The following is a 461,373-nucleotide window of genomic DNA, read 5'->3' as shown; positions in this document are numbered from 1 at the left end:
GCCGGAAAACTCTCCTTCACCCACCGACTCGCCGTTCCCCCGCTCGCCCGCGGCCGCCGCGACGGGGCGGGCCGTCGCGTCTTCGACCTGCGGATCGCCCCGGGGCGGCACCGGTTCCGGCCGGGGCGCCCGACCGAGACCTGGGGCGTCAACGGCGCCCACCTCGGACCGACCCTGCGCGCCGCCAGGGGCGAGACCGTCGTGCTGCGGGTGCGCAACCACCTGCCCGAGGCGACGACTCTGCACTGGCACGGCATGCATCTGCCCGCGGCCATGGACGGCGGCCCGCACCAGCCGGTCGAGCCCGGACACACCTGGTCGCCCACCTGGCGCATCGACCAGCCGGCCGCCACGCTCTGGTACCACCCGCACCCGCACGGACGGACCACCCGGCACCTGTACCGCGGCGTGGCCGGCCTGTTCCTCGTCGACGACCCGACGACCGGTCCGGACGGCCTCCCGCACCGGTACGGCGTCGACGACATCCCGGTCATCGTCCAGGACAAGCGGTTCCACGCCGACAACCGACTCGACGAGTCGGGGCCCACGATGAGCGGCGCGGGCCCGCTCGGCGACACCGTCAGCGTCAACGGCACGCTCACGCCGTACGTCGACGTCACCACCGAACGCGTGCGTCTGCGGCTGCTCAACGCGTCCAGCACCCGGGTCTACCGCTTCGGACTGACCGACGACCGGCCGTTCGCGCTCGTCGCCACCGACGGAGGGCTGCTCGCCGAGCCCCACCGGACGGACCGGGTGCAGCTGTCGCCCGGCGAACGCGCCGAGATCGTCGTGGCACCGGCGGCGGGCGAACGGCTCGTCCTGCGCAGCCACCCGCCCCGGCTCGGCCTCGACCCCTGGAACCGGCGCTTCGCCGGCGGGGACGACACCCTCGACATCCTCCAACTCCGCGCGGCACGGCGCCTCCTGCCGTCGCCGCCACTGCCCGGGCGGCTCGCCGACCTGCCCCGGACCGACACGTCGGCCGTCGCGGCGACCCGCACCTTCACCCTCTTCGGCAACCGGATCAACGGCCGCGAGATGGACATGAACCGCATCGACTTCGCCGTCACCAGGGACACCACCGAGATCTGGGAGATCACCGCCGTCGACGGTGTGCCGCACAACTTCCACGTCCACGACGTGCAGTTCCGGATCCTGACCATCGGCGGCGAGCCCCCGCCCCGGTCGCTGCGCGGCTGGAAGGACACCGTCCACACCCCACCGAACACCCCCGTCCGCCTGGCCCTCAGCTTCCGCGCCCCCACCGACCGACGAACGCCGTACATGTACCACTGCCACCTGCTCCAGCACGAGGACCAGGGCCTGATGGGCCAGTTCGTGGTCGTGGAACCGGGGGACGGGCCGGGCGCGGCACACCCCGGGCACGCGGACCGCGACCGGGCACTCGCGGAGGCGCACCGCGTCCTCAAGCCTGAGTGATCGGCCGGTAGACAGGAGCATCCCGCAGCCAGGGACAGAACGACGCCGACCGGGGCTGACGGACTTCCGCAAGTGCGTTGAAGAGATGCGGAGTTCGCGAACAACGGCACGTGATCGGCTCGACTATGCTCGCGCCTTGTCATGTCCGTCGCCAATCGCGGGCAGACCTGTGCGATGTACCAGATTCTTGGAGGCTCGATGACGTCTGTCATGCGGAAGATCGCATGCTTCGCGGGGGTGGGCGCGGCCGTCGCGGCCATGTCCTTGTCCGGTGCGTCCGCAGCCCAGGCGGAAGCGCCCACCCAGGGCTGCCCGTACCCCTGGGTGTGTTTCTACGTGGACAACGATGCCCTGATCGCGGGCAGGCCGCTCTCGAAGTATCAGGACGTCACCAGTGGCTATCAGGCGGTCACGCCCCGGCCGCACTACGGAGTTCTGAACACCCGCAATGACGACGTGGTGTACCTGCGACTTCAGAGTGGGGGCTCGATCTGCCTGGGGCCGAACAGTCAGACCGTGTTCGCCAACGCCTATGTCGTCAACGGAATAAGGATCTCCAGCAGCTCCAGGTGCTAGCAGGCCGTCCCGTCAGCAGTCGGAGCTCGGCTTCCGTTCTCAACCCGCCTCCGCACGCGTCCGCAACGCCTCCCGCACGATCGCCTCCAGTTGCTCGTGGTGCGCGCCCTTCCAGTACGCGCGGCCGCAGGTGTCGCACTGGGCGAAGACGTCGTAGGACTTCTGGGTGCCGCCCTCCAGGCGGTCGGCCACCTGGTCCTTCGTCGCCGGTTTCAGGAGGCCGTTGCAGGCCGTGCAGCGGGTCCAGGGGTGCAGGTCGGGGGCGAAACGGGCCAGTACCTCGGCCAGTTGCTCCTCCGGGTGCGTGCTGTAGACGTACGCGCCGGCCCACAGTTCGCGGCGGCGCAGCAGGCCGCGGTCGCGGCTGAGCAGGACCCGTTGCTCGGTGGCGGAGCGGGTGGCCAGGGCGGGGTCGCCGATGTCCGTCGACTCGTAGGCCGTGTCCACGCCCAGCAGACGCAGGCGCCGGGCGAGGGTGCCGAGGTGGACGTCGAGGAGGAAGCGGAGCGGGGCGCCGGGGACGCGCTGGGGGTGCTCCACCGGGCGTACCGTCACCGACTCGCCGTGCGCCGGGATGTGGGAGGCCGGGACGTCGCGGCCGTCGACGACCAGCGCGCCCACCTCCGTCAGCGGGACGCCGAGGGACTCGACCACGTGGCCCAGGGTCGAGATTCCGTCCGTGGCGAGCACGGTCGAGCCCGCACGGCGGCCATGGGGCACGAACAGGGCCAGTCCGGGGGCGACTTCGATATGGATCTCGGCGGCTTTCACCTGGTCAGGATGGCACGGGGGAGGGGCGCGGGTTCAGGGAATTTCGCTCTGCAGGCCGTGCTGCAGCGTGGTCAGGGTGCGGTCGACGAGTTCGGCGAAGTCGTCGCGGTGGCCGTTCTCGGCCCAGTAGAGGGAGGTCTCCAGCAGGCCGCCTATCAGGGACATGGCGTAGACCCGTACCTCCAGGCTGTCCGGGTCCCGGCCGGTGCGTTCGCCGATGGCGGTGCAGAGCATGCGGCCCGTCACCGACATGCTCTCCATCATGCGCGAGCGCACCGCGGGGACCTGGACCATCAGGCGCGTGCGCAGCCGCGCCACCGCCGCGTCCTCCTCGACGCCCGTGCGGATCGCCTCGCGCATCAGGTGCCGGATGCTGTCCGTCCAGGGTTCGTCCGCCGGCCGGGCCCGCAGTTCCTCCATGAGGACCGGGTCGAACTCGTCGGTGAGGACGATGTCCTCCTTGGTGGGGAAGTAGCGGAAGACGGTCGACGGCGACACCTCCGCCCGGTCGGCGATCTGCTCGATCGTCGTGGCCTCGTAGCCCTGTTCCTCGACCAGCGCGTAGGTCGCGGTGCGGATCGCCTCGCGGGTCTTGATCTTCTTCCGCTCGCGGAGGCCGAGCGGGGGCCGGTCGGTGGGGGCGCCGGCGGGCGTGGCGGTGGGGGTGCCGGAGGGCGTGCCGGTGGGGGTGCTGGGGCGTGCGGCCGTCATGCGGTCATTGTCGGGTATCGGCCCGCGTGTCGGCCAGGTCGGGCCCGCTGACCTCGCCGCCGGTGCTCCCGCCCTCCTTCGCCGCCGGGGTGCTCGGCAGGAGAGCGGCGGCCAGCAGCGCGGCGCAGCGCCGCCTCAGCGCCCCTGTCAGGCCGTCCGGGCGCACGAAAAAGGCCACGGCTCGAAAGCCGTGGCCAGGGAGAACGCGGGTCCGCGCGCTACTGGACATCATTCGCAGTGCTCCGGCCTTCAGGCTGGGGGTGAAGCGAATCTTGCGTCTGCGACGCGGAGCGTCGCGGTGTCGTTCCGGCCGAGCCGGACCCTGCCTTTCGTGAGGGTGACGATCCGTTCACATGTTTCCGGTGACGACACGGGTTCGACTTTCCTAGTGTGATCGTCATGCAGCTCCGGTACTCCTTCAGGGTGTACCCGAACACCGTCCAGCAGGCCGCTCTGGCCCGGGCGTTCGGGTGCGCGCGCGTCGTGTTCAACGACGCCGTGCGTGCCCGTGAGGACGCCCGTAGGGCCGGGCAGCCGTTCCCGACAGCCGGTCAGCTGTCCCGGAAGCTGATCACGGAGGCGAAACAGACGCCGGAGCGTGCCTGGCTGGGCGAGGTGTCCGCGGTCGTCCTTCAGCAGTCCCTGCGGGACGCCGAGACCGCCTACAGGAACTTCTTCGCCTCCCTCAAGGGCACCCGTGAGGGACCGAAACTGGGCGCACCTCGGTTCAAGTCCCGCAAGGACGCCCGGCAGTCGATCCGGTTCACTGCCAACGCCCGCTGGCACCTCACCGACAGCGGCCGCTTGAACCTGCCGAAGATTGGCGCGGTGAAGGTGAAGTGGTCCCGCACGCTGCCGAACACCCCCACCTCGGTCACCGTCATCAAGGACGCGGCCGGCAGGTTCTTCGCCTCCTTCGTCATCGACACCGACCCGGACGCCGACCAGGCTCGGATGCCCGAAACCGACCGCACCATCGGCATCGACCTGGGCCTGACCCACTTCGCGGTCCTGTCCGACGGCACAAAGATCGACTCCCCGCGCTTTCTGCGCCGCGCGGAGAAGAAGCTCAAGAAGGCACAGCGGGAGCTGTCACGCAAGCAGAAGGGATCCAGGAACCGCGCCAAGGCCCGCCTGAAGGTCGCCCGCGCCCACACCAAGGTCACCGATGCACGCCGCGAGTTCCACCACCAGCTCTCCACCAGGCTGATCTCCGAGAACCAAGGGATCGCCGTGGAGAACCTGTCGGTGGCAGGACTGGCCCGCACGCGCCTGGCCAAGTCCGTGCACGACGCCGGATGGTCATCGTTCATCGGCATGCTGGAGTACAAAGCGGCCAGGTACGGCCGCACCCTGGTCAAGACCGGCCGGTTCGAACCGACCTCCCAGACCTGCTCAACCTGTGGCGCCGTGGACGGACCCAAACCCCTGAACGTCCGGGAATGGACCTGTACCGCCTGCGGCACCGTCCACGACCGGGACCTCAACGCCGCGATCAACATCAAGACGGCCGCCGGACTGGCGGTATCGGCCTGCGGAGCGCCGGTAAGACCAGAACCTGTTCTGGCGCAGCGCGAAGAAACAGGAAGCCACGGATTCCCGACCGGCAACCGTGCCGCATAGCGGCACAGCCACCAGTCAAGGGAGGCCGGAATCCTCGCCCTTCAGGGCGAGGAGCAAGTCAAGCGTGCTGGTACGCCACCAGGGAGATGCCCACGTAGTGCGTGATGAACGCCGCCAGTGTCAGGGAGTGGAAGACCTCGTGGAAGCCGAACCAGCGCGGTGACGGGTCCGGGCGCTTGAGGCCGTAGATGACCCCGCCGACGCTGTAGAGGACGCCGCCGACGATCACCAGGACGAGGACGGTGATGCCGCCGGTGCGCATGAAGTCGGGCAGGAAGAAGACGGCCGCCCAGCCCATCGCGATGTAGCACGGGGTGTAGAGCCAGCGCGGTGCGCCCACCCAGAAGACCCGGAAGACGATGCCGGCCAGTGCCGCCGCCCAGATGCCCCAGAGCAGCCACTGCCCCTTGGCGCCCGGCAGGAGCAGCATCGTCAGCGGGGTGTAGGTGCCCGCGATGATCAGGAAGATATTGGCGTGATCCAGTCTGCGCAGGATGCCGTCCATGCGCGGACTCCAGTTGCCCCGGTGGTACAGCGCGCTCACGCCGAACAGCAGGCAGGCCGTGAGGGTGAAGATCCCGCAGGCGATGCGTCCGCGCGTGGAACCCGCGAGGGCGGTCAGCACCAGGCCCGCGACGAGCGCGGCCGGGAACATGCCGAGGTGGAGCCAGCCCCGGAGTCTGGGCTTGATCTCACCGGTGATCTGTTGGATCTCGTCGGTGATCGTGTGGGCGATCTGTTGCGGCAGGGATCGCGCGTCGGGATCGCGGCTGTCGGCCGACGTCTCCGCTTGCGCATCGGGGACGGACGCTGTCATGCCCTGCATCGTACCTACGGAACCGTAACTTACGGGAGCGTGCGGGCCGTTCGTGCCGCGTTAAGTGGCCATCGTCTCATGCGGGGGGCGCGCGGGCGAGAGGCGAGCGCACTACCCGACACCCCTGGTGAAGCCGTGGTGACACAGGGAAACCTCCCGGGTGAAATCGGGTGAGTGGTGATGGTCACGATGCTCACGTGGGCGGCCCTCTGGACATATGGGCACTCCCGTCGGATGATCAAATGAGTGCGGTCGGCACCGGATGAGCGCCAAGGGCACCACTGATGAAGCATCCGGGTCGCAGCCCCCACGGGGCCTCCAACACAAAATCCCTCATTTAGGAGCAATCGTGGCGCGCGACATCGCGGCTCCCCCTTCAACCGTCCCGACCACCCACCGAGAACTCGTGGCGTGGGTGAACGAGATCGCCGAACTGACCGAGCCGGACAATGTCGTCTGGTGCGATGGATCCGAGGCCGAGTACGAGCGCCTGTGCGGGGAGCTCGTCGAGAAGGGCACCTTCCGCCGGCTGGACCCGATCAAGCGCCCGAACTCCTACTACGCCGCGTCCGACCCGACCGATGTCGCCCGGGTCGAGGACCGCACCTTCATCTGCTCGGAGAAGGAGGCGGACGCGGGCCCGACCAACCACTGGAAGGCCCCCGCCGAGATGCGGAAGATCTTCCAGGGCGAGAACGGCGAGAAGGGCCTGTTCCGCGGCTCGATGCGCGGACGCACGATGTACGTCGTCCCGTTCTGCATGGGCCCGCTGGGCTCCCCGCTCTCCGCGCTCGGCGTCGAGATCACCGACTCCGCGTACGTCGCCGTCTCCATGCGCACCATGACCCGTATGGGACAGCCGGTGCTGGACGAACTGGGCTCCGAGGGTTTCTTCGTGAAGGCCGTGCACACCCTCGGCGCCCCGCTGGAGCCCGGCCAGGCCGACGTGCCGTGGCCCTGCAACAGCACCAAGTACATCTCCCACTTCCCCGAGACCCGCGAGATCTGGTCCTACGGCTCCGGGTACGGCGGCAACGCGCTGCTCGGCAAGAAGTGCTACGCCCTGCGCATCGCCTCGGTCATGGCGCGTGACGAGGGCTGGCTGGCCGAGCACATGCTGATCCTCAAACTGACCCCGCCGCAGGGCGAGTCGAAGTACGTCGCCGCCGCGTTCCCGTCGGCGTGCGGCAAGACGAACCTGGCGATGCTGGAGCCCACCGTCAAGGGCTGGACCGTCGAGACCATCGGCGACGACATCGCGTGGATGCGGTTCGGTGAGGACGGGCAGCTCTACGCCATCAACCCCGAGGCCGGCTTCTTCGGCGTCGCGCCCGGCACCGGTGAGCACACCAACGCCAACGCGATGAAGACGCTGTGGGGCAACTCGGTCTTCACCAACGTGGCGCTCACCGACGACGGCGACGTGTGGTGGGAGGGGATGACGGAGGAGACTCCCGCCCACCTCACCGACTGGAAGGGCAACGACTGGACGCCGGACGCCGAGGCGCCCGCCGCCCACCCGAACGCCCGGTTCACGGTGCCGGCCTCGCAGTGCCCGATCATCGCGCCCGAGTGGGAGAGCCCCAAGGGCGTGCCGATCTCGGCGATCCTCTTCGGCGGCCGCCGCGCCACGGCGGTGCCGCTGGTGACGGAGTCCTTCGACTGGAACCACGGAGTGTTCCTGGGCGCGAACGTGGCGTCCGAGAAGACCGCGGCGGCCGAGGGCAAGGTCGGCGAACTGCGCCGCGACCCGTTCGCGATGCTGCCCTTCTGCGGCTACAACATGGGCGACTACATGGGCCACTGGGTCGATGTCGCCAAGGGCAAGGACCAGGCGAAGCTCCCGAAGATCTACTACGTCAACTGGTTCCGCAAGAACGACGCGGGCAAGTTCGTCTGGCCCGGGTTCGGCGAGAACAGCCGCGTCCTGAAGTGGATCGTGGACCGGCTGGACGGCAAGGCGGAGGGTGTGGAGACGCCGATCGGCATCCTCCCGACGCCGGAGGCGCTCGACACGGACGGGCTGGACCTGTCCGCGTCCGACCTCGACTTCCTGCTGACCGTCGACAAGGAGGTGTGGCGGGAGGAGGCGGCGCTCGTGCCCGAGCACCTCAACACCTTCGGTGAGCACACGCCGAAGGAGCTGTGGGAGGAGTACCGGGCGTTGGTGAGCCGACTGGGCTGACACTCCGCGGTGATGCTCCGCGACCGGCCGGATATGGGTTGCCCTGACCAGCGACGTCTCCTCGGCCGGTCGCGGTTTTTTGTGCGCCGGGTTGTTCGGGTGCCCAGTGGCTCGGGGGTACGGGTGCGTTGGCGGGTGCGGCTCCGGTGGGGCTTCTCGCGCAGTTCCCCGCGCCCCTGGAAGCAACAGGCCCTGCGGGCCTGAAAAGCAGTGGGCGCAGCCCCTGGTCTTCAGGGGCGCGGGGAACTGCGCGACCAGCCCCCACCGGGCGGACGTCTGGGGGTCGAAGGGGCGCAGCCCCTTGAGGGAGGGGACGGGTAGGGGCGGAGGGGGCGAAAAGCACTGCCGCGCACCGGATTTCGCGGGACACTCGGGACATCCGCACCGAACCCCGAAATGAGGTGAGCGGGGTGCGTACACCCGTAAGTGACCCCCTGAAGATCGGCCCGTACAAGATAGTCGGCCGCCTGGGATCGGGCGGCATGGGCTGGGTCTACCTGGGCCGCTCACCCGCCGGCCGCGAGGTCGCCGTCAAGGTCGCCCGCCCCGAACTCGCCGCCGAACCCGAGTTCCGCGAACGCTTCGCCCGCGAGGTCGCCGCCGCCCGCGTGGTCAGCGGCGCCTACACCGCCGCCGTCGTCGACGCCGACCCCACGGCCGAACTCCCCTGGCTGGCCACCCTGTACGTCCCCGGCCCCTCCCTCGCGGAAGCCGTCCGCGCCGACGGGCCCCTCCCCGAGGCCCAGGTCCGCCCGCTCGGCGCCGGGCTCGTCGAGGCGTTGCAGGCCATCCACGCGGCGCATGTGGTCCACCGCGACCTCAAGCCGGCCAACGTCCTGCTCGCCCAGGACGGCCCCCGCGTCATCGACTTCGGCATCTCCCGCGTCGACGGCGCCCCCGGCCTCACCCGTGTCGGTGTCGTCGTCGGCACCCCGCCGTTCATGTCGCCCGAGCAGATCCGCGGCGCCCGCGTCGGCCCGGCGAGCGACGTGTTCTCGCTCGGCGGGGTCCTGGTGTACGCGCTCACCGGCCGCTCGCCGCACGGCAGCGGCGAAGGCGTGCGCGTGGAGGTCGTACGAGGAGAGCCCCGGCTCGACGGGGTACCGGCGGGGCTGCGGCCCCTCGTCGCCCGCTGCCTGGCCAAGCGGCCCGAGGACCGGCCGCCGCTCGCCGAGATCCTGGCCGAGCTGGTGGAGGAGGACGCGAGCGCCGAGGTGTGGCCGCCACCGCAGGTGGCCCGGACCATCGAGGTGCGGTACGAGGAGCTGAAGGAGCGCCATCTGCGCCGTACGACGAGCGAGTCGGTGCCGTCCTGTCTGCTGCTCCACGCGCAGGCACTGCTCGACGCCGGTCTGACCGACGTCATGGTCGCCGGGGCGGTGGTCCGTGACGGTGCCTGACTTCTTCCCGGACAGGGACTCCCACCCGGGCCGTGACTCCTACCCGGGCAGCGGCTCCTCCACGGGCCGCGACGTTCGGCCCTCGGTGAACGGCGAGATATACGACCTCGGCACGCACTGGCGGCAACTGGTGCAGAACTGGGTCGCCCGGCGGAATTACCACACGGTCCACGACACCGTTTCCGTTTCCCTGCGATTCGATCTCCAGGAGACGGGGCGGATCGTCACGGTGCGCTTCATGACCACGAAAAGACTTCTCGTGGCCTTCGCGACGGACGGGCATTACCTCCGGCAGGACCAGCTCGCCATCGCGGCGGCCGCGTCGAACGCGTGGAATACCGAACAATTGATTCCCATGCTTTCCGTGTGGGACGTGCGCGGGCCGCGCCCCTGTCTCGCCGGAGTGTGCGACCTGCCGCTGACGTGCCGCATCACCCAGGCGGACTTCGACGCGCTGGCCCATGACTGGGTGGACCGGGCGAGACAGATGTTCAGCCGTTGCCACCAGGTGTTCAAGTTGTAGAAGTGAAAAGCGTACTGATCGTAAGTTGACGAAAGTCGTCGAAACTCCACCGGCGGAATTCACCAAACCCTTCCGGCCGCCCGGTCACCTGCTCCACTATGGGATGGGCTTTTTCAGGGCCGCGGGGGCGTGCCTTTCAGGCCACGGGGGGTTGCTGCGATGGGTGCGATCAGGCGTTCGCCGTTCGTCGGTGTGCTGGTGGGGTCACTGGTCGCGCTCGTGCCGGGCGGTCCGGCCGTGGCGGTCCCCGACGCGTGTGCCGACCGGCTCACCGAGCAGTTGCAGTGCTGGGCCGGCGTGATCAAGGACGGTCCCGTCGTGATCACGCTGGACGAGCCCCTGGCGTACGAAAAGGTCGAGGAGGGCCAGCACCAGAACATCGACACGTTGCGCCGGGACCGGTACCCCCTCGTGGTCCGCGTGCCGAAGGGCGGGTCCACCGGAGAGGGCGGTACGGCCCTGCTGGTCCTGGCCGAGGGGCGGCTCGTCCACCCCGACGCCCGCATCGACCGGCTGCGACCCGGCCCGATGAGGGCTCTCAAGGACGCGGGCCTCTGCGTCGACCGCACCCTGATGTGCGAGCTGATCGAGAGCAAGGACGACAAGTCCGGCCCCCTGGACGGCAGAACGCTCATCGACGAGGGTCTGGCCGCCGACCTCCGCACCCATGTCGACGCCATCGGCCCGGCGGAGGACGAGGAGAAGCCCTCCGCCACGGCCTCACCGGGCACCAACGCCCAGCAGGGAGGCGAGAAGCAGGGCGGCAACCAGGCCGTCACCACCGATGACGAACCCGCCGGGTACAGCAGCGCCACCTGGACCGCGTTCTGGATGTGTCTCCTCCTCGCCCTGCTGCTGCTCGCCTTCGTGATCGTCATCCGGCGGTCCAGGGGCCCGGTGGCCGTGGGCCACCGCGCGGTGCTTCCCGGCCGGGCCGCCGGCGGACCCGCGCGGACTCCACCGGCGCACGCGGCGCGCGGCGCGCTCGGCGGCGGCAACGGCACCCGTGGCGGCGGTGGGACCGGCAGCGGCGGTGCGACGGGCGGGGGCGGTGGGGCCGGCGGCGCTGCCCTCGGGGGCGGCACCGCGCTCGGCGGCGGTGCTGCCCCCGGCGGTGCCGGGGCCGACGGCGGGGACGAGGCCACCACCCGGCTGCGCGTCTCGCCCACGCCCCGGTACGGGCGTCAGGTGGGGCCCCGCCCGGCGCACTCCCGCACCGCCGTCGTACGGACCGAACTCCACCCGCAGGGCTATGTCGAGCTGGACCGGGTGCTGCGCCGGGCCGTGTGGGCCGAGCCGGGGCGGCCACCGCCCGCGCCCGGCGGGCTCGTCGACGTCACCGACGCCCGGGAACGGGACTCCGACGTCCTGTACGCCTTCCCGCCCACCGCCGCCCGGCACGCGAAGGGCACGCCCAGGTGACCCCGGCGGCACCACCGAGGATTCCCGCACCACCAGAGGTATCTGCCAGAGGCATCCGCCAGAGGTATCCGCACCACCAGCGGCATCAGCACCACCACAGGCACAGGGGGAAGAACCATGCACCGCGAATACCCGCCCACGCTGCCGGCGGAGTACGCCGACATCGAGTTCGAGAACAACGCCCAGCGCATGCCGCTCGTGCTCTGCCTCGACACGTCCAGCTCCATGGCCGGCCCGCCGATCCAGACCCTGAACAACGCGCTCGCCGAGTGGACCCGCGAACTCCACGACGACGTCAGCCTCAGCTACAGCGTGGAGGTCGCCGTCGTCACCTTCGGCGGACAGGGCGTCGGCGCCTGGCGCGGACCCCAGCTCCTCGACCCGCGCACCCGCACCAGCCCCTTCATACCCGCGCACGCCTTCCAGGCACCGCAGCTCACGGCCGCCGGCGTCACCCTGATGACCGAGGCGCTGGAGCTGGCGATGCACATCGTCGCCGCCCGCAAGAGCGAACTGCGAGCCTCGGGACTGCAGTACTACCGGCCGCAGATCTGCCTCGTCACCGACGGCCTGCCCACCGACCCGACCGGTCATCTCACCGACTCCTGGCACCGGTTGGTCCCCGTCCTCGCCGAGGAGCAGAGCGCCCGCCGGTTCCGGCTGTACGCGATCGGCGTCGGCGGGATCACCGACCGGGGCGAGCAGGTGCTGAAGGCGTTCGCACCGAAGTTCAACGCCCGGATCCAGGGATTCCCCTTCCGGGAGCTGCTCCAGATGATGTCCGCCAGCGCCAACGCCGAACAGAAGGGGGCGGGGGACGAGGTGTTCGAGAAGATCTTCAGCCAGTTCAAGACACAGCGCCCGGCCTGGGAGGCGTGAGGTGAACGCCGCGCCCTGGCGGATCCACGGTCTGAGCGTCGAGGGCTACCGGCACCGGCGCCAGGGCCTGCCCTGCCAGGACGCGTGCGCCGCCACCGCCACCTCCGCCGTCGCCGTGCTCGCCGTCGCCGACGGGGCCGGCAGCCGGCCCCGGTCGGAGGAGGGTTCGCGGCTCGCGGTGCGGCTCGCCACCGAGCACTTCGCACGGCGGGCGGAGGCGGCCGTGGAGGTGCCGCCGGGCGAGGCCGTGCACGAGCTGCTGCGCGACGCCCTGCAGGACGTGAGCAACGAGTTCCTCGACCTGACCGGGGCCGACGCGCAGGACTTCGCCACCACGCTCACCGTGGTGGTGCTCGCCCCGGGCTGGATCGGCCATGTCACCGTCGGGGACGGATTCGTCGTCGTACGGTCCGGGACGGAGGACGGGGAGCGGCAGTTCCATCTGCTGCCGCAGGCCGCGGCGGTGAGCGAGTACAGCAACGAGACGGTGTTCCTGACCTCGCCGGACGTGGGGCGCTGGACCCACACCGAGTGCGTCGCGGACGACGGCGTCGACGGGGTGCTCCTGTCCACGGACGGGCTGGCCCAGGCCATGCTCAACCGGTCCGCCGACGGCGCCTCGTCGCCGAACACCTCGTTCGCCGAGGCCGTGTTCCGCTCCCTGGACGCCGCCGCCGAGGACGACCGCGACCCCAACCTGGCCGCCCTGCTGCGCTCGGACCGTCTGACCGCGCTCAACGCGGACGACAAGACCCTGCTGCGGGCCGTCCGTACGCACCGGCGGTGACCGCTCCGCACGGCGGACGCCCCTGCCGGTCGCGGCTCCGGGACGACGCGTCCGCACGGCGGCGACCAGCCCCATGACACTCGGAGGTACGGCCATGAGCGGCCGCACGGTCTTTCTCGACGGCAAGCGGGTCACGCTGGCCGAGTTGCCGCTGAAGGGCGGCGGGCAGGCGGCGGTGTACCCCGTGGAGGGGGACACCGGGATCGTCGTCAAGATCTACCGGGACACCCCCGGGCCGGACCAGGAACGGCGACTGGCGCGCATGCTCACGATGTCCCCGCTGGCCGCCCGCCCGACCGACGCCAGCCAGCCGCCCGAACTGGCCTGGCCCACCGCGATCGCCCGGGGGACGAACGGGGAGTTCCTCGGCTACGCGATGCGGCGGTTCGGCGAACCCCAGCACGTCCAGCTCGTCGGACTGTTCACCCGGGTCCAGCGCCTCAAGCTCTTCCCGGACCGGGCCGACTGGCGGTTCCTGCTGGGCGTCGCCTGGAACCTCGCCTTCATGACGGCCCGGATGCACTACGACGACCTCGTCATCGGCGACTTCTCCAGCAGCAACGTCGTCGTCGACGCCAACGGCTTCGTCACCTTCCTCGACTGCGACTCGATCGCCTTCACCGACCCGGTCACCGGCGAACTCTTCCCGTGCCTGATGCACACCACCGACTACTCGTCCCCCGAGCGCCAGGCGGGCGGTCCCGCGACCCGGCAGAGCGACGACTTCGCCCTCGCCGTCCTCGTCTACCAGCTGCTCACCGCCGGCAACCACCCCTTCGGCGGGGTTCCGCACGAGAGTGCCTCCGAGTCGACCGTCAAGGACAACATCGCCGCGAGCTGCAGTTACGTCGTCCGTCCCGAACGCGTCACCATCCCGCGCGGCACGATCGACCCCTCCGTCCTGCCGACGGAGCTCCTCACCCTCGCCAGGGCCGCCTTCGGCGCGGGCGTGGAGAACCCGGACGCCCGGCCCAAGGCCGAGGCGTGGCTCCGCGCCCTGGACAAGGAGCGCGGTGAGGTGCGCGCCTGCACGGTACGGCCCCTGCACACGTACGGCTCCCATCTGCCGACCTGCCCCTGGTGCACCCGGGCGGCGGTCACCGGTCACGACGTGTTCAACGGGCCCGGGGCGGCGTCGGTGCCGGTCCCTCCGGGGGTTCCGCCGGATCAGCCGGGGTCCTCGTACGCGGTGTTGAAGGTGTTGGCGGTGGTGGTGGGGGTGGTGCTGCTGATCGTGATCCTGGCGAACCTGGGCTGACGGCCGGTGTCGGCTGCGGGTCCGGTGGGGGCTGGTCGCGCAGTTCCCCGCGCTCCTAAAAGCATCAGGCCCCTGCGGACCTGAAAGCCAACGGCCCTGCGGGCCGAAAAGCATGGGGCGCAGCCCCGGCTTTTCAGGGGCGCGGGGAACCGCGCGACCAGCCCCCACTCGCCCGCATCCGGGAACGCACCGAAGCCACCCCCTCATCCCGACCGGTCCTCCAGATACCGCGTGTGCGACTCCTGGCGGCGAGCCTCCGCATCGCGCAGCCCCGCCGCGAGACGACCCAATTCAGCCTGCAAAAGCCCCAGTTGGCGCTCCAGGTGGCGTTCCGGAGGGTCCGTTCCCGGGGTCAGCCGGGTCCACCAGCGGGTGCGGACGAACGTGTCGACCGCCTCGGGGACGTCCTGCCGTACGGCCCGGGAGAGGGCGTGCACGCCCTCGGGGTCGCGGGCGAGGATCTCGGCGACCCAGCCGGGGTCGAGGAGGGCCGTCAGGAGCTCGGTCAGCTCGGTGAGGCGGCCGGACGCGGCCGGTGGCAGCTCGATGCCGGCCAGGTACTCCCGCAACGTACCGAAGTCGGCGCGTAACGCGTCGAGTTGGGCGGACGCGTCCGGGAAGTCCGGCAGCGGAGGCCGCTCCGGCGGGGCGAGCAGCGCGCCCGCCCCGTACAGTCCGACGACCACGGCCGGCCAGTACGGTCCCGCGACGCCCGCGAAGGTCAGTCCGAGCCCGGCGACCCCGAGCGTGCTGCCGGTGAGGTTCTTGCGGGACTCGACGTACGTCATGAATCTACTGGTAGCCACGGATCTCCTCGAAGGCGCCGTCCAGCGAGCCCCGTGTGGCGTCGAAGAGGCGGCCGCCGGTCACCTCGGCGATGTGCTCCAGTTCGTCCCGGTCGGAGTCGCCGAAGAGGATGGGGAAGACGGGGATGTGCCGGGCGGCGTCGGGCAGCCGCCCGTAGAAGTCGTCGAAGTCGGCCGGGCTCGCGCCCTCGGTGTTCTCGCCGTCCGTCATCAGCACGATCGAGGTGAACGTGTCCCGGTCCACGGCGCCGAGATGCTCGTACGCCCTGCGCAGCGAGGTGTAGATGGCGGTCTCACCGGCGGCGGACAGCTTCCGGGTGTCGGCGCGGATGCCGTCGAGCCCCGCCTTCGGGTCCGCGGGCCGCACGACATGCGTCCGTACGCTCTTCACGTCCGACCCGAACGGCATCAGGGTGACCTCCTCCCGGTCCCGGAAGTCGCCGGTCAGCTCGGTGAGCGCGGTCTTCAGCCGGTCGAGCCGGTCGCCCTCCATCGAACCCGAGGTGTCCAGGACGTACACGGTCCGCGACGGGCGGCGCAGATCGTTCTCGTACGCGTCGAGAAGGCCGACGGCCACGGACCGGCTGCCGGGGAAAGGGAGTTCGCGGCGGCGGGTGGTGTCGAGACCGGCCGCGGGCGGGACGGAGGCGACGACCGGGCGGCGCAGCGTCCGCTCGGTGATCAGCCGCTGGACGTCCGGCGTGCGCAGGGCGTCCGTGAGCCGGCGGACGTCGTCGCGGACGTCCGTGCCGGTGGAGGCCAGCGACGAGAGCGGGTAGTCGGCGGTGACGACCCCGTCGCGCGGCCGGATCACCGTCAGGTCCGGCCGCGACTTCAGCACCGACTCGTAGTTGAGGAGCGCGTCGACGTCACCGCGCCGGTCGTACGCCGTCGCCAGCCAGCCCGACGACCCCGACGTCAGCTTCTGCCCCGCGAAGAACCGCTTCAGCCGGGGTGTCGCCCGCGCCACGTCCGCGTCCGTGAGGGCGGACTGGGCACCGGAGAGTCCCGAGGCCACCGAGATCAGCGTCGAGAAACCGGAGTTGGAGCGGGACGGGTCGGTCATGCCGTACGTCAGCTTCCCGTCCGCCACCGCGTTCTCGATGTCCGACCAGGTTACGGTGTCCGGCTTCCACCCCAGCTTCCCGACGGTCTCGTTCTTCACGCCGATCGCGACGGGGCTGGACATCACCGGCGTCTGCGACACGATCTGCCGCGCCGCGTCCGGGCGGAGCCGCAGGTAGTCGTTGGAGGAGAGCCAGACGGCGTCGTACGCGTCCTTCGCCCCCCGCCGCGCGAGCAGGTCCACCGCGTCGAGCGTGCCCATGTAGGTGGGCCGGACCTTGATACCGGTGTCCTTCTCGACCCGCTCCAGCACCGGCTTCATGTCGGCGAGTTCACTGGAGGCGAGGACGCGCAGGGTGCCGGGGACGTACGGGGTGGCCTTCGCCGGGGCGGGGCCGGGCGCCGCCCGGTCCGCGCCGGTGCAGGCGGCGGTGGCCAGGAGCACGAGCGAGGCCACTGCGGCGACGGCCGCCGTCGTACGTGTTCTCGTGCGGGCCGCCGCCCCTGCTCTCGTCGGTGTCCTCATCCGAGGCCCCCTTCCAGCGCACCCTGGTTCCGGCTGCGCTCCAGGTACCGGCTCGCGTTCTGGAGTTCGGAGGTCAGGGACTCGACGGTCGCGGCCATGGTCTCCGTGGCCTGCACCTTGTAGGTGTCGATGGCGTCGAGGGTGCGGTAGATCTGCTGGAAGGCCGAGCGGAGCGTCTCCGCGCCGACGGCAGGGTCGGCGGCGATGCGCTGGATCTCGCCGCTCTGGGTGGCCAGCATCTCGGCGTTGCCCCGGATCAGGTCCTCGGTGGTGCCGCGCAGGGCGTTGACCTGGTCGACGACCTTCTTCTGGTGGTCGAGGGCGGAGGCGAGCATCACGGAGATGCGCAGCGCCGACACCGTGGTCGTGGCGGCCCGGTCGACGCCCTTGATCAGTTCCTCGTTGTTGCGCCGTACGACGTCCATGGCGAGATAGCCCTGGGCGCAGACGGCCAGCTGGGTGAGCAGGTCCTGGTGCTTCTGCCGGACGGGGAAGAGGACGTCGGCGCGCAGGGTGTCGCCCTGCTGCGGGTCGGCCCCGTCGACGTGCGTCCGGATGTGGGCCTCGACGGCCGTGTCCAGGGCCTCCGTCAGCACGACGTACTCCTGGAGCTTGCCCATGGTCTCCCACAGGCGGACCCGTTCGGTCTGCAACGCGGCACTGTCGCGCCGCAGTTCGTCCTGCCCGCCGCGCAGTGAGCCCACGATCCTGTTCAACGTCCCCTGCGCGGAGGCGTACTTGGCGACGTGGTCGCGCAGCTTGTTGCCGCCCGGCAGCCGGGACAGGAACCTGCGCCCCTTGTTCGCGGGCAGATCGCGCGGGTCCAGGTCCTCCACCACGCGCCGGAGTTCGACGAGCGAGCCCGCGACCTGCGACTGCGCGTCCCCGCCCTTGCCCGGCAGACTGCGTACGGTCCGCTCCAGCATCCGGTTGGACTGCGCGGCGGCGGCGCGCATCTCGCCCGCGCCGAGCGCGGTGATCTCCCCGACCCGGCCGGCGAACTCCGGGGAGCGCGCGTCGAGGGCGGTGAGCCCCCGCACGTACTCCTCGGCCTTGCGGGCCATGTCCGTCCGTACGGACTCCTCGACCGGCACGAGTCCGCCGGCCTTCTCCCGGGGCACGGCGGCGACCGGCGTGGGAGGGGTGAGGGTGAAAGTGGTGTCGTCGTTGCCGTCTTCGATGGTCATGTGTCGTCTTCCCCCGTCCTACCGGCCCCTGGCCCGGCGCGCCATCTCGTGCAGCACCTCGGAGGTGGGCACGGGCGCCTGCCGGACGGTCAGCCTCTGCATCAGATGTGTGGTGCGGCCGGCGATCGCCGCCGTGAACTCGGTGGCCGCGCCCTGCGGCCGGAAGCCGTGCCGGGCGGCCAGTTTGCGCAACACCGTGTCGGTGCCGAGGAGTTCGCCGAGCGCGCGGCCCTCCTCGGTGACCGGGACGACGGTGTGGTCGCTGAAGACGGTGGTGTCCGGGTAGAGGACGACCAGGTCGTCGATGTCCTGGCCCGCGGCGAGCAGGGCGGCCACCTGGGACTCGTAGACGAGCACGAGCGGGCTGCCGACGCCGCTGACGAAGTCACGGAACGCCGCGTCGGTGCTGGGCTGCTGGGCGCCCTGGACCCTGATCAGTTCCCGCATCAGCGGTGCGGTCCGGTCCAGGTCCGCCCTGCTCGCGACCACGCGGCCGCCGTTGGCGACGTTGGAGGCGGCGGCGAGGTAGAGCGCGCCCGAGCTGGAGGTGGTCGGGTCGGTGGTGGCGATGTAGAGCAGCCCCATCAACTCGCCGTACTTCTCGGACCCCTTGAGGTCCTGCCACGTCCGGCCCTTCTCGGCGGACTTCAGATAGGCGGCCATGTCGAGGACGCCCCGGTCCTTGTCGAGCGTGGCGAGCCCGTTCCCGCGCAGCACCTCGGCGGCGTCCCGGTGGGCGACCACCACGAGGGGGGAGTAGAAGGGGCGGGGGAGGGGCTCGCGGACCTTGTACTTCGCGGCCAGTTCGTCGGCGGGTGCCTTGCTGGACGGGAACGCGAAGTCGTACCCCTTCAGATCAAGGCCGTCCATGGCCCAGGATCCCGACGTCTCCGTCTTCACGGTGTAGCCCTTGGCGGCCAGGGCCTTCACCACCTGCGGGTCGGCGAAGAACTCCGCCTTCTCCGACCCGATCACTCCTCGCACGGTCTTCGTTGCCGTGCCCGTGTCCCCGGTGTCCCGGCCCGCCACGACGGCTGCCACCACGCCGCCGATCAGCAGGACCGCGAGGACGATTCCTGCGATTCGTCTCACAGGGGGAGAGTGCTCCCGGAACCCAACGTTCCTCGGCGTACCGGGTGAACGGGGAGTGAACCGGTGGTCCCGGAACGCAACGGACGGCTGCCGCCGGGGTGTCGCCGGGGGTTCGTGCTCGGCTGCCGGCCCGGTGGGGCTTCTCGCGCAGTTCCCCGCGCCCCTGAAAGGCCAGGCCCTGCGGGCCTGGAATCCAAGGGCGGCGGTCGTTGTGGGCGCGTTGTCGGGTGCGGGTGAGTGGGGCTTCTCGCGCAGTTCCCCGCGCCCCTGGAAGCAACAGGCCCTGCGGGCCTGAAAAGCCAACGGCCCTGCGGGTCTGAAAGCGGCAGGCTCCGTGGGCCTGAAAGTCACCGGCCCTGCGGGTCTGAAAAGCGTGGGGCGCAGCCCCTGCTTTTCAGGGGCGCGGGGAACTGCGCGAGACGCCCCACCGGAGCCGCACTCGCCGACGCACCCGTACCCCCGAGCTGTCAGGCGCCCAGCGGTACGGTCGCGTGCGCGTCCATCCGTTCCGCCGCCAGGATCGCCGAACCCGTGTCCGCCCGCGACGCCGCGACCACCAGCGCCCGCCCCGCGAGCGCGTGGGCGCGGCGGTGCAGCGCGGCCGCGTCCGTCTCGCCCCCGCCGGGGGCGGACCGGGCCGCGGGCAGCCCGCCCCGCAGCCATGCGACCCGCGCGGCCAGCGCCTCCGCGGCCACGTCGAGGTCGGCGGAGGGCGTCAGCGCGCGGAGCTCGTCGGTGGCCGCCAGCAGTGCCGCCAGGTGACCCGCGAGCTGGATGTCCAGCTCCTCCTCACGCGAACGGTGAGGGAAGTCGGAGGAGGTCGTGCCGGCCATCGTGTGGACCGACTTCGTGCGGATCGGCTCGTACATGGGATGGCCTCCAAGCTCTCGGACGGCCACTCTACCTTAGATCTCGTCTAAAGTTGAGCGAGGTCCGAAAGCTCTGCCTGCCTCCCCGGCCCGACGTCACGCCCGACGTCACGCCCGCCGTCACCCCTGCGCGTAGCCGTCCAGGAAGTTCCCGATCCGGGTGATCGCGGCCCGCAGGTCGCCCACCGTCGGCAGGGTGACCACCCGGAAGTGGTCGGGCTCGGCCCAGTTGAACCCCGTGCCCTGGACCACCATGATCTTTTCCTGCCGCAGCAGGTCGAGGACCATCCGCCGGTCGTCCTTGATCTTGAAGACGTCCGGGTCGAGGCGCGGGAAGAGGTACAGGGCCCCCTTCGGCTTCACGCACGTGACGCCCGGGATCTGCGTGAGCATCTCGTACGCGACGTCCCGCTGCTCCTTGAGCCGCCCGCCCGGCAGTACCAGGTCGTTGATCGTCTGGCGTCCGCTGAGCGCGGCGACCACCCCGTGCTGCCCCGGCATGTTCGCGCACAACCGCATGTTCGCGAGGATCGTCAGGCCCTCGATGTAGGAGTCGGCGTGCGCGCGGGGACCGGAGATCGACATCCAGCCCACCCGGTAGCCGGCCACCCGGTACGCCTTCGACATGCCGTTGAAGGTGAGGGTCAGCAGGTCGGGGGCGACGGAGGCCGTCGGGGTGTGCGTGGCGTCGTCGTAGAGGATCTTGTCGTAGATCTCGTCCGAGCAGACCAGGAGGTTGTGGCGGCGCGCGATGTCCGTGAGGCCGCGCAGCATCGCCTCGTCGTACACCGCGCCCGTCGGGTTGTTCGGGTTGATGATGACGATCGCCTTGGTGCGGTCGGTGACCTTCCGCTCGACGTCCGCGAGGTCCGGCATCCAGTCGGACTGCTCGTCGCAGCGGTAGTGCACGGCCGTGCCGCCCGACAGGGAGACCGCCGCCGTCCACAGCGGGTAGTCCGGGGACGGGACGAGGACCTCGTCGCCGTCGTCGAGCAGGCCCTGCATGGCCATCACGATCAGCTCGGAGACGCCGTTGCCGATGAAGACGTGCTCGACGTCCGTCTCGATGCCGAGGGTCTGGTTGTGCATGACCACCGCGCGGCGCGCCGCGAGCAGGCCCTTCGCGTCGCCGTAGCCGTGGGCCGACGAGACGTTGCGGAGGATGTCCTCCAGGATCTCGGGCGGGCACTCGAAACCGAACGCGGCCGGGTTGCCGGTGTTCAGCTTGAGGATCCGATGCCCCGCCGCCTCTAGTCGCATCGCCTCCTCGAGCACCGGGCCCCGGATCTCGTAACAGACGTTGGCAAGTTTCGTCGACTGAATCACCTGCATGCCGGTGAGCTTACGGCCCGGTAATGCGTTCCGTGTGGTGTTTTCCGCCACCCGGGGCGACCGCCGTCCCCCGGACCGCCTCCGTGCTCCCCGCCCCGCCGCACCGTGGCCGAAGATCGTGCGGCCGGAACCAACTCCTTGCTCGGCCATCACCCGACCTTCACAATGCGCATGACAAACTGCGGTGGCCGAAAGATCTTCAGTCACCCACGTGGCCCACCACGTAGCAAGAGGGGACCCCCACATGAGAAAGCCTCTCGTCGCCTCGCTGTTCGCCCTGGTGATCGCCGGGTCGGGCGCGGCACCCGCGATCGCCGCACCGGCGCCCGCGGCGGCTCCCGTGACCTCGGCGGTCGGCACCGTCGTCGACACGGCGAACAAGGCCGTGGCCGGCCTCGCGGCCCCGGCCCCTGCGGCCAAGGCCGTCAACTTCGCCGGCACCGTCTCGCTCAGCAACTGTTCCGGCTCGGTCGTGCGGATGCCCGCCTCCGAGGACAACGACCCGGCGCTGGTCATGACCAACGGCCACTGCCTGGAGACCGGCTTCCCGGCCGCCGGCCAGGTCCTCGTCGACCGGGCCTCCAGCCGCAGCTTCGGCCTGCTCAACTCCGCCGGCACCCGCGTCGGCACCCTGCGCGCCAACAGGATCGTGTACGGCACGATGACCGACACGGACATGGCGCTGTACCAGCTCACCACCACGTACGCGCAGATCAAGAGCTCGTACGGCATCGACGCCCTCGTCTACGACACCGCCCGCCCGGCCGTCGCCACCCCCATCACCGTCGTCTCGGGGTACTGGAAGCGGACCTACAGCTGCGCCGTCGACGGATACGCGTACCGCCTGAAGGAGGGCAGCTGGACCTGGAAGGACTCCATCCGGTACACCTCCGCCTGCCAGACCATCGGCGGCACCTCGGGCTCCCCGGTCCTGAACAACGCCACCGGCAAGGTCGTCGGCGTCAACAACACCGGCAACGAGGACGGCGGGCGCTGCACCGACAACAACCCCTGCGAGGTCGACGCGAACGGCACCGTGACCGTCCGCCCGGGCATCAACTACGGGCAGCAGACCTGGCACGTCCCCGCCTGCTTCGGCGTGGGCAACAAGCTCGACCTCACCCGCAGCGGCTGCATCCTGCCCAGGCCGTAGCGGAACCCGTCAGGCGCCCCGCCGGACCGCCCGGCCCGCCAGCACGTCCGTGCGCCGGCCGTCCTCGATCACCGGGCGGCCGTCGACCAGGACGTACGGGATGCCGGTCGGCGGCGTGCGCGGCGCCTCGTACGTCGACCCGGCGGCCACGGTCGCCGGGTCGAACAGCACCAGGTCGGCGCGGTACCCCTCGCGGACGAGTCCCCGGTCCGCGAGGCCGAGCCGCGCGGCGGGCCGTGAGGTGAGGTGGGCGACGCAACTCTCCAGGGAGAGCACGCCCAGCTCCCTCACGTACCGGCCGAGATAGTGCGGGAACGTCCCGTACGCGCGCGGATGCGGCTTGTCGCCGCGCAGGATGCCGTCCGAACCGCCGGTGTGCGCGCGGTGGCGCATGACGGTCCGCACGTTCTCCTCGTGCCCGACGTGCTGGAGCACCGTGGAGCCGAGCCGGTCCTCCAGGAGCAGCCGGCGGGCGGTCGCCCAGGGCTCCTCGCCGCGCGCCCCGGCCGACCGCGCGACAGTCCGGCCCACGTACGACGACAGCGCCGGGTCGGTGACGCCAGAGATCTCGACGGTGTCCCAGTCGACGGGCACGCCGTGGCAGCCGTCGGCGCCGGTGACCTCCATGTCGTACCGGATCCGTTCGGCCGTCCCGTCGTCCCTCAGCCGCGCGAGCACCGCCTCCGGGCCGCCCTCGCCCGCCCAGCTCGGCAGCAGCGCCACGAGCGTCGTGCAGCCGGCGGTGTAGGGGTAGGTGTCGAGCGTGATGTCCGCGCCGGCGGCCAGCGCGTCGTCCAGGAGCGCCAGCAGTTCGGGTGCCCGCCCCTCGTTCACCCCGAAGTTCATGGTGGCGTGGGCCAGATGCAGGGCGCAGCCGGCCTCCCGGGTCAGGGCGACCATCTCCTCGTACGCCCGCAGCGCGCCCGCCCCGTAGGAGCGGTGGTGCGGGCAGTAGTAGCCGCCGTACGAGGCCACCACCCGGCACAGCTCGGTGAGTTCGGCGTCACCGGCGTACATGCCGGGGGTGTAGGTGAGCCCCGACGACATCCCGACCGCGCCCTCCCTGAGCCCGGCCGCCACCAACTCCCGCATGCGGTCCAGCTCTTCGGGCGTCGCCTGCCGGTCCTCCCAGCCCATGACGAGCATCCGGACCGTCCCCTGCGGCACGAGGTACGCGGCGTTCACGGCGATGCCCTCACCCCCGAAGCCGTGGTCGAGGCGGTCCAGGTACTCGCCGACCGAACGCCAGGTGAAGTCGACGTCCTCGCCGTAGCCGTTCCAGCCGGTGATCGCCCGGCGGACCTCTTCGAGGGTGCGGTCGTCGACCGGCGCGTACGACAGCCCGTCCTGGCCGAGGACCTCCAGGGTCACCCCCTGTGCCGCCTTCGCGGTGTGCTCGGGGTCCCGCAGGAGCGCGAGGTCGCTGTGGGCGTGCATGTCGATGAAGCCGGGGGACAGGACCAGGCCCTCGGCGTCGATCTCCCGCCGGGCCGTCGGCCGCTGGCACCCGGCGGCGGCCGCCTCCTTGACGATCGTGGTGATCCTGCCGCCCGCCACGACCACGTCGGCCCGGTAGGAGGGCTCGCCGGAACCGTCGACGACCTCGGCGTCGCGGAAGACCAGGTCCATGTACGTCACCTCTCGGGCTGTGCCGGGACGGGCAGCGGTCGCGACGGACTCAGAAGAACGTGCGGACGTAGTCCACGACGGTGCCGTCCGCCTCCACCACCGGGATCAGCTGCCACTTGTCGAACGACGTGCACGGATGCGAGAGCCCCAACCCCACCCAGTCGCCCACCTCCAGCGCGGCCCCCTCCTCGGTGCGCAGCCACGCGTGCTGGTCGGACAGCCCCGTGACGGTGATCCCGGCGGCGTCGCGGACCGCGCCCGTGCCCGCGTCCCGCACCACCTCGGCGGACGGCAGGTCCAGGTCGTGCGCGGCGTCCCGCTTGCCCGCGTTGGCGAACGCCTGGTCCGGCGTGGGACGGGAGACGACCTGGGCCCAGAGCCGGAACGCGGGCTCCAGGGCGCCCTCCTCCGGGACACGGTTGAAGGGAGTGAGCCGGCGGTAATGACCGGAGTCGTGCGAGACGTACGCCCCCGACCGCAGCAACTTCAGTACGGGCAACGACAGTTCGGGCAGCTCGGCGAAGACCTCGGCGACCGTGTCGAACCACGCGCTGCCACCCGCGCTGACGATCACTTCCTCCAGACCCGCGAACCGCCCCGCCTCGTCGAAGTCGACGGCCAGCGCGGTCAGCCGGCGCAGCCACGCGCCCACCCGCCCGGGGTCGGCCCGGGGCACCTCGCCCTCGTATCCGGCGACCCCCACGAGCCGCAGCGTCCCGGCGGCGGCCACCGCGTCCGCGACGGCCGCGCACTCCGCCTCCGTACGGACCCCGGTGCGCGCGCCCTCGCCCGCGCCCAGCTCCACGACCACGTCGACCGGGCGGACCGAGGGCCCGGCGGCCCGCAGCGCCGCGTCCATCAGCTCGACCCCGCGCACGGAGTCGACGTAACAGACGAACCGGAACGCGGGGTCGGCGGCCAGCTCACCGGCGATCCACCGCAGGGCGGCCGGGTCGACGACCTCGTTCGCCAGGAAGACCCGCTCGATCCCGAACTCCCGTGCCACCCGCACCTGATGGGGCACGGCCAGCGTGATGCCCCAGGCGCCGCGCTCGATCTGCCGCCAGAACAGCCGCGGTGCCATGGACGTCTTGCCGTGCGGGGCGAAGGCGAGGCCGTGGCGGACGGAGTAGGTCTCCATCAGCGCCAGGTTGTGCTCCAGGCGCTCGGCGGACAGCGCGAGCACGGGCGTGGTGAAACCGTCGGTGAACAGGTTGAGGCGCCGGTCCGCCAGCTCGGCCACGGTGCTGCCGTCGGCGTCCGGCGGGAGACCCTTGAAGCGGTGGTCGACGCGTTCCGCGGCCAGCCGGGCCAGCGCTTCGGCACTCTCGACGCCCATGAGGTCCTCCCTGACGGGGTGCGTTGCATTCACTGCAACATCCATTGCACATACCGTTGACAGCTGTCTAACATCCCAGCCGACACCGGGTCAACGGTGCCGAAACCGCCCCGCCGCCGCGACGAGGAGCCCCATCGTGACCGCCGACGGACTCCGCCGCCCCGACACCGCCCGCGTCGACGTCGTCGCGCTCGGCGAGTCCATGGTCACCTTTCTCCCCGCCCGCCCCGGACGCCTCGCCGACGTCCCCTCCTTCGACCGGGCCATCGGCGGCGCCGAGTCCAACCTCGCGTGCGCGCTGGCGGCGGCCGGGCACACCGTCCGCTGGGTGAGCCGGGTGGGGGCCGACGGGTTCGGGGACCACCTGGTCGAGACGATCGGCGGCCACGGCGTGGACGTGACCTCCGTGCGACGGGACCCCTCCCGGCCGACCGGCGTGTACTTCCGCACGGCGGAGGACCGGGCCGCCGACACGCACGAGGTCGCCTACTACCGGGCCGGTTCGGCCGCCTCGGCGATGTCGCCCGCCACCGTGGACCTCGCGGCCGTACGCGCCGGACGCGTCCTGCACCTCTCCGGCATCACCGCGGCCCTGTCCGACGACTGCCTGACCCTGCTGCGCGCCCTGACGGCCCCGCACCCCGGCCGCCCCCTGATCTCCTTCGACGTCAACCACCGCCCCACCCTGTGGCGCACCCCCGACGGCCCCCGCGTCCTCCTGGAACTGGCCCGCGCCGCCGACCTGGTCCTCGTGGGCGAGGACGAGGCCGAGGAAGCCTGGGGCGTCACGGGCGGCCCCACCGCAATCCGCGCCCTCCTCCCGGAGCCGACGACCCTGGTGGTGAAACAGGGAGCCCACGGAGCCACCCTCTTCGAACGCGCGCCCGCCCCCACGGACCGGCCGCGTACGGCGGCGAGGGGGCGTGCCGGGGGGTGTCCGCCCGCAGCGGCCGGCGTCCACCACCGAGCACCCCTCTCTCCGACGGCGCCCGCCGGACCGAGGACGGAGACCCCCCGGCGCGTCCCCGACCCCACCCCCTCCGACGGCGCCCCCGAGGCGACGCGCACCGGACCGACCACCACCTCCGTCGCCGTACCCGCCGACCCGGCCGCCTCAGTCGCCGCACCCGCCGACCCGCACGGCCCCCTCGCCCCGGCCGGCCCCGTCGACACGACCACCTTCGTCCCCGCCCCCACGGTCCGGATCACGGCGGCGACCGGCGCCGGCGACGCCTTCGCCGCCGGCTTCCTCTCCGCCACCCTGCGCGCCCTCCCCGCCCGCGCCCGCCTGCGCCACGGCCACCTCATGGCCGCCGCCGCCCTCACCGCCCCCGGCGACCTCGCCACCCCGCCGTCCCGCGACCACGCCGACCGGCTGGCGGCCCTGGACGACGCCACGTGGGGGAGACTGCGACTCGCCCCCGGCTGGACACAGGCCGATCAGGGCCCCGAGGAGGTACACACCCCATGAGCCAGACCGTCGACCGCGCGCTGAGCATCCTGCCGCTGCTCGCCGAGGGGCCCGCCGACCTCGGCCGGGTCGCCGACCGCCTCGGCGTCCACAAGTCCACGGCCCTGCGCCTCCTGCGGACCCTGCACGAACACGGCCTCGTCTACCGCCAGTCCGACCAGCGCTACCGCCTCGGCGCCCGCCTCTTCGCCCTCGCCCAGGAGGCCGTCGAGAACCTCGACATCCGCGAGATCGCCCACCCCCACCTCGTCCGCCTCAACGAGCGCTGCGGCCACACCGTCCACCTCGCGGTCCACGAGGAGAACGAGGTCATCTACATCGACAAGGTGGAGAGCCGCTACCCGGTCCGCATGTACTCCCGCATCGGCAAGCCGGTCGCCCTCACGGTCGCGGCCGTAGCCAAGCTGCTCCTCGCCGACCTCCCCGAGCCCGAGCGACGCGCCCTCGCGGCACGGCTCGACTACCCCCTGTACACGCCCCGTTCGACCCCCGACGCCGCCGCCTTCCTCAAGGAGCTGGCGCGGGTCCGCGAGCAGGGCTGGGCCACCGACCTCGGCGGCCACGAGGAGTCCATCAACTGCGTGGCCGCACCCGTCCGGGGCGTCGACGGCCGGGTCGTCGCGGCGATGTCGGTCTCCGCGCCCAACGTCGTCGTCACCGCCGACGAACTTCTCACCCTGCTCCCGCTGGTCCGCCGCGCCGCGGACGCGATCAGCGGCGAGTACTCCGGCAGAACCCCCACGTCAGACCCCGTATGACGGACAAGGACCCCCGATGACCGACAAGATCGCCCTCACCCCCGACACCCACACCGCACCCCCCGCGAAGTTCTCCCACGGCGTCCGTAAGGGCAACATCCTCCAGGTCGCCGGCCAGGTCGGCTTCCTCCCCGCCGTCGAGGGCGAGCCGCCCACCCCCGCCGGCCCCACCCTGCGCGAACAGACCCTCCAGACCCTCGCCAACGTCAAGGCGATCCTGGAGGAGGGCGGCGCCACCTGGGACGACGTGATGATGATCCGCGTCTACCTCACCGACGTGGACCACTTCGCCGAGATGAACGCGCTCTACAACGCGTACTTCGAGGAACACCTCACCGCGGTCCCGCCGGCCCGCACGACGGTATACGTGGGCCTCCCGGCCGGGCTCCTGATCGAGATCGACGCCCTGGCGGTCCTGGACCCGTCCTGAGCCTGTTCGTACGGACGTGTCCGGATGGCCCTGCGCGGCGGGACGAGGTCATGAAATCCAGATACGGACATATGCCGGGCCCGACTGTCCCCGGCACAGGATCGTCGACCATACTGCCCGCTGTGGAGCAGCGCATCGGTTCGAACAACCAGCCCCTGGCCGCCGCCGCGGTCGACCCGTCGCACATCCCCGGACTCACGGCCCCGGTGGCCGTGACGAAGGAGAAGCAGGAGGAGCCGGAGGACATCAAGCCGACGGAGCCCGTCGAGCCGGACGAGGCTGCCCCGGAGCGGAACGAGCCGGCCGCCGCCGAGGCGCCGAAGCCGTCCCTCGACAAGGCACCCGACAAGGCACCCGACGCGGAACCGGCAGCCGACGCCGCTGCCGCAGAGGACGCGGAAGACACGCAGGACGCAGCGGACGACGCGGACGACGCGGATGAGGCGGACGGCACGGTCGAGCCGGCCGACGGCCCCGTCTTCGAGGCTGCCGACCGCCGCGCGAGGATCACCGCCGACAGCCGTGGCGTGCGGCTGCGCCTGGACGACCAGGAGTGCGACTTCGGCTGGGACGAGATCGGCGCGATCGAGACGGAGTCCCCCCGCTTCGGCAAGCGTTTCACGATCACGGTCCACACCCCGGACCGCCGCTGGTACTTCCTGGAGATCGAGGCCAAGGCCAAGTCGGAGCACGCGGTCTGGGAGAAGCAGATCGACGAGGTCCTGGACGCGTACTTCGACGACGAGGCCGACCACGGCGACGAGGGCGACCGCGCTTCCGACGAGGCGGAGTCCACGGAGACCGAGGAGTCGGCGGACTCCGTCGACAGCACCCCGTAACGACGACGAGGAGCCGCGGGCCCGCCACCTGGGCGGTCCCGCGGCTCCCCTTCACGGGACGAGGTCCTGTCGGCGGACTCCGTCGACAGCACCCCGTAACGACGACGAGGAGCCGCGGGCCCGCCACCTGGGCGGTCCCGCGGCTCCCCTTCACGGGACGAGGTCCGCGCCTAGCAGTACTGCGCCTCCTTGCCGATCGACCGGTACATGCAGTCCGAGTTCTCCAGCAGCTGCAGCACCGCGTCACGGTTGCGTGAGGTCTCGCGGGCGATCACCTCGTCGGGCGGGTAGAACCCGCCGCCTCCGGCCGACCCCGGATACATCTCGAAGGTGTACGCGAAGATCTTCTGGTTGCCCCACAGCCAGTCGTCGATCGACCCGTCCGTGATGTAGAGGTCACTGGACTGCTCGGGCGTGTACCCGTTGCTCGTGGCCATCTTGCCGCCGACCGTCGCGAACGCGTTGCGGTCGTCCGTAGTCATCCCGGTCGTGGTGTTGGCGGTGGTGTACCCGAACGGCCACAGCACCAGTTCGCTGTACGTGTGGAAGTCGATCGCGGACTTGATCTGCTGGACGCCGCCCACGACCCGGCCGCGCACGAAGTTCGCCACGACCTTCACCTCGGGCGCCGACTCGGCGGCCGCACCCCGGTAGGTGTCCGAGGACGTCGACCCGGACGAGCCGCCGCAGCAGCCCCAGCGGTAGTTCCAGTTGCGGTTGAGGTCGGTGCCGACGGCCGACGAGCCGCTGTTGGGCTGCCGGTTCTTGCGCCACGAGCGGTACGAGCCCGTGGCGACGTCGTACTCGCCGCCGTCGGGGTTGACGTCCGGGATGATCCAGATCTCGCGGTTGTTCACCATGTTCGTGATCCGGGAGTCGGTCCCGTAGTCGGAGGTCAGCTCGTCGAGCAGGTAGAGCGCCATCTCCACGGTGAGGTGCTCACGGGCGTGCTGGTGATGGGTGAACAGCACCTCGGGCTCGGCCTCGTCCGTGCCGACGTTGTCGCTGATCTTGATGGCGACGATGTTCCGGCCCTGGTACGTCGTGCCGATCACCCGCTGGCTGGCGATCGAACTGTTCGCCGCGACCACGGAGTTGATCTCGTTCGTCATCTCCGCGTAGTTGTGGTAGCGGGAGTCGGCCGACGGGAAGTCGAACAGTCGTACGTCATCCTCGCCGTTCGAGCGATCCGGCGCCGCGCCGAGCTTGGTGATCTCGTAGCCCTGCTTCCGGAGCTTCTTGATCTGGTCCGCGCGTCCGGAGACGAAGACCGAGTGGTCGTCGGCGTCGTCCACCGTCACGCCGGCCTGTTGCAGCGCCGTGCGGGACTTGCTGTCCGAGTGCATGTGGACCTCGTACTGGCGGATGTCGTCCGCCGAGGCCCTGGGCCGCTCGGCGCTGGTCGCCGTCGCGTCCGTGGTCGTCGCGGCGACCGGGGCGGCGAGGGCGAGGGCCAGCAGGGTGGCGAGGCCGGCGGTGCGGCGGCCCGATCTCCTGCCCGTGCCCTCGGGCGTGGCCGACCTGCCGCGTATGCGGAGTCGCATGAAGTCTCCTCGGTTCTCCAGGAATTCCGGGGTCTCCGGAAGTGGGGAGTGGAGCGGGGGGTGGATCCTTGCGACGTGCCTTGGGCCGTGCGGACGACCTGGGGGCGTCCGGCAGGCCCTCGTGCGGGTGTGGCGCTCATGGTGGAGGTCTGGCATGACCAGGTCAAGAGCGGGAGGGCGGTCGGCGGGTGCGTAAGCCGCGCACAACCGCGTAGGGGTGAATAGGTGTCATAATCCCCCGATTGTGGACGTAACCAGGCGGGAAACAGGTATATGCACGGCCGGAAACGGGTAATCCTCCCCGTGTGCCGCGTACGTACGGCGGCAACCCTGGAAGCATGCTGCATCGCTCCGGGGGTCTCCTTCCGGATTCCGGCCCCCATTTCGCCTCGTACCCCCAACCACCCATGGGTGCGGGCCACTTGAGCGTCGAGTACGACCCCCGTCCCACCGCCGCCGCACAGGCCCGCGCACAGGTGCGCCGGCAGCTGGAGGGATGGGGACTGCTCGACCAGACCGACACGGCGGAGCTGCTGGTGAGCGAGCTGGTCACCAACGCGCTCGTGCACGCGGAGAGCCGGCTGAAGCTGACGCTGTCGGCCGCGCACGGCGTGCTGCGCTGCGAGGTGTCGGACACGGACGGCCGCCCGCCCCGGGTGCGCCGGGCGACGACGGAGATATCGGAGAGCGGCAGGGGAATGTTCCTGGTGGACGCGCTGGCCGGGCGCTGGGGCTGCCACCAGGACGGGCCGGGCAAGACCGTGTGGTTCGAGCTCGGCACCTGCGGGGCGGACGGGTGCGGTCGGCGACAGCCGTAGCGCTCCGCTGGGTTCGGCGGCTCTGGTGGCTTCGGTGGCTTCGGTGGCTTCGGGGTGCCGGGGCCGCCGTACGCTGCCGCGGGTCGTCGTTCGTCAGCCGGTTCGTCGTGGCTGGTCGCGCAGTTCCCCGCGCCCCTGACGGGGCGCGGTCGCGTGCGTGTCCGCGGCTCTGACGTGGCGGGATCGTGTGGGGTTTGCGGGGGGTGTTTTCCGGAGGCGGGAGGCCCTCTTGTCCGGGCGGGGGCTTTGGGGTTTCTTGACCTGCATGGCGGACACCACGGGAAACCCCACTGACACCCCCGCACCATCCGGCCCCAACCCCCCACCCCGCAAATCCAGTTGGAAGTACATCGGCCCCGGCATCGTCGTCGCAGCGACCGGTGTCGGCGCCGGTGACCTCGTCGCGACACTGATCGCGGGCAGCAACTTCGGTTACACCCTGCTGTGGGCGGCCGTCGTCGGCTGCCTCGTCAAGATCTCCCTCGCCGAGGCGGCCGGCCGCTGGCACCTGTCCACCGGCCGCACCCTCTTCGACGGCTGGGCGAGCCTCGGCCGCTGGACGACGTGGTTCTTCGTCGTCTACGTCGTGATCTGGGGCTTCGTCTACGGCGCGGCCGCGATGTCCTCCAGCGCCCTGCCCCTGCAGGCGTTGTTCCCGGACGTGATGGACCTCAAGTGGTGGGCCGTCCTGTGCGGCCTGAGCGGTCTGGTCTTCGTCTGGTTCAACAAGTACGAGGTCTTCGAGAAGGTCATGACCGTCCTCGTGGGCGTCATGTTCGTCGTCACCGTCTACCTGGCGATCAGGGTCACCCCCAACCTCGCGGACGCCTTCGCCGGGCTGCTGCCCGTGCTGCCCGACGAGAAGGACTCGATCCTCAACACCCTCGGTCTGATCGGCGGCGTCGGCGGCACGATCACGCTCGCCGCGTACGGCTACTGGGTCAACGCCAAGGGCTGGACGAACACCGGCTGGATGAAGATCATGCGGCTCGACAACCGGGTCGCCTACCTCACCACCGGCATCTTCGTGATCTCGATGCTCTTCGTCGGCGCCGAACTGCTGCACTCCGCGAACATCGCCCTCGCCTCCGGCGACAAGGGGCTCGTCCAGCTCGGCGACATCCTGGCCGACGAGTACGGCACGGCCACCGCCAAGTTCTTCCTGATCGGCTTCTTCGCCACCTCGTACACCTCACTCATCGGTGTCTGGCACGGCGTGAGCCTGATGTTCGCGGACTTCGTCGAGCGCTTCCGCGGCAAGAAGGCGGTGACGGGCGAGGAGGTCGCCTCCGGCCGGCGCGAGAAGTCCTGGCCGTTCCGCGCCTACCTGCTCTGGCTGACCTTCCCGCCCATCGTGCTGCTCTTCCAGGGCCAGCCGTTCCGCCTGATCATCCTCTACGGCGTCCTCGGCGCGGCCTTCCTGCCCTTCCTCGCCGCCACCCTCCTGTGGCTCCTCAACTCCTCCCGCACCCCGAGGGAATGGCGCAACGGCGTCCTCAGCAACACGATGCTCGCCCTCGCGGGCCTGCTGTTCCTGGTCCTGGCCGTGAAACAGATCGGTGACCAGCCGTGGGCGGACTTCTTCTGACGCCGTGCCGAGGGCTGCCCTGTTCCCCGCCGCTTCTCCCTACCTCGACGCGGTGACCCCCGGGGAATGTTTCACGTACGGATGAGGGATACGGTGCCGTACGAGCATCATCACGGGGCAGGGGGACGAACAGCCATGGAGCAGCCCGAGCAGGGGCACCGGCCGCCGGCGCCGGCACAGCCGTGGACGCCGCCGGGGGACCGGCCGGGTTTCGGCCCCCCGCCTCCGCCGTACACACCCCCGGCCGCGCCGCCCGGCCCCCCACAGCCGTACGCGCCCCCGCCCCAGCCCCACGCCCCGCCGCAGCAGCCGTACGGGCACCCGCCCCAGCAGTACGGGCAGCCCTACCCCCAGCAGCAGCCCGCGGGCCAAGTGCCGCTCCAGGGGCCGGAGTTCATGGCCGTCGACCGGCACAACTCCGTCGTCGTCGACGGCGGCGGTGTCGCCTTCGAGGACCACGGCGTCTCCGTCGACTTTCCCTGGCCCGAGATCCGCAGCGTCCACTACAAGGCGAGCGGCAACGGCAAGGCCCTCATGGTGGCCGTGATCCACGTCGACGGCACCTTCTTCGAGTGCTCGGTCGAGGCCAGGCCGCGCGAACGGCTCCACCAGTGGTTCGCCCACCTGGCCCAGGTCCTCGGCCACTACCGCCCCCTGGGATGACCTACGAACCCGGCCGCTCCCGGTAGTCGTCGACGACGGCCCGCTCCAGGACGGCGGTCTCGCTCAGGACCGTGCCCTCGGCGCCCATCGGGCCGTCCGCCGTGAGCCGGCTGCGTGCGCCGAGGAACGCGAGGGTGTCCCGGTCGAAGACCCACTCCGTGGCCCACTTGGCGCGTGCGTCGACCCGGCGGATGCCGAGGCCGTGGCGTCCGGCGGGGTCGACCGCGTCGTCGGTGCGGGTCACCCCGGGGATCCGCGCGGCGGCCTCGTAGAACGCGGCGGCGGTTCTGGCCGGCATGACCGTCGTGCCGAGCAGCGAGCCGATCCTGTCGAAGACGGCCTGCGCCTTCTCCTCGCCCTTCCACGTCCTGGTCAGGCGGTACAGCTCGGCCAGCAGGTCGTCGGGGTCGGTGGGCAGCGAGGCCAGCCAGTGGTAGGTGGGGCGGTCGATCCCGGCGGGGACACCGGGCGACCCGGCCGGCAGCAGCTCCCGGAGCGGGTAGTAGACACCGTCCTCGTAGTGCAGGGCCTGCTGCTTCACCGGGCCCGGTTCCTGCGACACCCACACCTCCCGCCGGTGCAGCTTCCCCGGCTTGAACGGGCCGTCCTCCACGGCCTCCGCCCCGCCCGTCAGGCTCTTGACGTAGACCAGCTGGTCGTCACGGACCGGCGCGACCTCCGTCCGCGCGGCGACGTCGGCGATCCGGTCGAGCAGGACGACGGCGCTCCCGCCGTCGGAGCGCCGCGGACCGTCGCCGGAGTCCGTGGCCGTGACCAGACCGGCGGTCAGCGCCCCGGCCAGGGCCAGCGCGGCGGCAGGCAGCCACAGCGCCGGGCGGGGCAGCCGCGGGCGGGAGCGGGGAGCCGGCGGGGCGGGAACGGCGGGCGCCGTGGCCCGGTCGTCGTCGATGAGTCGCATCAGACGGTCCTTGTGGTGAGCAAGGCGATCGGGCGGGACGTCCCGTTCGGGCGGGGTCGGCAGCAGCCGGGCCGGCACCTCGTTCATCGGGTTCCCTCCTGGATCTCCTTGAGCGGACGGGCCGTGAACACGGCCTCGCCCCGTACCTCTCCGCGACCGTGCCCCGGTTCCGTGCATGCGGCGTTCCCGGCCTTCCCGGCGTCTTCGGGGTCCTCCGCGCGCTCCGCCCGCAGCCGCTCGTCGGTGAGACGGGCCAGCCGCGCGCGGGCCCGCGAGAGCCGCGACCGCACGGTCCCCACGGGCACGCCCAGCGCCTCGGCCGCCTGTCCGTAGTCGAGGCCGGCCCACACGCACAGCGCCAGCACCTCCCGCTCCGCGCGCCGCAGCCGGCCGTACACCTGGCGCACGGCGGCGAGCCGGCGGGCGTCGTCCAGTCGCCCGGCGGTCTCGTCGGCGAAGTCGGGCACCGGGGCCGGGGCCGGCCGGCGGGCCAGGAACGCCAGCCGGCGGCCGAGACCGCGGTTGGCGTTGCGGGCCTTGTTGGTCGCCATGCCCAGCAGCCACGGCTTCACCGAGCCGCCGTCCGGCTCCAGTCGCCGCCGGGTGCGCCAGGCGTCGAGGAAGGTGTCCGCCATCACCTCCTCGGCCGTCGACCAGTCGCCGGTCAGCCGGTAGGCATGGTTGTAGACGGCCCGCGCGTACGCGTCGTAGACCTCCGCGAAGGTCTCCCGGTCGCCCGCCCGGATCCGTGCCCGGACCGAGGTCTCCGCCTCGGCCCCTGCCCGCTCGGGGTCACTCATCTCGTATGCACCTCTCCCACCTCACACCCCTGTCTCTCCGTGAGGCGGGAGAGGTTCCGGTGACCCGCGCCACAACCGGGCGCGGGTCACCCCGTGCGGCCTACGGCAGCCCGTGCACGTGCGGAGCCACCGCGTTCGACCAGGCGTTGCCCGCCGTGGCGTCCCAGTTGGTCGACCAGGTCATCGCGCCCCGCAGATCGGGGTACGTCCGCGGCGGCCTGAAGGAGCCGCAGTGCGTGGCGCGGGTCAGACAGTCGAGGGCGTCGTTCACCACGGCCGGAGCCACGTACCCGCTGCCCGCGCCCCGCGTCGAGGCCGGCAGCCCGAGCCCCACCTGCGAGGGCGCGAGACCGTTCTCCAGCTGGATGCAGGCGAGGGCGGTGAGGAAGTCCACCGACCCCTGGCTGTAGACCTTGCCGTCGCAGCCCAGCATGGAACCGCTGTTGTAGTACTGCATGTTGACGACGGTCAGGATGTCCTTGATGTTCAGCGCGGTCCTGAAGTACGCGTTCGACGTCGACTGCATGTCGATGGTCTGCGGCGCCATCGTGATGACCAGCGACGGGCCCGCCTTCGCGGACAGTGAGCGCAGCGCCTGGGTCATCCAGGTCGCGTTCAGCCCGTTCTCCAGGTCGATGTCGACGCCGTCGAAGCCGTACGTCCCCATCAGCTCGTACACCGAGTTCGCGAAGTTCGTCGCGGAGGCGGAGTCGTTCACCGCCACCGTGCCGCGCTCACCGCCGACCGACACGACGACCTTCTTGCCAGCCGCCTGCTTGGCCCGGACGTCCGCCTTGAACCGGTCGACGGTGTAGCCGCCGAGCCCGGCCGAGTCCAGGGCGAAGGTCACCGCCCCCGGCGTGGCGGTGGCGTCCGCGAAGGCCACGGCGATGATGTCGTATCCCGCCTGCACGTCCGACAGCTTCTGGACGGCGGCCCCGTTGTCGAAGTTCTGCCAGTACCCGGTCACGGCGTGCTTCGGAACACCCGTGCCACCGCCGGGGGTCGCCGTCGTCGTCCCGGTCACGGTCGCCGAACGCGCCGACTCACCGGCCGAGTTCGCCGCCGTCACCTGGAAGGTGTACGAGGTGGAGGCCGCGAGCCCCGTCACCGTCGCCGAAGTGCCCTCGGCCGACTGCACCTTCGTGCTGCCCCGGTAGACGTTGTAGCCCGTGGCGCCCGCGACCGCGTTCCAGGTCAGGGACACCGAGGAGGACGTCGAGCCCGACACCGTCACCCCGGCCGGGACCGACGGGACGGTGGGCGGCTGGTCGCCGCCCCCGCCGCCGTCGGGGCCGAAGAGGGACACGTCGTCGGCGAGGTACGCGGCCTGCCCGTACCAGCCGTGCGTGTAGACCGTCACCGAGGTCGTCGAGGCGCCCGTGGTGAAGGTCGTCGACAGCTGTCTCCAGGCCGCCGAGTCCGGTGTCCACGTCGAGACGTCGGTCGTACCGGTGCCGGTCGCGCCCAGGTAGGCGTACCCGCCGCGCACCCAGGCGCTGAGCGTGTACGTCGAGCCGGGCCGCACGGCCACGGACTGGGTGCACCGGGCGTTGTCCTGCCCGGCCGGGGCCGCCCGCAGCGCGGACGAGCCCCCGTGCACGGGGGAGGAGGCGGTGGCGCCGCTGTCCGCCGAACAGTTCCAGTCGCTGAGCCCCGACTCGAATCCGGCGTTCCTGACGTTGTTGATGTCGGCGGCGGACGCCTGTCCGGCGCCGACGAGCGAGAGACCGAGGGCGAGGGTGGTGACGAGGGCCGTGGTGACGGCTCCCGGCCGTAGGCGTGTCCGCCCCCGCGCTCGCGTCCGCATGGGTATGCGTCTTCCGTGTCTGAACATGCTCGGTACGCTGGTCCAGACCAATAGAGTTGTCAATACTCCCCGCGCGGACGCCGTTCACCCGTACGAGGGGTCTCAACCGCCGCCACCCCCTGCCGAGTTGAGGCATATGCGTCTCACTCTGTGTGGATACGGCCCGTACCTTCGGTGAGTTGATCAAGAAGATCCGGTGTTGATCTGGCCATGCCGTGGATATGGTGCTGATGCAAGAGGACGCAGGAGGGACGGCGGGCGGAACGCCGTTGCTCACAGGGGCCAGCTGAGGCGGTGGGCGACCACCCCGCCCCAGCGAACGGGGTGGTGTGCAGCGTGCCGACCGCGATAGCCGTCACCAGTTCCGGCCTGGTGCTCCCGCCGCTCGACCGGCAGACCCCGCCCGCGGCCGTCCAGCCGCAGGAGACCCTCGAAGCCTCCCTGGTCGGCATGCACGCGCTGATCGAGCAGCACGGCTATGTCATCGCCCTGCACTCGGCCTCCGGCCCGTCCGCCCTCACCCGGCGGCTGCACACGGTCCGTTCCGTGCTGGAGAGCGACCGCATCGCCCTGCTCGGCGTGGACCTGCCCCCGCTCGGCCTCGCCCTGCTCGCCCAGCAGCTGCGGCAGCTCTCCGCGTGCGACTTCAGCCCGGGAGTGCTCGCCTCCTCCGTACGCCTCCTCGCGCACTACATCTACTCCGGTGCCCTCCTCGGCTCGGTCGCCAAGCTGGACCGGGTGCCGGTCTCGCTGAAGTCGCACGCCAAGTCCTGGCTGCCGGGCGCCCGGTTCGCCGTCCTCGCCAACCCCAGGCCCCAGCTCGTCCGGCTCGACGCCGCCGGTCAGGAGCCCCTCGCCGGGCCCGAGTTCGGCACCCGGCTGCTCGTGGCGCAGGGGCCGCAGCCGCCGTCCGACTGGGTCACCGCGACGCTCGCCCCGCAGTGGCAGGTCCAGGGATCCCTGCCGGTGCCGCTGCCCGAGGAGTCCGTGCGCTGGTGGGGCACCGGCAAGCTCGTCGAGTTCGCCGCCGGGCTCTCGGACGTCTCCGTGCTCTACCAGCTCGTGTCGTCCGTACGCCGCGAGACGTGCCACTGGTGCGGCCTCGAACTCATCGGCGACCGCTGCGGGTTCTGCGCGGCCCCGTTACGGGAGCCGGAACCCCCCGCCGACGAGGCTCGCACGGCCCTTCCCCGAGGGGCCGCATGACAGCCGTACGACAACTCCACAGCCCGCGAGCAGGCGCAGACGGCAGGCCCGCTCGACTGCCCGGCACATCCCCACGAGGTGAGAAGTAGTGAACTCACGCCAGCGCCGCGGCGTCGTCCTGCTGGTCCTCTCGGCCCTGTGCGCCCTGGCCGCCTTCGCCGGGGTGCTCTCGGTGATCCGTGACGTGAACGCCAAGGTCGGGCCCGAGGTGACCGCGTACCGGCTCAAGGGCGACATCGCGCCCTACAAGGAGCTGACGGCGGACCAGTTCGAGAGGATCTCGATGCCCGAGCGGTGGCTGTCCGGCACCGCCGTCACCGATCTCTCCGAGATCCGCGGCAAGATCGCCGTCAACCAGCTGCGCAAGGGCTCCCTGCTCCAGTCCGACATGATCGTCGACCGGCCCGAACTCGAAGCCGGACAGCAGGAGATCGCGATCCTGATCGACGCCTCCACCGGTGTGGCCGGGAAGATCAACCCGGGGTCGCGGGTCAACATCTACGCCACCTTCGAGGAGAAGGACAGCGACTCCAAGAAGGACACGTCCAAGCTGATGGTCACCGACGCCCGGGTCATCGACGTCGGCAAGCTGACTCCCCTGGAGTCCGGCCAGTCCAGCAGCGACCGCCGGCGCACGGCCACCGAGGCCGTCCCGATCACCTTCGCGCTCGACACCGCCGACGCCCAGCGCGTCGCGTTCGCCGAGTCGTTCGCCGAGCACGTGCGGCTCGCCCTCGTCGGGGGCGGCGAGGCCACCGTCGTCGTACCGGACGACCGTTCGTACACCCTCGACGAGGACAAGTAGGAGGCCCCGCGATGAGGTCGGTCCGGAACGTCCGCACGGTGACGCCTCGAACGAGGGTGCGAGTGCCGAGGGTGGGCATGCTCCCGGGGGCACGGCGAACGAGCGCACCCTGCCGGTGCGGGGCGGCCGGGCCCCGCACGTCCGCGAACGGAACGGGGATCCGCCGATGACCATCCGCATCCTCCCCGCCGCCGGGGACCTCGACTCGGCCCGCGCCCTCACCACCCTGCTGGGCCAGCTGGCCGACGCCGAACCGGCACCCCACGTGTCCGACTCCACGGCCCTGCTGGACACCCTGGCGCGGCTGGCCGCCGACTCGCTGGACGAACTCCCCGAAGTGGTGATCGTCCACGAACGCATCGGCCCCGTACCGGCGTTGGACCTGGTCCGCGATCTCGTCCTGCGCTTCCCGGCCGTCGGCGTCGTCCTCGTCACCTCCGACACCAGCACCGGCGTCCTCACCGCCGCCATGGACTCCGGGGCCCGCGGCATCGTCAACCTGCCCCTCGCCTACGAGTCCCTGGCCGAGCGCGTCCAGGCCGCCGCAGCCTGGTCGGCCGGTATGCGCCGGCACCTCGGCAGCCCCGCGCCGGAGCTGTACACCGGCCCCGGCGGCACCGTCGTCACGGTCAGCGGCGCCAAGGGCGGAGTCGGCGCCACGGTCACCGCCGTCCAGCTCGCGCTCGCCGCCCGCGCGTCCGGCCGTACGGTCGCCCTCCTCGACCTCGACCTCCAGTCGGGGGACGTGGCCTCGTACCTGGACGTCCAGTTCCGCCGCTCGGTCGCCGACCTGGCCGGCATCACGGACCTCAACCCCCGCGTCCTGCAGGAGGCGGTCTACGCCCACGACACCGGCATCGCCCTCCTCCTCGCCCCCGCCGAGGGCGAGCGCGGCGAGGAGGTCACGGACCGGGTGGCCCGCCAGGTGGTGGCCACCCTCCGCTCCCGGCACGACGTGGTGATCGTCGACTGTGGTTCGCAGATGACCGCGGCCACGGCGGCGGCCGTGGAGATGGCCGACCACGCCCTCCTGCTGGTCACCCCGGACGTGATCGCGGTCCGCGCCGCCAAACGCATGGTCCGCCTCTGGGACCGCCTCCAGATCCGCAAGGCGGAGGAGACCCTGACGGTCGTCAACCGCCTGTCCCGCGCCACGGAGATCCAGCCCTCCCTGGTCGAGAAGGTCACCGGCACGAAGGTGGCCCGCGCCGCCGTGCCGGCCGCGTTCAAGGAACTCCAGTCCGTCGTCGACGCGGGCCGCCTCCAGGACCTCGACGCCCGCTCGACCGTCAAACAGGCCCTCTGGGCCCTCGCCGGAGAACTCGAACTGGTCGCCGCCCCGGAACACGGTCACGGCGGCCGCCGCCGCAGGTCCACCTCCGACCGCGCCCTGGTCCTGCGCCGCAAGGGCGGCGACCGCGGCTCGGTGACCCTCGAATTCGCCGGGATGTTCCCCCTGCTCCTGGTCACCATGACGATCCTCTGGCAGGCCGCCCTCTACGGCTACACCTACACCCTCGCCGGCAACGCCGCCGACGAGGCCGCCCGAGCCGCCACCGCCGCCTACGCGATCGACGGCGACGTGGCCGCCGCCTGCGAAAGCGCCGGCACCCAGCACCTCCCGAACGCCTGGTCCGACACCGCCATCGACTGCGCCCCCGCCGGCACCGTCATGCGAGCCGAGGTCCAGGCCACCGTCCCGCTCTTCTTCCCCGGCTTCGACGCAGGCTGGACCGTGGACGGCGAAGCGGGCGCGGCCCTGGAGGCAGCCCCCCAATGACCCAACCACGAAGCACCCACCCCACCCCCCGACCGACCCCGGCCCGCCCGACCCATGCACGCCGGGCGGTGAACCCGGGACGGACGGCGAACCCGGGACGGACGGCGAACCCGGGACGGACGGCGAACCCTGGACGGACGGCGAACCCTGGACCGGACGGTGAACGTGGGGCCGGTCGCGTACGGCGAGAAGGGGGTGTGCCGGGGGGTGTCCGCCCGCAGCGGTTGGCGCGTCAACACCCCGCGCCTCCCAGCAAGCCGATTCCGCGCCGTTCCGAGGACGGACACCCCCCGGCGCGCCCCCGACCCACCCACCGCCCCCAGGCGAACCCCCCACCCACACCAGGCCACCCCACCCACCCCACCCACCGCTGGAACGACCGAGGCTCCTCCATCCTGGAGTTCGCCGGATTCCTCCCGATCCTGCTCCTCGTAGGCATGGCCGCGATCCAACTCGGCCTGATCGGCTACGGCATCAGCCAGGCGGGCTCGGCGGCCCGCGCCGCGGCCAGAGCCGAGTCACTGCAACCCGGGGCCGGCCAGGCCGCAGGCATCGCCGCAGCCAGCGCATGGCTGAACCCGGCCCCCGCCGTGGCCCCCGGCACCGACACCACCACCGCCACGGTCACCGTCACCGTCCCCTCCGTGATCCCCCTCTTCGACCCGCTCCCCGTGGAACGCAGCGCCACCATGCCCAACGACACCGACGACTGACCCCCACCGCACCCACCTTCCACCCGCACCCATCCACCCCCACCCCGAGAGGAGTTGACCAGAAGATGAGCCTGCGATCCCGTATCGCCACCCCCGACGAAGGGGCAACCGGACGCGAGGACGGACACCTCGTGGCCGTCTACCGCGCCAAGCTCCTCGAAGAGATCGACCTGGCCGAGATGTCGGCCCTCACCGCCACCGACCGCCGCGCCCGCCTCGAACGCGTACTCGGCCACATCATCAGCCGAGAGGGCCCGGTCCTCTCCTCGGCCGAACGCTCCCAGCTGATCCGCCGGGTCGTCGACGAGGCCCTCGGCCTGGGCGTCCTCGAACCCCTCCTCGCCGATGCCTCCGTCACCGAGATCATGGTCAACGGCCCGGACTCGATCTTCGTGGAACGAGGAGGCCGCGTAGAACAGCTCCCCCTCCGCTTCGCCTCCACCGACCAGCTCATGCAGACCATCGAACGCATCGTCTCCACGGTCAACCGCCGCGTGGACGAGTCGAACCCCATGGTCGACGCCCGCCTCCCCACCGGCGAACGCGTCAACGTGATCATCCCCCCGCTCTCCCTCACCGGCCCGACCCTCACGATCCGCCGCTTCCCCCGCGCGTACACCCTCCCCGAACTCATCGACCTGGGCTCCCTCGACGAGCAGATGCTGATGCTGCTCGCCGCCTTCGTCCGCGCCCGCTTCAACGTGATCGTCAGCGGCGGCACCGGCACCGGAAAGACGACGCTCCTCAACGCCCTCTCCGGCCTGATCCCCGCACGCGAACGCATCATCACGATCGAGGACTCCGCGGAACTCCAGCTCCAGCAGGAGCACGTCATCCGCCTGGAGTCGAGACCCCCCAACATCGAGGGCAAGGGCCAGATCACCATCCGCGACCTGGTCCGCAACTCCCTGCGCATGCGCCCCGACCGCATCATCGTCGGAGAGGTCCGCGGCGGCGAGACCCTCGACATGCTCCAGGCCATGTCCACCGGCCACGACGGCTCCCTCGCCACGGTCCACGCCAACTCCGCCGAGGACGCCCTCATGAGGCTCCAGACCCTCGGCTCGATGTCCGAGGTCCTCATCCCCTTCGAGGCCCTGAAGGACCAGATCAACTCGGCGGTGGACGTGGTCGTCCAGCTCACCCGCTTCGCCGACGGCTCCCGCAAGGTCACCGAGATCGCCCTGCTCGTCTCCCACGGCCGCGAACAGTTCCGTATCGCCACGGTCTCCCGCTACGCCCCGGACCCCCTCGGCTCCGACCGGGTCGTCCACGGCCGCTTCGAGCACCTGCCGATACCGCGCCCCGTCGCCGAGAAGCTGTACGTGGCCAACGAGCCGCTGCCCCCCGCGTACGGCGTGACCGAGGCCATCGACCCGCTCCACACCCGCCAGGCCATCGGATAGCCCCGAGAGCCCCGAGGAGGCAGGACCGAACATGGCGACAGCCCAGGCACTCCAGGCACCCCTGGCGGCTCTGGCCCGGACACCCCTGGCCCAGGCCCCTCTGGACCTGGACAACACCACCCTGCTGGCCCTCGGCGCCACCGTCCTGTGCGGCACCCTCGCCGTCGCGGGCGCGCACGCGTACGTCTCCGGCCGCGCCCAGCGCCAGGCCCTGGCCGACCGTCTCGCGGGCGGCCGGGGCGGCGGCCCGACACGTACGGCGTCCGGCCGCGTCCGGCGCTTCACGGCGGTCGACCGCAGACTGCGCCGCACCCGCCTCGGCCGGGCGATCCACCTCCGCCTGACGACGACGGGCCTCGACCTGACGGCCGGCGAGTTCGCCACCTACGTCGTCCTCGCCGTCGTCGCCCTGTGGCTGATCGCGGCCGCCACCCTGGCCCCCTTCTTCGGCCCCATCGCGGGTGCCATCGGCGTGTGGGCGGCGGCGATCTTCCTCAACTGGCAACGCCAGAAGCGCATCGAGGCGTTCATCAACCAGCTCCCCGACGTCGCCCGGCTCCTCGCCAACGCCACCGCCGCCGGCCTCGCCCTGCGCACGGCCCTGGCGATGGCGGCGGAGGAACTGGAGGCTCCGGCCGGGGAGGAACTGGCCCGGGTCGCCGACCAGCTGGCCCTCGGCCGCTCCGTCGACGACGCCCTCGGCGAGCTGGCCGAACGGCTGCCCTCCCGCGAACTGATCGTCCTCGTCACCACCCTCGTCCTGTCCAACAAGGCGGGCGGCACGGTGGTCAGCTCCCTCCGCAACCTCACGCAGACCCTGGAGGACCGCAAGGAGACCCGCCGCGAGGTCCGCACGATGCTCTCCGAGGTCAACGCGACCGCCTTCACCGTCCCCCTGCTGGGCCTCGGCTCCCTCCTCCTGATCAACTCCTCGAACGACGGCGCCCTGGCCCGGGTGACCGGCTCCCCCCTCGGCCAGCTCCTGGTGCTGATCTCGATCGGCCTCTACACGGTCGGCTTCTTCGTCATCCGCCGCCTCGGCAAGATCGAAGTCTGAGCGGGAGGCGGTGACACGACCATGACGACATCGACGCTCTCCCTGCTCCTGGCGCTGCTGACGGCCCTCGCCGTCGCGGGAGCCCTCCTCGGCATCCGCATGATCCGCGCCGACGCGAAACTCCCGAGCGACCTGGCCCTCGCCCTGGAGGTCGGCGCCACCCGCGTCTCGAAGACCGGCTCGGCCGTCGACCGCCTCGGCATGCGCTTCGCCCCTCTCGTCCTGCGCCTCATGGGCCCCCGCCGGGTCGAGGCCAAGCGCCGCCGCATCGACATGGCGGGCAACCCCGGCGGCCTCACCCTCAACCGCTACGCCGCCCGCCGGGCCGTCTACGGCTTCTTCGGCGCCTTCATGGGCCTGGTCTTCCTGACCAGCGACCGCCCCCTCTTCGCCGCCTTCACCTTCGCCTTCGGGCTGCTGGCCGCCGACGCGGCCATCTGGCAGGCCGTCCGCGAGCGCAAGGACGTCATCGACCGCACCCTGCCCGACTTCCTCGACGTCCTCGCGGTCGTGGTCTCGGCGGGCCTGGGCTTCCGCCAGGCCCTGGACCGGGTCGCCGAGAAGTACGAGGGCCCCTGGGCGGACGAACTGCGCATCACCCTGCGCCAGATGGACATGGGCGTCAGCCGCCGCCAGGCTTTCGACGAACTCCGCCGGCGCAACACCTCCGAGCAGGTCGCCCAGTTCGTCTCGGCGCTCCAGCAGGGCGAGGAACTGGGCTCCCCGATCGCCGAGACCCTGATCCAGCTCGCCGCCGACATGCGCCGCACCGACGCCCAGAACGCCCGCCGCCGGGCCGCCCGCACCATCCCCAAGGCCACACTGGTCACCCTGGTCTTCATGCTCCCGGCCACGATGATCCTCATCGCCACGGGCATGTTCCTCGGCTCGGGCACCGACTTCGGCGACATCCTGGGCCGCTGATGAAAGGCCGACGCACCCCACCCCCGCCGGGCCCCACCCCCGGCACCGGCTACCTCGCCGACGACGCCACACCCCCCGCCACCCTCCGGCTCCAGCTCAACGCCCTGCAGTCCCTCTCCCGCCAGACCTTCGCGGTCCGCCTGGTCACCCTCACCATCGGCACGCCGTTCGCGATGGCCAACACCACGGACGGCCCGCAGAACCACGCCGTGCTCCTCGCCGCCGTCCTCGGCATCACCGTCTCGTACGCCATGCTCAGGGACTGGGGCCGCTTCGCCCCCCGCCTCCTCGCCCACCCCACCCTCATGGCCCTGGACCTCCTCTTCGGCGCGGTCCTCCTCCTCACCGCCTCCCCGGCCTCCCCCCTCGCCTACGCCACGGTCTGCACCCCCCTCCTCTCCGGCCTCCTCTACGGCTGGCGGGGCGCCGGTGTCCTCACCGGCCTGCAACTGGCCGTCCTCGTCACCGTCCACCGCACCTGGGAACACCACCCCGGCGCGGGCGTCAGCACCCTCCTCATCGCCGGGTTCTGCGTCGCGGCCGGCATCATCGGCGTCACCCTGCGCAACCTGATGTTCCGCTTCGGCACCGCCACCCAGGCGCTCTCCGAAGCGACGTCCCGGCTGGCCGTCGCGGAGGCCGTGGAGTCGGAACGCGCCCGCCTGGCCCGCGAACTCCACGACTCGGTGGCCAAGACCCTGCACGGCCTGGCCCTCGCCGCGGACGCCCTGGCGGCTTCGGCGGACCGCCCGGCCCCCGACCCCGCCCAGCTGCGACGCCAGGCCGGCCTCGTCGCCTCGGCCGCCCGCCGCGCTGCCACCGAGTCCCGCGACCTCCTCACCGACCTGCGCCGCCACACCGACCTGACGACGTCCCCGCCGGCGGACCTGCGCACCGAACTGGCCGCCCGGACGGCGGACTTCGCGTCCCGCACCGGCCTGCCCGCCCGCCTGGTCCACACGGGCGGGACGCCCCCGCCGCTCCCGCCGGAGACGACTCACCACCTCCTGGCGATCACGTCCGAGGCCCTGGAGAACATCCACCGCCACGCGACGGCCACAGCGGCGGAGGTGTCCCTGAGGGTCACCCCGGACACCCTCCACCTCACGATCGTGGACGACGGCGTCGGCCTCCCGCCCGCCCTCACCCTCGAAGAGGCACAGGAATCCGGCCACTTCGGCCTCCTGGGCATGGCGGAACGCGCGGACCGCGCGGGCGCCGCCCTGCACCTGGGCTCGGACGGCACCGGTACGGCCGTGACCCTGACCCTCCCGCTCCCCGCGCCCCCGGACGGCGAACCGTCCACCCCCGGCCCGCCCCGAGAGGAGGCCGCACATGCCTGACCAGCCGCAGGCCCGCCCCGGCCCACCCCTGCGCGTCCTCGTCGCGGACGACAACCCGGTGGTCCGCGCCGGCCTCACGGCCCTCCTGGACGCGCACCCCGACCTGGAGGTGGTCGCCCAGGCCGTGAACGGCGAGGAGGCGGTGGCCCGAGCCCGCCGCCACCGGCCGGACGTCGCCCTCCTCGACGTCCGCATGCCCGGCACGGACGGCCTCACCGCCCTCCCCGAACTCACCGCGCTCTGCCCCGTGATGATGCTGACGTACAGCACGGAACCCGAGGTGGTGGCCGAGGCGCTCCGCCGGGGAGCGGTCGGCTACCTGGTCCACGGGGAGTTCACCGCCGCCGAACTGATCGCGGCGGTACGGGACATGAGGGAGGGCCGCGCGACCATCTCCGCGACTGTCTCATCCTCGCTCGGCGTTTCCTACGAACCTTCACACGAAAGTCACGACCACTCTTCGCAGCTGCAACCATTTGTGAAACAGTTCGACCGACGCTCCTTCGGCCTGAGTTCAAGGGAGGTGGAGGTGATGGACCTCATCGCATCCGGCATGAACAACCGTCAGATCGCCGCCACCTGCTTCATCAGCGAGAAGACCGTCAAGAACCACATCAACCGCATCTTCGCGAAACTGCACAGCGCGACGCGCAGCGAAGCGATAGCCCACTGGCTGGGCACGACCCCCGGGGGGTGGCCCCGATGACCCCACCCGCCCACCAAAGTTGGGCCCCCGGACCCACTCCCGGTACACGCGGTCTCCCGTACGGTGATCCGGTTGGTGTCGGCATCGCGCGGGAAGGCAACCGCCATGAAGGTGAAGCACCGTTTCGAGTCCTGGAGGACCACCGTCGTCTCCCGCATGCGGGGGAAGGAGCGGGACGCGGGCGCGGGGTTCGTGGAGTACGCGGGCATCATGATCATCGTCGCGGGGATCTTCGTGATGATCGACGGGCTGGGGTTGGACGGGTTGATCTCGGGTGCGATCTTCGATGCCGTGAACAGTGTCATCGGTGGCGGCTGACAGTTCCACGACTGCACGGTGACCGAGGATCCACCCTTCCCCTCTACATCTGGCTGACGACGATCCTGCTCTTCGCGGCGTTGGCCTTCTTCGCGTTCGCTCAAGGGGCATCGGCTCGTAGCGGTGCCCAGTCCGCAGCGGACGCCGCCGCGTTGGCGGCTGCTCAACAAGCCCGTGACGAACTGTTGCTGGATCTTGAGGACGCTATCGGCGCGGGCAGTGCCGACTGGCTGGACTTCCTCGACCTGGCCGGTGCTGGGCTTCCGCTGGAAGGGGCAGACGCTGCCGCTGCGGATCTGGCAGCCCAGAACGACTCGACCCTCGAAGGCGGGGCCCAGCTCACCGAGGTGGAGGGTGCTCCGGGTTTCCAGGTCGACGTCGTGACGAACTACACCGTGGGCGATTCGATCATTCCCGGCACCGAGAGCATGACGGCAAAGGCTCAAGCGATCGCCGTCATCCAGCCGCGCTGCGACTTCGCTCTCGACGCGGATCCCAAGAAGCCTGTCTCCCTCGACTGCGACGGCGTGCCCGTGGACATCGACCCCGGAAACTTCGATCCGGACAACCTTCCCGACGCGTCCGTGATGTTCTCTGTGTATCTGGCCAAGTGAGAGGAAGCTGTACCGATGAACCCTCGGCACACCATGAAGGGCCGCAGGACAGTGACCGCGGTGGCGATCGCGGCTGGGCTGCTCCTCACGGTTGCCGGCTGCGGCGGAGGAGGGGACGACACTTCGGGGAAGAAGGAGTCGTCCTCGACTCCGTCCAACACGTCCGATGACTCAAAGGGGAAGGGCGACCAGGCAGAGACCGAGACGCCCGCCAGCAAGTCGGTCCTGGCCGAGGTCAAGGGCGACAATCTGACGCTCAAGGTCACCTCTGCCGTTCGCGACGGCGGAGGCTTCGTGACCGTCGAGGGCACGGTGACCAACAACGGCAGCAGGTCGTGGGTCGCGGCGGACTGGCGGGGCGACGAGCGCGAACTGGCCGGCAACGGCGGTTCGATCGCGGGCGCGAGTCTCGTTGATCAGGAAGGCAAGAAGAAGTACCTCATCCTGCGCGACACTCAAGGAAAGTGCCTGTGCACCAGGTTCACCGGTGCCCTGGTGCAAGGAGCGAGTGCCGACTGGTTCGCCCAGTTCCCCGCCCCCCCGGAAGCCACCACCTCCGTGGACTTCCAGGTCGGTTCCATGCCCCCCGCCACGATCGAACTCTCCGAGGGCGAGTGACGTGACGATGACCGCCCCCACCCCCCGCACCACCGTGCTGGCCGGAGCCGTGGCCGTGCTGGCCGCCCTCACCCTCGCCGCGCCCGCGCACGCCGCGGACGACCCGAGCGAACCCCCGGGCACCGTCACCACCTCCCCGCCCCCGGAGGTCGACGCCAACAGCCCGGCCCTGAAGCTAGCCCAGGGGGCCACGCTCGCGCCCGCGAAGGTCCTGGACATCAAGTCGGTCGTGGAGGACCTGGGCGGCGAGGAGCGCCGGGAGGACACCAACGAGAACGTGACGTTCGCGCTCCAGGCGGAGGTCCTCTTCCCGAAGAACAGCGCGAAGCTCAACCCCCAGGCCCGCTCCCGCATCCAGACGATCGCGGAGGAGATCAAGAAGCAGGACGCGGTCAAGGTCCGCGTCTTCGGCTTCACGGACAACCTCGGCTCGTACGCCCACGGCCTGACCCTCTCCAAGAAGCGCGCGGAGGCCGTGCACGACCTCCTCGCCACCGACCTGGACGGCAACGTCACCTTCGAGGTGCGGGGCTACAGCGAGGACTACCCCATCGCCGACAACGCCACGGAAGAGGGCCGCAAGAAGAACCGCCGGGTCGAGGTCTCCTTCCCCCGCACGTGACCTCTCGCCCCGTCACTCGTCCGGCAGCGAGTCCCGCACATCCCAGAGGTGCTCCCGCGGCCACCGCTCGACGACTCGGCACGCGGGCGCGTAGTGCCGGGTCTCACCCGCGTCGAGCCAGCGCCGTACGAGAATCTGCTCGGCGCGGAAGGGCAGCGGGCGTCCGGTCCCGAGACTCCCCAGCGCGCAGGCCGCGTCGTGGACGACGGACGGGTCCGGGTCGTACAGGGCGCGACGCAGCGCGGTGTGGACGGCCGTGTGGACGGAGGGCGGCCGGCCGACGAGTGCGGACAGGTGGGCGACGGCGTGGCCGCGTACCTCGGCGGACGGATCGCGGGCCAGGGTGAGCAGTGCCTGGAGGGCCGCACGGTCCTTCGGCTCCGTCGTGGCCTCGACCGTGAAGGCGACCGCCGCGCGGACGTCCGCGTGCGGATGACGGGCGTGCCGCAGGATCGCACGGGCGTCGTCGGCGAACCCGGACTGCGATGCCAGGCCCCGGATGAGGAGGCCCAGAACGGCCGGGTGCTCCTCCACGGCCAGCCGTGCCCGCAGCAGCTCCGTCGCCTGACGCCTGCGGTGCGCGCCGTTGCGCAGGGAGGCGTTGTAGAGACAGAAGAAGCCCATCAGCTGCGCCGCGAAGTAGCGCTCGGGGGCCCGGGGGCTGTTCAGCGCCGCTTCGGCACCCACCACGGTCTCGTCGTCCGCCCAGGTGTCCAGGGCCCAGCCCATCCGCATCCAGATGTCGTGCTCGGGGTCCCCGAAGCGGACCGCGCGCTCCATCGTCGTCGCGAAGCCGGCCCGCTTGCCGAAGTACTTCTCCAGATCCGTGACGATCACCGGATACCCGGGTACGTCCGGATGCCGGGCGGCGCCCTCCTCCGCGAAGTCCAGCGCGCTGCGGCCCTGTTCGTCGCGGAGGGCCACGTAGGCCCCGTTCTCCCGCAGCGCGTCCGCCGCCCGGTACGCGCCCGCCCCCGCCGCCAGCATCAACGCGGTCAGCCCGCCGGGCGACCGCCCGTTGACATCGGCTCCCTCGTCGAGCAGGGCTCTGACCGTCTCCTCGTCGTCGTCCCGCGCGGCCCGTCCCAGTGGCTCCAGGTCCGGCCCCCTCGTCGCCGCCGGCCTGCCGGTCGCCGACCGACAGGAACCCTCAGCCCTCACCCCCGGTCCTCTCCGCGTACGCCCGCAACGACCCCACCACCGTGTTGGTGACCGCGACCAGCGGCACGGCCACCACCGCGCCGCCGATGCCCGCGATCATGCCCCCGGCGGCGACCGCCAGCACGACGGCCAGCGGGTGCACCCGTACGGCCCGGCCGAGGATGAACGGCTGCAGGATGTGCCCCTCGATCTGCTGGACGGCGAGCACGACGACCAGGGTCATCACGGCCGTGAAGACGCCCTGCGTCACCAGTGCCACCACCACCGCCAGCGCACCCGAGACGACGGCACCCACCAGCGGGATGAAGGCGAACAGGAAGATGAAGACGGCCAGCGGGACCGCCATCGGCACGTCGAGGAAGTAGATCCCCAGGCCGATGAAGATCGCGTCGATCAGTGCCACGATCACCGTGCCGCGCACGTACGCCGTCAGCGTCCGCCAGGCGCGCGGACCCGCGTCGGCGACACCCGGCCGGGCCGCCGACGGCACCAGCTTCAGCATCCACTGCCAGATCCTCTTGCCGTCGTAGAGGAGGAAGAGCGTGGAGAACATCGTCAGCAGGATGCCGGTGAGGGCCTCGACGAGGACGGTCACGCCCTCCAGGCCCGCCGAGGTGATGGTGTCCGTGTTGTCGCTGATGGCCTCGCGGAGGTTCTTGGCGATGTCGTTGATCTGGTTCTCGGTGACGTGGAACGGGCTGTCGAGCAGCCAGCGTTGCAGCTCGTCGATGCCGTCCTGGACCTGGTTGGAGAGGTCGTCGACGTTCTCCATGACCTGCCAGGTGACGAACCAGCCGATCAGCCCCATGACGACGAAGCCGAGGACGGCGGTCAGGGCCGTGGCGAGTCCGCGCGGTACTCCGTGCCGGGTCAGCCGTGCCACGGTCGGCTGGAGCAGGGCGGTGACGAGCAGCGCGGTGGTGAAGGACAGCACCAGCAGCTGTACGGAGCTGATGATCCGCATCAGCACCCAGACGGTGCCCGCGAGGACGAGCAGCCGCCAGCCGGCCTCGGCCGCCACCCGCATGCCCCAGGGCACCGCGGAGGCGGGATCGGGCCGACGGTGGAGGACCGGGGTGGCCGTCCCGGAGTCCTCCGCGGTCCGGGCATCGGCAGGGGGCGTGGGGACACCGGACGCGGACCCGGCGTCGGACGCGGGCTCGGCATCGGAGGCGGACCTGGCATCGGAGGCGGGTCCCGCACCGGAGCCGAGGCCGCCGTCACCGCCGCCGTCCGCCCCGCTGTCGCGTCGCCGCCCGGCCCGGGCGCCGGGGCCGCCGTCCGGGCCCTCCGTCTCCGACTCGATCTCCGCCCGGCGCCGTTCCAGCCGGTCGGCCCATCCGCTCAACCCGGTTCCGACTCTGCCGAGCCACCCGGGCACCCGCGACATCATCCGCCCTCTTCCCCCGTCATCCTTGCTGGTCATCACTCCTCCCGGAGGCCGCGATCCCGCCCGGCGATTCGACCGTACATGGCCGAAGCCCTCCACCAAAGGACGGTGGAGGGCTTCGGAACGTTGAGCGGCGGGCCATCGGCCCTCGGCGGCCTACGGGCCTAGTACCAGTTGTTGGCCTGCCAAAACGTCCAGGCTTCACACGGGCTGCCGTAGCGCGATTCCATGTAGTTCAGGCCCCACTTGATCTGCGTGGCCGGGTTCGTCTGCCAGTCGGAGCCGGCGGACGACATCTTGGAGCCGGGCAGCGCCTGGAAGAGACCGTAGGCGCCCGAGGACGGGTTGACGGCCTTGTAGTTCCAGGTGGACTCGTGGTTCACGATGTTGCTGAAGCACGTCCACTGGTCGCTGGCCACGACGGCCTTCGCCATCGCCTGGATCTCGGCGACGCTGTACGAGCTCTGCGTGGGGATGTCACCGAGCGAACCGGCAGCAGCGGACTTGGCCTTGACGTCGGCCGCCGCCGCTTCCTTCGCCTTGCGCTCCTGCTCGGCCTTCTCCGCCGCCTTCTGCTTGTCGATCGCGTCCTGGGCCGCCTGCTTACGGGCGGACTCCTCGGCGTCCTTGCGGGCGCTCGCGTCGGCGGCGATGGCCTGGGCGTCGGCCTGAGCAGTCAGGGACGCGGTCTGCACCTGGGCCTGCTGACCCACGGGGATGTCGGCGAGCAACGTGGTGTCGTTCGCGACCGCCTCGGCGTCGTCAGTGGTCGTCTGGGCGGTGCTGCCCGAGGCGACTCCGACGACACTGCCGACTGCGGTGACCGCGGTGGCCGAGGCCACTGCGAATCCCCGGACCGAAATCCGGCTCACACGGTTTCCTTCCAGCATCGCCCGCCTCGGTGACCCTGGCGGACGCAATCGTGCCCCTGACGCTGGCCTCCAACTGCGGGGTCACGGAGGCGCGGGCCCGGTGGGCAACTCCTTTGCGGGAGCGCCGCGTGGTGCTCGGGCGGCATACAACGAAGGCTATGGAGTTGACCTGGTGCTGCTGTGGTGCCGTACCGCTGGGGGTACAGATGCGTCGTATGCGGGGCCTGACAGAAATGAGACTCTGCCGTAACCAGACGCCGGGAGGCAATTCAGTGGTGAGTGTGAAAGCTCACACCTCGTTTGACGCCGGAGATTCACGGAAAGCCGCACGCGCCAAGGCGCCGCCCGGCTAGGCTCATCGCCTTTGCCGGACGGCGCCCATGGGATCCAAGGGATCGGTGGCGGTACCGAGTTGGCCGTACCGGACGATATCTGTCGATACCGGCCGGGTCCGTCAGATCTGCCCGTCCTCCAGCATTTCGGTCACAAGGGCCGCGATCTGGGACCGTTCGGACCTCGTCAACGTGACGTGCGCGAAGAGCGGGTGACCCTTCAGCTTCTCGACCACGGCGACGACACCGTCGTAACGGCCGACGCGCAGGTTGTCGCGCTGGGCCACGTCATGGGTCAGGACGACACGGGAGTTCGCCCCGATCCGGGACAGAACGGTCAGCAGGACGTTCCGCTCCAGCGACTGCGCCTCGTCCACGATCACGAACGCGTCGTGCAGCGAACGGCCGCGGATGTGCGTGAGCGGCAGGACCTCCAGCATCCCGCGTGCGGTGACCTCCTCGATGACCTCGCGGCTGGTGACCGCGGACAGCGTGTCGAAGACCGCCTGCGCCCAGGGGCTCATCTTCTCGGACTCGGAGCCGGGCAGATAGCCGAGCTCCTGCCCGCCCACCGCGTACAGCGGCCGGAAGACCATCACCTTCTGGTGCTGGCGCCGTTCGAGCACGGCCTCCAGGCCCGCGCACAGCGCGAGCGCGGACTTGCCGGTGCCGGCCCGGCCGCCCATCGACAGGATGCCCACGTCCGGGTCGAGCAGCAGATCCAGCGCGATGCGCTGCTCCGCGCTGCGGCCCTTGATGCCGAACGCCTCCCGGTCGCCCCGCACGAGCCGGATGTTGCCGTCGGGCGTCACCCGGCCCAGGGCCTTGCCGCGTTCCGACTGGATCGTCAGACCGGTGTGCACGGGCAGGGTGCTCGCTTCGGGAACGTGGATCGAGCCTTCCTCGAAGAGGATGTCGACCTGTTCGCCGGCCAGGGTCAGCTCGGACATCCCGGTCCACCCGGAGGCGTCCGTGATGGCGAGCTCCGCGCGGTACTCCTCGGCGAGGAGCCCCACGGACGACGCCTTGATCCTGAGCGGCAGGTCTTTCGACACCACGGTGACGTCGAAGCCCTCGGCCTGCAGATTGCGGGCCACCGCGAGGATGCGGGAGTCGTTGTCCCCCAGGCGGTAGCCGCTCGGCAGCACGCTGGGATCCGAGTGGTTGAGCTCGACCCTCACGGTCCCGCCGAGCTCCCCGATCGGGATGGGGGCGTCGAGGCGGCCGTGCCGGACCCGGAACTCGTCGAGCAGGCGCAGGGCCTGCCGGGCGAAGTAGCCGAGTTCGGGGTGGTGCCTCTTGGCCTCCAGCTCCGTCACCACGACGATCGGCAGCACGACTTCGTGCTCGTCGAAGCGGCTCAGGGCGTTCGGGTCGGCCAGCAGGACGCTGGTGTCGAGGACGTAGGTGCGCCGGTCTGGCATACGGCGCTTTGTGCTGGTCACCACGGAAGGACGTACCCCCTCGGATGAGGTCGGGGAGCGACGGGTTCGAACTGGGCCGGTCGACGGCGCCGTTGCACGGGCCGGAAACCGGCCCTCCGCTGCTTCGTCCGTGCTGTGACCGCACGATCGGGCTGGTGCAAAGGGCCTCCCGGGCGGACGGCCCCGAGCCGCCCGCTGAGATCCGACACCCGTGGTTCGGGTGTCGACCTGACTGGCTTATGCCCTCGAAAACGCGCCGCCATGCCATGCGGTACGACGGCGTCCCGGTGAACTCCTCGTTACTTCTGCCCCGAGGGCGCTCGCGCGCACCTCACCCGTGATGCGGAGTTTCAGCCTCCGAAGCGGCGGCCGCGCACCGCGTAGTCGCGCAGGGCCCGCAGGAAGTCCACCTTCCGGAAGGCCGGCCAGAAGACGTCGCAGAAGTAGTACTCCGAGTGCGCTGTCTGCCAGAGCATGAATCCGGACAGCCGCTGCTCGCCGCTCGTACGGATCACCAGATCCGGGTCGGGCTGGTCGACGGTGTAGAGGTGCCTGCCGATCATGTCGATGTCGACGGACTCGGCCAGCTCCTCCATCGAGGTGCCCTTGTCGTGCGCCTCCAGGAGCATCGAGCGCACCGCGTCGGCGATCTCCTGGCGGCCGCCGTAGCCGATGGCGACGTTGACCAGTATCCCGTCGATGTCCGAGGTGGACTCCTCGGCCTCCTTGAGCGCCCGCTGCATGCCGGGGGACAGCAGGTCCAGCGCCCCCACGTGGTGCACGCGCCAGCGGCCGTCGGCGGCGAGGGAGCGGACGGTGTCCTCGATGATGCCGAGGAGCGGGACGAGCTCTTCCTTGGGCCGGTTGAAGTTGTCGGTGGACAGCAGCCACAGGGTGACGACCTTGACGTCCGTCTCGGTGCACCAGCCGAGGAACTCCTCGATCTTGTGGGCGCCGGCCTGGTGGCCCTGCATCGTGGTGGAGCCCGCGGCCTTCGCCCAGCGCCGGCTGCCGTCCACGATCACGCCGATGTGCTCGGGCACCTGGGCGTGGTCGAGGTGGCCCTCGACCCTGCGTGCGTAGACCTTGACCAACAGGCCGCGCAGTGTGTCGCGCAGGTTCACGTGTTCCAGCCCCTCCGGTGCGGTGACGGTCCCCTTGGAGAGCCGAAGCCTACCGGTGCCGGAGCCCTTGGGAGGCCCGGGGTTGGGGGACTTGGGGGCCCTGTCGGGGGGAGTACCGCGGCCCGGCCTGCGGCTGCGTCCCTCGGGCGGGAGGTCGTGCGTGCAGAAAAAACGGGCCGGTCCGTGGGGGGGAGACGGACCGGCCCGAGGGGGGGTTTCCACCATAACCCTTCGTGAGTGATGCTGCGTGCATCGGCGTGCCACAACTACTCTCCGGAGCCGGACGACAGCGCGACGGTGAATGCGGAATCGTTCATTCAGGGTCAGATCCAGGGGCGATCATGGCTGAATTCCGGCGGATTCGAAGGGTGAAAGGCGGTTTCCCGCAGGGAATGTGGGGTTTGCGCGACGTTGTGCGACTTCCGGGGAGATCCGGCGCGGCGTCCCCGTACGGGTGAAGCGCGGGCGGAACGCGCGCTTGACGGCGAGGGCGGGGCGCACGGCTTCGCGCAGCCCCCTCCACTGCGCGACGCCGTACCGCGCAGCTTTGCTCACGCGAATTCCCTTGGTCTGAACCTACGTGAGAGGGGTCGGAGAAGCCAAGCCGCAGGCGATAACGATGTGGACACCCCCCTATAGGTCAGGATCCGACCTCGATCGAACCTAACGTCGCTCCCATGACGGCGATGACGGCGACGAGCGCGAGGGGTGTGCACGCCATGACGGCCACGGGGAAGGGACGGACCACGAGGAGCGGGCGGACCCCGCAGGCCGGGCCGGCCGTGCCGGTCACCTGGGAGCAGGCGAGCGCACGGCGGACGGAGCGGCTGTTCCCCGGGGCGGCGTACGAACGGGCCCTCGCGCGCGGGCAGGCGGGCAATCACCCGCTGCTGCTGGTGGACGGCGTGGTCGCGGGCGTCTGGCACCAGCGGCGGCAGGGGCGGCGCACGACGGTCACGGTGGAACCGCTCGGCCGGCTGGACGCGGAGCAGGAGCGGGAGCTGGGGGAGTGGGTCGAGCGGGTGGGTGAAGTGCTGCAGGCGCGGCCCGAGTTGGCGATCGGGAAGGTCACGGTCGGACCGCACGCCTGAGACCGCCCGTCATCCGGCCGGCTTGCGGGCCTCGAAGAGGTGGCGGGCGCTGTGCGCGACGAACGGGCCCTCCCGCCGGATCCGCTCGTGCAGGGAACGCAGCTGAGGGAGGTACGCCTCGACGGTGAAACCGGGCACCATCCAGACGACCTTCTTCAGGAAGTGCACGACCGCGCCGATGTCGTGGAACTCCATCCGGAGCCGTTCGGCCCGCAGGTCCACGATCTCCAGCCCGGCCGCCTCGGCGTCGGCGCGCTCGTCGTCCGGGTGGCGGCCGCGGCGGGTCTCCTCCGGCAGCGGCCCGGTGAAGTGCTCGACCAGCTCGAAGACGCTGGCCGGCCCCACGTGCTGGGCGAAGTACGTACCGCCGGGGGCGAGCACCCGGGTGATCTCCGACCAGTGCACGCGTACCGGATGCCTGCTGGTGACCAGGTCGAACGCCCCGTCCGCGAACGGCAGCGGCGCGTCCTGCGGCACGGCCACCACCACCGCGCCCCGCGGGTGCAGCAGCGCGGTGGCCCTGGCGACGTTCGGCAGCCACCCCTCGGTGGCCACGGTCACCGCCGGGAGCCGGGGAGCGGAGGCGAGCACCTCGCCACCCCCGGTGTCGATGTCCAGGGCCGCCGAAGCCCGATCCAGCCGCTCGCCCATCGCCCGCGCATACCCCCACGACGGCCGGGCCTCCGTGGCCCGCCCCTCGAACCAGGAGAAGTCCCACCCGTCGGTGGGCACGGCATCGGCTTCGGCGACGAGATCGTCGAAGGAGAGGGAGGAGTGGGGGGAGAGGGAGGCCATGGGGACGGATCCTGCCAAGCAGGGGAACCGGGTCGCGAGTGGTTTTCCCGGAGGGCCGAAGGCCCCTCAGGGGCGCGGGGAACTGCGCGACCGGCCACATCCGGCCGGCAGCCGCCCCACCACCTCACCCCCCGAGCTCTCAGGCGCTCCCCGACCCGACTCGACCCGACCCGACCCGGCCCCACCTCACCCGCGCTCACTCGGAGAGCACGGCCTCCGTCTCCAGCGTGACCCCGACCGCCTGGATCACCGACGCGATCCGGAACGCCTCCTGCACGGTCTCCCGCCCGACCCCCGCCCTGCGCAGCGCCTGCTCGTGCGAGTCCAGACACGCCCCGCACGCGTTGATCGCGGACACGGCGAGCGCCCACAACTCGTAGTCGACCCTGTCCACCCCCGGATCGCCGAGCACCTTCATCCGCAGCCCGGTCCGCAGCTCGCCGTACGCGTGGTCGGACAGCAGGTGCCGGGTACGGAAGAAGACGTTGCTCAACGCCATCGCCGCGGCCGCCGACTTCGCCGCCGTGTACGCCTCGGGCGACAGCCGGGCCCTGGCCTCCGGCGCCAGCTCGCGCAGCACCGGGGCCGAGCGCGAGGCGATCGCCGAGGCCAGCACCGTCCCCCACACCTGCTGCTCCGACAGCCCGGAGTCACCGAGGACGGCGTCCAGGTTCCGTCGCAGATCCCCGGCGTAGTCGGGGATCGCGGACCTCAGCGTGTCGAGCGGCATGGCGTCCTCACTCCGGGCGGGCGGCAGACGGGGGCGGGGGTCCAGTGTGGCGGGGCCGCCGGTCGGGCGCGGCACCGGCCTACTCCGTACGCAGGCCCTCCGGCCGCATGAGCCGCAGCAGCGGCGGCATGCTCAGCGCCGTGACCAGCAGGACGACGCCCGCGCCGATGCCCGCCATCGACAGCACGCCCGGCCAGTCGACGGCGACCCCGAAGCCCGTCATCTTCAGCAGTACCGCTCCCAGGGCCAGCCCGACCGACGAGGCCAGGACGAGGCCCAGCGTGATCGGGATCGCCGTCTGCCACAGTACGGACAGACCGAGCGTGCGGCGCCGGGTGCCGAAGGCGACCAGGGCCGACAGCAGCTTCCGGCGTTCGCGCAGCTGCTCCAGCTGGGAGACCAGGAGGCTCGCGCCGATCAGGACGAGCACGGCGGACGCGCCGACCAGCAGTCCGGTGCGGATGTCCGTGAACTGGTCCAGCCGGCGGGTCGACTCCCACTCCCAGGTCCGGATCAGCGGATCGACGGCGACGGCGGCGTTGCGCACCTCGTCGAGCGCGTTCGGGACCGCGGGATCGGTGCGGACGTAGACGGTGCTGGAGAGTTCGTCCCCGGTCTTCGCGGGCAGGGCGCCCGGGGTGGCCAACAGCCCTTCCCCGCCCATCCGCAACGGGTCGGTCCGCTGCGACACCTGCTTCACCTCGCCCGGCAGCTTCCAGGCGGTCTCGGCCCCCTGCTCGTCCCCGCTGAAGGACGGGTCGAAGTACAGCGTGTTCCCGGGGGCGCCCAGCTCGGCCGGATCAGCCTGCCGGATGCGCTCGGGGGTCTTCAGCAGGAAGACGTCACCGTCCCGGCACGAGGGGAGGGTGGCCAGTTCGCGCAGCGCGGCGCAGTCGCCGACGGTCACCCCCACCCATGCCTGGGGGTCCTTGGCGGTGGGGGAGACCTCCGCGGTGGAGAGCACGGCGATGGCCCGGGCCCCCTTGGCCCGCTTCAGCTCCTTGGCGGCGACGCCCACCGGCAGGTCGTCCGGCAGCGTCAGCTCCATCTGGGTACGGGTGACGTCCAGGCCGGTCGACTCGGTGTACCTGCCCTCGGCGCCGGCGAACAGCATCTGCAGGGCGATCGCGCCGGCCACCGCCACGGCGATGCCGTTGACCATGCGGGCCGCCGCGCCGCTGCTCAGCTGGAGCCTGCGGACCGCCAGCTGCCAGGACAGGCCGCCGGAGCCGAGCCGGGCGACGAACGCCTCGACCACCCACGGCAGCAGCGCGGTGACGCCGAACAGCAGCAGCACGATCCCGCCCGTCACCATGTACTCGTTGAACTCCCCGCCCTGCGCGCCCTGGCCGATCATCGGGTAGAGCAGGGCGAGACCGCCGAGCGGCGGCAGCAGCCGCCACCAGAGCCTGCGGCGCGCGGGCCTGGCCGTGCGGACCACGCCGAGCGGTTCGATGACGACGCCGCGCAGCGCGAACAGGGTGACGAGGACGGCGGCGGCGGGCACCGCGAGCGCCACCAGCAGGGCGAGCCCGGGCGAGGGGTTCAGGTAGCTCGGGAAGACACTGACGTCGAACACCTCGACGGAGCCGACGGCCTCCCGGCCGAGCAGGAAGAAGCAGGTGCCGAGGACCAGCCCCAGCATGGCGCCCGCGAGCGCCTCGCCGGCCGCGATCCTGCGGGTCATCCGCCCGTCCGAGCCGACCAGCCGCAGTGCCGCGAGCCTGCGGTCGCGCCGCTCGCCGCCGAACCGTACGGCCGTGGCGATGAAGACGGCGACCGGCATCAGCAGCACCACGAAGGCGACCAGGGTGAGCAGCAGCAGGATCGGGTCCATCTCCTCCTGCGGCTGGTCGGTCGTGCCGAAGCGGTCGATGCGTGCCACCACGGAGCCGTCGAGCCGTTTCGCGAGTCCTTCGGCTCCGGCGTAGTAGGCGAGTTCACTCGGGCCGATCAGCCCGGTCTCGCCGATGGTGCCCGCCGTCTGGTAGGGCAGCCGGTCGCGCAGGAGTTCCCCGGCGTCCGAGTTCAGCAGGTCCGCGAGGGCGGGGGAGACGACCATCTCGCCCGGCGCGGGGAACGACGTGAGCCCCGGCGGCGGCGGCGCGTCCGCGCCCTCCTGTTCGAGGAGCCGTCCCCTGATCTCCTGGTGCTGGAACTCGGTGTCGGTGTCGGCGACGATCAGGCTCCGGTCGGTCGGCTCGGAGCGGGTGTTGTTCTCCAGGTAGCCGATGCCCCGGTCCTGCCGGGCGTCCTCGTGGGCTCCCCGGCTGTCCAGGACGTTCGGTATCGCCGTGGTGAGCAGCAGCAGCGCCACCCCGAGGCCGACACCCACCGCGGTGAGCAGGGCCCGGATCCAGCCCTCACGGCCCCCGGTGAAGGTGAACCGGACCCCCATCGCCAGGTCCCGGTACCACTGGCGCACGGCGATGCTCATACGACGCGCTCCATGTCCCGGGACTTCCCGTCCCGTACGACGATCTCCCGGTCCGAGTACGCGGCGACCCGCGCCTCGTGGGTGACGAGGACGACGGCGGCGTTGGTGGACCGGGCGGCCTCGGTGAGCAGTTCCATCACGCGCTCGCCGTTGAGCGAGTCGAGCGCGCCGGTGGGCTCGTCCGCGAACAGCACCCGGGGGCCCGTGACCAGGGCCCGCGCCACGGCGACCCGCTGGCCCTGGCCCCCGGAGACCTCGCCGGGACGCTTGCGGGCGAGGTCGTCGACCTCCAGGCGCTCCATCCAGCCGAGGGCGGTCCGCTCGGACTGCTTGCGGGAGCCGCCGTTCAGCCGCAGCGGCAGCGCCACGTTCTCCACGCACGTCAGCTCCGGCACGAGCTGGCCGAACTGGAAGACGAACCCGAACTCGCTGCGCCGCAGCGCGCTGCGCTCGCTGTCGTTCATGGTGGCCATCTCGCGGCCGTTGTACGTGATCGAGCCCGAGTCGGGCGGCACGATCCCGGCGAGGCAGTGCAGCAGCGTCGACTTGCCGGAACCGGAGGGGCCCATCACCGCGACGACCTCGCCGGGGTGGATGGAGAACGCGGCGCCGTCCAGGGCGTTGGTCGGCCCGTACGCCTTGCGCACGCCGGTCGCGACGAGCAGGGAGCCGGCGGGGGTCATCGGCGGACCACCGCCTCGGCCAGTCTGCCCAGTCGGGCGGCGGTCAGCTCCAGCCATCGCAGGTCGGCCTCCAGATGGAACAGGGCGTGGTCGCAGATCAGCTGATCGGCCAGGTCGCCCTTGCGCTTGCGGTCGGTGAGGATGCGCATCATGCGCAGGTGCTCGGAACGCTGGGTGTCGAGGATGTCGGCCGCGTCGCGGTCGGTGAGCAGAGCGAGGACGACCTTCGTGTAGAGGGTCGACTGCAGATACGGCTCGGGCTTCTCGGGGGTCGCGAGCCACCGCTGGACATCCGTGATGCCGGCCTGGGTGATGGCGTACCGCTTGCGTTCGGGGCCGTCGCCGGGCTCGATGCCGTCGACCTCGACGAGGCCGTTCTTCAGCAGGCGCGACATCGTCGAGTAGACCTGGCCGTAGTGCAGCGGCCGGTCGTGACCGAACTTCTCGTCGAAGGCCCGCTTCAGGTCGTAACCGTGTCGGGGCCCGGACTCCAGGAGTCCCAGGAGAGTGTGACCGATGGACATGAGCACGACTGTACACAGTGGGTATACACCACACGTATACCTGCCGTGTATAGATGACGCAGAGCGCCGAGGGGGCGCAGGTCAGAGCCGATTGTCACGGTTCTGTCACCGAGGGCGTCCTCAAACCCGTGAGCCTGGTGGGGCAACCATCCGGCCCGTTGACACGTCCGTTCCGGTGGGATGACGTCTGCGACACGCGTGCCCGCGTGCGCATTGTCACGCCGTCACAGAGCGGACCGACTCCCTCTTGCCACAGTCCTCGGTGTTAGCTTGCTGAGCTGACAACACCCGAGTGACGTATGAGACCGAGCAGAAGTCGGAGCGGACCGGAGCCATGGGACGAGCGGAAGAAAGACGAGCGCGGCAGCGCGGCGGTCGCCGCGCGGCGCCCCAGCGCTCGTCCGGGGGCGAAGCGGCCGGCACGACGACCGTCATAGGCGCGCCCGAGGGCGGCGGCAGGGCCGCCGCCAGGGCGGCGGCCAAGGGCGGTGGCAAGAAGAAGCAGAAGTCCTTCCTGCGCCGCATGTTCACCTGGAAGAAGGTCCTCGGCACGTTCTTCGGCGTCTGCCTGCTCGGCATGGCCGCCTTCGTGGCGCTCTATCTGTCGATCGGCGTTCCCGAGGACGGAAACCCGCAGGCCACCCAGGAGAGCAACGTCTACGAGTTCTCCAACGGCAAGGTCTTCGCCCGCACCGGCAACACCAACCGCGAGATCGTCGAGCTCAAGGACGTCCCCAAGGACGTCCAGATGACCTTCGTCGCCGCCGAGAACATGTCCTTCTACTCGGACCCCGGCGTCGACTTCAAGGGCATGGCCCGCGGTCTGATCAACACCCTGTCCGGCAAGGGCAAGCAGGGCGGCTCGACCATCACCCAGCAGTACGTCAAGAACTACTACCTGACGTCCGACCAGACGGTGACCCGCAAGCTCAACGAACTGGTCATCTCCCTGAAGCTGGAGCGCAACGAGACCAAGGACTACATCCTCGCCGGCTACATCAACACCAGCTTCTACGGTCGCAGCGCCTGGGGCATCCAGGCCGCCGCGCAGGCGTACTTCCGCGAGGACGCCAAGGACCTCAGCGTCGAGCAAGGCGCCTACCTCGCCGCGCTGCTCCAGGCCCCCAGCCAGTACGACCTGGCCACCGCCACCCCCACGGGCCGGAAGCTGGTCACGAACCGCTGGAACTACGTCCTGGACAACATGGTCAAGATGAAGAAGCTGACCGCCTCGGAGCGCGCGGGCATGAAGATGCCCAAGCTGAAGCCGCCCCCGACCGCCCCCGGCATGTCCGGCCAGAACGGCTACCTGGTCGAGGCCGCCAACAACCAGCTGGCCAGGCAGCTCGTGGCCGAGAACAGGGCGTCCGACATCGAGGAAGCCAAGACGAAGATCGACCTGGGCGGCTGGACCCTCAAGCTGAACATCAACCCGAAGAAGCAGGCCGCGCTGGAGAAGGCCGTCAAGCAGCGCCTCACCAGCAAGCTCGACACCAAGAAGCGCAAGGTCGACAAGTACATCCAGGCCGGTGCCGTCTCCGTCGACCCGAAGAGCGGAAAGATCGTCGCCATGTACGGCGGCGTCGACTACGTCAAGCACTTCACGAACAACGCCACCCGCCGGGACTACCAGCCCGCCTCCACCTTCAAGCCGGTCATCCTCGCCGCCGCCGTCGACGGGGACGCCGAGACGCAGGACGGCGACCCGATCACCGCCAGCACGGTCTACGACGGTGACAGCCGGCACAAGGTCATGGACAGCGGCACCGCGGTCGGCTTCAACCCGCCGAACGAGGACAACGTCGACTACGGCGACGTGACCGTGCAGACCGCCATGAACAAGTCCATCAACTCCGTCTTCGCGCAGATGGGCGTGGACGTGGGCATGGAGAAGGTCATGGAGGTCGCCGGGAAGCTCGGCATGGACACCGAGGGCATGCAGGCCGTGCCCGCCCAGACCCTGGGCTCCATGGGCGCCAGCCCGCTGGAGATGGCCGGTATCTACGCCACGCTCGACAACCACGGCAAGAAGGTCACCCCGACCCTCCTCGCCTCGGCCACGCACCGGGACGGCGAGGTCACCTTCCCCGACCCGATCGGCGAGCAGGTCATCACCGAGGAGGCCGCCGACACGGTCACCTCGGTCCTCACCGGCGTGGTCGACGACGGTACGGCCAAGACCTCCGTCCGCGACAACCCGTCCCGCAACGGCCAGCAGGTCGCCGGCAAGACGGGTACCTCCGACGAGAACCGCTCCGCCTGGTTCACCGGCTACACCCCGAACCTCGTGACCTCCGTCGGCCTCTTCGGCGAGGACATGAGCAAGAACGGCAAGCACGTCTCGATGTACAACGCCGTCGGCGTCCCCCGGGTCAACGGCGGTGGCTTCCCCGCCCAGATCTGGGCCAGCTACACCTTCGGTGTGATGGGCAAGCCCACCAAGTTCGACCTCAACACGAAGCAGGGTGCCGCGGTCGCGCCCACCGAGTCGGCGACCCCCTCGCAGACCCCGAGCGAGACGCCGAGCGAGACCCCGTCCGAGTCGCCCTCCAGCGAGCCCCCGAAGTCCGAGTCGCCCTCGGCCTCGGAGACGACCCCGGAGACCACCCCGGAGACGACCCCGGAGACGACCCCGGAGGAGACCCCGTCGGACAACGGCGGCATCGAGTTCCCGCCGGATCCCAAGGACCCCAAGGATCCGAAGGTGGACGACTAGCGCGGGACCCGCACACGACGAAGGGGGCGCCCGGTGATCACACCGGGCGCCCCCTTCGTCGTACGCGTCAGGCCGGGTTGAGCTCGAACCAGACGACCTTCCCCGCGCTCAGCCGGGTGGCCCCCCAGCGCTTCGCCAGCCGGTTGACCAGGTAGAGCCCGCGGCCCCCCTCGTCGGTCGCCCTGGCCTGCCGGAGCCGGGGCAGCTGCGGCACGTCGTCGGTCACCTCGCACCGCAGCACGTCGGTCCGCAGCAGCCGCAGGGTGACGGGCCGCGTCGCGTAGCGCACCGCGTTTGTCACGACCTCGCTGATCAGCAGCTCGACCGAGTCGGTCAGCTCCTCAAGCCCCCAGCGGGACAACGCGTGCCGGGCCAGCCGGCGCGCCCGTCCCGGAGCCATCTCCTCCGGCTCCAGGAACCAGTACGCGACATCGCTGGGAGCGATCCCATCGAACCGCGCGGCGAGCAGCGCGATGTCGTCGTCCCGGTCGCCCGGGCCGAGCATGTCGAGCACCTCGTCGCAGAGCGCCTCCAGCGGTGGCGGATGGTCCGGCCCGGTCAGCTGCGCGGTCGCGGCCAGCTTCTCCCGCAACTGCTCTATGCCGGTCCAGACGTCCCGCAGCCGGGACTCCACGAGCCCGTCGGTGTACAGCAGCAGCGTGCCCCCGGCCGGCGCGTCCAGCTCCACCGCCTCGAAGTCCACCCCGCCCACACCGATCGGCGCGCCCGGCGGCACCCGCAACACCTCGGCACGCCCGCCCAGATGCAGCAGCACCGGCGGCGGATGCCCCGCGTTGGCGATGGTGATCCGGTGCGAGACCGGGTCGTACACCGCGTACAGACAGGTCGCCATGCGGTCCGTGCCGAGCCGCTGCGCCTGCTCGTCGAGGTGGTGCAGCACCTCCTGCGGCGGCAGATCGAGACCCGCCAGCGTCTGCGCGGTGGTCCGCAGCTGTCCCATGATCGCGGCCGAGGTCATCGAATGACCCATCACATCGCCCACGACCAGCGCGACCCGGCTCCCCGGCAGGGGAATCGCGTCGTACCAGTCGCCGCCGACCCGTGCGGTCTCGGCGGCCGGCAGATACCGGTGCGCGAGCCGAACGCCGGTGCACTTCGGCAGCGCCTCCGGCAGCATCGTGCGCTGCAGCTCGTCGGCGATGTACGCCTCGCGGCCGTACAGCACGGCCTTGTCGATGCCGAGCGCGCTGTGCGTGGCGAGCTGGGCGGCGACCAGCAGGTCGTCCTGCTCGAACGCCATCCGCTCGGGGCGGCGCAGGAAGACGGCCGCGCCGATCACCCGGCGCCGGCCGCGCAGCGGGGCGAGGATCGCCCGCTGGCCGGTCGGCACCGTCAGCTCGGCGTCCGGGCCCAGCAGTTCGGGCAGCGCGTCGTGCGCGGCCGGGGCGTCCGCGAAGACCGGGCGCACCCCCCGCAGCACCTCGGCCAGCGCCCCGCCGGGGCGTACCTCGCACTGCTCGGCGGTGACCACGGCCAGATCGACGGGCTGCTCCGGCTGGAGCGACGAGGGCATGAAGCCGCCCTCGGTGTCCCGCTCCTCGGGGATCCGGTCGGTGCGGCGCAGCCGCAGCACCATGGGCCCGGTGGGCCGCTCGTCACCGACCGGCAGCGGCTCGCGCAGATACACGAGGATCGCGTCCGAGAACGTCGGCACGGTGGCCCGGCACAGACCCATCACGATCTCGTCCAGGTCTATGCCCCGGGCGATCCTGCGGGTCGCGGCGCCGACGAACCGCAGCCGGTCGCCGTCCCGCCGCATGGGCATGGGGGCGCCCGGCGCCACACCCTGCCCGCTGCGCCGCTCCAGGCCGCCGACGGCTCCGCCGGACCGTTCCGGCTCGCCGCCGGGCTGCGCCGGGATGGTCTCCGGCGCGGGCCTCGGGCGGTGCGGGTCGGGCTCGGTGGCCGCGGGCTGGGAGTGCTCGGAGAGCGCCGGCTGGGCGTGCTCCGAGGGGGCCTGCCCGCTCTTGGCGCAGGGGGCCGCGGTGCCCGGCTCGGCCGGCGCGTCACCCATGCGTGCCTGAGCGGGTAGAGCCGCGGCGGGCGCGGTACGCATCGGCTCCTGGGTACGCAGAAGCGCCCCGCGGGGGTCCGTGGGGCCGGCGCCGCCCTGAGGGCGCTCGTGGGAGGTGGGGTGCTCCGTCACGCGTGTCGAATCCATCCGTCCGGGACTGCGCGTCGTGTGCGCAGTGCGTCCCGCAAACCCGATACTTCGTCCCGCAGAAAGGCCGATACCCGGATTACGTGTCCTGGGAACGGAATTCCCGCGTGGTCAGAGGCAGTTCCTGTGCCACACACGGTACCGGCGGGCACGACGAACGACAGTACAGCCCGTCCGCCGAGCCGTCTCCGGCTCGTCCCGGTGTAACCCTCGTACCCCTTGATCACGTCTTGCCGCCCCTCGGTGACGTACGGTCAAGCCCTGCCCGAACTGCGGGAGTTGCCCCTGTGAACTCTTGCGGAGGACGATCCTACGGTTGCGGACCCGGGGCGTATCAAGGGTCTCATGAGGACAAGTGCGCGGGTGTACGGTCCCAGTCGTCCGGGAGAGACGGTACTCCCCATGCCGGATTCGGGCGCCAGTGCTGCCAGCCGTCCGCGAACGGAGGGCCCCACGCGCGGATCACGTCCACCGCCGAACGGCCCGCCTCCCGCACCCGCTCGGCCGCCGACGCGTCCATCAGCCCGTCCTGCTGGGCCTGCGCGAACTCGTCCTCGTCGAGCCAGGTCCAGGTCCGGTCCGGGAAGACGCAGATGTCCAGGAAGTGGTCCTCGGAGTCCACACCGCCGTCCCAACGGGCCTGCGGCGTCTCCAGGTTGACGTACCAGTTCTTGAAACGCCAACCCTGCTCCCAGAAAAGCCACACCGACCACGGCTCGCCCGGCCGTGCCAGCTTCAGCACCCCGGTGCCGGACCAGCGGCCGAGCCGCACGCTGCGCGGCTTGGTGTAACGGGACGCGAGGGGTTCGGAGTTCGGCGAGGTGCCGTCCGCCAGCACGGGCCGTACGCACTCGGTGCCCGGCGCCAGCCACACGGCCAGCAGCTCGGCGTCGTCGCGTACGACCGTCACGGGGCGCGCGATATGGAAGCGGTCCCCGCCGTTCTCCCGGTAGCGCCACAGGATCTGACTCCCCGGCTCCCAGAACGCCGCCGACCCGCCCGCTTCCGCTCGTCTCACCACTCCGTCGTCTCCCATGCGCAGATATTAGGTGTCATGCGCATATGACGCTGCGGTACCGCCCACGGTTCACGCCTTGGCGGGAATCGGTAACCCGGGGGACACCCGGGACGGCCGGAACTCGCCGTACGGTCACGGCCGTGTCATCCGCAGGACATCCAGCGCCGCGTCGAGCTGCTCCCGGGTCAGGTCGCCGCGTTCCACGTACCCGCCCTCCAGGACGGTCTCCCGGATGGTCTTGCGTTCCGCGAGCGCCCTCTTGGCGACCTTCGCGGCCTCCTCGTACCCGATGTACCTGTTGAGCGGGGTCACCACGGACGGGGACGACTCGGCGTACTCGCGCGCCCGCTCCCGGTGCGCGACGATCCCGTCCACGGTCCGGTCGGCCAGCAGCCGCGAGACGTTCGCCAGCAGCCGGACGGACTCCAGCACGTTCTTGGCGATCACCGGCAGCATGACGTTCAGCTCGAAGTTGCCGGACGCGCCCGCCGTGGTGACCGTGAGGTCGTTGCCCGTGACCTGCGCGGCGACCATGAGCACGGCCTCCGGGATCACCGGGTTGACCTTGCCGGGCATGATCGAGGAACCGGGCTGGAGGTCGGGCAGGGAGATCTCCGCGAGACCGGTCCTCGGCCCCGAGGCCATCCACCGCAGGTCGTTGGCGATCTTGGTGAGGGACACCGCGACCGTACGGAGCTGTCCGGACGTCTCCACGAGGCCGTCCCGCGCCCCCTGCGCCTCGAAGTGGTCCCGCGCCTCGGTGAGCGGCAGCCCGGTGACCCGGGCGACCTCCGCGATGACGGCGGCGGAGAACCCGGGCGGTGTGTTGATGCCGGTCCCCACGGCCGTACCGCCCAGCGGGAGTTCGGCGAGTCGGGGCAGCGAGGCCCGCAGCCGCTCCACGCCGTACCGCACCTGGGCCGCGTATCCGCCGAACTCCTGGCCGAGCGTCACCGGTGTCGCGTCCATGAGGTGCGTACGACCGGACTTCACCACGTCGGAGAATTCCGCGGACTTCCGCTCAAGGGCGGCCGCCAGATGCTCCAGGGCCGGGATCAGGTCACCGGTGACGGCGGCGGTGGCGGCGATGTGGATCGAGGAGGGGAAGACGTCGTTGGACGACTGCGAGGCGTTGACGTGGTCGTTCGGGTGCACGTCCCGGCCCAGCCGCTCGCTCGCCAGCGTGGCGATGACCTCGTTGGTGTTCATGTTCGACGAGGTCCCGGAACCTGTCTGGAACACGTCCACCGGGAAGTGGTCGTCCCAGCGCCCCTCGGCCACCTCCTCGGCCGCCTCCCGGACGGCCTCGGCGATGTCCTTGTCGAGCACTCCCAGCTGGGCGTTGACCGTCGCGGCGGCGCCCTTGATCCGGGCCAGGGCCTCGATGTGGGCACGCTCGATGCGCTGCCCCGAGATGGGGAAGTTCTCGACCGCCCGCTGTGTCTGGGCCCGCCACCTGGCCTCGGCCGGTACGCGGACCTCGCCCATGGAGTCGTGTTCGACGCGGTAGTCACTCATGCCGGGTACAGCGTCCGGACCGGTCGCGGTGTTCCCGGCCGTACCCCGTAAGGGTGAGGGTGACATTCCGCACGCCGACGCCGGTGGCGTGCAGTAGCGTCAGCCCGACGAGCCGATCGTCGAACGCGGTGTCGAATGCAGCATCGGACGCGGCATCGGACGCAACGTCAGATATGTCGGATGAAATGTCGCAGAAAGAACAGGCATTGAGAAGCGCTGTCATACGCCGGTCCTGCGCGGCCGGTGCCGCCGTCCTGTCCCTGACCCTGTTCACCGCGTGCTCGGACTCGGGTGAGAGCGGGGAGAAGGGCGGATCGGGCGGCAAGAAGCCGGCCCTGTCCGCCGCGGACCTGGAGAAGGTGGTCCTGAAGGACGGGGACGTCAAGGGGCACAAGGTCAGCGAGCCCAACGGCACGGTGGACCGGAAGACGATCGAGCCCGGCAGCGACGCGTGCGCGCCCGTCGCGTACGCCATGCTCGGCTCCGTGGTCGACGAACCGGCCGCGACCGTGCAGCGCGAGACCCAGAAGAAGATCGACTCCGTGGAGGCCGCCAAGAGCGGTGACGCCTCGGGCCTCGACGCCACCCGCACCCTGCTCCGTCTGTCCGCCTACGACGGCGAGGCCGCCCAGGCCGTGATGAAGTCCCTCACCGCCTCGGCCGAGGACTGCGCGGGCGGCTTCGAGGTCACCGCCGACGGCACCTCCCAGCAGGTCACCAAGGTCACCACGGACCCCGCGCCCGAGGGCGCGGACGAGGCGATCGCCCTCACGTTCCTCAGCGAGGCGGAGGGCACGAAGGTCCCGATGAAGGTCGTCGTCTTCCGCCAGGGCGCCACCGTCGGCTACGTCACCGCCCTCAACCTGGCCTCGGCCGCCACGGGCAAGGACTTCGACTTCCCGGCGGAGGTCGTGGAGGCGCAGGTGAAGAAGCTGGCGTAGGCCCGCCGGGCCGGAGGGGCGACAGCTCCGGGCGCGGTGACGGACAGGGGCGGCCGGGGGCGTGACATCCGCTTCCGGCCGTCCCGGCTCGTCGTCGGCCCTTCGCTACGCCAGGCCGGGCCCTCGTACCGGGATGGTCGTGAACGTCGGCGCCGGGGCCGGGTCCTTGAAGAAGTCGTTGCCCTTGGCGCCATCCCGGATGGCCGCCCTCGCACTGCTCGGCCCCGGGGGGCCTCGCAGGCTTCGGGCAGCCGCGCCGGACTCCGTCCGTCGGGTGGTTGCCGTCAGCCGCCCCTATGCTCCCGGGCTCGCCCGGGGCCGGAGGGGCGGCAGCCCCGGGCGTGGCGACGGGCAGGGGTGGCCGGGGGTGTGGATCCGCTTCCGGCCGTCCCGGCTCGTCGTCGGCCCTCCGCTACGCCAGGCCGGGCCCTCGTACCGGGATGGTCGTGAACGTCGGCGCCGGGGCCGGGTCCTTGAAGAAGTCGTTGCCCTTGGCGCCATCCCGGATGGCCGCCCTCGCACTGCTCGGCCCCGGGGGGCCTCGCAGGCTTCGGGCAGCCGCGCCGGACTCCGTCCGTCGGGTGGTTGCCGTCAGCCGCCCCTATGCTCCCGGGCTCGCCCGGGGCCGGAGGGGCGACAGCTCCGGGCGCGGTGACGGACAGGGGCGGCCGGGGGCGTGACATCCGCTTCCGGCCGTCCCGGCTCGTCGTCGGCCCTTCGCTACGCCAGGCCGGGCCCTCGTACCGGGATGGTCGTGAACGTCGGCGCCGGGGCCGGGTCCTTGAAGAAGTCGTTGCCCTTGTCGTCCACGACGATGAACGCCGGGAAGTCCTCGACCTCGATCTTCCAGACGGCCTCCATGCCGAGCTCCTCGTACTCGACGACCTCGACCTTCTTGATGCAGTCCTGGGCGAGACGGGCCGCCGGGCCGCCGATGGAGCCCAGGTAGAAGCCGCCGTGCGCGCCGCACGCGTCCGTGACCTGCTGCGAGCGGTTGCCCTTCGCCAGCATCACCCGGGAGCCGCCCGCCGCCTGGAACTGCTCCACGTACGAGTCCATGCGGCCGGCCGTCGTCGGACCGAAGGAACCGGAGGCGTACCCCTCGGGGGTCTTCGCCGGGCCGGCGTAGTACACCGGGTGGTCCTTCAGGTACTGCGGCATCTCCTCGCCCGCGTCCAGCCGCTCCTTGATCTTGGCGTGCGCGATGTCACGGGCCACGACCAGCGGACCGGAGAGCGACAGCCGGGTCTTGACCGGGTACTTGGTCAGCTCCGCGAGGATGTCGTCCATCGGCTGGTTGAGGTCGATCCGCACGACGTCGCCGGCCTCGTCGAGGTGCTCGTCCGTGGTGTCCGGCAGGAACCGTGCCGGGTCCGTCTCCAGCTGCTCCAGGAAGACACCCTCGGCGGTGATCTTCGCGACGGCCTGACGGTCGGCGGAGCAGGACACGGCGATCGCGACCGGGCAGGACGCGCCGTGGCGGGGGAGGCGGACCACGCGGACGTCGTGGCAGAAGTACTTGCCGCCGAACTGCGCGCCGATCCCGATCTTCTGCGTCAGCTCGAAGACCTTCTCCTCCAGCTCCTTGTCCCGGAAGCCGTGCCCGAGCGGCGACCCCTCGGCGGGGATCTCGTCCAGGTAGTGCGCGGAGGCGTACTTCGCCGTCTTCAGGGCGTACTCGGCGCTCGTACCGCCGACGACGATCGCCAGGTGGTACGGCGGGCACGCGGCCGTGCCCAGCGAACGGATCTTCTCCTCCAGGAACTTCATCATGGAGGACTCGTTCAGGACGGCCTTCGTCTCCTGGTACAGGAACGACTTGTTGGCGGACCCGCCGCCCTTGGCCATGAACAGGAACTTGTACGCGCCGCCGTCGGTGGCGTACAGCTCGATCTGCGCCGGCAGGTTCGACCCGGTGTTCTTCTCCTCCCACATGGTGAGCGGAGCCATCTGTGAGTAGCGCAGGTTCAGGTTCAGGTAGGCGTCGTAGATGCCCTGGGACAGCGCCCGCTCGTCCCCGCCCTCGGTGAGCACGTTCTGCCCGCGCTTGCCCATCACGATCGCCGTGCCCGTGTCCTGGCACATGGGCAGCACACCGGCGGCCGCGATGTTCGCGTTCTTCAGCAGGTCCAGGGCGACGAACTTGTCGTTGCCGGACGCCTCGGGGTCGTCGATGATCCGGCGGAGCTGCGCGAGGTGCGCCGGCCGCAGATAGTGCTGGATGTCGTGGATGGCCTCGGCGGCCAGCTTGCGCAGCGCCTCCGGCTCCACCTTGAGGAACGTGCGTCCGTCGGCCTCGAAGGTGGAGACACCCTCGGAGGTCACCAGCCGGTACGGGGTGGTGTCCTCTCCCATGGGGAGCAGATCGGTGTACTCGAACTCAGGCATGTCGCCCATTCCTCACTCGACAGAACAGCGCGCTGACCTCCGTTGGCAGCGTCCACCAGCGTAGGACGTGGCCGGGAGGGCGGGCTTGTGAGGTAGGGCTCAGTTCGGTGGCCCGGAGTTGTCCACACCCCTGGTCGCGATCTATCGCGAGTGGGTAATCTGCTGTCGTGGACCTTCAGAAGCGCCCCACCCAGCACCCGCCGTTGCCGTCCGCCGAGCTGCGCGCCTCCGACGCCGACCGCGACCGGATCGCCGACCTCCTGCGCGAGGCCCTCGCCGAGGGCCGCCTCACCGCCGATGAGCACTCCGAGCGGGTCGAGGGCGTGCTCGCCGCCAGGACGGTGGGCGAGCTGGACGTCTTCGTACGGGACCTGCCGGCCGGCCAGGCGGCCCGCGGGCCGGCCCGCGCGTACGTGCCGCCGGTCTCCTCCGTGCCCAACCGCCCGACGCCCGGCGCCATCCCGCTCGACCCCGACGACCGCCTGGTGGCCGTCTTCAGCTCTTCGATGCGCAAGGGCCGCTTCCGGGCCGGACGCCGTATCCACGCGTACGCGATATTCGGCAGCGTCGAGATAGACCTCAGCGAGGCGATGTTCGAGCACCGGCAGGTGATGATCAAGGCGGTCTCGGTCTTCGGCAGCGTCGAGGTCCGCGTCCCGGAGAACGTCTCGCTGCGCGGCAGCGGCGGCGGCATCCTCGGCAACTTCGAGGTGCACGCGCTGGACTCGGACGAGACCGACGCCCCGGTGGTCTATGTGGACGGCCTGGCCGTGCTCGGGAACATCGAGGCGAGGCCGAAGCGGGGCAAGGTGATCGCCGACCTCCTCGGCCGGGTCGGGGACCATCTCACCCGCCGCGTGGACGATCATTTGCGCAGGCGCCAGGACCGTTGACGGGTGTGAATTCGGCCCTCCCGGCCCGCACTTGAGGGGGCGGGTCCGGTTGTGTCGGTGCGGTGTGGACGGCGAATTCCAGCGGATCGGGACTCAGTGCATAGGCCCGCGCACAGCGGGTAGGCCTTGCTGCATCGTCTCTCGCTCGCGAAGCCGTCGTCAGGAGTAGACCGTGCTGCATCCGCCGCATTCGTCTCTGCAGGTCGCTGCCGTTCCGCCCCAGCGGGTGCCAGTGCGAGACAGGGACCAGGACGCCCCGTGGCACACGGAGGCCGTGTGCCGGCGTGACGAGGCCGGGCTGTTCTTCGCCCCCTCCAAGGAACCCACCGCGTCCCGGCTCTCCCGCGAGGAAGCCGCCAAGCGCGTCTGCGCCCGCTGTCCCGTCATGGTCGAGTGCCGGGAACACGCACTCCTGCAACCCGAGCCCTACGGAGTCTGGGGCGGCCTGACCGCGGCCGAACGCCGGGTCGTCCTGGCCCGCAGGCGCCGCCGGGACGTGGAACTGCAGAAGGCCGCGCGCGCGAACGGGACGATAGCCGCGGCGGGCTGACACCCGTACCTCCGTGCAGCAAGGGCGCCCTCTCCGCACAAGAGGGCGCCCTGCTGATTGTCGAGGGGCGGCGCGCCCCGTCAGGGGCGCGGGGAACTGCGCGACCGGCCACGACGTACCCGCAGCTCACAACCGACCGCGGCCTTGGCTACCCCCTGCCGAGCCGGCGGAGCTACTTGGCCTTCTCGAAGTCGATCGAGCTGTAGGCCCGCAGCTTGCTCAGCCGGTGAGTCGAGTCGATCCGCCGCACCGTGCCCGACTTCGACCGCATCACGATCGAGTCGGTCGTCGCCGTCTCCGACCGGTACCGCACGCCCCGCAGCAGCTCCCCGTCCGTGATGCCGGTCGCCACGAAGAACACGTTCTCGCCGGAGACCAGGTCGTCCGTGGTCAGCACCCGGTCGAGGTCGTGGCCCGCGTCGATCGCCCGCTGCCGCTCCGCGTCGTCCTTCGGCCACAACTTGCCCTGGATCGTGCCGCCGAGGCACTTCACCGCACAGGCGGAGATGATGCCCTCGGGCGTGCCGCCCACCCCGAGCAGCAGATCGACACCGGTGCCCTCCCGCAGCGCCAGGATCGACCCCGCGACGTCACCGTCGGAGATCAGCTTGATCCGTGCTCCGGCCTCGCGGATCTCCTTGATGATCCCTTCGTGCCGGGGCCGGTCCAGGATGACCACGGTCACGTCGTCCGGCGCCGACCGCTTGGCCTTGGCGACCCGGCGGATGTTCACGGAGATCGGCGCGTCGATGTCGACGAAGTCGGCCGCCTCGGGCCCGGTGACCAGCTTGTCCATGTAGAAGACGGCCGAGGGGTCGAACATCGTGCCCCGGTCGGCGGCCGCGAGCACGGCGATCGCGTTGGTCATGCCCTTGGCCGTGAGCGTCGTCCCGTCGATCGGGTCGACGGCGATGTCGCACTCCGGACCGGTGCCGTCGCCGACGCGCTCGCCGTTGAAGAGCATCGGGGCCTCGTCCTTCTCGCCCTCCCCGATCACGACGACGCCGTTCATCGACACGGTGGAGACGAGGGTGCGCATCGCGCGCACGGCGGCTCCGTCCGCCCCGTTCTTGTCTCCGCGGCCGACCCAGCGGCCCGCCGCCATCGCGGCCGCCTCGGTCACCCGGACCAGTTCCAGGGCGAGGTTGCGGTCGGGAGCCTCGGAGGGGACTTCCAGTTCGGACGGCAGCTGATGATTCTCGGTCATCGGAGCGCACCTTTCTGATACGACGACGGCCGGACGAGGGTTCTGCCCGACTCTATCGTCAGTCCGACAAAATGAGCAGGGGACCCCACGGATGAGCGGGCCGGTGCACCTGCGACGATGAGGACGTGGCAGGTACGAAAGGCAAGCAGACCGTTCGCGACATGGTCCTCTCCCTGGGGCTCATCGTGCTGGCGGCATGGGTCATCTATCTCTTCATCCCGCACGACGAGACCGAGCGGGAACAGAAGCGCGTCGACTACCGCGTCGAACTGCTGACGGCGCGTCGCGCGGCCTCCTACCCGGTGGCCGCGCCCGAAGGGCTGCCGCAGACCTGGAAGGCGACCTCCGTCCGCTTCCGGGGCGACGAGTCGGACCACTGGCACCTCGGCTTCCACGACCCCGACGGTGATTACGTGGCGGTCGAACAGTCGGCCGAGAAGCCCTCCCGGTTCATCGAGGACGCCACCCAGGACGCGCGGAAGACCGGCACCACGCAGGAGATCGGCGACCGGACCTGGACCCGGTACGAGGGCGACCGCTACGACGCCCTCGTCCTGCGCGGAGAGGGTTCCACGACCGTGGTCACGGGCTCCGCGTCGTTCGACCGGCTGACCAAGATGGCCGAGGCGCTCCGGACGGAGTGACGGCGCGAGGGGCGGCGCGGACGGTCCCCCGCCGGGAACGGTGCGGACGGTGACCCGCCGGGAACGGTGCGGACGGTGACCCGCCCCCGCGGCGGACGTGAACACGACGAAGGGCCCCGGCGGGATCGCCGGGGCCCTTCGTCATGTGGCGGTGCCGGGACTCAGACCGTGGTGACGACGTGGTCGAAGTCGAGGCGCGGGGAGCGCGGGTAGGACGCGCCCTCGCCGGGCCTGCCGATGTTGACCACCATCAGCGGGGTGTGGTCGTCGTCCAGGAACTCCTTCTGGACGCCGGCGAAGTCGAAGCCGGTCATCGGTCCGGCGGCCAGGCCGGCGGCGCGGACGCCGATGATGAAGTACGCGGCCTGGAGGGCGGCGTTCATGCCGGCGGCCGACTCGCGGGCCGCGCGCTCGGCGAAGAAGAGGTCCTTGGCCTGCGGGAACGCCGGGAACAGCGTCGGCAGTTCCTGGTGGAACTCGTTGTCCGCGGCGAGGATGGCGACCAGCGGGGCGGTGGCCGTCTTGGCCTGGTTGCCCTCGGCCATGTGCGGCACCAGACGCTCACGGGCCTCGGCGGAGCGGACCAGCACGATGCGCAGCGGCGTCTGGTTGAACGCGGTCGGACCGTACTTGACCAGGTCGTAGATCGCCTGCACCTGCTCCTCGGTCACCGGCTCGTCGGTGAACGTGTTCGCGGTGTGGGCCTCACGGAAGAGCAGGTCCTGGGCGGCGGGGTCGAGAACGAGGGACATCAGTCAACCTTCGTGCGATGTGAGGTGTACGGCCTCGACCTTACGCGAAGGAAGTTCAAAGTTCAACCAAAGCTGTGGCGTGGTGATCCGCTTCACACCACCTCGGTGCACGGGCCCGTGTTCCACGGGCTCCACGGGCTCCACGGGCCGGAGTCATCCGGCCCGGCCGTCGTCCTCCGCGCCACCCTCGCCGTCCTCCGCCAGCGCCGCGTCCAGCCGCTCCCGCGCCCCGTCCAGCCAGCGGCGGCAGACCTTCGCCAGCTCCTCGCCCCGCTCCCAGAGGGCGAGGGACTCCTCCAGCGTCGTGCCGCCCGCCTCCAGACGGCGGACGACGTCGATCAGCTCGTCCCGCGCCTGCTCGTACCCCAGGGCGCGCTCGGTCTCCGAGGCCCCGGCCGCCCGGGTGGTCCCGTCGGCCTCGCTCACGTTGCTGGTCATGCGGCCCACCCTATGCGTCCCCTCCGACAGTCCCTGTTCCGTCGACACCCGTGCCCGTTCCGTCGACGCCCGTGCCCGTTCCGTCGACGCCCGTGGCCGTTCAGTCGGCGACCGTCCCCGTTCCCTCGACCCGGACGACGAACTCGCCCCCGGCCACCCGCGCCCGCAGCGGCTCGTCCGGCCCGGCCTCGTCCGGCGCGCGGACCACATGGCCGTCGGCCCTCTGCAGCACCGCGTACCCCCGCTGGAGCGTCGCCGCCGGGGACAGGGCCACCACGCGCGCGTGCGTGTGCGTCAACTCCGAGACCGCACGGTCCAGATGGTGCCCGAGGCAGCGGCGGCCCCGGTCGAGCAGCGAGGCCACGTGGTCGGCGCGCTCGTCGATCATGCGGTGCGGATCCTCCATCGAGGGGCGCGCGAGGGCGTGTGCGAGCCCCCGCTCCTCCCGCTCCACGAACGCCTCCACACAGCGGCGCGCCCGGTCCCGCAGCCACCGCACCCGCTCGTACTCCTCGCCCACGTCCGGCACGACCTTCTTGGCCGCGTCGGTCGGCGTGGACGCGCGCAGGTCCGCCACATAGTCCAGCAGCGGGGTGTCCGGCTCGTGCCCGATCGCCGACACGACCGGCGTACGACAGGACGCGACCGCCCGTACGAGCTGCTCGTCGGAGAACGGCAGGAGGTCCTCCACACTGCCGCCGCCGCGCGCCACGACGATGACGTCCACGTCGTCCAGCGCGTCCAGCTCCTTGACGGCCCGCACGACCTGCGGCACCGCGTGCACCCCCTGCACCGCGACGTTGCGCACCTCGAAGCGGACGGCCGGCCAGCGCCGCCGGGCGTTCTCCAGCACGTCCCGCTCGGCCGCGGAGGCCCGGCCGCACACCAGTCCGATCAGCTGGGGCAGAAAGGGCAGCGTCTTCTTCCGCTCCGGCGCGAACAGGCCCTCCGCGGCCAGCGACTTCTTCAACTGTTCCAGCCGGGCCAGCAGTTCACCGACCCCGACCGGCTTTATCTCCGTGGCCCGCAGTGACAGCTGGCCGCGCGGCGCGTACCACTCGGGCTTCGCCAGGACGACGACCCGGGCGCCCTCGCCGACCACGTCGGCCACCGTGTCGAACACCTGGCGGTAGCAGGTCACCCCCACGGAGATGTCGTGCGACGGGTCCCGCAGCGTGAGGAACACGACGCCCGCGCCCGGACGCCGCGACAGCTGCGTGATCTGCCCCTCGACCCACACCGCGCCGAGCCGGTCGATCCAGCCGCCGATGAGGCGGGAGACCTCGCCGACGGGGAGGGGGGATTCGGCGGACGTGTTGAGTGCCATGCGGCCGAGCGTAGCGGGGAGCACCGACATGGATGCCGACGAGCGCGGGAGGGGGGTGGGGGTGCCTGTGTGTCGGCGGCCGCGGGTGGTTCGTGGTTGCTCGCGCAGTTCCCCGCGCCCCTGGAAGGCAGGGGTGCGGGGAACTGCGCGAGAAGCCCCACCGGGCCGGCGGCCGCCGACGCACAGGGGCCCCACCCCCCGTCGGCCGAGGCCCCGCCGGGGAACCCCCTACGATGGAGACATGACCGCTTCGCCTGGCCGCCGCCGTGTCCTCCTCGCCGCCCCGCGCGGCTACTGCGCGGGTGTCGACCGCGCGGTGATCGCCGTCGAGAAGGCCCTGGAGCAGTACGGGGCCCCGATCTACGTCCGCCACGAGATCGTCCACAACAAGTACGTCGTGCAGACGCTGGAGCGGAAGGGCGCCATCTTCGTCGAGCAGACGGAGGAGGTCCCCGAGGGGAACATCGTCATGTTCTCGGCGCACGGCGTCGCCCCGACCGTCCACGACGAGGCCGCGCGCGGCAAGCTCGCCACCATCGACGCGACCTGCCCGCTGGTCACCAAGGTCCACAAGGAAGCGATCCGGTACGCCAACGACGACTTCGACATCCTCCTGATCGGGCACGAGGGCCACGAGGAGGTCATCGGCACGTCGGGCGAGGCGCCGGACCACATCCAGCTGGTCGACGGCCCCGAGGACGTCGCCAAGGTCGAGGTCCGCGACCCGTCGAAGATCGTCTGGCTCTCGCAGACCACCCTCTCCGTCGACGAGACGATGGAGACGGTCGGCGCGCTCAAGGAGAAGTTCCCGCTGCTCGTCTCGCCGCCCAGCGACGACATCTGCTACGCCACCCAGAACCGCCAGCTCGCCGTGAAGCAGATGGGCGCCCAGGCGCAGCTGGTCATCGTGGTCGGCTCCCGCAACTCCTCCAACTCGGTCCGCCTCGTCGAGGTCGCCAAGCTCGCCGGCTCCCGCGAGGCGTACCTCGTGGACTTCGCGAGCGAGATCGACGAGGCATGGCTGGAGGGCGTGGAGACCGTCGGCGTCACCTCGGGTGCCTCCGTGCCGGAGATCCTCGTCGAAGAGGTCCTCGAATGGCTCTCCGAGCGCGGCTACGGGGACGTCGAGCTGGTCAAGGCGGCCGAGGAGTCGATCACCTTCTCCCTGCCCAAGGAACTCCGCCGTGACCTGCGCGAAGAGGCCGCGGCCCTGGTCGCCGAGCGCACCGGACAGGGCGCCTGACCGTCGGAACACCCGCCGTACGGCCCCGGAACGTGAAGGTTCCGGGGCCGTACGCGTACCGGGACGTGAGGATCCGGCCCCCGGCGGCGGCCGGGACACCTCGGCAACGTGACGGACAGTCGTACGACGTAACGTAGGGCCATGCACATCTTCGGCGTGGACATCGGTGGTTCCGGGATCAAGGGCGCTCCCGTGGACCTGGACCTGGGCGACCTGGCGGACGAGCGACACAAGGTGCTGACCCCGCACCCGGCGACGCCCGACGCGGTCGCCGACGGGGTCAAGGAGGTCGTCGGCCACTTCGGCTGGACCGGCCCGGTCGGCATCACCTTCCCCGGCGTGGTCACCGGCGGCGCCACGATCCGGACGGCGGCCAACGTCGACAAGAGCTGGATCGACGTCGACGCGGCCGCCCTGCTGAGCGAGCGGATCGGCGGCCTGCCGGTGACCGTGGTCAACGACGCGGACGCGGCGGGCGTGGCCGAGGTCCAGTTCGGCGCCGGGCGCGACCGGCAGGGCACGGTCATCCTGCTCACCTTCGGCACGGGCATCGGCAGCGCCGTCTTCTCCGACGGCGTCCTCGTCCCCAACACCGAGCTGGGCCACCTGGAGCTGCACGGCCACGACGCCGAGACCCGCGCCTCCACCAAGGCCAAGGAGGACCACGAGCTGACCTGGGAGCACTGGGCCAAGCGCGTCACCAAGTACCTCGCCCACGTCGAGATGCTCTTCTCACCCGAGCTCTTCATCATCGGCGGCGGCGTCAGCCGCAAGTCGGCGAAGTTCCTGCACCTCATCGAAGGCATCAGGGCGGAGATCGTCCCGGCCCAGCTGCAGAACAACGCGGGCATCGTGGGCGCGGCGATGCGGGCGGCGAAGGCCGGCTAGGACGACGACGGGCGCGCAGGCGTCCGATCGGGCATCGGGCGCCGACCGGCGGACGGGGCTCCCGCCCGCCTGCCGCCGCGTCGGTCAGCGCCCCCGGGAGACGGAGCCGTGCGGCTGGGCCGGGGGCCTCGGCGCCCGCGGCCCGGCCGGCCCGCGGTCGTACGAGGCCCGGGGACGGACACCGGCGGCCGCCCGGCCCCGGACGTCCCCGTCCCGGGCCGGCCCGCCCTGCCCCCCGACCCGCGCCCGGCCCCGGACCTCCCGGCCGCCCCGGTCCTCCCGGCCGTGCCGCTCGCGTCCCCGCTCCCTCTCCCGCTCGGCGGCCCGCCGGGCCATCAGCCGGAGCTTGCGCACGGTCACGATGACCCCGGCGACCAGCGTGCCGCCGTACAGCCAGCCCGCCTGCATGGCGAGGGCGGTGACCAGGGCCATCAGATGCCCGCCGAGGCCGCCCTCGCCCTCGGCCAGCAGCGGCAGACCGGCCGCGTAGGCGATCGGTACGACGACGGGAGCGCTCGCCAGGTCCCCGCGCCGCACCCACACTGCCGTCAATGCGCTGACCAGCAGGAACAGCACCCCGTACAGGGCCGTCGACGCACCGAACAACAGTCGGTCGAGGCCGGCGAGCACGAACATCGCCAGCCCGCAGAACAGCCCGCAGCCCAGATCGGTGAGGCGCGGATTCGGCATCCGGCGCACGGCCCGCGCCACGCTCCGCACGGCTTGGACCGGTGGTGGTACGGGCCCGCGCGCGACCGGGGCGCGAGCGGGCACGTCCGCGCCGGGGACCCGTCCCGCTCTCCCCGCCTGCGGGGGAAGGGGCGGGACGCCCGGCCGCGGCCCGGTGCGAGGGGTGTGCGGGGACTGCGTCCTCTGCTGCTGCTCCACTCGTCCAACTTAGGTCGGTTAATGTGCCGAATGGGTTCACAGACACGCCGTTGAGCGGACCTTGGCCAAGCGTTCGATACCTCGCCGGAGCGGGTGGCGGCACGCCGTAAACTGGGGGATCGGCCGGCCCTCCGGCCGCTGGGGCACGATCCGCCGGACTGGCCTCAGGCCCCAGGCCCCGCCGCTTCAGCCCCCGGCCGCCTGGCCCTCCTACGTACGGGAAGTCGTAAACGTGTCGCTCACGATCGGAATCGTCGGTCTGCCCAACGTCGGCAAGTCGACCCTGTTCAACGCCCTGACCAAGAACGACGTGCTGGCGGCCAACTACCCGTTCGCCACGATCGAGCCGAACGTGGGCGTGGTGGGCGTCCCCGACGAGCGTCTGACCAAGCTGGCCGAGATCTTCAGCTCGCAGCGCGTCCTCCCGGCGACCGTCGACTTCGTCGACATCGCGGGCATCGTGCGCGGCGCCAGCGAGGGCGAGGGCCTCGGCAACAAGTTCCTCGCGAACATCCGCGAGTCGGACGCGATCTGCCAGGTCATCCGTGCCTTCCAGGACGAGAACGTCGTGCACGTCGACGGCAAGGTCTCGCCCAAGGACGACATCGAGACGATCAACACCGAGCTGATCCTCGCCGACCTGCAGACCATCGAGAAGGTCCTGCCGCGCCTGGCGAAGGAGTCCCGCATCAAGAAGGACATCGCCCCGAAGGTCGCCGCGGTCGAGGCCGCCAAGGAGATCCTGGAGAAGGGCGACACCCTCTTCTCGCAGGGCATCGTGCAGGGCTCCGGCAACGAGGAACTCCTCCACGACCTGCACCTGCTCACCACCAAGCCGTTCCTGTACGTCTTCAACGTCGACGAGGACGAGCTGACCGACGAGGACTTCAAGAACGAGCAGCGCGCGCTGGTGGCCCCCGCCGAGGCGATCTTCCTCAACGCCAAGCTGGAGCAGGACCTCGCCGAGCTGGACGAGGCGGACGCGATGGAGCTGCTGGAGTCGGTCGGCGCCGAGGAGCCGGGCCTCGCCACCCTCGCCCGCGTCGGCTTCGACACCCTGGGCCTGCAGACCTACCTCACGGCCGGCCCCAAGGAATCCCGCGCCTGGACCATCAAGAAGGGCGCCACCGCCCCCGAGGCCGCCGGTGTCATCCACACCGACTTCCAGAAGGGCTTCATCAAGGCCGAGGTCATCTCCTTCGCCGACCTCGTCGAAACGGGCTCGGTCGCCGAGGCCCGCGCCAAGGGCAAGGCCCGCATGGAGGGCAAGGACTACGTGATGCAGGACGGGGACGTGGTCGAGTTCCGCTTCAATGTCTAGCGGGTGACTTACCACGACTTAGCTGATCTTGCAAATGTGCAGTTCAGGTGGGGTCTGTCTCTTCGGAGGCAGGCCCCTTTCTCGTCCCCGTGCTGACTTGGTGCTGACCTGTGAGCACCTCTCATCACCCCACATCAGCCCTCCCGTGCTGGTTCTGTGCTGACCTGTGGGCGTAGCTCCGCATGGGGAAAACAGATGCGGTCTAGTAGCCCCGCACATGACTTCTTCACTCGCCCGCAGGGGCTCACGGAAACAATCTTGCCCCTTCCTGACGTTCTCGATCTTCGAGTCGAGGAGGGGAAGGTGTCGGGCCTGAAGTTGTTCCACATGACGAACAGCGGCGTGACCGAGGTCACGCCGCGTCTTGCCGAGGTCGAGGCGGATGTGCAGGGCCTCGTCGAGGCGCACATGGAGGCGATGCTGGGGGTGCGGTTTCTGGCGAGCGAGTACGTCATTGACTGTGCTGATGGCGGACGGATCGACTCGTTGGGGCTCGATGAGAACGGGGCGCCGGTGGTCGTGGAGTACAAGCGCGGCACCGATGCCGGAGTGATCAACCAGGGCCTCTACTACATGTCGTGGCTGATGGCTCACAAGGACGCCTTCCGGAACCTGGTCCGCGACCGGCTCGGGGCATCGGCCGCGTCCCAGGTCCTGTGGAGCGCACCCCGGCTGATCTGCGTCGCCGGCGACTTCACCCGCTACGACGCGCACGCGGTACGCGAGCACCGGCGCAGCATCGACCTGGTTCGCTACCGGTTCTTCGACAAGGACCTCATCGGACTTGAGACCGTGGCTTCCGTCACCGGGCGGACATCGGCCGCGAGGCCGGTTCGCCGGGGCGCGGTCGGGCTGCCGCCTGTCCGCGGGCAGGGCGGAGCGCTGGCAGAGCTGGCGGAGGTGGTCGATGAGGTGCTGCTCGGTCTCGGGGATGGCGTCAGCCGGGTGCAGCGCAAGCAGTACCGGGCGTATCAGCGCCTGCGGAACTTCGCCTGCGTCTGCCCGCCCCAGAAGACGAAGCTCCTCGTCTACCTCAAGGTCGACCCGAAGGAGGTGGACCTCATTCCCGGCTTCACCCGGGATGTGACGGAACTCGGCCACCACGGTACGGGTGACTTGGAGGTGCAGTTGCGCTCTGAGCGGGACCTGGAGCGGGCTATGGGCGTCTTCCGCGCCAGCTACGCGGCGGCGTAACCTCCAGCGCGCTTTGACATGAGCGGATGCGGAACTCGGCCGCTGTGGATGTGGTGGGGGTTGTGCCTTCCGATGTAGATGACAGGTAGTGGCGGTGGACCATCAATGATGCGTGGTATCGCCGGTTTGGCCAACCGGCGATACCACGCTATGTTGCCTCGCTTCGAAAGCAGAGGGCGTTCATCTGCCTCGGGCCGTCATCAGCTCCCCGTGGTTCAAGGCAGTGTCTCCCGACCGACGGAACGGATCACCTAACTCAACGGGCCTAGGCCGCTGGGAACCTCCACCTGCCGCTATTGAACGGGCGACCTCCGCTGCAGTGGTTGTTGTTTGTGTACGAGCGATGTCCGGGGCATGGTTCAGGCCGCCGAGCCCCGAAAGGCCGCATGGAAGCGGGCCGAGGCGTGGTGCCGCTTCAGTAGCCCCAGCCCGCCGCTCGCAACGACGTATTCACGTTTCGTCGGTGGCGTCAGTTCCCCAGCCAATTGATGATGGTGACCGCTGTCTGGCAGCCCGTCAGTGCAGCCATGCCAGGGGGTGTGGCCAGCCAGTTGCCGACGTTACGGATCACGGCCGTTCCTGCCCGGCCTCGCTCAGCGACATAGATGCGGACAAGCCCCATCTGTTTTTTTCCCCGGCAGCCTCATGTCCTGTTCCCTCCTGCTGATCGAAGGGAGGTCGTCGCGTCGCCCCCCTATGACCAGCGTCGGTCGGGGCGCCACCGGGGGGACGGGAGGTGATACCGGTTGACGAAAGAAGTCCGCGCACGGAAATCTGGTCTTGGCGAGTTGACGCCAGTTGACAAGGGAGTGTTCATGCCGAGGCGAATGGTGACTCTTCCCGGCGAGGAAGAACTCCCGGCGGGGCCGCTTAGGGAACTCACCGTCGGCATGTACGAGTTGTATGTCGCAGCGGGCTGCCCGAGTCTGCGCGACATCAGCAAGGCCATCACCGGTCACGACGCTGCCCCCACCACGGTGAGCCACGAACGCATACGGCAAGTCCTCACCGGCAGGGGGGACAGCGCCAGTTGTTCGGTCGTCGTCGCGATTGTGCTGGTGCTTGCCAGCATGGCTCGGCCGGCCCGCGATGCGGATGCGGAAGCCGACCGGTTCTCAAGGCTTTGGCGCGTGGTGGCCGGCCTTGACCCCTGGAAGCCCTTCCGACCGGGCCTCGATGTGCGCAACAGCAGCTCTGCGTCGCTCCCCCACAGCGACGACGACCAGGCCGTACTAGATGTCAGGCAGTTCGCCAGCCGATCGCCTAGGGACATCGCGCGGCATCTGTGCCAGGTCGGGGCCGACGAAGGCGTCGAGGCATTCCTTACGGGCCTTGTCCGGCTGAGCGACGCCATGATGATCATCCGCCTGGTCGAACAACTGCGGATGGCGGGCCTGCATGAGACCGCTCAGCGCCTTATCGAAGTGTCGGCGCAGAACCTGCCGTTTCACGATCTGAGCGAGCTCGTGTGGCGCTTTTTCAAGGAGGAGTGGCGTGTCCATTCCTTGTTGATGGCCATTGCGCGCAGCCGTACCCCCAGAGAGGTGTACGAGTTGTGGTGGCAATTGGCGGAACGTCGGCAACCAGAGGCAGAAGCCCTGAAGGACCTGTTCAAGCAGCTGCGAAGCGATGACGGCAACGCAGAGTTGGAACGACTGCTGACAGAGACTGACGCCGACTAGATCCCGGCGGGGCAGCGGAGCCAAACGACCACAGCACTGTGATCTGGACTCGGCGCGGCGACGTGGGGTGGGCGCATCGCCCTCGGCGAACGGGCCGGTGTCGCACGTGAGGATCAGTACCGCGGGTACCCGTAGCCGCTGCTGTGGGCCGCAGTGAGGCCGGGCTACGACCGTCTCTGGCCGAGTAGCGATCAAAGAGGCCAACTATCGAGCAACGTCGCAACAAGTACTCGGAGTCGAATTCCGCGATCGCGGCAACGTCCGTGGGTAGCTGGGAGGCGTGGCTCCGGGTAAGCCCGGTAGCCGAAGCGGGCGTCACGTAAGGTTCGGTGCTGTCGCATACTGGCCTGTCCGTGGAATCAGGGGACACCGATGACACAGCAGCTTTGGAGCAGCCAGAGGCATCGGACCGCCATTGGCCGCGTCGGCCTCTCGCTACCGGCCCGTCGTGCAGTTGGCGACCTTCAGCTGGAACCAGACGTGGGTGTACTGGACTACGGGTGCGGACGTGGCGGCGATGTACGGGCTCTGCAGCACCTTGGCCTTGAGGCCGCAGGGTGGGACCCGGTGCATTTCCCGGATGGACGGCGTGAGCCTGCCGAGGTAGTCCTTCTCACCTATGTCCTGAACGTCATTGAGAACCCCGCTGAACGACGAGAGACGCTCCTCCGCGCCTGGAATCTCGCCAAATCCGTGCTCGTGGTGTCCGCCCGGTTGAGGTGGGAGCGCAACCAGATCAAAGGCACGGAGTATGGCGACGGCATCCTCACTCAGCGCCGTACCTTCCAACACCTCTACGCCGCCGGCGAGCTTCGCGACTACGTTGAGGAGGCCACAGGCGTCCGCTGCCTGTCGGCGGCGCCGGGCATCGTCTATGCCTTCAAGGACGATGCGGCCCGCCTGAGCTACCTCGCCCGCCAGGTTGCCCCGGACGGGGGGTGGCTGGCGTCCGAGGACACCGCCTCGGCGATCACTTCGGTGGTTGATCATCTCGAACAGCGGGGCCGGATGCCTCAGCTTGAGGAAATGCCGCAGCCCATCATCAGCCTCCTCGGCCACCTGCGCCCTGCTGAACTGAAGCGGCTTGCCGAGCAGGAAGCCGACCCCGTGAAGGTGGAACGGAGCGCCGAACGCGGAGCCCTTGACACGCTGCAGTTCCTCGCTTTGGAGCTGTTCCATGGCCGAGGCCCCGTGAGCAGTCTGCCCCTGCCCGTACAACTGGACATCCGCGCGTTCTTCCCCTCGTACACCGAGGCGTGCCAGCGAGCCGATCGCCTGCTGTTCAAGCTGCGTGACGACGCATACGTCCGCCGCGCGATGAACGGATCGATCGCCGGCAAATTCACCGCGACCGCCCTGTACGTGCACCGCCGCGCACTTCACCGGATCCCGGCCGTGCTGCGCCTGTACGAGCAGTGCGCGAGCATCGCTGCCGGCCGTCCCGGCGAGTGGTCCGTCGTCAAGCTCCGCCACCAGGGCCGTGGCGTCAGCTGGCTCGACTACCCCGAGTTCGACACGGACCCCCACCCGCGTCTCGCGGCGTCGTACGCCGTCGACCTGAAGACCCTCAAGTCCTCCTTCACCTCGTACGCGGACTCCACCAACCGTCCCCTGCTGCACCGCAAGCACGAGTTCCTTGCCGAGGACGATCCCGACGCACCCAAATACCGGAGGCTCACGGACGCCGAGGTTCGCGCCGGCCTCTACGAGAGCCCGCACCTGATCGGCACGGAAGAAGGCTGGGAACGCGAACTCGTACGCTGCGAGCGGGAGTTGCGAGGCCACCGGCTCGTACGCCGCACAGCCAGCACCTGAGCGTCACATAGGCTCTCGACACCGGAGCGATTGTCAGTGCCGTGTGCCACGCTCCACCCGTGACCACTACCCGGATGGAGGGCCCCTGCCTGCCCTCATACCGCACGCTGTCCACCCTCGCGCTGTCCGAGCCCGAGGACCACGTCCGTGAACTCACCGACTGGGTGGAGCACGCCTCCGCCGTCACCGCCCTCCCCGGGGCACAGAACAGCTGGGATACGGCCTACAAGTGGCTGCGCCTCGCGCAGGGCCTGCGCACGGTGACGTTCGACATGTCCTACGACGACGGCGGAATGTGCTCGGCCGGCCTCGACTTCGACGCCGTCTGGACCGAGATGATGGAGGAGTGGCAGCGACATCAGGTCCGTCTCGGCTACCTGCGCGTAGCACTTGAAGGATTCGTCCGGCTGCTGCACCCGGGTACTTCCGAGCCTGGACTGGCCGTCGAGGCCGCAGAACAGCGACTGCACCACCACGGCGACTCATGGCTGGTGCATGCACGCGCGGTCGCCGATCATCTGCGGATGCATGCGCCGGACGGGGTTCTGGGCGTCGGCACGCCGGTGGCGGCAGCGGTCACCCAGGCGATTGCCTTGCACGACATGGCAGTCCGGGGCCGTGCCGCCATCCTCGAGCCGGACAGCGACGCGGACGGGAAGGTCTTTCCCACCGGGCACGGCGAGGTCTGCGCGGTCAAGGAAGCCTCCACGGTGCTGCTGCTGGGAATCCAGCTGCTGATGGCGGCAGCGGTGCAGGAGGACCGCGTCGCCGTCTTCGACGACAAGTACCTTCTCGACGGCATGTGGATTCCCGACGCATCGGGCGGCAGCCGCTGGGTGGATGAAGAGATGCCCTACGGCGAGTACCTCTCCGTGCTCCACCTTCAGCCCGGCGAGCCGCCCGAGCTCTGATTCCGCCACGGGCAGTGGCCCGCAGCGATCACGACGGCAGCCCAGGGGAAAACGACGGGTGGGCCCGAAGCCATGGCTTCAGGCCCACCCGTCGTGGCCTGCTCGACACCTATCAGGTCATGCACCATCCGGAGTCGCATGCACCTTCATCCTCATCGGCGTCGCCTTCCCCCGGGCTCTCATCGGGGATGGCTTGAGTGAGCGGGATCCCGTACCTCGTGAGATAGACGGCATCCCGCCCGAGTGCAGCCCGCCGTTGGTTGATTGTCTCCTCCAGCCGGACCGACTGAGCGAACAACTCCGGCTCGTGCCGACGCTGGTGGCGCCAGGCGCCGACTGTGCGGAAGGGGCAGAAGAAGCAGGAGCTCTTAGGCGGTACCGGCAGGCCGGCCTCGGTGATGATGCGCTCGCAGTCGTCCCGGCGCAGCCCGAGATCGAGGAGGGGGTATTCGATGACCTCGTGAGCTTCCCGCCGCCGGCGGTTGGCGCGATGGATTTCGTCGACCGAGATGCCGATGCCGACCGCCGCTGGCTCCTCCGCGGTGGCGCCATGGTCCCGAAGCCACCGCCCGACCACCTTGATCTTGAAGTCGGCGGTGCAGTTGCGGCGGCCAGGAGCGCCGTTGGCCATGCGGACCGGGATGGGGATCGACCGAGTGTCCGGCCGGTTCAGCCGCTGCATGAGCGTTTCCGTGGCCCCGTCGCGGCGACGGCGCTTGAGTTCGTGGACGTCCAGTCCCGCACGGGCGGCGTACGGGATGGCGATCTCGCGGACGTAGTCGAGGGTCGCGGGGTGCTCGCTGTCGTCGCCGACGTTGGCGAACAGAAAGGTGCGGAAGTCGATCTCTCGCTGAACGGCCAGCACGAGCAGGGCGGTGCTCTGGACACCGCCTCCGTAGGAAACGACCTTCATCGGAGGACGGTTGGGCTCGCGGGGAGCGGCCTTGGGGATGGAGTCGGTGGGATCGGCGTGATGGTCTCCGGTGCGCTGCTGCAAGATCGACATATGAGAGACAGTATGGATCGACCATTCGAGAATCAAGTGTTTCTCTCCCAGCTGCTGGCGAACAGGGCATGAGCCGTCCGCGGGCGTCGGCAACCGCGTACCGGCCGGGAACGGCGGTCTAGCGCTGAGGCTTGATGACGACGGAGTAACCCTGGGCCAGCATCGATGCGAGGAACTCGACGGCGGCGGTCTGGTCGGCAGCGGAGAACGTCCGGGCGGCGGGGAGCGGCTCCTCGGGCGGTGGCGCGGCGGAGGCGCCGTGTCTGCGTCCTCGAGGTTTCTGGGGGACGCGCCGCCCCGTGCGGAGGTCTTCGACCTCGGTGGGGACGACGGTCCGCTGCCGCTGCTGTGCATCGGCCAGGACGGTTTCCAGCAGCCACAGCGGGGAACCGGAGAGCATCAGATCGGCCTCGGCGATCCGCCGACGGTTACGCCACCGGGAAACGGCTTGGGCGTCCCTACCGAGGACGCGGCCAACTTCCTGGATACCGAGGACGACAGGTAGGTCTTCCTTGGCCTGCACGTCGTAACCTTCAGGGATTCCGGCCCTATAGGCCGCCAGGCGTTGCTGATCAGCCTGGCGGTCGCCGCCGCTGATCTGAAGCACTGTCGCCAGCAACCAGTACGGATTGCCTGAAGCGACCAGGTCAGGCTCTGGGAGGGTGCCTTCTGTGCGCCACTTCTGTGACGTCTGGCGCTCAACCCCGAAGAGGGACGCGATCTCAGTGTGCCCGAGCAGGTAGGGGACCCGCGCTTGCGACATAAGCACCTTCCCCACACCAACGTTCCTGCCAGGTGACTGCCACGCGGGCATGGCCTCCTCGCCGGGCTGTCTGCAGAGATCCTAGGCGGGCCTGCGGGCAGCCCGGCGCATCCGGCCGGTGTCTGCCCCGGAGCCGGCCTCGATGCCGAGGCCGGTCGTGACTGCCGGGGGCTACTTCAGCTCCTGTCCGTGCCGGATTTCCCATGTCCCGACATCGGTATAGAAACGGCCGAAGTGGCGAAGCCATGCGGCGATGGTCTCGGTGGTCCTTCGTGCCTGCTCGTCGGTCAGGCCGGTCTCTTCCTGCAGCGCTTGCTGCAACTCCACATTGCTCAGACGGGCACCGGCCACGAGCGCCTGGAGGGCGGGGATCTCCCGCAGCCGGCTCTCGATCAAGTCCGAGAACTCCGCCTCGGACAAGCCGGCCGGAACGCCGAGGAGCGCGAGGTCGCGCACGATGGCTGCTTTGACGGAGCGTCCGAACTGGGCTCGCCCGCAGTAGTACGGGTAGAGGGCGTCAGGGCGTCGCGTGACGGGATACCAGCCCTGCTGGGCCTCCCGTGGCTGGTCAGAGGCGGTCGGACGATGCTCCTTCAGTAGCTCGGCTTGACTTCTGACCAGGGCGGCCATGTGGGGAGTCGCCTCGACCGCCCGGGCCTCGATCTCTGCCAGTACCCGGACGATTTCGGGATGGGCGGAGGGCGCCTCCACCAGGATCTCGATGTTGGCGTTGGCGGCGCGGCCCGTTGCCTTGCCCGTGAGGTTGGCGGACCCGATCAGGCAGCGCTCGCCGGTGAGGTACAGCTTGGCATGCAGGGTCGGGCACAGCGCGATACGCAGCCTTTTGTCTTCCTCGGCGAGCTCGATGATCTCGGGATCGGATACCCCGGCCGCCACTTCTTCGGGGACCCAGCGCGTGATGCACTCGATGTCGTCGACGGTGGCGGGGAGGGCGGACAGCGCGGACGCGAGAACCTCTCGTTTGATGAAGGGCGCCACGAGGGTTACCCGTCCATGGGCGTCCGCCATCAATTCTTCGATCTGACGCCAGATGTGGCCACGTTCGGACACGCTCAGTCGGCCTTCCCGTCCACGAAGTCGCGGGCGTACCGGCCCCACTCGCGCCGCGCGTCGGCGATGCGCTCGCGGTCGCGGTCGGGGTAAGTCTCGTCTTCCATCCGGGCCCAGGAGAAGAGCAGCAGCTTGAAGGTGTCGGCGGCACGGTCGAGCCGGTCGCGCAGCTCGTTGGCGTCGGCGTCCTCGGGGACGTCTTCGAGGACGGCCATGAGCTGGGCGTGCAGCGGATGCTTCTCGTTGAAGATCACCTGCAGCATGCCGGCCATGAGGTCGATGCTGAAGAAGGCGGGGGTGTCCTGGAAGCTGGAGATCCACCGCGCGCGCAGATCCTTCTCCAGGGACTCTTCGACCATGGACTGGGCGGTGTCCTCGTCCAGGTGGTGCCGCTGGGTGAGGGCCTCGACCTGTTCCTGCCGCTTGGCCTCGGGGGTCGTTCCTTCGTCGAGCTCGTCGGTCTTGCCGGTGTAGCCCTCCTCACTGCGGCGCTTGACGGCGTCCGTGACCTTGGAAGCGACGTCATCGTCATGCCGCTTTTTGCTCTTGCGGGTCCCGAGCGTCTGCTGCTTCAGCTGGCGCCGGATGGCTGGCAGCAGCTTCTCTTCCAGGTAGAGCACGAGGTCGATCAAGGGCAGACGCGGATCGCCGAGCTCGGCAAGGCGCTCCTTGAAGCCCTTGAAGGATTCGCCGGCCTCCGCGTGCGCCTTCCAGTCGAAGTGCGCAAGGGACGAGAAGACGGTGGCGCTCTGCTTATTGTTGGTCACGCCGAAGATGGGATCGAGGTCCGGCGGGAACTCCACCTCGATGCCCCACCACCGCTCCGTCGGGTCGTAGCCGATGGCCCATGAGGCGTCGAGGTCCAGTTCCCTGCCCTGACGCACGAGCGAGATTCCGACGTTGCGCCGGGCGTGCTTGCCCCACGGCAGGATGCCGGAGTCGGTTGTACGGCTGATGCTGTCTGGCCACGGGTGGCCTTCGACGTCGGCACGGCGGGCCTCCGGGCGGGCGATGGAGGCCCGGACCGTGATGTTGTGCCGCTTGCCCTCGTGGAGCACGGGGAAGTGCATCACACCAGGTTCAGACTCGCTTCCCATCGAGAACGGCATGAACATCGGCTTGTTGTGGAACGGCTCCGGCGTGGATGTCGGCGCCATCAGGTACAGAGGGTCGTTGGGCACGGCGTGGTACTCGCCGTCAACGACCTTGCCCTCGCGGACAGGGGCCATTCGGATGTCGACGCGTCCCTTGTCGAGGTAGTGCCGGTAGACCCGGCCGATCAGATCGGCGGTGTTCTTCAGGGTGGCCGCGGCTCCGTACCAGTTGACCTTGTCCAGGTTGGTCCAGACGACGAGCGTGCCGGTGTCCCCAAGGCCCTCGCTCAGGTCTCGCCAGTAGTCCGGCAGCGGGGAGTGTCCAGGCTCGGGGACGTCGTCGGTTTCTCCCTTCTCGATCTCTTCGAGGCTGAGGTAGGTCCACATGGCGTTGCCCGCACCGTTGGTCCAGGACCACACGTCGAGCCGGGTGCACTGGGACATGCTTGAGTTGGGCAGGCCCATGCCGAAACGGCCGATGCGGCCCGGGTCCGCCCCGTCCCCGTCCCCGTACTTCAGAGCGCGCCGAAGCTGCTGTGCTTCCATGCCATGGCCGTTATCGAGGACCGCGATGGTCTCCACACGGTGGCTGGTCCGGGAGCCAACCTGGACGGGGTTCTCGCAGGCGAAGACCTCCACGAGGGTGGCCTTGGCGTCGATGCTGTTGTCGATCAGTTCGGCGAGGGCGTATGCGGTGTTTTTATAGCCGCTGTCCCGCATGGCCTTGACGGTCAGCGCAGGACTGACGATCCGGTAGTTGCTGCCGTCGCTGGTCACGCTGTCTCCCATACGTCTTCCCAGTTGGTGAATGCTTCTGCCACGTCGCCGAACCCGGGAAGCTCCGGGTTTACGACGGTGACGATTTCGCAGGTGTCCGTGCCGCCGGCCTTCGGGCCGCGGATGACGCGGCCGACCATCTGGCTGTACAGCACCAGGGACTTGGTCGGGCGGGCGATCACTGCCGCGCTGGCGGCCGGTGCGTCGAAGCCAGTCGTCAGGACACCGAAGTTGCACAGCACCATGGGGCGACGGCCGGACCCCTTGAATCGCGAGATGACCTGGCTGCGGTGCCGGGGGGAGGACTCGCCCGTCACGAACTCGGCATCGAAGCCCGCAGCGGAAAGCACCGCTGCGATTAGCCGGCAGTGGTCCACGGAGGCGGCGAACACCAGGATGCGCCGGTGCTGTTGCTGGAGCAGCTCCGTGATCGTCTGGACGATCTTGAGGTTCCACTGCTCGTCGCGCGCGAGTTCGGCCATCATGGCGGCCGGGATATCGAAGGACCGTGCAAGGAGCTGCTGGTCCCGGGCGGACAGATGCATGCCGGCCTCGGAGGCAACCGTCCGCATCAGCGGCTTGGCCAGGTAGCCCTGGTCGATCAAGGCTGCGACCGGGTTCGTGTAGCCCTCGATCTCCAGCATGACCTTCTGCCGGGAGAAGTAGTCGGAGAGCTCCTCATCTTTGGAGATGTCGGCCCACGTGCGCCCCGGGGTGGCGGTCAGCCCCAGCAGACTCGCATCGTGACGGATCGTCAGTTCATCGACTACTCGCTGGAACGTGGGTGCGATGATCTGATGGGCCTCGTCGAAGACCGTCAGCGTGCTGCGTGCTGCAAGAGTGGCCAGGAACTGCGGATCCGACTTGGCCGCCGAGACGGCCTTCTCCAGGCCGAGCACGACCAGCCCGTCGGTCATGTCTGCAAGGTCTGCCGAGGCGTTGCCCCAGACCCGCAGGACGGGGACCGGTCGGTCGCCTACTTTCGTCCAGGCGCGCTCGAACTCGACGGCGGCCTGCTCCAGCAGTTCCTGACCGTGGGCCAGCCACACCACCACAGTGGGCTCATGCTGCCGCAGATGGTCGCAGATCAGGCTCATGCCCGTTCGGGTCTTGCCCACACCCGTGGGGAGGTGCAGCACCGTCCGCCGTGAGCCGTCGTACAACAGTTCCTTGACCCGTGCTGCAGCTTGACGCTGATGCGGGAACAAGCCGTACTCCGGCCCCGCCTCCTGCTTGAACGCCGGCGGGAGGGATGGCACCCGGTCGATCGTGAAGCCGAAGAACTCCAGGAGCTCGCGGCGCTCGTCGGCCGTCCATTTCAGGCTCTGCAGGTAGTCCAGCGGCTCCTGCTCGTCCCCCAGCGAGCCCAGGCGCTGAGTCAACTCCGCCTGCTTGGGCTTCGGAACCAGGGCAATCAGGGCCGTACGCTCAGCAGCGTCGGCGACCAGACGCTCGGCGTCGATGGCGATGGGGGCGACAGCCCGAAGGCGGTCGTCACCTGCCGTGCCTCCCTCGATCAGGTCGAGCAGAGCGCACAGCTGCTCGCCGAGATGCGCTCGGATGTACGCCATCGGCGCATCCGCGAGCAGTGCCTTGAAGGACATCCCTGGTGACCAGGTGGTCACTGCCCCACCTGCCCGGCGGCAGGCTCCAGCCCGCACGTGTCCGCAGCCGACGCGGCTGTTGTCATGAAGTTCCACCCCCAGTTGGAGCAAGCCAAGCACCGCCCCAACGTTGCTGTGACTTCAACGCTGCAGCGTGCGGACCACCCTAAAGGGGGCCACTGACAACAGGGGTGCCAATAGGCGAAAAGCCCAGCCAGGAGCGACATTTGACGGCTCCCTGCCCGGCGCGCTCGACCAAGATGTAGATCTCGCTGTGAGGCGTCCGCCTTCCACGCATCATGGAACACTCGTTCGATAAATGGCTTGCGACACCACACGTTCGAGTGATTCAAAGAGTGGATCTCGGCTCGCGGATAGGATCACGGCGAGCTACTGGTGGAACCCCGGATGCGAGGGACGGGTTCCCCCAGCAGTACATTGGTGTGCGACACGAGCGAGGCGGGGTGGCAGACAATGAACGGGCCGAATGGGTCAGGTACGTCCTATTTTGACTACAACGCCACCGCCCCGATCCGTCCCGAGGCCCTCGCGGCCGTCATCGAGGTCATGCAAGCGGTCGGCAATGCCTCAAGCCTGCACCCACCGGGACGACAGGCCGCTCACCGGGTCGACGTCGCCCGCCGTCAGCTAGCCGACCTCCTCGGCTGCTCACCCGGCGAGATCATCTTCACATCCGGAGCAACCGAAGCGAATAACCTGGCCCTCCGAGCCGCATTCAGTGCCGGAAATCCCTTGGTCACAAGCCCCGTTGAGCACCCGGCTGTCCTGGAAACAGCCCGCGCGGTCACCGCTGGGAGCCCGGAGGATCTTGTACTGCTCCCGGTCGGCGGCGACGGCCTGGTGGATCTCGGCGCCCTCGATCAGGTCTTTGCCACGCGTCGCGGGGGAGTGGTCTCCCTGATGGCGGCGAACAACGAGACCGGCGTCCTCACCGACCTCCGCGTCGCGGCCAAGGCGGCCCGTGAAGCCGGCGCACTCGTCCACACGGACGCCACACAGATCATCGGCCGTCTCCCCGTCGACGTTGCTGAACTCGACGTTGACCTTTTGTCGCTGTCGGCCCACAAGTTCGGCGGACCGCAAGGAGTCGGCGCCCTGTACGTACGCCGAGGATCCTCCCTGCCGCACCGCCCGCTCCTCGTGGGCGGCGGACAGGAGCGGGGCTGGCGCGCAGGCACGCTGAATGTGGCAGGGATCATGGGCATGGGCGCCGCGGCTGAGGCTGCGGCGCGCGGACTCGGCGAGGAGGCCGAGCGCGTTGAGGCACTGCGCGACCGCCTCGAACACCTCATGGCCGACGCCCTGCCCGAGTCCCGGATCAATGGTCGGCGTGATCAGCGCCTACCGGGCGTGACGAGCGTCACCTTCCCTGGGGTGCCGGCGGACGCAGTCCTGGCGGCGATGCCCGAGATCGCTGCCTCGGAGGGCAGCGCGTGCGCGTCCGGCGCCCCCACACCGAGCCACGTTCTCCTGGCCATGGGCCTGTCCCGGGCGGACGCAGACAGCACGATCCGCTTCTCGCTGGGCTACGCCACCACAGAGGCCGAGGTCGAGCACGCGGCGCGGGCCGTCAAACGCGCCGTGACGCAGGTTCGGGCCGCGCTGGCCGAACCCGACGGTCCCCGCTGACCGTTACCCCATTTAGCACCTCGTTAGAGCAATCGCATTGGACACAGAGAGGTCCCGGATGTCAGACAGCCGGCTTGGGGAAGCCGCCCTTTTTGCCTTCGCGCGACACGAGACGTTCGCGCCCCGCTTCGGCTGGCTGCACAAGGCGTACATGCAGGTCAAACAGGACCAGGGTGCGTTCCTCGCGGACGGTGCGCCGGTGGGGTTCGGAGTGGGCAAGAACATGGTCAACGCCATGCGCTACTGGTCGCGGGCGTTCAAATTGACCCGGGAGTGCAATCCGGCGAAGGGCACGCAGGCCAAGTTCTCCTACCCGACCTGGGAAGCACGCTGGCTTCTAGACGAGGACGGAGCGGACCCGTATCTGGAGGAGAACGGCAGCCTATGGCTGCTGCACTGGTGGCTGATCTCTTCCCGTCCCGGCGCCAAGAGCCACGCGCCGACCTGGTACACGGCCTTCCACCTCGCGCCGTTCTCCCGGTTCACGACCGCGGACATGACGCAGGTGGTCACCCGGCACGTGAACTTCTCCTACGACAAGAGCCCGGAAGAGGCGTCGATCGTCCGTGACGTTGACTGCCTTACCAAGATGTACGCGCGCAGCGTCCCGGAGAAGGCTGGCTCGCCGGGCAGCTACGAGGACCTGCTCGCCTGTCCCTTCCGCGACCTTGACCTGCTCACCTTCGTAGGTACCCGCGGCAAGCCCGAGTGGCAGTTCACCAGCGGGCACCGCACCTCGCTGCCGGCCCGGGTCCTGGCCTACGCCTGCCTCGACTACGCCGCCAAGTTCTCCCGCCAGGCCAACTCGATCTCCGTGGCCCGCCTGGCCAACGAGCCGGGCTCCCCAGGGCGCGCATTCCGCGTCCGGGAAAACGAGATCGTCACTGCACTGCAGAAGGTCGCCGCCGACCACCCGAACCTCAACCTGACCGAGGCCGTGGGGCAGCGCAGCCTCGCCTTCACGGCCGACCCCTTCGCTCTGGCGTGGGAAGTCCTCGACGAGCAATACGACTTCGTCACCCGACGCCCCAACTTCCCCACCCGTGAGAAGTGGGCCTCTATGTTCCCCCAGCTCGCCGAGGCCGAGCAGAAGGAACTCGACACGAAGGCCACGGACACGTCCGAGGCGACCGAGAAGCTCTTTGACGAGGAGACCGCCGCGTGACCACCGCAACCCCCACGCGGACCCCAGACAGTCCGGCGAGTGAGGCCCCGCAGTTCCCCGCTGGCATCCAACTCGTCGGCTCCCAGATGCGCTCGACCAACCTGGAGCGCGATGTCGAGGACGCCCTCCACGACCCGTATGTCGGCGCTCGTGCCGTCGATGTTCTGGAACGCATCGCGAGCGCGCTGGCCGACCAACGCCGGACACGGGCCTGGTCGTTCACCGGTCCCTACGGTTCCGGCAAGTCCACGCTGTCCAACTTCATCGATGCGCTGCTGGGGCGGGATGCCAAGCGGCGTGACGAGGCCGAGCGCATCCTCGATGAGGCCAGCCCTGCCCTTGCCCAGCGCGTTGCCGCAGCACGCGACGCCCTTGCGCCTGAGGGGTTTCTCGGCGGCGTGGCCACCGCACGCCGAGAGCCCGTCGTCGCGACCCTCTCCCGTGCTCTGCACACGGCGGCGGTGCGACGCTGGGGTAAGCGCGTCCCGAAGGCCATTGCCACCGCCCTGGAGGGGTGCGCCGACCCGGACCGCGCCGGCGCCAAGGAGATTCTCGGCGCCGTCACGGCTCTGACATCAGACGGGCAGCAGCCCCTGCTCCTCGTCATCGATGAGTTCGGCAAGACGCTCGAGCACCTCGCCGGGCACAATGAGTTTGCTGACGCCCAGCACGACCTGTTCCTGCTGCAGGAACTCGCCGAGCGAGCGGCCGGCCCCAACGGTCTGCCCGTCTACCTGATGACCTTGCAGCACTTGTCGTTCATGGACTACGCCTCACGGTCCAGCGAACTCAAGACCCGCGAATGGGCCAAGATCCAGGGCCGCTTCGAAGACATTACCTTCGTCCCTCACCAGGGCGACTCTCTGCACCTTCTGCGCCGCCGCCTCGACCGCTCGGCGGTCAACTCTGCCGGCCAGGCCCTGATCACCGCGTCCGCCGAGGCATCCGCGGACCTCTGGACGCAGCACGGTCTCGGCGTTCTCGCCGAGCTCGGCCCTGACCACTTCGCCGACCTCTACCCGCTGCACCCCATCACGGCCCTCGCCGCACCGATCCTCGCCGCCCAGATCGGCCAGCACGACCGCAGCCTGTCGGGCTTCCTCAACAGCGGGGAGCCCAATACCGTCCGCCACTCGCTGTCCCGGCACAGCAACCCGGACGCGGACAGTGCGAGCACGGTGCGGCTGCCGCAGCTGTGGGACTACTTCATCAACTCCGGGCGCACCGCCCTGCTCGCCTCCGCCAACGCCAGCAAGTGGATTGAAGTCGACTCGCGCATCCGGGACGCCAACGGACTCCCGGACACCGATCAGGACGTACTGAAGACCATCGGCGTCCTCAACCTGATTGACTCCGACGGGGCGCTTAGCGCCACCGCCCCGATGATCCACTTCGCCCTCCACGACCCTACCGACGTCGCAGACCCTGGCGCCTTCACTGCGCTCGAAGAGCGACTCGCCGACCTCGTGCGCCGGGGCTTCCTCGTCCACCGTGAGTTCAGTGGCGAATACCGAGTCTGGCAGGGCACCGACGTCGACATCGACGGCCGACTCAAGGACATCATCAGCCACTTCGACGACGCCGCGGTCATCGACCGGCTCGGCAGCCTCGTTCCCCAGGCATTCGTGGCAGGCCGCCACAGCCAGGTGACCGGCATGATGCGCGTGTTCTACACCGCAGTCAGCGGCCCCGAGACCAAGACTGTCGCCGCCCCCGACGAGCTCAAGGAGCCCGCCGACGGTCTCGTCGTCTTCCACCTCGGTACCGACGCCGACCGGCCCACCGTCCGCTCGCCCCTGCCCGTACTTGTCGGCACCACCCCTGACCCCGACGTCGTACTGACCACGGCCACCTACCTCGTCGCGCTGAAGGAACTCAGCACCCAGCAGGACATCGACCACGTCGCGCGCCGCGAGGTCATCGAGAGGCTCGTGCAGGCCGAGGCCGAGCTGCTCGAACTCATGCAGGACGCCTTCTACCCGCCGTCCTCCGAAGCGTCCTGGAGCCTGTGGCACACCGGCATCGCCCCCGGCGAGGAACCCGCCGCCTCCGGCCTAACCGCCCGCAGCCTGAGCGGCCTGGTCTCCCTCGCCTGCGAATCCGTGTATCCGCACACCCCGCATATCCGCAACGAGATGCTCGGCCGCCATGTCCTGACCAGCCAGGCTGCCCAGGCGCGCGGCATACTGCTGACGGCCATGCTCTCCGCCTCTGGCAAGGAGAACCTCGGCCTCGTCGGGTACAAAGCCGAACGCGCCATCTATAGCGGAGTTTTGGCCTATCTCGGCCTGCATCGCGAAAACGGGGTGGCCCAGGCCGAGAGTCAGCAAGAGAGCCTGCTCCCGTACGGCTTCTCCCCGCCCGGCGAGGGGCACGAGCACGCCCAGCCCGCCTGGAACGCCCTCAACGAGGCACTGTCCGGCGCCACCGAGCGGGTCAGCATGGAAGAGGTTATCCGTGTCCTCAAGAGTCCGCCGTACGGGCTCAAGGCCGGCGTGATCCCGGTCTTCCTGCTCCCGGCCCTGATCATCCGACGCCACGACGTCGCCTTGTTCGAGGAAGGCACCTACCTGCCCCGGCTGACCATCGATGCCGTCGAGCGCCTGGTCAAAAGCGCGGCCCGCTTCGAGGTGAAGTACACACCGGCAGGGGACGGCCTGCGCGGCAGCATCATCAAGAAGCTGATGGTCTCGCTCGGTGTGGAAGCACCGCGATCCAAGGCCCTGCGCAACCCTGACCTCCTCTCTGTCGCCAGCGCCCTGATCACGCGCGTTGCCGACCTGCACAAGTACGCCCGCAATACCAAGAACATTTCCGCCGACGCGAGCACCGTACGCACGACGATCGTCCGGGCACAGGACCCCGACGACCTCATCTTCCACGCGTTGCCGAAGGCCCTCGGCCTGCCCGAGATCCCGGCCCGCGCCCGCGCCAACGCGGAAGCTGCGAACACCTACGTCGAACGACTCACGGCGGCCGCCGATGAACTCGTCGCCATCGACAGCCAGTTGCGCGCAGAGGTCGTAGGCGTGCTCGCCAGGGAGTTCCGACTGCCGGCCGAACTGCCGAAGCTGCGCGCACAGCTCGCGTCCCGCCTGCGTGGCTTCGCCGGCGCAGTGCTGACCCCGGAACTGCGTGGCTTCGTCGACTTCGTCCTCAGCGATGGCCTGGAAGATGACGACTGGCTCGAGCCCATCGTCGTACGCCTGACCAACCTCGCGCTCGGCGACTGGGACGACCGCGAGGCCAAGGTCTTCCCGCAGAAGGCCCGCTCGATGGCAACCGCCCTCGACCGCGTCGGACATCTGCACCACGCCGGGAAGGAGGTCCGCGCGCGGGAAGAGAAACTCGACGCCCAGTTGTTGACCTTGACAGACAGCGACGGCGTGGAACAACGCACCCTCATCTACGTGCCGGAACAGGCTCGTAGCGAGGCCAACAGCCTCGCTGCCGACGTCTTGAAGCAGGCCGAGAAGGCCCTCGGACCGGACGGAGCGAGGATCCTGCTCGCGGCCCTCGCCCAGCGCGTCACCGATGCCGCGACAGCAGCGAGTGAAAGGAAGGCACAGGGATGACCGACGGAGCCGACGCTCAGAAGGTCCGGCACGTACTCGGTATCTCCGGAGGTAAAGACTCCTCAGCGCTCGCCGTCTACATGCGCAACCGCGTTCCGGAGATGGAGTACTTCTTCTGCGACACGGGCGCCGAACTACCCGAGACCTACGAGTACCTCAACCGCCTGGAGGCCGCCCTCGGCAAGTCCATCGTGCGGCTGAACGCCGACCGGGATTTCGACCACTGGATGGAGGTCTACCAGGGCACCCTGCCCAGCCCCCAGATGCGCTGGTGCACGAAGAACCTTAAGATCAAGCCCCTGGAGGACTGGGTCGGCGACGACAAGGTCATCTCTTACGTCGCCATCCGCGCCGACGAGAACCGCCTCGGCTACGTCAGCACCAAGCCGAACATCGACGCCGTCTTCCCCTTCCGCGAGGACGGCATCGACAAGGACGGCGTCATGCGCATCCTCGACGAGGCCGGCATCGGCCTGCCCGACTACTACGAGTGGCGTACCCGCTCCGGTTGCTACTTCTGCTTCTTCCAGCGCAAGCACGAATGGGTCGGCCTCAAGGAACGCCACCCCGACCTCTTCGACCGCGCGGTCGAGTACGAGGACAAGGTCCGCTACCGGCACACCGCCATGAAGGGCCGCAACTACACCTGGTCACAGGGCGAGTCGCTGCCGGAGCTGATAGAGCGCAAGGACGAGATCGAGGCCAAGCACGACGCGGCCCTTGAGCGCGCAGCCAAGCGCATCAAGCCCAACCGCCCCTTGCTGGAGGTTCTTTCCGACGCACTCGACTCGGACGACGACGAGGCCGGCTGCTCCGTCTGCCACCTCTGACGCGCAACCACACACAGCGGCCCCAGCAGCTCGAGCTGGGGCCGCTGTTGCTTTCCCGGGTGTCAAACATGCTTGTCCCACTTGCGGTTGTGACCTCGCCCAGACTGCGTCCCAGATCTCCCGCAGGAACGCAGCGCACGCGCTCACGACAAGTCGAGTCGCCCTGTGACGGAGTGACGCAACGTCACATGTGGGGCATGATGGGCGCATGGCGCTCCTGCTACCTCTGTCGGCCACTCATATGCCACCATGAGTGACGGCTCACTCACAGGCGCGGAACGGTGACGGAGAGAAACCGGGATATGCAAACTCGCAGGTATTTGATGCGGCACGGATGTCAGCTTCTCAGTTCTTCAGCAAGCCCCGTCAGGGACTCAAGGTTCCTTCCTGTCAGTGCGCATGCAGCCGGGGCTGCCCGAGATCGGGCGCTTTCTCGGTGGCGTCGCGCACGGCCTTGACCAGCTTGCAGAGTCCGAGGGCTCGATCTGTCTCCTCGGCATCGGCATCGCGCTTTGCGACAACTACACGATCGTTGAGCCGAAATGCAGGTTGCAGGTCCCTTCCGAGGCGATGCCGCATCTGATCTGAACGAACCTGCTGAACGAAAAGGGGCTACGCATGCCTACGCAGGCCAAGGAAATATTCGAGGCGCAGAGTAAGAGTGTCCGCGAGCTGCTTTCTGACAATGGCTTGGGTCTCTACCTGCCGCCCTACCAGCGTCCGTACGGCTGGGGCAAAGACAAGGTCGAGAAATTGCTCGACGACACACTGCATGGCCTCAAGAATCTAGGTAAGGCGCCGGACAGCTTCACGTTCTTGGGGACCGTCATCACCATTCATGATGTCAACCATGTCACGGTGAAGCCAATCGTCAAGTCCGAGGTCCCCTCCAAGGTCCTTACGGTGATCGATGGGCAGCAGCGTTTGTCGAGCCTTCTTATTCTGCTGGTCGGCCTGCATAACCTCATTCGTCAGCGTGCATGGAAGATTTTCAAGGGCAAGACGCCGGATCCGACCGACAGTGCTCGGACTCACCTCTACTCGGAAACGAGTGACATCCTGCAGATGCTCGGCGCGGCGTTCTATGAGCGAAAGAACTTCGGAACTACGCCGATCTACCCGCGCCTCATTCGAGCCTTCGATGATCAGTGGGCCAGGGACGAGAAGCTCAAGAAGTATGAGTCGCCGATCGCCAACCTCATCTACCAGTACTCATTGCTGGTCGATAGCGAGCCGGCAACCTCTAATCCGACGGACTTCAGGCCGACAGCGCGACAGAACGCGGGCGACGGCGAAGGTGACCTCATCAAGAGGTACAACGAGATCCGCACGGGGTTGAACAAGCTGTCGCAGCGAAAGTCCATCGAGGAGCTGGAGGATCTGCCGCCGCTAGCAACCCTTGCCACCAACATCGAGTTCCAGCGTGCGCTTTTCAATCATGAACTCGACTCCGAGCTCTGTGCTTGGCTGGGAGAGTTGGAAGACGAGCCCGAGGCTGAGCTGATGCGACTCGTTATGTTTGCTGCCTATGGCTTGAACCGCATCGCTCTGACGGTCGTCCAAGGCAAGGACGAGGACTACGCCTTCACGATCTTCGAGTCGTTGAATACCACGGGCGAGCCTCTGACCGCCTTCGAGACCTTCCTCCCTCGGGTGGTGATGGCAGAGAAGATTCAGGACTACCAGGACTCGGACGCCCACGAATACATGAAGGCAGTTCAGGGGTACCTGGACCGTTTCGCCGTCGGAGACAGGCTTCAGAACGCAACGCGAGACCTGCTGGTCACTTTCGCGCTGGCAGAGACTGGAGAGAAGCTCTCCAAGCGTCTTCCGGATCAGCGGGTCTACATGCGCGATACCTTTGAGCGCCACAAGGACTCGGCCGATGATCGGAGCGCGTACCTGCGCCACCTGCGCGACACTGCGGCCTTTATCGGGAATGCTTGGGAACCTGCGAATAACTCGCCTCGCGCGCTACCCGGGCTAGAAGCGTCCGCAATGACGGACACCGTGAAGTTGTGTCTGGCCTTCCTTAATTCGCTCAAACACACCATTGCCATCGCGCCGCTCGTGCGCTTCTACTCCGAGGCTGTCCACGCGGACGAAGGTGAGGCGAGGGAAAAGCGCGTCGCCGAGTTCGAGAAGGCGATCAAGGCGATCACTGCCTTCACGGTCTTCTGGCGAGCAACCCGCCGCGGCACGGGTAACATCGACAGCCAGTACCGGGCCGTCATGGCCGGGGCGGACTCACTCACGGGTATTGGACCCCTTGCCCGGCAGTGGGCGGAGCCCGATGCAACGAAGCCTGATCCGGACGTCGACGCTGAGGCGCTGAAGAAGGAACTTGCGGCGCGTTTGTCGGACCCTAAGGGTAAGGGCGGGGTCCCGAATTTGGCGTCGTTCCTGGCAGATGCTTCCGCACTGCCGCTCTATAAAATTAGCCCCCCGCTGGCGCGTTTCCTTCTTCTGGCTGCATATCACGACACAATTGAAGATCCGGACAATCCGGGACTGATCGTCCAAGGTAAGGCGGGGGTTGCCTCATGCTTCACCGCAGACGGTTGGGAGGACGATACACACCTCACGATCGAACACATCGCACCACAGTCGGCCACGAGTGGGTGGGATGCGGAGTTCTACAGCGATAAGGAGACCGTCCACAAGCTGGGCAATCTTGTTCTGGCGCCAGGAGCTGCCAACGCGTCCCTCAGCTCGCGGCCTTGGACCGAGAAGAAGGTCCTGTACGCGGCACTCGGTGCTTCGACGGCCGACGACGCCAAGTCAATCCTCAACAGTTCTGGCTTCACTTTCGCGCAGACGACTGAGGACCTGGCGGCCATGTCGCGCTATCTCCCGCACCTGCGAGCACTGGGCCAGCGTGAGGACGAGTTGGATCCGGCGTTCATGGATCAGCGTGCTGACGTCCTCCTACGTCTGGCCTACACACGACTCAAGGGGTGGCTCGGTCTGGAGCTGTCTGACTCCAGTAGTGATCCGGTGGTCAAGGTCGACGACGTGGAAGTCGAGAACGGTGAGCTCGACGAGAGTGGGGATGCCGGTGCAGTGGTTGGAACGGCGTAGCCCCACAGGCCAGTTGAGTGACTTTACGGCCCGGACGGGTGATCTTGAGGTCCAGCTTCGTATGTCGAGGGACGTGGAGCGGGCGCAGGATCTGTTTCGGGCAAGCTACGCGGCGGCGTGATCGGCTTCCGCTCCGGCCTTTTGGCGGAACGGCGCTTCCGTTGTGTCTGTGGTCGTAGGTGGAACCTCTCGAGGTGCGGGCAGGGCGTGGCGGTGGACTATCGATGATGCGCGGGATCGCCGGTTTGGCCAACCGGCGATCCCGCGCTATGTTGCCCCGTTCTGCGCCGGTGATCAGCGTGAACGGCTGGCGGCTAGGTTGGCCGCGACCGACGGAGGAGCCAGCGCTCCGGTAGCACGGCTGGTACTGGGCCCGCGGCCCGTAGCCTGAGCCTGGCGCGTGCCGGTCTCGTGGGCGAGGGCCTCGGAGAGATCGGACAGCAGCGAACTCGGGGTGTGCGGGGACGCGGTGATGGCCCAGGTGGGCCGGTCCGGACCGGGGCCAGCCCAGACGGTCCAGGTGTCCACGTTCTGGCTCGGATGCTGCGCGGTGAAGGCGTCGAACTGGACGCCCGCGTCCCCGGCGGGGGATGCCCAGCGGATCCATCGCCCGTCCAGGGTGTGCTTCCAGCCGGCGTCGGATAGGGGCTGCGTGGCCGCGGTGACCCTCTTCTCGTCTACCGGGGCGCCGATGGCCGTGTCCCAGCCGTCGTCGTCGGCGAGGTGGTCCAGCAGCTTCTGCAGTACCGGGGCGGGGGTGGCGCCGGTCGCGGTGAAAACCCACATGCGGTCGGAGACGGGCGTCTCGTAGGCGGCTACGGTCCATGCGGTGTCGTGGGCAGAGGCTTCGTGGATGTGCTCGATACGCAGGGTCTGGGACTCGTGGATGGCGTGGGTCGTCTCGTCCGACCAGGTCCGCCAGCGTTCCCAGTCGCTGTGTGCATCCAGGAAGGCGTCGAGGAGGTCGTCGTGGTCGCCGACGTCGGCCAGGTAGGCAGGGACGGTCTCCGGCTCCGGGCGGCCCGGTTCGGGCTTGGCTGCGGTGCAGGCGAGTGGGGTGCGGGCTTCGGCGGCGGCGCGTTCGGGGTCGGTCAAGGGCGCCGGGCCGGGGCGCATCTCGGCGCCGTGGATCTTCTCGAAGGCGACCATGGCCCCAGCGGGTGAGTCGAAGGCGTCGGCGATTTGCCGCAGGTGGTCCTCGCCGTGGAGGTAGACGGACTTGCCGTTGCGGCCGAGGTAGGTGCCGACCGCGACGGTGGTGTGGCCGTCGTAGGCGTCGGCGTGGATGAGAAGTTGGCCGTGGCGGATGTCGTCGTTGATCTTCTGGGCCTCGTTGGAGACCTCGCGGATTTCGCTGCGGGTGCACCAGGGCATCGGGTAGTTGGCCCAGGTCCATTCTTCGTCAATGGCCTCCCGGAGCCGAGGGGGGATCTCGACGGCGATGCCTTCGGCAGACAGGTGCTCGGCCGCGTCCTGCGCCCAGTAGGGCTCCGTAAGTTGTTAGGCGGTCCGGGAGGGCCGGATGTGGCTGAGTAGGGCCTGCCAGTAGTGGCTAGCGAGGAGTGGCCGTCCGGCTCTCTGGGGCGCCCTGGCTGCTGATTGAGATGTGCGCGCCTTGTGCGGTCGCTGTTTACGGAGCGGACAGCGGGGTGTTCCTCGGGCTCAGAGCATGCTGTGCCGAACGAGGAGCGGGCAATTGAATGAGCGACCTAGCCAAGCCTGGTGCGGGATCGACGCGGGAAAGGGCCACCACTGGGCGGCGGTAGTCGACGAAACCGGCGCGACCATGTGGTCGAAGAAGATCGACAACGATGAGACAGCCATCCTCGCGGCCCTCGGGGAAGTTCTTGACCTGGCGGACGAAGTCCGCTGGGCGGTGGACATCTCCGGAACGGCTTCCGCCCTGCTGCTGGCCCTGCTCGCCGCCCATGGCCAGCAGGCCGTCTACGTGCCCGGCCGCACGGTTAGCCGCATGGCTGGCGCCTACCGAGGCGAAGGCAAGACCGATGCACGCGACGCCTATGTAATCGCTGAAACCATCCGCCACCGCCAGGACTTCGCAATCATCAGGGTGCCTGCGCAGCTGGGCGCTGACCTTGCCCTGCTGACGGCGCACCGGTCGGACCTGGTTGCCGATCGAGTACGGATGATCAATCGGCTCCGTGACGTACTCAGTGGCGCCTTCCCCGCACTGGAGCGGGCCTTCGATTACTCGGCCCATAAAGGCGCCCTTATCCTGCTGACGGGGTACCAGATTCCCGCCGACATCCGCCGCCGAGGCCGGGCCAGGCTGACGGCGTGGCTCGCCAACCGCGGTGTTCGCAGCGCTGACACGGTCGCTGCCGCCGCCCTGGACGCTGCTCAGGCTCAGTACACCTCACTGCCCGGCGAGGCCGTTGCCGCCCAGATCGTCACAGAACTGGCCGTTCAGATCCTGGCCCTGGACGACCGGCTCAAGCGCGTCGATCGGCAGATCGGCGAGGCGTTCCGCACCCACCCTCAGGCGGAAATCATCGAGTCGTTGCCCGGTATGGGCCCGATACTCGGTGCAGAGTTCGTCGTAGCCGCTGGCGACCTGTCGGCCTACGCGGACGCCGGCCACCTGGCCTCTGCGGCCGGTCTGGTGCCCGTGCCGCGGGACTCGGGGCGTCGCACTGGCAACCTGCATCGTCCCAAGCGCTACAGCCGCCGCCTGCGCAGGACTTTTTATCTGTCTGCACAGACCAGCATCATCCGTGAGGGCCCTAGCAGGGACTTCTACCTCAAGAAGCGCGGCGAGGGCTGCAAGCACGTCCAGGCCGTCATCGCCCTGGCACGACGGCGAGTCAGCGTGCTCTGGGCCCTCCTACGAGACAACCGAATCTTCAGCCCGACCCCTCCGGTTCCGCAGAACAACGTAGGGAGCTCCCTCAGCGGTGCCGCTCCAGCATGAGAACGGCTGCGGCGATTGACGACATTCGATTAGGGCTGCGCCGGGACCTGCGGAAGGTGCGCCAGGACTTCAGTCGTGCGATGCCGCGCTGGGCCGGTGCCTATGCCGCAGACAGTGCACGGTTGAGGGTGGCAGCGTGAGTTCGCAGCCCGGGGGCGTCTGAGGGGGTGTCCCTCCACGAGCTGGCCCCCACATAAGCCTGGGTTGGCGAGGACCGGGGCACCCTGGCATTCGTAGACCCGGATGATCCGGCGAGCGCGCGCGGCCGTCAGGTCGTGGGCACAGGCCAGGAGAGCGGGCGGGATTCACAGCAGTTGCCCAGCCGGATGGTCACCACCTGTAAGTTCATTCCGTGCCGGCAGTGCCTGGAAGTAGTCGGCCAGGCTGTCGCCGACCCGGTCGCACTCCGCGAGGGTGCCGTCCAGCAGTACGTAGTCGGGACCGGCTTCGTGCCGAGCGCGCCTACGAGTGGGCTGGTCGAATGTGTTTAGACCGGCGCCGCCTCGTGGCTTGGATGTCGCGACGCTACACCGACAGCGGAGCACTGGTCATTGTGCAGGAAGAGGACGGGCAGTTGACCCAAGCTCCGGGCCATCAATACGCCTGCGTGGCACGACATGCAGGGTGGGTGCGGTGAGCCGCATCCGGTGAGCGAGGAGAACACAACCCAACTCAAGTATGCAATGTCGCCCGGGGGTTTGCGTACACGGCGTATGCCAACCAAGTTGCATCCCCCGCACGGCGTGCTTTATCGCGCCCAGCCGTCACTGCCTCTGCGACTGTTTTCCCTGCAAGCAACGTTCTGTAGAACGCTTCAATGAAGGTCCGTGCAGGTGCGTCGCCTACCGCCCATAGCGGGCTAACGAAGGCCGATGCTCCCCGCGCAAGAAAGGCTTCAGCAAACCCGCCCATGCTGGTCAAGCTGTGCCCTAGACGGCCTACCTGACATGCGTTAAGTATAATCAGCGGGCCACATTTCCTGTCAAAGTTCGCTTGGTTCCGAACAGTCCTTGCAGTGAGGTAAGAAGGTACATAATCCCTGCCTCGCCAATAGCCAGCGAGAAGGATACTGGAGTCTCCTATGTTGGCGCTGCTTGCCTGACCATGCCCTGCAAAATGCAGGACGTCAAATTTCCCGCCACCCAGCACACGGCGAACTTCGTTGGCCGACTTCCCAACCTCGGTCCCGCCAAGATGCTGCTCAATGAATGTCGCCTCAGCTCGGGTATCAGTGAGAGCATATTCCGGGTGTGGATAGTCCGGAACGAGGTACAGCACGCGGCCCGGGCGGGCATAGATACAGTTCGGCGGGTACCCCCCACCTCCACCGCCACCCCGAAGCCAACGGACGGCTCCCAACTGTCCGAGGAATATAGTCTCCTTCGGCAACGCCCCACCAGGTCGCTTGAGATGGATTAGCTCCCATGGGATGAATGGCTCTTCGGAAATTATCAGCACATTGCGAAGTCTTTTTCGATTATCCCAAAGAATCTTCTGGAAATCCCTAGGGAAAAGTTCATCGAAGAGCTCTCCGCCGTACTCCCTCAATTCCTGCTCGAAGGATTCTGCATCCTCTCGTGTATCGAGCCAGCGCTCTTCGATGGACTGATACATGCGCGCGACAAATGATGCGCGATCTCGAATGGGTTTCGAATCGTGATGAGGCGTGAGGATGCCAAGTGTCGTAGCAGACAGCTCATAGCGGAATATCGTATCGAGCCCTCTCTCCATTTCGATAATGCGCAACTGAATCTCGCCAACATCTGGGCCTACTGTCGGCACGCTTGCGTGGGCAGCAGTGTAGTTCTGGGTGCGCCGAGCTCTCGCGGTTGCCTTCGCCATGAGTCGAAGAGTCAACAGAGGGACTGTCGCTTCCTGGCGAACTTCCAACCAGACCTCGCATTTCCCCGCCTGAGTGGGGCGCACCTGAAACTCTAGTTGAAGAATTTGCCCCGCAGCAGGAAGTTGTACATGCTGAATTTCCTCCCCGACAACTTCGACGTTCGCCTTGGGTACGATTTGAAGAGCGAGCGGTTCCTCTTCAAAAATCTCTGCGTAACCCGTCTCAGTGACGATGTCCCTGACCCACCGCTTTAGGTCATGGCGGGAAACTGCACACGCCACTGTGGCCGTGTCATCAACTTTCACGCTGGCCGGCATTTCTGCGCGAACGTACGCTTTTACAAGATCCGACTCAGATTCGTCGCTCTGCGGAATGCGCCGGGGCCCGCCTTTTGGCCGTGGACCTGTGGAGCCAATAGGGCGGCGTTTTCCTCGTATTGGCGCGGCGCGCGCGCCCTCGCCACTACCGGCCGTTCGCCTCGGCATGAAACCAAGCCCTGCTATTTGCCCATGCCCCAAGGAATCACTCGATGCTATCTGGGTATTGGCCGCCACGACGCCAATTGGTGTCTCATAGTCCGTAACAACCTGAGGGCGGTCCCCGTAACGCAACTCGCCGGCCTCTGCCTCCACTAGGTCCACCTCAACTGCGGAATGCTCTGTGTCGAGTTTCAGTGCATCAGCGATACTCGTTCTTGATTCCACCCCCTCGAGGCGTGACCCGAGGTCCTCCGCCATATAGACATAGTATCCACCTGGCTCCAATTCGGCGGATTCGCTCGTTACGACCGCATAGTCGTACAGAGAGTTCCTCATCTGCCGGCGTACGCTTCCTGCTGAGTCCACTGCCGAGACCACCGAAATGTTGGTGTCGACGACTTGAGGCACATCAGGACCGACAAGCGTGGGCAGGGGGGGTGATTCTACTTTTGCAACAGGCTTTTCTGAAGCAGCGGAGAGGCCAAGCCATTCCCCGAGGGCCCCGCAGACCTCAGGTCGACCGAAATAGGCAAGATGATAGACCTGACTATTCGTGCCAAAGTCATACACGTCCTTGATGTGTGCTCCAGTACGCACGCCCGTGCCGAGCATTGACGAACTGTCCACCACGAGGTCATTCGGAGCCTTCATGAGTTGATCAACGAAGCCTTCGGCCAGATTGACGGCAAGCCGCAGCGGGAATTCTTTCGGCTCGTGACCGTCACCGAACACTTTTGCCTCGAAGTCTGATGAAATTATGTACCAATCTGTTCTCGACTCACGCTCACCAGTCTGCAGCTCATTTATCGTACGCACGAAATCGCTGCCAGGCTCCATTGCCGATAGCCCAGGAATGACATTGTCGGCAACAGCATAGGAGACCAAATATTTAACAAATGCTCCGACGCTCTGAAGCAGGCCAGAAATGATAGTCGGGATGCCGGCGGCGTGGGGCATCAACGAGACTACACTGGAAATACCTGCAACGATGTTCGTGTATAGATCGACGAGTCGATTCCAATTATCTGGCTCTGCGAGGCGAGTTCCGCTATGAGTTGCTGCGACAAAAACTATACGCCCCACGTTAGCTTTGGGTGGAACCGCTTCAGGAAGAAGCTGCTCGACGAAACTGCGTGCCACGAGACCGCCGCGACTGAAGCACACGATGTCTATCGTAGGTGCGAGTTTGCCGCTCCCTAGCGAGCACCGCCGCAGCAAATCTGCCGCATTCTCAAGCGGGTCGTCGCTAAGCGTGGCATGGTCGAACCCCACAACTGCGTCGTAATTCTGAACCGCCGCAGTCACGAATGAACGTCCCCACTCGGTAGCGCCCAGTATTCCGAAACTGCCTACGGTACTCGAAAAGCAGCCATGGATAAGCAGCAGCAAGCGCGGACTGCGATCGGCAGGAAGATGTACCTGTGAAATATCCTCAATGGTGTGCCACGTCTCGATTTCCGGCGAAGGGATTGCCACTAGACCGCGATGGGTGTTCCGCTCCAGGAAGGACATCGCCTGGCCTGCTACAACCCTAGCGGTGAACTTCAAAACAAATGCCCGAAGGTACCCGAGGGCGAAATCACCGATGGGACCTAGGCGGTATTCTTGAGGTCCGGCGGTCCGGCGCGCGGGCGTGTCCGGTTTCACCTCGAACTCAAAATGAATCCGCTGGCCGGACGGCGGTACTATTCGACCTTTTCTTTGTTTTTCTGTCAGGGAGAATCGTTCGCGACTCGAAGGCAGCTGCCATGAAAAGACGCCATCCTGTTCTAGAAGGACGACAGCGTCCTCGATATCTGCGACATACACATCCATGCCAAGGGTTCCACCACGCCGTGTCGGCCGTCGTCGGCCGGTAGTCGGCGCCTGCGGGCTTGGAGTGATGTTGACTTCCTCGACGAGCTCAAGCTGTTCCTTGAAAGCCTGCAACAGAGGTTCTGAAGTTTCCCCGTGATGCTGGACACTCGAGGCTTACGCTGCGAGGGCATGCTCTTGCTCGTGTCGCTGACGGGTCTCCAGCGGGGTGAGGTAGCCCCAGACTGGATGCCTTCGCAGCCGCTTGCGGTTGTAGAAGGTCTCGATGAAGGCGAAGATCTCAGCGCGGGCAGTGGTCCGGTCGGGCCAGCGGCGGGTGCCGATCTCCGCTTTCAGCAGCGCGAAGAAGCTCTCGGCGGCGGCATTGTCGTAGCACGAGCCGGTTCGGCCCATGCTCTGCCGCAGGCCCAACCTGCTTATTTCCCGGCGGAGTTCGTCAGAGGTGTACTCGGCTCCGCGGTCCGAGTGCACGATGCAGCCGGTCTGTAGCCGACCACGTCCGGCGGCCATCGTCAGTGCGTCGACCACCAGAGAGGCGCGGTGGTGGTCGGCCATCGAGTAGCCGACGATCTCGCGGGTGGCCAGGTCCAGCCAGGTCGCGAGATAGAGCCAGCCCTCGTCGGTGGGGATGTAGGTGATGTCACCGACCAGTTTCCGCCCCGGGTCGGCGGCCGTGAAGTCACGGCCGATCAGGTCGTGAGCGGGCACCGCCTTCCTCGCTGGACGGGTCAGCGACCGGCGCTTGCGCCGGGTGACCCCGGTGATGTCGCACTCACGCATGATCCGCTCCACTCGCTTGCGGTTGACCCGCCGGTCCATCCTGCGCAACTCGGCATGGATACGCGGCACTCCGTAGGTGCACCGGGAGGCTATGTGCAACACGGTGATCTCGTGGGCCAGGGCGTCGTCGGCGGCCCGGCGGGCGGCGCGGGCCGGCTCGCCGGCCAGCCAGGCGTAGAAGGAGGACCGGGCCACCTTCAGCAGCCGGCACAGCAGAGCAACGTTGTGGGTGGTCTTCTCCGCCTCGATGAACGCGTACACCTCGCTCATCGATCGCTCTCCTTCGCGAAGAAGACCGCCGCTTTTCGCAGCACCTCGATCGTCTCGGCCTGCTCACGGTTCTGCCTCCGCAGCCGACGCAGCTCTTCCCGCTCCGCGCTCGTCAGCTCACCCGGCGACCCCTGCCCGCGGTCGATCGTGTCCTGCTTGACCCAGTTCCGCAGCCCCTCGGAGCTGACCCCGATCTCCCGAGCCACCTCGGTGACGGTCTTGCCGGAGGACCGGACCAGCGCGACCGCGTCGCGCTTGAACTCCTCCGAGTACCGCCTGCTGCGGTTGCTCTTACTTCCCACCTGGCACTACTTCCTCTGGAACCTCATGTCCCAGTCTCCAGGTGTCCAACATCAAGGGGAAGCTTCAGTTCAGTAGCTCGGGCGGTCCGCCGGTTGGCTTCCCCACCCACGCGTTGTCGCCGCTTCCTGGCAGTTGGAGCGGCTACTTCGTAGGCGCTGGGGTGGATGACACGAATGCGGCCATCAGCCAGATCGGTGTGTGGCATCTCGAAGCCCCTCGCTGGGAGCGGAACTCTCTCAGTTGCCTCTCACTCCACCCTGAGTCCGGAGCGGGACTGCGTCAAACGGAGGCACAGGGCCGAACCCCGTCCCGCTAGCTTGACTTCTCCATTGAGACTCCTCATGGTCGATGCGGACCAGGACCAGCACGTTGTCAGCGACGACGGCCCAGTCGGCTGCCTCCAGGCCCAGGTGGGCGATGTGCGCCTGGGCGCCGGTCACGACGGCGGTCACGGCGCTGGGATGGGTGGGGTGGCTGTCGAGGCGGACGTGGGCGTCGATGGTGGGAGTCACGTTGGTGTGTCGTCTCTTCTGCCGGTGGCCGGGCCTTCGGGTCCGGCCACCGGCGTATTCGGGGGTTATCGGGTAGCTCGCGCGGCGCGGACGGTGCGCGCGGCCGTGGTGGTCGGCGGGCCGGCACGGATGGTCGGCGCCGGGCGCGGTCGCTGCGGCGGGACCGTTCCGGTGGCGTGCTGCCAGCGGGTGCGGACGGCGCCGATGTCGGCGAGGGAGCGGCGGGCGCCGACGACGAGCTGGAACGGGGTGTTCACTGGGTCGCCGGCGTACGCCTCGATGCGCCGGCCGGTGTACTCGGCGGTGGCCAGAAGGGAACGCTGCAGGGCCCGCTCGCCCCAGTGCTCCACGGACCCGGCCGGTTCGGCCAGCAGGCGGAGCACCTCGCCCGGTTCACTTCCGTCGTCCAGCAGACCGCGCTGCTGGGCTTCCCACAGAACGGTGACGGGGTCGACGGGCTCACGGCGGCGAGCGAGGGCGGTCAGGCACTGCCACAGCCCGGCGTGCAGCGGCCGGTTGAAGTCCTCTGGAAGCAGCCACCGGACGGACTCGATATCTGCGGGCCGCGCGGTGGCGGTCGCGAGCAACAGCAGCTCCTCCTCGACCGCCTCGGTGGAGTCGGGCGCGATGGTCGGCGGCGGTGCCACGGTACGGGGCAGGACGCCGGCGCGCGGCGGGAAGCGGCTCGCGATCTCGTCCACGACCGCGGCGAGCGCGTCGGCCTCGGCGAGCACCGTCTGGACGGGGTGCGAGAGGGAGACATCGTGGACGGTCTGGACGAGGCGTTCCGCGGCGGCCTCCAGACGGCGGCGGGCGTGTTCGGCCTCGACCATCCGCGCGTAGGCCGGCGCGTGGCGGGGCCAGGGGCAGATCTGGATGAGGGTGTGCAGATATGAGACGGACAGGCCGCGCGCCTGCTCGCGGCCGGCGGCGAGCACCTGGTCGAGCCACTTGGTGTTCTTCGCGTGCTCGGCCGGATCGGGCCGGGGCAGGGCGCTGATCGCGGCGAACAGAGCGGCGTGCGCGGCGGTGGAGAAGGAGTCGGCGGTAATCCCGGTCACGCTGCCGAGCCGATGCGGCTCGAGGAGGAGGGCACCTAGGAGGGCCTGCTCGGCGTAGCGCACGGGCTGCGGCGGATGCGTGTCGGGCAGGTCGTCTTCGTCGCATTCGGGGCTGTGGGGCATCAGGCAGCCAGGGTGAAGTCGTCGGGGTCGAGGGTGACGTCGAGGTGCGGGGCGAGGAGATGGCCGGCGAGCAATGGAGGGACCGCGTTGCCGATCTGGCTGAAGACCTGGCCTTTGTTGCCGGCCCAGGGGTAGTCGGCGGGGAAGGTCTGCAGGAGGCCCGCCTCGCGGGCGGTGATCCGGATCGGCTCCGGCCTAGCGGGGGTTTCCGTGTCCTGTGTCGGCGCAGCGGCCGGTTCTGCGACCCACGTGCACTCGTTCGCGCGGTGTCCGAAGAACAGGGTTCCCGCCGGTTCCTCGATGGACCGGATGGTGGCGTTGGCCTGGTTGTTGCTGCGCAGTGACCAAGACCAACGGTGGGCGTCGGTGCTGAACGTCGGCGCCGGAGCGCTGTCGGCACGGTTCTCACGGGTGCCGTGCCGCGCCGCCCACCCTGCGCCTTCGCGGCGGGCCTGCAGAACCACTCCAGCCGGTCGCGGCATCCAGGTGCCGCGCTCCCGGGCATCGGACAGCGTCTTTCGGGAGCCCGAAGGGAAAGGCTCGGGCCCGCCGCCGGGTCCGCCGCCAGCGCAAACGGTGGGGACGGGCCGGTCGGTCGCGCCCCACCCGAGCGCCTCAGCCATGCTCACCCAGCGGGCGCGGCCCGGACCGAACAACGATTCGGGCTCAGCGACTTGGGAGTGCGTCGGCGTGGGAGGCTGTGCCGTACGGACCCGGGAGGCGAGCAGAATCGCCCTCCTCCGCGTCTGCGGAACGCCGAAGTCCGCGGCGTTGAGGATCCCGTACCAGACCGAGAACCCCCAGCCGCGCAGGACGGCCGCGTACTGGCGCCACAGCGGCAGCACGTCGGGGACCTCCTCCATGGCCACCCACTCCGGTTCGCCGACTGTGTTGAGGGCCTGCAGGTAGCGCATCGGCTCGGCCGCCAGCAGGGAGCGCTCGTCACGGCAGGCGGCCAGGAGCTGTGCGCGGGTGTCGCGACCGGTGGCGAGGTCGGCGACCGCCTGGTGAACCAAGGGCTGGTCCACCAGGCCGAGGCGCTTGCCAGCCATGGACCATGCCTGGCAGGGCGGGCTCGCGATGAGCCCGACGGTTTTTCCAAGGAAGGGCCAGACGGGGTACAGCGCCACGTCGGTGCGAATGGTCAACTGCCCTGCTGCCGCACGGGTTTTGCAGGCCCACTCGTCCCATTCCAGGCCCACGTCCCGTACGCCGAGGACGTGAAGCGAGTGGCTCCATCCCCCCGGTCCTGCAAACAGGTCCAGGATGGTCAAGAGGCCAGTCCGAAGTCGTCCTGTACCGGCTCGACTTCACCGCGGCAGGCCCACGGGGAACAGCCGTCGACGACGCCCTGCTCCAGCTCCTGAAGGTCCGGTCCGCTGTCGGTGAGTTCTTGCTGCATCGCCGCCCATTCGGCGGCGGTGACGTGATCGATCGGGGCTTCGCTGAGCGGGACGCGGGAGCGGTGGAGAAACGCCTCACCGAGCAGACGGTTTCCGGTGGCGTTGGCGCGGGCGTTCCCCTTGCGTATAGCCGCGTCGAACTCCACCACGTCCTCCCATTCCGCCGGGGAGTTATCGCGGATGTTGCGCCATTGGGCGTTTCCGTGGAACGGGCATCCGAGGCAGCTCGATTTCGGGGTGTCGGTTAGGCCGAGCGACGTCAGGTAGCGGATGCAGTCGGATCGAGACCAGCCCATGTCGATGAGCGGGTGCCGGTTGCGCATATATTTGACGTCGGCGTCCTTGGCCCGGTGGAATTCGTCGGTGGAGATGCCGACCCACTGCTCGACGAAGACGCCCTTGGGGATGCGTGTCGGATAGGGGTAGCCGAGTAGTTCGCGGACCTTTTTCTTGATCGGTTTAATTTTGTATTCCCCTGTGCATTGCCGCCTGGTCATACCGGGTTTTCCGTCCTTGTTCAGGACGTAGAGCGGCATTGACGCAAATCTGTGGTCGGGGTCCAGGGCGTCCTTGCGTATGTTTCCGGAGGATACGCGGAGAACGGGTATGTCTGCGGGTCTGGCTATTTCTCGCTCCAGCCGGTCGAGATGGGAATAAACGGCTCTTGGTTCCCAGCCCGTGTCGGCGAAAATTGCGTAGTCGACCTTCGGGAGTATGCCTTGTGCGGAGAGGGCGAGCATGGCGCTGGACTGGATGCCGGCGCCTAGTGAAATTGCTCGAAAAGCAGGGAGTTCGGAAATCATCGGTCCTGGGGGTGAGGAGGGTGGGGGCCGGGTTCGGCGGCGAGGCGGGCGATGCGGTCGCTGATGAGCGCGGGGCGGCGGATGGGCAGCGCGTGCGTGGTGCGGGGGAGGATCTCCATGCGGGCGGCCGGGAGTTGGGCGGCCAGCTGCTTGGTGTGGGCGGCGGGGATGTGCCGGTCGTCCGCGCCGGCCATCAGCAGCAGCCGGTCGCCGAGCTGGTTGAGCATGGTGGCGTCGCGCGGCTGGTAGCGGCGCAGGCACTGCCACAGGTCGGCGAGATCGCGGGTGGGGGTGTGGCGGATGCCGTGGCGGCACGGCGGTGGCCCGTCGGCCGGCCGATCAGGGTGGGGCGCGAGGCTGTAGGGGTGTGTGGTGGGCAGCCGGTGCCGCAGCCGGTCCACGGCCTGGGGCGCGTGGGTGCAGGTCAGGGCGAACAGGCTGCGTCCGGTGGCCATAAGCAGGGCACGCGGGCTGCGGCCGGGCAGCACGCTCGCCCCGCGTGCGGTGGCCGACAGCAGCACCATGCCCCTTACGCGGGCCTGGTGTTGGGGGTGCAGGGCGGTGAGCTCCTGCAGGACGAGGGCGCCCAGGGAATGGCCGGCGAGCACGAGCGGCCCGTCGGGGACGAGGTGGGTCAGGATCTGGTGCAGGTCGTCGGCGAGCTGCCGGATCGTCAGCGGTGCCTGGCCGCGCGGGGTGTGACCGTGCGCGCGCTGGTCGTAGCGCACGACGCTCAGGCCCAGACCGGTCAGATGCCGGGCGTGGACACGCCACAGGTCCGCGGTGACGGACGCGCCGTGCACCAGCACGACCGTCGCGCCGCCGGGACGTGGGTGCACCGGAGTGTCGCGGTAAGCGGACAGACGCGTGCCGTCTGCGGCGGAGACCGACAACACCTGAGTGGCAAAGGGTGGGTTGCGCACAGGTAGGACTCCCAAACGGGGATCAGTAGGGGGCTGCCGTTCGGCGTTCGCGCCGGGGCGGTGGAACCGCCCGTCCGGCACCGCACTGCGCTTGCCGCCGTACTGGGTCGGGCGGATGGCGAGGAGGCGGCCACGAGAGGGCCGGCCAATCAGCCCGTACAGCTGTGGCCTTCGGTAGCTGTGTCGCGCTGGATCCCGGCGGCGGAGATGTTCAGTGGCGCGGGCCCGGCGTGACGGCGGGGGCAGCAACGGCGGGCGGCCGTGCCACAGTGGAGTCGCCGGGGCCGGCCAGGTAGACGGGGCTGACCAGGACGCGGTCCGTCAGGGCGAAGCCGGTTATCGCGTGCGTCCCACGGCGGCCTGCTTGGTCGCAGGAGGCGTCACGGCCGCTGTTCGGGCGGGCATGGTGGCGGGCTTGTGCTGGGCGAGGGCACGCTGGCCTGCGGCGGTGACGTGGAGGCGCTGGCCCTGGTGCAGGGATGTTGTGGTGTCCACCTCGACGAGTCCTCGCTTGATCAGGGCGTTGAGGGTGGCGACGTTCACGGTGGCCCGGTCCTTGTCCATGGCCTTGAGCACGCCGTATCGGCTGATCACGTAACGGGTGCCGCCACTTGCGGACAACCGGGCGAGGACGGCGTACTGGCTGTCCGTGATCTTCGGCACCGGTGTCGTCTGGAACGAGGACGGCGCCGGCCTGGCCCGTGGCCGCGGTCGCGGCGACCGCGTGCTCGGTGAAGCGGATGGTCACGTCGGGCTGGGCATCCGGGCTTGCGCCGTGCTGGCGCGTGGTCCAGGCCAGGCCGACGAGGTCCAGGGTGTGGGCCATGAGCCCGAAGGCCGCGACACCGGCGCGCTCGTGCGCGTCCTCGGCAGCCGCGGGCGGCAGGAGGTAGAGGGTGCGGCCCTGGTGCTCGCGGGCGGTGAATCCCGCGCCGGTCAGGATGCGGGCGGCGTTGCGGAGAGGGCGGTTGAGGACGAGGAAGGTCCATCCGTCGCCGGTCGAGCCGATGAAGATGTCGTGGTGATCGGTGAGGGCCATGGTGGTCCGGAGGGTCGTGGTGCGGTCAGCGTGATTTGGGGGTGTGGCGCAGCGCGGTTAGGCGGCCGTGTCGTAGTCGCCCTGCTGTAATGCGTGCTTGGCTATGGCGCGGGCGGTGATGGCCTTCGACGCACGGTCGGAGGCGGCGGACAGCTCGTCAGCGCCGGGCTCCAGGTACCAGGGACGCAGGTCGAGCATCGCGGCCCGCATGCCGGTGGCGAAGCACAGCGCGGTGCCCTTGGGCAGGGCCCGGATCGCGTCGGGGGGCAGGATCCGCTCCTGCCGCATCGACACGGAGGTCGACTTGCCGGACTCCGAGTGGGAGGTCGAGGTGGTCTCGACATCGTGGTCGCCGATCAGGCGGCTGAGCTTGTCGGCGAAGTCGGGGTCGTCGATACCGGAGCCGATGACCTTCACGGTCGAGGCGGACCACATGGCGTCCATGCCGGCGTCACCCCAGACCTTCTGGCCCTGGCGGTAGGACTGCAGGATCGTGATCGGGATAATCCCGCGCGACCCGAGGTGCGAATACAGATCCGGCAAGTCGCTGATCTTGCACACGTTGGCGGCCTCGTCGAGGATCGCCAGCATGGGCGGGTCGAGCCGTCCGCCGGCGCGTTCGGCCTGGGCGGTCGCGGCGCGCATCACCGAGTCCGCGCACGCCGCGATCAGCGCGGAGGCGCCGCCGCCTCCGTCTTTGCTGAGCAGGAAGAGCGTGTCGGTGGAGGTGACGAACTGCGCCGGCTGGAATTCGGGGACGCCCTTCTGCGGCGTCACCCAGGCCGCGATCTCGGAGTTGAGCAGCGTGGCGGCGTACTGGCGGGCGGTCTCGTAGATGCCGTCGCGGGTCTCGGGCGGCCCCTCCACGGTGCCCTTCAACTGCGCAGCGACGGCGGCGAAACCGTGATCACGGAGGATGTCGAGCGGGGTCCGGTCGGCAGGGAAGGCGAGCCACTGCATGATGTCGGTGATCGGCCGCTCGTCGAGAGCCGCGGCCAAGAGCAGCTGGGACAGGATGTTGCTGCCGGCCTTGGACCAGAAGTCGCCCTGCTGGGACGCATCCACGCTCGCGGCGAGGAAGTGGCCCGCCAGCCGGTTCGCCCCGTCCAGGGTGGTCGCGCCGGCCAGGGGGTTCCACCACATCTCGCGGGCAGCATGGGCGATCTGCTGCGGGTCCATGGTCCACACCTGTCCCGTCTTCGCCCGCGCTTCGTAGGCCGTGGTGAAGGCATCGCCGGCGGCCTTGTTGCTGGTGAGCAGCACCGGGCCCGGGGCGTGCAGGATGGAGGGGATCGCGAGCGAGGTCGTCTTGCCGGACCGGGGCGCCATGATCGCGACGGCGACGTCCTCGAACCCCATGCGCACCTCGTGCCTGGTGCCCTGCAGGTTGCCCAGGAGGATGCCGGTGTCCTTCGCGTCGATGTTCTTGGCGTCCTTCAGACTCGGCCGAAGGGAGCGGGCCTTGTCGGTGATCGCCCTGGCCATCAGGGGCTCGATGTCCCGGGCCTTGGCCATGTCTGCGATCTTCTTTTCCCGGCCGCCGCTGCGGCTCTTGTGCCGGGCCCATACGACGCCGCCCGCCACTGCGAGGGCCAGGAGTAGAAGGACGGGCACGATGCGGGCGCCGATCAGCAGGGACGTTTCTCCCGTACCGGGCCAGACCTGCTCGGGGTGGAGTAGGGCGGCGGTCGGCTGGTACGGCGCCCAGTCGGCTCCGGTGAGGTAGGCGGTGATGTTGCCCGACAGCCAGGCGAAGTGGGCGAAGGGGACGACGACTGCGAGCACGCCGAGGAGGAGGCGCAGAACGAGGTCGTAACCGTCGGTGGAACTGTTCGAGGAGGAGGAAGGGGGCAAGGGCTACGTGCTTCCGGGCGGGGACGTGGGGATCAGCGACTGCGGCCGTTCTTGACCGGCGCAGGCGCCGAGGGCATCGGTGTGGTCGGCGGGACGGTGCGCCGGGCAGCGAGGGTGTGGACGCGTTCTTCCAGCGCCCCGGCTACGAGTTCGGCGAGCACGTCTGTGGTCCGGCGGGTGACGACGTTTGGGTCGTGGGTCGGCCAACTGCGCACGGGGTTCGGCTCGGCTGGCGAGCTGGTGGACCTGCAAGACCGTCGACCACTGCACGCTAGGTAAAGGGCTAGTAATCGCGCTAGGTGGTGTCCTATGGGGAGAGCTAGCCGTCACGCCATGTAGCGCGCTAGCTACCCCGCTCCCCGCCCCCTGTTCGGACGTTTCCCCTCGGGTGTGCAACTCCGCCACGCCGGTGCGCGCGACGGGGGCCGGATCGGCGAGCGCGGCGGTGAACGCGGTGACCAGGCGTGTGGGAGCGTGCTCGCCGAAGCGGGCCTGTCACACGTTCTGATGCAGGCCGGCCGTGACGGTGACGAACCAGGCTCCCGGATCATCCAGCGTTCCCAGGCGCTCGACGTACGTCGCATTGTCGGGCGATATGAGGCCGCTCTCGCCGTACGGTGACCAACCGATCTGCCGCAGCGGTTCGTACGGGTCGCAGGGGGCGCTCGCTGTCGAGGCGGAGTCGGTGACGGCGGCGATGAGTTCGACGGGCGTGCGGGCGCCGAAGCTCGCGTACCAGGCGGGACGGTCCGGTTCCGCAGCGTGGCTCAACGTCCACCACTGTCCGTCGGGATCGGGTTCCAGGCGCAGGAGGGCCTTCTGGTCGGGGCTGGCGAGCAGGACGCGCGGCAGGAGGGGGTCGTTGCCATGACTTCAGCGGCAGGCACGGTAGAGAGGGATGGTGATCCAGGCCGGATCAGCGGCCGGCGAGGTGCCGCGGTGTGATGAAGTCGACCTCGACGGTCTCGGGAGCCGGGGGCATGCTCACTTCCGTGCCGCAGTCCGCCGGAGAGGTGCGGGGAGCGGTATGGGGGCCAGAGGCGAACGGGCCTTGCGGGCAGCGGAGTTGATCTCCCGGAGCGTCTTGCCGTGAGTGGCCCAGTCGTCGAGGTAGCTCCATGATTCGGCGTGATGCTCGGCGAGGGGGTCGTCGAAGTCGGCGGTGCCGGGCCTGGCGGTGGTGGGGAGGGCGTCTTGGGTGGCCAGCCACCGCTCGTGCAGTTCGTCGAGCCGGTCGAGGGCGTCGCGCAGGACGCCCAACTGGTAGACCCAGCGGCTCTGCACCGTGTTCTGCGGCAGTTGGGCCAGCTTTGTTTCGGCGGTGGCCAGCAGGTGACGGGCGCCGTAGCGGAGCGGCTCGAACGCTGTGAGGGTGTCGGCGTCGCGCTGGCTCGCGCGCATGCCGTAGGCGTGGTCGTCGTGGGGCCAGCCGTCGAGGTCGGTGTGCTCGTCGGTGTAGGCGTCCCAGGCGTCGAGGATCTTCTTGCTGTCGTTCAGATAGTCGTCGAGGTGCCGGAGGGAGTCGCGGTGTGCGTGGTGGTCGCTGGAGATGAGGTGGAGTCCTGTCGGTTCAGCGGCGAGCGGTCGGCTGGGCTGCGCCGACGTTCGCCGGGGCCGGGGCCGTCGCGGGTTTCGTCTACTGACGGCGGGTGGAGCGTGCCCGTGCGCGGAGGGAGTCGATACGGGTGGTGTGCGCGTCGACCACCTGCTGCGGGCGCAGCGCACTGGGCGTCTGCACGGCGCTGTAGTGGCCGGTGCGGTCATACATGCCGCGCTGGAGCGGGCTACGGTCGGTCAGTGCGGTGAGGAACGATCCGACCAGACGGGCGGGGGTGCGCTCGTCGAGGTAGGCGTGCCAGATGCTCGGGCCGCGGAACTTTCCGCGGTCGGGCTCACGGGTCTCGACGTGCCAGGACGGCCCGGCGCTGAATTCGCGCAACGAGCGCAGTTCGACGTGACACATGGAGTCCGGTGAATGCGCCGTGCCCTTCGAGGCGCGGTGCCAGCCCGCCACGGTCACCGGCTGCCACGGGTCCGCCTCCTGCGGCGGCGGAGCGATGAGGGCGTCCGTGAAGCCGGCGAGGACCTCGGCGGGCACGAGTTCGCCGAATTCGGCGTACCAGCCGGGCTCGGTGTCGGTGGGCTCCGCCCGCAGCCGCCACCATGCGGAGGTGGCGGACTGCGGGTCGAACTGGAGGCGGTGGCGCAGGTCGGGGCTGTGCAGGACGATCTCGGCACTCAGGGGGTCGGAGACGGCGCTCCATCCGGCGGCGGCCAGACCGTGGGTGACGTGGCGGGCGTCTCCGGGGCCGGCGAGGTGGCGGGGGCTGGTGTCGAACGGGATGCGCCCGGCGTGCTTGTCAGCGTACGCGGCGAGCTGCCGTTCGCTCAGCGGCACCGGCAGTACCCCGGCTCGCTCGTGCCGGCGCTGCCGTACAGGTCGCGGAGGTCGTCCAGGACGTAGTGGAGGGTGTGCTGGTCGGTCTGCTCCCACGCGGCCGTGCGCAACTCGGTGATCAGAAGGTCGATCTGCGCGGTGCGCGGGACGTCCGTGTGGTTGTGAAGGGCACGGGCGAGGGCGCGCAGCGTGTCGGCGAGTTGGACGGGCAGGCCCGTGTACTCGTCGAGGAGAGGCTCGACGAGGGCGAGGGCCTCCACGGGGTCGGGGTTCTCGCGCAGGTAGTCGGTGAGGTCCGACAGCGTTTCGGTCAGTGTGTGGATGGTGTCCGGGGTGAGTGCGGGCATCGGGCTCCTTGGGACGGGGCGTCGGGTCAGCGGCGGGTCCGGGCGCCGTCGGCCGGGGTGTAGGGACGGGCGGTAGTGCGTGGCCGGGTGCTTCGGGCGCTGCCCTGGGCCCAGGTGGCGGCGCGGGCGGCCGTGATCCGGGCCTGCTGCCACGCACCGAGCTGGGAGGGCTTGACGGAGACTGACCAGGTGCGGATCTGCGCGCTGTGCGGTACGCGTCCGCGCGGGCGCATCACGGGATCGGGGCTGGCGAGTTCGGTCGAGAAGGCTTGCATCAGGTGCATCGGGGTGTTGGGCGTGAAGTTGGCCGTCCACCCGTTGCCCTGCTTGTCCTTCGCTCCGGTCCACCACATCGCCGTGCCGTCGGGGCTGTGGTGGTATTGCATCCACGCGGTGCCGTCAGGGCTGGTCGCGGTGTAGTGCTCGCCCTCGAAACGCGTGTGCCAGTTCTGCTCCTCCAACGGTGCCCAGACGTTGGGCGCGTGGGCGGAGCGGGGGCGGGTGAGGGCGTCGGTCAGACCGGCGACGATCTCCACCGGGGTCTGCCGGCCCAGGTGCGCCGTCCACTCGCCCTTGGGGCCGTCCGCTCTGCCGTGAATGGTCCACCCGCCGGGAAGGACGTAGGGGTCGTAGGCGACACGGACGGTGCGGTCGGGGCTCCCCATGAGCAGGGGGCCGTTCGTCTTGGACTTGTCCCGCCATCCCGAGGCGCGCAGGAACGCCGCGACGTGGCGGACGTCGCCGCCGCCGGCGAGGGCCCGGGGCTGGACGAGGTAGTGCTGCTCGGCCTGTTCGCCCGGCCCCCAGCCCTGCCATTGCTTCTTCTTCACCGGTGCCGCCGGATGACGAGCGGTGCGGGTGCCGGGGGCTTCGCCGCACGGGTGGCGGGCTGGGTGCCGGCGTGCTTGAGGGTGTCCTTGTGCTCGTCCAGGTCGAGGGCGATGTCGTACAGCTCGTTCGAGGCGCGGCCCAGAGCGAGCCACACCTCTGCGGGGAGGAATCCCCGCTCGGCCTGGTCCTTGGCGAACACGCTGCCGGTGGCGACGAGTTGGGTGACACCGCCGAGGACTCCGGTCTCTGGGTCGAGAACGCGGGCGATGACCTGCGCGGCCTGGGCGGGGGGTAGTTGAGAGAGGTGATCGGAGAGCTGACCGAGCCGGCGGGTGATCTCGTCGGCCAGTTTCATCGGATGGGGGGCGGGGTGGGACATGCTCCTCCGGGTCAGGGGGACGGTCAGTGGTGGTGGCGGTGGCCGACGCGCAGTGTCTCGGCGAGGACGGTTTCCGGGCGGGTGCTGGCCAGCAGGGAGACGCGGTCCGGGCCGAGCGGTGTGCAGGCGCGCAGGTAGCGGCGGAACAGCGCGGTCGCGAGTCGGGGTTTGAGCCGGTGGCTGATCGGCGGGGGTGTGCGGGCTGCTACGGGTTTCTCCGGGATTGAGTGGTGCGGTGGGCGGCCCCGGAGTGCCGGGGCCGCCCGGGCGGTCTTACGGGGTGCGCCGGGCCGGTGCGGGGTGCGAGGGAGAGCTGCCCGGTGGCGGATGCTGCGTGGAGGGACGGGCGGCACGGGTGCGGGCCTTGTGCACGGCTTGCCGGTAGGCGGCTTCGTCGAAGACGCCGGGCGTGCAGTTGACCTCGTATCCGGCCAGGAGCAGGGCGGGGATGGCGCGGGTCGCCAGGCGCTTCTGCTCGGCGGCATCGAGGTGTTCGGGCACGGTGTGCCAGATGTAGAGCGGCACGCCTGTGGGGTATTCGTGGCGTTCGAGGCCGAGCTGTTCCAGCAGGTCGTGGAGCTGGGCGGGGGCGCCGGTGGGGGTGTCGGCGTGGATGGTGGTCGTCAGGGCCTTGATGTAGATCTCGACGTCCGTGCCGTATTCGTCGGCCAGGTTGGCCATGTCTGTCTCTCCGGGGTCACCGGTGGCGGGAGGCCGAGGGCTGGGCGGTGCTCGGCGGCGGTGTGGGGGCCGCCGGTTGCGAAACCCGGGCGGCGTGGTTGCGGGCGCGGAGGATCACGTGCGCGGCCTGGCTCAGGGAGCTGGCGGTGTCCCCGAGCCGTGCGAGGGGTTCGGGTTCCTCGCCGGGGGAAGTCCCCAGGAGGTCACTGGTGGCGATCCAGGCCCGGACGACCACTTCCCTGGTGAGGGGCAGCAGCCCGTTGACCGGGGCGGCGATCTCGGTCAGCACCTCGGCCGCCTCACTGCTGGTCTTGGCCGCAGAGGCCCGCTCCGCGAGATGGGCGAGGTAGCGCAGGGCCCCGTCACGTTCGCCGTCCGGTGTGGCCAGCATGTTCAGGGCGGGGTCGAGGTGGACGCTGTGACCGGCGGCGAGCAGGGCGTGCGAGGCGGTGGCCGCCTTCAGCCGCTGCTGCTCGACGGGTAGGCCGTGGGGAAGCCGGTGGTAATCACCGCGCGGTCCGGCAGCGGAGAGGAAGCCGCCGGTTCGCTGGAGGATGTCCGCCGCCTTCTCGGTGCCGCCGATGGCGACGACCAGGCTGCTGCGGGGATCCTTGGTGATGGTGATGTACTCCAGCACCCAGAACTCGGGCTCCGTCTGCTTCATCGAGCCCTGGTGGACGGCGCACGACTGCCGGCCGGAGAGGCTGGCATGGAGGCTGGGGCGGAGGTGGGCGCGGTCCGGCCTGCGGGGTGCTGGAGGGCGGTGCCGACGCCGAGCGCGTCCAGCTGCGGGCCGATCTCGCGCAGGGCGCGCGCCTGCGCCCTGGTGTCGTCACCGCTGAGGCGGTAGATGCCGCTCTGCGGGTCCTGGACGAAGCCGTGGGCGACGAGGATCACGCCGGCACGGTCGTCGACGGGTGCGGTGGCGACGCTGCCGTCGGGCTGCCAGGTCAGGACGACCCGGTCCGGCTGGGAGGGCTGGATGCCGCCCAGGGCGTTGTGCCGGACCTGGGCGAGCGCGCTGTCGTAGCGGGCGAGCAGGTCGCCGGCGACCTGCTCGGCGCCCAGGAACGGATCGTCGGCCAGGGCGATGCCGTTGGGCTCGGGGACGGCGCGGTACGCCTCGTCGGGCAGGGCGCGAGGGGCGATGGCGGCGATGAGGAAGCCGTCGCGTGCGTCGTGCCGGTCCAGCAGGACGAGCTGGGCGCCGTCGGGGCGGCTCAGGACGGCTGCCTGATGAAGCGGGCGCTCGGCGAGGGACGCGGCGACCAGGTCCAGGTCCCAGATGCGGTCGGCCAGTTCGGCGAGGTCGTCCTTGGCCTCCGGCGGGAGGTGAGTGCTGGTCCAGGTGTCGGGGAGTTCGCCGATGAGGACGTCGGCGTACGAGGCGAGGCGCTCGGAGGTGTCGTGGTTGTGCATGGTGTCCTTGGGCGAGGTGGGGGTCAGCGGCGCAGTCCGTCGGCTACCGGTGGCGGAGGGGCCGGGAGCGTGCGCGGCGGGGGGCGGGCAGGCGCACACGGCGGAGCGTTCGCGTTCGGTGGTGGGAACCTCCCCGGTGCAGGTGCTGCGGCCGGGGTGCGGGGTGCGCCGGTCGGCGAGGGCGGTGCGGGCGTGGGCGAGGTCGGTGCGGATGATGTGGAGGTGCTCGTGGGCGAGGTAGCGCAGTCGCCGGGCGGTGTAGGGGTCGGCAGCCTGGCCGACCGTCGTGGAAGTCGGCGGTGGCGGTGAGCACTTCCTCCGGTGCGGCGAGGATGCCGTCGTGGGCGGCGGTCAGCTCGGTCAGCGCGTCGGCCGCCTCGTCCGTGGTGGTGGCGTTACGAAGGCGCTCGGCGAGGTGGGCGACGGAGAAGCCCAGCGGCAGGTAACTGGTCGGCTGGGCGTCAGTGTCGAAGTCCGGGGCGCAGTCGACGTGGTATCCGGCTGTCCGGAGGCGGGCGACGGCGTCGGTGGCGAGACGGGACTCGTCGTCTTCGGTGAGGCCGGTGGGGGCGCGGTGGTAGGTCTCGTGGAGGCGGACGACGGCTATGAAACCCGCGCGCTGGAGGATGCTGTGTGCCTCGGAGTCCCGGCCGCGTGCGAGGAGTTCGTCGGAGTGCGGGTCGCGGCGGATGTCCAGGAATCGGTCGGTACGGGGCGAGGAGACGTTTCTTCTACGACGATCGGTGGGCGGTGTGCCGGGCGGCGGGCGGTACGGCGGCGGCCCGAGGCTGGACCAGACGCGCGGCGGCGCTGTCCAGGTCCTGCTGGATGGCATGGAGGCGGCGGGCGATCAGCTCCAGGCGGTGCGCCGTGTCGGTGCCGACCGCGCCGGGCTGGCGGGTGATCCGGTGCGCGGTGTGCTCGACGAGTCCGCGGACCGTGGCCAGCGGACCGACCTGCTCGTCGGCGAGCTGGGTGAGGACGCTCGCGAGCTGGGCCGACGCTGTGGGCGCCGTGCGGATTGCGGGCCGCGCCGTGGGGCCGGAGCGGAGGGGGATCAGGTGGAAGTCCTGCTCGATGCGGCGTGCCTCGTCCGCAAGGCGCCGCAGGATGTCGGCGGGCGGAGCGTGCCATGCCCCGTCGAGGTGGATCAGGTTGGCGATCACATCGATGCGTCCGGACCGGGCCTGAACGGCAATCCACCGGCAGCCGTCCTCCTTGCCGGGAATCTCGATGCCGGCAACGCGGGCGAGCCGGTGGGCGATTTCAGCCCACTCGGGTCCGGTCAGCTCCCGGTCGTCCGAATGAAGCCGGACGTCGATGCGGAGGATCGGCCTTCGGTCGTCGTCCGGGCTGACCGCGAACGGATGCTCCAGGTACGGATCTTCGAGGTGCTCGGCCCACTGGACGGAAGTCCAGGTCCTCTGCTCGTCGTCCGGGGCGAAGTAATCCAGTCCCGGCCAGTGAGCGACGACCGTGTACTCCGGCAGGCCCTCATTCGGCGAGATGGGCCGCCCCAGCGCCTCGGCGAGCGGGTCGTGCGGCGTGTGGGTGCGCTCGTTGAGGTGGGGGATCATCGGCCGCTCCGGATGTCGGCGATGTGCACGAGTTGGTTGAGGGCGGTGGTGGTGTACCAGCCGCAGTCGATCAGCTCGTCACGGCCCGCACACCGCGGCAGGAGCGCGTCTTCCATGGCCCGCAGGTAGATCAGGCAGTCCGGGCAGCGGCGCGAGAGGTGCACGAGGTAGCGGGGGTGGCCGGTGACGTAGGTCTGGGCTCCGCCGGTCGCATCACGCAGCCGCCAGCCGTCCTCGTCGGTCGGGGTGTGCCAGGACGGGGCGACGACGCGCATCGCGTCGCCCCACAGTTCCCCGCTGGCCACCCCTTTCAGGACGACGACGGTGTCGCCAGCTTGGAAGTGCTGGTGCGTGATGTCCCGGGCGGGGGTGAGCGGGTCGGGCGTCGGCGCGAACGCCGAAGTGGGCGGGGGCTGGGACATGAGTTCCTTCCACGCAATCGGTGGCGGCGGTGGGAGGAACAATGGTCCGGAGGAACGCCGGTTTGGCTAACCGGCGTTTCCCGGCTATGTTCCCCTGCCGTCAGCGGAACGGGTTCTCCGTACCGCGGTCGTTCTCGCTTGCAGCGTTGAGGAGTTCGAGCAGGTCAGTGCCTTCGGCGTCGCGCTGGTCGATCCACCATCCGGCGGCGGTGATGGAGCGTGCCTTCTCCTCCAACTCCGCCCAGTCCGCCTCGTCCCAGGTCCCTTCCACGACCAGCTCGGTGTGTGCGGCCGTCATCAGCTGGTGGCGGGAGCGCTCGCCCCACTCCAGGGCCTTGGCCCAGCCTTCCAGCGGCGGCATGTCGAACTGCTTCGCCCACGCGACGGCAGCCTCCTGCTCGGCGGCGCGCTTGGCCGCGAGCCACTCTTCCTTGGATTCGGTGTCGGCGTCGCGGGCGGCCTTCCAGCAGTCGGTGCAGTCACGCTCGGCGAGCCAGCGGGCGAATCCGGCGCGCCGGTCGGCAGGTCGGTCGGACAGGTTGTGTGCCACTTCGTGTCCACAGCTGTGGACAATTTTCCAGGTCGTGCGGACAGCCATATTCGGGGTGATCTCCTTGCGGTGGCGGGCAGTTCAGGGGCTAAGGGCGGGTCTGTGCGGTCGAGCAGACAGATGGTGGTGGCCTGCGTCGTCGCGGAGGGTCGTGCATCAGATGCACGGTTCATGCGGCGGACGGAGGTGGTCTGGAGTGCTTGGCGGTGGTCTCGGGGACGCTTCCGCCTTCTGCGTCGTCTCAGCGTGTCCTGCGGATGGCGTCTGTGGCCGCTGTGGCGATGGCGGCGGGAGCGCTGGAGGGCTGTGGCAGGTGCAGCAAGGTGGTCCCCGGCAAGTGGTGGGACTTCGCGGTGAGGGTGAGCTGGAGTACGGCGCAGCCGGCGGTCGTGAGCTGCTTGACGCGGGTGACGGCAGAAGCGGTTTCGTCGCTGCGGTAGCGGGCGTCGGTGACGATCACGAGGAGGCGGCCGGCGCCGGGGCGGCTGAGTTCGAGGCCGTGGTCGAGTGCGTCGATGGCGTCGCCGAGGTTGTGGTGGCCGCCGGTGGCGTCGAACGTCGTCACGCGCTCTGGTGCTCGGTGGGTGGGCCGGATCAGTGCGGTCAGGTGCCTGTCGTAGGCGATGGTGGCGGTGAGGGAGTCGGGGTCGGTCAGGGCTGCTGCGCGTGCCACGATCCAGGCAGCGGACGCGACGGGCGCGCAGGCGGCACGCATGGAGCCGGAGACGTCGACGGCGATACCCACACGCAGCGGTGGGGTGGGGGTGTTCCGGCGGCGGGTGTGGGTGAACGGTTGTGCGGTGGGGACCGACCCGGCCGCGCGCTGAGCGTCGCGGGCGAGGGCCGCGCGCATGTTGAGGCGGCCGGGCGGGGTGGGGCTGGTGGCCTGTTCCTCGGTCCGCTCGCGGTAGGCGGCGGCACGCAGGGCGCGGCTCAGGCGCGCGGCGGCACGCTGCTCGGCGGCGCTGGGCCTGCGGGTGCCGGTGACCGGGTTGCCGGAGGGCGCCGGTGTGCCGTCGGGGGTGACGGTGGTGCCACGGGCGTTGAAGACCGACTTGGCGGTGGCGGCGGCTTTGCGTCGCCGGCCGGCCCGCTGGGCGCGGTCCTGAGCCTGCGCCTTGGACTGCGCGGCCATGGCGTTGGCCGCTGCGGCCTGTGCCGCGAGGTCGGCGGCGTCGGTGGCTGCCGCGTGGTCCATGACGACCCCCACGGCGCCGGACAGCAGATCGGTGAGGTTCTCCGGCACGGGCAGCGCGGGGGCCGCGGTGTCCAGAGCGTCGCACCATTCTTGACCGTGCGCGAGCATGGTCGTGGCGTCGTGGTCGGCGCACCGGTGGGCTGCGGTCCAGATGCGGGTGAGGGTGGCCAGAAGATTTGCGCCCAGCACCTTTTCGCACAGATCGGCGACGGCCCGGGTCTCGCCGGCGTCCAGGATGCCGACGTCACGGCGGCCCAGGACCAGGGCCGCCACACCGGCGGCGTGCTCGATGCCCTGGAGGGTGGGGTGGGCGATGTCGGGCATGACCAGGGTTCGGGCACTGGTGCGCAGGTACGTGCGGTCCGTGGGCCGCGTGATCAGGTGTGCGCCTTCGACGCGGCTCTCCTCCAGCAGGAGCGCGGCCTCGACGACACGGGGGCTCGCTCCGGCAGGCGCCGTCCAGACGGAGTGGGCCGCGTGCGCGGCCTCGTGGACGAACACTCCCCAGGCGGCGGGATACCGCTCCTCGTCGCCCACGATCCGCGGATGGATCTCGTGGGGCTTGAGCGGGGCGAACAGGCCGGCGTCGAACTCGACCTCGCCCAGAGTGGGGAAGAACGCGGCCGGTGCGCCGCTGCGCGTGCCGGGGCGGCAGGTGACGAGGAGGTCCTGGCGGCCGGAGAGGTCGACCAGCCGGTCGCCGAGTTCGGCTCCCACCCGCAGCCACGCGGCCGGGGAGGAACGGGGCTTTGCGGGCGGGGCGCCGTCGTCGTCCCAGCGCGCGAGGGCGGCGTCGTCGTCCCGGGTGGTGGCGGGGGACTGGACGTGGTGGTGGGCGCTCATCGCGAGCGGCCCCGGTGTGCGGAGCCGGTGCTGACCGGGGGCTGCCGGGCGGCCGAGGCGGGGAGCTGCTTGCCGAGGGTGAGGGGCGCGATCTTCTTGACGCCGACAGCCTTCATGACGGCGTCGGCGACGGCGTCGCGATCCTCCACAGGAGCGATGCCGACCAGGTTCGCGAGCGCGGCCTTGGTGCCGAGGACGGCCTCGGTCTTCTGGTAGCTGAGCAGTTCCCGCAGTTGCGGGGCCCAGCCCAGCTCGCCGAGTTCGACCTGACGGGCGAGGTTCCGGGCGACCCGGACCACCCGGGCATCGATCCTCAAGGCCAGGGCGAGGTCATAGTCCGTGCCGATCTGGATCTGCACGCTGAACCGGGACGCGAGCGCCTCCGTCAGCACCGCGCCGTGTACGCCCGGATTGTGGCCCGCCACCACGTAGAAGCCCGGCTCGGCCTTGATGGTCTCGCCCTTGTGGGCCTTGACCTGGATCTGCCTGCGCCCGTCCATCGCGGGATACAGCGCCGCCAGGACTTTCGGCGAGATCAGGGTGGCATCGTCGATCAGCAGGGCACGGCCCTCGGTCATCGCGGTGACCAGCGGACCGTACTGGAAAACGTAACCCCCGCCGTCGGCCTGCGTGTACTCGCCGATCAAGTCGCCGACCGTGGTGTCGCCGTCGCCGGCGACGGTGAGCAGGTCCGGGAACGCCGCCTCCACCAGCGATGTCTTGCCGGTGCCCGGAGGGCCGTAGAGCAGCACCGGCACGTCGGCGTCGCGCAAGCGATTCAACGCCTCGACGTCGGGCAGATCGGCCAGCTCACGGGGGTGGTAGAGCTGACCCCCCGCGCGGCGGATCGGGCCGGTCTGCTTCGGAGCGGCTGCTGCGGTAATGGTCGTGCGGGCGGTGGTCGTCTGGGTGCGGGGAGCGTGGGTGCCCGGTGGGCTGATCACAGCGGTCTGCGCGGCTGCGGCGGTCTTCGCGTTCGCGCGGAACTCCGGTTGTCCGGTTCCGCCTTGGTCGGCCTCGCCGCGTCGCACCAGAGTGAGGGCGGCGTTGCGGACGGCGCCGTGGGAATGGCCCAGCTGCCTGGCCATGTCCCCGATGGTGAGTGCGTCCGCCGGACGGTCGGCCAGCAGCCGGGCCACCTTGGCCCGCAGTTCGCCACCCTTGGTGCGCGCTGGACTGGTAGGCGTTCCGGGTGTGGTCAAAAATGAGGCCCCTTCAACAGGTGCGGGTGCGGGCGGGGTTGGCGATGCGCTGGAGAGGCCGGCCGTTCTCGGAGCGGATCACGGACTGTGCTGACATCGGCGACCGGGCCGACCGGGGGCGTAGCGTCGGCGCTCACCGGCCGACCGAGGGCTCGGTCCAGGTGCAGGAGATGGCTGGCGACGAGCAGCTCGCCGGCTGCCGAGCAGGCCCGTGCGTCCGCTCCGTACCGGGTTCCGTCGCTCGGCAGGCGCAGCCTGGCGTCTCTTCGAAGCCGTCCTGGAGCAGGATCCGCCGGGCGGCGGCGTTGTAGCCGGTGGTGGTGATCTCGCCGGTGATGGTGTGCCGGATCGGCGTGAACGGCTCTGCTGGTGCTTCGGGCAAGGCGGATCTCCTATCGGTGGCGGGCTGGCGGGCTGGCGTGCTGGTGCGGGGCGGCGGAGTGGGGGGGTGTGGTGTCCACGGCGGGGCGCGGGCGGATGCGCAGCACGGGGGTGCGGTGCGGAGGCAGGACGGCGACGGTCGCGCCGAGGTCCTCGGCAGCCTCTTCGACTTCGCGGGTGAGGAACTCGATCTGCCGGCCCAGCGCCGCAAGGCGGGCGGCGATCTGGCGGCCTTGCACGCTCTCCAGCGCGCCGGCGAACTGGCCACTCGTTTCGAGGAGTTCCCGGAGACGGACCATCGGCCCCGAGATGTAGCCGCGCTGGACGGCGCCGAGGAGAGCTTCGGAGGCGTCCCCCGCGGCCTGGCCTTCGACCACGTCGCGGATGAGTTCCTGCAGCGACACCTCCGGGGCGGGCGCCGGGCGGTTGAACCGGGAGACGTCCGCGCGCAGCACACCGGGCGGGACCGGGGCAGGCAGTGCTTTCCCTGCCTCGCATTCGTGGGCGTAGTGCCCGATCACCTGCCAGCCCGGTGCGTCCGGGTCACCTCGTAGCGCGACCAGCGTCGAGTCGTCGTTCTCGACGAGGTGGGCGAGGGGGATCGGCTGCCCGTCGGCGGCGTACCACGACTCGGTCCGCTCTAGCTCGCCTCGCTGCTGAGCGGCCTGGGCCATCTCCGTCCACATCTGCTGTTCCTCGTCGGTCAGCGGGGCCTTGTGGCGGTGGTGCTTGTGCTGGTCGGCAAGGTTGCTGGCGATGGAGCTGTGTTCGGCCCAGGCGGTGAGGTGTGGCCACAGGGCCGAATGCCGCGCGAGTTCGGCCGGGGAGCCGGGGATATCCGGCTGGTCGAGGGCCCGGCGGATCTCGGCGGCGGAGGCGGCCAGGGCGTCCAGCACGGCCCGCCACCCGGCCAGGTGCCGGGCCGGTGGCAGTTCGTCGAGCGCACGCCGGGCGGCATCGAGCAGAGCATCGGCGTGCGGGGCGAGTTGGGTGGTGTACGCCTCCACCGCAGCCCTGTTGCGTCGGACTCGCGCGGCTGCCGCAGCGTCTGCGTGGACGGTGCGACCGTAGCGGTCGCATGTCATGTCGAGCGCGGCCTCGCTTTCGCGGTCGATGACCGCCATCCGCAGCCGGAAGTTGCGTGCACTGTCCGTGAGTTCCGGTGTCACCGGGACGGAGCCCTCTGGGGTCGGATTGCTCGCGGGCGTCATCGGGACCGTCCGCTGCCCGAGGCCGTCAGGTGGACGGTCGGTGCGTAGGTGGGCTTCGGTGGGATCGGTCGGGCCGAGGGCGGGGAAGTGGTGGGCGGTGTGGCGCGCTGCGTCGTTCGGCTGGCTGCTGCTTGGGCGAGACGGCTGCGGCGCTCCTGGAGCCCGTTCGGCCGGTCCGGGCGTGGTGGGTCGGCGGAGAGGGACGGGTCGGGGTGAATGTCGGCCTGCACGCTGTAGCCGAGGCTGCGCAGGTCGTGGACGGCTTGGCGGGTACGGCGCAGCCCATCGCGTTCCGGCTCGGTGAGCCGGTACAGGCCCGGCGAAAAGGGGACGGGCTCGAACTGCTCGCGGACGAGGAACCACTCGGCCAGGTGAGGGGTGAAGCTCGGTGCGGCGGTGGCGACGAAACCGTGTTCGGGATGGGCACGGAAGCGGAAGTGGTCGGACAGAGAAGGATTCCTTCTTTCTGCTGGTCAGCGGCGAGGGGACGGCGGACGGGTCGTGGTACGCCGGGCTGGTCTCAAGGGGGCGGTCCGCCGGGGGAGGGCTGGGCGAACGTCGGGGCTGGGCATGCTGTCGCTTCCGTCGTCCCGTTTGGTGAAGGCCGGCCTAGTCCAAGGCGGTGTTGGCCCACTGGTGCTGCTCGCCGTGGGCGATGGCGGCCAGGGCGGCGGCGCGGCTGTAGGCGAGCTGGATCTCGGCAAGAGGGTTCGGCAGCGTCCCGTGGTCTGCGGGTGTCGTTCAGCGGCGGTTCGGCTGCCGTGACTGGGCGGCGGGAGCTGGCTGGGTCCGTGGGCTGGTCGTGCGCGGTGTGGACGGCCCAGGCGGTGCCGGGGTGGAGGTCGGGCGCAGGGCAGCGGCGGTGTGGTGCAGGCGTGCGCGGGCCGCGACGTACTTCTCGGCCGTCATGATCCGCAGGACGTCGGGGTCGTTGCGCAGAGGCGAGTGGGTGAGATCCTCCACGGCCTCGCGCTGGAAGCCGGTCGTGGCGTAGGTCAGGGCTCCGGCGACGGCCCGGGCGAGCTGGACCAGGGTGACGCGTTCGGGCGGGTAGACCGTCTGCGGTGTGGTGAACCGTTCCTGCGCGTGTTCGATGGTGTGCTGCAGATGGTGGGCCAGCACGCCGATGTCGTCGGTGAGCGTGACCAGGTCGACGGCGTCGGGGCTGGTGGGGAATGAGGCGGCCAGTTCCTCCAGGCGCCTGGCTAGATGGTCGAATGTGGCCGGAGTGACGGAGGAAGACATCAGATCACCCCGGCCGCAGCGCTCGTCTTGTAGGTTCCGCTTTTCCGTGAGCATCCGCCGTCCAGCCACCTGGGGCGTTGACTGTGGTGAGCATTCTTGGCCGTGGGGCTGGTCGCCCGATCATGAGCACTCGCCTCTGCGATCGATGCTTGGGTGGCGGCGGTGGATAACGGGCATTGCCCTTTGCGGGCAGGCTCGTGGCCGTGGGTGGGGAGGGATTGGGCTGCTCCTTCGAGGGTCGGCTTCGCTGGCCGTGCGCGTGCTGGGGCCGCTGAGACTTGCGGCTGGAGGGGAGCTTCAAGTGTCGTGACGATCGCCGGTTGGGGTAACCGGCGATCGTCGGCTATGTTGCGCCGTGATCGAGGCCCAGGCTTCTCGTAGGCGGATGGTTCAATCCCGCCTGGCGGTCATGAATGGGAGAATCGTTCCATGCCGGATCTCTTGCCTTCAGACGACTCGGACGCCGGGACCTCCGCTCTCGACACCAGCGTCATCCCGCTCGGTGAGCGCGCCCTACGGGGCGTTCTTGAGCACGTAGTCGCTGTCGGCGACGAGGCCGAGGCGACCTACCTCGAGGTCAAGAGCTCACTCGACATGAACAGCAAGGCGACCGCGGCCAAGATCGCAAAGTTCCTCCTGGGCGCAGCGAACCGGCGTCCGGGGGAGGCGGCCCGACACTTCCACGGCTACGCGGTCCTGGTCATCGGCGTACAGAAGAACAGCGCTCCCGGAGTACCGCGCGGAACCGAGGCCCACGAGCTCGAGGACCGGCTCCGCCCCTACCTCGGGCCCCTGTTCCCGGCGTTCGAGTTCGGTCGGATTGGCATCGACTCCGACCACGAGGTCCTGTTCGTCATCGCCCAGCCGCCGGAGGATGGCCAGACGATCTTCCCGTGTCACAAGAGCTATCAGGGTGAGGACCGCCGCGACAACATCGAGGACGGCGCGATCTACGTGCGAGGCGCCAGCAACACGCGGCCCGCACGCTCCGGAGAGGTCCTCGCCCTCGTCGAGCGCGTCCGCCGGGGCGGGAAGCCACCGATTGACCTCGAGGTGCAACTGCTCGGCCCCATCTGCAGGGTCGACCGCGTGGACGAGATCCTGGAGAGCCTGCGCCGCTACGAAGAAGAGCAGTTCACCAAGCAGCTGACACCGGCTGAAGACATTATCGCCTCGACGCCGTTCATATTGCCGTCGAGCGTCTTCGGCAGCCCGAAGCCGCTGTCGACGGAGGACCGGGAACAGGCGCTCGCCGCATGGCAGTGCAAGAAGGCCGAGCACATCGCCAAGGGTCGGGAGCACCTCCTAGGCGTCGGGATGCCGGGTGCCGGTGTCCAGGTGGTCAGTCGCGATCGTTTCGTGGCCAAGCCGCGACTGATTCTGACGTTCCATAACTGCGAGGTGCTGGATTACCTAGACCCGGACGACGCCGACTTTGAGAAAGCCGTCGAACCAGTGCTGGGGCCGCACGAGCCGTTCCTGCCGAGCTTCGACCACTCGGCTATCCGACCCCTCCCTCGGGGCTATCCCGTGACCTGGAGCACCCATGGCGAGGACGCCGTAGTTGTGCTCACTCCGGAGTCGTTCCGTCCGAACGTGCCTTGGACGAGCGACCAAGACGACTACGTCATCATCGCGAAGGATCGTCATGCCAGTTCGGTGGAGGTCTCGTGGGAACTTACCGAGGACGGCAACGACGCGGTGACCAGCGGTGAGTTCCGGGTGCCCACCGAGCCCCTCGTCGACGCGGCCGACCTGTTCAAGTCGGTCTTCCTCAGTACGGACGAAGACCTCTGATAATGATCTTGAGGTGGGGCGTGGTGACCTGACTGATGTGGCGTGGGAACGCGTAACGCCCCTGCTGCCAGGTGTTGATGGTCATAGGCGGCCGTGGTGTGATCATCAGCATGTGATCAACGGGGTGTCGTGGCGTTAGGCCCTGAGGCGTCCCTGTGCGGCTGCCGGGTGGATAGGGTTCCGGGTCCGAGTGCTGCCGCGAGCCTGGAGGACCCTGTGCGGTTCATCGTTCAATCCGACCGACGTTTCCCCTCCGACGCCGGCCCCCGCGCCGCCATCCTCCTCCCTGACAACTGGGACGACTTTGGCTTCAGAACCAGCTACGACCTGTGGTTCCGCCGTACCGATGACACCAAGCCGATCGAGATTGGCCGTGTCAAGATCGCTCTGGTCGAGCAGGAACCCGGACCGAGCCCTCTGCCACTTGGCGACTTCGCCGACGGGCTGCCGGCCGGCCTTGGCGAATGGATTTCGCTCGGCCAGGACGTCCAGTACTACGAAAGGATCGCCGAGCTCAAACAGCAGGGGCGAGAGATCCTCCGAGGCTTGGGCGACATCACCGCGCTGGAGAGCCCCGAACTCGCAGAAGAGAAACTGAACGCGCTGGCAACGTCGAGTCCGGTCGTCGGCAACTCCTTTATGCGAAACCTCTCCACAAAAACAGTTCTCCGCCAGTACCGTCGCATCACCGCCGGAGGGCCCAGGCTCGCCCGCTATAAGTTCAACTACCACTCTCCCCAAGCGGACACCGAGATCTCGGCACGCCCCCCGCTGGAGTTCGAAGTCCGGCCCAACTCCGTTCCCTACAGCAACATCCACGTGCTCATCGGGCGCAACGGGGTCGGGAAGACCACACTCCTGCGCTCCTTGGCCACAGCCGCAGTGCGCCCCTTCGACCTTCCCGAAACCGCCGGCAAAATCACTTACATCGAGGAAACCGGCTTCGCGAACGTTCTGCTCGTCACCTTCAGCGCGTTCGACCCCTTTGCCAGCATCACCCCGTCCCATACCAGGACCAGCTACACGCACGTCGGCCTCACCACGCATGTACCTGACGGTGAAACCAGCGACAGCCACCCCACCCGTTTGAAGGGACGGGAGGAACTGGCCGAGGAATTCCTCGATAGCATCAGGTCAATCGCGACCTCCGGACACCAGGACCGGTGGATTAAATCCCTGCTCACCCTTGCCAGCGATCCCCAGTTTGACGCCGCCGTCCTCATCGGCGGCGACTTCATCGGTGATCGCATCAGCCCTAGGCTGATCGAAGGCATCACACATGGAGACGAGCCTGCGAACGGCGCAGGACGCTCGTGGCGCGACATCTTCATGAGTCTTAGTTCCGGACACGCCATCGTGCTGCTCACCCTCACTCGGCTTGTGGACCTCGTTGGGGAGCAGACGCTCGTGCTGTTCGATGAGCCCGAGGCGCATCTCCATCCCCCGCTGCTGTCTTCTTTCGTCCGCGCGCTGTCCGAGCTTCTGGCGGAGCGCAACGGTGTCGCCATCATTGCGACGCACTCGCCTGTCGTGCTCCAGGAAGTCCCGAGGTCCTGCGTCTACAAGATCAGTCGCTCTCGCGGGCGCGCGCGGCGTCCCAGGATCGAAACCTATGGGGAGAACGTCGGAGTACTCACCCACGAGATCTTCGGTCTCGAAGTGATGAAGTCCGGATTCTACGCCGAGATCGAGAAGGCGGTCGCCCGGTTCGACACCTATGAGGGCGTTCTCGGTCACTTTGGGAATCAGCTGGGCGACGAGGCCAAGGGCTTGGTGCACATCCTGTTCGCGGACAAGAGGGCGGAGGAGCGCTGATGTGGCCCTCGGATCCGGTGACACTCAGCGCCAGAGTCAGCTGGGAGATCTGCACTGGCGGGTCCCGCGACACGCAGAAGAATGACGGCCTGGGGACCAAGCTCCGCGCGGCCGCGAAAATCGCGGAGAAAGCCGCCGACATCTATAGGGCCGCCGCCCTGTCACGTACCCTGCACACCCTCAAGTCACAGGACTTCCAAGTCGCAGGCATACCCGGCACTACGGTGTCCGACATCGTCTACGACAGCGGCATGGTCAGTGGCGCCGGCCGCGAAATCTACGACGAGGTTATGGACGGCCGCGACGAAGACCTGTGCCCGATGTGCCGACACACCGAAGTATCCGAGCTCGATCACGTCCTGCCCAAGAAGGCATTCCCTGCCCTGTGTGTCGCCCCCGACAACCTCGTAGGGACCTGTGACTACTGCAACTCCAAGAAGAGCGACATCACCACGGAAGTCGCCAGAAAAGTACTGCTGCACCCAAACTTTGAGAACGTTTCCATGGAGCGCTGGCTGAAGGCCGAGGTTACCCCCGGGAGCCCGGGAGTCCTCAGGTACTTCGTGGCCGCACCGCCCCACTGGGATGCCATGCTCGCCGACCGCGTCCGCCATCAGTTCGGCTTCCTGGACCTGGCCACGCGCTACAGCAGCAAGGCCAACCACACCCTCGGCGGGATGCGCCAGCACTTCGCGAAGCAGCTAGAGAAGAACCGTGCATCTGGCCTGCGGATCTATCTGGAGGACCTGGCCTCAAGCCACCGCGCCGATGACCTCAACGGGTGGGCGGGCGTGGCGTACAGCGCGTGGGCCGCCGACGACGCCTTCTGCCAAGGATCCTTTAAAGCCGAACCGGCCCCCCGGGCCGAAGTCAGCGAGCACGGCATGGAGAATTTCAAGATCACATGGATGCAGGATGGTCTCCGCCGCGAGTCCGTAGTCCGCTACAGCGCGAAGGCCGCTGGAGACTACGCCAGCTACAAGCGGGCCGAAGAGGGCGTCAGCGACGTCCGGATCATCCGGTCCAGGTAGCTTCCCCGCCTTGGCCTGCAACTCGTGTCGAGGTGATGCCGAGCGTGGCGCGAGCTGGGACGCAGCTGGTGAGGACGCCACGAATGGGTGACACAGAGGGATGTTGTGTACGTTAGGCGAGGCTGGTCGAGGCCAACCAGAATGAGCTTCATGGCCCAGTGCGTGTATGCGACAACGTCCGTTTCCTCAAAAGGTAGTTAAGCGACATGACCTGCGAGGGACACGGAAAGTGCCGGGATAAGCGATGTAGTCCTCGCCCTGGACCGGGCCGCCCATCGGTGCCGCGCGCACGATGTCGGTGCGGGCAAGAAGGGTGGTCGGCCCGATGGAGATGGCGTCGGACGGGGATTTCCAGTACGTCCACACATCGTCGGCCTCGTGCCGCCCGGGCGGCGGCGGGCAGCACCACAGTGTTGTCGTTCCGTCCGGGTGCAGGTCCTCGCTCCATCCCGCACACCAGCCGACCCCCGTCGATTCCAGGATGTTCAGCCGTACGGACATGGCGTAGTCGGTGAACTCGTCATCGTCGTCTGCCCAGTTGGTGTACCGGGTGCGGACATGGGCGAGGGCCAGGTTCCGGGCGCAGGCGGCGCCGACCGGGCGGGGCAGAGCGAGCGTGCGGACGCGAGAGTCCTGCGCGAGCGGGTCGGGCAGGCGGTCCGGCGAGGCGCCGTCGAGCGCGATCACGGCCTCCCACGGCACGGACTGCCGGGTGAGGCTGGCGTGCATGGCGGTCAGGTAGTCGAGCCGGTCTTCGCGCAGGCGGCTGGCGATGACGACGGTGATCAGGGGCGGGGTGTGCGAGGGCAGGGGGAGGCTCCGGGAAGACGGCAGTGAACTAGCGGCGCGTGGCGGGACGCGGGGCGTGGGCCTTCACCGGGGACGCAGCGGGAGCGCCCGGGGACGGCGTGCTGCGCGATGCCCGGATAACCGGTGCGGGGTCGAGGGAGGACCAGGCCGCCGGGTGGTCGTTGAAGGCGGTACGCGGGTCGACGGCCCAGTCCACGACCGGGCCGATGTCCTCGTGGAGGAGGCTGATCACCTCGATGCCCTCCTTGTGCAGGATGTACCCCCACTGCATGTCCTGCTCGTCGGCGATCTCGTCGGTGACCGACATGCGCACCGGCGGGGAGCCGTCCGGGGTGATCAGGTGGTCGAGGTGACGGCTGGGCCACTGCTCGCCGCCGGTCAGCGCGGCCACGAGCGAGGGCGGGGCGCCGTCGAGGAGGTCGGTGCCGAGCTCGTCCCAGCCGACGGCGACGTCGTCGATGAGGTGACGCGACATGGCTTCCACGTCGCGTCCGAACTTGTACTGGTAGGCCGCCAGGAGCAGCGGGAGGTGGTGGCTGGGTACGCCGTCGAGCTGGACGTAAATGCCGCTGTACCCCGTTCCGGTGGTGGGGCGGGCGATGAAGGAGCGCGTGGCCAGAGGGTTCTCCAAGGACGTGCAGGCGGGTGGTGGTTGACCCCTGCGGGGTTAGGGGTGGCGGCGCACGGGGTGGGTGCCGCCGTTGCCGGTGGCCCGGCGGTGCTGCTCGCTGACCCCTGGCAACGGGGTGTACGCCGGGGTGGGCTGAGCGTCGGTGAGCGGGGTGGTGACGGCCGCGAGCGCGCGTTGGAGGCTCCGGTGCGCGGCGGTGTGGCCGAGGGCGATGTTCAGTCGGCTCTCGGCTGGTGTGGCGGTGCCGGGCCGGGGAGTATGGCGGTGGAGGTCGGCGAGGCCGGCCACGGTCGTGCTCAGATGGGTGGCCGCCCGGTTGGTGTGAGCGAGGGCCGCAGACAGTTGAGTCAGATACTCGCGTCCCACATTGGTTTGTGCGAGGGGACTGTCTGCGGACTGCCGCAGGTCCGCGACGAGGCCGGTGGACAGGTTGTACACGGTGACCAGCTGATCGAGTACCGGGGCGAGGGCCGTCGGTGCGCTGCCGCTCTGCAGCGGGGCCAGGCCGACGGTGGTCTCCGTGATACGGCGCTGCCAGATGGCCAGGCGGGCGCGGACGAAGGCATCGTGGTGGCTCTGGCTCACCGGCCCATCCCCTTGCGCGGGTTGACCCGGGGAAGGGGCGGGTGGGAGCGCGGTCCTTCGGCGTAGTCCATGACGATGTGGAAGTCGCGATGGCGCAGGTGCTGCACGGCCCTGACCAGCTGATGCCGGGTCTGCGTGGGTGTGAGGGTGTCAGGGAGGTGGCATTCGCCGGTGGCCGGGTCGAGCAGGAAACCACCGCGGAGCAGAGCGCTGTTGGCGCCGATGTAGCCGGAGCGGATGCGCGGACGCCGGTCGGCGTCGAAGGCGACGTGGACCTGGAAGTGGCCGGGGCTGCTGCGCCGGATCGCGGTGGGGGAGGTGAAGAGGTAGTCGTGCAGCAGCCGGCGCTTCAGCAGGGCCGTGGCCCGGACGGGGTCGGCGGGTACGGCGATGCCGCGCGGGGCCCTCAGGCCCTGGACGTGCTGGTGGCCGGTGTTGGCGGGCAGCATCGGCAGCACCAGATACTCGCCCGGCCGGTGAGGGCGGGGCATGACGTACAGCTGCAGCCCCCAGTGGTGGGTGAGCACGCCACGGTAGGCATCGGTGGTCTCGAAGGAGGTGTACGGCAGGGGGCCGCTGTCCCAGATCCGGTTGGCTGCCGGGTCGTCGGCGATGGCTACCGCAGGGCTAGAGGGGCGCCAGCCGGGGAGCCGTTCGGCGAGTGTGTTGGTGAACTCGGTTATGTGCAAGGGCGGTTCCTCGGGCGGTGCGTCGTTGAGGTGGAAGGTGCAGGCGGCGGAGTGGTGAGGATCGGCGCCGTCCAGGTGTCGGCTGCGGTGCGCAGCTGTTTCGACGCACGGGCCAGGTGCGTACGGGCACCGACCATGCGGTCCGCGAGTGCGTCATGCGCGGCGGCGGTCGCCCGGGCCCTAGCGGGGCTCGGCGCCTGGTGGGCGAGGTCGGCCAAGCGGCCGAGGTGGTGGACGGCGGAGCCGAGCGCCGCGAGCGCAGCTGCGGTGGGTTCGGCGGCGCTGGCGATCGTGAGGGCGGTGCGGCGGCTGATGGTCGTGACCCGGTTCGGGTAGCGGGTGGCGGCCCGGTGTCGGAAGGCGTGCTCGCCGGCCAGGTAGCCGAGCAGGCGGGCGAGGTGGCGGACCTCGTCGTCGAGGATCTCGCTCAGCCCCGGATCGGGGGGCGGCGTGAACTGGTCAGGGAGCGGGAGATGGTCGGCGACGGTGTTGAGCCGGTCGGCCACGGAGTGCAGCAGCAATCGCTGGTCGAGGTCGGACAGTGGCATCTCCGAGAGGGGGATCGGCCGGGCTACCGCCGGACTGTGGCCGGCGGGTTCGGCGGCGTCGGCGGCAGATCGGGCGTGGTCGTCGGTGGAAAGGTCGGCTGGGCGGAGCACGGCGTGGCGGCGTGACGGAAGCTGACGCTGATGCCCTAACTGGTGAGCAGCCGCACGGCGGTCTGGATGAGCACGGCGCGGTCGCTGGTGCTGTAGGAGGTGGGCAGGACGAACGCCGACTCGTGCGGGCTGTACTGGAAACGGCAGCCGAACACCATGCGGGCGTCTTCGGGCACCGACCGATACGGTGCGCCCACGACCCCGTCGGGGTACCAGCTCAGCGTGAGGGTGTGGGCGACCTCCGGTGCGGGCAACCGGTGCAGGGGCTCGGGCTGGGTTCGCTCAACCGGTGGTTCTTGGGAGGAGGGAAGCCTTCGTGCTTTCGGAACCACTGCCCAGGCAGGTGCTGGGCGAGGGCGGTGGTGAAGGCGGACAGGTCGGTGAGGGATGCGGGCATGGGTTCCTGAGGCGTTGGGCGGCCTGGTGGTAGCGGGCAGGAGCCGCCGGGAGACCGTGTGTGCGGCGCGGACGGCCTCGGAGGGGACTGCGATCGCGTGCGGGGCGTTGTCGTCGCCGAAGTAGTCGTGGGTGATGCCGTGCAGGGATAGCGCGCCGACGAGGACCTGCCCGCGGTGCAGCGGGCGGTCGATCACGACGAGCTCAAGGCGATCGGGGCGGGTCAGGATCGCGGCGCGGGGAACGCGGAATTGCATCCAGGCGCTGGCCAGAGACGCGTTGTCCCACAGGTCGTCGAAGAAGTCGAGCTGGCTGTCCGGATCGGCGAAGCCGGTTACGTGGGAAGCCCATTCGCCGGGCAGACGGTGACACAGGCCATGGGCGAGGGACTCCAGATCGCTGCCAAAGGTGGCGATGCGGACGGCCTCACGCTGGCAACGGCGGTACTCCCGTTGCTGGTTGTCGCGCCACAGTTCTTCGACGCGCTTGCCCGCAGCGGGAGAACCGGCGTCCGCGAGGATGCGGGGCAGGTGGTATTCCACGCCGATGCCTTGCCGGTCGGCGTCGGCGAGGAACCGCGTGAGGCGGGCCGGAACGTCGTGGTCGTACCTGTCGTGGATCAGGATGGAGCCGAAGACACCGCGTGGGCGCCAGAAGCCGTGCTCGGCCAGGAGCGTGTGGGCTGCCGGGGGAGCGTCGGTGCTGGTGACGGCGATGACACCGACCTGTTCGTGATCGCCGAGGCTGATGGGGGGCATGCGCTCGCCTGCAGGCCCGTCGGCGCCGGGCAACGCGACGCTCGTGCGGGTGGAGTTGGTACCGGACGTTGATGAGAAGGTCAGCTCCTGCGGCCGGTACGGTGTCGGCTGTTCAGCGGGTTCTGGCACGTGGACCTCGTGTTGTCGGGAGGGCGGGGGCTGGATCGGTTCTCGCCGTGAGCGGGTGCTTCTTCAACCTCGTGGCAGCCTCGTGATCAGGCATGCTGCGTCGACCGAGGTCTGCTCGCGCAGGCGGAGCCGATGACGGTGCGCGTGGGGCGGGGAGGGGGTGTGTACCGCCGATGAGGGAGGGGCAGCCATCGAGTTCGTCGAGCCAGCTCAGGAGCTTGGGCAGGTTCTTGTCGGGCCCGAAAGCGAGGTAGGTGCCGTCGGCGCTGTCGCAGCCGAACCACTCGGCTATCCCCAGCCGGATCCGGGAGTTGACGCGGCCCATGTGCACGCCTTTGCTGCGGGCCTTCGCCTCGCGGGCGAGCTGTTCCGCTACGGGGCCGAGTTTCCACTCGGTCGATCCGGCCAGGAACAGGACGTCGAAGTCGTCCCACGGCAGCAGCCCGGGGGCATCGCAGCCGTCCTGGGCCGCGTAGGCCGCGGGCACGCCCAGGTCGCGGATGCGGGCCAGCCACGGCAGGGACTCGGTGAGGGTGCCGGCGGCGTTGAACGGCTGGTCCGGGGCGAGCGCCCACAGGCAGCGATCAGGCCCGTACCGTTCAACGGTCCGGTGCAGCCAGGCGAACCACGCCTGGGCCCCGGGCCAGTAGCGGCCACGTCCGTCGCTGCCGAACTTGGAGTTGTCACAGGCATACAGCGCACCCTCGGGGATCCGGCTGCCTTGCGCGGGGGTGGTCATGCAGCCGATGCGTCCGGCGCTCATCGCAGCCCGTATCTCAGGCCCCGAGGGAGTGCCGAGGTAGCGCACCGTGTATCTCCCTGGAGGCGACGCCGACCGCCGTCCGGGCCACCTGCCGGCCGGGCGGAAGTCCGCGAAGTGGAGCCTGCGGCTGGTGGACCTCGCCATTTCGGGAAGGCGGCACGTTCCTGGTCTTTGAGCCGGGCGAGGGCGCGGTGAGCGTCGGGTGTGCCTGGTTCACCGTGTGCGACCGGGCATGGGGGTGGTCGCCGTCGGTGGCCCCGGGCTCGGGCCCGGCGGGAGACCGGTCCGGGTGGTCCGACGCGCGGGGGCCAGGGCACGCATGCGGTCGACAGCAGTGTGCAGGTCCTCGCCGAGACTGCGCAGGGTGGCCGCGGCGTCCTGAAGGTCGTAGTGGAGATCGAATCCGTCGTCCTGCTCGAATTCCTTGGCCTTTTCCGCGGCTGCTTCGAAGAACTCGCCGAGCCGTTCCAGCAGGCCGCTGGTGGGGTCCAGGATCTGGTGCAGCATGGCGGCGGCATCCGTAGGCGACTCGGTTGCGTTGAGCCGGTCGGTGAGCACGAGGAGCACGTCGCCGTAGACGAAGGTGCGGTCCGCGTTGCCGGAGACGTCCCGGGGTTTGGGGGTGCGGAGCGTCGGCTCAGTCGCGGACACGGTTGTGCGGGCGGTGGGCGAGGAGGGAGTTGGCAGCAGCCCGAGCTGGTCGAGGCGGTGTTCGATCGCCTCGACCAGGGGCTGGGCGCTGCCGCCATGCCGGGTTTCGGGCCGGTCAGGTGCACCGGGTTCGTCGGAGGGCACCGAGTCGTAGAGGACCTCGAACAACGAGGGGTCGTCGGGGTGCTCGCGGGTCGCGATCCAGCCCTCCGGGCTTCCGGGCGGGCGGTCGGAGGGGGGCTCCTGCGGCGGACCGATGATCAGGTAACTGTCGTCGGGGAGCGATACGCGCACGATGTAGGCGCTGAGCCCGAAATCGATGTCGCACTCCAGCCCGCGCTCTCGCAGCGGCGTGGTGATGTGCGCGTGGCGGTGCCACAGCTCCTGCCACCACGGGGTGTCCACGTTGTGATGGTCGGGAAGCGGTGCGAGCGGAGCCGCGCGGTGGGCGTCTGGAGTGCTCTCCTGGTCAGCGGCCACGGTTCCTCCTGGGGGAGGCCGGCGTGCGGTGGGGCGGAGGTATCTGGCGAGCGGGGTCGGCTTCCGGCTTCGGCACCGGACTGAAATCGAGTTCGTACTCGCCGTAGGCGGTGATCAGGCCGTGCTCCATCTGGGCTTCGCGTTCGGCGATCTGTGTCATGAGGTCCTCGTGCTCGGCCTGGCACTGCTGGTAGTCGGCCCAGTCGGCGTCGCTGAAGTGGGCGGGGCGGTTCAGAGGTCTCCTTGAAGGGGTGGGGTCGGCCCGGGGCAGCGGTGGCGGCCGCCCGGTTCGGGCGGCGGCGCCGGGCTCTGGCGGTGGGAAGGCGTGAGGAAGAAGCGGTGGAAGTCGAGGTGGTCGGTGAGTTCCTGGACTGCGTCACCGAGCGCCTGCGACGCGCGCCGCAGACAGGCACGCGCCGTCGCGTGTTCGACGACCATGCGGTTGTCCCGGACGTAGCTGTCGTTCTCTCCGCGCGGCCGGGGCAGTGAGAGCGCGGTCTGCGCGGTCTCGGCGAAGTGCGGTACGGCCTGGCTCGACAGGGTGACCCCGAGGGCGACTCCGCACCGTAGCCGACAGGAACTCAGGACCTCACCTAGACTCATCACTGCACCTCACGCAGCCGGAGAGGCAGCAAAGGCGCTTCAGTTTTCGTGAACTCGGCGTTTTTTCAGTGCATGCGGGCGTCGGTGTCGAAGAGCGCCAGTTCGTGGGGGTGCAGGAGGTGCTGCACGATGAAGCTGCGCCCGGCCACTTTCCACAAGCCTCGGCCCCGGTTGAGGTGGGCGATCGCGTCGGTTTCCACCGAGGTCAGGCCCAGCAGCGCTGCTGCGGCGTGGAGTTGGTCGGTCTCCTGTCGGTAGATGATGCGGGTGGAGCAGTCGGCGAGGAGTCCTTCGGCCAGGGCGCGTCCGCGGGATCCGGCGTCGCCAGCGGTGAGCAGGTCGGACAGTCGGTGGATCACCATCAGGTTGGCGATGCCCAGGCCGCGGCTCAGCTTCCACTGGGACTGCATGCGCTGTAGGAGGCCGGGGTGGCGCATGAGGCGCCATGCTTCGTCGTAGACGATCCAGCGCCGGCCGCCGTTCGGGTCGGACAGCGCGGACTCCATCCATGCCGAGGCGCAGGTCATGGCGAGGACGAGGGCAGTGTCGTCGCCGGATCCGCCTAGGCGGGACAGGTCGATGGTCAGCATCGGCGAGCTGGGGTCGAACGTGACGGTGCTCGGGGCGTCGAACATGCCGACGAGGTCGCCGTGGACGAGGCGGCGCATGGCGTGGGCCAGGTCGCGGGAGGCGTCGCCGAGGCGGCCGGACATGATGCCGCCGGCCGTGTCGAGTTCGGCGGGGTTGTTGAGGGTGGCGGCGATGTCGCCGAGCAGCGGGGTGCGTCCGCTCTCGGCGGCGCGGGTGACGACGGCGTCCAGGGCGACGTCGAGGCCGGTGTGCTCCATCGGCAGCAGGTCCCGCCCGAGCACGGTGCGGGCCAGCGAGCCGAGCAGCAGCAGACGGCGCTTGCGGATCTCACCCGCCCAGTCCGTCTCGGAGACCGACGGTGGTCGCGGCGCCGCGTCCAGGGGATTCAGCTTGCCTGGCAGTCCGGGACCGAGTGCGATCGAGGTGCCGCCCAGCGCCTGTGCCACAGGAGTCCATTCACCCTTGGGGTCGCAGGGGACGTAGACCCGGTATCCGAAGGCGATCGATCGCAGTGCGAAGCTCTTGGCCAACGCGCTCTTGCCCTGCCCGATCACGCCGGCCAACAGCACGTTGGGGTTGGTGAAGCCCTCGACCCTGCCGTACAGCGCGAACGGGTCGAAGACGAAGGACGCTTCAGCGTGGACGTCGCGGCCGATGTAGATGCCCTCGGCGCCGAGGCCGCCTTCGGCGAGAAATGGATAGGCCCCGCTTGCGGTGGCGGTGGTCATGCGGTGGGCGGGCAGCTTGAGCTTGTTGTTGCGGGAGGACGCGGGGCCGGGCCGCCCGGCGGGCGGGAAGAGAGGCGGCGGCATCTGCCGCTCCTCCACGCTGGCGCCGCTGGTATGGGCGGCGGCATTGACGCGGGCTTTCGCGGCGGCCTCGGCGAGCTGCCGTCGGGCGGCCCTGCGGGAGGCGCGGTCGGTGCCGTGCGGGGTGAACAAGGGAGAGGCCGAGGCGCGACGGGCTCGGCGCGCGGGCCGGTGGCTCATAGCAGGGCGGCTTTCACGTGACGGCGGTCTGGACGCGGTGCTGGGGTCAGACGACCGGTGAGGCAGTGAACAGAACCGGGCTGCGGTAGTCCTTGCCGTCACCGCTCCAGTCCAGCTGGATGTAGCCGTCGGCGAGGTAACGGCCGGATCCAGCCGGGTACTTGAGGGTTCCGGTCGAGTAGTAGCCGTTGCCGTAGCTGCTGCTGTGTTCGAGCGCGTACTCAAGCCCGCTGTAGGCGGCGGACTTCACGACCGGGTCCGTACCGCTGACGCTGCGCTTGGTCTGGAGCTGGAACTTGGCCTTGTTGAAGGTGTAGGTGTTGCGGTTCTTGGCCGTGTACGGGCCGTCCCAGTACACGGTGGCGGTGGTGTAGATGGTGCTGCCGGAGCGCATGGCGCAGAGCGTCACCTCGAAGTCCCAGTTGTCGGAGTCGGGGCCGGTGTACGACGGGTCGTCGACGGAGTGGCTGCTGGTCTTGCAGTGGTAGCTGGCGGCGGATGCCGGGGTGGCGGTGGCCAGGGTGGCGGTGCTGGCGAGTGCGGCGAGTATGACGGCAGCGGAGGTGGAGCGCTTCAGGGCGCGCATTGAGGGCCTTTCGGTGGTGGGGGTTACTGGCTGCAGGTGGTGGTGTGGCCGTGCAGCGGGGTGTTGAGGTCGCTCGGGGTGGTCTTGCGGCGGACGACGTGGCCTGCGGCCAGGTGTCGCTGGCAGATGGTCAGGACGGGCGGTCCCTCGGACAGCCGCTCGGGGTGGCAGCCCGTGTTTGTCGGGGTCTCGTCCGCGACGGGCAGGAGATGGAAGGCGTCGTGCACGCCGGCGGCGGCCTGGAACAGCCGGGTGCGCGCGGTGGCGAGGTGTCGTCCGGCGGCGGGGTGCGGGGGCCGGGCGAGGTCGGCGAGGTGGTCGAGCAGGTGATGCAGCGCGGTCAGATGGGCGTGCACGACGTCGAGGTGCACGCGATCCACCGGCGCTGGGGAGGGGGGCGCTGACCGGGCCAGGGCCCGGGTGTGATGGCGGACTCCGGTGCTGGCGGCGCGGAGGTAGGGGTGCGCGTCGAGTTCAGTGGTGCGGGGTTGGGGCAATGAGGGGTCCTAGCCGCCGGGGAGGCGGGGTCAGCGGCCGGTCGTGGACCGGTAGCAGCGGGGCGGGACGGGCGGCGGACGGCGCTGTGGCGGGCGGCCAGTTCCTGGCAGGAGGTGAGCAGGGCGCGCAGTTCGCGTCTCAGCTCGTCGTCGTTGAGGGATGTCAGCGCATGTCCCGGAGTCTGGAAAGGGCGTTACAGAGCGGTGCGGGCGAGGGGCAGGGCGGCGAGGGTGAAGGCCGTCGGCTGCTGGTAGTTGAGGCGGCGCAGGTCGACGCCGGCGGTGACGGCGGCGGTCTCGATCTGCGCGCAGGCCGCGTCGAGGAGGGCATCGGTGTCGGCGGTGACGGTGACCAGGCCGGTCAGGGCGACGTCGGCGTGCCCGGCGATGAGCTGGCGCTCGCGCTGTTTGACGTCGGCGTACTCGACGGAGTCTTCCTCACTGTCGACCTGGCCGCGGCGGGCGCGCTCGTTGGCATCGGCGATGATCGCCGCCTTCTTCCGCTGGACGTCCCGCAGCGCGGACTCGAGCTGCTGCGGCACATATATGAGGGAGAGGCTGCGGCGGACCCCGGCGGTGAACATGATCTGGTGCAGAAACCCGGCTCCCATCTCGGTCCGCGGCCAGTTCTCCACCCAGTACGTGGCGTGGCGGGCGGTGTCGGTGGCGAGCCGGTCGTACTCCTCGACCTGGACGACGGGCCCGGCGGCTGCCGGGTCCGCCTCGGCGCGCCCGGTGTCGGACCACTGCTGGAGCGCGGCAAGGGCCTGCGGGTCGTAGGCGGTGCGGATCACGGCGGCGATCTCCCGGGCGCTCAGCCACCCGGTGACCAGCAGTCCGGCGTTGCGGGCGGCCTGGGCGACGGAGGCGGTGGTCTGCTCCATGACGGTGAACGCGCCCGGCAGCCCTCCACCGGCCTGCGAGATCAGGCGTCTGGCGGCCTTGAGATCGAGGGAGATGGCGAGGTAGGTCTCGTGCGGGGCGGCGGCCGGGCCTGCGGAGGCGACCAGCTCGGAGTAGATCTGCCCGGCGACCGGGGTCTGGGGCTGGCCGTGCTGAGTCCAGTGGCGGACGAGGGTGTCGCCGGAGTCGGGGACCGTGCGCTCCAGGACCTGCACGGTGGCGACGTGCCCGGTGCGGGCGATACCCGCCAGCGCACGCCCCCAGCCGTTCACGTTGTGGTTCTGCGTCGCGGCGTCCAGCAGGGCGAATGCGCGGGATGTGACGCGGGCGACGGCGGTCAGGGTCTGGCGGTGCGGATCGTAAACGGCGGCAGCCCCGTTGGCGGAGTCGCCGGGGGTGACGACCTTGAGCGAGGCGGCGGTGCCGGGCAGGTGAAGGATGCCGTCCTGCCGGGGCCGAGTGAGGGGCCGGGCGAGCCAGAGCATCTGGCCGGTGCGGCGGCGCTGCGCGTAGCGGGCGACGATCGGCGCCCAGTCGATCAGGGAGCGGCCGTGCCGGCGGATCGCGACGAGCGCCCCCGACGCAGCCCACAGCGGGGCCAGGGCGACGGCGCCGAGCAGTCCGGTGGAGATTACCGTCATCAGCAGCAGCGCCAACGTGCACGACACGAGGACGAGTTGGGGCAAGGAGAGGCCGAGGAGGATGCCGCGGCGGGACCGGTGCGGGAACTTCACCGTGACCGGGGCGACGGAGAGATCAGTCAAGGGGCGGCTCCTGGAGGCGCGGGTGGAACCCGGGGGCGGGAGGGAGCGTGCACATCCCACCCCCGGGAGTCGGTCAGGGGATCAGAGGCCGGTCGGTGGCGGCGGTGATGCCGACCCGCTGGACGTGGCGTTCTGTGAGTCGGAGGAGGGGGGTGCGCCCTGCGGCGGCGTCGTGGTCGGCGGAGCGGACTGCCATCCGCCGCCCTGGCCGGACGCGGCGCTCGCGCCGGATCCGCCCGGCCAGGGGCTGCCGCCCACCTGGCCGGTGGTGTCGTCCGACACGCTCGTCGGCCCGGGCTGGACGGCCTTCTCCAGACCGGACTTGACGGCATCGCCGCCGGGCGAGACGCCCGTTCCCCCGCCGCCCTGCGGACCTTCCCTGCCGTCTCCGCCTCCACCGGTCGGGTTGGCGGCGACATCGCCGGGGAAACCGCCCCCGCCAGCGGCGTCGGGCCCCTGCGGTGCGGCGCCTGCTCCGGCTGCAGCGCCACCGGTTCCGGCGGTGGCCGCAGCTGCGGCGGCCTTGCGGGCGGCCTTCTCGGCGTGGGCCTTGGCGATCTGGGCTCCAGCGCCACCGGCCCGGTGGATGGATTCGCCGTCGGTGCCGTCGGCCGCCCAGTGCACGAACTTGAAGACGGCGTACGGGCACAGCAGGACCAGGGTCATGATCACGATGCCGGACATGACGTCGGCCAGAGCGGCGATGCCGTCCTTGGCCTCGGTTTTGCCCATGGCAGCGATACCGAGTACGAAGATCACGGTCATCAGGAGCTTGGAGACCACGAGGGTGGCGGTGGCTTCGATCCAGCCCTTGCGCCAGCGGCGTGCGACCTCCCACCCGCCACCGGCGGAAGCGAAGATGGCCAGGGTGACCATGACGAGGATGCCGACCTTGCGGACCATCATCACGCACCAGTAGAGGAAGGCGCCGAGGGCGGCGCCGAGACCGGTGACGACCGTAACGAGCCAGCCCAGTCCGGACAGGCTGGCGATCTGGTTCACCTTCACGATGCGGCGCACCGCCGATTCGATGTCCAGCTTCGCGGCTTTGAACAGGCCGTCGGAGACGGCGTCGACCACCTCGACGGCAACCGTGGTCAGGGCGATGGCGCAGAAGGCGAACAGAACGCCCGACATGGTGCCGGTGAATGCCTGTGTGAGGGCTTGTCCATCGCGTCTGACGGCGGCCCGGACCAGCTGCGCGCAGAACGTCGCCACCAGCAGAACCAGGCCCAGCGGCAAGAGCATCTCGTAGTTGTCGCGGAACCAGCCGGCGTTCAGATCGACCTTCGTGGTGGTGTTGACCGCCTCGGCCGCCAGATCGGCTGCGGCAGCTGCCAGTTCACCTGCCGACTTCGCCATCCAGTCACCGATGGCCTTGCCGGGGTCCGAGGCGAAATCCACCGCGTCGCCGACGGCGCACAGCTTGTCTGCCAGGGGAAAATCACAGAAACCCACGGGGAGTTACTCCTCCATTCTTGTGTCAGGCGCGGGTCACTGCGTGACGCTCGGAGCGATGGCGGCCAAGGTGCAGTCGTGATTCGGGCGGCACTGCACGGCGAGGGTCACGGCGCGTTCCTCGGCTCCACCACCGCCCTTCTTCCAGGCGATCTGCTGCTTGCCGTTGACGGTGACGACGTAGATGTACGCCTCGGTGATCGCGGACGGGTCGTCGGCCAGCGCCTGCTTGAACGCGGAGGGGTAGTGGCCCTCGGTGACGTGGGCGGTGGCGTGCTGGTCCTGGTCGGCCATCCGCGACCACAGCACCGGATCGGGAACCTGGCCGGAGACCGAGGCCCAGTCGGCGTACCTGGTCTCCGTGGTCATCCAGGCGCGCATACCGGCGAGTTGCTGGTCGCGGCTGGTGTCGCGGGTGTCGTAGGACCACAGCATCTGGGCCGCCGCCTTGGCGTAGGCGACCGGCTCGGCGATCTGCGGAGGCGTGGGCACCGACCCGGATCCGGAGGACGGCTTCGGGGCGGGCTCGGAGGAGGACGGGCTGTGAGCCGGGGCGGGCGCGGCGGCGTCCGGGGCCGGGTGGCCGTCCCTGCCGCCGGTCAGCAGGGCGATGATCCCGGCGATGGCGAGCAGAACGGCGAGGATGGAGGCAACGATCGCGATGCGCCGGTTGGCGGACCAGCCTGCGCCGTACGAGGACAGCGAAAAGGAGGGGAATCGTTTCCGCATCAGCGGACCTGCGACCCGAGGGCTGAGAAGAAGGCGACGATGCCGTTCGCAGCGCCAAGACCGAGGGCGGCGCCCGCGGCCACGACCGCACCCTTCTTGCCGTTGGCCTCGGCCTGGTGACCACCGGTGTGGTGACCCCAGGCCCAAACGCCGAGCGAGACGGCGAGGGCGCCGACGACGGCGATGATCCCGAACAGGTTGATCGAGTTGACGACGTTCTTCAGCACGCTCAGCCCGGGCAACCCGCCGCCCTTGGGCGAGATTCCTGGGTCGTAGGCGAGCTGGATGACGCGGTCTGAGAGAGAGACGGACATAGGGGTGGCGGGGCTCCTTGCATACGCGGGCCAGGCGAGGGCCCGCGGGAAAGAGGGGAAGCGGAGGGGGAGGTGCGCTCGGGGCGCGGAAGTGGCCGCGGCGGCGGCCCGTCCGGAGCGGTGCCGGGGCGGGGCGGCGTCAGATGACGCGGCGGGCGGCGAGAATCGTCCAGTCCTTGATCGGGGTGATCCGGACCGGCTTCGATGTGCGCGGCGCCTCGATCACGAGGCCCTCGCCCATGTACATGCCGACGTGCTCGGGCCGGGCGGCGGTGCCACGGCTGAAGATCAGGTCACCGGGCTCAAGTTGGGCGGTCGGGACCGCCTTACCCTCGTTGACCTGCGTGTAGGTGGTGCGAGTGAGCGTGACGCCGGCATGCGCGTACGCCTGCTGCATCAGGCTGGAGCAGTCGCAGCGGCCCATGGGGTCGGGGCCGTGCGCGTTGGTGCAGGAGCCGCCCCATTGGTAGAGCGTGCCGAGCTGGTGCATCGCCCACTCGATGGCCTTGCGTGCCTTCGGATCGGCGTTTGTGGGGATCGCGTATCCCTTCGGGACGCTCCCTTCGGGGATGCGGCCGAAGCCGGATCCGTCCTGGCCCGGCGCGCAGCCGGTCGTGCCGGTCGACGGTTGCTTGCCCTGGTCCGCGCCCTTGCCGTCCGCGTCATGGCCGCCGGGGAAGGTCTTGGCGATGGCTTCCTGCAGTGCGGTGGCCAGGTTCTCCCACTGCGCGTACGCGTTCGGCAGGCCGGACTTCTGCACGGCTTGGGCGGCCTGGGTGATGGTCATCTGCTGCCAGCCGTTCACCTTGAGCAAGTGCTTGTAGAACTGCTCGCTCGCATAGACCGGGTCGCGGATCTGCTGGGCGCTGCCCCAGCCCTGCGAGGGACGCTGCTGGAACAGGCCGAGGGAATCCCTGTCGCCGTAGCCGAGGTTGCGCAGTCGGCTCTCCTGCATCGCCGTGGCTAGCGCGACGATCCGTCCCTTTTTGGGGACGTCGAGCGAGAGGCCGGTGGCCACGATCGTCGCCGCGTTGGGGACCTGCTCGGCGGGCAGGTCCAGGCCCTTGATGTGGACGTTCTTGCCGGACGCGCCGTCGAGGATCTTGGTGACTTGTTCGGCGACCTTGTCGCTGTCGATGTCGCTCAGGCAGTTGCTGAAGGAGCCGCTGCTCTGCACGGCGTCGGCGGAGGAGGCCAGCATCATGCCGGTGCCGGCGATCAGGATCGGGGAGAGGAAGACGACGCCGATGCCGGCGGCGAGCGCCTTCAACCGGAGCGGACCGCTCGCCGCTCAGCGTTTTCGGGCAGGGGTGGGTAGCGAGACGTCATGAGCGTGTCCTTCGGGGTGCGGTGTCCGGCGTGCCGCGTGCGCGAGGCGTGGTGGAAGGGCGCGGCGGCCGGGGTGGGCGATCGGGACGGGCCGGCGCGGGCGAGTTGCCGCTCGCTCCGCGTGGCCGGGCCGTGAGCTAGGTGTGCCGAGGCAAGGGGGTGCCTCCGTGAGGTGTGGCGGGAAGTAGCCAGCGGCGGTGTGCGCCGGGCGGTTCAAAAACAGTAAGCGCGAATCGGCGGTTGACCAAAAAGTCGGCGTGAAGTATCGGGATCCGGCACCTCGGCAACGCACTTCTTGGTCGTCGGCGCTTTCGCCTCTACAGTTTTTGGACTCCCCCCTCGCCCTCCTCGGTCTGCGGCCCTGGGCTTCTGCATGCCCAATTCCGGCCCGCGAGGACTCCTGCGCGAGGCGGTTGGTTACCTCCGCGACTCCGCACCCGAATAGGGGTTCCTCTTTGCCTTTTTCTCTGCACCAGGGCGACGCCCTCAGCGTTCTCGCCGGCCTTCCGGACGGCTGCGTCGACTCCGTCATCACCGATCCGCCGTACAACTCGGGCGGTAGGACTGCGAAGGAGCGCACGACCCGCTCCGCGAAGCAGAAGTACACCTCTGCCGATTCCAAGAACGACCTCGCCGACTTCACCGGCGAGAACATGGACCAGAGGTCTTACTCGTTCTGGCTGACGCAGATCATGACCGAGGCCCACCGCCTCACCAAGAGCGGCGGGACCGCGCTGCTGTTCACCGACTGGCGCCAACTGCCGACCACGACGGACGCGATCCAGGCGGCCGGCTGGCTGTGGCGTGGGGTGCTGGCCTGGCACAAGCCGCAGGCCAGGCCCCAGCGCGGGAGGTTCACGCAAAACTGCGAGTTCATCGTCTGGGCCAGCAAGGGGCCGATCGACGGCTCCCGGAACCCGGTCTATCTACCGGGTATGTACTCCGCGTCGCAGCCCTCGGGGGCGAAGCGCCAGCACATCACGCAGAAGCCCGTCGAGGTGATGCGCGAGCTGGTCAAGATCAGCCCTGAGGGCGGCACGGTGCTCGACTTCTGTGCCGGCTCCGGCTCCACGGGCGTCGCCGCCCTGCTGGAAGGCCGGGACTTCATCGGCGTGGAGAAGACCGAGCACTACGCGTCGATCGCGGAAGCTCGGCTCACCGAAACGATCCGCGAGACCCTCACTCAGGACGACGTGATTCTCGCCGTCTGAGCCGCGAGCGCGCTTCCCGTCAGGGCGGCCGGCACCCAAGTCGGCAATCCGGCGAAGCGGACTTATAGCTCGCTGGCCGCTCCGCCTCGCCGATTTCGCCCTTCTCTCATTCCGCGTCTCGTAGGAGGCCAACCTTTTCATGCCCGAGCCCATAAAACCTTCTGACGATGGGGAGTTGGAGCCGGTTCGCATTCCCGATCCGCAGTTGGAGGGAATCGAGGCGAGCGTCCGACGGCTCATAGAGCAGTCGGCGCAACAGGCGCAGCAACTCGACCACCTCGCGTCCGCCCCGGAGCCGAGCGGATCGCCGTTCGCCGCGTTCGGCATGCCGGGGCTCGGCGGGCCGCTTGCCGCCGCTTTGCCGGAGCCCCGCCCGATCCTGGAACTCGACGGGGAGGAAAGGGAAGACGAACTCGACGCCTTGTCGGACTGGGTCGACGACTTCTTCCTCCCGGTCTACGGGGCGGAGGTCACCACCGCGGCGCCCTGGTGTCTGCAGTGGCAGGAGCACGACGATGTCGTGGCCTGGCTCCACGCCCTGTGGCTTGCGTACGAGCAGCACAAGGACCCCGAAGCGGGATTGAGCGGCCTGTTCGTGTGGCACCGGGACTTCCTCACCCACGCCGTTGCGGCGATCCGCGCACCGGGCGGGCCGCTGTCGGCGTGCATGACCTCTCCTCACCGGCCCGCGCACCGTCTTCTGCCCGGCCCGCCGCCGTCCGTGCGTATGGAGACGGCGGCGGACCGGGCGGAGGCCGCCGGGCCCGCCGAGCCGGACGAGCCGACGTCATGACCGCGGGAGCGGGACAGCCCGCCTTCGGACTGAGCTTCGACCCCCGCGCGCTGACCGATCTCCTCCAGGCCCCCAGCGATATCCGCGACCTGACCCTCGCCTACCTGCAGGAAGTCGTGAACGCGCAGCGTTTCGGGCTACGCCTCGACGGTGACCTGGTGGGTTATCGAAAGCTGTTCGTGGACTCGCGCAAGGACTGGCGCGTCGTCTACGGCGTCCGCGCGGCGCCCGCGGAGTCCGCGCACCCGAAGGAGATCCATGTCGTCGCGGTCCGGCCGCGTGCGGGCAACGACGTCTACGACGAGGTCGGCCGCCGCCTGGGGATGACCCGTCGGCCGCTGAGCGCCCGCACCCACGCGGCACGCTCCCGCTCCCCGCAGCTGACCAGCCGCACTCCCGTGCCCCGGCCCGGTCCGCCGCCCAGCGCACTGCCGGGTCTGCCCCGTCCCGCACACAACCCCGCGCACCATCACAGCCGCTGAACGCACGGAGCCTCGCCTATGCCCCCTGTGCCCGCGTCGACGCCAGCCCGGCGTGCGGTCTCCCCGCTCGACCATCGCATCGAAGCCGTCACCGGCCACGAGATCGACACCCTGTGGGCCTACCGCGACCGCGGCGTCCTCGACGAGCCGCACGCCCACCTGGTCGACCGGCACCGGGAGTTGGCCAAGGCCCAGACCGGTGTCACCTTCTACCTCCGCCTGCTCAACCGCCTTTCCAGCGGCGAGTTCGATGTCGATGACGCCCTGTTCGCGCGCATCGACCGCACCGTGGACCGGCTGGAGGAGGCCACCGACGCGCGGGACGCCGCTGCCCGGAAGGTGCTCGCCGCCCTGGAGCCCATCGAGGCCGCCGCAGCGGCCTTGGCGCCCGACGCGAAGCCACTCTCGACGGACGACCAGGCGGCGCTGCTCGCCATCGCCGGCGGCGCCAAGCTCTACGAACACCTGCTGACCGGCCGGATGTCCGTCACCGCCGCCTCCGGTACCCGCATCCCTCACGCCAAGGTGCAGCGGCTGGAGGACGCCGGCCTGGTCGTGAGGGATACCGGCCACCCCGTGCACGCCGGCCAGCCGGTCTCACTCACCGACGCCGGACGCGCCGCGCTGTTCGCCGCCCGCCGGACGCCCACGACCCAGGCGCCGAAGGTCCCGGCTCGACCCGGCACATCGCCGTCCACCCCGGCGCAGCGCCGCTGAACTCCATCGAAAGGCCCTTGTTGTCTCCCACCGAACCGGCGCCGGCTCGGAAGTCCATCCCCCAAGTCGACTTCGCATTGGACGACTTCGATGCCGACGAGGAGTTGTACCTCGACTTCTACCGCCAGGTCGCCGTCCGCGAGGACATGCTCGTCCCCCTCGCCGAACACCACACCCCCAACGGCGCGCACAGCTACTACGTCCTCTTCGACCGCACCGCCACTCTCGGGCATCCAGGCATGCCGCAATACGTCGCCGTGCACCTGAAGCGGGACCGGGAGAAGGAGACGTTCGACTTCGAGCAGGCCCTGCTGCCGCTGCCCGCGATGGCGCAGTCCTGGCTCATCCACCGCGGGTGCCCGCAGGACGCCATCGGCCTCGACCCGGAGCTGGGCCCACCGCCAGCGGACGAGGCGACTCGTGCGCTGGAGCGACGCCTCGCGGGCGACGGCGACCACTACGCCATGGGCTACTCCTACACCTGCGACGACCCGAACGACATGGTCACCGTCGTGGCACTGCGCGCCCTGGACGAGCGAGCCCCCAGCCCGTTCCGCGTCGTGGTCGAGGAGGTCGACACCGACGCGTGGACGCACACCTTGCGCGAAGGCGGCTTCGACACGGTGGGCGAGGCCCTGCAGTGGTGCGACGACCGGCTTATCGGCGCGGCCGGTCCTCTCCCACCGGTCCGCCCGGCAGCCGCAGCCAGCCGCCCGGCCGGTGTGGCGAAGGCCCCTGTTCCGCGCCCGCCCGGCCGCTCGCGCTGATCGGCATGGCCGACGCGGGCGGCGAAACATAGCCGACGATCGCCGGTTAGCCAAACCGGCGATTCTCCGGACTCTTATACAGCCGCCGGGACAACTCCCGCGGCGCCATTCCACGCAGCCCCTATGCCTTCACGGAGGTTTCTTCCGCATGCGCTCCACCCGAATTGCCATATCCGCGGCGATGCTCGGAGCAATCGCTCTGCCGATGCTGTCCACTACGCCCGCGAGTGCGGCCCCCGCCGCTGCCTCGACGGCCACGAGCATCACGCCCTGCCCGGACCTCCCGCCGCTGCCGTACAAGGTCCACGCGTCGGCTGTGACCATCCGTTCCAAGGCCACCACGCAGTCCACCGCGGTCGGAGTGCTCTACAAGAGCCACAAGTTCACCGTCCACAAGAAGAGCGGCAACTGGCTCTACACCACGGACAAGTCGACCGGCGTCAAGGGCTGGGTCTCCGGCACGTACGTCTACCGCGACACCCGCATGTGCCTGGACTGACAGGCATTCAGCACATGCCCGTAAGCGACTGAGCCGCCGGGTACGGCCGCCCCTCACATTCCCCCCAGGCACCGGTCTTTCCAGAACAGGAGTTTCCCTTTTGTCCGACGGCATATCCGATGACGCCGAGGACGTCGTGGGCGTGCTCACCGAACGGATCGAAGCGCGCTTCGCCATGGACATGAACCAGTTGAAGGCTGCGGTCGCCGCCGCGCCGACCGCGAACCCTGACGCCACCGACGTCGTCAAGTGGCACGGCCTTCTCGTCCAGGCTCAGTCCGCGCTCGACCGCGCGGAGGACGACCTCCTCGCCGCGCTGGAAGCCCAGCCTAGCGAGGTCGACGACCCGACGATGGGCCTCGCCCACCGCGTGAACGCGGCCGTCGCCGCACGCGACGGCCGGGCCATGGTCGTGCGGTGGCTCCTCGACCCGGACGCTCCGGGCAAGAAGGACCTCGCCGCCGAACGGCTCGCCCGCCTTCGCCCCCGAACCGGGCCTGTGGTGCAGACCAGCGCTCCCCACCGACCCACGGGTACACCCGCGCCGACGTCGGCGTGGCGGGCGGGAAGGCCCGTCCGTTGAGCCGGGTCAAGGCCAGCACCATGGACGGCGACCTGCAGAAGGTCTTCGGGAACCCGGTTCCCGAGCTGTACGAGACGGCTGTCGGCCACGATGCCTCGCCCGCCCTCGCCCGTGCCCTGGAACTGCGCTCCTTCCTGGCTCTGACCGAGGAGCAGGTCGCCCGCGTCCGCGATCGCGTGCACGCGGACATGGATCCGGACCGCGACATGGGCGAGCTGTCGGCGGACAAGCTCCACTTCGACGCGCAGTGGCTGGAGGCGGCGCTGGATGCCCGCGACGGCTACCGCGCCGCCCTCGGCGAGTTGCTGCGCACCATGCCTCCGCCCGACCAGCGGGCCCGGCCTGTCCGCACGACGCAGCTAAGGGCCACCGCAACCCTGCCCCCGTCCGCCACCCCGGCACCCCCGCGTGTCGGGGCGGCTCCAGCAAGCCGACCCTGAAAGCCGCCGCTTGGCCCACCTCACGTCCACCGAGATAGCCGGACGGATCGAGGACCTGTACGGCGCGCCGCTCGCCGACCTCGAAGCCCACGCCCAAGACCAGCCGCCCGGCATGCTCTCCGCCCTGCTCGGCATGCACGACGACCTCGCTCTCGCCGAGCGCAGCATCGACGTCCACCGCGACCACCTCGCCCGGCTCATCCATCCCGAGCGGCAGATCGGCCGGCACGAGGTCTCCCACCTTCTCGACGGCTCCCGCCGGCTCGCCGAAGCCGTCGCAGTCCGCGAGGTCCAGGCCAAGTCGGTCTTGGCCGTTTTGCAGAGCCTGGCCCGCGTCCCGGTGCCAGCGCCGTCTCCGCCGACTCCCTCGCTGCCCGTTCCGGCTCCGCCTCTTCCGGCTCAGAGCACGGCGCACAGCCGCTGACTGCAGGCGATCCCCCTTCATTCACCCAGGAGTTCCTCCCTTGGCCATCACCGCTTTGCCGCCTGACACCGACGCCGATATCACGCGGGTCACCGAGGCCCTCGCCATGATCACCCCGCGCTGGAACGTGAGGATCCTGCTGGCACTCTCCGGCCCGCCCGTCCGTTACAGCGAGCTGGCCGCCAAGGTGTCCTGGCTGCAGAACGGGCAGCTCCATCCCAAGCTCAAGGCGCTGTGCGACGCCGGTCTTGTCGAGCGCACCGAACACACCGCACGGCACGTGACTTACGGCCACACCGAGCGTGGCGTGGCCCTGCTGCCGGTCCTGCCGATGATCGTCACCTGGGCCGAGGAGCATCTGGAGAAGGCGGACCACCTGCTGCCCGCGATCGCGCAGATCGAGGACAGCCTCACCCTGCTTACCCGGCGGCACGCTGCCGCCATCCTGTGGGTACTCAAGACCCGCGAGGAGGTCAGCGGGCGGGCCCTGGCCAGGATCGTGATGCCCCGCAGCGACTGGACCAACGTCTACCCGCCGCTGCGGCAGCTCGTCGCCGACGGCCTGGTTGACACCGAGGGCATCGGCCAGCCCTACCGGCTGTCTGCGGCGGGCGACGGCCTGAGCCCCGTTCTCGGCGCCCTGTCCGCGTGGTCCGCCGGACAACCCCTCAACCAGGCGGCCCACCACCCGGTCTGGGGGCACCCGCAGGCGAAGCCCGCGCCGAGGCCGTGGGTCAGCAGCCAGTCCCGGCCGGCCCCCGCACCCCTCCCGCAGGCCCGGACAGGCGAGTCCTCTCCCGCGTGGCGCAACCGCGACCTCTTCTCCCATCCCACGACCGCCCGCCCGAAGGCGGCCGTCCCGGCCGGAGGTCCGCGCCGATGACCACCCTCTTCACCCCTGCCGAAGTACGCAACGCCGTCGAGCTGCTCGCCTCGCGCTCCTTGATCCGCCTGATCACCGAGATCGACGACAACGGGGCAATACCGCACAGGCGGCTGGCCGGTACCCTCCCCGACCTTTCCGCCCACCAACTGCGCCGCGCTGCCGAAGCGGCCCGCGCCCACGGCCTCGTCCGGACCGCACCCGGCACCGGCTTGGAACTCACCGAGTCGGGCTCGGAGTTGGCCGACCTGTACGACACGGCTGCGCGCTGGGCCCGACGCCACGCCTTCCCGACACCGGTTTGCGAGTTCAGCAGTCGCGTTCGCCACGTCCTCGACCTCCTGGCGCCTTCGCTCGCGACCGAGCGCGCCGACGGCCTCCCGCGGCCGTCCGCCGCGCGCCTGCTCAGCGACGAGGCCGAAGCGGCCCTCGTCCGTCCCCGCACCCTCCTAATTCAGTGGCTGGCCGGCAACCCTCAGATCACCCGGGTGTCCGAGCCCGAGCCGGCCGCGTGAGCGCAGCGGCTGCACCCCGGCATGCACGTCACAGCGCCGGGCTGATGCGCAGCATCTACCTGCCGCGCACGGCGGACGCTCTCGCGTTCGCGATGTGCACCTACGGCATCCCGCTGTTGGTCATGGCCACCACGCGCTCCGCCGTTCTGACGGGTGCCGCGTTCGCCCTGGAGTGGATCCCGCGGCTGGCGGCGTTCGGGTGGGCAGGGTCCGTCGTCGACCGGCGCGGGGCGGCAGTCGTCTTCCATCTTGCCTCCCTAGGGCGCGCGCTGGCCCTCGTCGCCGGCGCGGTCCTGCTCCACTTCCACCCGTCCGGCACCGTGGCGAGCGCAACGGTGATGGTGCTGGCGGCGACGACCGGCGTGCTCACCGAATTCAGTTACATCGCGGCCGAGACCGCAGGCGCTGCCGCCGGCCGACGTGCAGGAAAGCGGGCCCACCGCGTCCAGGCTGCCCTGCTCGACATCGATCAGACCGCGACCCTGGCCGGCCCCGCCCTCGCCGGAGTGCTCCTGCTCGCCGGGCCGCCGACGATGCTCGCGGTGATCACGGTGCTCTCCCTTCTCGCCGCGATGTTCGCCCTGCGTACACCTCCCTCACCCGTTGCCCCGGCCCGCGCGCCGAAGAGACAACCCGGCGCCGGACTCCTCACCGGGTGGCGCACCATCCGCTCTCTTCCGGCACTCGGCTGGCTGGTGACCGGGCTGACTCTGTCCAACCTGGCCACCGGACTCCTGCAAGCGGCCGGTCCGGTAATCGTTGTCAAGCACTTCGGGCAGTCCACCACGGCCGTCGGCCTGGTCTGGTCCGCAGCCGCCGCAGCGACGCTCCTTAGCGTCACGCTCTGCCGCTTCGCGCTCGACCGCCTGGGTTTGTGGCCGGTCGGCGCCGCCTGCGCCGCCCTCGCCTCGCTCGCCTGCTTCGCCGCCGCCCAGGCCCCCGACTACTGGTCCTACCTAGTCCTGGTCGCGGTCCTCATGGCGGCCGACGGCGGCATGACGGTGGTCCTGCGCACTCTGCGCTCCCGTCTGATCCCCGCGGAGAAGTTCGGCAGCACCCTGTCGGCGACGATCCTCGTCCTCCAGCTGCCCTTCCCCGTCGCCGGCGTATTCACCGCGCTCACCCCGCCCGACGCGCTGGGCCACGTCATCACCGTCTGCGCCGGCCTGCAGGCCCTCGGCCTGCTGTACGCGTTCGCCCGCCTGCGCACCGATCCCACCCTGCGCACCTAACCCTGCCGCGCTTTCCCCAGCCTGTGGAGAACCTCATGCCCACCACGATCCTCGGGACGAACCGCGCGAGCGGTCGCACCATCACCGAACAGTTCCACGCCTTCGACGCACACAATCCGCACGTCTACCGCGCTCTGGAACGCATGGCCGCCCGCCGCCTGGCCGCCGGCGCCACACGGGTCAGTTTGAAGGACCTCTTCGAAGACCTGCGCCGCCAACTCCCGTACGGCGTCGCCGGGCTGAACAACAACTTCACCGCCCTCTACGCCCGCCGCCTGATCGACGACCACCCCCACTGGGCCGGCGTGTTCGAGCTGCGCCGCCGCCGCGCAGCCTGAGACACCCCGTTCCCTTCCCTCGCCCTGCCGCCTACCGACTCGGAGAACCCCTTCTTGTCCGCTCGCCCCCTCGTACTCGTCGTCTCTCCGGGCGATGAGGCGGATCGCGGCTACTGCCTTGAGCAGGTGGCCGCCGCGTACGACATCGTCCTGCTGACGGGCGCCGAGCCATCGTGGGAGAAGCCGCACATCGTCGACCACGCCGTCGCCGATCTGCACGACACCACCGCACTGCTCTCCGCCGGCCGGGCTCTGGCGGAACGACACGACCTTGACGGCGTCGTCACCTGGGACGAATGGAACCTCGTCCCCACCGCCCGCCTCGCCCGCGCGCTCGGTCTGACCGCGAACTCCGTCGAGGTGATGCGGGCCTGCCGCAACAAGGCCACCGCCCGCACGTTGTTCGCCCGCCACGGAGTGCCGTCGGCAGCCTCGATGACCGCCCGGACCCTGCGGGAGGCTGAACGGGCGACGAGGACCCTCGGCTTCCCCGCGGTGATCAAGCCCGCCGCAGCGGCCGGCAGCATCGGCGTGATTCGCATCGACCGGCCCGAAGAGCTGCCCGCAGCCTTCGAGTTCGCCTCGGCTGGCGCACACCGCAGCCGCGAGGACAGCGGCGTCCTGGTCGAGGAGTACCTCGACGGACCGGAGGTCTCCGTCGAATGCGTCACCCACCGCGGCACCACCACCGCCGTCGCAGTGACCCGCAAGCGCCTGGGCCCCGCACCCTACTTCGACGAGACCGGCCACACTGTCGACGCCGCCGATCCGCTCCTCGCAACAGTGGCGCCGACCGCCGGCGCTGCCATCGCGGCCCTGGGAATTACGGACGGCGTGCAGCACGTCGAGATGCGCCTGGTCGGCGGCCGGCCCCGGCTCATCGAGGTCAACGCACGCCTGGGCGGCGACATGATCGGCCACCTCGTCCACCTGGCCACCGGCGTCGACCTCGCCCGGGCCGCCGCCGACATCACCTGCGGACAAAGCCCCGACCTGACGCCCACCCGCCACCAGGGGGCGGCGATCCGCTTCATCTACCCCGCCTACTCCGGCACCCTCACCGCCCGCCGCCTGACGGCACACGTCGGGGGAGTGGAGCGCGTGCGCTTTCAGCGACAGGCTGGCGACCCGCTCGTACTGCCACAGGACGGCGGCGATCTGTACACCGCCCGTATCGGCTTCCTGATCACCACCGGGCCGACCGCCGCCGTCGCCGAAGTCCGCGCCCAGGAGGCGTATCGCAGCCTCGACGTTCAGGTTGCCCCGGTCCCGCCGACGGCCCTGACTACCGGGCAGGGCGCCGCGTGAGGCAGATCGCAGCGCCCGAGCTGGTGCACAGCCGCCGCCTGCTGACCGGGTACTTCGCCGGACTGGGTGTGGTGATGGCCGTCTGGGGCGCGCGCATGCCGGCCGTTCAGAACGCCGCCGAGGTGACTACCGCCGGGCTTGCCCTAGTCCTGCTGGCCGCCGCCCTCGGCATGGTCGCCGGACTCCAGGCCGGCGGACGCCTCGCCCGCCCGGCCCGCCTGCCCGTGCTGCTGACCGGCGGTGCCATAGCCCTCGCGGCCTGTCTTGCCGTCCTCGGGCTCTGCTCCAGTCTAGACAGCCTCCTGGCAGCGGCGTTCACCTTCGGCATCGCGCACGGCGTCCTTGACGTCGCAGCCAATGCCGCAGCGGTCCGATGCCAGGACGCCCACGGCCGCCCCATCATGAGCCGGCTGCACGCCAGTTACAGCCTCGGCGCCCTCCTCGGCGCCGCACTCGCCGCCACCACCGCCCACACCTCACACACCGTTTTGTTCGCCGCAGTGGCAGCCGGAGCCGCTGCGGCGGCAAGCGCGACCACGCGACTCACCCGCACCGTCGCCAGCTCCGCACTCGAGGCCGTCCACCACGATGCTGCACCAGGCTCACCCGAGCAGAGGAGGCTGTCCCGGCGCCGATTGTGGCTGCTGGGCGCACTCGCCGCCGCCACGCTGCTGGGCGAAGGAGCCGCTGCCGACTGGGCCTCCGTCCACCTGCATGACCTCGGCGCGATAGCCGCGACCAGCGCCGCGGCGTACGGCTGCTACAGCGCAGCCATGGCCGCAGGCCGTCTCGCCGGAGACCGGCTCACCGCCCGCTTCGGCGCGGACACCGTCGTGCGCACCGGCGCCGCTTTGGCCGCCCTCGGCCTCGCCACCGGACTGACCGGCTCCACCACCGCCTCTGCCCTGCTCGGCTGGACGGCCTTCGGCCTGGGCCTGTCCGTCACCATCCCCAGCCTGATCACCGCCGCCGGCACCGGCGGACCCCGCGCGGTCGCCACCGTCGCGGTCACCGGCTATGTCGGCCTTCTTGCCGGTCCCGCCCTCATCGGCGCCCTCACCACCGTCACCACACTGCCGCACGCGCTGCTGCTGCCCGCCCTCCTCGCCGCAAGCATCGCAGTGCTCGCACCCAAAGCCCTGGAGAAAACGACCCCTTGACCCGCACCTCCGCCTCCCCGAGCGGCGTGGACGCCCTGATCCTCGACTACAACGGCGTCCTCGGCCTCCAGCCCAGCACCGCCATGTGGACCCGTCTCGCCGACCTCGCCGAGTGGCCCGACCAGCATCTCCCCTCGTTTCAGGACGCCTTCTGGGCTCCCCGCAACGCCTACGACGCAGGGGAACTGAGCGATCTCGCCTACTGGGCCAAGGTCCTCGGACACCACCCCGGCCCACGGTGGCTGCGCACCCTGCGAGCCGCCGACACCGCCATGTGGACCCGCACCGACCCGCGCGTCCTCGATGTCCTGCACCGCGCCCGGGCTGCGGAGCTGCCGATGGTCCTGCTCTCCAACGCCCCGGCCCACCTCAGCGACGTCCTGGACGCCACCGTCTGGCGGCGCGAGCTGATGGACCACGCCTTGTACTCCGCCCGCCTGGGCCGGTGCAAGCCCGACCCGGCCGTGTACGAACACGCCCTGGCCGCCACCGGCGTCGCCGAGCCAGCACGCGTGCTGTTCGTCGACGACCGCGAGGACAACTGCCGGGCCGCCGCCCAGCTGGGCCTGCGCACCCTCCACTACACCGGCCAACCCGCCCATCTGGAACGACAGTTGCTGCCCACCCTCGAAGGCAGCACCGCTTCCTGACCGCGCACCGCGCCGCTCAACCCCCCGGCCCAACCCTCAGGACTTTCGTGCCCGACACCGAAGAGATCGACGGCGACGTCTACGTCTCCCCCCGCTACCTCGCCGCCAGCACCTCCACCGGAGACCCGGCTCTGGAACCGCTGCTCGCGCTCGGCTTCGACCTGCGTCACGACGACCTCGGCAACGCATACGTCACCGCGCCCGACCACCGCGTCCGACTCGGCTATCTGCCCGAGGGAGACGACGACGGGCTGTGGCGCATCAACGCCTACAAGGACTCGTTCGGCCCGCCGGAGTGGGGCGTCTGTTTCAACGACCGCGTCCCCACCGAGTTCGTCCGCGCCTTCACCACCGCACTCGCCGAGGCGTACGAGCGTGGCCGGGACGCCTACCTCGCCCGGCCGGTCGCCGGGGGCGACGAGCACGATCCCTTTCTGGCTGTCGTGCCCGTGCTGAAACAGGGCTGGGAGATCGACCGCCCGCGCTGGGGCGTCTTCGCGGTCCAGTCCCCCGACGGGCTCGCCGGCCTGGAGTTCACCACCGGCGACCTCGATCCGGAAACCGAGCTGACCACACGCGACACCCGGTGGCAGCTGTGGGCGGGCAAGTCCATCGACCGGCCCGCCTGGTACGCCACGGCCAGCACCGACACGCCCGTCGCCCTGCTCACCGCCGTCACCGAGTGCGTCGCCGATCCGGCTCCCCTGCCCCGGTGGCGGGAGGAGACCTTCAGCTACATCGAGGGCATGGCCCAGCTCACCCCGATCCTTCCGCCCGGCCCGCTGGCCCCCACCCCGCTCGACGTGCGGCGGGCCGCCGCATCCCGCCGCCCGGCCGTGCTCCCCGCGGCCAGCGTCCCGCGCTGGAGCACCACCAGCCGACCGGCCCTGCCCGGTCCACGCCGATAGGACCAGCCCGACCCGACCGGAGACCCCTCTTGTCCCTGCAGGCCCCCGAGTTCTTCGCCGAACTGTGCCTCCCCTTCCACAACAGCACGGTCGTGGACAACACCTACTTCGCCGCTCCCATCCCCGGCGCACCGCTGCGGCTGCGGATCGACTTCACGCGCACCATCCACGCGGACACCTACGGCGGCCTACGCCTGGCGGTCGTCCACCCGGACCGCGGCGAGATCGACGCCGTCGCCCTCAGCTTCCTCGACCACGGCACCTTCCACCGCCGCGACGAAGCGACCAACACCCGCCCGAACACCAAGCAGCACGGCACCTTCGACACGTACCACCGCCCCGGCCGGCCCCCGTGGGAGGGAGCCGTCACCACCGGACTGCGCGACGCCATCGAGCAGTACACCGCCGTCTGGTTCCCCGGCGCCTGGACCGCGTCCGCGCCGAGCCGCGCCGCAGCCCGGACCGAGCCCACGTCTCCCGCCGTGCCGGTCACCCGCAGCGGCACCCGCGCCCGCTGAGCCGCGCCCCCACCGCCAGCCCGGTGTCCCACACCCTTCCAGCAGGAGCCCTGCCCGTGAAGAGCCACCCCTTTGAAAACCTCGACCCCGCCCAGACCGTGCAGGTCCTTCCCGCCACCTCGCCGGGCCGGGCGCCGTCGACCCGCGTACCGCATGGGCCTTCCCCTACGAGGGCTGGCCGTTCGCCCAGACCGACGACGGCACGGCCGCCGCGTTCAGCCCGTGCCTGCGACTGCAGACCACCTACGACCCCCAGCCCGACCAGCGCGGCCAGGGCACGTGGACCGTCAGCGCGCACCGGGCCCCGTTCACCCCGCCGGCCTGGCGGATCACCTTCGATGCCACCACCCCCGTCGAGCTGCTGCACGACGTCCACACCGAACTCCTCGACCTCTACCTCGAAGACCGGCACAGCGACCACGACCGGCTGTTCCAGGACGAGACGGCACCGCACGAGGCGTACGTGCCGCTGCTCACCCGCGGGTGGAGCCACGACGTCAAGACCGACGGCACACAAACGTTCCTCACCCCGGAAGGACTCGGCGGCCTACGCCACCGCTACGCCATCAGAAGCTCCAGCGAGCCGGCCTGGCGGGCCTGGGGCGGGCACCCCAGCGAGCCGCACTGGACGGCACGGTTCTCGTTCGGCACGCCCACCACGCTCGTCGCAGCCTTCACCGCATCGCTGATCTCCACCGAGCCACTGCACCGCACCGTCCAGGACGTCCCCGTCCACACCCGCAGCGCCCTCTACATCGCCACCACGACACCCAAGCAGCCTCACGGTGACACACCTGTCGCCCCGCCACCCCCCGCCCCAGTCGCTGGCCGAACCCGCTGACCTCCCCCCTTCTGATCCAAGGAGCCCTCCTCCCCGTGCACGCACGCTTCGTCCGATCCGCCGCCGTCGCGATCGCGGTGACCGGCACCCTCACCTGGGCGCCGACCGCGAGCGCCCAGCCCTCCGAACCGAGCCCCTCGGCCTCCGCCGAGACACCGGCCCCGGACGCGGGCAGCGTCGAGATCACCACCAAGGACACGGCCGGGGACGCGCTCCCCGACGCCACGTTCCTCCTGCTCGACTCCGCCGGCCAAGAAGCCGGACACGACAAGACCGATGCACAGGGGAAGCTGACCTGCTCCGACCTCGCGCCGGGCGTCTACCGCCTCAAAGAAATCTCCAGCGGCAGCCCCCTGCACGACACCGCGGCCGACCAGGACGTCATCGTCACCCCCGGCGCCATCGCCCGGGTGACGGTCGTCGACCCATTCAAGCCCGCCCACGTCACCCTCAAGGCCAGGGACAACAAGACCGGCAAGCTGCTGCCCGGTTCCACGGTGAACATCGGCAGCGGCGACACGACCCTGCTCACCCTGACCACCGGCCCCAAGGGCACCACCACCGGCGACCTCCCCGTGCCCAGCCGCAGGGCCGAATTCTGGGTCAGACAGGTCACGGCTCCTGCGGGCTACGACCTCCACACACAGGCGAAGACCTTCACCGCCGGGCCCGGGTCTCCGGTCACTGTCACGGTCACCAATGCCAAGACCGCCCCCAAGCCCCAGCCCACCGCGACCACGCCGCCCTCGGGGAAGCCGACCGACACGCCGTCGGAGAGCACCTCCGGCGGGTCGAAGCCGAAGCCGAAGGAGATAGCCACCGGCACTCGGGCCGCCGAATCCTCGCTCACCCCTGCCAGGGACGGGGCGGAGTCGGCGTCGCCGTCCGCCCCGGCAGGCTCCCTCGCCCGCACGGGAGCCGACGCCACCCCATGGCTGATCGGTGGCGCCGGCGTCCTGCTCGTCGGCGGCATCGCCGCAGTCGTCGCCACACGCCGCCGCACGACCCCCGAGCCCCAGCAGGACGAGAACACCGACACCAACTGACCGACCCTTCCCCCTGCACCCAGGCCCCCGAGACGCGCACTCTCGGGGGCCTCGCGCGTATCCGGTCCACGGCTCCTGCTCACGACAAGGACTGGCGCACGCCGCCTTCGCAGCGTGGGGCATGTGCAGGGCATTTGGAGGCCCGCAGGGCGGGGGTGGCGCTGTCGCGCTCAGCCCGCCCAGCCCAGGTCGTACACGTCGATCCCGTCCCCGTACGCGGTGAACGCCACCCACGACCGGGCTGCGAACCGCACGTCCCATCCGCCGACCACGGGCCAGGTCTCCCTCCGGACCAGGATCGCGGCGATCATCTCCAACACCTCACGCCGCCCTTCCTCTGGAAGCTCGGCCAGCGCATCCTCCACCCGGACCGCCAGATCCACCCTGTACATCATCGGCTGCCCCGTCCTCATGATCGGCTGGAGCAACACGGTAGAGACAGCCGCCGGTCCCCGCTCGCACCTGTGGATAACTCCTGACCGGGCCGGCTCAAGTCGCGCCTCCGGCAGCCGGACCGTAGACCGGACGTATGGTGCTGCGACCGCCGGTGGAACCGATGCTGGCCCGCGCCCACGCCCGCGACCAGCTGCCCACGCCAGGAACTCTGCCCGGTGACCCGGTCATTCAGCCGAAGTTCGACGGCTACCGGGCGCTGGTCTTCACCCCGTTCCCGGGGCCCGGACCCGTGCTGATCCAGTCCCGCCGAGGCAGCGTCATCCAGTTTCGCTTCCCTGACCTGGCCCGTGCCGCCGCCCAACTGCCGGACGGACTGGTTCTTGATGGCGAGCTGGTCGTCTGGGACGGCGACCAGCTGTCGTTCGAGGCGCTGCAGCGCCGGGCGGCCTCCAGCGGACGGACAGCCCAGCGGCTGGCCGAGGAGCTCCCTGCACACTTCATCGCCTTCGACGTGCTCCAGATCGACGGCACCGAGCTGCTCCGCGAACCGTACGCCGCCCGGCGCGCGGCTCTGGAGGAGCTCTTCACCAGACACCGGCTGACCGCGCCGTGGACGCTCTGCCCCCAGACCAGCGAGGTGAAGACCGCCCAGGAGTGGCTGACATCATGGACCGAGGTGTCCGGTCTGGAAGGGATCGTGATCAAGGGCGGCGCGCAACGCTACCTGCCGGGGGTGCGCGGCTGGTTCAAGATCCGCCGCAGGGACACGACCGAGGCTATCGTCGGCGGCATCACCGGATCCCCGGACCGTCCCCGGACCGCATTCCTCGGCCGCTACGACCAAGGCGGGACGCTACGGCTCGTCGCCCGCACCACCCCGTTGCATCCCGAAGTCGCCCGCGGCCTCAGCGAGCGGCTGACCGCGGCCGGGCCCGCTCACCCCTGGGCGGGCGCGCGCTTCACGACGTCGTGGGGATCGCGGACCCCGCTCGACGTGATACTCGTCGAGCCGGACACGGTCACCGAGATCGACGTGGACACCGCCCGGGACCGAGGAGCGTGGAGACATCCAGTAGGGGTTCTCCGGATCCGCTACGACATGAGGCCCGGCGACGTAGCAGCATTCGACGAGGACACGACCCAGACTGACGACTGACCGACACCGGCGGCTGGACACGTTTCCTTCGGACCCCTCTCCGTAGACGCCCACGTCCAGGGTGACGGCGCTCCGATCCGTCATGGAAGCGATGCGCTGACATATCTCATCCATGCGCCCAAGAGCACGCCCACCCCTCGTACAGGCCGGATAGTCGTCAGGCCGGTCACGCCACGTCAACGCCCAGTTCGGTGTCCGGCCGACAGAGCTGGCACGGTTCGATACTTGGATCAGTCAGTGCAGCGCGTGCCTCGTCCGCTCTGATCCGATGCGGAGTGCCCTCGGCCATGGTGCAGTCGTCCAAGTGGATCACGGCGGGCGCGGGCCCCGTCGGGGTGCGTTTCTGCTGTACGACGAAGTCCACTTCCCTCGCCGACGGCGGGGCTAGGGCGGGGAGGTGGCCCCCGCCCTTCGGCCGGCGTGCTGGCCGCTGCGCACGACGGCCCTCGGAGTCCGCGAGCGCGGCCAGCACAGCGTCCCGCTGGAGCCGCAGATAGACGGCCACAGTTTGGTGTTCCGCGATCTGGCGGTCGATGTGGGCAAGGATCGCCCGGAGCCGGAGCGGATCAGGTGGCAGCTGGGACATGAAGTGCACCATCCCTGTACGGGGGCGATTCGCACAGTCAGTTTCCTGTGCCCTTCCCCGCGTACATCGCCGACCGTGCGGCGGTCGTCTGGCGGCCCTGCCAGTACGGGTGGAACAGCCCCGTCGTCGAGAGCCGGATGAGCTTGCGTCGCAGCGACGTGCACGGCCGGGCGGCGAGCTGGCGGTAGGCGCTCTGCCGCGCTTCAAGGCAATGGGCGAGGTCGGCTGGCATGGATCGCATGCCCAAATTCAATCATGTGTTCGAATTCTGATGCCAGTGCGAACGCTGCTGACCCGACTGTCCGAAGGGGTTGTCCTCCTGTGCCATCGGACCTTGAGAGCCTGCGATCGAACTTTGGCGGACGCGAGGGCGCGTCATCGAAGATAGATCGCGCTGGTCAGCGCCAAGGGAAACGGATCCGGCGCCGGGCCAGGCGCCCTTGGAGGTATGGAAGCGATGGGGGGCCAGGTACGGGCGGGCGAACCTGGCCGTACCGCCCCTGGCGGCCTGCCTGGCGGGCATCATGTGGTCATGAGTTGGGGGAGCACGCCACAGGACGCCACGGCCGGCAGGAGAGTGATCGCAGACAGGTATGAACTGCGCGAGAAGCTGGGCGCAGGCGGCATGGGTGCAGTCTGGGCCGCGCGCGATGTCCGGTTCGGGCGAGTAGTTGCTGTGAAGGAAGCCCACGTCCGGTACCGCACGGGACCGGATCGTGTTGTCCGGGAAGCCACGGCAGCGATGCGGGTCAAACATCCGTCTGTCGTCACCGTGCATGATGTCGTGGAGGAAGGCGGGAACCTCTGGATCGTCATGGAGCACATCCAAGGCGAGTCGCTGAAGGCCCGGCTTGCGCGCGAAGGCTCTATCCGGGAGGTAGAGGCTGCCCGCATCGGGCTCGCCGTTGTTGAAGGGCTGAGGGCCGCTCACGCGAAGGGCGTGCTCCACCGTGACATCAAGCCTGCCAACGTCTTGATCGAGTTTGACGGCCGAGTCGTTCTGACCGACTTCGGAATTGCCGATATCGCAGATGACGTAACTCTGACTGAAACCGGAGACATTGTAGGTTCACGTGGATACATTGCGCCGGAGCGATGGCGTGGCGAACGGGCTGAAGCGGCTTCAGACCTGTGGGCCGTAGGTGTACTGCTCTTCGAAATGGTAGAAGGTTGGTCGCCCTATAAGCGAGAAACGATGGTGGAGTCCATCGCTGCCCTCATTGAAGGGGTGCCCGACCTGCAGAAAGCCGCACGACTCGGCCCGATAATCACCAGCCTCCTCGACGATCAGCCGACCCGCCGCCCAGCGGTAGAGGAAATCGTGGCGGCTCTCCGGAAGGTCATCGGCGACAAAGACGCTCGGCCTGGAAACGGGAGTGCCAACGAACAGCGGCAGGTTGGGGCGGACCGTGGGCTACGCATCCCAAAGCCGGGGCTAACTGCCTGGATTGGAATTTCACTTGCCGTAGGGCTGGTGGTTTCCACGCTCGTCTACGGCATGGTGACCGATCGAGATGCGTATCCGAGACACCCGAAAACGTCTGGGTCTCCGAAGACGTCTGTTCCCTCTCCGACGGCGACAAATAGATTAATTCACGTCCGCGAGAAGGCATTTACGCTGGACATCCCGTCGGGCTACGCGGCCAAGCCTAAAAACACGAACGGGCAGTATGTTTACGTGAAGGGGAAGTTGAAGATCATCGTCACAGGCGGTCGGGATGGGGCGTCCCAATTTAGCAACGATCCGGTCACCTACCAGAAGGACGAAGAATTCGAACTCCAACCTTGGCGTGATTCGACGTGGGGATCAGTTACGGATTTGCGACAGATTGAAAACAAAAACTACCCGATCGCGACAGGCGCCTTCACTTGGACGACCGCAGACGGCGAAGAGGTCTACGCCCGCAACAACGCGATACTTGCACACGACCGATACCACGTAATCCTCGTTATGGGACCAGAGCAGCAGCGTGAGCAGATCGATCACTTGCACGACCAGGTGGTGAAGACGTATAAGCCGAGAGGGTGAACCCCAGCCCTGCGGCGTGACGCTGCCCTGGCCCATCGCTCTACGTACCCGCCTTGGGCTCACCAGGGGCCGTGGACCGGCAACCGCCTCTGTTCCGGGGGCGGGCGCGTAGGCAAAGCCGGAAGTGGCGCCGAGCCTGGGGCCCTGGGAGGCGCGAAAGCGCGGGCACCCCGCCAGCGCGCTCGTGATCAGAGTTCTTCGGATCAGACTTCGACGGCACACGCTCAAGGTTCGCTGTCACAGGACAGGGGTTTTCCGTGCTCACCGTCCTACTGTGGGAGGGCAACGATCTCTCCTGGGAGCTTGAGCTTGCGGCTCAGTGGCGATGACTCGGTTGGCCTTGGCCTTGGCTTTCGTGTGCAGGGGGAGGTGGCGGGTGCTGATGGCCACGTGTCTCGTAGCGGTGGACGAAGTGGTTTTGGAGTCGGGCGTGGCGGAACTGGTAAACCGCTCCGGCCTGGCGCAGTATCCCTCGCCGATGGGCGTCGTCAATGAATGCGATCAGTGCCCAGGGTAGCCGTCCGGTCACTGGCAACCAGACTCGTGAAAGGATCAACCATCGCCCCCAGGCATCCATGCTGAGCCTGACTACGACCCCCCACACGAATCCGCCCGCGAACGCGTTGGCGAGCCCGCCCAGGTATCCGAACGCCAGTCCGAACGCCAGCCATCCCGCGAAGGACTGGAAGCCCGCGGTTTTGCGGTTGGCCGTCAACAGCTCGGAGGGGCTGACTGCGATTTTGATGTCGGTGGGGGTTTGGAGCGCGAACGCGATCCCGAACACGAGCCCGGCGATGAGGCCGGCCGGGAACCAGGTCCATAGGAGGGCCCACATCACGTCCACGGGCCCGAGCACGCGCCAGTCTATGAGCTGGCTCGCCAGCACGCCCGCGAGTCCGCTCGCGAGCCCGATGACGAGCCAGGCCCCCCATCCGAAGAACACCCCGTCCGCGAGCTGCTCCAGGGCTTGCCTTGCCCGGCCGCGGATGTGCAGCTGGATGCGTGAGGGCTCGCCTCCGTCGGACCTGAGCCCGAATCGGAGCCCCAAGGCGAGTCCGGCCACCAGCCCTCCTGCGAGTCCGCTCACGAGCCCATAGACGAGCCAGGCACGCCCGCCGCCCCTGAACGGAAACGCGAGTCCGACCGCCCCGTCCCAGCCCAGGTGCGTGCGTGCGAGGACGAATCCGATCAGGAGCCCGTTCGCCAGTGCGTTCGCCAGCGCGGCGGCGAGCCCGAACACGAGCCCGCCCACGAGCATCCGTGTCGTGCGGCTGATGGTGTTGCCCAGTTGCCACCAGGCGAGGTCTTTGGTGCCAAGCCGGTTCAGGTGCCAGGCGAGGTAGCCGAGCCAGTGTTGGACGAGGTCGGGGTCCCAGCTCCGGTAGCCGCGGTGGCTGGAGCGCTGGTCGAGGGGCGGGTGCTGGTAGACGGCGGAGGCGAACCCGCGCAGGAGATGATCTTCCAGGTCCTGAGCGGTGGCGAACTGATGGGTGTCGAGTAACTCGGCGGGGTCGCGGCCCGGGGTATCGCTGTAGATGGTGCGGGCAAGGACGACCATCAACGGGGTGGACAGCACTGCGGTGAGGTTGGCCTCGGCCAGGCCGCTCGGATGCTTGCACAAGCGGGCCAGGACCGGGTCCCACATGGTGGTGGTGCCGCTGCCGGTGGCGGTTTTGCGGGTGGTGCGAGGCAGATAGTCGGCCAGGTCGGTCCGTGTGAGGTCGTCCAGTTCGATGCCGGCCGCGGCAGTGAGGACGTCGGCGGCTGCGACGGCGGTGGCGTACTCGTCGGGGCGGCTGGTCAGCAGCAGCGGCATCCTAGTGGCGTTCAGCGCTTCCAATGCAGCACAGCGCAGTCTGTCGGCAATCTCATCAAACCCGTCCAGCACGGGCAGGATGCGGCCGGCCTCGACCAAGGCGGCGGCCAGACTCGATCCGGTCGGGCCGGGCGCGGCGAGACCGGGGTGGTCGCGCAGGAGCTGGTCGGTCAGCCAGTCCCGCAGTGAGGTGGTGGTTGGGTTCCACGACCCGAGGCTGAAGATCACCGGTACGAGATCGGTGTTGGTGCCGGTGTCGAGGAGGTCGAGGACGAACCGCAGGGTCAGCACCGTTTTGCCGGAGCCGACCCGGCCCAGGACCACCAGCCGTCCCGACGGTATCTGCTGGTAGACGTCGACGACCTGATCCAGGTGGCCGGTCAGGGCCAACGGACCGAAGGTCACCCCGGCTGGGCCACGGCGGATATTGGCCCAGTGATCTGTCAGGGCCTCGGGTGCCAGGTGCCACCGTATCGGCAGCGGGAACGGGTCATGTACCCGCTGCCGTTCCTCCTCGCGCCGCCACTGCGCTCCGACTGCCTGAGCAAGCTGGTCGGCCGCTTCCGCCAAGCGCTGGTTTCCCGCCAACGCACGGGCGGCCGGAGCTTCCTGCCGGGCCGGCTGGGACGCTGACGCCCCGTAGTTGATGGTGACGTCACCCATCACGCGGCCGACGAAGGTGCCTGAGCCGTGGTTGTGCTGGTCGCCGGCTTCCCGGCTTTGTCCGTCAGTCACCGGGAACTGTCGTGGTTGATGGTGAGCCCCCCGATCACATCGCCGGCGATGAACGTTCCCGATCCCTCATTGCGCTGTACCTGCAGGGCGGGGGCAGCGGACGGGGAAGCTGCCAGAGAACGAAGTTCTGCCAGGACCTCGGGGCGGCGTTCCGCGTGGGCGGCGAGGAGTGATGCCAAGGCGATGCGGCGGTCGTCGTCGGCAACGCCCCGCGACAGCGCGCCCAGTGCCGCGTCGCGCTCGCCCTGAGTGCCTTGCCGAAAAAGGCGGTCAACCGTCGCACGGGCGCGGTCCCATCCCAAGCGAACGGCGTCGGCGAGAATCGTTGCTGCGGCACCCGTGGCGATGGCGAGCAGTTCGGCATCAGACATGACCGCATGATGCCAGGCCACCAACTCCCCTGGCAGAGCTTCACGTTGGCTAGAGAAAGCTGTAAACCAATGGGGTAATGCCAGCCTGCCGCCTCGCGGAACCGGACCGGCGCTACTCACGCCTGGGCGCTTAACGGATCCTCATCTTGCTCTGGACCTCAGCCTTTACGACGTTCATGCCCTGGTTCGCGCACTCACTCCGTGTGCCCGTCTTCGATCCCGGGATTCGCCATCCTCCAACGAGACACCAGCAGACTGCTCCACGTCGGAGTGCCGCGAACCGTGGACGTGGCCAGCCACACCTTCACGACTTCACTCGAACGAGTGACGGTTGCAACCTGCGAGTCTCAAATCCGTGTCGCATCCGACTCCGATCCGATATCGGTCGTGAGATTCCGACCCAGAAAATGAGTTCCCACAGATGTGTAGGATCTCGCGGCTGGTTGCACAGGCCCTCGCGCTGACCAGTTGCTTCTCCGGCAGTCTCGCGCGGTGGCCGGGCGCTCTTGTCTCAAGACGGGTGGCATTTCCTCTTGGTCCGACGCCCCAGCCCGATCCGGCGACCGATCAGGCTCGGTTACACACAGCACCGCCGGTCCGAGTCATGCCCAGACTTTGTGTTCGTCAGTGAAGTATGGCCACGGCTGCCAGCCTGCAACGCCCATTTGAAGGAGGCGTTCTACTCCTCGTGCCCACGTGTCAAGGTGGGTGAGTTCCAGCAGTAGCCGCTCGATTTCCGCACGGGCCATCACGACGCGGTGGCCATGTCCGTAGATCGCCACGACGGGCTGGAGGGGCGCCATGTCGGCGCCTTCGGCCAGGACCCACTCGGCATTCAGGCCAGCTTTATGCAGCTCCTCGATGAAGTTGTCGGAAGACATCGTCACGGTGAACACCAGAACGTCGGCGATCAGCCCGGCGCACTCCGCCGGCTGTAGGGGATAGATGCCCCACGGCGGGGCCATCGTGTTGCGGGCGGCGTTGTCACCGCTGCCGAAGCAGATTTGCTGTCCGGTCAGTCGGGTGCGGCGCAGCAATGCCGCGTACGCGGAGTGGAACTGTCGCGTGGCTTCCTGTGGGCCCCAACGGTTGCCGGCCGCCGGGATGTCGAGTGCGAGCAGTGCGCGTTGCCCAGGCACGCGCATCGTCTTGAGTCCCTCTCGGTGGGCGTAGTCGAAGGCGTCGCGGAGAGCCGACAGGTGGCTGGCGTACGGTATGCCGGTTTCGATGAGACGGGCTTTGTCGGGTCCGGGCAGCGGCCCGTTCACGTCTAGTGCCTCGGCCGCCATGCGGGTCCGTGCGAGCTGGGCGCCCTCACGCCGTTTCGGGTTTGTTTTGAGCTCATGCAGGTAGATGGTCTGCAGGTTGTTCTCGTCGGGGGTGTCGAAGACAGTCGCGTCGCCGATACGTAGGCAGTTCGTCAAGTCATGCAACATCGCGAAGCGTCGGTACTCGGTCCACTGCTGCTGCATGAACTGGACCTCGTGGACGGTGCCTTCCTTAGCGAGGGTCATCGGGCCGGGCGCTTCGTTCCGCCGCAGGGTGAGGATGTAGCGGCGGTCGTAGCCGAATGCTCTCCATGCCATGGCATCCCCCACGGAACGCAGTTGCCGGCCTATGCGCTCAAGGACATCCGACTCCAGCCGCCAGTCGTCCACGTCGTGGTGGTTGCCCGCTACCAGCTCGGGCGCGTCTGCGGGGAGTTTCTCTCCCCTCTTGAGCCGCTTGATCACCCGATTTCGCGCGGCACGCGCATGACTCGCTTCGAGAGTGGCCGTCAGCAGGTCGTGCTGAAAGGCTACGAAGTCCTCGGGACCGTGACACTCCCGCAGATCGCGGATGAACCTGATCAGCCCCTCGGCGTTCTCCCGGTGGAAGGGATGCTTGATCAGCGCATCCAGCCGGTCAGGCGGCATATCGGTCAACTTCGCAGGCACCGGGCCATTGTCGGGGCTACGCCCCCAAACCCACCAGCGGTTTTGGCTGACTCGCCCACCCGAACCGAGGTGCTTGCCCGTGGGCCGTCTTCGAGTCGGTCACCGGGTGAGCCCGGACCGCTACGAAGCTGGCCAATCGGACAGGTCCAGGTGCGGGCCCGGGTGGAGGCCACTCTCTGCCAAGTGCAGCCGCCGGATGAGCACTTCTACTGCCCTCCTGAGCGATTCCTTGTCTTCCGCAGACAGCGTCAGTGAGGCCGTGGAGACCTTCCGCTCGTCGCTTCTTGCACCCAACTGACTGACCTTGTTGAAGTAGCCCGAGGACACGTTGAGCCGCTCGGCTGCAGTCTGATCCCCGTCGGCCGCCCACCTCTTCAGGTGGGTCGAGAGCCAGTACGCGGCGTCTGCAATCGGTCGGGTCCCGCTCCGCAGAGGACGCAGGCACATCGTCCGCGCCGCCTTGGTCACGTCTGTGTCCCGCCAGGACCAGTCCGGCTGCGGAGGGGCGTCGCGCTGAATGACGACGGTCGCGTCGAACGCTGTGGCCGAAGCAGTTGCGAAGTCCGCGCTGGCAACTGTTCCCTTCGCGCCAGTTGTAACCGGCTCCACGTCAGCGCCGAGGTAGTAGAGCATCACGACGAGGCGCTGATCAACTTCAAGCTCGGCCGACCAAGTATCCAGTAGCGGCATGACGGCCGAGCGTGCCTCGTCCTCGATCATCGGCGCAGCTGGCGCGGCGGCGAGCCTCGTTTCGGTGAGCGTCAGCTTCCAACCTTCGACCTCGTACGAGGCGGGGAAGGCACCTTCGAGCCAGGTCACCGGGTGTTGATCGACCCACTCGACCGCAAAGTGCAGCATGCGAACCTGTCCGGTCTCCACGGCCTCAGTATCTCGCTGCCGCGGTGGCTCTTCCACAGCCTGGCCATCCGCTCTCGCCTGGCACAGACGGCATGTCCCAGCAGCGAGACGGGACAGGGGCTTACCAGCCAATCTCAGATCCGTGGCCGATCGGCCACCGCTTGGCCATCGGTCGTGAGATTCGGTCACGGAAATTGAGATCCCACAATGTCAGCGGACAGCAGTTGTCCGTTGACAGCGAATCCAGTCTGACGCGAGGCGGCTGAGCTGCGCGGACTAACTTTGCTGTCAACGCGACCGTACAGCGCACGTTGCGCTCCGAGCGCTTCCCACGTGCGGCAACTGAAGTCAGCCAGCGGCTCCCCATCGCCGAATCACCCCGTGCCGCATAAGCAGCCATCTCTCAACCGATCATGGAACGTGCCATGGCACGGCCCGCGGATCCGTCCGCGGGCCCTCGGCCTCTACTGGCCCGTTTCCTGGGGCAGCGCCCCGGCGGGGCCGCCGGGCAGCGTCCGCCGTGCGTGAGACGACAGATCGATCGTGTGTAGTCGCGGCGGCAGCTCCGCCCGGCTGCGCAGGACCTTGAGCCTTCGCAGGGAAGCCGCCACGATGACCTCGGCCACAACGGGGACGCCGGCGGGTACGCACACCACCACCGCCAGCAGGACGTCCCCCTCGAGCGGATGCCCCGGCTGCTCGCGCAGCGACCACTCTGGGTTGCTGCTGCCCAGGCCGTACGCGGTGAGATAGCGCTCCTCCCTTGGGCTGTCCGCCGCGTACTCCACGGACGGCTCCGCCACACCGAGTGGTAGCGATAGGGCAATCCGAAAACTGCGGTTCCCGCTCGTAGCGCTCGCCGTGTCGGGGGACAGCGCGAGCGCCACGGGTGCCCTTCCGATACCGGGCGAGTCGAGCCGGATGCCGATGTTTGCCTCCTTGAAGGGGGCGGAGTCGCCGTCCGGACCAGGCCGGAACGCACAGCCGAACGCCAGCAAGAAGTAGTCGTCATCGGGCGAGGACGCCGACAGCAGCACCGGGTTCACCCCCAGCTCGTGCAGCTGTTCCAAGCTCCGCCGGGTGACATACGGCTCAGTGACGGTCAGACGACGGCGGATGCGCTCCTCGGCGGTGTTCCCCTGGAGCGTGGCGGGGACGACCAGATCGACGTCGTAGGTGGTGAGCGGCGGAAGTTCGAGAGCCATCAGCCGTTCCTAGGCTCGGGGCGGGTCCAGCCGCCGTGATAAGTGAAGGTGCCCCAGTCGCGGTACTGGGGGAAGCGGTCGCGGGTGACTGACTGGGCGTGCCGGAACGCGTGCAGAGTGTCGTGGTGCTCGGTGAGATGCCGGTACAGCTCACCGAAGAAACAGGTGGCCGCGTCAGTTCGTACCGGCCACAGACAGCCGACCACAGCCCGTGCCCCGGCCAGCAGAAAGGCGGCTGGCAGCCCGCGCGGGTTGTCAGCGAGATCGAACCGCCCGAGCGCTGATTCGCAGGCGGCCAGGGTGACCAGGTCGACGCCGCGCATGTCGTAGGCGAGCACGTCATGTGCAAACAACCGCCCATCCGCTCCATCCTCAGGCGGGTTGAGATACAGGCACTGGAACCAGGAAGTGTCCTGGCTGTGCGCGCCGTGCGCCGCCACATGCACATAGCGGGCTCCCTCGGTACCGGCCAGGAAGGACGCCGGGGTCGCGTCCGGGCCGACCAGGGTGACGCCGCCGGACAGCGCGGCCACCGCCGCCGCGTGGTCGTCCAGCACAGGCTCGGGCCGCAGCCCCCAGGGCGTGCCGCCCAGGGCGGCACCCAGCGACACGAGCCCCGTACCGGTGCGTGGCTCGGGGTCCCGGGGGCCGGTGACACAGACCGGGCTCGGCACGGTGGTCACTGTCCAGTCGTCTGCGAGGGGCCGACCCGCCAGCCTCAGGAGCGGGAAGGGCAGGTAGTGGAAGGGCCCGTGGGCCCAGAAACAGAGGTGGCGCTTGCCCTCGCCGTGGAGGCGGGTCAGTACGTCGCCTAGGGTGCCGAAGAAGTCGCCGAAGTCCAACCTCTCCTCGCCGAGCCGGGTGACCTCCCGATGCAGGGGGTCGGCCCGGGCCACCCCGCGCACCTCGGCCACGTCCTGGGCGAAGGGATGCATGGTCTGGCGGTAGCCGTCCTGGCTGATCTGGATCAGCACGTTGGGCGTGTCGAGGAATGGCCGCACACGGACGTCCTGAACACCTTCCGCGGTGATCGTCATCAGATGCAGTGCGGCGGCGCGCTCCCCGTCCGGTCCGACCGCTTCCATATCGCGTGGTTGCCAGCCGATCCAGAGCGAGATCAGCACGGTGTCGGCGGGAAGAGCGGCCATGACGTCGCTCAACGCCGGGTACGCAGAGCCGTCCTCCACCGGACCCGGCAGGTACAGGCTGCGGGAGAGCTGACGGTCGAAGGAACGCCGGAGGTTGCCCTGAAGCTCCTGGTCACTGTGGCCCTGGGCGTATTCCTGGGGACCCGCGTAGCAGAGCATCTCCAGGTCTTCGCCGAAGTCGTCCAGACGCGGGGGCACGGCCCCGCCGAGCCTGCTCTCAAGTTCTTCGGCGCGCTGCCGGAGTTCCGCGAGTACCGGGGTGGAGTACCGGGGCCCGGGGACTTCCAGTGCGCGGGAGAAGTCGAGCCCCTTGGCGGTCGCATGCAGCATCAGCAGTGCGGACCATGACTGCTCTCCCGCTGTGTGGCTGCCGAGCCTCTGGGCTGCTGTGACGAGGGCGAAGGCAGCGGTCTCGAACAGTCCCGCACACAGGCGCGGGGCGACCGACGTCCGCAGCAGGACGCCCGCTCGCATGACCTCGTCCTCGCTGCCCGCCTCGGCGCATTCCACCATCAGTTCCAGTTCAAGCAGGGCCTGGACACCCAAGCCCACGACAGCATGGTGATGTGCGGCGACCGCATGCCGGAAGACCGCATCGGCCAGTTCTCCGTCCGTCTCGTGCTGGGTGGCCGCCGCGGCCGACACGCAGGCGAGCAGGTATCCGACGGCGGTCCCGGCTTCGGGCCCCCAGTCCGGCAGCACATCGGGCAGTCGCTCGATCGCGGCACAGGCGGCCCGGCCGTCTCCGGCGTCGTAGAGGTGCGCCGCCAGATGCAGAGTGGCGGCGGGGGCGGGGTCCGGCGCCGACGTTGTCTCGGCGAACGCGCGCATGATCTCCGCCTCGGTGTCCTCACCCGGGCAGGGCGTCGGGTCGCCGGGCAGCACATGGACGTGGCTCAGCCACAGCTGCCAGAGCTGATCAGGTTCTCTGGGCGTGGGCAGCTCGGTGTGGGCGGCGGTCACCAGTTGCCGCAGGAGGTCGCGTCGGCCGGTCTCCCGCAGCAGAGGCAGGGCTTGCTCCATCACGGCCCAGGTCTCCCGTTCGCCCAGCGCCCGCAGCAACTCGGGCAGCGGCATCGGCAGCAGCTCCTCCAGCGTGTCCGGCACGGGCTCGCCGTCGGAGTCCACGAGAATTCGCCGCAGCCGCAGCGCGTTCACCGGATCACGCGCCGGGTCGATCAGCCGTGCCGCAGTCCTGGCGTTCTCCAGGTAGAGGTCTGTCATCCAGCCTTCGCCCGCGGGATCGCCCACAAGGATGAGCGCCTCGTTCACGCCGTTCAGACAGCGGGCGCGCTCGTGCCCGCGGCTCAGGCCCAGTGCACCGTAGAGGTAGGGCAGCGCCTCCAGGGCATCGTCCACGGGGTGGGGCATGGCGTCGATGGAGTCCGGGTCCACATCCTCGGCATCCGTGCTGAACAGGCTGCCGCGCAATTGGCTGCGGATCTGCCGCCGCTGGATGGCGGTGGCATCGCCCGGCCCGGGCCCCAGGAGATGCGGATGGACCCGCAGGATGCCTGCCGCATACATAGTCTGGGCCAGTTCGTCCAGTTCGCCCGCTTGCCGAAGAGTTTCGATCTGCTCGTCGGCGACGGCACAGGCCAGCCGCAGCCGCTTGCCGCTCGGCCGGACGACGAGGTCGAGCCGTACAGCCTCCACCAGCAGGTCGGCGGCCAACCACCACGGGGACGACATGCCCCGCCCCCAACGCTCCTCGGACAGGGCCATGAGGAGCCGGGCCATGAGATAGCCCGTCGACGGGCTTCCGTCCTTGACGTACTGCAGGCCGGACGCCACCAGAAGGCGCGCCAGGTCCTGGTCCAGCGGCCAGTCGGCGGACCGTATGTGCCGCTCCGCGGCCTCCTCGCTGAGATGATGCAAGTGGACGTCCTGTACGAGATCGAACAGGGCGTCCCGCACCTCGTCCTCTTGGTCACGCACTGACATGAGTCCCCCCACTCCGTCATCGGTGCAGCTCACAGGATCGTGACACAGTCGAGGGCACCAAGACGCGGGATTCGCGCAGAAGCGCAGAAGACCAGACGGGGCAAACCGCACTGCGATGTCATACGACACCCCCAGCCTGCTCGCCCCTCACGACTAGATTCACTGTCAGAGAAGTCGAAACGGCTGGGTTCGCTGTCAAACGATTGGATATGTAGGGATCGAGGGCCAGCGCATAGAGAAGTGCTGTGACCTGCGGGTTCGGAGTTATCTCACAACTGAGCCACCGGGTTCTGTCTCACGGGCATGCAGCAGTCCCTGCCGCTTTCTCGCAGCCAACGACAGTGGCTGCGATGTCGTCGCCAGCCGTCAAAGGGTGCTCACGTCGGCGGAGACGACGACGGGCCCGTCGTCGTGCAGCTCGGCCAGGGGGTCACGTCTTGGCTGGCTACCTGGCGGGGTGTAGGACCAGCGGTGTGTCGGAGTGATCGTGGCGTGATTCACGAAGAATCGTTACCCGGCAGGTGGGTTGCTTTGTCCTTCTGCTGCTCGGCCCTGCCAATAGGTGAGCTGGTGCCGGGTAGCAAGGGTGTGAGTGTGATCCGGGCCGAGCACCCGCAGGCTGACTTCCAGCAGCTCAGCGAAGGAGGCAGCGGCCCCGGCCGCGTCGCCTGTCTCTCCGTGCCAATGGGCGATTCTGCGACGCGTACGGAGGGTGCGGGGGTGGTCGGTGCCTTGCACACGCTCCTGGTCGTGTAGCAGTTGCTCGAGGGCAGCAACGGCACCAGCTACATCCCCAAGTCGTCCCCGCCATTCGGCGAGATTCCCACGAGCCTCAAGGGTTTCAGGGTGGTCCGGACCAAGAACGCGTACTTGGTCATCGAGTAGACGCTCAACTGATTCAGCGGCACCGGCCACGTTTCCTCCCTCTGCCTGCCACCAGGCTAGGCCAGCGCGGATGCCGAGTGTCTCGGGGTGGTCAGGGCCCAGCGTTTGGATTAGGTGGGCAAGGCGCTGCTCAGCTGCAGTCGCAGCGCTGGCTACGTCTCCATCCCACCCTCGCCACGCCGCCAAATGATGCGAAGTGGCGAGGGTGTCTGGGTGGTCCACACCGAGGATCCGTTCCCTGTCAGCGAGCAACTGCTCAAGGGCAGCAATCCCGCCCGACACATCCCCTGACTCCCACCTCCATTGGGCAAGACTGTTTCGGATAGCAAAGCTGTAGAGGTGGTCAGGGCCCTGTATCCGCTCCTGGTCGTGTAGCAGTTGCTCGAGGGCAGCAACGGCACCAGCTACATCCCCAAGTCGTCCCCGCCATTCGGCGAGATTCCCACGAGCCTCAAGGGTTTCAGGGTGGTCCGGGCCAAGAATCCGCATCATGTCGGCCAGTAGCTGCTCGGTAGTGGTAGCAGCACCAGCCTCGTCTCCAGTATGTGCCTGCCATACTGCGAGCTGGGACCGGGTGGCAAGGGTGTCAGGGTGGTCTGGGCCGTGACAGTTGCGGACAGCATCGGTCAATCGATCGAAGTGGTCGCGGGCGGCGGCTACCTGGCCGAATTGCCCCAGGCTGGCGCCAGCAACGAAGAGCACATCGTGCAGCTCAGGCTGGAGGAGAGCGGCCTGAGCACGACGCTGGAGCACGTCAGTATTGGCCCGCAGGGCTTGCGCGAGGGCCGTGTCGCGTTCGTCGTCCGGCCAGGCTGCGAGCAGGGCGGCGGCGGCGATGCGGGCGGTTTGGTCGCGCTGGTCAGGGGGGAGGGTGTCGCGGGTGGCGCGCTGGATGAGCTGGTGGACGCGGACGGCCTGATGTGGGTTGTCGGGGGTGTGGTGGATGAGGCTGAGCCTGTGCAGGGCGCGCAGGGCACGCACCCCGTCCCGCGGGGAGACCGGGTCCGGTTCCTCGGTGAAGCCGTTGCCGGTACGGGTGCGGTACTGGGCGAGGTGGGTAAGGGCCGGCTGGCTGGTTAGCACGCCCTGGGGGATGCCGTTGGGATCGAGTAGCGCTGCCAGTTGGAGCATGGGGCGTGCCATGCCAGCGGGGCGGAGTTGGTCGGCGCGGTCGATGGAGAGGTGCCAGGCGGCGGCGAGGGCGACGGTTTGATCGTCGGGGAGCCGGTCAGGGGCGGTGTCGGCGAGTGCGGTGGCCCGGTCGGCCAGTAGATCACGATAGGCAGCAGCGCCTAGGCCGGAGTCGATGAGATAGGCGGCGGCCTGGGAGAGGGCCAAGGGTAGGTGTCCGAGGTCGGAGGCCAGGGCGGTGAGCTGGTCGACGGACTCGACTCGGCCGTGGCCGGCTAGGGATGTGGTGAGGTAGGCGACGGCTTCGACCTCGGTGAACAGGGCGACGTCAACCAGCGTGCGACCTTCCCCAGTGAGGGCAGCGTCGCGGCGGCGGGTGGTGACCAGGGTGCGGCCGTACGGGCTGGTGGGCGGCCACAGGCCGTGCAAGTCGTCGGGGTCTGCGACGTCGTCCAGGACGACAAGCCACCGGCATGGTTTGGCTGCGCCCTTGGGCTCAAGCCATGCCAGGAACTGCTTTGCGGCCTTCTCCGGGTCGCCGGGGTCGGCCTGGCACAGTTCGACCGCTGCCTGCGCGTATCCGGTCACCACGGGCGAGCGGGCGCTCGCGGAAATCCAGACCAGGATGTCCAGGCCGCCGTCCTTCCAGGCGGCGCGGGCGTAGTCGGCGGCGAGTTGGGTCTTGCCCACCCCGCCCATGCCAGTCAGCACCTGACTCAACAATGCGGTGCCCCCACCGTCGACCGCGGCGCGCAGTCGGTCTACCTCGGCGCGGTGCTGGAAGAACTGTGCTCGGGAGGGGATGACACCGACCTGGTGCGGCCAGAGGGCTGGCTCCTGCGGCACACGCTGTTGCACCATGGTCAGCTTCTCGACGCTCACCTGGTGGATGTAGCCAGTGTTGACGAGCGCCCCCTCGGAGCCGTTGGCGTCCCCGGTCCCGGACACCCGTACCGCACCGGGGGCCCCGTCGTTTCCCGGCACTGGTCCGTGGTAGCCGGTCACCGTCGTGGCTCCGGAGGCGGCCGTAGCGTTGCCGGTGTCGGACACCTCAACTGCTGCGTTGACGCCGTCCTTCGGGCATTGTTGATTTTTGTCTGCTCTGCCCACGCGACCGTTCCCTTCTCGCCTCCGTTCTGCGTGGCGACCGGTCAGCTGTAATCGATACCGGTGATGGCCTTGCCGTCACCTTCGGCGGTGGCGTTGCCGGTCCTCTCCGCCCTCGCCGACCCGCTTCCTTGGCCCTGTGGGCGCTTGATACCCGCCACAGCGGTGCCCCCGCTGCTCGCGTGTGCCTGTCCGGTGCGGACGGCCGCATCGTCCGTACGGTTCTCCGGATGTTGGAACAGCGCCCAGAGAAAGGCTGCGATGCCGACAGCGGCCTGCACCGAAGCCCCGGTCAGTTGCCCCGCATCGGGGCTGTCCAGCAGCCAGATCAACGGCGTGGAGACAATGCCCGCCGCCGCCAGCACGAGGATCGTGATTTTCCACCCCTGTGGCATGCCTGTTCTCCCCTCGCGACACGCGCCTGCTGCCGAGCTGACGGTCCGCCACTCTGGCTTGTCCCGGACGTTTCCCTCTCAGACAGGAACGCATCCGCGCACGGCCATGGTTCCGTCTCGGTCCGGTCTTCCGGCTGTACGCGGGCCCGCCGTCGGCTGTGATGGGATTCCCTGTGCGAGCGGAGTCATGGCAGTGGAGGGGCCATTCCGTTGGCAACCTGGTGAGGCCCCTGGAACCGAACTCGTCAGGACACGATTAGCAACCAGCTTCACCCTCCATAAGGTGTGGATGCTCATTCCGGGTACGCACCCGACAGCGAAGTTAGTCGTGTGCAGCCCGCTGACGGGCCGGCTGGGTTGGATATCAACGAGTCTGCTCGTGCTGACGTTGTTCGGGATCGTGTGTATCGGATGTAGTGGCGGATGCTGTCGTATGTGACTAAGTAGTCGTGGTGGTCCATGAGTTCTGTCCAGATCTGCCTTCCGTTGAGCTTTCTGCTGATCATGCTCTCGATCAGGTCGGCGAGTTCGCCTGTGACGGGGTCGGTCAGCGGACCAGTCTCTGCGGTGGTCAGGCGTGGCGTCTCCAGGGCGAAGCGGACGTCCCAGCAGCGGAGGTTGTAGCGCTTTGCGAGCGTGCGGATTTGTATGCCTTTGAGGGCGTCTTGGGCGATGCGGTGGGCCAGGCCCTGGCGCCGGGTGAAGGGATTCTTCCTGGGGAGGCGCCGGCGTGGTTTGTTCGTGCCGCCCAGGGCGTTGGCGTCAGCTAGGGCACGTTCGAGTGCTTCGGGCGAGTGACCTGCGGCCGTAGCGAGGTTTTCGAGGAGCGGCTTGCCGAACCACTGCGGTGGGCCGCAGAGATAGCAGTGCAGGAAGCTGGGCTTGAGATGGTTGGCGCGAGCCAGGCGCCGGATGTAGGAGTTGGCGGATTCTCCGAGGCAAGGGCGGAGTCGGATCGGCAGTGGCGCAAACCGGGGCGGTAGCTCGCTGTTCATCGGGGAGTAATGGTCTTCGTGGCCGGTGACGCCGTGGTGTGGGCGGTGTGGTCGAGCGGAATGGTCTGGAGGCCCTTCTTGGTGATCTTCTCGGTGCCGGTGAGGATGGCGTCGACCGCGGCTCCGCGGATGGCGTGGGAGAGGGATCCGATCATGCCGCCGGTGTGGTCGTGCAGGAAGCGGTCGAGGCCCGTGAGTGTGCCAGGGCGGTGGTCGTGCAGCCGCAGGGTGTCCTCCATGGTGGCGACCAGGCCCTTCCATTCGCTGTTGTAGGGGAACGGGCGGGAGGGGATCAGGGTGAAGCGGCCAGAGATCTGGGCGCCCCGCGTCCCGGACAGCAGGCCGGATTCAGCGATGTCGATGCCGGCATAGACGAAGGTGGCGGGCAGGCGCTCGGAGAAGTACTTGAGGGTGTCGGCGACTTCGGCGCCGTGGCGGCTGGTGAGTGAGATGTTGTGGAGTTCGTCGACCAGCACCAGACCGACGCGGGTATCGGTGCAGACACCGACCACGGCCTCAATGATGTCGGTGATGTTCGAGCGGGCCCGCACCGGCAGGCCCAGGAAGCGGGCGAACTCGGTCGCGATCATGCGGGCGGTCGCGGCAGGTGGGATGGTGACGTAGACGACCGGGATGCGGTCCGTGAGGTGTGGGTGCCGGGCCCGGTCAAGGAGTTCGTGGGAGCGCCCCAGCTGGGTGATGGCGATGGTCTTGCCGGTTCCCGCGGGGCCGGAAACGATCAGCCCGCGGCGGGCGCTGATCGCGTGCCGGTTGAGCAGGACCAGCCGACGGCCGCAGATCGCCGTCTGCTCGACGAACGAGGTGGCGACCGTGAGCATGCGGGCGTGATGGTCAAGGCGGTCTTCGTCGTAGAGGCCCCGCTCTGTCACCGGCATCCGCTGCCAAGCGCTCCGGGACGACAGGGCCGGGGGTGCGGGTGGCCCGTCGATGAACCTCCGCCATCCGGCCAGGGTGTTCAGCTGTCGGCCGGCCTCGGCGTCGGCCTCCCGCAATACGGTGCGCCGGGCCGCCGACTTGGAGATGGTCACGGGCGCCTCCAGGGGTCGGCCAGCGGGTCGAACAGGCCCAGCGGGATGACCTCGGCCAACGAGGTGTCCGTGTCCTCATCCGTCGGTTCGCTGTCGGCCGGCGGATCGGGGATCTCCCGGGCCGGGGTGGGGGTGGTCGCCCGGGTGCGGGCGGCGATCCGGCGATCCCGCCGGGACCGTTTGACCGGAGGGTCCTTCTCGTCCAGGGGGCCGTCGTGGGCGCGTTTGAGCAGGGCGGCTGCTGCATCCGCGATCTGTGCCTCGCTCCCATTCTTCGGGACCTGTTGACGGGCGTGGTCCCAGGCCATTTCGCCGAACGGGACGCCGACGCGGTGCAGGTGTCGCCAGAACACGGTGATCCACCGGTCCCTCTCGCCGCGGCGGTCGCGTACCCAGATCCGGGAGACGTCGTAGGGGTCGTGGTGGATCTCCCACAAGCCCTTCTTCTCCGCGACCCCGGAGCGCTGACGGCGTAGCGGGTTCAACTCTGGGCTGTCGTAGGTGCGGCGGTTGATCCGGATGCCGTAGGCGTTGATTGCGTGCCACCGTTCCGGCAGTAACTCGACGTAGTCCTCACCGCTCAACGGGGCCGGAACGTAGCCGCACGACTCCAGCAGCATCGCGTATTTCTCGTTCGGCGAGAAGGCCCGCTTCGGTGCGTCCGGATCTCGCAGTGCGTCATGCGGCCGGGTCTGCCAGACGGCGACGATCCATTCGTCCAGCAGTTCCTGCAGCTCGGGCAGAGACCACAACGGTCCTTCCTCCAAGTGCCGGCCGCGACGGTCCACCGACCGGCCGGTGTAACCCGCGACAAACTGCGCGAACAGCGTCGCCACCGAACCTAGGGTCTTCTCGATCACGCCCTTCTCGAAGGGAGACGCCTTGTGCGTCGGCTGCAGCGTGACGCCCAAGAAGCGACAGGACGCACGGAAGTTGTGCGAGATGAAGACCTTGCCGTGGTCGCAGACGATCGTCTCCGGAACGATCACCGGCCTCGCCGCCGCGTGCTCCAGCCGCTCGTCCAGGGCCAGTAGCCGCCGGTGCGGCAGCACCGACCGGGACATCCGCAGTGCCTCCGGCCAGCCCGGCCGCATGCTCTCCGGCGTGATGCTGCGGGCCACGAGGGCGGAGGCGTCGGCCGCCTTCGTCGTCGGCCGCAGCACCGCCGCAGTGATCGACCTGGACGCGATATCGACCAGCGCGGTCAGCTCGACCTTCTCCGCAATGCCGTCGTCCAGCCGCACCAGGACATCCAACGGACTGGAGTCGATCTGCATCAACTCGCCCGGCGCAATGGCCGGGACTTCCCCGAAAGGGCCGGCCGGACGTGCATGCAGCGAGCGGCGCGTGGTCGCCGAGCCGGTCGCGTGTGTGCCGGCGGCGAGCTTGTCGAAGAGCCGGTAGAGCGTGCGCTCCGTAGGCATCTCGATGCTGTCAGCATCCTCGCGGGACGCCAGGATCTGCTTCGTCCGCCAGATGGTGAATCTGATCGTCCTTGAGGAGGCATCGGCCGTCTCGGCGATCGCCTGCCGCATTGCTTCAACCACCGCCGGGGCGATCCGGCCAAAGGGGGGCAGTTGCTTGGCCGACCGGCGGTCGGCCAGCCCGACAAGCCCGTCGCGGTGATAACGCTGGCGCCGCTGCTTGATGCCACTGGCCGTCACCCGATGGCCCGCTGCCGTCAGCTCGGCCGCCTTGGCCCGCTCGCGTTCGGCCAGCGAATGCCGCTTAGGGTCGAACTCCGGTCGTGGCAATGCCCCTTGAGGAGCATCCGGCGGCAAACCGTGCAATACCTCCAGAATATGGCCCTCCCACCAACGGGCCTGGTCAGCAGCCTTCTTGGGAAACTCTGCGATCCGGGCAGTCGGCGGAACCCGTCGCCCCTCCTTCCTCATCCGGCATCCCCACCGGCCAGGCGCACGACCGTGCGCGGCCCCAACAGTTCGGCAGCCATCCCCTCGGCGGACAACTCCTGCCTCCACAACAGGTGGAACAACACGGGCAGCGTCGCCAGGCGGTCGCCAGCCGCATCAGCCCCGGGCACCAGCGGTCCCGGTTGCGAGAAGACCTCCATCAGCCGGGCAGCGACCGGACCTTGCCGGCAGCGGGGGTGCCGGTAGCGCGACAGCCACCGCACGTTCGCCAGCAGCACCGCCTCCGGCACCCCCACCCGTTCGAAGCCCCACCCGGCTTCGGCGCAGGCTCGGCGCGTCACTTCGAACGCTTCGGCATCGCGCGGCGCGATCCAATCGTCGGCGCGGACGTCGACGACCACGGCCGAGCCATCCGCGCGGCGCACGAAGAAGTCCGGGGCATGCCGACGCTCACGCGAACCGTCGTGCCAGTGCAGCCAGAACGGCTGGGAGGCGATCTGCGCCACGGCGGGATCGAAGTCCATGAGCACGAGACGGTCCCGCTCCAGCCACGACTCGAAGCCGACGTGCTGCCCGGTCGTCGCCGACCAGTACCAGCCCGGAAAATGGCGCGAACCTCTCGACCACCGAAACGGCCGTACCGGAACCACGTCCTCGAACCTGACCGTCGCACAGTCCAGCAGGGGACGCCGCCGACGCCTGCCTGCGGCATCCACGCACGACACCTCGACGTACGGCACGGCCTCGTCCGCCCCAGCCCGTACGGCCATACAACACCCCCAGCGTGATCACCCCGCACGACTAGGTTCGCTGTCGAAGAAGCCGAAACGGCTGGATTCGCTGTCAAACGACTCGATTGGATGACAAGGGACAGCAGTTCGCCGGGGGCAGACAGGAAAGATCACGGAAAGACTGGCCAACGCGGGCGGGGGCATGTCAACGTAGACGACCTTGCAAGAAACCCCAGGTCAGAGATGGTGATCGCTAGTGCCCATAGCGCCCGTGGACTCCGGTTTCTCCACCACCGTCGAAGCCCTGCGGCTGCGCGAGTGGCAGCTCGGCCCCGGCCAACCCACGCTCGTGATGGACCAGTTCTCCGCAGGGGACTTCCACCTGATTGTGGACGACCGTGCGGACGTGCACGTCAGCTCGAAGGACGGCCGCCTCAACCTCGGTTGGTTCCCGCTCGGCCGTTCCGGCACGGACGGCGAGGGATGGAAGATCGCTGTGTCCGGCACGGCCAAGGTGCGTGGCTACTGCCCGTCGTTCGACATCGAGACGCTGGCCCACATCGTCGCCGCCGCCGTGGCGCGTGTGCTGGAGACCTCACGTCGTGTACGACAGCCAAGCGCCCACGAGTAGTTCTCGCTCGAGTGGCCGGCCAGCTGTCGGGCCCCACCTTTCCACCGCTCACCGTTTCCCCTCACCCCAGGAGGCTGTTCGTGACGACCCCGGAGATGACCGTCGGTGATCTCATCGACCTGCTGTCCGCCTGCGACCGGGATGCTCCGGTCCGCCAGGCCATGAACCCCTTCTTTCCGATGGCGCACCGCCTGGCGCAGGTCGTGCAGTCCGTGGACGAGACCGGCCGGACCGTCGTCTACCTCGCCGAGGGGCGGGACGAGGGCGCACAGCTCGGCCATCTGCCGCCCGGGGTCGCCGTCGCCCTGACCTGGCAGGGCCCCGTCCAGGCTCCCCCACGCCGCCCCCGCCGCAGTGCCAGCGGCAACTAGACCCGCACCGACCCCTTGGAGGCGCCCCTGTACCCCGACTTCCCGCTCGACCCGTGCACTCCGCCCGGAGGCCAGCCCGCGTTCTGGGTCGGACCCCGGCACCTGGCCGGCGACGATAGGCGCCTCTACGAGACCGTCGCCGACACGCTCGCCGGACTGGGCTGGACGAGCCTGACGATCGTCCGCGGACGGCACGAGCCCGACGAGGAGCCGGAGGACCGCCAGGTCCTGCGCAGTACCGTCCTGCACATCAGCCCCGACACCCTCCGATGGGCCCAGTGGAGTCTGGCGGACGAGCCGTTCCACCTGGGAGACTTGCCGATCGCCTGGCAGATCTCCGCCCGCGCCGAGACGAGCACCCCGCTCGCTCAATGGTCGGCCTACTTCACCCCCGATGTCCCCGGCGAGGCCGTGGCCGACTTCCTCGTTGCGCTCGACGCCCGAGACCAGCCCGCCATGCCGCTCGCCGGCCACGAGTTGGTACTCGACGCCGTCGCCGCACACGGCTGGCTCCGCGACATCGACCAGCCCCACGCGGCAGCGACGGACCCGACGTTCACCTCGCACATCAGCCTCGGCGAGGTACCGCCCCTCATCCAGGACGCCGACCCGCGCGCCCTGACGACCGAGGCGGCCGACGAGGCGGGACCGGCCGGGTGGCAGGCATGGGCCGAGCCCGCACTCGGGGCACCCTGCCTGTGGGCGGCATCCTTCGGTTCCAGCGTCCCACACGACCTCGTGGCAGCCTTCGCCGCCTCGCTCAGCTCGACCGCACCGGTCCTGCGCCGGGTGCTGCCCGAGGCCACCCGGGAGCGACTGCTGCAGGCACCGGCCTAGCGACGGCACCCCTCAGCCCGAAGGAAGAAGCCCGGTCCTCCCGAACGGGGGCGCCGGGCTTCTGGCATTTCCCTCCGGGCTCGGGCGAGCCATCGAGGCGAAGGAGGGCGACCTGGGCGACGAGTGCACGATGTCAGGGCCTGCCCGGCGTCGGTGATCGCCTCCGCCCCACGGCAGGGAAGTGGGGTGAAGTGGGGTCTACTCGGTGTAGCGGTAGGGATTCCTCACGTGGTACGGCCAGCGTCTCAAGTGGGGCAAAGTGGCCGCGCTTTGGCGTAGTGGTGCCGCCCAACGTGTGGTACTCGGTGGCCGGTCGAAGTGGCGAGAAAGTGGCGAAGGTTTGGCGTAGCGGTGCCACATCCTGTGCGGCGGAATAGCCATATGTCTCGAACCGAAGAGAAGCAGCAGCCGGCCCTTGAACTCCGTTGCGGCGGAGTGCACATCATCATTCAACGCATTTCGACCTGGCTGGTGGCGGCCTTTGTCACAGCGATGGGGAGTGGACTCGCAGCATGGTTCACGTCCCGTTAAGAACTTGCCGGACCGTGCAGCGGGGAGAGCCGCACAGCACTGCTGCCCCCGACCATCTCTTGGTCGGGGGCAGCAGTGTGTCGGGGCCCGGTCAGCTGGCTGCCGTGGCCTTGGCGAGGGCCTTGTCGAGGTGGCGGTCGACAAGGGCCGGAGAGCCGGAGACGATCAGCAGCAGGCTGCCGGCGCGGATCGCGGTCTGCTTGACCACGGTCCTCCGTCCTCCGGTGGAGAACGTCAGGAGCTGGCTCCACTGCTCGGCACCGAGGTCGCGAGGTGCGGGCAGCTTCTGTGAGGCGATGTCGATTGGGGCGCCGCCCGCGACGACCTGATAGGTCGGGCAGCCGGTCATGGCGTCGAAGATTCGTCCGATGACCTTGGACAGCTTGGTCGCGCTGTCGCTGTAGAGCTCCTCCGAGACCTCTGTGGAACTGCCGCCGTAGGTGAAGGTGGCCTTCGCCCTGTGCGGGAAGGTGAGCGTGCCGCCGGTCGTCGTGTCGCCGCCCAGTTCGCTCAGGGCCGGGCAGCCGATGACAGTGACGTCGTTGTGCTGGGTGAGGCGCTCCGGCTTGCGCAGGTAGCCGCTGCCGAGGTCGCTCTGGTCGAGCAGGCGCGTCTCCAGCGCGGCCGACGTGAGCGGAGCAGTCTGCTGGGCGGCGTCGGTCGGCGACCCGGTACGGGCGGAGGCGGCGGTGTTGGGCTTGGTGCCGGTGGTGTCGGTGAAGCAGGCGGGCACGGCGAGGAGAGTGGTGGTGATGCCGAGGATGGTGATGGCGACGCGAACGCGCATGACGGAACTGACCCCTTGGTGCTAGGCGACGGGTGGTCAGTGGGGGCCTGCGGGGCCCGGTGGGGTCGTAGGAGTGGGGGTCAGTGCCCGAGGTGGCGCAGGCAATCCTCGAACGTGGCGTGCGTCGCGTCCGCCGGTCCGCGGTTCCGGTTGAACCAGGCGGTGTCGAGGCGGGATTCTTGCTGCTGGTGGCCGACCCGGCAGCGCAGCCAGATCTGGTCGCGGGTGGAGAGGATGAGCCAGTCCCGGTACGTGCCGCACTCGGAGCAGGCGACCATCTCGCCGTCGAGGACGAGCGGCTGCTTCCACGGCATCATGGTGCCGTCGACCTGGTCGTGGCTGGGTACCCGCAGCTCCGGCGGAAGGAAGTCGTCCACCACCGCGGTCGGCTCGATGTGTTCCGGCTCGGTCGGCGGCACTCCGATCCCGGGTGGGACCTGGGGCTGCAGCTGCGCCGACAGCTCGAAGAATCGGCGCTGTTCCTCGCTGGGCTCCTTGGCCCGGCGGCGTATTCGGTGAAACACCCTGGCGTCCTCCTGTGCCTCGTCCTGCTCGCTTCATGATCGTGCCTTACGCCCCTGGCGGTTTCAATTCACAAAGTCCACAGTCGCCTTCGGGCAGGCCATCAGGCGTTTTCCGCCTCCTGGGGGCGCGGATGATGAGTGGGAACGGCGCGTGTCTCCGAGCGGATGAGTGATGTCCCCTCGGCGTGCCCGAACACGTCACGTCGGCTTCGACCGCCCACTTCGCGTCGCCTGCTGGCTCGAGTCGCCGCACCTGCGCCCTTGCGTTCCTCCTGAGTGTGCGTGCGTAGAGCCCGTGACCCACAACGCGGGCCTGAACGCCGCCGGGGTCCGCTGTGGCGTACGGCCACGCTGTCGGTCGCGAGCGGGGCGGTGGTGGTGCGCCTGCTCCTAGTCGTGTGCTGAGGCTGCACCCCGGCTGGCAGGGCTCACCGGGTCTTGCCCGATGTCTCCTCCCCGCTGCGGCGGCGGCCGGGCGCGGAAGTCTGGGGGGCCGTCCTGCGCGTTGCGGACGGGACCCCAGCGGTGCCGCTCTCGGACCGGAACGAGGAGTCGGCGGGCAGATCGGCCGTCCGCCGCAGCCGCCATACCAGCACGTCGCTCACCGAGTCCGCGGTGTCGAGTTCGCGGTGCCCTGCGGCGTCGGACAGGATGGCGGCCGGGTCGTGGCCGGCGGCTTCGGCGTCCGCGATGGTCGCGGCCAGGGCGTACCAGCCGGGCTCGGCCAGGATCTGTTCGGCGAGTTGGGGCAGCGTTTCGCGCAACAGCATGGTCTGCCGCTGGAGTATCGGCCGGCTCAGACGTCGGCCTTGCTGGTAGAGCACGCCGAGTGGCTGGGCGGCGGCGGCCTGGTAGGCGGTGCGCAGGTGCTCGGCGGCCTGGGCGGCGGCTTCGGCCTGCTGGGCGTGGCCCATTCTCGCGTGCCAGTGGGCGGCGGCGGTGATGAGGAAGAACAGCATGTCGATCGCCATCGCGGTGGTGGCCCCGTCTTCTCCGCGGCCGAGGGCGGGCCCTCCGTGGACGAGTTCGCGGGCGGCCTGGCGCAGCGCGCGGTCGTGCCCGCGTACGGCGCGTACGTGGGAGCGGGAGGCTCGCTCGAACGCTGTTGCGGCGTCTTGCAGTTCGCGGCGGGTGTGTGCGGCGGAGGTCTTCGCGAGCGCGTCCAGGACTTCGCCGGCGGCGGCGATGTGTGCGGCGGCGACCGCGTCGTCGCCGTGCTCGACGATGAGCACGGCCTGCCACGCGGCCGATGCTGTACTGCGCCTGGCGGAGGCAGGGGCACCCGCTCCCGCACGGACCGTGTCCTCCTGCCGTGGGGTCGGATCGGTCCCGGTGTCGCCGGACCAGCGCTCCCGGATGCGGGGCAGCGACAGGTCGGGGGCCAAGCGCGCGCCGGGGTAGAACACCGGCTCGCCGTCCCTGTTCAGGTCGTCGGGCAGAGCGACCTTGTATCCGAGGAGGTCTCCGGACGGCGCGGCGCGCTTACGGATCAGGAGGCCGGCGGCGGCGAGCCGGTCGAAGAACTCCTCGTCACTCCTCGCACCGGACACCGCGCGCCGTACCGTCTCGCGCAGCTCCTCGCGGGCCGTGCGTTCGCGACCCTGGCGTTCGGCCTTGTGCCGTTCGGCACTGGTGGGCCGCTGTGCGGCGGTGCCGTCGCCGGGGGCGACCTGCCGGAGCCCGAGTTCTTTCTCGATGAGACGGGCTTCGGCCTGCGCCCGTTTACCGGATCGGTGGTGGTCGGGGCGTCGGCCGTCTTCGCGCACGAGGGTGGCAACGATGTGGATGTGGTCGTCAGCGTGCCGCACGGCGGCCCAGCGGCAGCCCGCGCCGTCGCGCGGGTCGATCCCTGTGGCGGCGACGATGCGACGCGCGATGTCCGCCCACTGATCGTCGGTGAGGATCGGGTCCTCGGGCGCAGCACGCACCGAGCAGTGCCACACGTGCTTTGCCGGGCGTTGATCCGCGGCAAGAAGATGGAGGGGCTGGTCGAGCAGCTGACCGAGATCCTTCTTGGTGGCTGTCGGATCGCGTCCGGGGTCAGGCGACATGCCGTCGAAGGAGGCGACGAGATGTGGATCGACGTGTTCCTCATGGGTTCCCTTGCCGTAGAGGTAGTACAGCAGGCCCAGGGTGTGACTGCCCTGCTTGTGGATCTGTGGAATCAAGGCGCCTCGTCTGCCTGCCGGTTGGCCACCTTGTCGGCAGCCATCCTCACCGCGTCGGCCGCTCGGCGGACGTCGGCCATCACCTGGGTCAACTGGGGAACGTCACCACCGGAGTTGAGGATCTTGGCGGCTTGATTGAGATTGCTGCCGGCCCAGCCGAGCTGCCGCCTCATCGCGAACAGTTCGGTGAGCACGTCGCGTTCGGTGGCGATGGCGACCGCGGTACGGGACCGGTCGCGGGCCATGGCCAGCCCGGAGTAGGCGAGGAACCCCGCCACGCTCATCCCGGCGGCGTCTGCTCCGCCTTGGATGAGGGCGAGTTCGGACGGGTTGAGGCGGACGCTGTGCGCGCGACGCTGCTTCTTGTCGCGCGGACGCGCTCGCACCTTCGGCCGCCCCTTGTGGGCGGCTTCTGGCTGTGATCCGCCCTCGGTCGCAGCCTTCCCGACTGGCGCCCCCGGGTGCCAGTCGGGCCCCGCCACCCCAGGGGCGGGGACGGGTTCGGACACTGCCCCATCGGGGGAGTGTCCGAACCTCCATCTTGCTCGCCCCGAGACTGAGTGGGAGTCGGGATCAGGTTCCTGGGTGGTGCCGTTCTTGGGTGCGTTCGTCATCGGGATTCGGGCCTCATCATGCGGGTGTCGTGCTGGATGGTCGCGGCCAGAACGACGGCGTCGGCCGGTCCCATGAGGACGCGGACGGGTCCGTCGGGCCGGTCCTGGACGAGCGACTGGCCGGTCGGAGCGAGGACGGCGGCGTGCAGGAGCCGCCGACGGACCAGGACATCGGCCCAGGCGATGGCCTCGGGGACGGTGGGCTCGGAAGAGCGAGTGGGACGCGGAATCACGGGGTGTCTCCTGGAGCGGGACGGTGGCCTGGCAAGGAGCCGGTCCACCCGTTGCGGATAGAGCGCTGAACTGGGGCTTTGCCGGTTCAGCCGCACTCGGGGCAGCGCCCGACATGGCTGTTGAGCGCCCGGGCCATCCGCTGCTTCGTCGAGGAAGCCTGTTTTGCGCTGGCCTTCGCCGCCGGCCTGCCCGCGTGCCGCTGGGAATGGGCAAGCATGAAGCCGATCTCCCGCTCGTACTCCGCACGGACGGTGTCGAACTGGTGGCAGGTCTTCATCGTGCAGTGCTCCTTGTCTTCGTGGTGTCGTCGCTCCGAAGTTCCTGGAGGACGAGGCTCAGCCGGTCGTTCCGGCCGCCCTTCAGACCCTCGCGGCGGAGGATCTCCCGCAGCTGGACCCGGGTGACGGACTCATTGCCGTCCCGTTCGAGCAGGGCGGGGACATGGGGGCGGACCTGCTGGACGAGCTGGTCCACCGACTGCTCCAGCTCACGTGGCGGGCGCTGTGCCTGCAGGGTGCGGGACCCGCCGCGCTTCCCCTTGTGCTTCGTCCTGGTCTTCGTGATCGACTTCCGTCGAAGGGGGACCTTGTGTCCCCGGTCCCCGGTGGGCTCGGTCCCCGTGTCGGTGTCGGTCGGTCCCCGGTCCCCGGTGGGCTCGGTCCCCGTGTCGGTGTCGGTCGGTCCCCGGTCCCCGGTGGGCTCGGTCCCCGTGTCGGTGTCGGTCGGTCCCCGGTCCCCGGTGGGCTCGGTCCCCGTGTCGGTGTCGGTCGGTCCCCGGTCCCCGGTGGGCTCGGTCCCCGACTCGGCGGCGCTCGGTCCCCGACGCGAATCAGGGCCCGGAGCAGCCACTTCTCCCGTCAGACGCTCGACCCCCACGCCTCGGGCATCACCCTGCTCGGCTTCCGGATTGGCGGGACCGGTCCCCGGGACCGGGCTTGCTTCTGGGGTCTCGGTCCCCACCCTGGTCCCCGTGTTCTCGCCTCCGGTCCCCGCGCCTGCCGACGCCTTTGAGCCCGCAACCTCGGGGACCGTTCCCCTCGGGGCGCTCGGTCCCCGGTCCCCGTCCGACTCGTGGGGACCGGCTACGGGGACCGGCGCCTTCGAGGCGACCGTGGCTGCCGTTGCGGTGTTGTGCACCGGGGACCAGGGCGACGGCAGCGGGACCGTGGCGAGCGCGAGGGCGTGCCGACGGGCGGCGAGCTGGTCGAGCAGCTGTGCCCGCTGGAGGGGGTCGGTGCCGACCGAGGCCCTGCCGAGCGCCTTCGACAGGCGCCGCGTCAGCCGCCGACCTCGACGGTTCCGCTGCTGCTCGGGTGTGCGCTCGGCGAGGCGGGCGGCGAGGGCGACCGCGCGGGTGGTGGCCCGGTCCCGGGTGATCTGCGCGGCGTCGCGGTCTCGCGCGGCGATGCCGAGGCGGGACAAGAGCCGCTCGCGTGCCTCCCGCCCCAGGACGGCGATCAGTCCGTGCGAGGCGGCACCCGGGGTGCGCAGGCGCAGCTCGATCCCCATGGCCAGGTGCCACAGCATCGCTGCCATGACCGGCCCGACGAAGGCCCTAACCGTGCCGCCGATGGGACCGCTCTCTGCATAGGCGGGGATCACCTGCACCGTCGTGATCACCCAGACCAGCGTGCCCGGCAGACCAGGAGCACCCTGGGTGGCCAGGTTCTGGCGTGCCATCAGCGCGGTCGCGAAGAGCGCCAGCTCGGCCGCGGCGAACATCCCGGCCCGCTCGGCGGTGCCGGCCATGTCGAGGAAGTCGGCGGCGAAGCGCCACGAGGTGTCGGCGCTGTAGGCGGTGCAGCCGAGGGCGGCAAGGGCGGCGACCTTGACCGCCGGACTGCCGAGACGTTTCTGCGGGCGGGTTCCGCGGCGCCGGATCGTCCAGGCGGCCAGCATCAGCAGGAGGACGGCGGGCACGCCGGCGGTGAGGAGGAGGGGGAGGTCCGGAGTGACACCGAGGGCCAGGGCGGGGTGGGTCATGCGGCCTTTCCGAGAGGGGTGTGGGCCGGAGTCGGCGCTACCGGGCGGACTGCGGGCTGCTGTGTGCCGGGTGCGGCGGGCGCGGGGCTGCCCGTTGACGGAGTGGTCTTCTTCCGCTTCTTCTTGGAGCGGGGCACGCCGTAGTTGCGGTCGCGGTCGAAGACCTTGTTGGCCGCTTGCCGGAGCAGATCGCGGGCGTGCTTGTGGCTGATCTGCAGGGCAGCGGCAAGCCGCTTGGGCCGCCAGCCCCGGACGTAGGCGTGGTCGATGACGACCTGCCGTTCAGCCTCGGTCAGGTGCACGTCGCGTCCCTGGAAGAAGGCGGTCACGCGCCGGTAGTCCAGGCGCCGGTGCAGTCCGTCGTGCAGCGGGCGCCGCTCGGCTTCGGTGAGGCCGCCCCAGACGCCCTCCTTGAGGACGTTCTCCAGGGCGAAGTCGAGGCACTTGCGGCGTACAGGGCACCAGCCGCACAGCTCCTTCGCCTCCGCGATCTCCTCGTGATCCCGAGGCCCGGGGAAGAACACGGCGTCGGCGTCCTCGACGTCCATGCCGTGGCACGCTCCGCGGGTGTGCCAGCTGGTGTCTCCGATGCCGCGCAGGCCGGTGGTCGGCGCGTCGTGGGTGGTGATGTGGCGCAAGGGGCTCTCCGATGTGCTGCCGCGTCTGCCGGCCGGGGCGGTGCTCGTCGGGTGCGGCGGCGGGTGCCGGCTGCGGCGCGCGGGCGTGCGCCGCAGCCGGGGCGGGTCGGTGGTGTTGGGGTGGCGGTGCATCGGAGGGGATGCACGCGCCGGATGCGCCGATCAGTCCACGGCGGGCTGCTGGGCCTGCTGGGCGATGGCGAGGTCGAGGCGGCCGGGATGCGGTGTGGCCCGCGGCGCGGTTCCGCGGGCCACACCGTCGGGGCCGGGTCGGCGGCGGCGACACGGCTCGCCGGGCCGGGCCAGGCACCACTCGCAGCGGACGCTCAGGGCGTCGGGCAGACCCTTCGCCACGGCGGAATCGCGGGTGGCACGGGCGGGCCGGTAGGGGGCGAGGGCAGCACGGGCGGCAGGCGGTATGCAGGAGCCGATCTCCCGCAACCTCGCCTCGAGCCTCGGGTCGATCCCGTCGCGACCGCTGGTGATCGCCCGGGCCTGCGAGGGCTGCGCGGTACCGGCGGCGACGGCGCGGCGGGTGCCGACCAGCTCGGCAGTCCAGGCTGCCTGGTCGTCCGGGTCGGCGGACGGTGTCGGGTCGGAGTGCCGGGCCAGGCGGTCGCGCCGGTAGCTCTCCCAGGGACGGGCTATGTCCGCGGGCAGGATCTGGTACGGCGAGGTGCGGATGTGCTGGCGGGCGGCGATGCGGGCGTCCCAGCCGTACGGGGTGGCCATCGGCACGTCGCCGAGCAGCTCGTGCCACTGGGCGAGCTGGTCGCGGGCCTCGCCCTGGTCGGTGCGGATGGTGCGGGGGTCGAGTCGGCCGATGTAGGCCAGCAGGGCGGCGATTTCGCGGCGGTCCACCGTCAGCCCTCCGTTCCGGTCGGCTCGTCGAGGGCGGCAAGCAGGGCGGCGGTGTGCGCCTGCGTCCGCGTCATGCCCCCCGGTACGGCGGTGTTCTTGCCGGGCACGGCGTAGAGGTTCGGTCGGCTGGGAGCGTGCTCCCGGGCGACCCAGGACCGCCAGTCGGCAGCCCAGGCGTCCGCCGCCCTCGGAGCATGGCCCGCCCGGTGTGCACGCCACTTCGCGTCGGCGGCCCGAAGGCCCTGCTCGCCGAGGCGATCGAGGTGTCCCTGCTGGCGGGCCCAGGTGTGGGTGGCGGAATCGACCTGCCACTCGGCAGCCGAGAGGACGGCAGCACCACTACTGCTGTACCTCCGGTTCAAATCAGGTTCACTACGGTTCTGTGTGCCGGTTTCCGGTACATCGCTGTGCCGGTTTCCGGCACGTCGAGGTGCCGGTTTCCGTCGGTACCTGCCGGATTCCGGTACTGCCGGTTTCCGGACCCTCGCGGGGGTTTCCGGCACCTCACGGGGCCGGATTCCGCACCGCCGCAGGGCCGAGATCCGGAGCGCTGGCGTGGCGTCGGGTCCCTCCGCCGGCGCCTGGTCGGCTTCCTCGTCCTCGGCGGTCTCTGCCATGGCGGCCTTGGCGGCGAGGGGGAGGCGGTAGACGGTGCTGCGCTGCGGGCCGGTGAGGTCGTCGAGCTGCTCCAGCTCACCGGCATGGACCAGGCGGTCGATGGCCTCGCGCACCGTGGAGACGGAAGCGCGCGTGCGCTTGGCCAGGCTCGACAGCGAGGCCCAGGAGACACACTGCTCGTCGGCCACCCGGTCGGCGATCGACAGCAGGACCAGACGCGCAGTCCCCCGGCTGGAACTGTGCTCCCACACCCACTCGCGGGCTTCGCTGCTCATCGGCCGCGCCCGATGAGCAGGCGGGGCCGGCGGCCCTCCGGGGCCGGGATGGTGCGTTCCGGCTCGGTGCGCTGAGGCGTCGAGGCGAAGGCGGCTGCCGCGCAGGCCAGGCGGAAGGGCCTTTTGCGCAGGGCAGAGCGCATGCAAGAATCTCCTTCGGTGTTGCCACGCTGAGACGCCCCGTGGAAGGGATCAGCGTGGTGATGGTGGCGATACCCGCCCTTGCCGGGGCGGTACATGCCGTGAAGCGTTCGGCGTCCGGGAGTTGCACCTCTCGGGCGCCGTCGCTGTTTGTGGGCCTACAAGGCCCGGGTTGCGCGCATGCTGCTGCTCCTCGCGTTCGTCGTGCCGGACGGGCTGCCCGGGGGACGACGAACATACGCACCACCCTGCGTCAAGATCCAGAGTTGGTTCTTAAACTCTGTAGAAGTCGCGCGGCCGAGCGCGACGCGGGGCAGGTCATCATGAGCGGTCCTCGTGCCTAGGGGTATGGCGAACGCCGCAGGGAGCGATGCGCTCTGCCGCCCTCCCAGCGTTGCAACACTTTGGTGTTGCCGCGGCTGGAACATACGCCGAAGTGATCCCTGTCTGTCAACACCATAGTGTTCTGTCTCGCGGGTTGGTCTCACATCATCACTGGAGTATCGTCGGGTCTTCAGGGTGTAGATGGGAGGAGGCGGGTGATGGTGGAGTCCAGTGGATCGGCGGAGGTGTCCTCGGGGTCGTCCGGCGGTCGGCGGCTGAGCCTCGCCGACAAGCTGAACCACCTCTTCGAAACGGTGAAGAACCCGGCGACGGGCAAGAGGTACACCAACGCGGAGGTATCTCGCGCGATCCGTGAGGCCGGCGAGGTGGACGGCCTCACCGTCTCGGAGAGCGCCATTTCGCAGCTACGCTCCGGAGTCAAGCCGAACCCGACCGTGAATACCGTCGAAGCGCTGGCGCGCCACTTCAATGTCACACCCCAATACTTCTTCCCTGACTTCGATGCCGAGGAGTCCGAGAAGATCCGGGCCTCCATGGAGCTGATCGCGGCCGTGGGTGACAGCAAGGTGCGAGGACTCGCGCTGCGAGCCAATGGACTCTCGGCCGACAGCCTCAAAATGATCACGACGGTAATTGAACAGGCGCGTCGCCTAGAGGGCCTTGATAAGCCTGATAATCCCTCAGTAACGTGACCTCCCTCACCCGTTATCCCGTTTTGGCGGATATGCCTTCAAGATCCTCTTGGTCACCCGGCGAGGCTGTGTAAAGCTCCGCTCGGGCGCGGGAAATCCTCGTGTGCCGGTGAGTAAGAGTCGAGTGAGAGTTGCGTACTGCGCTTACTCGGGGCCACAGCAAGGATCTCGTTCATGTTCAATCGGCGCTATGCGCGGAAAGAAGCGCAGCTGAGGCGACAGTGCGAGGAGCAACTGCAGGGAATCGAAATATCTGACCCCTACGCGGTGGATGAAATATGCCGCCAGCTGGCGGTCAGGCGTGGACGCCCGCTGCACCTCCACGAATTGCCCGACCTGGGTGGCGTCAACGCCCCGTGCGGTCTCATGATCTCCTTCGACAGCGGAGATCACATATTTCATGTGGCGGCGACAAGCGAGCGGCACCGCGCGCAAATAGTCCGCCACGAATTGGCGCACCTACTGCTCGGGCATGCAAGCGAGAACACGAGCGTCGTGCAGTCGCTCCTGTCGGTCATGCCCCAGGGCGTCGACCCCTCGGCCGTGATCACAGCGCTCGGACGGACCAGCTACGACAGTGAGACCGAGTACGACGCCGAGATGGCTGCCTCGTCCCTCGGTGAGCTGTTCGAGGAACTGGCCTACTCCGGCCGAGAGCCAGGGCGGCCAGGCGCCATGACCCGTCTTGAAGAAGCCCTCGTTCATCCCCGGAGGAACCGCCGCTCATGAACACCCCGACCCTCGTCGCCGGCTCCCTGTGGCTCGTGACCGTGTGGCGTCTGCCGTCCATCCGTCACTCCCACAAGCAACGGAGCCTTGCGCTGACGTTCGCGGCCCTGGCTGCGGCCATGACCTTCGAGGTGCCTGCCGTCAAAGCCGTCATCAGTCACACCGCTGGCGTCACCAGTCTTACTCCGCTGCTAAAGCACCTGCTCGGCGTTACCTCCGCGGCCTTCCTCCTGGACTTCATCGTCGCCGTCGTCCGCCCGCAGGGCCTGGCCCGCCGCACCAGGCTGGCAGCGATCGCGGTGACGCTCCCCCTCATGGTCCTTTTCTATGCAATGGCCAACTGGATGCCAGGTGGGCCAGTACGGGTCGGTGAGGGCGTGCGCGCTATCTATCCGGTTCTCTACACGGCGGTTTTCACGCTGTACATCGGCATCGCCATGTTCGTCGCCACCTGGCTTTTCCTCAGCGGCGTCCGGCACAGCCGCACCCTTCTGGGCAGGGCCGGCCTCGGCCTCATGGGGCTCGGCACGCTGCTCGGCAGCCTCTATGCCCTGCAGCGCGTCGGCTTCGTCACGCTGAACCTCACCACCGGAGTCCGGTATCCGACGCTGGAGTACCAGATCTCCACTGCACTCAAGCAGTTGGCGATTCTGTCGATCGCACTCGGCAGCTGCCTGCCGCCGCTCTCCGTGGCCGTGGAGTACGTCAGATCCTGGATCATGCTCAGGCGGCTCCAGCCTTTGTGGAAGCGCCTGGCAGACGCCGCTCCCCACGTGGTGCTCTCCACATCGGTTCCAAAGCGGCGTGTGGGATTCCGACTTGAACGATGCGTCATCGAAATCGAGGACGCATGCCTGGCGCTACGTGAATACGTGTCAGCAGATGTGCGCGAGCGGGCTCGCGCGCTTGCCTTCCAAAAAGGCGTAAGTGAGCAGGAAGTTGATGCTGTGTCAGAAGCCGCCTGGCTGCGCGTGGCCGCTAGCGCCGCTCGAACAGGAAAACAGCTTGAAGGTGTTGAGCACCCGCCCCTCGGCGTCACTGGAAGGGACCGGCCGAGTGAACTCGCGTGGCTCCACGCGGTATCCCGCGCCGACGCTTCTTCGCCCGTCGTAGCAGAATTCACCCGCCAGGAAGTCGCGCTTGCCTCCTTGTCGGCAGGTGGACCGGGAAAGGACTCCTCCCATGACAACTGACGTGTACCCCGCGGAGTCCAAACTGGCACGCCGCATCACCGACTGGCTTGAGCCGAAAAACTGGATTATCGCCGTCACGCTCCTGATCGGCTGGCACACGGCGCAATGGATCGGCGTCGCCTGGGGAGCGGTCGGCGCACTCTTCGCCGCCATTATCCCCATCACCTTCATCAAGTACGGCATTCGGAAGGGCCACTGGGGCGATCGACACGTCGGGGCCAAGCCTGCACGGCTGGTCGTCATGGCCGTCATCCTGCTCTCCGTGGCCATTGGAATCCTCCTCATGGCCGCCGCAGGCGCCCCGCGGACGATGACCGCCCTCATCGTGTCGATGCTGGTCACCCTGGCGATCCTCGCCGTGATCACGTTCGTCTGGAAGATCTCCGTGCACCAGGCCGTCTCGGCAGGTGCCTGCGCGATGCTCGTACAGACCTACGGTGCGTGGATGGCCCTCGGGTTCCTCCTGGTCGTCATCGTCGGGTGGTCCCGGGTCGAGCTGCTGGACCACACACGCAACCAGGTCATCGCGGGCACAATCCTCGGCACCATCGTGGCCGCGGCCGTGTTCCAGTTGGCACGCTGATCAGTCCGCCGCCGACCAGACGGCGGGCGATCGGCGCCCGCTACTCTCGGCGCCGTGACCCAGCAACGCTTCCCGGAGACCCTGCCGCACTGCGCCTGCATTACCACTTCGGCCACGCCCTGAGCGGGGACGCCCATGAGGAGACGGTTGAGCGCTGGCAGGTATACATTCGCTACGACGGTGACACCCACGATGCCGCTGGCCCAACCCACGGCGGGGCCAGCGTCGGGCACATGGTGTTCTACCGCATCCGCCTGACCCAGCGCATGAACGCGTACTGGGCGATGGAGGCGGAGAGCGAAGAACTGTACGAGCTGGCCCAGGCCCTTCTCGACCCCTCCATGGGCTACGTCACCCTGCCCGCAGGATTCCAGGACCTCTGCCTCCGGTGGCGGAGGTGAACCTCGTAGGGATTCGTTGGGACAGCGACACTCGGTGGCCCACCCCTGAGCGGACAGCTCGCATCAGCAGAGCATCAGTGGAGGATCCTCCTGGCTCCGGGGTCTTCATCGTCCTTCCTGAAGAGGGACACAACTTCGTCGATCGCGGCTCCCTGGCGCCAATCTCATGAGACGGCACAGCTAGCCGTGGGCGGCCGGGAGGGCTTCACGCGTCCGCCTCCCGCGTTGGGCGGGGACTCGCACCGCTCGGGTGCTGCGCGTGCTGTTGGTGACCGAGCCACCCGTCCGGCGGGCTCGGGCCTCGATCTCGATCGAGGCGTTGTGATCGGCGTCGTCCTCGTGTCCGCAGTGGACGCAGGAGAACAGCCGTCCGCTGCCTTCTCGGCTGTCGGTGTCGACCGTGCCGCAGGCGGCGCAGGTCTGGGAGGTGTGGAACGCCGGCACTGCAATGAGTTGGGAGCCGTAGAGTTCGCACTTGTAGGCGAGATGCCGTCGGCGCTCTCCTGAGGCGATGGCCTCGCCCACCTCGGTGAGAAGGGGAGCGTGCGCGTGTGTTCTGTCCCCCGGCCCGGCCGGTCTGAAGACTGCCCGCAGGCGAGCGGCACGCAGGGGGCTCGGGGGTGAAGGTCGGATACGAGGTACGGCCTACTGGGGGTTTGCCTGGGAATCAGTTGCAGGTCTGCGGCGGGGAGGATCCGGCGGACTGCGGAGGGGGCGAACCAGGCGACCGGCAGAGCGCTGTCAGCTAGGCGCCGTTGACCGGTGCCTGCCTCCGCGGGGGCGGAAGGTCACCTTGGATTCCTGCAGAATTCCACGGACGAATCCGTAGGAGCGACGGCTTTCCTCCATCAGATCGCGGATGCTTGCGCCTGCTTCGTATTTCTTCTTCATGTCGGCTGCTACCTGTTTCCGGGCGGCGCCCACTATCGGGCTTTTTGGCTTGAATTTCGAGTAGTCCATCGAATGTTCTCCTCTACTGTTGGCTTTCGGCGTGTTCTGGCGGGTAGGGCGGGCCATGGATTCGGTCATGCGGTGGCCCCTGTTTTCCCTGCCCGGCGGGGTGCGACTCCGAGGATCGCCGCGGTTGCGAGCATGAGGGCGATCACCATCGTAGGAAGGCCCGGGGCGAACCACTTGAGCAGTACGGAGATGTTGAAGACGAGGTGAGCGACCGCCAGCGGGAGGAAGCCTTGGTATCGGCGGTACAGCCAGATGCGGCTGGCGGTCAGGACGGCGAAGGCGAGGGCGGAAATGCCCATGTAGGCGTGAACGGCGACTTCCACGAGACAGATGGCGGTGTATATGTGCCACGTTGGGCGTCGGGCCTTCGCCAGCAGGGTGGCTGTCGCGGCCACGATCACCACGTCCTCGATGGCCACGGTGGCGATGAAGGCGAGTACACCTTCGGCCGGGCCGACGAGTCCGAGGGTGGAGCGCTGGTCGAGTCCCACGATCAGTGCGTTGTCGAAGCCAGCCGTTCGCAACAGCTGCTCGGACATGGTGACGAGGAAGCTCCCGGCCACGCACAAGAGGTAGAACCATGAGGTGATCCCCCACGTGCGGAGGCGTTGGTCACGGTCGGCGATGTCGAAGCCGCTAGACAGCCGGGCGCCGCTGGCTCGGCATACTTCGATGGCGAGCCATGCCAGCACGACTCCGTACACGGCGGTTCCTAGGTGCCGGGCGAGGGGGCTGGAGGCGGGCGTTGTCGTGTAGAGCCAGCTCAGGGTGCACGCGGCCACCGCGGTGCGCTGGGTGAGTAGCCTTCGTCGTGTGGCTCCTTCGTGGCCGACGGTGCGGGTGGTGACCATGGCGGCGAGTAGTAACGAGGCGGTCAGGGCCGCGCCGAACTGGACCCAGTCGGCGAAGCCGTGGGGCAGCCGTTGCGCGTCGCCGTGTCCGTCGAGTCGCGATGCCGCTGTGGCCAGGGAGGGCAGGCTCGCGAGCACCAGTAAGCCTGCTGCCCAGGCAAGGAGCTGGTTCTGGCTGACGGCGCGTTTCATGGGTGGGTTCTTCCTTCTGGGCGAGGAGGGCAGTACGTGGATGCCCGGCCGTGGCGGACCGGTGCGGGCGCTGCCCGAGCGGGCTCCGGTTGTGGGCGGGCCGGGTGCGGGGGATGAAGTGACGGTCAGGCTGTGGTTGTGGCGGGTACTGGTCGGAAGCCGTCGGATTCGGGTTGGGCCGTGGGGTGTTGCCCGTGGGTGCGGGCTGCCGGGTGGTGGCCGGGGGCCGGTGGTGTTTTGGTGAGGATGGCGGCGTACGCGTTGCAGCGTTCGCCGGAGGGCAGCCGGCGAACGCCGCCCGCCCGCCACTGCGCCGTCGGAACGAGATCCCCCGGCGCCGGGCTCCACGCGTTCAGCACGGCCTGGATCTCCTCCCGTGAGCGCGGCTGGTAGGCGATTCCGGTATCGGCGAACCTGGCCTGGAGCCCCCACATCGGTGCGGGCTCCATGTCCGCCGTGGCGTGGGTGACGGAGAGGGTGCTGCCTGGGGAGAGCCAGTCGTGCAGGCCGGTCATCGCCCGGGTCGCGGCAGTGGTGCTCAGCCAGGGGAGGACGTCGTGGACCAGAACGGCGATCGGCTCCGCCCGGTCGAGGAGGCTGAGTCCCGGGTGGTCGAGCACCTCGTTGATCCGGCGGAGGTCGGCCTGGACCACGGTGGTCTGGCTGCTGTCCGAAGCCAGACGGGCGTACCCGCAGACCATGGGGTCGTTGTCGAGGTAGACGACCCGGGCGCCGGCGTGGACGGCTCGCGCGGCTTCGTGGGTCAGCTCGGGGTCGTGGCGTCCATGTTTCCGGTTCCACCTGGAGGGCAGCCCGCAGCCCAGGTCCAGGAACTGGGTGATGCCGAGATCCTTCGCGAGGGCGGTGACGGCGTGGGACCGGTGGCGTTGGTTGATCTTCACCATGGCTGGGAGCCAGGGTGCCTCCGCTGTGAGGAGTCCGGCCAGGTTCCGGTCGGCCGCGAAGTGGTCGCATCCGCCCGTCAGGTAGTTGTCGATCCGGGAGGTCGCCGGGCATGTGAACCAGTTCGAGGGCAGGCCGGTGGGGGAGGCGTGCTCTGCCGGGCCGGCGGGTGGCGTCACCACGGGGCGGGGGTGAGGACGCGGCGGCCTTCGGCGAGGAGGAGCCTGGCGATCAGCAGGGCGTGGTCCGTCACCCGCCGCACCTCCTTGGTGGCGACGGTCTCGAAACTGAGCGGGGCGGGTGCTGGATCGGGGGGTGGCGAGGGCAGAGTCGATGCGTTGCGGGGGCCTTGGTCCGTACGATGCAGGCTGGCGGTGGTGGCAAATGTCGTGCGGTGGATGTCGACGATCACGTCACGGTCGAAGGCCACCATGACCGTGTGGTGGTCGGAGAGGCCCTTCATGTCGATGACTTCGGCGTTGATCACGGCGGGCAGGAGCATCCGGCTGGTGTAGATGCGGTCGACGCGGTGTGCCGGACCGTGGGTCGGGGAGGCGTCCACGGTCGGCGCGACCGCCCGCAGGCCCGGTCCGCCGGGCAGCAGTGCGGCGTGCCGGGCGGCATCCTCCAGTTCGGCGGCCAGCAGGGTCCGGTCGGCCAGGGAGTCCATCACCCGTAGGCCCGGGGCGGTTTCGTAGCTGCGGTGTGCCCGGTGCTGGGGGTCCTTGATGTCGGCGAGTTCGGGGACGGGAGTCTCGCCGGGGACGAGCCGCGGGGGATCGACGTAGCTGTTGCAGTCCTGGCCGATCGCCAGGACGGGCAGCTTGCGGTCGGCGGTGCCGGCGCCGGTCTTGCAGGGCTCGACGCGGTCGGCGAAGCGGGTGACGTCGCCCGCCTGGACCGCCCGCAGGTGGGGGGAGTTGTAGGACAGGCGGGTGCAGGCCGCCACAAGGTCGACGTCCTCGGTGCCGCGCAGCCGCAGCGTCATCGCGACCGGGGGCAGCGGCCAGGCCGGACATGCGGTCTCCCACACGGTCAGCTGCTCGAAGACCTCCTGGTCGTAGTACAGGGCGTCGGTGCCCAGTCCGGGGCCGAGTTCGCCGGCAAGACCGAGGATCCGCTGGGACTCGTTGAACAGCAAGCGCCCGGCCCCGGTGCGGGCGTGGCCCGGGTTCTCCTGGCGGCACAGCACTGCCGGGCGCAGGGCGGCCAGCCGCTGGTACATGGTCAGCCAGGTGTCGTAGTCGCTGCGGCCGTTGCGTTCGAAGTTGCAGCTGACGACCCGGATGATCTTGCGCGCTGTCATGATCGGGTTCCTCGGGGTTGACCGTGTTCGGGGTGCCGGATGGGTGGAGGGGGGTGACGGGGTGGACCGGATGCCGTCGTCGGGACGGTCTCGGGGACAGCTGCGGTTGTGTCAGAAGGTCATGTGATCGAGGACCGGCCGCAGGAAGAGTGGAGAGGTGAACTCGCGCCCGGGAGCGCCGTGTTGGATCCAGCCGAGGCTGCAGCCGATGGCGCGGGTGTGCTCCGGGGGCGGAACGGTGATGAAGCTGCCGGTGGTCAAGTAGCGGACCGGCCGGGGCCAAGGCGTGTTGTCGAAGTGGGCGGGGACGAAGAACCACCACTGGTCTTGGTCGGCCAGCACCGCTCCGATCGGCAGGGCGGGGAACCTCTGCAGGTGTTGGAGGACGAGTTCACCGTGCTGCTGGGTGACGCGTACGGCGTCGAAGGTGTCCCCGGCCGGTACGGCTCGTGGAGCGGGGCGGGGCAGCCAGGCGTCCTGGAAGACGCTGCTGGTCTGCGCGGGTGGCGCGGCCGGGGTGATTGCCGGATGAACGGCATGGGGGCGGGATGCGGTGAGGATGTTCACGAGGAGTTCCGGACAGGTCGAGGTGGGTAGCGGGCGGGGCGAGGTCCTGGTCGGCCGGGATGCGACGCCCGTTCCCTGGGGCGTCACGGTTGGCGAGGGATGCGAAGGACCGTGCCCTACGTGGCGGTTGAGGTGGCCGGTGAGGGTGTGAGGTGGGCGGGGAGTGTGGTGTGGCCGTGGGAGACGAAGGAGGGGAACGGGGTCAGTTCCGGGGCCGGCATGGTGAGGCGGAGGTCGGGGAAGCGGGTGAAGAGGGCGGGGAGGGCGATGGTGGCTTCGGCGCGGGCCAGGGGTGCGCCCAGGCAGTGGTGGACTCCGTGGCCGAAGGCGAGGTGTTTGCCCGGTTCGCGGGTGATGTCGAACTCGTGGGCGCGGGGACCGTGGGTGTCTGGGTCCCAGCCGACGGCGCCGAAGGTGGTGAGGATGGCTTCGCCCTGGATGATCGTCTCCTCGCCGAGGTCGATGGTGGTGGTGGCGAAGCGCAGGGGCAGGGAGGTGATGGGCGGTGCCCAGCGCAGGACTTCCTCGATGGCCTGTTTCCAGGGCACGGCCCCGTTGAGCAGCAGGTCGAGCTGGTCGGGGTGGTCGAGGAGGGCGGCGATGGCGTTGCCGATCAGGTTCACGGTGGTCTCGAAGCCGGCGCCCAGGGTGAGGATGAGGGTGTCGACGAGTTCCTGTTCGCTGAGCCGGTCGCCCTGGTCCCGGGCGGTGATCAGCGCGCTGGTGAGGTCGTTGCCGGGCTGTTCGCGTTTGCGGGCGAGCAGACGGGCCATGACGCTGCGGGTGTGGGTGAGGATCTGGCCGGCGATCTCGGGCGGCGTGGTGGTGTCCATGATCATGTCGACGAAGTGGGCTGCGTCGCCGCGTTCCTGTTCGGTGAGGCCGAACAGTTCGGAGATCACCAGCAGCGGCAGCGGGTAGGCGAACAGGATCCGCAGGTCGGCCGGCCGGCCGGGGAGGGAGGCGGCGCGGGTGGACAGGGAGTCGAGGAGGCTGGTGGTGATCTCCTCGATCCGGGGGAGCAGGTCCAGGGTGCGGCGGCCGGTGAAGGCGGGGGCGACGAGGTTGCGCAGGCGTCGGTGGTCCGGCCCGTAGGCGGTGAACATGTTGGTGACGCCGGTCCAGTTGTAGATCCAGTGGGCCTCGGGGTTCGCTTCGACCCACCCGGAGGTCCACAGCTCCCAGTGCCGCGGGTCTTTGCTGACCCGGTCGTCCAGGAGCAGGTCCCGCAGAACGGTGTGGCGGGTGATCGCCCAGGCGGGTATGCCGCCGGGCAGTTCTACGCGCACGGCGGGGCCGAGGGCGCGCAGGCGGGCGGCTTCTGCGGGGATATCGCGTCCGGCGGGGTCGATGACGTACGGAAGGGATTGCCGGGCCATGCTCGGTCTCCTGTCGTGGGAAGCGCGGTCAGGGGGGTGAAGGTTGCGGGGATGTGGCGGTAGGCGGTGTGGAAGGGGCCGATGCGCCGCTGCAGGTCCTCGCGGCGGCCGTCGAGTTCGAGGTCGGGCAGCCGGCTGGTGATCTCCTCGATGGCCGTGACGGCGATGAGGATCGCGGGGTCCTTGACGGGGCAGGCGTGCGGTCCGGCGGACCAGGCCAGGTGGGAGCCCTCGCCCGACAGCGGTGCGCCGGGGCCCTGGGGGTCGGCGTTGGCGGCGGCGAAGGAGACCATGACCAGGGAGTGGGCCGGGATGCTCAGGTTGTTGATCCGCACGTTGTGCCGTGGGTAGTGCGCCGCGTAGTTCGCCATCGGCGGCTCGTCGCGCAGGACGCGGTGGACCGCGTGGATAGGGGCGAGGGCGCCGTTGGTGACGCCGGCGTAGTACCGGTCGTCGGACAGCATGATCGCCAGGGCGTTCGCGATCAGGTTGGTCGTGGGTTCCTGCCCGGCGCCCACAGTGAGCACGACATGGTGGAGCACTTCCTCGGGGCTCAGCCCCGCGGAGTGGTCCATGATCCAGGAGGTGAGGTCATGGCCTCGCTCGCCGGTCTTGAGCGCGAGGAGCCGGCGCATGTACGCCTCGAACTCCGCGTTCGCCGCGGCGGCGTTCTCCCCTCCCTCGATGAGACCGGCCAGCGCGGTCACCAGGCGGGGAGCGGCGTGATCGGGCTGCCCGAACAGCCGGTTCATCACATAGGAGGGGATCGGCCGGGCGTACTGGGCGATCAGATCCGCGATCCCGGCGCCGGCGAATCGGCCGATCAGCAGAGCGGCGATCTCACGGACCAGGTCGCGAAGGTGGTGCGGCTGGATCCGGCCGAAAGAGTCGGTGATGACCCGCCGGTAGCGGGCGTGCCGCTCACCGTCGGCGAAGAGCGGGTTGGGGCGCGGGCCCAGCATGCCCAGGACGGGTGAGTCCTTCGGCAGATGGGACACCCACACGGTGGGGTCCTTGGACCAGGTCTGGGTGTCGCGCAGCAGCTGCAGGGCGAGCCGGTAGCCGATGACCAGGTGCCCGAACACCCCGGGGCTGATCTCGATGGGGGCGACGTCGCCGAAGTGCGCGCGCATGTGGGTGTAGTAGGCGTGCGGGTCCTGCGCGAAGCCGGGCTCGTATAGGCGGTAGGCGTGCGGCAGATACAGAGGTGCGGTCGTCGTCATGAGACAGGGTCCAGGCGGGCTCGGGCCAGGCATTGGCGGGCCAGGGTGATCAGTGCGTCCAGGCAGGACAGGCGGTCCAGGGCGTTGCACATCACCAGCGGTGTGGTGTCGGCGAGATCGAGGGCGCCGCGCAGGTCCGCTTCGGCGATGTCGGGTGTGTCGGGGAAGCGGTTGACCGCCACGGTGTAGGGCAGACCGGCCCGCTCGACGAGGTCCAGGAAGGGATGGCAGTCCTGTAATCGGCGTATGTCGACGAGGACCAGAACGCCCAGGGCGCCCTGGGAGAGGGCCGGCCACAGCGGGGTGATGAAGCGGGACTGCCCCGGGGCGCCGAACAGGTAGAGGATCACCTCGTCGTCGATGGTGCGACGTCCGAAGTCCAGTGCGACGGTGGTGGTCGACTTCTGCGGCGTGAGCGTGAGGCTGTCCGTTGCGATGCTGGAGGCCGTCATCACCGCCTCGGTACTGCGCGCCGTGATCTCTGAGACCGTGCGGATCAGCGTGGTCTTCCCGACGCCCAGCCCGCCGGCCACGACGAACTTCACCAGGTAGCGCACCTGCTCGTCCACGTACGCCGGACTGCCGGGCAGCCCTTCAACCGAACCTGTCCCTCTGGAGTCCAACGAGCACCCTTTCCAAGAGCGTGGTATCGACTTTTTCGGCCTCGGGAATGGGAGCGCGGGCCTCGACCAAGCCCGCGTCCACCAGACTGCAGGCGACCACGCACACGGCGTGGACGGTCAGCCGCAGGTGCGCGGAGACCTCGACGACGGTCAGCGATCCGGCGGCGAGCAGATGAAGCAGGTGCGTCTGGGGCGGATCCAGTCCCGCGGGCTCGTAGCCGCCGCACCGCTTGAGCCGCGTCAGCTCGCCGAAGGTGTTGCGGCGCGGCGCGCTGTGCCGGCTCGTCGCCACATACGCGGGCACCGTCCGCGGCCCCGGCGGGCGCGGGCTCACCGGTGCTCCCGGGCCGGGGAGTCGAAGGCTTTGGCACCGATCCTGCCGATCAGGTTGGCCATTTCGAAGGCCACGTTGCCGATGTCCGCCCTGGCCTCGGTCCACACGGCCAGGTTCGTGTGGTTCCCGGCCGCCATGACGATCAGGAACTGCCCCCCGACCTCCACCGTGATCTGATCCAGCGCGACCTCGGCGGTGTCCGGGAGCCGGTTGAGCGCCCGCACCGTCGCCAGCGCCGTACTGAACATTCCGCTGGCCATCGCCGCAGCGCCCGCCTGCGCGTCACCGTGCAGGTTGGTCGAGCCGCCGGCCTTGAGCCCGTCATCGGTGAAGAACATGGCCAGCTGCACACCGGGCACCTCCACCAGCCGCTCCGCCCAGCCCTTCAGATCCTGTTGCACCGGCGCCTTCATCGGACGGTCCCTTCCTCGGTCTCGGCGGGGACGGAATCACTCCGGCCCCGGATGGTGCCCCGCTGCAAGCTCGTGTAGAGGCCGCGGGTCTGTTCGGCATCACGCGCCGCCACCGCTGGCTCCGGGGCGAGGCCGGAGCCAGCGGTGTGGTCCGGCTGCTGGCGGCGGCGCCGCGGCAGTGACTTCGGACCGGCCGGGGCGCCGCCGGTTACTGCTTCGGGGGTCAGCGCGGACGGCTGCCTGCCGCCCACGGGGATCGGCGAGATCACCGACGGCCGCACGGCCGGCGCCATCGCCACTAGCAGCTCCTTGCCGATGTCGAGCACAGCTCGCACGCCGCCGTACTGGGACCTGCCGAACGTGACGCGCAGCGGGTAGTCCTGGATCAGCCGCCCGACCGCGGCCAGGCCGAGGCGGACCGGGTCACCCAGCTCGGTCAGTAGGACCCTGCGCCCGGAAAGCATGCGCTCGGCGAACTCCAGGTCGTCCTCGTGCAGTCCCACACCGGCGTCGTCGATGATCACGGCTGCCCCGGAGGACGTCTCGTGGATCTCGGTATGGACCGCGATGGTGCCGGAGGAGTAGAAGACCGCGTTCGCATGCAGCTCGGCCAGCACGATGGCCACGGGCTCAGCCGCTGCCCCGGTGATCCCGAAATTACGGTCCTCGGCCAGGCAGTTGACCGTCTCGATCCGCTCGAAGCCCTCGATTCGCGACTGCGCGGCCGTCACGATGTCGGACAGATGCGTATCCTGCCGCGTCAGCCCCGGCGTGTCCCCGCACACGATTCCCGCGGCCTGCCAGCGCCGTCGCGTGAACTCGTTCTGCCGGTCCAACGCCAGAACGAACTCTTGCACCCCCGCCTGGTGAAACCGGTCTTGCATGCCCTGCAGCAGTTCCTGCATCCGGATCGACGACGACCGCGCGGACTGTGCCGTCCACCGCACCACGCTCTGCGCCGCCAGATCGACACGTATCCGCTCCTCGCGCACGGCCGACGCCACAAGATCCAGGACCTGTCGGTGCCAGCCCTCTACCTCCGTGCCCCGCAGCCCTGCATCGGCCAACGGCGGCACCGGCACATGAGGATGGACCAGATGAGTGATCAGACCCGGGAGCCGCACAGTCACCAGGTGCCGCGTCTCTTCACGCACCGCCTGCACGTGCAGCTCATACGCGGTGCGAGCGTCCACGGCCCTCCTGGCCCGGCGGCGAGCGCTCATCACGAGCCACGAGCCCGCGCTGGTGGCCGAGACAGCGCCCGCAGCGGCGAACACCGCCAGCACGTCAGGAATCAGCATGAAAAACTCCGTAGTTCAGTCCAAGTTCAGGCCGCTGGCGACGGAGAGACCGGGGCAAGAGCAGCTTCGAGCCGCCCCAACAAGAAGCGGAGCAGATGCTTCCTGGGGCCGTCGCTGCATAACTGCTGGGCTCATCTCGCCGCACGAGAACAGTCGTGGTCCGACGAGAGGCCGGTAAAGGGGGCGGTTGCCGTCGTGCATCCTCCGGCAGACGGTCTCTTCTTGCGTTCCGCTCACGTTCTCCAGGAGGGAGTCCGCGAATGAACCGAAAGAGCTGCTGTGGAATGAGAAAGTGAGACGTGACGCCGCTACGGTGTGGCTGATACGAAGGTCTTATTCGCGGGTCAGCTGCCGTACTGCCTCGGTCGACGGACGGGCGTAAAAGTAAGTGGCGCCCACGGGTGTGTTTTTCTGTCGAGACCGTACTTCCGGGGAATGAAGAGAATCTAGCCGACAGAGTGAGAAGGGCCGGCGTCGCTGCGGAAGTTGGAACGAATGCGCAGCTTGCAGTCGGGGTATCTGTGAGGCGAAGGCAGACCGTCGAGGCGGCAGATGAGTGGGACACGGTGTTCTCCGGGCGAGCGCGCAGGCTTGTCGTCTTGCGTCATGTCCGCGACGTCCGGGTGACCGTTTCCGGCCTTCGATGATTTTACACACAAACCAGGTGGGTAATCGATGCTCTCAGGTCAGAAGTCTGTGAAAAATGCATGGTGCAGAAGGGAGTTGGCGTCTAGATCGGCCAATATCGTTGCTCTGTCCGTTCGGGGATGCTGGTCAACCAGACTGAATACTTCCATTGCTGTGATGGCATCGCTGGCCCAACTCCTCCGGGGCTTTTGAGGGCGAGGCGGCTGCGGGTCTTGTCCATGAGGAAGCGTGACTCAGAGGCTGCCAGTTGGTCGCGGGCGTCGCCGACGGCCATACGGAAGCTGGGTTCGGGTGGCTTGTTGCCCCAGCCCTGGTTCCACTCGCTAATCTCGGTGGCGACCTGGTCGGCAAGTTCGGTGGCGCGCGGGCCGTGGCCGATGACGCCGATCTGCCAGAGCGAGCCGTGTTCGTCCATTCCTTCCTGTTTCGTGAGGGTTCTGCCCGGTCCGGTCAGGCGGGGCGGCACGCCAGGGGAAGGTGCGAGACCACGCGATCTGCGATGGGACTGCCCAAAATGGTGCGTTGTGGGTCTGTGCTCATGCCGTGGCCTGCCTATCGCCCTGCTGAGCTGCGAGCGGCGATCGGTGTTCTGCGCGGAGACTTGCCGGCGCGGTGCGTTCAAGGTTGTCCGGGGCGATGATCGGACGTTCAGGCTGGGGGACGGGACGTCCCAGCAGATGCTCTGCACGACGGCGAAGGGGCCAGGCGAGTTCGAGATTGTCGCCGCGGGCTGTGCTGTGGAGGAGCTGGGTGATGACGGCGAGCTCGGCGAACCGGCCCTCGGGGGTATCGAGCATGCCTTTCAGTTCGCGGCGGATGCAGGCGGCGACGGAGGGGATGAGCAGGCTGTAGCTGTGGAGCACGGCGGCGTCATAGCCGGTCGGGGCGAGGCCCCAGCCTTCCCAGTCGAAAATGTGGAGTTCGGGCGCGCACAGGTTCGCCCAGTGGAAGTCGCCGTGCGCCGTGGACCATGACGGTGGTGTGGTGTCGATCGGGGTGCCGAGGAACTGTGGCATGGCGCGTTGGAGGAAGGGCTGGTGCACGGAGAAGCGGTCGGTGTGCACCTGAGCGATGTCGTGCAGCACGGTGCGGACGGCCCGCCACCAGGTAGATCGCAGATCCGGGGCGGTGGTCAGTGCGGCGGTTGGGGAGGCGGGCCAAGTAGTGACCCGCTCGTACAGTTCCGCGCGGTAGGTCCAGTGCGCGTCGTTCCAGTCGTGAACGACGTGGAGCCGAGGGCGCGGTACCGACTCCGGGAGGGCCTGGTGGGCGGCAACGGAGCCGTTCCAGAAGGTGGAGTTGATGTCGCCGGAGGGAGCGCAGCCGACACGGAGCCAGGCTGGGCCGCTGGGAGCGATGACAGGCCCACTCAGCGTTCGGCCGCGCCACCCCCAGGTCTCGGCAGCGTCTTGCTCGGGCAGGGCGTCCAGGACAGCGCAAGCCAGGTCACGGGCGGTTCGCATCCGCGCTGTGATCTTGGGATCGTCGGGCTCTGTGAACATCAACTGCCTCCCGATGAAGGGGTCCCGGGCAGGGCGTTCGACGGGTTCATTGCGGTGTCACGTGCGGCGCGCGCGAGGATGGCCTGGGTTCGGCTGTCCAGGCCCACGCGGTTCCAGGCGAAGATCACGTGGTGGGCGAGGACGTCGCGCACGCCCCGGTGGAGAGTGCCTGCGTGTGCCGCGCCGCCCAGGCGTCGCCCCGCGGTCTCGAAGGCGTCGGCCCAGGGCGCGAGGAAGGCGAGCGAGCCACGCTTGTTGAACAGGGGACTGGTGGGGCTGGTGTTGAGTCTCATCAGGACTTGCAGCGCCGCGGTCATCCCGGTCAGCCGGGCGGTGGGTGTGTCGGAGGGCAGGGGGCGCAGCTGTTCCACACGGTGCCAGATGTCGCCCTGCTCGTGCGGTTCCTGCCCGGCACCGAAGAACAGAGCGGAGCACAGCAGCACGGACACCTCGCGGCGGCCGAGGGAACCGCCGGGCATCGTGCTGGAGTCATGACGGCGCAGGTAGTCGAGGACCCCCCGACTGTCGGCGTGGAACAGATCGTGGGCTGCGTCCATGCCCTGGGGGCCGCCGAATGCCAGGGACTCGGGTTGGTAGATGGTCTGCCACCACCGGTCCACCAGACCGTCGGCCATGAGCCTGTCCAGGATGGTGCTCACGACTTTCTCGGCATCGGCACGCGTGGCCGAGGAGCCGGGTCGGCAGCGCAGACGCCAGCAGGGGTATTTACGAAGGAACCACCAGTTGGCGAGCGCCCCCGCCTTTTCGGCCTGCCCCAGTTGTGGACCGAGGCCGGCTAGCGCGGTCTGCTCGGCGGCGTTCCAGTCGGCGAACTGGATCGAGACGGAGTACCAGCCCTGAGCAGCCTCGGCTTGAGCGTCGAGGGCGTGTTCTCCCGCGGCCTGGTAGACCTCGACGGCATCGGCGAGGTCACCGACATCCAGGCCCGCACGGGCAGCGACCTCGTGGAGCGGGGCGCCGGCCAAAACCTCCAGGACGCTCTGAGCCGCTTGGTGCGGCGATACGGCAACTTCCACTTTCCTCATCCCTTCGTGATCCGGGGGCGGCTCAGTTGATGAGCAGGCACGAGTCCCACCCGGAGACCGGCGGTGTGGTGTGGGCGGCGGTGTGCAGGGCGAGGGCAAGTCCCGCATTCCCTTCGAGAAAGCCGATGTCGTCGCCAAGGCCAGTGCGGCACTGCTGAAAGAGGTAGTCGGCTATCGCGGGCACGTGCGCCCTGACCTCCGGTGTGCACGCGTCGCGGCCAGTCCGCCAGACCGTTTGATACAGCCCGGCCCACCCGTGGCAAAGGCTGCTGTCCGTGATCCGGTTGAGCTGGTCCGGGTCGGACAGGCAGCGGGACAGGGCATGTTCAGCCCTCTGCTGTCGTGCGATATCGCGGGTGGCGATGGCCGCGAGCTGTTGAGCGCGAGCAAGGCCCGGGGTGCCGTAGCACCAACTCGGCCGCAACGGTCCGAGTTGGCCTGGCCTGCCGGTGCGCAACTGGCCACGGGTGATCCACTGCGGCCACCACGGACCCGAGTCGGCGTCCTGCCGCCAAGTATCAAGCCAGCTGCTGATCCGGTGGAGGGCTTCGTCATGCCCGTCGACGGTGATGCCCCGGCGCCAAGCCTGGGCTAAGAACGCGAGTGGCCCGGCGACACCGTGCGCGATACCGAAGTTGCTGTGACCGCCGGGGAAGGCATCAGACTGCTTGAGCTGGGGGTCGTGGAAGACCCACCACCCCGGCAGGGTCTCGTCGTCAGCCCGCAGAGGATGCGTCAGGCGTACGAGGTAGGTCAGTACCCGCTCCAAGGCGTCGTTACCGGCTGCGTGTTGGAGGAGATGGACGCCGAGCCCCGTCAGGCCGTGCAGCAGGTCGTACTCGCCGAAGGCGGGAAGCTCGCCCCGGTCGATCCGTGCATGTGCGAGGTCAACACGGCGGTGGGTGAGAGCAACGACGGACGTGTCCACTGCTGTGCGAGCTGGGCCGTATCGCACGGTCCCGTCCGCGTCGGCCGCGTGGAGTATGAAGGCGAGGGCAGGTGCGCCGAAGAGCAGGTTGGCGTTGTCCGCGGCGCTCACTCCATCCCCGGCCGCGGCCGTCACCCACGAGTGCGCGGTCTGCCAACCTCCTTCCCCACAGTGAGCGCGTTCGATGTGGAGCAGCGCGACGCCGGCCGCCCCTCGGGACAGAGACTGCTTGCTCCAGCCCCGTCCAGGAGGGAGCGGTTCGGGCGTCGTCAGCAGCCGGGCAATCGCCTGCGCGGCGGCGGACGCGAAGCGGGGCCCTACCTTCACGGCGTCCTCCAGTGTTCGCGGGCGCTCTGGCGCAGGGCTGAGGCGCGGGCCAGGCGGTGGGTGACTCGTTCGCGGTCCGGGTCGACCCCGATGGTGCGGACGTGATGCATGTGGAGCAGGGATCTGAGCACGCTGTAGGGATCGCGCTGGCGTGCAAGGTGCGTGCGGTAGGTGGTGAGGGCGGTTCTGCGTCGTTCCCAGGCGCGTGTCACGGTCTCGGCGCCCGGCGTGGCGCGCAGCGTCGCCCAGTCGTCGGCGGGGTCGGCCAATCGCATTCCGGTATCCCGCAACTTCTGGTCGAGCTTGCCCTGCTCGTGCGGAAGACGGTCGATCAGCCAGCGCATGCCGATGTCGGGGCTTTCTGCGTAGGAGGCAGCGAGGTCGACCAGGCCGGCTGCGGTGACAGCTTTGGGCGGGAGCCCGGTGTGGATGGCGAGGGTGATCTGGGCGAGGGCCGCGGCAGAGTCGGCGGCGAACACCTCGTGTGCCGCGTCCATCGCCTCGCTGTGCCCGTAGCGTCCCGCCTCGGGGCAATAGGTGGCGAGCTGGAGGTGTGCAAGAAGGCCACAGCCGCGCAGGTCGGCGGCCCACTCTCCGACCCGGGCGGCGGCCTGTCCGTACTCGCCGGGGGTGGGCAGGCGCAGGTGGAGATCGAGGTATTGCTCGGAGTCCGGGCGGGTGGTGTCGCGGTGACGCCTAAACCACCACTGCCGAAGGCCGGTCCAGCCGTCGAGGAGGCGCGGCAGGTGCTCAGTCAGGACTTCGTCCTGGCGGTCCGGATGTCCGTGAACCTGGGCGTACAGCCATTCGGAGCGGCCCGGAAGATGTCCAGCGTCGCGCTTGACGGCCGGGAGCGGCGACGACATCACCGTGTTCCGCTCGGCGGCACGCGGCTGGGCAAGGCGCAGCGTGAGGAAGAATTCGTGGGCGCGGCCCATCCAGGCCAGGTCGGCCGGGGTGGGGGCCTCCTGCAGCTCAACCTCACGGGCCGCGTCGAGGCGGTTCCTCAGCAGTGCCCGGTGGAGGGGCTGGCTTAGGTCGAGTGGCAGGCGCAGGTCGGACTCGCACGCGACGACGGCTTCCGGGGCGCGCAGCCGACGACGCCATGTCGCCAGGGCCTTGTCCCATTCGGCTGGCGTGGCAGCGGGCTTGGGAAGGTCTGCGGCCGTCAGGAGCCAGCGTGCCGGCGAGAGCACGCTGCGGCCGTAGCGCAGCCGCGGCAGGTACGGCAGGCGTACCGCGGTTCCCCAGTCGAACGGCTTGTAGACGGCGCAGCGCGCGGTGGTGATCTCGGCGAGGAAGCGGGCGAGTGGCGGCGTGAGGGTGCCTGCCTCCAGGGCATGCACGACTCGCGGTTCGACGCGCCTGCCGGTCGATAGCTGGACCAGGTGGAACTGGCGAGCGTCCGCCGTGACCGCGAGGTCGTGCAGTGGGATGAGATCAGGGTGGGGATCGCGGTGCTCAGCCAGGGAGATCGTGTGCGGGAGCAGCTGCGGCGTGCGGACCACGTTCTCGCTGCGCCGCCGACGGGGGAAGAACGACAGCTGGGCGGCAATAGCCCCCGGGGCGTCGGTACTCAGGGCGGCGTATGTGTCGGCGAGGATCTTGCGGTCCGCCTCGGGCAGCAGGTCAGCGAACCGTCCGGCCATGCTGCTGCCGGGGCGCGGGGCTGAGCTGACGAGCAGGCGAAACGCCCCCTTTTCCACCGCCTGCGGCGAGGTGGCGTGGATCTGGAATGTGAGTTCAGCGCGTGCCGGCGGAAGCATCTCGGAGGGGTCGCCGACCGCCAGTTGGCGGACCAGGGGCTCGGTCAGCACGATCTCTTCGGCACCGTCGATGACGGCCTGCTGGACAAGGGCAAGCAGGGTTTCGTCGCGTTCGGTCAGCGTGCGTGCGGTGTTCGCCACAGGCGAGCCCAGGTATCCGGCGGGCAGCCCCAGACCGGTGTCGCCGATCAGCTCGACCACGGGGACCACGGCCCCCACTCCGTACCGCTGCCGAAATCGGACGTGGAAGTCCTTCCACCGGGGATAGCCGAACGGGTAGGGCGTCAGGCGCAGTAGCGCGGAGGCGGCGGTCTCGGCCTCATGGATCACTGCCTCGGGAAGGGACACGTCGCAGTCCAAGGCTGTATCGACAACCAGAGGCTGTGGCGCGATGTCGCAGATCGCGTTCATGCGCTCAGCCACCGCGGCCCTCATGGCGTAGGCGGCGGTGGGGGAAGCAACGGTGTCGTTGTGGCACGACAGGTCGTCGTGAATCAACCGCAGGTCGTGCACCAGGCTGGTGAGGTCGGGCAGCTCGTCGGCGTCAGCCGCCTCCAGCTGTGCCCGAAGGTGGCCCAGGGCGTCCGGGACGGTCATCGACGCCCGGAGGTTGGTGAGCAGGAGGTGCTGGGCGACGAGTCCGGCCAGCAGGGAACGGATCTGCTCCGGTGGTGCGCTCGGGTACTCAGCGGCCAGCAGTGTAAGCAGTTCCTGGAACCGGATGGGCTCGCGAGCGGCCTCCGTCGCGGTGCGCACCGGACGCGTGTGTCCGACGGATATCTCGATCGGCGCGAGCACGCCGGGAGAGTCGTCGGGCGGCTCGCCGGGGACAACGAGTCGGTCCCCACGCACGAACGCGACCGGGTTCGTGATCACCGTCAGACGTTCCAGCAGGCGGGGATGCTGCTCTAGGGGGGCGATGACGGCTCCCAACCACTGCGCGTCCGCCCTGGCGACGGTGCGGTGGCTCTCGCCCCACCGCACGTAAGCGCCGGTGCCGACTTCAGCCGTGCTGACTCCGGCGAACAGACCGAACGGAGTGGCTCGCCCCTGCCAGCGCAACTGGTAGGAGGCCAAAGACACCACGAGGCGGCGCACCTGGCGGACCGGGACGGAGCGCCCCTCAAGCAGCCCCGAGATCTGTTGGGCCAGCGCAGGGCTGGCCGTCTCCACGGCGCGCCGTGCCTCCTCGTGCTGCCACGCCTGTGTCAGCCAGGCCAGCCCCTCGGCCACCACTGCCTCAGGGGAACCGGACAAGCTCAGTCCTTCGGCGAGAGGCGCCCCGTCTGGACGCGTCGTGGCACGCACGATGGGCACGCCAGCCAGCCGGTACAGCAGCCGTTCCGCTCCTGCTGTCATCAGCTCCTCTTCTTCCCTTTCGGCAGCGTGCGGGGGTAGGTGGCGCCGGCCGGGATGTCCGCCCGGCGCCACCGGCAGTGATCAGCGTCAGGCCGGGTCGCCCGTGAACGAGGCGCATGCCGTGCCCGAGCAGGTGGAGCCGCAGTTGTCGCTGGTGTCGCGCAGCAGGTCACGGACCGGCAGACCGGCCTCGATGACGCGGACGTCGAGCGTGAAGTCCACATCGACCTGAGTGGTCGCGGCTTCGAAGTTCTTCATGTTGTTCGCTCCTTCTGAATGAGATGGTGCGGTTGACCTAGCTCGCCGGAGGCAAGTCCTCCGTCGGCCAGGAGATGAGGACGCGGACATGCCGCTTGTTGATGACTCGCCCCTCGGGGAGCCGGTCATCGGGTGTGTCGGCCGGGTAGGCCGCGATGCTCGGGCCGCGCCCGCCGCGGTGGTCACGGCTCCAGACACGGATCTGCTCGGCCAAGGTGTCGGCGAGCGCGGCGGCGTCGGGACCGAAGGCGTGTGCTCCGAACTCGAACACGGGATCTGGTTCTGTGCCCAGCTTCCGCAGGGCGAGATAGGCGAAGCTGCCGCCCTCGACCACGGCCGGGCAGGCCATCTTGTTCTGGGGGGAGAGCAGGCCCGTGTCCAGCTTCGGGTCGACTGCGAGGAGACAGAAGTCGTCCAGGGCGGTGGCCAGCCACATCTGGAGCGTGTCGAACTGCTCGTGGCGTTGGATCTTCACCCCCGACCACACCTCGACCCGCTCGGTGTCGAGCGCACCGTTCAGCGCGTCCGGTTCGGTCGGCCACTCGTCGTCGAACCGCAGACCGATCTCCTTGCCGCGCAGGAGCAGCAGCCGTTCCTGGTGGGCTCCGGCTCCCTGCATCGTGACGAATCCGCAGATCTTCGCCGACTGGCTGACCAGGTGATCTCCTTCCCGGGCGAAGGTGATCGATCGGGTCAGGCCCCGCATCCGCAGCGGGACGGTGATGGTTCCGCCGTCGGCGAGCTGCTCCACCCATGCCGGAGGGATGTCCCAGCTGCCGACGGTGACGATCGTCCGGTCGTAGGGGGCGTGCTCGGCGCACCCGTCCTCGCCATCCGTGCGGACGACGTTTACTTGCGGGTATCCGGCGTTCTTCAGGCAGGCGCGGGCTCGGTCAGTGACATCTTCGTCGATGTCGATCGTTGTGACCTCGCCGTTCTCGCCGACCAGAGAGGCCATCAGCGCGGCGTTGTAGCCGCCGGAGCCGATTTCCAGGCAACGGTGACCCGGCCGAAGCCCCGCCTGTTCCAGCATGGTGGCCTGGATTTCCGGAGCGGATACCGAGCTGATTGTGATGCCGTGGTCATCCCGCTTCGTCGCCAGATGGGTCTGGGCATACGCCTTCTCCAGAGGAGCTTCGGGGGCGAACACGTGCCTGGGCACCTCACGGAACGCCGCTTCGACCTCCTTGGTCTGGATCACGTGCTGGGCCACGAGCTCATTCACGAGTTTGTCTCGCAGTTTTACTGCTGAGGGCGAGCTAGCGGTCACATCGGTCATAGAGGGGTTCCTTACGGTGCCTCATGCGCCTTCGCCTCCAGCGTCGGCGCCACTTGCATGGTGGTTCTGCGATGGATGCCGACGGGCGGAAGTCGGCTGTTGTTCAGCGCCCCAGGGGCAGCTCCTGGATCCGTTCGAAGGTGTAGGTGCGGCGGTCGGGATGCTGGGTTCCCTCACCAGCCACACGGACTTGACGCGCCCGGTCACGTGATGGCGGGCGTGGCGTAGCAGGGCTGAGGCGAGGGCGTCTGCCCGGTTCATTTCGTTGAGGCAGTGGGTGTCGACCATCCCCGTAGGCGGCCGACATGTGCGGGAAGTACGTCTCGGTGGCCTCGGGCAGGACCAGACCGGCGTTCGTCAGGCCGGCCCGGACTCGCAGATTCGTTGGCAGAGGCGGGTCCAACGGGGCGTCATGGGGCCAGACACGGGCGAGGGCCGCGCTGCGGCTAAGGGCGACCGGGCCAATGTCGACCGTAAACGGCTCCAGTTCGGCTCCCAGACGGGGGTGGGCCTGGCGCTGACTCGCGTCTGGGCACCCGGGCGTGGCGTCGGCCAACCGCCCCACGAAGGGGTCTACGGGAACGCGCGAGAACGCGCGGGGGCTGGGCATGCGGATCTCCGGGGTGCAGACGTGACGTCCAGCGTCAGTGACCGCGACGCCCGGGTGCCCGTTTCCGGACGCCACGGATTCTAGCTGGGAAGCCAGGGAGAGTTGGCTGGTCACCGGCTTGATCACGCCCTTCTGCTGATCACACAGCTCGACCATGCACGGGCTCCTTTCGGGCCGTGTCGGCGTATGACGCGGCCTGGGCCAGGACCGGGTATTCGAGTGCCAGCGTCTGCGGCGCGGTCAGGCCCGGGGCGGTCAGTTGCCAGCCGTCGAACAGCCGGGCGATCTGTTCCTTCGTCCGCAGGTGGACGGGGCAGCCGGCCGCCGTCATGGTCTTGGCGAATCTGCGCACGGGCTCGCCCGAGACATCGGCGGTGGCGTGCGTGATGACAAGAGCGCTGCCGGTGGCGGCGACGTGTTTGTACTGGTCGACTAGAACGGTCAGGGGCTGCGCCGCGGTGTCCTCGATGTGGTGGAGCACGCTGCCGAGGAGAAGGATGACCGGTTCTCGCCAGTTGATCGTCTCCAGGATCTCCCTGGAAGCGAGGATCGACTCGGGGGCGCGTACGTCGGCGCACAGGCTCTCGACGACAGCGGGCGCCTTGCCCGTCATCATTGCGTCGGCGTGAGTGTGCACCAGCACGTCGTTGTCGATGCACACGGCGCGGGCGTCGGGATGAATGCGTGTCAGGACATCCACCGGCGTAGGGCTATGGGGAAGGCCGCAGCCGAAGTCGACCAGCTGCCGGATGCCCGCGATGGCCAGGGCCTGCACCATCAGGAGCACGTACAGGCGCTCGTGGCGGACGGCGCTCTCCAGGAACGGCATGCGTTCGGCAGCCCGAAGGGCCCCCTCACGGTCGACGATGTAGTGGTCTCGCCCGCCGAGCAGGTAGTTCTGCATCCGGGCGCTCGATGGCCGTGCCTGCAACTCGGCGATCGCTGCTGAGGGGGGGATTAGCGTCGGGTGGTCAGGTCGCATGCCGCTCCACCTCGCCGGTGATCGTGTGGAGTTCGGGCAGACGCCACGATGGACCGTCCGGTGCACCGAGCCACAGCGTGTGTTCGGTCTCTCTGATCGTCACGCCCAGCTGCTCAACCTCTGGTTCTCCGGCCGCGTGCCACTGACCGAGTGCGTCGAACAGATCGGAGCCGAGATCTCGCGGCCCCCACTCGTAGATGCGTGGGGAGTGGAGGAAGACCACTGCCCGAGACACCTGATGGTCATGAATACGCAGGCGATCGGCAACGTCCCCTTCGAGCTGCGCAACGCCGCGCACGACCTGCATTCGAAGGTCAGGGCGAAGCAGGCCGGCGAACAACCGGGCCGCCGGCTGTACGTGCGCCTCCCTGGCGTCCAGGGCTTCCGACGACCTCGGGATGCCCTGCGACTCTACGGCGGTGCCCTCGCCAGGGCGGTGCTCGCGAAGCCACACGGTCTGCGGAGCCGGTTCGGCGTGGAAACGTCCAATGGCCGAGGCCCCGTCCCGCGCCACGGTCAGCACGAGCAGCGTGCTAGATCCGCCCAGAGCCGGACGGACCGGCAGGCACAGCCGGCCACCCGGACGAACCCGCGTGACCCACTCCCACGGCACACGGCGTACCGCACGATGGGACAAGAGCCCGTGGAACGAACCTGCCGGTCCCAAGACCCCGGCCTGTGGCCCGCTGACCACCCGAACCCGCGGGTAGGGGCGTAGGCGCTGCCGGGCAATTTCGGCGAGACGTTCTGTGTCCGCGACCGTTACCACCCGGCCGCCCTGGAGAAGGTGGTCCAGAGAGGCTGCCGTCCAGCCGCAGTCCGTTCCGATCTCGGCAACGGCCGTCCCTGGGACGGGAGCGAGCGCAGCCAGGCGTGCCGTGGCGTCTTGTTTGGACGGGATCACTCCCGTGACGATGCCGGGGCCGCCCTCCCCACCGTCGTCGACGTCGAACACGAGCATCTCGGAGCGATGGACGAACTTCGCCCACTCGCCGGCGTTCTTACTCCGGTCCACCCTGCGCCAGCGACCACCTCGATGCGTACGGATCACGTTGGGCACGAAGTCCTGTCGCCGATCGCAGGTGAGCACGTTCCCCGCGTGCTGGTGAACGTGGCCACTGCCCGGTCGCAGGCTGCCGGCCTCGACGCGGGCGTTCATGCCTGTCCTGCCATGGTTACGACATCTCGGCTGTTTTCACGGCCGGTCGCGGGGCCCAGGAGACGGAGCTGCCACCCTCGCGTGACCGCGTGCGCGGCCGAGGAAGCATCCAGCACCCGCAGGAGGCGTCGAGCGTCCTTGCGAACGTCGTCCAGCGGACGCTTCGCGTCGGCCGCGATCTCTTCGACGGTCTTTCCGCCGGCGAGCCCGGCCAGGACTGTGCGCTGCTCCTTGGGCAGCTCGACCATGTAGTCCACGGGCCCGGGTACGTCCAAGTGCCCGTGACGGTAGGCGAGATCCACCATGCCCGCCCGCTCCGAGGTACCGAGCTTTCCGCCTATCCGGAGGATGTACGTCTTGACCGTGCTGTTAGACACTCCCATGTCACAGGCCGTCTCTGCGGTCGTCCTGCCCTGGGAGATGCCCAGCAGAGCCTCCCGCTCCTGAGGGGAAAGCGGCGGCGAGATGGTCTCGTCCGGGGCCGACATGGTTCTACTCCTTCGGTGTTCTGGCACAGTCGTCGTCATATCGGGGGCCGGCCCACTTCGCTGGTCGGCTTGTTGGGGCGTGAGCTATCGCCCGTCGTAGAGCTGCAGGGTGAGTTCGGCGAGGATGCATACGGTGGGCAGGCTGATAACGGAAGCGAGGAGGACGGCACCCCAGTGCGCGCGAGCCTGTTGTCAGCCACGTCGAATGCGCCCTGGGGCCGGTTCGTCTCTCCGGGGTGAGCCCGAATTCGCTGGGGAGACTGGAGCGTGGTGAAGCGGCTGAGGGTGCGCCGCACGAGAGGACCTGGTCATCTCACTCACCGTCCCGCTCGCAGTCCTGTTCGGCGTAACGCAGCAGGACCTCGGTGTGGACTGCCAGACGAAACGCGTGCTCCCTCGCAGCCTTGAGCCCCTCTCCCGGTGTGACGTTGCGGGCCTCCTGCGAGCGCTCGATCGCCTCACTGCATGCGGACCACCGTCGACTCCCGGCGGAGAGCGATTCCAAGTGGATCGAGACGTAGGGGACGAGCATGGAGACATAGCCGCTGAGGGCTTGCGTGACCGCCGCGAGCGTATGCGGATGCGGGTAAATCCCCGTTCGTTCCCAGGACTTCGCCGCACGAATGGCTTCGCGAATGCGTGTCGAATCGAACCCTGTGAATACAATCCTGCCCCAGCCGTCGACCACGTCGTCAGAGGCGTCGACAGAAGGAAGGACGGCTAGCAGCTCCCGCCCGACCTCGGACATCCGCCGGTGCAGGAACGCCGCACGCACGGCGTCGCCGGGAATCTCCTCGTCGAGTAGGGCACGCACGCGTACGACCAGTTGATCGACTTCCAGGGGAGGATCGTTGGCATCGATGGGAACGACGCCTCCGAGCTGTCGCATCAAGTAGCCGCGCATGAGCAGAAGTTGCCCGTGTTGCTCGTCCGGGTCTTCGCTGACGTGGGCAGTCTCGGCGAGGACCACTTTGGTCACTTCGCGATGGAGGGGGATCTCCCGCACTGCGAAACGCGACTGTCCGAGTGCGAGGGTCGCTAAGACGGTCCTCAGGTCACAGCCCAGTCCCCTGAGTGAGCCCTCAGGCCAGGACACGCCGTCCACTTGCCCACCGCCTACCGTAGGGGCCGAGACCGTGGTGCGAGGCATCAAAGCAACTCCATCGGTGCGATGCGTATTTGGAGATAGGGGTTTCACCTCGGCGGCCCTCAAAGAGGGCCGCCGAGGCATTTCGAGCCGCCACTCGCCGACAAGGGCGGTTCGTTCAGGAGGGACACGGCGCTGCGAACTACACGGGCATAGTTCAGGGAGTTCGGAGACGCCGGTACCGCCGCACAGGACTTGATCGGGACCTCCTGGGACGTCCCGCTGTCTGTGGCGCTTGCGGGGGCCAAGCAACCCAACAGGGGCACGGCGTTGTGTCGCTGACTCGGCCCTGCTGCGGCTTCAGGCGTGACTGGGGCCATCAGGACCTCTTCGCAGGGACGTGGAAGACGCACCACGTCGTCTTGCCGTCTTTGCTGACGCCCCACTTCCGTGCGAGAACGGCGACGATGAACAAGCCACGGCCCGACACGTCCTCGTCGCCTGCGGGGCGCATTTCGGCTGGGGTTGGGTTGTCGTCAGTGACTTCGATCCGCAACTCGTCATCGGGATACCGGACGCGGAGTCCCACGTCACCGGTCCCGTGCTCGAAGGCGTTGGTCACGAGCTCGGAGACGGCAAGCACGATGTTCTCGGCTAGTTCGCCGTTCACGTTCCACAGGCCCAGGAAGGCGCGGATGATCCGGCGTGCCTGCCTCGCACATGCTGGGTTGGAGGCGAAGGCCACGTCGAAGACGCGCGCTGTCTGGGGCAGTGCCTTCGTGGCAGCCGGCGCGACGGCAGTGGCGGGGCTCATCGAGGGCCTCCCAGGTGGGCGGTGCGGGGGAGCGGGCGGTATGCGCCGCCATTGCGCCGCGCGACATGCCTCGTTTCATTGATCACCAAGCGTGTTCGCGCAGTGACTAGCGAACACCGTGCGGTACGAAAGAGGGAAGGAAGTTGCGGTGAAGTTGACTCGTCAGTAACCATGATTGGGGTGCCGGGGGAACGGACGGTCCTGACATGCTGGGTGGCATGGCAACTCTTGATGGAAACCCTGTGTCCGCAGACGACTTGCTCCCCCTGGCCCTGACCAACGTCGGCCACTTCACGTCTATGCGCGTCGATGGTGATGGCAGCATCCGGGGCCTGGCGCTGCACATGGAGCGGCTCGTACGTGACTGCAAAGCCGTGTGGGGTGCGGACCTGGACACCGCGCTCGTTCGCGACTACGTCCGCCGGGGCCTGGAGGGACAGAGCGGCCCGTGCGTCGTCCGAGTCACGATCTACGACCCGAAGGTCGAGATGGGGCACCCAGCCGACGCTGACGAGCCGCGCATCCTGGTGTCCGTGCGTAGTGCCGGCGCCCTGCCCCCGGAACCGCTGCGCGCCATGAGCGTGACGTACGAGCGCGACCTGCCCGAGGTGAAGCACATCGGTCTCTTCGGTGCCCTCCACGCCCGTGGGGCAGCACAGCGCGCGGGATTCGGCGACGCGCTCTTCGTCGGCCGCGACGGTCGCGTGAGCGAGGGCGGCACCTGGAACGTCGCCTTCATCGACGGCAACGGGACAGTGGTGTGGCCGCAGGCACCCGTCCTGCCCGGTGTGACGATGGCCCTCCTGCAGAAGCACGCCAACGGCATCGAGCACCGCACCGCCCCCGTCACCCTCGACCAGGCCAAGCGCATGGCGGCGGTCTTCGCGACGAACACCAGCATCGGGGTTCGCGCCCTGTCGGTGATCGATGACAAGGAACTGCCTACCGAGCACCCCGTGCTGAGCGCGCTCCGCGAGACATACCTGTCCATCCCCGGCGAGACCCTGTAGCCGTAGGGGGCGAGCGTGACAACGGGGGTCACACGGTGGACCGGCCGCGAAGTCACTCTGCTGCGCGAAGCGCTGCGCATGAACGGCAAGGACTTCGCTGCCAAGGTCGGCATCAGCACCAGGCAACTCGTGAACTGGGAGGGGCGGGGCGAGTCGATCAAGCCCCACCCCAACAACCAGGCCGCGCTGGACACTCTGCTCTCCACATCGTCCCCCGACGCCCAGTGGCGGTTCGCTCAGCTCCTCACCGAGCAGGCCGCAGTGGGGCACGACGAGCGAACCGAGGAGCTCCTGCGCCGCGACCCGCGCACCATAAGGCATCCGGTCGACGGCAAGGTCATGGTGCTGATCGAGGAAGGCATCTACCTGTCCGGCTCTAAGGGTGCGTCGATCTGGGTGGATACGTACCGGATCGACGTCTACTCGACGACCAACCTCGACTACGAGCAGTTCATCCGCGCCACCGGGCACCGCCCCCCGCAGCACTGGACCGGCCAGCGCTGCCCGAGCGCCCTGCACGATCACCCGGTGGTCTGGGTGACGTGGCACGACGCTGACGCGTACGCCCGCTGGGCGGGCAAGGCGCTGCCCACCGTCAGTCAATGGGAGAAGGCGGCCCGCGGCCCGAAGGGGCGCTCTTACCCCTGGGGCAGCGATCCCACCGCCGCGAAGTGCAATACCGCAGAGTCGGGCATCGGCGGCACAACACCCGTCAATCGCTACCAGTCCGGAGTAAGTCCCTACGGCGTTTTCGACCTGTGCGGAAACGTGTGGGAGTGGTGCTCTACGCCGGGAACCGACGGACCGAACCGGTACCAGTTGAAGGGGTCCGCGTTCAGCAGCCCGTTCGAGCGTGCCGCGCCGGCGCTCGAGAACGCAGCCAACTCCACGATGAAGGACAACGACACCGGGTTCCGCTGCATCGCAGCCGCCCCGTAGCTCGGCGCTTGGCGAGGCTGTGGTGAGCCAGCCCGAGTGGGCGCTCGTCGTCGGCGTCGATGTCGACGGGCGCTCTCCCCGCAGGTCCTCCTTGGGGCGTACGGAACCGATCGAACCGTGACTGTCCTCGGGAAGAGCCTTCCCTCGGACAAGAAGGAGACAGCCTCGACCCGACAGCCTGGCTGCGTTACAGAGTCGGTCTCTCCTCGGCCAAGCTCCGGCTGCGGGGACGGTCCTCCTCGTGAGCGGGGGCGGTGCCGCCCTGCGGAACGTCGTCATGAGCCCATCGCATCGCGGGTCCGGGACCTGTACCAGGGGAATTCGGAGGGGGAAAAGTTTGTCAAGGGGGGAAATAGGCGGGGGAATCCAGGCCATGATTGGATTCCGCCCCCGGACAGAGGCCACACTCATGGCAGATCCGTTCGCCGAACTACTCCTCCGGCTTCGCAAGGACGCAGGCCGGACGCAGGAGCAGCAGGCAGCCGCCATCAACGCTGTCTCCGGCCGGGACACCATGACCCGTCGAGAGATCAGTCGCTACGAGCAGTTTGAGAACGTCCCGACCAACCACACGCTTGAACAGATCGCGGCGGCCTGCGGCGTCTCATTCGAAGACTTGAGGCGGGAGGCCAAGGCCGCTCGCGCCAGGAAGAGAAAGAAATACGACCGTGAAGAGGAGGACCAGGAGGACGTGAAGCGCCGCACGTTGCTGGGGGGCGCCGCCCTTGGCGTGAGCGCGGCTGCCGAGCCCTGGGGACGGCTGGCCCTCGCCCTCGGTAAGGGTTCCAAGACCGACGCGCCTGCCGCTGCCGTACTCGTCGATCGAGCTGCTGAGTTGCACATCCAAGAACTCAGCCTTAGCGCAAGGCAGTTGCAACGCACGGTCGAGTCTCACCTTGACGCGATCACGGCAGCTCTGCCCCGTGCCGGCGAGCACGAGCGGGCTCTCACCATCGCCGCCGGAGAAACCGCAGCCCTGGCCGGGTGGGTGGCCTGGGACCTAGGGGAGGCACACAAGGCTGACGCCTATTACCAGGTCACGTCGGAGTGTGCATCGGCCGCCGGACACCCGCCACTCCGCGCCCTGGCCCTGACCTACGCCAGCTACGGAGCTCCGACGCCCAAAGAAAGGTTGAGGCTCCTTTCCCAGGCAGCACATGATGTTCGAGGACCCGGCAACGCCACGGCCGCTGCCTGGGTGCTCGGCAGGCAGGCCGAGGAGGCTGCGGCGCTGGGCGACGACACAGAGGCACTGCGTGCATTGGAACGAGCACGTTTCGCCTACGACTTTGCCGATCACACAAGCGAGCAGGCGTGGGTCCGATTCGTGACCCCTTACCGCATGGACTCACTGGCACTCTCCGTCTATGGACAGCTGGGAAGATCCGAGCTGACCGCCACGGCCGACACTGCCGTCGAGCGCCTCGGGGATGGCCTATCGGATGCAGGCGTTGTCGTCCTCGGTGACCTTGCTTCCGCGCTGCTACGCGGCGGAGACGTCGAACAAGGTGTCTACGTAACACGTCAGTTTGCGGCCGCGAGTCAGGCCAAGCCCAATACGATGGGCAAGGAGCGCGCCCGATCCATCGTGACCTGGCTTCCAGACAACGAGCGAGAACTTGCCGATCACCTAAGGCAGTTCGCGTCCTGAGGCTCGTGCCATACGCAACGCGGAGCTTGCCCGGGACGCGAACGCGTCGCGCAGCGCGTCAGCGCTTGGTCGTCTCCTCAACGACCCAGGACAGGTAAGCAGCCGATCCGCCTGTTACAGGAAGGGTGACCCACTGCGGCACCTCGTACGAGTGCTTCTCTGACACCCACGCCTCCAGCTCCGGAAGCCGGGCTGCGGTCGTCATGTACGAGATCCGCCACTCCCGCACCGTCTCGATGTCACTTTTCCACCAGTAGACGGCGGTGAACGGCGCGTCGATGTGAGCGCCCGCTGCCAGCTTGCTCTCAACCGCGCCCCGAGCCAGCGTCTTCGCCTGGTCCTCGTCGTCGATGGTCGTCTGCGCAATCACGATGTCGGTCATGCCACTACCTCTCAAGCCGGGAGTAACCGACCCTATCCAGCGGCTCCCTGTGGGTGCGCAGGTACCAGACGGTGCTCAGGCTGCGGCTTCGTGGGGGTCCTCATCCTCCGGGGAGTCGCCCGGGTGGGACCACCCCTCGACCCAAGTGCTACCAGGAGGGAGGTCCGTCCCCTGTCTCCTCCTTGTACTGCGCCTCCTTGTCCGCCGACATCGAACCAAGTCCGTGGAGTTCCTTGCCATCCGACGTAGTCGTCGCAGGCCATAGCGTTGGTGAGTGGCGACGGCCCACACCAACGCCCTTGTCAATCAAGTTAGTCGCCGCAGGTGCGCGAGGCGGACGACTGGATTCGCTGCTCAAAGACACTTCTTTCCTCGCTGGCGTTCTGGCCGCCGGGGAGCTTCCGTAGATGGGGGGTCAACGTCGTATATCCAAGCGGATTCGCCCATGGCAGACAAGAAAGAGCTCCAAGAGACTGGAACCTGCTCCGGGATCATGTCAACGTACAACACCCTGGAAAATCCAGGTCAGCGAGTGAGGCGAGATTTCGAGTCGGCAGGGAGGCCGACATTTACGGCAGCCAGCCGGTATCTCGCGCTGCTCGGCTTCCTCGTAGAGGCGCTGGACAAGGAGCACCACCTGTCTCGAATGCGACTCTCTGATCCGCCCCTTTCACTGCTCTTCACCCATATGGAGACTTGGTCGTGGAGCGTACATCAGCAAGAGGATTGTGGCGCCCATTCCGCAGCGCTGTCTCTCTGGCCAGTGAGGTCGGGCTGCTCAGTGAGGACTTGTTGCAACGCAGCTACCGCCGGTAGCAGGCGGTACTCGCGCTCCGGTGCTCGGGACAGACGGCGGGACCCTCCGGTTTCTGGCCGTACCGGCTGACCTTCTGGACCGTGCCGGGCGAAACATAGACCACGATCGCCGGTTAGCCAAACCGGCGATCGTGCCGACCATTGAGGGTGTTCGCGGCGGCTGTGCTTGGCGGTGGAGCCGTTGCGAACACAGTCGGAGTGCCGCAAGTACGCAGGAGTTTCCGCGTTGATTTGACGTGGGCTCTCGGTGTTACTGACCCGCTCTGTCGCCCTGTTCGCTCCCTCGCAAGGAACATCCACCCCATGCGCCGATCCGCGATACCTCCTGCCCTTTTTCGTCCGGGGAGGGCAGTCAAACCTTCCATGCCTACCAAATCTGCGCCCATCGGTAATGGCGAGGCGGCGTCGTGACGGTAGCGCTTCAACTTGGGCAGGTGCTGTCTTGACCGCCGGGGGCAGCAATCGGCTGCTGACGCCGGAAGAAGTCGCCGAATGGCTGAAGGTCAGCGAAGTCACAGTCCGGAACAAGTATCGCTCCTGGGGTCTCAAGGCCCAGAAAGTCGGACGTCTCTTGCGATTCCGTGAGCGCGACATCGTGGCCTACCTGGATGAGAACTACGGCTGAGTCGTTCCCTTTCCTCTTGCGGGTGAGTCATGCCCTTTTTCAATGCAGAAAGGAGGCCATATGGCCACCGTCTTCCAGAAGTGCAAGACCGAGCCGACGAACAAGTACTACCCGTGCGAGAAGACCCGCTGCGGCCACAACTGGACGGTCAGGTACCGCGAGCCCGGCGGCCGGACGGCCCGCCAGAGGGAGAAGACGTTCGCCAAGAAGACCGGCCCCGATGGCGCCGACGCCTTTGCGTCGAAGGTCGAACACGACAAGGGTATGGGTGTCTACCTCGACCCCAAGCGAGGGGACATTACCCTTCGAGCGTGGTCGAAGGAGTGGCTCGGGCTTCAGATACTCGCCGAAGGCACGCGCCGGAACTACGAGGGGTTCACCCGGAACCACGTGGTTCCGCACCTGGGTCGGAAGACGCTCGCCGGACTCGTAAAGAAGGACTTCGAGAAGTTCATCGCGGACCTGCACCGGAACGGCGAGGGCATGGCCGCGTCCACCATCAACGACCGCATGAAGTTCGTAGCGGCCATGATGCAGGCGGCCGTCACCGAAAAGCGCATAGCGGAAAACCCTGCGGCGGGCGTGAAGGTCCCCCGGACGAGCTCGTTCGCCGTGGATGAGGATGAGATTCCGACCCTCGAAGAGGTCGATCTCGTCGCGAAGTACATCTCTCCGCAGTACCGGTTGACGATCTACTTGCAGGCAGCGGCCGGCCTCCGGATCAGTGAGACTCTCGCCTTCGCTACGGAGTGTCGTCGAACCGACTTCATACGAGTCCGCTGGCAGGTCAGCTCGAAGGCGAACCGCGGGGATTGTCGGACGCGGTTTGTGCCGCTGAAGCACCGGGCGGAAGGAGAGTACCGCGACATCCCCACGGCGCCGTTCCTAGAAGAAGAAATCGTCGCCCATGCGGAGCGGTGGGACGCCGTGCCGGTGGTATTCACGGACAAGGGGGGCCGGGACAAGGAGCTGGAAGTCTTCTTCGCACCTCGCGAGCGAGGCAAGGGCACGATGCCTACGGCCACGACCTATGCGTACCACTTCAAGAAGGCACTCAAGGCAGCCGGCCTTGTCCGGGCGGACGGCAAGCCGAAGTACACCCCGCACGGCCTCCGCCACTTCTTCGCCTCGACTGCTCTGGCGAACGGTATCCCCATCCATGAGGTCTCGCGTTGGCTTGGCCACAAGTCGATCAAGACCACGGTCGACATCTACGGGCACCTCGTACCTGGCGCCTGGCACCGTTGCCGGGAGATCATGCAGGATGCCATGCGCCCGGTGTAGGTGGACGTGCCGACCGAGCCACCGCAGGAGGTCAACGTGCGAGGAAGCGGCGTAGGTGCTGACCTTGATCTCCCGTGCTGATTCTGTGCTGACTTTGCCCCCCAGAAACCGCGTTTCCGCAGGTGGGAGCGGTGTTTCAAACGTTCCGCTTCAATGTGTAGCGGGTGACGTACCGCCACGTCACTGATCTGGCAAACATGCAGGTCAATAGGGGTTCGGCTCTTCGGGGTCGGGCCCCTGGTTTTTTTCCGTGCTGGGATGGTGCCAGGAAACCTGACCCGTCGTCACCTGCCGTCACCCCTACTCATCCCTACCGTGCTGCGGTTGTGCCGGGATGGCGGTCGGCTCCGGTGCCGAGTCCCAGGCGCGGGCCGCAGCGCTTTTCCTACTCGTTTGACACGCTTGGGGTCATGGCTGAGACGACGTACGGCATCGCGGAGGGGCCAGCGACGCGGGTAAACCTGTCGCTGCCGGAGGGGACCGCCGAGGCGATCCGGGCGCGGGTGGGCAAGCGGGAGTTCTCCGCGTACATCGCCGCGGCGGTCGAGCGTGAGCTGCGCGGCCAGGTGCTGGACGAGTACCTGGCGGACTACGAGAACCGTAAGGAGCCGGGCTCCGAGCAAGCCCGGCAGCGGGCGCGGCACGTCTTCGACGAGGTGTTCGCCGAGGAGGCCGAGTGGCCCGCCGCAAGCTGAGTCACGAGGGGACGCTGGTCCTCGGCAGCGGGGGGTTTCGAAGCTGCTCGCCGACGACGAGCAAGTGGTGGCTCTGGTTGCCGAGGCCCGCTCGCGCGGCATGGAGGTCGTTATCAGCGCGCTCACCATCATCGAGGCCGTCCACGCCCGTACGAACATGTCTTGCCTGAACCGGGTGCTTTCCGGACTGCGCGTAGTCCCGGTGGGCGACGAGGAGGCGCGGGCGGCCTCGAAGCTGTTGATGGATGCCGGCTTGCGCGGGCACACCTACGCGATTGATGCGGCGGTCGCCGAAGCCGCGCTGCGACAGCACCGCCCTGTGGTCATGTTGACGGCCCCGGCGATGTGCTGGCTGCTTGGCCGCTGGGAGTGGTGGATTGCAGGCGGTACGGGAGTTGGTGAGCGCGATCAGGCTGCAGACGTTGCGCTTTGACCAGTGGGCGCCATGTCCGACGCCGCCGGGTTCGGCATTCAGGTGCCCGCCCATCTGCCCTGGTCCGCTACGGTGACTCGCATCTGGTCAGGCAGTGCGCGCCATAGCTGACCAGCGTCGACGCCGACGCCGACGGGATTGGCTGGCGACCGCCCAGCTGCTGCTAGAGCGAATCGAGTCACGGTGAGGGCGCGCAGGCTCCGGCCTTGGGAGACGTCGTCAGCCACACCTGCGGCCATTCCCACCTCGTCTTCCTGGAGGAGTTCGACAGCCGCCGGCACTGGCGGCCGTCGAGCAGATGCTGCGGGGCGGGGTTGTAGACGCCTCATCACTTCACTGGTGGGGGTAGAAGTTGGGGCGCTGGTCGACGTTGTCGTAGTAACGGTGGAACACGGGGGTGATGCCGCCGGAGAGCGGGGGGACGATCCAGCTCCAGTCTGCGGATACGGTGCGGCCCTGGCGTTCCTCCTTGGCCAGGTGGGCGAGGAAGCGCCGGGACTCCTCGTGGTGGTCGCTGATCCGGACACCTGCGGCCTCGAAGGAGTGCAGGACGGCGACGTTGAGCTCGACCAGGGCGCGGTCGCGCCACAGGGTTGACTCGCTGGTGGTGTCCAGCTGGAGGCAGGCGGCGACGGCGGGGAGCATGTTGTAGCGGTCCTCGTCGACGAGGTTGCGGGCGCCGATCTCCGTGCCCATGTACCAGCCGTTGAACGGGGCGAGCGGGTAGTCCATCCCGCCGATGCGTAGGCGCATGTTGGAGATGACGGGTACGGCGTGCCAGCGCAGGCCCAGTTCGGCCAGGCGTGGGACGTCGGGGTGGGTGATAGGGACCTCCAAGACCAGCTCCCGCGGCAGCTCGAAGAACCGGGGTTTGTCGTCGGGGGTGTCGATGACCAGGGGCAGGACGTCGAACGGCCCTTGGGGGCAGCCCTGCCAGCCGAGGCGGAGGATGGCCTCGGTGAGGTCGGCGGTGCGCGGGTCACCGAGCACGGTGCCGTCGTCGCGGCGGTAGCCGGCGTACCGGATGAGCTGCTCGTTCCACACCTGCGGGCCGGGCCGGCCGGGGGAGTCCGGGGCGAAGACCGAAATCACCGGCCTGATGCGCCCGCCGTTGGTCGCCTGGCGCAGGTGCGTGCACAAGTGCCGGTGGATCTCATCGGGGGCTGTGGCGTCCCGGCGGTCCAGGACGCGCAGGCTGTTCCAGTACAGGCGGCCGATGCAGCGACTGGAGTTGCGCCACGCGACGCGGGCACCGTACACGAGCTCGGCGGTGGTGTGCCGGTAGGTGCCCGTGGCGTCGATGGCGGCGCGGACCTGCTCCAGGCGCCGGGCGAGCGGGACGGGCTGATCGGACTGCTCCGCGTGGAACTGGCGCAGGAACTCCTCAGCCTCATTTGGATCGGCGACGCCGCAGGACTGCGGCGTCGCCGGTTCCGCCGACGGGACCGGGCCAAGGGACGAATCGGGCCCCAGTGCCGGGCACGCTGTCGGGGACGGGGCGGGCAAGGAAGGGCCCAGAGCGACTTCGGAGGTCACGATTCCTCGCAGGGGAGTAGAGCGCTGACCTCGTCAGCGGAGGCTGAGCGGCAGGGAGCGAAGGGAGCGGAATTCGAGGTTCTCGTTCCAGATCGGCTCGCCCGCCGTCCGGATGCCCGGGAAGCGGTTCAGCAGGGCGACGTAGAACCACTTCAGCTGCAGGGAGATGAGCTGCGCGGCGAGACAGGCGTGCACCCCTTGGCCGAACGACAGGTGCCGAGCGCTGTTGGGACGGTCGAGGTCGAAGTCGTTCGGTCGCTCGAACATGTTGGCGTCCCGGTTGGCCGAGCCCAGGAACAGGGCGAGAGTCTGCCCGGCCTCGATCCGTACGCCGCCCATCTCGACGTCCTTGGCCGCGACGCGCCAGGTGAACTGGTTCGAGGCGTTGTAGCGGAGGACCTCGTTCGCCGTGTTGTCCACGCACGCCTGGTCCGCCAGGAAGCGTTCGACCTGCCGCGGGTTGCGGGCGAACGCGAGCGTGCCGCTGCTGAGAGAGCCCGGCGTCGTGGGCGCGAACAACGCGATGAACACCAGCGCCAGCTGGTGCACGGTCTGTTCCGGCGTGGTCTCGGTCAGGCCGTCCTGGGCGGCTGCCAGGCGGGCGATGACGGTGTCCGGCAGGACCTTGCCCCGCATGCCCTGGAGGAGTTCGGAGGCGTACGTGTGCAGGTCGGTGAGCTTTTCCAGGATTATCTCCTGCGTCACCGGCTGATCCTTCGGACCGGAGTGGTACGTCATGATCGTATTCACGCGCGGGATGAGGAATCCGAGGTCCTCCTCGGGGACCCCGAAGGCGTGCACGGCGGAGCGTACGGGGAGTTCGGCAGCCAGGGCGGGGACGGCGTCGATCTCGGTGGCACCGGCCGGGATGGAAGCGACCAGGTCGTGCGCGACCTTCTGGAGGACTTGGTCGTAGTGCTGGTGCGCGGCACGGGTGAAGCCTGCGCGGACGGACCGGCGTAGCGCGTCGTGGAGCGGCGGGTCCGTGTACATCACCACGTTCTTGGTCCAGCGGTGGAAGATGTTGTCCGGCGGCAGCGGCTGTCCGGGGAACTTCGCGGCCAGCACTTCCGTCCCCCGGTCGGCGGTGAGCCGGGGATCCTTCAGCCCGGCGGCGCAGTCGGCGTACGTCAAGACCGCCCAGGCGTTCAGGCGCTCGACCCAGTGGACGGGGCGGCGCTGGGCCAGGTCGGCGTAGACAGGGTAGGGGTCGGGCACGATGGACGGGTCGGCGAGCGGCGAGGGGACGGTCACAGGGGCTTCCTTGGGGTAGTCGAAAAGGGATGCGGAGCCGGGGATCGCGGCAGGAATTCCGGGATGGGAGGCGAGCCCTCGATCCCGTGGTTGTCAGTCGCGGCGCATACGTGTTGACAGGGCGGGCGGCGCGGCATCGCCGGGCGGGATCTCCGGCGACGGGGCGAGCCCGGCCACGGAGCGGAGGAATCCTGTGGCGAGCGGCGGTGATTCGCAGGTGCCGTTCGGCGCGGAGATCGGCTTCTCCGACGAGGACCTGAGCTACTGCGTGCGAGCAACGGGGCTGCTGGATCAAGAAGCGGCCCACAGGAGAACCACGCTCACATGTGTTGCCTGTCCTGGTGACGGAGGCGCCGTGGCACCGGAATTCCTCTCTCTTGAAGATCGTGCGCCGGCACACCTTCATCATGGATAGGCATCCCCGACGAAATCTTGTCGATCGGTGACTGATCCTTAGCTGTTGGATGCCAGTTCCGCTATGCACCTTTCGATACCTTCGCGGACAGGGGACCTGCGCATGGCGCGAGGTGCCGACGAAAGCTGCCGCACCACGAGGCGCCTTGTCATATCCCGGTAAAGCCGGGAGGGAATTGGAGGTTTTCCCTCGTCCTGACAGCGACTGAGCTTGTGAGGTCGTTGGCGTGAGGGACGGACCGGTTCCGGCGAGGCATCCGTCGATGAGTGGGAAACATACCAGATTTCCTCATTCCGTTTCGATGGTCCGGCTGAGGTGCTCGGAGAGTGGTGAAAGCGGTGCGGGACCGCAGCGGCGACCAGAAGCCTTCCGCCGGGTTGAGGCCGGGTGCGTAGGAGACCAGCCGGTAGCGGGTCGGCCAGTCCTGCCGGGCGATGAACTGCCGCATTCCATAAGCGAGATGAACGTTCAGGATGCCCCGATGTTGCGGCAGGCGGCAGAAGACGAGGCGGCGAGGAAGGTGGCGGTTGCATCTGACCGTATATCTCACGGGTGACGTAGCGTCTGAGACGCCGGATGTCGATGGACCGGCTCAGCCTGGGAACACGCAAGCCGCAGTCCGGCCGCACTTTCCCCGGCCGACCCGCAGACCGGGCTCTCCTGGGTCGAGTTGGTCCGTGCCGTCGTGGCTCGTTCCGCCCTTCTGCCCGGCCCGCCGCCGGGGAAGTCGCCGCTGGTCGCCCTGCACAGGCCGGCGGTCGCGGACGAGGTGTTCCGGACGCGACCGCCGGAACCTTCCGGCCTGAGACCTGGCACCGAAGGCACTCACCGTGTGTATCCGGCCGGGCCAGGCCCTCCGGCTCCGCCGAACCGGCCCACCTGGTAGGCGCCGGCCGGCTGCCGGGTGATGACCAAGGGATCGCCGTGGAGGACCTGTCGGTGGCGGGACTGGCCCGCACGAAGCTGACCAAGTCCGTGCACGACGCCGGGTGGCCATCGTTCCTCAGCATGCTGGAGTACAAAGCGGAACGGTACGGCCGCACCCTGGTCAGGATCGGCCGGTTCACACCGACCTCCCAGACCTGCTCCAGGCCGCGAGGGAGTTGCCGTAGCAGTCGAGATGCGGATCCATGGGGATCCCCTGACCGAGTCGCAGTTACGCCCTACTGACCGCGCAGCCCCGCAACGTGGGACACCGAAGGCTGTGTGATGTGGCGGGAGTTCGCGACCGGCCCGCAGGCGGTCGGCAGTGCATGAGCTGCATGACGGCTGTGCCCAGGGCCATCGATCCGTGCCGCCTAGCCCCGGGCCGCGTAGTGGCACAGCAACGATCGAGAAGGCGGGAACCCTCCGGCTTCAGCCCGAGGTGCAAGTCACATCACCTGGCCAGGAGTGCTCGTAAGTTGCGTGCGTGCCGGTGGAGGCGTCCACGGTGTCCGATGCTTCGCGCAGTGCGGGCACGTCCCGGGTGGGCGACCGAAGAGCGCACGCGAGGAGGTGCGGCGTCGGCACTCCGGTGACCAGGACGCTCCCCTTCGGCCCGGTGGAGTGACCGAGGTGTGTCGTGTGGTGGCGTCTGAGCTGCATGGTGCGGGGGCAGGCCTCCCGTGCCGGGACCGTGCTGACTCGGCTCGTCCACGACCACGTTTCGGGGCCCTGGTCCTTTCTCGGGCCGGGGTGGCGCCGGGAACCCCGTGCCGAACCGTGGGCGACACGTCGTCCCTGCCGCCGTCATGCCCTCGCCGTTTCAGGTGAAACAGTGCTGCTTCCGGTAATCGCGGGGCGACATTCCGTAGGCGCAGCGGAAGTGTCTGCTCAGCATCGCGGCATCCAGCATCCCCCAGTCCGCCGCCAGCTCATTGATCTTCCGGTGCCCCAGGCTCGGATCCCTCAGATCGCATGCGAAACGCTCCAGGCGACGGCGTTTGACATAGCTCATGACGCTTTCCCCGATCGGTCCGAAAACTCGATGTAACTGACGCACCGATATGTTGTGTTCGGCCGCGAGGGTCGCCGGGCTGATCTCGGGGTCGGCCAACTGCCGGTCGATCGACTCCTGAACCGCGATCAGAAGTGGATCGCATCCCCCAGAGTAATGCTTTCCGAGCTCGGCATATGCGATTCGCGTCGCGGAGATCGCCAGGATGCGCACGACCTCCTCCATATACGAGGACAGAATCCCATCGGTTTTCATCATCTCCACAGCCAGGGTATTCAAGAACGAAAAAAGAAATCCGGATCCGGGACCCTTGGCAGCATCCGTCACGATAAAAGTCCCCCGAGGCGACACCGGGAGTCCATCCTTCGCTTCGTCGGCGAAACGCAGTACGAGGAGTCGCGAAGCAACGGGCACATTCATCGAAAAGGGAACGTCGCCGTCCGTCATAACCAGCGTCCCCGCGTCGATCTCCGTACCGTTTCCGGTACCAGCGATGAACGCCATTCCTGACAGTACGCATATGACTGTTCTCTGCGGCGTCAAGGCCGCCTCCGAGTTGATTGCCTCGAACTCGATGACGGCTGGACCGGAATCTATGATCGTCACCTTGACCCCGCCGGCCTTGAAAGATTTTATCTGCATGCCTGAGCTCGACAAAAGGCAGTACCTTGCGCTCGGCGCGTCGGCCGGAAATCGAGTGAAGCAAGATGCTTCCCCCTTCTCGGCTCCGAGCGCGACAAACAGTTCAGAACAGGCCACGGCGAGATCCTCCGCAAGGAACGAACCCAGTCGTTCACCCGCTTAGTTTGATTGAAATTTCAACTACCAGGTCAATCGGGTCTGGCGCCGGAGGCGGGAGAATCCTGGTCACAACCCGCGGGTGCGATCGATGCTCCTCGCGCGCCGCAGACGGGTCAGGTGTGCTGACATTCCGCTGCGGACGTCTCCATCGTGGGTGCGTGGACCCTCGGATCCACGTTGGGTGACTTGCTCACCCGCTGCGTCGACCGAGGGGAGGTGCGATCTGACAGGCCTGTGGCCAGCCGTCTCCGCCGGCTGGCGTCAGGCAGTCACCCGGGTCACTGCATCGCACCGCATAAACGCTCCTGCGCCGGAGTCCGTGGCGACGCCCGAGCGAGCCTCGCTCGCACGGCATGCCGCCGCCCGGGCCAGGGTGGCCGTAACGGTCGCGCCCCGTTTCTCCATGCCGTGGCCAGCGCCTCCGGAAACAGTGCGGAGAGAGAAACTCCGTCGCCGCGATCGGGTTTCCAGGTCTGTCCGAGGCAAATTTGTCCATCAGGTTTTCCTCACTCATCACGAGGCCACGAACGGCCGTAAGGGGAAGGGGCCGTGCGCGTCTTCGCTTACTGAGTCCGTGCGAGTCCGTCACTGCTCATCAGGAGGTGCTGCGCTGTACAAGAGAGCGCTGTGGGAGCGCTCCCGCTTATTGACAGTGCCCTGCGGGTGGCAGTCCAGTCAAGTACCTACTGATTGACCGGAGTTGTGTGTTGGCTCCTGAGGGTGCGCACACAGGAGCATTGTCTTGGCGGGCGGTGCGCAAGCCACCTGCGGGATTGTCGGCGCAGCCGTACGTGCGTTCATCGAACTCGCCCGTTGGGTTTACCTCACCAGCTATCCGCTCAACTGCACTCACTCGCTACGCCGGGGTGGTTGACTGAGGCGACGGCCCGCCGGACGGACGGAGTCGTCGAGCGCGAGCGCTGCCGATGCGGGAAGTCACAGGCAGCTCCCTGCGCTTTCCTCCGGTCGCGGAAGTCTGGTCTTCCTGTGTCGAATTTGTTTGTCGAAATTTTGCGAGGTGGCGGGGGCTGCAGGACCCCGGGCGCGGATCACCACCTCACCGTTGCCCGACCCCGCTGGATCGTCGGCACGTGGCCTCCTCGCAGTAGCTCCCGCTGCAAACGGAAGCCTGGCGTCCAGAGGCAACGACGCGGTCACTGACCGACAAGACTGCGCCGCGGAAACAACCCCATGATGCTTATGTTCCAACGTGCGAGAACCATTCACAGGGGGATTCCCGGTGCTACGACACCTGCTTCATCGGGACGGACAAGACATTCTGAGAACGGTTCTCCTGCAACCGCTTCTCGATCCGGCGGCCCGTCGGCCGCACGCGGTGGCTCGGGTTCTCGTAGGAGAAGCCGGCACCCGTACCCCGTGGCCCCCCGAACCGTCGTCGCTCACCACTCCTGGCGCCACTCGGCCCCACGTAGGCCCGACGTCTTTCCCCTCCCCTGCTTCCGCTTTCCATGCCATCGGCTTGAGCGCGCCCACGGGCGGCTCGACGACAGAGAGGAACGGATACCTGTGTCGCACCTGACCGGTGAAGATCTCCCGGAGGGAGCGCTCGCCACGACGTGGCCGAGTCTCCTCGAAGCGCGGGTGGCCGACACACCTGACGCCATCGCGCTCGTCGCCGGGGACACGGCGCTCACGTACGCGCAGTTCAATGCCCGTGCGAACCGGCTCGCCCGGTGGCTGAAGTACCTCGGCGCCGGGCCGGAGCGGTCGGTCGGGCTGGTGCTGGGCAGGTCCGCGGACTTCTTCCTGTGCGCGACGGCCGTGCTCAAGTGCGGGGCCGCGTACCTGCCGCTGGATCCGAACTACCCCGTGGAGCGACTGTCCTTCATGGCCCGGGACGCAGCACCCGTGGTGCTGGTGACGACGTCGGACGTCCGGGGCGACCTTCTGGGCCAGCTGCCCACCGGCAGCCTCGTGGTACTGGACGACGAGGCCACCGAGGACGTACTGCGCCGTCTGCCGGACCACGACATGGAGGACGGGGAACGTTTGGAGCCACTGCGCCCCGCGAGTCCCGCCTACATCATCTACACCTCCGGCTCCACGGGGATCCCCAAGGGAGTCGTCGTCACCCACCAAGGCGTCGCGAGCCTGATCGCGACCCAGCGTCGTCGCCTCGCCGTCACCGGCGCCTCACGCGTGCTCGCCTTCTCGTCCCCGAGTTTCGACGCCAGTTTCTGGGAGATGTCGATGGCGCTGCTGGCCGGGGCCGCGCTCGTGGTCGGCAGGCCGGGGCGGCTGCTGCCCGACGCCGAACTGGCCGCGTTGATCGCGGACCACGGAGTCACTCATGTCACTCTCCCGCCCTCGGTCGCGGGTGCGCTGGGCCCCGACATGCTGCCTCCGAGCGTGACGCTGGTCGTCGCGGGCGAAGCGTGCCCGGCGGCTCTCGTGCAGCGCTGGCGCCCGCACCGGACGATGGTGAACGCCTACGGCCCGACGGAGTCCACCGTCTGCGCCACCATGAGCGATCCGCTGGCCGACGACGTGGCGCCGCCGGTCGGCCGGGCGGTGGACGGCACCCGGATCCATGTCCTCGACGACCGCCTCGCACCGGTTGTGCCGGGAGCGGTCGGCGAGATCTACATCGCGGGGCACAGCCTGGCACGCGGGTACCTCGAGCGGCCGGGTCTGACCGCGCAGCGGTTCGTGGCGGACCCCTTCGGCCCGGCCGGCAGCCGTATGTACCGCAGCGGTGACCTCGGCCGCTGGACCCGTTCAGGAGACCTGGAGTTCGTCGGCAGGGCGGACGACCAGGTCAAGGTACGCGGCTTCCGTATCGAGCCGGGCGAGATCGAATCCGTCATCGCCGGGTGCCGCGGGGTCCGGCAGGCCGCCGTCGTCCTGCGTGAGGACCGGCCCGGAGAGCCATACCTCGCCGCCTACGTCATACCCGAGAACGCGGCCGCCGACGAGGCGGCCGGCGAGGAACCGGACGGTCAACTCGATGCCTGGCGACGGCTCTACGACGATCTGTACGGCCGAGCCGACACCGCCGACTTCGGCGAGGACTTCTCCGGCTGGGTGAGCAGTTATGGCGGGCGGCCGATCGAGGGGATGCGCGAATGGCGTGAGCAGACCGTGCGGCAGATCCGCGAACTGGCTCCGCGCCGCGTACTGGAGATCGGCTGCGGTTCCGGTCTGCTGCTCTCGCAGCTGGCGGGTGACTGCGAAAGCTACTGGGGCACCGACATCTCCGGGGCCCTGATCGAGCGGCTGCGCGGGCAGGTCGCCGAGCGCCCCGGCCTCGCGGACCGGGTCGTCCTGCATCAGCTCTCCGCCCATGAGCTGGGGAGTCTGCCCAGCGGCGGCTTCGACACCGTCGTGCTCAACTCCGTGATCCAGTACTTTCCCTCAGGCGATTACCTGTTCGACCTACTGCGCGAGGTGTCCCGGCTCCTGGTACCCGGGGGCGCGGTGTTCCTCGGCGACGTCCGTAACCTTCGTCTGCTGCGCACCTTCCACGCCGGGGGGCTGCTGGCGGCGGCCACGCACACCGACACTCCGCAGACGGTCTGCGCGGCGATCGACCGGGCCATGGCGCAGGAGAAGGAACTGCTCGTGGACCCGGAGTTCTTCACGACGGCCGTCGGCGCGCTGCCCGGCATGACGCTGGAGTCGTGCACGCTCAAACGGGGCGGGTACGACAACGAACTCAGCCGCTATCGCTACGAGGTGGTGCTGCGCAAGCATGCCGGGCCTGCCGATGACACCGGGCCCACGGACGACGCGGGGCCGGTCGTGCGACTGCGGTGGGACGGCGAGATGGCGAGCCTGGCCGACGTCGCCGATCGGCTGCGTCGTGGGAAACCGGAGCGGTTGTGCGTCACCGGGATCCCCAACGGCCGGGTGGCCGGCGAGCATGCCGCGACACTCGCGCTGTTCGACCGGCGCCCCCTGCACGAGGTGCTGTCCCTGGGGCAGGCTCCGGCGGGCGTGGCACCGGAGGACCTGCGCCGGCTGGGCGCGGAACTGGGCTACCGGGTCGACTGCACCTGGTCGTCCGAGGACGACGCCCTGATCGACGCTTCCTTCACACGCGCCGGAGCGCTCGTGCCGCGTCCCGCCCCCCGGACCGACGCGGAGCCGGACGGTTTCTCCCCGGCCCGGTTCACCAACAGGCCGGCGTTCGCCCGCCCCGACTCCCAGACGATGGCCTCTCTTCCCGGGCAGGTCGCGGCGAAGCTGCCGGCCTTCATGGTCCCGGAGGTCTTCGTCCCGCTCGACAGGCTGCCGGTCACGGTGAACGGAAAGCTCGACCGCGGCGCCCTGCCCCGGCCGCGGCGCGCCGCCCATGCCTCGGGACGTCCGCCCAGGACCGCCCGCGAGGAGGTACTGGCGGCGATCTTCGCCGACGTACTCGCGACAGCCGACGTCACAGCCGACAGCGACTTCTTCGCCGTCGGCGGCAACTCCCTGCTGGCCACCCGACTCGCCGCCGAGGTCCGGCGGCGCCTGAACACCGAGATGCCGCTGTCGTGGCTGTTCGAGTCGCCCACCGTCGGCGCGCTCGCCGCCCGCTTCGACGCGGGGGACGAGGCCAGGCCGCTGCCCGTGCCGAGCGAGTACGCCTCCGGCAGCACGGCGCCGTTGTCGGCCCAGCAGATGCAGATGTGGCACGAGTACCGCCGAAGCCTGTGTCGCGACATGTTCAACGTGCCGCTGTCGCAGCGGCTGACCGGTGCCGTCGACGCCGAGGCACTGCGCGCCGCCCTCGCCGATGTCGTCACCCGGCACGTTCCGCTGCGCACGCTCGTCCAGGACGACGGCAGCGGTCCGTGTGCGGTGATCACGGAAGCCACCGCGGACGACATCCCATGGACGGAGACCAGGACCACGCCCGAGCGGCTGTCCGAGGATCTCGCGCACGCCGCCCGCCGCCACTTCGACCTCGAGACCGAGATCCCGCTGCGGGCCGTACTGTTCACGCTCGGCCCGGACGAGTCCGTACTGCTGCTGGTCATGCATCACATCGCCGCCGACGGCTGGTCCTTCGGCCCCCTGCTGGAGGACCTGGTCCGCGCCTACCGCGCCCGGACCGAGGGGCGCGCACCACAGTGGGAGCCGCTGTCCTTCGGCTACCTCGACTACGTCGCCTGGCAGCGCCGGCTGCTCGGCGCCACGGACGACCCGAGCGACGTCGCGCTGCGCCAGGCGGAGTACTGGAGGAAGACGCTGCACGGTGCCGACGACAGGCCGGTCCTGGAGACCGACAGCCCGGCGCCGGCCCAGCAGGACTTTGCCGGCAGGTCCCTCGATCTTCCGCTCGAAGTCGGCGGCCACCGGGTGCTGACAGCCGCGGCCCGTGAGCACGGTGTCACCGTCTTCATGATCCTGCACGCCGCGCTCGTCGCACTGCTCGCCCGCAGGGGAGCAGGAGGGGACGTCACCGTCGTGACCGCGGTGGCCGGCCGGACCGACACCCAGTTCGAACCGCTGGTGGGCCTCTTCGCCAACACCTTGGCGCTGCGCACCGACACGTCGGGCAACCCCACCTTCCGCGAACTGCTGGACCGGGTCCGCGTGACCGATCTCGGTGCCTATGCCCACCAGGACCTGCTCTTCGAGCGCCTGGCCGACGTGCCACCGCCCCAGGTGTCACTCGTCCTGCGCACGGTCGCAGCTCCGCCGGCCGACCTGCCGGGCCTCACCATCAGTCCCGGCCCACGGCCGGCGAGCGAATCCGCCCGCTATCCGGTGCTGTGGACCGTGGAGCATCTGGCCTCCGCCGCGGACGGCGGGACGCTGCGCAGCCACATCCAGTACCAGAGCGGGCTGCTGCGCGACGACACGGTCGTCCGGCTCGCCCAGCAGTACGAAGTCGTGCTGTCCCTGTTGTTGAAGGATCCCGATCTCCGCGTCCAGGACCTCCCACTGCAGTGACTCCCAGGGCCAGCCCGTCCGATCCCATCATCTGTGAGGTCCACTCGATGTCCATGCTGCCGCCGGGGCGAAGCCGCACCACGGCCTCGCCCGCCGGGGCCCAGGCCGGCCCCGAGTTCACCCCCGGCCTATGGGGACGGCTCTTCGAAGCCCGTGTCGACGCCGCCCCCGAATCCACCGCGATCAACTCCGCGAGCGAGCGGCTGAGTTACGCCGAACTGAACCGGCGGGCCAACCGCCTCGCCAGGTTGCTCATCGCACGTGGCGCCGGCCCGGAGAGCCTGGTCGGTCTCGCCCTGCCGCGCTCGACCGACTTCGTGGTGGCCGTGGCGGCCGTACTGAAATCGGGCGCCGGCTACTTCCCGATGGATCCGGACTATCCTCCGCAGCGGCTGGCGTTCATGCTCGCCGACGCCGCTCCCATGCTGGTGCTGACCAGGAGTGACATCGAGCCCGAGCTGCCGGCCGAGGCGGCCTCCCGCACGGTGGTGCTGGACGACCCGGCCGTCGTACGGACCCTGGCCGACTGCTCCGCGGCGGATGTGGCGGACGACGAACGCGGCGCCCCGCTCCGGACCCGGCATCCGGCCTATGTCATCTACACCTCGGGTTCCACCGGTACTCCCAAAGGAGTGGTCCTCACCCACCACGGCATCGCCAGCCTGGTGGGCAGCCATGCGCGGGACCTGGGGATCGGGCCGTCCAGCCGGTTGCTGCTCTTTTCCTCGCCGAGTTTCGACGGCGCCTTCTGGGACGTGTCGATGGCCTTGCTCACTGGCGCCACGCTGGTGGTCGCACCGCGTGAACGGCTCCTGCCCGGACCGGAGTTCAGTGCGCTCGCCGCCGAGGAGGGCATCACCCACTTCACCCTGCCGGCCTCCACGCTCGCCGCCCTGCCGGACGGCGCTCTGCCCGCCGGGGCCACCGTCGTCAATGTGGGCGAGGCCTGCAACAGCGAGCTGGTGCGCCGCTGGTCGCCGGGCCGGCTGCTGGTGAACGCGTACGGACCGACCGAATCGACCGTCTCCGCGACCATGAGCGGACCGTTGGCCGGGGCAGGCATCCCGCCCATCGGCCGTCCGCTCTCGGACACCCGCATCCACGTCCTCGACGAGCGGCTCCGGCCGGTACCGCCGGGAGCGGTCGGAGAGATCCACATCGCCGGAGCGGGGCTGGCCCGCGGGTACCTGGGGCGGCCCGCGCTGACCGCCGAGCGGTTCGTGGCCGACCCCTTCGGGACGCCGGGCGAGCGGATGTACCGGACCGGCGACCGGGTGAGGGTGCGTGACGACGGGCAACTGGAGTTCGTGGGCCGGGTCGACGACCAGGCGAAGATACGGGGTTTCCGAGTGGAGCCCGGCGAGGTCGAAGCCGTGCTGCGCGACCATCCCGAGGTCGCGCAGGCCGCGGTGGTGGTCCGGGAGGACACTCCGGGAGACCAGAGGCTCGTCGCCTATGTCGTGCCGGACCACCCGGCCGTGCGGCAGGCCGACGACACCACCTCGGAGCACGTCGAGGAATGGCAACGGCTCTACGACGAGGTCTACAGCGCAGTGGGAGCGCTCCCCCTGGGGGAGGACTTCAGCGGCTGGAACAGCACCTACGACGGCGAGCCCATTCCCGTGCCTCAGATGCAAGCCTGGCGGGACGCCACGGTCGACAGCATCCGTGCCCTGCGACCGCGCCGGGTACTGGAGATCGGCGTGGGCACCGGGCTGCTGCTGTCCCGCCTCGCCGGTGACTGCGAGGCGTACTGGGCCACCGACTTCTCCGCCGAGGTGATCGAGACACTCGGCAAGAAGGTGGACGTCGACCCGGTGCTGCGGGAGAAGGTCCACCTGCTGCACGGTCCCGCACACGACCTCCCCGGCCTCCCCGAGGGGTACTTCGACACCGTTGTCCTCAACTCGGTGATCCAGTACTTTCCGTCGGCCGACTACCTGGTGAGCGTCCTGCGCGAGGCGGCACGCCTGCTGGCGCCGGGCGGCCGGGTGTTCGTCGGCGACATCCGGCACCTGCGTCTGCTGCGCCCGCTGCGCAGCGCCGTCCGGCTGCGCTCCGCCACCCGGCGGGAAGCCTCTGCCTCCGCCGTCCGCGCGGCGGTCGAGCAGGACCTGGTGGATGAGAAGGAGTTGCTCCTCGACCCCGCGTTCTTCGCCGCGGTACCCCGGTGGATCCCGCAGCTCCGCGGGGTACGCACAGCGGTGCAGCGCGGCACGCACCACAACGAACTGACCCGCTACCGGTACGACGCGGTGCTCATCAAGGAGCCGGTGGAAACCGGTACCGCTGCGCCGGACGCGCAGACACTGACCTGGGGCACGGATGTCAGCGGACTGCAGGAGTTGTCCGGCCTGCTGGCCCGCACCCGCACGTCGCTGCTGCTGCGCGGCGTGCCGAACAGCCGGATCCTCGGTGAGGCATCGGCCGCGACGGCGCTGACCACGGCCCGGTCGCTCGACGAGCCGTTGCGGTTGCTGCAAGAACCGGCGGCAGGGATCGACCCCGAGGAACTGCACGCCCTGGGCGGGGGCGCCGGCTGCGAGGTCCACCTCACGTGGTCGGCGCAGGACCCCACGCGACTGGACGCCTGTTTCACACCCGTGGGCGGTGAACCGGGCGCCGTCCCGCTGGCGGAGTCCGCCGACAGCGGCAGGACGTCGCCCGGTGACCACGCCAACCAGCCGACCACGCACCGGACCGGCAACGCCCTGATGGGCAAGCTCCCCGGCTATCTGGCCGCCAGGCTCCCCGCGTACCTGCGGCCCAGCGCCGTGGTACGCATCGCGTCGCTCCCCCTCACCGTCAACGGCAAGCTCGACCGCACGGCGCTGCCCCGTCCCGCCCTGTTCCCGCGGGCTGACGGGCAGGCGCCCCGCACTCCGCGCGAGGAGATCCTCGCCAATCTCTTCGCCGATGTGCTCGGCCTGCCCGGGGTGCCGAGGGACGCCGACTTCTTCGCCCTGGGCGGCAACTCGCTACTGGCCACGCGCCTCGTCGGCCGTATCGCGAAACACCTCGAAGTCGATGTTCCGATCGCCTGGATCTTCGAGACACCGACCGTCGAGGGCCTGGCCGGGCGTACCGCTCCGGCGAGCAGGCTCCGCCCGCTGTTGCTCTGCCGCGACGAGAACCACGCGGCGGTGCCGCTCTCGCACAGCCAGTACGGCATGTGGTTCATCAACCAACTCGGCGGACCCGCGAGCCGGATCTACAACGTGCCGTACTGCCTGCGGATCACGGGCCGGGTGGACACCGGGGCGCTGCGGACCGCACTCGATGACGTCGTGGCTCGTCACGAACCCCTGCGTACCGTCTTCCCCGATGACGGTGACGGCCCCCGCCAACGGGTCCTCGCCCCCGAGGACGCCGCGGTGGTCCTTCATGAGACCGACGCCGCCGAAGACCGTCTGGCCGGCCACCTGGCGCGGGCCGCGGCGGAACCCTTCGAGCTCAGGACGGACCTTCCCCTGCGCGCACGCCTGTTCCGGCACGGACAGGACCGGTACACGCTCCTGCTCCTGATGCACCACATCACCGTGGACGCCTGGTCGCTGGCCCCCCTGACGGCGGACCTGGCGCACGCCTACCGGGCGCGGCTGGGGCAGCGGGCCCCGCAGTGGCAGCCGCTGCCGGTTCACTATCGCGACTACGCCGTATGGCACAACGAGCAAGCAGCCGAGGCGCAGGACCGCGGCAGCGGCTTCGGGCGCCAGCTCGCCTTCTGGGAGCGGACGCTGCGCGGTCTTCCGGTCGAGACGCGGCTGCCGGCCGACCGGAGCCGTCCGGCCAGACCTACCTATCGTGGCGGCACCGTCCACACCCACGTCGAAGCCTCCCTCCATCAGGAACTGCTCAACTGCGCGCGGGAGACGGGCGCGACGCTCTTCATGGTGCTGCACGCCGCGCTCGCGGCACTGCTGACCCGGCTGGGCGGCGGCACCGACATCGTCGTCGGCACCGCTGCCGCGGCGCGCACGGACCCCGCGCTGGACGACCTCGTCGGGCTGTTCGCCAACAGTGTCGTCCTTCGCGTCGACACCTCGGGCGACCCGACGTTCCGCACCCTGCTCGCTCGGACCCGGGCCGTGGACCTCGACGCCTTCACCCACCAGGAGGTCCCGTTCGACCAGGTGGTGGATCGCGTCAACCCGGCACGCCACCCGGCACGTCACCCGCTCTACCAGACGGCCCTCGTCCTGCACGCACCGCCCGGCGACGGCCATCGGGCCGACTCCGTCACCCTCACCCCCGAACCGCCCCCGAACACCGGAACGGCCCGCTTCGATCTGATGTTCAACTGGGACGAGAGCCGGGACAGCGCCGGCCTCGCCCAGGGCCTCACCGGCCGTACCGAGTACAGCTCGGACCTCTTCTCCCAGGAGACAGTCGAACTGCTCCTGGAGCGGTATCTCCTGCTGCTGTCCGCCGCGGTCCGCGACCCGGACGCACGCCTTCACACCCTGGACATCCTCACCGAGCCGGAACGGCGGGCCTTCTCACCACGGCCGTAGCCGTCCGACCCCGAATCATCGCGAAAGCCACCGAAAGCACCGTCAATTCCCGGTGCCGGGCCCTCTTTGCCGACTAGGAGAAATTCACCGTGCCCTCACCCTTCGACGACCATGACGGGCAGTTCCATGTGCTCCGCAACGAGGAAGGCCAGTTCTCACTCTGGCCGAATTTCGCCGACATCCCCTCCGGGTGGCGTTCCGTGAGCGGGCCGAGCCCCCGCGGAAGCGCCCTTGAGTACATCGAGAAGGAATGGACGGACATGCGCCCGGCGTCCGTCCGTGAATGACCCGGCCAATAACATCGAGCGGGGCCACGGGTCGCCGAGAACCGGGCCGTTTACGGCTGGCTCGGCTGGGCGACCGCCGATTCCGAGGACGTGGTGTCCCTGCCGATGGTCTCGTACGGCACCGACGCCGCACCGGCTCCGGTGGTGGTCCCGAAGGCCGGCCGGGGCCGGGCGAAGCGCTTGGGCGGTGCTGGACCGGCTGGGTGGGGCACGTCGGTGCCCCACCCAGCCGAACGCCGGACGACGGAGACGGACTGTCTCGGCGCGATGCTGGAGACCTTCCGGAAACCCGGCGAGTCCGGCGTAGGTGCCGACGAGGGTTCGTGCCTGCCATCGGGTGGGCACCCGGGAAGGAGCGCGCCTGCCACGTGTCGGCTCCGCCGCCATCAAGGGTGACCTCCATTCCGCACCCGTCGCCGGTTCTGTCGTAGACGCCGTCCTCGGCGTGTTCACGGACGGCGGGCGCAGCGGTCACGAGCGTGTGATGGCCGCGTCGACCCGGCCGCGACGGCGTCCTGGCACCTGGACGCGCAGTACTTGTTGGGCAGCCGACCGCGTCGCACGGCACCTACGGCGGATTCACCGAGCCGGACCTGCAGGACTGACGTGAGTACTACCGCGACAACGCCGCCCGGCTCTCCCGGGTCAAGGCGGCCTGTGACCCGGACCGCTTCTTCAGTTTCGACCAGGCGGTATGACGCGAGACGCCGTCACGACGCCGCACGGCCCAGGCCTGCGGTCTTGGAAAGGAAACGACACCATGGAATCTCCGGCCACCCAGGTCGACCCGGCGAACTCGCCGTTGGAGCCCTATCACATCTACCCGGAGGCCAAGTCCTGCCCGGTGGCGAAGGTCGGTCTGTGGAACGGCACGCCGGCGCACGTGTTCTCCGGGTATGAGGATGTGCGGACCGTGCTGCAGGACAGGCGGTTCAGCTCGGACTCGCGCCGACCCAACTTCACCGAACTCACTCCGACGCTCCAGTCGCAGGCCGCGGCACCGCCGTTCGTACGCACCGACAATCCTGATCACCGGCGCCTGCGAGGCACCATCGCACGCGAGTTCCTGCCCAAGCACATCGAGCTGCTGCGCCCCGCGATCCGCGAGATCGTCCAGGGTGTGCTCGACGGGCTCGCCGAGACCGCGCCTCCCCAGGACATGCTCGAGGCCTTCGCCGTACCGGTCGCGTCCGCGACCGTCTTCCGGCTGCTGGGGATTCCGGCCGAGGACCGCGCGTTGCTCACCCGATGCGTCAAGGGCGTGGTCTCGGCGGTGGGGAGCGAGGACGAAGGTGCCGAGGTGTTCCGGACACTCGGCGAGTACATCGGCGGGCTCGTCCAGGACCCCTCCGAACTGCCCGAGGACAGCCTGATCCGGCGCCTGGTGACGGGCCCGTACCAGGAGAAGCAGCTCACCTTCCACGAGACCATCGGCGTGATCCTCATGCTCATCGTCGGGGGCTACGACACGACGGCCAGCACCATCTCGCTGTCCTTGGTGAGTTATGCACTGCAGCCGGAGAAGTTCTCCGTCGTCCACGAACACCCGGAGCGGATACCCCTGCTCGTCGAGGAGTTGCTGCGCTATCACACCGTCTCGCAGCTCGGACTGGGCAGGATCGCCACCGAGGACGTCGAGGTGGGCGGCGTCACGGTGCGGGCCGGCCAGATGGTGGTGGCGGCGCTCCCCCTGGCCAACCGGGACGAGAGTGTCTTCCCGAACCCGGACGAACTCGACTTCGACCGCCCGTCCGTGCCCCATGTCGGCTTCGGTTACGGACCCCACCAGTGCGTCGGCCAGGCACTGGCCCGAGTCGAACTCCAGGAGGCCATTCCCGCGGTGATCCGACGGCTGCCCGGCATGCGGCTCGCCTGCGCTCTGGAAGACCTGCCGTTCCGGCACGACATGGCCACCTACGGCATCCATGAGCTGCCCATGACCTGGTGACCGGGCCTGCCGCGAGGCGAGCACCAGTGTCACGTGCCTACGACGCGTCGGCCGAGGGAGCAGCGCAGCGGGCGGTCATACCGGCGCGCCCGCCTCTCGGCGTCGCTCGAATCCTGGTTCTGGATCACTATCAGTGCCAGGGCCACGGAGGGCCGACAGTGACCCACTTGGTGATCTTCGCCCGAACCTGATCTTGATCTGAGGTCAGGAGGGAGAGGGTGATCTGCGTGGAGGACTGGGCGGAGATTCGCAGGCTGCACCGGGCCGAGCAGATGCAGGTCCGGGCGATCGCGAGGCATCTGGGCATCTCGAAGAACACGGTCAAGCGGGCATTGGCCAGCGACCGGCCGCCGAAGTGCGAGCGTCCGGCCAAGGGCTCGGTGGTCGACGCCGTCGAGGTAGAAGACGGTCCTCGGGGGGCCGTGCTGATTCTGTGCTGACTGGAATCTCTCAGAACCCCGTTTACGCAGGTGAGAGCCTTACTGTTAACGTTCCGCTTCAACGTCTAATACGTTCGACGAAAGGCCGTCTGACCTGCGGCGAAGTGGGTCGGGCGGCCTTTGTGGTCCGCCGCGACCTACTGGCGTCGCCAGCCGTTGGCGAAGTCGCACTGGAGGTCTGTCCAGCGGCGCTGTTCGGCGGGGGTGTGGTTGGAGTAGCCGAGGCGTCCCACGCCCTTGGCCCACTCGTCCCAGAGGCCGTCGGGCACCGTGAAGCTGTCGGCGTGGTGGGTGCCGAGGCGGGCGTCGAGGCGGAGGAGGGCGCCCAGGGCGGCGGGCTGGTCGTAGTGGAGGTCGGTCCGGGGGAGATAGCGGTCGAGGTAGGCGGTGAGGATCTCAGCGTCGACGGGTGTGCCGAAGCGGGCCAGGGCGAAGCAGTAGGCGCTGCCGGAATAGCAGACCTCGCCGGCCAGGAGCAGGTCGCCGATACGTGCTCGGAACCGTTCGCGGCGGTCGACGCCGATCAGCCAGCCTGCGGTGAGACGCGAGCGCCATTCGTACCCGAGGAGGGCTTCCAGCTCCTCGTCGTTGATCGCGGAGGCGTCAGCGATCAGGTGCCGGGTAAAGCGTGTGGTGTGCCACCACCGGGGGCCCAGGAACCGTCCGCCGTTCAGGACGAGACAGCGCGGGAGGCCGCCGTACATCCTCGTCACATAGCTCTCGACCACGTGGCCGTAGCCGACTTCCTCGGGGTGCTGGGACGGCATCGGTCACCTTTCCGGGTACACGCCGGTACGGTCGATCCAGGTGGGGGGCGACGAGGATGTTGTCGTCGGCGGGGGCTTCGGAGGCTTCGAGCAGGGACCAGGTGCCGGACTCTTCGACCAGGTGCTCGACCTCCGTGAAGTGGGTCGAGATGTATTCCGGCTCGCTGCAGTTCTGCGCGGGCGTCGTACGACGGGCCGGTCGCGTCGTCGAGTTGCTGGATGAGTCGCCCCATGTGGGTGGTCATGGGTGGTCCCGGCGCCAGAAAGCGGGGAGCCACCAGCAGAGCACCGAGCGGTCGTCGGGCCACGGGGCCCGGTCCTCGGCGTCCCAGTCCTCGAAGGAGTCGCGCGTCAGGTCGATGGGGCGCCAGGCGGGGTCGAGCGGCTCGTCCGCGAGCGGCGGGCGGACGTACTGTCGGCCGTGCTGGTCGCAGGCGCCGAAGTCCTGGTAGTTCCGCTGGGCCTCGATCAGGGAGACCTTGTTCGCGCCACCGCTCATGGTCGGCCAGCGGAACTGGACCTCGTCGTCCTCCCAGAAGCAGACGGGGCAGATCTCGTACGAGCCGGGCATCGCGCCGAGTACGCGGTGCCCGCAGCACGGGCAAGGGCAGGAGTCGCTCACCTGCGCAGTCTTGTCCAAGGCCCCGCCGGGGTGCCAGGGATTTCGCCGCTCTGCGGCGCGGGCCGGGGGTGTCGATCTCCCCGGGCGGGCAGTTCTTTCTCAGGGAGTTGGTCCGGGCCGGGAGGGGACCCCATGTGGGTGGCACTGGCGATACTTGGCGTGCTCGTGGTGTTCAACGGTGAGTTCCGTGTGCTGGCGGTCGCCGCGGGCGCGCTCCTGCTGTGGGCCGGCCACAAGCGGAGCAACATGCTGCTCGCGGCGGTCGGCGCGGGGCTCCTCGCGCTGATGCTGTACGCGGCCTACTGACCCCCCGCCAGGCCCGTCTTCAGCCCGGCGCCGCACAGCGGCACCACCGCCGAGCGTGACCCCAGCGTCCCCTCCCGTACGGCCGCCCAGCAGGCCACGCCCGTGGACTCGACGTACAGGCCGCGGGAGGCCAGGTCGCGCTGGGCGTGGCGGAGCTGGTCCTCGGTCACGGTGAGGAAGGTGCCGCCGGAGTCGCGGACGGCGCGGAGGATCTGGCGGGCGCGGGGCGGGCGGGGGATGGCGATGCCCTCGGCGAGGGTGGGAGCCGTGGTGGTGTTCCCGACCAGGTCGTCCGCGCCCTCCGTCCAGGCGTGGGCCAGCGGCGCGACGGCGGCCGACTGCACGGCGCAGAGGGCCGGGCGGCGGTCGATGAGGCCCGCCGCGTGCAGCTCGGTCACGGCGAGGGCCGCGCCCAGCAGCAGCGTGCCGTTGCCGACGGGGACGACGATCACCTCGGGGAGTCTGCCGCCGAGGTCCTCCCACAGTTCGTGGACGTACGTCTTGGTGCCGTGCAGGAAGTACGGGTTGTAGACGTGCGAGGCGTAGAACACGCCGTCCGCGTCCGCCGCCTCCCGGGCCGCGCGGGCCGCGGCCTCGCGGCCGCCGTCGACGAGGTGGACCTGCGCGCCGTGCGCCCCGATCTGCTCCAGCTTCTTGTCCGACGTGCCGGCCGGGACGTACACCGTGCAGGGCAGCGCGGCCCGGGCGCAGTACGCGGCCACCGCCGTGCCCGCGTTGCCGCTGCTGTCGGCGATCACCCGCCGGGGGCCGAGCCGCAGTGCCAGTTCGGCGAGGAGTACCGCGCCCCGGTCCTTGAAGGAGAGCGTCGGCATCAGGAAGTCGAGCTTGGCCCGGATGCCGTCCTTCAGCTCGACGAGCGGCGTCCGGCCCTCGCCGAGGGAGACCGTGGGGGAGGCCAGGGGGAGGCATTCCGCGTAGCGCCAGAGCGAGTTCACGCGCCCGGCCAGCGACTTGAGCGGTGCGGGTGTGGGGGCGAAGTCCAGATCCAGGGGGCCGCGGCAGGCCGGGCAGCACCAGGCGAGGGAGGCGGCGGGGACGCGTGTGCCGTCCGTCGGGCAGAAGCGATCCGGCAGAGGGGTCATGGGCGAAGGGTAGTGGCGTCGGCCGGGGCGGCCGGGACGATCGGTGACGGTGCGTCATGGTGGTGCGGGCCGGAGGCGCTCACCCGACGGGCACCCGCCTCCCACGGGCCGCCCCGCCCCCGCGATACCGCCTCCGGACGGCCCCGGCCCTCCGGACGGCCCCGGCCCTCCGTACCGCCCCGGCCCTCCGTACCGCCCCGGCCCTCCGTACCGCCCACCCCCGTCGGCCGCTTACCATGCGCCAAGTCGTACGTCAGTTCCCACCCGCTCGGCGCAAGGAGCACCGGTACCCGTGGCCACACCCCCGCCCCTCGGCCCCCGGCCACCGCAGGGCGGTGGCCCGTTCCCGCCGCCGGGTCAGCCGTACGCGTCCCCGGTGCCTCCCAGGGGCCCGGGGCAGGCGTGGGGTCAGGCATGGGGGCGGGCGTACCCGGCGGCGCCGCCCGCCCCGCCCGTCAACGGGCTCGCGATCGCCGCACTCGTGCTCGGGGTGCTGTGCTTCCTGCCGGGCGTCGGGCTGCTCCTGGGCGTTGCCGCGCTGGTGCAGATCCGCAGGAAGGGGGAGCGCGGCAAGGGCATGGCGGTGGCCGGAACCGTGCTCTCGACGATCGGCGCGCTGCTGATGACGCTCGCGTTCACCACGGGCGGCGCGCGCGAGGCGTGGGACGGCCTGCGCGAAGCGGCGAGCGGTGTCGGCGGCACCTTCTCGGTGGCCACGGGCGAGTGCTTCGACACGCCGACCGGCACTCTGGAGGGCTACACGGCCGACGTCGACGTCGTGTCGTGCGACGGGGAGCACGACGCCGAGGTGTTCGCCGGTTTCTCGCTGCCGGACGGCCCCTACCCGGGCGACGACGCGGTCGCGGAGGCCGCCGACGACCGGTGCTACGCCCGCTCGGAGTCCTATGTGAGGGACCCCTGGGCGTATCCGGCCGACGTCGATGTCTACTACTTCACGCCGACCCGGCAGAGCTGGCGGTACGGCGACCGCGAGATCACCTGCATGTTCGGCAACACGGATCCCGAGGGCAGCCTCACCGGCTCGCTGCGGCAGGACGAGACGACCCTCGACGACGACCAGCTCGCCTTCCTGAAGGCCGGCGCGATCCTGGACGACGCCTTCGACGGCGTGCCCGACACGGAGTACGTCGAGGACGACCTGGCGGGGCACAAGGCGTGGGCGTCGCAGGTGGTCCGCGCCCTGAAGCGGCAGACCACGGCCTTGCGCGCCCACGACTGGGAGCCGGGGGCCGCGCACGCGGTCACCGACTACGCCGAGGTCCTGGACCGGGCCCGCGGGCAGTGGGAGGCGGCGAAGAGGGCGAGGGACGCCGACGAGTTCACCGACCACTGGGACAAGGCGTACCGGCTGACCGACGGCTCGAAGGTGGTCACCGCCCGCGAGGCTCTGGGGCTGGCCACCGAGCCGCCGGTGTACGACGGCGAGGGCGCCGACAGGGGCGACGGCGAGGGCAGGGCCGACGCACAGGTGTGACGCCCCTCAGTGTGGGGAGGAAAGGCCTGCACAGCGCCCTCGCTGCACACATGTCATCACATCGAGTGATTCTCTGGCCTTTGCTTGCATGGTCGAACCCACGGTTGCCACGCTGTTGCTGTCTGTGCAACCTGATGGGAGTGGCCAGTGACTTTCGGTGAGCAGCCGGCCTATTTGCGTGTCGCGGGTGATCTCCGCAGGAAGATCGTGAACGGATCGCTGCCGCCGCACACCCGCCTTCCCTCCCAGGCCCGTATCCGCCAGGAGTACGGCGTGTCGGACACCGTGGCGCTGGAGGCCCGGAAGGTGCTCATGGCGGAGGGGCTCGTGGAGGGCCGCTCCGGGTCGGGGACGTATGTGCGCGAGCGGCCGGTGCCGCGCCGGGTCGCCCGCTCCGGTTTCCGGCCCGCGGGCGGCGCCACGCCCTTCCGGCAGGAGCAGGCCGACCACGCGGCGCGTGGCACCTGGGAGTCGCGCAGTGAGCAGGTCGAGGCGGGCCGGACGATCGCCGAGCGGCTCGCGATCCCGGTCGGCGACCGCGTGATGTGCACGCGGTACACGTTCCGGGACGCGGGGGAGACCATGATGCTCTCCACCTCCTGGGAGCCCCTCGCCCTCACGGGCCGCACACCCGTGATGCTGCCCGAGGAGGGCCCCCTCGGAGGGATGGGGGTCGTCGAGCGCATGGCGGCGATCGACGTCGTCGTCGACAACGTCACCGAGGAGGTCGGCGCCCGTCCCGGCCTCGCCGAGGAGTTGCTCGCCCTCGGAGGGGTGCCCGGGCATGTCGTCCTGGTCGTCCAGCGCACCTACTTCGCCTCCGGCCGTCCGGTGGAGACGGCGGACGTGGTGGTCCCGGCGGACCGCTACCAGGTCGCGTATCACCTGCCGGTGAAGTGACGCCTGTGGGTGGGAAGTTGGGCCCGCCGGACCCGCGGGGGCGCCGTCCGAACGTAGTTCGAATTCGGTCGTTCTTGCCGCCGGGTCCCGAAGACGCCCGGTACCGGCCCGTTTGACGCGAACGGCACGGGGCCGCTGCTCGTCGGAGCGCTGGGGGGCGCGCGAGTGGTGATCGACGGCGCGTTCGACGGGGTGCGACTGCCTCGCCTTGGCTGGTTGCGTACCTCTTTGTGAAAAGACAGATTCGCTGCGTGAAGGTTAGGCGTACGCTCGGGCATATGCGGATTGCGGTTTCCTTAGGTGACGGGGCGCGGCGGCATCCGGGGGCGGGACCTGGGCGGGCCGGGGCGGGAAGGAGCGGTGGGGGTCGATGAACGACGGCACGATCACGCTTCCCTGGCTCGTCGTACGACAGGACGACAACGGCAATCGCTACCGGGTGGGCAGGTATGCGACGCGTGCCGAGGCCCAGCAGATCGCGGACAGTCTCGACAGCCGCGGCCACAAGCAGCTCTACTGGGTCGAACGTATCGGGCAGAACGGCCAGGCCCAGAACGGGCACGGCGGGAGCAACTGATTCACCACCCCGGCCCCCGTGTCCGCTCCCGTAGGCTCCGCGCATGACCGAACCGATCGTGGTGGTGGGAGCCGCGCTGCTGAGTGACGGGCGACTGCTCGCCGCACGCCGCAACGCACCGCCTGAGCTGGCCGGACGTTGGGAACTGCCGGGCGGCAAGGTGGAGCCCGGCGAGTCGCCCGAGCAGGCGCTCGTACGTGAGCTGCGTGAGGAACTGGGCGTCGAGGCGAAGTCCGCCGAGCGGGTGCCCGGCGAATGGACGGTACGGCCGGGGTACGTGCTGCGGGTCTGGATCGCGCATCTGCTGTCCGGCGAGCCCCGCCCGCTGGAGGACCACGACGAACTGCGCTGGCTGACCCTGGACGAGGTGTGGGACGTCGACTGGCTGGACCAGGACGTGCCGGCCGTGATGGAGGTGGCGCGGGTGGCCTGGGGCGACGGAGGCTGAGCGATCGGCCCCGGCCGCGCCGCCTTCCGTGAGCCGCGCGGCCCCTCGCCGCCCGTGTCGGCCCGTTTCTGACAGGGCCGTCGCCCGGATCCTGGGTGCCCCTCCCCGTCGGTGAGTATCGTGGCTGCGGGTCCAGGGCGGCCGGTCGCCGGGTGCTCCGCGCTTCTCGCGGGCCCGTCGTGGGTGTGCTCCCTACGCCGTTCGTGCCACAGTGCGCCCTCGTGCGCGGTACTTCGGGAGGGATATCGGGTATGTGCCCCTTAACCCCATGAAACCGGACAGGGCCTGCTTCTGGACTGGGAAGTGATCGGCGTGATCGACAGCGGAGACGGCTGCGCCGAGTGGACCTTTCCCGCGGAACCGGGAGCGGTGCGCGACGCTCGCGCGGTGGTGCGGAGGCAGTTGCACGCCTGGGATCTCGACGCGCTCGGGGACATCACCGTCCTGTTGGTGAGCGAGTTGGTGACCAACGCGCTGCGGCACGCGACGGGACCCATCGGGGTGCGGCTCGTGCGTCCCGCCGGCCCCTCGGGCGCCCTCCTGGTCGAGGTGTCCGATCCACTGCCCGATCCGCCCCGCGAACGCGCCGCCGACGTCGACGACGAGAGCGGCCGGGGACTGCGGCTGGTGGCCTGTTCGTCGAGGGCGTGGGGTACCCGCCCCGGGGAAGCGGGCAAGACGGTCTGGTTCGAACTCGCGGTTCCCGGCTGAGCGGCCCGGTCGGTGTGCGGCGGGGTGCGGCGGTGTGCGGCGGTGCGTGGCGGTGCGTGGCGGTGTGCATCGGTGTACATCGATGTACGGAGTGAAGAACCCGGTGCACGACGGGAGTCCACGGCGTACGGTCCGGGGGAGGGGCGGCTCCCCGGGGCGCGCGTGCGACCGACTGGTTCCGGCCAGTAGGGCTGGCTGGAGTCTTTGATTCGATAGGGCACCGCCTGGTTAGAAGACTTGGGACTATGTTCCGGCCGGTCCAAAAACGATCGGGACCGTGCTGTGATCGTGAACACCGTGTTGCGCGGCGCCGTAGTGCTGGATACTGCGGGCAGCCGCCCCTGGTGACCGAAGCCGGACGCGGTGAGCTGGAGGGGACGGTTCGCGTGAGCGAGATACCAGCGAAGGCCACGAAGTCCACGGGTTCCCGGAATCCGTCGGACCGCGCGAGGCCCGAGGCCGCAGAGGATTCCGGCCTGGGCGGAGCCTCGCGCGACGCCGGGCCCGGACGCGACGAAGCGGACGCCGGTCCTCAGGGCCGCGTGGCCGGGAATCGTGGGCCGGAGAGGCGGCCGTCCGGGGAACGCGCGGGTGCGGACCGACCGTCCGGGACTCGGATCGGTGACACCGGAGGGTCCGGTGGGGCCGAGGCCGGCGCGGGTGTCATGGGTGGTCACGGCACCGGGGACTCGATGTGGCAGACCAGCGCGCCGGGTTCCATCTACGACTACATCAAGGTCGCCTCGTTCTCGATCGGACCCGACGGGCTCGTCGACCAGTGGAGCCTGCGCGCCGAGCAGTTGTTCGGCATATCCGCCGAGCGGGCCGTGGGGATGGATCCCATCGAGGCGTTCATCGACCCCGACCGGCGCGAAGAGGGCCAGCGGAAAATGGCCGAGGTCCTCGACGGCCGGGAGTGGACCGGCGTGGTCCCCTTCCGGGTGCCGGGTCCCGACGGAACGGAGGGGCTCGCCGAGGTCTATGTGATGCCCACCACCGTCGAGGGCGGTGAACGGGCCGCCGTGTGCATCGTCGTGGACGTCCGGACCCTGCGCCGGATAGAGACCGACCTTGCCGCCTCGCAGGCGATTTTCGGCCAATCGCCGTTCGGTTTCCTGCTGATAGACACCGATCTTCAGGTGAGGCGCGCCAACCACCGATTCGCCTCCATCTACGGCGGCGACGTCGACGACCACCGCGGCCGGGGCGTCCACGACTATCTGCAGTCCCCGGAGGCCGAACGGGTCGAGGCCACCCTGCGCCGTGTCCTCGAGACCGGCGACTCCATCACCGACATGCACATCACGGGCTTCGTGCCCGGCTCCGACGAGCGCCGCCACTGGTCCATCAACCTCTACCGCGTCCACAGCGGCACCGGCCGCCCCATCGGCATCGCCTGGCTCGGCACGGACATCACCGCCCGTCGCTCCGCCGCCCGCGAGGCCGCGGCCGCCCGGCGCAACCTCGCCCTCCTCAACGACGCCGGCTCACGCATCGGCAACTCCCTCGACCTGGAGACGACGGCCCGCGAACTCCTCGACGTCGTCGTCCCCGGCTTCTGCGACCTGGCCGCCGTCGACCTCTACCAGGGCCTCCTGGCGGGCGACGAGACCCCGCCCGGACTCGCCGACGGCAGCGCCGAACTGCGCCGGGTCGCCTTCGCCAGCGCCGTCTCCGACGCGCCCTTCGTCGGCGGCCCCGCCCCCGTACGGGTGGGCGCGGTCCACCACTACCCGTTCAACTCGCCCTGCGCGGACGCCCTGCGCACCGCCCGCCCGCAGGAGGTGCCGGAGGAGGGCAACCTCATCCAGTCGACGCTCGCCGTGCCGATGGTGGCGCACGACACCGTCGTCGGACTCGTGCAGTTCTCCCGTACGAAGGGCAGCGAGCCGTTCGGCGAACGCGACCGTGGCCTGGCCGTCGAACTGGCGGCGCGCGCCGCCGTCTGTATCGACAACGCGCGCCTCTACCGCCGTGAGCACGAGCGCGCCCTCATCCTGCAGCGCTCCCTGCTGCCGCCGGGCGACCCCGAGGCATCAGGGCTCGACATCGCCTGCCGTTATCTGCCGGGCAACGCGGCCACCGAGGTCGGCGGGGACTGGTTCGACGTCATCGAACTCCCCGGGCACCGCACGGCCCTCGTCGTCGGCGACGTGATGGGCCGCGGACTGCGGGCCGCGGTGGCGATGGGTGAACTTCGTACGGCTGTGCGCACGCTGGCCCTGCTGGACCTCGAACCCGCCGAGGTCCTCTCGGCACTCGACGAGATCGCCCGTGGCCTCGGCACCCCCGGCGGCGGCCAGTCGGCCTCCCGTACCTCCGCCGGCCGCCCCAGCGACAAGGACCTCTCCGAGGTCTACCTCGCCACCTGCGTCTACGCCGTCTACGACTCGGTGACCCGCCGCTGCACCTTCGCCAACGCGGGGCATCTGCCACCGGTCCTGGTCGAACCCGGCGAGAGCGCGCTGATGCTCGACGTGCCGCCCGGCATGCCGCTGGGCGTCGGGGGCGAGCCGTTCGAGGAGGTGGAGGTCGAACTACCCGAAGGCGCACTGTTGGCGCTCTACACGGATGGACTGGTCGAATCCCGCCACCATCCCCTCGACGAGGGCCTCCAGGCGTTCGTCGGTGCGCTCACGGACCCCGACCAGCCGCCCACCTCGCTGCGCGCCGACACGCCCCGGTCGCTGGAGGACGTCTGCGACCACGTCCTCAACACCCTCGACACCCACCACGGCGAGGACGACATCGCGCTGCTGATGGCCCGTGTCCAGGGGCTGCCGGAGGACTCGGTCGGCGACTGGACCCTGCCGCGTGAGCCGCGCAGCGTGGGCCGCGCCCGCGAGTACGCCCGCGGCCGGCTGCAGGCCTGGGACCTCGAACCCCTCATCGACACGGCGGAGCTGCTGGTCAGCGAGCTGGTGACCAACGCGCTGCGGTACGGCGAGGGGGAGATACGGCTGCGGCTCCTCCTCGACCGGACGCTGGTCTGCGAGGTGTGGGACGCGGGGCTGGTGCAGCCCCGGCGGCGCCGGGCCCGTGACACCGACGAGGGAGGGCGCGGGCTGCAACTCGTCGGCCTGCTGTCCGCCGCGTGGGGGTCCCGCCGTACGCCCCGCGGGAAGACCGTGTGGTTCGAACTGCCGCTGCCGGGCGGGGAGCACGGGCTGACCGATCCGGCGGAGGCGCTGCTGAGCCTGTTCTAGGGCGAGGTGCAGGGCGCCTCGTCCAGGTCAGAACAGGCCGTCCTCCGCTCTGCGGGCGCGGGTCGCCGTTCCGCCGTAGCAGGCGGGGCCCTTCGGCTCGGTCCGGCCGCTGTCGTCGGGGGGCTCGCCGAGGACGATGCCGCCCAGCAGAGCACCGGCCAGGCCGTCGCCGCCCGGGCCGCCGTACGGGTTGCCGTACGCCCGGACGTCCTGCTCGGCGAGCTGCCGGGCCTCCTGGGCGAGGGCGTGGGCCCGCCGGGTGTCCTCGGTGGCGTCGTCCGCCTCCTCCGGCCCGGCCGGATCCGACGGCACCACCCCCGTCAGGTGCCGTTCCGCCTCCGACAGTCTGATCCTGGCCGGTGCCCCCACCGCCGCCCGGTGTGTGGTGATGTAGTCGGCCGCGGCGGCGACCGCGCTGTGGGCCGGGAGGAACCAGTGGCCCTGACTGCCGAGGACGTCGAAGGGGTCGTCGAGCGGGCCGCCGGAGCGGGCGCCCTGCGCGACGGTCACCGCGGCGTGCGCCAGCTCGGCGGCGAGCCGCTCCACCCCGGTCACGAACAGGTCCGCCTGGTCGATGGCGCCCTCGGCGGCCCGCAGATGGACGGCGGCGATCCGCAGGTCGCCCGGATAGGCGGCCTGGCGGGCCCGGTTCAGCTCGGTGGTGGCGAAGACCAGGCGGTCCTTGGCCTGTTCGACATGGCCGGTGACGGGGAGCGAGGCGGCGGGGACGTACGTCTCCCGCAGCTCGGTGAGGGTGGTGGCCGCTGCCGCCGTACGGGCGGCCAGCTCGCGGAAGCGGGCCTCCGCGCACTCCAGGGCGGGCGTGATGTCCCACTCCAGAGCCCGGAGTTGGTCGAAGGCGGGCGTCGCCGTGTCCAGCCGCCGCTGTGCGGTCGTGCAGCGGGTGAGGATCTCCTCCAGCAGCACGCGTTCCTCGTCGGGCGGCAGGGCACCGCGCTCCTCCTCCAGCCGCAGACCCGCCCGGCAGGCCCCCAGCAGCTCCCGCCGGGCGTCCGCCAACGCCTCCACGAACGGCTGCACCGCGTCCCGCCCCGCGGGGGTCTCGGCGAACGCCATCGCCGGGTCGAGCGCGATCCTGGGCTCCGACTGCGGCTGGGGGGACCCGGCGGCAGCCGGGGCGTGGGGGCGCGGGTCGGTGGCGGCAGGTTCGGGGTCCGAGGGTTCGGGGTCCGTGGCGGCCGGTTCGGGGCCCGATGCTTCGGAGTCCGCGGCGGCCGGTGCGGTGTCCGACGGTTCGGGGTCCGCGGCGGGTCGCTGCCCCTCTTCCGGCTGCTGCGGTGCTCCGGCCTCCGGGCGCGGACGGGGCTCGCTCTCGTCGGCATCCGGGCTCGCCGGGGCGTCCGTGTCCCGGTCCCCGGGCCGGTCCGAGGGCGGCTCGGCGGCGCGGCCCGGGCGGGCCGCCGCGAAACGGAGTTCCTCGGCGCTGGTGCGGACGCTGTCGTCGGTCTCCACGACCAGCCGCAGGGCCCGGTGGTGGAGGTCGGGCAGCACGCCGGCCGGCGGTTCGAAGACGCCGGTCGGCGTCGTCCCCGTTCGGGCACGGCGCCGGCGTCGTACGAGCGAGTACGCGGCCACGGCGACAGCCGCACCCGCGGCGGCCACCGGCAGGATCAGGTCCGTCCCGGACGTCCCGTCGTCCACGGGCGCCGCGTTGTCGGAGCTCACCGGGCGCCCGTCGGTGCCCGGGGGCGCGGACCGCGCCGGAGCGGCCGGACGCACCGGGGGCCCGTGTCCCACGGTCGTCACACTCCGCGCGGACGGCCCGGACGGCTTGTCGCGGTCCCGGACGGCGAGTCGTCCGCCCGCCGCGGGAGCCGTGTCGGCGTGGCGGCCCGTGGGCCGCCGTTCGGCCGGCTCCGTCGCCGTGGGCAACAGAAGCCAGGCCATGGCTGCGAGCACTCCGAAGAGGGTGTGTGCCAGACGCACGGCTATGTGCGACGTGGCGCCCCGCGGTCGGTTCCTTCTCAGACGCGACGTCACATTTGGGAGCGTATGGCCCTCCCGGCGCGGTCGCGAGCGGGATGCGGCGACCGTGGTGCTCGGGCGGGCACGCGCGCTCCCCTCACCCCGCCGAGGAGCGCCTCCTGATCTTCGACCCCAGCCACACCAGCGGGTCGTACTTGCGGTCCACGGCGCGTTCCTTCAGCGGGATCAGCGCGTTGTCCGTGATCCTGATGCCCTCGGGGCAGACCTCGGTGCAGCACTTGGTGATGTTGCAGTAGCCGAGACCGTGTTCGTCCTGGGCCGTCCTCTTGCGGTCCAGGCCGGTGTCCTCGGCCGCGTCCAGCGGGTGCATGTCCAGTTCCGCGACGCGCATGAGGAACCGCGGGCCCGCGAAGGCCGGCTTGTTCTCCTCGTGGTCGCGCACGACGTGGCAGGTGTCCTGGCACAGGAAGCACTCGATGCACTTCCGGAACTCCTGCGGACGGTCCACGTCCTCCTGCATCATGCGGTACTCGCCGGGGCCGACGCCCTCGGGGGGTACGAACGCCGGGACCTCGCGCGCCTTGGTGTAGTTGAACCCCACGTCCGTGACCAGGTCGCGGATGACCGGGAAGGCCCGCAGCGGGGTGACGGTGATCGTCTCCTCCCGGGTGAACACCGACATCCGGGTCATGCACAGCAGCCGAGGACGCCCGTTGATCTCCGCCGAGCACGAACCGCACTTGCCCGCCTTGCAGTTCCAGCGGACCGCGAGATCGGGCGCCTGGGTCGCCTGCAGACGGTGGATGATGTCCAGCACCACCTCGCCGTCGTTGACGTCGACCTCGAAGTCCTCCAGGCCGCCGCCCCCGACGTCACCCCGCCACACCTTGAAGTGGGCCGCGTAGCCGCTCATTCGTACAGCTCCTCTTCGGCGAGGTACTTGACCAGCTCCTCCTTGTCGAAGAGGGCGAGCAGGTCGGGACGGATGGCCTCGGTGGTCTCCCGGGTGAGGGCGATCTGGCCGACGGCGGGATCCCAGGTCTCCGGACCGCCGGTCGGGTCCGACAGCCGGCACAGCAGGTTGATCCGGCGCCAGGCGCGGTCCATCGTCGGACGGTCCTCGCGGGTGTGGCCGCCGCGCGACTCGGTACGCTCCAGCGCGGCCCGCGCGACACATTCGCTGACCAGCAGCATGTTCCGCAGGTCGAGGGCGAGGTGCCAGCCCGGGTTGAACTGCCGGTGCCCCTCCACACCCGCCCGGCGCGCCCGCACCCGCAGGTCGGCCAGCTTCTCCAGTGCCTGCTCCATCTCGCCCTCCCGGCGGATGATGCCGACCAGGTCGTTCATGGCCTGCTGCAGTTCCTGGTGGAGCGTGTACGGGTTCTCCGGCGGCCGGCCCGCCTCCAGGCCCGGCTGCGGACCCTCGGCGGAGAACGGCCGCAGTGCCTCGGCGGCGGCCGTGTCGACCTCCGTGTCGTGCACCGGGGGCCGGGGGCCGCTCAGTCCCGCCGTGTACGCGGCGGCGTGCTGTCCCGCCCGGCGGCCGAACACCAGCAGGTCGGAGAGGGAGTTGCCGCCCAGCCGGTTGGAGCCGTGCATCCCGCCGGCCACCTCCCCGGCCGCGAACAGGCCGGGCACCCCGCGGGCCGCCGCCGTGTCGGACTCGACCGCGATCCCGCCCATCACGTAGTGGCAGGTGGGCCCGACCTCCATGGCCTCCGCCGTGATGTCGACGTCCGCCAGTTCCTTGAACTGGTGGTACATGGAGGGGAGCCGGCGCCGGATGGTCTCCGCGGGCATCCGCGTGGACACGTCCAGGAAGACCCCGCCGTGCGGCGAGCCCCGGCCCGCCTTCACCTCGGCGTTGATGGCCCGCGCCACCTCGTCGCGCGGCAGCAGTTCGGGCGGGCGCCGGTTGTGGTCCGGGTCCTCGTACCAGCGGTCGCCCTCCGCCTCGGACTCCGCGTACTTCTCCTTGAACACGTCCGGGACGTAGTCGAACATGAACCGCTTGCCCTCGGAGTTGCGCAGGACGCCGCCGTCCCCGCGCACCGACTCCGTGACGAGGATGCCCTTCACCGACGGCGGCCAGACCATGCCCGTCGGGTGGAACTGCACGAACTCCATGTTCAGCAGCGGCGCCCCCGCGAGCAGCGCCAGCGCGTGGCCGTCGCCCGTGTACTCCCACGAGTTCGACGTCACCTTGAACGACTTGCCGATGCCCCCGGTGGCGACGACGACGGCGGGCGCTTCGAGGACGAAGAAACGCCCGGACTCGCGCTCGTAGCCGAAGACCCCGGAGACCCGGCCGCCGTCCCCGTCCTTCAGCACCCGGGTGACCGTGCACTCCTGGAAGACCTTCAGCCGGGACTCGTAGTCGCCGGTCTCCTTGTGGTCCTCCTGCTGGAGCGCGACGATCTTCTGCTGGAGCGTGCGGATCAGCTCCAGTCCCGTACGGTCGCCGACGTGGGCGAGGCGCGGGTACTCGTGGCCGCCGAAGTTGCGCTGGGAGATCCGGCCGTCCTTCGTACGGTCGAAGAGGGCGCCCCAGGTCTCCAGCTCCCACACCCGGTCGGGGGCCTCGCGCGCGTGCAGCTCGGCCATCCGCCACTGGTTGAGGAACTTGCCGCCGCGCATGGTGTCGCGGAAGTGGACCTGCCAGCCGTCACCGGAGTTGACGTTGCCCATGGCGGCCGCGATGCCGCCCTCCGCCATCACGGTGTGCGCCTTGCCGAACAGGGACTTGCAGATCACGGCAGTACGGGCGCCCCGCTCGCGGGCCTCGATCGCGGCGCGCAGCCCGGCCCCGCCGGCGCCGATCACGACGACGTCCCACTCCTGTCGTTCGACCACGGACATCAGAAGCACCTTTTGTCTGTTAGAAGAGGACCGGATCGTCGAAGACGCCGGACGCGACCAGGTACACGTAGAAATCGGCGAGCGCCACACTCACCAAGGACGCCCAGGCCAGCTGCATGTGGCGGGCGTTGAGCTTCCCCACCCACTGCCACATCCGGTAGCGCACGGGGTGCTTCGAGAAGTGCTTGAGCTTGCCGCCGACGATGTGCCGGCACGAGTGGCAGGAGAGGGTGTACGCCCAGATCAGCACGATGTTGACGAGGAACACGAGGGTGCCGAGGCCCATGTGGCCCCACTCGTAGTGCTCGTCGCGGAAGGCCAGGACCGTGTCGTAGGTGAGGATGCCGGCGACCAGCAGGGCCGCGTAGAAGAAGTACCGGTGCAGGTTCTGCAGGATCAGCGGGAACCGGGTCTCGCCCGTGTACTTCTGGTGCGGCTCGGCCACGGCGCAGGCGGGCGGGGACGCCCAGAAGCCCCGGTAGTAGGCCTTGCGGTAGTAGTAGCAGGTCAGGCGGAAGCCGAGCGGGAAGATCAGGATGATGATCGCCGGTGAGATGCCCCACCAGCCGCCGAGGAGCTCCCAGTTGGGGCCGCCGCGCATGGGCGCGCAGCGTTCCGCCAGACAGGGCGAGTAGAACGGCGAGACGTAGGGGGCCGCGTAGTAGTGCGCGTCGGCGAAGGCCCGCCACGTCGAGTACACGATGAAGGCCAGCAGCCCGGCGGCCGTGGCGGCGGGGGCCAGCCACCAGCGGTCGGTGCGCAGGTGCGGGGCGGAGATCGCGGCGCGCGTACGGGTCCGTACGCCGCCGCGTCGGGGATGGGGTTCTGTTGCCGGTGGTTCCGTACCAGTGGCCAACGGGGGACTCCCGGTCGGGTTCTTGGCGTCGAGGGGGCTGGGGTTTCGGGGTGGTCGGTGACGGCGGTCAGGGAGCGCGGCGGTCGCGGGAGCCGAGGCCCTCGTCGTCCGAGTCCGTCCACAGAGAGCTGTCGTACGGGGTGTCGGGGATGGTGACGAGGTCGGGGCGGCGCGGCTTCGTCAGGGCGGGAGCGGCCTCGCCGAGCAGCGCGACGCTCTCGCGCAGGTGGTCGGCGTCGGTGCGCACGCGGCGTATCTCCAGGCCGCTGCCGCCGAGTTGTTGTTCCAGGCGGCGTACGGACCTGGTCAGTTCGTCCAGGCAGCGCCGGACTGCCGTCAAGTCGTCTTGCACGGACATGACTTGCCCTCGCTTTCAGGGGGTGGTGACCCCAAGGCGGCAATGTTCATGCGCCTGCGAGTGTCGCGCGTCACACGGGCCGGTGGGAAGTCGTGTGCGACGTTCTTTTGCGCCGGGGGAGCTCGGGGGTGCGGGTGCGGCGTCGGGTGCGGGTCCGGTGGGGCTTCTCGCGCAGTTCCCCGCGCCCCTGAACACCCAGGCCCTGCGGGCCTGAAAAGCACGGGGCGCAGCCCCTGCTTTTCAGGGGCGCGGGGAACTGCGCGACCAGCCCCCACGCACCCGCACCCGACCTGCGACCCACCCGCGCCCACCCGGAGGGACCGCGCGTCCGAATGGGTGGGTTCCGCGGCGCCCTTCGTCGTGTCGGCCGTCCCGCAGGAACCCCGTCCTCTTCAGTGGGCCGCATCCGTCTGATCAGCTCCATATACCGCCGAACGTGATCAGAGCCGCCCCCGTCCCCGTTCTCCCACCGCGGAGCGAGGAGGTCGCAGTGATGCCGATTCCCCACGACCGCGTTCGACCGCGCGCCCTGCGCCGCACCCTGGCGTTCCTGGCCGCGGGCGTGCTCACGGTGCCCGTGCTGAGCGGCTGCAGCGAGGAGGACCCGGCGGGCAGACCCGTCGCCGGACAGGACATCGCGCCCGCCGCGCGCGACCTCGTCGCCGACGGCGGCAGCCTGCGCTGGGCCGTGGACGCCGTACCGGAGACCCTGAACACCTTCCAGTCGGACGCCGACCCGACCACGGCCCGTGTCGCCGGCGCCGTCCTGCCGTCGATGTACCGCCTCGATGCCAGCGGACGCCCCCAGCTCAACACCGACTACCTGGAGTCGGCGAAGGTCGTCGCACGCGAACCCCGGCAGGTCGTCCTCTACAAGCTCCACCAGGAGGCGGTGTGGAGCGACGGCCGGGAGATCGGCGCCGCCGACTTCGCCGCGCAGTGGCGGGCCCTGTCCGGCAAGGACGCCGCCTACTGGACGGCCAGGAACGCCGGCTACGAACGGATCGAGAAGATCGAACGCGGGGACAACGACCTGGAGGTCCGCGTCACCTTCGCCCGCCCGTACGCCGACTGGAAGTCGCTGTTCTCGCCGCTGTACCCGAAGCAGGTGATGGGCACCCCCGACTCCTTCAACGACGGCGCCCGCAAGAAGCTCAAGGTCACCGCCGGGCCGTTCGCGCTGAAGGAGGTCGACCGCAAGGGAGGCGAGGTCACGCTCGTCCGCAACCCCCGCTGGTGGGGACGGACGCCCAAGCTCTCCGAGCTGGTCCTGCGCGCCGTCCCGCGGGCCGAGCGGGCCGAGGCGCTGGCCGAGGACAAGGTCGACATCGCCGAAGTCGACTCCGCGCAGGCCGAGCGGATCACGCTCGCCTCACGTGACCGGAAGAAGAAGGCGCAGGGTGCCGGTCCGCCGCTCTCGGGCAGCGGCACCCTGAGCCGGGAGGGCGCCCACGGCCCCGAGTCCGGCCTGACCCCCGCGAGGTCGCTGCGGTCCTGGGCCGTCGCGCACGGCTCGGACGAGAAGGCCGCGGACGACGAGATCGGCGCCCGCAAGAAGCGGCGCGCGGCGATCGCCGAGTACACCGCCCAGCAGTCCGCCCTGCGCGGCTTCGCGGTCCGCCGGTCCCTGGAGCCCGCCTTCACCCAGCTCGCGCTGAACGGCTCCGACGGCCCCCTCGCCGACGAGCGCGTCCGCCGCGCCGTGGCCCGCGCGATCGACCGTGAGAAGCTCGCCGCCCTCGTCCTGGAACCGCTCGGCCTGCCCGCCGAGCCCGTCGGCAGCCACCTCGCCCTCGCCGGCCAGGCCGCCTACGCCGACAACAGCGGTGCCCTCGGCGACCAGGACGCCGACGAGGCACGGGCCCTCCTCGCCGACGCCGGCTGGGAACAGGGCGGCCCCCTCGAACCCCGCGAGCCCCTTCAGGAGAGCAAGAAGGCGGCCGGCCCGGAAGGGGAGAAGACCGGCAAGAAGGACGCCTCCGACTCCGACAAGCCCGGCAAGAAGGACGCCTCGGGTTCCGACAAGCCCCGCTCCGACCGGGACGAGAGCACGTACGTCGTCGGCGGGGACGACAAGCCGTACGACGCCGACGGGAACCAGAACCTCGCCCAGGACGGCAAGCAGTTCAAGCCGGGGGGCGCGCCCGGCGCGTACGCCCCGCAGGGCACGCGGGCGCCCGCCGCGGTCGCGCGCGGGCCGCTCGCCAAGAACGGCAAGCTGCTGACGCTGCGGTTCGTGCTGCCGTCGGGACCGGGTACGGAGTCGCTGCGGGCCGTCGGCGGGCGGATCGCGGTGATGCTGGAGCGCGTCGGGATCCGGACGGAGATCACGAAGGTCGCCGACGAGAGCTACTTCAAGGACCACATCGCGAACGGCCAGTACGACCTCGCGCTGTACTCCTGGCCCACGTCCGCGTACCCCGCCACCGACGCCCGGCCGATCTACGCCAAGCCGGTGCCGGCGGCCGACGGCTCGCTGAACGTCGAGCAGAACTACACCCGCGTCGGCACGGACCGGGTGGACCAGCTGTTCGACCAGGCGGTGTCCACCCTCGACGAGTCCAGGACGCGCTCGCTGATCCGCAAGGCGGACGCCCGGATCTGGGCCGCCGCCGGGTCCATCCCCCTCTACCAGCGCCCCCAGCTCGTCGCCGCCCGCACCACCCTCGCGAACGCGGGAGCCTTCGGCTTCCAGACCCCGGTCTACGAGGACATGGGCTTCCTGAAGAAGGGCGCGAAGGGCCCGGCGCGGCCCACCGCCTCGTAGGAGATCATTCCCCCTGTGCCCCGGCCGCCGTCCCGCATCCACGCGGGGCGACGGCCGAGGCGCGAGCGAGGGGAAGGGGAGGGGCGGGGGATGCGTCGCGATGAGGAACGTCACAGCCGTGTCGCCGGGATCACCCGTGTGGTCCCGGCCTGGGTGGCGCTGTTGACGGTGGCGGCGGCGGGCTGCACGGGGGACCCCGGCGACGGGGCGGCCCGGCGCGACGACCGGGCACACGGCGTGACCTGCACGGACGGCAGGTACACCTGGTCCGGTGTCCGGCACCGGACGGAACTGACGGCACTCGGCGAGCCGGTCGCCTTCCCGAAGGGCACGCACTCCTACGAGACCCGTCTGCCGCCCGTGGAACCCGGCACGGTCCACCGGCCCACGGTCACCGGAGCACCCCGCGGGGTGTCCCCGGCCCGGGTGATCAAGGCACTGGGGACGCACCTGAAGACGGAGGAGCCGCTCGCGGACCCGTCCGAGGAGGAACGGCCCGAGGTGACGGCCTTCGGCTGGCACGCCGGCCGGCTCGAAGGCCCGTACTACCTCTGGAAACAGATCGGGTTCGTCGACGCCCGCTTCACCTACACCTGCGGTGACGCCGGTCCGGTGCGGGGCCGCGTCCACACCTGGGAGACGGTCGGCCGGGGGTTCCTGCCCTGCGACACCCCGCCGGACGGAGCGGCCGGCCGGGCGGCGGCCCGGGAGCTGTGCCCGGCCGGTTCGCGGGCGGCGAAGGCGGCACGGGCGGCGGCGCAGCGCCCCTGAGCTGGGGCTGAGCCGGTCTGAGCTGGGCCGGAGCGGCCCGGGGAGCCTCGGCGTCCGCGGCCCCGTACCATGGGGTGAGGCCGTGGCGTGTCCAGCCCGGCAGGGTCCGCGCGGCACAGATGTCAGCGCAGGCCGTCCTCACACCCGGGAGAAGCGCCTCACTATGGCCACGCGCCACGACATCCGCAACGTTGCCATCGTCGCCCACGTCGACCATGGCAAGACCACTCTGGTCGACGCCATGCTCAAGCAGGCCGGTGCCTTCGCCGCGCACGCCGCCGAGTCGCTCGACGACCGCATGATGGACTCGAACGACCTGGAGCGTGAGAAGGGCATCACGATCCTCGCCAAGAACACGGCGGTGAAGTACCACCCGAAGTCCGGCGGCGACGTCATCACCATCAACATCATCGACACCCCCGGCCACGCCGACTTCGGCGGCGAGGTCGAGCGCGGTCTTTCGATGGTCGACGCGGTGGTCCTGCTCGTCGACGCCTCCGAGGGTCCGCTGCCGCAGACCCGCTTCGTGCTCCGCAAGGCGCTCCAGCAGCGCCTGCCGGTCATCCTGTGCATCAACAAGACGGACCGCGCGGACTCGCGCATCGACGAGGTCGTCAACGAGACCTACGACCTCTTCCTCGACCTCGACGCCGACGAGGACCAGATCGAGTTCCCCATCGTCTACGCGTGTGCGCGTGACGGTGTCGCCTCGCTGACCAAGCCGGAGGACGGCACCGTCCCGGCCGACAGCAACAGCCTGGAGCCGTTCTTCTCCACGATCCTGTCGCACGTCCCGGCCCCGTCGTACGACGAGGAGGCCCCGCTCCAGGCGCACGTCACCAACCTGGACGCGGACAACTTCCTCGGCCGTATCGCGCTGCTCCGCGTCGAGCAGGGCGAGCTGCGCAAGGGCCAGACCGTCACGTGGATCAAGCGTGACGGCTCCATGTCCAACGTGCGCATCACCGAGCTGCTGATGACCGAGGCGCTCACCCGCAAGCCGGCCGAGGTGGCCGGTCCGGGCGACATCTGCGCCGTCGCCGGTATCTCGGACATCATGATCGGCGAGACCCTCGCCGACCCCGAGAACCCGATCCCGCTGCCGCTGATCACGGTCGACGAGCCGGCGATCTCCATGACCATCGGCACGAACACCTCGCCGCTGGTCGGCCGCGGCGGCACCGGCAAGGGCGCCGACAACAAGGCCGCGGTCAAGGACCGCAAGGTGACCGCCCGCCAGGTCAAGGACCGCCTGGACCGCGAGCTGGTCGGTAACGTCTCCCTCCGTGTGCTCGACACCGAGCGCCCGGACGCCTGGGAGGTCCAGGGCCGTGGTGAGCTGGCGCTCGCCATCCTGGTCGAGCAGATGCGCCGCGAGGGCTTCGAGCTGACCATCGGCAAGCCCCAGGTCGTCACCAAGCAGGTCGACGGCAAGGTCTACGAGCCCGTCGAGCGCATGACGATCGACGTGCCCGAGGAGCACATGGGCGCGGTCACGCAGCTCATGGGTGTCCGCAAGGGCCGGATGGACAACATGTCGAACCACGGCTCCGGCTGGGTCCGCATGGAGTTCGTCGTCCCGTCCCGCGGCCTCATCGGCTTCCGGACCGAGTTCCTGACGCAGACCCGCGGCACGGGCATCGGGCACTCCATCCACGAGGGCCACGAGCCCTGGTTCGGCGCGCTCCAGACCCGTAACAACGGTTCGCTGGTCGCCGACCGGGCCGGTGCCGTCACCGCGTTCGCGATGACGAACCTCCAGGAGCGCGGTGTGCTCTTCACCGACCCCGGCACCGAGGTCTACGAGGGCATGATCGTCGGTGAGAACTCGCGCTCCGACGACATGGACGTGAACATCACCAAGGAGAAGAAGCTCACGAACATGCGGTCCTCCTCGGCCGACTCGTTCGAGGCCATCGTCCCGCCGCGCAAGCTCTCCCTGGAGCAGTCCCTGGAGTTCTGCCGCGACGACGAGTGCGTCGAGGTGACCCCGGAGGCCGTGCGCATCCGCAAGGTCAACCTGGACGCCCGCGAGCGCGCCCGCGCCGCGAGCCGCGCCAAGCACGGCTGACGTTCCGTCACTTTCCTTCTGTGAAGCCCCGGTTCTCCACCCTCCGGAGAACCGGGCTTCCGGCCTGCCCGCACGGCGGGGAGGTGTCGTGGGGATACTGGGGCTTCCGGGAAGCGCGTGAAGGACCTGTGGGGGCGGCCGGCGGTTCGTCGCCGGATGTCCGATCGGCTGTCTGAGAGCTGTGAACCGCTGTTCGGATATCGGTGTTGCAGCGATCAAGTTTCGGACATGTAAACAAAAATCGTACCCTGAATGTCCGCTTCGCCGGTTTCCGTTGTGAGCTGTCAAGCGCGACCAGGTGTCAATCTTTGCAATTTTTGCTCAAAATATGGACGGTAGGGAGATCCCTATGCCTTCCGCCCTTGACGCGCGTTGACCCGTTTGGCGAAAGTTCCCCCAAACCACAGAACCTGCCGGTATCTGTGCTGCGCTCAACTCTCCAACCCCCCGGGGGAAGAACAGACATGACCAGTCCAACCAAGGCCGAGGGCTCCGGGTCCGCGGTCGCCTTGGACCCCGAGCTCGAGACGACCGCCGAGGCCGTCAAGGGTGAGAAGAAGCTTGAGGGTCGTTCCCCCGGCCAGTTGATGTGGCAACGGTTCAAGCGGGACCGTACGGGAGTCGTCTCCGCGTGCGTAGTGATTTTCTTCTTCGCGATCGCCGCGCTCGCGCCGGTCATCGCGGGCGTGTACGGCAAGAACCCCTACACCCTGTACGCGCAGGAGCCGGACTACCCCTTCCTGCTCGACGACTTCGCGATGCCCACCGGTTCCTTCGGCGGCATCTCGGGCGACTTCTGGTTCGGTGTCGAGCCCAAGCTCGGCCGTGACGTGTTCACGATGCTGCTCTACGGCATGCGGACCTCGCTGTACATGGCGGTCCTCATCACCCTGATCAGCGTCGTCACCGGCGTGCTGATCGGTATGGTGGGCGGCTACTTCGGCGGTCGTGTCGACTACTGGGTCGGCCGGATCACCGACTTCTTCCTCGGTTTCCCGCAGCAGCTCTTCTTCATCGCCTTCATGCCGGTGGTCACCGCGCTGTTCGTCGACCCGAAGGACGAGACGCCGACGTACCTGCGCGCTCTGGCCATCATCCTGGTGATGTGGTTCCTCGGCTGGATGGGCCTGGCCCGCCTGGTCCGCAGCTCCGTGCTCTCGCTCCGCGAGCGCGAGTTCGTGGAGGCCGCCAAGGTCTCCGGGGCCTCGCCCTGGCGCATCGTGCGCAAGGAGATCCTGCCGAACATCGTCACCCCGATCCTGGTGCAGGGCACGTACATGCTGCCCAGCACGATCCTCTCCATCGCCTTCCTCTCCTTCGTCGGTGTCGGCTTCGTCGAGCCCACCCCCGACTGGGGCCGTATGTTCGCCATCGGCTCCGACATCTACGACCAGGACCCGATGTTCATGGTCTTCCCGGGTGTGGCGATGGTGGTCTTCGTTCTCTGCTTCAACCTTCTCGGAGACTCCGTCCGGGACGCATTCGACCCCAAGACCGGACGCTAATCGTCCATTGGTGGGTGGGGGGACTGCCACCCCCGATCCGGGTTCTTCCCGGACCGTCAGGCAGTACTCGTGGACAACAATCGACAGGTAGGTGCATAGGCATCATGAAGCCCATCAGAACCCGCACCACGCGCGCCGTGGCCGTCGCCATCGTGGCCGGCTCGCTGGCGCTCACCGGGTGCTCGGACAACGGCAAGGCGAAGACCAAGGACACCTCGAAGTCCCAGGACGACGCCGCCGAGCAGTCGAAGCCTGTCGTCTACGGTGACGCCGCCGCCTCCAAGGGCCCCGCCGCGCCCGTCAAGGGTGCCAAGCCCGGCGGTGTCATCAACGTCTACGCGCAGTCGGACATGACCCACATGGACCCGGGTCAGATCTACGTCTCCGACGCCGGTCAGCTCGCCAACCTGCTCCACCGCGGTCTGACGAACTACCAGGAGGACGACAAGGGCAACCTGACGGTCGTCGGTGACATCGCCACCGACTCCGGCAAGTCCTCCGACGGCGGCAAGACCTGGACCTACACGCTGAAGGACGGCGTCAAGGACGAGGACGGCAACGCCATCACCTCGGCCGACGTCCGCCACACCATCGAGCGTCAGTACTCCAAGGTCATCTTCGACGGCCCGACGTACATCCAGAGCTGGCTCTCGGGCTCCGACTACCGCAAGAAGCTGCCGGACGGCCCGTACAAGGGCAAGCACCTGCCGGACTCCGTCCTGGAGACCCCGGACGCCAAGACGGTCGTCTTCCACTTCAGCCAGCCGCGCCCGGACCTCCCGCAGGCCCTCGCCATGGCCGGTTACGCCATCGTGCCCGAGAAGCAGGACACGAAGGAGAAGTACGACAAGGCCCCCGCCGCCCTCGGCCCGTACAAGGTCTCCGAGTACAAGGCCGGCAAGTCGCTGACCCTGGTCAAGAACGACAAGTGGGACCCGAACACGGACTCGGTGCGCCACCAGTACGTCGACGGCTACAACTTCACCACCACCATCGACCAGCCCAGCCAGACCAAGCGTCTGATCGCCGACCAGGGCGAGGCCAAGAACGCCATCCAGTTCACGGACTCGGTGGACCCGGCCCAGCTGTCGACGGTCATCGGCAACGCCGGTGCGAAGAAGCGCACGATCCAGGGCTACCAGCCCTACGTGTGGCAGATGACCTTCAACCTCGACAGCGCCAACATGAAGGACAAGAAGGTCCGCGACGCGATCACCTACGCGATCCCGTCGCAGGCCATGGTCCAGGCCGACGGTGGCCGCTACGGCGGTGAGATCGCCGGTGGTCTGATGGCGCCGACGCTGCCGGGCTACGACAAGGCCTACGACCCGTTCGACAAGCTGAAGAAGCCGAACGGTGACCTGGCCAAGGCCAAGGAGCTGCTGAAGGAGGCGGGTGTCAAGGAGGGCACCAAGCTGACCTACGCCTACTCCAACACCCCGCGCGGCCAGGCCCAGATGCTCATCATCAAGGACACGCTGAAGAAGATCGGCTTCGACATCCAGGCCAAGGAGATCGACCGGGCCAGCTTCTACGAGCAGATCGGCAAGCTGAAGAACCCGTTCGACCTCTACATGACCGGCTGGGGCCAGGACTGGTCCTCCCCGTCCACGGTCATCACCCCGGTCTACGACGGCACCCTGGTCGCCGACGGTGCGTCGAACTACTCGCACATCAAGGACGCCAAGGTCGACGCGCTGATCAAGAAGGCGCTCACCGAGGAGCCCGAGGCCGCGGCCAAGACGTGGGAAGAGGCTCACCACCGCATCGTGGAGGAGATCAACCCGGCCGCCCCGGTCTACTACTCGAAGCAGATCCAGCTCTTCGGATCGAACATCGGTGGTGCCCGGTACAGCACGGAGTCGAGCTACATCGACATCAACGACCTGTTCGTGAAGCAGCCGTAATCCGTCAGTCCGGCCAGTCCGGTCAAACCGGCTGATCCGCGGGGGTGTGCGCCAGGCGGAGCGCACCCCCGCGGTCGGTTCCACCCCCTCCGACCGCCGCGTTTTCGAAGAGAGCATCCACCCGCCATGCTTCAGTTCCTCATCCGCAGGCTGATCGGCGCTGTCGTCATCATGTTCCTGATCGGCGCCTTCACGTTCTTCCTGTTCTATACGATCCCCCAAGACTTCGCGCAGCTGTCCTGCGGCAAGAACTGCTCCCCCGAGAACATCGCGGTCATCAGAGAGAACCTCGGCCTCGACAAGCCCATCACCACGCAGTTCTGGGACTTCATGTCCGGCATCGTCGTCGGCCGGGACTTCGCGGTGGGCCACTGCCCCGCGCCGTGCCTGGGCATGTCCTTCCAGAGCGGCGAGTTCGTCTGGGACTCCATCGTCGACCGTTTCCCGCTCACCCTGTCGCTGACCGTCGGCGGCCTGGTGATCTTCCTGGTGCTGGGCCTCGGTTCCGGCCTGCTCGCCGCCTGGAAGCGCGGCACGGTCATCGACAAGATCGTCAGCGGCGCCTCGATGGTGCTCAGCTCGTTCCAGATCTACTTCCTCGGTCCGATCGTCCTCGGCATCTTCGTCTTCAGCACCGGCTGGATGGAGAGCCCGAAGTACGTCCCCTTCACGGAGGACCCGGTCGGCTGGGCCCTGGGCATGCTGATCCCGTGGGCCGTCATGGCCACGATCTTCACCGCCCAGTACACGCGTATGGCCCGCTCGACCATGATCGAGCAGCTGTCCGAGGAGCACGTCCGCACGGCCCGCGCGAAGGGCATGAAGCAGGGTTACGTATTCTTCCGTTATGCCTGGCGTGGTTCACTCATTCCGATCGTCACCATCATCGGCATGGACCTGAGCGCACTGCTGTCGGGCGCGGTGGTCACCGAGTTCACGTTCGACCTGGCCGGCATCGGGCGTCTGGCGGTCGAGTCCTCGACCGACAAGGACATCCCGCTGACCATGGGCGTGATGCTGTTCGGAGCCTTCTTCATCCTGCTCCTGAACATCGTCGTGGACATCGCCTACGCCTACATCGACCCGCGCGTGCGCCTCAGCTAGGAGAAATACCGTGACCACTCTGACCAAGACCGAAGGTGAGACGGCCCCGACCGGGCCGGAGGCCTTCCTCTCGGTCCGCGACCTGCGGGTGCGGTTCTCCACCGAGGACGGCATAGTCAAGGCCGTCGACGGGCTCTCCTTCGACGTCGAGCGCGGCAAGACGCTGGGCATCGTGGGTGAGTCGGGCTCCGGCAAGTCCGTGACCAACCTGACCGTCCTCGGTCTGCACAACCCCAAGACCACCACCGTCGAGGGCGAGATCATCCTCGACGGCAAGGAGCTCGTCACCGCCAAGGAGAAGGAGCTGGAGCAGCTCCGCGGCAACAAGGTGGCGATGATCTTCCAGGACCCGCTGACGGCGCTCTCGCCGTACTACACGGTGGGCCGGCAGATCGCCGAGCCGTTCATGAAGCACACCGGCGCCTCCAAGAAGGAGGCCCGGCAGCGGACGATCGAGATGCTGGCCAAGGTCGGCATCCCGCACCCGCAGACCCGCGTGGACGACTACCCGCACCAGTTCTCCGGCGGTATGCGCCAGCGCGCCATGATCGCCATGGCCCTGGTCTGCGACCCCGACCTGCTGATCGCGGACGAGCCGACCACCGCCCTCGACGTGACCGTCCAGGCGCAGATCCTCGACCTGCTCAAGGATCTCCAGCAGGAGTTCGGCTCCGCGATCATCTTCATCACGCACGACCTCGGTGTCATCTCCGACATGGCCGACGACCTGCTGGTGATGTACTCGGGCCGGGCCGTGGAACGCGGCAGCGTCCGCGAGGTGCTGCGCAACCCCACGCACCCCTACACCTGGGGTCTGCTCAGCTCGATGCCCCGTCTCGGCGGCGACACCAGCCAGGCACTCACGCCGATCCCCGGCTCCCCGCCCAGCCTGCTCAACCCGCCCACCGGCTGCCCGTTCCACCCGCGTTGCGCGTTCACCTCCGAGGTAGGCGGCAACCGGTGCAGCACCGAGCGGCCCGCGCTCGGACAGGGGCGCGACTCCGCCTGCCACCTGACGGCGGAGCAGAAGCAGACCATCTTCATCGACAAGATCCAGCCTCGGCTGCGCTAGGGAGAACCGAGACATGAGCGACAACCTCACCCTCCCCGCGCAGCAGGGCTCCAAGGACACCGCGGCCGAGACCCTCCTCCGGGTCGAGGGCCTCGCGAAGCACTTCCCGATCTACGGCGGCTTCCCGATCAAGCGCAAGGTCGGGGCCGTCCAGGCGGTGGACGGTATCGACCTGACCGTCGGCGTCGGCGAGAGCGTCGGCCTCGTCGGTGAGTCGGGCTGCGGCAAGTCCACCACCGGCCGGCTGATCACCAAGCTGATGGAGCCCACCGGCGGGAAGATCACCTACAAGGACCAGGACATCACGCACGCCTCGCGCAAGCAGCTGGCGCCGGTGCGGTCCGAGATCCAGATGATCTTCCAGGATCCGTACTCCTCGCTCAACCCGCGGCAGACCGTCGGCACGATCATCAAGTCGCCGATGGAGGTCAACGGGATCAACCCCGAGGGCGGCCGGGAGAACAAGGTCCGCGAGCTGCTGGAGCTGGTCGGTCTCAACCCCGAGCACTACAACCGCTTCCCGCACGAGTTCTCCGGCGGTCAGCGCCAGCGCATCGGGGTCGCCCGGGCGCTCGCCCTGAACCCGAAGCTGATCGTGGCGGACGAGCCGGTCTCGGCGCTGGACGTGTCCATCCAGGCGCAGGTCGTCAACCTGCTCCAGAAGGTCCAGGACGAGCTGGGCATCGCGTTCCTGTTCATCGCCCACGACCTCGCGATCGTCCGGCACTTCTCGAAGCGCGTCGCGGTGATGTACCTCGGCAAGATCGTCGAGGTCGCCGACCGTGACTCGCTCTACAACCGGCCCCGCCACCCGTACACCCACGCCCTCCTCTCGGCGGTGCCCGAGGTGGCGATCGACGACGAGGTCGAGGCCAAGGAGCGGATCCGGCTCGCCGGTGACGTGCCCTCGCCGATCTCGCCGCCGTCCGGCTGCCGCTTCCGCACCCGCTGCTGGAAGGCGCAGGACAAGTGCGCCTCGGAGGAGCCGCCGCTGATCCAGCTCTCCGGCAACCTGGCCGGCCACCTGACGGCCTGCCACTTCCCGGAGGACCCGACGACCGAGGCCCGCGCCGAGGACGTCGTCCTGGACCCGGCGCTCAAGGCGCTGGAGGACAGTGCTCCGGACGAGTCCGGGGCGAAGACCGCCAAGGACTGATCCGACCGAGGACCGAGCCGTCACGGGCCCGTCGTACGACGGTGACACCCCTCAGCCGAGGGGTTTCACCTCGTACGACGGGCCCGTTCGCGTCGGTTCCGACGGCGGCCGGGGCTGGTGGCCGGGCCTGGGCGGGCGGGGCCGGTCGCGCGCGGGCGGCCCTGGGCGAAATCGATGGCGGGTACGCGTGCTTGGGGGGACCCTGGGGTCTTGATCTCGGCCCGCCGGGCCGCTCGTACACCGACCCGTGACGGAGACCCCCGTTGACCCCCACGTACCCCGCCATCCACAGCATCACCTTCGACTGCACCGGCGACCCCTACGACGTCGCCCTCTTCTGGAGCGAGCTGCTCGGCCGCCCCTTGGCCGACGACGACAAGCCCGGTGACCCGGAGGCGCTGATCGCGGACCCGGCCGGGGGGCCGCGGTTGCTGTTCGTCCGGGTGCCCGAGGGCAAGTCGGCGAAGAACCGGGTCCACTTCGACCTGAAGCCCCACGGCCGCACCCGCGCCGAGGAGGTCGAGCGCGCGCTCGGGCTGGGCGCCCGGGTGATCGCCGACCACACCCGCCCCGACGGCGGCGGCTGGGTGCTCATGGCCGACCCCGAGGGCAATGAGTTCTGCGTGGAGCGGGGCGAGTCGGGCTGACGGAGCAGGCCGGGCTCGGCGCGCGCCGAGCCCGGCCTGCCCGCTCCTGCCTACGCCAGCCGCACCCGCGGATCGATCAGCGCGTACACCGCGTCCACCACGATGTTCGCCACCACGATCGCGGCGGCGGCGACCAGGACCACGCCCAGGAGCAGGGGGAGGTCGTTGTCGCGGACGGCCTTGATGGACAGGGCGCCGATGCCGTGCAGGCCGAAGGTCTCCTCGGTGATGATGGCGCCGCCGAGGAGGTAGCCGATGTCGAGGCCGAGGATGGTGACGATGGGGCCCATGGCGCCGCGCCAGGCGTAGCGGAAGAAGACCGTGGACCGGGACATGCCCTTGGCGCGGGCCGTGCGGACGTAGTCCTCGGCGAGGGTCTCGACCAGCTGGGAGCGGGTCATCCGCGTGTAGTTGGCGGTGAAGATGATCGCCAGGACCAGCCAGGGGAGGAGCAGGCCCTTGAACCAGCTCAGCGGGTCCTGAGAGAAGCCGACGGCGTCCGAGGGGCGGGGCAGCAGGCCCCACTGGTCGGAGAGGTAGTACATGGCCACGACGCCGACGATGTAGATCTGGAGCGAGGAGCCCACCAGGGACGCCGAGGACGCGATCTTGTCCAGGGGGCGGCCCTGCGCCACCGCCGCGATCATGCCCGTGCCCACGCCGAAGACGACGAACACGACCGTGCTGCCGAGCGCGAGCGAGAGCGTGGTGGGGAAGCGGTCGGTGATCAGGCCGAGGACCGGCTCGTGGTTGGTGAAGGAGTAGCCCAGGCAGGGTGCCGGGCAGTGGCCGAGCCCGGCGTAGTCCCGGCCGGCGAACACCCCCGTGAGCCAGTGCCAGTACTGGACGGGCAGCGGATCGGCGATACCGAGGTTGTGCCGGACCAGGGCGAGCGTCTGCGGGGTGCACAGCTTGCCGCAGGCTGCGCGGGCGGGGTCGCGGGGGGCGACGTAGAAGAGGAGGAAGGTGATGGCGCTGATGATCAGGAGGATCAGCAGCGCGCTCAGTGTCCTGCGGGCGACGAAGCGGAGCATGGCGGTTCGGGTCCCGGTCCGGCTCAGGCCTTGGCGTACAGCTTGTGGAGGAGGAACGCCGAGAACAGCGGGTCGAACTGGGCGCCGCCCACCTTGGACCCGTACAGGTAGTAGCGCCGCTGATAGGTCTCCGGGATGATCGGCGCCTCCTTGGCCATGATCGACTTGTCCAGCGTCGCCCAGGCCGCGTTCTCCTTCGTGGTGTCGGTGATGGTCGCGTCCTTCTTGATGGCCGCGTTGACCCAGCCCACGTTCAGCTGGGAGACGTTGGGGGCGTTGTTCGCGATGGTGGTGCCGTCGAAGAGCGGCTGGATGAGGGTGTAGGCGGCGGGCCAGTCCGGCGACCAGCCGTACCACATCACATCGAACTGGTTGTCGATCTGGCCGACCTGGTCGTAGTAGCTCGTCGACTCCACGGGCTTGACGACCGGGTCGAAGCCCGCTTCCTTCAGGGCGTTCGCGATGACGACCTTGGTCTTCTCGTAGGCGTCGTTGCCGCCCTGGGGATAGGTGTAGACGATCTTCTGGCCGAGCTTGCCGGCCTCCTTCAGCAGGGACTTCGCCTTCGCCGTGTCACCGCGGGGGTTCTTCAGCTTTCCGTAGGCGTCGAACTTCACCCGCCCGGCGATGTCCGGGCTGAGGATGGTGGTCGCGTAGTCGCCGGCAGACGGGCCGCCGTAGATGGAGCGGATCTGCTCCAGCGGCCAGGCGTAGTTGAGGGCCTGGCGGACCCGGACGTCCTTGATGCGGCGGCAGTTGATGGCGTAGTAGTACAGGCCGGTCAGCAGGCCGTCGATGGTGCGGGACTCCAGGGCGGAGTCGCTGATCACCTTCTGGATGCGCTCGGCCGGCACGCCGCTGTAGGCCATGACCGCGTACTGGTCGGTCCCCGAGTCCGCGATCAGCCGGTCGGTGGCCGGCAGGGCCTCGGGGCCGAACTCGAAGACGACGGAGTCCGGGTAGGCGTTGCGGATCGGGTCCGTCGCCGGGTCCCAGTGGGTGTTGCGCACCAGGGTCATGGACTTGTCCACGGAGTGCTGCCTGATGCGGTACGGGCCGCAGGAGACGGGGTCCTTGTCGTACTTCTCCTTGCTGTCGTGCGCGACCGGCACCGCGCCGTAGGAGTGCATCGCCAGCGCCCAGTTGAGGTCGGGCCGGGCCGTCTTCAGATGGAAGGTGATGGTCTTCTTCGCGGTGTCCGTGACGACGGAGGAGAGGTGCTTTCCGCTGTACGGGCCCTTGTAGACCGACCGGAAGTCGTTCGAACCGGTCAGCCAGGTCTGGACGTAGGTCGCGCCCTCGGTGGTGAAGCTCGCGAAGCCGCGTTCGATGCCGTGGCGGACGTCGTCGACGGTCAGCGCGCTGCCGTCCTCCCACTTCAGGCCGTCCTTGAGGGTGAACGTCCAGGTCTTTCCGCCGTCCGTCATGGTGCCCGTGTCGGTGGCGAGGTCGCCGACGAGCTTCATCGAGCCGTTGGCGGCGATCCTGTAGCCGGTGAGACAGCGGACGTAGAGGTTCGCGACCGTGGAGTTCCACGCGAAGTAGATGCGCTGCGGGTCCAGGTGGGAGAAGTCGTCCGGACCGATCGGGCGGATCGTGCCGCCCCTGCGCGCGCCCGGGACCGCGGGTGCGGGGCCGGTGGAGTCCGCCGCGGTGCCCACGGTGACCTTGGCGTACGTGGCGGCGGAGCCGGAGGCCGCGCCGCCGCCCGCCGTACCGCCCCCGCCTCCGCTGCTGCACGCGCTGAGGACGAGGGCGCCGCCGGCCGTCGCGACCGAGCTTGCGATGACGAAGTTCCTGCGGGAGATCGACATGGGTGTCCTGCCTGAATCAGGGAGAAGGAGTGTGCTGCGGAGGGGGCTCAGCGTCTGGTCTTCGGGTCGAGCGCGTCGCGGACCGAGTCGCCGAGGAGGTTGAAGGCGATCACGAAGATCACCATCGAGAGGCCGGGGAAGAGCATGTACGTGATGTCGCTCTGGTAGACCTGCGCCCCGCGCTGGATCATCACGCCCCAGTCGGGGGTGGGGTCGCTGAGGCCGACGCCGAGGAAGGCGAGCGCCGCCTCCGTGGTGACGTACATGGGCAGGGCGAGGGTCGCCTGGATGAGCACCGGGGTCCACAGGTTGGGGAGCAGTTCCCGGAAGACGATCCGGGCCGCCGAGGCACCGGTGACCTTGGCCGCCTCCACGAACTCCCGCTCGCGCAGGGCCAGTACCTCGCCGCGCAGCAGCCGGGCGATCGGGGCCCAGCCGAACGCGGTCATCACCGAGATCAGGCTCACGACCGTCAGCCAGGTCGGGGTGTTCTCGTCGGGCGAGACCAGGATCGAGATCAGCACCGGCCACATCGCGATGAAGAAGAGGGTGGAGGGGAAGGCCAGCAGGATGTCCACGATCCGGCCCACCAGGTTGTCGACGCGGCCGCCGAGATAGCCGGCCGTCACTCCCACCACGATGCCGAGGCCGGTGACCAGCAGGGTCGTCACCGTGGCGATCAGCAGGGAGTTGCGGATGCCGTAGAGGAGGAGGGTGAAGACGTCCCGCCCGAGCTGCGGTTCGACGCCGAACCAGAAGTCGCCGCTGACCCCGCCGTTGGGTGCGACGGGGAAGCCGAACTGGTTCAGCAGGCCGGGCTGGTTCTGGCCGTACGTCGTGTACGGGTTCTTGCCGTAGAGCCTGGCGATCAGCGGGGCGGCGATCGAGGCGGCGAAGAACAGCAGCACGATGTACGCCGAGACGGTGCCGGCGCGGTCCCGGCGGAAGCGGCGCCAGGCGATGCGGCCGGGGGAGCTGGTGGCGTGGCCTCCGGCGGTGCGGGGCGGGGTGCTGGGCGGCGCCTCGAAGGGCGTGGCCGTCGTGGATGCGGGCGAGGTCCCCATGACGTGACCTTTCAACCGGCCGTGGGGGCGGGTCAATGCGTTCGTGGGGGCTTTGACCAAGGGGAGGGGGATTGCCGAACGGGCTCTTACGGGGGTGAACCGTTCTCTTACCGGCTCTTCGGGGTTTTTTCAGACTGCGAGGGTGGGGTGCCTTTTCGGGTGCGGGTGCGTGGGGCTTCTCGCGCAGTTCCCCGCGCCCCTGAGAAGCAAGGGCTGCGCCCGTGCTTTTCAGGCCCGCAGGGGCCTGGGTTTTCAGGGGCGCGGGGAACTGCGCGACCAGCCCCCACCGGACCCGCACCCGACCACGCACCCATACGGCCCCCCAAATGTGCGATATGCGCGAAACGCGTCGATATTGTCCGGTAACAAGAAGATCGCGCACGTAGGACGAGGAGGCACCCATGCGCGGAGCCACGCACGCTCGATGGATCGCCGGCGCGGCGGCGGTGGCTCTCGCCGCGACCGCCTGCGGGGGCGGGGACGACAGCAGCGGCAGCAGCGGAAGCGGCGACTCCGGTGCCGTGCTCAGCTCCTCGTGGGGCGACCCGCAGAACCCGCTGGAGCCGGCCAACACCAATGAGGTGCAGGGCGGCAAGGTGTTGTCGATGATCTTCCGGGGGCTGAAGCAGTACGACCCCAAGACCGGCGAGGCCGAGGACATGCTCGCCGAGAAGATCGAGACGACCGACTCGCAGAACTTCACCATCACGGTCAAGGACGGCTGGACCTTCAGCAACGGCGAGAAGGTGACCGCCAAGTCCTTCGTGGACGCCTGGAACTACGGCGCGAGCCTGAAGAACAACCAGAAGAACGCGTACTTCTTCGAGTACATCCAGGGCTACGACAAGACGCACCCCGACGACGGCAGCAAGCAGACCGCCGACACGCTCTCCGGGCTCAAGGTCACCGACGAGAACACCTTCACCGTCAAGCTCACCCAGAAGTTCTCGACCTTCCCCGACACCCTCGGGTACAACGCCTACGCCCCGCTGCCGCAGTCGTTCTTCACCGACCACGACGCCTGGCTCGCCAAGCCCGTCGGCAACGGCCCGTACGCCGTCGACTCGTACACCAAGGGCTCCCAGCTGTCGGTGCGGAAGTGGGACGACTACCCCGGCGAGGACAAGGCACAGAACGGCGGCGTGGACCTGAAGGTCTACACCGACAACAACACCGCCTACACCGACCTGATGGCGGGCAACCTCGACCTCGTCGACGACGTCCCCGCCGCCCAGCTGAAGAACGTCAAGGCCGACCTCGGCGACCGGTACATCAACACCCCGGCCGGCATCATCCAGACCCTGTCCTTCCCGTTCTACGACGCGGACTGGAACAAGGAGGGCTCGGAGAAGGTCCGCCAGGGGCTCTCCCAGGCGATCGACCGCGACCAGATCACCGACACGATCTTCCAGAAGACCCGCACGCCCGCCACCGACTGGACCTCCCCGGTCCTCGGCGAGGAGGGCGGCTACAAGAAGGGGCTGTGCGGTGACGCCTGCGAGTACGACGCGGACGCGGCCAAGAAGCTGATCAAGGAGGGCGGCGGCCTCCCCGGCGGCCAGGTCAAGATCACGTACAACGCGGACACCGGCTCCCACAAGCAGTGGGTCGACGCCGTCTGCAACTCCATCAACAACGCCCTCGACAACGACAAGGCGTGCGTGGGCAACCCGGTCGGCACCTTCGCCGACTACCGCAACCAGATCACCCAGCGGAAGATGAGCGGCCCGTTCCGGGCGGGCTGGCAGATGGACTACCCGCTCATCCAGAACTTCCTGCAGCCGCTGTACTACACCAACGCCTCCTCCAACGACGGCAAGTGGTCCAACGCCGACTTCGACAAGCTCGTCGACCAGGCCAACGCCGAATCCGACACGGCGAAGGCCGTGGAGACGTTCCAGAAGGCCGAGGAGGTCGTCCGGGACAACATGGCCGCCATCCCGCTCTGGTACCAGAACGGCAGCGCGGGCTACTCGGCGCGCCTGTCCAACGTCTCCCTGAACCCGTTCAGCGTGCCGGTCTACGACCAGATCAAGGTCGGCTGATCCTCCGTGGGACGGTACGTCGTCCGGCGCCTGCTCCAGATGATCCCGGTCTTCGTGGGCGCCACCCTCCTGATCTTCCTCATGGTGAACGTGATGGGCGACCCCATCGCGGGCCTCTGCGGCGACCGGGAGTGCGATCCGGCGACGGCCGCCCAGCTGCGCCGCGAGTTCGGCCTCGACAAGCCCGTCTGGCAGCAGTACCTGACCTACATGGGGAACGTCTTCACCGGCGACTTCGGCACCGCGTTCAACGGGCAGGAGGTCACCGAGCTGATGGCCTCCGCCTTCCCGGTCACCATCCGGCTGACGATCGTCGCGATCCTCTTCGAGATCGTCGTCGGCGTCTCCCTCGGCGTCGTCACGGGCCTGCGGCGCGGGCGTCCCGTCGACACCGGGGCGCTGGTGGTCACCCTGGTCGTCATCTCCGTCCCCACCTTCGTCACCGGTCTGCTGCTGCAGCTGCTGCTCGGGGTGGAGTGGGGCTGGATCAGTCCCTCGGTCTCCTCCGAAGCGCCCTTCGACGAGCTGATCGTTCCCGGGCTGGTCCTCGCCTCGGTCTCCCTGGCGTACGTCACCCGGCTGACCCGGACGTCCATTGCGGAGAACGCCCGCGCCGACTACGTCCGCACCGCCGTCGCCAAGGGACTGCCCCGGCACCGGGTGATCCGCAAGCACCTGCTGCGCAACTCCCTGATCCCCGTGGTCACCTTCATCGGCACGGACATCGGGGCCCTCATGGGCGGCGCGATCGTCACCGAGCGGATCTTCAACATCCACGGCGTCGGCTACCAGCTCTACCAGGGCATCCTCCGCCAGAACACCCAGACCGTCGTCGGCTTCGTGACCGTCCTCGTCCTGGTGTTCCTGCTCGCCAACCTGCTCGTCGACCTCCTCTACGCCGTACTCGACCCGAGGATCCGCTATGCCTGAACCGCTGCCCGAGGAGCCCCACGTGTCGGGCGGCCAGCGCGCCCCCGAGGGCGGGGCGATCGCCGCGACCGGGCAGGACGGCACCATGGACCTCGCCACCACCGAGGGGGAGACCCTGGAGAAACGACTGGGCGACGGTCCGGCCGGCGGCGGCCCGGACGGCAAGGCCCGCAGCCTGTGGTCCGACGCCTGGCGCGACCTGCGCCGCAACCCGGTCTTCATCATCTCGGCCCTGGTGATCCTCTTCCTGGTCGTCATCTCCCTGTGGCCCTCGCTGATCGCCTCCGGCAACCCGCTCAAGTGCGACCTCTCCAAGGCCCAGGAGGGCGCGCAGCCCGGACATCCGTTCGGGTACGACGGTCAGGGCTGTGACGTGTACACCCGGACCGTCTACGGGGCGCGGATCTCCATCTCCGTCGGTGTCTGCGCGACGCTCGGCGTCGCGCTGCTCGGGTCGGTGCTCGGCGGGCTCGCCGGGTTCTTCGGCGGCCACTCGGACTCGTTCCTGTCCCGGATCACCGACGTCTTCTTCGCGATCCCGGTGGTGCTCGGCGGTCTGGTGCTGCTCTCCGTGGTCACCAGCAACTCCATCTGGCCGGTGATCGGCTTCATGGTGCTGCTGGGCTGGCCGCAGATCTCCCGCATCGCCCGCGGCTCGGTCATCACGGCCAAACAGAACGACTACGTCCAGGCCGCCCGCGCCCTGGGCGCCTCCAACTCCCGCATGCTGCTGCGGCACATCACCCCGAACGCGGTCGCCCCGGTCATCGTCGTGGCCACCATCGCGCTGGGCACCTACATCGCCCTGGAGGCGACGCTCTCCTACCTGGGCGTCGGCCTGAAACCGCCGAGCGTCTCCTGGGGCATCGACATCTCCGCCGCCTCCCCGTACATCCGCAACGCCCCGCACGCACTGCTGTGGCCCTCGGGAGCGCTGGCGATCACCGTCCTGGCGTTCATCATGCTCGGCGACGCGGTCCGCGACGCCCTCGACCCGAAGCTGAGGTGAACCGCCGTCATGCTGCTCGAAGTGCGTGATCTGCACGTGGAGTTCCGGACGCGGGACGGGGTCGCCAAGGCGGTCAACGGGGTCGACTACGGGGTGGACGAGGGGCAGACGCTGGCCGTGCTCGGGGAGTCCGGCTCGGGGAAGTCGGTCACCGCACAGGCGATCATGGGCATCCTCGACATGCCGCCGGGCCGGATCACCGGCGGCGAGATCCTCTTCAAGGGCCAGGACCTGCTGAAGCTCAAGGAGGACGAGCGCCGCAAGATCCGGGGCGCCGAGATGGCGATGATCTTCCAGGACGCGCTGTCCTCCCTCAACCCCGTCCTCTCCGTCGGCGACCAGCTCGGCGAGATGTTCGTCGTCCACCGGGGCATGTCGAAGAAGGACGCCCGCGCCCGGGCCGTGGAGCTGATGGACCGGGTCCGCATCCCGGCCGCAAAGGAACGGGTACGGGACTACCCGCACCAGTTCTCGGGCGGCATGCGCCAGCGCATCATGATCGCCATGGCGCTGGCCCTCGAACCCGCGCTGATCATCGCCGACGAACCCACCACCGCACTGGACGTCACCGTCCAGGCCCAGGTCATGGACCTCCTCGCCGAACTGCAGCGCGAACTGCGCATGGGTCTCGTCCTCATCACCCACGACCTCGGAGTCGTCGCCGACGTCGCCGACCGCATCGCCGTGATGTACGCGGGCCGCATCGTGGAGTCCGCCCCGGTCCACGACATCTACAAGGCCCCGGCCCACCCGTACACCCGGGGCCTGCTCGACTCCATCCCGCGCCTGGACCAGAAGGGCCAGGAGCTGTACGCGATCAAGGGTCTGCCGCCCAACCTGATGAACATCCCGCCCGGCTGCGCCTTCAACCCCCGCTGCCCGATGGCCCGCGACGTGTGCCGCACCGACGTGCCCCCGCTGTACGACGTCGAGCCGGCGGACGGCATCCGGACGAGCGCCTGCCACTTCTGGAGGGAGTGCCTCGATGACCACCACCACGGCTGAGGCCGAACCGATCCTGGAGGTCAGCGGCCTGGTCAAGCACTACCCGCTCACCGAGGGCATCCTCTTCAAGAAGCAGGTCGGCGCCGTGAAGGCCGTCGACGGCGTCGACTTCGCCCTCGGCCGGGGCGAGACCCTCGGCATCGTCGGCGAGTCCGGCTGCGGCAAGTCCACGGTCGCCAAGATGCTGGTCCACCTGGAACGGCCCACCGCCGGCTCGATCCGCTACAAGGGCGAGGACGTCACCAAGCTGTCCGGCAAGGCCCTCAAGACCGTCCGCCGCAACATCCAGATGGTGTTCCAGGACCCGTACACCTCCCTCAACCCCCGGATGACCGTGGGCGACATCATCGGGGAGCCGTACGACATCCACCCCGAGGTCGCGCCCAAGGGCGACCGCCGGCGCCGGGTGCAGGAACTGCTCGACGTGGTCGGTCTCAACCCCGAGTACATCAACCGCTACCCGCACCAGTTCTCCGGCGGCCAGCGCCAGCGCATCGGCATCGCCCGCGGGCTGGCACTGCGCCCCGAGGTCATCGTCGCCGACGAACCCGTCTCCGCCCTCGACGTCTCCGTCCAGGCCCAGGTCATCAACCTGCTGGACCGGCTCCAGGGCGAGTTCGGACTGAGTTACGTCTTCATCGCGCACGACCTGTCGATCGTGCGGCACATCTCCGACCGGGTCGGCGTGATGTATCTCGGGCGGATCGTCGAGATCGGCCGCGACGCCGAGATCTACGACCATCCGACGCACCCCTACACACAGGCGCTGCTGTCCGCCGTGCCCGTCCCGGACCCCGAGGCCCGTGAGCACCGGGAGCGGATCATCCTCTTCGGGGACGTGCCCTCGCCGACGAACATCCCGTCCGGGTGCCGTTTCCGCACCCGCTGCTGGAAGGCGCAGGAGCGGTGTGCGCTGGAGGTGCCGCTGCTCGCGGTCCCGGCCGAGTTCCGGCTCACCAGCGGACCGGCGGCCCACGACTCGGCCTGCCACTTCGCGGAGGAGAAGCAGGTGGTCCCGACGGAGGAACCGCCGGAGGAACCGGCGGAGGAACCGACGGAGAATCCTGCGGACGATCATGCGAATGGGGCGGAATAAGCCTACAAATCTACACCAACCGCGTTAACACGCAGGCAACTTGACCGACCCCGTTCCGATATACGGACGCGGGAATCTACTACGCGTACGGCCGTGCGGGTGCCGTAAACGGGCCGGGGCTCGCCATGTAGCCCCGGCCCGTTGCCGTGCCCGGCCGCCGTACCGGGCCGTGATGCCTAGGCCATTCCGAGGGAACGCCTCAGGAAGTCCACCTGGAGCAGGAGCAGGTTCTCCGCCACCTGCTCCTGGGGGGTGATGTGGGTGACCCCGGAGAGCGGCAGGACCTCGTGGGGCCGGCCGGCCGCGAGGAGCGCGGAGGACAGGCGCAGGGCGTGGGCGAAGACCACGTTGTCGTCGGCGGTGCCGTGCACGATCATCAGCGGGCGGTGCGGCTCGGCGGGCGCGGACAGTCCCTCGTCCGTGATCAGCGAACTCTTCGCGTACGCGGCCGGGTCCGTCGTCGGATCGCCCAGGTACCGCTCGGTGTAGTGCGTGTCGTACAGCCGCCAGTCGGTGACCGGCGCGCCCGCGATGCCCGCGTGGAACACGTCCGGGCGGCGCAGTACCGCGAGGGCCGCCAGCCAGCCGCCGTAGGACCAGCCGCGGATCGCCACCCGGGACAGGTCCAGCGGATGCGAGGCCGCCAGGCCGTGCAGCGCGTCCACCTGGTCGTCGAGGGAGAGCGTGAAGTCGCCGTCGATCGCCTTCTCCCAGGCGGGGGAGCGGCCGGGGGTGCCGCGCCCGTCGGCGACCACCACCGCGAACCCCTGGTCGGCGAACCACTGCGAGGTGAGGTGCGCGTTGTGGGCGGCGAGTACCCGGGGGCCGTGCGGACCGCCGTAGGGGTCCATGAGCACCGGCAGGGGGGTGACCCCGTCGTAGTCCTTCGGCATAAGCAGGGCGCACGGTACGCGGCGTGCGCCCCCCTGTGTGAAGCGCACGCGCGGGGACATACCGGGGTCTTCGGCATAGGACGCCACGGTCGCCACGGGCTTCCCGTCCCGCAGCACCTGGACACGGGTGCCCGCCCGCTCCGGAACGGCCGAGACCAGCACGGTCACACCCCCGGCCCGCACGGCGGAGTGCACGCCGGGCTCCTGCGAGACGCGCTCCGTGCCCAGTTCGTTCACGCGGTAGACGTGGATCTCCCCGGTCTCCGGATCGGCCGCCGACGCGCCCGCCGACGCCGAGACCAGGACATCGGCGTCGGCCACGTCCAGCACCGCGCGGACGTGCAGCTGCGGTCCCGTCAGGGGCCGTTCACCGACCGCCAGCACCCGCGCGCCGCCCTCGTCCGCGACACGCACGAGCTGACCCGACGGACTCCACGAGGGCACCCCGGGGAAAAGATCAAGCCAATGTGGATCTTCGTCGGCATGCACCATCCGGGTCGCCCCCGTGTCCGGGTCGACGGCCAGGAACAACTGGCTGCGCTGGTCCCGCGCCTGTACCAGGATCAGCGGGGCACCCGCCGCTGACCAGTGCACATGCGCCAGATACGGGTAGCGCGCCCGGTCCCAGACGACCTCCGTGCGGGTACCGGAGAGGTCGATCACGAAGAGGCGTACGTCCGCGTTGGCGGTCCCGGCGGCCGGATACGCCACCCGCTGCGGGTCCCGTTCCGGCTGCGCGGGGTCCGAGATCCACCAGCGGCGCACCGGCGTGTCGTCCACGCGGGCCACCAGCAGGCGGTCCGACTCCGGCGACCACCAGAAGCCGCGCGACCGGCCCATCTCCTCGGCCGCGATGAACTCCGCCAGGCCGTGGGTGACGTTCTCCGACTCCTCCTCGGTGAGCGCCACGTCGTCCCCGCCCTCCACGCCGACGACCCGCAGCGTGCCCCCGGCGGCATACGCGACGTACCGGCCGTCGGGGGAGGGGCGGGGATCGATCACCGGGCCGGGAACGGCCAGTTCACGAGCCGTGCCGGCCCGTAGCTCGGCCACGAAGAGCCGCCCCGACAAGGCGAAGGAGGCCAACTCCACGGCCGCGTCGGTCGCGTAGCCGACGATCCCGGCGCCGCCCTCGCGCAGCCGCTCACGGCGGGCGCGCTCCTCGGCCGACAACTCCTCCGTGGAGCCGGCGAGCAGCAGACCCGGGTCGGCCGCCACGCGTTCGCCGCCGTCCGGGAGGTCCAGAACCCACAGCTTGCCGGCCCGCTCGGTACCGGACGAAGAGCGCAGGAACGCGACACGGGAACCGTCCGGCGCGACGGAGAAGGCCCGCGGCGCGCCGAGGGTGAAACGTTGTGTCCGGGCGTGTCGGCGGGGAAAGGACTCGGGCTGGGTCGTCATGCTCCGACCATATTGGCCATGCGCCCCCTTGTGCGGCCGTGCGCCGATCGATGCGCGCGTATGGATAGTTATGATCACTACCGCTGGGTGGGTATGAACCTGCTGGCCGCTGTACGGATTCACAACTGCGTCACCCACGTCATCGGTTGACGACGGCTCCGCCGTCAGCCCGTGACAACTGCTTCGGTCCCCAGGTCCCAGGGAACTTTTGGAGGTGAGCCGCCGTGGCACTCTCGATTTCGGCGGTGGTGCTGCTGGCGATCATCGTCTTCATCCTGATCAAGAAGTCAGGGCTGAAGGCACCACACGCGATCATCTGCATCCTGCTCGGCTTCTACCTCGCGTCCTCGACCATCGCGCCGACGATCAGCGAGCTGACGACCAACATCGCGGGCATGATCGGAAGTATCAAGTTCTGAGCCTCCGGCCGCCGGGCTCCGCCCGGGCCCGTCCCTGGGCCCCCGGAACCCCGCGGCCGACCGTTCCCGCGGACGACCGCGCCCGGCACGGGCCGGCTCCGGGCGCCTCGTAGGCTTGCCCCATGACGGATCTGCCCTCCTCCGGCCCCCGGCCGGGGGAACCCCTCTCCCGCGTCGGTCACCGACTGCTCCTGGTGCACGCGCACCCGGACGACGAGTCGATCAACAACGGCGCGACCATGGCCAAGTACGCGGCCGAGGGAGCCCGGGTGACGCTGGTGACCTGCACCCTCGGCGAGGAGGGCGAGGTCATCCCGCCCTCTCTCGCGCACCTCGCGCCCGACCGTGACGACACGCTGGGCCCGTACCGGGTGGACGAACTGGCCGGGGCCATGAAGGAACTCGGCGTCACCGACCACCGCTTCCTCGGCGGCGCGGGCCGCTACCGCGACTCCGGGATGATGGGCGTCGAACAGAACGAGCGCCCCGGCGCCTTCTGGTCCGCCGACGTCGACGAGGCCGCCGCCCACCTGGTCCGCGTGGTCCGCGAGGTCCGCCCCCAGGTCCTCGTCACCTACGACCCCGACGGCGGGTACGGCCACCCCGACCACATCCAGGCCCACCGCGTCGCCATGCGCGCCGCCGGCCTGGCCGCCGACCCGGCCTTCCGCCCGGACCTCGGCGAGCCCTGGGACATCGCCAAGGTGTACTGGAACCGGGTGCCGCGCGGAGTGGTCCTGGAGGGCTTCGAACGCCTCCGCCGCGATCTCGCCGAGCCCGGACGGGTGCCGTTCCGGCAGGCCGCGAGCGTCACCGATGTGCCGGGAGTGGTGGACGACCACCTCGTCACCACCGAGATCGACGGCACCGGCTTCGCGGCGGCGAAGGCCGCCGCGATGCGCGCGCACGCCACCCAGATCGAGGTCGCCGAACCCTACTTCGCGCTCTCCAACGCGCTGGCCCAGCCCCTGCTGAGCACCGAGTACTACGAGTTGGTGCGCGGCAGACGTGAAGGGGGGAGCCGGGAGAGCGACTTGTTCGAGGGGATTCCCGGTATTTCTTTCGAGGAACGGCAGAACGGAACGGCCCTGTGATGCGTACGCATGGGTATGACAGACACGTCGTGTGCGCGCACGGCCATCGAGGGGCGGTCCGGCGATGAAGCGGACGGACATGCCGACCGGCCGGGAAGGCGGCGCGCTCGCCCAGCCGTTGACGTTCCCCGCGCCGGCGCGCGCCGCTGCTCACCTGGGGCTCTTCGTGCTGGGGGCGGTGGTCGGGGTGGCCGGCGGGCTGCTCCAAGCGGCCTGGTTCCCCGGCGGATTGCTGCTCGCGCTGCTGGGTGCGGCCGGGCTCTTCCTGGGCGGCTCGCGGGCGACGGGGAGCCGGGCGGGGGCCGTTGCGCCGGCCGCCGGCTGGATGATCTCCGTCGTCCTGCTGACGTCCACCCGGCCGGAGGGGGACTTCCTGTTCGGCGTGGGAGTCGGCTCCTACCTCTTCCTGCTCGGTGGCATGGCTGTTGCTGTGATGTGCGCCACCCTTGGGTGGGGGCGGCAACCGACCGGGCCCGACGCCCGACTTGGGAAGTGACCACCGCTTCGCCGCGGTACGGGGGTGCGGGTCCGGTGTGGGTTTCCCACGCGGTCGTGGGATACGCGCCGGAAGTGGCCAGTATGGTGGTGCGCGCCGCCGAGCTGCCCGCTGAGTTGAGGTCGTGACGGGCGGCGGAGCAAACCGGGAGAACCTGCCTTGAGTCGTGAAACTGACACTTCGTCCTCCGGGGCCAATGGGCGCGGCAGCACCGCGTACCCGTCGGGGACACCGCCGTACGGCACGCCCATGGCCACCGAGGCCGGTGCCGAGGCGGCCCGCTCGGCCGCGGCCGAGCGCGCGGACGGACCGAGGACCGAGACCACGCTGACCACACGGGTCCGGATCAACATCCCCGGCTCGCGCCCGATCCCGCCGGTCGTCGTCCGCAAGCCGGTCGCCGACGGCGAGGGCGCCGCGGACGACACCGGGTCCGAGTCGGAGACCACCGGCACCACCGCCATGCCCGTGTTCACGGACACCCCGGCGCCAGCGCCGGAACCGGCCGCGCCGGGCGACGACAAGCCCACCAGCGACTGGTTCGCGCCCCGCAAGGGCGCCACCCCGGCCAAGGGCACGAGCACCGGCGGCACCAACGGCGCCGGGTTCTCCGTCGGGACCCTCGGCGGCCAGGGCGCCCCCGCGCCGGGAGTCCCCGCCACGGGCCCCCGCCCCGGAGGCACGGGCGGCACGGGCGGCACCGGTCCCCAGTCCGGCGGCCCCGCGGGCCCGCGCCCCGGCGCGACCGCCGGCCCCCGGCCCGGCGGGACCAACGGCGCCGGCCTGCCCGGGGCCACCGGCGGCCAGCCCGTCGCTCCCGGCCACGGCGGCGGCACCGGGTCCTTCGACGTCTCGGCCGCGCTGGCTGGCACCAAGCCCGAGCGCGACGACCTGCCGTACTTCTCCGACAACGGCGGGCGCTCCGGCCCGGCGGGCCCCACGGGCGGCCCCGTCACCGGCGACAGCCCGCTCGGCCCGCCGCCGGTCCAGGGCGGCCCCGGTGGCCCCGGCTACCAGGGCAACCCCTTCGGCGGCCCCGACGCCGACTTCTCCTCGCCCGGAGCCGCCGGTGCCTACGCCCGCCCCGGCGGCGGCATCAGCGACGACACCGCGGTCCTCACCCCCCAGCGCCAGACCCCCGAGCCGGGCTACGGCGGGGCCGGACCCGTGGTCGACAACCCCTCCGGGCACACCCTGACCAGCGGCATCCCGGTCGTGCCCCCCGGCACCCAGGGCACGCCGTTCGGCGCGGGCGGCCCCGACGGCGCGGTGCGGCACACCCCGCCCAAGCTGCCCGACCCCGGCCCGCAGCAGAAGGCCGCCCCGGCGAAGAACACCAAGTCCGCCAAGCCGGCCAAGAAGAAGGGCCGCAGCAAGCTCGGGCTGCTCATCGGCGGTGTGGTCGTCCTCGGCGGCGGTGTCTACGGCGCCGGTCTGCTGATGAACCACTCCGACGTGCCCAAGGGCACCACCGTCCTCGGCGTCGACATCGGCGGCGGCACCCGCGACGAGGCCGTCAACAAGCTCGACGCGGCCTTCGGCAAGCGCACCACCCAGCCGCTGCAGCTCTCGGTCGACGGCGACACGGTCTCCCTCACACCCGACCAGGCCGGACTCCAGTTCGACAAGCAGGCCACGGTCAGCGCCGCCGCCGTCAGCGACTACAACCCCGTCTCGGTGATCGGCTCGCTCTTCGGCCAGGAGCGGGTCGTCTCCCCGGTCATGCCGGTCGACGAGGAGAAGCTGCGGGCCGCCCTGGAGCGCGCGGCGGGCGGCGCCGGCTCGGCGAGCGACGGCACCGTCAAGTACCAGGCCGGCAAGGCCGTCCCCGTCTACGGCAAGGCGGGCAAGGGCATCGCCGTCGGCGAGTCCACCACCGCAGTCGAGGAGGCGTACCGCGCCCAGGTCGAGACCGGCGGCAGCACGCCCGTGCGGCTCCCGACCACGGAGCAGGAGCCGTCCGTCGGCAAGGCCGAGGTCGACCGGTTCATGAAGGAGTTCGCGCAGCCGGCCATGTCCGCGACGGTCACCGTCCAGACGGACCCCGCGCACGCCGTCCTGCTCAGCCCGCAGAACTCCCTGTGGAAGTTCCTCACCGTCAAGGCCGTCGACGGCAAGCTCGTCGACTCCTACGACGAGAAGGCGCTCAAGGAGCTCTACGGCGGCGCCTTCGACGGCGTCCTCATCACCCGGGCCAACGGCGAGAAGACCCCGGTCACCGTCGAGGACGTCTACGGCGCCCTCCGCCAGGCCCTGAAGAGCACGACGAACCGCACGGCCACCATCGAGACGAACCCGAGCTAGGCGGTTTCGAAGCACGACACGCAGGGGGCACCCGGCCCACGCCGGGTGCCCCTCGTCGTACTCCGGTGCCGTCCCCGTCACCCTCTCCGATATGACTTCTGTCATGCCGGGGTCAGGACCGCCGACACTGCCGGACGCACCCCTCTCCCGCCGACGATGGTGTCCATGACGACCACGACGAGGGCCACCGACACCACGGTGGTGGGATTCGACAAGGTGACGAAGGCGTTCGGCGACGTACGGGCCGTGGACGGCCTCACGCTCGCCCTGCACCCGGGGGAGACCGTGGCCCTGCTGGGCCCGAACGGCGCCGGCAAGTCCACCACCCTGGACCTGCTGCTCGGCCTGAAGAACGCCGACAGCGGCACGATCGACGTCTTCGGCACGACCCCGCGCGAGGCGATCGTCGCCGGACGCGTGGGAGCCATGCTGCAGAGCGGCGGCCTGATGGACGAGGTGACGGTCGCGGAACTGGTCCGGCTCGCCTGCGACCTGCACCCGAGGCCGTACCCGGTCTCGGACGTCCTCGCCCGCTCCGGCATCACCCAGATCGCCGACCGCAAGGTCCACAAGCTCTCCGGCGGCCAGGCCCAGCGCGTCCGCTTCGCCCTGGCCACAGCGGGCGACAGCGACCTCATCGTCCTGGACGAGCCCACCACCGGCATGGACGTCACCGCCCGCCAGGCCTTCTGGGCCACCATGCGCGAACAGGCCGACCAGGGCCGCACCGTCCTGTTCGCCACCCACTACCTCGAAGAGGCCGACGCCATCGCCGACCGGGTGCTCGTCCTGCACCGGGGCCGCCTGCTGGCCGACGGCACGGCCGCCGAGATCAAGGCCAAGGCCGGAGCCCGCAGGATCTCCTTCGACCTCCCGGACGGCGGGGCCGACGAGTCCGCGCTGCGGGCCCTGCCCTTCCTCACCACGATCACCGTCTCCCACAGCGGCTCCGCCGAGGGATCCGGCCGTACCGTCCGCATCCAGTCCACCGACGCCGACGCGACCGTCCACGCCCTCTACGGCCTCGGCGTCTTCCCCCGCAACCTCGAAGTCACCGGCCTCGGCCTGGAACAGGCCTTCGTCGCGATCACCGCCGCCGAGGAGGCGAAGTCCAAGTGAACAGCCTGATCAAGCTGGAACTCACCCGCGCCCTGCGCAACCGCAAGTCCATGTTCTTCTCGGTGCTCTACCCCTCGCTGCTGTTCCTGCTGATCGCGGGCAACGCGAGCAGCACCGAGAAGCTCGGCGACACCGGTCTGACCCTGCCGACCTACATGATGGTCTCCATGGCCTCCTTCGGCGCCCTGACGGCCGTCCTGATGGGCAACAGCGAACGCATCGCCAAGGAACGTGAGGGCGGCTGGGTACGGCAGCTGCGGCTCACCCCGCTGCCGGGGCGCGGCTACGTGTTCGCCAAGACCGCCAGCGCGGCCGTGGTCAGCCTGCCGTCCATCGTGATCGTCTTCCTGGTCGCCGCCACCGTGAAGGGCGTACGCCTGGACGCCTGGCAGTGGCTCGCCCTCACCGGGGCGATCTGGGCCGGCAGCCTCGTCTTCGCCGCGCTCGGTGTCGCCATCGGCTACCTCGCGACCGGCGACGCGGTCCGCCCGATCACGATGATCGTCTACTTCGGCCTGTCGATGCTCGGCGGCCTGTGGATGCCGACGACGACCTTCCCCGGGTGGCTGCAGGAGATCGCGAAGTGGGTGCCGACGCACGCGTACGCCGCGCTGGGGCAGGCCGTCGAACAGAGCCGGGCCCCGCACGCCGGGGACGTCGCCCTCCTGGTCGTCTACTTCGCCCTCTTCGCGGGCGGCGCGGCCTGGCTCTACCGGAAGGACACGCGGAAGGCGTGAGCGGCGTCGGTATCGGGCAGCGCCCGCAGAACCTCAGACAGCGGGCGATCAAGTTCCTCTGGACCGGGATCTGGCTCGCCTATCTGAGCGCCCCCGTCAGCGACCTGCTGCACGGGGGCCACAGCGACGGAGTCGTCGTCCTCGGCTGGATCGGCCTGGTGGCCTTCGTCGCCTGGTACTTCCTGCTGATCTTCCGCACCGGCCGCCGCGACACCACCCGGACGGTGCTCGGCGCGCTCACCGTCCTCGCCGCCCAGTCCGCGCTGCTCTCCCTCAGCCTCGGCCGCGAGTGGCTCGTCCTCTTCGTCTACGTGTCGGTCGCCTCCGGCGCCGCCCTCCCGCTGCGGCTCGCCCGCTACACGATCCCGGCGGTGTCGGCCCTGCTCACGGCCATCGCCTTCGCCGTGCCGGGCGGGGAGGCCTATCTCGCCTCCCTGCTCCTGCCGGCCCTCCTCGGCGGCTTCTCGATGACCGGGGTCCGCGAACTGATCCGCACCACACAGGAACTGCGCGAGGCGAGGGCCACCGTTGCCCAGCTGGCCGCGAACGAGGAGCGGCTGCGCCTCGCCCGCGACCTGCACGACCTGCTCGGCCACTCCCTCTCGCTGATCACGCTCAAGAGCGAGCTGGCGGGCCGGATGCTCCCCGGCCACCCCGAGAAGGCCGCCCAGCAGGTCGCCGACATCGAACAGGTCAGCCGTCAGGCCCTGGTCGACGTCCGCGAGGCCGTCACCGGCTACCGGCGCCCCCGCCTCGGCGCGGAACTCGCGGGTGCCCGGGACGCGTTGACGGCGGCCGGTATCGCCGCCGACCTGCCCGCCGACCCCGGATCCCCCCTCACCGACGCCTCCGAGGACAGCGAGTCCGCCCTCGCCTGGGCCCTGCGCGAGGCCGTCACCAACGTCGTACGGCACAGCGGCGCCCGCCGCTGCACGGTGGACCTCGTCCGCCGCCAGACCCTCGACGGCCCGATCCTCGAACTGACCGTGGACGACGACGGGACGGGCGCTCCGGCGGGCCCGGCGGACACCCCCGGCAGCGGTCTGGCGGGCCTCGCCGAGCGGCTGGAGAAGGTGGGCGGGACCCTGGAGGCGGGTCGCTCCCGGCACGGCTTCCGGCTGGTCGCCAGGGCCCCCGCCACGCTCCCGGGCCCGGACGTAGGATCCGGCGCATGACGCGCACGATCAAGGTCCTGCTCGCCGAGGACCAGTCCATGGTCCGCGAGGCCCTGGCGGCCCTGCTCGGCCTGGAGGACGACATCGAGGTCGTGGTCCAGGTGGCCCGCGGCGACGAGGTCCTGGCCGCCGCCCGCGCCCACGCCGTCGACGTGGCCCTGCTCGACATCGAGATGCCGGGCGCGACGGGCATCGAGGCGGCCGCCGAGCTGCACCGCGCCCTCCCGGTGGTGAAACTCGTCGTCCTCACCACCTTCGGCCGCCCCGGGTACCTGCGCAGCGCCATGGAGGCCGGCGCCGACGCCTTCCTGGTCAAGGACGCCCCCGCCGCCCAGCTCGCCGACGCCGTACGCAGGGTGCTGGCGGGCGAGCGGGTGATCGACCCGACGCTCGCGGCGGCGGCCCTGGCCGGGGGAGCGAACCCGCTGACGGACCGGGAGCGCGAGGTCCTGCGCGCGGCGGCCGACGGCTCCACCAACGCGGAGCTGGCCGAGGCCCTGCACCTCTCCCCGGGCACGGTCCGCAACTACCTGTCGACGGCGATCCAGAAGCTGGCGGTGCGCAACAGGACGGAGGCGGTCCGGACGGCGCGGGAGAAGGGCTGGCTGTGACCGCCGGGGCGGGCGACCACCGGGGCCGACGCGAGAACCCGGTGGCGACCGTCCCACGACGACCGGGGCGCCCTCAGTTCAGCAGCGCCCGGGCCGCCCCCGCCTGCCTGCGCACCTTCTCTGCGGCCCCCTCGTCCACCCCGCCCACCACCTCGGCGTACTCCTCCAGCGCGACGGCGCCCCGCACGTACTCGCCCCGCTGCACGAGCAGCCGCGCCCACTCGTACCGCAGCCGCGCCGGATGCGAGGGCATCGCCAGCGACAACTCCAGCGCCCACAGCGCGACGTCCGTCCGCTCGGGCCGGGCCGCCGCCCACGCGCGCACGTTGTTGAGGACGCGGACCACCACGTCCAGCGGATCGGCCGGTGTCAGCATCGCGGCATCCAGCGGCGCCCCGGTCGCCCCCGCGACCAGCAGCTCCGCGTCGTTGCCGGTCAGCACCCGCCCCCCGTCGAACGGATCGGCGAGCACCTGCTCCTCGGGCGGCCCGAACCCCACCACGAAGTGCCCCGGCAGCGCGACCCCGTGGACCGGCGCACCCGCCCGCCGGGCCACCTCCATCCACACCACCGACAGCAGGATCGGCAGCCCGCGCCGCCGTTCGAGCACCTGGTGCAGCAGCGAGGACTCCAGCCGCTGGTAGTCGCCCGGCGAGCCCCGGAACCCTTGGCGCTCCCCGAGCAGCGCGGCCGTCGCCTCCGCCCACGCGCGCGGCCCGCCGGGCCGGTAGGGCATCAGCCCGGCCAGCCGGTCGAGTTCGATCCCGGCGGCGTCGAGGCCCGCCTCGTCGAGCGCCCCGTCGCCCGCCGCCCCCACCAGCAGGCAGAGCAGCGCCAGGTCGGGCCGCTCGGCCCGGGCCTCCTCGGCGAACCGTCGCCGCACCTCGTCGGCCCGCTCCGGCTCCGGAGGCCGCGGCGCGGCCGGCCGGTGGCCGCTCACGGCGACCCGTCCGGCGCGGAGCCCGAGCCCGTGGCGGATTCGGTGCCGGTGCTCGTGCTGGTGCCGGTGCCGGTGCCGGTACGGGCACCCGGATCGCCGCCGGGTCCGGTGTCCTCCGGGTCCGGCTCCCGGTAGTGGTGGTACGCGTGATGCGCCACGAACCCCATCCCGGCGTACAGCGCCCGCGCCCCCGCGTTGTCCGTCTCCACCTGGAGCCAGCCCGCCGAGGCGCCCTCGTCCAGGGCCCGCCGGGCCAGCGCCGCCATCACGGCCGTCGCGAGGCCCCGCCGCCGCTGGGCGGGATCGACCTCGACGGCGGAGAACCCGGCCCACCGCCCGTCCACGACGCACCGCCCGATGGCCGCCGGCCCCGCGCCCTCCGCGCCGGGCACGGTCGCGAACCACACCGAGGGCCCGCTCCCGAGCACCTTCAGCGCGACCTCGCCGAGGCCCTTGCGCTGGTAGCGGCCGAGCCAGGCCTCGTCCGCGTTCCGGGACAGCTCCACCCCGCCCGCCTCCGCGTCCGCGACCGGCGCGAGCGCCCCGGTCCACACCTCGGCGGTGACGACGTCGACCCAGCCGCGCTCCGCCACCTCGGCGCAGAGCAGCTCGTGGGTGCCCTCGGCGCCCGTGGCCAGCTGGAGGAACGCGGGCAGCCCCCGGGCGGCGTACCAGCGGCGTACGGCCGTCAGCGCCTCGTCCAGGGGCATCCCGGGGTCGCCGAGGGGCAGGACCGAGTTGGCGCGCCGGGTGAAGCCCGCCCGTCGCCCGACCACCGCCCCTCCCGGACGCGCTGCGCGCGGCACCTCCTGGACTGCGGCCCGCAGCTCCCACTCACCGAGCGGCTCCCGCTCGACGGGCTGCCAGGCCCGCGCCGCGACCCGCGCCAGTTCCGTGAAGGAGGCGGCGGGTCCGCGCCGGCGGGCGGGCGCGGCGGGGACCACCTTCCCGGCCACCAGCGAGGACTCCTCGATCCGCACCCGCTCCCCGTCCCGCCGGGTGATCAGCAGCGCGCCGTCGTCCCATGATGTGAGAACACCAACCGTGTCGGTGAATTTCCCGCCCTCCGGGCCGCCGTCGACGACGCGCCGTACGGATACGCGTTTGCCCACGTCAGCGGCGGAGACACGGATCGCGAGACGTCCACCGGCAGAGAATTCCACAGGTCCGTCCACCCCTCCTGTTCGGATCATGCCCAGGAACGGAGATACTAGGTGCGGGCATCGACGACGCCGCGCTCCCGCGCGCCAGGCGGCGGAGCCTGAGGAGGCCCGCCAGCGCCCTATCGAGGAGGAACGACAGCGTGACCTACGTCATCGCGCAGCCTTGTGTCGACGTCAAGGACAAGGCGTGCATCGAGGAGTGCCCGGTCGACTGCATCTACGAGGGCCAGCGGTCCCTCTACATCCACCCGGATGAATGCGTCGACTGCGGTGCCTGCGAGCCGGTGTGCCCGGTCGAGGCGATCTTCTACGAGGACGACACCCCGGAGGAGTGGAAGGACTACTACAAGGCGAACGTCGAGTTCTTCGACGAGCTCGGCTCGCCCGGTGGCGCCAGCAAGCTCGGCCTGATCGAGCGCGACCACCCCTTCGTCGCCGCACTCCCGCCGCAGGCCTGAGAGCGACACCGCGGACCCCGCCGGGGTGACGCCTCGGCGGCCCCGCAGCCGCGCCGCCTCGGTCCCGTACGGCCCGATCACCATGATCGCCGTACGGGACCGGGGCGTTCGCCGTACGAGAAAGCGAGCCCGATCCCGTGTCCGCAGTCAGCGACCGTCTCCCCACTTTTCCCTGGGACAGGCTGGAGCCCTACAAGGCGACGGCCGCCGCTCACCCCGGTGGCATCGTCGACCTCTCCGTCGGGACGCCGGTCGACCCGGTGCCCGAGCTGATCCAGAAGGCGCTGGTCGCCGCGGCGGACTCGCCGGGCTATCCGACCGTCTGGGGCACCGTCGAGTCGCGCGACGCGATCACGGGCTGGCTGGAGCGCCGTCTCGGCGCCCGCGGCGTCACCCACCACCACGTCCTGCCGATCGTGGGCTCCAAGGAACTCGTCGCCTGGCTCCCCACCCAGCTGGGCCTCGGCCCCGGCGACCGGGTCGCGTACCCGCGCCTGGCCTACCCGACGTACGAGGTGGGCGCCCGTCTCGCCCGCGCCGACCACGAGGTCTACGACGACCCGACGGCGCTGGACCCGGCCGGTCTCAAGCTCCTCTGGCTGAACTCGCCGTCCAACCCCACCGGCAGGGTCCTCTCCAAGGACGAGCTGACCCGGACCGTCGCCTGGGCCCGCGAGCACGGCGTCCTGCTCTTCTCCGACGAGTGCTACCTGGAGCTGGGCTGGGACGCCGACCCGGTCTCGGTCCTCCACCCGGACGTCAACGGCGGCTCGTACGAGGGCATCGTCGCCGTCCACTCCCTGTCCAAGCGCTCCAACCTGGCGGGCTACCGCGCGGCCTTCCTCGCCGGTGACCCGGCCGTCCTCGGCCCGCTCCTGCAGATCCGCAAGCACGGCGGCATGATGACCTCGGCCCCGACGCAGGCAGCCGTGGTCGCCGCCCTCGGGGACGACACCCACGTCCACGACCAGCGCGCCCGCTACGCGGCCCGCCGGGAGGCCCTGCGCGGTGCCCTGCGGGCGCACGGCTTCCGCATCGAGCACAGCGAGGCCAGCCTCTACCTCTGGGCCACCCGGGACGAATCCTGCTGGACCACCGTGGCCCACCTGGCCGACCTCGGCATCCTGGTGGCCCCCGGCGACTTCTACGGCTCGGCGGGCGACCACCACGTCCGCGTGGCCTTCACGGCGACGGACGAACGCGTGGCGGCGGCGGTGGAGCGCCTGACCAAGGCGTAGCACTCCGGTCGCCACGCGACCGGCCGCGGCAGCGCAAAGCCCGAAGGGGCCCGGGGAACACCCCGGGCCCCTTCGCGGCGGTCGGACCGGACGTCAGCCCAGCGGGCTCTGCGCCGGGAGCTGCCCCGTCGGCAGCCCGCCCTTGGTCGCGGTCTTCGTCGTGTCCCCCAGAACGGTGCCGGCGGACCCGGCGGCCTCCCCGGCGGCCTTCTGCGCGACGGGCGTCGTCGTCTTGACGGCCTTGCCGCCGGTCTTGCTCACGGTCGGTACGGTCTGCTTCGACGCCTTGCTGCCGGTGCTGCTGGCGACACCGGTGACATTCTGCGTCGCGCCGTCCACGGTGGAACCGGCGTTGGCCCCGTCCACGGCGGACAGACCGCCGAGGTCCGGGGCGGCGGGGAGTTCGGGCGCCGCACTCGCGGAGCCGGCCGCACCGACCACGGAGGCCGCTCCCGCTGCGGTCAGCAGCGCGGCACGGGCGATCCGGCGGGTCAGGGGGAGGGACATGATGCTCCTTAGACGGAAGAGAACGGTGAAGTGTCCGTCCGTGCCCGGGAGTTGACCGACCGGGCGTGGACGCAGTGACTACCGTCCGAAGCCGCTGAAGGTTGCGGCGACCCGACGTAAAGAGTTGGCAATGCGTCGCATGATCAAATGGGGATGCAATCGGACAATCGACACCCGGCCCGACCGGCTGCCGAATCCTTACGGCTCCCTGCTCCCAACGCATCCCACGACATCGGGGTGAGCGGCCGCGACACCGCGCACCCCGTCCACACCGCGCACCGCGCGTCCCCCGCGCGGGTGAGGCTCGCGGCCTACTGTCCAGTGACGATTCGGACCTCGGCGGTGGAGTCCGCCCCGCCGCCCGCCGCGCCGCGGGCCTTGCGCCACGCACCGGCCCGGCCCTCGGCGACCCACTCCCGGCCCGCGAACGTGACGCGCTCGACGTCCAGACGGGAGGAGTTGGCCACGGCCCAGTGCGCCAGCTCCCAGCCGCGCCGCCGGACCTGCTCGGCGTCACCTGCGTCCTTGAGGGGGATGGTGACCGTCCCGGCGGCGGGGGAGGCGCTCGGACTCGGCGACGGGCTCGCCTGCGCGGAGGCGCCGCCCTCGGAGCCGACCACCGCCGCCGCGGACTCGAACGCGTCGTCCCCGAAGTCCCGCGCGAGCGCCCCGCGCACCGCGGCCGGTCCGCCCGCGACGGCGGTGCCCGGGCCGGCTGCCGGCTCCCGGCGTCCCTCGCAGGTCAGCGAGGCCGCCGACCGCCCGGTCAGCGCGGCGGCGAGCAGCGTGGCGTCGGGCTCGTGCTTGGCGTACGCCTCCGGGTAGCCGCTGCGCTGCACCTTCTGCGCGGCGACCGTCAGCGGCAGCCGCTCGTAGTCGGCGACCTTGACCAGGTGCTCGTAGAACTCGCCCGCCGCGTACACCGGGTCCTGGATCTGCTGCTCGGTGCCCCAGCCCTGCGAGGGCCGCTGCTGGAAGAGGCCGAGGGAGTCCCGGTCGCCGTGCGCGATGTTGCGCAGGCCCGACTCCTGCAGCGCGGTCGCCAGCGCTATCGTCACGGCCCGCTCGGGCAGGTCGCGCGAGGTGCCGACCGCCGAGATCGTCGCGGCGTTCGCCGCCTGCTCGGGCGTGAAGTCGTACGACTGGCCGTCGTCCTTGCCGGACACGACCACACACCGTGGTGTGCCGTTCCCTCCGGTCAGATACTGCACGGTGAGATACGCCCCGATCGCGGCGAGCACGACGAACGCCGCCATGAACTGCAGCACGCGACGGCCGCGACGGCGGGGACGAGGACCTGGGGGGAAGGGGTACGGCTCCGACACGCGGTCCAAGGTACTGGACGGTAATGGCACACGTGCAGGTCTTGTGAACAGTGATGTGAACAGCGGGGCGGGAGTGACCGGTTCCGCTCACCCGGGCTGCCCCGCACCGGCGGCGCGTTAGGGTCGGGGACATGGCCGAGACCCCCATTGACCTCACGCTGGACGCCGCGCGGCTTACCGCGCAGCTCGTCGACTTCCCCTCCGAGAGCGGCACCGAGAAGCCCCTCGCGGACGCGATCGAGACCGCCCTGCGCGCCCTGCCGCACCTCACGGTCGACCGCTACGGCAACAACGTCGTCGCCCGCACCACCCTGGGCCGCGCGGAGCGCGTGATCCTGGCCGGCCACATCGACACGGTCCCCATCGCGGACAACGTCCCCTCCCGTCTCGACGAGGACGGCGTCCTGTGGGGCTGCGGCACCTGCGACATGAAGTCCGGCGTCGCGGTCCAGCTGCGCATCGCGGCCACCGTCCCGGCCCCCAACCGCGACCTGACCTTCGTGTTCTACGACAACGAGGAGGTCGCCGCCGACCTGAACGGCCTGAAGCACGTCTCCGAGGCCCACCCCGAGTGGCTGGAGGGCGACTTCGCGGTCCTCCTGGAGCCCACGAACGGTGAGGTCGAGGGCGGCTGCCAGGGCACGCTGCGGGTCCTGCTGACGACCAGCGGCGAGCGCGCCCACTCCGCCCGCGGCTGGATGGGCTCCAACGCCATCCACGCGGCCGCCCCCATCCTGGCGAGGCTCGCGTCGTACGAGCCGCGGTACCCGGTCATCGACGGCCTGGAGTACCGCGAGGGCCTCAACGCGGTCGGCATCTCCGGCGGTGTCGCCGGCAACGTCATCCCCGACGCGTGTGTGGTGACGGTCAACTTCCGCTACGCGCCCGACCGCAGCGAAGAGGAGGCCATCGCCCACGTCCGCGAGGTCTTCGCCGACTGCGGGGTCGAGACGTTCACCGTCGACGACCACAGCCCCGGCGCGCTGCCGGGTCTGTCCCACCCGGCGGCCGCGGCCTTCATCGAGGCGGTCGGCGGCACGGCCCAGCCCAAGTACGGCTGGACGGACGTCTCCCGCTTCAGCGCGCTCGGCGTCCCGGCCGTCAACTACGGCCCCGGCAACCCCCACTTGGCGCACCGCCGCGACGAACGCGTGGACCCGGCACTGATCCTGGCGGGCGAGGAGCGCCTGAGGTCCTGGCTGACGGTGTGAGGCGCCACGTGCGGCGGATCGCGGGCGGACACGCCCACGTCCCCCGCCCGTAACCCGTATGGATCTACGCTGAGGTGAACCACCAGCACGGCGGAGGGAGCGGACATGGCGACCGGCAACCCCGAGGGCAAGGAGCAGCCACCCACGGAGCAGCGGCTGGGGCCGGTGCTGCGCAGGCGGGGCCAGGTCCAGGCGAGCACCACGGACCAGCGGCTGCTGGACGCGGGCGGCCCCTCGGACTGGGTCCACACGGATCCCTGGCGGGTCCTGCGCATCCAGTCCGAGTTCATCGAGGGCTTCGGCACCCTGGCCGAACTCCCGCCCGCGATCAGTGTCTTCGGTTCCGCGCGCACCCCGGCCGACTCACCGGAGTACGAGGCGGGCGTCCGGCTCGGCCGCGGCCTGGTGGAGGCCGGCTTCGCCGTCATCACCGGCGGCGGCCCGGGCGCGATGGAGGCGGCCAACAAGGGCGCCGTCGAAGCGGGCGGCACCTCCGTCGGCCTCGGCATCGAGCTGCCCTTCGAGCAGGGCCTCAACCCCTACGTCGACATCGGCCTGAACTTCCGCTACTTCTTCGTCCGGAAGATGATGTTCGTCAAGTACGCCCAGGGCTTCGTGGTCCTCCCCGGCGGTCTCGGCACCCTCGACGAACTCTTCGAGGCCCTCACCCTCGTCCAGACCCAGAAGGTCACCCGCTTCCCCATCGTCCTGTTCGGCGAGTCCTACTGGAGCGGCCTGGTCGACTGGCTCACCAACACCCTGATCGCCCAGGGCAAGGCGGCGGAGAAGGACCTGACCCTCTTCCACGTCACGGACGACGTGGACGAGGCGGTGGCCCTGGTCTCGAAGGAAGCGGGCAGATAACTCCCGCCCACCACCCGCGCCCCTGCTTCTCAGGGGCGCGGGGAACCGCGCGAACGGGGTCCGGGGCGGAGCCCGAGGAACCCTAGGCCAGCCCCCGCCGGGCCACCGCGGGCGCCCGGTGCCCCGCGATCGACGCCACCATGTCCACCACCTGCCGGGTCTCCGCCACTTCATGCACCCGGTACACCTGGGCCCCCAGCCAGGCGGAGACGGCGGTGGTGGCCAGCGTCCCCACCACCCGTTCCTTCACCGGCCGGTCCAGCGTCTCGCCCACGAAGTCCTTGTTGGACAGCGACACCAGCACCGGCCACCCCGTCGCGACCATCTCGCCGAGCCGCCGGGTCGCCTCCAGGCTGTGCCGCGTGTTCTTCCCGAAGTCGTGCCCGGGATCGATCATCACCGACTCCCGGGGCACCCCCAGCGCCACCGCCCGCTCCGCCAGCCCCACGGTCACCCGCAGGATGTCGGCCATCACGTCGTCGTACTCGACCCGGTGCGGCCGTGTACGGGGCTGCGCCCCACCCGCGTGCGTGCACACCAGTCCCGCCCGGTACCGCCCCGCCACCTCCGCGAGCCGGGGATCGACCCCGCCCCACGCGTCGTTCAGCACGTCCGCCCCGGCCTCGCACACGGCCTCGCCGACATCGTGCCGCCAGGTGTCGACGCTGATGACGACCTCGGGGAACCGCCGCCGAACCTCGGCGACGAACCCCACGGTCCGCCGCGCCTCCTCCGCCGCGCTCACGTCCTCCCCGGGACCGGCCTTGACCCCGCCGATGTCCACGATGGCGGCGCCCTCGGCGACCGCCTGCTCCACGCGCGCGAGCGCCGGCTCGTCCTGGAAGGTGGCCCCCTGGTCGTAGAACGAGTCCGGGGTCCGGTTCACGATCGCCATGATCACCGGCTCGTGGGGGCCGAATTCCCGCTTGCCCAGCCTGAGCATCCGCCGCGCCCTCTCCCAGTACGTCCCGCCGATCGACGGCCTTGCACAACCGCCTGCGACCTTAACTGTCAGACTCGCATGGCACGATCGGAGCCGAACACAGTCGAGGGGACCCAGCGATGTTCATGTTCTTGTTCCTGGTCGTCGCGCTCGCCGTGGTGGTCGCCGCGGTGACGCTCGCCGTCGTCGGCGGCGGCGACAACGCGGTGCTGCCGGAGGCCGAGGGCGAGCGGCTCCACGACCCGCTGCCGGCGGGCCGCCCGGTCGACCGCGCGGACGTCGAGGCACTCCGCTTCCCGGTCGCCGTCCGCGGCTACCGCATGGCGGACGTGGACGACGCCCTCGGCCGCCTCAGCGCCGAGCTGGCCGAGCGGGACGCCCGGATCGCCGACCTGGAGTCCGCCCTCGCCGGCGCCCACGCGTCGTCCGTGACCTCGCTGCGCAAGCCGGAGGAGGGAGAACACCCGTGACCGACGGCACCGCCCTGGCCGGCCCCGACGGCGCGCCGCGCTGCCCCTGGGCCCTGTCCACCGAGGACTACATCGCCTACCACGACGAGGAGTGGGGCCGCCCGGTCCACGGCGACGACGCGCTGTACGAACGGCTCTGCCTGGAGGCGTTCCAGTCCGGCCTCTCCTGGATCACCATCCTGCGCCGCCGCGAGGGCTTCCGCTCCGCCTTCGCAGACTTCAAGATCGCCTCGGTCTCCGTGTTCACCGAGGCCGACCAGGAGCGCCTCCTCGGCGACCCCGGCATCATCCGCAACCGCGCCAAGATCGAGGCGACCGTCGCCAACGCCCGCGAGCTGTCCACCTGGGCCCCCGGCGAACTGGACGAGCTGATCTGGTCGCACGCCCCGGACCCGGCCGACCGCCCGGTCCCCCGCACCCTCGCGGACGTCCCGGCGGTCACCCCCGAGTCCACGGCCCTGTCCAAGGCCCTCAAGAAACGCGGCATCCGCTTCGTGGGCCCGACGACGGCGTACGCCCTGATGCAGGCGTGCGGCCTGGTCGACGACCACCTGGAGACCTGCGTGGCCAGGAGCGCCGCCTAGGGGGCAGGGGAGCCCCCCGAACCGTCAGCGGCCCAGGTACTTGGGCTCCTCCTTCTCCACGAACGCCCGCACCGCGATCCGGTGGTCCTCCGAGGCCCCGGCCCGGGTCTGCAGCTCGTCCTCCTTCTCCAGCGTCTCGGCCAGCGAGTGGGAGAACCCGTACGCCATCGCCTCCTTGATCGCCGCGTACGCCACCGTCGGCCCCTCGGCCAGCATCCGCGCCACCTGCTCGGCGGCGGCGTGCAGCGAGGACGCCGGAACGAGCTTGTTCGCGATCCCCAGCTCGTACGCCTCCTGGGCCTTGATGCTGCGCGGGAAGAGCAGCAGATCGGCCGCGCGACCGGGACCGATCACCCGGGGCAGGGTCCAGGAGACCCCGGAGTCGGCGGTGAGCGCGACCCCGGCGAAGGAGGTGTTGAAGGAGGCCGTCTCGGCGACCACGCGGTAGTCCGCCGCGAGCGCGAAGCCGAGACCGGCGCCGGCGGCCACCCCGTTCACCCCGGCCACCACGGGCTTCGCCATCTCGGTGAGGGCCTTCACCACCGGGTTGTAGTGCTCCCTGACCGTGCTCATGACCTCCCCCGAGCCCTCGACCAGCAGCCCGATGTGCTCCTTGAGGTCCTGGCCCACGCAGAACGCCCGCTCCCCGGCGGCGGTCAGCAGCACCGCGCGCACCGCCGCGTCCCCGGCGGCCGCCTCCACGGCCTCGCGGAGCGCGACCTTCGCCGCGACGTTCAGCGCGTTCATCGCCTCGGGGCGGTTCAGCGTGATCGTCGCGAGTCCGTCGCGCACCTCGTAGAGCACGGTGTCGGCCATGGCGGTTCCCCTCCGGTGTCGCGGCAGGCGGCGTACCGGTGAGTACGCCCTCGTCTCAGCACAGCATGGCGGAGATCACGGGTGGCGGCGGGGGCCGGACGTGTGACCTGCGTCAAAGAATCACCAATGGCCGAGCACCGGACCGGGACCGTGCGGTGGCGCAGTATCGCAGTCACACCGCCGAATTGGGTGGTTTTGCTCGCGCGCGTTGCCCAAGCGATGCCGACCGATGTTGGTCATCGGGTCATGAGATGCGGGATAATGGCCTGGAAGCAATGTGTTCGATGCCGGTGTCGCGTGTCCCCAGGTGGGCCCGCGCCTGCCCTCCCGGGCCGTCGGCTTAGGCGATGAGCTGGTTTCAGGAAGGGGTACGAGCATGGCGGCCATGAAGCCGCGGACGGGCGATGGCCCGCTCGAGGTGACCAAGGAGGGGCGGGGCATCGTCATGCGAGTTCCGCTCGAAGGCGGTGGTCGTCTCGTCGTCGAGCTGACCCCGGACGAGGCAGACGCCCTCGGAGACGCCCTCAAGAAGGTCGTCGGCTGACGCGCGTAGCGACCATACCCTTTCAGTTGCCCCGGCACCGCCGCACCCGGCGGTGCCGGGGCGCTGTCGTACCGGGGGTGCCGCGGGGGCCGGACGGGCCCCGGGAGCCCTCCCTCAGCGTTTGACCGCGCACAGCAGCCCGTCGCCCACCGGGAGCAGGGACGGGACGAGTTCGGGGCTCTCGCGGACCGTGCGCAGCAGCTCCCGCAGCCGTATGACCTCGGTCGGCTGCGGGTTGGAGTCCACGGTGCGGCCGCTGGCGAAGACACCCTCGAAGGCGACCAGCCCGCCGGGTCTCAGAAGCCGCAACGATTCAGCGAGGTAGTCGAGGCACTCCAGCCGGTCGCCGTCGCAGAAGACCAGGTCGTACCCCGCGTCCGCGAGCCGTGGCAGCACGTCCAGCGCGTGGCCCGGGATGAAGCGCGCGCGGTTGCCGGCGAAACCGGCCGCGCGGAACGCCTGCCGGGCGAACTGCTGGTGGTCCGGCTCCGGATCCACGGTGGTCAGCACCCCGTCCGGCCGCATACCGTGCAGCAGGTGGATCCCGGAGACGCCGGTCCCGGTCCCGATCTCCGCCACCGCTTTCGCGTCCACGGTGGCGGCGAGCACCCGCAGCGCGGCGCCCGTGCCGGGCGACACCGAGCGCAGCCCTGCCTCGCGGGCCCGGTCGCGGGCCCAGCGCAGCGCCTCGTCCTCGGCGACAAAGGCGTCGGCGAACGCCCAGCTCGTCAGCCGGTTGCCGGTAATGACCCTCTCCTTATGTCCCCGTGGTTGCCTGGGCGTGACTGTATCCGTTGCCGTCGGGAACCTCCTGATGGGACCGGTCGTTTAAAGGGATGAGTGAGTGACGGGGGCCGCGACGGGGGCACGGGATGGACGGGGCCGACGAGCGGGCGAGCGGTTCGGGGCAGGTGCTGACCGGGTCATATGGGCCGCATCAGCCGAATGCACCACATCGGCGCACATCAATTTCCTATAAAACCGCTTATCCGGAGCTAACGGGCGAGGTGGCTATGGTAGGGGCTCCACTGGACACCACCAGAGCCGATAGGGGAGGTGCGGCCGCGCCTGTGGATCGGGGAGGAGTGCTACGGCGCTTTCTCGGATCGGCGGGCAAGCCGAAATCCGTGAACGACACCGCTGACCACAGCCACGCCGCCGTCGCACAGACCGCGACCTTCACCACGGACGCGCACGCGCAGGCGTGGACTCCGCCCACCTGGGAGGAGATCGTCAGCACCCACAGCGGCCGCGTCTACCGGCTCGCCTACCGTCTGACCGGCAACCAGCACGACGCCGAGGACCTCACGCAGGAGGTCTTCGTCCGCGTCTTCCGCTCGCTGTCGACGTACACGCCCGGCACCTTCGAGGGCTGGCTGCACCGCATCACCACCAACCTCTTCCTGGACATGGTCCGGCGCAAGCAGCGCATCCGCTTCGACGCCCTCGGGGACGACGCCGCCGAGCGCCTGCCCAGCCGTGAGCCCACCCCGCAGCAGCTCTTCAACGACGCGCACTTCGACGCCGACGTCCAGCAGGCCCTCGACACCCTGGCGCCCGAGTTCCGCGCCGCAGTCGTCCTGTGCGACATCGAGGGACTGTCGTACGAGGAGATCGCCGCGACCCTGGGCGTCAAGCTCGGCACGGTCCGCTCGCGTATCCACCGCGGCCGCTCCCAGCTCCGCAAGGCCCTGGCGCACCGCTCCCCGGAGGCCCGGGCCGAGCAGCGCCGCGGGTTCACGGTGCCGCGGGTGCCCGTGCTGGGAGGAGGGGGCGCGCCCGCGTGAGTGGATCCCGTCCTACGTCTGCCGAGCAGCACCTGGGAGACCGTCTCTCCGCCCTCGTGGACGGAGAGCTAGGTCATGAGGCGCGTGACCGCGTCCTGGCACATCTCGCCACCTGCGGGAAGTGCAAGACGGAGGCGGACGAGCAGCGCCGCCTGAAGAACGTCTTCGCGGAGGCCGCCCCGCCGCCCCCCTCGGAGAGCTTTCTGGCCCGGCTCCAGATGCTCCCGGCGGGCGGCGACGGCGACGGTTCGCCGCTGTCCGGTGGCTTCGGAGGAAGACTCGGGAGCGCGGCCGGCGGCCCCGGACTGCCCGGCTCCGCAGACTCCCGTGACTTCGCCGACTTCGGCGTCTTCGGAACCGGCGGCGACTCCTTCGGATACGTCCCGTCGGGACCGCACGGCGGCGCGCTGACGCCGTCGGAGGGCCGTGGAGTGCTGGGCGGCCGCGGTTTCCTCGGTGACCGCGGCTTCCTGAGCGGACGCGGCTTCCTCGGCACCGACCGCGGTTTCCTGGGCGGCGGACGTGACCTGTCCGGTGACGGTGACGAGGACGCGGGGACGGACGGCCGGGCCGGCCGGAAGGACACGGCCGACGACGACACCCGGGGCACGGGCGACCGCGGTTTCCGGATCCACGCCGTGAGCAGGCCGGAGTCCGAGCGCTCGGCCTCCCGCGGCATGCGGTTCGCCTTCGTGGCCGCCGGCGCGGTGTCGCTGGCCGCGATCGCCCTCGGCGGTGTGACCAACATGACGCCCGTCGAGACGGCCGACGCCCGTGGCGGTCCCGGTTCCGGCAGCAACGTCACCCCCCTGCGGACGCAGGCCGCGGGCACGGCTCCCGCTCCAGAGTCGCAGCGCCGCCGGGGAACCGTCGTGCCGCTGCTCGGGCAGGGCCGGCCCTCCCTGGGCGAGGCGCCCACCGCATCGACGGAGATCTCCGCGCCCCTGCTGCCCGGGGTCCCCGCTCCGGCCGGCCAGGACCGTGGGGCCCCGCACCCGCTGACGGCGCCCGGCACGGTCGGCGCGGCCGCCGTGTCCCCGCTGATAGGCACGCTCACCGCCGCACCCCCGCTGGAGCTGCAGCTGACCGACTGGACCTCGGCGCCCGAGCTGACGGGCCCGGGCCTGCTGACGGCACCCGACCCCGCCTCGTCTCTCCCACCCCTCTCTCCTGTCCTGCGCTGACCCCGAGTTCTGCCCACCGGCTCCCGAACCTGGTTGAATCCGGAGTGGGCCGTGTCCCGCTCGGGCCGGTTCCGGCCCGCGGCACTCGGCGAACGGTGGGCGGCGGGCCGGTCCTTGGGACGGCCCTAGGTGTGGGGAGAACATGAACGAGGGGAAGCCCACGAAGGCGAAGTGGTGGAGCCGCCCCCGAGCGCACGGCCCTGGGGCCGACACAGCGGGGGACCACATCGGCACCGAAGGGCCCGACGGGCTCACGGGACCGACCGGCGCCATGGGGAGCGCCGGGGCGAGGGACAGCGCCGAAGCCGTAGTGCTCGGTGGGGCCGAGAGGGCCGACGGGGCGGCGAGGACCGCTGGTTCGTCCGCAGGGACGTCCGTGGACGCGGTCCGTGAGCAGGACACCGAGGGCGACTTCGAGCTGGCCGGTCCGGCTGCCGGGGCCGCGCCGCGGGCACGCTCCTCGTCGGCCTCCGGCCAGGGGCACGACCCGGACGGCGACTTCGAGTTGGAGCGACCGGCCGCCACCGCTGTCGCCGCCGCCCGGGTGCCGGACGGGCCGGGCGAGGCAGCGGGTGCCAGGAGCGCCCCCGGAGCACCCTCAGGGCGCCCCAGGCCGCTGCACGACCCCGATCCCTACAGCACCCCTCCTTACGGCGAGCCCGGCCCCTGGGCCCCCGCTCCGCCGGTCCAGCACCCGGCGGCGACTCCCGCCCACGGGACAGCCGTCGAGACAGTGCCCCCGGCGCACGCTGCCCCCGCGCCGGCACACGACGAGACGGCACCGCCCGCGGCCGTGACACACACCGGCGCGGCGGTGGCGTCCTCGGCGACACCCCCGCCCGCGCCGGCGGCCCCGCAGGCGGACGCGCCCACGCCCGGTACGGCCGCGCAGCCGGAGGCCGCCCCGCCCGTCACGGCGCCGTACGCGCAGGCGTCCGGGCCCGCCCCGGCGCCCTACGCCGACTCCACCCAGCCCCCGGGGGCCTCCTACGCGTACCCCTCGCAGCCGGGGCCGCCGGCCTTCGGGGACTCCGCGCAGGCCGTGCCGCCGCCCTACGCGGGAGGGCCGCAGCCCGCGCCGGCCGCCTACGCCGAACCCGCCCGGCCGCATCCGGCCGAACCGCAGGGCCCCTGGCGCACCTACGACCCGTGGGCGGGCTCGGGGTCGCTGCAGCAGAACGGGGCCGCGGTGGACGACCTGACGCGGCGGCGCCGGCGCGGGAGGCGGGGCCTGCTGGCCGGGGCCGTGCTGATCGCTCTCGTGGCCGGGGGCTTCGGCGGGGCCGTGGGCGCGTACCTGGAACGCAACGGCGGGGTCGGGGCGGTCGAACTGCCGCAGAGCAGCGACGGCGTGACCGCGCGGGCGCCCGGCAGTGTCGCCGCCATCGCCGCCGACGCGCTGCCCGGCGTCGTCACCCTCCATGTGAGCGGATCGAGCGCGCAGGGCACCGGCACCGGCTTCGTGCTCGACGGGCGGGGGCACATCCTCACCAACAACCACGTCGTCGACCCCGCCGGTACCAACGGGGACATATCGGTGACCTTCAGCGGCGGCGAGACGGCCAAGGCCACCGTCGTCGGCCGGGACACCGGCTACGACCTGGCCGTCGTCAAGGTGTCCGGCGTCAACGGCCTCGAGCCGCTGCCCCTCGGCAACTCCGAGGAGGTCCGGGTCGGCGACCCGGTGGTCGCCATCGGCGCCCCCTTCGACCTGGCCAACACGGTCACCTCCGGCATCATCAGCGCCAAGGAGCGGCCCATCACGGCCGGGGGCGAGAGCGGCGACGTGAGCGACGTGTCGTACGTGGACGCCCTGCAGACGGACGCGCCGATCAACCCCGGCAACTCCGGAGGCCCGCTGCTCGACGGCAAGGGCCGGGTGATCGGCATCAACAGCGCCATCCGGTCCGCGGGCGGCGGCTCCGAGTCCGACGGCGGCCAGGCCGGTTCGATCGGGCTCGGCTTCGCGATACCCATCAACCAGGGCAAGCGTGTCGCGGAGGAGCTGATCAACACCGGCAGGGCGAGCCACCCGGTGATCGGTGTCACCCTCGACATGGACTACTCCGGCGACGGCGCCCGTATCGGCGACAAGGGCGACGGAGGCGCGGCCGGGGTCACCGCGGGCGGCCCCGCCGACCGGGCGGGCATCCGCTCGGGTGACGTCATCACCGAGGTCGACGGCCAGCGCGTCCACTCCGGCGACGAGCTGATCGTCAAGGTCCGTGCTCACCGGCCCGGCGACCGGCTGGAGCTGACCCTGCTCAGGGGCGGCGACGAGCGGACGGTCACGCTCACTCTCGGTTCGTCCGGGGACGACTGACCGTCAGCGGGCGGCCACGTCGGCGGGCCGCACTGACAGCAACCTCACAGGCGGGAGCGCCACGCGGCCTCCCGCCAGGCAAACAGCAGGGAAAACCGGTCGTGCGGGCGCGGTCCGAAGCCGTGCAGCGGTACCGGATCGCGGGGATGGCCGGGTACCGTGGATCCGGCCCGGACCACGGAAGACCTGCCGAGGCCCGCGGATCGGGACCGAGGACATCGCAAGGAGCTTCAGGTGTTCAATGACATAGGTGCGCTCGAGGTGGTGACGCTCGTCGTCCTCGCCGTGCTCGTCTTCGGCCCGGACAAGCTCCCGAAGGTGATCCAGGACGTCACGCGGACGATCCGGAAGATCCGCGAGTTCTCGGACAGCGCCAAGGCGGACATCCGCAGCGAACTCGGTCCGGAGTTCAAGGACTTCGAGTTCGAGGACCTCAACCCCAAGACGTTCCTGCGCAAGCAGCTGGACAACGACGAACTGGGGCTCAAGGAGATCCGCAACGGCTTCGACCTGAAGAAGGAGATGGCCGAGCTGACGGACGCGGTCCACGGCCGCGAGGCGGAGTCGTCGTCCACCTCTTCCGCCGCCGCCATCGGCTCCGGCTCGGACGGCTCCGCGTCGTCCTCGTCCTCCTCGTCCGGCGGAACCATCGACATGACGAAGAAGCCCGAGGCGGCCGAGCGTCCCCCGTACGACCTGGACGCCACCTGAGCCGTACGGGTCACACCCGTTCGCCCTTGCCGCCCGCAGGCCCGGTGCCCGAGCCTGCTCCGGCGCGCCCCTGACGTGACGCGATTCATACCGCCGCGCACCCCCGTACGGGCCGAAGCCGCCCGTACGCCGTCCTACGCGCCGGGCGCTTTCCCTGCCGCTCGGAGAGCTGTGGCTATGCTGCCCAGTTGTTGTGCGGACCGTAAGGAGAGCGAGCGACGACGCGCCCGTGGGGGGCGGGCCGCTCCGGTCCGTCGAGAGCTAGGAGGCGTCCGGCATGGAGACGACGAGTCGGGTAGGCGCGCAGGCGTCGGCCGCGGAGGGCGGACAACAGGTCCCCTCCGCCCGCCGCACGGTCGATGGTTACCTGCTGGCGCCCTTCCCCTGGTACGGCCTCGACGAGGCCTTCACGGGACCGCGCTGGCTGATGCAGGTGGGTATGTCGGCGGAGGGTGCCGTCGAGCACGGTTCGATCGGACACGGCGACGAGCCCTCGGTGCGCAACGAGTACACCGCCGCGGCGGACGACGAGGTCAAGGAGCGGTTCGCGGTCGTGGTGACCGTCGCCGCGAACGACGTGCGGCGCAGCGCGGACGGCACGGGCGTCCTGGAGGCCACGTCGGTCTCCTCCGCGGCGTGGCTGGCGGGCGTGGGGCTGCTGTCCTTCACCTGGCCGGGACAGCTGGACCACACCCGGCGGGACGACTGGCTGGACCAGCAGACCGAGACGGCGTGGGTCCTCGCGGACGACCTGGCCGGGCCGGACTGGTCGACACTGTCCCTGCCCGTGGACGGGGTGCCGACGCCGTTCCACTACCGCGAGTCCGAGTTCGGCTGGGTGCTCGCCGGGTCGACCTCGCAAGGGGTGCACGTGGGGGCGTACGGGCGGGGGATGAGCGCGTACGGGCTCGGCTTCGCCGCGATCAAGGACATCGAGGAGTACGCGTAGCGCTTCGAAGGGCACCGCCGGGTGGTACGGGGGTGCCCTTCATCGCCCTCGGGGCGCGGTGGTTCGGGGGCCGCGGGTGCCGTCGTGGCTTCGACGGGCGCCCGGTGCCCCCGGACCGGCCTAGAACTTGTTCCGCGGGGTGATGCCCAGGCTCATGCCCGACAGGCCCCTCTGGCGGCCGCCCAGCTTGCCCGCGATGGCCCGCAGGGCCGCGCCGGCGGGGGAGTCGGGGTCGGAGAGGACGACCGGGCGGCCGTCGTCGCCGCCCTCGCGGAGACGGACGTCGATCGGGATGCTGCCCAGGACCGGGACGGTGGCACCGGTGGTGCGGGTGAGGCCGTCGGCGACGGTCTGGCCGCCGCCGGTGCCGAAGACGTCGACCATCTCGTCGCAGTGCGGGCAGGGCAGGCCCGCCATGTTCTCCACGACGCCGACGATCTTCTGGTGGGTCTGCACGGCGATGGACCCGGCGCGCTCGGCCACCTCGGCCGCCGCCTGCTGGGGCGTGGTGACGACCAGGATCTCGGCGTTCGGGACCAGCTGGGCCACCGAGATCGCGATGTCGCCCGTGCCCGGCGGGAGGTCGAGGAGGAGGACGTCCAGGTCGCCCCAGTAGACGTCCGAGAGGAACTGCTGCAACGCCCGGTGCAGCATCGGGCCGCGCCAGACGACGGGGGTGTTGCCGGGGGTGAACATACCGATCGAGATGACCTTCACGCCGTGCGCGGACGGCGGCATGATCATGTTCTCGACCTGGGTGGGACTGCCGTCGGCGCCCAGCATGCGGGGCACCGAGTGACCGTAGATGTCGGCGTCGACGACACCGACCTTGAGGCCGTCGGCGGCCATGGCCGCCGCCAGGTTCACCGTCACCGAGGACTTGCCGACACCGCCCTTGCCGGAGGCGACGGCGTACACGCGCGTGAGGGAGCCCGGCTTGGCGAACGGGACCTCGCGCTCCGCCTGGCCGCCGCGCAGGGCACCCGCCAGCTCCTTGCGCTGCTCGTCGCTCATGACGTCCAGCTCGACGGTGACGCCCGTGACGCCCTCGACCGCCGCGACCGCGTCCGTCACCCGCTGGGTGATCGTGTCGCGCATGGGGCAGCCCGAGACCGTCAGGTACACGGCGACCGCGACCGCTCCGTCCGCGCCGATCTCCACCGACTTGACCATCCCCAGTTCGGTGATGGGACGGTTGATCTCGGGGTCGTTCACCGTCGACAGTGCCTCGCGCACCGCGTCTTCCGTAGCCATAGGGACGATGGTACGGCGACCCGCGCGGCCCCTGGGAGCCCCGTCAGCGGTCGCCCTTGTCACGTCCGCGCGGGTGTTCCGGCGGGAATACCGTCCGGGCCCCGCGCGGCCCGTCCCCGTCGTGCTCGTGCAGCTCCCTGACCAGGTCGTGGAGCTCCGAACGCAGCCAGTCGCGGGTGGCGACCTCGCCGAGGCCGATGCGCAGCGCGGCGATCTCCCTGGTCAGATACTCGGTGTCGGCGATCGAGCGCTCGTTCTGCTTGCGGTCCTGCTCCAGGTTGACCCGGTCGCGGTCGTCCTGGCGGTTCTGCGCGAGCAGGATCAGCGGGGCGGCGTAGGAGGCCTGGAGGGAGAGCATGAGGGTCAGGAAGATGAAGGGGTAGTTGTCGAAGCGCAGGTCGCGGGGGGCGGAGACGTTCCACACGACCCACAGGATGATGGCGACGGTCATCCAGACGAGGAACGTGCCCGTGCCCAGGAAGCGCGCGATCCGCTCCGAGAGCCGTCCGAACGCCTCCGGATCCCACTCGGGCAGCAGCTTGGCCCGGCGCGGCAGCGGCTGGTCCAGACGTGTCCGGGGGCGGGCGGTGGCCCCGGAGAGCGTGCGCTCCCGCTGAGGGCCTCCGGAGGGCGACACGCGCTCCCGTCCGCCCACGCCGGCGTGCGCCCGCTCACGGCCCGTGTGCCGCCCCTCGCGCCCCTCCCGGTCAGGAGCCATCGGTAGCCTCCCCCTCCGCGACCGTCACGGAGTCGTCCTCGTGCAGATGGAACTCCGTCTCCCGCCAGTCCTCGGGCAGCATGTGGTCCAGCACGTCGTCCACGGTCACCGCGCCCAGCAGCGAGCCGCTCTCGTCCACCACGGGCGCCGCGACCATGTCGTACGTGGCGAAGAACCCGGCGACGGCCCGCAGCGCGGCCTCCGGGTCCAGCGGCTGGAGACCGTCGTCGAGGATCGAACTGACCAGGGTGTACGGCGGGTCCCGCAGCAGCCGCTGGAAGTGGACCGTGCCCAGGTACTTGCCGGTCGGGGTCTCGTCCGGCGGCCGGCACACGTACACCTGCGCGGCCAGCGCGGGGGACAGGTCGGCGTTGCGGACCCGCGCCAGCGCGTCGGCGACGGTCGCGTCCGGACGCAGCACGATCGGCTCGGTGGTCATCAGACCGCCGGCGGTCTTCTCCTCGTACGCCATCAGCCGCCGTACGTCCGCGGCGTCCTCCGGCTGCATCAGGGTCAGCAGCCGTTCCTGCTCCTCCTCCGGGAGTTCGGCCAGGAGGTCGGCGGCGTCGTCCGGGTCCATGGCCTCCAGGACGTCGGCGGCACGCTCCTCCTTGAGCTTGCCGAGGATCTCGATCTGGTCGTCCTCGGGCAGTTCCTCCAGGACGTCGGCGAGCCGGTCGTCGTCGAGGGCGGCGGCGACCTCGGCCCGGCGCTTGGGGGAGAGGTGGTGCAGCACGTTCGCGAGGTCGGCCGGCCGGAGCTGTTCGAACGTCGCGAGGAGGTTCTCGGCGCCCTGCCCGTGCTCCTCCAGCGAGAACCCGGTGACCGCCGACCACTCCACGGTCAGCGTCTCGCCCTTGTGGCGCCGGAACGCGCCGCCCTTGCCCTTGCGGACGAAGACCCGGTCGATCTCCCAGTCCCTGCGGGCCGGCAGCTGCTGCACCGAGATGTCGAGCACCGTCACCTCCTCGCCCGTGTCCACGAGCTGGACCCGGCGGTCCAGCAGTTCCCCGACGACGAGGCGTTCGGTGGGCCGCTGTTCGAACCGGCGCACGTTCAGCACACCCGTGGTGATGACCTGTCCGGACTCGATGCCGGTGACCCGGGTCATGGGCAGGAAGATCCGGCGGCGGGTGGACAGTTCGACGACCAGACCGAGCAGCCGCGGCGGCTTCCGGCCCACCCGCAGGATGGCGACGAGGTCGCGGACGCGGCCCACCTGATCGCCGTTCGGATCGAAGACGGCGACGCCGGAGAGATGGGAGACGAAGACCCGGGGCGCGACCGCCGCCATGAGCCGCCCCTTTCCTTCCCGTCGCGAGGGGAATGTCCGCCGAGGAGGGCTTCAGGCTAGCCCGTCCCGATCGGATATGCCCTGGTGAGCGGTGCGGACGGACTGGCTCCTGAGTGCCCCCGGAGCCCCGGTACTCTGCGGTACGCCTGGACTCCCCACGAAGAGGTGCATCGCCTGTGACTGTGATTCCCCGTACCCGAAGGGCCGCACTGGTGAGCGCCGTCTGCACCCTGGTGGCCTGCGGGCTGGGGCTGACCGGATGCAGCGAGGACCCCGACGAGGGCACGAACGGGGTCGGCAGACTGGAGCCCGCGAAGATCCAGAGCACGACCCGGGCGGCGGCCGCCGCGGCGGACACGGTCCGGCTGTCCGGTGCGGTGGTGACCAGCGGCAAGACCTACCGGCTGGACATGCGCCTGAAGGAGGACGGCGGCACGGGTTCGGTGACGTCCGAGGGGTCCACGTTCCGGCTGCTGAAGGTCGGCGAACACCTCTTCCTGAAGGCCGACAAGGACTTCTGGGACCACCAGGACTCGGGGAAGAACGGCGGCGGCCACGGCGGGGGCGAGACGGACGCGGCGGACAAGCTGGACGGCATGTACGTGAAGGTGCCGACCGGGGACCCCGCCTACAAGCGCTTCAGCGGCTTCACCGACAAGAACGTCCTCCTCGGCAGCCTGCTCACCCTGCACGGCTCGCTGTCCAAGGACGGCCACCACGAACAGTCCGGCACCCGCACGATCCGCATCACCGGCGACAAGGGCTCCGGCGGCACCCTGGACGTCTCCCTGGAGGGCACCCCCTACCCCCTGCGCCTCGTCCGCGCGGGCGACGCCGGGACCATCCTCCTCACCGACTGGGGCAAGGACTTCACCCTGAAGGAGCCGGACGCGAAGTCGGTCGTGGACTACGGCCGGCAACTGCCGACGTCGTAGGCCGGCGCCCGGCACCTCGGCGCCCGGCACCCGCCGCCTCAGCCTCGTCTGCGGCGGCCGAAGAGCAGGCGGGGTACCGCCGCCGGGATCGGTGCGCGGGTCGTCGCCGAGGTCGGTACCGGGGGCTGCGCCTGGTCGCCGTCGGGCGCCGGCAGGGTCGTTCCCGTCGGCTCCAGGCGGAGCACCCGGCACTCACGGGCCCAGCGGGCCGGCATCGCCTCGCCGTCGGGGGCGTTGAGGCGTTTGCCCTTGAGTTCGGCCACGGCGGCCTCCCAGGCGGGGGAGCCGGGGGCCGGCTCGACGACGCGGGCGGCCCAGCCGACGAGCCGGCCGCCCTTGTCCTTGCTGCGGACGGTCACCACGGCCGAACCCCCGTCGACCAGATCCGGGAACGGCTGCTCGCCGGGCCCGTCACCGACCAGACACGCCGCGCCGTCGTGCCAGACGTGCCACAGCGCGCGCGAGGGCGCCGCCCGGCCCGGGAGTGCCCCGCCGCCGCGCACCCAGACGAGCCCGGACTTCTTGGTGGCCTCTTCGACGAGGGCCTGATCGAACAGCGCGTCGCCCGTCGGCGGGGCGACGGTCGGCGCATCGGGGGCCGGGAAGTCGGAGGTCATGGGGGCAGCCTAACCGTGCCCCCGCCGGACGCTCCGGCCCCGCCACCGCAGCCGGACGGGTCGGCCTCGCGCCGCCTACAGCCAGCCGTTGCGCTTCAGCGTGCGGTGGATGCCGAGGCAGAGCGCCACCGTCACGCCGAGGACCACCGGATAGCCGAACTTCCAGTGCGTCTCCGGCATGTAGTCGAAGTTCATGCCGTAGACCCCGCACACCATCGTCGGGACGGCGATGATGGCCGCCCACGACGTGATCTTGCGCATGTCCTCGTTCTGCGCCACGGACGCCTGCGCCAGGTTCGCCTGCAGGATCGAGTTGAGCAGTTCGTCGAAGCCGACGACCTGCTCCTGGACGCGGGCGAGGTGGTCGGCCACGTCACGGAAGTACTTCTGGATGTCCGGGTCGATCAGCCGCATCGGCCGCTCGCTCAGCAGCTGCATGGGCCGCACCAGCGGCAGCACCGCGCGCTTGAACTCCATGACCTCGCGCTTGAGTTGGTAGATCCGGCCGGCGTCGGTGCCCCGGGGCGTGCCCTTGCGCCCGGGGGAGAACACCTCCGTCTCCACCTCGTCGATGTCGTCCTGCACGGCGTCGGCGACGGCCACGTACCCGTCGACGACATGGTCGGCGATGGCGTGCAGCACGGCCGAGGGGCCCTTGCCGAGCAACTCCGGGTCGTCCTGCAGCCGGTGACGCAGCGCCCGGAGCGAACCCTGCCCGCCGTGCCGCACGGTGATGAAGAAGTCCCGCCCGGTGAAGCACATGACCTCGCCGGACTCCACGACCTCGCTGGTGGCGGTGAGTTCGTCGTGCTCGACGTAGTGGATCGTCTTGAAGACGGTGAACAGGGTGTCGTCGTAGCGCTCCAGCTTCGGCCGCTGGTGTGCGTGCACCGCGTCCTCCACGGCCAGCGGGTGCAGCCCGAACTCGGCCGCGATACCGGAGAATTCGGCTTCGGACGGCTCGTGCAGGCCGATCCAGACGAAGCCGCCGTCGCGGCGCACCTGACGGATCGCCTCGTGCGGCGTCAGGTTGCGCTCGAAGGCGACGCGCGCCCCGTCACGGTAGACGGCGCAGTCCACGACGGCCGTCGCCGCCTCCGCCGGACGCGTGGCGTCGTACACGCCCCCGTCCTTGCGCAGCGACAGACGCGAGGGACGGGTCGGGCGGACCGCGGCACGCAGGTTGTTGATCATCGACATGAGCAGGCTCCTTCGCAACGAAAGGCCGCCGACGACGGTTGGAACTACCCGGAATGGGGACGTTGTGACTTCGGATGTTTCGCACGTCCACAAAGCGGGGAGCACCGCACCGTCGCGGTGACAGCTTCGCTTGATTCAGATCGGGCGACGCCCGGCCGGTGAGAGCGGGGGACGTCCGATCGGCGATTCGGATCAAGACGGGAAAGAAGTGCTCTTCCGATGCGCGACGACCGACGAGCGGCACTACGCGGAACGAGGGTGGTAGCCGACGGAGCGAGAACTACGGCTACGGCGGGAGCTACGGAACTCGGCGAGCGGAAGAGCGGGTGGTACTGCCAGGTCGACTTCGGTCCATCGCAGCCCCACCTCCTCCGGCCGGTCCCCCGTGAGGGACGTTCCATACCCCGTTCGGGGTTCCCCGTAGGGGAGTCAGTCTTATCGGCCCGGGACGCGAAGGCTTGAGAAGCCTTGAGCGCGAGGCTGCAGCGTGCTGCCCGCATGCTGTCCCGACCGGCGGCCCAGAGTAACAGTCGGCTGTGGTGTCAAGGCGCCCGTTTGCCGGTTCCTGACGAGTTCTATGCTCGCATCATGGCTGATGTTCTTCCGTTGGTGGAGGCCCGTTTGCGCACCGCGCTGGGCGAACCGGACGCGCGCGCCGCGGTCACCTTCCTCGGCACGGACCGTGTCGAGGTGCTCCGTTTCGCCGACGGCGACGTCGTCCGGTACGCCACGCTCGGCATGTCCGCCCAGCCGATGGCCGACCCCGCCGCGGTCCTCGCCGACCCGGTGAAGGGCCCCCGTGCCGAACTCGTCCTGTCCGTGCGGGGCGGCATCGCCGACACCGACAAGGTGCTCCGCCCGCTCGCCGTGCTCGCCGCGTCACCGCAGGTCGAAGGGGTGATCGTGGCGCCCGGCGCCTCTCTCGACGTGGGCGGTCCGCTGTGGCCGGGCGCCCCCTTCACCTCCGTGCTCGTCGCCGAGTCCGGCGGCCTGGTGGAGGACCTCGAACTCGACGCGCCCGCCGACCCCGTACGGTTCCTGCCCCTGCTGCCGATGACCGCCAACGAGGCGGCCTGGAAACGGGTGCACGGCGCCCAGGCCCTCCAGGAGCGCTGGCTCGCCCGCGGAACGGACCTCCGGGATCCGGTCCGTACCTCCGTGCCCCTCGACTGACCGGGGGCCGGCCGAGGGCCGACCGAACGGCCCCGTGCGACTTCCCCGTGTGACGGACGGCACGCCATACGTGACCGGAGGCGGCCCGGCGGGTGGCCGAAAACCGTCGCTCCCCTTGGCCGTGTGGGGAGTTGATCCCGGCGGCCGGTCCGGCGGACCGGCCGCCGCCCGGAGACTGGTGGTCGTGTGCGGAATGTGACGCGCACACGCCGGTCGGGTGATCGTCCTTGACGCGGGGAAGCGCGGGGAGGACCGTTGGGCCCTATGAGGGGCGAACCCAGTTGCCCGAAGTGTGGTGGCCGGGTCAGGGCTCCCGGCCTCTTTGCCGACTCCTGGCAGTGCGCCGCCCACGGGACGGTGCACCCGCTGCAGCCCGTGATCCCGCCCAGCGTCGAGGCCCTCAGCGTCGTGGTGCACCGTGCCAAGGTGCCCGTCTGGATGCCGTGGCCGCTGCCCGTGGGCTGGCTGTTCACGGGCGCCGCGTTCGCCGGTGACGACCGCAGTGGCGGACGTGCCACCGCCGTGGCCTGCTCGGGTCCCGGCCCGCTCGGCGGCGTCGGCGAGCTGGTCCTCATCGCGGAGGAGCTGGGCGTCGGCCTCGGCGCGCGGTACGCGGGCATCGACGGCCCCGACCCCGGGCCGTATCTGAGCGTCGAGAAACCGCCCCAGGTGAAGGTGCTCGCCGCCGGGCGCCCCACGCCGCTGTGGCATGTCACCGGCACGCCGGACGACCGTGCCGTCTTCGCGGGGGAGGCCCTCGGGCTGTGGCTGTGGGCGATCGTGTGGCCCGAACAGACCGGGCTCCTGATGTACGACGAGCTGGTGCTGACGGATCTGCGGGACGCGGGCGCGGAGGTGGAGCTGCTTCCGTGCGGGGCGCTCTCGCCGCGCATCCTGGAGCCGTAGGAGCGCCCGTTCCCGGAGTCGTGGGAGCGCCCGTTCCCGGAGTCGTGGGAGTGTCCGTCCGGCCGTGCTCCGGTCCGCCCCTGTAGGGGGCAGTACCGGGTTTGGGGTGTGACAGAACCGGTCGCGGAGAACGCTATCCTTGAGCGTCCGCTTCCGTTTCCCACGCCTGGAGTCCGCGTCGTGCGTATCGATCTGCACTGCCACTCCACGGCCTCCGACGGTACGGACACCCCCGCCGAGCTGGTGGTCGAGGCGCGCGCGGCCGGGCTCGACGTCGTCGCGCTGACCGACCACGACACCACGCGCGGGCACGCCGAGGCGATCGCCGCCCTGCCGGAGGGGCTCACGCTGGTCACCGGCGCCGAGCTGTCCTGCCGCCTCGACGGCGTCAGCATGCATATGCTCGCCTACCTGTTCGACCCCGAGGAGCCCGCGCTGCTCGCCGAGCGCGAGCTGGTCCGGGACGACCGCGTGCCGCGGGCCCGCGCGATGATCGTCAAGCTGAACGAGCTGGGTGTGCCGGTCACCTGGGAGCAGGTCGCGCGGATCGCCGCCGGCGGTTCCGTGGGGCGCCCGCACGTGGCCACGGCCCTGGTGGAACTCGGTGTCGTACCGACCGTGAACGACGCCTTCACCGAGCAGTGGCTCGCCGACGGCGGCCGGGCCCACGTCCAGAAGCACGAGACGGACCCCTTCGAGGCGCTCCGGCTGATCAAGGGCGCCGGCGGTGTCGCGGTCTTCGCCCACCCGGCCGCCGCCAAGCGCGGCCGGACCGTGCCGGAATCGGCCGTCGCCGAGCTGGCCGCCGCCGGACTGGACGGCATCGAGGTCGACCACATGGAGCACGACCCGGCGACCCGGGCGCGGCTGCGGGGGCTGGCGAAGGAGCTGGGGCTGCTCGCCACCGGGTCCTCGGACTACCACGGCAGCCGCAAGACCTGCGTGCTCGGCGAGTACACGACCGACCCCGAGGTGTACGGCGAGATCACCCGCCGGGCCACCGGGGCGTTCCCCGTCCCCGGGACCGGCGGAGCCCGCTAGACCGCGCCCGGCCGGCCCTGCCGTCCGCACCCCCGTCAGCCTCGCGGCGGCCGCTCACCGAGCGGTGACGGGTGTCTCCCGGATCCCGGATTCCTCTGCGGAAACGATTGCCCACCGTGGTGGCCGCCCACCACACTGGGCTGCCCTCTCCACCACTCTCGCTCCCCTGCCCTTCCTCCCCCGTTCTTCACTCCCCTCAAGGCACCCCTGTGTTCGATCTCGCCGTTTTCGGTTCCCTCTTCCTCACCCTCTTCGTGATCATGGATCCCCCCGGGATCACCCCGATCTTCCTCGGGCTCACGGCCGGGCGACCCGCCCGGACGCAGAAGCGCATGGCGCTCCAGGCCGTCTGCGTGGCCGGAGGCGTGATCACGGTCTTCGGGCTGCTCGGCCACCAGATCCTGGACTACCTGCATGTGTCCGTTCCGGCGCTGATGATCGCGGGCGGTCTGCTGCTCCTGCTGATCGCGCTGGACCTGCTGACCGGCAAGACGGACGAGCCGACGCAGACGAAGGACGTGAACGTCGCCCTCGTCCCGCTGGGCATGCCCCTGCTGGCCGGCCCCGGCGCGATCGTGTCGGTGATCCTGGCGGTGCAGAAGGCGGACGGGGTGGCCGGTCAGGTGTCGGTGTGGATGGCGATCCTGGCGATCCACGTCGTGCTGTGGCTGACGATGCGGTACTCGCTGCTGATCATCCGGGTCATCAAGGACGGCGGTGTGGTGCTGGTAACCCGGCTCGCGGGCATGATGCTCTCCGCGATCGCGGTGCAGCAGATCATCAACGGGGTCACCCAGGTCGTCCGGGCCTCCTAGACCACTGCTCCGGGCCTCCTGGGCCACTGCTCCGGGCTTCCGGCGCGGTGCAGGCTCCGGCAAGGCGGAGCCCCGGACGTCACAGAGCCCCGTACGGCATCGATGCCGTACGGGGCTCCGAAGTGTGTACCGGCCCGCCCGTTACGAGGCGGTCACGTCGGCCGGGCGGATCCACAGACGCTGCCCGATGGCGGCGGCCTGCTGCACGATCCGGTTGACGGAGGCGGCTTCCACGACGGTGCTGTCGACGGGCGTGCCGCTGACATCGTCGAGTCGCAGGATTTCGAAGCGCAAGGGCTTCTCCCTTCGTCCGGTCATCCTCCTGAGGAGAACTACTGGCGGTGGTTCACAGGTCATCGGTGCCCGTGTTCCATGAGGATTCAACGGTATGCGTGTTACAAACATTCCTTACGCTAAGGAAAATTTTCGAGAACCTAATTACTAGCGGGTAAGGGGGGTGGGGTCCGTGTCTACCGGCAGGCAGGAAGACTGATTGGGACCGGTTGTGTTCGCAGCGTGACCGCCGGGACAATGGACGTGATGAACGACGACCTCCTGGCGCTCGCCGCCCGCATCGACCGGACGAACGAGCTGCTGCACCGCATGCTCGCCGAGGTGGCGAAGACTCCCTCGACGCACGCGATCTTCGTCGACGCCGGGTACCTGTACGCCGCCGTGGGGCGCCTCGCCGCGGGGACGGAGGACCGGCGGTCCTTCGACCTCGACGCGGAAGGGCTCATCGACGCGCTGATCGACAAGGCACGCACGATCTTCGCGGACAGCCGGCTGCTGCGGGTCTACTGGTACGACGGGGCGCGCCGGCGCATCCATACGGCCGAACAGCAGTCGATCGCCGAGCTGCCGGACGTGAAGGTGCGGCTGGGCAACCTCAACGCCAACAACCAGCAGAAGGGCGTCGACTCCCTCATCCGCACCGACCTGGAGTCACTGGCCCGGCACCGGGCGATCAGCGACGCGGCCCTGATCGGCGGCGACGAGGACCTGGTCTCGGCGGTCGAGGCCGCCCAGGGGTACGGGGCGCGGGTCCACCTGTGGGGCATCGAGGCGCCGGAGGGCCGCAACCAGGCCGAGCCGCTGCTCTGGGAGGTCGACAGCCAGCGGACCTTCGACCTCGACTTCTTCAAGCCGTACGTGTCACGCCGGGCCGCAGCCACGTACGACGCGCCCACCGGTGCCCGTCCCAGCCGCGAGGACGTCCGCTTCGTCGGCGCCCAGATCGCCGCGAAGTGGCTCGCCTCCCGGGGGCGGGAGACCCTCCAGGAGCTTCTCCACAGCCATCCGTACCTGCCCGGCTCCGTCGACCAGGACCTGCTCGTCGAGGCGGAGGGGCTGCTCCAGTACTCGATGCGGGGACAGGCCGACCTGCGCCGCGCACTGCGGGACGGCTTCTGGGAGCACCTCCGGGCGCAGTACTAGGAGGAGCGGGCGACGCGGTCCCAGAAGCCGATGAGGGCCTTCGCGGTCGCCTGCGGCTGATCGGTGTTCGGGGAGTGCTCGGCGCCGCGGACGACGGTGCGGTGGGCGTTCAGCCGCACGGCCATGTCGTCGAGGACCGGGATCGGCCAGGTGTCGTCCCGTTCGCCGGACAGGACGTGCACGGGCAGGTCCACGGCGGCGAGTTCGGCGACGCGGTCGGGCTCCACGCAGAGCCGGCGCCCCGTCGCGACGAGCTGGGCGGGGCTGGTGGCGAGCCAGCGGCGCCGCAGGTCGGCGCGGTCGTCGAGCCCTTCGTCGAGGGCCCCGGTCTCGGTCTCCTCCGGCTCCGGCGCGTCCATCGCCTGGATGGCCTCCCACACCTGCTCCATGTCCATCACCGCGAGGGCGTCCCGCAACAGCTTCACGCGCTGCTGCTGGTCGGCCGAGATCTGCGCGGGGCCCGAGGCCATCAGGGTGAGCGAGGCGAAGGGGGAGGCGTCCAGCAGCAGGGCGGCGCGGGAGATCTGGCCGCCGAGGGAGTGGCCGACGAGGTGCAGCGGGGTGCCGTCGCTCACGGCCTTCGCCTGGGCGAGCAGATCCCTCGCCAACTCCTCCTGCGCGTACGGGGCTTCGTCGTCCTCGGCACCCGGGCTCTCGTACTGTCCGCGTCCGTCCACTGCCACCGACCGGTACCCGGCCTCCGCCAACGGCTCGTGCAGCGCGATGAAGTCCTCCTTGCTCCCCGTGAAACCCGGCACGAGCAGCACGGTGCCGTTCACCGCGACCCCCGCCTCGATCACGGCGAACTCCCCCCGAGGGGTAAGCAGGCGGTACGCCCGGGCACCGGCGGGCGGGGTGAAGGTAGGCGGACGGCTCATGGGGCGAGCGTAACGGCCGGGCCCCCGGAGGGCTCGCGCTGCCCCGGAGTTTGGAAAGCAGTGGGCGCAGCCCCTGCTTTCCAGGGGCGCGGGGAACTGCGCGACCAGCCCCCACCGGACGGACGCCTGGGGGTCGAACCCCCGCACACGCCGAAGGCCCGGCCCCCGCAAGGGAACCGGACCTTCGGCGGACCGGACGGGCTCAGCCCTCCGCGGCCTCCACAGCGGCGGCAGCCTTCCGCGTACGCCGACGCGGAGCCGGGGCCTCGGCCGCCACCTCCGCCTCCGCGGCGACAGCCGAAGCCGTGGCCTTGCGCGTACGACGCGGCTTCGTGGCCTGCTCCTCCGTCGGCTGGGCCGGAACCGCCGCCTCGGCGGTGGCTGCGGCCTTGCGGGTGCGGCGACGGGGCGCGGCCGGGGCTTCCTCGACGGCGGCCTCGGCGGCGCTGTCCGTGGCCTCCACCGCGGGGGTGGCGGCCTTGCGGGTGCGGCGGCGAGGTGCGGCCGGGGCCTCCTCGACGACGGTCTGCGTCTCCGTGGCGGTGGCCTCGGCCTCGACGGGTGCGACGGCCTTGCGGGTGCGGCGGCGCGGCTTGGCGGGTGCCTCCTCGGCGGTCACACCCTCGGCCGTGTCGAGCGCGGCCTCGGCGGCCGGAGTCTCGGCGGGCGCCACGGCCTTGCGGGTCCGGCGGCGAGGAGCCGGCGCGGCCTCCTCGGCGACGGCCTCCACCACCGTCTCGGCGGCGGCTGCCGTCTTGCGGGTGCGGCGGCGGGGCTTGGGCTCCTCGACGGTGTCGACGGCGGCCTCGGCGGCGCTGTCCGTGGCCTCCACCGCGGGGGTGGCGGCCTTGCGGGTGCGACGGCGGGGCGCGGTCGGGGCCTCCTCGGCGACGGTCTGCGTCTCCGTGGCGGTGGCCTCGGCCTCGACGGGTGCGACGGCCTTGCGGGTGCGGCGGCGCGGCTTGGCGGGTGCCTCCTCGGCGGTCACACCCTCGGCCGTGTCGAGCGCGGCCTCGGCGGCCGGAGTCTCGACCGCCTCCACCGACTTCCGGGTGCGGCGGCGACGAGGCGTGGGCGCCTCCTCGGCCGACTCGGCGGGCGGGGAGGCGACGCTCTCGGTCACGGTCTCGGCCGACGTGCCGCCGACCGTCTCGACCACGGCCTCGGCAGCGGGGTTCGCCCCGGCACGGGTACGGCGACGACGGCGAGGCGTACGGCTCTCGGCCTCGGCCTCGACGGAACCGGCACCCGGTGCCTCAGCGGACTCCGACGGCCTCGTGACGGCCACGGCCTCCGGGGACGCCCCGTCCGCGGTGGCTCCACCCCGCGTACGGCGGCGGCGACGCGGCGTACGCGCCGGGCGCTCACGCTCGCGCTCGGCGGACGGCGCCGGGGCGGAGGAACGGCCGCCGCGACCGCGCGGACCACGCCCGCCCGGCTCGCCCAGGTCCTCCAGCTCCTCGGCGTCCAGGCCGGCCCGGGTGCGCTCGGAGCGCGGCAGGACACCCTTGGTGCCCGCCGGGATGCTCAGCTCCTCGAAGAGGTGCGGGGAGGTGGAGTACGTCTCCGGCGGGTCGTTGAACCCGAGGTCCAGCGCCTTGTTGATGAGCTGCCAGCGCGGGATGTCGTCCCAGTCGACGAGGGTGATCGCGATGCCCTTGGCGCCCGCGCGGCCCGTACGGCCGATGCGGTGCAGGTACGTCTTCTCGTCCTCGGGGGACTGGTAGTTGATGACGTGGGTGACACCCTCGACGTCGATGCCGCGGGCGGCGACGTCGGTGCAGACGAGGACGTCCACCTTGCCGTTGCGGAAGGCGCGCAGGGCCTGCTCGCGTGCGCCCTGGCCGAGGTCGCCGTGGACCGCGCCGGAGGCGAAGCCACGCTGCTTGAGCTGGTCGGCGAGGTCGGCGGCCGTCCGCTTCGTACGGCAGAAGACCATGACCAGTCCCCGGCCGTCGGCCTGCAGTATGCGCGCGACCAGCTCGGGCTTGTCCATGTTGTGCGCGCGGTAGATGTGCTGCGAGGTGTTGCGGACCGTCGCGCCCTCGTCGTCCGGGGACGTGGCGCGGATGTGCGTCGGCTGGGACATGTAGCGGCGGGCCAGGCCGATGACCGCGCCCGGCATGGTCGCCGAGAACAGCATGGTCTGGCGCCGGGCCGGAAGCATGTTGATGATCTTCTCGACGTCGGGCAGGAAGCCCAGGTCGAGCATCTCGTCGGCCTCGTCGAGGACCAGGCACTTGACGTTCTTCAGGTTCAGCTTTTTCTGGCCCGCGAGGTCGAGGAGCCGCCCGGGCGTGCCGATGACGACGTCGACGCCCTTCTTGAGGGCCTCCACCTGGGGCTCGTAGGCGCGGCCGCCGTAGATCGCGAGGACGCGCACATTGCGCACCTTGCCGGCGGTCAGCAGGTCGTTGGTGACCTGGGTGCACAGCTCGCGCGTGGGAACGACGACGAGCGCCTGCGGCGAGTCGACGAGGTCCTCCGGCTTGGCGCGGCCGGCCTCGACGTCGGCGGGGACGACGACGCGCTCGAGGAGCGGGAGGCCGAAGCCCAGCGTCTTGCCGGTGCCGGTCTTGGCCTGGCCGATGATGTCGGTGCCGGTGAGGGCGACCGGGAGCGTCATCTCCTGGATGGGGAAGGGAGTGATGATGCCGACGGCCTCGAGGGCCTCGGCCGTCTCGGGAAAGATGCCGAGATCGCGGAAAGTCGTAGTCAGGGTGCTGCCTCTTCTGTGTACGCGGTGCGAGGCGAGCGCGGGGGTCGTGTCGGACCGTGCCGGGGACGTCGGCCGCCTCACGGGCGGACCGTGTGGCACGGGACCACTGCCGACGCTCTAGCGCTCATACCGCTGAGGGGTTCCCTCCGGACGCCGTACGCGAGGTGCCGTACGGAGAAGGAGGGCTGTCGGGTCGGAGCCGATCGGGCCACCGACCGGGCATCCTCATGCGTGCGGCCTGTCGAGATACGATCGAACGATCGAACTACGTCGACGTACCAGCAGGCGCATTACCACCATACCCCGGAATCGCGCATATGCGATGGCCGATTTGGTCACGTAGTGGTTGTCACACTGAGGGGCACGCGATGCGGCCGGGCCCTTCCCCCCTGCGCGGAGCGGGCTATTGTGCGCTTCATGACCACGTCTGACAAGCCTGAGAACGCCACCGGCGACGCGTCCGCCGACGCCGCCGACACCGCCGAGGTCACCGGGATCGCCGCCCAGGACTGGGCCCGGGCCTCCGCCGACCCGCAGTACCGCGCGGCGGTGGTGGATCTGCTGGGGGCGCTGGCGTACGGGGAGCTGGCGGCGTTCGAACGGCTCGCGGAGGACGCGAAGCTGGCGCCGACCCTCGTCGACAAGGCCGAGCTGGCGAAGATGGCGGCTGCCGAGTTCCACCACTTCGAGCGGCTCGCCGGCCGGCTCACCGAGATCGGCGAGGAGCCGACGCGGGCCATGGAGCCCTTCGTCGACGCGCTCGACGGCTTCCACCGGCAGACCGCGCCGTCGGACTGGCTGGAGGGGCTCGTCAAGGCGTACGTCGGCGACTCGATCGCCAGTGACTTCTACCGGGAGGTCGCGGCGCACCTCGACTCGGACACGCGCGGGCTGGTGCTCGCCGTGCTCGACGACACGGGGCACGCCGGGTTCGCCGTGGAGAAGGTGCGCGCCGCGATCGACGAGGACCCGCGTGTGGGCGGCCGACTGGCGCTGTGGGCACGGCGGTTGATGGGGGAGGCCCTGTCGCAGTCGCAACGTGTGGTGGCGGACCGGGACGCCCTGTCGACGATGCTCGTCGGCGGCGTCGCCGACGGGTTCGATCTGGCCGAGGTGGGGCGGATGTTCTCGCGGATCACCGAGGCGCACACGAAGCGGATGGCCGCGCTGGGCCTGGCCGCGTGAGCCTGCGGGCGTGAGCACCTGATCATGGGCGACTAGTCGTCGTGGGGTGCGGCGCCGTCCCGGGGGTGCGGGTCCGGATCGGGCCCGGCCCGCGGGTTCCGCCGCCCGGGGGCGGGCGGCCGCGACGCCGTCAGGGGGCCTTCCGGCCGGGACGCGTCCCGCTCAGGCGGTCGCCGAGCTGCTGCGTCGAAAGCGTTCCGTCGGCCGCAGCAGCAGGGACAGGGAGGCCGCCGCCACGACCAGCGCGCCGGTGAGGATCAGCGGATAGTTCGCCGAGCCGAGTGCCGTGTGCGTCAGGAAGGCGCCGAAGAGAGCGCCCGCGGTGCCCGTCGGGAGGACCAGGGTGCGCGACGGCAGACGGTGGGGCAGACGGTAGACGGCGGCACACGCCAGGGCGAAACCGAGGAGTGCGGATCCGAGCGCTTCCAAGAACATGTTCGGGTTCCCTCCCACACGGCCTGGCCTGGGCAGATCGTTCGTAGCCGGTACTACCCGCACGCCGTCGCACGCAATCATCGTCCGTCCCCGGGATCTGTCTCCTCCAAGTGGTTCGGCCGGTGGGAACCAAGGAACGTGGCCGTACGGAGGGGCCCGGTGGTTTTCACACCACCGGGCCCCTCCGTACGTCTCGGTGCCTCGTGACTACAGCGCGCTGAAGCCCACCTTGCGGACGGCCGACTCGCCGATGTCGACGTAGGCGAGACGGTCGGCCGGGATCAGCACCTTGCGGCCGTGCTCGTCCGTGAGGCTCAGCAGCGCCGACTTGCCGGTGAGCGCCTCGGCAACGGCACGCTCGACCTCCTCGGCACTCTGCCCGCTCTCCAGAACGATCTCGCGGGGCGCGTGCTGCACGCCGATCTTGACCTCCACGGCTATGTCCCTCCGACGGTCAGTGAAGTGCGCGGGCTTCCGCGCCGTACCCAGCACACATTAGCCCGGTGAGGGGACGTACACGCTCCGCCCGAGAACGCCAGGAGCGAACAGGATGCGGGAATCCCGATCGGCGTCACCGACCGGCGTTCCCGTCGGCGTTCCGCGGAGAGGCGTCGCTCAGTGCTGGTCGATGCCGTGCAGCGGGAAGCCCGCGATACCGCGCCAGGCCAGCGAGGCGAGCAGCTGGACCGCCTGCTCGCGCGGGACGCTGCGGTCGCTGTGCAGCCAGGAGCGGGCCACCACCTGGGAGAGACCGCCCAGCCCCGAGGCCAGCAGCATCGACTCCGCGCGGGAGAGACCGGTGTCCTCGGCGATGACCTCGCAGATGGCCTCGGCGCACTCGTTGGTGACCTTGTCGACGCGCTCGCGCACGGCGGGCTCGTTGGTCAGGTCCGACTCGAAGACCAGCCGGAAGGCGCCGCCCTCGTCCTCCACGTACGCGAAGTAGGCGTCCATCGTGGCCCGGACCCGCTGCTTGTTGTCGGTCGTCGAGGCCAGCGCGCCGCGCACGGACTGGATGAGGGACTCGCAGTGCTGGTCCAGCAGCGCCAGATAGAGGTCGAGCTTGCCGGGGAAGTGCTGGTAGAGCACCGGCTTGCTGACTCCGGCGCGCTCGGCGATGTCGTCCATCGCGGCGGAGTGGTAGCCCTGGGCCACGAAGACTTCCTGGGCGGCGCCCAGCAACTGGTTCCGCCGGGCTCGGCGGGGCAGCCGTGTGCCTCGCGGGCGCGCCGCCTCTGTCTGCTCGATGGCTGTCACGCCGCCTCCCAAGATCGTCCACATGCGGGTGTGCGCCGCGCCGCCATCGTACTTTTCGGTAACCCCGGTGTGCGCGGTGAGAGCGCAGAATTTCACGGACCGGACGGCGGGGAAAGTGCCGCGGACCACGCCAAACAGGGGCATGGCGGGCAGGGGGAAGCCCTTTCTCGCCCCCTGTCGTCGTCCCTGGTGGGGGTCGGGTTACCGGTAGTCGTCCTCGTCGAGGGAGACCACGCGCGCCTGTTCCGCCAGATCGGCCTCGTTGGCGGCGCCCGGGTCGGCGTCGGTCAGTGGGTCGTCCCGGTGCGGGGCGACGTCCTTGTGCTGCTCGGCGGCATCGGCCTCCGGGGCCTCGACGTCGTCGAGCTCGGTGGGGTCCTCCTCGGTGAAGGTGTCGGGATCGCGTGGGTCGACGGCCATGGTGGGTCCCTTCCTGCTGTGCCCTGCTACCGCTCCTGGTCCTGCCCCGGTGCCGTCGGAACGTTCCCTGAGGCGGCCGGGTCACGTACGGGTGCCCTGTTCGCGCGCCTGGATGCCCTCGGTTACGAGCCTAGGAGAAGGGTGATCGGGGCGCTACGCGATCACCGACGGCCCGGCCGTGAGCCCGGCTAGCTGCGTCGCGTGAGCCCGGTGAGCTGCGTCGACGGCCCGCCGCCGACCCGGCGACGACGGCTCGCCGGCCGTGTCCCCTGCCTCTGGCCGCTGCGCACCGCACACATGGCTGAATTTAAGTCCGTACCTGTGACGGCGAACACATGAGTCACTGCGTGATCGTCTCGTAACATTGCCCGCATGTCTTCGACCGAGCTGCCGTCCCTGCTGACCGCCACCGCATCGCCGAAGACGAGTGCCGTGCGTGTGGCGCCCGGCGAGAGGATGAGATCGGTCCGGCTGCCGGGGGTCACGCTGGCGGTGCGGTCGAGGCCGCCGGCGCGCGAGGGACTGCCGCCCGCTCTGTACGTGCACGGCCTGGGCGGTTCCTCGCAGAACTGGTCCGCGCTGATGCCGCTGCTCGACGGGCTCGTGGACGGTGAGGCGGTCGACCTGCCCGGCTTCGGCGACTCCCCGCCACCGGACGACGGCAACTACTCCGTCACGGGGCACGCGCGCGCGGTCATCCGCCACCTCGACGCCGCCGGGCGTGGCCCCGTGCACCTCTTCGGCAACTCCCTCGGCGGCGCGGTCGCGACCCGTGTCGCCGCCCTCCGCCCCGATCTCGTCCGCACCCTGACCCTGGTGTCGCCCGCTCTGCCCGAACTGCGCGTGCAGCGGACCGCCGTGCCGACCGCGATGCTCGCGCTGCCCGGCATGTCGGCCCTCTTCACCCGCTTCACCAAGGGCTGGACCGCCGAGCAGCGCGTCCGCGGTGTCACGGCGCTCTGTTACGGCGACCCCGGCCGCGTCACGGACGAGGGATTCCGCAACGCCGTCGAGGAGATGGAGCGGCGCCTCCGACTCCCTTACATGTGGGACGCGTTGACGCGTTCCGCCCGGGGAATCGTGGACGCCTACACCCTGGGCGGGCAGCACTCGCTGTGGCGCCAGGCGGAGCGCGTCCTCGCCCCGACCCTCCTTGTCTACGGCCGCCGCGACCAGCTGGTCGGCTTCCGCATGGCACAGCGCGCCGCCCGCGCCTTCCGCGACTCCCGCCTCGTCTGTCTGCCGGACGCGGGGCACGTGGCGATGATGGAGTACCCGGAGGCCGTGGCCGCCGCGTTCCGTGAACTGCTCGCGGACACAGGGGAGTCGGGCGGCGGGGCGGCCCCGTCCGTGGCGGAGGCCTGGGAGCCGGACGCCGGTGTTCGATCGGTTGCCGACGGACCACCACCTGGCTCGTCCGGCGGGGGGAGCTGAGGCGCGGCGTGGGACGGCACAGCCGCAAGGGGCGGGCGCCGAAAGGCGACACGAACGAGAAGACCGAGAAGACGACGACCGGGGCGGTGACCTCCGCCTGGTCGGGCGACGGCCCACCGGCCGCGCGACGCACATCGGCCAGACAGGCGGGTCCGGGGGTTCAAGGGGTCCGGGGCATGGACGGCTCGGCCGTTCCCGGCGCCGGAGGCGTTCCCGCCGCGGGGGCTCAGGCTCCGGCGTCCCGGGCGCGGCCGGACGCTCGGCCGCCAGCCGGTCCGTCGGCCCCCGAGGGGTACGGCCGGCCTCGGGACGGCTACGGTCGGCCTCGGGGTCAGGGGATGCCGGGATTCACCGGCGGTACGCCCGGGCAGCAGGGCGCTCGCCTTCCCGACGGCACGCCCGCGCACGGCTTCCCCCGTCTGCCCGAGGGCGCGTCGGCGCACGCCGCCCCCCGTTTCGCCGACGGCACTCCGGCGCACGGGATGCCCCGCCTTCCCGACGGCACGCCCGCGCACGGCTTTCCCCGGCTTGCCGGCGGCGCTCCCGCCCAGGGGTATCCGCCTGGTCGCGGTGAGCACCCCGAGCAGCGTGAAGCCGGGGGCGGTTGGGGGCACTTGGGTGCTGACGGGCGCCGGACGGGTGTCGGACACGGCGTGGCGCACGGGGCTCCCGCGGGGGCCCCGTATGGTGTGCCGGGCGAGGCGTCACCCACCGGCGCCCCGCACGGCGAACCCCCGGAGCGTTCCGGTCGCCGCATCCCCATTCCCCGGCAGCGGCAGGAGACCATGCCCCCCGGTGGCCCCCGCCAGGCATATCTGGACGCCTTCGACGAGGTCGACGACGTCTTCGCACCCGGTCGGACACCTCGCGCCGCGTCGCATGCCACCGACGGCCGGACCGAGACGGCCCTCCGGGAGAAGCCGCTGCGGGAGGGCACACGGGAGAACCCGCCGGGTCGGCCGGAGCCGGGGGAGAGCCTTCCGCGCGCGGGAGCCGAGCCCGGGGAGACGGCGAAGGGCGGCAAGGGACGGGCGTTCGCCGGCATCGCGGCCGCGGCGGTCACGACCGTGCTGGCCGTCGTCGTGGGCGGCCAGATGGCCGCCGGACAGGACGACCCCGCCCCGCAGCCGCAGGCCGCCGACGCCGGCGAACGCGAGGTGCGCGGCGCCTCACGCGGCGACGACCGGCCCACACCGTCCGGTGCGCCGAGCCCGAGCGTGACCCCGTTGTCGTACGACCAGAAGATGGGCCGGACGTACCCGCTCGCGGCGGATCTGGAGGGCGGCGGGAAGTTCGAGGCAGTCAAGGGGTTCGCCAAGGCGCCGGGGAAGGGGCAGAAGTACCGCTACCGCGTCGACGTCGAGAAGGGACTCGGCCTGGACCCCGAGCTGTTCGCCGAGGCGGTGCAGAAGACCCTGAACGACGAGCGGAGCTGGGCCCACGGCGGCGGCCGTACGTTCGAGCGGATCTCCTCGGGCACACCCGACTTCGTGATCACGCTGGCCAGCCCGGGCACCACGGCCACCTGGTGCGCCAAGTCGGGGCTCGACACGACCGTCGACAACGTGTCCTGCGATTCGGCGGCCACCGAACGCGTGATGATCAACGCCTATCGCTGGGCCCAGGGCTCGAAGACCTACGGCGACCAGATCCACGCGTACCGGCAGATGCTGATCAATCACGAGATCGGCCACCGCCTCGGCTACAGCCATGTGACCTGCGACAAGGACGGTGAACTCGCTCCTGTCATGCAGCAGCAGAGCAAGTTCCTGACGCGCGACGGGATCACCTGCAAAGCCAATCCCTGGGCCTATCCCGGTAGTTGACGGGATGCGTGAGGCGACCCCGCAGCATCTGACGCAGCGTGATGAGCTAAACCCCTAGCGCGACAAAACGCGTCCCGCCAGGGAAAGTTACGACCGTTCACCCCTTTTGGTGGTGCGACGGACAACCGTCCGTCGCACCCCCGCCTCGTCCGCATACGTTCGTCCCGCTGCGAGCCGCCGGGTGAACGGCGGCTTCTCAAACGGGAGATCGGGGGTGCACGCGTGCGCATCGGACTGCTTACGGAGGGTGGCTATCCGTATGTGAGCGGTGATGCCAGGCTCTGGTGCGACCGACTCGTACGTGGGCTGGCGCGACACGAGTTCGACATCTACGCGCTCAGCCGGAGCGAGCGGCAGGAGGACGAGGGCTGGATCCCGCTGCCGCCCCAGGTCAGCCGGGTTCGTACGGCGCCCCTGTGGACCGCCGAGGACGACGGGACCGTCCATGGGCGCCGGGCACGGCGGCGCTTCGCCGAGGCGTACGGCGAACTGGTGTCCGCGGTGTGCTCGGAGACTTCCGGCGGCGGGGCGGCCGTTGAGGCGGACCGTTTCGGCAGCGCGTTGTACGGGCTGGCCGAGCTGAGCCGGGAGGAAGGCGGCCTGGTCGGTGCGCTGCGCTCCGAGGCCGCCGTGACCACGCTGGAGCGCGCTTGTCGCGCGCCGGGCGCACTGCGAGGGGCGCGCGAGGCTCGCGTACCGGATCTGCTGACGGTCGCCGCACACCTCGAACGCGCCCTGCGCCCCCTCTCGCTCGACTGGTACGGGGACGACGGACTCGGCTCGGTCGACCTGTGTCACGCGACCGCCGGGGGCTCGGCCGCGCTTCCCGGGCTGCTGGCCCGGCACTTCCACGGGGTGCCGCTCCTGGTCACCGAGTACGGCGTGCCGCTGCGGGCGCACTACCTCGGGGCAGTCGGTGAAGCGCCGGTGCGCGCCCTGCTCGCGGCCTTCCACCGGCGGCTGACCGCCGAGGTCTACCGGCAGGCCGCCTGCCTCACCCCCGGCAACACCCACGCCCGGCGCTGGCAGGAGCGCTGCGGCGCCGACCGGGCCAGGATCCGGACGGTCTACCCCGGCATGGACGCCGCCCGCTTCGCGGAGGTGGGCGAGTCGCCGGAGTACGCGGATCCGTACACCGTCGTCTGGGTCGGCCGCATCGAGCCCGCCAAGGATCTGATCTCGCTGCTGCACGCCTTCGCCGAGATCCGCCGCGCGGAGCCCAAGGCACGACTCAGGATCATCGGAGCGGCGACGGGCTCCGAGGCCACCGCCTATCTGGGCCACTGCCGAGCCCTGGCCGCACAGCTCTTCCCCGACGAGGTCTTCCCCGACGAGGCGGACGGCCTCCACGCGGTCGGCGACAACCCCGTCTCCTTCGAGGAGATCGGGGACCCGGCCGTTCCCGATGTGGCCGGGGCCTATGCGGCGGGTGCGGTGGTCGTGCTGTCCAGCGTCGTCGAGGGCTTTCCGATCAGCCTGGTCGAGGCCATGTTCTGCGCCCGGCCCACGGTCTCCACCGATGTGGGCGCGGTCGTGGAGGTCATCGGCGGCACGGGTCTCGTCGTTCCTCCGCGCAATCCGCGGGCGCTGGCCGAAGCGTGCGTGGCGCTGTTGCGGGAGCCCCAGCGCCGTGCGCGCCTGGGCGCGGCCGCCCGCGCACGCGCTCTCGAACTCTTCACGGTGGAACAGAACGTCGAGGCATTTCGTGGCATCTACCTGGAGGTCGTCTCCCAGGCCCCGGTGCGCAAGGTCGTCCTCGACGGCACCGGTGAACCACTGCCCTTCGGAGCCCCCGCCGAGGCCCGGGTGCCCGGTCACTGGACCGACTCCCGACTGATGACCGGCGGCTTCGGTGTCGCCGGGGTGGCAGGAGTGGCCGGGGTGGCGGGCGTCGCGGGGGGTGCCGGGGGCCCGGGTCGCGGGGCGGCCAGGCCCGGGCGGCCGCGGTGGGCCGTCGACGCGCCTGAGCCGGCGACCACACCGGTGGCGGGGACCACGGCTTCGGCTTCGGTGCCGACTGCGACTGCGACTGCGACTGCGGCACCGGCGTCTGCGGCGTCGGCGTCTGCGTCGGCTTCGGTCCCGGTCGCGCCCTCGAGTTACGGGGCGCCTGTCACGACTTCGGCCTCCGGCTCCACGCCCGCCGCCGCGTCCGGTGCCGTCCCCGCCACGGCGACGCCGTCCACCCCTGCGGCCTCGGACGCGGTCCGGGTTCCGGCCGTGGAGAGGTCACCGGATACGACCGCCGGGGAGCCCGTGCCCGCGGGGGAGGGCGCGCGATGAGCGAGTTGCGGCTGGGCGGGCTGGGCGGGCTGGACGGGCTGGACGGATGGGAGGGGCGTGAGGGGCCGGACGGACGGGAGGAGTTCGATGTGGGCCATGGCGTCGCGGAGTCGGACCGCTCGGGCGTCGAGCCCGGCGCGGCAGGTGCGATGGGTGCGGCCGGTGTGATCGGTGTGATCGGTGCCGACGTCGCGGGAGGCTCGTCCGGTCCGCACCCTCCGCCGGATGCCATGCCCTCGCCCGCTCTCCAGGCGTCCCACGACCTCGTCGCCTCACTCGAACCGGCTTCCCGGCCCAGCGAGCACGGTCCCTCCGGGGCTTCACCCACGTCCGCGCCCCGACGCGGCGCCGTCGACCCCGTGAAGGCATTGATGCACCGGCACCGGGACCTCTGCGAACGGGCCGTGGACCCCTTGGAGATCGCCGCCGGGCTGGAGGCGCACGGGGTGACCGACCGCACCGCTGCCCGCTTCCGACACCGAGACGTGTTCTCTCTCGCCGAGGAGATGTACGCGCGGGTGTCGCGGGACGGGGAGGAGGTCTCGGAGCGCGAGCCGGTGCCGAACGCGCCCGGCGCGCGCGGCGGCTGGGCCGTGCTCGCCCTCCTGCCGGGCGCCCTGTGCGCGGCGGCTGTCATCGGCGTGCGCCTCACCGACGGCCGGCCCCGTCTCGCGGTCGCCGCCGCCGGAGCACTCGCGGTGGCGCTCGCCCTGCGCCTCGCCCTCGACCGCGGCCCCCTGCGCGCACCCTCGGACGCGACCGGCCGGACCCGCGTCTGGACCTGCTGGCTGGTCGCGTACGCGCTCCTCGGCGACGGTCTGCTCGCCGCCGGTCTCGACGACGGCCCCCACGGGCCCTGGCCTCTGGCCGTCGCGCCGGTGCTCGCGCTCGGGCTGTCCTGCGCCCCCGCCGTCTGGTGCGCCCAGCTCCTCGCCACCGGCGCCCGCCGCAAACTCGCCTCCAGCCGAGGTCTCGCGGAGTTCGCCGACTCCGTCAAGCCCCTGATCCTCGGCGTGTTCGCGCTTCACCTCTGTGTCCTGGCCGCCCTGCTGGCGCTGTGCGCCGAGGTCCTGCACGAGCCCTCCGGCCACGCCGGCGCGGGCGCCCTCGGCGAACTTCTCCTCCTCGCCCGCCTCCTCATCGCCCACGGAACCCCCCAGGTCCCGGTCGTCGCCCTGCGCGCGGCCGCCCTGGCCGAGGCGCTCGCGCTGGGCACGGTCTTCGCGAGCCGCCTGCCCGGCTGCTCCTTCCTGGCCGTCCCGGTCCGTGCGGTCGTGGACGCCTGGGGGGCTGGGGCCGTACCCGCCCTCGTGTGCGGCACCGCCGCGCTCGTCCTGCTCGTCCACGCCACCCGCACGCTGACCCGGGCCTCGGCCCACTCCCTGCCCTCCGGGGCGACCTGACCCGTCCGAGGCCCTTCGCCCGGCGGCCACACGTCGCCGTACGAGGTCCGGGCCGACCGACGCCCGGGGCTCGCGTCCCGGGCGCCCGTCCCGCGGGGCCGACACCGCGGGCCACCTCATCACCCACGGCACCACCCCATAAGGAGAACGCCAGATGATCACCTCCCGAACCGGAGAACCCGCCCCGGGAGCCGCCCGATGAGGGTCCTGCTGATCGGAGCCAACGGATACCTCGGCCGCTTCGTCGCCGAGCGCCTGCTCGCCGACCCGGCCGTACAGCTCACCGCGCTCGGCCGCGGCGACGACGCCGACGTACGGTTCGACCTCGCCACCGGCAGCCCGGGCGCGCTCACCCGCTTCCTGGACGCCGTCCACCCCGGAGTCGTCGTCAACTGCGCCGGAGCCACCCGCGGCGGCGCCCGCGAACTCACCCGGCACAACACCGTCGCCGTCGCCACCGTCTGCGAGGCCCTGCGCCGCAGCGGCTGCGGCGCCCGCCTGGTGCAGCTCGGCTGCGGCGCCGAATACGGACCCAGCCAGCCCGGGTCCTCCACCGCCGAGGACGCCGTGCCCCGCCCCGGCGGCCCCTACGGCGTGAGCAAGCTCGCCGCCACCGAACTCGTCCTCGGCTCCGGCCTTGACGCCGTGGTCCTGCGCGTCTTCTCACCCGCCGGACCCGGCACCCCGGCCGGCTCGCCGCTCGGCCGGCTCGCCGAGGCCATGCGCCGCGCCATGCAGTCCGGCGACGGCGAGCTCAAGCTCGGCGGTCTCGGCGTCCAGCGCGACTTCGTCGACGTCCGCGACGTCGCCCGTGCCGTCCACGCCGCCTCGCTCTCCGCCGCCCAGGGGGTGATCAACATCGGTTCGGGCCGCGCCGTGCGCCTCCGCGACGCCGCGGCCGTCCTCGCCCGCGTGGCCGGCTACGGCGGCGCCCTCCACGAACTCGACGCTCCGCCCGGCCCCCTCAGGCCCACCATCGGCCACCCCCGCCCCGAACCGGACCACGCCACCCCCGTCGCCTACCCCTACCCGGACGGGTGCGGCAGCTGGCAGCAGGCCGATGTCCGCACCGCCCGGGACCGCCTCGGCTGGCGACCCAGGATCAACCTGGAGGAGTCCCTCGCCGACATCTGGATGGAGGCGGCATGCCGTATCTGACCCCGGCGCCCTCCGCCATCGCGAACACCGGCCTGAGCCTCGGCTTCGGCATCCCCGGCTATGCCCACCCCCTCGTCGCCCCGTTGGAATGGTGCGAACTCGCCCGTCCCGGCAACCCTTTGCACTGGGTCGTCCTGAACATCTCCGACGGCCCCGGCACCCGCCCCGACCCGCACTGCCTCGAAGCCGCCGGACGGCTGCGGAACGCGGGCGTCCGTGTCCTCGGTCACCTGGACCTGACCTACGGCGCGCGCGCCCTCGGCGACATCGCTTCCGACGCGCGCCGGTATCTCGACTGGTACCGCACCGACGGCTTCTTCCTGGACCGCTGCCCCACGGAACACGGCGCCCTGCCCGACACCGAGCGCACGGCCACCGCACTCCGCGGGCTTCTCGGCGGCGGGCACCTCGTCCTCGGACACGGCACCCACCCGCACCCCGGCTATGTCGACATCGCCGACCAACTGGTGACCTTCTCCGGGCCCTGGAGCGACTATCGCTGGTCGCAGGCGGCCGAGTGGACCGCCGACCACCCGCCCGAGCGCTTCTGCCACTTCGTCCACGGTGTTCCGCGCGGACACCTCGACGAGGCGCTGCGCGTCGCCCGCTGGCAGGGTGCCGCCACCATCTACTTCACCGACCGCAGGGACCGCGGCGGCCGGACCGACCCCTGGGAGACGATGCCCGGCTACTGGGACGACATCGTCTCGCTGGTTGGAACGGGTGTCTCGGAATGAAAAAGGGCGTGGCAGTGTTACGGGGAGAACAACTGTAGTGATTGACCGACCAACGGAGTCCCCGTGTCGCTGCCACCCCTGGTCGAGCCCGCTTCCGAGCTCACCGTAGACGAGGTCCGCAGGTACTCCCGCCACCTGATCATCCCCGACGTCGGGATGGACGGGCAGAAGCGGCTGAAGAACGCCAAGGTGCTGTGTGTGGGTGCCGGCGGCCTCGGCTCCCCGGCGCTGATGTACCTGGCCGCGGCGGGCGTCGGCACGCTCGGCATCGTGGAGTTCGACGAGGTCGACGAGTCGAACCTGCAGCGCCAGATCATTCACAGCCAGGCCGACATCGGCCGCTCCAAGGCCGCGTCCGCGCGCGACTCCGTGCTCGGCATCAACCCGTACGTGAACGTGATCCTCCACGAAGAGCGGCTCGAGGCCGAGAACGTGATGGACATCTTCAGCCAGTACGACCTGATCGTCGACGGCACGGACAACTTCGCGACCCGCTACCTGGTCAACGACGCGTGCGTGCTGCTGAACAAGCCGTACGTGTGGGGCTCGATCTACCGCTTCGACGGCCAGGCCTCCGTGTTCTGGTCCGAGCACGGACCCTGCTACCGCTGCCTCTACCCCGAGCCGCCGCCGCCGGGCATGGTCCCCTCCTGCGCCGAGGGCGGTGTCCTCGGTGTGCTGTGCGCCTCCATCGGCTCCATCCAGGTCACCGAGGCCATCAAGGTCCTCACCGGCACGGGTGAGCCGCTGGTCGGCCGCCTGATGATCTACGACGCCCTGGAGATGCAGTACCGCCAGGTCAAGGTCCGCAAGGACCCCGACTGCGCGGTCTGCGGCGAGAACCCCACCGTCACCGAACTCATCGACTACGAGGCCTTCTGCGGCGTCGTCTCCGAGGAGGCCCAGGAGGCGGCGGCCGGCTCGACGATCACTCCCAAGCAGCTCAAGGAGTGGATCGACGACGGCGAGAACATCGAGATCATCGACGTCCGCGAGATCAACGAGTACGAGATCGTGTCCATCCCGGGCGCCAAGCTGATCCCGAAGAACGAGTTCCTCATGGGCACCGCCCTGGAGGCCCTTCCGCAGGACAAGAAGATCGTCCTGCACTGCAAGACGGGTGTCCGCAGTGCGGAAGTTCTGGCCGTCCTGAAGTCGGCGGGCTTCTCCGACGCGGTCCACGTCGGCGGCGGCGTGATCGGCTGGGTCAACCAGATCGAGCCGAGCAAGCCGGTCTACTAGGGTGCGTTTTGAAAGTGCTGGTCATAGCCACTCGTTGATGGCTGCGACCAGCACCGTCGCTTCGTAGCGGACGGCGAGCTTGTCGTATCTCGTGGCGACCGCACGGTGCCGTTTCAGGCGATTGATTCCGCACTCCACTGCGTGGCGCTGCTTGTAGTCGTCCTTGTCGAACTTGGGCGGGCGGCCGCCGTGGGAACCGCGTTTCTTGCGGTTGGCAATCTGGTCGCGCTTCTCCGGGATCGTGCAGCGGATGCCACGTTTGCGCAGGTAGTCGCGGTTCGCGCGGGAGCCGTACGCCTTGTCGGCACGCACCTTGTCCGGCCGGGTGCGCGGGCGGCCCTGCCCGAGCCGGGGCACCCGGATACGGCCCAGGACCACCTGGAACTGCGGCGAGTCACCACGCTGTCCAGCCGTGATGACCAGCGCCATCGGCTTCTGGGCCTGCTCGACCGCCAGGTGCAGCTTGGTGGTCAGCCCACCCCGGGATCGTCCGAGCCCGTGGTCATCGGGCTCGATGAACACACCACCTGGCGGCTCGATCTGCAGATCCCCTTTTTGCGGGCACCGGCCGCATGCTGGTGGGCGCGGGCGATGGTGGAGTCCACCGAGACGTCCCAGGTGATCAGCCCCTCGGCGTCGGCCCGGGCCTGCAGCTGCTCGAAGATGCGGTGCCAGGTGCCGTCCCGCTGCCAGCGCCGGAACAGACCGTAGACCGTCTCCCACGGGCCATACCGCTCGGGCACGTCCCGCCACGGAGCACCGGCGCGGGTGCGCCAGCGTATGCCGTCTATCAACTGCCGCTTGGTGTGCACCGGTGGCCGTCCGGGCTTCTTGCCGGCCGGGAGCAAGGGCTCCAGCTTCGCCCATTGTGCATTCGTCAGATCATGCCGTCCCACGAAGTGGATCTTGACACATCAAGATCCACTTCTGAAACGCACCCTAGACCCGGGTTCTCCCGGCAGGGGCTCGGCACCACGGGTGCCGGGCCCCTCTCCGCGCCCACCCGTACCAGCGCCCGGCGGCCCTCCCGGGCTACGCGCAGACCTTGCCGTCCTTCGGCACCGTCCCGTCCAGCAGATACGCGTTCACCGTCGAGTCGACGCACGTGCTGCCGTTGCCGTACGCGCCATGGCCCTCGCCCTTCCAGGTGAGCATCACCCCGACGTCCTCGCCCAGTTCCGCGGCCATCTTCCGCGCGCCCTCGTAGGGGGTCGCCGGATCCCCGGTGTTGCCCACGACGAGGACGGGCGCGGCCCCCGGAGCGCTCACCTCCGGCGAGTCCGTCAGCCCCGGCACCGGCCAGTCGTGGCACCAGCCCGCGGTGTCCCACCCCAGGAACTCGCCGAAGACGGGCGAGATCTCCCGGAACTCGGGCAGCAGCCTCTTCGTCTCCTCCACGCTCGGCCGCTGCTTCTGGTCCAGGCACGATATGACCCGTTGGGAGTGGGTCGTCGTGCCGTAACGACCGGACGGGTCGCGTTCGTTGTACCCGTCGGCCAGCGCGAGCAGTTCCGTGCCGTCGCCGTCCTCGGCGGCGTCGAGCGCGCTGGTCAGCGTGGGCCAGCTCCGCTCGCTGTAGAGCGGCAGGACGATACCTGTGGTCGCCAGCGTCTGGGTGAGTTCGCGGCCGGACGTCGTCGCCAGCGGCTTCGCGTCGATCCGCTCCAGCAGCTTCGCGATCTTCCGTGTGCCCGCCTCCGGGTTCTGGCCGGTGGACTTCAGGTAGTTGTCGAGAGCCCGCTGGAAGCCCAGGGTCTGGTTCTTCGCGTGGCCCACCGTGTCGGCGGTCGGGTCGACCACCGCGTCCAGGACCAGGCGCCCCACGTTCCGGGGGAACAGGTGGGCGTAGACCCCGCCCAGTTCGGTGCCGTAGGAGATGCCGAAATAGTGCATCTTCTCGTCGCCCAGGACCCGGCGCACGAGGTCCATGTCGCGGGCGGTCTCGGCGGTCGAGACGTGCGACAGCAGCTCGCCGGCGGCCTTCTCGCATCCCTCGCCGAAGTCGGCCGCGTCCTGGAAGAAGGCATTCTCCTCCATGGCGTCGTCGGGGGTGGCGTCCACCGACTCGCTCGTCTGGATCTCCTTGTCGCTGCGGCAGCGCACCCCCTCGCTCCCGGCCACCCCGCGCGGGTCCCAGCTCACCAGGTCGTACCGCTTGTGCAGTTCGCTCGTCAGCCCCGCGTACGACGGCAGCATGGACACGCCGGAGCCGCCGGGGCCGCCGAAGTTGAACAGGAGGGAGCCGAGGCGTTCCCCGGCATCGCCGGTCGCCTTGCTGCGGATCAGTGCGAGCCCGATCGTCCCCTCGTCCGGTTTCGCGTAGTCCAGCGGCACCTTCAGCGTCGCGCACTGCCAGTCCCCGCCTGGTGCGGGGCCCTCCGAGGTCGCCTCGCAGCGACCCCAGTCGAGCTTCTGCGGCGGTGGCGGCGGTGCCGGTGAGTAGGACGAGGCCTTCGCGTCGTCCGCTTCGTCACCCGGCCTGTCGTCCGCCCCGCCGCTGCACCCGGTGACCAGCAGTACGGCAGCAGCCAGGGCGGCCCCCCGTGTCAAGCGCGCCATGCTTGCCTCCCCTTCCAGCGGTGTCGTCCGCCGGATGTCCCGAATGGCGGTCATGCCATGGTATGCGGACCGTCGTGAATGCCGAGACGGCCTGTGGATAACCTTCTGACCTGCGCATTCATGTGCAGACCGTGCCTGCTTTCGGGGTCTTTCCCTTGAGCAGGTAGCCGTCCACGGCCTTCTGGACGCAGGTGTTCCCGCTGTTGTACGCACCATGGCCCTGTCCTCGGTACGTCAGCTCGATCCCGACTCCCGCGCCGAGGGCCTCGACCATCTTCCGGGCCCCCTCGTACGGCGTGGCGGGATCGCCCGTGTTGCCGATCACGAGGATCGGCGCCGCTCCCGGGGCCCGCACATCGGGATGGTCGGCCGCACCGGCGACGGCCCAGTCGGTGCAGGCGAGCAGGGACCAGGCCAACCAGTCTCCGAAGACGGGGGAGGCCGCCTCGAACTCGCCCAGCCGGTCCTCCACGTCGGCGGTGGTGTAGCGCGGCGCGGAGTCTGCGCAGTTGATGGAGACGTTCGCCGCGGTGAGGTTGCTGTACTCGCCGTTCTCGCTGCGCCCGTTCATGGAGTCGGACAGCGACATCAGCAGGCTGCCGTCCCCTTCATACGCCAGTTCGAGACCCTGGGTCAGGTACGGCCAGAGGTCCTGGGAGTACAGGGCCTGGGCGATACCGCTCGTGGCGATGGTCTGGGTGAGGTCGCGGGGGAAGATCCCGTCGATCGGCCGGGCGTCGAGGTCGTCGAGCAGCTTCGTGATCCGGTTCTCGACGTCCTGTTCGCTGTCGCCGACCGGGCAGTCCTCGGTCTTCGACACGCAGTCCCGGGCGTAGTTGTCCAGCGCCAGCTGAAAGCCCCCGGCCTGTCCGAGCGTGCCCTGCTCCGACGTCTGCGTCGGGTCGACGACCGCGTCGAACACCGCGCGTCCGACCTTCCGGGGGAAGAGGTGGGCGTAGACACCGCCGAGTTCCGTGCCGTAGGAGATGCCGAAGTAGTGGAGTTCGTCGTCGCCGAGGACCTGGCGCATGAGGTCCATGTCGCGGGCCGCGTCCGTGGTGCGCACGTGCGGGAGGGTCTTGCCGGAGTTCTCCTCGCAGGCGGAGTTGAAGGACTTGGTGGTGTCGAGGAGCTTCCTCCGCTCGGCGGCGTCGTCCGGGGTCCCGTCCTGCTGGAAGTACTCGTCGAGTTGCTCGTCGTCCTCGCACCGGACGCCCGCGCTGCGGCCGACCCCTCGCGGGTCGAAGCTGACGAGGTCGTAGCGGGTGCGCAGGGTCGCGTAGTCCTGCGCGGAGGCCGGGAGCGACTTGACGCCCGAGCCGCCGGGACCGCCGAAGTTGAACACCAGCGAGCCGATGCGTCTGTTCCTCGCCCCGCTGGTGCGCGCCCGGATCAGCGCGATGCCGATGGTGTCGCCGTCGGGCTCGTCCCAGTCGAGGGGCGCCTTCATGGTGGCGCACTGCCACTCGTCCCCGTCGGGCAGCGGGGAGGGCGCGGTGCCGCCGCCCTCGGACTCGGACGGGGCCTCGCAGGTCTTCCAGCTCAGCTTCTGCGCGGTCAGGTCCGTGTCGTCCCCCTTGACGTCGTCGCCGCACGCCGCCAGGGAGAGCAGGACGGCGGCCGTGGCCACGGCGACGGCACGGGAGCGGGGCGAGGTGGGCATGCCCCCATCGTGGAGGCGGCCGGGTCGATGCGCCCCGGGGCACGGGCCGTGCGGGTGAGAGACGCCGTGTCGGTACGCGCGTGCCGGCCGCGAGTGGACATGGCGTCACGCGAGGGTCGGCCGGGTGGCGCCCGCGCCCGTTGGCCGGCCGGCCAACGCGCGCGGGCCGGGTGAGCGCGGGACGCCCCCCACGCGCGCGCGTGCGCGTCCTGGGCTGTGTCGGCCTAGAGCGCGCCCTTCCGCGACAACTGGTTGAAGGCCAGCCATCCGGGAAGCACCGGCAGCCACAGGGTGAGCAGCCGGAACAACAGCACGGCCGGCGCGGCGACCTCCTTGGGGAGGCCGACCGCGATCAGACCGACCGTCAGGGTGGCCTCCACCGCTCCCACACCGCCCGGGGTCGGCGCCGCGGACCCCAGCGCGTTGCCCGCGAGGAAGACGACGGCGACGCTGGCGATGCTGATCGAGACGTCCTCGTTGCCGAAGGCGCGGATCGAGGCGTCCAGGCACATCACGAAGCAGCCCGTGAGAAGCAGCATGCCGCCGATGCCGGTCACCAGCTTCTGCGGCCGCTGCAGCACGTCGAGCATGCGCGGGACGACACCGGCGAAGAGCGAGCGCACGCGCGTGGCGACGAACTTGCGCAGGAACGGGATCGACGTGACCACGAGCACGAGCACCGCGACCGTCAACAGGCCCGCGATGACGGTCCGGGACGGCGACAGGGAGGGTGTCTTCTCCGTGCCGGTCAGATAGCCGAAGGCGAGCAGCATCAGGATGTGGCAGCCCAGGCCGAAGAGCTGGGACGCGCCGACACTCGCCACCGCGAGACCGGGCCGCACCCCGGCGCGCTGCAGGAAGCGTGTGTTCAGTGCCACACCGCCCACCGCGGCCGGCGCCACGATCTTGACGAACGAGCCGGCGACCTGGGCCCCGACCGTCCGCAGGAACGGCACCCGCTCCGGCACGAAGCCCAGCAGGCTCATGGCCGCCGCGACGTAGCTGAGCGCGGAGAAGAACACGGCGGCGGCGACCCAGCCCCACTCGGCGTTCTGAATGAGCGGGCCGAACTCGATGTGGGTCAGCTGGGTCAGCAGGAAGTACGCGCCGATCGCGCCGGCGATGAGACTGATCAGGGTGCGGGGCTTGACCCGTTCCAGCCGGGCCGGTTCGACCGGTGCCTGGGGCCTGATCAGCAGTACCTGGTGCCGGATCTGGGTGAGCAGGTCTTCTTCGCGGGCCTCCTCCAGGGCCTCGTCGATCGCCCGCTTCTCCGCCCGCTGCTCGGCTCGTACGGCCTTCTTGTCGGCCTTGGCGGGTTCGGCCGCCGCCTTGCTGTGCTCCTCCGCGCGGGCCTGCTTGGCCAGATGGGACGCCTCCAGCACCGCCTCGCGCTCGCGCTCGGCGCGTTCCCGGGCCAGTCTGCGCAGGGTCGCGCGCGTGGAGCGCGAGAGGGCGATGGGCTGCAGCAAGGGCAGGCAGTCGGCCACGGCGTCGGGACCGAGCACGCTCACCGCCGAGGCCACCGCGCGTTCGGCGCCCACGCGCAGGCCCAGGGTCGCCAGCAGCTGGGAGACGTCCATGCGCAGCACGAGGTCGCCCGCAGCGATCTCGCCGACGCGCAGATCGGTCAGGATCACCGTGCCGGAACGATCCACCAGAATCGCGTCCCCCACGAGCCTGCGGTGGGCGATGCGCCGCGACTGCAGGGCCTTCACCTGGTGCCAGGTGTCCGACATCAGCGCGTCGGTGACCTCGTCGTCCGCCAGGGAGTCCAGGGTGCGGCCGCCGGTGTGCTCGTAGACGAGCATCACGGCGTCCGGTCCGAGTTCGGAGGTCGCGATCAGCTTGGGCGCGTTGGCGCCGGCCGCGATGGCCGCATACGCGAGGAGCGCCTCCTGCTCCAGTGCCTGGCGCAGTGACTGCAGGCTGCGACGGGTGGTGATGCCGCGCAGCGTCAGCCGGCGCCAGACGCGGTAGAAGAACCCCTGCGCCTGTTGTTCCCGGTCGACGACGGTCACGTCCAGCGGTGGGCCGTCCTCCAGGGTCACGAAGTACCGGCGGCCGCGGTCACCGCCCTCGGCCGTCTCCGGGACCTCCTCACGCGCCGCGCTCACCGGTCTGAAGCCGACCCGTCTGAGGCCGGCCATCAGGGTCCGGCCGGTCGGGCGCACGTTCGGTGAGCCGACCGCGTAGAGCGTCCCGTAGGCGACCGTCCAGCCGATCAGCACCGTCAGGATGATCGAGAACGGTGTGGTGTAGCCGGTGACCAGCATCGAGAACGCGTCCAGCAGCAGCACGATCCACAGCACGGCCCGCCAGCGGGGTCTGCGGGACATGCCGACGGCGGTCATGTACGCGATGACCGGCGCGAGATAGCCGTGAACGGGGTCGGTGAGTGCGTGGATGTCGCCGGGTGAGGGTTGGGTGAGAGCTTCCTGGATCGAGTCCGGGGCCGCCCTGGCGACCCACAGATCGGTCGCCAGCGTCACTCCGTGCGCCAGGACCGCCGCGAGCACGCCGTCGGCGATGCGCAGCCCGTCCCGCTTGATCAGGCGTTCGATCGCGAAGGCGACCGGGACCAGCAGGATGGCGATGCTGGACCCGAGGCCGGCGAGCTTGATCAGCAGATCGGGCGCCTGGCCGGTGCCCTTGTTGATGTCCTGTTCGAGCCCCGAGGTGGTGCCGTGGGCGAACGCGGCGATCGCCAGCAGCAGGACGATGCCGAGGATGCCGACCGACAGCCGCATGAGGTCGGAAGGGCGGTGCACGCGCGCGGGGAGCAGCGGTTCGTCGCCCTCGACCTCCTCGGCGTGGGCCTCTTGTCCACCGTCCGGCGCGACCTGCCGGTCCCCGGCCTCCTGTGTCACCGGGGAGGCGGTTTCGGCCACCGCCGGGGCGGGGTCCGGGGCCTTCTTCGAGACGTTCTCGGTGCCCTCGCCGCCCCCCTCGGCGGTGTCGGGGCGCGAAGAGGCGTCAGAGGTGCCCGCCGCGTCATCGGGGTGCACGCTCTGCTGTTTCATCGTCTCTTCTTGGTCTCGTATCACCAGTCACCGCCCGCACGATGGTGGCATGCCGGGTGGGCACACAGGGGCATCAGGGTGCAATGCGGGGGCGCACAGTCTGCCCGAAGACCGCCCCCGGAGCGAGGGACGCACGCGTCGGCCACCTTGTCCCATTGTCGGTGGGGTGGGGCAGGATGGGCCGGATGAGCGAGGAGAGCCTTCCGGCGGACGCCCTGCCGGAGTACGCGGAGCGGGTCCTCGAGGTCACCGACCTGATCCCGCCGGGGCGTGTCATGACATACGGGGACGTCGCCGAATGGCTGGGAGAGGGCGGCCCGCGCCAGGTGGGCCGTGTGATGGCCCTCTACGGAGGGGCGGTCGCCTGGTGGCGCGTCGTCCGCTCCGACGGTGTCCTGCTGCCCGGGCACGAGCTGAGAGCCCTGGACCGCTACCGCGTGGAGGGCACGCCCCTGCGCGAGGCGAGCCGCGCTGCCGAGGGCCATGTGCCGCGCATCGACATCAGACGCGCGCGCTGGGACGGCGGCGGGCACGCGGAGGAGCGCAGGTGACAGCCGTCGGGGCCCGGCCGGCTCCCGTGCGCCCCTTGCTCCGTTCGGGGGAAGCGGGGGATGCCGGCGGCATGCCGTACGTTCGTGGGGCGAGGGACGCATGTGTCGCGCGAGTCGGGAGGGAACAAGAGGAAGCTCTGCTTCCGCACCACTCGTCGGCGTAGCGTCGGCTCCGCGTGTCCCCCTCATTCCGCGGCCACCGCTCTCACCGGGCGGTGGGCCGCGCACCCGTCCCCCGACCACCCCTCGGCTTCGGCGCGCCGCGCCGGCAGTGACATCTCGCACACCCACCAGGACCGGCGAACCACGTGAGCTCCTCTTTCTCCACCAGGCGCCCGTCGCACCCCGAGGTGCGACAGGGGAGTCGTGGCGCTTATCGACTGGTGCGTACCCCACCGGCCCGAAGGAACCCCCCTCCTCTGGACGCCGAGCAGCGCGCGGTGGTTGACCACGGAAGCGGCCCTCTGCTCGTCCTCGCGGGTCCAGGCACCGGCAAGACCACCACCCTCGTCGAGGCCGTCGCGGGCCGCGTCGCCCGGGGAGCCGACCCCGCGCGCGTCCTGGTCCTGACCTTCAGCCGCAAGGCCGCGGTGGAGCTGCGCGACCGGATGGCCCTGCGCATGGGCGCCGCGCGCGCCCCGCAGGCCACCACCTTCCACTCCTTCTGCTACGCCCTGATCCGCGCCCACCAGGACAGCGACCTGTTCGTCGAGCCCCTGCGGCTGCTGTCCGGCCCCGAGCAGGACGTGGCGGTGCGCGCGCTGCTCGCGGGCCAGCCCGACCTGGAGCGGCTCGGCCTGGCGCACGTGCGCTGGCCGGACGAGCTGCGTGCCTGCCTGACCACGCGCGGGTTCGCCGACGAGGTCCGTGCGGTCCTCGCCCGGAGCCGCGAACTGGGCCTGGCCCCCGAGGACCTGCGGGCCTTCGCCACGCGCATCGGCCGACCGGACTGGATCGCGGCCTCCGCCTTCCTCGCCGAGTACCTCGACGTCCTCGACCTGCAAGGAGTGCTCGACTACGCGGAACTGGTCCACCGTGCCGTGCTCCTCGCCGGCCGCCCCGGCGTCGCCGAGCGGCTGGCCGCCCGGTACGACGCGGTCTACGTCGACGAGTACCAGGACACCGACCCCGCCCAGGTACGCCTCCTGAGGGCCCTCGCGGGCGGCGGCCGCACCCTGGTGGCGTTCGGCGACCCCGACCAGTCGATCTACACCTTCCGGGGCGCCGACGTGAACGGCATCCTGGAGTTCCCCTCGGCCTTCCCGCGCGTGGACGGCCGCCCGGCCCCGGTCGTGGTCCTCAGGCACTCCCGCCGCTCGGGCGCGGAGCTGCTGACCGCCACCCGGCTCCTCACCCAGCGGATGCCGCTCACCCGTCTCCCGGCCGAGAAGGTACGGGCCCACCGCGAGCTCCGGCCCGTACGGGACGGGGGGCGCGTCGAGGTCTACACGTACCCGACCCCGGGCACCGAGCTGGACAACATCGCGGACGTGCTGCGGCGGGCCCACCTGGAGGACGGCGTCCCCTGGAGCGAGATGGCCGTTCTGGTGCGCGCCGGCGCCCGCACGATCCCCTCGATGCGCCGCGCCCTCACCGCCGCGGGCGTGCCCCTGGAGATCGACGGCGACGATCTGCCCCTGCGCCACGAACCCGCCGTCCAGCCCCTGCTGACGGCCCTGCGGGCGGTCGCGCGGGCGGAGCTGGAGACGGCGGACGCGGCGGCCCCGGCCGAGGAGCCCGACGGTCCGGTCCCCGACGGTCCGGTCGAGGAGCCCCACGGCCCGTCCGAGGAGCCCCACGGCCCGTCCGGCGAACCCCGCGAGCCGTCAGGGGACCCGTCCGGGGAACCCCACGACCCGTCCGCGGATCCGTCCGGCCAACCTCACGACCGGGGCGGCGACCCGTCCGCCGAGCCCGGCCCGCCGCGGACCTCCTGGCTGGACACCGAGACCGCGCTCACCCTTCTCGCCTCCCCTCTCGCCGGCATGGACACCGCCGACCTGCGACGCCTCGGCCGGGCGCTGCGCGAGGAGGAGCGGGCCGGCGGGAACCCCGTCCCACCCCCCTCGGACGAACTGCTGACACGCGCGCTGGCGGAACCGGAGCGACTGGTGGCACACGATCCGGTGTACGCGCGGGGGGCGCAACGCCTGGGCGCACTGCTGCGGAAGGCCCGTGAGCGCCTCGCGGGCGGCGGGACCACCGAGGAGGCGCTGTGGGAGCTGTGGGACGGTACGCCGTGGCCCCGGCGCCTGGAGCGGGCCGCGCGGCGCGGCGGTGCGGCCGGGCGCAACGCGGACCGGGACCTCGACGCCGTGTGCGCGCTGTTCGCCACGGCGGCGCGCGCGGAGGAGCGCACCGGCGGGCTCGGCGCCCTCAACTTCCTGGCCGAGATCGAGGCCGAGGACATCGCCGCCGACACCCTCACCGGACGGGCCGTGCGCCCCGACGCCGTACGCCTGATGACCGCGCACCGCTCCAAGGGCCTCCAGTGGCGTCTGGTCGTCGTCGCGGGTGTCCAGGAGGGCCTGTGGCCGGACCTGCGGCGTCGTGGCTCGCTCCTGGAGGCCGACCGCATCGGCAGGGACGGTCTCGCCGAACCGCTCACCCCGGGCGCGCTGCTCGCCGAGGAACGCCGGCTGTTCTACGTGGCCGCCACGCGCGCGCGGGAACGCCTCGTCGTCACCGCGGTGAAGGCGCCGGCCGACGACGGCGACCAGCCCTCCCGCTTCCTCGCCGAACTCGGCGTCGAGCCCAGGGACGTCACCGGGCGCCCCCGTCGCCCGCTGTCCGTCGCCTCCCTCGTCGCCGAACTGCGCGCCACCACGGTGGACCCGCGCGTGTCGGAGCCCCTGCGCGAGGCCGCGGCCCTGCGCCTGGCGCGGCTGGCCGCGCTCAGCGACGAGGACGGCCGCCCGCTGGTGCCCTCGGCCCACCCGTACCGCTGGTGGGGAATGTTCGAGCCCACCGAGAGCAAGGTGCCGCTCAGGAACCGTGACCAGCCCGTCGTGCTGTCCGGCAGCGCCCTCGACCAGCTCGCCAACACCTGTGCCCTGCAGTGGTTCCTGGGCCGCGAGGTGAAGGCGGACGCGCCCGCGACCGCCGCCCAGGGCTTCGGCAACGTCGTCCACGTCCTCGCCGACGAGGTCGCCTCCGGCCGGACCCCCGCCGACCTCGACGTCCTCATGGAGCGCCTCGACTCCGTGTGGAACGCGCTCGCCTTCGACGCGCCCTGGAAGTCGGAGCAGGAGAAGCAGCACGCGCGCGTGGCGCTCGAACGTTTCCTGAAGTGGCACGTCATGGACCGCACGGGCCGCACCCCGGTGGCCAGCGAGCACGACTTCGACGTCACCCTGGAAGCGGGCGACTACGAGGTGCGCATCCGCGGCTCCATGGACCGGGTCGAGACCGACACCGAGGGCCGTGCCTACGTCGTCGACTTCAAGACGGGCAAACAGGCCGTGAGTTCGGGCGAGGTCACCCGCCACCCCCAGCTCGCCGTGTACCAGCTCGCGGTCCGCGAGGGAGCCGTCGACGAGCCCTTCGGCGGCGTACGGCCCGAAGCGGGCGGCGCCGAACTCGTCCAGCTGCGGCAGGGCGCCGCCAGGAAGAACGGCGGCGAGACCGTCCCGAAGGTGCAGGCCCAGGAACCCCTGCAGGGCGAGTGGGTGGGCGATCTGCTGGCCACGGCCGCGGGCAAGGTCCTGGACGAACGTTTCTCGCCCACCGCGGGACAACACTGTGCACACTGCGCTTTCCGGGCGTCGTGCAGTGCCCGCGCGGAGGGCCGGCACGTGGTGGAGTGAGGCCGCCCGCGGGACGGCCCGGCAACCGTTGTCAGTGGCCCCCGCTAGCCTCTCTGGAATGTCCGCCCGTATCAGCGACCCCGAGCAGCTCAAGGAGCTCCTCGGCATCCCGTTCACCCCGGAACAGACGGCCTGCATCATCGCGCCGCCCGCCCCGCAGGTGATCGTGGCCGGAGCCGGGTCGGGCAAGACGACGGTGATGGCCGCGCGCGTGGTGTGGCTGGTCGGCACCGGACAGGTCGCGCCCGAACAGGTGCTCGGTCTGACGTTCACCAACAAGGCGGCGGGCGAACTCGCCGAGCGCGTGCGCAAGGCCCTGGTCAGGGCGGGCATCACCGACCCGGACGTGATCGACCCCGACCACCCGCCGGGCGAGCCGGTCATCTCCACGTACCACGCCTTCGCGGGCCGCCTGCTGACCGACCACGGCCTGCGCATCGGTCTGGAACCCACCTCCCGGCTCCTCGCCGACGCCACCCGCTATCAGCTCGCCGCCCGCGTCCTGCGGGAGTCGCCGGGCCCGTACCCGGCACTGACCCGCTCCTTCCCGGACCTGGTCGGCGACCTGCTGACCCTCGACGCCGAACTCGCCGAACACCTCGTACGGCCCGAGGACCTGACCGCCCACGACATCGAACTGCTGCGCGAACTCGAAGGCGTCGCGCTGACCAACGCGGACCTCCGCAAGGTCCCCGAGGCTGCCGCGGCCCGACGCGAACTCACCGAGCTGGTGGTCCGCTACCGCGCGGCCAAGCGCGAGCGGGACCTCCTCGACTTCGGCGACCAGATCGCCCTGTCCGCCCGCCTCGCCGGGCTCCCCGAAGTGGGCCGCGTCCTGCGGGACGAGTTCCGGGTGGTCCTGCTCGACGAGTACCAGGACACCTCGGTCGCCCAACGCGTCCTGCTGGCCGGACTGTTCGGCGGCGGCACCGGCCATCCCGTGACCGCGGTCGGCGACCCCTGCCAGGCCATCTACGGCTGGCGCGGCGCCTCCGTCGCCAACCTCGACGACTTTCCCGACCACTTCGCCCACCCCGACGGCCGGCGCGCCACCCGCCAGGCACTCAGTGAGAACCGCCGCAGCGGTGGCCGTCTGCTCGACCTCGCCAACGGCCTCGCGGAGCCCCTGCGGGCCATGCACGCGGGCGTGGAGGCACTGAGGCCCGCCCGCGGCGCCGAACGCGACGGCGTGGTCCGCTGTGCCCTGCTGAACACGCACGCCGAGGAACTGGACTGGCTCGCCGATTCGATCGCCCACCTCGTGCGCACCGGCAAGGAACCCGGCGAGATCGCGGTCCTGTGCCGTACCGCCGGTGACTTCGCCGAGATCCAGGGCGCGCTCGTCGCCCGTGACGTCCCGGTCGAGGTCGTCGGACTCTCCGGACTGCTCCACCTCCCCGAGGTCGCCGACCTCGTCGCCGTCTGCGAGGTCCTCCAGGACCCCGGCGCCAACGCCTCCCTCGTCCGCCTCCTGACCGGCCCCCGCTGGCGGATCGGCCCGCGTGACCTCGCCCTCCTCGGCCGCCGGGCCAGGCGGCTCGTCTCCCACGCGCGCGTGGACGGCGACCAGGACCCCGACCGCCGGCTCGCCGCGGCCGTCGAGGGGGTCGACCCGTCCGAGGTGGTCTCGCTGGCGGACGCCCTGGACACGTTCCTGGAACTCCCGCTCGAAGCCGAGCGGGAGGACGACGGGTTGCCGTTCTCGCCGGACGCGCGCGTGCGGTTCGCCCGGCTCGCGACCGAACTGCGCGACCTGCGCCGCTCGCTCGCCGACCCGCTCATGGACGTCCTCCACCGGGTGCTCGCCGTCACCGGCCTGGAAGTGGAGCTCTCCGCGTCCCCGCACGCGCTCGCCGCCCGCCGCCGCGAGACCCTGTCGAACTTCCTGGACATCGCCGCCTCCTTCGCCGCCAACAGCGCCGGCGAGGCCACCCTCCTCGCCTTCCTCGGCTTCCTGCGCACGGCCGCCCAGTACGAGAAGGGCCTCGACAACGCGCTGCCCGGCGGCGAGAACACCGTCAAGGTGCTCACCGCCCACCGGTCCAAGGGCCTGGAGTGGGACGTCGTCGCCGTCCCCGGCCTGGTCACCGGCACCTTCCCCAGCACACAGGGCCGCGAGAAGTGGACGGCACAGGGGAAGGTCCTGCCGCACACGCTGCGCGGCGACGCCGACACCCTTCCCGACGTCGGCGCCTGGGACTCGCGCGGGCTGAAGGCCTTCCAGGAGGCCATGAAGGACCACCAGCACACCGAGGAACTCCGCCTCGGCTACGTCACCTTCACCCGGCCCCGCTCCCTGCTCCTCGGCTCGGGGCACTGGTGGGGCCCGTCCCAGAAGCGCCCGCGCGGACCGTCCGACTTCCTCACCGCCCTCCACGACCACTGCGCCGCCGGGTACGGCGAGATCGAGGCATGGGCCGACGAACCCGGGGAGGGCGCCGAGAACCCGGCCCTGCACCGGTCGGCGGCCGACCACGCCTGGCCCCTCCCGCTCGACGACACGGCCCTGCTGCGCCGCCGCGCCGCCGCCGCGACCGTACTGGCCCACCTGGAGAGGGCCGCGTCCCACGAGGGCACGGACCCGGCCGACCACGCCTCGGGGCACCCCTTCTCCGACCACCCCTCGTCCGACCATCCGGACTGGCCGCCTCCGTCGGACGACGAGGAGCCCTTCTACGAGGACATCCACCCGGACGACGTGCCCCACGAGGACGACGTCCCACCGGCGGACGCCTTCGGGGACCCCGGCGAGGACACCGGCGACTGGGACTCCTGGTCGTCGGACCGGCCCCCACATGTCGTGCACGCGCGCGAGGACCCCCCGGAACAGGACGCGCGACCGCCGGCCGTGCCGCACGCCCGCAGGCACCCCGCGGCCTCCGGCCTCAGCCCCGAGGAGGCCCGCACCGTCGCCTCGTGGGACCGCGACCTGGACGCCCTCGCCGGAGAACTCCTGCGGGCCCGCGCCAAGGTCACCGACGTACCCCTGCCCGCGTCGCTGACGGCGGCGCAGCTGATGCGGCTGGCCGCCGATCCGGACGGCTTCGCACAGGAGCTCGCGCGCCCCATGCCGCGCCCCCCGCAGCCCGCGGCGCGTCGCGGCACCCGCTTCCACGCCTGGGTCGAGGCCCGCTTCGAGGAGCTGCGGCTGCCCATGCTGGAGCCCGGGGAGCTGCCCGGCAGCGAGGCGGAGATCGCCGACGAACGGGATCTGGAGGCACTCAAGGAGGCATTCGAACGCACCCCCTACGCCCACCGCACGCCGTATCGCGTGGAGGAGCCCTTCCAGCTGGGGATCGCCGGACGCGTCGTACGCGGCCGCATCGACGCCGTGTACCGCCTGGGCGACGGCGACGGGGGGAGCGACGGTGACGGGACGACGTACGAGATCGTCGACTGGAAGACCAGCCGCACCCGTAACGCCGACCCGCTCCAGCTCGCCGTCTACCGGCTCGCCTGGGCCGAACAGCAGGGCGTGCCCCTGGAATCCGTCAAGGCGACCTTCCTGTACGTCCGCACGGGCGACGTCGTACGGCCCGAGAACCTGCCCGACCGGGACGCCCTGGAACGGCTGCTCCTGGAGGATGCCGGCGCCGACGCGGTGACGGCTCCCGGCGCACACCGGCCGCGACCGGCCGCGTACCGAACCGGGGCGGTCGCCGACGAACCGCCGGACGAGCACATCGGTGCGGGCCGATAGGCTCGTGAGCATGAGCCAGTCCGTTGACAGCGACGTCAGCGACGTCACCGTCGTCCGTACGTACATCCAGGACCACCGTGCCGCCTTCCTCGACGACCTCGTGGAGTGGCTGCGCATCCCGTCGGTGTCGGCGCAGCCGGAGCACGCGCCGGACGTACGCCGCAGCGCCGACTGGCTGGCCGCCAAACTCCGGGAGACCGGCTTCCCCACGGCCGAGGTCTGGGAGACGCCGGGCGCCCCCGCCGTCTTCGCTGAATGGCCCGCCGAGGACGAGGGTGCCCCCACCGTCCTGGTCTACGGACACCACGACGTGCAGCCCGCCGCCCTCGCCGACGGCTGGGACACCGAGCCGTTCGAACCGGTGATCCGCGGCAACCGCCTGCACGCGCGCGGAGCCGCCGACGACAAGGGCCAGGTGTTCTTCCACACACTCGGTGTCCGCGCCCATCTTGCCGCCACCGGCCGGACCGCCCCCGCCGTCCACCTGAAGATGCTGATCGAGGGCGAGGAGGAATCGGGCTCCCCGCACTTCCGCGCGCTCGTCGAGGAACACGTCGAGCGGCTCGCCGCCGACGCGGTCGTCGTCTCCGACACCGGCATGTGGGCCGAGGACACCCCCACCGTCTGCACCGGCATGCGCGGCCTCGCCGAGTGCGAGATCCGGCTGTACGGCCCCGACCAGGACATCCACTCCGGCTCCTTCGGCGGCGCCGTACCGAACCCGGCCACCGAGATCGCCCGCCTCGTCGCCGCCCTGCACGACGAGCACGCGCGCGTGGCGATCCCCGGCTTCTACGACGGCATCACCGAACTCACCGACCGCGAGCGCGAACTCTTCGCCGAACTGCCCTTCGACGAGGAGCGTTGGCTGCGCACGGCCCGGTCCACGGCAGCGCACGGCGAAAGCGGGCACACCACCCTGGAACGCGTCTGGGCCCGTCCGACCGCGGAGGTCAACGGCATCGGAGGCGGCTACCAGGGCGCGGGCAGCAAGACGGTCATCCCCTCCTCCGCCATGGTGAAGCTGTCCTTCCGCCTGGTCGCCGGACAGGACCCGGACCACATCCGCAAGGCCGTCGCCGCCTGGGCCGCCGAGCGCGTTCCCGCCGGGATCCGCCACGAGATCACCTTCAGCGGTTCCACCCGGCCCTGCCTGACGCCGCTGGACCACCCGGCCCTGCGCTCACTGGTACGGGCCATGGGCCGCGCGTTCGAGCAGCCGGTCCGCTACACGCGCGAGGGCGGCTCCGGCCCCGCCGCGGACCTCCAGGAGGTCCTCGACGCACCCGTGCTCTTCCTGGGCATCTCCGTCCCCTCCGACGGCTGGCACGCCCCCAACGAGAAGGTCGAACTGGATCTGCTCCTCAAAGGCGTCGAGACCAGCGCGTACCTCTGGGGCGAGCTGGCCCGGAGCCCCCGCGAGGGACACTGAAGAAGGCTCCGCACACCCGAGCCCGCCCGCCGCACCGCCCGTCCGTCCGCACCGCCCGCCCCATCAACCGTTCCACCGGGGGAGTTGGAAGCACCCGTGACCACCTGGACCGACCACACCGCAGACCGCCCCATCGCGCTCACCGCCCCCAGCGGCATCGACCGGGCCGCCCACCACCGGCTCGACGAGGCCTGGCTCGCGGCGGCGTGGAGCCACCCCACCACCCGCTGCTTCGTGGTCTCCGGCGGCCAGGTCCTCATCGACGAGACCCCGGACGGCATCACCGAACTCGTCATGACGCCCTCGTTCGAGGCGCCGCTCACCGAGGCACACCGCTACTTCCTGGGCACCGACACCGACGGTGTGAGCTATTTCGCACTCCAGAAGGACGCGCTCCCCGGCCGCATGGACCAGTCCGCGCGCCCGGCGGGCCTGCGCGAGGCAGGCATGCTGCTGTCGCCGCGTGACACGGGTCTCATGGCCCACGCGGTCGGCCTGGAGAACTGGCAGCGCACCCACCGCTTCTGCTCCCGCTGCGGCGAGCGCACGGTCATCGCGGCGGCCGGCCACATCCGCCGCTGCCAGGCCTGCGGCGCCGAGCACTACCCGCGCACCGACCCCGCGGTGATCATGGCGGTCACGGACGACGACGACCGCATCCTCCTGGGCCGCCAGGTCCACTGGCCCGAGGGACGCTTCTCCACCCTCGCGGGCTTCGTGGAGCCCGGCGAGTCGATCGAACAGTCCGTGCGGCGTGAGGTCCACGAGGAGGTCGGCGTCACCGTCGGCCAGGTCGAGTACGTCGCCAGTCAGCCCTGGCCCTTCCCCTCCAGCCTCATGCTGGGCTTCATGGCCCGTGCCACCTCGACCACCGTGGACGTCGACGGCGACGAGATCCACGAGGCCCGCTGGTTCTCCAGGGAAGAGCTGCGGGCCGCGTTCGAGTCCGGGGAGGTCCTGCCTCCCTACGGCATCTCGATCGCGGCCCGACTGATCGAACTCTGGTACGGCAAGCCCCTGCCGACGCGAAGCCACATCGGCTAGAGCCCGCCCGCGGTCACGCGCCGATCTTCTGCTTGACCTGCGCCAGCGAGGGGTTCGTGAGCGTGGAGCCGTCCGGGAAGAGGACGGTGGGGACCGTCTGGTTCCCGCCGTTCGCCTTCTCCACGAAGGCGGCGGACTCCGGGTCCTGCTCGATGTTGATCTCGTTGTACGTGATGCCCTCCCGCTCCATCTGGCTCTTCAGCCGACGGCAGTAGCCGCACCACGTGGTGCTGTACATCGTCACAGTGCCCGCCATGTCCCTGGCGCTCCTTCACGGTCTGAGGGGTGCTGGTCGCAGTGAGTGGAACGTACGCGACGGGCCCGCCATTCCCCTATACGGGTGGCGTCCGGCACCGCTGCCCTCCCACCGGCCGCGCCGGGCGCAGAGGGCGCTCCGGACGCACCGCGCGCTTCGGGCGCGCCCGAACACAGGGGCGCTTGCCGCATTAGTACGACTGCGAGGGCACGCCTGTGGACAACTCGCTCGGCCGTCTCCGGGGACCTGGCAGCATGGCCGTGTGACAGCAGCAACGCACTCCACCCTCTTCCCGCGGGTCCCCGACTCGGCCGACGCGGTGCTCGAAGGGCTCGACCCCGAGCAACGCGCGGTGGCGACGGCCCTGCACGGCCCGGTGTGCGTGCTGGCGGGCGCTGGTACGGGCAAGACCCGGGCGATCACCCACCGGATCGCCTACGGCGTGCGAGCCGGGATGCTCCAGCCCGCCAGTGTGCTGGCCGTCACCTTCACCAACCGCGCCGCCGGCGAGATGCGCGGCCGCCTCCGCCAGCTCGGTGCCGCCGGAGTCCAGGCCCGGACGTTCCACTCGGCCGCGCTGCGCCAGCTCCAGTACTTCTGGCCGAAGGCCGTCGGCGGTGCCATGCCGCGCATTGTCGACCGCAAGATCCAGCTCGTCGCGGACGCGGCCGCCGCCTGCCGCATCCGTCTCGATCGCAATGAACTCCGCGACGCCGCAGCGGAGATCGAGTGGTCCAAGGTCACCCGGACCGTGCCCTCCGACTACGCCGCCGCGACCGCCAAGCACGGCCGCGAGGCCCCCCGGGACCCGGCGGAGATCGCCCAGATCTACGCGGTGTACGAGGAGCTGAAGCGCGAGCGGGTCGTCATCGACTTCGAGGACGTCCTCCTGCTCACGGTCGGTATCCTCCAGGACCGCCAGGACATCGCCGAGCAGGTCCGCTCCCAGTACCAGCACTTCGTGGTCGACGAGTATCAGGACGTCAGCCCCCTCCAGCAGCGTCTCCTGGAGCTGTGGCTCGGCGACCGGGACGACCTGTGCGTCGTGGGCGACGCCAGCCAGACGATCTACTCGTTCACAGGAGCAACTCCCGACCATCTGCTCGACTTCCGCCACCGTCACCCCGGGGCCACCGTCGTCAAGCTGGTTCGCGACTACCGCTCCACGCCGCAGGTCGTCCACCTCGCCAACGGTCTGCTGTCCCAGGCCCGCGGCCGCGCCGCCGACCATCGCCTCGAACTGATCTCGCAGCGCGCACCGGGCCCGGAGCCCCGCTACACCGAATACACGGACGAGCCCGCCGAGGCCGAGGGCGCCGCCCGCCGCATCCGGGATCTCGTCGCCGCCGGTGTGCCCGCCGGCGAGATCGCCATCCTGTTCCGGACCAACTCCCAGTCCGAGACCTATGAGCAGGCCCTCGCGGACGCCGGGGTGCCCTACCAGCTGCGCGGAGCGGAACGCTTCTTCGACCGCCCCGAGGTACGCAAGGCGGGTGCCGCGCTGAGAGCCGCCGCCCGCTTCGGCGGCAACGACACCCTGCTCGAGGACGCCGTCGACCTTCCCTCGCAGGTGCGGGCCGTGCTGTCCGGCGAGGGGTGGACCGGTGAACCCCCCGCGGGGTCCGGCGCGGTCAGGGAACGCTGGGAGTCGCTGGCGGCCCTGGTGAACCTGGCCCACGACTTCGCCGCGGCCAGACCCGACGCGACACTCGGCGACCTCGTCGCGGAACTTGACGAACGCGCGAACGCCCAGCACGCCCCGACCGTCCAGGGCGTCACCCTCGCCTCCCTGCACTCCGCGAAAGGGCTGGAGTGGGACGTCGTCTTTCTGGTGGGTGTCGCCGAGGGCATGATGCCGATCACCTACGCGAGAACGGACGAACAGATCGAGGAGGAGAGGCGACTCCTCTACGTGGGGGTCACCCGGGCGCGCGAGCAACTGTCGGTCTCCTGGGCCCTGTCCCGGGCGCCCGGTGGCCGTCCCGGCCGCCGTCCCAGCCGCTTCCTCGACGGACTGCGCCCCGGCTCCACCGCCCGGGCGGGCCGGACCGGTGCCGGGGGCACCGGTGGCGTCGAACGGGGCTCGGCGGGCGGCCGTACGGGTCAGGGCACGGCCGGCGGCACCGAGGCGGTCGCCCGCCGCACCAGCCGGACGCCCGCCCGCTGCCGTGTCTGCGGGCGCACCCTGCGGGACGCCGGGGACATGAAGCTGATGCGCTGCGAGGACTGCCCCTCCGACATGGACGAGGGCCTCTACGAGCGACTGCGCGAGTGGCGCGCGGTCCAGGCGCAGCGCAGCGGCCAACCGGACTTCTGTGTCTTCACCGACAGAACCCTGATGGCGATCGCGGAAGCGGGGCCGAGCACTCCGGTTGAGCTCGGCCGCATCCCCGGTGTGCGCACCCGAAAGCTGCAGCGCTACGGGGCCGATGTTCTCGACATCTGCGCAGGTCGGGAGCCTGGGTGCGAGGACCGGAACGACTGATGCGAACTCGTCGAAAAAATAGTTTGCGCATGCCCCGGGAATCCCCATAGGTTCTTAGGCACGAGAGCAGCGGCCTTCTCGGAGGCCCCGGTTTCGTGGTGTACTTCATATCCGTCGGATTGGCTCGCGCCGGTCCCCATAGACGCCGAGAGGAGGCGAGTCCAGTGATCAGCATCAACACCAGCTTCACCAGCACGGTCAAAATGACCGATCGCTCGGCCGTCTCCCTGTGCATGCTCGGCGTCTCGAACCTGGGTACCGGTCTGTCCGCCATCACTGGCGACCGTCCGGCTCCCTCCGTGTCTCTGGCGGGTCTCCCCGTCCGTGAGCGCAATGAGCGACCGACCAAGGCACTGGAAGCAGCAGTAGAGGCACAGGCCCAGGCCTATGTCTTCGCGGCGGCCGGTGCCGGATTCCGGAAGCAGACGACGCAGCACCACCTGATGTGGGCCTTCCGTGGGCCTGAACCCTGGAGTGATCCAGCCTGATCGACGATCAGGCCGGCGCCTTCAGGGCCGCGGAACCCCATCCGGGATCCGCGGCCCTTCTGTTTGTCCCCGACCGGGGACTACAGAGCGAAGGGGCCTCGGGACAAGAAAAGAACCCGGTACCAGCCGCCACCGGCCAACAGGCCGGAACGACCAGACGAGGAAGACGAACCGTGCAACTCGAAGCGCACGCCCCGTCCGTACCGCCTTCCGAAACGATCCCCCCGCCCGGCCTCACGGAGGACTCCACCTTGACCCCCCTCACCGCGCTCACCGCGCTCGACGACGCCATCGAGAACCTCGGCGTACCCGTCCCCTGCCGCTCCTACGACCCGGAGGTCTTCTTCGCCGAGTCGCCGGCCGACGTCGAGTACGCCAAATCCCTCTGCCGCACCTGCCCGCTGATGGAGGCCTGCCTCGCCGGCGCCAAGGAGCGGCGTGAGCCCTGGGGCGTCTGGGGTGGCGAGCTCTTCGTCCAGGGCGTCGTCGTGGCCCGCAAGCGGCCCCGTGGCCGCCCGCGCAAGAACCCGGTCACAGCATGAACATCACCGGAACCATCGACCGCCCCCTCACGCACGATCCCAAGAAGCAGGCCCCGATGAAGCCGTCCACGAGCGAGCCCGCCGGCTCCGCGACCTCACACTTCACCACCACCGGCGCGAACACCTCGCGTCAGAACAGGACCCGACAGATGCATCTCATGCCAGAAGCCCTGGCTCGTGCGCATATGCACGAGCGCCTGCACCAGGCCGAGCAGGAGCGCCGGGCCATGCGCCTGGCGGTCGCCCGCCGGATGCAGCGCCGGGCCGAGCGCGCGTCGATGCGTGCCCGCCGTGCGCTCGCCATGGCGGTCATGCAGTAGCGGCCGCACGGCAACCGGCATAGCCGGCCCGGCCGGGCACAGCAGAACCACCGACAGCAGTGACTCCCCGCGGGGGCCGGTCCGAACGGGCCGGCCCCCGCGGTGCGTGGTGACCACGGATCCGCGGAGCGCGGGGCTATCGTCGCCGAGTGACGAGTCTTTCCGGAGACAGCGACAACAGCGGCTCGACCGCAGAACCCCACAGCCTCGTGTGCGCCCGCTGCGGCATCACCGCCGTAGCCCCTCAGCCCCTGTGGATCTGTTCCGTGGAGCACGGCCGACGGCACTACTTCTGCGAGAACTGCACCCGGGAGAACCTGCGGGCCATCGAGGGACGACTGGACTCGGCCTGGTGGTGAACCCTGGTCCGATTCCCGTGCCTTTCCTCGGGCCGGGATCGCGCGGGCGGCCGACCAGGCCGCCGCGCGAACCGCTCACGCCTCCGCGGCCGACTCGTCCTCCTCCTCGTCGGTCAGGAAACCGGGCAGCCACTCCTCCAGTTCGTCGCGCATGCGGACCGTCGCGCCGAGTTGGCACAGGACACCGATGGTGCTCAGCGTCACCCGGTGGATGAGGAGGTAGGACGGGGGCAGGTTCAGCTGCTTGCCCAGCTGATGCGCGGGGGAGCGGGGGTCGGCGATGCGGGCGGCCTGACTGCGCATCCAGCCGCGGGCGAAGGAGAACTCGTCGGCGCGGACCGGTTCGATGATCGGGTGCAGATAGTCGAGGACCGCGTCCGGATCCAGGTCTATCGACTCCTTGACGAATCCCTCCGCGCGGAGCATCTCGTAGACGGCTTCCGCCTCGCCCTCGATCGTCAGCCGAAGGGCCGCGCCGATCGTGGCCGGCAGGCCGCCCGGCAGCCGGTCCACCGTGCCGAAGTCCAGGACGCCGAGGCGCCAGCCGAGCTTCTCGTCCGGCAGGAGACGGAAGTTGCCCGGATGCGGGTCGGCGTGCAGGAGCCCGGTGCGGGCCGGACCGGAGAACAGGAAGCGGGTCAGCAGCTGGCCCGCCCGGTCACGCTGCTCCTGAGTGCCGTCGGTGATCACCTCGGACAGGGGGGTGCCCTCCATCCATTCGGTCACCAGCACCTGCTCGCACTGGTGCACCACGGCCGGGACCACGACGTCCGGGTCGTCCGCGAACTCCTCCGCGTGCGCCTGCTGGGCCTGGGCCTCCAGGCCGTAGTCGAGTTCCTCGGAGACCCGGTCCCGCAGCTCCGCGATGAGCGGTTTGATGTCCATCCCGGGGATCAGCGGGCCCAGCAGGCGTGCGAACCGGCTGAGCTGGCCGAGGTCGGAGAGCAGGGCCTCGCCCGCGCCCGGGTACTGCACCTTCACCGCGACCGCGCGGCCGTCGTGCCAGACCGCGCGGTGGACCTGGCCGATCGAGGCCGCGGCGGCCGGCTTCTCCTCGAACTCCAGGAACAGCTTCTGCCAGTCCTCCCCCATGCGTTCCTCCAGTACGGAGTGCACCGTACGGGTCGGCATCGGGGGAGCTGCGTCCTGGAGTTTCGTCAGAGCCGCGCGGTAGGGGCCCGCGACCTCCTCGGGGAGCGCCGACTCGAACACGGACAGGGCCTGCCCGAACTTCATCGCACCGCCCTTCAGCTCGCCCAGGACCTTGAACAGCTGCTCCGCCGTGCGCTGCTGGAGTTCGCGGCCCACGAGCTCCGCCGACTCACCGACGATCCGCTTGCCGAGTCCCCAGGTGGCCCGGCCGGCGATGCCGAGCGGAAGCGCGGCGAGCTTGGCGGTCCGGGTGACCGCCTTGCGGGGAAGATCAGACATGCGCCCTCCAAGTCCCAGCAGGCCGTGCCGCGTGTGCCTTGCGGGACAACCTCGTTGACCGCTGTTGCTCCGCCATTGTCGCGCGCGCCTCCCCCTCCTTCGGGGTGTGTTCCCCGTTACCTTTCGCACTGTCGCCGTTCTCGGCGGCCGAGCAGGAGCACGCGGCGTGCGGCCACACCGGGCGCGGGTGCCAGTCGAAGCCCGGTGCGGAGACCTCCCAGCGGGCTCCCGCGCTGGACGGCAGCTGCCCGTCGAGGAACGCGAGCGCATGCCCCGCGGCCAGTCCCGCGACGGTCGTGGCCAGCGTGACATCACAGGCTTCGAGCTGATGGGGGCGGCCGGAGCGCCACTGCGCGACCAGCCGCGGCCAGGTCTCGTCGCGGTCGGCACGGCTCTGGTCGAGGCAGCCCGCACATCCCGTCTCGCCGGGCAGGACCAGCGGGCCGACCACGCCGGTCCCCTCCACCACGCCGGCATAGAGATGCGGTGTGCCCGAGGTGATGAGCGGTTCGGCGGCCGACGGCTTCGGAGCGTGGACGTCGACACCGGCACGCGGGGCGAGCACCACCAGGGAGAAGCCCGGCTCGTCGCGCAGACGGTCCATCGGCGTGTCCTCGGCCGGGTGCGCGTGCTGCCGGGCCCCGCGGCGGCGACGGGGCGGGCGATCGGGTGCCGCGTGGCGGGCGGCGCGGCGCGCGGCCATGTCGCGGCGCTCACCGATCGACTCGGCCGGCAGGCCACCGGGCGTCACGTCCCACGGCTCGACCCGGCCGACATCGCGAACGTCCACCTCGCCGACGCCGGCGGCCGCGAGCAGGGAGGCGAGTGCCGCGCCCACCCTGCCCGCACCCCGTACCTGCACTCTCAGTGACCGGCGTGCCGCCAGGCGTTTCAAGGAGTCACCCGGTTCGGACGCGATCAGCGAGAGCGCGGCGGAGTCGGGACGCAGCCGCTCCATGACCTCGCGTTTGCCGCGCAACTCGTCCGCCGCCGGACCGCCGCCCGTCGCGTCGTCCAGCAGGCCGGACCGGGTGAGCCGGTCCACCAGCCCGTCCACATGGCCGTCCGGCAACCCCATCCGGCGTCCCTCTTCGCGCAGGAGCGGCAGCCCGCGTGTCCCGTCCAGCAGGGAGAGAAAACTGCCGGTCGCCGTGTCCATCGGGCCCAGCACCATGGCGTGTGCCGGTGCCAGACCGAACTGCACGGTGTTGAGGTCCCGCCAGCCGCGCCGGAGCGCGGGCTTCACCATCGGATGCATCTCGGCCCCCGTCAGCTCTGAATCGGTCGCTGGGTGCCGGCGGTGCGAGCGCACGGTTCGCCGGCGAGTGCCAGCATGCACGGACCGCGACGATGCCTGCCGAAAGTTGTCCACAGGCAACGCCATCCGTAGTACAAATCCGGCGCTCGGAGGGCGGATCGATATCGAACCCTTCCGGAGGCGGGACTTCCCCCGTGTGCAGCGGGTAACGTCGGGACGTGCCCGCCGACCCACTGCACCGCGCCGGAAAGCCACAGCGCAGCACGACGAGCCAGCCGCCGAGCGGCTCACGAGCGAGCGCGATCGAGGTCCGCAGGAGCGCGCGACGGCGTAGAACCGTCTCCGCGTACCGCGAGGGCGATCGCACCGTCGTGCTCATCCCCGCCCGGATGTCCGAGGCCGAGGAGCAACGCTGGGTGACCGTCATGCTCGACAAGCTGGCGGCGCAGGAAAGCAAACGGCGTCTCGGGGACACCGAACTGACGGAGCGCGCCGAGCGGCTCTCGGACCAGTTCTTCGGTGGTCGCGCCCGCCCCGCCTCCGTGCGGTGGGTCACCAACCAGAACACCCGCTGGGGCTCCTGCACCCCCGCCGAGGGCAGCATCCGTCTGTCGCACCGGCTGCAGGGGATGCCCGAGTACGTCGTCGACTACGTCCTTCTCCATGAACTCGCACACCTGCTCGTACCGGGGCACGGTCCCCGTTTCTGGCAGCTGCTGGAGGAGTATCCGCGCACCGAGCGGGCGCGTGGCTACCTCGAAGGGGTGGTCGCCGCCGACCGGCTGCCGCACCTGCCGCTCGCCCCGGACGAGTGACATCGTTCCCCGGCCGCTCGCCGGAACGCGGTTCGGCCCGTGCTCCGCGGGCGCGCGGCGGCCCGGAGGAGAGCATCACGGAAGGGACGCCCCGCATGTGTGTGCGTTTGTGGGAGCCGTGACCGAAGTCGCGCTTTTGTACCGTCTCTGTACCAGCCTCGTACGCTTCACGACTTTGCGGTTAGCCTGACGCGACGCACTCGCAGGCGCACGCACTTTCGGGATGGGGGACGGTCGTAACGCATGGCCAGGGAATTCCAACGCGGCCACAAGGCCAAGATCAGTGACCTCACCGCGGGTACGGATCTGTACGTAGGCGTACAGATCTCCGGCCCCGGGCTGACCTTCGACATCAGCTGCTTCGGTCTCGACGCCGACGAACGGCTGTCGGACGACCGCTACTTCGTCTTCTTCAACCAGCCGAAGTCCCCCGAGGAGTCGATCCAGCTCCTGGGTGCGCAGTCCGGTGACACGGAGTCCTTCCGCGTCACTCTGGACAGGATCCCGCCCCAGATCCAGAAGCTGTCCTTCACGGCGACCATCGACGGCAACGGCCAGATGTCGCAGATCGCCCCCGGGTACGTCCGTATCGTCGCGGGCGGCGAGGAGGTGGCCCGGTACCCGTTCGACGGCTCGGAGTTCTCCACCGAGCGTGCCGTGATGCTGGGCGACTTCTACCTGAAGGACGTGTGGCGGTTCGCGGCCGTCGGACAGGGTTTCGACGGCGGCCTCGACGCGCTGCTGAAGAACTTCGGCGGCGAGGTCGCCGAGGAGGAGCCGGCCGCCGCACCGCAGCCGCCGCAGTCCGGTGCCGCCCCCGGCTTCGCCCCACCCGCGTTCGGCGCCCCCGCCGCTCCGGCGGCTCCGGCCCCGGTGCCCCCGCAGGGATACGCGCCCCCCGCGCCCTCCCCCTCCGTGCACGCCGCGCCGACCATCGCCGCGCCCCTGCACATGCCGCCCGCCAGCACGGTCCCGCCCCCGGCACCGCCGGCCCCGCAGGGTGGCCCGTTCACCCCGCCCGGCGCGCCGCCCCAGGGAGGTCCCTTCACTCCTCCGGGTGCGCCGCCCCAGGGCGGCCCCTTCACGCCCCCCGGCGCCGCCCCGCAGGGCGGACCGTTCACGCCCCCCGGCGCTCCCGGCGCCTTCCCGGGGCAGGCCCAGCCCTTCGGCGGTGGCACGCAGCTCGCGCCGGTGCCGCCGGAGGCGGGACTGAGGGCCGTTCTGACGAAGTACTCCGAGGCACCCGTCGGGGACCGCTGGACCGAGCAGAATCCGCAACTGGTGCGGACGACGCTCACCAAGGGCGCCAACATCCTCGCCAAGCAGGGCAGCATGGTCGCCTACCAGGGCGACATCGACTTCGCCCACAAGGGTTCCGGCCTGCTCGGCAAGCTGACGGGCCAGCTGACCGGCCAGGGCATGTCCCTGATGCGCTGTTCCGGAGACGGTGAGGTGTTCCTCGCGGACGAGGGCAGCCACCTCTTCGTCATCCGCCTGGAGAACGAGCAGCTCTACACCAGCGCGCCGGGCGTCCTCGCCTTCGACGAGGCCCTGGACACGGAGGTCCGCCGGATCGAGGGCGCGGGCCTGCCGGGCGGCGGCCTGTTCAGCATGCTCTTCTCCGGCACTGGCGCGGTCGTCGTCAAGACGCGCGGCGTCCCCGTCGTCCTGCCCGTCGGCCCGGCCACCTACGTCGACGGCAACGCCGTCATCGCCTGGTCCGCGGGAGCGCAGGCCGTCACCACCACCTCGCTCAGGCTGCGCCGCTCCGGGTACGCCCGGCAGACCCAGGAGGCCGTCAACCTCCAGTTCCGCGGCGCGCCCGGCAACTTCGTCGTCGTCCAGCCCTTCGAGGTGTGAGGCAGAGCATGGACCTCCAGACACTCAACGCCCACCGCTCCGCCGCCACCGGCGTCCGTATGAGCGTGCACAGCTCCAAGACGCTCAAGGTCACCATGGTCACCGGCCAGGACCTCCTGGCCAAGGCCGGCTCGATGATCGCGTACGACGGCTACGTACAGTTCGACGGCCCGCCCGCCACCCTGCGGCGCAGCGCGGAGGAGATGGTCAGCGGCGAGGGCGGCAAGCTCATGCTCTGCCGCGGCGACGGGGACCTGTACCTCGCCGACTACGGCGGCGACGTCCTCATCCTCCACCTGAACAACGAGGCCCTGTCCGTCAACGGCCCCACGCTCCTGGCCTGCGACGCCTCGCTCCAGCTCACCATCGAGCCGGTCAAGGGCCTCGCCAAGCTCTCCGGCTCGGGCCTGACCAACCTCGTGATCCGCGGCACCGGTTGGGTCGCCCTGGTCAGCCGGGGCGTGCCGATCTCCCTCGACTGCGCCGAACGGGAGACGTACGTCGACCCGGACGCGCTGATCGCCTGGACCGACGGCCTCGACATGAAGGCCCGCCGCACCATCAAGGCCAGTGCGCTGATCGGCCGGGGCAGCGGCGAAGCCTTCCAGATCGGTTTCAAGGGACGAGGCTTCGTGGTCGTCCAGCCCAGTGAGGACACCGGCGACCGTTTCAAGATCCGTGGCTGACCGGGGCCGAGAGGAGAACAGCACACCATGCACAGCACGCTCTTCGCGCACATCCCGGTGAACCACACCGAGCGCTACACACTGCAGAACCCGCAGCTGCTCAAGACCGACATCACCATCGGCAGCAGCCCGGTCCTGGCCCGCCAGGGCGCCATGGTCGCCTTCGAGGGGCAGGTCGACTTCGACAGCCAGTACCGCAACCGCAGCTGGCGCAACGCCGAGCGGATGACCGGTGAGCGCCTCGAACTCATGCGCTGCAAGGGCAACGGGGTCGTGTACCTCGCCAACTTCGCGCAGTACCTGCACATCATGGAGGTCGGCGGCGGCATCACCGTCGACTCCTCCGCCGTCCTCGCCTTCGACGGCTCCCTGAACGTTGGCATCGTCGCCGTGGACAGCGCCGTCGAGGTGGCCTCGGCCGGGGCGTACAACCTGGAGCTGTCCGGTGGCGGCAAGGTCGTCCTGATGACCTCGGGGGCGCCGCTCGCCCTGGAAGTGACGCCCGAGAAGAACATCTGCGTCGACTCGGACGCCGTCATCGCCTGGTCCACCTCGCTGCGGACCCAGCTCCAGGCGCCGACCTCGACGTCCGCCGTTTGGCGCCGCAGGGGCTCCACCGGGGAGGGCTGGGAGATGCACTTCGGCGGCCACGGGCACGTCCTGGTGCAGCCGAGCGAGCTGCTGCCGCCGCAGCATCTGCGCACGTCCGGGGTGCTCGGGCAGTTCGGCATGGGCGGCGGCGGTCTGAGCGGCAACTCCCTCGGGGGCAGCCGCAACTGACGACGGCACGCGCGTCGGCACACGGGTAAGGGGCGTCCGCCTGGCGGACGCCCCTTACTGTGTCCGTCCCCCCGGCGGGGGCATGCCCACCATCCACCGGCAGCACACCCGCCGCCCGCCGACGCCACACCGACGAGCGACGCCGAAGAGCGACGTCAGAGCCGTGCGCGTGCGGCGTCCAGCAGACGTACGACCGAGTCGTCGGCGACGGCCGGGACCTCGGCGTAGGGGAACCAGCGCAGGTCGAGGGACTCGTCGCTGATCGCCTCGACGGCGCCGACGGGGGCGAGGGCGGCGTACTGGACGTCGAGGTGCCAGGCGCACGGCGTGTGATGGCGGTCGAGCCGGACCGGACCGCCGGGCAGGAGCGTCAGGCCCGCGATGCCGGACTCCTCCGTCGCCTCGCGCAGGGCGGAGCCCGCGAGCGTGCTGTCCCCGGGCTCGCAGTGGCCGCCCATCTGGAGCCACATGCGCAGCTTCCTGTGGAGCGTGAGCAGCACCCGGCCGCGCTCGGGATCGATCACCAGGCCGCTCGCCGTGATGTGCCCGTCGCCGCACGCCTTCCACATGCCGTCCGGGTGGGCGGCGAGGTGGTCGAGGTACGCCTGGCGCAGCTCGGCCTGGTCCTCGTAGCTCTTGAGTACGAGGACCGCGTCGTCGTGCAGGCTCACTCGGTGTCGTCGTCCTTCTTCTTGAGGTCCGGCTTCTCGGTGGAGCCGCCCGCGGCCTCGCCGAGCATCTTGTCCAGCTCGGAGAAGTCCATCTGCTCACGGTGGACGAAGCCGTCCGGGTCGTCCAGGTCGGAGGCGGTGGGCAGCATGTCGGGGTGGGCCCACAGCGCGTCGCGGCCGTCGACACCGCGCGCGTCGGTGAGGGACGCCCACAGACGGGAGGCGTCGCGCAGACGGCGGGGGCGCAGCTCCAGACCGATCAGCGTGGCGAAGGTCTGCTCGGCCGGGCCGCCCGTGGCGCGACGCCGGCGAAGGGTCTCGCGCAGCGCGTCCGCGGACGACAGGCGCGGCTTCGCGGCGGCGTGCACCACCGCGTCCACCCAGCCCTCCACCAGCGCCAGAGCGGTCTCCAGGCGGGCCAGGGCGGCCTTCTGCGCCGGGGTGTCCTCCGGCTGGAACATGCCCTGCTGGAGTGCCTGCTGCAGCTCCTCGGGGTTCTGCGGGTCGAACTGGCCGACCACGTCCTCCAGCTTGGCCGTGTCGACCTTGATCCCGCGCGCGTAGCCCTCGACCGCGCCGAACAGGTGCGAGCGCAGCCAGGGCACGTGGGCGAAGAGCCGCTGGTGGGCGGCCTCGCGCAGGGCGAGGTAGAGCCGCACCTCGTCCTTGCCGACGCCCAGGTCCTTGCCGAACGCCTCCACGTTGAGCGGCAGCAGCGCGGCCTTGCCGGCCGGGCCGAGCGGCAGGCCCACGTCGGTGGAGCCCACGACCTCGCCCGCGAGCACGCCCACGGCCTGCCCGATCTGCTGGCCGAACATGGCGCCGCCCATCGACTTCATCATGCCGATCAGCGGGCCGGCCATGGCCTGCATCTCCTCCGGCAGGATGTCGCCCATGGCGCCGCCGACGCGCTCGGCCACCGGGTCGACGAGCTCCTTCCAGGCGGGCAGGGTGGCCTCCACCCACTCCGCGCGGCTCCACGCCACGGCGGAGCCCGCGCCGGACGGCAGGGACGTCGCGTCGTCGAGCCACAGGTCCGCCAGGCGGACGGCCTCCTCGACGGCGGTGCGCTCCGCCGGGCCGACACTCGCGTCCTTGGTGCCGTCGGCGGTCCCCTGGGCGACCGTCTGGCGGGCGATCTGCTTGGCCATGTCCCAGTTCACCGGACCGCCCTCGTACGAGAGCATCTGGCCCAGCTGCTGGAAGGCCGCTCCCAGGTCGGTGGGGTTCATGGAACCGAACATCGCGGCGAACGGATTGTCGGCGCCGGGACCGCCGGCCCCGGGGAACCCGAAGCCGAACGGGTTGGCCGGTCCCTGACCACCACCGCTCTCCTGGTCCTTCTTCTTGCCCTCGTCGCCGTCGTCCGGCTCCTCCGGCGGAAGGCCGAATCCGAATGGGGTGTCACTCACGGGATTCCTCGGCTGATAGGGCCATCGGTTTTCTCCGACGGCGCGGCTGCCCGAACACCACCCAGCCTAGACACCACGGCGGGTTAAGGCCTCGGTGCTCCGCCGACCGATGGCCTGCGGCAGGATGGATGCCACCTGGTACGCACGCGTCGCCCGCGTTCGTACTGAAGACAACCGCTGGAGACGCCCGGTGAGTTCCCCAGATCCACAGGTTCGCGCAGCGCGAAACCAATCCACCACTCCCGCCGTGCGCGGGCCCGTCGTCGCGGTCACCGGTGCCGCGTCCGGCGTCGGAGCGTTGCTCACCGAGCGGCTCGCCGAGTCCGACCGGATCCGCCAGGTCATCGCCATCGACGAACGGCGCGGCGACTGCGCGGCCGCCCAGTGGCACATCCTGGACGTCCGGGACCCGGCGATCGCCGAGAAGCTGCGCGGGGCGGACGTCGTGGTGCACCTGGCGGTCGACCTCGACCTGGGCGCCGACGCGGCGGCCCGCAGCGCGTACAACGTGCGCGGGACGCAGACCGTGCTGACGGCGTCCGCGGCGGCCGGGGTGCACCGGGTCGTGCTGTGCACCTCGGCGATGGTCTACGGCGCGCTGCCCGACAACGAGCTGCCGCTCTCGGAGGACGCCGAGCTGAGGGCGACCGCCGAGGCCACCGGGGTCGGCGACCTGCTGGAGATCGAGCGCCTCGCACGCCGGGCGCCGCGCGCCCATCCGGGCCTCAATGTCACCGTAGTCCGCCCGGCGACGCTCGTCGGAGGCACGGACACCGCCCTGACCAGGTATTTCGAGTCGCCGCGGCTGCTGGTGGTGGCCGGATCGCGGCCCGCCTGGCAGTTCTGTCACGTCGAGGACCTGTGCGGCGCGCTGGAGTATGCCGTGCTGGAGAAGGTCGACGGGGAGCTGGCCGTCGGCTGCGAGGGATGGCTGGAGCAGGAGGAGGTCGAGGAGCTCAGCGGGATCCGGCGCATGGAGCTGCCGTCCGCCGTCGCACTCGGTGCCGCCGCCCGGCTGCACCGGATCGGACTGACGCCCTCGCCGGCCGGGGACCTGGCCTACACGATGTATCCGTGGGTGGTGAGCGGGAGCCGGCTGCACGATGCCGGGTGGCGGCCGTTGTGGACGAACGAGGAAGTGCTGGCGGAACTGCTGGAGGAGGTCGCCGGGCGGCACACCGTGGCCGGACGGCGTCTGGGGCGCAAGGACGCCACGGCGGCGGGTGCCGCGGGGGCGACGGTCGCGTTGCTCGGCACGGCGGCGCTGGTGCGGCGGGCCCGGAAGGCGCGGGGCCGGCGCTGAGGACGCGCCCCCTCGCCGAAGGGGGCCCTCGCTGAGGGGTGTCCTCGCCGGGACGGCGGCCGGGACCGACGCGCCCGCCCGGGCCGCCCGGCGGAACGACAGCCGGGTGGCTCTGCCGTGTCCGCGCGCCTGTAGGTACCGCCCGGCCGCCCCGCGCACGTACGCGCGTTTTCGGCCTCGTCGGGCGGGGGCCGGGTGGGGCACGATGGGGGTATGGCAGTCAATGATGATCATCCCGGTGAGGGTGAGCAGGGGGCCGAGGAGCCCGTCAAGCTGATCGGGATTCGGGAGACGGCACTCTCCGTCGACGAGGTGTTCCGCGCGGTCGGGGACGACGCGGCCGGAGGGACCGCGCTGTTCGTGGGGACCGTGCGCAACCACGACGGCGGAGCGGACGTCGACGAACTGGGCTATTCGTGTCACCCCACGGCCGAGGCCGAGATGCGGCGGATCGCGGAGAAGGTGGTCGCGGACTACCCGGTGCGAGCCCTCGCGGCCGTGCACCGGGTGGGGAACCTGGAGGTCGGAGACCTGGCGGTGGTCGTTGCCGTGTCGTGTCCGCACCGGGGCGAGGCCTTCGAGGCGTGCCGGAAACTGATCGACGACCTCAAGCGCGACGTGCCCATCTGGAAGCACCAGAAATTCTCCGACGGCACCGATGAGTGGGTCGGCGCGTAGCCGGGGCCGTGACCGGAACGCGCCCGTGCGCGTTCCGGTTGCGTAACCCGCCCCCCGGAGCGAGCGTTGACGGAGCGGACGGTTAATCTGCTGATCAGTCAGTTGTGGTTGTTTGACAGGGGTTGGGAGGCCGGCATGGCGGCGCTCGCCTGGTTGCTGATTCCACTCGTGGCGGCGATCGGTGCCGGACTGTGGGGCGGCTGGGCCAGCCGGAACCGCAGGAGCATCGAGGACGGCACCGAGCTCGCGGGCTACTCCCGCTTCCGCGAGGCCATGGAACGGTCCCACTCCGGCGGCTAGGGTGCGTTTCAGAAGTGGATCTTGATGTGTCAAGATCCACTTCGTGGGACGGCATGATCTGACGAATGCACAATGGGCGAAGCTGGAGCCCTTGCTCCCGGCCGGCAAGAAGCCCGGACGGCCACCGGTGCACACCAAGCGGCAGTTGATAGACGGCATACGCTGGCGCACCCGCGCCGGTGCTCCGTGGCGGGACGTGCCCGAGCGGTATGGCCCGTGGGAGACGGTCTACGGTCTGTTCCGGCGCTGGCAGCGGGACGGCACCTGGCACCGCATCTTCGAGCAGCTGCAGGCCCGGGCCGACGCCGAGGGGCTGATCACCTGGGACGTCTCGGTGGACTCCACCATCGCCCGCGCCCACCAGCATGCGGCCGGTGCCCGCAAAAAGGGGATCTGCAGATCGAGCCGCCAGGTGGCGTGTTCATCGAGCCCGATGACCACGGGCTCGGACGATCCCGGGGTGGGCTGACCACCAAGCTGCACCTGGCGGTCGAGCAGGCCCAGAAGCCGATGGCGCTGGTCATCACGGCTGGACAGCGTGGTGACTCGCCGCAGTTCCAGGTGGTCCTGGGCCGTATCCGGGTGCCCCGGCTCGGGCAGGGCCGCCCGCGCACCCGGCCGGACAAGGTGCGTGCCGACAAGGCGTACGGCTCCCGCGCGAACCGCGACTACCTGCGCAAACGTGGCATCCGCTGCACGATCCCGGAGAAGCGCGACCAGATTGCCAACCGCAAGAAACGCGGTTCCCACGGCGGCCGCCCGCCCAAGTTCGACAAGGACGACTACAAGCAGCGCCACGCAGTGGAGTGCGGAATCAATCGCCTGAAACGGCACCGTGCGGTCGCCACGAGATACGACAAGCTCGCCGTCCGCTACGAAGCGACGGTGCTGGTCGCAGCCATCAACGAGTGGCTATGACCAGCACTTTCAAAACGCACCCTAGGGCGTGTTGCGAAAGTCCCGCCTGCCTCGCGACGCCATGCACGCACTCTCGCCGCACCGGGCGAAAGCCCAAGTACATCCAGTACGAGGGCTTCCGCCCGGCACGCCGAGAGCACGCACCTGACGCCGCGAGGCCCGCCCTTCGGGCGAACGACGGGACTTTCGCAACACGCCCTAGGCCCGCCCCACCCCGGACGGACGGCCCCGACAGTGCGCCGACATGCCTGTCCCGTACTGTCGTTCCATGCCACGCCGCACCGCGACGATGCTCGCCTCCACCCTGATGCTGATCGCACTCCTGTGCGCGGGTGTGATCATTCCCGTGCCTTATGCGGAGATGTCGCCGGGGCCGACGGTGAACACGCTCGGGAAGCACGGCGGTGATCCGGTGCTGCAGATCTCCGGGCGCAGGACGTACGCGACCAGCGGGCATCTGAACATGACCACGGTCCGCGTCACCAGCGCCGACTACCGGATGAACCTGGTCGAGGCCGTGTACGGCTGGCTTGCACACGACAACAAGGTCGTGCCGCACGACACGCTCTACCCGGACGGCAAGACCAAGGAGCAGTCGACGCAGGAGAACGCCGAGGAGTTCAGCCAGTCCCAGGAGAGCGCCAAGGTCGCGGCCCTGAAGGAACTGGACATCCCGGTGCGGTCCTGGGTGATCGTCTCCACCGTGCTCAAGGACTCACCGGCCGAGGGCAAGCTGCACGCCGGTGACGTGATCAAGTCCGTCGACGGGACGGCGGTCAAGGCACCAGAGGACGTGGCGAAGCTCGTCACGCGGCACAAGCCGGGCGAGGACGTGGACTTCGTCATCGTGCCCGCCAAGGCCCAGGCCGCCGCCGAGAAGGCGAACAGGACGGCGACCGAGACCGAGAAGGTCACGATCACCACGGGAAAGTCCGACGACACGGGTGAGGAACGCGCCATCGTCGGCATCTCGGCCGGGACCGACCACACGTTCCCGTTCACCATCGACATCAAGCTCGCCGACGTCGGCGGCCCGAGCGCCGGACTGATGTTCGCCCTCGGTATCTACGACAAGCTGACTCCGGGCAGCCTCACCGGCGGGAAGTTCGTGGCCGGCACCGGCACGATCGACGACCAGGGCAAGGTCGGCCCCATCGGCGGTATCGAGATGAAGACGGTCGGCGCGCGGGCCAAGGGCGCCCGGTACTTCCTGACGCCCGAGGACAACTGCGCCACCGCCGCCCGGGACGTCCCCGCCGGGCTCACCCTCGTCAAGGTCGGCACCATCGGGGACGCGCTGGGCGCCCTGAAGGACATCCGCGCCGGTGACACCGCCGACCTGCCGAAGTGCAGCACGAAGGGCTGACGGGCCACGAGGGCCGACGCGGACGGACGTACGCGCGCGCGGGGGGCGCTCCCGGAGACCGGGGGCGCCCCCCACGCGCGTGGCGGCGGATTCAGTCCACGAAGGTCGCGGACAGGGCCTCCGCCAGGCCCGGCACCAGCTCCGGGCCGGTGAGGACCTCGGTCGGGGTGTCCTTCTCGCGCAGGCGCAGGGCCGAGTCACGGGAGCCGTCCCGCAGGACGGCGACCGTCATGCGGACCTCCTGGCGCTCCGGGTGGGAGGCGACCCACTGGGCAAGACGGGCCTCGTCGAGGTTCTCGGGGACGGACGACTCGGCGGACGGCGGCAGCATCAGCCGCTCCACGGTCAGCGCGCAGCCGACCACCGCGTCGGGCCAGGCGATGGTGCCGAGGAACTCGTCCAGCGCCTTGCCCGCGGGAAGCTCGTCCTGCTCGATCGGGGTGAGACCCACGGTCTCGGACTCGTTCTGCAGTCCGAGCTGGGCCGCGAGGGCGGGTTCCTGGGACCGCAGACGCGCGGTATCCACCAGGGCGAAGAGGCGAGCGGGCTGGTCCCAGCCGAGGCCGGAGGCGTACTCGTCGATCTCGAGCACGGCCCGGGTGAGGGGGTTCGCTGCCATGGGAGTGTTGGACATGGTCACAATCCTGCCTCGTTCGTCCCCTGAAGCGGGAACCGAGTAAAGCGTGAGTAAGTTGCATAGGTGAGGCCCCTGCGATCACGGGGCCCGCTGGAGGGTCCGTAGACGCGGGCCTGACGTATCGACAGCGAACTTCGAGGTGCGCACCTTGGCTTTCCAGATGCCGGACCGCGGCGGAGGCCCGACGGGGCCGCGGATCAGAGTGGGCCGACCGTCCCGACGTGTCCGGACGCTGCTCATGACGTTGGGCGTCCTTGCCGTCCTCGGCATGGTCTTCGTCATGTTCGCGGGATTCTGGACGGACTGGCTCTGGTACCGGTCGGTGAGGTATTCGTCCGTCTTCACCACCACGCTCTGGACGAAGATCGGGCTGTTCTTCGTCTTCGGTCTGCTGATGTCGGCCTCGGTCGGTTTCAACATCTGGCTGGCGCACCGGCTGCGGCCGCCGCTGAGCGCGATGTCGATGGAGCAGCAGAACCTCGACCGGTACCGGATGGGCATCGCGCCCTACAAGAAGTGGCTGCTCCTCGGGATCACCTCCCTGGTGGGCCTCATCGCCGGCGCCTCCGCCTCCGGGCAGTGGCGCACCTGGCTGATGTGGGTCAACGGGGTGTCGTTCGGGCAGAAGGACCCCCAGTTCGGTCTGGATGTCTCCTTCTACGCCTTCGATCTGCCCTGGTACCGCTTCCTGCTCGGCTTCGGCTTCGCCGCGGCCGTGCTCTCGGTGATCGCCGCCGCGCTCACGCACTACCTGTACGGCGGCCTCAGGGTCACCTCCCCGGGTGCGCGCGCCACCGCCGCGGCCACGGGGCACCTGTCGGTGCTGCTAGGGATCTTCGTCGCCCTGAAGGCGGTCGCGTACTGGCTCGACCGGTACGGGCTCGCGGTGAAGTCCAGCGACTTCAAGGCGACCGGCAACTGGACGGGCCTGAGGTACGTCGACGCGAACGCGTACCTGCCGGCCAAGACGATCCTGTTCTGCATCGCCGTCATCTGCGCGCTGCTGTTCTTCGCCACCATCTGGCGCCGCACCTGGCAGCTGCCGGTCATCGGCTTCGGCCTGATGGTGCTCTCCGCGATCCTCATCGGCGGGCTGTACCCGGCGATCGTCCAGAAGTTCCAGGTCCAGCCGAACGAGCAGGCCAAGGAGGCGCCGTACGTCGAGAAGAACCTGGCGGCGACCCGGCAGGCCTACGGCATCGACGGAACGGACGTCGAGGAGTACTCGGGTGTGAGCGACACCACGGACAAGGCCAAGCTCCGCAAGGACGCCGACACCACGGCCAGCATCCGCATGCTCGACCCGAACATCGTCTCGCCGACGTTCCAGCAGCTCCAGCAGATGAGGAACTACTACGCGTTCCCCACGAACCTGGACGTCGACCGGTACAGCAACGAGGACGGTGCGGAGCAGGACACCGTCATCGGTCTGCGCGAGCTGAACCTCGCGGGCATCCCGAAGAACAACTGGATCAACGACCACTTCCGCTACACCCACGGCTACGGCGTGGTCGCCGCCAAGGGCACCGAGGCCACCGCCGGCGGCCGCCCGGTGTTCACCGAGTCGGACCTGCCGTCCAAGGGCGACCTCGGCGAGTACCAGCAGCGGGTCTACTACGGCGAGAAGACCACCCAGTACTCGATCGTCGGCGGTCCCCAGAAGGAGATCGACTACTCCGACGACAGCGGTGAGAAGACCACCAGTTACAAGGGCGGCAGCGGGATCAACCTCTCCAGCCCGGTCAACCGGGCCGCGTACGCGGTGGCGTTCAACGAGCCGCAGATCCTCTACTCCGGCGCCATCGGCGAGGGTTCGCGGATCCTGTACAACCGCACGCCCAAGGAGCGCGTCGAGGCGGTCGCGCCCTGGCTGACCATCGACGGTGACGCCTACCCGGCCGTCGTCGACGGGAAGATCCAGTGGATCGTCGACGCGTACACGACCACCAACGGTTACCCGTACGCCTCCCGCACCACTCTGGGGGACACGACGGCCGACTCGCTGACCGCCGACAACAGCCAGCGCGCGGTGGTGGCCCAGCAGAACCAGGTCAACTACATCCGCAACTCGGTGAAGGCGACCGTCGACGCGTACACGGGTCAGGTCAAGCTCTACCAGTGGGACACCCAGGACCCGGTCCTGAAGACCTGGATGAAGGCGTTCCCCGACACGGTGGAGCCGAAGGCGGCGATCTCGAAGTCGCTGGAGGCCCATCTGCGGTACCCGCAGGACCTGTTCAAGGTCCAGCGCGAGCTGCTGACCCGCTACCACGTGAAGGACGCCGAGACGTTCCTCAGCGGCAGTGAGGTCTGGCAGGTCCCGGACGACCCGACCAACACCTCGGGCAACGCGGTTCCGCCGTACTACCTGAGCATGAAGCTGCCGGGCCAGACGGCACAGGCGTTCTCGCTGACCACCACGCTCACGCCCAACGGCCGGGACAACCTCAGTGCCTTCGTCGCGGTCAACGCCGAGGCGGGCACCAAGGACTACGGCAAGATCAGAATCCTGAAACTGCCGACCAGCGAACCGATCGACGGACCGAAACAGGTCCAGAGCCAGTTCAACTCCGAACAGGACATCGCCGAGACCATCAGCCTCCTCAAGAGAGGTGACTCACAGGTCGAGTACGGCAACCTCCTGACGGTCCCGCTCGACGGCGGCCTGCTCTACGTGGAACCCGTCTATGTGCGAGGCGGCGGGCTCAAGTACCCGCTGCTGCGCAAGGTTCTGGTCACCTACGGCGGCAACACGGCCTTCGAGGACACCCTCGACGCCGCGCTGAACAAGGTGTTCGAGACCGAGGGATCGCCCACGGAGCCGCCGGCGGACGACGGCGACCAGGGCACCAACGAGCCGCCGAAGTCGGGCGATCCGACGGTCCAACAGGCCCTGGATGAAGCCCAGAAGGCGTTCGACGAGGGCCAGCAGGCACTCAAGGACGGCGACTGGGAGGCGTACGGCCGGGCCCAGCAGGACCTGGAGGACGCGCTGAAGCGCGCCGAGGACGCACAGTCCAAGGCCGGCGGGACCGGCGGCAGCGGCAACGACAGCGGCGACAAGAGCGGCGACAAGAGCGACAGCGCCGATAAGAGCGACAAGAGCGACAAGAGCGACGGCGGAGACAAGAACGACGACGGAGGCTCCGGAAGCGGCTGAAAAGGCTGATGCAGGGCTCCACCCCGCACCGTGGTACGGTTGCAACACAACGGCGCGGGGTGGAGCAGCTCGGTAGCTCGCTGGGCTCATAACCCAGAGGTCGCAGGTTCAAATCCTGTCCCCGCTACTGAAGTTGAAGGCCCGGATCCTCATCAGGATCCGGGCCTTCGACGTGTTGGCGGGGGGGATCCGGGCAATCTGTGTTTGACTTGTCGCTCTGTGGGCATGTCGACAAAACGCTGTAGTGACCTCAATGGCTGCGGTATACCAGGTGTACCCAGGTTGCAGGTGGTGCGACGATGGACGTTATGGGGGACAAGGCAACTCTGTTGGAGACAGGGCGGTTTGCGCAGCGTGCCGACTTTGCGCAGCCTGACGACCTTGTGCTGCCTGCAGACTTCGCGGTGCCCGCCGAGTCCACCGCGTCGGTCGAGTCCGTGCGTACGGCGGACGAGGACGAGACGGGGGACGCCGTGGAGGAGGCGCGTCAGCGTCTCGCCGCCGAGTCCGGCGACGCCGAGGCGATGAGCGTCGTCGGAGCCATGCTGCTGCGCCGAGGAGACCTCGACGGGGCCGAGCCCTACCTGCGGGGCGCCACCGCCGCCGGGGACCGAGCGGCGGCCAACAACCTGGGTGTTCTGCTGCACCAGCGCGGTTACGCCGACGAGGCCGCCAGCTGGTGGCGGGTCGCGGCCGTCGCCGGTTCCGCCGCGGCCGCGCACGCGCTCGGCCGGCACCACCGCGAGCGCGGCGACGAACCGGCCGCCGAGTACTGGCTGCGCCAGTCCGCCGAGCAGGGGCACGCCCTGGGCGCGTACGCCCTCGCCGACCTGCTGGAACACCGCAGCGACGCCGCCGCGGAGCGATGGATGCGGGTCGCCGCCGAGCGTGGGCACCGCGAGGCCGCCTACCGGCTCGCGCGGGCGCTGGACCACCTCGCCGAGCAGGAGGAACGCGCCGCCGCGCGCGAGGGGCGCAGGATCGCGCGGGCGGCGTTCGAGAGCGCGGGCGCGGACCGTGACACCGCCCGCGAGGGCCGCCTCGTCGTCCGGGCGGGCCGCGCGGCCGCACGGGCGGGCGAGTCCGGTGCGGCCGACGGGGCCGGCGCCGCTGCCGAGGAGGCCGAGCAGTGGTACCGCCAGGCCGCCGCGCGCGGGCACCGGCGGGCCGCGCTGCACCTCGGGGCGATCCTGGAGCGGCGCGGTGAGCACAAGGAGGCCGGCCGCTGGTACCTCACCTCCGCCAAGGACGGCGAGCCGCGCGCCGCGTGCGCGCTCGGGTTCCTGCTGCGGGACGCGGGCGACACGGAGAGCGCGGCCGTGTGGTGGCTGCGGGCCGCCCAGGACGGCGACGGCAACGCGGCGAACGCGCTGGGCGCGCTGCACGCCGAGCGGGGCGAGACGCAGACCGCCGAGCGCTGGTACCGCGCCGCGATGGACGCCGGTGACGTCAACGGGGCGTACAACCTCGGGCTGCTCTGCGCCGAGCAGGGGCGGACCGCGCAGGCCGAGCAGTGGTACCGGCGGGCCGCGTACGCCGGGCACCGGGAGGCGGCGAACGCGCTGGCCATCCTGTTGCTGCAGGTCGGGGACACCGCCGGGGCCGAGCCGTGGTTCTCCAAGGCCGCGGAGGCCGGCAGCGTGGACGCCGCCTTCAACCTGGGCATCCTGTTCGCCGGGCGCGGCGACGACGTGACGGCGCTGGTCTGGTACGAGCGGGCGGCCGCCGCGGGCCACACCGAGGCGGCGCTGCAGGTCGCCATCGCGCGGCTGCGGGACGGCGACGAGCGGGCCGCCGAGCGGCACCTGCGGTGTGCCGCGGGCGGGGGCAGCGCGGAGGCCGCGTACCGGCTGGCCGCGGTGCTGGACGCGCGCCGGCCGCCGGCGCCCGCGCACGAGCTGGGGGAGCCGGTGCGGGAGAAGAACGAGTGCGAGGAGTGGTACGAGAGGGCCGCGTCCCAGGGGCACCGGCGTGCCCAGGTGCGGGTCGGGATGCTCGCCGCGGGGCGCGGAGACGTGGCCGAGGCGGCCCGGTGGTACCGGGCCGCGGCGGAGTCCGGGTCGCGGAACGGGGCGTTCAATCTGGGGCTGCTGCTGGCCCGTGAGGGGAGCGAGCCGGAGGCCGCGTCGTGGTGGGCCCGGGCCGCCGACGCGGGGCACGGGCGGGCAGCTCTGCGGCTCGCCCTCGTCTACGCGCGTCGGGGCGAGCTGGTGGAGGGCAAGCGGTGGGCCGACCGGGCCGTGGCGCTCGGCCCGGCGGAGGTCAGGGAGCGGGCGGCGAGGCTGCGGGACGCGCTGCGGGACGAGCTGTCGGCGTAGGCGCTGAATGGATTTGCGCTGGTCGATGAGCTTGACGTAGTGTTCATTTCACCGACGCGGGGTGGAGCAGCTCGGTAGCTCGCTGGGCTCATAACCCAGAGGTCGCAGGTTCAAATCCTGTCCCCGCTACTGAAGGCCAAGGGCCCGGAACCGATCAGGTTCCGGGCCCTTGGTGTATGCCCCCGAGCGGGTGATGCCGGGGGCTTCGTCGTGCACCGCCGGGGCTAGGCCGTCGTCGCGCAGGTCGGGCACAGGCCCCGGTAGGTGACCTCCACGTCCGAGACGGTGAAGCCGAAGCGCTCGGAGGCGGGGAGATCGGCGAGGGGGTTCCCGGTGGGGTGGACGTCCCGGATCGTGCCGCATCGGGCGCAGACCAGGTGGTGGTGCGGGCGGTGCGCGTTGGGGTCGTACCGCTTGGCCCGCCGGTCCGTGGCGACCTCCAGCACCTCACCGAGGACGACCAGCTCACCGAGCGTGTTGTAGACGGTGGCCCGGGAGATCTCCGGCAGCTTGGCGACGGCGCGTGTGTGCACCTCGTCGGCCGTCAGGTGGACGTGCTCGCCGTCGAGCACCTCGGCCACGACGCGCCGCTGTGCGGTCATGCGCCATCCGCGTCCGCGCAGCCGTTCCAGAAGGTCACTCATAGCCACCAGCGTAACAGCCTGGACGAACAGTTCCCGAACGGGTGTGATTTTAGAGCTTGGCTTGACTTGGAATCGATCCAATATGGGATCGATCTCGATTGACGGGCTGTGGGGCCGGGGTCCAGCAGCGGATGATGTCGCGGACCGAGACGATGCCGATCGGGGCGCCCTCGTCGAGGACGATCAGATGGCGGAAGCCGCCGTGGGTCATGGCGCGGGCCGCTTCCTCCAGGGTCCAGGACGGCGTGGCGAACACGACGTCGGTGGTGGTGTGGGCATGGGCCCGCTCGGCGTCCGGGCTCTGGCCCAGGCCGACGGAGTTGAGGACGTCGCGTTCGGTCAGTATCCCGAGTCCGCCGGCGTCCGGGTCGAGGACCACGGCCGCGCCGATGCGGCGGGCCGACATCAGGGCGGCGGCCTGCCGGAGAGTGTGATCGGGGCCGATGGTGAGGACCACTGTGCTCATGGCGTCGCGGACGAGCATGGAGTTCAGCCACCTCCTAGGGCACCCCGGTGACGGATGGTGCGGGCCCGGCGCCGGAGGCACCAATTGAGCACTGCACAAGTTCACAAGGGGGGAGCTCTCAATGTGGCAGGTAAAGCGGAGGTCAACAAGGGGGCGTGCGTGGTCAGTTCGGGGCGCCTCGGGATCACTCCGGCAGAGGAGCGGTCAGTAGCGCTCGTTCAGGTAGCCCAGCATCTCGTCGTGCAGCAGACCGTTCGACGCCGCCGCGTTGCCGCTGTGCGGGCCGGGGCGGCCGTCGAGACCGGTGAAGCTGCCGCCCGACTCGGTGACGATGATCGCGTTGGCGGACATGTCCCACAGGGACAGCTCGGGTTCGGCGCAGATGTCCACCGAGCCCTCGGCGACCATCATGTACGGCCAGAAGTCGCCGTACGCGCGCGTGCGCCACACCTCGCGGGTCAGGTCCAGGAAGCCGTTCAGGCTGCCGCGCTCCTCCCAGCCGCCGAGGGAGGAGTACGCGAAGGACGCGTCCGACAGCCGCGCGACGCGGGAGACGCGCAGACGGGAGGCCGAGCTGAGACTGCGGCCCGTGAAGGCGCCGTGGCCCTTCGCCGCCCACCAGCGGCGGCCCAGGGCAGGAGCGGAGACGACGCCGACGACGGGCTGGTAGCCGCCCTCGGCCGCTTCCATCAGGGAGATCAGGGTGGCCCAGACGGGGACGCCCCGGACGTAGTTCTTGGTGCCGTCGATCGGGTCGACGACCCAGCGGCGGGGGCCGGTTCCGGCCAGGCCGAACTCCTCGCCCAGGATGGCGTCCCGGGGGCGGGCGCGCTGGAGCTGGCCGCGGATGAGCTCCTCGGCGGCCTTGTCGGCCTCGCTCACCGGGGTCATGTCCGGCTTCGTCTCGACCTTCAGGTCGAGGGCCTTGAAGCGGGCCATGGTGGTCGCGTCGGCGGCGTCCGCGAGGACGTGGGCGAAGCGGAGGTCGTCGAGGTAGTCGGCCATGTGGCGAACGGTATCTGTCGAGGTCGGTACGGGGCTACAGGGGGCCGGAGGCGGGTCGGGGCAACGGGGTCCGCGGGAGGTCCGGGACCGGAGCGCCGGGCGGTGTGAGCGCGTGGGGCTCGGCGTGAATGTCCCGCCGAGGCCGTGGGCAGACGACGGGGAGTCACCGACGGGGGTGAGGGCGGGCGCCGTCGAGGTGGGGCGGCACGTGCCGCGCGCGCCGGCCGACGCGCGCCCCCGGGGGCCGCCGCGAACTCTTGACAGTGACTTGATGCGCGTCAAATCTGAGGGCCAGAGCCGCCCGCTCGCTTGTTAGGGAGGCGATGATGCCTGCAGCGCGGGAATCCTTGCTGGACGCCGCTTACACGGCGCTGATGCGCCGGCCGTGGTCCGCCGTACGCATGGTGGACGTGGCGGCGGTGGCGGGAGTGTCACGTCAGACGCTGTACAACGAGTTCGGCAGCAAGGACGGACTCGCCAGGGCCCTGGTCCGGCGGGAGGCGGACGGCTATCTGGCGGGCGTGGACCGGGCGCTGGCCACTCCCGCGGACACCCGGGACCGGCTGGCCGCGACCGCCGAATGGACCGTACGGGCCTCCCGGAACAACGTGCTCGTCCGCGCCATGCTCACCGGCTGCTGGAGCGAGCGGCTGCCCTCACCGACCCTCTCGGCGGTGCCCTCGTCCTCCGTCGTGCCCGCCCAGCGCCGTGCGGACGGGCCCCTGCCCGCGCCCACCGACTTCGTGGCGCTGGTGCGTGAACGGGCCGTCGCCGCGCTGTCCGGGCCCGGCGCTCCCCGGCCGGACCCGGGGGAGCTGGCCCGGTCCTGCGAACTCGCCGTCCGGCTCGCCCTGTCCTGCGTGGCGGCGCCCCCGGCGGAGGGCGGGGTCACGGACCTCGTGCGGACCGCGCTGCCGCGTCAGCTCAGCCGGTCCCTCAACCATCTGTAGCCGCCGCGGCGCCGTCCCCGCCGGGCCGCGGACTACTGGGCGGATCCGGACAGTTGCAGGCCCACGACCCCCACGATCACCAGGGTGATCGAGACGATCTTCAGGGTGGAGACGAGGTCGCCGAGGAAGATCATCCCGTAGATCGCGGTGCCGGCCGCGCCGATGCCCGTCCAGACGGCGTAGGCGGGGCCGACGTCGAGCTTCTTCAGGGAGAGGGTCAGCAGTCCGAAGCTGCCGAGGGCGAAGACGCAGAAGGCGACCGTGGGCCAGAGCCTGGTGAAACCGTGCGAGAGCTTCAGACAGACGGCGAACCCGGTCTCCAGCAGCCCCGCCACGACCACCAGCAGCCACGCCATGTCTCGTCCTCCCGTGTCCCCGCGTTCCGTGACCGCTCGGTCCGCTCCCGGCGATCTCGTCCGCTCCGGGTCCGACTTGGTGCGATTATGCACTTACCGGGTGGGCGGGGGCGCAAACAACGCGGAGGTCAGTCGCCTTCCCGTCGTTCGCGCGTCGCGAGGAGTCTGCGCAGGGAGTAGAGGCGGGCCGGGTCCGCGTGTCCGTCCGCCACCCACTGGTCCAGCGCGCAGTCCTGCTCGTCGTGGCTGCACGCCCGCGGGCAGCCCTCGGTGCCCGGAACCAGGTCCGGGAAGGCGTGGATGACCCGGGAGGGGTCGATGTGGGCCAGCCCGAACGACCGGACGCCCGGGGTGTCCACCACCCAGCCGCCGTCCGAGTCCGCCAGGGGCAGGGCCAGCGCCGAGGTGGTGGTGTGCCGGCCGCGGCCCGTCACCGCGTTCACATGCCCCGTCGTACGGCGGCGGTCCTCGGGGACCAGGGCGTTCACCAGGGTCGTCTTGCCCACGCCGGAGTGGCCGACGAACGCGGTGACCCTGCCGTCGAGGTGGACGCGGACACGGTCGGCGGCGCCCCCCGACTCCAGTTCCTCGCGGCTCGTCACGACGTGGGGGAGGTCGACGTCGCCGTAGAGCTCCAGGAGTTTGTCCGGAGAGGCCAGGTCCGACTTCGTCAGGACGAGGAGGGGCGCGAGGCCGGCGTCGTAGGCGGCCACCAGACAGCGGTCGATCAGCCGGGGGCGGGGTTCCGGGTCGGCGAGGGCCGTGACGATGGCGAGCTGGTCGGCGTTGGCGACGACGACCCGCTCGTAGGGGTCGTCGTCGTCCGCCGTGCGGCGCAGCACCGACGTACGGTCGGCGATGCGGACGATCCGGGCGAGGGTGTCCTTCTTGCCGGAGAGGTCGCCGACCAGGGCGACGGTGTCGCCTACCACCGCCGCCTTGCGGCCCAGCTCCCGGGCCTTCATCGCCATCACCACACGGTCCTCGACCAGACAGGTCAGCCGCCCCCGGTCGACGGTGAGGACCATGCCCTCCGCCGCGTCCTCGTGCTTGGGACGGATGTGCGTACGGGGACGGTTGCCCTTGCGGTTCGGGCGGCTGCGGATGTCGTCCTCGTCGGTGTGCTTGCCGTAACGGCGCATGATCCCGGTCCGCCCGTCAGTTCTTCCCGAGCATCCCGGTCCACAGGTCGGGGAAGTCCGGCAGGGTCTTGGCCGTCGTCGCCACGTTCTCGATGCGCACACCCTCCACCGCCAGGCCGATGATCGCACCGGCCGTCGCCATGCGGTGGTCGTCGTACGTGTGGAAGACACCGCCGTGCAGGGGGCGGGGGCGGATGTGGAGGCCGTCGGCGGTCTCGGTGACGTCGCCGCCGAGTTCGTTGATCTCCTTGGTGAGCGCGGCCAGGCGGTCCGTCTCGTGCAGACGGAGGTGGGCGACGCCGCGCAGCGTCGAGGGGGAGTCGGCGAGGGCGGCGACCGCGGCGATGCCCGGGGTCAGCTCCCCGACCTCGCTCAGGTCCACGTCGATGCCGTGGACCGCGCCGGAGCCGGTGAACACCAGGCCGTACTCGGTCAGTTCGCAGATGCCGCCCATCTCCGTGAAGATCTCTCGGAGTTGGTCGCCGGGCTGGGTGGTGCGCGCGGGCCAGTCGGGGATGACGATCTTGCCGCCGGTCACCAGGGCAGCCGCCAGGAACGGCTGGGCGTTGGACAGGTCCGGCTCGATCGTCAGGTCGCGGCCGAGCAGCGCGCCCGGCGTGACCCGCCAGACGTTCGGCTCGCCGCCCGACTCCGGGGTGTCTACCTGCGCGCCGACCGAGCGCAGCATGTCGACGGTCATCCGGATGTGGGGCAGGGAGGGCAGCGTCGAACCGGTGTGGCGGACCTCCACGCCCTGGTTGAACCGGGGGGCCGAGAGCAGCAGCGCCGAGACGAACTGCGAGGACGAGGACGCGTCGATCGCCACCGGGCCGCCGTCCAGCGCGCCGCTGCCGTGGACCGTCAGCGGGAGGGCGCCCCGGCCGTCGTCGTCGATCCGGGCGCCGAGGGCGCGCAGGGCGTCGATCACGCCGTGCAGCGGGCGCTCGTAGGACCGCGGGTCGCCGTCGAAACGGATGGGGCCGTCGGCGAGCGCGGCGACCGGGGGGAGGAAACGCATGACCGTGCCGGCGTTGCCCACGTCCACCGTGGCCGGGCCGTGCAGGCCGGTGGGCAGGACGCGCCACGCCTCGCCGGAACCGCCCGCGCCGGAGGAGCTGGAGGAGACCGTCTCCTCGATGCCGACGCCCATCGCGCGCAGCGCGCCCGCCATCAGGAGGGTGTCGCGGGAGCGCAGGGGGCGGCGCAGCCATCCGGGCTCGCTCGCGAGGGCGGCGAGGACCAGGGCGCGGTTGGTGACGGACTTGGACCCCGGGACGTGGACCGTCGCGTCGACGGCTCCGCTCGCGTGCGGGGCGGGCCAGAGGTCGGGCTGTGCGTTCAGGGCCATGCGGCCCACTTTAGTGGGGGTTGCCTCCGCCCGGTTCAGCCGGTTGACATGCGTCGCCCGTCGGATGCGGCTTTCGTCGTGGCCGGTCGCGCGGTTCCCCGCGCGCCGCGGGCCCCCGGAGTCACAGGTGCAGCAGCCAGCGGCCGCCCCCCGTCAGGGCGCACAGCGACACCACGTGGAACATGATCAGCCATACCGTCGCCGGGACGTGGGTCAGGCGGGAGAGCTGGTCCGCGTCCGAGTCGCCGGCCCCGCCGCGGCGGCGCTTGGCCTGGAGTTCGAACGCCGGGCGTACGCCGCCCAGCAGCAGGAACCAGACCACCGCGTAGGCGAACGCGGCCTGGACCTGGGGTCCCGCGAGCCAGGAGACGACCACGAAGGTGCCGCCGGTGACGAGGACCGTGAGGGCGCCGTAGGCGTTGCGGATCATGATCAGCATGGCGATCAGCAGGATCGTGGAGAGCCACAGCAGCAGGGTGATGCGGCCGGAGCCGAGGAGGGCCGCGCCGCCGAGACCGAGGAGCGGGGGAGCGGTGTAGCCGGCGGCGGCGGTGAGGATCATGCCGATGCCGGTGGGCCTGCCCCGGCTCACCGTGAGGCCGCTGGTGTCGGAGTGCAGCCGGATGCCGGTCAGGGTGCGGCCGGTGAGCAGCGCGACCAGACCGTGGCCGCCCTCGTGGGCGATGGTGATGGCGTTGCGCGAGAGGCGCCAGACGCCGTGCGGGACGATCGCCGCGAGCGCGGCGACCGCGGTGGCTATGACGACCCAGAGGTCGGGTTCGGGCTGGGTGCCGAAGATTTCGTCCCACAGACTCGCCAGCGAGGTGACTGCGGTGCTTTCCATGTTCTGCTGTGGCTCCTCGGGGTCGCGATCGGCTGGGGGCGGCGTGTGACGCCGGGTGGGGGTGCGGGGGCGGTGGTCGGGTGACGGGTCGGCCTGGCAGTGTGGCACCTATGTGCGGACGGTATGCGTCGAGTCGTAGGCCCGAGGATCTCGCAGGAGTCTTTGAGATCGAGACGTGGGAGCCGGAGGAGTCCCTGGAGCCCGATTACAACGTGGCTCCCACCAAGGAGGTCTACGCGGTTCTCGACCGCCCTCTGAAGGACGCCGACGACAAGCGGCCGGTTCGCCAGCTCCGGAAGCTGAAGTGGGGGCTGGTCCCGTCCTGGTCCAAGAGCCCCGAGGGCGCCGCCCGGATGATCAACGCCCGCGCGGAGACCGTGCACGAGAAGCCGTCGTACCGCCGGGCCTTCGCCGCCCGGCGCTGCATCCTGCCCGCCGACGGCTACTTCGAGTGGGTCACCGGCGCGGGGGAGCGGGAGCTGGAGGTCGAGGGCAGGAAGAAGCGCCCGCGCAAGCAGCCGTACTTCGTGCTCCCGGCCGACGGGTCGGTCTTCGCGATGGCCGGGCTGTACGAGTTCTGGCGGGACAGGACGCTGCCGGACGACCACCCGCGGGCCTGGTGGGCGACCTGCTCGGTGATCACGACCGAGGCCGAGACGTCCCCGCTGGCCGTGGCCCCGCAGGACGGCCCGCGCGCGTTGGCCGACATTCACCCCCGGATGCCGCTGATGCTCACGCCCGACCGCTGGGACGGATGGCTCGATCCCGCCCGCACCGACCCGGACGATCTGCGGGCTCTGCTCGAACCGCCGCCCGCCGGGCTGATGCGCGCCTACCCCGTCTCCACCGCGGTCAGCAGCGTCCGCAACAACGGCCCGGAGCTGCTGAAGGAGCTGGAGGGGCCCGAGGAGGGCACACTCTTCTGACGTGACCGAGATCGAGGCAGCAGCGAACGCGGCGGCGAAGGAAGAGATCGACACGGAGGCCGGCACGGCCCGTGTCAGCTGGTACGAGGCCGAGGCACCGGAACGCGTCCTCGCCCTCGGCCATGGCGCCGGCGGCGGTGTCGAGGCCCGTGACCTCCGGGCCCTCGCCGCCGTGCTCCCCGCGCACGGCGTGAGCGTCGCCCTGGTGGAGCAGCCGTGGCGGGTCGCGGGGAAGAGGCTCGCGCCCGCGCCGAAGACCCTGGACGTGGGCTGGCGAGGACTGTGGCCCGCGCTGGCGAAGCCGGGACTCCCGGTGATCGCGGGCGGGCGGAGCGCCGGAGCCCGGGTCGCCTGCCGTACGGCGACGGAGCTGGGCGCCGTGGCCGTCCTGGCGCTGAGCTTTCCGCTGCATCCGCCGGGGCGGCCGGAGAAGTCGCGGGCGGACGAGCTGCTGGGGGCCGGTGTGCCCACGCTCGTCGTCCAGGGCGGGAACGATCCGTTCGGGAAGCCGGAGGAGTTCCCGGAGGGCCCGTACGGGCTCGTCGAGGTGCCGTACGGCGATCACGGGTTCGCCGTGCCGAAGAGGGCGCCCCTCGGGCAGGAGGAGGCGCTGACCGTGCTCACCGACGGTGTCGTGGAGTGGATCGCGTCACTCGGATGACGGGTCGTGCGGCGGCCGGGAATGCGGAGCGGCGGGCCTTGGTTGTGCGGATCAGACAGTGCGAAAGACCGTGCTGACCGCCCTAGGAGAGGAAGTCCGCCGCATGGGTTCGACCTACTGCCCGAGCCGCAGCAGCCGCGCTGACCTGGACTGGACGGTGCTGCACGCGGCCAAGAGCGGCCCAGTTCGGGCGGCGGCGGGCATGGATCGTCGTCTATCCTCCGATTCTGGTGGTACCGGTTTCGGTATCGCACAGACGCTGGAGGAGGTGGGTCCGGTCACTGGGACCGACGCAGGGACCGAACGGGGCCAGGCGGAGCAGCCCGAGGGCACCGAGACCGCCGCGGAGCGCAGCGCCCGGTTCGAGCGGGACGCCCTGGAATTCCTCGACCAGATGTACTCGGCAGCGCTGCGCATGACGCGCAATCCGGCCGACGCCGAGGACCTGGTGCAGGAGACGTACGCGAAGGCGTACGCGTCCTTCCACCAGTTCCGTGAGGGCACCAACCTGAAGGCCTGGCTGTACCGCATCCTCACGAACACCTTCATCAACTCGTACCGCAAGAAGCAGCGCGAACCCCAGCGCTCCGCGGCCGAGGAGATCGAGGACTGGCAGCTGGCGCGCGCCGAGTCGCACATGTCGACCGGACTGCGTTCGGCCGAGTCGCAGGCGCTCGACCACCTGCCCGACTCGGACGTGAAGTCGGCGCTGCAGGCGATCCCCGAGGAGTTCCGCATCGCCGTCTATCTCGCGGATGTCGAGGGCTTTGCGTACAAGGAGATCGCCGACATCATGGGGACACCCATCGGCACGGTGATGTCCCGGCTGCACCGGGGCCGCCGTCAACTGCGCGGCATGCTCGAGGACTACGCCCGTGACCGCGGGCTCGTCCCGGCCGGCGCCGGAGAGTCGAACGAAGCGAAAGGCTCGGGCTCATGAGCTGCGGAGAGCCGCACGAGACGGATTGCAGCGAAATCCTCGATCATCTCTACGAGTTCCTCGACCGGGAGATGCCCGACGCCGACTGCACCAAGTTCGAGCACCACTTCGAGGAGTGCTCGCCCTGTCTGGAGAAGTACGGGCTCGAACAGGCCGTGAAGAAGCTGGTCAAGCGGTGCTGCGGGCAGGATGACGTGCCGACCGACCTGCGGGCCAAGGTGATGGGCCGGATCGATCTGATCCGGTCGGGGCAGACCGTGCCCGAGCACGATGTGACGGCGGCCTCTCCGGCCGCTCCTCAGGAGAGCTGAGAACCACCGGGGCGGAGCCCGCCGCGGAAGGGCCGTGCGGCCCCTCCCGCGGCGGGCTCCGTCGTCGCGTCGGATGCGGGGCGGAAGCGGCTCAGACCTCCAGGCCGTTCTCGATGCGCTTCAGGCCGTGCCTGGCCAGCGCCAGGTTGCTGCGGGAGCGGTCCAGCGCCAGGTAGAGGAAGAGCGAGCCCTTGCTGCTGGTCAGCGGGCGGATCAGGTGGTACTGGCGGCCGAGCGTGATCAGGATGTCCTCGATCACGTCGTTCATGTCCAGCGAGGCCAGCGTGCGCATCTTGGCCCGCACCACCTCGGTGTTGCCGGCCGCCGCCAGCTCCAGGTCGAGGTGCTGTCCGCCGCCGAGGGTGCCGAGCGACATGCCGCTCTCGTAGTCGACCAGCGCGACGCCGACCGCGCCGTCGAGAGCCATGGCTTCCTTGAGCGCCGTCTCGATGTTCATATTGCTGCCCCAATTCCTCAGTGCTGCTGACCGGTCACTGTCCGGCCAACTACGATCGACGCGAGTGACCTACCGGTCACAAACATCAACTTTTGGCCTTGTTGTGGAAGTTGGCGTTCAAAGTACTGCGCGGCGCGTGAACGTGGAGGGCGAATGGGGGGACTTGAGGAAAGGAAGCCTGCGCTCCAGACCTCCTTGGACCGGCTTCTCGACTCTCCCGGTGTCGTCGGCGTCGCCCTCGTCGACGCGGTCACGGGTCTCACGTACGCCACGGCGGGCGACGCCGCGGCGGCGGGGACGGGGGTGGAGTGCTCCGATCTCGCCACCCTGATCTCCGAGCGGCTCGGCGCCGCGGGGGCCGAGGGCGAGCTGGAAAGCGTGGTCATGACCAGCAGGCATCGCCACCAGGTGCTGTTCTGCGTGGACCGGTCGGCCGGCGACCCGCTGCTGCTGGCGGCCGGCCTCGACCGCGACCGGGCGAACGTGGCCCTGGCGCTGCGCAGTCTCGGCGACCGGGTCCGAGAGGTGCTGGCGTGAAAACCCCCTCGGCCCGCAACGTACCCGCGCTCCTCCAGGCCCTGCACCAGGAGGGCCGTACCTGCACGGTCCGAGTCTCGGGCTCCCCCGGTGGCACGATTCACCTGCGGGACGGCCTGATCGGCGCGATCGAGACACCGGGCGCGCCGACCGCGACGTCCGCGCTGCTCTCCTCGGGCCGGATCGACGACGACGCCTGGCTGGCGGCCTGCGCGGCCGAACCCGACGCCGACCGGCTCGGCCCGCACCTGGTGGCCGCCGGCCTGATCGGCGCCGCCGAACTGGAGGTCGTCTGCACGGCGGCCCTGTTCGACGGGGCCTTCGCGATGGCGCTCAGTGCGCCCGGCGGCTGGGAACTGACCGCACGGCAGCCCACCCTCCTCGTCCGTCCCGGTGTCGAGCCGCGCCCGCTGGCGGAGGAGACCACCCGCCGTATGACACTGCTGACCGCACTGTGGGGCCCCGCGGGCGACCTGGCCCGTGCCCGGCCCGAACCGGTCACCGGACACGGCGGTGCGGAGCACGACGGCCGGCTGACCCGGCGCCACCGCGACCTCGTCGACAGCGTGAACGGCCGTCGCACGCCGCGCGACATCGCCTTCGCGCGGGGCCGCGGCCTCTACGCGGTGATGCTGGACCTCATCCGGCTGGAATCGCTGCAGCTGATCAGCTGGCGGACCAGGGCCGAGCCCGGTGGCCGCCCCAGCACGGCGCCCCGGACACCGCAGGCGCAGCCGGCCTCCGAGGAGCCGTCCCCGAGAGCCGGCCCCCTGCCCAGACGCAGGCCAGGTGGAGGCTCTCCGATCGGAGACCCCGGAGCGAAGGACGGGTAGTGAGCGCCGACAGAGACCCGGCCCGCAAGCGCCGCATCCGCAGCAAGGCCGCCCGCCTCCGACGGCGGCCGGCCCGGGGAACGGCCGCGGCCGACCGCCCGGCCCCGCCCACCGGCGCCCGCCCGGCCGCCGCACCGCTCACCCCGGCCGACGGACGGCCGCCGTGCGCCGAACCGGAGGGCGCGCCGGCCGGACAGCGGCCCGCCGCGCCCGTCCCCACGACCGAGGGGACCGGGGCCGGCGGCGCCGTCGCGGCACCACCCCCGTCACCCGTACGGGACGCCGCCGGACCACTCCCGTCACCCGTACGGGACGCTGCCGGACGGCCCCCGTTACCCGTGCGGGGAGCGACGCCGGTCCCCGTGAACACCGGGGACGGCACGTCGGACGGCCCGGCCGTGCCGCCGCCCTTCCCGCCCCTGTCCACGCTGTCGGCCGAGGAACTGCTCGCCGACCAACCCTCCCTCGACATGCTGCGGCGCGTCCGCCGCGGACTGCGGGCTCTCCCCGAGTCCGACGGGCACCTCTCCGACTGAGGGGTGCCCGAGACCCCCGTACGGCACCCACGATGCCCGGCATCGCCTGCCGCCCGGACGGCACGCCACCGCAGACATCTGGACCAAGGAGCACGTCCCCATGACCGCACACGCATCGACCGAATCGCTGATGGACATCCTGGCCTCGCTGCGTGACCGGGTGATGGGCGTCGCCGAGAGCGTCCTGTCCACCGTGGACGGCCTCCTCGTCGTCGCCGACGTCGACAAGGTCCATCCCGAGTCCGTCGCCGCGCTCGCCGCCGCCACCCTCGGCGTCAGCCGCCGCATGGCCGACCAGTCCGGTGCCGGCGCGCTGCGCGAGGTCGTCGTCCGGTGCGGTTCCGGCCACGTCATCGTGGTCGCCGTCGGCGAGCGCGCGCTCCTGACGGTCATGGGCGACGACGGCCTCGACCTCGCCGCCTTCCAGCGGGAGTCCCCGGCGACCGTGGAACAGCTCTCCAAGGTGCTCGCGGCGGACGTGGCGAACTGACGAGCGGGTACGGTCTCGTCGACCGCCGGTGCGGTGCCGGCCGTCGTCCTCCCGCGGGTGTTCCGTCCCAGGGTGGTGAATCGCTCGTGAGGGTACTGTCGAGAGACTGTCTGACCCCGTCCGTGGTGGGGTAACCCATGGGTAATGAGCGGCCCTCCACGCGGTCGTGGTTGGATGCGAGGGAGAGGGTGTACCGGGGGCGGCGGCCGGCCCACTCCGACGGGAACTGACAGGCGGGAACCGTAACTGGCAGGCGGGAATCGTGAGGATCTTCGGCAAGGGACGGCATCGGCCCTCCGCCTCTTGGCGGCAGGCCACCGATCGTGCGTTCACGCTGATCGGTGACGGTCGGTACGAGGACGCGGGCGCACTGTTGACACGTGCCGCGGACCTGGAGCCCTGGCTGTCCGAGTCCTGGTTCAACCTTGCCCTGCTGCACAAGTTCCGCCACGACTGGGAACAGGCGCGGGCGGCCGGTCTGCGGGCCGTGGCCCTGCTCGACCGGGAGACGGGGGCGCCCGACTGGTGGAACGTGGGCATCGCCGCGACCGCCCTGCAGGACTGGCCGCTGGCCCGCCGCGCCTGGCAGGCGTACGGGCTGCGGGTCCCCGGGGGCGCGTCCCGGCCGAAGCCCGGCAGCGGCCCCGGTGACAACGGCGAGCCGGTGGGCATGGACCTCGGCAGCGCGGCCGTACGGCTCTCTCCGGAGGGTGAGGCCGAGGTCGTGTGGGGGCGGCGGCTCGACCCCGCGCGGATCGAGGTGCTCTCCATTCCGCTGCCCTCGTCCGGGCGCCGCTGGGGCGAGGTCGTCCTGCACGACGGGGTGCCGCACGGCGAGCGGACCACGGCCGCGGGCCACGCCTATCCGGTGTTCGACGAGATCGAGCTGTGGGCGCCCTCGCCCGTGCCGACCTGGGTGGTGCTGCTGGAGGCCGCGACCGAGGCCGACCGGGACGCGCTGGAGCGCCTCGCGGCGGACGCCGGCTTCGCGGCGGAGGACTGGTCGTCGTCGGTGCGTCTGCTGTGCCGGCTCTGTTCGGAGTCGCGGATGCCGTCCGACGAGGGCGACGGGGAGCACCTGGACCCGCACGACCACAGTGAGCCGGGGCACCCGGGGCCGCTGGGGCATGTCACGGACGGGCAGCTGTGGGCGCCGGAACGGGAGTGCGGGGTGGCCGCGCCGGCCTCGCTGGTCCGGGGGCTGCTGGACGGATGGGTGGCCGACAGTCCGGATTCCCGTGACTGGCGGGATCTGGAAGAGGTCTGTTAGGGGCTCGTGGTTCGATTTTCGGCCACAGGTCCTGCGGGGGTTCTCGCACGGTTCCCCGCCCCCTCGCAGGGGCGCCCCCCGAGCGGTGCGATCCCCGTACCCTGTATCAGCAACTTCACCGCTTGTTGTTTTGAGGAAGGCGTACGTCTGCCATGGCCCAGCAGGACACCGATCAGCAGCGCGAGGGCGTGCTCCCCGTCGACGACGAGGGGTTCGTCATCGACACGGAGGACTGCGAGGAGCGCGAGCAGGCGTACCGCGAGCGCGGCACCTCGCTGCCGATCACCGTGGTCGGGAACCCGGTGCTGCACAAGGAGTGCAAGGACGTCACGGAGTTCGGTGACGAGCTGGCGAAGCTGGTGGACGACATGTTCGCCAGCCAGCGCACGGCGGAGGGCGTGGGCCTGGCCGCGAACCAGGTCGGCGTCGACCTGAAGGTGTTCGTGTACGACTGCCCGGACGACGAGGGCAAGCGGCACACCGGTGTGATCTGCAACCCCAAGCTGGTCGAACTGCCCGCCGAGGCGCGCCGGTTGGACGACAGCAACGAGGGCTGCCTGTCGGTGCCGACCGCGTACATGCCGCTCGCCCGCCCCGACTACGCCGAGGTCACCGGGCAGGACGAGAAGGGCAACCCGATCAAGGTGCGGGGCACCGGCTACTTCGCGCGCTGCCTGCAGCACGAGACCGACCACCTGTACGGCTACCTCTACATCGACCGCCTCTCCAAGCGCGACCGCAAGGACGCCCTGCGGCAGATGGCCGAGAACGAGCCCCGCTACCCCGTGGTCGCCAACGACTGAGCCCTCCGCCCGCCGCGCCGGGCCCGCCGGGCCGCCCCTCAGGCGGCCTCCGGGCCCCGGAAGGTCCGGCGGTAGGTCTGCGGGGTCGTACCCAGCGACCGCACGAACTGATGACGCAGGGCGGCGGCGGTGCCGAAGCCGGTGCGCCAGGCGATCGCGTCCACCGTCTCGTCCGTCCCCTCCAGCAACCGCTGGGCCAGCAGCACCCGTTGACGCAGGATCCAGCGGTACGGCGTGGTCCCGGTCTCCTGCTGGAAGCGGCGGGCGAACGTGCGCGGGGACATGTGCGCGCGAGCGGCGAGCTGCTCGACGGTGACCTCCTCGTCGAGGTGCTGCTCCATCCAGACCAGCACCTCGCCCACCGTGTCGCACTGCGAACGGGGCAGCGGACGCTCGATGTACTGCGCCTGGCCGCCGTCACGGTGCGGCGGCACCACCATCCGCCGGGCGATCTTGTTGGCGACCTCCGGGCCCTGCTCCTTGCGGACGATGTGCAGACAGGCGTCGATGCCGGCCGCCGTGCCCGCCGAGGTGATCACCGGGTCCGCGTCCACGTACAGCACGTCCGGTTCGACCACCGCCCGCGGATACTGCCGGGCCAGCTCCTCCGCGTGCTTCCAGTGCACCGCACAGGGCCGCCCGTCCAGCAGTCCTGCCGCGCCGAGCACGAACACCCCCGAGCACACGCTCAGCACCCGGGCGCCCCGGTCGGCGGCCCGCCGCAGCGCGTCCAGCAGCTCCGGCGGATAGGTCCGGTGCACATAGCTGTCACCGGCCGGTACGACGACCAGGTCGGCCTCTTCGAGCCGGTCCAGCCCGTACGGCGTGGAGACCGTGAACCCGGCCGGGGTCCGCAGGGTCGGGCCCTCCGCCGAGGCGACCGCGAAGTCGTACACGGGCAGGTCGTCATCGCTGCGGTCGAGGCCGAAGACCTCGCAGACGACACCCAGTTCGAAGGGATGCACGCCCTCCATGAGGACGGTGGCCACGTTTTTCAGCATGCTGCCAGTGTGCCTGGCAAGTGGCAGTAATTCGAGGGGGTGCGGCAGTCCTGCCACTGTTTGTCAGGAGCATTCGGCGCCAAAGTGGTGTCCATGGAAACGACACAGCTGCAAGGACTCATCGGAACCCTGGCCGTTCTCGGACTGCTCGCCCTGGTCGCACTGCCCGCGATCGTCGGCATCGTGCACGAGTGGCGCGTCGACCGGCAGCTCAGGCAGGCGCAGGAACGACGGGCGTCGCACCACATCGCCCGCGCCGCATGATCGCGGTGCTGGTGCCACTGACACGTCCCCGGCACGACGACGACCGCGCGGGTCACGCCGGCCGGGGACGAGGGTCACACCGCTGACCTGGGTGGCCTAGAAGTCCTCGTCCAGGTCGACGGTGCCCTCCACCGCCACCTGATAGGCCGAGGGACGTCGCTCGAAGAAGTTGGTCAGCTCCTGGACACCCTGCAGCTCCATGAACGAGAACGGGTTCTGCGAGCCGTAGACCGGCGCGAAGCCGAGGCGGGTGAGCCGCTGGTCGGCGACACACTCCAGGTACTGCCGCATCGACTCGGTGTTCATGCCCGGCAGGCCGTCACCGCACAGATCGCGCCCGAACTGCAGCTCGGCCTCGACGGCCTCCTTCAGCATGTCGGTGACCTGCTGCCGGAGCAGTTCGTCGAAGAGCTCCGGCTCCTCCTTGCGGACGGTGTCCACCACCTCGAAGGCGAAGGACATGTGCATGGTCTCGTCGCGGAACACCCAGTTGGTGCCCGTCGCCAGACCGTGCAGCAGCCCCCGGCTGCGGAACCAGTAGACGTAGGCGAAGGCGCCGTAGAAGAACAGGCCCTCGATGCACGCCGCGAAGCAGATCAGGTTGAGCAGGAAGCGCCGGCGGTCCGCCTGGGACTCCAGACGGTCCAGCTTCTCCACCGAGTCCATCCACTTGAAGCAGAACTCCGCCTTCTCACGGATGGACGGGATGTTCTCCACCGCCGCGAAGGCCGCCACCCGGTCCGCCGGGTCGGGCAGATAGGTGTCCAGCAGCGTCAGATAGAACTGGACGTGCACGGCCTCCTCGAAGAGCTGGCGGCTCAGGTAGAGCCGCGCCTCGGGGGAGTTGATGTGCTTGTAGAGGGTGAGCACCAGGTTGTTCGCCACGATCGAGTCGCCCGTCGCGAAGAACGCGACCAGCCGGCCGATCATGTGCTGCTCGCCCTCGGACAGCTTCGCCAGGTCGGCGACGTCCGAGTGGAGGTCGACCTCCTCGACGGTCCAGGTGTTCTTGATCGCGTCCCGGTAGCGCTCGTAGAAGTCCGGGTAGCGCATGGGGCGCAGAGTCAGCTCGAAGCCGGGGTCGAGCAGGTTCTGGTCAGTCATCACAGCCGGCGCGAAGCGCCGTCCTCCAGGGGTGGTGGTCGGGTGGCGGGCGGGAATCACTGACAGGCCTCGCAGGACTCGGGGTTCTCAAGGGAGCAGGCGAGGGCCTCTTCGGAGGTGGCCTGCTGGACGGGGACGGTCGTCTCGGGCTGCCGGGCCTGGCCCTGGGCCGCGCGGGCGATTCGGGTCGCCGGGCGCGAGCGCAGGTAGTACGTGGTCTTCAGCCCCGACTTCCAGGCGTACGCGTACATCGAGGAGAGCTTGCCGATGGTCGGCGTCTCCAGGAACAGGTTCAGCGACTGCGACTGGTCCAGGTACGGGGTGCGGGCGGCGGCCATGTCGATCAGGCCGCGCTGCGGGATCTCCCAGGCCGTGCGGTACAGCGCCCGGACGTCGGCCGGGATCCACGCGAAGTCCTGCACCGAGCCGTTCGAGTCGCGCAGCGCCTCCCGGGTGCGGGCGTCCCAGACGCCCAGCTCCTTGAGGTCCCTCACCAGGTACGAGTTGACCTGGAGGAACTCGCCCGACAGTGTCTCGCGCTTGAACAGGTTGGACACCTGCGGCTCGATGCACTCGTACACGCCGGCGATCGAGGCGATGGTGGCCGTGGGCGCGATGGCGAGCAGCAGCGCGTTGCGCATGCCCGTCGCCGCGACGCGCTCGCGCAGGGCCGCCCAGCGCTCCGACCAGGCCGGCTCGACACCGTAGTGGTCGGGGTGCAGCACGCCCCGGGCCGTACGGGTCTTCTCCCAGGCAGGCAGCGGGCCGTTGCGCTCGGCGAGGTCGGCGGACGCCTCGTACGCGGCGAGCATGATCCGCTCGGCGATCCGCGTGGACAGCGCCTTCGCCTCGGGGGAGTCGAAGGGCAGGCGCAGCTGGAAGAAGACGTCCTGCAACCCCATCGCGCCGAGGCCGACCGGGCGCCACCTGGCGTTGGAGCGGCCCGCCTGCTCGGTCGGGTAGAAGTTGATGTCGACGACGCGGTCGAGGAAGGTGACGGCCGTCCGGACGGTCTCGTCCAGCCGCTCCCAGTCCAGGTCGCCCGCGGCCCGGTCGACGAACGCGCCCAGGTTCACCGAGCCCAGGTTGCAGACCGCGGTCTCCCCGTCGTCCGTGACCTCCAGGATCTCCGTGCAGAGGTTGGAGGAGTGGACGACGTGGCCCGGCTCGGCCGTCTGGTTGGCGGTGCGGTTGGCCGCGTCCTTGAAGGTCATCCAGCCGTTGCCGGTCTGCGCGAGGGTGCGCATCATGCGGCCGTACAGATCACGGGCCGCGATCGTCTTGCGCGCCAGGCCGTTCGCCTCCGCCTTGCGGTAGGCCGCCTCGAACTCCTCGCCCCACAGGTCGACCAGCTCGGGCACGTCGGCCGGGGAGAACAGCGACCACTGCTCGTCGGCGTTCACCCGGCGCATGAACTCGTCCGGGATCCAGTGCGCGAGGTTCAGGTTGTGCGTACGGCGGGCGTCCTCACCGGTGTTGTCGCGCAGCTCCAGGAACTCCTCGATGTCGGAGTGCCAGGTCTCCAGATAGACCGCGGCCGCGCCCTTGCGCCGGCCGCCCTGGTTCACGGCGGCGACCGAGGCGTCCAGCGTCTTCAGGAACGGCACGATGCCGTTGGAGTGCCCGTTGGTGCCCCGGATCAGTGAACCGCGCGAGCGGATGCGGGAGTACGACAGGCCGATGCCGCCGGCGTGCTTCGAGAGACGGGCCACCTGGTGGTAGCGGTCGTAGATGGAGTCCAGCTCGTCCAGCGGGGAGTCGAGGAGGTAGCAGGAGGACATCTGGGGGTGGCGGGTGCCGGAGTTGAACAGCGTGGGGGAGGAGGGGAGGTAGTCGAGGCGGCTCATGAGGCCGTAGAGCGCGGAGACCTCGTCCACGGCGCGCGGGGTGTCGTCCTCCGCGAGGCCGCTCGCCACCCGCAGCATGAAGTGCTGGGGTGTCTCGACGACCTTGCGGGTGAGCGGGTGCCTGAGCAGATAGCGGCTGTGCAGGGTGCGCAGGCCGAAGTAGCCGAAGCGGTCGTCGCCGGCCGGGTCGACCAGGGCGTCGAGACGCGCGCCGTGCACGCGGACGAACTCCGCGGTGCGGTCGGCGACGAGGCCCTCCCGGTGGCCCACGGCGATGGACTCGGTGAACGTCGTGACGCCCTGCGAGGCGGCCTCGGCTCGGATGCCGATGGCCAGCAGACGGGCGGCCAGCTTCGAGTACGCGGGGTCCTCGGAGATCAGCCCGGCGGCCGCCTCCGTGGCGAGCTCGCGCAGTTCCGCGACCATCTCGGCGGTGGCCGCGCGCGAGGACCGTCCGCGCAGCGCGGCGGCGGCGACCCGGCCGGGGTCGGCGTCGGGGAGGTCGACGGTCAGCTCGGTCAGGGTCCGCAGCAACGCGGAACCGGGACCGTCCGTCTCCGTCGCCGGATCGGTCGAAGCCAGGTCGGCTGAAACCGGGTCGGCTGGCGCGATGGTCACGTGGGGCTCTCCCTCGCTCGGCAAGGGGCCCGGCGGAGGGCAGGCGGCAGCTCACGAGCGCACGGGGCGTCGCGTCCACCGGCCCATTCCACGAGGCCCGGACGTCAGGCACCCGGACCGGACGGCCGGGCGCGCTGTCGACAGGTGTTCGGACTGAACAGGCGTGCGCAGAAGGGCATGAACGCACGCGAGTACACCGTTGCGGGACAGTTCCGGATTCGCACCGGATTCCCCTGCGGCGACAGCGAGCATGAGCATACATCTAGTGCCGGGGCGCGGTGTCACCCCCACATGTTGTGTCGCGTTCGGCTTCGCAGGGTGTCAGAGCGTCAACTCATGGGCGAGGAGAGTGATGTCCGGGGCCTCGGGGAGGCGGCTCCCGTCACGCTGGTGCGCGGGTGAAGCCCAGGCGTTCGTGGATGCGACGGGCCGCGTGCACGCTCCGCTGGGTCGACAGCAGCACGCGTACACAGCCCCGCACGGTCCGGGCGCGCTCCATGCGGGCCCGCGCGAGGGTCGGCCGGGCCGGTCCCGTGGACGGCGGGAGCCGGTCAGTCCACCGCCGGCCACCGGGGCAGGGTCGCCACGAAGTCCTCGCTGAAGTCGCGGGTGCCCGGTCCCAGGGCGACGCGGCCGGTGGTGCGGAGGCGGGCGGTCAGGGCGGGGGACTCGGAGTAGTGCACGCGCGGAGCGGCGGCCGGGACGAACACGGTCTGGCCCCGCGTGAGTTCGCTCGCGCATTCGACGATGACGGCTCCCTCGGCGGCGGCCACGAACGCCTCGTCCCCGCAGACCCCCACGGCCAGGGGATCGTGCAGCGGGCAGGTGCCGTCCCCGCCGTGGCGGCTGTAGGCGTCCATGTACGTGCGCATCAGCCGGGCGGCGAGGGCCGTGCCCGGGCCGGCGGCCTCCAGGGCGGCCAGGTCGGCGGGGCGGAACAGCCAGCGGTGCGAGGCGTCCAGGTCGACCATGGTGAACGGGATGCCGGAGGAGAGCACGACCTCGGCCGCGTCGGGGTCGGCCCAGATGTTGAACTCGGCGACCGGGGTGATGTTCCCCGGCACCTGGGCGGCGCCGCCCATGAACACGAACCTGCCGACGCGGCGCGCGAAGCCGGGGTCCTCCAGGAGGGCGACGGCGACGTTGGTCAGGGGGCCGGTGGCGCACACCGTCAGCTCGCCCTCGTACTCCCGGGAGAGGCGGAGCAGGGCCTGTGCGGAGGACTCCGTCGGGTGCGGGGCCGTGGAGTCGGGCAGGGTCTCGTTCCCGAGGCCCGCCCGGCCGTGGAAGGCGGACGCCTCTCGGTAGGGGAGGCGGGAGAGGGTGCGGCCGGCGCCGCGGTGCACGGGGGTGCCCCCGTCGATGCGGAGGGCTCGGGCGAGGGCTCTGGCGTTGGCGTAGGTCGCCTCGGCGGGGAGGTTGCCGCCCACCGAGGTGTAGGCCTTGAGGTCCCACAGGCCTGTGCCCAGGAGGTACTGCAGGGCTACGGCGTCGTCGATACCGGGGTCGCTGTCCAGGACGATCGGTGCGCGAGCGGTCACCTTGTCAGGGTAGCGGGGCGTTTCTCGCCCCCGCCGCCCTTACCCGTCCCGTCCTCCAAGGGCTCTGCCCCTTCGACCCCGGGCAGCTGCGTGGTCGGGTGCGGGTGGGTGGGGCTTCTCGCGCAGTTCCCCGCGCCCCTAAAAGATCAGCCCCTGCTTTTCAGGGGCGCGGGGAACTGCGCGACCAGCCCCCACCGGATCCGCACGCACCCGCCACCCGAACCGCCCACCACGAAGGGAGTCGAAGGGACAGCGCCCCTGGGAGGGCTAGGGCGTGTTGCGAAAGTCCCGCCTGCCTCGCGACGCCATGCACGCACTCTCGCCGCACCGGGCGAAAGCCCAAGTACATCCAGTACGAGGGCTTCCGCCCGGCACGCCGAGAGCACGCACCTGACGCCGCGAGGCCCGCCCTTCGGGCGAACGACGGGACTTTCGCAACACGCCCTAGTGGCTCGACCCCGCTGTCGCCGGCGGGAGTTCCACCTGGACGCCCGCGTCGCCCGCGTCCGCCGTGTAGTCCTCCGGGCTGGTCTCGTCGATGCCGTCGGGGGCGTTGAAGGCCCGCAGGGCGAAGGTGAGGACCACCGTGACCACCACGTTGAGGACGAACGCGGTCAGGCCGATGTAGCCGATCTCGCCGATGCCGGGGATCTCCGCGGAGGAGCCGCCGAAGTGCTTCTGCGTGGGGGAGGCCACGCCGTACGCGGCGACCGTGCCGTACAGCATGCCGACGGCCCAGCCCGCGAGGAGGGCCCAGCGGTGGCACCAGCGGGTGAACAGACCGCCGACGAGCGCCGGGAAGGTCTGGAGGATCCAGATGCCGCCCAGCAGCTGGAAGTTGATGGCCACCGTCTTGTCCATGGTGAGGACGAAGGCCAGGGCACCCACCTTCACCATCAGGGACACCAGCTTGGAGACCTTGGTCTCCTGCGCGGGCGTGGCGTCCGGCTTGATGAAGTCCTTGTAGATGTTGCGGGTGAAGAGGTTCGCCGCCGCGATGGACATGATCGCCGCGGGGACCAGCGCGCCGATGCCGATGGCCGCGAAGGCCACGCCCGCGAACCAGTCGGGGAACATCGTCTCGAACAGCTGGGGAATCGCCAGCTGGCCGTTCTGCACCTGGACGCCGGCCGCGATCGCCATGAAGCCCAGCAGGGCGAGCAGGCCCAGCATCAGCGAGTACAGCGGCAGGATCGTCGTGTTGCGGCGGATGACCTCGCGGCTCCTGGACGACAGCGTCGCCGTGATCGAGTGCGGGTACATGAACAGCGCGAGCGCCGAGCCGAGGGCCAGGGTCGCGTACGTCCACTGGTTGGCGTCGCCGGGGACGAGGGCCCCGCGCGGTTTGTCCGTCGCCGGGTTGGTCTGGCTGTACGCCTCGCCCGCCTTGGCGAAGATGTCGTCGAAGCCGCCCAGCTTGATCGGGATGTAGATGATCGCCACCGCGATGACGAGGTAGATCAGGGTGTCCTTCACGAACGCGATCAGCGCGGGCGCCCGGAGGCCGGAGGAGTAGGTGTAGGCGGCCAGGACGCCGAACGCGATCAGCAGCGGCAGGTCCTTGACGAACCAGTTCGTGTTCTCGCCGCCGCCCACGCCCATCACGTCCAGCACGGCCTGGATGCCGACCAGTTGGAGGGCGATGTAAGGCATCGTCGCCAGGATGCCGGTGAGGGCGACCGCCAGCGACAGGCCCTTGGAGCCGAAGCGGCCGCGTACGAAGTCCGAGGTCGTCACATAGCCGTGCTTGTGGGAGACCGACCACAGGCGCGGCAGGAACGTGAAGATCAGCGGGTACACCAGGATCGTGTACGGCACCGCGAAGAACCCGGCCGCGCCCGCCGCGTAGATCGCCGCGGGGACGGCGACGAAGGTGTACGCCGTGTAGAGGTCGCCGCCGAGCAGGAACCAGGTGACCCAGGTGCCGAACGACCGGCCGCCGAGGCCCCATTCGTCGAGGCTGTGCTCGTTCTCGGCCTTGCGCCAGCGCGCGGCCAGGAAGCCCATCACCGTGACGGCCAGGAAGAAGAAGATGAAGACGGCGAGTGCGACGCCGTTCACGCCGTCCTTCACTTCGCGACACCTCCGTCCCGCGCGGGGGACCTGCGGGCGCGCTGGTCACGCTGCCACAGGACGTACGCGGTGGCGGTGAGCGCGGTGGAGATGAGCACCCAGGCCATCTGGTACCAGTAGAAGAAGGGGATACCGATGAACGTCGGGTCCGTCTTCGCGTACGAGCCGACCCAGAGCATCGCCACGAACGGGGCGAGCAGGCACAGGGCGATGACGACTCTGACAGGTGTCACCACCGGTGGTCCCACTTCAGGCGCTTCTGACATGTCCCGGTTCCGTCCCCTCACTGGTACGCCATGGATCGCCGCTGATCATGTGCTCGACGCGCAGGAAATCTAAGGGACGGGTTCCGTCGTCCGGAACCCCCTGTCCGGATATCGGATGCGGAGGTTGTGTGTTCGGCGGCTGCCCAACTCCTGGCAGGGGTCCGTTTCCTGGCGGTCCGTCCGGAGATCCCCCTCCTTCCGAGGCGCACGGCAGCGCCGGGCCGGGGCCGTGCCCGCGCGTACGCACAGCGGGGCCTCCCGGGTCGGTGCGGCGACGCAAGGACCGTAGAACAGGAGCGTGGGTCGCGCCACACCGCGTGCACCACCTGTGACGCGGGCGCGCCCGAACGGCCGCCGCCGCGTGGCGCCGGGACCCGCGCGGCCGGCCGGCCGGGGCGCCGCGTGTGGATCAGTCCTGCGGGCGCTTGAGCCTCGCCACGAACTTGTACCGGTCGCCGCGGTAGACCGACCGCACCCACTCCACCGGCTGGCCTTCCATGTCCAGCGAGTGCCGGGACAGCATCAGCATCGGCAGGCCCACGTCCGTGCCCAGCAGACCGGCCTCGCGCGGGGTGGCCAGCGAGGTCTCGATGGTCTCCTCGGCCTCGGCGAGCCGGACGTCGTACACCTCCGCCAGCGCGGTGTAGAGGGAGGTGTACTTGACCAGTGACCTGCGCAGGGCCGGGAAGCGCTTGGCGCTCAGATGGGTCGTCTCGATGGCCATCGGCTCGCCGTTGGCCATGCGCAGGCGCTCGATGCGCAGGACCCGGCCGCCGGCGGTGATGTCGAGCTGCCCCGCGAGCGTGTCGTCGGCGGTGATGTAGCCGATGTCGAGCAGCTGGGAGGTGGGTTCGAGGCCCTGGGCGCGCATGTCCTCGGTGTAGGAGGTGAGTTGCAGCGCCTGGGAGACCTTGGGCTTGGCGACGAACGTGCCCTTGCCCTGGATGCGCTCCAGCCGCCCCTCGACCACCAGTTCCTGGAGCGCCTGCCGCACGGTGGTGCGCGAGGTGTCGAACTCGGCGGCGAGGGTGCGCTCCGGCGGGACCGGCGTGCCGGGCGGCAGCGTCTCGGTCATGTCGAGCAGGTGCTTCTTCAGGCGGTAGTACTTGGGCACGCGCGCGGTACGGACGGTCGCCCCGTTCTCGTTCTCCGCACTGCTGACGTCGGTGCTCATGCTCCGCCTTCCCGGCTCCTCGTGGCGTGATCCCTCTGTATACCTCTGCGGGCCCCGCTGGTCTAGTCCACGGAGGAGTCTGTGCTGGTCCACTCCGTGGCGGTGCAGTGGTCTACCCGAAGAGTGTGGCCCAAGCGGGCCTGTTTTCGCTGGCTTATTACATAAAGGTTCTTGCATATGTAGGTCGCATAACGGCTGGTGAGAGGGGGTTCGAGCACTCTTGACACCGCGAATGGTCTGAGCCAAGCTCCGCCTACTGGTCTACACCATTGGTCCAGGTCCTGGCCCCAGGGGCGGTACGTCCTGTCACCGAGGGGAGCAGGGGGGTTTGTGGCATCCCTGGAGCAAGGGCATCCCTGAGGAGGATGGCGTGAAGAGGAAGCTGACGACCGCGATCTGTGTCGCGGGCATGATGGTCTCCATCGCGGCGTGCGGGGGCGGCGAGAAGAAGAGCGCGGACACCGGGGCGGACACCAAGGAGCTGACGGTCTGGCTCACGGTGGACGCTCAGAACAACTGGCCCGAGCTGGTCAAGGCCGCCGACGCGGCGATCGAGAAGAAGCACCCCGGCATCACCATCACGCACGAGTACTACGGCTGGCCCGACAAGAACGCCAAGCTCGACGCGGTCCTCGCCACCGACAAGGCCCCCGACGTGGTCGAGATGGGCAACACGGAGATGCTCGCCTACATGGTCAAGGGCGCCTTCGCCCCCCTCGACGCGGCGAAGTTCGACAACTCGGCCGCGTGGCTGGACGGCCTCAAGGCCTCCGTCACCTACGAGGGCAAGACCTACGGCGTGCCGTACTACGCCGGCGGCCGCGTCGCCAACTGGCGCAAGGACGTCTTCGCCGCCGCGGGAGTGAAGTCCCCGCCGAAGACGTACGCCGAACTCACCGCCGCCCTCGACAAGGTGCAGAAGAAGCGGGGCGACAAGTTCAGCGCCTGGTACCAGCCCACCCGTGACTGGTACGCGGCCATGTCCTTCGTCTACGACGCCGGCGGCTCGATAGCCGTCGAGTCCGGCGGCAAGTGGAAGGCCAGCCTCTCCTCGCCGGAGTCCGTCAAGGGGCTCACCGAGTTCAAGAACGTCGTCGACTCGTACATGCACGGCGACAGGACCAAGGACGAGTCCGACCGGTACATCGTCTACGGCCAGGGCAAGTCCGGCATGATCTTCGCCCCCGCCTGGGAGGGCGCGACCGCCGCGGCCAAGGAGAACGACAAGACCGGCAAGCTCGCGGGCAACGTCGAGAACTTCGTGATGCCCGGCCCGTCCGGCAAGAACCTCCCCGTGTTCCTCGGCGGCAGTGACCTCGCCGTCCCGGTGAAGTCCGACGCGCAGACCGTCGCCGCCGAGTGGATCAACGCCTTCACCGGTCCCTCCGGCCAGAAGGGCCTGATGGAGAAGGGCAACCTGCCCAACAACAAGACCGACCTCGCCACCCTGAAGGACGACCCGGCGACGGCGGTCCCGGCCACCGCGGCCGAGTCCAACTGGTTCGTCCCGATGGCCCCCGGCTGGGGCCAGGTCGAGAAGGCCCAGATCCTGCAGACGATGCTGCAGTCCATCGGCACCGGAAAGAAGTCGGTCGAGGAGGCCGCGAAGGCGGCCGACGCCGAGATCGACAAGGTCATCAACAACGAGTGACGGTGACCCGCCGGTCGGGCCCGGCCGTGACGGCCGGGCCCGACGGGGGTGCCCCATCGGATCGGCCGACGGGCGCCCGGGCCCGGCCGGTGAGTGCCCCAGGGCCTGCCGGTGGGCGATTGACGAAAGTGCCGCGATGAGGCGTCGGGTTCGGTGCCGGTGCGTCGTGGCCGGTCGCGCAGTTCCCGCGCCCCTTCCCGGGCGATCGCTGCCGGCCCCTCCTTCATCTGCTTAGGAGTGCGCGATGAGTGCCGCAGACACGACAGCCCCCGCGAAGGTGCCGCCCGCGCGGCCGGCGCCACCGCCACCCCCGGCGGCACCGGAACGGCCGACCCGGAAGCGGACCTCCGGCGGAGCCGCCGTGCCCTGGGCCCTCCTCGCCCCCTGTCTGCTGATCCTCGCCGTCGTCCTCGGCTACCCGCTCGTCCGTCTCGGGACGCTGTCCTTCCAGGAGTTCGGCCAGTCCCAGCTGTGGGGGTTCAAGCCGGCGGAGTCGGTCGGCTTCGACAACTTCGCCAAGGTGCTGGGCGACAGCGAGTTCTGGACGGTCGTCGTGCGGACCGTCGTCTTCGCCACCGCCTGCGTCGTCTTCACGATGGTCATCGGAATGGCGGTCGCCCTGCTGCTCCAGCGGGTCTCCGGCTGGGTGAGGACACTCGTCAACATCGCGCTCGTGGCGAGCTGGGGCATGCCCATCATCGTCGCCACCACCGTCTTCAAGTGGCTGTTCGACTCGGACTACGGCATCCTCAACGCGCTGCTCAGCAAGCTCCCCGGCGTCGACATGATCGGCCACAACTGGTTCGCCAGCGGCCCCGAGGGCCTCGCCGTCATCACACTCCTCGTGGTGTGGGGCGCGGTGCCGTTCGTCGTCATCACCCTCAGCGCCGGACTCACGCAGGTCCCCAAGGAGTTGGAGGAGGCCGCCCGTCTCGACGGCGCCGGCGCGTGGGGCGTGTTCCGCTACGTCACCCTCCCCATCCTCAAGCCGATCATCGTGATGCTCACGACCCTCTCCGTCATCTGGGACATGGGCGTCTTCCCCCAGGTCTTCGTCATGCGCAACGGACACCCGGAGGCCGAGTTCCAGTTGCTCACCACCTACTCGTACGACAAGGCGTTCGTGGTCAACGACTACGCGCAGGGCTCCGCGATCGCCCTGCTCACCGTGCTGTTGCTGCTCGGCGTGATCGGCGTCTACATGCGCCAGATGCTGAAGATCGGAGAGGTCGAATGAGCACCGCCACCGTCTCCGGTCCCCGCAGGTCCAGGCTCGGCTGGAACCTGCTCGGCCTGGTCGTCTTCCTCACCGCGGGCTTCCCCGTCTACTGGATGCTCAACACGGCGTTCAAGCCGGCCAAGGACGCGATCGACCCCGACCCGAGCCTGCTGCCGACGTCGGTCACCTTCGCCAACTTCGGCCGGGCGCTGGACATCGCGGACTTCTGGGGGCCGGTCGGCCGCAGTCTCGTCGTCTCCCTCACGGTCGTCGTCATCGGCGTCGTCGTCGGCATGCTGGCCGCCCTCGCCATCTCCCGCTTCGCCTTCCGCGGCCGGAAGGTGGTCATCGTCGGCATCCTGGCGGTGCAGATGGTCCCGCTCGTCGCGATGATCATCCCGGTCTTCCTGCTCCTGAACGACCTCGGCCAGTACGACCGCCTCAGCGGCCTGGTCCTCACCTACCTGACCTTCATCCTCCCGTTCACCGTCTGGACCCTGCGCGGTTTCATCGTCAACATCCCGCGCGAACTGGAGGAGGCGGCCATGGTCGACGGCTGCTCCCGCACCACCGCCTTCCTCCGTGTGGTGTTCCCGCTGCTCGCGCCGGGCATGGTGGCGACCTCGGTCTACGGCTTCATCCAGGCGTGGAACGAGTACCTCTACGCCCTGATGCTGATGAGCCAGCAGAACCAGACCGCGACCGTCTGGCTCGGCAACTTCACCACCAAACACGGCACCGAGTACGCCCCGATGATGGCCGGCTCCACCCTGATGGCCGTGCCGATCGTCGTCCTCTTCCTCCTCGTCCAGCGCAAGATGGCCGCGGGCCTCACCGCGGGCGCCGTGAAGGGATAACCGACCCTGATGTCACCGACGACATTCGCCACCGGCTCGCCCGGCTCGCACTCCGGACAGGACGGCCTCGCGCGGGACGCGCTGACGGTGCTGCAGCCCGGCTTCACGGGCACCACCGCCCCCGACTGGCTGCTGCGGCGCCTCGGCGAGGGCCTCGCCTCCGTCGGCCTCTTCGGCCGCAACATCACCTCGCCCGGACAGCTGGCCGCCCTCACCGCCCGGCTGCGCGCCGAGCACGAGGACGTCCTCGTCGCGATCGACGAGGAGGGCGGCGACGTCACCCGCCTGGAGGTGCACGCCGGCTCCTCCTTCCCGGGCAACCACGCCCTGGGCGCGGTCGACGACGTGGCCCTGACCAGGGACGTCGCCTTCGCCCTCGGCCGCCGCCTGGCGGAGTGCGGCGTCAACCTCAACTGGGCGCCCTCGGCCGACGTGAACGCCAACCCCTCCAACCCGGTCATCGGGGTCCGCTCCTTCGGCGCCGATCCCGCCCTGGTCGCCCGCCACACGGCCGCCTACGTCACGGGGCTCCAGGACGCGGGGGTCGCCGCCTGCACCAAGCACTTCCCCGGCCACGGCGACACCGCCGTCGACTCCCACCACTTCCTGCCCCGCATCGACGCGGACCGCTCGCTCGTGGACTCCCGGGACCTGGCCCCCTTCCGCGCCGCCATCGCCGCCGGCTCCCGCGCGGTGATGAGCGCCCACATCCTGGTCCCGGCCCTGGACCCCGACCTTCCGGCGACGCTCTCCCGCGGCATCCTCACGGACCTCCTGCGCGGCGCACTCGGCTACGACGGGCTCATCGTCACCGACGGCATGGAGATGCGGGCCATCGCGGGCACCTACGGCATCGAACGCGGCAGCGTCCTCGCGCTGGCCGCGGGGGCCGACGCCATCTGCGTCGGCGGTGGCCTCGCCGACGAGGAGACCGTCCTCCGCCTGCGCGACGCCCTCGTCACGGCCGTGCGCGACGGCGACCTCGAGGAGGAACGCCTGGCGGACGCGGCGCGGCGGGTCCGGGCGCTGGCGACCTGGACCCGGTCGGCGGCCGAAACCCCCGGCGGGACCGCCGGCGCCGACACGGAGATCGGTCTCGTGGCCGCTCGCCGCGCCCTGACGGTCACCCGCGCACAGTCCTACGAGCCGCCCACCCAGCCCCTCTACGTCGCGGCCTTCGCGCCGGTCGCCAACATCGCCGTGGGCGACGAGACCCCCTGGGGCGTCGGCGCGGAACTGGCCCGCCTCGTTCCCGGCACCGAGACGGGCACCTTCGCCGGCGACAGCGCCGGAGCCTCGGCCCTGTCGGTCGCGGGCACCCGCCGTGTGGTCGCCGTCGTCCGGGACGAACACCGCCACCCGTGGATGACCGCGGCCCTCGACCTGCTCCTCGGCACCCGCCCGGACACGATCGTCGTGGAGATGGGCATCCCCCAGGCCCCACCCCGAGGCGCCCTCCACATCGCGACCCACGGCGCGGCCCGGGTCTGCGGCCGGGCGGCGGCGGAGGTCATCGCCGGCGTCCCCCGGGAGCCGGAGCGCGGCTGAGGGTGGGGCGCGCGGCGAAGGGCTGGGCCACTTGACCGGCGGGCGGGCGCCCAGGAGCCCGAGCGGCCGTGCCGGGGCTCTCGGCAGCCGGGCCGGGGCAGACCGACGACGCGGTCTGCGAGCGGGCGGCGGCGGAGGTCATCGCCGGCGTCCCCCGGGAGCCGGAGCGCGGCTGAGGGCGGGGGCGTGCGGCGAGGGGTCGGGACACACCGCGGGCGTGCGCCCGGCGGATCCGAGTAGCCGGGCGGCCAGGGCCCTCGCGCAGTTCGCCGCCGGGGCTCCGCGATACCGCCGACGCCGCCCCTGCCCGTCCAACACCTCAGCGCAGGCCGCCCCGCGCTCCCCGCACAAAGGCGCCACGGCCCCCGATACCCGGCCGTGGCGCCCGCGCATACTCCGCTGCTCTAGATCCCCTGCCAGTCGGGCTTGTTGCCGAACGTGTAGCGGAAATAGTCCGCCAGCTTCAGCTTCGACGCGGCGCCCTCGTCCACCACGACGGTCGCGTGGGGATGGAGCTGCAGCGCCGAGGCCGGGCAGACCGCCGCCACCGGCCCCTCCACCGTCGCCGCGACGGCGTCGGCCTTGCCCTCGCCGGTGGCGAGCAGCACCAGGTGCCGCGCCTCCAGGATCGTGCCGATGCCCTGGGTGATGACGTGGTGCGGCACCTGGTCGATGTCGCCGTCGAAGAACCGCGCGTTGTCGATCCGGGTCTGCTCGGTGAGCGTCTTGATCCGCGTCCGGGAGGCGAGCGACGAGCACGGCTCGTTGAACCCGATGTGCCCGTCCGTCCCGATGCCGAGCAGCTGAAGATCCACACCGCCCGCCTCGGCCAGCGCCCTGTCGTACGCCTCGCACGCCCCCGGCACGTCCTCGGCGGTCCCGTCGGGCCCCATGAACGCCTCCAGGCCCAGTCCCAGCGGCTCCAGCACCTCCCGCCGCAGCACCGAGCGGTACGACTCGGGATGCTCGGCCGGCAGCCCCACGTACTCGTCGAGCTGGGCGACCCGGGCCCGCGAGGCGTCCACGGCACCGGAGCGGACTTTCCGCGTGAGCGCGGTGTAGATGGGCAGCGGGGTCGAGCCCGTGGCCACCCCGAGCAGCGCGTCGGGCTTGCGCCGGAGCAGCTGCGCCATCGCCTCGGCTATGAGTTCGCCACCCGCCTTGGCATCCGGAACGATGACAACTTCCACGCTGGGCCTGCCGATCTGGAAAGAAGGACTCGAAAACTCCCGGCCCGGAGCGGGGTCGGGTACATCTCGTGTGGTGTAGACCAATCTAGCAGGGGGGTTCCCGTTCCCCCAGGGGCGAACGGGGAGGCGCGGGTCACCCCGGCGTCCGGCGTTCGCGCCCGCCGCCGGACCGAAGCGGGCTACTCTGCGAGTGTCCCGTCGGCGTATGGCGGGCAGGGGAACAACAACAAACATCCGCCAACGCATGGACACACGCAGTGGTCTAGTCAACAATGCGGGTAGGGCGTGTGATCGATCAGCGGCCCCCGGCCGCCGGCGATCGCACACGAACGAAGAACAAGCCTCCGTCTTCCCCGCACAGGAAGACGGACCGAGGACCCGGCGCTCTCTGCCCTGACTGCTCCGGATCCTCACCTTCGGCCGAACGGGACCGCACACCCCGCGGCCGATGTTGCTCCGGGCTGCGGTGCCGGGAGGGCTGAGGGTCCCTCTCAGGCGCCGCGGCCCGCGGGTGTTCTCCGGGGACGCCAGGACGGCCACCGGTGCTTTCCGGTCATCTTCGTACCGCCAGGTACGCTCGCACACGTGCCCTCCATGAACGAACTCGTCCGCCAGCACACCGCTCTCAGCGACTCCGACCTGGAGTGGCTGCATCTGCTGGTGTCGGAGTGGCAGCTGCTGTCCGACCTCTCCTTCGCCGACCTGGTCCTCTGGGTGCCCACCCGTGACGGCACGCGCTATGTCTCCGTCGCCCAGATGCGCCCCAACACCGGCCCCACCTCCTACCAGGACGACATGGTCGGCCACCTGGTCCCCCGGGGCCGCCGCCCCCTGCTGGACGCCGCCCACGACGAGGGCCGCATCGTCCGCGAGGGAGACCCCGAGTGGCGCGAGGAGGTGCCCGTACGGGTCGAGTCGATCCCCGTGCGCAGGGAGGGGCGGGTACTCGGCGTCATCGCGCGCAACACCAACCTGCTGACCGTGCGGACTCCGAGCCGGCTGGAGCTGACCTACCTCCAGAGCGCCTCCGACCTGGCCCAGATGATCGCGGCGGGCGCGTTCCCGTTCCCCGACCAGCAGGTCGACATGGACGCCTCGCCGCGCGTCGGCGACGGCCTCATCAGGCTCGACGCCGACGGCATCGTCCAGTACGCCTCGCCGAACGCCCTCTCCGCGTACCACCGCCTCGGCCTGGCCGCCGATCTCGTCGGCTGCCATCTCGGCCGCACGACCGCCGAACTCGCCCCCTCCCGGGGCCCGGTGGACGAGGCGCTGGCCAAGGTGGCGAGCGGGTGGGCGCCGCGCGAGTTCGAGATCGAGTCCAGTGACGGCGTGATCCAGTTCCGGGCGATCCCGCTCAAGCCCAAGGGCCCGCGCATCGGTTCGCTCGTCCTGCTCCGGGACGTGACGGAACTGCGGCGGCGCGAGCGCGAGTTGATCACCAAGGACGCGACCATCCGGGAGATCCACCACCGGGTGAAGAACAACCTGCAGACGGTCGCCGCGCTGCTGCGCCTCCAGGCCCGGCGCATCGAGTCCGAGCGGGGCCGCGAGGCGCTCGAAGAGGCGGTGCGACGGGTCGGGTCGATCGCGATCGTGCATGAGACGCTGTCCCAGAACCTGGACGAGCGGGTGGAGTTCGACGAGATCGCCGACCGGGTGCTCGCCATGGTCGCCGAGATCTCTCCCGGCAAGGTCGTCGGCCGGCGCACCGGACGCTTCGGCATCCTGGACGCGGAGGTCGCGACCCCGCTCTCGATGGTCCTCACCGAGATCCTGCAGAACGCCCTCGAACACGGTTTCCGCGAGGGCGACACCGGCACCGTCGAGGTCTCGGCCGTGCGCGGCGGCACCACCAAGGAGACCCGTCTCCTCGTCACCGTCCAGGACGACGGCGTCGGTCTCCCCGAGGGCTTCGACCCGCACCGCTCGGGAAACCTGGGACTGCAGATCGTACGGACGCTGGTCGAGGGCGAGTTGGGCGGCACGTTCGACATGGTCCCCGCACCGGAACAGGGCACCCAGGTGATCCTCGACATCCCCGTGCGGGCCCAGAAGTAGCCGCGGGAAGCAGCCGGCGTACGGCGTCCGTGGCGGTCGGGGTACCACGGACGCCGTACCCCGAACAGCACCGAGCCCCGGACCATCATGTGGTCCGGGGCTCGGGCTCGTGGCTGGTTAGGCGCACCGGGGGCACTGCGCGCTGCGGCTCGGGGGCGGGAGAAGCGCACTCGCTGTGCGCGCCGCCAAGCTCAGGCTATTTGCTGGGTGGGATGTCAGGCGGATGCCTGACGGGCCCGGTTGCGGGCGGCGCGGCGCTTCATGGCGCGGCGCTCGTCCTCGCTGAGACCACCCCAGACGCCGGAGTCCTGGCCGGACTCAAGCGCCCACTGCAGACACTGCTCGATAACCGGGCAGCGACGGCAGACAGCCTTGGCTTCCTCGATCTGCAGCAGCGCAGGACCGGTGTTGCCGATGGGGAAGAAGAGCTCGGGGTCTTCCTCGCGGCAAACGGCGTTGTGACGCCAGTCCATGGCTGCTACCTCTCCTTGGTATTACTTGCACGTTGCTTGTGAATGTGAACGCTTTCACGAATCCCTCAACAAGTGAAGGGCCGATCACCAGACGGACTGGTGTGGTCCTGTGGATTGAGGAGGGGTTCTGGCGCTTGCGTGAGCCGGTGTTGCGGGCTGTCCCGAGCGCCACGTAGAGACTCGCAAACCTCAGCGGCGGATACAACCCCTTCCGGAAAGTTTTTTTTGATTCCTCGGTGTCGACTGTGTCACAGCCGTACTTCCATGGGGTGGACCCTGGCCTAAACGTTCGAGTGGAAGGACTTTTGCCCGTTCCGCTCACACAATCACACGCAGTGCACGGCGTACGCCTGTGAACGTCACGCTCGTCCGCAGTCCGAGGTGGTCGCCGTCCATCTGGAGGGGGAGGGGGACCTTCGAATGCAAGGTGAAGTCGGTCAGATCGTGCAGGGTGGTGGCGTGCTTCCCACGGGGTCCGCGCTCGGGGGACGAAGTGAGCAATTGTGTGCCATATCGGGCCAGCGCGGGCGTCGACATGCGGCTCAGACCGAGCACGTCGAGGCCCTTATCGAACGAGGCCTTAGGCGACGCGTACACCGGGCGATTACCCAGAAACGTCCACGGGGACGTGTTGCAGACTATGGACAGCACAAGATCCGAAATCGGATCCCGGCCCGGCCGCTCCACGGAGATCGTGCCGAGTCTGCGATGCGGCTCTTCCAGGAACTGCCGAAATGCCTGGCGCAGGTAAAGGGCGTGTGTGGATTTCCGTCCGCGTTCTCGTTGTTGCTCGACCCGGCCGATCACACCCGCGTCGAATCCGAAGCCGGCGCAGAAGGTGAACCAGCGCGACGGCACCGCCTCGTCCTCCGTGCCCGGGGTGCCCGAGGCCTGACCCAGGCCGACCGTGCGCTCCCGGCTCTCGCGCAGGGCGTCGAGCAGGACGCCGGTCGCCTCCACGGCGTCGTTGGGCAGCCCCAGCGCCCGGGCGAAGACGTTGGTGGATCCGCCGGGGACCACGGCGAGACGGGGGAGGCGGTCGGGATCCGGGCCGTGGTGCAACAGTCCGTTGACGACCTCGTTGACCGTGCCGTCACCGCCGAGCGCGACGACCAGTTCGATGTCGCCCTTGCCCTCCGCGGCCTGCCGGGCGAGGTCCCGTGCGTGGCCCCGGTACTCGGTGGTGACCGCCTCCAGCTTCATCTCGCTGGCGAGGGCGTGGATCAGGACATCGCGCGTACGTGCGCTTGTGGTGGTTGCCGCCGGATTGACCACGAGAAGTGCACGCATGGGTTGCAGCGTACCTACTGGGTGGTACCCGGCCCATACCGAGGTGCGGATCAAGGGGGAGATCAGGTAGTGACGATGAGCACGTGGGGGCGCGTGGCGGGGGCAGGGCTACCCTTCACGGGTGAGCCCTGAGCAGACCTCCACGCCGGACACCTCCGACGCCGAGCCCCGTCCCGGACGGCTGACCGCCGCGGCGGCACTGGCCGGGCTGGAGGGGGTGGCCCTGCTGGCCGGCGGCGGGGCGATGCTGGTGCTGGGCCTCGGCGGCGACTCCGACGACGTCGGCACCGGCGTCACCGGAGGGATCACCCTCGTCGTGCTGGCCCTGCTGCCGCTGATCGCCGCCCGCGGGCTGCTGCTGCGCCGGAGCTGGAGCCGGGGCCCCGCCGTCATCACCCAGATCATGGCGCTGCCGGTGGCCTACAACCTGCTGCGCGCCGACAGCGTGGCGATCTGGGCCGGCATCGTCCTGGCCGTGGTCGCCGTCACGGCGCTGGTCCTGCTGGTCAATCCCGCGACGACCCAGGCCCTGGGGATCCAGGGGCCGGGCCGGCCGGAGGAGACGAAGCGCTGACGCGCGGCGGGGGTGCGGGCCGCCGGCTACTCCTCCACGAGCAGCTTCTCCCGGAGCTGCGCCAGCGTCCTCGCCAGCAGGCGTGAGACGTGCATCTGCGAGATGCCGACCTCCTGGGCGATCTGCGACTGGGTCATGTTGCCGAAGAACCTCAGCAGCAGGATGCGCTTCTCCCGGGGCGGGAGGTCCTCCAGGAGAGGCTTGAGGGACTCCCGGTACTCGACACCTTCGAGTGCCTCGTCCTCGGCGCCGAGGGTGTCCGCGACGGCCGGGGACTCGTCGTCGGTGTCGGGGACGTCCAGGGACAGCGTGGAGTACGCGTTGGCCGACTCCAGGCCCTCCAGGACCTCCTCCTCCGAGATGGCCAGTTTCTCGGCCAGCTCGTGCACCGTCGGCGAGCGGCCGTGCTGCTGGGACAGCTCGGCCGTGGCCGTGGTCAGCGCGAGGCGCAGTTCCTGCAGCCGGCGCGGCACCCGCACCGCCCAGCCCTTGTCACGGAAGTGCCGCTTGATCTCGCCGACGACCGTCGGGGTGGCGTAGGTGGAGAACTCCACGCCGCGGTCCGGGTCGAAGCGGTCCACCGACTTGATCAGTCCGATGGTGGCGACCTGCGTCAGGTCGTCCAGCGGCTCCCCGCGATTGCGGAAGCGGCGTGCGAGGTGCTCCACGAGCGGCAGATGCATCCGGACCAGCCGGTTGCGCAGCTCCGCGTACTCGACACTGCCGTCCGGCAGGGCGCGCAGCTCGATGAACAGGGCTCGCGCCCCGCTGCGGTCCTGTGGGTGGTGCTGGGTGCTGCGCACGGTCTGCGCGTTCTGCGCGGCCGCCTCGTCGTGTCGCTCGTGCTCGCTCATAGTCCCGCCCGCCGTCACCGTTCCCCCGGCTCCCGACCGTGATCGAGTGGGGGAGGCCCCAGTCCGCCCTCGCGAGGACGTGGTGATCCGCGGGACACCTTCCGGATCCCGCTGCCCGTCGGAGGGCGCCTCGCGCTCCTCGCCGCCGGCCGGCACCGTCCACCGAGACGCGCCGGCCGCCGCCGAGGACTCGTCCTCCGGGTGCGGTCTGGCCTGCTCGGGGATGCCGTCGACGCCGTCCGCGAGATGCGCCGGCCCGCCGCGGCCGCCGTCGTCCTCCGCGGGAAGTTCCCGTGTGCCGCGTTCTTCGTCCCGCACCGGCCCGTCCCCGTCCCTCACGCCGGCCCGGGTCCCGCGCCGCGCTGTTTGTAGAGGCTGATCGAAACGGTTTTGTCGTCGGCCACCGCGGAGGAGACCTTGCCCGCCAGGGCCGACAGCACGGTCCAGGCGAAGGTGTCGCGCGCGGGGGCGTGACCGTCCGTGGTGGGGGCCGAGACCGTGACCTCCAGTGAATCGTCGACCAGACGGAAGACACAGCTGAGCACCGAGCCGGGCACGGCCTGCTGAAGCAGGATCGCGCAGGCCTCGTCGACCGCGATGCGCAAATCCTCGATCTCGTCGAGGGTGAAGTCCAAACGGGCCGCGAGGCCGGCCGTCGCCGTACGCAGCACCGACAGGTAGGCACCCGCGGCCGGCAGCCGGACTTCCACGAAGTCCTGGATCCCGGGCTCGCCTGCGATCTGGGACACCCTCACCTCCAAGGTGGTACAAGCTTTTACGGGGGCCGAGGGTCGCCCCCCGGGGTAACGCGCTACGTGGTTCAGCGGTGACGCTATCGCGCTACCGAGCGCCGTGTCCTCGGGGTCCGGGGGACCCCACCCCCTGCTGTCACTCATAGTAAGCCTATGAATACGCTCGGTGGCTAGAGGTCTGCGGGCCTCAAATAGGAAGAGCGCGCGCCGGATTGACGTACCCAGGCGCCGGACTGCCGAACCGTGTCACACGAGTACGTCGACGTGTCACGGGGTGACATGGTTCCGTCGTGCGACAGCTCCGCTGCGATGGTCATACCGGCACAGGTTCCGTCATACGAGTACATGGTCGACGAAGCACCAGCGCCAGGTCTCGCCCGCCTCGAACGTACGCATGATGGGATGGCCGCTCTCCTTGTGGTGCGCGGTCGCGTGCCTCATCGGGGACGAGTCGCAGCAGCCCACGTGCCCGCACTCCAGGCACATCCGCAACTGCACCGGATGACTGCCGGCGGCCAGGCACTCCGGGCAGGTGTCGCTCAGGGGATCGGGCTCGGGGTGCGGCAGCGCGTCCGTGTGCGTGCACTGTTTCATGATTGCCAGGTTACGACGGGTGCGCGGAACGCCGCGCGGAAAACGAAGGCGGCGGAAGCGATGCACTTCTTGCCCTTGCTGTTGCTGGTCGCCGGGAGCGCGACGGTCGCCGGTGCCGCCCGGCGTACGCCGGTGCCCGCCCCGCTGCTGCTGGTCGCGGCGGGGCTCGCGGTGTCGTACCTGCCCGGAGTGCCGCACTACGAACTCGACCCCGAGATCGTCCTGCCGCTGATCCTGCCCCCGCTGCTGTACACGGCCGCCAGCGACAGCTCGTACCTCGACCTGCGCGCCCAACTGCGACCCGTGGCGCTGCTGTCGGTCGGCTACGTGCTCTTCGCGACCCTCGCGGTCGGCTGGGCGGCCTACCAGATCGTGCCGGGGATGCCGCTGACCGCGGCCCTGGTGCTCGGCGCGGTGGTCGCACCGCCGGACGCGGTCGCGGCGACGGCGGTCGCCCGGCGGGTGGGCCTGCCCTCGCGGATCACCACGATCCTGCAGGGCGAGTCCCTGGTGAACGACGCCACCGCGATCACCGCCTACCGGGTGGCCCTCGCGGCCACCGTCGGCGAGGGCGCGAGCTGGTCGGGCGGGACGGTCGACTTCCTGGTGGCGGCCGTCGGCGGCGTCGCGGTGGGCCTGCTGCTGATGGTGCCGATCCACTGGCTGCGCACCCACCTGAAGGAGGCGCTGCTCCAGAACACCCTCTCCCTGCTGATCCCGTTCGTGGCCTACGGGCTCGCCGAGTGGGTGCACGCCTCCGGGGTGCTCGCCGTGGTCGTCGTCGGCCTGTACCTCGGCTACCGCAACTGGCAGGTCGACTTCGCCACCCGCCTCCAGGAGGAGGCCGTCTGGAAGATGGTCGCCTTCCTGCTGGAGTCCGCCGTGTTCGCCCTCATCGGCCTGCAGCTCCCGGTCGTCCTCGGAGGGCTGGGCGAGTACGAGGGCGTCCGCGCCTCCTGGTACGCCGTGGCCGTCTTCCTGGCCGTCGTCGCGTCCCGGTTCGTGTGGGTGTATCCGGCCACCTTCCTGCCGCGCATGCTGTCGCCGCGCATCCGCGAACGGGAGGAGAACCCCACCTGGAAAGGCCCCTTCGTCATCGCCTGGGCCGGCATGCGGGGCGTCGTCTCGCTGGCCATCGCCTTCTCCATCCCGCTCACGGTGAACGGCGGCGACGCCTTCCCCGAACGGAACCTGATCCTCTTCCTGACCTTCACGACGGTCATCGGGACGCTCGTCGTCCAGGGGCTGACCCTCCCGCCGCTCATCCGTGTGCTGAAGCTGCCGGGGCGCGACCAGCAGGCCGAGACGCTGGCCGAGGCCAACGCCCAGGCCCAGGCGTCCCGCGCCGCCGAGGCCCGCCTCGACGAACTCCTCGCGGACGAGCGCAACGGGCTGCCGCCCCCGCTCGTCGACCGCCTCCACACGGTCCTGGAACGGCGCCGCAACGCCGTCTGGGAACGGCTCGGCGCGGTGAACCCGGTGACCGGGGAGAGCGTCGACGACACCTACAGCCGTCTCTCGCGCGAGATGATCGGCGCCGAGCGCGAGGTCTTCGTGAAGCTGCGGGACGGCCGCTACATCGACGACGAGATGCTGCGCACCCTGCTGCGCAGGCTGGACCTGGAGGAGGCGGCGGTCTACCGGGAGGCGTCCTGAGACGGCTCCGGGTCACTACGGCCGGGGCGCGTGTTCCTCGAAGGGGCGTCCGGTGATCACGGCGGCGACCCTCGTCCCGGGCGCGAAGGCACCTTCCGCCGCCATGGCGACAAGTCCGTAGAGCACCTTGGCGACATAGAGACGCTCCACGGCCAGGGAGTGGCGGGCCTCGAAGTCGAGGGCGAAGGCGTCCAGTTCGGGCGTGGTGCGCGCGTAGCCGCCGAAGTGGAAGCGGTCGTCGAGGCTCCAGTCGCCGCGCGGGCCGCCGAAGGCCCGGTCCTGCAGCCGTCGTATCTCCTCTTCGAGGAAGCCTCCCTTGAGCACGGGAATCCCGAGGGCGCGCTGGTCGGGGGCCAGGCCGGCGGCCAGTCCCGCGAGGGTGCCGCCGGTGCCGCAGGCGATGGCCACGACCTCGGCCCGGCCGCGCAGTTCCGCCCCGAGGTCCTGGCAGCCGCGCACCGCGAGGCTGTTGCTGCCGCCCTCGGGGACGACGTACGCGTCCTCGGCGCCGACGGCGCGCAGGAGGGCGGCCAGCGCGGCCGGGTCGGACTTGTGGCGATACGTCGATCTGTCGACGAAGTGCAGCCGCATGCCGTCCGCCGCGCAGCGTGCCAGGGACGGGTTGAGCGGGCGGTCGGCCAGCTCCTGACCGCGGACCACACCGACGGTGGACAGGCCCAGGAGGTGTCCCGCGGCGGCGGTGGCGCGCAGGTGGTTCGAGTAGGCGCCGCCGAAGGTGAGCAGCGGCCGGCCGGCCGCGGCGCGCAGGCTGGGGACCAGCTTGCGCCACTTGTTGCCGACGAGCCGCGGGTGGATCAGGTCGTCCCGCTTGAGCAGCAGCCGGACGCCGTGGCGGGCGAGGCGCTCGTCCGTGACCTCCTGGAGGGGGGAGGGCAGCCGGGGTTCCAGGACGGCGGCGGGGTCGGGGGCGGAAGGCTGGCCGGTCACGTGTCCATTGTCGGACACGTGACCGGGGGGTGTGCGGTCGCCCGTGCTCGCGTCACCCGCGCTCGCGCCGTCGCGCCGAGGGGTGCGGCTACGCCAGGCGGTCCCGGACCCGTTTTCTCATGGCGGCCATGGTGAAGCCCCGGGGGTCGACCTTGCCGGGCTGCCATTCGAGGTGGCCGATGACGGACCGCTGGTTCCAGCCGTGGTGGCGGCAGATCGCGGCGGAGACGCGTTCGATGGCGTCCAGCTGGACCTCGGGCCAGAGGTCCTGGCCGTCGCCCAGGTTCTCGCACTCGAAGCCGTAGAAATGGCGGTTGCCGTCGGTGTTGGACTCGTTGTCCGGGGGGAGCGACTTCTCGGCGATCACGGCCCGCAGCACGTCGTCGTCGCCGAGACCGGCGTGGTTGGCGCGGCCGTAGCCGACGAGATGGACGCGGCCGTCCTTGGTGATGACGCCGTGGCACAGCGGGCCGGGCAGGCCCGAGTAGCCGTTGCGGCAGATGCGTACGGTGCGCTCGCTGCCGGAGGTGACGGTGTGGTGGATCATCACGCCGTGGACGGGCCCCCAGGGGCCCACATGGTTGCGGTTGTGATGCTCCCAGTCGCCGACCTCGACGACCCGGAGGCCCTCGTTCTTGAGGACGGAGAGAAACCTGCCCGCGGACATGGGTGGGGCCATGGCCGACTCCTTCGTGCCGTGCGACGGCCGCTGGTCGTGGCCGCCTCGTACGCAGGCTTGTACCCGCGACGCGCGGCGCGTGCGAGTCGTCGGCGGGGCGTGCGGGTGGATCCGGTCAGATTCACGGGGAGCTCGGACTGGTGCGCGAGCGAGGAGACAAAGGTGACGGATGTGCCCAGTTCTCCTAAGATCCATTCCCGCTCTTTCGGGTAATAGCACCAACACGCTCCGTGATGCGAGGCTGGTCGCGAGATCGGTGACCGCGAGATCAGTGCACACCCGGAGGGGAAATCCGTATGTCGGTAGGCGAAGAGGTCCGCCCGCAGCAGGACAAGCCGCAGCAGAGTCTCGGCACGGCCGCTGCCCGGAACCTGGCCACCACCACGAAGTCCACACCCCAGATGCAGGAGATCAGCTCGCGCTGGCTGCTGCGCACCCTTCCCTGGGTGAACGTGCAGGGTGGCACGTACCGGGTGAACAGGCGGCTCACCTACGCGGTCGGGGACGGTCGCGTCACCTTCGTGAAGACCGGCGACCGGGTCGCCGTCATCCCCGCGGAGCTGGGCGAGCTGCCGGCCCTGCGGACCTACGAGGACATCGACGTGCTCGGCGAGCTGGCCCAGCGGTGCGAGCAGCGGGAGTTCGGGCCCGGTGACGTCCTGGCCGAGTTCGGCAGCCAGGCGGAGGAGGTGTTCCTCCTCGCCCACGGCAAGGTCGAGAAGATCGGCACGGGTCCCTACGGCGACGACGCGGTCCTCGGCGTGCTGGCCGACGGCGCCTACTTCGGCGAACAGGCACTGATCGACCCCGAGGCCATCTGGGAGTACACGGCCCGCGCGGTCACCGCGTGCACGGTGCTCGTCCTGCCGCGGCGCGCCGTCGAGCAGCTCGCGGAGCGGGCCGAGAGCCTGAGCGAGCACCTCCAGGAGCTGCGCGCGATCCCGTCGCAGCGCACCAACAAGTACGGCGAGAAGGAGATCGACCTCGCCGCCGGCCACAGCGGTGAGCCGGACATCCCGCACACCTTCGTCGACTACGAGGCCGCGCCGCGCGAGTACGAACTCAGCGTGGCCCAGACCGTCCTGCGCATCCACACGCGCGTGGCCGACCTCTACAACCAGCCGATGAACCAGACCGAGCAGCAGATCCGGCTGACGGTCGAGGCGTTGAAGGAGCGCCAGGAGCACGAGCTCGTCAACAACCGCGAGTTCGGCCTCCTGCACAACTGCGAGTACGACCAGCGGCTGCAGCCGCACGACGGGGTGCCCAGCCCGGACGACCTGGACGAACTGCTCTCCCGCCGCCGGGGCACCAAGATGCTCCTCGCCCACCCGCGCGCGATCTCCGCGTTCGGCCGCGAGCTGAACAAGCGAGGACTGGTCCCCGAGACCGTCGACATCGCCGGGAACCGCATTCCCACCTGGCGCGGGGTGCCCATCTACCCGTGCAACAAGATCCCGGTGACCGAGGCCCGGACCACGTCGATCATCGCCCTGCGTACCGGCGAGGACGACCAGGGCGTCATCGGTCTGCGGGCCGCGAGCATCCCGGACGAGATCGAGCCCAGCCTGTCCGTGCGGTTCATGGGCATCAACGAACAGGCGATCATCAAGTACCTCGTGACGGCCTACTACTCGGCCGCGGTCCTGGTCCCCGACGCGCTCGGCGTTCTGGAGAACGTCGAGATCGGCCGCTGGCGGTGACCCTGGCGGACCGGATGCCGTGCGCCCGCCCGTCGGGGCGGGTGCACGCCGGAAGCGCCCGCCCCTCGGGGCGACCCCATGGGTGAGTTGCCGGCGGGGGACGGGGAGCGGGCGGCCGGGGCGCAGGCGATCGGCGCCCTGAGCGTGGCCGGGCTCCTGCGGCCCACGGGGGGCCGGGGCCGGAAGCGGAGGGGCGTCCTGGAGCAGGAGGGGAGCGGGGAGCCGGCGGGCACCGTGCCTCCCGGCGGAGACCGGGACGCGGAGGGCCGGACGGACCGGGGGAGTCCGTCGGGCGGACGGGAGGCGGCGGAGATCCTGGAGCAGGCCCGGGTGTCCGTCGACCCCGAACTGCGCCGCGCCGTGGGGTCCTTGCCCCGCTCGATGCGCCGGGTCGCGCGCTACCACTTCGGCTGGGAGGACGCGGACGGCACCCCGGCCGCCGGGAACGCGGGCAAGGCGATACGCCCGGCGCTGGTGCTCGCCGCCGTGCACGCGCTCGGCGGGCGCGAATCCGTCGCCGTGCGGGCCGCCGCCGCGGTGGAACTGGTGCACAACTTCACCCTGCTGCACGACGACGTGATGGACCGGGACACCACGCGTCGGCACCGGGCCACCGCGTGGACCGTGTTCGGCGTGCCCGACGCGATCCTCGCCGGGGACGCGATGCAGGCGCTCGCCCAGCGACTGCTCGCCGAGGACCCGCATCCCGCGTCGGCCGCGGCCGCCGCGCGGCTCGCGTCCTGCGTCGTCGAACTCTGCGAGGGGCAGCACACGGACACCGAGCTGGAGGGACGTCCGCCGCTGGACGTCACCCTCGACGAGGTGCTCACCATGGCCGAGGCGAAGACCGGTGCGCTGCTCGGCTGCGCCTGCGCGATCGGCGCACTGTACGCGGGCGCGGCCGAGGAGGACGTCGAGGCTCTCGACGCGTTCGGGCGGGAGGCCGGGCTGGCCTTCCAGCTCATCGACGACGTGATCGGCATCTGGGGGGATCCGAGCCGTACCGGCAAGCCGGCCGGGGCGGACCTCATGGTCCGCAAGAAGTCCCTCCCGGTGGTCGCCGCGCTCGCCTCCGGCACTCCGGAGGCCACCGAACTCGCCGATCTTTACGGACTGCCGTACGCGCAGGGAGATCTGGAGCGCACCGCGCTGGCGGTGGAGCGGGCCGGCGGCCGTGAGTGGGCACAGGTCCAGGCCGCCGACCGGATGGCCCGGGCCGTCCGGGAACTGTCCCGGGCGGTCCCCGACCCGGAGTCGGCCGGCGGGCTCCTCGCACTGGCCGAGTTCGTGACGCGACGCAGCAGCTGAGGCGGGACCGGCGGCCGACGAGGGCCGACCGAGCACCCGTCCGAGGACCGGTCCGCGGGCCGGCTGATGCTCCGGAGGCGGCCGCGCCGCGCCGACCTGACCCGGCGTGGTGTCGGCGACGCCTTCGGACGACCGGCGGGTCCCGCACATCCCCACGGTGTGCGGGGCCCGCCGCGGCTGTGCCGCCTCCCGCGCGGATGGCCGGGCGCCGGTGGTCCGGGCATGCGGGGAGCGGGCCGGCCCGGTCGGCCCTACCCTGAGAACATGGGCATCGACGAGCAAGTCTGCCCGGTCTGCGGACAGCCTGTGGCCACGGTCGTACGGCGGCACAAGACGCTGGGCGCGTGGGTACCCGTATGGAGTCCGGGGCCGTGCAGGAATCACGAGTGTGCGGCGTACGTCGACGCGGCAGTCGAGGCCGAGGAGGCCGAGGAGGCCGCCACCGAGAAGCCCCGGGCGGGCGGGACGGGCGGGACCTCCGGGGTGCCCACCCAGGAGAGGGCCTGACGGGTCCGGCCGTCACCCCGTGCCGGGCCGCGCCGCGGGTTCCCCGACCCCGGCGGACACGGAGCCCGGTGGCAGTCCGCCCGTCTCCGGGGACCGGCCGGTCAGGCAGTACGTGCCGCCCGCCGGGTCGCGCATCACCGTCCAGTGCGGGTGCTCGGCCATGACGGTGGCGCCGAGCGTCTCGTGGCGGGTCCGGGTGGCGCCGATGTCGTCGCAGGCGAGGTCGAGGTGGGCGGAGGCGGGGCGGGGAGCGTCCAGGCGCTGGAGGAGGATGCGGAAGGGCAGGCCGTCCGGTGGCCGTACGACATGGAACTCCGGCCGGGAGCCCGGGCGGGACTCCCACCCCGACAGGGCCGTCCAGAACGCGACCTCCCCGTCGAACGCGGCCGGCGCCACGTCCAGGCACACCTGGTCCAGCCGGCTCCCGTCGACCACCGGCGGCCGTACCGACTCCCCGTGCCACGGCACCGCGCAGAAGAGGTGCCCGGCGGGGGAGCGCAGCACCGCCCAGCCGTCGTCCGGGGCGACCACCTCGGCGCCGAGCCGGACCGCCCGGTCGACCAGGGCGGGGACGTCCTCCACGGCCAGGTCCAGGTGAGCGCCGCCGTCGCCGGAGACGACCCCCTGTGCCTTGACGCACGCGTCGCCGGTCCCGGGCAGCAGGGTCACGAACTCACCCCGGTCGCCCCGGGGCTCGGACAGTCCGGTCGCCGTGACCGCCGTCCAGAAGGCGCACGCCCGCGCGAACGCTGCCGCCGGCCGGTCCACGAAGGCGTACGTCCACCGGATCGCCCCCGGCGCCGCGCCCGCCGCGTCCCCGCCCGGGCCGGTGTCCGCGCCGCCGCTGCCGTTCCCGTCCGCTCCGGCCACAGCACCACTCCTGTCGTACGGCCCGGCCCCTGCGGCCGGACGCGTCGTACGGTCTCCCGTCCCGTGTCCGCGCGCAACGAGGTTTCCCCTGTTCCGTCGCCGGCCGCCGCAGGCCTGCCGTCTACCCCCGGCGCTCCATGAACCGCAGCATGTTCCCCGCCGGGTCGCGGAAGGCGCAGTCGCGGACGCCGTACGGCTGGTCCATGGGTTCCTGGAGGACGTCGGCGCCGGTGGCCTCGACGCGGGCGTAGAGGGCGTCGCAGTCGGTGGTGGTGAAGTTGACGCCACGCAGGACGCCCTTGGCCAGCAGCGTGGCGATGGTCTCGCGGTCGGCGGGCGAGATGTCGGGGTCGGCGGCCGGGGGTTCCAGGACGATCTCGACATCCGGCTGGAGCGGGGACCCCACGGTGACCCAGCGCATGCCCTCGAAGCCCACGTCACCGCGGACCTCCATGCCCAGCACGTCCCGGTAGAAGGCGAGCGCCTTGTCGTGGTCGTCGACGGCGAGGAAGCACTGGGCGAGCCTCACCTCCGGGGCCGGGAGCCCGGGCGCGGCGGGTGCGACGTTCGGATCTTTCGTAGCCATGCCCTCACGCTAGGACGCTTCGCCCGGCTCCGCCGTGCGTATGCGATGCCGGGCCGGGCGGGTCAGGCGTCTCGCCACGCACGCGGGGACCGCCGCGCCCTCCTCGTGCGGACGCGCCCGGTAGGCGCTCGGTGTCTCGCCGACCAGTTCGGTGAAGCGCGAACTGAAGGAGCCCAGCGACGTACACCCCACGGCCATGCACACCTCGGTCACCGTCAGGTCGCCGCGCCGCAGCAACGCCTTGGCGCGCTCGATGCGGCGGGTCATGAGATAGCCGTACGGGGTCTCGCCGAAGGCCGCGCGGAAGCTGCGCTGGAAGTGCCCGGGGGACATCAGCGCGGTCCCGGCGAGCGCGGTCATGTCCAGCGGCTCGGCGTACTCACGGTCCATGCGGTCCCGCGCCCGCCGCAGCCGCACCAGATCGTCCCGGTTCATGAAGCCAGCATCGCACCGGCCACCGACAACGAGGCAGGCGCGGCCGTCACCCCTTGACCGCCGAGTTGGCCACCCCCTGGACGAACCATCGCTGGAAGAAGGCGAAGACGATCAGGACCGGGAGGACGAGCAGGACACCGAAGGCGAGGATCTGCCCCCAGTCCGGGGGCTGCTGGCCCTGGAAGACGCTCATCTCCAGGGGCAGCGGGCGTACCGAGGGGTCGGAGACCATCAGCACGGGCCACAGGAACGAACCCCACTGGGTGAGGAAGGTCAGGATCGCGACCGACGCGAACGCCGGCTTCGACATCGGGACGATGATCGCGAAGAAGGTCCGCCAGGGACCCGCGCCGTCCAGCCGGGCCGCCTCCTCGATGCTCGGCGGGATCGAGCGGAAGAACGTGTGGAACTGGTAGACCGAGAAGGCGTTCGCGACGAACGGGAGCGCCTGGACGAAGAGCGTGTTCCGCTGGTCGTTGAACAGGTAGAACAGCGGTACGGCCACCGACTCGAACGGCACCAGCATCAGCAGCAGGACGAGCGTGAAGACGGCCTCCCGGCCCCGCCAGCGCAGCCGCGACAGCCCGTACGCCGCCATCGAGTTGACGAAGAGGCCGCCGGTCACCACCACGAACGCCAGCAGCAGCGAGACGCCCATGAACTGCCAGAAGTAGCCGGTGCTGTCGGAGTTCAGGCTGTCCAGGACGGCGGCGTAGTTGTCGAAGGACAGATGGGTGGGGAGGAAGCCGGACAGGCCGTCCAGGACCTCGTCGGACGGCTTGAGGCTGCCGAGGAGGAGGTAGAGCACCGGCAGCGTGAAGACGAAGGCCAGCACGGAGAGGACGGTGTAGTCGAGGAACCGGCGCAGCCGGGTGCGGGACGCGCCGGCACCCGGGCGCGTGCCCGTCGGCGGACGCATGCGCGTGCTCATGGTCGTGCTCATGCTCAGTCCTCGTTGTCGGGCCGGACGACACGGCGCTGGATCAGGGTCAGGGCGACGACGATCAGGAAGAAGACGACGGTGATCGCGGACGCCTGGCCGACGTTGTTCTGGTCGAAGGCCGTGGTGACGGCCTGGTACATCACCGTGCGCGCGGCGTCCTCGTCGAGACCGCCTCCCTTGACCAGCACGTACACCTGGTCGAAGACCCGGAACGACAGCACCGAGGTGAGCATGGCGACGAAGACGAGCGTGCCGCGGATGCCGGGCAGGGTGATGTGCCGGAACTGCTGCCAGGCGGAGGCCCGGTCGAGCCGGGCGGCCTCGTAGCGCTCGTCCGGGATCTGCTGGAGGCCGGCCAGCAGGATGACCATCTGGAAGCCCACGCCCTGCCAGACGGAGAGCACGATGATCGAGGCCATCGCCGTCAGTCCGTCGCCGAGCCAGTCGAACGCGCCCCAGTTGCCGAGACTGAGCGCGTCCAGCACGGAGTTGAGCATGCCCTGGTCGCTGCGCGCGAGGATCAGCCGCCAGATCACGGCCACGAGCGCCATCGGGAAGACGACCGGCATGAAGAACAGCGACCTGAACAGGCCGATCGCCTTCAGCTTGCGGTTCAGCAGGATCGCCAGACCCAGGGCGAGGCCCGTCTGGAGGGGGACGACGACCACGGCGAAGGTCAGGTTGTTGAGCAGTGCCCGCAGGAACGGGCCGGACAGGTCGGGGTCGGTGAACAGCCGCCGGTACTGCTCGACGCCGAAGAAGGTGGGTTCCAGCGGGGAGCCGAGGCGCACGTTGTAGAAGGAGAGCACGACGGCGTAGCAGAAGGGGATGCCGACGAAGGCGATGAGTCCGGCGACGGCGGGGGCGGACATCAGCAGTCCGTGCAGCCGTTCGCGGTTGCGGCGGGGCGGCCGCCGGGCCGCTTCGCCGGCGGGCGGGGCCTGCTTCCGGCCGGGGCCCGCCGCGGGCACGGGTTCCACGGGTTCCACGGTTTTCACGGGAGGGTCCTCTTCCCGGCCGGGGCGGGCGGCCACAGGGTGGGCGCCCGCCCCGGCCGATGGGTTCGGCTGAACCCGACGGGTCCTGGGGGTCTGACGGGGGCGTGGGGCCGGGCGGGCGCGTCGCTCCCGCGCCCGCCGCCCCGGACGCGCCTACGGGATCGCGTAGCCGGCGTTGTCCGAGAAGTCACGGTCGATGGCGCGGGCGGCCTTCGACAGGGCGGCCTTCGGGTCGGAGCCCCCGTAGATCGAGTTGAGGGCCTCGCTGAACTTCGCGGTCACCACCGGGTATCCGGCGGTCACCGGACGGGTGACGGCGACACAGGACTTGCTGATGTCGATGTCGCCGCAGGGCTTGGCCAGCTGGTCGGCGAAGAGCTGGAGCGGGCCGCCCTTCTTGTACAGCTCGCTGGCGGCCAGCGCCGACCTGGTCGCGGGCGGGGCCCCGTTGGCCTTCGTCATCGCGCCGACGTTGGTGTCGTCGAGGAGGAAGTCCAGGAAGGCGCCTCCTGCCTTGGCGTTCTTGGAGTTCGCGCCGACGCCCCAGGCCCACGAGCCCTGTCCGGTCTTCGGGCCGTCGCCGAAGTCGGGCAGCGGCAGCACGACCAGGTCGTCGCCGAGCGCCTCGCTGTAGGCGGGGTACATCCAGTGTCCGACCCAGCTGAGGGCCACCCGGCCCTTGGCGAAGGCGTTGCCGTCGGTGTTGGCGTCGACGGTGCCCTTCCAGGACTGGAAGGTCTTCATGGCCGCGACTACGGCCGGGCTGTCGAGCGCACCCTCCGCCTTGCCGTCCTTGAGCAGGGCGCCGCCGGCCGACCAGACGATCGGGGCGAAGCCGTAGGTGCCCCACTCGGTGGCGTACCCGTTGCCCTCCTGGAGGTCCAGGACCTTGCCGTCGGAGTCCTTGGCCTTCAGCGCCTTCAGCGCCGCGTCGAACTGGTCCGCCGTCCAGGCGTCGTCCAGCCCCTTCGGGTACGTCACCCCGGCCGCGTCCAGCAGCTTCCTGCTGCCGTACATGCCGAGCCCGGAGTCGAACATGCCCAGGCCGTAGTGCTTGCCGTCGATCTCGCCCTGCGCCTTGTTCGCGTCGGTGGCGTTGTCGAGGGTGCCCGCGGAGACGTAGTCGTCGAGCGGGGCGAGTTTCTTCGTGTAGACGAAGTTGGCCATCGTGGGGCCGTCGAACTCCAGGACGTCCGGGAGCTTGTCGGCCTCCGTCGCCGTGATCGTCTTGGTGTAGTCGGTCTCCGGTATCAGCTTCAGCTCGACCTTCACCTTGTCCTGCGAGGAGTTGAACGCCTTCACCGCGTTCTGCAGCGCCTGCGCCTCGCTCTTCTGTCCCTGGTGGGCCCAGACGCTGATCGTTCCCTCACCGCTGCCGGCCTCGGCGGACGTGTCGCCGCCACCGCCCCCGCCGCAGGCGGCCAGGGCCGCCAGGGGGAGGGCCAGCGCCAGGCCCGCACGGGCGGTGCGACGGAACCTCTCGGCTGTCGAGCTGGGGGTCGGGGTCATGGTGTGTGCCTCCGTGCGGGGATGAGGGTGGGAAGAGCGGGTGGCTCGGGGCGTGCCGGGGGGGCTGGGCTCTCAGGTGGTGGGGCGCCGGCGTGCCCGGACCGTGCGGTGGGGGCGTCGGCGCCCTGGGGCGGGGAGGTGGGGGCGCGGGCGCCGGCGCGCTCGGACGGGGAGGGGGCGTGCGCGCCGGGGTGTTCGGGCGGGGAGGTCACTGCGGCCCGCGCGGGCGCGGTGGCGCCGTCGTCTCGCGCAGGACCAGCCGGATGGGCATCTGCACATGGCCGGGCTGCCCGGACTCCGGCTCGTCCAGCTGCCGCAGCAGCAGCCGGGCCGCCTCCGCGCCCTGCCCGGCGACGGGCTGGGCGACGGTGGTCAGGCCGACCACGTCGGCGAGTTCGTGGTCGTCGAAACCGACCACGGACACGTCCTCCGGCACCCGCAGCCGATGCCGCCGGAGCGCGCGCAGCGCGCCCATCGCCATCTCGTCGGACTGGGCGAACACGGCGGTCGGCGGCCGGGACGCGGCGAGCAGCTCGGTCATCGCCCGCTCACCGCCGTCCACGGTGTAGTCGCCGTCCGCGACCAGCGCGGGATCGTGCTCTATCCCGGCCTCGGCGAGGACGTGCAGATAGGCGGCCCGGCGGTCGAGGGGCGTGGTCCAGTGCAGGGGGCCGCTGTCCCCGGAGATCATGCCGATCCGCCGGTGGCCGAGGTTCGCCAGATGCCGTACGGCGCTCTCCGCGCCCGCCCGGTCGTCGATGCCGACCACGGTGAAGCCGGGCCTGGGACCGCCGACGGTCGAGGCCAGCGGCACCCCGAGCGAGCGCAGGGACGCCGACTCGTCCTCGTCCGGGATGAGCAGCGAGAGCACCGCGTCGACCCGCTTGCGCACCGGCAGCTTCGTGAAGAAGCGCTTGCGTGCCTCGGGCGAGCCCAGGTTGTAGAGCAGCACGTCGTAGCCGGCCGCGCTGAACACCTGCTCGGCGGCGTCCAGCACGGTGCCGAAGAACCAGCGGCCGATGTACGGGGCGACGACCCCGATCGTGTAGGTCCGCCCGCTGGCCAGACTGGAGGCCGAGCGGGAGGCCGTGTAGCCGAGCTGTGCGGCGACGGCCGCGATCTGCCGGCGCACCTCGTCCGAGACGCCCGGCCGGCCGCGCAGCGCACGGGACACGGTGGACGCCGAGACCCCGGCGGCGGTGGCGACATCGGTGATGCTGACCGTCACGGCGGTCTTCTCCCGTCGGTAGGGCGTGAGCACGGCGTCGTCGCGTGGCTGTCGCGCCGGTTCCACGTCGGTCGGAGTGAGCTGGGGACGAGCTGTGGGGTGACGAGACCGTAAACCCGGCTCCGCTGTTGCACAAGCGTTTGCGTTCAGTTTTACTTGCGCTGATTCTCAAGAGAGACCTTCCGGAACCATGGTCAGCGCACACGTTTGGGCGCTGTGAGCGACAGGACTGCTGCGCATGCGATACGCCCCGCCCGGCCTCTGCGTGAACGACTTCGCCCTGCTCCGGGACGACGACGGCACCTACGCGGTGCTGCACCTCCAGGGCCCCTGGACCGCCGACTTCGACCATCTGCGGATGGAGACCTCCTACGGCCGGGCCACCTCGGCCGACCTGGTCGGCTGGCGGCCGGAGGGCACCGCCTTCGGCAACGGCCTGCCCGGCCGCTTCGATCAGCGGGCGGTCTGGACGATGCACCCCTTCCGCCACGGCGCCGGCATGGCGATGCTCTACACGGGCGTGAGCGGACTGACGCCGGAGGGCTGGCCGCTGCAGTCCGTGGGCCTCGCGTACTCCGACCGCACGGACGGCACGGGCTGGCGGCGCCACGGCACGTCACCGGTCGTCGAGGCGGACCCCCGCTGGTACCGCACCGCCGACCGCATGGGCTGGCGGGACCCCTTCGTCGTCCGCGACGACGAGGGCGACGGCTGGGCGATGGTGATCTGCGCCAGTGACGCCTCCCTCCCCGTGGAGGTCAGCGGCTGTGTCGCCCTCGCCACCTCCACCGACCTGGAGCACTGGACGGTGCACCCGCCGCTGATCTCCCCCGGCGACGTCGACGAACTCGAATGCCCGGTCCTGGAACGCCTCGACGACGGCAGCTGGCTGCTCCTCGGCTCCATCGGCGCGACCCGGGGCTTCGAGGCGTGGACGGCTCCGCGCCTGCGCGGCCCGTGGACCCGCCGGGGCACGCTCGGGCCGACGGGGGCGTACGCCCCGCGCGTCATCGCCGCCCCGGACGGCTCCCGGGTCGTCCTGCACACCACGCCCCGCCGCGTCGGCCTGACCGACACCGGCGACCACTGCCGGGGCATGCTCGCCCAGCCCAAGTCCCTGGTGACGGAGGAGGGTTCGGCCCCCCGGCTGATGTGGTGGCCGGGCCTGGACGACTGGCTCGGCGAGGAGACGCACGCCCCCGTCCCGCACGCCGTCGGCGAGGTCGAGATCGGCGCCGGCCCCGTCGACGTCACCCTGCGCAGCGCCACCCTCGGCCCCGGCCGCGCCGGGAGCCCCGCGCTGGGCGTCGGCTGCGACGGCAAGAACCTCCGGATCACCGGTGCCGCCGGCACCCCCCTCGCCGAGACCGTCCTCCCCGAACCGGCCGCCACCCTGCGCATCCTGACCGTCGGCGAGTACGTCGAGGTCTACGCCGACGGTGTGTTCGTCCTGACCGCGCTCTCCTACACGGGCGCCCCCGCCCCGTGGACGGCGGTCGCCGGGGAACGCACGTGGACCGTCCCCGTCCGCCCCCTGCGCCTCCCGGCCCCGGACCGTGACGACGCCTCGGCGGTCTGGCCGGGCCCCGACGCGAGTTGACCGGCGCGTGCGGCCCGCGGCGGCTTCGCGCACGCCACCCGGCCCGGTGCACGTCCGCGCCCGCCCCGGAACACGTCCGCGCCCGCCCCGGAACACGACCGCACCCGGCCCGTGACACCGCCGTGCGGGACGGCGGCATACGGACCGGGTGCGGTCGAGAGAGGCCGGGTCAGGCCTTCTTGGTCTCCCAGAAGATCTTGTCGATCTGGGCGATGTAGTCCAGCGCCTTCTGGCCCGTCGCCGGGTCGGTGGACGCCTTGGCGGCCGAGAGGGCCTTCAGGGCGTCGTTGACCAGCTGGTGCAGCTCCGGGTACTTCTCGAAGTGCGGAGGCTTGAAGTAGTCGCTCCACAGCACCGAGACGTGGTGCTTGGCGAGCTCGGCGCGCTGCTCCTTGATGACGGTCGCGCGAGCCTGGAAGTGAGGGTCGTCGTTGGCGGCCATCTTGTCCTGCACGGCCTTCACCGACTCCGCCTCGATGCGGGCCTGGGCCGGGTCGTACACACCGCAGGGCAGGTCGCAGTGCGCGCTGACCTTGACCTTGGGGGCAAACAGGCGGGAAAGCATGGAGCATTCCTTCCTCGTGATCGTCTTCTCAGGTGGGACATTACTCCCTGCGAGAGTGGTTTTGGCGGGTGCCCCCATGGGCTTAGGGCAAAAGTCCGGGGTCAGACTGGGACCGGTGGAGGAACGGAACGGGGAGGTGCCGGAGATGCCGGAGCTGTCGCGGGAGAGCGAGCGGGGCGGTGCCCTCCTGCCCTTCGGAGTGGCCGAGGTCACAGGACCGTCGATGGTTCCGACCCTGCGCCACGGCGACCGGCTGCTCGTCCACTACGGGGCCCGCCTGCGGGTCGGGGACGTCCTGGTGCTGCGGCACCCCTTCCAGCAGGACCTGCTCGTGGTGAAGCGGGTCGCCGAGCGGCGCGACGGCGGCTGGTGGGTGCTCGGCGACAACGCCTACGCCGGCGGGGACAGCACCGACTACGGGGTCGTGCCCGACGAACTCGTCCTCGGCCGGGTGCGGTTCCGCTACCGGCCCCGGCCGGAGGGTCAGCGCTCGCCGTTCGCGCTGGCCCGCTGGGCGCTCTCGGCCGCGCGTCCCGTGCTCGGCGACCGGTCGGCCTCCAGGCGTTTGCGGGCCCGGTAGGCCGCCACGTTGGCGCGGGTCGCGCAGCGGTCGGAGCAGTAGCGCCGGGAGCGGTTGGTGGAGGTGTCGAGGTAGGCGTTGCGGCAGGGCGCCGCCTCGCACAGGCCGAGCCGGTCCACGCCGTACTCGGTGAGGTGGAAGGCCAGGCCCATCGCCGCGATCGCCGCGTAGCCCGCCGTCGCGTTGGAGGGGTGGTCCGCCAGGTGCATGTGCCACAGCGGGCGGCCGTCGTCGTCCCGGAAGTCGTGGCCGGAGATCTGCGGGCTCACCGGGAACTCCAGCAGCAGCGAGTTCAGCAGGTCCACGGCGAGGGTCTCGTCGCCGCCGTTCGCCGCCTCGAAGACCGAGCGCAGCCGGGCCCGTACGGACCGGAACCGGGTCACGTCGGCGTCCGTCGCCCGCCGGGCGGCCTGCCGGCTGGGCCCGAAGAGATCGCGGACGGCCTCGACCGAGGTGAGCGTGTCCTTGCCCCGGTCCGGCTCCTCGGTGTTGACGAGGCGTACGGCGTAGTCCGAGTAATGGGCCAGTTCCACTTGTAGTCCTTACGAGGGCGCTCTATTGTCGTGATGCGGGTCAGGTAATGGCTGCTCGTGCTTACAGGGTATTACGCGGTAGGCGGAAGACGCGGTACGCGGAGGAAGGGGCCTCATGACCACCACGGCCGGCACCGACTGGCACGCCTGGCAGGAGAGCTGGGACCGGCAGCAGGAGTGGTACCTGCCGGACCGTGAGGAGCGGTTCCGGGTGATGCTGGACATGGTCGAGGCGTTCGCCGGACCCGAGCCCCGCGTCCTGGACCTCGCCTGCGGTACGGGTTCCATCACGTCCAGACTGTTCGCGCGGTTCCCGAAGGCCGTCAGCACCGGCGTGGACCTGGACCCCGCGCTCCTCACCATCGCCGAGGGCACGTTCGAGGGCGACCCGCGGGTCACCTTCGTCACCGCCGACCTCACCGACCCCGACTGGACGGCCCGGCTGCCGTACGACGCGTACGACGCCGTCCTGACGGCCACGGCCCTGCACTGGCTGCACAGCGAACCCCTCGCCGCCCTCTACGGTCAGGTCGCGGAACTCGTCCGCGACGGCGGTGTCTTCATGAACGCGGACCACATGATCGACGAGACGACGCCCCGGATCAACGCGGCGGAGCGCGCGCACCGGCACGCGGGTATGGATCGAGCCAGGGCGGACGGCGTCCTCGACTGGGCCGCATGGTGGCAGCTCGCCGCTCAGGACCCCGTGCTCGCCGCGCCGACGGCCCGCCGCTTCGAGATCTACGGCGAGCACGCCGACGGTGACGTCCAGAGCGTCGACTGGCACGCCCGCACCCTGCGCGCGCGGGGCTTCGCCGAGGCCCGCGCGGTGTGGTGCTCGCCCTCCGACTCGCTGGTGCTGGCGGTGAAGTAGCCCGCCGCTCGCACGGACGGGTGTACGAGCGAGGGGCGGTACGGAATCCCGTACCGCCCCTCGCCGTGTCGCGCCCCGGTGCTACAGCACCTTGGACAGGAACGACTGGGTGCGCTCCTCCTGGGGGTTGCTCAGCACGTCACGGGGGTTGCCGGACTCGACCACCACACCGCCGTCCATGAAGACCAGGCTGTCGCCGACCTCACGGGCGAAGCCCATCTCATGGGTGACCACGACCATCGTCATCCCGGACTCGGCCAGGTCGCGCATGACGTCGAGGACGTCGCCGACCAGCTCCGGGTCCAGCGCCGAGGTCGGCTCGTCGAAGAGCATCAGCTTCGGCTCCATGGCCAGCGCCCGCGCGATGGCCACGCGCTGCTGCTGGCCGCCGGAGAGCTGGGACGGGTAGTTGCCCGCCTTGTCGCCGAGGCCGACGCGCTCCAGCAGCTCGCGGGCACGCTCGCGGGCCTGGGCACGGCTGACGCCCTTGACCTGGACCGGCGCCTCCATGACGTTCTCGGTGGCCGTCATGTGCGGGAACAGGTTGAAGCGCTGGAAGACCATGCCGATGTCCCGGCGCTTGACCGCGACCTCGCTGTCCTTCAGCTCGTACAGCCTGTCGCCCTTCTGGCGGTAGCCGACCAGCTCGCCGTCGACGTACAGCCGGCCGGCGTTGATCTTCTCCAGGTGGTTGATGCACCGCAGGAAGGTCGACTTGCCGGAGCCGGACGGGCCGATGAGGCAGAACACCTCGCCCGTCTGCACCTCCAGATCGATGCCCTTGAGGACCTCGACGGGGCCGAACGACTTGTGGATGCCCTCGGCCTTCACCATGGCGGTCATGCCGAGACTCCCTTCGGACGGCGCGTGGGCAGTACGGCCGCCTTGAAACGCTGCATCGGTGTCGGCGGGAGGGACCGCGAGGAGCCCTTCGCGTAATGCCTCTCCAGGTAGTACTGCCCGACACTGAAGATGCTGGTGAGGACCAGGTACCAGGCGGCGGCGAGGAACAGCAGTTCCACGGTGGCCCCCGAGCTCTGGCCGATGTCCTGGGCGGACTTCAGCAGATCCACGAACTGCACCGTCGACACGAGCGACGTGGTCTTCAGCATGTTGATGACCTCGTTGCCCGTGGGCGGCACGATCACGCGCATCGCCTGCGGGATGACGATCCGGCGCAGCGTCCTGGCGTGGCTCATGCCGAGCGCGTGCGACGCCTCGGTCTGGCCCTCGTCGACCGAGAGCAGACCGGCGCGGCAGATCTCCGCCATGTACGCCGCCTCGTTGAGACCGAGGCCGAGCAGGGCCGTCAGCAGCGGCGTCATGAACGAGGACCAGTAGTCCTTGTAGATGGGGCCGAGGTTGATGTACTCGAAGACCAGACCCAGGTTGAACCAGACGAAGAGCTGGACCAGGACCGGGGTACCGCGGAAGAACCAGATGTAGAACCACGCGATGGACGAGGTCACCGGGTTCTTGGACAGCCGCATCACGGCGAGCAGGATGCCGCCGACGACGCCGATCACCATGGAGACCACGGTGAGCAGCAGGGTGTTGAGGACACCCTCGATGATGCGGTCGTCGAAGAAGAAGTCGGGGATCACGCCCCAGTTGATCTTCTTCGCCTGCGCGAACGCGTAGACGATCGAGCCGAGGAGAGCGAGCGCGATGGCCGCGGACACATAGCGCCCCGGGTGCCGGACCGGAATGGCCTTGAGGGCTTCCGGACCGGCGGGGGGAGTGTCCGAGGGACCGTCCGTCTTGCTGACGTCAACAGTCACGGGTGGAGCCTTTGCCTTTCAGAACCGAGCCGAGAATCAAGAGCCGCCGTTGACCTTGGCCTCGGTGATGGCGCCGTCCTCGACGCCCCACTTCTTGATGATCTTCTCGTACTCGCCGTTGTCGATGATCGCCTGGACGGCGGCCTTCAGCGCGTCGCGCAGCTCGGTGCTGTCCTTGGCGAGGGCGATGCCGTAGGGGCCGGCCTCGACCTGGTCGCCGACGATCTCGAAGTACTTGCCGCCGCCGGAGGTCTTCACCGAGTACGCGGCGACCGGGAAGTCGGCGGAGACGACGTCCGCGCCCTTGGAGCGCATCCGGGTCTCGGCCTCGGGGTTGGTGGCGAAGTCCTCGATCTTGAGGGCCCCCTTCTTGTCGTCCTTGCACTTCTTCGCCTGGTCCTTGGCGAGGTCGTGCGAGAACGTGTTGCGCTGCACGGCGATCGTCTTGCCGCACAGGTCGTCCCAGGTCTTGATGCCCTGGTCGTCGCCCTTGTTGGTGTACAGCGAGACACCCGCGGTGAAGTAGTCGACGAAGTCGACACCGGCGCCGACCTTCTTGCCGGTGTCGGAGTCGATGCCCTCCTGGCGGTCCTTGGTGTCGGTCATGGCCGACATGGCGATGTCGTACCGCTTGGCGGCCAGACCACCGATGAGGGTGTCGAAGGTGGCGTTCTGGAACTTGAAGTCCACGCCGAGCTGCTTGCCCATCGCCGCGGCGATGTCGAGGTCGAGACCGACGACCTTGCCCGACGCGTCCTTGAACTCCACCGGGGCGTACGCGATGTCCGAGCCGACGTTGATCACGCCCTTGTCCCGGACGGACGCGGGCAGCTTGCCGGCCAGCGGGGCCCCGCTGGTGGAGGCGCTCTCCGAGCCGCTGTCCTTGCTCTTGGTCTGGTCACCGCAGCCGGTGAGCAGCAGGGCGCCCGCGACCGCGATCGCTCCGACGACGGCTGTACGGGAACGCAGGCCGGTCGTACGACAGGTGGTGCTTGCGGTCATGGTGGGTTCCTCCGGCGGGGGTGGTGTGGAGTTGCCGACAGGTCGACGATTAACACGCGTCTTCGAGTGTGGCGACCTCGTGTGATTACGGCATCTTGCCATTCGGGCATGTGCAATCAGATGACCGGCCATGTCAAAATCGGATAACGGGTGACCCCCGTATGACCCACGAACCGCCGCGGACCGCGTGATCACACCGGATGCTGTGCGGGAATCCCTCCTTCCGGCCGCAAGATCTTCGGCGCATCTCAGGATGCGGTCGACCGCGAACCCCGCACACATGGCTGTACGGGACTTGTCGTGACGTGTACCGACTTGCCCCTTTTTCGGTCGATGAATCGAACGATCCATGATCGTCTTTAAATGACCTTCGAGTTGTGACCTTCGAGGTATCAAGACGTGTGGACTCGTCGTCGGCGCCGTCCGTCCGGTAAGAAGGTTCCTTACACCCCTCATCCGGGGCCCAGGGCGCGTGTGCGGCGCGCCCGTCGCGTCTGAGCCCGCATGAGTCGCCGTACGTATCGGTGACCTGGGACTTACGCGGTGCCCGCCCGCTCCCGAACCGGGAGCGGAACACCCTCAAACCATGAAGACCTAAGGGGTAACACCAGTGGCAGCGGAGATTGTCAATCCTCGCACCGACAGCGGCGACGGCAGTACGGGTCAGGAGGGCGGGGGGGAGCCTCTCAATTCCCTCGACTCCTTCGACCCCGCCTTCGCCCTGCACCGCGGCGGCAAGATGGCCGTGCAGGCCACCGTGCCGATCAGGGACAAGGACGACCTGTCCCTCGCCTACACGCCCGGCGTCGCGCGGGTGTGCACCGCCATCGCCGAGCAGCCCGACCTGGTCAACGACTACACCTGGAAGTCCTCGGTCGTCGCCGTCGTCACGGACGGTACGGCGGTCCTCGGGCTCGGCGACATCGGCCCCGAGGCATCCCTCCCCGTGATGGAGGGCAAGGCGATCCTGTTCAAGCAGTTCGGCGGCGTCGACGCGGTGCCGATCGCGCTCGCCTGCACGGACGTCGACGAGATCATCGAGACCGTCGTCCGGATGGCGCCCTCGTTCGGCGGCGTGAACCTGGAGGACATCTCCGCGCCCCGCTGCTTCGAGATCGAGAAGCGGCTCCAGGAAGCCCTCGACATCCCCGTCTTCCACGACGACCAGCACGGTACGGCGGTCGTGACGCTGGCGGCGCTGCGGAACGCGGCGAAGCTGACCGGGCGCGGGCTGGGCGATCTGCGGGCCGTGATCTCGGGTGCCGGTGCGGCCGGTGTGGCCATCGCCAAGATGCTGCTGGAAGCCGGTCTCGGTGACGTCGCGGTCGCCGACCGCAAGGGCATCGTCTCCGCGGACCGTGAGGACCTCACGCCGGTCAAGCGGGAGCTGGCCGAACTCACCAACCGGGCCGGGCTCTCGGGCTCCCTGGAGGACGCCCTCGCGGGCGCGGACGTCTTCATCGGCGTCTCCGGCGGTACGGTCCCGGAGGAGGCGGTGGCCTCGATGGCGGAGAACGCGTTCGTCTTCGCCATGGCCAACCCCAACCCCGAGGTGCACCCGGACGTCGCCCACAAGTACGCGGCGGTCGTCGCCACCGGGCGCTCCGACTACCCCAACCAGATCAACAACGTCCTCGCCTTCCCGGGGATCTTCGCGGGGGCCCTGCAGGTGCGGGCGTCGCGGATCACCGAGGGGATGAAGATCGCGGCGGCCGAGGCGCTGGCGTCGGTCGTGGGGGACGATCTTGCGGCGGACTATGTGATTCCGTCGCCGTTCGACGAGCGGGTCGCTCCTGCCGTGACCGCGGCGGTCGCCGCGGCGGCTCGGGCGGAGGGTGTGGCTCGGCGCTGAGCCCCTGGGGTGGTGGGGGTGTTTTCTCGCCCCCGCCGCCCCTACCCGTCCCCATCCTTGAAGGGCTGCGCCCCTACACCCCCAGGCGTCCGTCCGGTGGGGGCTGGTCGCGCAGTTCCCCGCGCCCCTGAAAAGCGGGGCTGCGCCCCGAGCTTTTCAGGCCCGCAGAGGCCTACGCCTTTAGGGGCGCGGGGAACTGCGCGAGAAGCCCCACCGGACCCGCGCCCGACAACGCAACCCGTACGGCCCGCGTCCGAAGCGCCGAAGTCCGGGCGACGGGACGCGTGTCACAGCGGTCCGTGGTTCCGTCGCCCCCGGCGTCCCCCTATGGTCAGGCGCATGTTCGCTGCCTACGCCGCCCGTATCGACCGTGACCGACCGCTCGACGGACTGGAGTTGGGGGACCGCCCGGCCCCGGAGCCGAGGCCCGGCTGGACGACCGTGAGGGTGAAGGCCGCCTCGCTGAACCACCACGACCTCTGGTCCCTGCGCGGCGTCGGCCTCGCGGAGGACAAGCTGCCGATGATCCTCGGCTGCGACGCCGCCGGTGTCGACGAGGACGGCAACGAGGTCGTCCTGCACTCGGTGATCGGCCAGAGCGGACACGGGGTCGGCCCCCGGGAGCCCCGCTCGATCCTCACCGAGCGCTACCAGGGCACCTTCGCCGAACTCGTCTCCGTCCCCACCTGGAACGTCCTCCCCAAGCCCACGGAACTCTCCTTCGAGGAGGCCGCCTGTCTGCCCACCGCCTGGCTGACGGCCTACCGCATGCTCTTCACCAACGCGGGCGTCCGCCCCGGCGACTCGGTTCTCGTGCAGGGCGCCGGCGGTGGTGTCGCGACCGCCGCGATCGTGCTCGGCAAGGCGGCCGGACTGCGGGTCTTCGCCACCAGCCGTGACGAGGCCAAGCGCAAGCGGGCCCTGGAACTGGGCGCGGTGGAGGCGCTGGAGTCGGGGGCCCGCCTGCCCCAGCGCGTCGACGCGGTCATCGAGACCGTCGGCGCCGCCACCTGGTCCCACTCGGTGAAGTCGCTGCGCCCCGGCGGCAGCCTCGTCATCTCGGGTGCCACCAGCGGCGACCGCCCCTCCCACGCCGAACTGACCCGCATCTTCTTCCTCGAACTCAAGGTCGTCGGCTCCACCATGGGCACCAAGGACGAACTGGAGGACCTCCTCTCCTTCTGCGCCGCGACCGGCGTCCGCCCCGTCATCGACGAGGTGCTGCCCCTGGACCGCGCCCGCGAGGGCTTCGAACGCCTCGCGGCGGGCGACCAGTTCGGCAAGATCGTGCTGACCGGTCCCTGACGATCCCGGTAGGACGACGGCCGGCCCGGTCATCCGGACCGGCCGTCGTCGTGTCAACCAGGGTTGACGATGCGGTCGTGTCAACGTAAGTTGACAACATGACCGAAGCAACGGATCTCGCCGAGCGCGCGGGCGACCGCGACCCCCGGGTCGGGCTGCGGGCCGTCGCCGCGCTGCGCAGGCTGCTGGAGCAACTGGAGTCGGTGCAGGTGCGCAGCGCGCGCCATCAGGGCTGGTCGTGGCAGGAGATCGCCGCGGAACTCGGAGTGAGCAGGCAGGCCGTGCACAAGAAGTACGGGAGGCATTGATGTTCGAACGGTTCACGAAAGACGCCCGTGCCGTGGTCCTGGGAGCGGTGGACCACGCCGAACGCACCCGAGCGGGGGAGGTGACCGAGGAGCACCTCCTCCTCTCCCTGCTGGACCGCGAGGCCTCCCGTGCCTCCTTCGCTCTGACCGCGCTGGGACTCGCCGGGGCCGACCGCAGGGAATCGGTCGAGCGGGACCTCGCCGAGGCCCGCCGCCGGGGCGGGCTCTCCCGCGCCGACGCGGACGCCCTCTCCGGCCTCGGCATCGACCTCACCGAGATCGTCTCCCGCGTGGAGGAGACCCACGGGGCGGGGGCGCTGGCGCCGGACCCGAAGGGCACCCGGCGCGGCCGGGGGCGCCTCTCCGGCCACCGCCCCTTCACCCGCGAGGCCAAGGGCGTCCTCACCCGCTCCCTGCGCGCCGCCCACGCCCACCGCGACCGGCACATCGGCGACGAACACCTCCTGCTCGCCCTCACCACCCGCCCCGGCGTCCCGGCCGAGGTCCTCGCGGACCACGGGGTGACGTACGAGGCACTGGAGCGGGTGCTCTACGGCAGTGGGGAGGCCAAGGCGGGGTGAGCGGCGCCCGGGGCGGGGCGAGGGCCTCCCCGGCTCACTCCTTGGGCACCCGCAGCACCGCACCGATGTGGGCCGCCGCCGTCGACAGGTGGCGGCGGGCGTCACGGAGCTGGTCCTCGGTCACGCCGTGGTCGCGGGCCGCGTCGCGGATGTCGTCGCGGAAGCGGTCCAGGAGACGGTCGAGGTCGCGGGCCGGTTCACCCGTGGGCGCCTCGTGCACCCAGGCGGGCTCGTAGTCGGCGGGGAACTCCTCGGGAGTGACGGAGTGGTCCGGTGCCCCGGCCCCGGCTCCCGCGCCGGTCGCACCCGAGCGTCCGAAGCCGAAGTCCTTGCCGAACTCCTTTCCGAAGTCCTTCCCGAACTCGCCGAACTCCTTGGCCAGTTCGGTCAGCCCCTCCCGTACGCCCGTCGGCCAGTCGCCCCGGGTGAAGTGCTCCTGGACGTGGTCCTGGACCCGTTTGGCGATGCGCTGCAGCTCCTCCTGGGCCTGGGTGCGGGCATGCTCCTGCGCCTCCTTGGCCTGGCGGCGGGCCCGCTGGGCCTCCTCGCGGGCCCGCCGGCTCTCGTCCTTGGCGCGGCGGGCCTGCTCCTTCCACTCCTGCTTGACGCGGCGCATCTCCTCCTTGGCGGCACGCCAGGCCGCGCTGTCACCGGCCTCCCCGGCCGCCCCCTGGTTCCCGTCACCCGCCCCGCCTCCCCTGCGGGCCTCGGACGCGGCCGCCCGCATCTCGCGGCGCAGGTCGCCCGCCGCGCCCCGTACGTCGGCCCGGATCTCGGCGGCCAGCTCCGCCACCGACTCACGGATCTCCAGCTCCAGATCGGCCAGCTCGCTGCTGCGGTCGGCCAGTTCGGCGCGGCCCGCGTCGGTGATCGCGTACACCTTGCGGCCGCCTTCGGTGGTGTGGGTGACCAGTCCCTCGGCCTCCAGCTTGGCCAGCCGCGGGTAGACGGTGCCGGCCGAGGGGGCGTACAGGCCCTGGAAGCGTTCCTCCAGCAGCCGGATCACCTCGTAGCCGTGGCGCGGCGCCTCGTCCAGCAGCTTCAGCAGATACAGCCGCAGGCGTCCGTGGGCGAAGACGGGAGGCATGTCAGAACACCTTCTTGTCGGTCGTGCGGTCGGTCACGGTGTCGGCCGCCCCGCCCGGCTCGGCGGAGGGTCCCGAGGTGTCCGCGGTCGCGTCCGGAGCCGTCCCCGCGCCGTCGCCCCTCTGCTCCTCCCCGGATCCGCCGCCCGGGCCCCCGCTCACCGGTCCACACGGCTCGTCCTCCGTGGGAGGCCGGCGGAGGAGGGCTATGGAGCCGGAGACGGTGGTGGCCCTGAGACGGCCGCTGCCCGTGCCCAGCCGGCCGGTGACCTTGTGGGCGCCCCAGGGGCCGCTGACGTGGAGTTCCTCGAAGGCGTTGGAGATGGTGCCGCCGGCGGTGTTGGCCTCGACCTCGGCGTCGGTCGGGTGGGGGAGGCGGATGGCGATCTCGCCGGAGACGCTGCTGAGGCCGACGTCCGTGGGGCCGCCCGCGGGATCGAGGTCGAGGATGATGGAGCCGCTCACGGATTCGGCCTTCACGCTGGGGCAGGAGCCCTCCATCACGGTCAGGTCGCCGGAGACGGAGCTGAGCCGGAGATCGCCCGTGAGGGCCTGCGCCTCCACGCTTCCGGAGATCGTCGTGGCGCGCACCGGACCCGCCAGGCCGACCAGGGTGGTGTCGCCCGAGACGCCCTTCACCTCCGTGCGCCCGTCCAGTCCGGACACGACCGCCGTGGCGCCGACCACGCCCACCTCGACCCGGGTGCCCGCCGGTACGGCGAGCGACACCAGGACGTCCCGGCGCCGGCCCTTGCGGTCCAGCCATTCCAGGAAGCCCTTCCAGGGCAGGTCGTCGTAGGCGACGGTCAGGGTGCCGTCCTTCTGCGTCACCGTCAGGGGCGGGCCCTCGACGGCGGACACCTCCAGGCGGGCGGAACTCTCGTCGGTGCCCACCACGTTGACCGTTCCGTTGACGACTCGCACACGCAGCGCCGTCACCGGTTCGTCGAACGTGAGCCTCCGCGGCTCGGCGACGGACCACACGGACATGGAGCTGACCTCCTCGGCAGACCCGGCAGGATGAGACGACGAAGGCGAGGGCGCAGGCGGGACGAGCCCGAGGGCGTACGCGACCGGCACACGCGCACTATCGTGTTCTCGCTCTTCACGATATATCGCGGTCACGGAAAGTCAATACACCCGTTCTGGTGACCCCGCAGGTGAATTCAGGGCAAATCGCCCTAGCGTGGAGGGCATGTCGACGGAACGCTCCCAGGGGCCCCGCGCCCCCGGTGCGCTCCTG

Annotated in this window: 419 protein-coding genes, 2 tRNA genes, 11 pseudogenes and 1 riboswitch (2 of these 433 running past the window's edge); of the genes and pseudogenes, 210 read left to right on the top strand and 222 right to left on the bottom strand. The window is 70.3% G+C overall.

Annotated elements, in window-relative coordinates:
• Positions 1-1,443: the 3' portion of a multicopper oxidase family protein gene (locus tag SCAB_RS16205; protein WP_013001167.1), read on the top strand. Its footprint begins 123 nt before the window's first position; 1,443 of the gene's 1,566 nt are visible here — the last part of the coding sequence; its start codon lies off the left edge, out of view; its stop codon occupies positions 1,441-1,443.
• A gap of 210 nt (positions 1,444-1,653) precedes the next feature.
• Entirely contained in the window at positions 1,654-2,019 is a 366-nt protein-coding gene (locus tag SCAB_RS16200; protein ID WP_041670662.1) for a hypothetical protein, read from the top strand.
• A gap of 39 nt (positions 2,020-2,058) precedes the next feature.
• On the opposite strand, the gene SCAB_RS16195 is transcribed toward SCAB_RS16200, so the two are convergent.
• The 3 genes from SCAB_RS16195 to SCAB_RS47315 are packed head-to-tail and all read right to left on the bottom strand — an operon-like array spanning position 2,059 to position 3,679.
• On the bottom strand, positions 2,059-2,790 hold the full coding sequence (locus tag SCAB_RS16195; protein ID WP_041669263.1) for a Mut7-C RNAse domain-containing protein: 732 nt from the start codon (positions 2,788-2,790) through the stop codon (positions 2,059-2,061).
• A 33-nt stretch (positions 2,791-2,823) separates the two neighbouring features.
• Positions 2,824-3,501, bottom strand: a complete 678-nt coding sequence (locus tag SCAB_RS16190; RefSeq protein ID WP_013001164.1) for an acyl-CoA-like ligand-binding transcription factor — start codon at positions 3,499-3,501, stop codon at positions 2,824-2,826.
• Between the two features lie 4 nt (positions 3,502-3,505).
• On the bottom strand, positions 3,506-3,679 hold the full coding sequence (locus SCAB_RS47315; protein WP_013001163.1) for a hypothetical protein: 174 nt from the start codon (positions 3,677-3,679) through the stop codon (positions 3,506-3,508).
• Positions 3,680-3,900: 221 nt separating this feature from the next.
• Between SCAB_RS47315 and SCAB_RS16180 the strand changes: the two genes are divergently transcribed.
• Positions 3,901-5,124, top strand: coding sequence for an RNA-guided endonuclease InsQ/TnpB family protein (locus SCAB_RS16180; RefSeq protein WP_041670660.1), 1,224 nt, complete (start codon positions 3,901-3,903; stop codon positions 5,122-5,124).
• 58 nt (positions 5,125-5,182) lie between these two features.
• Here the strand turns inward: SCAB_RS16180 and trhA are convergent, their stop codons facing one another.
• On the bottom strand, positions 5,183-5,941 hold the full coding sequence (gene trhA / locus SCAB_RS16175) for a PAQR family membrane homeostasis protein TrhA (protein ID WP_041669261.1): 759 nt from the start codon (positions 5,939-5,941) through the stop codon (positions 5,183-5,185).
• A 349-nt stretch (positions 5,942-6,290) separates the two neighbouring features.
• Here trhA and SCAB_RS16170 point away from each other — a divergent pair, with 349 nt between their 5' ends.
• The 7 genes from SCAB_RS16170 to SCAB_RS16140 all read left to right on the top strand — a co-directional run bounded on the left by SCAB_RS16170 (position 6,291) and on the right by SCAB_RS16140 (position 14,395).
• Positions 6,291-8,126, top strand: coding sequence for a phosphoenolpyruvate carboxykinase (GTP) (locus SCAB_RS16170; RefSeq protein WP_013001160.1), 1,836 nt, complete (start codon positions 6,291-6,293; stop codon positions 8,124-8,126).
• Between the two features lie 410 nt (positions 8,127-8,536).
• A complete protein-coding gene (locus SCAB_RS16165; RefSeq protein WP_013001159.1) occupies positions 8,537-9,526 on the top strand; it encodes a serine/threonine-protein kinase in 990 nt (329 codons plus the stop codon).
• Positions 9,513-10,049, top strand: coding sequence for a hypothetical protein (locus SCAB_RS16160; RefSeq protein ID WP_013001158.1), 537 nt, complete (start codon positions 9,513-9,515; stop codon positions 10,047-10,049). The genes SCAB_RS16165 and SCAB_RS16160 overlap by 14 nt, the downstream gene beginning before the upstream one ends.
• Positions 10,050-10,208: 159 nt before the next feature.
• Positions 10,209-11,471 carry a hypothetical protein gene (locus SCAB_RS16155; protein WP_013001157.1) on the top strand — a complete coding sequence of 421 codons (1,263 nt, stop codon included), beginning with the start codon at positions 10,209-10,211 and terminating at the stop codon, positions 11,469-11,471.
• A 117-nt stretch (positions 11,472-11,588) separates the two neighbouring features.
• Entirely contained in the window at positions 11,589-12,350 is a 762-nt protein-coding gene (locus SCAB_RS16150) for a vWA domain-containing protein (protein WP_013001156.1), read from the top strand.
• A gap of 1 nt (position 12,351) precedes the next feature.
• Entirely contained in the window at positions 12,352-13,137 is a 786-nt protein-coding gene (locus SCAB_RS16145) for a PP2C family serine/threonine-protein phosphatase (protein ID WP_013001155.1), read from the top strand.
• A gap of 94 nt (positions 13,138-13,231) precedes the next feature.
• The gene (locus SCAB_RS16140; protein ID WP_013001154.1) at positions 13,232-14,395 is read left to right on the top strand and encodes a hypothetical protein; all 1,164 of its coding nucleotides are present in this window, start codon (positions 13,232-13,234) and stop codon (positions 14,393-14,395) included.
• 203 nt (positions 14,396-14,598) lie between these two features.
• Here the strand turns inward: SCAB_RS16140 and SCAB_RS16135 are convergent, their stop codons facing one another.
• The 6 genes from SCAB_RS16135 to SCAB_RS16110 all read right to left on the bottom strand — a co-directional run bounded on the left by SCAB_RS16135 (position 14,599) and on the right by SCAB_RS16110 (position 21,272).
• Positions 14,599-15,183 (bottom strand): hypothetical protein, encoded by a 585-nt coding sequence (locus SCAB_RS16135; RefSeq protein WP_013001153.1) that lies wholly within the window; start codon positions 15,181-15,183, stop codon positions 14,599-14,601.
• Positions 15,184-15,187: 4 nt separating this feature from the next.
• Positions 15,188-16,792 (bottom strand): substrate-binding and vWA domain-containing protein, encoded by a 1,605-nt coding sequence (locus SCAB_RS16130; RefSeq protein ID WP_013001152.1) that lies wholly within the window; start codon positions 16,790-16,792, stop codon positions 15,188-15,190.
• Complete coding sequence (locus tag SCAB_RS16125; protein WP_013001151.1) at positions 16,789-17,979, bottom strand: toxic anion resistance protein; 1,191 nt, start codon at positions 17,977-17,979, stop codon at positions 16,789-16,791. Before SCAB_RS16125 ends, SCAB_RS16130 begins: the two co-directional genes overlap by 4 nt.
• A gap of 18 nt (positions 17,980-17,997) precedes the next feature.
• A complete protein-coding gene (locus SCAB_RS16120; protein WP_013001150.1) occupies positions 17,998-19,071 on the bottom strand; it encodes a substrate-binding domain-containing protein in 1,074 nt (357 codons plus the stop codon).
• Positions 19,072-19,538: 467 nt separating this feature from the next.
• Complete coding sequence (locus tag SCAB_RS16115; RefSeq protein WP_013001149.1) at positions 19,539-19,940, bottom strand: SCO4983 family protein; 402 nt, start codon at positions 19,938-19,940, stop codon at positions 19,539-19,541.
• Between the two features lie 120 nt (positions 19,941-20,060).
• Positions 20,061-21,272, bottom strand: coding sequence for a pyridoxal phosphate-dependent aminotransferase (locus SCAB_RS16110; RefSeq protein WP_037727308.1), 1,212 nt, complete (start codon positions 21,270-21,272; stop codon positions 20,061-20,063).
• A 244-nt stretch (positions 21,273-21,516) separates the two neighbouring features.
• Between SCAB_RS16110 and SCAB_RS16105 the strand changes: the two genes are divergently transcribed.
• On the top strand, positions 21,517-22,425 hold the full coding sequence (locus tag SCAB_RS16105) for a S1 family peptidase (RefSeq protein ID WP_013001147.1): 909 nt from the start codon (positions 21,517-21,519) through the stop codon (positions 22,423-22,425).
• Positions 22,426-22,434: 9 nt separating this feature from the next.
• Here the strand turns inward: SCAB_RS16105 and SCAB_RS16100 are convergent, their stop codons facing one another.
• Both SCAB_RS16100 and SCAB_RS16095 read right to left on the bottom strand, forming a co-directional pair.
• Positions 22,435-24,054, bottom strand: coding sequence for an N-acyl-D-amino-acid deacylase family protein (locus SCAB_RS16100; protein WP_037727309.1), 1,620 nt, complete (start codon positions 24,052-24,054; stop codon positions 22,435-22,437).
• Between the two features lie 49 nt (positions 24,055-24,103).
• Entirely contained in the window at positions 24,104-25,393 is a 1,290-nt protein-coding gene (locus SCAB_RS16095; protein ID WP_013001145.1) for an amino acid deaminase, read from the bottom strand.
• A 202-nt stretch (positions 25,394-25,595) separates the two neighbouring features.
• Here SCAB_RS16095 and SCAB_RS16090 point away from each other — a divergent pair, with 202 nt between their 5' ends.
• The 4 genes from SCAB_RS16090 to SCAB_RS16075 all read left to right on the top strand — a co-directional run bounded on the left by SCAB_RS16090 (position 25,596) and on the right by SCAB_RS16075 (position 28,891).
• Positions 25,596-26,864, top strand: a complete 1,269-nt coding sequence (locus SCAB_RS16090; protein WP_041670657.1) for a sugar kinase — start codon at positions 25,596-25,598, stop codon at positions 26,862-26,864.
• Complete coding sequence (locus SCAB_RS16085; RefSeq protein WP_013001143.1) at positions 26,861-27,622, top strand: IclR family transcriptional regulator; 762 nt, start codon at positions 26,861-26,863, stop codon at positions 27,620-27,622. The genes SCAB_RS16090 and SCAB_RS16085 overlap by 4 nt, the downstream gene beginning before the upstream one ends.
• 16 nt (positions 27,623-27,638) lie before the next feature.
• On the top strand, positions 27,639-28,052 hold the full coding sequence (locus SCAB_RS16080) for a RidA family protein (protein WP_013001142.1): 414 nt from the start codon (positions 27,639-27,641) through the stop codon (positions 28,050-28,052).
• A gap of 122 nt (positions 28,053-28,174) precedes the next feature.
• Entirely contained in the window at positions 28,175-28,891 is a 717-nt protein-coding gene (locus tag SCAB_RS16075; RefSeq protein WP_037727312.1) for a hypothetical protein, read from the top strand.
• Positions 28,892-29,061: 170 nt separating this feature from the next.
• Here the strand turns inward: SCAB_RS16075 and SCAB_RS16070 are convergent, their stop codons facing one another.
• Positions 29,062-30,435: a M14 family metallopeptidase gene (locus SCAB_RS16070; RefSeq protein WP_013001140.1), complete on the bottom strand. Its 1,374-nt coding sequence runs from the start codon at positions 30,433-30,435 to the stop codon at positions 29,062-29,064.
• A 407-nt stretch (positions 30,436-30,842) separates the two neighbouring features.
• On the opposite strand from SCAB_RS16070, the gene SCAB_RS16065 reads away from it, so the two are divergent.
• From SCAB_RS16065 to SCAB_RS16055, 3 genes are all read left to right on the top strand, one after another.
• Positions 30,843-31,253, top strand: a complete 411-nt coding sequence (locus SCAB_RS16065; protein ID WP_037727313.1) for an ATP-binding protein — start codon at positions 30,843-30,845, stop codon at positions 31,251-31,253.
• Between the two features lie 265 nt (positions 31,254-31,518).
• Positions 31,519-32,841, top strand: coding sequence for an Nramp family divalent metal transporter (locus SCAB_RS16060; protein WP_013001138.1), 1,323 nt, complete (start codon positions 31,519-31,521; stop codon positions 32,839-32,841).
• Between the two features lie 135 nt (positions 32,842-32,976).
• The gene (locus SCAB_RS16055; RefSeq protein ID WP_013001137.1) at positions 32,977-33,504 is read left to right on the top strand and encodes a hypothetical protein; all 528 of its coding nucleotides are present in this window, start codon (positions 32,977-32,979) and stop codon (positions 33,502-33,504) included.
• 1 nt (position 33,505) lies between these two features.
• Here SCAB_RS16055 and SCAB_RS16050 read toward each other — a convergent pair whose 3' ends face one another.
• The 3 genes from SCAB_RS16050 to SCAB_RS16040 all read right to left on the bottom strand — a co-directional run bounded on the left by SCAB_RS16050 (position 33,506) and on the right by SCAB_RS16040 (position 37,033).
• Positions 33,506-34,510, bottom strand: a complete 1,005-nt coding sequence (locus SCAB_RS16050; protein WP_013001136.1) for a CU044_5270 family protein — start codon at positions 34,508-34,510, stop codon at positions 33,506-33,508.
• Positions 34,507-35,223, bottom strand: a complete 717-nt coding sequence (locus SCAB_RS16045; protein WP_013001135.1) for an RNA polymerase sigma factor — start codon at positions 35,221-35,223, stop codon at positions 34,507-34,509. The genes SCAB_RS16050 and SCAB_RS16045 overlap by 4 nt, the downstream gene beginning before the upstream one ends.
• 100 nt (positions 35,224-35,323) lie before the next feature.
• Complete coding sequence (locus SCAB_RS16040) at positions 35,324-37,033, bottom strand: chitinase (RefSeq protein ID WP_086022866.1); 1,710 nt, start codon at positions 37,031-37,033, stop codon at positions 35,324-35,326.
• Positions 37,034-37,369: 336 nt separating this feature from the next.
• Here SCAB_RS16040 and SCAB_RS16035 point away from each other — a divergent pair, with 336 nt between their 5' ends.
• The 13 genes from SCAB_RS16035 (at position 37,370) to SCAB_RS15975 (ending at position 49,145) form a co-directional block, all read left to right on the top strand.
• Positions 37,370-38,239 (top strand): hypothetical protein, encoded by an 870-nt coding sequence (locus SCAB_RS16035; protein WP_231885032.1) that lies wholly within the window; start codon positions 37,370-37,372, stop codon positions 38,237-38,239.
• 88 nt (positions 38,240-38,327) lie between these two features.
• Complete coding sequence (gene cpaB / locus SCAB_RS16030; RefSeq protein WP_013001132.1) at positions 38,328-39,044, top strand: Flp pilus assembly protein CpaB; 717 nt, start codon at positions 38,328-38,330, stop codon at positions 39,042-39,044.
• A gap of 166 nt (positions 39,045-39,210) precedes the next feature.
• Entirely contained in the window at positions 39,211-40,824 is a 1,614-nt protein-coding gene (locus tag SCAB_RS16025) for an AAA family ATPase (protein WP_013001131.1), read from the top strand.
• A 392-nt stretch (positions 40,825-41,216) separates the two neighbouring features.
• Positions 41,217-41,537, top strand: a complete 321-nt coding sequence (locus SCAB_RS16020; RefSeq protein WP_078580327.1) for a TadE/TadG family type IV pilus assembly protein — start codon at positions 41,217-41,219, stop codon at positions 41,535-41,537.
• A 65-nt stretch (positions 41,538-41,602) separates the two neighbouring features.
• Complete coding sequence (locus tag SCAB_RS16015; protein ID WP_013001129.1) at positions 41,603-42,943, top strand: CpaF family protein; 1,341 nt, start codon at positions 41,603-41,605, stop codon at positions 42,941-42,943.
• Between the two features lie 31 nt (positions 42,944-42,974).
• Positions 42,975-44,000, top strand: a complete 1,026-nt coding sequence (locus SCAB_RS16010; RefSeq protein ID WP_013001128.1) for a type II secretion system F family protein — start codon at positions 42,975-42,977, stop codon at positions 43,998-44,000.
• A 21-nt stretch (positions 44,001-44,021) separates the two neighbouring features.
• On the top strand, positions 44,022-44,924 hold the full coding sequence (locus SCAB_RS16005; protein WP_013001127.1) for a DUF5936 domain-containing protein: 903 nt from the start codon (positions 44,022-44,024) through the stop codon (positions 44,922-44,924).
• On the top strand, positions 44,924-46,267 hold the full coding sequence (locus SCAB_RS16000; protein ID WP_013001126.1) for a sensor histidine kinase: 1,344 nt from the start codon (positions 44,924-44,926) through the stop codon (positions 46,265-46,267). Before SCAB_RS16005 ends, SCAB_RS16000 begins: the two co-directional genes overlap by 1 nt.
• Positions 46,260-46,973: a response regulator transcription factor gene (locus tag SCAB_RS15995; protein ID WP_013001125.1), complete on the top strand. Its 714-nt coding sequence runs from the start codon at positions 46,260-46,262 to the stop codon at positions 46,971-46,973. Before SCAB_RS16000 ends, SCAB_RS15995 begins: the two co-directional genes overlap by 8 nt.
• Positions 46,974-47,078: 105 nt before the next feature.
• On the top strand, positions 47,079-47,291 hold the full coding sequence (locus tag SCAB_RS15990; protein ID WP_013001124.1) for a hypothetical protein: 213 nt from the start codon (positions 47,079-47,081) through the stop codon (positions 47,289-47,291).
• Positions 47,288-47,905, top strand: a complete 618-nt coding sequence (locus tag SCAB_RS15985) for a pilus assembly protein TadG-related protein (protein WP_374194943.1) — start codon at positions 47,288-47,290, stop codon at positions 47,903-47,905. The genes SCAB_RS15990 and SCAB_RS15985 overlap by 4 nt, the downstream gene beginning before the upstream one ends.
• A gap of 15 nt (positions 47,906-47,920) precedes the next feature.
• Positions 47,921-48,523 carry a hypothetical protein gene (locus tag SCAB_RS15980; protein ID WP_013001122.1) on the top strand — a complete coding sequence of 201 codons (603 nt, stop codon included), beginning with the start codon at positions 47,921-47,923 and terminating at the stop codon, positions 48,521-48,523.
• Position 48,524: 1 nt separating this feature from the next.
• Positions 48,525-49,145 (top strand): OmpA family protein, encoded by a 621-nt coding sequence (locus SCAB_RS15975; protein ID WP_013001121.1) that lies wholly within the window; start codon positions 48,525-48,527, stop codon positions 49,143-49,145.
• Between the two features lie 12 nt (positions 49,146-49,157).
• Here the strand turns inward: SCAB_RS15975 and SCAB_RS15970 are convergent, their stop codons facing one another.
• From SCAB_RS15970 to SCAB_RS15950, 5 genes are all read right to left on the bottom strand, one after another.
• Complete coding sequence (locus tag SCAB_RS15970; RefSeq protein WP_013001120.1) at positions 49,158-50,306, bottom strand: ankyrin repeat domain-containing protein; 1,149 nt, start codon at positions 50,304-50,306, stop codon at positions 49,158-49,160.
• Positions 50,296-51,696, bottom strand: coding sequence for an AI-2E family transporter (locus tag SCAB_RS15965; protein ID WP_086022948.1), 1,401 nt, complete (start codon positions 51,694-51,696; stop codon positions 50,296-50,298). The genes SCAB_RS15970 and SCAB_RS15965 overlap by 11 nt, the downstream gene beginning before the upstream one ends.
• Positions 51,697-51,860: 164 nt before the next feature.
• The gene (locus SCAB_RS15960; RefSeq protein ID WP_173402882.1) at positions 51,861-52,586 is read right to left on the bottom strand and encodes an aggregation-promoting factor C-terminal-like domain-containing protein; all 726 of its coding nucleotides are present in this window, start codon (positions 52,584-52,586) and stop codon (positions 51,861-51,863) included.
• A gap of 436 nt (positions 52,587-53,022) precedes the next feature.
• Positions 53,023-54,348 (bottom strand): PhoH family protein, encoded by a 1,326-nt coding sequence (locus SCAB_RS15955; protein WP_037727319.1) that lies wholly within the window; start codon positions 54,346-54,348, stop codon positions 53,023-53,025.
• Between the two features lie 326 nt (positions 54,349-54,674).
• A complete protein-coding gene (locus tag SCAB_RS15950; protein WP_013001116.1) occupies positions 54,675-55,448 on the bottom strand; it encodes an isoprenyl transferase in 774 nt (257 codons plus the stop codon).
• Between the two features lie 818 nt (positions 55,449-56,266).
• Here SCAB_RS15950 and SCAB_RS15945 point away from each other — a divergent pair.
• Positions 56,267-56,539: pseudogene (locus SCAB_RS15945) on the top strand (DNA glycosylase AlkZ-like family protein); the annotation flags it as partial.
• Between the two features lie 9 nt (positions 56,540-56,548).
• Here SCAB_RS15945 and SCAB_RS15940 read toward each other — a convergent pair.
• The 5 genes from SCAB_RS15940 to SCAB_RS15920 all read right to left on the bottom strand — a co-directional run bounded on the left by SCAB_RS15940 (position 56,549) and on the right by SCAB_RS15920 (position 61,708).
• Positions 56,549-57,334: a class I SAM-dependent methyltransferase gene (locus tag SCAB_RS15940; RefSeq protein WP_013001114.1), complete on the bottom strand. Its 786-nt coding sequence runs from the start codon at positions 57,332-57,334 to the stop codon at positions 56,549-56,551.
• Positions 57,335-57,530: 196 nt separating this feature from the next.
• Positions 57,531-58,064, bottom strand: coding sequence for a carboxymuconolactone decarboxylase family protein (locus tag SCAB_RS15935; protein ID WP_013001113.1), 534 nt, complete (start codon positions 58,062-58,064; stop codon positions 57,531-57,533).
• 79 nt (positions 58,065-58,143) lie between these two features.
• The gene (locus SCAB_RS15930; protein ID WP_041669247.1) at positions 58,144-60,501 is read right to left on the bottom strand and encodes an ABC transporter permease; all 2,358 of its coding nucleotides are present in this window, start codon (positions 60,499-60,501) and stop codon (positions 58,144-58,146) included.
• Positions 60,498-61,184, bottom strand: a complete 687-nt coding sequence (locus SCAB_RS15925; RefSeq protein ID WP_013001111.1) for an ABC transporter ATP-binding protein — start codon at positions 61,182-61,184, stop codon at positions 60,498-60,500. Before SCAB_RS15925 ends, SCAB_RS15930 begins: the two co-directional genes overlap by 4 nt.
• Positions 61,181-61,708 carry a PadR family transcriptional regulator gene (locus SCAB_RS15920; protein WP_037727675.1) on the bottom strand — a complete coding sequence of 176 codons (528 nt, stop codon included), beginning with the start codon at positions 61,706-61,708 and terminating at the stop codon, positions 61,181-61,183. The genes SCAB_RS15925 and SCAB_RS15920 overlap by 4 nt, the downstream gene beginning before the upstream one ends.
• Before the next feature lie 334 nt (positions 61,709-62,042).
• Between SCAB_RS15920 and SCAB_RS15915 the strand changes: the two genes are divergently transcribed.
• Complete coding sequence (locus SCAB_RS15915; protein ID WP_013001109.1) at positions 62,043-64,424, top strand: transglycosylase domain-containing protein; 2,382 nt, start codon at positions 62,043-62,045, stop codon at positions 64,422-64,424.
• 67 nt (positions 64,425-64,491) lie between these two features.
• On the opposite strand, the gene SCAB_RS15910 is transcribed toward SCAB_RS15915, so the two are convergent.
• From SCAB_RS15910 to SCAB_RS47545, 4 genes are all read right to left on the bottom strand, one after another.
• The gene (locus SCAB_RS15910; RefSeq protein ID WP_173402881.1) at positions 64,492-66,606 is read right to left on the bottom strand and encodes an ATP-binding SpoIIE family protein phosphatase; all 2,115 of its coding nucleotides are present in this window, start codon (positions 66,604-66,606) and stop codon (positions 64,492-64,494) included.
• Between the two features lie 343 nt (positions 66,607-66,949).
• The gene (gene fomD / locus SCAB_RS15905) at positions 66,950-67,642 is read right to left on the bottom strand and encodes a cytidylyl-2-hydroxypropylphosphonate hydrolase (RefSeq protein ID WP_037727326.1); all 693 of its coding nucleotides are present in this window, start codon (positions 67,640-67,642) and stop codon (positions 66,950-66,952) included.
• 114 nt (positions 67,643-67,756) lie between these two features.
• A complete protein-coding gene (locus tag SCAB_RS15900; protein WP_013001106.1) occupies positions 67,757-69,142 on the bottom strand; it encodes a class II fumarate hydratase in 1,386 nt (461 codons plus the stop codon).
• A complete protein-coding gene (locus SCAB_RS47545) occupies positions 69,135-69,365 on the bottom strand; it encodes a hypothetical protein (RefSeq protein ID WP_162471716.1) in 231 nt (76 codons plus the stop codon). The genes SCAB_RS15900 and SCAB_RS47545 overlap by 8 nt, the downstream gene beginning before the upstream one ends.
• On the opposite strand from SCAB_RS47545, the gene SCAB_RS15895 reads away from it, so the two are divergent.
• Complete coding sequence (locus SCAB_RS15895) at positions 69,349-70,083, top strand: hypothetical protein (protein WP_041669243.1); 735 nt, start codon at positions 69,349-69,351, stop codon at positions 70,081-70,083. The two genes, SCAB_RS47545 and SCAB_RS15895, sit on opposite strands and share 17 nt — an antisense overlap.
• Positions 70,084-70,803: 720 nt before the next feature.
• On the opposite strand, the gene SCAB_RS15890 is transcribed toward SCAB_RS15895, so the two are convergent.
• Positions 70,804-72,471 carry a fumarate hydratase gene (locus tag SCAB_RS15890; protein WP_037727676.1) on the bottom strand — a complete coding sequence of 556 codons (1,668 nt, stop codon included), beginning with the start codon at positions 72,469-72,471 and terminating at the stop codon, positions 70,804-70,806.
• 167 nt (positions 72,472-72,638) lie between these two features.
• On the opposite strand from SCAB_RS15890, the gene SCAB_RS15885 reads away from it, so the two are divergent.
• Together SCAB_RS15885 and SCAB_RS15880 are read left to right on the top strand one after the other, a co-directional pair.
• Positions 72,639-73,364, top strand: coding sequence for a DUF1707 SHOCT-like domain-containing protein (locus SCAB_RS15885; RefSeq protein WP_013001103.1), 726 nt, complete (start codon positions 72,639-72,641; stop codon positions 73,362-73,364).
• A 172-nt stretch (positions 73,365-73,536) separates the two neighbouring features.
• On the top strand, positions 73,537-73,914 hold the full coding sequence (locus tag SCAB_RS15880) for a WhiB family transcriptional regulator (RefSeq protein WP_041669242.1): 378 nt from the start codon (positions 73,537-73,539) through the stop codon (positions 73,912-73,914).
• Between the two features lie 172 nt (positions 73,915-74,086).
• Here the strand turns inward: SCAB_RS15880 and glpX are convergent, their stop codons facing one another.
• Positions 74,087-75,121, bottom strand: coding sequence for a class II fructose-bisphosphatase (gene glpX / locus SCAB_RS15875; protein ID WP_005480703.1), 1,035 nt, complete (start codon positions 75,119-75,121; stop codon positions 74,087-74,089).
• Positions 75,122-75,246: 125 nt separating this feature from the next.
• On the opposite strand from glpX, the gene SCAB_RS15870 reads away from it, so the two are divergent.
• Positions 75,247-75,765 (top strand): DUF4245 domain-containing protein, encoded by a 519-nt coding sequence (locus SCAB_RS15870; RefSeq protein ID WP_078580118.1) that lies wholly within the window; start codon positions 75,247-75,249, stop codon positions 75,763-75,765.
• A gap of 161 nt (positions 75,766-75,926) precedes the next feature.
• On the opposite strand, the gene SCAB_RS15865 is transcribed toward SCAB_RS15870, so the two are convergent.
• The 3 genes from SCAB_RS15865 to xseA all read right to left on the bottom strand — a co-directional run bounded on the left by SCAB_RS15865 (position 75,927) and on the right by xseA (position 78,282).
• Positions 75,927-76,517, bottom strand: coding sequence for a malonic semialdehyde reductase (locus tag SCAB_RS15865; RefSeq protein ID WP_013001100.1), 591 nt, complete (start codon positions 76,515-76,517; stop codon positions 75,927-75,929).
• Positions 76,518-76,670: 153 nt separating this feature from the next.
• Positions 76,671-76,955 (bottom strand): exodeoxyribonuclease VII small subunit, encoded by a 285-nt coding sequence (locus SCAB_RS15860; protein WP_013001099.1) that lies wholly within the window; start codon positions 76,953-76,955, stop codon positions 76,671-76,673.
• Positions 76,956-77,055: 100 nt separating this feature from the next.
• Complete coding sequence (gene xseA / locus SCAB_RS15855) at positions 77,056-78,282, bottom strand: exodeoxyribonuclease VII large subunit (protein WP_013001098.1); 1,227 nt, start codon at positions 78,280-78,282, stop codon at positions 77,056-77,058.
• A 241-nt stretch (positions 78,283-78,523) separates the two neighbouring features.
• On the opposite strand from xseA, the gene SCAB_RS15850 reads away from it, so the two are divergent.
• Positions 78,524-79,525 carry a 4-hydroxy-3-methylbut-2-enyl diphosphate reductase gene (locus tag SCAB_RS15850; protein ID WP_013001097.1) on the top strand — a complete coding sequence of 334 codons (1,002 nt, stop codon included), beginning with the start codon at positions 78,524-78,526 and terminating at the stop codon, positions 79,523-79,525.
• A gap of 141 nt (positions 79,526-79,666) precedes the next feature.
• The gene (gene ppgK / locus SCAB_RS15845; protein ID WP_013001096.1) at positions 79,667-80,413 is read left to right on the top strand and encodes a polyphosphate--glucose phosphotransferase; all 747 of its coding nucleotides are present in this window, start codon (positions 79,667-79,669) and stop codon (positions 80,411-80,413) included.
• An 84-nt stretch (positions 80,414-80,497) separates the two neighbouring features.
• Here ppgK and SCAB_RS15840 read toward each other — a convergent pair whose 3' ends face one another.
• Positions 80,498-81,103: a DUF6542 domain-containing protein gene (locus SCAB_RS15840; RefSeq protein WP_037729859.1), complete on the bottom strand. Its 606-nt coding sequence runs from the start codon at positions 81,101-81,103 to the stop codon at positions 80,498-80,500.
• Between the two features lie 430 nt (positions 81,104-81,533).
• Here SCAB_RS15840 and ychF point away from each other — a divergent pair, with 430 nt between their 5' ends.
• The 5 genes from ychF (at position 81,534) to SCAB_RS15815 (ending at position 88,224) form a co-directional block, all read left to right on the top strand.
• Entirely contained in the window at positions 81,534-82,622 is a 1,089-nt protein-coding gene (gene ychF / locus SCAB_RS15835; protein WP_013001094.1) for a redox-regulated ATPase YchF, read from the top strand.
• 303 nt (positions 82,623-82,925) lie between these two features.
• On the top strand, positions 82,926-83,816 hold the full coding sequence (locus SCAB_RS15830; RefSeq protein WP_037729858.1) for a DUF5655 domain-containing protein: 891 nt from the start codon (positions 82,926-82,928) through the stop codon (positions 83,814-83,816).
• Between the two features lie 746 nt (positions 83,817-84,562).
• The gene (locus SCAB_RS15825) at positions 84,563-85,498 is read left to right on the top strand and encodes a hypothetical protein (protein ID WP_148274206.1); all 936 of its coding nucleotides are present in this window, start codon (positions 84,563-84,565) and stop codon (positions 85,496-85,498) included.
• A gap of 372 nt (positions 85,499-85,870) precedes the next feature.
• Entirely contained in the window at positions 85,871-87,313 is a 1,443-nt protein-coding gene (locus tag SCAB_RS15820; protein ID WP_037729856.1) for a DNA phosphorothioation-associated putative methyltransferase, read from the top strand.
• Positions 87,314-87,372: 59 nt separating this feature from the next.
• Entirely contained in the window at positions 87,373-88,224 is an 852-nt protein-coding gene (locus tag SCAB_RS15815) for a hypothetical protein (RefSeq protein WP_037729855.1), read from the top strand.
• Between the two features lie 112 nt (positions 88,225-88,336).
• Here SCAB_RS15815 and SCAB_RS15810 read toward each other — a convergent pair whose 3' ends face one another.
• The 5 genes from SCAB_RS15810 to SCAB_RS15790 form a co-directional block, all read right to left on the bottom strand.
• The gene (locus tag SCAB_RS15810; protein WP_037729926.1) at positions 88,337-89,137 is read right to left on the bottom strand and encodes an adenine nucleotide alpha hydrolase family protein; all 801 of its coding nucleotides are present in this window, start codon (positions 89,135-89,137) and stop codon (positions 88,337-88,339) included.
• A gap of 211 nt (positions 89,138-89,348) precedes the next feature.
• Entirely contained in the window at positions 89,349-89,753 is a 405-nt protein-coding gene (locus SCAB_RS48485; protein WP_225615456.1) for a hypothetical protein, read from the bottom strand.
• Positions 89,754-90,164: 411 nt separating this feature from the next.
• Positions 90,165-91,064: a phospholipase D family protein gene (locus tag SCAB_RS15800; RefSeq protein ID WP_013001087.1), complete on the bottom strand. Its 900-nt coding sequence runs from the start codon at positions 91,062-91,064 to the stop codon at positions 90,165-90,167.
• 2 nt (positions 91,065-91,066) lie between these two features.
• Positions 91,067-92,947 (bottom strand): ATP-binding protein, encoded by a 1,881-nt coding sequence (locus tag SCAB_RS15795; protein ID WP_037729854.1) that lies wholly within the window; start codon positions 92,945-92,947, stop codon positions 91,067-91,069.
• A complete protein-coding gene (locus SCAB_RS15790) occupies positions 92,932-94,560 on the bottom strand; it encodes a DEAD/DEAH box helicase (protein ID WP_231885027.1) in 1,629 nt (542 codons plus the stop codon). Before SCAB_RS15790 ends, SCAB_RS15795 begins: the two co-directional genes overlap by 16 nt.
• Positions 94,561-95,013: 453 nt before the next feature.
• On the opposite strand from SCAB_RS15790, the gene SCAB_RS15785 reads away from it, so the two are divergent.
• From SCAB_RS15785 to SCAB_RS49405, 7 genes and pseudogenes are all read left to right on the top strand, one after another.
• A complete protein-coding gene (locus SCAB_RS15785; protein WP_013001084.1) occupies positions 95,014-96,189 on the top strand; it encodes a cysteine desulfurase family protein in 1,176 nt (391 codons plus the stop codon).
• Between the two features lie 58 nt (positions 96,190-96,247).
• Positions 96,248-97,354, top strand: coding sequence for a DUF4007 family protein (locus SCAB_RS15780; protein WP_013001083.1), 1,107 nt, complete (start codon positions 96,248-96,250; stop codon positions 97,352-97,354).
• Positions 97,351-100,929 carry an ATP-binding protein gene (locus tag SCAB_RS15775; RefSeq protein ID WP_037729853.1) on the top strand — a complete coding sequence of 1,193 codons (3,579 nt, stop codon included), beginning with the start codon at positions 97,351-97,353 and terminating at the stop codon, positions 100,927-100,929. Before SCAB_RS15780 ends, SCAB_RS15775 begins: the two co-directional genes overlap by 4 nt.
• A complete protein-coding gene (locus tag SCAB_RS15770) occupies positions 100,926-101,759 on the top strand; it encodes a phosphoadenosine phosphosulfate reductase family protein (RefSeq protein ID WP_013001081.1) in 834 nt (277 codons plus the stop codon). The genes SCAB_RS15775 and SCAB_RS15770 overlap by 4 nt, the downstream gene beginning before the upstream one ends.
• Before the next feature lie 393 nt (positions 101,760-102,152).
• The gene (locus SCAB_RS15765) at positions 102,153-102,347 is read left to right on the top strand and encodes a hypothetical protein (protein WP_013001080.1); all 195 of its coding nucleotides are present in this window, start codon (positions 102,153-102,155) and stop codon (positions 102,345-102,347) included.
• Positions 102,348-102,377: 30 nt separating this feature from the next.
• Complete coding sequence (locus SCAB_RS15760) at positions 102,378-104,840, top strand: DUF262 domain-containing protein (RefSeq protein ID WP_013001079.1); 2,463 nt, start codon at positions 102,378-102,380, stop codon at positions 104,838-104,840.
• Between the two features lie 34 nt (positions 104,841-104,874).
• Positions 104,875-104,961 (top strand): annotated as a pseudogene (locus tag SCAB_RS49405) (transporter); the annotation flags it as partial.
• A gap of 173 nt (positions 104,962-105,134) precedes the next feature.
• Here SCAB_RS49405 and SCAB_RS15755 read toward each other — a convergent pair.
• Positions 105,135-106,214, bottom strand: a complete 1,080-nt coding sequence (locus tag SCAB_RS15755; RefSeq protein WP_013001078.1) for a DUF317 domain-containing protein — start codon at positions 106,212-106,214, stop codon at positions 105,135-105,137.
• 295 nt (positions 106,215-106,509) lie between these two features.
• Between SCAB_RS15755 and SCAB_RS15750 the strand changes: the two genes are divergently transcribed.
• Positions 106,510-107,772: an IS110 family RNA-guided transposase gene (locus SCAB_RS15750; protein WP_173402880.1), complete on the top strand. Its 1,263-nt coding sequence runs from the start codon at positions 106,510-106,512 to the stop codon at positions 107,770-107,772.
• On the opposite strand, the pseudogene SCAB_RS48480 reads toward SCAB_RS15750, so the two are convergent.
• The 10 genes and pseudogenes from SCAB_RS48480 to SCAB_RS47305 form a co-directional block, all read right to left on the bottom strand.
• Positions 107,750-108,221: pseudogene (locus tag SCAB_RS48480) on the bottom strand (transposase family protein); the annotation flags it as partial. The gene SCAB_RS15750 and the pseudogene SCAB_RS48480 sit on opposite strands and share 23 nt — an antisense overlap.
• 223 nt (positions 108,222-108,444) lie before the next feature.
• Positions 108,445-110,931: a DUF7363 domain-containing protein gene (locus SCAB_RS44895; protein WP_456293507.1), complete on the bottom strand. Its 2,487-nt coding sequence runs from the start codon at positions 110,929-110,931 to the stop codon at positions 108,445-108,447.
• Positions 110,908-112,035 (bottom strand): annotated as a pseudogene (locus tag SCAB_RS49545) (esterase/lipase family protein); the annotation flags it as partial. The gene SCAB_RS44895 and the pseudogene SCAB_RS49545, both read right to left, overlap by 24 nt.
• Before the next feature lie 30 nt (positions 112,036-112,065).
• The gene (locus SCAB_RS15745) at positions 112,066-112,959 is read right to left on the bottom strand and encodes an IS3 family transposase (RefSeq protein ID WP_012998008.1); all 894 of its coding nucleotides are present in this window, start codon (positions 112,957-112,959) and stop codon (positions 112,066-112,068) included.
• On the bottom strand, positions 112,956-113,261 hold the full coding sequence (locus SCAB_RS15740; RefSeq protein ID WP_013001075.1) for a transposase: 306 nt from the start codon (positions 113,259-113,261) through the stop codon (positions 112,956-112,958). The genes SCAB_RS15745 and SCAB_RS15740 overlap by 4 nt, the downstream gene beginning before the upstream one ends.
• 578 nt (positions 113,262-113,839) lie before the next feature.
• On the bottom strand, positions 113,840-114,958 hold the full coding sequence (locus SCAB_RS15730; RefSeq protein WP_013001073.1) for a DnaB-like helicase N-terminal domain-containing protein: 1,119 nt from the start codon (positions 114,956-114,958) through the stop codon (positions 113,840-113,842).
• Positions 114,958-116,232: a DNA cytosine methyltransferase gene (locus SCAB_RS15725; protein WP_013001072.1), complete on the bottom strand. Its 1,275-nt coding sequence runs from the start codon at positions 116,230-116,232 to the stop codon at positions 114,958-114,960. Before SCAB_RS15725 ends, SCAB_RS15730 begins: the two co-directional genes overlap by 1 nt.
• A complete protein-coding gene (locus tag SCAB_RS15720; RefSeq protein ID WP_173402976.1) occupies positions 116,229-117,101 on the bottom strand; it encodes an adenine nucleotide alpha hydrolase family protein in 873 nt (290 codons plus the stop codon). The genes SCAB_RS15725 and SCAB_RS15720 overlap by 4 nt, the downstream gene beginning before the upstream one ends.
• Positions 117,102-117,160: 59 nt before the next feature.
• Positions 117,161-118,003: an alpha/beta fold hydrolase gene (locus tag SCAB_RS43755; RefSeq protein WP_231885024.1), complete on the bottom strand. Its 843-nt coding sequence runs from the start codon at positions 118,001-118,003 to the stop codon at positions 117,161-117,163.
• A 420-nt stretch (positions 118,004-118,423) separates the two neighbouring features.
• Entirely contained in the window at positions 118,424-118,750 is a 327-nt protein-coding gene (locus tag SCAB_RS47305; protein WP_013001069.1) for a helix-turn-helix domain-containing protein, read from the bottom strand.
• On the opposite strand from SCAB_RS47305, the gene SCAB_RS47300 reads away from it, so the two are divergent.
• Complete coding sequence (locus tag SCAB_RS47300) at positions 118,737-119,216, top strand: hypothetical protein (protein ID WP_158512237.1); 480 nt, start codon at positions 118,737-118,739, stop codon at positions 119,214-119,216. The two genes, SCAB_RS47305 and SCAB_RS47300, sit on opposite strands and share 14 nt — an antisense overlap.
• Here SCAB_RS47300 and SCAB_RS15705 read toward each other — a convergent pair.
• From SCAB_RS15705 to SCAB_RS15615, 20 genes are all read right to left on the bottom strand, one after another.
• Positions 119,184-120,980, bottom strand: a complete 1,797-nt coding sequence (locus tag SCAB_RS15705; protein WP_013001068.1) for a type IV secretory system conjugative DNA transfer family protein — start codon at positions 120,978-120,980, stop codon at positions 119,184-119,186. The two genes, SCAB_RS47300 and SCAB_RS15705, sit on opposite strands and share 33 nt — an antisense overlap.
• A gap of 3 nt (positions 120,981-120,983) precedes the next feature.
• Positions 120,984-121,442: a hypothetical protein gene (locus tag SCAB_RS49270; RefSeq protein WP_308057809.1), complete on the bottom strand. Its 459-nt coding sequence runs from the start codon at positions 121,440-121,442 to the stop codon at positions 120,984-120,986.
• A 33-nt stretch (positions 121,443-121,475) separates the two neighbouring features.
• Positions 121,476-121,751 (bottom strand): DUF317 domain-containing protein, encoded by a 276-nt coding sequence (locus SCAB_RS49265; RefSeq protein WP_013001066.1) that lies wholly within the window; start codon positions 121,749-121,751, stop codon positions 121,476-121,478.
• 213 nt (positions 121,752-121,964) lie between these two features.
• Positions 121,965-122,381, bottom strand: a complete 417-nt coding sequence (locus tag SCAB_RS15695; protein WP_013001065.1) for a hypothetical protein — start codon at positions 122,379-122,381, stop codon at positions 121,965-121,967.
• 235 nt (positions 122,382-122,616) lie between these two features.
• Entirely contained in the window at positions 122,617-123,378 is a 762-nt protein-coding gene (locus SCAB_RS15690; protein WP_013001064.1) for a DUF317 domain-containing protein, read from the bottom strand.
• A complete protein-coding gene (locus SCAB_RS15685; RefSeq protein ID WP_013001063.1) occupies positions 123,369-123,725 on the bottom strand; it encodes a hypothetical protein in 357 nt (118 codons plus the stop codon). Before SCAB_RS15685 ends, SCAB_RS15690 begins: the two co-directional genes overlap by 10 nt.
• Positions 123,726-123,751: 26 nt before the next feature.
• Positions 123,752-124,555 carry a DUF317 domain-containing protein gene (locus tag SCAB_RS15680; RefSeq protein WP_013001062.1) on the bottom strand — a complete coding sequence of 268 codons (804 nt, stop codon included), beginning with the start codon at positions 124,553-124,555 and terminating at the stop codon, positions 123,752-123,754.
• On the bottom strand, positions 124,552-124,935 hold the full coding sequence (locus SCAB_RS15675; protein ID WP_037729850.1) for a hypothetical protein: 384 nt from the start codon (positions 124,933-124,935) through the stop codon (positions 124,552-124,554). The genes SCAB_RS15680 and SCAB_RS15675 overlap by 4 nt, the downstream gene beginning before the upstream one ends.
• 273 nt (positions 124,936-125,208) lie before the next feature.
• Entirely contained in the window at positions 125,209-125,616 is a 408-nt protein-coding gene (locus SCAB_RS15670) for a hypothetical protein (protein ID WP_013001060.1), read from the bottom strand.
• A gap of 16 nt (positions 125,617-125,632) precedes the next feature.
• A complete protein-coding gene (locus SCAB_RS15665) occupies positions 125,633-126,280 on the bottom strand; it encodes a hypothetical protein (protein ID WP_013001059.1) in 648 nt (215 codons plus the stop codon).
• Positions 126,277-127,035 carry a hypothetical protein gene (locus SCAB_RS15660; RefSeq protein WP_037729849.1) on the bottom strand — a complete coding sequence of 253 codons (759 nt, stop codon included), beginning with the start codon at positions 127,033-127,035 and terminating at the stop codon, positions 126,277-126,279. Before SCAB_RS15660 ends, SCAB_RS15665 begins: the two co-directional genes overlap by 4 nt.
• Positions 127,036-127,766: 731 nt before the next feature.
• Positions 127,767-128,612, bottom strand: coding sequence for a hypothetical protein (locus SCAB_RS15650; protein ID WP_013001057.1), 846 nt, complete (start codon positions 128,610-128,612; stop codon positions 127,767-127,769).
• Positions 128,609-129,034 carry a hypothetical protein gene (locus SCAB_RS15645; RefSeq protein ID WP_013001056.1) on the bottom strand — a complete coding sequence of 142 codons (426 nt, stop codon included), beginning with the start codon at positions 129,032-129,034 and terminating at the stop codon, positions 128,609-128,611. The genes SCAB_RS15650 and SCAB_RS15645 overlap by 4 nt, the downstream gene beginning before the upstream one ends.
• Before the next feature lie 100 nt (positions 129,035-129,134).
• A complete protein-coding gene (locus tag SCAB_RS15640; RefSeq protein ID WP_173402879.1) occupies positions 129,135-129,632 on the bottom strand; it encodes a hypothetical protein in 498 nt (165 codons plus the stop codon).
• A gap of 193 nt (positions 129,633-129,825) precedes the next feature.
• Positions 129,826-131,625 carry a hypothetical protein gene (locus SCAB_RS15635; protein WP_013001054.1) on the bottom strand — a complete coding sequence of 600 codons (1,800 nt, stop codon included), beginning with the start codon at positions 131,623-131,625 and terminating at the stop codon, positions 129,826-129,828.
• Complete coding sequence (locus SCAB_RS15630; protein ID WP_013001053.1) at positions 131,622-132,764, bottom strand: AAA family ATPase; 1,143 nt, start codon at positions 132,762-132,764, stop codon at positions 131,622-131,624. The genes SCAB_RS15635 and SCAB_RS15630 overlap by 4 nt, the downstream gene beginning before the upstream one ends.
• 196 nt (positions 132,765-132,960) lie before the next feature.
• Positions 132,961-133,209 (bottom strand): hypothetical protein, encoded by a 249-nt coding sequence (locus tag SCAB_RS44875; RefSeq protein WP_060878356.1) that lies wholly within the window; start codon positions 133,207-133,209, stop codon positions 132,961-132,963.
• A 10-nt stretch (positions 133,210-133,219) separates the two neighbouring features.
• Entirely contained in the window at positions 133,220-134,377 is a 1,158-nt protein-coding gene (locus SCAB_RS15620; RefSeq protein ID WP_374195894.1) for a hypothetical protein, read from the bottom strand.
• A gap of 38 nt (positions 134,378-134,415) precedes the next feature.
• Positions 134,416-134,868, bottom strand: coding sequence for a hypothetical protein (locus SCAB_RS48470; RefSeq protein WP_078580116.1), 453 nt, complete (start codon positions 134,866-134,868; stop codon positions 134,416-134,418).
• Positions 134,869-135,160: 292 nt separating this feature from the next.
• A complete protein-coding gene (locus tag SCAB_RS15615; protein WP_013001051.1) occupies positions 135,161-135,664 on the bottom strand; it encodes a hypothetical protein in 504 nt (167 codons plus the stop codon).
• Positions 135,665-136,093: 429 nt separating this feature from the next.
• Here SCAB_RS15615 and SCAB_RS15610 point away from each other — a divergent pair, with 429 nt between their 5' ends.
• From SCAB_RS15610 to SCAB_RS15600, 4 genes and pseudogenes are all read left to right on the top strand, one after another.
• The gene (locus SCAB_RS15610; RefSeq protein WP_013001050.1) at positions 136,094-137,461 is read left to right on the top strand and encodes a hypothetical protein; all 1,368 of its coding nucleotides are present in this window, start codon (positions 136,094-136,096) and stop codon (positions 137,459-137,461) included.
• 13 nt (positions 137,462-137,474) lie between these two features.
• A pseudogene (locus SCAB_RS47755) lies at positions 137,475-137,597 on the top strand (transposase); the annotation flags it as partial.
• Positions 137,598-137,677: 80 nt separating this feature from the next.
• Positions 137,678-139,276 carry an AAA family ATPase gene (locus SCAB_RS15605; RefSeq protein WP_013001049.1) on the top strand — a complete coding sequence of 533 codons (1,599 nt, stop codon included), beginning with the start codon at positions 137,678-137,680 and terminating at the stop codon, positions 139,274-139,276.
• Positions 139,276-140,307, top strand: coding sequence for an HNH endonuclease (locus tag SCAB_RS15600; protein WP_013001048.1), 1,032 nt, complete (start codon positions 139,276-139,278; stop codon positions 140,305-140,307). The genes SCAB_RS15605 and SCAB_RS15600 overlap by 1 nt, the downstream gene beginning before the upstream one ends.
• 231 nt (positions 140,308-140,538) lie before the next feature.
• Here SCAB_RS15600 and SCAB_RS15595 read toward each other — a convergent pair.
• The 18 genes and pseudogenes from SCAB_RS15595 to SCAB_RS15515 all read right to left on the bottom strand — a co-directional run.
• A pseudogene (locus tag SCAB_RS15595) lies at positions 140,539-141,096 on the bottom strand (glycosyltransferase family 2 protein); the annotation flags it as partial.
• A gap of 49 nt (positions 141,097-141,145) precedes the next feature.
• The gene (locus SCAB_RS15590; RefSeq protein ID WP_046773761.1) at positions 141,146-141,718 is read right to left on the bottom strand and encodes a hypothetical protein; all 573 of its coding nucleotides are present in this window, start codon (positions 141,716-141,718) and stop codon (positions 141,146-141,148) included.
• Positions 141,719-141,784: 66 nt separating this feature from the next.
• Positions 141,785-142,333, bottom strand: coding sequence for a hypothetical protein (locus SCAB_RS15585; RefSeq protein ID WP_013001045.1), 549 nt, complete (start codon positions 142,331-142,333; stop codon positions 141,785-141,787).
• Positions 142,330-143,022, bottom strand: coding sequence for a hypothetical protein (locus SCAB_RS15580; RefSeq protein WP_013001044.1), 693 nt, complete (start codon positions 143,020-143,022; stop codon positions 142,330-142,332). Before SCAB_RS15580 ends, SCAB_RS15585 begins: the two co-directional genes overlap by 4 nt.
• Positions 143,013-143,570: a hypothetical protein gene (locus SCAB_RS15575; RefSeq protein WP_013001043.1), complete on the bottom strand. Its 558-nt coding sequence runs from the start codon at positions 143,568-143,570 to the stop codon at positions 143,013-143,015. Before SCAB_RS15575 ends, SCAB_RS15580 begins: the two co-directional genes overlap by 10 nt.
• Before the next feature lie 146 nt (positions 143,571-143,716).
• Positions 143,717-144,868: a hypothetical protein gene (locus SCAB_RS43750; RefSeq protein WP_148274205.1), complete on the bottom strand. Its 1,152-nt coding sequence runs from the start codon at positions 144,866-144,868 to the stop codon at positions 143,717-143,719.
• Between the two features lie 79 nt (positions 144,869-144,947).
• Positions 144,948-145,727, bottom strand: coding sequence for a hypothetical protein (locus tag SCAB_RS15565; protein WP_013001041.1), 780 nt, complete (start codon positions 145,725-145,727; stop codon positions 144,948-144,950).
• Between the two features lie 213 nt (positions 145,728-145,940).
• Positions 145,941-146,858 carry a hypothetical protein gene (locus SCAB_RS15560; protein WP_013001040.1) on the bottom strand — a complete coding sequence of 306 codons (918 nt, stop codon included), beginning with the start codon at positions 146,856-146,858 and terminating at the stop codon, positions 145,941-145,943.
• Positions 146,848-147,018, bottom strand: a complete 171-nt coding sequence (locus SCAB_RS47295; RefSeq protein WP_013001039.1) for a hypothetical protein — start codon at positions 147,016-147,018, stop codon at positions 146,848-146,850. The genes SCAB_RS15560 and SCAB_RS47295 overlap by 11 nt, the downstream gene beginning before the upstream one ends.
• A 71-nt stretch (positions 147,019-147,089) precedes the next feature.
• Positions 147,090-147,461, bottom strand: coding sequence for a hypothetical protein (locus tag SCAB_RS46990; protein ID WP_049875718.1), 372 nt, complete (start codon positions 147,459-147,461; stop codon positions 147,090-147,092).
• A gap of 65 nt (positions 147,462-147,526) precedes the next feature.
• Positions 147,527-149,041, bottom strand: coding sequence for an ATP-binding protein (locus SCAB_RS15550; RefSeq protein WP_037729840.1), 1,515 nt, complete (start codon positions 149,039-149,041; stop codon positions 147,527-147,529).
• A 46-nt stretch (positions 149,042-149,087) separates the two neighbouring features.
• Positions 149,088-149,627 (bottom strand): hypothetical protein, encoded by a 540-nt coding sequence (locus SCAB_RS15545; protein ID WP_013001036.1) that lies wholly within the window; start codon positions 149,625-149,627, stop codon positions 149,088-149,090.
• A gap of 23 nt (positions 149,628-149,650) precedes the next feature.
• Positions 149,651-150,124 carry a DUF6238 family protein gene (locus tag SCAB_RS15540; RefSeq protein WP_013001035.1) on the bottom strand — a complete coding sequence of 158 codons (474 nt, stop codon included), beginning with the start codon at positions 150,122-150,124 and terminating at the stop codon, positions 149,651-149,653.
• 194 nt (positions 150,125-150,318) lie between these two features.
• Positions 150,319-151,791: an SCO6880 family protein gene (locus SCAB_RS15535; protein WP_013001034.1), complete on the bottom strand. Its 1,473-nt coding sequence runs from the start codon at positions 151,789-151,791 to the stop codon at positions 150,319-150,321.
• Between the two features lie 81 nt (positions 151,792-151,872).
• Positions 151,873-153,249, bottom strand: coding sequence for an SCO6881 family protein (locus SCAB_RS15530; protein WP_013001033.1), 1,377 nt, complete (start codon positions 153,247-153,249; stop codon positions 151,873-151,875).
• A 36-nt stretch (positions 153,250-153,285) separates the two neighbouring features.
• Entirely contained in the window at positions 153,286-153,978 is a 693-nt protein-coding gene (locus tag SCAB_RS15525; protein ID WP_013001032.1) for a hypothetical protein, read from the bottom strand.
• The gene (locus SCAB_RS15520; protein ID WP_013001031.1) at positions 153,978-154,292 is read right to left on the bottom strand and encodes a DUF6112 family protein; all 315 of its coding nucleotides are present in this window, start codon (positions 154,290-154,292) and stop codon (positions 153,978-153,980) included. Before SCAB_RS15520 ends, SCAB_RS15525 begins: the two co-directional genes overlap by 1 nt.
• Before the next feature lie 139 nt (positions 154,293-154,431).
• Positions 154,432-155,562, bottom strand: a complete 1,131-nt coding sequence (locus tag SCAB_RS15515) for a C40 family peptidase (RefSeq protein WP_013001030.1) — start codon at positions 155,560-155,562, stop codon at positions 154,432-154,434.
• A gap of 514 nt (positions 155,563-156,076) precedes the next feature.
• On the opposite strand from SCAB_RS15515, the gene SCAB_RS15510 reads away from it, so the two are divergent.
• From SCAB_RS15510 to SCAB_RS15415, 21 genes and pseudogenes are all read left to right on the top strand, one after another.
• Entirely contained in the window at positions 156,077-156,832 is a 756-nt protein-coding gene (locus tag SCAB_RS15510) for a DNA-methyltransferase (RefSeq protein WP_013001029.1), read from the top strand.
• A 238-nt stretch (positions 156,833-157,070) separates the two neighbouring features.
• Positions 157,071-157,625, top strand: coding sequence for a DUF4913 domain-containing protein (locus SCAB_RS15505; RefSeq protein ID WP_037729910.1), 555 nt, complete (start codon positions 157,071-157,073; stop codon positions 157,623-157,625).
• Positions 157,622-158,107 carry a hypothetical protein gene (locus tag SCAB_RS15500; protein WP_013001027.1) on the top strand — a complete coding sequence of 162 codons (486 nt, stop codon included), beginning with the start codon at positions 157,622-157,624 and terminating at the stop codon, positions 158,105-158,107. The genes SCAB_RS15505 and SCAB_RS15500 overlap by 4 nt, the downstream gene beginning before the upstream one ends.
• Before the next feature lie 18 nt (positions 158,108-158,125).
• Positions 158,126-158,824, top strand: a complete 699-nt coding sequence (locus tag SCAB_RS15495; protein ID WP_037729838.1) for a helix-turn-helix domain-containing protein — start codon at positions 158,126-158,128, stop codon at positions 158,822-158,824.
• 17 nt (positions 158,825-158,841) lie between these two features.
• Complete coding sequence (locus SCAB_RS15490) at positions 158,842-159,591, top strand: hypothetical protein (RefSeq protein WP_013001025.1); 750 nt, start codon at positions 158,842-158,844, stop codon at positions 159,589-159,591.
• Positions 159,592-159,772: 181 nt separating this feature from the next.
• The gene (locus SCAB_RS15485; protein WP_013001024.1) at positions 159,773-160,090 is read left to right on the top strand and encodes an SH3 domain-containing protein; all 318 of its coding nucleotides are present in this window, start codon (positions 159,773-159,775) and stop codon (positions 160,088-160,090) included.
• A 100-nt stretch (positions 160,091-160,190) separates the two neighbouring features.
• Positions 160,191-160,673, top strand: coding sequence for a hypothetical protein (locus tag SCAB_RS15480; RefSeq protein ID WP_013001023.1), 483 nt, complete (start codon positions 160,191-160,193; stop codon positions 160,671-160,673).
• Positions 160,670-161,113, top strand: a complete 444-nt coding sequence (locus SCAB_RS15475) for a hypothetical protein (protein ID WP_013001022.1) — start codon at positions 160,670-160,672, stop codon at positions 161,111-161,113. Before SCAB_RS15480 ends, SCAB_RS15475 begins: the two co-directional genes overlap by 4 nt.
• Before the next feature lie 10 nt (positions 161,114-161,123).
• Complete coding sequence (locus SCAB_RS15470; RefSeq protein WP_013001021.1) at positions 161,124-161,537, top strand: hypothetical protein; 414 nt, start codon at positions 161,124-161,126, stop codon at positions 161,535-161,537.
• A 40-nt stretch (positions 161,538-161,577) separates the two neighbouring features.
• The gene (locus SCAB_RS15465) at positions 161,578-162,420 is read left to right on the top strand and encodes a winged helix-turn-helix transcriptional regulator (RefSeq protein WP_013001020.1); all 843 of its coding nucleotides are present in this window, start codon (positions 161,578-161,580) and stop codon (positions 162,418-162,420) included.
• Complete coding sequence (locus SCAB_RS15460; RefSeq protein ID WP_013001019.1) at positions 162,417-162,935, top strand: hypothetical protein; 519 nt, start codon at positions 162,417-162,419, stop codon at positions 162,933-162,935. Before SCAB_RS15465 ends, SCAB_RS15460 begins: the two co-directional genes overlap by 4 nt.
• Before the next feature lie 44 nt (positions 162,936-162,979).
• Positions 162,980-164,167: an MFS transporter gene (locus SCAB_RS15455; protein WP_196790578.1), complete on the top strand. Its 1,188-nt coding sequence runs from the start codon at positions 162,980-162,982 to the stop codon at positions 164,165-164,167.
• A 35-nt stretch (positions 164,168-164,202) separates the two neighbouring features.
• On the top strand, positions 164,203-164,505 hold the full coding sequence (locus tag SCAB_RS15450) for a hypothetical protein (RefSeq protein ID WP_037729836.1): 303 nt from the start codon (positions 164,203-164,205) through the stop codon (positions 164,503-164,505).
• A gap of 54 nt (positions 164,506-164,559) precedes the next feature.
• Entirely contained in the window at positions 164,560-165,813 is a 1,254-nt protein-coding gene (locus tag SCAB_RS15445) for an ATP-grasp domain-containing protein (protein ID WP_049875717.1), read from the top strand.
• Positions 165,810-166,973 carry an MFS transporter gene (locus tag SCAB_RS15440; RefSeq protein WP_013001015.1) on the top strand — a complete coding sequence of 388 codons (1,164 nt, stop codon included), beginning with the start codon at positions 165,810-165,812 and terminating at the stop codon, positions 166,971-166,973. Before SCAB_RS15445 ends, SCAB_RS15440 begins: the two co-directional genes overlap by 4 nt.
• Entirely contained in the window at positions 166,970-167,623 is a 654-nt protein-coding gene (locus SCAB_RS15435; protein ID WP_013001014.1) for an HAD family hydrolase, read from the top strand. The genes SCAB_RS15440 and SCAB_RS15435 overlap by 4 nt, the downstream gene beginning before the upstream one ends.
• 47 nt (positions 167,624-167,670) lie before the next feature.
• Positions 167,671-168,531, top strand: a complete 861-nt coding sequence (locus SCAB_RS15430; protein ID WP_013001013.1) for a DUF317 domain-containing protein — start codon at positions 167,671-167,673, stop codon at positions 168,529-168,531.
• Between the two features lie 29 nt (positions 168,532-168,560).
• Entirely contained in the window at positions 168,561-169,049 is a 489-nt protein-coding gene (locus tag SCAB_RS15425; protein WP_013001012.1) for a hypothetical protein, read from the top strand.
• 226 nt (positions 169,050-169,275) lie between these two features.
• Positions 169,276-169,383, top strand: a pseudogene (locus SCAB_RS48465) (DUF317 domain-containing protein); the annotation flags it as partial.
• Positions 169,384-169,512: 129 nt separating this feature from the next.
• Positions 169,513-169,890: a DUF317 domain-containing protein gene (locus SCAB_RS48460; RefSeq protein WP_231885021.1), complete on the top strand. Its 378-nt coding sequence runs from the start codon at positions 169,513-169,515 to the stop codon at positions 169,888-169,890.
• A gap of 35 nt (positions 169,891-169,925) precedes the next feature.
• Positions 169,926-170,936, top strand: a complete 1,011-nt coding sequence (locus SCAB_RS15415) for an MSCRAMM family protein (protein ID WP_013001011.1) — start codon at positions 169,926-169,928, stop codon at positions 170,934-170,936.
• 170 nt (positions 170,937-171,106) lie between these two features.
• Here SCAB_RS15415 and SCAB_RS15410 read toward each other — a convergent pair whose 3' ends face one another.
• Positions 171,107-171,328: a hypothetical protein gene (locus tag SCAB_RS15410; RefSeq protein WP_231885248.1), complete on the bottom strand. Its 222-nt coding sequence runs from the start codon at positions 171,326-171,328 to the stop codon at positions 171,107-171,109.
• A gap of 137 nt (positions 171,329-171,465) precedes the next feature.
• Here SCAB_RS15410 and SCAB_RS15405 point away from each other — a divergent pair, with 137 nt between their 5' ends.
• Positions 171,466-172,488, top strand: coding sequence for an ATP-dependent DNA ligase (locus SCAB_RS15405; RefSeq protein WP_013001009.1), 1,023 nt, complete (start codon positions 171,466-171,468; stop codon positions 172,486-172,488).
• Positions 172,489-172,654: 166 nt separating this feature from the next.
• Here SCAB_RS15405 and SCAB_RS48455 read toward each other — a convergent pair whose 3' ends face one another.
• Positions 172,655-173,074 carry a DUF6233 domain-containing protein gene (locus tag SCAB_RS48455; RefSeq protein WP_037729907.1) on the bottom strand — a complete coding sequence of 140 codons (420 nt, stop codon included), beginning with the start codon at positions 173,072-173,074 and terminating at the stop codon, positions 172,655-172,657.
• Positions 173,075-173,111: 37 nt separating this feature from the next.
• Positions 173,112-173,315, bottom strand: coding sequence for a hypothetical protein (locus SCAB_RS15395; RefSeq protein WP_037729833.1), 204 nt, complete (start codon positions 173,313-173,315; stop codon positions 173,112-173,114).
• Between the two features lie 291 nt (positions 173,316-173,606).
• On the opposite strand from SCAB_RS15395, the gene SCAB_RS44860 reads away from it, so the two are divergent.
• Positions 173,607-175,103 carry a serine/threonine-protein kinase gene (locus SCAB_RS44860; protein WP_158512236.1) on the top strand — a complete coding sequence of 499 codons (1,497 nt, stop codon included), beginning with the start codon at positions 173,607-173,609 and terminating at the stop codon, positions 175,101-175,103.
• A gap of 316 nt (positions 175,104-175,419) precedes the next feature.
• Here the strand turns inward: SCAB_RS44860 and SCAB_RS15390 are convergent, their stop codons facing one another.
• The 12 genes from SCAB_RS15390 to SCAB_RS15340 all read right to left on the bottom strand — a co-directional run bounded on the left by SCAB_RS15390 (position 175,420) and on the right by SCAB_RS15340 (position 193,323).
• On the bottom strand, positions 175,420-177,654 hold the full coding sequence (locus tag SCAB_RS15390) for an NACHT domain-containing protein (protein ID WP_049875716.1): 2,235 nt from the start codon (positions 177,652-177,654) through the stop codon (positions 175,420-175,422).
• Positions 177,651-178,025 (bottom strand): hypothetical protein, encoded by a 375-nt coding sequence (locus SCAB_RS15385; RefSeq protein ID WP_037729831.1) that lies wholly within the window; start codon positions 178,023-178,025, stop codon positions 177,651-177,653. Before SCAB_RS15385 ends, SCAB_RS15390 begins: the two co-directional genes overlap by 4 nt.
• 602 nt (positions 178,026-178,627) lie before the next feature.
• Positions 178,628-179,962 carry a hypothetical protein gene (locus SCAB_RS15380; RefSeq protein ID WP_059043321.1) on the bottom strand — a complete coding sequence of 445 codons (1,335 nt, stop codon included), beginning with the start codon at positions 179,960-179,962 and terminating at the stop codon, positions 178,628-178,630.
• 120 nt (positions 179,963-180,082) lie between these two features.
• Positions 180,083-180,841, bottom strand: a complete 759-nt coding sequence (locus SCAB_RS15375) for a hypothetical protein (RefSeq protein ID WP_013001002.1) — start codon at positions 180,839-180,841, stop codon at positions 180,083-180,085.
• Positions 180,842-181,284: 443 nt separating this feature from the next.
• Positions 181,285-182,025 carry a hypothetical protein gene (locus SCAB_RS15370; protein WP_013001001.1) on the bottom strand — a complete coding sequence of 247 codons (741 nt, stop codon included), beginning with the start codon at positions 182,023-182,025 and terminating at the stop codon, positions 181,285-181,287.
• A complete protein-coding gene (locus tag SCAB_RS15365) occupies positions 182,025-185,117 on the bottom strand; it encodes a CHAT domain-containing protein (protein ID WP_013001000.1) in 3,093 nt (1,030 codons plus the stop codon). Before SCAB_RS15365 ends, SCAB_RS15370 begins: the two co-directional genes overlap by 1 nt.
• Positions 185,118-185,627: 510 nt before the next feature.
• Positions 185,628-188,243 (bottom strand): tetratricopeptide repeat protein, encoded by a 2,616-nt coding sequence (locus SCAB_RS49045; protein ID WP_013000998.1) that lies wholly within the window; start codon positions 188,241-188,243, stop codon positions 185,628-185,630.
• Positions 188,244-188,284: 41 nt separating this feature from the next.
• On the bottom strand, positions 188,285-188,635 hold the full coding sequence (locus tag SCAB_RS15355) for a hypothetical protein (RefSeq protein WP_013000997.1): 351 nt from the start codon (positions 188,633-188,635) through the stop codon (positions 188,285-188,287).
• A 293-nt stretch (positions 188,636-188,928) separates the two neighbouring features.
• A complete protein-coding gene (locus SCAB_RS46985; RefSeq protein ID WP_013000996.1) occupies positions 188,929-189,630 on the bottom strand; it encodes a TniQ family protein in 702 nt (233 codons plus the stop codon).
• A complete protein-coding gene (locus SCAB_RS15350; RefSeq protein ID WP_013000995.1) occupies positions 189,627-190,679 on the bottom strand; it encodes a TniB family NTP-binding protein in 1,053 nt (350 codons plus the stop codon). The genes SCAB_RS46985 and SCAB_RS15350 overlap by 4 nt, the downstream gene beginning before the upstream one ends.
• Positions 190,676-192,574, bottom strand: a complete 1,899-nt coding sequence (locus SCAB_RS15345) for a Mu transposase C-terminal domain-containing protein (RefSeq protein ID WP_046773184.1) — start codon at positions 192,572-192,574, stop codon at positions 190,676-190,678. The genes SCAB_RS15350 and SCAB_RS15345 overlap by 4 nt, the downstream gene beginning before the upstream one ends.
• Entirely contained in the window at positions 192,571-193,323 is a 753-nt protein-coding gene (locus SCAB_RS15340; RefSeq protein ID WP_013000993.1) for a TnsA-like heteromeric transposase endonuclease subunit, read from the bottom strand. Before SCAB_RS15340 ends, SCAB_RS15345 begins: the two co-directional genes overlap by 4 nt.
• A gap of 217 nt (positions 193,324-193,540) precedes the next feature.
• On the opposite strand from SCAB_RS15340, the gene SCAB_RS15335 reads away from it, so the two are divergent.
• The 3 genes from SCAB_RS15335 (at position 193,541) to SCAB_RS15325 (ending at position 195,123) form a co-directional block, all read left to right on the top strand.
• Complete coding sequence (locus tag SCAB_RS15335; protein ID WP_037729828.1) at positions 193,541-193,915, top strand: DUF317 domain-containing protein; 375 nt, start codon at positions 193,541-193,543, stop codon at positions 193,913-193,915.
• Between the two features lie 80 nt (positions 193,916-193,995).
• Complete coding sequence (locus SCAB_RS15330) at positions 193,996-194,286, top strand: hypothetical protein (protein ID WP_037729826.1); 291 nt, start codon at positions 193,996-193,998, stop codon at positions 194,284-194,286.
• A 15-nt stretch (positions 194,287-194,301) separates the two neighbouring features.
• Complete coding sequence (locus SCAB_RS15325; RefSeq protein ID WP_013000990.1) at positions 194,302-195,123, top strand: DUF317 domain-containing protein; 822 nt, start codon at positions 194,302-194,304, stop codon at positions 195,121-195,123.
• Between the two features lie 622 nt (positions 195,124-195,745).
• Here the strand turns inward: SCAB_RS15325 and SCAB_RS15320 are convergent.
• From SCAB_RS15320 to SCAB_RS47290, 11 genes are all read right to left on the bottom strand, one after another.
• Entirely contained in the window at positions 195,746-196,441 is a 696-nt protein-coding gene (locus SCAB_RS15320) for a hypothetical protein (RefSeq protein ID WP_013000989.1), read from the bottom strand.
• Positions 196,442-196,521: 80 nt separating this feature from the next.
• Positions 196,522-196,965 carry a hypothetical protein gene (locus SCAB_RS15315; protein WP_013000988.1) on the bottom strand — a complete coding sequence of 148 codons (444 nt, stop codon included), beginning with the start codon at positions 196,963-196,965 and terminating at the stop codon, positions 196,522-196,524.
• A 428-nt stretch (positions 196,966-197,393) separates the two neighbouring features.
• The gene (locus SCAB_RS15310; RefSeq protein ID WP_013000987.1) at positions 197,394-199,133 is read right to left on the bottom strand and encodes a relaxase/mobilization nuclease domain-containing protein; all 1,740 of its coding nucleotides are present in this window, start codon (positions 199,131-199,133) and stop codon (positions 197,394-197,396) included.
• Positions 199,130-199,519, bottom strand: coding sequence for a plasmid mobilization protein (locus tag SCAB_RS47750; RefSeq protein WP_013000986.1), 390 nt, complete (start codon positions 199,517-199,519; stop codon positions 199,130-199,132). Before SCAB_RS47750 ends, SCAB_RS15310 begins: the two co-directional genes overlap by 4 nt.
• Before the next feature lie 224 nt (positions 199,520-199,743).
• A complete protein-coding gene (locus SCAB_RS15300) occupies positions 199,744-199,980 on the bottom strand; it encodes a hypothetical protein (RefSeq protein WP_013000985.1) in 237 nt (78 codons plus the stop codon).
• Between the two features lie 86 nt (positions 199,981-200,066).
• A complete protein-coding gene (locus SCAB_RS15295) occupies positions 200,067-200,258 on the bottom strand; it encodes a hypothetical protein (protein WP_013000984.1) in 192 nt (63 codons plus the stop codon).
• Complete coding sequence (locus SCAB_RS15290; RefSeq protein WP_013000983.1) at positions 200,255-201,964, bottom strand: collagen-like domain-containing protein; 1,710 nt, start codon at positions 201,962-201,964, stop codon at positions 200,255-200,257. The genes SCAB_RS15295 and SCAB_RS15290 overlap by 4 nt, the downstream gene beginning before the upstream one ends.
• A complete protein-coding gene (locus tag SCAB_RS15285) occupies positions 201,961-202,602 on the bottom strand; it encodes a WhiB family transcriptional regulator (protein ID WP_037729902.1) in 642 nt (213 codons plus the stop codon). The genes SCAB_RS15290 and SCAB_RS15285 overlap by 4 nt, the downstream gene beginning before the upstream one ends.
• Before the next feature lie 162 nt (positions 202,603-202,764).
• Positions 202,765-203,463, bottom strand: a complete 699-nt coding sequence (locus tag SCAB_RS15280) for a zinc finger domain-containing protein (protein WP_013000981.1) — start codon at positions 203,461-203,463, stop codon at positions 202,765-202,767.
• Positions 203,464-203,465: 2 nt separating this feature from the next.
• Positions 203,466-204,356, bottom strand: a complete 891-nt coding sequence (locus tag SCAB_RS15275) for a helix-turn-helix domain-containing protein (protein ID WP_013000980.1) — start codon at positions 204,354-204,356, stop codon at positions 203,466-203,468.
• Positions 204,353-204,499 carry a hypothetical protein gene (locus SCAB_RS47290; protein WP_158512235.1) on the bottom strand — a complete coding sequence of 49 codons (147 nt, stop codon included), beginning with the start codon at positions 204,497-204,499 and terminating at the stop codon, positions 204,353-204,355. The genes SCAB_RS15275 and SCAB_RS47290 overlap by 4 nt, the downstream gene beginning before the upstream one ends.
• Positions 204,500-205,039: 540 nt before the next feature.
• Here SCAB_RS47290 and SCAB_RS15270 point away from each other — a divergent pair.
• The 5 genes from SCAB_RS15270 to SCAB_RS47285 all read left to right on the top strand — a co-directional run bounded on the left by SCAB_RS15270 (position 205,040) and on the right by SCAB_RS47285 (position 208,440).
• Entirely contained in the window at positions 205,040-205,534 is a 495-nt protein-coding gene (locus SCAB_RS15270) for a helix-turn-helix domain-containing protein (protein WP_046773755.1), read from the top strand.
• A gap of 174 nt (positions 205,535-205,708) precedes the next feature.
• Complete coding sequence (locus SCAB_RS15265) at positions 205,709-206,263, top strand: hypothetical protein (protein WP_013000978.1); 555 nt, start codon at positions 205,709-205,711, stop codon at positions 206,261-206,263.
• On the top strand, positions 206,260-207,456 hold the full coding sequence (locus SCAB_RS15260) for an MAB_1171c family putative transporter (protein ID WP_013000977.1): 1,197 nt from the start codon (positions 206,260-206,262) through the stop codon (positions 207,454-207,456). The genes SCAB_RS15265 and SCAB_RS15260 overlap by 4 nt, the downstream gene beginning before the upstream one ends.
• The gene (locus tag SCAB_RS15255; RefSeq protein WP_037729819.1) at positions 207,446-208,039 is read left to right on the top strand and encodes a phosphatase PAP2 family protein; all 594 of its coding nucleotides are present in this window, start codon (positions 207,446-207,448) and stop codon (positions 208,037-208,039) included. Before SCAB_RS15260 ends, SCAB_RS15255 begins: the two co-directional genes overlap by 11 nt.
• A gap of 233 nt (positions 208,040-208,272) precedes the next feature.
• On the top strand, positions 208,273-208,440 hold the full coding sequence (locus SCAB_RS47285) for a hypothetical protein (protein ID WP_158512234.1): 168 nt from the start codon (positions 208,273-208,275) through the stop codon (positions 208,438-208,440).
• 180 nt (positions 208,441-208,620) lie between these two features.
• On the opposite strand, the gene SCAB_RS15250 is transcribed toward SCAB_RS47285, so the two are convergent.
• The 24 genes from SCAB_RS15250 to SCAB_RS15145 all read right to left on the bottom strand — a co-directional run bounded on the left by SCAB_RS15250 (position 208,621) and on the right by SCAB_RS15145 (position 232,745).
• Positions 208,621-208,965, bottom strand: coding sequence for a zinc ribbon domain-containing protein (locus SCAB_RS15250; protein WP_013000975.1), 345 nt, complete (start codon positions 208,963-208,965; stop codon positions 208,621-208,623).
• Between the two features lie 216 nt (positions 208,966-209,181).
• Positions 209,182-209,400, bottom strand: coding sequence for a helix-turn-helix domain-containing protein (locus tag SCAB_RS44855; protein ID WP_078580112.1), 219 nt, complete (start codon positions 209,398-209,400; stop codon positions 209,182-209,184).
• A 65-nt stretch (positions 209,401-209,465) separates the two neighbouring features.
• Positions 209,466-210,443 carry a hypothetical protein gene (locus SCAB_RS15245; RefSeq protein ID WP_013000974.1) on the bottom strand — a complete coding sequence of 326 codons (978 nt, stop codon included), beginning with the start codon at positions 210,441-210,443 and terminating at the stop codon, positions 209,466-209,468.
• 125 nt (positions 210,444-210,568) lie between these two features.
• The gene (locus SCAB_RS15240; protein ID WP_049875715.1) at positions 210,569-211,528 is read right to left on the bottom strand and encodes an SAM-dependent methyltransferase; all 960 of its coding nucleotides are present in this window, start codon (positions 211,526-211,528) and stop codon (positions 210,569-210,571) included.
• Positions 211,522-212,652 (bottom strand): hypothetical protein, encoded by a 1,131-nt coding sequence (locus SCAB_RS15235; RefSeq protein ID WP_013000972.1) that lies wholly within the window; start codon positions 212,650-212,652, stop codon positions 211,522-211,524. Before SCAB_RS15235 ends, SCAB_RS15240 begins: the two co-directional genes overlap by 7 nt.
• 111 nt (positions 212,653-212,763) lie before the next feature.
• Positions 212,764-213,219: a hypothetical protein gene (locus SCAB_RS43745; RefSeq protein ID WP_013000971.1), complete on the bottom strand. Its 456-nt coding sequence runs from the start codon at positions 213,217-213,219 to the stop codon at positions 212,764-212,766.
• Positions 213,220-213,335: 116 nt separating this feature from the next.
• The gene (locus tag SCAB_RS15225) at positions 213,336-214,598 is read right to left on the bottom strand and encodes a cytochrome P450 family protein (protein ID WP_013000970.1); all 1,263 of its coding nucleotides are present in this window, start codon (positions 214,596-214,598) and stop codon (positions 213,336-213,338) included.
• Positions 214,499-215,821 (bottom strand): cytochrome P450, encoded by a 1,323-nt coding sequence (locus tag SCAB_RS15220; protein WP_013000969.1) that lies wholly within the window; start codon positions 215,819-215,821, stop codon positions 214,499-214,501. The genes SCAB_RS15225 and SCAB_RS15220 overlap by 100 nt, the downstream gene beginning before the upstream one ends.
• On the bottom strand, positions 215,818-216,444 hold the full coding sequence (locus SCAB_RS15215; protein ID WP_013000968.1) for a GTP-binding protein: 627 nt from the start codon (positions 216,442-216,444) through the stop codon (positions 215,818-215,820). Before SCAB_RS15215 ends, SCAB_RS15220 begins: the two co-directional genes overlap by 4 nt.
• Positions 216,416-216,736 carry a DUF742 domain-containing protein gene (locus SCAB_RS15210; protein WP_231885015.1) on the bottom strand — a complete coding sequence of 107 codons (321 nt, stop codon included), beginning with the start codon at positions 216,734-216,736 and terminating at the stop codon, positions 216,416-216,418. The genes SCAB_RS15215 and SCAB_RS15210 overlap by 29 nt, the downstream gene beginning before the upstream one ends.
• Positions 216,737-216,774: 38 nt before the next feature.
• Entirely contained in the window at positions 216,775-217,191 is a 417-nt protein-coding gene (locus SCAB_RS43740) for a roadblock/LC7 domain-containing protein (RefSeq protein WP_013000966.1), read from the bottom strand.
• Positions 217,188-218,492 carry a sensor histidine kinase gene (locus SCAB_RS15200; RefSeq protein WP_013000965.1) on the bottom strand — a complete coding sequence of 435 codons (1,305 nt, stop codon included), beginning with the start codon at positions 218,490-218,492 and terminating at the stop codon, positions 217,188-217,190. Before SCAB_RS15200 ends, SCAB_RS43740 begins: the two co-directional genes overlap by 4 nt.
• Positions 218,493-219,222: 730 nt before the next feature.
• Positions 219,223-219,555: a hypothetical protein gene (locus SCAB_RS15195; RefSeq protein WP_013000964.1), complete on the bottom strand. Its 333-nt coding sequence runs from the start codon at positions 219,553-219,555 to the stop codon at positions 219,223-219,225.
• Positions 219,556-219,676: 121 nt separating this feature from the next.
• Positions 219,677-220,642: a hypothetical protein gene (locus tag SCAB_RS15190; protein ID WP_037729816.1), complete on the bottom strand. Its 966-nt coding sequence runs from the start codon at positions 220,640-220,642 to the stop codon at positions 219,677-219,679.
• Positions 220,642-221,688 (bottom strand): thiopeptide-type bacteriocin biosynthesis protein, encoded by a 1,047-nt coding sequence (locus SCAB_RS15185; protein WP_013000962.1) that lies wholly within the window; start codon positions 221,686-221,688, stop codon positions 220,642-220,644. Before SCAB_RS15185 ends, SCAB_RS15190 begins: the two co-directional genes overlap by 1 nt.
• A 22-nt stretch (positions 221,689-221,710) precedes the next feature.
• Positions 221,711-222,943: a lanthionine synthetase C family protein gene (locus tag SCAB_RS15180; RefSeq protein WP_013000961.1), complete on the bottom strand. Its 1,233-nt coding sequence runs from the start codon at positions 222,941-222,943 to the stop codon at positions 221,711-221,713.
• Positions 222,940-226,068: a lantibiotic dehydratase gene (locus SCAB_RS15175; protein ID WP_013000960.1), complete on the bottom strand. Its 3,129-nt coding sequence runs from the start codon at positions 226,066-226,068 to the stop codon at positions 222,940-222,942. Before SCAB_RS15175 ends, SCAB_RS15180 begins: the two co-directional genes overlap by 4 nt.
• Before the next feature lie 87 nt (positions 226,069-226,155).
• Positions 226,156-226,326, bottom strand: a complete 171-nt coding sequence (locus tag SCAB_RS44850) for an FxLD family lanthipeptide (protein ID WP_013000959.1) — start codon at positions 226,324-226,326, stop codon at positions 226,156-226,158.
• A gap of 37 nt (positions 226,327-226,363) precedes the next feature.
• A complete protein-coding gene (fxlM, locus tag SCAB_RS15170) occupies positions 226,364-227,605 on the bottom strand; it encodes a methyltransferase, FxLD system (protein WP_013000958.1) in 1,242 nt (413 codons plus the stop codon).
• 749 nt (positions 227,606-228,354) lie between these two features.
• A complete protein-coding gene (locus SCAB_RS15165; RefSeq protein ID WP_037728433.1) occupies positions 228,355-229,197 on the bottom strand; it encodes an SAM-dependent methyltransferase in 843 nt (280 codons plus the stop codon).
• Entirely contained in the window at positions 229,187-230,356 is a 1,170-nt protein-coding gene (locus SCAB_RS15160) for a protein-L-isoaspartate O-methyltransferase family protein (RefSeq protein ID WP_013000955.1), read from the bottom strand. Before SCAB_RS15160 ends, SCAB_RS15165 begins: the two co-directional genes overlap by 11 nt.
• Positions 230,353-230,844 carry a LuxR C-terminal-related transcriptional regulator gene (locus tag SCAB_RS15155; RefSeq protein WP_013000954.1) on the bottom strand — a complete coding sequence of 164 codons (492 nt, stop codon included), beginning with the start codon at positions 230,842-230,844 and terminating at the stop codon, positions 230,353-230,355. Before SCAB_RS15155 ends, SCAB_RS15160 begins: the two co-directional genes overlap by 4 nt.
• 313 nt (positions 230,845-231,157) lie before the next feature.
• On the bottom strand, positions 231,158-231,823 hold the full coding sequence (locus SCAB_RS15150) for a DUF6415 family natural product biosynthesis protein (protein WP_106437403.1): 666 nt from the start codon (positions 231,821-231,823) through the stop codon (positions 231,158-231,160).
• Between the two features lie 487 nt (positions 231,824-232,310).
• Positions 232,311-232,745 carry an ATP-binding protein gene (locus tag SCAB_RS15145; protein WP_013000952.1) on the bottom strand — a complete coding sequence of 145 codons (435 nt, stop codon included), beginning with the start codon at positions 232,743-232,745 and terminating at the stop codon, positions 232,311-232,313.
• Positions 232,746-232,963: 218 nt separating this feature from the next.
• Between SCAB_RS15145 and SCAB_RS15140 the strand changes: the two genes are divergently transcribed.
• From SCAB_RS15140 to SCAB_RS15130, 3 genes are all read left to right on the top strand, one after another.
• Entirely contained in the window at positions 232,964-233,755 is a 792-nt protein-coding gene (locus SCAB_RS15140; RefSeq protein ID WP_037729172.1) for an aminotransferase class IV family protein, read from the top strand.
• Positions 233,756-233,770: 15 nt separating this feature from the next.
• Positions 233,771-234,694, top strand: coding sequence for an SUMF1/EgtB/PvdO family nonheme iron enzyme (locus SCAB_RS15135; RefSeq protein WP_013000950.1), 924 nt, complete (start codon positions 233,771-233,773; stop codon positions 234,692-234,694).
• A 409-nt stretch (positions 234,695-235,103) separates the two neighbouring features.
• A complete protein-coding gene (locus SCAB_RS15130) occupies positions 235,104-236,345 on the top strand; it encodes a helix-turn-helix transcriptional regulator (RefSeq protein WP_013000949.1) in 1,242 nt (413 codons plus the stop codon).
• A 58-nt stretch (positions 236,346-236,403) separates the two neighbouring features.
• On the opposite strand, the gene cutA is transcribed toward SCAB_RS15130, so the two are convergent.
• The gene (gene cutA, locus SCAB_RS15125; RefSeq protein WP_013000948.1) at positions 236,404-236,727 is read right to left on the bottom strand and encodes a divalent-cation tolerance protein CutA; all 324 of its coding nucleotides are present in this window, start codon (positions 236,725-236,727) and stop codon (positions 236,404-236,406) included.
• A 1,258-nt stretch (positions 236,728-237,985) separates the two neighbouring features.
• Between cutA and SCAB_RS15120 the strand changes: the two genes are divergently transcribed.
• From SCAB_RS15120 to SCAB_RS15105, 4 genes and pseudogenes are all read left to right on the top strand, one after another.
• A complete protein-coding gene (locus tag SCAB_RS15120; protein ID WP_013000945.1) occupies positions 237,986-238,168 on the top strand; it encodes a helix-turn-helix domain-containing protein in 183 nt (60 codons plus the stop codon).
• Between the two features lie 60 nt (positions 238,169-238,228).
• Positions 238,229-239,452 carry a tyrosine-type recombinase/integrase gene (locus SCAB_RS48440; protein WP_013000944.1) on the top strand — a complete coding sequence of 408 codons (1,224 nt, stop codon included), beginning with the start codon at positions 238,229-238,231 and terminating at the stop codon, positions 239,450-239,452.
• Between the two features lie 410 nt (positions 239,453-239,862).
• Positions 239,863-240,147 (top strand): hypothetical protein, encoded by a 285-nt coding sequence (locus tag SCAB_RS15110; RefSeq protein ID WP_010352781.1) that lies wholly within the window; start codon positions 239,863-239,865, stop codon positions 240,145-240,147.
• A pseudogene (locus SCAB_RS15105) lies at positions 240,129-240,580 on the top strand (hypothetical protein). Before SCAB_RS15110 ends, SCAB_RS15105 begins: the two are co-directional and overlap by 19 nt.
• A gap of 333 nt (positions 240,581-240,913) precedes the next feature.
• On the opposite strand, the gene SCAB_RS15100 reads toward SCAB_RS15105, so the two are convergent.
• On the bottom strand, positions 240,914-242,086 hold the full coding sequence (locus SCAB_RS15100; protein ID WP_013000941.1) for a nitric oxide synthase oxygenase: 1,173 nt from the start codon (positions 242,084-242,086) through the stop codon (positions 240,914-240,916).
• 63 nt (positions 242,087-242,149) lie between these two features.
• Positions 242,150-243,370, bottom strand: a complete 1,221-nt coding sequence (txtE, locus tag SCAB_RS15095; protein WP_010352784.1) for a 4-nitrotryptophan synthase — start codon at positions 243,368-243,370, stop codon at positions 242,150-242,152.
• A gap of 1,327 nt (positions 243,371-244,697) precedes the next feature.
• Here txtE and SCAB_RS48435 point away from each other — a divergent pair.
• A pseudogene (locus SCAB_RS48435) lies at positions 244,698-244,955 on the top strand (zinc ribbon domain-containing protein); the annotation flags it as partial.
• 577 nt (positions 244,956-245,532) lie between these two features.
• Here the strand turns inward: SCAB_RS48435 and txtR are convergent.
• A complete protein-coding gene (gene txtR / locus SCAB_RS15090; protein WP_223786355.1) occupies positions 245,533-246,483 on the bottom strand; it encodes a cellobiose-binding transcriptional regulator TxtR in 951 nt (316 codons plus the stop codon).
• A 1,569-nt stretch (positions 246,484-248,052) separates the two neighbouring features.
• Between txtR and txtA the strand changes: the two genes are divergently transcribed.
• The 6 genes and pseudogenes from txtA to SCAB_RS15065 all read left to right on the top strand — a co-directional run.
• Entirely contained in the window at positions 248,053-252,429 is a 4,377-nt protein-coding gene (gene txtA / locus SCAB_RS15085; RefSeq protein ID WP_010350605.1) for a thaxtomin non-ribosomal peptide synthetase TxtA, read from the top strand.
• Positions 252,430-252,476: 47 nt separating this feature from the next.
• The gene (gene txtB, locus SCAB_RS15080) at positions 252,477-256,943 is read left to right on the top strand and encodes a thaxtomin non-ribosomal peptide synthetase TxtB (RefSeq protein ID WP_010350604.1); all 4,467 of its coding nucleotides are present in this window, start codon (positions 252,477-252,479) and stop codon (positions 256,941-256,943) included.
• A gap of 89 nt (positions 256,944-257,032) precedes the next feature.
• On the top strand, positions 257,033-257,230 hold the full coding sequence (gene txtH, locus SCAB_RS15075) for a thaxtomin biosynthesis NRPS accessory protein TxtH (RefSeq protein WP_010350602.1): 198 nt from the start codon (positions 257,033-257,035) through the stop codon (positions 257,228-257,230).
• A 620-nt stretch (positions 257,231-257,850) separates the two neighbouring features.
• Positions 257,851-257,928: pseudogene (locus SCAB_RS49400) on the top strand (BBE domain-containing protein); the annotation flags it as partial.
• A 62-nt stretch (positions 257,929-257,990) separates the two neighbouring features.
• The gene (txtC, locus tag SCAB_RS15070) at positions 257,991-259,178 is read left to right on the top strand and encodes a thaxtomin biosynthesis cytochrome P450 TxtC (protein ID WP_010350601.1); all 1,188 of its coding nucleotides are present in this window, start codon (positions 257,991-257,993) and stop codon (positions 259,176-259,178) included.
• A gap of 218 nt (positions 259,179-259,396) precedes the next feature.
• Positions 259,397-259,576, top strand: a pseudogene (locus SCAB_RS15065) (helix-turn-helix domain-containing protein); the annotation flags it as partial.
• 179 nt (positions 259,577-259,755) lie between these two features.
• Here SCAB_RS15065 and SCAB_RS15060 read toward each other — a convergent pair.
• Positions 259,756-260,385, bottom strand: coding sequence for a DUF6000 family protein (locus SCAB_RS15060; RefSeq protein WP_013000938.1), 630 nt, complete (start codon positions 260,383-260,385; stop codon positions 259,756-259,758).
• 241 nt (positions 260,386-260,626) lie between these two features.
• On the bottom strand, positions 260,627-261,007 hold the full coding sequence (locus tag SCAB_RS15055; RefSeq protein WP_037728435.1) for a CPCC family cysteine-rich protein: 381 nt from the start codon (positions 261,005-261,007) through the stop codon (positions 260,627-260,629).
• A gap of 132 nt (positions 261,008-261,139) precedes the next feature.
• On the opposite strand from SCAB_RS15055, the gene SCAB_RS47745 reads away from it, so the two are divergent.
• On the top strand, positions 261,140-261,313 hold the full coding sequence (locus SCAB_RS47745) for a hypothetical protein (protein ID WP_013000936.1): 174 nt from the start codon (positions 261,140-261,142) through the stop codon (positions 261,311-261,313).
• On the opposite strand, the gene SCAB_RS15050 is transcribed toward SCAB_RS47745, so the two are convergent.
• On the bottom strand, positions 261,307-262,416 hold the full coding sequence (locus SCAB_RS15050) for a threonine synthase (protein ID WP_041669228.1): 1,110 nt from the start codon (positions 262,414-262,416) through the stop codon (positions 261,307-261,309). The genes SCAB_RS47745 and SCAB_RS15050 overlap by 7 nt on opposite strands.
• 292 nt (positions 262,417-262,708) lie before the next feature.
• Between SCAB_RS15050 and SCAB_RS15045 the strand changes: the two genes are divergently transcribed.
• From SCAB_RS15045 to SCAB_RS15020, 6 genes are all read left to right on the top strand, one after another.
• On the top strand, positions 262,709-263,911 hold the full coding sequence (locus SCAB_RS15045; RefSeq protein ID WP_013000934.1) for a DUF4190 domain-containing protein: 1,203 nt from the start codon (positions 262,709-262,711) through the stop codon (positions 263,909-263,911).
• A gap of 147 nt (positions 263,912-264,058) precedes the next feature.
• Positions 264,059-264,811, top strand: a complete 753-nt coding sequence (locus tag SCAB_RS15040; protein WP_013000933.1) for a GntR family transcriptional regulator — start codon at positions 264,059-264,061, stop codon at positions 264,809-264,811.
• A gap of 370 nt (positions 264,812-265,181) precedes the next feature.
• Positions 265,182-265,388 (top strand): SPOR domain-containing protein, encoded by a 207-nt coding sequence (locus SCAB_RS15035; protein WP_013000932.1) that lies wholly within the window; start codon positions 265,182-265,184, stop codon positions 265,386-265,388.
• Positions 265,389-265,431: 43 nt separating this feature from the next.
• A complete protein-coding gene (locus SCAB_RS15030) occupies positions 265,432-265,836 on the top strand; it encodes a (deoxy)nucleoside triphosphate pyrophosphohydrolase (RefSeq protein WP_013000931.1) in 405 nt (134 codons plus the stop codon).
• Positions 265,837-266,139: 303 nt separating this feature from the next.
• The gene (locus SCAB_RS15025; protein WP_013000930.1) at positions 266,140-266,547 is read left to right on the top strand and encodes an ATP-binding protein; all 408 of its coding nucleotides are present in this window, start codon (positions 266,140-266,142) and stop codon (positions 266,545-266,547) included.
• A 344-nt stretch (positions 266,548-266,891) separates the two neighbouring features.
• Positions 266,892-269,753 (top strand): SpoIIE family protein phosphatase, encoded by a 2,862-nt coding sequence (locus SCAB_RS15020; protein WP_374195336.1) that lies wholly within the window; start codon positions 266,892-266,894, stop codon positions 269,751-269,753.
• 27 nt (positions 269,754-269,780) lie between these two features.
• Here SCAB_RS15020 and SCAB_RS15015 read toward each other — a convergent pair whose 3' ends face one another.
• The 5 genes from SCAB_RS15015 to SCAB_RS14995 form a co-directional block, all read right to left on the bottom strand.
• The gene (locus SCAB_RS15015; protein ID WP_231885011.1) at positions 269,781-271,673 is read right to left on the bottom strand and encodes a hypothetical protein; all 1,893 of its coding nucleotides are present in this window, start codon (positions 271,671-271,673) and stop codon (positions 269,781-269,783) included.
• Between the two features lie 163 nt (positions 271,674-271,836).
• Positions 271,837-272,613, bottom strand: coding sequence for a succinate dehydrogenase/fumarate reductase iron-sulfur subunit (locus SCAB_RS15010; protein WP_013000927.1), 777 nt, complete (start codon positions 272,611-272,613; stop codon positions 271,837-271,839).
• Positions 272,610-274,559: a fumarate reductase/succinate dehydrogenase flavoprotein subunit gene (locus tag SCAB_RS15005; protein ID WP_013000926.1), complete on the bottom strand. Its 1,950-nt coding sequence runs from the start codon at positions 274,557-274,559 to the stop codon at positions 272,610-272,612. The genes SCAB_RS15010 and SCAB_RS15005 overlap by 4 nt, the downstream gene beginning before the upstream one ends.
• A 19-nt stretch (positions 274,560-274,578) precedes the next feature.
• Positions 274,579-275,415 carry a hypothetical protein gene (locus SCAB_RS15000; protein WP_037728443.1) on the bottom strand — a complete coding sequence of 279 codons (837 nt, stop codon included), beginning with the start codon at positions 275,413-275,415 and terminating at the stop codon, positions 274,579-274,581.
• 67 nt (positions 275,416-275,482) lie between these two features.
• The gene (locus SCAB_RS14995; RefSeq protein ID WP_013000924.1) at positions 275,483-275,773 is read right to left on the bottom strand and encodes a hypothetical protein; all 291 of its coding nucleotides are present in this window, start codon (positions 275,771-275,773) and stop codon (positions 275,483-275,485) included.
• Positions 275,774-276,266: 493 nt separating this feature from the next.
• Here SCAB_RS14995 and SCAB_RS14990 point away from each other — a divergent pair, with 493 nt between their 5' ends.
• The 9 genes from SCAB_RS14990 (at position 276,267) to SCAB_RS14950 (ending at position 288,773) form a co-directional block, all read left to right on the top strand.
• A complete protein-coding gene (locus tag SCAB_RS14990) occupies positions 276,267-278,540 on the top strand; it encodes an ABC transporter family substrate-binding protein (protein WP_041669226.1) in 2,274 nt (757 codons plus the stop codon).
• A 90-nt stretch (positions 278,541-278,630) separates the two neighbouring features.
• Positions 278,631-279,311: a hypothetical protein gene (locus SCAB_RS14985; protein ID WP_013000922.1), complete on the top strand. Its 681-nt coding sequence runs from the start codon at positions 278,631-278,633 to the stop codon at positions 279,309-279,311.
• A 163-nt stretch (positions 279,312-279,474) separates the two neighbouring features.
• Positions 279,475-281,382: a translational GTPase TypA gene (gene typA / locus SCAB_RS14980; protein ID WP_013000921.1), complete on the top strand. Its 1,908-nt coding sequence runs from the start codon at positions 279,475-279,477 to the stop codon at positions 281,380-281,382.
• A gap of 464 nt (positions 281,383-281,846) precedes the next feature.
• Entirely contained in the window at positions 281,847-282,887 is a 1,041-nt protein-coding gene (locus SCAB_RS14975) for an ABC transporter permease (protein ID WP_013000920.1), read from the top strand.
• 104 nt (positions 282,888-282,991) lie between these two features.
• On the top strand, positions 282,992-284,794 hold the full coding sequence (locus SCAB_RS14970) for an ABC transporter substrate-binding protein (RefSeq protein ID WP_013000919.1): 1,803 nt from the start codon (positions 282,992-282,994) through the stop codon (positions 284,792-284,794).
• A gap of 126 nt (positions 284,795-284,920) precedes the next feature.
• Positions 284,921-285,898: an ABC transporter permease gene (locus tag SCAB_RS14965; protein WP_013000918.1), complete on the top strand. Its 978-nt coding sequence runs from the start codon at positions 284,921-284,923 to the stop codon at positions 285,896-285,898.
• Positions 285,899-285,908: 10 nt separating this feature from the next.
• Entirely contained in the window at positions 285,909-286,970 is a 1,062-nt protein-coding gene (locus SCAB_RS14960; protein WP_013000917.1) for an ABC transporter ATP-binding protein, read from the top strand.
• A 13-nt stretch (positions 286,971-286,983) separates the two neighbouring features.
• Positions 286,984-288,126: an ABC transporter ATP-binding protein gene (locus SCAB_RS14955; RefSeq protein WP_013000916.1), complete on the top strand. Its 1,143-nt coding sequence runs from the start codon at positions 286,984-286,986 to the stop codon at positions 288,124-288,126.
• Positions 288,127-288,389: 263 nt separating this feature from the next.
• Positions 288,390-288,773 (top strand): VOC family protein, encoded by a 384-nt coding sequence (locus SCAB_RS14950; protein ID WP_013000915.1) that lies wholly within the window; start codon positions 288,390-288,392, stop codon positions 288,771-288,773.
• A gap of 50 nt (positions 288,774-288,823) precedes the next feature.
• On the opposite strand, the gene SCAB_RS14945 is transcribed toward SCAB_RS14950, so the two are convergent.
• Genes SCAB_RS14945 through SCAB_RS14935 form a run of 3 tightly spaced genes read right to left on the bottom strand, consistent with a single transcriptional unit; the run spans position 288,824 to position 292,685 of the window.
• Positions 288,824-289,807 carry an ABC transporter permease gene (locus tag SCAB_RS14945; protein ID WP_013000914.1) on the bottom strand — a complete coding sequence of 328 codons (984 nt, stop codon included), beginning with the start codon at positions 289,805-289,807 and terminating at the stop codon, positions 288,824-288,826.
• A gap of 23 nt (positions 289,808-289,830) precedes the next feature.
• Complete coding sequence (locus SCAB_RS14940; protein WP_013000913.1) at positions 289,831-291,621, bottom strand: ABC transporter substrate-binding protein; 1,791 nt, start codon at positions 291,619-291,621, stop codon at positions 289,831-289,833.
• A 47-nt stretch (positions 291,622-291,668) separates the two neighbouring features.
• Positions 291,669-292,685 carry an ABC transporter permease gene (locus SCAB_RS14935; RefSeq protein WP_013000912.1) on the bottom strand — a complete coding sequence of 339 codons (1,017 nt, stop codon included), beginning with the start codon at positions 292,683-292,685 and terminating at the stop codon, positions 291,669-291,671.
• Between the two features lie 401 nt (positions 292,686-293,086).
• Here SCAB_RS14935 and SCAB_RS14930 point away from each other — a divergent pair, with 401 nt between their 5' ends.
• Genes SCAB_RS14930 through SCAB_RS14910 form a run of 5 tightly spaced genes read left to right on the top strand, consistent with a single transcriptional unit; the run spans position 293,087 to position 298,770 of the window.
• On the top strand, positions 293,087-294,730 hold the full coding sequence (locus SCAB_RS14930) for a peptide ABC transporter substrate-binding protein (RefSeq protein ID WP_013000911.1): 1,644 nt from the start codon (positions 293,087-293,089) through the stop codon (positions 294,728-294,730).
• A 6-nt stretch (positions 294,731-294,736) separates the two neighbouring features.
• Positions 294,737-295,660: an ABC transporter permease gene (locus SCAB_RS14925; protein WP_013000910.1), complete on the top strand. Its 924-nt coding sequence runs from the start codon at positions 294,737-294,739 to the stop codon at positions 295,658-295,660.
• Positions 295,653-296,669 carry an ABC transporter permease gene (locus tag SCAB_RS14920; RefSeq protein WP_013000909.1) on the top strand — a complete coding sequence of 339 codons (1,017 nt, stop codon included), beginning with the start codon at positions 295,653-295,655 and terminating at the stop codon, positions 296,667-296,669. Before SCAB_RS14925 ends, SCAB_RS14920 begins: the two co-directional genes overlap by 8 nt.
• A gap of 9 nt (positions 296,670-296,678) precedes the next feature.
• The gene (locus SCAB_RS14915; RefSeq protein ID WP_013000908.1) at positions 296,679-297,674 is read left to right on the top strand and encodes an ABC transporter ATP-binding protein; all 996 of its coding nucleotides are present in this window, start codon (positions 296,679-296,681) and stop codon (positions 297,672-297,674) included.
• Complete coding sequence (locus SCAB_RS14910; RefSeq protein ID WP_013000907.1) at positions 297,655-298,770, top strand: ABC transporter ATP-binding protein; 1,116 nt, start codon at positions 297,655-297,657, stop codon at positions 298,768-298,770. The genes SCAB_RS14915 and SCAB_RS14910 overlap by 20 nt, the downstream gene beginning before the upstream one ends.
• A 176-nt stretch (positions 298,771-298,946) precedes the next feature.
• On the opposite strand, the gene SCAB_RS14905 is transcribed toward SCAB_RS14910, so the two are convergent.
• Positions 298,947-301,064: a S9 family peptidase gene (locus tag SCAB_RS14905; RefSeq protein WP_037728450.1), complete on the bottom strand. Its 2,118-nt coding sequence runs from the start codon at positions 301,062-301,064 to the stop codon at positions 298,947-298,949.
• A gap of 224 nt (positions 301,065-301,288) precedes the next feature.
• Between SCAB_RS14905 and SCAB_RS14900 the strand changes: the two genes are divergently transcribed.
• From SCAB_RS14900 to SCAB_RS14865, 8 genes are all read left to right on the top strand, one after another.
• Entirely contained in the window at positions 301,289-301,483 is a 195-nt protein-coding gene (locus SCAB_RS14900) for a hypothetical protein (protein WP_005480627.1), read from the top strand.
• Between the two features lie 122 nt (positions 301,484-301,605).
• The gene (gene mshB, locus SCAB_RS14895; RefSeq protein WP_013000905.1) at positions 301,606-302,577 is read left to right on the top strand and encodes an N-acetyl-1-D-myo-inositol-2-amino-2-deoxy-alpha-D-glucopyranoside deacetylase; all 972 of its coding nucleotides are present in this window, start codon (positions 301,606-301,608) and stop codon (positions 302,575-302,577) included.
• A 64-nt stretch (positions 302,578-302,641) separates the two neighbouring features.
• Positions 302,642-303,073: a DUF6113 family protein gene (locus SCAB_RS14890; RefSeq protein ID WP_106437262.1), complete on the top strand. Its 432-nt coding sequence runs from the start codon at positions 302,642-302,644 to the stop codon at positions 303,071-303,073.
• Between the two features lie 159 nt (positions 303,074-303,232).
• Complete coding sequence (locus tag SCAB_RS14885) at positions 303,233-305,377, top strand: hypothetical protein (RefSeq protein WP_173402878.1); 2,145 nt, start codon at positions 303,233-303,235, stop codon at positions 305,375-305,377.
• Between the two features lie 165 nt (positions 305,378-305,542).
• Positions 305,543-306,496 (top strand): ABC transporter ATP-binding protein, encoded by a 954-nt coding sequence (locus SCAB_RS14880; RefSeq protein WP_106437402.1) that lies wholly within the window; start codon positions 305,543-305,545, stop codon positions 306,494-306,496.
• Positions 306,493-307,233 carry an ABC transporter permease gene (locus SCAB_RS14875; protein ID WP_013000901.1) on the top strand — a complete coding sequence of 247 codons (741 nt, stop codon included), beginning with the start codon at positions 306,493-306,495 and terminating at the stop codon, positions 307,231-307,233. Before SCAB_RS14880 ends, SCAB_RS14875 begins: the two co-directional genes overlap by 4 nt.
• A complete protein-coding gene (locus tag SCAB_RS14870) occupies positions 307,230-308,408 on the top strand; it encodes a sensor histidine kinase (protein ID WP_013000900.1) in 1,179 nt (392 codons plus the stop codon). The genes SCAB_RS14875 and SCAB_RS14870 overlap by 4 nt, the downstream gene beginning before the upstream one ends.
• On the top strand, positions 308,405-309,019 hold the full coding sequence (locus SCAB_RS14865; protein WP_013000899.1) for a response regulator transcription factor: 615 nt from the start codon (positions 308,405-308,407) through the stop codon (positions 309,017-309,019). Before SCAB_RS14870 ends, SCAB_RS14865 begins: the two co-directional genes overlap by 4 nt.
• A gap of 73 nt (positions 309,020-309,092) precedes the next feature.
• Here the strand turns inward: SCAB_RS14865 and SCAB_RS14860 are convergent, their stop codons facing one another.
• Positions 309,093-309,959, bottom strand: coding sequence for a transglutaminase-like domain-containing protein (locus tag SCAB_RS14860; RefSeq protein WP_013000898.1), 867 nt, complete (start codon positions 309,957-309,959; stop codon positions 309,093-309,095).
• Complete coding sequence (locus SCAB_RS14855; protein ID WP_041669223.1) at positions 309,956-311,122, bottom strand: GNAT family N-acetyltransferase; 1,167 nt, start codon at positions 311,120-311,122, stop codon at positions 309,956-309,958. Before SCAB_RS14855 ends, SCAB_RS14860 begins: the two co-directional genes overlap by 4 nt.
• A 140-nt stretch (positions 311,123-311,262) precedes the next feature.
• Between SCAB_RS14855 and fdxA the strand changes: the two genes are divergently transcribed.
• Positions 311,263-311,580 (top strand): ferredoxin, encoded by a 318-nt coding sequence (gene fdxA, locus SCAB_RS14850; RefSeq protein ID WP_005480604.1) that lies wholly within the window; start codon positions 311,263-311,265, stop codon positions 311,578-311,580.
• Between the two features lie 137 nt (positions 311,581-311,717).
• Complete coding sequence (locus SCAB_RS14845) at positions 311,718-312,818, top strand: bifunctional succinyldiaminopimelate transaminase/glutamate-prephenate aminotransferase (protein WP_013000896.1); 1,101 nt, start codon at positions 311,718-311,720, stop codon at positions 312,816-312,818.
• 93 nt (positions 312,819-312,911) lie between these two features.
• On the opposite strand, the gene SCAB_RS14840 is transcribed toward SCAB_RS14845, so the two are convergent.
• Positions 312,912-313,325, bottom strand: a complete 414-nt coding sequence (locus tag SCAB_RS14840) for a hypothetical protein (protein ID WP_013000895.1) — start codon at positions 313,323-313,325, stop codon at positions 312,912-312,914.
• A gap of 311 nt (positions 313,326-313,636) precedes the next feature.
• Positions 313,637-314,650, bottom strand: a complete 1,014-nt coding sequence (locus tag SCAB_RS14835) for a hypothetical protein (RefSeq protein WP_013000894.1) — start codon at positions 314,648-314,650, stop codon at positions 313,637-313,639.
• Positions 314,651-314,781: 131 nt separating this feature from the next.
• On the opposite strand from SCAB_RS14835, the gene dapE reads away from it, so the two are divergent.
• Together dapE and SCAB_RS14825 are read left to right on the top strand one after the other, a co-directional pair.
• Positions 314,782-315,861 (top strand): succinyl-diaminopimelate desuccinylase, encoded by a 1,080-nt coding sequence (gene dapE / locus SCAB_RS14830; protein ID WP_013000893.1) that lies wholly within the window; start codon positions 314,782-314,784, stop codon positions 315,859-315,861.
• 105 nt (positions 315,862-315,966) lie between these two features.
• The gene (locus tag SCAB_RS14825) at positions 315,967-316,725 is read left to right on the top strand and encodes an LOG family protein (protein WP_013000892.1); all 759 of its coding nucleotides are present in this window, start codon (positions 315,967-315,969) and stop codon (positions 316,723-316,725) included.
• Between the two features lie 82 nt (positions 316,726-316,807).
• Here SCAB_RS14825 and folP read toward each other — a convergent pair whose 3' ends face one another.
• Positions 316,808-317,668 carry a dihydropteroate synthase gene (folP, locus tag SCAB_RS14820; RefSeq protein WP_013000891.1) on the bottom strand — a complete coding sequence of 287 codons (861 nt, stop codon included), beginning with the start codon at positions 317,666-317,668 and terminating at the stop codon, positions 316,808-316,810.
• A 119-nt stretch (positions 317,669-317,787) separates the two neighbouring features.
• Between folP and SCAB_RS14815 the strand changes: the two genes are divergently transcribed.
• Positions 317,788-318,138: a DivIVA domain-containing protein gene (locus tag SCAB_RS14815; protein WP_013000890.1), complete on the top strand. Its 351-nt coding sequence runs from the start codon at positions 317,788-317,790 to the stop codon at positions 318,136-318,138.
• A complete protein-coding gene (locus SCAB_RS14810; RefSeq protein ID WP_013000889.1) occupies positions 318,135-318,722 on the top strand; it encodes a DNA-3-methyladenine glycosylase I in 588 nt (195 codons plus the stop codon). The genes SCAB_RS14815 and SCAB_RS14810 overlap by 4 nt, the downstream gene beginning before the upstream one ends.
• 24 nt (positions 318,723-318,746) lie before the next feature.
• On the opposite strand, the gene chcB is transcribed toward SCAB_RS14810, so the two are convergent.
• The gene (gene chcB, locus SCAB_RS14805) at positions 318,747-319,538 is read right to left on the bottom strand and encodes a 2-cyclohexenylcarbonyl CoA isomerase (protein ID WP_013000888.1); all 792 of its coding nucleotides are present in this window, start codon (positions 319,536-319,538) and stop codon (positions 318,747-318,749) included.
• A 376-nt stretch (positions 319,539-319,914) separates the two neighbouring features.
• Between chcB and SCAB_RS44830 the strand changes: the two genes are divergently transcribed.
• Positions 319,915-320,082, top strand: a complete 168-nt coding sequence (locus SCAB_RS44830; protein ID WP_003966491.1) for a DUF3117 domain-containing protein — start codon at positions 319,915-319,917, stop codon at positions 320,080-320,082.
• A 114-nt stretch (positions 320,083-320,196) separates the two neighbouring features.
• Here SCAB_RS44830 and SCAB_RS14800 read toward each other — a convergent pair whose 3' ends face one another.
• A complete protein-coding gene (locus SCAB_RS14800) occupies positions 320,197-320,898 on the bottom strand; it encodes an O-methyltransferase (protein WP_078580110.1) in 702 nt (233 codons plus the stop codon).
• Positions 320,899-321,167: 269 nt separating this feature from the next.
• Between SCAB_RS14800 and sigE the strand changes: the two genes are divergently transcribed.
• The 5 genes from sigE to SCAB_RS14775 all read left to right on the top strand — a co-directional run bounded on the left by sigE (position 321,168) and on the right by SCAB_RS14775 (position 327,036).
• The gene (gene sigE / locus SCAB_RS14795) at positions 321,168-321,869 is read left to right on the top strand and encodes an RNA polymerase sigma factor SigE (protein WP_046773796.1); all 702 of its coding nucleotides are present in this window, start codon (positions 321,168-321,170) and stop codon (positions 321,867-321,869) included.
• Positions 321,866-323,053 carry an anti-sigma factor family protein gene (locus SCAB_RS14790; RefSeq protein ID WP_041669218.1) on the top strand — a complete coding sequence of 396 codons (1,188 nt, stop codon included), beginning with the start codon at positions 321,866-321,868 and terminating at the stop codon, positions 323,051-323,053. Before sigE ends, SCAB_RS14790 begins: the two co-directional genes overlap by 4 nt.
• Before the next feature lie 733 nt (positions 323,054-323,786).
• Positions 323,787-325,376, top strand: coding sequence for a S1C family serine protease (locus SCAB_RS14785; protein WP_013000883.1), 1,590 nt, complete (start codon positions 323,787-323,789; stop codon positions 325,374-325,376).
• A gap of 234 nt (positions 325,377-325,610) precedes the next feature.
• Positions 325,611-326,087, top strand: coding sequence for a sec-independent translocase (locus SCAB_RS14780; RefSeq protein WP_041669216.1), 477 nt, complete (start codon positions 325,611-325,613; stop codon positions 326,085-326,087).
• A 277-nt stretch (positions 326,088-326,364) separates the two neighbouring features.
• A complete protein-coding gene (locus SCAB_RS14775) occupies positions 326,365-327,036 on the top strand; it encodes a hypothetical protein (RefSeq protein ID WP_013000881.1) in 672 nt (223 codons plus the stop codon).
• Between the two features lie 120 nt (positions 327,037-327,156).
• Here the strand turns inward: SCAB_RS14775 and SCAB_RS14770 are convergent, their stop codons facing one another.
• From SCAB_RS14770 to SCAB_RS14760, 3 genes are read right to left on the bottom strand one after another with little or no spacing between them, the layout of a single operon-like run.
• Positions 327,157-328,290: an Mrp/NBP35 family ATP-binding protein gene (locus tag SCAB_RS14770; protein WP_013000880.1), complete on the bottom strand. Its 1,134-nt coding sequence runs from the start codon at positions 328,288-328,290 to the stop codon at positions 327,157-327,159.
• 43 nt (positions 328,291-328,333) lie between these two features.
• The gene (locus SCAB_RS14765; protein WP_408054974.1) at positions 328,334-329,008 is read right to left on the bottom strand and encodes a DUF1003 domain-containing protein; all 675 of its coding nucleotides are present in this window, start codon (positions 329,006-329,008) and stop codon (positions 328,334-328,336) included.
• Positions 328,998-330,302: a magnesium transporter MgtE N-terminal domain-containing protein gene (locus tag SCAB_RS14760; RefSeq protein WP_013000878.1), complete on the bottom strand. Its 1,305-nt coding sequence runs from the start codon at positions 330,300-330,302 to the stop codon at positions 328,998-329,000. The genes SCAB_RS14765 and SCAB_RS14760 overlap by 11 nt, the downstream gene beginning before the upstream one ends.
• A gap of 176 nt (positions 330,303-330,478) precedes the next feature.
• Here SCAB_RS14760 and SCAB_RS14755 point away from each other — a divergent pair, with 176 nt between their 5' ends.
• A complete protein-coding gene (locus SCAB_RS14755; protein ID WP_041669215.1) occupies positions 330,479-331,237 on the top strand; it encodes a hypothetical protein in 759 nt (252 codons plus the stop codon).
• A 38-nt stretch (positions 331,238-331,275) separates the two neighbouring features.
• Here SCAB_RS14755 and SCAB_RS14750 read toward each other — a convergent pair whose 3' ends face one another.
• The gene (locus SCAB_RS14750; protein ID WP_013000876.1) at positions 331,276-331,854 is read right to left on the bottom strand and encodes a hypothetical protein; all 579 of its coding nucleotides are present in this window, start codon (positions 331,852-331,854) and stop codon (positions 331,276-331,278) included.
• A gap of 75 nt (positions 331,855-331,929) precedes the next feature.
• The gene (locus SCAB_RS14745) at positions 331,930-333,054 is read right to left on the bottom strand and encodes a magnesium and cobalt transport protein CorA (RefSeq protein ID WP_013000875.1); all 1,125 of its coding nucleotides are present in this window, start codon (positions 333,052-333,054) and stop codon (positions 331,930-331,932) included.
• Between the two features lie 588 nt (positions 333,055-333,642).
• On the opposite strand from SCAB_RS14745, the gene SCAB_RS14740 reads away from it, so the two are divergent.
• The 4 genes from SCAB_RS14740 (at position 333,643) to SCAB_RS14725 (ending at position 336,989) form a co-directional block, all read left to right on the top strand.
• A complete protein-coding gene (locus tag SCAB_RS14740) occupies positions 333,643-334,227 on the top strand; it encodes a suppressor of fused domain protein (RefSeq protein ID WP_013000874.1) in 585 nt (194 codons plus the stop codon).
• 264 nt (positions 334,228-334,491) lie between these two features.
• Complete coding sequence (locus tag SCAB_RS14735; RefSeq protein ID WP_037728462.1) at positions 334,492-335,133, top strand: DUF6758 family protein; 642 nt, start codon at positions 334,492-334,494, stop codon at positions 335,131-335,133.
• 180 nt (positions 335,134-335,313) lie between these two features.
• Positions 335,314-336,174, top strand: coding sequence for a PHP domain-containing protein (locus SCAB_RS14730; RefSeq protein WP_013000872.1), 861 nt, complete (start codon positions 335,314-335,316; stop codon positions 336,172-336,174).
• A 209-nt stretch (positions 336,175-336,383) separates the two neighbouring features.
• Positions 336,384-336,989 carry a MarC family protein gene (locus tag SCAB_RS14725; RefSeq protein ID WP_013000871.1) on the top strand — a complete coding sequence of 202 codons (606 nt, stop codon included), beginning with the start codon at positions 336,384-336,386 and terminating at the stop codon, positions 336,987-336,989.
• A gap of 141 nt (positions 336,990-337,130) precedes the next feature.
• Here SCAB_RS14725 and SCAB_RS47740 read toward each other — a convergent pair whose 3' ends face one another.
• Positions 337,131-337,283, bottom strand: a complete 153-nt coding sequence (locus SCAB_RS47740; RefSeq protein WP_020113966.1) for a hypothetical protein — start codon at positions 337,281-337,283, stop codon at positions 337,131-337,133.
• A gap of 237 nt (positions 337,284-337,520) precedes the next feature.
• On the opposite strand from SCAB_RS47740, the gene SCAB_RS14720 reads away from it, so the two are divergent.
• Positions 337,521-338,426, top strand: a complete 906-nt coding sequence (locus SCAB_RS14720) for an NYN domain-containing protein (protein ID WP_013000869.1) — start codon at positions 337,521-337,523, stop codon at positions 338,424-338,426.
• Here SCAB_RS14720 and SCAB_RS14715 read toward each other — a convergent pair.
• Positions 338,423-339,304 (bottom strand): alpha/beta fold hydrolase, encoded by an 882-nt coding sequence (locus SCAB_RS14715; RefSeq protein WP_037728465.1) that lies wholly within the window; start codon positions 339,302-339,304, stop codon positions 338,423-338,425. The genes SCAB_RS14720 and SCAB_RS14715 overlap by 4 nt on opposite strands.
• 202 nt (positions 339,305-339,506) lie before the next feature.
• Positions 339,507-342,104: a DEAD/DEAH box helicase gene (locus SCAB_RS14710; RefSeq protein ID WP_013000867.1), complete on the bottom strand. Its 2,598-nt coding sequence runs from the start codon at positions 342,102-342,104 to the stop codon at positions 339,507-339,509.
• A gap of 327 nt (positions 342,105-342,431) precedes the next feature.
• Here SCAB_RS14710 and SCAB_RS14705 point away from each other — a divergent pair, with 327 nt between their 5' ends.
• Positions 342,432-343,208, top strand: a complete 777-nt coding sequence (locus tag SCAB_RS14705; RefSeq protein WP_013000866.1) for a ferritin-like fold-containing protein — start codon at positions 342,432-342,434, stop codon at positions 343,206-343,208.
• Positions 343,209-343,370: 162 nt separating this feature from the next.
• Here SCAB_RS14705 and SCAB_RS14700 read toward each other — a convergent pair whose 3' ends face one another.
• From SCAB_RS14700 to SCAB_RS14685, 4 genes are all read right to left on the bottom strand, one after another.
• The gene (locus tag SCAB_RS14700; RefSeq protein ID WP_013000865.1) at positions 343,371-343,643 is read right to left on the bottom strand and encodes a hypothetical protein; all 273 of its coding nucleotides are present in this window, start codon (positions 343,641-343,643) and stop codon (positions 343,371-343,373) included.
• 207 nt (positions 343,644-343,850) lie between these two features.
• The gene (locus tag SCAB_RS14695; protein ID WP_005480533.1) at positions 343,851-344,078 is read right to left on the bottom strand and encodes a DUF3107 domain-containing protein; all 228 of its coding nucleotides are present in this window, start codon (positions 344,076-344,078) and stop codon (positions 343,851-343,853) included.
• A 180-nt stretch (positions 344,079-344,258) separates the two neighbouring features.
• On the bottom strand, positions 344,259-344,900 hold the full coding sequence (locus SCAB_RS14690) for a TetR/AcrR family transcriptional regulator (protein ID WP_013000864.1): 642 nt from the start codon (positions 344,898-344,900) through the stop codon (positions 344,259-344,261).
• 201 nt (positions 344,901-345,101) lie between these two features.
• Positions 345,102-345,320, bottom strand: coding sequence for a hypothetical protein (locus tag SCAB_RS14685; RefSeq protein ID WP_013000863.1), 219 nt, complete (start codon positions 345,318-345,320; stop codon positions 345,102-345,104).
• A gap of 372 nt (positions 345,321-345,692) precedes the next feature.
• On the opposite strand from SCAB_RS14685, the gene SCAB_RS14680 reads away from it, so the two are divergent.
• The 7 genes from SCAB_RS14680 to moeZ all read left to right on the top strand — a co-directional run bounded on the left by SCAB_RS14680 (position 345,693) and on the right by moeZ (position 355,403).
• The gene (locus SCAB_RS14680; protein ID WP_013000862.1) at positions 345,693-346,754 is read left to right on the top strand and encodes an alpha/beta fold hydrolase; all 1,062 of its coding nucleotides are present in this window, start codon (positions 345,693-345,695) and stop codon (positions 346,752-346,754) included.
• Between the two features lie 482 nt (positions 346,755-347,236).
• Positions 347,237-348,580 (top strand): DUF3152 domain-containing protein, encoded by a 1,344-nt coding sequence (locus tag SCAB_RS47735; protein ID WP_374195922.1) that lies wholly within the window; start codon positions 347,237-347,239, stop codon positions 348,578-348,580.
• Between the two features lie 222 nt (positions 348,581-348,802).
• Complete coding sequence (locus tag SCAB_RS14670; protein WP_013000860.1) at positions 348,803-350,863, top strand: DUF3492 domain-containing protein; 2,061 nt, start codon at positions 348,803-348,805, stop codon at positions 350,861-350,863.
• The gene (locus SCAB_RS14665; RefSeq protein WP_013000859.1) at positions 350,860-352,266 is read left to right on the top strand and encodes a hypothetical protein; all 1,407 of its coding nucleotides are present in this window, start codon (positions 350,860-350,862) and stop codon (positions 352,264-352,266) included. Before SCAB_RS14670 ends, SCAB_RS14665 begins: the two co-directional genes overlap by 4 nt.
• A 198-nt stretch (positions 352,267-352,464) precedes the next feature.
• A complete protein-coding gene (locus SCAB_RS14660) occupies positions 352,465-353,424 on the top strand; it encodes an NAD-dependent epimerase/dehydratase family protein (RefSeq protein WP_013000858.1) in 960 nt (319 codons plus the stop codon).
• Positions 353,412-354,161, top strand: coding sequence for a spherulation-specific family 4 protein (locus tag SCAB_RS14655; protein WP_013000857.1), 750 nt, complete (start codon positions 353,412-353,414; stop codon positions 354,159-354,161). The genes SCAB_RS14660 and SCAB_RS14655 overlap by 13 nt, the downstream gene beginning before the upstream one ends.
• A gap of 63 nt (positions 354,162-354,224) precedes the next feature.
• Positions 354,225-355,403, top strand: a complete 1,179-nt coding sequence (gene moeZ, locus SCAB_RS14650) for an adenylyltransferase/sulfurtransferase MoeZ (protein WP_013000856.1) — start codon at positions 354,225-354,227, stop codon at positions 355,401-355,403.
• Between the two features lie 21 nt (positions 355,404-355,424).
• On the opposite strand, the gene SCAB_RS44825 is transcribed toward moeZ, so the two are convergent.
• The 4 genes from SCAB_RS44825 to SCAB_RS14625 form a co-directional block, all read right to left on the bottom strand.
• Positions 355,425-356,299 (bottom strand): IS5 family transposase gene (locus SCAB_RS44825; RefSeq protein ID WP_397962628.1). Its coding sequence is split into 2 segments (ribosomal slippage): positions 355,425-355,907 and positions 355,910-356,299, totalling 873 coding nucleotides; the frame shifts between segments, so codons are not numbered across the junction.
• Positions 356,300-356,435: 136 nt separating this feature from the next.
• The gene (locus SCAB_RS14635; protein ID WP_041669212.1) at positions 356,436-357,962 is read right to left on the bottom strand and encodes an alpha/beta hydrolase; all 1,527 of its coding nucleotides are present in this window, start codon (positions 357,960-357,962) and stop codon (positions 356,436-356,438) included.
• 118 nt (positions 357,963-358,080) lie between these two features.
• Positions 358,081-359,625, bottom strand: coding sequence for an alpha/beta hydrolase (locus tag SCAB_RS14630; RefSeq protein WP_013000854.1), 1,545 nt, complete (start codon positions 359,623-359,625; stop codon positions 358,081-358,083).
• A 224-nt stretch (positions 359,626-359,849) separates the two neighbouring features.
• Positions 359,850-362,648, bottom strand: coding sequence for a lysylphosphatidylglycerol synthase transmembrane domain-containing protein (locus tag SCAB_RS14625; protein WP_013000853.1), 2,799 nt, complete (start codon positions 362,646-362,648; stop codon positions 359,850-359,852).
• 185 nt (positions 362,649-362,833) lie between these two features.
• On the opposite strand from SCAB_RS14625, the gene SCAB_RS14620 reads away from it, so the two are divergent.
• From SCAB_RS14620 to nudC, 5 genes are all read left to right on the top strand, one after another.
• Positions 362,834-363,199 carry an MGMT family protein gene (locus SCAB_RS14620; RefSeq protein ID WP_037728478.1) on the top strand — a complete coding sequence of 122 codons (366 nt, stop codon included), beginning with the start codon at positions 362,834-362,836 and terminating at the stop codon, positions 363,197-363,199.
• Between the two features lie 308 nt (positions 363,200-363,507).
• Entirely contained in the window at positions 363,508-367,005 is a 3,498-nt protein-coding gene (locus tag SCAB_RS14615; protein WP_086022861.1) for an ATP-dependent helicase, read from the top strand.
• A gap of 58 nt (positions 367,006-367,063) precedes the next feature.
• Positions 367,064-370,705: a UvrD-helicase domain-containing protein gene (locus SCAB_RS14610; protein ID WP_041669210.1), complete on the top strand. Its 3,642-nt coding sequence runs from the start codon at positions 367,064-367,066 to the stop codon at positions 370,703-370,705.
• Between the two features lie 10 nt (positions 370,706-370,715).
• Positions 370,716-372,137 (top strand): dipeptidase, encoded by a 1,422-nt coding sequence (locus SCAB_RS14605; protein WP_037728484.1) that lies wholly within the window; start codon positions 370,716-370,718, stop codon positions 372,135-372,137.
• Between the two features lie 96 nt (positions 372,138-372,233).
• Complete coding sequence (gene nudC / locus SCAB_RS14600) at positions 372,234-373,181, top strand: NAD(+) diphosphatase (RefSeq protein ID WP_013000848.1); 948 nt, start codon at positions 372,234-372,236, stop codon at positions 373,179-373,181.
• A 13-nt stretch (positions 373,182-373,194) separates the two neighbouring features.
• Here the strand turns inward: nudC and SCAB_RS14595 are convergent, their stop codons facing one another.
• Positions 373,195-373,437 carry a mycoredoxin gene (locus SCAB_RS14595; RefSeq protein WP_037728487.1) on the bottom strand — a complete coding sequence of 81 codons (243 nt, stop codon included), beginning with the start codon at positions 373,435-373,437 and terminating at the stop codon, positions 373,195-373,197.
• 262 nt (positions 373,438-373,699) lie between these two features.
• On the opposite strand from SCAB_RS14595, the gene SCAB_RS14590 reads away from it, so the two are divergent.
• The 5 genes from SCAB_RS14590 to SCAB_RS14570 all read left to right on the top strand — a co-directional run bounded on the left by SCAB_RS14590 (position 373,700) and on the right by SCAB_RS14570 (position 377,631).
• On the top strand, positions 373,700-375,922 hold the full coding sequence (locus SCAB_RS14590) for an ATP-dependent DNA helicase UvrD2 (RefSeq protein ID WP_013000846.1): 2,223 nt from the start codon (positions 373,700-373,702) through the stop codon (positions 375,920-375,922).
• Positions 375,923-376,086: 164 nt separating this feature from the next.
• On the top strand, positions 376,087-376,410 hold the full coding sequence (locus SCAB_RS14585) for a hypothetical protein (protein WP_013000845.1): 324 nt from the start codon (positions 376,087-376,089) through the stop codon (positions 376,408-376,410).
• Positions 376,411-376,583: 173 nt separating this feature from the next.
• Positions 376,584-376,952 (top strand): WhiB family transcriptional regulator, encoded by a 369-nt coding sequence (locus tag SCAB_RS14580; protein WP_005480495.1) that lies wholly within the window; start codon positions 376,584-376,586, stop codon positions 376,950-376,952.
• Positions 376,949-377,272 (top strand): hypothetical protein, encoded by a 324-nt coding sequence (locus SCAB_RS14575; RefSeq protein ID WP_037728489.1) that lies wholly within the window; start codon positions 376,949-376,951, stop codon positions 377,270-377,272. The genes SCAB_RS14580 and SCAB_RS14575 overlap by 4 nt, the downstream gene beginning before the upstream one ends.
• A gap of 149 nt (positions 377,273-377,421) precedes the next feature.
• Positions 377,422-377,631, top strand: coding sequence for a hypothetical protein (locus SCAB_RS14570; RefSeq protein ID WP_037728491.1), 210 nt, complete (start codon positions 377,422-377,424; stop codon positions 377,629-377,631).
• Positions 377,632-377,706: 75 nt separating this feature from the next.
• On the opposite strand, the gene SCAB_RS14565 is transcribed toward SCAB_RS14570, so the two are convergent.
• Together SCAB_RS14565 and SCAB_RS14560 are read right to left on the bottom strand one after the other, a co-directional pair.
• Positions 377,707-379,062, bottom strand: a complete 1,356-nt coding sequence (locus SCAB_RS14565; RefSeq protein WP_013000842.1) for an ABC1 kinase family protein — start codon at positions 379,060-379,062, stop codon at positions 377,707-377,709.
• On the bottom strand, positions 379,055-380,320 hold the full coding sequence (locus SCAB_RS14560) for a TOMM precursor leader peptide-binding protein (protein WP_013000841.1): 1,266 nt from the start codon (positions 380,318-380,320) through the stop codon (positions 379,055-379,057). The genes SCAB_RS14565 and SCAB_RS14560 overlap by 8 nt, the downstream gene beginning before the upstream one ends.
• 218 nt (positions 380,321-380,538) lie before the next feature.
• Between SCAB_RS14560 and SCAB_RS14555 the strand changes: the two genes are divergently transcribed.
• From SCAB_RS14555 to SCAB_RS14540, 4 genes are all read left to right on the top strand, one after another.
• Complete coding sequence (locus SCAB_RS14555; RefSeq protein WP_013000840.1) at positions 380,539-381,135, top strand: M48 metallopeptidase family protein; 597 nt, start codon at positions 380,539-380,541, stop codon at positions 381,133-381,135.
• A 243-nt stretch (positions 381,136-381,378) separates the two neighbouring features.
• Positions 381,379-382,995, top strand: coding sequence for a TerD family protein (locus tag SCAB_RS14550; protein WP_013000839.1), 1,617 nt, complete (start codon positions 381,379-381,381; stop codon positions 382,993-382,995).
• 8 nt (positions 382,996-383,003) lie between these two features.
• Positions 383,004-383,681, top strand: a complete 678-nt coding sequence (locus SCAB_RS14545; protein ID WP_013000838.1) for an AIM24 family protein — start codon at positions 383,004-383,006, stop codon at positions 383,679-383,681.
• A 27-nt stretch (positions 383,682-383,708) separates the two neighbouring features.
• Complete coding sequence (locus tag SCAB_RS14540) at positions 383,709-384,461, top strand: AIM24 family protein (protein WP_013000837.1); 753 nt, start codon at positions 383,709-383,711, stop codon at positions 384,459-384,461.
• Between the two features lie 155 nt (positions 384,462-384,616).
• On the opposite strand, the gene SCAB_RS14535 is transcribed toward SCAB_RS14540, so the two are convergent.
• Both SCAB_RS14535 and SCAB_RS14530 read right to left on the bottom strand, forming a co-directional pair.
• Complete coding sequence (locus SCAB_RS14535; RefSeq protein ID WP_013000836.1) at positions 384,617-385,132, bottom strand: NUDIX hydrolase; 516 nt, start codon at positions 385,130-385,132, stop codon at positions 384,617-384,619.
• A complete protein-coding gene (locus tag SCAB_RS14530; protein ID WP_013000835.1) occupies positions 385,129-386,544 on the bottom strand; it encodes a zinc-dependent metalloprotease in 1,416 nt (471 codons plus the stop codon). Before SCAB_RS14530 ends, SCAB_RS14535 begins: the two co-directional genes overlap by 4 nt.
• Before the next feature lie 190 nt (positions 386,545-386,734).
• Here SCAB_RS14530 and SCAB_RS14525 point away from each other — a divergent pair, with 190 nt between their 5' ends.
• The 5 genes from SCAB_RS14525 (at position 386,735) to SCAB_RS14500 (ending at position 391,109) form a co-directional block, all read left to right on the top strand.
• Positions 386,735-387,847: an SDR family oxidoreductase gene (locus tag SCAB_RS14525; protein WP_037728500.1), complete on the top strand. Its 1,113-nt coding sequence runs from the start codon at positions 386,735-386,737 to the stop codon at positions 387,845-387,847.
• Positions 387,848-388,060: 213 nt separating this feature from the next.
• On the top strand, positions 388,061-388,525 hold the full coding sequence (locus tag SCAB_RS14520) for a molybdenum cofactor biosynthesis protein MoaE (RefSeq protein ID WP_013000833.1): 465 nt from the start codon (positions 388,061-388,063) through the stop codon (positions 388,523-388,525).
• A gap of 135 nt (positions 388,526-388,660) precedes the next feature.
• Positions 388,661-388,825, top strand: a complete 165-nt coding sequence (locus SCAB_RS47730; protein WP_013000832.1) for a hypothetical protein — start codon at positions 388,661-388,663, stop codon at positions 388,823-388,825.
• A 43-nt stretch (positions 388,826-388,868) separates the two neighbouring features.
• A protein-coding gene (locus SCAB_RS44820; protein ID WP_231884914.1) for an IS5 family transposase occupies positions 388,869-389,743 on the top strand; the annotation gives its coding sequence in 2 pieces (ribosomal slippage) (positions 388,869-389,258 and positions 389,261-389,743; 873 coding nt in all).
• A gap of 268 nt (positions 389,744-390,011) precedes the next feature.
• Positions 390,012-391,109, top strand: coding sequence for a YlbL family protein (locus SCAB_RS14500; RefSeq protein ID WP_013000831.1), 1,098 nt, complete (start codon positions 390,012-390,014; stop codon positions 391,107-391,109).
• A 91-nt stretch (positions 391,110-391,200) separates the two neighbouring features.
• Here the strand turns inward: SCAB_RS14500 and SCAB_RS14495 are convergent, their stop codons facing one another.
• A complete protein-coding gene (locus SCAB_RS14495; protein ID WP_037728503.1) occupies positions 391,201-391,743 on the bottom strand; it encodes a PPA1309 family protein in 543 nt (180 codons plus the stop codon).
• A 163-nt stretch (positions 391,744-391,906) separates the two neighbouring features.
• Here SCAB_RS14495 and SCAB_RS14490 point away from each other — a divergent pair, with 163 nt between their 5' ends.
• From SCAB_RS14490 to SCAB_RS14475, 4 genes are all read left to right on the top strand, one after another.
• The gene (locus SCAB_RS14490) at positions 391,907-394,906 is read left to right on the top strand and encodes a UPF0182 family membrane protein (protein ID WP_049875710.1); all 3,000 of its coding nucleotides are present in this window, start codon (positions 391,907-391,909) and stop codon (positions 394,904-394,906) included.
• A gap of 53 nt (positions 394,907-394,959) precedes the next feature.
• Positions 394,960-395,033: transfer RNA gene (locus SCAB_RS14485), tRNA-Met, on the top strand.
• A gap of 172 nt (positions 395,034-395,205) precedes the next feature.
• The gene (locus SCAB_RS14480; RefSeq protein WP_173402875.1) at positions 395,206-397,224 is read left to right on the top strand and encodes a tetratricopeptide repeat protein; all 2,019 of its coding nucleotides are present in this window, start codon (positions 395,206-395,208) and stop codon (positions 397,222-397,224) included.
• Between the two features lie 55 nt (positions 397,225-397,279).
• Positions 397,280-397,353 (top strand) — tRNA-Met (locus SCAB_RS14475).
• A 95-nt stretch (positions 397,354-397,448) separates the two neighbouring features.
• On the opposite strand, the gene SCAB_RS14470 is transcribed toward SCAB_RS14475, so the two are convergent.
• The 3 genes from SCAB_RS14470 to hisN all read right to left on the bottom strand — a co-directional run bounded on the left by SCAB_RS14470 (position 397,449) and on the right by hisN (position 399,339).
• A complete protein-coding gene (locus tag SCAB_RS14470) occupies positions 397,449-397,868 on the bottom strand; it encodes a Fur family transcriptional regulator (RefSeq protein ID WP_013000827.1) in 420 nt (139 codons plus the stop codon).
• Positions 397,869-397,917: 49 nt separating this feature from the next.
• Positions 397,918-398,352, bottom strand: coding sequence for a CBS domain-containing protein (locus SCAB_RS14465; RefSeq protein WP_013000826.1), 435 nt, complete (start codon positions 398,350-398,352; stop codon positions 397,918-397,920).
• 186 nt (positions 398,353-398,538) lie between these two features.
• The gene (gene hisN / locus SCAB_RS14460; protein WP_013000825.1) at positions 398,539-399,339 is read right to left on the bottom strand and encodes a histidinol-phosphatase; all 801 of its coding nucleotides are present in this window, start codon (positions 399,337-399,339) and stop codon (positions 398,539-398,541) included.
• Positions 399,340-399,665: 326 nt separating this feature from the next.
• On the opposite strand from hisN, the gene SCAB_RS14455 reads away from it, so the two are divergent.
• A complete protein-coding gene (locus SCAB_RS14455; RefSeq protein ID WP_037729188.1) occupies positions 399,666-400,289 on the top strand; it encodes a TetR/AcrR family transcriptional regulator in 624 nt (207 codons plus the stop codon).
• 32 nt (positions 400,290-400,321) lie between these two features.
• On the opposite strand, the gene SCAB_RS14450 is transcribed toward SCAB_RS14455, so the two are convergent.
• The 4 genes from SCAB_RS14450 to SCAB_RS14435 form a co-directional block, all read right to left on the bottom strand.
• Complete coding sequence (locus SCAB_RS14450; protein ID WP_013000822.1) at positions 400,322-400,645, bottom strand: DMT family transporter; 324 nt, start codon at positions 400,643-400,645, stop codon at positions 400,322-400,324.
• Between the two features lie 128 nt (positions 400,646-400,773).
• Positions 400,774-401,787: a ribosome small subunit-dependent GTPase A gene (gene rsgA, locus SCAB_RS14445; RefSeq protein ID WP_013000821.1), complete on the bottom strand. Its 1,014-nt coding sequence runs from the start codon at positions 401,785-401,787 to the stop codon at positions 400,774-400,776.
• Positions 401,788-401,803: 16 nt separating this feature from the next.
• The gene (gene aroA, locus SCAB_RS14440) at positions 401,804-403,135 is read right to left on the bottom strand and encodes a 3-phosphoshikimate 1-carboxyvinyltransferase (protein WP_013000820.1); all 1,332 of its coding nucleotides are present in this window, start codon (positions 403,133-403,135) and stop codon (positions 401,804-401,806) included.
• A gap of 121 nt (positions 403,136-403,256) precedes the next feature.
• Positions 403,257-403,979 (bottom strand): M50 family metallopeptidase, encoded by a 723-nt coding sequence (locus SCAB_RS14435; RefSeq protein WP_013000819.1) that lies wholly within the window; start codon positions 403,977-403,979, stop codon positions 403,257-403,259.
• A gap of 110 nt (positions 403,980-404,089) precedes the next feature.
• Between SCAB_RS14435 and SCAB_RS14430 the strand changes: the two genes are divergently transcribed.
• The 4 genes from SCAB_RS14430 (at position 404,090) to rsrA (ending at position 406,817) form a co-directional block, all read left to right on the top strand.
• Complete coding sequence (locus tag SCAB_RS14430; protein WP_041669205.1) at positions 404,090-404,905, top strand: SOS response-associated peptidase; 816 nt, start codon at positions 404,090-404,092, stop codon at positions 404,903-404,905.
• Between the two features lies 1 nt (position 404,906).
• On the top strand, positions 404,907-405,566 hold the full coding sequence (locus SCAB_RS14425; protein ID WP_037728509.1) for an alpha/beta hydrolase family protein: 660 nt from the start codon (positions 404,907-404,909) through the stop codon (positions 405,564-405,566).
• A 268-nt stretch (positions 405,567-405,834) separates the two neighbouring features.
• A complete protein-coding gene (gene sigR / locus SCAB_RS14420; RefSeq protein ID WP_013000816.1) occupies positions 405,835-406,506 on the top strand; it encodes an RNA polymerase sigma factor SigR in 672 nt (223 codons plus the stop codon).
• Positions 406,503-406,817, top strand: coding sequence for a mycothiol system anti-sigma-R factor (gene rsrA / locus SCAB_RS14415; protein WP_013000815.1), 315 nt, complete (start codon positions 406,503-406,505; stop codon positions 406,815-406,817). The genes sigR and rsrA overlap by 4 nt, the downstream gene beginning before the upstream one ends.
• A gap of 91 nt (positions 406,818-406,908) precedes the next feature.
• On the opposite strand, the gene SCAB_RS14410 is transcribed toward rsrA, so the two are convergent.
• Positions 406,909-407,274 (bottom strand): hypothetical protein, encoded by a 366-nt coding sequence (locus tag SCAB_RS14410; protein WP_013000814.1) that lies wholly within the window; start codon positions 407,272-407,274, stop codon positions 406,909-406,911.
• Positions 407,275-407,469: 195 nt separating this feature from the next.
• Here SCAB_RS14410 and SCAB_RS14405 point away from each other — a divergent pair, with 195 nt between their 5' ends.
• From SCAB_RS14405 to def, 6 genes are all read left to right on the top strand, one after another.
• On the top strand, positions 407,470-407,811 hold the full coding sequence (locus SCAB_RS14405) for a hypothetical protein (RefSeq protein WP_013000813.1): 342 nt from the start codon (positions 407,470-407,472) through the stop codon (positions 407,809-407,811).
• Positions 407,808-408,644 (top strand): DUF4388 domain-containing protein, encoded by an 837-nt coding sequence (locus SCAB_RS14400; RefSeq protein WP_013000812.1) that lies wholly within the window; start codon positions 407,808-407,810, stop codon positions 408,642-408,644. The genes SCAB_RS14405 and SCAB_RS14400 overlap by 4 nt, the downstream gene beginning before the upstream one ends.
• Positions 408,644-409,180: a hypothetical protein gene (locus SCAB_RS48430; RefSeq protein WP_231885006.1), complete on the top strand. Its 537-nt coding sequence runs from the start codon at positions 408,644-408,646 to the stop codon at positions 409,178-409,180. The genes SCAB_RS14400 and SCAB_RS48430 overlap by 1 nt, the downstream gene beginning before the upstream one ends.
• 100 nt (positions 409,181-409,280) lie before the next feature.
• Complete coding sequence (locus SCAB_RS14390) at positions 409,281-409,670, top strand: roadblock/LC7 domain-containing protein (protein ID WP_013000810.1); 390 nt, start codon at positions 409,281-409,283, stop codon at positions 409,668-409,670.
• Positions 409,671-409,932: 262 nt separating this feature from the next.
• A complete protein-coding gene (locus tag SCAB_RS14385; protein ID WP_013000809.1) occupies positions 409,933-410,940 on the top strand; it encodes a tetratricopeptide repeat protein in 1,008 nt (335 codons plus the stop codon).
• Between the two features lie 152 nt (positions 410,941-411,092).
• Complete coding sequence (gene def / locus SCAB_RS14380) at positions 411,093-411,743, top strand: peptide deformylase (RefSeq protein ID WP_013000808.1); 651 nt, start codon at positions 411,093-411,095, stop codon at positions 411,741-411,743.
• Positions 411,744-411,781: 38 nt separating this feature from the next.
• Here def and SCAB_RS14375 read toward each other — a convergent pair whose 3' ends face one another.
• On the bottom strand, positions 411,782-412,744 hold the full coding sequence (locus SCAB_RS14375) for a GlxA family transcriptional regulator (protein WP_013000807.1): 963 nt from the start codon (positions 412,742-412,744) through the stop codon (positions 411,782-411,784).
• 93 nt (positions 412,745-412,837) lie between these two features.
• Between SCAB_RS14375 and SCAB_RS47725 the strand changes: the two genes are divergently transcribed.
• The gene (locus SCAB_RS47725) at positions 412,838-413,008 is read left to right on the top strand and encodes a hypothetical protein (RefSeq protein ID WP_162934568.1); all 171 of its coding nucleotides are present in this window, start codon (positions 412,838-412,840) and stop codon (positions 413,006-413,008) included.
• Positions 413,009-413,104: 96 nt separating this feature from the next.
• Here SCAB_RS47725 and SCAB_RS14365 read toward each other — a convergent pair whose 3' ends face one another.
• From SCAB_RS14365 to SCAB_RS14340, 6 genes are all read right to left on the bottom strand, one after another.
• A complete protein-coding gene (locus tag SCAB_RS14365; RefSeq protein ID WP_037728515.1) occupies positions 413,105-414,112 on the bottom strand; it encodes a ribonucleotide-diphosphate reductase subunit beta in 1,008 nt (335 codons plus the stop codon).
• Positions 414,113-414,168: 56 nt separating this feature from the next.
• Positions 414,169-416,577, bottom strand: a complete 2,409-nt coding sequence (locus SCAB_RS14360; protein WP_013000804.1) for a ribonucleoside-diphosphate reductase subunit alpha — start codon at positions 416,575-416,577, stop codon at positions 414,169-414,171.
• A 122-nt stretch (positions 416,578-416,699) separates the two neighbouring features.
• A riboswitch (cobalamin riboswitch) is annotated at positions 416,700-416,835 on the bottom strand.
• Between the two features lie 293 nt (positions 416,836-417,128).
• Positions 417,129-418,118 (bottom strand): nucleoside hydrolase, encoded by a 990-nt coding sequence (locus SCAB_RS14355; RefSeq protein WP_013000802.1) that lies wholly within the window; start codon positions 418,116-418,118, stop codon positions 417,129-417,131.
• 444 nt (positions 418,119-418,562) lie between these two features.
• A complete protein-coding gene (gene mctP / locus SCAB_RS14350) occupies positions 418,563-420,191 on the bottom strand; it encodes a monocarboxylate uptake permease MctP (protein ID WP_013000801.1) in 1,629 nt (542 codons plus the stop codon).
• Positions 420,188-420,457, bottom strand: a complete 270-nt coding sequence (locus SCAB_RS14345) for a DUF3311 domain-containing protein (protein ID WP_173402874.1) — start codon at positions 420,455-420,457, stop codon at positions 420,188-420,190. Before SCAB_RS14345 ends, mctP begins: the two co-directional genes overlap by 4 nt.
• Before the next feature lie 409 nt (positions 420,458-420,866).
• Positions 420,867-421,631 carry a GntR family transcriptional regulator gene (locus tag SCAB_RS14340; protein WP_005480427.1) on the bottom strand — a complete coding sequence of 255 codons (765 nt, stop codon included), beginning with the start codon at positions 421,629-421,631 and terminating at the stop codon, positions 420,867-420,869.
• A 370-nt stretch (positions 421,632-422,001) separates the two neighbouring features.
• Between SCAB_RS14340 and SCAB_RS14335 the strand changes: the two genes are divergently transcribed.
• The 4 genes from SCAB_RS14335 (at position 422,002) to SCAB_RS14320 (ending at position 426,906) form a co-directional block, all read left to right on the top strand.
• Positions 422,002-423,282, top strand: coding sequence for an extracellular solute-binding protein (locus SCAB_RS14335; RefSeq protein WP_013000799.1), 1,281 nt, complete (start codon positions 422,002-422,004; stop codon positions 423,280-423,282).
• 244 nt (positions 423,283-423,526) lie between these two features.
• On the top strand, positions 423,527-424,519 hold the full coding sequence (locus SCAB_RS14330) for a carbohydrate ABC transporter permease (protein WP_013000798.1): 993 nt from the start codon (positions 423,527-423,529) through the stop codon (positions 424,517-424,519).
• Positions 424,516-425,358 (top strand): carbohydrate ABC transporter permease, encoded by an 843-nt coding sequence (locus SCAB_RS14325; protein ID WP_013000797.1) that lies wholly within the window; start codon positions 424,516-424,518, stop codon positions 425,356-425,358. The genes SCAB_RS14330 and SCAB_RS14325 overlap by 4 nt, the downstream gene beginning before the upstream one ends.
• 9 nt (positions 425,359-425,367) lie before the next feature.
• Entirely contained in the window at positions 425,368-426,906 is a 1,539-nt protein-coding gene (locus SCAB_RS14320; RefSeq protein ID WP_013000796.1) for a glycoside hydrolase family 3 protein, read from the top strand.
• Positions 426,907-427,310: 404 nt separating this feature from the next.
• Here the strand turns inward: SCAB_RS14320 and nagB are convergent, their stop codons facing one another.
• Entirely contained in the window at positions 427,311-428,096 is a 786-nt protein-coding gene (gene nagB / locus SCAB_RS14315) for a glucosamine-6-phosphate deaminase (RefSeq protein ID WP_013000795.1), read from the bottom strand.
• 594 nt (positions 428,097-428,690) lie between these two features.
• On the opposite strand from nagB, the gene SCAB_RS14310 reads away from it, so the two are divergent.
• Positions 428,691-430,157, top strand: coding sequence for a sensor histidine kinase (locus tag SCAB_RS14310; RefSeq protein ID WP_041669203.1), 1,467 nt, complete (start codon positions 428,691-428,693; stop codon positions 430,155-430,157).
• Positions 430,158-430,372: 215 nt separating this feature from the next.
• On the opposite strand, the gene SCAB_RS14305 is transcribed toward SCAB_RS14310, so the two are convergent.
• Entirely contained in the window at positions 430,373-430,630 is a 258-nt protein-coding gene (locus tag SCAB_RS14305; RefSeq protein ID WP_003992873.1) for a WhiB family transcriptional regulator, read from the bottom strand.
• 318 nt (positions 430,631-430,948) lie between these two features.
• The gene (locus SCAB_RS14300; RefSeq protein ID WP_013000793.1) at positions 430,949-431,920 is read right to left on the bottom strand and encodes a diacylglycerol/lipid kinase family protein; all 972 of its coding nucleotides are present in this window, start codon (positions 431,918-431,920) and stop codon (positions 430,949-430,951) included.
• A gap of 121 nt (positions 431,921-432,041) precedes the next feature.
• On the opposite strand from SCAB_RS14300, the gene SCAB_RS14295 reads away from it, so the two are divergent.
• Positions 432,042-432,494: a hypothetical protein gene (locus SCAB_RS14295; RefSeq protein ID WP_013000792.1), complete on the top strand. Its 453-nt coding sequence runs from the start codon at positions 432,042-432,044 to the stop codon at positions 432,492-432,494.
• 26 nt (positions 432,495-432,520) lie between these two features.
• Here SCAB_RS14295 and SCAB_RS14290 read toward each other — a convergent pair whose 3' ends face one another.
• From SCAB_RS14290 to SCAB_RS14280, 3 genes are all read right to left on the bottom strand, one after another.
• Complete coding sequence (locus tag SCAB_RS14290; protein ID WP_013000791.1) at positions 432,521-433,687, bottom strand: RNA polymerase sigma factor SigF; 1,167 nt, start codon at positions 433,685-433,687, stop codon at positions 432,521-432,523.
• Positions 433,684-434,097: an ATP-binding protein gene (locus tag SCAB_RS14285; protein ID WP_005480408.1), complete on the bottom strand. Its 414-nt coding sequence runs from the start codon at positions 434,095-434,097 to the stop codon at positions 433,684-433,686. Before SCAB_RS14285 ends, SCAB_RS14290 begins: the two co-directional genes overlap by 4 nt.
• 336 nt (positions 434,098-434,433) lie before the next feature.
• Positions 434,434-434,694 carry a UBP-type zinc finger domain-containing protein gene (locus SCAB_RS14280; RefSeq protein ID WP_013000789.1) on the bottom strand — a complete coding sequence of 87 codons (261 nt, stop codon included), beginning with the start codon at positions 434,692-434,694 and terminating at the stop codon, positions 434,434-434,436.
• A gap of 60 nt (positions 434,695-434,754) precedes the next feature.
• Between SCAB_RS14280 and SCAB_RS14275 the strand changes: the two genes are divergently transcribed.
• A complete protein-coding gene (locus tag SCAB_RS14275) occupies positions 434,755-436,350 on the top strand; it encodes a Na+/H+ antiporter (RefSeq protein WP_013000788.1) in 1,596 nt (531 codons plus the stop codon).
• A gap of 15 nt (positions 436,351-436,365) precedes the next feature.
• Here the strand turns inward: SCAB_RS14275 and SCAB_RS14270 are convergent, their stop codons facing one another.
• Both SCAB_RS14270 and SCAB_RS14265 read right to left on the bottom strand, forming a co-directional pair.
• A complete protein-coding gene (locus SCAB_RS14270) occupies positions 436,366-437,298 on the bottom strand; it encodes a 1-aminocyclopropane-1-carboxylate deaminase/D-cysteine desulfhydrase (protein ID WP_013000787.1) in 933 nt (310 codons plus the stop codon).
• Positions 437,299-437,386: 88 nt separating this feature from the next.
• Positions 437,387-437,977, bottom strand: a complete 591-nt coding sequence (locus SCAB_RS14265) for a peptidoglycan recognition protein family protein (RefSeq protein ID WP_013000786.1) — start codon at positions 437,975-437,977, stop codon at positions 437,387-437,389.
• Positions 437,978-438,273: 296 nt separating this feature from the next.
• On the opposite strand from SCAB_RS14265, the gene SCAB_RS14260 reads away from it, so the two are divergent.
• The 3 genes from SCAB_RS14260 to SCAB_RS14250 all read left to right on the top strand — a co-directional run bounded on the left by SCAB_RS14260 (position 438,274) and on the right by SCAB_RS14250 (position 441,495).
• Positions 438,274-439,680, top strand: a complete 1,407-nt coding sequence (locus SCAB_RS14260; RefSeq protein ID WP_013000785.1) for a family 2B encapsulin nanocompartment shell protein — start codon at positions 438,274-438,276, stop codon at positions 439,678-439,680.
• Between the two features lie 78 nt (positions 439,681-439,758).
• The gene (locus tag SCAB_RS14255) at positions 439,759-440,988 is read left to right on the top strand and encodes a family 2 encapsulin nanocompartment cargo protein polyprenyl transferase (RefSeq protein WP_013000784.1); all 1,230 of its coding nucleotides are present in this window, start codon (positions 439,759-439,761) and stop codon (positions 440,986-440,988) included.
• A 264-nt stretch (positions 440,989-441,252) separates the two neighbouring features.
• Positions 441,253-441,495: a hypothetical protein gene (locus tag SCAB_RS14250; RefSeq protein ID WP_013000783.1), complete on the top strand. Its 243-nt coding sequence runs from the start codon at positions 441,253-441,255 to the stop codon at positions 441,493-441,495.
• Positions 441,496-441,507: 12 nt separating this feature from the next.
• On the opposite strand, the gene SCAB_RS14245 is transcribed toward SCAB_RS14250, so the two are convergent.
• The 7 genes from SCAB_RS14245 to SCAB_RS14215 form a co-directional block, all read right to left on the bottom strand.
• Entirely contained in the window at positions 441,508-442,365 is an 858-nt protein-coding gene (locus tag SCAB_RS14245) for a VOC family protein (RefSeq protein ID WP_013000782.1), read from the bottom strand.
• 121 nt (positions 442,366-442,486) lie between these two features.
• Positions 442,487-442,951: a VOC family protein gene (locus tag SCAB_RS14240; protein ID WP_013000781.1), complete on the bottom strand. Its 465-nt coding sequence runs from the start codon at positions 442,949-442,951 to the stop codon at positions 442,487-442,489.
• Between the two features lie 9 nt (positions 442,952-442,960).
• Positions 442,961-443,386 carry a helix-turn-helix transcriptional regulator gene (locus SCAB_RS14235; protein ID WP_037728526.1) on the bottom strand — a complete coding sequence of 142 codons (426 nt, stop codon included), beginning with the start codon at positions 443,384-443,386 and terminating at the stop codon, positions 442,961-442,963.
• A 46-nt stretch (positions 443,387-443,432) separates the two neighbouring features.
• On the bottom strand, positions 443,433-444,329 hold the full coding sequence (locus SCAB_RS14230) for a carbohydrate ABC transporter permease (protein WP_013000779.1): 897 nt from the start codon (positions 444,327-444,329) through the stop codon (positions 443,433-443,435).
• A 2-nt stretch (positions 444,330-444,331) separates the two neighbouring features.
• Complete coding sequence (locus SCAB_RS14225; protein ID WP_041670622.1) at positions 444,332-445,318, bottom strand: carbohydrate ABC transporter permease; 987 nt, start codon at positions 445,316-445,318, stop codon at positions 444,332-444,334.
• A gap of 162 nt (positions 445,319-445,480) precedes the next feature.
• Positions 445,481-446,836 (bottom strand): ABC transporter substrate-binding protein, encoded by a 1,356-nt coding sequence (locus SCAB_RS14220; RefSeq protein WP_013000777.1) that lies wholly within the window; start codon positions 446,834-446,836, stop codon positions 445,481-445,483.
• A gap of 208 nt (positions 446,837-447,044) precedes the next feature.
• The gene (locus SCAB_RS14215; protein ID WP_013000776.1) at positions 447,045-448,130 is read right to left on the bottom strand and encodes a LacI family DNA-binding transcriptional regulator; all 1,086 of its coding nucleotides are present in this window, start codon (positions 448,128-448,130) and stop codon (positions 447,045-447,047) included.
• A gap of 172 nt (positions 448,131-448,302) precedes the next feature.
• Between SCAB_RS14215 and SCAB_RS14210 the strand changes: the two genes are divergently transcribed.
• A complete protein-coding gene (locus tag SCAB_RS14210) occupies positions 448,303-449,664 on the top strand; it encodes a glycoside hydrolase family protein (RefSeq protein ID WP_013000775.1) in 1,362 nt (453 codons plus the stop codon).
• Between the two features lie 169 nt (positions 449,665-449,833).
• On the opposite strand, the gene sodN is transcribed toward SCAB_RS14210, so the two are convergent.
• Positions 449,834-450,229: a superoxide dismutase, Ni gene (gene sodN, locus SCAB_RS14205; RefSeq protein WP_005480378.1), complete on the bottom strand. Its 396-nt coding sequence runs from the start codon at positions 450,227-450,229 to the stop codon at positions 449,834-449,836.
• 145 nt (positions 450,230-450,374) lie between these two features.
• On the opposite strand from sodN, the gene sodX reads away from it, so the two are divergent.
• The gene (gene sodX / locus SCAB_RS14200; RefSeq protein WP_013000774.1) at positions 450,375-450,809 is read left to right on the top strand and encodes a nickel-type superoxide dismutase maturation protease; all 435 of its coding nucleotides are present in this window, start codon (positions 450,375-450,377) and stop codon (positions 450,807-450,809) included.
• On the opposite strand, the gene SCAB_RS14195 is transcribed toward sodX, so the two are convergent.
• Positions 450,713-451,342, bottom strand: a complete 630-nt coding sequence (locus SCAB_RS14195; protein ID WP_013000773.1) for a CGNR zinc finger domain-containing protein — start codon at positions 451,340-451,342, stop codon at positions 450,713-450,715. The two genes, sodX and SCAB_RS14195, sit on opposite strands and share 97 nt — an antisense overlap.
• Before the next feature lie 115 nt (positions 451,343-451,457).
• On the opposite strand from SCAB_RS14195, the gene SCAB_RS14190 reads away from it, so the two are divergent.
• A complete protein-coding gene (locus SCAB_RS14190) occupies positions 451,458-452,216 on the top strand; it encodes a class I SAM-dependent methyltransferase (protein ID WP_013000772.1) in 759 nt (252 codons plus the stop codon).
• An 81-nt stretch (positions 452,217-452,297) separates the two neighbouring features.
• Here SCAB_RS14190 and SCAB_RS14185 read toward each other — a convergent pair whose 3' ends face one another.
• From SCAB_RS14185 to SCAB_RS14175, 3 genes are read right to left on the bottom strand one after another with little or no spacing between them, the layout of a single operon-like run.
• A complete protein-coding gene (locus tag SCAB_RS14185) occupies positions 452,298-453,059 on the bottom strand; it encodes an amino acid ABC transporter ATP-binding protein (protein ID WP_013000771.1) in 762 nt (253 codons plus the stop codon).
• Positions 453,056-453,997, bottom strand: coding sequence for an amino acid ABC transporter permease (locus SCAB_RS14180; protein WP_013000770.1), 942 nt, complete (start codon positions 453,995-453,997; stop codon positions 453,056-453,058). Before SCAB_RS14180 ends, SCAB_RS14185 begins: the two co-directional genes overlap by 4 nt.
• Before the next feature lie 36 nt (positions 453,998-454,033).
• Positions 454,034-454,999: an ABC transporter substrate-binding protein gene (locus SCAB_RS14175; RefSeq protein ID WP_013000769.1), complete on the bottom strand. Its 966-nt coding sequence runs from the start codon at positions 454,997-454,999 to the stop codon at positions 454,034-454,036.
• 610 nt (positions 455,000-455,609) lie between these two features.
• Here SCAB_RS14175 and SCAB_RS14170 point away from each other — a divergent pair.
• From SCAB_RS14170 to SCAB_RS14155, 4 genes are all read left to right on the top strand, one after another.
• Complete coding sequence (locus SCAB_RS14170) at positions 455,610-456,851, top strand: NAD(P)-dependent malic enzyme (protein ID WP_013000768.1); 1,242 nt, start codon at positions 455,610-455,612, stop codon at positions 456,849-456,851.
• Positions 456,852-457,190: 339 nt separating this feature from the next.
• Positions 457,191-458,156: a zinc-binding dehydrogenase gene (locus SCAB_RS14165; RefSeq protein ID WP_013000767.1), complete on the top strand. Its 966-nt coding sequence runs from the start codon at positions 457,191-457,193 to the stop codon at positions 458,154-458,156.
• A 98-nt stretch (positions 458,157-458,254) separates the two neighbouring features.
• Positions 458,255-458,464 carry a helix-turn-helix domain-containing protein gene (locus SCAB_RS14160; protein ID WP_013000766.1) on the top strand — a complete coding sequence of 70 codons (210 nt, stop codon included), beginning with the start codon at positions 458,255-458,257 and terminating at the stop codon, positions 458,462-458,464.
• A complete protein-coding gene (locus SCAB_RS14155) occupies positions 458,464-459,045 on the top strand; it encodes a Clp protease N-terminal domain-containing protein (RefSeq protein WP_013000765.1) in 582 nt (193 codons plus the stop codon). Before SCAB_RS14160 ends, SCAB_RS14155 begins: the two co-directional genes overlap by 1 nt.
• A 34-nt stretch (positions 459,046-459,079) precedes the next feature.
• Here the strand turns inward: SCAB_RS14155 and SCAB_RS14150 are convergent, their stop codons facing one another.
• Together SCAB_RS14150 and SCAB_RS14145 are read right to left on the bottom strand one after the other, a co-directional pair.
• Positions 459,080-460,132 carry a PadR family transcriptional regulator gene (locus SCAB_RS14150; RefSeq protein ID WP_013000764.1) on the bottom strand — a complete coding sequence of 351 codons (1,053 nt, stop codon included), beginning with the start codon at positions 460,130-460,132 and terminating at the stop codon, positions 459,080-459,082.
• Position 460,133: 1 nt separating this feature from the next.
• Positions 460,134-461,120, bottom strand: coding sequence for a DUF4097 family beta strand repeat-containing protein (locus SCAB_RS14145; protein ID WP_013000763.1), 987 nt, complete (start codon positions 461,118-461,120; stop codon positions 460,134-460,136).
• A 205-nt stretch (positions 461,121-461,325) separates the two neighbouring features.
• Here SCAB_RS14145 and SCAB_RS14140 point away from each other — a divergent pair, with 205 nt between their 5' ends.
• Positions 461,326-461,373, top strand: partial view of a hypothetical protein gene (locus SCAB_RS14140; protein ID WP_041669197.1) — the beginning only. It continues 786 nt past the right edge of the window; only the first 48 of its 834 coding nucleotides appear in the window; its start codon is at positions 461,326-461,328; its stop codon lies off the right edge, out of view.

This window comes from Streptomyces scabiei 87.22 (genome assembly GCF_000091305.1).
Taxonomy (GTDB): Bacteria; Actinomycetota; Actinomycetes; order Streptomycetales; family Streptomycetaceae; genus Streptomyces; species Streptomyces scabiei.
Note: the sequence above shows the minus strand (reverse complement) of the source record. Positions and strands in the feature narration are given on the sequence as shown.

Coding starts and splice junctions, on each gene's coding strand:
- SCAB_RS16200 (WP_041670662.1), top strand. CDS start 1,654: ATGCGGAAGATCGCATGCTTCGCGGGGGTGGGCGCGGCCGTCGCGGCC.
- SCAB_RS16190 (WP_013001164.1), bottom strand. CDS start 3,501: ATGACGGCCGCACGCCCCAGCACCCCCACCGGCACGCCCTCCGGCACC.
- SCAB_RS16180 (WP_041670660.1), top strand. CDS start 3,901: ATGCAGCTCCGGTACTCCTTCAGGGTGTACCCGAACACCGTCCAGCAG.
- trhA (WP_041669261.1), bottom strand. CDS start 5,941: ATGACAGCGTCCGTCCCCGATGCGCAAGCGGAGACGTCGGCCGACAGC.
- SCAB_RS16155 (WP_013001157.1), top strand. CDS start 10,209: ATGGGTGCGATCAGGCGTTCGCCGTTCGTCGGTGTGCTGGTGGGGTCA.
- SCAB_RS16150 (WP_013001156.1), top strand. CDS start 11,589: ATGCACCGCGAATACCCGCCCACGCTGCCGGCGGAGTACGCCGACATC.
- SCAB_RS16140 (WP_013001154.1), top strand. CDS start 13,232: ATGAGCGGCCGCACGGTCTTTCTCGACGGCAAGCGGGTCACGCTGGCC.
- SCAB_RS16135 (WP_013001153.1), bottom strand. CDS start 15,183: ATGACGTACGTCGAGTCCCGCAAGAACCTCACCGGCAGCACGCTCGGG.
- SCAB_RS16130 (WP_013001152.1), bottom strand. CDS start 16,792: ATGAGGACACCGACGAGAGCAGGGGCGGCGGCCCGCACGAGAACACGT.
- SCAB_RS16125 (WP_013001151.1), bottom strand. CDS start 17,979: ATGACCATCGAAGACGGCAACGACGACACCACTTTCACCCTCACCCCT.
- SCAB_RS16115 (WP_013001149.1), bottom strand. CDS start 19,940: ATGTACGAGCCGATCCGCACGAAGTCGGTCCACACGATGGCCGGCACG.
- SCAB_RS16110 (WP_037727308.1), bottom strand. CDS start 21,272: ATGCAGGTGATTCAGTCGACGAAACTTGCCAACGTCTGTTACGAGATC.
- SCAB_RS16105 (WP_013001147.1), top strand. CDS start 21,517: ATGAGAAAGCCTCTCGTCGCCTCGCTGTTCGCCCTGGTGATCGCCGGG.
- SCAB_RS16100 (WP_037727309.1), bottom strand. CDS start 24,054: ATGGACCTGGTCTTCCGCGACGCCGAGGTCGTCGACGGTTCCGGCGAG.
- SCAB_RS16095 (WP_013001145.1), bottom strand. CDS start 25,393: ATGGGCGTCGAGAGTGCCGAAGCGCTGGCCCGGCTGGCCGCGGAACGC.
- SCAB_RS16090 (WP_041670657.1), top strand. CDS start 25,596: ATGGTCACCTTTCTCCCCGCCCGCCCCGGACGCCTCGCCGACGTCCCC.
- SCAB_RS16085 (WP_013001143.1), top strand. CDS start 26,861: ATGAGCCAGACCGTCGACCGCGCGCTGAGCATCCTGCCGCTGCTCGCC.
- SCAB_RS16080 (WP_013001142.1), top strand. CDS start 27,639: ATGACCGACAAGATCGCCCTCACCCCCGACACCCACACCGCACCCCCC.
- SCAB_RS16070 (WP_013001140.1), bottom strand. CDS start 30,435: ATGCGACTCCGCATACGCGGCAGGTCGGCCACGCCCGAGGGCACGGGC.
- SCAB_RS16065 (WP_037727313.1), top strand. CDS start 30,843: ATGGGTGCGGGCCACTTGAGCGTCGAGTACGACCCCCGTCCCACCGCC.
- SCAB_RS16060 (WP_013001138.1), top strand. CDS start 31,519: ATGGCGGACACCACGGGAAACCCCACTGACACCCCCGCACCATCCGGC.
- SCAB_RS16055 (WP_013001137.1), top strand. CDS start 32,977: ATGGAGCAGCCCGAGCAGGGGCACCGGCCGCCGGCGCCGGCACAGCCG.
- SCAB_RS16050 (WP_013001136.1), bottom strand. CDS start 34,510: ATGAACGAGGTGCCGGCCCGGCTGCTGCCGACCCCGCCCGAACGGGAC.
- SCAB_RS16045 (WP_013001135.1), bottom strand. CDS start 35,223: ATGAGTGACCCCGAGCGGGCAGGGGCCGAGGCGGAGACCTCGGTCCGG.
- SCAB_RS16040 (WP_086022866.1), bottom strand. CDS start 37,033: ATGCGGACGCGAGCGCGGGGGCGGACACGCCTACGGCCGGGAGCCGTC.
- SCAB_RS16025 (WP_013001131.1), top strand. CDS start 39,211: ATGACCATCCGCATCCTCCCCGCCGCCGGGGACCTCGACTCGGCCCGC.
- SCAB_RS16015 (WP_013001129.1), top strand. CDS start 41,603: ATGAGCCTGCGATCCCGTATCGCCACCCCCGACGAAGGGGCAACCGGA.
- SCAB_RS16010 (WP_013001128.1), top strand. CDS start 42,975: ATGGCGACAGCCCAGGCACTCCAGGCACCCCTGGCGGCTCTGGCCCGG.
- SCAB_RS16005 (WP_013001127.1), top strand. CDS start 44,022: ATGACGACATCGACGCTCTCCCTGCTCCTGGCGCTGCTGACGGCCCTC.
- SCAB_RS16000 (WP_013001126.1), top strand. CDS start 44,924: ATGAAAGGCCGACGCACCCCACCCCCGCCGGGCCCCACCCCCGGCACC.
- SCAB_RS15995 (WP_013001125.1), top strand. CDS start 46,260: ATGCCTGACCAGCCGCAGGCCCGCCCCGGCCCACCCCTGCGCGTCCTC.
- SCAB_RS15990 (WP_013001124.1), top strand. CDS start 47,079: ATGAAGGTGAAGCACCGTTTCGAGTCCTGGAGGACCACCGTCGTCTCC.
- SCAB_RS15980 (WP_013001122.1), top strand. CDS start 47,921: ATGAACCCTCGGCACACCATGAAGGGCCGCAGGACAGTGACCGCGGTG.
- SCAB_RS15965 (WP_086022948.1), bottom strand. CDS start 51,696: ATGTCGCGGGTGCCCGGGTGGCTCGGCAGAGTCGGAACCGGGTTGAGC.
- SCAB_RS15960 (WP_173402882.1), bottom strand. CDS start 52,586: ATGCTGGAAGGAAACCGTGTGAGCCGGATTTCGGTCCGGGGATTCGCA.
- SCAB_RS15940 (WP_013001114.1), bottom strand. CDS start 57,334: ATGGCCTCCCTCTCCCCCCACTCCTCCCTCTCCTTCGACGATCTCGTC.
- SCAB_RS15935 (WP_013001113.1), bottom strand. CDS start 58,064: ATGCCGCTCGACACGCTGAGGTCCGCGATCCCCGACTACGCCGGGGAT.
- SCAB_RS15930 (WP_041669247.1), bottom strand. CDS start 60,501: ATGAGCATCGCCGTGCGCCAGTGGTACCGGGACCTGGCGATGGGGGTC.
- SCAB_RS15925 (WP_013001111.1), bottom strand. CDS start 61,184: ATGACCCCCGCCGGCTCCCTGCTCGTCGCGACCGGCGTGCGCAAGGCG.
- SCAB_RS15920 (WP_037727675.1), bottom strand. CDS start 61,708: ATGTCCATCGGTCACACTCTCCTGGGACTCCTGGAGTCCGGGCCCCGA.
- SCAB_RS15915 (WP_013001109.1), top strand. CDS start 62,043: ATGGGACGAGCGGAAGAAAGACGAGCGCGGCAGCGCGGCGGTCGCCGC.
- SCAB_RS15910 (WP_173402881.1), bottom strand. CDS start 66,606: ATGGATTCGACACGCGTGACGGAGCACCCCACCTCCCACGAGCGCCCT.
- fomD (WP_037727326.1), bottom strand. CDS start 67,642: ATGGGAGACGACGGAGTGGTGAGACGAGCGGAAGCGGGCGGGTCGGCG.
- SCAB_RS15900 (WP_013001106.1), bottom strand. CDS start 69,142: ATGAGTGACTACCGCGTCGAACACGACTCCATGGGCGAGGTCCGCGTA.
- SCAB_RS47545 (WP_162471716.1), bottom strand. CDS start 69,365: ATGACAGCGCTTCTCAATGCCTGTTCTTTCTGCGACATTTCATCCGAC.
- SCAB_RS15890 (WP_037727676.1), bottom strand. CDS start 72,471: ATGCCTGAGTTCGAGTACACCGATCTGCTCCCCATGGGAGAGGACACC.
- glpX (WP_005480703.1), bottom strand. CDS start 75,121: ATGACCGAGAATCATCAGCTGCCGTCCGAACTGGAAGTCCCCTCCGAG.
- SCAB_RS15865 (WP_013001100.1), bottom strand. CDS start 76,517: ATGTCCCTCGTTCTCGACCCCGCCGCCCAGGACCTGCTCTTCCGTGAG.
- SCAB_RS15860 (WP_013001099.1), bottom strand. CDS start 76,955: ATGACCAGCAACGTGAGCGAGGCCGACGGGACCACCCGGGCGGCCGGG.
- xseA (WP_013001098.1), bottom strand. CDS start 78,282: ATGGCACTCAACACGTCCGCCGAATCCCCCCTCCCCGTCGGCGAGGTC.
- SCAB_RS15850 (WP_013001097.1), top strand. CDS start 78,524: ATGACCGCTTCGCCTGGCCGCCGCCGTGTCCTCCTCGCCGCCCCGCGC.
- ppgK (WP_013001096.1), top strand. CDS start 79,667: ATGCACATCTTCGGCGTGGACATCGGTGGTTCCGGGATCAAGGGCGCT.
- SCAB_RS15840 (WP_037729859.1), bottom strand. CDS start 81,103: ATGCCGAATCCGCGCCTCACCGATCTGGGCTGCGGGCTGTTCTGCGGG.
- SCAB_RS15820 (WP_037729856.1), top strand. CDS start 85,871: ATGACACAGCAGCTTTGGAGCAGCCAGAGGCATCGGACCGCCATTGGC.
- SCAB_RS15810 (WP_037729926.1), bottom strand. CDS start 89,137: ATGAAGGTCGTTTCCTACGGAGGCGGTGTCCAGAGCACCGCCCTGCTC.
- SCAB_RS15795 (WP_037729854.1), bottom strand. CDS start 92,947: ATGGGAGACAGCGTGACCAGCGACGGCAGCAACTACCGGATCGTCAGT.
- SCAB_RS15785 (WP_013001084.1), top strand. CDS start 95,014: ATGAACGGGCCGAATGGGTCAGGTACGTCCTATTTTGACTACAACGCC.
- SCAB_RS15780 (WP_013001083.1), top strand. CDS start 96,248: ATGTCAGACAGCCGGCTTGGGGAAGCCGCCCTTTTTGCCTTCGCGCGA.
- SCAB_RS15770 (WP_013001081.1), top strand. CDS start 100,926: ATGACCGACGGAGCCGACGCTCAGAAGGTCCGGCACGTACTCGGTATC.
- SCAB_RS15760 (WP_013001079.1), top strand. CDS start 102,378: ATGCCTACGCAGGCCAAGGAAATATTCGAGGCGCAGAGTAAGAGTGTC.
- SCAB_RS15755 (WP_013001078.1), bottom strand. CDS start 106,214: ATGCCCTGGTGCACCCGCAGCGAAATCCGCGAGGTCTCCAACGAGGCC.
- SCAB_RS15750 (WP_173402880.1), top strand. CDS start 106,510: ATGCTGTGCCGAACGAGGAGCGGGCAATTGAATGAGCGACCTAGCCAA.
- SCAB_RS44895 (WP_456293507.1), bottom strand. CDS start 110,931: ATGGAGCCTGGCAGCGATTTCGTGCGTACGATAAATGAGCTGCAGACT.
- SCAB_RS15745 (WP_012998008.1), bottom strand. CDS start 112,959: ATGAGCGAGGTGTACGCGTTCATCGAGGCGGAGAAGACCACCCACAAC.
- SCAB_RS15730 (WP_013001073.1), bottom strand. CDS start 114,958: ATGCCCCACAGCCCCGAATGCGACGAAGACGACCTGCCCGACACGCAT.
- SCAB_RS15720 (WP_173402976.1), bottom strand. CDS start 117,101: ATGCTCGCCCTCTCCGCACAAGGCATACTCCCGAAGGTCGACTACGCA.
- SCAB_RS15695 (WP_013001065.1), bottom strand. CDS start 122,381: ATGCGCGCGAGCCAGCGCGACGCCGACACCCTCACAGCGTTCGAGCCG.
- SCAB_RS15685 (WP_013001063.1), bottom strand. CDS start 123,725: ATGCCCGCACTCACCCCGGACACCATCCACACACTGACCGAAACGCTG.
- SCAB_RS15675 (WP_037729850.1), bottom strand. CDS start 124,935: ATGTCCCACCCCGCCCCCCATCCGATGAAACTGGCCGACGAGATCACC.
- SCAB_RS15670 (WP_013001060.1), bottom strand. CDS start 125,616: ATGGCCAACCTGGCCGACGAATACGGCACGGACGTCGAGATCTACATC.
- SCAB_RS15665 (WP_013001059.1), bottom strand. CDS start 126,280: ATGAAGCAGACGGAGCCCGAGTTCTGGGTGCTGGAGTACATCACCATC.
- SCAB_RS15660 (WP_037729849.1), bottom strand. CDS start 127,035: ATGCACAACCACGACACCTCCGAGCGCCTCGCCTCGTACGCCGACGTC.
- SCAB_RS15650 (WP_013001057.1), bottom strand. CDS start 128,612: ATGATCCCCCACCTCAACGAGCGCACCCACACGCCGCACGACCCGCTC.
- SCAB_RS15645 (WP_013001056.1), bottom strand. CDS start 129,034: ATGTCCCAGCCCCCGCCCACTTCGGCGTTCGCGCCGACGCCCGACCCG.
- SCAB_RS15640 (WP_173402879.1), bottom strand. CDS start 129,632: ATGGCTGTCCGCACGACCTGGAAAATTGTCCACAGCTGTGGACACGAA.
- SCAB_RS15635 (WP_013001054.1), bottom strand. CDS start 131,625: ATGAGCGCCCACCACCACGTCCAGTCCCCCGCCACCACCCGGGACGAC.
- SCAB_RS15615 (WP_013001051.1), bottom strand. CDS start 135,664: ATGTCTTCCTCCGTCACTCCGGCCACATTCGACCATCTAGCCAGGCGC.
- SCAB_RS15610 (WP_013001050.1), top strand. CDS start 136,094: ATGCCGGATCTCTTGCCTTCAGACGACTCGGACGCCGGGACCTCCGCT.
- SCAB_RS15600 (WP_013001048.1), top strand. CDS start 139,276: ATGTGGCCCTCGGATCCGGTGACACTCAGCGCCAGAGTCAGCTGGGAG.
- SCAB_RS15575 (WP_013001043.1), bottom strand. CDS start 143,570: ATGCCACTGTCCGACCTCGACCAGCGATTGCTGCTGCACTCCGTGGCC.
- SCAB_RS15565 (WP_013001041.1), bottom strand. CDS start 145,727: ATGAGCGCCGGACGCATCGGCTGCATGACCACCCCCGCGCAAGGCAGC.
- SCAB_RS47295 (WP_013001039.1), bottom strand. CDS start 147,018: ATGACACAGATCGCCGAACGCGAAGCCCAGATGGAGCACGGCCTGATC.
- SCAB_RS46990 (WP_049875718.1), bottom strand. CDS start 147,461: ATGAGTCTAGGTGAGGTCCTGAGTTCCTGTCGGCTACGGTGCGGAGTC.
- SCAB_RS15550 (WP_037729840.1), bottom strand. CDS start 149,041: ATGAGCCACCGGCCCGCGCGCCGAGCCCGTCGCGCCTCGGCCTCTCCC.
- SCAB_RS15545 (WP_013001036.1), bottom strand. CDS start 149,627: ATGCGCGCCCTGAAGCGCTCCACCTCCGCTGCCGTCATACTCGCCGCA.
- SCAB_RS15525 (WP_013001032.1), bottom strand. CDS start 153,978: ATGCGGAAACGATTCCCCTCCTTTTCGCTGTCCTCGTACGGCGCAGGC.
- SCAB_RS15520 (WP_013001031.1), bottom strand. CDS start 154,292: ATGTCCGTCTCTCTCTCAGACCGCGTCATCCAGCTCGCCTACGACCCA.
- SCAB_RS15500 (WP_013001027.1), top strand. CDS start 157,622: ATGACCGCGGGAGCGGGACAGCCCGCCTTCGGACTGAGCTTCGACCCC.
- SCAB_RS15495 (WP_037729838.1), top strand. CDS start 158,126: ATGCCCCCTGTGCCCGCGTCGACGCCAGCCCGGCGTGCGGTCTCCCCG.
- SCAB_RS15485 (WP_013001024.1), top strand. CDS start 159,773: ATGCTCGGAGCAATCGCTCTGCCGATGCTGTCCACTACGCCCGCGAGT.
- SCAB_RS15460 (WP_013001019.1), top strand. CDS start 162,417: ATGACCACCCTCTTCACCCCTGCCGAAGTACGCAACGCCGTCGAGCTG.
- SCAB_RS15455 (WP_196790578.1), top strand. CDS start 162,980: ATGCGCAGCATCTACCTGCCGCGCACGGCGGACGCTCTCGCGTTCGCG.
- SCAB_RS15450 (WP_037729836.1), top strand. CDS start 164,203: ATGCCCACCACGATCCTCGGGACGAACCGCGCGAGCGGTCGCACCATC.
- SCAB_RS15410 (WP_231885248.1), bottom strand. CDS start 171,328: ATGTACAGGGTGGATCTGGCGGTCCGGGTGGAGGATGCGCTGGCCGAG.
- SCAB_RS15405 (WP_013001009.1), top strand. CDS start 171,466: ATGGTGCTGCGACCGCCGGTGGAACCGATGCTGGCCCGCGCCCACGCC.
- SCAB_RS48455 (WP_037729907.1), bottom strand. CDS start 173,074: ATGTCCCAGCTGCCACCTGATCCGCTCCGGCTCCGGGCGATCCTTGCC.
- SCAB_RS15395 (WP_037729833.1), bottom strand. CDS start 173,315: ATGCGATCCATGCCAGCCGACCTCGCCCATTGCCTTGAAGCGCGGCAG.
- SCAB_RS44860 (WP_158512236.1), top strand. CDS start 173,607: ATGAGTTGGGGGAGCACGCCACAGGACGCCACGGCCGGCAGGAGAGTG.
- SCAB_RS15385 (WP_037729831.1), bottom strand. CDS start 178,025: ATGTCTGATGCCGAACTGCTCGCCATCGCCACGGGTGCCGCAGCAACG.
- SCAB_RS15370 (WP_013001001.1), bottom strand. CDS start 182,025: ATGGCTCTCGAACTTCCGCCGCTCACCACCTACGACGTCGATCTGGTC.
- SCAB_RS15365 (WP_013001000.1), bottom strand. CDS start 185,117: ATGTCAGTGCGTGACCAAGAGGACGAGGTGCGGGACGCCCTGTTCGAT.
- SCAB_RS15355 (WP_013000997.1), bottom strand. CDS start 188,635: ATGCCACAGGGGTGGAAAATCACGATCCTCGTGCTGGCGGCGGCGGGC.
- SCAB_RS46985 (WP_013000996.1), bottom strand. CDS start 189,630: ATGAACAGCGAGCTACCGCCCCGGTTTGCGCCACTGCCGATCCGACTC.
- SCAB_RS15345 (WP_046773184.1), bottom strand. CDS start 192,574: ATGAGGAAGGAGGGGCGACGGGTTCCGCCGACTGCCCGGATCGCAGAG.
- SCAB_RS15340 (WP_013000993.1), bottom strand. CDS start 193,323: ATGGCCGTACGGGCTGGGGCGGACGAGGCCGTGCCGTACGTCGAGGTG.
- SCAB_RS15320 (WP_013000989.1), bottom strand. CDS start 196,441: ATGCGCGTTCGCGTCGCCATCACCATCCTCGGCATCACCACCACTCTC.
- SCAB_RS15295 (WP_013000984.1), bottom strand. CDS start 200,258: ATGAAGACCTGCCACCAGTTCGACACCGTCCGTGCGGAGTACGAGCGG.
- SCAB_RS15290 (WP_013000983.1), bottom strand. CDS start 201,964: ATGACCCACCCCGCCCTGGCCCTCGGTGTCACTCCGGACCTCCCCCTC.
- SCAB_RS15275 (WP_013000980.1), bottom strand. CDS start 204,356: ATGAGCAGCGAAGCCCGCGAGTGGGTGTGGGAGCACAGTTCCAGCCGG.
- SCAB_RS47290 (WP_158512235.1), bottom strand. CDS start 204,499: ATGCGCTCTGCCCTGCGCAAAAGGCCCTTCCGCCTGGCCTGCGCGGCA.
- SCAB_RS15270 (WP_046773755.1), top strand. CDS start 205,040: ATGGTGGAGTCCAGTGGATCGGCGGAGGTGTCCTCGGGGTCGTCCGGC.
- SCAB_RS15265 (WP_013000978.1), top strand. CDS start 205,709: ATGTTCAATCGGCGCTATGCGCGGAAAGAAGCGCAGCTGAGGCGACAG.
- SCAB_RS15260 (WP_013000977.1), top strand. CDS start 206,260: ATGAACACCCCGACCCTCGTCGCCGGCTCCCTGTGGCTCGTGACCGTG.
- SCAB_RS15255 (WP_037729819.1), top strand. CDS start 207,446: ATGACAACTGACGTGTACCCCGCGGAGTCCAAACTGGCACGCCGCATC.
- SCAB_RS47285 (WP_158512234.1), top strand. CDS start 208,273: ATGGTGTTCTACCGCATCCGCCTGACCCAGCGCATGAACGCGTACTGG.
- SCAB_RS44855 (WP_078580112.1), bottom strand. CDS start 209,400: ATGGACTACTCGAAATTCAAGCCAAAAAGCCCGATAGTGGGCGCCGCC.
- SCAB_RS15245 (WP_013000974.1), bottom strand. CDS start 210,443: ATGAAACGCGCCGTCAGCCAGAACCAGCTCCTTGCCTGGGCAGCAGGC.
- SCAB_RS15235 (WP_013000972.1), bottom strand. CDS start 212,652: ATGACAGCGCGCAAGATCATCCGGGTCGTCAGCTGCAACTTCGAACGC.
- SCAB_RS15225 (WP_013000970.1), bottom strand. CDS start 214,598: ATGGCCCGGCAATCCCTTCCGTACGTCATCGACCCCGCCGGACGCGAT.
- SCAB_RS15220 (WP_013000969.1), bottom strand. CDS start 215,821: ATGACGACGACCGCACCTCTGTATCTGCCGCACGCCTACCGCCTATAC.
- SCAB_RS43740 (WP_013000966.1), bottom strand. CDS start 217,191: ATGAAGGCGCCGGTGCAACAGGATCTGAAGGGCTGGGCGGAGCGGCTG.
- SCAB_RS15200 (WP_013000965.1), bottom strand. CDS start 218,492: ATGCTGATTCCTGACGTGCTGGCGGTGTTCGCCGCTGCGGGCGCTGTC.
- SCAB_RS15195 (WP_013000964.1), bottom strand. CDS start 219,555: ATGGACGAACACGGCTCGCTCTGGCAGATCGGCGTCATCGGCCACGGC.
- SCAB_RS15190 (WP_037729816.1), bottom strand. CDS start 220,642: ATGTTCACAGAGCCCGACGATCCCAAGATCACAGCGCGGATGCGAACC.
- SCAB_RS15185 (WP_013000962.1), bottom strand. CDS start 221,688: ATGAGGAAAGTGGAAGTTGCCGTATCGCCGCACCAAGCGGCTCAGAGC.
- SCAB_RS15175 (WP_013000960.1), bottom strand. CDS start 226,068: ATGACAGCAGGAGCGGAACGGCTGCTGTACCGGCTGGCTGGCGTGCCC.
- SCAB_RS44850 (WP_013000959.1), bottom strand. CDS start 226,326: ATGAAGAACTTCGAAGCCGCGACCACTCAGGTCGATGTGGACTTCACG.
- fxlM (WP_013000958.1), bottom strand. CDS start 227,605: ATGACCGATGTGACCGCTAGCTCGCCCTCAGCAGTAAAACTGCGAGAC.
- SCAB_RS15165 (WP_037728433.1), bottom strand. CDS start 229,197: ATGCGACCTGACCACCCGACGCTAATCCCCCCCTCAGCAGCGATCGCC.
- SCAB_RS15160 (WP_013000955.1), bottom strand. CDS start 230,356: ATGAACGCCCGCGTCGAGGCCGGCAGCCTGCGACCGGGCAGTGGCCAC.
- SCAB_RS15155 (WP_013000954.1), bottom strand. CDS start 230,844: ATGTCGGCCCCGGACGAGACCATCTCGCCGCCGCTTTCCCCTCAGGAG.
- SCAB_RS15145 (WP_013000952.1), bottom strand. CDS start 232,745: ATGAGCCCCGCCACTGCCGTCGCGCCGGCTGCCACGAAGGCACTGCCC.
- SCAB_RS15140 (WP_037729172.1), top strand. CDS start 232,964: ATGGCAACTCTTGATGGAAACCCTGTGTCCGCAGACGACTTGCTCCCC.
- SCAB_RS15130 (WP_013000949.1), top strand. CDS start 235,104: ATGGCAGATCCGTTCGCCGAACTACTCCTCCGGCTTCGCAAGGACGCA.
- cutA (WP_013000948.1), bottom strand. CDS start 236,727: ATGACCGACATCGTGATTGCGCAGACGACCATCGACGACGAGGACCAG.
- SCAB_RS48440 (WP_013000944.1), top strand. CDS start 238,229: ATGGCCACCGTCTTCCAGAAGTGCAAGACCGAGCCGACGAACAAGTAC.
- SCAB_RS15110 (WP_010352781.1), top strand. CDS start 239,863: ATGGCTGAGACGACGTACGGCATCGCGGAGGGGCCAGCGACGCGGGTA.
- txtB (WP_010350604.1), top strand. CDS start 252,477: ATGTCCATGCTGCCGCCGGGGCGAAGCCGCACCACGGCCTCGCCCGCC.
- txtC (WP_010350601.1), top strand. CDS start 257,991: ATGGAATCTCCGGCCACCCAGGTCGACCCGGCGAACTCGCCGTTGGAG.
- SCAB_RS15060 (WP_013000938.1), bottom strand. CDS start 260,385: ATGCCGTCCCAGCACCCCGAGGAAGTCGGCTACGGCCACGTGGTCGAG.
- SCAB_RS47745 (WP_013000936.1), top strand. CDS start 261,140: ATGTGGGTGGCACTGGCGATACTTGGCGTGCTCGTGGTGTTCAACGGT.
- SCAB_RS15050 (WP_041669228.1), bottom strand. CDS start 262,416: ATGACCCCTCTGCCGGATCGCTTCTGCCCGACGGACGGCACACGCGTC.
- SCAB_RS15035 (WP_013000932.1), top strand. CDS start 265,182: ATGAACGACGGCACGATCACGCTTCCCTGGCTCGTCGTACGACAGGAC.
- SCAB_RS15030 (WP_013000931.1), top strand. CDS start 265,432: ATGACCGAACCGATCGTGGTGGTGGGAGCCGCGCTGCTGAGTGACGGG.
- SCAB_RS15010 (WP_013000927.1), bottom strand. CDS start 272,613: ATGAGCGGCTACGCGGCCCACTTCAAGGTGTGGCGGGGTGACGTCGGG.
- SCAB_RS15005 (WP_013000926.1), bottom strand. CDS start 274,559: ATGTCCGTGGTCGAACGACAGGAGTGGGACGTCGTCGTGATCGGCGCC.
- SCAB_RS14995 (WP_013000924.1), bottom strand. CDS start 275,773: ATGTCCGTGCAAGACGACTTGACGGCAGTCCGGCGCTGCCTGGACGAA.
- SCAB_RS14990 (WP_041669226.1), top strand. CDS start 276,267: ATGCCGATTCCCCACGACCGCGTTCGACCGCGCGCCCTGCGCCGCACC.
- SCAB_RS14985 (WP_013000922.1), top strand. CDS start 278,631: ATGCGTCGCGATGAGGAACGTCACAGCCGTGTCGCCGGGATCACCCGT.
- typA (WP_013000921.1), top strand. CDS start 279,475: ATGGCCACGCGCCACGACATCCGCAACGTTGCCATCGTCGCCCACGTC.
- SCAB_RS14975 (WP_013000920.1), top strand. CDS start 281,847: ATGACCAGTCCAACCAAGGCCGAGGGCTCCGGGTCCGCGGTCGCCTTG.
- SCAB_RS14970 (WP_013000919.1), top strand. CDS start 282,992: ATGAAGCCCATCAGAACCCGCACCACGCGCGCCGTGGCCGTCGCCATC.
- SCAB_RS14965 (WP_013000918.1), top strand. CDS start 284,921: ATGCTTCAGTTCCTCATCCGCAGGCTGATCGGCGCTGTCGTCATCATG.
- SCAB_RS14955 (WP_013000916.1), top strand. CDS start 286,984: ATGAGCGACAACCTCACCCTCCCCGCGCAGCAGGGCTCCAAGGACACC.
- SCAB_RS14945 (WP_013000914.1), bottom strand. CDS start 289,807: ATGCTCCGCTTCGTCGCCCGCAGGACACTGAGCGCGCTGCTGATCCTC.
- SCAB_RS14940 (WP_013000913.1), bottom strand. CDS start 291,621: ATGTCGATCTCCCGCAGGAACTTCGTCATCGCAAGCTCGGTCGCGACG.
- SCAB_RS14935 (WP_013000912.1), bottom strand. CDS start 292,685: ATGGGGACCTCGCCCGCATCCACGACGGCCACGCCCTTCGAGGCGCCG.
- SCAB_RS14930 (WP_013000911.1), top strand. CDS start 293,087: ATGCGCGGAGCCACGCACGCTCGATGGATCGCCGGCGCGGCGGCGGTG.
- SCAB_RS14920 (WP_013000909.1), top strand. CDS start 295,653: ATGCCTGAACCGCTGCCCGAGGAGCCCCACGTGTCGGGCGGCCAGCGC.
- SCAB_RS14915 (WP_013000908.1), top strand. CDS start 296,679: ATGCTGCTCGAAGTGCGTGATCTGCACGTGGAGTTCCGGACGCGGGAC.
- SCAB_RS14910 (WP_013000907.1), top strand. CDS start 297,655: ATGACCACCACCACGGCTGAGGCCGAACCGATCCTGGAGGTCAGCGGC.
- SCAB_RS14905 (WP_037728450.1), bottom strand. CDS start 301,064: ATGACGACCCAGCCCGAGTCCTTTCCCCGCCGACACGCCCGGACACAA.
- mshB (WP_013000905.1), top strand. CDS start 301,606: ATGACGGATCTGCCCTCCTCCGGCCCCCGGCCGGGGGAACCCCTCTCC.
- SCAB_RS14890 (WP_106437262.1), top strand. CDS start 302,642: ATGAAGCGGACGGACATGCCGACCGGCCGGGAAGGCGGCGCGCTCGCC.
- SCAB_RS14880 (WP_106437402.1), top strand. CDS start 305,543: ATGACGACCACGACGAGGGCCACCGACACCACGGTGGTGGGATTCGAC.
- SCAB_RS14865 (WP_013000899.1), top strand. CDS start 308,405: ATGACGCGCACGATCAAGGTCCTGCTCGCCGAGGACCAGTCCATGGTC.
- SCAB_RS14840 (WP_013000895.1), bottom strand. CDS start 313,325: ATGTCCCTCCCCCTGACCCGCCGGATCGCCCGTGCCGCGCTGCTGACC.
- dapE (WP_013000893.1), top strand. CDS start 314,782: ATGGCCGAGACCCCCATTGACCTCACGCTGGACGCCGCGCGGCTTACC.
- SCAB_RS14825 (WP_013000892.1), top strand. CDS start 315,967: ATGGCGACCGGCAACCCCGAGGGCAAGGAGCAGCCACCCACGGAGCAG.
- folP (WP_013000891.1), bottom strand. CDS start 317,668: ATGCTCAGGCTGGGCAAGCGGGAATTCGGCCCCCACGAGCCGGTGATC.
- SCAB_RS14815 (WP_013000890.1), top strand. CDS start 317,788: ATGTTCATGTTCTTGTTCCTGGTCGTCGCGCTCGCCGTGGTGGTCGCC.
- chcB (WP_013000888.1), bottom strand. CDS start 319,538: ATGGCCGACACCGTGCTCTACGAGGTGCGCGACGGACTCGCGACGATC.
- SCAB_RS44830 (WP_003966491.1), top strand. CDS start 319,915: ATGGCGGCCATGAAGCCGCGGACGGGCGATGGCCCGCTCGAGGTGACC.
- SCAB_RS14775 (WP_013000881.1), top strand. CDS start 326,365: ATGGAGACGACGAGTCGGGTAGGCGCGCAGGCGTCGGCCGCGGAGGGC.
- SCAB_RS14770 (WP_013000880.1), bottom strand. CDS start 328,290: ATGGCTACGGAAGACGCGGTGCGCGAGGCACTGTCGACGGTGAACGAC.
- SCAB_RS14765 (WP_408054974.1), bottom strand. CDS start 329,008: ATGGCTCCTGACCGGGAGGGGCGCGAGGGGCGGCACACGGGCCGTGAG.
- SCAB_RS14760 (WP_013000878.1), bottom strand. CDS start 330,302: ATGGCGGCGGTCGCGCCCCGGGTCTTCGTCTCCCATCTCTCCGGCGTC.
- SCAB_RS14750 (WP_013000876.1), bottom strand. CDS start 331,854: ATGACCTCCGACTTCCCGGCCCCCGATGCGCCGACCGTCGCCCCGCCG.
- SCAB_RS14745 (WP_013000875.1), bottom strand. CDS start 333,054: ATGTCGATGATCAACAACCTGCGTGCCGCGGTCCGCCCGACCCGTCCC.
- SCAB_RS14740 (WP_013000874.1), top strand. CDS start 333,643: ATGGCTGATGTTCTTCCGTTGGTGGAGGCCCGTTTGCGCACCGCGCTG.
- SCAB_RS14735 (WP_037728462.1), top strand. CDS start 334,492: ATGAGGGGCGAACCCAGTTGCCCGAAGTGTGGTGGCCGGGTCAGGGCT.
- SCAB_RS14720 (WP_013000869.1), top strand. CDS start 337,521: ATGGACGTGATGAACGACGACCTCCTGGCGCTCGCCGCCCGCATCGAC.
- SCAB_RS14715 (WP_037728465.1), bottom strand. CDS start 339,304: ATGAGCCGTCCGCCTACCTTCACCCCGCCCGCCGGTGCCCGGGCGTAC.
- SCAB_RS14700 (WP_013000865.1), bottom strand. CDS start 343,643: ATGTTCTTGGAAGCGCTCGGATCCGCACTCCTCGGTTTCGCCCTGGCG.
- SCAB_RS14685 (WP_013000863.1), bottom strand. CDS start 345,320: ATGGCCGTCGACCCACGCGATCCCGACACCTTCACCGAGGAGGACCCC.
- SCAB_RS14680 (WP_013000862.1), top strand. CDS start 345,693: ATGTCTTCGACCGAGCTGCCGTCCCTGCTGACCGCCACCGCATCGCCG.
- SCAB_RS47735 (WP_374195922.1), top strand. CDS start 347,237: ATGCCCCGCCTTCCCGACGGCACGCCCGCGCACGGCTTTCCCCGGCTT.
- SCAB_RS14665 (WP_013000859.1), top strand. CDS start 350,860: ATGAGCGAGTTGCGGCTGGGCGGGCTGGGCGGGCTGGACGGGCTGGAC.
- SCAB_RS14660 (WP_013000858.1), top strand. CDS start 352,465: ATGAGGGTCCTGCTGATCGGAGCCAACGGATACCTCGGCCGCTTCGTC.
- SCAB_RS14655 (WP_013000857.1), top strand. CDS start 353,412: ATGCCGTATCTGACCCCGGCGCCCTCCGCCATCGCGAACACCGGCCTG.
- SCAB_RS14635 (WP_041669212.1), bottom strand. CDS start 357,962: ATGGCGCGCTTGACACGGGGGGCCGCCCTGGCTGCTGCCGTACTGCTG.
- SCAB_RS14630 (WP_013000854.1), bottom strand. CDS start 359,625: ATGCCCACCTCGCCCCGCTCCCGTGCCGTCGCCGTGGCCACGGCCGCC.
- SCAB_RS14625 (WP_013000853.1), bottom strand. CDS start 362,648: ATGAAACAGCAGAGCGTGCACCCCGATGACGCGGCGGGCACCTCTGAC.
- SCAB_RS14620 (WP_037728478.1), top strand. CDS start 362,834: ATGAGCGAGGAGAGCCTTCCGGCGGACGCCCTGCCGGAGTACGCGGAG.
- SCAB_RS14610 (WP_041669210.1), top strand. CDS start 367,064: ATGTCCGCCCGTATCAGCGACCCCGAGCAGCTCAAGGAGCTCCTCGGC.
- SCAB_RS14605 (WP_037728484.1), top strand. CDS start 370,716: ATGAGCCAGTCCGTTGACAGCGACGTCAGCGACGTCACCGTCGTCCGT.
- SCAB_RS14595 (WP_037728487.1), bottom strand. CDS start 373,437: ATGGCGGGCACTGTGACGATGTACAGCACCACGTGGTGCGGCTACTGC.
- SCAB_RS14575 (WP_037728489.1), top strand. CDS start 376,949: ATGAACATCACCGGAACCATCGACCGCCCCCTCACGCACGATCCCAAG.
- SCAB_RS14565 (WP_013000842.1), bottom strand. CDS start 379,062: ATGTCTGATCTTCCCCGCAAGGCGGTCACCCGGACCGCCAAGCTCGCC.
- SCAB_RS14560 (WP_013000841.1), bottom strand. CDS start 380,320: ATGCATCCGATGGTGAAGCCCGCGCTCCGGCGCGGCTGGCGGGACCTC.
- SCAB_RS14550 (WP_013000839.1), top strand. CDS start 381,379: ATGGCCAGGGAATTCCAACGCGGCCACAAGGCCAAGATCAGTGACCTC.
- SCAB_RS14545 (WP_013000838.1), top strand. CDS start 383,004: ATGGACCTCCAGACACTCAACGCCCACCGCTCCGCCGCCACCGGCGTC.
- SCAB_RS14540 (WP_013000837.1), top strand. CDS start 383,709: ATGCACAGCACGCTCTTCGCGCACATCCCGGTGAACCACACCGAGCGC.
- SCAB_RS14520 (WP_013000833.1), top strand. CDS start 388,061: ATGGCAGTCAATGATGATCATCCCGGTGAGGGTGAGCAGGGGGCCGAG.
- SCAB_RS47730 (WP_013000832.1), top strand. CDS start 388,661: ATGGCGGCGCTCGCCTGGTTGCTGATTCCACTCGTGGCGGCGATCGGT.
- SCAB_RS14500 (WP_013000831.1), top strand. CDS start 390,012: ATGCCACGCCGCACCGCGACGATGCTCGCCTCCACCCTGATGCTGATC.
- SCAB_RS14495 (WP_037728503.1), bottom strand. CDS start 391,743: ATGTCCAACACTCCCATGGCAGCGAACCCCCTCACCCGGGCCGTGCTC.
- SCAB_RS14490 (WP_049875710.1), top strand. CDS start 391,907: ATGCCGGACCGCGGCGGAGGCCCGACGGGGCCGCGGATCAGAGTGGGC.
- SCAB_RS14480 (WP_173402875.1), top strand. CDS start 395,206: ATGGACGTTATGGGGGACAAGGCAACTCTGTTGGAGACAGGGCGGTTT.
- SCAB_RS14470 (WP_013000827.1), bottom strand. CDS start 397,868: ATGAGTGACCTTCTGGAACGGCTGCGCGGACGCGGATGGCGCATGACC.
- SCAB_RS14465 (WP_013000826.1), bottom strand. CDS start 398,352: ATGCTCGTCCGCGACGCCATGAGCACAGTGGTCCTCACCATCGGCCCC.
- hisN (WP_013000825.1), bottom strand. CDS start 399,339: ATGGCCGACTACCTCGACGACCTCCGCTTCGCCCACGTCCTCGCGGAC.
- SCAB_RS14455 (WP_037729188.1), top strand. CDS start 399,666: ATGCCTGCAGCGCGGGAATCCTTGCTGGACGCCGCTTACACGGCGCTG.
- SCAB_RS14450 (WP_013000822.1), bottom strand. CDS start 400,645: ATGGCGTGGCTGCTGGTGGTCGTGGCGGGGCTGCTGGAGACCGGGTTC.
- rsgA (WP_013000821.1), bottom strand. CDS start 401,787: ATGCGCCGTTACGGCAAGCACACCGACGAGGACGACATCCGCAGCCGC.
- aroA (WP_013000820.1), bottom strand. CDS start 403,135: ATGGCCCTGAACGCACAGCCCGACCTCTGGCCCGCCCCGCACGCGAGC.
- SCAB_RS14435 (WP_013000819.1), bottom strand. CDS start 403,979: ATGGAAAGCACCGCAGTCACCTCGCTGGCGAGTCTGTGGGACGAAATC.
- SCAB_RS14430 (WP_041669205.1), top strand. CDS start 404,090: ATGTGCGGACGGTATGCGTCGAGTCGTAGGCCCGAGGATCTCGCAGGA.
- rsrA (WP_013000815.1), top strand. CDS start 406,503: ATGAGCTGCGGAGAGCCGCACGAGACGGATTGCAGCGAAATCCTCGAT.
- SCAB_RS14410 (WP_013000814.1), bottom strand. CDS start 407,274: ATGAACATCGAGACGGCGCTCAAGGAAGCCATGGCTCTCGACGGCGCG.
- SCAB_RS14390 (WP_013000810.1), top strand. CDS start 409,281: ATGACCGCACACGCATCGACCGAATCGCTGATGGACATCCTGGCCTCG.
- def (WP_013000808.1), top strand. CDS start 411,093: ATGGCCCAGCAGGACACCGATCAGCAGCGCGAGGGCGTGCTCCCCGTC.
- SCAB_RS14375 (WP_013000807.1), bottom strand. CDS start 412,744: ATGCTGAAAAACGTGGCCACCGTCCTCATGGAGGGCGTGCATCCCTTC.
- SCAB_RS47725 (WP_162934568.1), top strand. CDS start 412,838: ATGGAAACGACACAGCTGCAAGGACTCATCGGAACCCTGGCCGTTCTC.
- SCAB_RS14365 (WP_037728515.1), bottom strand. CDS start 414,112: ATGACTGACCAGAACCTGCTCGACCCCGGCTTCGAGCTGACTCTGCGC.
- SCAB_RS14345 (WP_173402874.1), bottom strand. CDS start 420,457: ATGTCAGAAGCGCCTGAAGTGGGACCACCGGTGGTGACACCTGTCAGA.
- SCAB_RS14340 (WP_005480427.1), bottom strand. CDS start 421,631: ATGAGCACCGACGTCAGCAGTGCGGAGAACGAGAACGGGGCGACCGTC.
- SCAB_RS14330 (WP_013000798.1), top strand. CDS start 423,527: ATGAGTGCCGCAGACACGACAGCCCCCGCGAAGGTGCCGCCCGCGCGG.
- SCAB_RS14325 (WP_013000797.1), top strand. CDS start 424,516: ATGAGCACCGCCACCGTCTCCGGTCCCCGCAGGTCCAGGCTCGGCTGG.
- SCAB_RS14320 (WP_013000796.1), top strand. CDS start 425,368: ATGTCACCGACGACATTCGCCACCGGCTCGCCCGGCTCGCACTCCGGA.
- SCAB_RS14310 (WP_041669203.1), top strand. CDS start 428,691: ATGAACGAACTCGTCCGCCAGCACACCGCTCTCAGCGACTCCGACCTG.
- SCAB_RS14305 (WP_003992873.1), bottom strand. CDS start 430,630: ATGGACTGGCGTCACAACGCCGTTTGCCGCGAGGAAGACCCCGAGCTC.
- SCAB_RS14300 (WP_013000793.1), bottom strand. CDS start 431,920: ATGCGTGCACTTCTCGTGGTCAATCCGGCGGCAACCACCACAAGCGCA.
- SCAB_RS14280 (WP_013000789.1), bottom strand. CDS start 434,694: ATGAAACAGTGCACGCACACGGACGCGCTGCCGCACCCCGAGCCCGAT.
- SCAB_RS14275 (WP_013000788.1), top strand. CDS start 434,755: ATGCACTTCTTGCCCTTGCTGTTGCTGGTCGCCGGGAGCGCGACGGTC.
- SCAB_RS14265 (WP_013000786.1), bottom strand. CDS start 437,977: ATGGCCCCACCCATGTCCGCGGGCAGGTTTCTCTCCGTCCTCAAGAAC.
- SCAB_RS14260 (WP_013000785.1), top strand. CDS start 438,274: ATGTCGGTAGGCGAAGAGGTCCGCCCGCAGCAGGACAAGCCGCAGCAG.
- SCAB_RS14255 (WP_013000784.1), top strand. CDS start 439,759: ATGGGTGAGTTGCCGGCGGGGGACGGGGAGCGGGCGGCCGGGGCGCAG.
- SCAB_RS14250 (WP_013000783.1), top strand. CDS start 441,253: ATGGGCATCGACGAGCAAGTCTGCCCGGTCTGCGGACAGCCTGTGGCC.
- SCAB_RS14240 (WP_013000781.1), bottom strand. CDS start 442,951: ATGGCTACGAAAGATCCGAACGTCGCACCCGCCGCGCCCGGGCTCCCG.
- SCAB_RS14235 (WP_037728526.1), bottom strand. CDS start 443,386: ATGAACCGGGACGATCTGGTGCGGCTGCGGCGGGCGCGGGACCGCATG.
- SCAB_RS14230 (WP_013000779.1), bottom strand. CDS start 444,329: ATGAGCACGACCATGAGCACGCGCATGCGTCCGCCGACGGGCACGCGC.
- SCAB_RS14220 (WP_013000777.1), bottom strand. CDS start 446,836: ATGACCCCGACCCCCAGCTCGACAGCCGAGAGGTTCCGTCGCACCGCC.
- SCAB_RS14210 (WP_013000775.1), top strand. CDS start 448,303: ATGCGATACGCCCCGCCCGGCCTCTGCGTGAACGACTTCGCCCTGCTC.
- sodN (WP_005480378.1), bottom strand. CDS start 450,229: ATGCTTTCCCGCCTGTTTGCCCCCAAGGTCAAGGTCAGCGCGCACTGC.
- sodX (WP_013000774.1), top strand. CDS start 450,375: ATGCCGGAGCTGTCGCGGGAGAGCGAGCGGGGCGGTGCCCTCCTGCCC.
- SCAB_RS14190 (WP_013000772.1), top strand. CDS start 451,458: ATGACCACCACGGCCGGCACCGACTGGCACGCCTGGCAGGAGAGCTGG.
- SCAB_RS14185 (WP_013000771.1), bottom strand. CDS start 453,059: ATGACCGCCATGGTGAAGGCCGAGGGCATCCACAAGTCGTTCGGCCCC.
- SCAB_RS14175 (WP_013000769.1), bottom strand. CDS start 454,999: ATGACCGCAAGCACCACCTGTCGTACGACCGGCCTGCGTTCCCGTACA.
- SCAB_RS14165 (WP_013000767.1), top strand. CDS start 457,191: ATGTTCGCTGCCTACGCCGCCCGTATCGACCGTGACCGACCGCTCGAC.
- SCAB_RS14160 (WP_013000766.1), top strand. CDS start 458,255: ATGACCGAAGCAACGGATCTCGCCGAGCGCGCGGGCGACCGCGACCCC.
- SCAB_RS14155 (WP_013000765.1), top strand. CDS start 458,464: ATGTTCGAACGGTTCACGAAAGACGCCCGTGCCGTGGTCCTGGGAGCG.
- SCAB_RS14150 (WP_013000764.1), bottom strand. CDS start 460,132: ATGCCTCCCGTCTTCGCCCACGGACGCCTGCGGCTGTATCTGCTGAAG.
- SCAB_RS14145 (WP_013000763.1), bottom strand. CDS start 461,120: ATGTCCGTGTGGTCCGTCGCCGAGCCGCGGAGGCTCACGTTCGACGAA.